The organism is Shewanella oneidensis MR-1 (assembly GCF_000146165.2).
In the GTDB taxonomy this organism is placed as follows: domain Bacteria; phylum Pseudomonadota; class Gammaproteobacteria; order Enterobacterales; family Shewanellaceae; genus Shewanella; species Shewanella oneidensis.
This window is the reverse complement of sequence record NC_004347.2, coordinates 1,384,116-1,845,488: the sequence shown is the minus strand read 5'-3', so window position 1 is coordinate 1,845,488 and position 461,373 is coordinate 1,384,116. Positions and strand designations below refer to the sequence as shown.

Below are 461,373 nucleotides of genomic sequence, written 5' to 3'. Positions count from 1 at the left end.
ACTATGCCAATCCACAATTGGAGCCTTTGTTTATCTCAGTTAGCGATTTATTTTGAAGGACGTTTAGATAGCGTGCTAGAAATTTAAAAATTAGCCTGACACAGAATTTTGAACGCCCTCTTTTCTTTTGCGGTTGATATCTTAGCTGCTGTTTTAATAGCCTCAGTACCTATAGATTCGACTTTCTTACGAGCTTCTTTTAAATCTTGCAAATCAGAAGGAAGCGATTCTGCTGTTTCTGTTGCATCATTAATGATTTGTATTTGTTTAGTTAACTTGTCTTGATCTACTTCAATTTCATCGATTTTTGCGGCCAACCCCTTCAGTTTCCTCGAAATAGCGGGAGGTAAAACATTTGGGTCATTATGTATAACCCATGCAAGCTCTGGCTCTATTAAACTAGAAATCCATTCTAATGTACTAATAAAAGCTGGAATTGCTTGGGCTCCATGACCGTTATAAAAATAAGGTAGTGTCCCACTTTTTAAACGATTTAGCTTCTCGGGAACCTTACCCAGTATTTCAAGAAGCTCTTTGTCATCAATATTTAAATCTGCTTTTCGAATACGCTGTGATAACGAAAGTGGAATATAGGCTAACTCAAAACGATTAATAGCCGGATGATTCCAACCGAATGCTTCATTCAAAGAGCTATTTTCACTCCAACCTTTTTCCACAGCCTCAGCCAGTGACTCCAATGCAACACACAAACTCTCAATTTCTTTATTCATATATGTCCTTGCTTTAATAATAGATGAAACTCTACCTTAATTGAATAAATCTAGTCATCCATTTTAAAATCAACAACATAATCTACTTTGAGGTTATCTTCAACCTGTACTATTAATTTAACGAGACACCCATTGTTAAATTTCTAAAAGTGGTTGTAAGCATTACTCGGTCAGGGCTACCGCATGAACGTTTATTACTCAAAAACTGTTTAATAAACACTCGCAACCTATACGAATGTTAAGCTGAAAACAGACATTGATGAGTACAATTGAGTGTACCTTTATTGTTAAGGTCAATTATTGAACACTCATGCGCTCGCCCTGATTACTCGGTTTGCTTTGCATGACTTCCAAACAACACAAACGCTGAAGGAGTTCACCTCCCCTCGGAGTTGCCGCAGGAGAAAGATAGGACAGGCATGAGTCTTTTGGGGTTAACTACAGATTTCGCGAGACACCCATTGTTAAATTTCTAAAAGTGGTTGTAAGCATTACTCGGTTTGCTTTGCATGACTTCCAAACAACACAAACGCTGAAGAAGTTCACCTCCCCTCGGAGTTGCCGCAGGGCGAATAGACAAATTGCGTGAATCTTGCCATGGATGGCAAGCTAGCTTTCGCAGGTGCAGGGACGCATCCTTCGGAAGCGATAGCAAATTTGTCAATGAGCACAAGGGGCTTTCAACTCCGTTAGGGGCGTCTTGGAGCATCCAAGGAGGATAGGACGAGCAGTCCTCCTTGGTCGGGTGTGGGGTGAAGCCCCACGACTTTGCTTTTAAATAGTTTAACGAAGTAAGATTCAGCAACAGTTTAACAAAACACCCATTATTAAATTCTTGGCATCTCCTAATTGTGAGTAACAGACTATCAGCCGTACCAAAGGCTTAATGGGATTGGGGTGTGGAGTGAAGCCCCATGACGTTGATTTAGTCTTTAAAAATTAACCATCAATCATCCCTAAATCACATAGGAACTAAGATGCTTTATATGCGAAAAATAATTCTACCACTGATAATCCTAAGCCTTGGTGCATTATCTGGTTTTACTCAAGCACAGGACAACAGTGCGTTATGGGGTAAAAAGTACGCAGAGGTAAAATCGAGTTTATTGGCTACCGGTTGGGTATTAGCCCCCGTTGCCGAAAATGAAACGCCGATGACAGAGGAATATCCTGAAATCACCTGTGGTAGCGGCGCGATGGCGATTTGCTCTGTTGGCTTTAGCCGAGAAAATAGCTTGCTTGCCTTAGTGGTTGAACGTATTGAACAAGAGCTGATTGTGACTGGTGAATACTAAAACGCAGTAAAACTCGGTCTAAGCACTGAATGTATACGAGGTTTCTATGTCATCTGTACCCCAATCAAAACAAGAGCTTGAATTGGCTATTCACTCAGTCTTTCCCAAATTGATGGCAGACTATCGTTCAATCCCAGCCCAAATGTCCCGCGTGTGCAGCATTGACGGAAACATCCAAGGTACACAAATTAGCGTCTGCGATACTGTTGCGTACCTTATTGGCTGGGGTAAATTAGTACTCAAATGGTACGAACTCACATCGCAAACCCTACCCGTTGATTTTCCTGATACGGGATATAAATGGAATCAACTGGAATTGCTAGCAGATCGGTTTCACCAAGAATATCACCAATGGCAATATTCTGATTTACTTAATGAATATGAACTGACCATGGCCAAACTGCTAACGCTGATTGCGAGCCTCAGTGTTCAGCAACTGTACGGCATCGCTTGGTACGATAAATGGACATTGGGCCGTATGATCCAGTTCAACACTTACTCCCCAATGAAAAACATGCGTACCAAAGTACGACGATTCAAAAAAGATAATGCATTAAAGTAAGCGATGATTTAATCACGGAGGTACTCATGCCAAGCAGCCACGATCACCTACAATTAGGCCCCAATCCCAACGATAAAGCACCGTTGAAAGGCTTTCCTCAGGTTGGCTTTGTTAAAAATTTTATTACCCGCAACAATATTATTGTCGGCGATTACACCTATTACGATGACCCAGCAGGGCCTGAGCGTTTCGAGTCGAATGTGCTATATCACTTTGACTTTGTTGGCGATAAGCTGATTATCGGTAAATTTTGTGCCATTGCAAAAAACGTGAAATTCATCATGAATGGCGCTAATCATTCAGTGTCAGGTTTTTCGACCTATCCTTTTTATATCTTCGGTAATGGCTGGGAGAAGGCAACACCTAAGCCCGAAGATTTGCCTTTTAAGGGCGACACCCGCATAGGCCATGATGTGTGGATAGGTTATAACGCCACCATTATGCCTGGGGTAAACATTGGCCATGGCGCGATTATCGCGAGCCAATCCGTCGTCACCAAAGATGTGCCGCCCTACGCTGTGGTGGGTGGAAATCCTGCCACTATTATTAAGCTAAGATTCGAGCAAACCGTGATAGATGAGCTCCTTGCTATCGCTTGGTGGGATTGGCCAATTGAGAAGATCACCGAACATCTACACGCCATTGTGAGCGCCGATCTTAGCCAATTAGCCCGCTTGGCTGATGGAATACACACGCAGCCCTAACCGCTGGAGTCAAAATACTGCGCCCAGCACTGTCCCAAAAACACGGTAAAGCGCAATTTTGTACAAAAGTGTCGAGGCGTTCTGGGTTACTATCTGGCAAAACAAGCATTAAACGCCTTGGTCTTGATAAACGAACTCGCCATTCATCCAGTCGATATAGGAGGCCTAATGAACACAGAACATGCGGCCTACCAGATTGCCAATGAATTAGGTGGCCTCGAGTTACTCAATGCCCACTACCATAAACAAAATTTTAGCCGCCATACCCACGAAGGCTACACAGTCGGCGTGATAGAAACGGGCGCCCAGCGTTTTTATCGCACTGGTGGTAACCATGTGGCGCCAAAACACAGCATTATTCTTGTCAATGCCGACGAAGTGCATAATGGTTGTAGCGCCACAGAGGATGGCTGGTCCTACCGAGCTATGTATCCAGTACCCGCGCAGTTTGCCAATATAAACAAAGAACTAGCATCAAATCGCGGGGCACCGTATTTCCCAAATCCCGTGGTGTACGATCCGCAGCTCGCCGAACTGCTGCGCCTCACCTTTACCACCTTAGATACATCGGATAATCGCTTACTGCGCGAAAGCTTAGTCTATTCAAGTCTTACGCAATTAATGGCGCGCCATGGCCGTAATTATCCCTGTGAGCACTTGGGGGCAAACGCTAAGCCTGCGTTAGCACTGGTAAAATCCTTTATCGACGATCACCCCGCGGCAGATATCTCCCTTGAAGATCTCGCCACACTGGCGGGATTAAGCCCCTATTATTTGCTGAAGCAATTTCAACATTATTACGGCTTACCACCCCATGCTTACCAAATTCAGGCCAGAGTGAGACTCGCCAAGGCAAAAATCAAACAAGGCACTCGGCTACTCGATGTCGCCCTCGATTGCGGTTTTCACGATCAAAGCCACTTAAATCGCCATTTTAAAAAGACCGTTGGCGTAACGCCGGGGCAATTTGCCAAAGAAATAGGCCGCAATTTTATCCAAGCTTAATCAAGTCCTTTACGTTAATCTGCCACTCACATTCTTGCAGACCGGCTCAATTAATTGAGCACACAAATCTGATTCACGCATTCAATTTGCACAGCGGCCCTCGCGTAGCCACTCTTTTTAGGCGCTAAAATGACAACCGAAAAACCTATTGAAGCTGATATTGCTCGCACACCGAACTCAAAAGCCAAGGCGTTTTTAAAAGGCACCTGGGCGATGATGCCACTCACCATCGCGGTTGTTCCTTGGGGGATCCTCGCGGGCTCCTTCGCCATTGAGGTGGGGTTGAGCCCACTAGAAAGCCAAGCCATGTCGGCGATTATCTTTGCAGGGGCGGCTCAGTTAGTGGCTCTTGGTATGGTGAAAGCCGGTATTGGTCTATGGAGTATCCTAATCACCACCCTACTCATCACCTCGCGCCATCTGTTATATGCAATGGCGATGCGCAGCCAAATTAGTCCATTGCCATTAGCATGGCGCCTGACATTGGGCTTTTTATTGACCGATGAACTCTTTGCCATCGCCAACCCAGGCAAGCTGCATAAATTCGATCCTTGGTACGCGCTCGGTGGCGGCCTGAGTTTTTATCTTGGTTGGAACCTCGCCACCCTAATTGGCATAGTGGCGGGCAATGCCATTGATAATTTAGGTGAATTAGGACTCGACTTTGCCATAGCCGCCACCTTTATAGCTCTAGTGGTGCCTACGGTGAAAAAACCTTCCATCCTGGTCTGTGTGATGGTGTCACTGACCTTGGCGGTAGTCTGTGCGGTATTAGATATTCAGGCTGGGCTATTAATTGCAGCCCTGTCGGGAATGACGGCAGGAGTGCTTTATGCCAAGGTCACACAGGAAAATAAACACGCAAAAAATACCGAAACGGTAACGACTCAACCAGAGGAAACACTATGATTTGGTTAATGATCTTCTCAATGGCGGCCGTTGTGTTTATCAGTCGGCATTTACTGCTCGAGCCTAAACTGCCGCTAAGGCTGAGTAAAAACACTCAGACCTTTTTGAGTTATTCGGCGCCCGCGGTACTCACGGCCATCTTTGCACCCATCGTGTTTGTACAAGAAGGCCAGCTCGATTTGAGTGTAGACAACAGCTATCTTATCTGCGCCGTGGTCGCGACCATACTTGCACTCGTCACCCGTAATACTTTGCTGACCACTGTGTTGAGTATGGGGCTGTTTTTCTGTATCCACTAGGGGGAGTAACTTGGACAATATGCTGTAAAATCAAAGCGACTCGTTTGAGTGGCTTTGATTTTATTGCCCTCGGTCATGCATATGATTTTCCATCAAACAAATATAATCCTCTAACTCTTGCCCCGGCGTTGGCTCAAAATGGCGGTTAAGCGTTAATAAACCCGTGATGCGATCAACACGAAAATTACGAAAATCGCTCCGCAGCTCACACCATGTAAGTAAGGTCCAAGTGCCACGCCAGAAATAGATCGCCAGCGGCCGTACTTCGCGCTCAGTCAGTGCTTTATTGGCATCTTGGTAAAAGAGCTTAACGTACTCACGACGCTGAGATGCATGACGCAGTGGATCAAGAAACTGAAACTCATTGGAATCTAAATAAAAATCCGGTGAAAACATTAACGATTGATAGGCTTGTAAGCGCTTAGGTAACACCGCCTCAACTTTTATCATCGCTTGGCGCGCCGCACTCCCAAGCTCCTTGCCGCCCCAGGTTTGTACCATGCGCATACCAACTTGAATCGCCTCCAATTCGGCTTCGTTAAACATCAGGGGCGGCACATTCACTTCATGGCGTAATAGATAGCCCACGCCCGCCTCACCTTCGATGGGAATGCCGCTTAAACACAAATCCTGCACATCACGGTACACGGTGCGCGTCGATACTTCTAACCGTTCGGCCAACTCTTGGGCAGTGGTTAAGCGTTTATGTTTAAGAATTTGCACTATTTGAAATAGGCGGTCAGCACGGCGCATGGACAGTAATTACACCTCAACATCGATTGGCGGTGAAAGAGTTAAGGGATCATAACCGCTAACGTTTATGATCCCAAACGATAGCGTATGTCCCTCTTGGTTAACTGCAGTTGTTATCAACTATTTGTTATCAAGTCAGACGATAAAACCCCAATATAAATCTCGACCTTATCAGCACTGCGATAGACTTCGAAGTCCGTTTGGTAGCAGCGCCGATGGGGACAATCTGACGCACTAAAATAACCCCAAACTTCACCCCAGAGATTAATCACACAGTGGGGCATTTCCCCTTGTGCGCTAAACTTTAGGTAATTTCCCTCGCATAATTGCAACGGAATAAAGGGCCCCGTCTCACTCGCTGAATCAACACATTTACCGACTAAAACGGAATAATCCCCTGTCATATCCGACTCATAGTCGTAATACACACCATACATAGGTGAATCGAGCATAGATGTCAGCTGCGAGGATTCAAAAAATGCCCGCCATAGCCCTGCAATCTTGCCGCCGTCGCTCGCCATTTCGGTGCGATTATTGGTACGCGTGCAAAGCCCTAACATAGGCTGAGCCGCCATAAAAACCAGTTCCATTGTCATATTAACCTTTAACACCCTAAGCCTGGCGTAAGCCGCAAAGCTTAGCAGCAATCATCTTGATAAGAGCCGCACCAAGGGCACGACTCCCTACTGACAAAATTATGCCTGTTGAGACCAAAGGCCGACTTTATTGCCTTCGCTATCCACAAACAGGGCGATATAACCGCAACCACCATCCTTGATAGGGGTGACGGGCAATAGCAAAGTGACCTTAGCCGCGACCAGTTTATCCACTAAAGGTTGCAATTGTGCGCTGAAATGCAGATATACCGTGCTGCCATCCATCGACGGTTTACTCATGCTGCACTTGACTAGGCCTATGCTTGGCGCACTTTCATCCTCTGTTTCAATCGTGGCGTATTGCATGTCTTCCATATCGTCACGCTTAAATTCAACCCCAAAATGTTGTTGATAAAAAGCAATGGCACGATCCATATCACTGACAGGAATTTCTCCCCAAACTAACGGTGCAATTGATAACATTTTCACTTTCTCCTTGTTGAAAAATGCCAGTGATTCATGATGTTATTAAGATGAATCATCAGCGGACAACAACAAGAATAAAACAAGGCTACTGACAGCATCATGTCAGTAGCCTTTGAGTGAAAGTGAATTTATTTACCGAAGGGGAATAGAGTTACTTAGGCAAACTCGCCTGATGGGCTGAGATAAACGCCTCCATCGCCTGAGTCGCTCTCGCTTGCGCCGTGGCTAAGGTATCTTGCGCTGTCATAGGCTCTACAACCTCGTAGTAACACTTGATTTTGGGCTCTGTGCCGGATGGCCGCACAATCACCCGCGCGCCATTGGATAAGCGATAAGTTAACACATCACTGGCAGGCAGATTGATGTTCTCTACTTTGCCATCGGCAAAGCGACGCGATAGCGCCTTGAGATCATCGGTCGACACCACGGCATGCTCACCAATTGTCAGTGGCGGATGTTCACGTAAATAGGCACCAATATTGGGCGTTTCAGGTTTTAAGGCGATGCTCGCCTGCGCATTGAGATGGAATCCCTGCTCGCGGTAAATCTGCTCAAGCCTATCCCAAATCGTTTGCCCTTTGGCCGCGAGTTCTGCCGTTAATTGGGCAAAAGCGACTAAAGCCGATAGACCGTCTTTATCCCACACCATGTTACCGACGGTGTAACCTAGGGCTTCTTCGTAGGCAAACAGGAATTGGTTATCTGGCTGACTTTGGGCAATCCCCACATTCATTAACCATTTAAAACCGGTGAGCGTGGTATAACTCTCCACACCAAAACCGTTAGCAATTTTAGATAACAAGCTGGAAGAAACAATGGTCGTACCTACGAGGCGTTGATCTGCACTTGCATGACTCAGGAGATAATGGCCAAAGAGTACGCCCACTTGGTCACCCGTTAGCATTTGATATTCGCCATCATCCTTGCGCACGGCAACAGCAAATCTATCGGCATCGGGGTCATTGGCACAAGCCAGCATAGCGCTATGCTTTTTCGCCTCGGCAATGACTAAATCCATCGCGCCCTTTTCTTCCGGATTGGGGAAATTCACCGTAGGGAAATCACCATCAGGCTCACGCTGCGCCGCCACCGAATACACTTGGGTAAAACCGGCATCCTTGAGCACGGTTTCGGCCATATCGGCGCCAACGCCGTGCATGGCAGTATAGGCAAGGCTGACTTTTTCAGGCGCGGTATGATTTTGCAGCACCTTGGCATGCATTACACCGCGGCGGTAGGTTTCATAATAATCATCATTAAGCCAAATTAGTTTGCCCTGCTTGATGGCGTCGTCCAGTTCCATAAACGGAATAGCTTGAGTCGCTGCCTGCTCAATCTTGGCAGCAATGCCTGAGTCATGGGGCGGAATAATCTGCGCGCCATTTTCCCAATACACTTTATAACCATTGTATTGAGGCGGATTATGGCTGGCGGTCACCACAATTCCTGCAGCAGCATTAAAATGTTTCACCCCAAATGCCACCAGCGGCGTTGGTGCGACTTTTGCGGTTAAGCGCACCTTAATCCCCATGGCGGTGAGTACGCTAGCGGTATCATGGGCAAAAGTGTATGAGTCATGGCGACCATCGTAACCAATCACAACACCGCGTTCGGCCACATCATGGATCTGTTCCAGTAGATAGGCGCCAAGTCCAGCCGAGGTTTGGCGGATCACCAGCCGATTCATGCCCATCGGGCCCGCGCCCACCACGCCGCGTAACCCAGCGGTGCCAAACTCTAAACGTCCCGCAAAACGCGCTGCGAGTTCGGCTTCATTACCGCTGTCGATAAGGGCTTGTAATTGGGCTTGAGTACTTGGATCGGGATCATTTTTAAGCCAATGCTGAATTTGTAATTGCAGATGAGTATTCATAGGTTGCCTCAGTGAAAATCATTTTCAATTACCTTAGGAAAATCCATGCATAAGAACAAGCGAATTTGCACTTCTCTCTGTGGGTTTGAGTGTAAAGAAGACGAATGTTGCAACTTAAAAGCGATGAAATAACTTAAATAATCGGTTTGTTAACTCTGTTAATTCTTGGGTAACAGCAAACCGTGGCTCGTCGAAATAGCTTGCCACCTCAAGCTAAAATGTGTCGAAACAGGCCACAGGTATGCAGTCTTAACGCAGAAGATTAATCGACACAACGTTAGAGAACAGATCCGTTTCGCAATCCTGCTCCAGTTGACGGCGCCATGGTTTATCACACACTCGCACCAGATAGTAAGTATCCCGCCCCGTGTCCGTCACAAATGCCATACCAAAACGCATCAACTCGTAGTGAATATCATGGACAAATACCAATGAAAAATTTTGGCGCCCAGTCAGCTGATTAATATCTTCTCGCGTTAAACTGACGCCCTTTTCCACACCTTCGAAGCGTTTCATTAACCAATGAGCAAATTCTTTCGCACTCACCATAGACATGATCGTTCTCCTCGTTATACAAACCTCGGCGTAAAGGCCTGGCTCGCTGTAATCTGTTAGATTGTTGGCAATCATGGAGTAACCTAATCTCCTGTATCTCAGAATGAGTCCAACTGTCGCCAACTTGGCAAGATAATGGCTTAAGCACTCATTTGATGATGCGAATAATTTATTGTTATTAGTACAAAGCTGAAAAAGCTCAGAACTATGGCTCGATTGAACGCAATATAGGTCTTTTAACGCCTCAAAAACACTGAGCCAAATTGTCTGTCTATACGAAAAATAGAACAGTTTACGCACTTTTACCAAACTCAACAGTGGGAAAAACTGACTGTGGCATCGGGAGATGTTCAATCATCACTACCCAATTTGAAGCAGCAGGTTTAATAAAAAACTGGCGCACTCTTAATAAAAAAACTGGCGCACTCTGGCGCCAGTTTTTAGGGTCGTGTTACAGCTTAAAGATATTGTCCCTCGCATCGCGGTCAATCAACTTCACAAAGGGATCGACACCCACATAACTGGGCTTTTCAGCTAAGGTAATGGTGAGTTTATTTTCACCGCTCACTAAGTGATGTTTCTCGAGCAACAAAATTTGCTTTTCGTCTTTGAGCTTATCGGGGTCGGCACTAAAGGCGCCTATGTCTATGGACATATCCAAAGGCTGCTCGGCTTCTTCACCTTTGCCTGTGGCTACCTTTCTGCTTGCATAAATCGTTAACTCAAGCTGCGTTTTACCATCTGGTAATGTTTTTGCGACTGCGTTGGTAAGGCGCAAATCATAGAGCGTGATGTCATTGAAAGACTCATCGATAAAGCGCGACTGAACCTCATCAGTTCCCTGCTTTAGATAACTCACTAAATCTAACGTAGTGGGGAAAGGATCATTACGATATTGATAGCGTGTCAAAAAGGCTTTGAGGTTTGCATTTAACTTGGCCTCCCCTAGCACATCCTTAATGGCCATCATCACTACAGAACCTTTTTGGTAATGAATGTACTGCTGATTTTCGCTACGCAGTAATGGCTGTTCTTTTATCGACTCAGCTGAGCGGCCACGTAAATAACGATCAAGTTCATATTTCAAGAACTTGCGGATCATTTTATCGCCATACTTATGCTCTAACACCATCAGCGCCGAATACTGTGACAGACTCTCAGAAATCACCGCACTGCCCTGCACATCCGCCGCTCCCACTTGATGTCCCCACCACTGGTGAGCCACTTCATGGGCCGTGACATAGTAAACAGGATCAATATTATCCTCGTTGCGCAAATCGGTTATAAAGCCGATACGCTCGGAGTAAGGCACAGTATTGGCGAAACTTTGCGCAAAACTTCGATATCCGGGAAACTCCATTATCCGCATCTGTTTATGTTGATATGGACCAAATGCGGCGGTGTAATAATCAATCGAGTCCTTAACTGATTCCACCATTCTGGTCACGTTCCAAGAATGATCGGCATGGTAATACACCTCAACGGCAACCCCATGATGTTCAATCTTTTCAACCTGATAACGGCCAGAGATAATGGCATAGAAATTCACCATTGGACTGTCCATCAAATAATGGAAGTATTGGCGATCATCTTGCTGCCACTGCTTTTGCAAATAGCCAGGCGCGAGGGCAATTTGATCCATGCTGGTTGAAATGGTGGCTTCAAATTGAATGAAATCGCCATCGACCCCAAAAAAGTTTTGCTGATAGAAACGGCTATCCTCAAGCTTATTGGCGCGATTTTTTTCTGCCAGTCCACGTTTTTGGCGCTCATGGCGATCCATCAGCTCATAACCGTCTTGATAACCAAACAGCGGCAGCAGCTCAAAATTATTGATAAAAGTGCCATTTTCTACCACGGATAAATCAAAACCTGACTCAGCAACCCCGGTAGACTCACGCACTAATTCAATATTACCCACCACCAACTGTCCCGGCTGCACTGGCGTTGAAAACGTCAGCCACGCATTGCGATAGCGGCGATCAAACTCGCCAAGGTGAGTATTCGGAATATTGATTTTTACCGTTTCAGCCTGAGTATGCTCGGGGAACTGCACTAGCATCTTTTCAATTGGCTTATCCGACTTGTTTTGCCATTCAAACATCACCTTAGCGGCTATTTTTCGCTGCTCAGGGAAAATATCGACATTAGCATTAACCCGAGTGGTCACTAAAATAGGCATGCCTTGATATTGTTTGAACGTCTTTTCGTAATCAGCTTGTAAATCAGTGGTTTCTTCTTGAGTAAGGTAATGATTGACCACCTTGGTCTGATAAAACAAATAACTCCCAGAGCCCACAAAGATCACCAGAGCTGCTGCTATAATCACCTTGCCATTGTGGCCAAGTTGATAACCTAATAATCCTAACCGGGTTTTAAGACTTTGCTGCGGCCCACGGTGGTACAATCCATAGCCTAAGACAAACAACATGACGCTAAAGGCGCCCCAATAAATCATATACAAACTATGGCTGAGTAAGCCCCAACCATAACCGTTCATATCTGAGTAACTGACGCTGGGTGATTGACCAAAGTTATACAAACTATGGCCAAAACCCCAATTTGCCATCACAAAGGTGGTCAGGTAATAGGCGACAAACAGTCCCATGCCTGCGTATTTATTTGGGCTAAGTACCTGAAGGAAAAACGCTAGTACTGAGGTCATCAGCAAAGGCAGCAGGTAATAAAATCCAAGGCGGATCAGATATTGGGATATTTCTAAATTGCTTTGCCCTTTAATCAGCTGAAACACTATGGTAGTGCCCATCGCGAGCATATAGAGTAAGGTCATCACAATCAGCACGGCGACTAATTTTGACGCCCAAAAACTCAAGTTAGACACAGGTACGCTATCAACGATATCGCCCATGCCTGAGCTACGCTCCCGCCATACAATTTCGGCGCTGTAATAAATCAGCACGATAACCATTAATAATCCAGTGGCACCGGCAATGTTATCCACCATATCCTGAGTTAAAGGCCAGTTGGAGGTACCGTACCACCCAAAGTCATCAAACATAGGGCCGACTAAATTGAAAACCGTTAACGCGCCTAGCACCACAAATGGCGCGGTCAATAGCACTTGGCGAACCTCAAACTTCACCCGAGTCCAAAATTGCAATCTACCATTAGGCAGGGTTGCCATCGCGAGTGCAGTGAGAGGAACTAAATCAGGGATTTTTTCGACTTTTGAAGACTTTTTATCACGCTTTTTCGTTAGGGTCGGTTGACTGAAAATCCCCGACATCGCAAGTAATACGCCAGCAATCACTAACCAAAGTGCGCGGTTTTGTAACACAAGCCCTGACAATTCGAGTAACTGATGATTCTTTTCGCTGATCGTCCAATAGCGGGTCACTTCGGCAAAGGTGCGCAGTGCAAAAGGATCAAGCAAGGCCGCAATGGTGCGATATTGCGGCTGGCTCGCCATTTCGCCAGTCAGCGTGTACAGCACCAACATGGCCACCGCGGTTAAATACAAGGCCATCAACGAGCGAAAACGGCTTGCCATTGCATAAAATAGGCATGAAATCAGCAGTAAACTTGGGACAGACAACTGTAAATACGGGATCACATAGTGACTCAAGGCAAAGGGCCCAAAGCGACTCGCATCGACCCAAGGCATAAATGAGCCCAACATCAAACCAATTGGCACAAAGGCAAATACGGCCAACACCACCATAAAACTGCCTAAAAAGCGGCCGAATTGATAGGCGAATGGAGACAAAGGTTTACTGTAGACAAGCTCCTCCATCAAATGCTGATGGTTACGAATCGCAGTGCTGCCGACAAAATTCACGACAGCAAACATAGAGATAAGCCCCATGATCAGCAAGGTTTGGCTAATGCTAAAAGGGCTGTTTTTCATCACTTCACCACCGCTACCAATTTGAATATTATTGGAGGCTACGGATAAAAAACTCATTAAAAACAATAAAAAAGAAACAACGTAAAAGGATGGCTGACGCAAATAATAACGCCACTCAAATCTCAACATAGATAACAGCATAGGGTTTGCTCCTTAAGCTGCCTGATGGCGATGGCTATGCAAGGTTGAGAAATACAAATCCTCAAGCCCTGCGGCGGCGGGAGTAAAACCTTCTGGGCACGTCTCGGCCATCACATTCAGAACGGTTCGCCCTGCGAGTAATCGTTTAGAAATGACAGGTAAGGTATTTTCAAGTTGTTGAGCTTCAGCTTGATCAACCGTTTTAGTCCAAATTTTTTCGGTTAACTCGCTCACTAATTGTTGTGGATTACCCTGTAATAAAATTTTCCCCGAGGCTAACACCGCCATATTTGCGCACAGCTCAGACACATCTTCCACAATATGAGTCGAGAGGATCACCACTTTTTCCTCACCTAGGCTCACCAACAGGTTATGGAAGCGATTGCGCTCTTCAGGATCGAGCCCTGCGGTTGGCTCATCAACAATCAATAATTTAGGATCGCCAAGTAACGCCTGGGCAATCCCAAAACGTTGCCTCATCCCCCCAGAAAAGCCACTTACCGCCTTACTCTTATGTTGATACAAGTTAGTATGCGCCAGTAAACCCTCCACGATTTCTTTACGTTGTTTGCTCTGATTAATGCCTTTTAGCACCGCAAGATGATCTAACAAGTCGTAGGCACTGATCCGCGGATAAACATTAAAGTCCTGCGGTAAATAACCTAAGGTTTTGCGTAACGACTGCGGATCAGCTAACACATCAATCCCGTCGAAAACGATGCTGCCACTATCAGCACTTTGCAGTGCAGCAATCGTACGCATGAGAGAGGATTTACCCGCCCCATTAGGGCCAAGCAGCCCAAACATACCCTTAGAAATGGTTAAGTTAACCCCATCAAGCGCCCTAACGCCGTTATCGTAGGTTTTGGTTAAATCAGTAATTGTTAGCATGCTTCCCTCTTGCTTTTGTGTTCAAAATAGCACCACGTTATCATAAATATTTAACCAGTACAGTAGTTACTAATATATTCATACACTTACCGAATAGACGCCCAAAAAATGCAAATAGAAATCCTAAATTGCACACAAGAAAAAGGGCTCAACATGAGCCCTTCTACATTGAAATCATTGACAATAATTAACGAATTTTTATCCCTATAACTAGGGCGTGTTGACGTTTCAGGGTTATTTTTGCAGCAATTTGGCTGGCTTTTATGCAAGGCAAAGTCCGTGCAGTGTAGTTATTCTACATAAACGGACGATAACGCGGCAGAAAAGTCAGCCAAATGCTGCCCGAAGGGTTCGTCTGGCAAGCCCTTGCTCTTACTTTCTGTCATAAGAGCAGCTCGTCATTTGAGTAGAATAACTACACATCATTCCTCGTTTCGCGAACACGTGCTTGCCAGAACGAACAAAATCTAATCTCGAAACGTCAACACGCCCTAAGGTTAAATACAATTCGTTACATAAATTGCCCGTTAACGGGATGGTAGTGTGCCATCGAAAACACGCACTTTAATATTCTTCTGCAGATTTTGCTGATCCTGTTGCCATTCTTGCCATTGGGTTAGGCTAATACTGAGTTGCAGCGAGAAATCAGTCGAGATCCACTGTTGTTGGCCTTGAGTATATTTAGGTAAGGGCACGATATTTTGGGGACCCGTGAAGGATTCAGAACACTGGAAGGACTTAAAATACACTTGGTCAATCGCAAGATCGAGTTTGCTGGGTGTTGTCAAACATTGGCCACTACCAGGCTCTTGATACGACGCAAACTGGTACATAATTGCTGGGGTGTTGTTGGTACTATCGGGCACTGAAGCCGTTTGATGGCAAGATAAGCAGCTACTCAAGGCATTATCAGCGGGACCATTTAAGCGTCCATTGCAGCCTAAATGCCCTGCATTGGTTTTCTCATTTAAACGTGTAACCACCTCTTGAAATACAGCGCTATCTTTAAGGCCTGATACAGAGTTTTGTGGAAATGCTGCCGCGCCCACAGTGACGGGCGGCGTATCATTGCCCCACATAAGCCCAAGCGGTGAAATGCGGTTCCAAGGATTTTTTTCCTTAGCTTTAAACTGTCCATCGGCCACAAAGGTGCCATAGGCCCAACCAACGGGTGAACGGCTGTCACGCACTGCTATATCAAACTGTAATAGGTAAACATCGGCGACAGAACGCGGGCATTGCTCGGTTTCTTGTTGAAAACTACAGGCGCTACTATCGGCATTTTTACACTCACAATACTCACTTGCACTGATATTCGCGCGCCATACCGGCACATTTTCTAAGAAGGGGTAATTATTAGGTGTTGCGGTGGTAAACAACAATTTGCCAATCACACTGCCTTCGTTAAAGGCAAAATTGGTTTGAGGCATCACAGGAGAGTCCGCACCAGTCCATACCTTAGCAAGGCTGTTGGCCGCTTGTGGATTATAAAATCCCACAGCCCACATGGTGGTTTTAATCTCCCCTTGCCCTTTAATTGTCATCGTTACCGGCGCTTCACGGGTCAATCCATGAATAAACTCTCGACCACTCAAAGGATCATAAGTCTGATATGGAATATGATACCAAGAACGTACTTTATTGTTGCATAGGTCCCAGTCGGTATTGACGTCCCCGCTGTCGATATTCCCTTCTTGGATATACGCCATCACCGCCCAGAGATAATTCCACGCTTGGGTATTCTTATCTTTTTCAGAGAGATTTTTATCAAATGGATTGAACTTAAGCCATGGCATTTGTTTGTCGGCTTTAGCACTCGAGTAAGCATCACTTAACCGAAAAATAGGTCCCTGCCATCCGGGATAGGCTTGATTAATGATAACTTGATTATCCCACATACCCGTTTTGCTAAAGGCTGGGTCTTGAAAATAGCTAGGATAGGTTCCGGTACAGGTAGTGCTAGCGGGAGATTTGTGTTGATTAACTTGAGGTTGTGCAGCTTGAGCAGTAAATCCCAAAAACGCACATAAAAATAAGCTCGCGATTGGCAATTTCATAGTTTCATCCTTGAAAGTATTCGTCATTTTCAGTTTCTGCATCTTTATGATGCAAATTAAGCATAGACTAATTTTTGACTTTACAAGTGACTGCCTTACTTACCAGCAAAAAGGCCATTGAATATAAGTTCAATGGCCTTAATGAGTAATACTATTGCGCCGTTATTTCTGTTCGCGTGTCTTCCACAATGAGAATAAAACACCCGCAAGCAGTAGACCAAAGGTGACGCCTAGGGATAACGCTGTTGGGATCTTAAAGTCCACAATGCCTTCGTGATTAAAGTACACCAGCCCCACTTTAACACCGATAAACACCAACACGACCGACAGCGCGTACTTGAGGTACTCGAAACGATGCACCATAGCAGCGAGAGCAAAGTACAATGCCCGCAAACCTAAAATAGCAAAGATATTAGAGGTATAGACGATAAAAGGATCTTGGGTAATCGCAAAAATCGCTGGAATACTGTCAACCGCAAACACCAGATCCGCAGTTTCTACTAAGATCAACGCCAAAAACAAGGGCGTTGCCCACCAGCCTTTACTGAGTTGATGATCCTCACCCCTTACCCAAAACTTCTCTTGATGCAGGCTTGGAGTAAAGCGCATTTTAGAACGTAACCATTTGTAAAACTTATTATCTTGAATATCACCATGCTCATCGTTCGAAAAGAGCATCTTAATACCAGTGAAAATCAAGAACAGACCAAACAACACCAACACGCCTTGGTATTGCGCCACCAGCGCCGCGCCTAAGCCAATCATAATGGCGCGTAGCACGATAACGCCCATAATGCCCCAAAACAGCACTCGGTGTTGATACAAACGTGGAATACCTAAGCTGCTGAAAATCAAGGCGATAACAAAAACGTTATCCATTGACAGCGACTTTTCGATAAGGTAACCCGTGAGGTATTCCATCCCCGCGGTTGATCCCTTGTACCACCATAACCAAGCGCCAAATAATAGCCCCATACAAATATAAAAGGCCGATAACTTGAGGCTCTCTGCGACAGTAATTTCATGCTGCTCTTTGTGTAGCACGCCTAAATCAAAGGCCAACAACGCCAACACAAATCCAAAAAACATTAACCAAACCCACATCGGGTAGCCCACAAAGAGTGTGGTAAAAAACTCCATATTGATCCTTAAAAACCTAAAATACCGAACTATTTCGGCCTATTTACTAACCAGCATTTTAATACTTAATCGACTCTAAAACAGGTAAATGAAATAAAAAATCTAAAATATCAGATTAAAATTCGTTTACGTTTATCTATCCGAACGACCAAAAATACGCGTTTCTGCGCATATCCTAACTCAAAAATAGCGAGCCAAAAGCTGCCCAAAACATCGAAGAATTTCAGGACAGTGTGTAACACTTGAGTATTAAGCGAAAATTAAATGATGATTGAATACTTAGAAATACTAAGCAGAAATAATGGGGACCCATTAAGGATGAAAAACTTAAATCATTAAAACGGCTAAGCTGCTATTAGAGAAGCGTTATTCACGCCCTCGGATACGACGCACAGCTAACACCACAAGATGCAGTAATAACAAGCCACTAAAAGCGGCGCAGAAAAATAATAGTGCGATGGCGTTCACTTCCCGCGGCGTTGCACCATAGAGAAACCACCATAAAGGCCAACCAATAAGTGACAGCAGCGTCAACTGCCACATACAGCGTTTACAGCGGCCTATCTTTTGCCTAAAAATCGACGTTTTGCAATCATCACACGCCATTAAGTTGCCAGCTCTCATCCAATATTTGCGACATAAGATACCATGCTTCAAAGGGGAATAGATGAGCCAAAATTCATTAAACAGGCAATGCCGTTATAGCGATGCCTTAAGGCGTTTCATCCCCTCTTCTATCGACACTAAGGCGCTATAGCCAAAATCTTGCTTTGCCGCACTGATATCAAAGTAGTGACTGCAGGAAAGTTGTTTTGCCACAAAGCGGGTCATTATCGGCTCTTCTTGCTTATTCAGCAGACGATATGCCGTTTCTAACACTGCGCCTACTGCATAGGCCAGCATCTGTGGAACCCTTTGTGTAACAGGTGGCAACCCATCACAGGCCAATATCATGTTCAACATCTTGGCCATAGTCACAGGCTCATCGTTACTGATGAAATAGGCTTTGCCTTGGCACTTGGGTGTTGCTTGGCAAAGCTCAAGGGCGGCAAGGACATGGGCATAGGCGGCATTATCGATATAAATGGTATCGACCAATTTATCCTCGCGCCCCACCAGCTTCAGCTTACCTAAACGGCCGCGTGCTAACACCCGTGGCACGAGGTGAGGATCATTAGGTCCCCAGATTAAATGCGGACGCAGGGCAACAGTCTTGAGGACATAAGCCGCATTTGTTGAAGATGATTGATTCGCATCGAGCATCATCTTCTCAGCAATGGCCTTGGAATGGGCGTAGTAATTTAAAAAGCGGCTGGCGTAGGGTGTTGACTCATTAATCCCCGATTCATCCTCGCCCGCAAAGGTGACACTCGGGGTACTGGTATAAACTAGCTTATTGATTTTTAGTGCTTTACAAGCAGCAATCACATTGGCAGCGCCCTTCACATTAGGACAAAAATAGCTGTCCCTATCACCCCACACCCCCGCTTTTGAGGCCACATGGAATACGATATCGCAGCCCTGCATGGCCTGTTTAACTTGCTCAGGATTGACTAAATCCCCCTGCACCATAGTCACGCCAAGGGCTTCAAGCTCAAGATAGCGACCTCGAGCAAATCCAGTCACCTTAATGCCTGCGGCAATTAAGCGCTGGCAAATAGCCTTACCTAAAAATCCTCCCGCTCCCGTCACAAAGGCATGGCTGACCTTAGCGGCCAAGGCATCCAGCGCGGTTTGCTCACGCGCATCAAGACTCAGTTTGATACATGCTTGGTCACCGCCCACTTGCTTTAAGCGTGTTGGCTGTAACGGCACATGTTCTAAGTCCGCAGGGGTGAGAGAAATGGAAGAATTATCGGTCATCTTGCTATTCCGAGACACTCAGTGTCGTTTACAGTATTAAGTTCAGCGCTTGAATGCAATGGGATAATGTTTCATCCCTATATCACTAAAAAGCCGCAGAAAATCTAGACGAGTAAGGTTAAAATCCCCTTAAATGAACATCAACCTTTGGTTTGCGATTGCGCCCAAACGGCTAATTTTTCTCTAAATATTTTGGCATTGTGCCGCACATCCACCGGGAAGTCGGGATGAATAAGAAAACGCCTGATCCCCTGAGTTTGGCTATACTGCTCAGCTATCACCATAAGTTCTTGATAAAGCTGCGCACTTTTATTGCATACCAAAGATTGATCAAGCTCGATGCAGATGAGTGGTTTAATCTCACCCACGCCATGTTGCCCTTTTACCGTCACGCCCACTAACGCCGAACGCTTCACATTGGGATGGGTATTAAAAATACGCTCACAGGGAATAGAGTAATAACGTTTAGCAAACTGCCCACCTTGAGTGGCATCGACTCGATGGGCTTTACGGCCACACATCCACAGGCGACCGCTGTCATCAAGATATCCAAGGTCGCCCATTCTGTGTCTAAAGGTTTGCCGTTCACTGTCCCAAATTTTCGACGCGGCAGTCGCCTTTTCGCGGTGATAATAGGATTGGCTCACCATTTGGCCTGTCACCACTATCTCGCCAATTTCACCAGCGTTAAGGCACAGTCGATTATCCCACTCAGGTATATCCGCTTCAGTGATGGCAATAATCTCAATCTTCACCCCATCTATCGCGCGACCAACACAAATACCACCGCCATTATCGGTAACCTGAGTAGTCGTAAATAACTCATCACTGGCGATCATGCTGATGGGTAAGGATTCGGTAGCGCCGTAGGAATTGAGTACAGGCACGCCGTCACTGAGCATCTTGCTAAAGCGTGCAATGGAGGCAATAGTGGCAGGCGCACCCGCGGAGATCACTCGCTTAACACTGCTGAGTTTATGCTGGTTTTTCGAATCAGTTTGCTCACCGGCGCGGCCTAGACGCTCCAGCAATGCTGGATTAACAAAGATATTGCTGCATTGGTATTTCTCAATGGCGGCAAATAAAAATTCAGGATTGGCCGTAATCGGTTTGCTGGCATCCATCTCTGGCACAATCGATGTCATACCGAGCGCTGGGCCAAAGAGAGAAAATAGTGGAAATGTCGCTAAATCACGCTCGCCATGTGCAATCCCATAATCCTGTTTTAGCGCCTGAATTTGCGCCTCAAACATGCCATGGCTATAGACAACGCCCTTTGGCGTCCCCGTGCTGCCACTGGTAAAGAGAATCGCCGCCATCTCGTCATGCTCTAGCAGCGCCATCGGGTACTCGACCTGTTCCGGCAACTTAGCTGAAGATGACTTCGTTGTAAACGAGAGCATCGACGCTAAACTTGGCGCGCCCGTGAGTAAACGCGATAGCGTGTCTGTAACGCCGCTTTGATTAGCATCCACATTGATAAGACGCTTCACACTAGCCTTGCCCCAGCCTAATAAGCGTCTGGCGATATGGGCTTTAGGGATACCGATAAATGCATCGGGCGCGGCTTCAATAAAACATTGCTTAAGGTTTTTAATCCCCATGCCAGGGTCAACCAACACAGGGATAATCCCCGCTTTAAACAGCGCAAAGGTTAACGCAAAAAAATCCAAACTCGGGGTGACCATCAGCACCGCCTTCATCCCCCGCGTGAGACCATAGGCATTGAGGGCGAAAGCGATAGCATCACTTTGTTTATTGAGGCTGATAAAGTCGAGTTCTTGGTAAGTCAGGTTGGCAAAGGATTTTCCCTTGCCCTGTTGCACCGCAACGGCGAGATGATGGGGAATATGATGGGCGGCAAGCTTCAAGTGCCGACAGATATTGGCATCTTTCGGCTTGGTTGGATTATCGCGACCATTATTCTGCTCGACTGCCACAGCACTTGCACCATGCTCGAACAGCGCATCATCCACCTTGGTCATTAACGCTCTGCCTGTGGCGCTTGAGAAGCTGACTCAAATTCTGTTATCGAGTCAGCGGGGTTGACTTGAGTTGCCAGCGTCTCTGTCTCAGTCATAAAGTGCTTGATATGGGTAATCACCTCATCGCTCGCATCTTCGAGGATATAGTGACCACAATCGGCAAATTCATGCACCTGTGCATGGGGCATATGTTCACGCCATTTCACTAAAAAGTGCTTATCGAACACAAAGTCCTGTAATCCCCAACAAATCAGTGTCGGCACCTTGGCAAACTTTGGCAGACTGGCGGCGATATCCGACACCAGTTGATAGTTTCTGTCACCCGGTTTTAGCGGAATATCTTGCACAAAACGCAGGGTAGAAATCCGATTTGCCCATGAGTTAAACGGCGCAACATAGGCTTCGCGGATGTACTTTGACATCGGCTGACGCTTTACCCCTACGTAGGATGCAATCGATGAAAACGCATTAAAACCACGCACTAATACGGTGCCAAGCAAAGTATTGCGGCAAATCCACAGCGCCAGCGGTAAAGGCTTAGTGTCGGGTAAATGGAAGGCGCCGGTATTTAAAATCACCAGACGTTTAATTCGCTCAGGATAACGCGCCGCATAACCCATACCTATCATTCCACCCCAGTCATGTACAACTAAGGTAATGTTTTCTTTTACATTTAGGCTGTCGAGCAGGGCTTCTAAATCGTCAATGCGATTCTTGAGAGTGTAATCGTAGCCGCTGTCATCTGGCTTATCCGACAGGCCACAACCAATATGATCGGGCACAATACATTGGTGAGTATCCTTAAGGGCGCTGACGAGATTACGGTAATAAAAGCTCCAACTTGGATTACCGTGCACCATGACCACAGGTTCACCTTGGCCTTCATTGATGTAATGCAGCTTGTTGCCATTACGGCTGAGAAAATGACGTTTAAACGGCAACAGAGTGTCTAACATGACGCTTCCTATCTTTTGTTCTAATTATTTTTGTATTGGTAGAAGGTTGTGGCTAATTTGCCTTTACCTATGCTCATCGCTAAACCAATAAGCATAAAAATGCCTTAGCGCACCTTCGTTAAAGCATCGGCTAAGGCAGATAACAACCCTTGAAAACTACCACTTAATACCCAGCATCATGCAGTTCAAACCACTGCCGATACCTAAAAAGCTCACCTGATCGCCTGGGCGTAAAAAGCCTTGATCGTGTGCCATGGCCGCAGTGACGGGTAAAGAGACTGTGCCCATATTGCCAAGCAGTTGATATGTTGGAAATTCTTTTTCAGGTGGAATATTTAACGCACTCAATACTTGCTTACGGTTTGAGGCCCCGACCTGATGGCAGATCACTTTATCAACCTGCTCAACCAGCCAATTACGCTGGGCGAGGAAATGCTCCCAAGTATGCTTAGCCAGCTCGACCCCTTCTTTCAGTAAGGTCACCGCGTCGGTACGCATAAACTCACGGTAAATATTGTGCCCTACTTCCTGCAGACCCCACTGACACAGTTGATGGTGCTGCGGCGCAGATAAATGAGAAGCCCCAAGTAGCTGGTGTTTACGCACATTGGTCAGCGGTAAGCTGCCATCGGTGAGGATCACCGCCACCGCACCCGAACCGCCAGTTAAGGTCGCCAGCGACTGGGCAAAATTCTGCATGGTCGGATCGGCGAGCATGTTATCAATGGTCACATCGACAATATCCCGCGCCGATTCGCAGGACACCACCATGCCCGCTTTAATTTGACCAAGCTCAATACGATTGGCTATGTCTAAAATCCCTGACAACACCCCAAGGCATGCATTGCTGATATCGTAAATTGCCGTATCTTTAGAGACACCCAGTGCTGCTGCAATACGACAGGCGGTAGCCGGTTCATGTTGGTCACGGCACACGCCGGTATAGACAACCGCGCCCAGCTCAGCCACATCAATTCCCGTTTCTGCAATGGCCTTATGCGCTGCGTTAATCGCTCCATCGGATAATTGATGCCCTTTCGGCCACCAACGGCGTTCAGTGATACCCGTCAACGCCGCAAGTTGCCCCATGGGAATGCGAAATTTTTGATATAGAGGCGCGAGGCGAGATTCTAGCTCACTACTGGAAACCACCACAGGTGCCAGTTCATAGGCAAGGCTATTAATAAATACGCGGGAATATTTCATGAAACTGTTTTATTCGCTCACTAGGATCACTGATCTTTTAGGTCAGTTTTGAGTTGTTATTCGTCATTAAGGCGACATTTGAACAAGAAAAGCCCGATGATTCAATAAAAAACCACCTTTCACCTGAGACTTGTCTTACAGCACCTCAATAAGCTCACAGAGATCATGCCACTTGGCCGTTAATTCAAAATGAACTAATAAAGAAATACTTTATAAAAAACAGTTAGGTACAAGGTTAACTAACCGTTCATTTCTTGCTCGCTCAATTTTTGCGCCAAAATCAGCGCATTTCTCGGCGTGACACTGTTTGCACAAAATTCCCTCAGAGTCACCCGATAGCCACTTTCCTGTAGAAAGCAGCAACGATCAAGAATTAACCATAGCTCCAGCACTCGACGGAATAAATGCGCGGCTAAATCGATGCGCCGCGTTAACCTTTGTCGCTGCTTACCGATTTCAAGCCACGCATCAAAATCGATGTTGGCGGCTAAATTTACCGTTTTTTGCGCCGCCGCCCACTGACAAAAGTCGGCAAAACTGCCGCTCAGTTGACTCTGTTTTAGCGCGGGTAGCGGCAAATAGGCATCGATACCGCGACAATGCCGCTGCAGCGCATCAAATCCGAGCCGCCAAGCGATTTCCTGATGACGCAGCGCCAGCTGCTTGGGATTGGCTATCACACTTTGCTGCAATGGCAATTGCAAGTCATGGCGAGTTAACTTCAAGCCACTGTTTTGAGCAAGCGTCGATAAACCTTGATATTGATGTGCCTGGATTAAGTGATAACAACAGGGTGAAATCGCTACTGCCTGCGTGCCCGCCTGTGCGGCCAGTTGCAATAAACGCACATGTAAATCACCACAGGCATGCAGCGCTACCGCCTGTTGCTGGGCGCGAAAAGGGTTGGCATGATTGACGGTATCTGCGCTGGCATTATTGGTGATAACAAAGGCATCGGCGCAGATAAAGCGCTGTGATAACTGCCATTTATCGGCAAAGGCTTGGCCTTCTTCACAGAGCGCCGTCTGCCACTCAAGGCTCAGCACATCCACACCACGGGCTTTGGCTATTAAGCGGCCTAAATGGCCTTTGCCCGCACACCACTCCAGCACCGGTAATCCCTCATCGGGTAAATGCTGCACAAAGGCGGTAATTTGTTCCCACTTACGGCCTTTAATATGAGCGCTAAAGTGAGCCAGCTCGGCAAACTCAATATGAGGTGAAGTGGCGGTATCAGTTGCACTGTCTGCGGCGGTTTCAATATGGCCAGAGTCAATATTGTAAGAGTCAATATGGTCAGAGCCAATATCGTCAGAGTCAATATCAGCGCGAATGTCAGAGCCCATCGAGAGCTCAGCAAAGGACGATGTGAGTAAAGCCAGATCCCACTCGAGTCCTAACGCGGTAAGATCCTGCTTGAGTGCGGGCACTAATGCATCAACTAAAGCCGATTGCTCGGCATCCAAGGCATCGAGCACGGCATCATCGAGCGCCCAAAGGGTTGTCGCTAAGGTCGGAAATTGCGCCTGCCAAGGCAGTGTTTTCGCCTCAAAGGCGCGCACTTGCCACAGGGCTAGGCCCTGCTCAAGTAATTTATCTAATTGGATAAATTGCGCTGCCAGTCTATCTAGATTGTGATCGTTAATTTGATTCACGCTGATTTTTACCACTCACCTTTGCTAACACGCCCTAGGAATCGATTCACTTTGAGAACCGCTCAAGCTGAACACACCATGGCCTTGAGCCTAAACGATTAAGGCTTTGCTAATATCAGTCTAATATCACTGCCAAAATGGTGCTTAAAGCTGCTACTATCGGTGCAATTTGTGCCTTGACCCGAGTGCCCATTAAGCTGATAACTCACCTTAACCATTGAGCGCCATATTAAAAACACGGTTTTAGAGGATGACTATGCGTTCCCCCTGTGTTGCCCGCTGCGGCTTAAATGATGAAGATTATTGCATGGGCTGTTTTCGCCATATTGATGAAATCGTCGCTTGGCGCGATACCAGTGATGCCGAGCAAGCCGCCATCATCGAGCAACTCGCGGCGCGCAAAGCCCATTTCGACGGCGATGACAATAAACAGATCCTCAGCCGCGCCAAATGGCTCGAAGCCGAGGCGCGTTTAGCGCAAAAAGCCTGACAATGTCAGGCCTTTAACGTTTATTGCTATTTTTTCATCATCGCTTTTAAATCCGCAAAGGGATTGTAGGTCGCTGCCGCTTGTTTGGTTTCAGTAGTGTTGCCATAGCGGATCAGCTCTTCAAATCGTGAATGCTCATTATCATGGCAGTAAAGGCACAATAACTCCCAATTGGAGCCATCGGACGGGTTGTTATCGTGGTTATGATCTCTATGGTGAACGGTCAGCTCACTTAAGTTTTTTGGGGTAAATTCGCGGGTACAACGGCCACAAATCCAAGGATACAATTTAAGCGCCTGCTCGCGGTAGCCACCCTCACGTTTAGCGCGGTATTCGCGCTCTTGGGCTAAGACTTGATCTAACTTACTCTGACCTTGATTTGCTGACATGCTCACACCTAACTGATTGCCCCTACAAAATTGCCCCAAGGATAATCCGACTTATCGCTTGGGGCAATATTCTTCCCGTCAAAAGCGTTTAGGCGACGTGCCCTTGGTCAGCATTAGACAGATACAAATAGTGTAGAAATTTCTCGTATTGGGTAACCACATCCGCCAATAACACTTCGATATAACCCATCAAAAAAACAAGCAAATTTAACGTTAAAAGCTAAAACAACCTTAATTAGCTTTTAGTTTTCACTACCGATGAACTGGGCGTTTGCGAAATCCCCGCCGTTAAATTAAACCGCATCGCCTCTTCAAATGACCAGTCCACTAAAATCAAATCATCCCGTTTAACGAGGCTCGTTACACCCGCCATTTGATAACTTAATTGGAATAATACCGGCACCCAATCTCCCTCAGGCAGCGCATCGAGCAACGGCTGTGGCGGCGTATCCGTCATAATAAAGCCCACCACATAACCACCATTGGCCTGTTTCACCAACACGGTTTGCTGAGTATTGGGTTTGCCCTCGCGATTCATTAAGGAAGCAATATCACGGATACTGCCATAAACAGATTTAAACAGCGGAAACCGCATTAACTGGCGTTCAATCCAGCCATAGAGCCAGACAATCGGGCTCACTGAAAACAACAAACCCACCGCAAAGACAATAGCAACGACTAAGAGAAAGCCCGCGCCAACAAAATGTTGGTTAATCCCTACCAACGCTAAAATAAAAATCCCTAAACCATCCAAAGATACAAACAATGACCAAAACAACCACAGGCTTAAGGCCATAGGGAGTAGATTCATTAAGCCACGGGCTAAGGTTTTCTTCATTACAATCTCATCAAATCCAATGGGATAAAAAAAGGCATAAAATATTTACGCAAAAAAAGCGCGTTAAATGCTACCACAGCGTCACTTTTGTACCAGCACTTGATGTAAGGTAAGGCGCAGATAACATTAGGGTGTGTTGACGTTTCGAGATTAGATTTTGTTCGTTCTGGCAAGTACGTGCTGGCGAAACGAGGAATGATGTGTAGTTATTCTACTCAAATGACGAGCGGCTCTTATGACAGAAAGTAAGAGCAAGGGCTTGCCAGACGAACCCTTCGGGCAGCATTTGGCTGGCTTTTCTGCTGCGTTATCGTCCGTTTATGTAGAATAACTACACTGCACGGACTTTGCCTTGCCTAAAAGCCAGCCAAATTGCTGCAAAAATAACCCTGAAACGTCAACACGCCCTAATAACAAATCGCTACGGCATCGAGGGAGAGAATATGCGCGTGACCCGTCTAGACCATTTAGTGTTAACCGTGAAAGATATCGAGACCAGTGTCGGTTTTTATCAATGCGTGCTAGGGATGAAAAAGTCGGTATTTGGTCAGGGGCGTATCGCCTTAAGTTTTGGCGATCAAAAAATCAATCTTCACCAAGCAGGCGCCGAATTTGAACCTAAGGCCAACCTTGCTACGCCCGGCAGTGCCGATCTTTGCTTTGTAGTTAGCCATAACATTGAAGAAGTGATCAGCCACTTAAACGCCCTTGAGGTTGAAATTATTGAAGGCCCAGTCTTACGCACAGGCGCCACCGGCCGGATTAACTCCGTCTATATCCGCGACCCCGATTTGAATCTATTAGAACTATCCGAATATCTGCCGGCCTGCACGCAGTAGCGCCTAATCCAACCATATTTAATCGGCACAAATAACCTTATCTCAGAATAGAAATACTATAGACTATTGTTTTACATCGACAATCACCAGCAACAGCTAGCCAATAAAGTCAACAATGAACGGAATGATAAGATGATAACAATACCCATCCTAGGTTTGCTCGAAATTGATCCCTATGATGGCTGGCTTAAAAGCCAACCCATTGAGATCAATGCGCTAAGCGGTAAATTTGAGTTTATCTTAGAAGAGTACGAAACTGACCCACAGGTGGAGGATTTTCATACTGCGGTGCAACATTTTCTCGCCCTAGACCATACCGCACTCGAGCAAGCTCAGGACGCGATTTACCAATATTATCAAGATTGCTGCGCATATATTACGCCTGCGAGCGAAGAATATATTGATATTCCTAGCCCAAACCAAGTATGGCGCCATATTGAGTTTGGCGACGAATTAATGGTGTCACGCCGCGCCCATGGGGATAACGCCGTGTATATCTCCATTACTTGCCACTGTGATTGGGAGCCCGAGCACGGTTTACAAATCGTGTTTAAACAAGGATTAACCATCAATAAAATTGGGGCTTTTGATGGACACCTTTCCCACGCCGATTCCTATGACGATCCAAGATTAGAAGAAATGGTCTATGTGCCGTGTTGCAGATAAATTCAGATCGTTTATCTGATTATCGATCTGATTTATAATATTTTTCATTTATAACGCTAGGCAAGTAACTATATAGGCTAATGTTTTGAAAGGAAAAGTTGTCTCATACCTTGCCGCTAAAAAGTATGGGTTTATCCAAGGTGATGATGGTGAAAGCTATTTTTTGCATTTTTCTGAGCTATTAGACAAGAAAGATGAAGGCAAGTTAGTCAAAGGCAGTATGGTCCATTTTGATCCCACGCCCACACCTAAAGGCCTAGCCGCCAAAGCGATCAGTTTGCCCGAAGTCTTTATCAGGGAGCGATTAGTTGACTTTTTTACCACTAGAGACAATCGCCCTAAAAACGGCACAGTGATAGCAAGTTTTCCTATTGCAACCCGTTTTTTTAAAGACCCCAGCGAAGGAAGACGTCATTTAGAACAGCTTGCAAAGCATTGTGGATGCAATGCAGTACTTAATGTCAGTTTTGAGAAAGACACTTTCTCAAAAGGTAATTATCGCTATACGGTACACGCCTTCAAAGGTGAACTCGCCCTCGTAACCGAGAAAGTTCCCGCTGACGCCCAAGAACTGGTTGTCGCCTCGGCAGAGTTACTCGAAAAACGAAAAGCAGATGTAGAGCAGGCAGTTAAACAAATGAGTGAAGCCGAAAATTTAGCACGACAAAAGCAGTTATCAGGTTGCTTAGGCACCCTAGCCATCATCACGCTGATACCACTCGCACTGGTGCTCACTGCTATAGCGGTTTTTCCTGCTTAGCGAGTCTAAAACAAGTCGATAGTCATATTTATTAAAGAATATATGGACGGATTTATAACCCATGACAATTGGCTTAAACTGACCACCGTGTTTGGCAAGCTATTTCATGACCCAGTGGGCACATTGCAAGAGTGAGCGATACTGCGAACATCTCGAAAAGCGACGACGGCATTCTGCAGCAAGCTGTCAGCATTTTCACAGCAACTGACAACATAAATTATCACTTCGAAAGCAATCCTTACCTAGCACGCCCCAAACACTATGGGACGATATCGCTCGACTGAAATACACTATTTTTGAAGGAATTAGCGCAATTTATTCTCTTAAATGTAGTCCCTGTGACTATTAATGGTCCTTATTTAAACCATTTTAACTCGGGAAAGTTGTAGACAAACCGAAAGTGCATTATGTTGTTGATTTAAAATCGGTGGCCAGATTTATTTGTTTATTGGCAACGAGCACGATAACCAACCCAATGGCATTGCGTTTTCATTAACGGATTACCTTCATTTGGTGGATGATACAGGCCGAATTATTCGTAATGATAAACGGGGTGCAATCAGTGAAAATAGCAGCAAGATACTGAACAGATTAAATATCCCCCATGACAATTGGCTCAAGCTGACTACCGAGTTTGGCAAGCTATTTCACGGTCCTGTAGGAACCTTGCAAGAACTGAGCGATTACTGCGAGCATCTCGAAAAGCGACGACGGCACTTTGCGTCAAGCTGCCAGCACTTTAACAGTAACTAACAACTGCTTATATCACTTCAAAAGCCCCATCCAGAACACATCCGAAGCACTAAGGGATGACTTACCTCGTCTGAAATGCTCCATTTTTTAAGGGATTAGCGTAATTTATTGCCTCAGACGCTGTCCCTGCGACTTTGATGGTTCTTTTTTAAACAAAGTTAACTTTTACAAGTTGTAGGTAAACGGAAAGTGCATTATGTTGTTGATCTAAAATGGGTGGCTGGATTAATTCGAGATGATCGGTAACTGGGAAGATTTACACCAAGATGAGTCAACGAGATATTTCGACTTCGCTGACGCATACCTAGCTGCAAGTCTTGAGGTCTGTGCACGGATGCAAAGCAATACTTCTGAAGATACTTGGCCAAATGCGAGTGTTGCGTTGATGTTGGCGGCTCACTCTGTGGAGCTGTTCCTCAAAGGTGCGCTAATTTCAAGGGGGAGCAAACATTCGCTAAGTCACAAGATTGACGACTTATTTGCTCAATACAGTACTGTTTTCCCAGAGAATGAATTCAAATTTGATTGTCTTTTTGTGACGGAATATTTGGGCTACTCCGATGACGAAATTAGTAAAGCTAAGGCATTAAAATCACCACAAGCCAGTGTGATATTTCGTTATCCAGTTAATAAACCAGGTTTAGAATGGAATGGGATTTATGGGTTTAACTCGAGCGATTTCACAAAAAATCTTGCAGTATTAGGCCAAAGCTATACAAGACTAAGGCAGAGTATTCATGGTTTATAACAAGCGCCTTAAACATCGTGGCCTGCGGCCGCTGGACTCGCAACAAGTTGCTGCCGTTTAGGCGTGGGTTATCGCTATATATATTTTTTTATCCGAAATTCACTAATCCGAGCTAAAAGTCTAACGCGAAAATGTCCCAAAGCGTGCTAAGTAAGATTAGTAAGTCTACAGGCTACGACAATGCTAAACAGGTGAGCCATGGTGATTAGCGAGACGACCGTCCGCCTCAAGGACGGGGCGGTCGAGCATCCACGGAAGGACTTGCTGCGTGTCGTTGAGCAAATACCATGGCTCGTCCATCCTCATAGCAAACAACCTCGCCAACCTTCTTACCGTCTATGGCCATCAACCAGTTAAACACAAAACAAAAACGCTCTGCGCTTAGGCAGAGCGTTTGTGGATAACGCCGTGTGATAAAAGGCGTTTAGTTCTTCATATCCTTTTCCATATCTTCGTAGGAAGTATGGCGAACGTCTTTCCCTTTCACATAGTAAATTATGTATTCACAGATATTTTTACAACGATCGCCTACACGTTCAACGGCGCGCGCGGCCCAAAGTACGTCTAATACGTCGGGGATTGAACGTGGATCTTCCATCATATAAGTCATTAACTGGCGGATAATGCCTTCGTACTCACGGTCGAGTTTGGCGTCTTCCTTATGCAGTTCCAGCGCGGACTCAGCATCCATACGCGCTAAAGCATCGAGCGTTGCGTGCAGCATACGAATCGCATGGCGGCCCATGTTTTCAATGCTGACTAATAGCGGCTGCTGATTATTCAAACGCTTATCTAATGCCGCTTTGGCAATACGTACACAGGCGTCACCGATGCGCTCAAGATCAGCAATGGATTTTGAAATTGCAATGATCATCCGCAAGTCGCTCGCGGCGGGCTGGCGCTTGGCGATAATGCGGGTGCATTCTTCGTCAATCGAGACTTCCATCCCGTTGACTTTATGGTCACCTAAGATCACCTTTTGTGCTAATTCAGCATCTAAAGTACTTAACGCATCAATAGCCTGCTCTAACTGGCGCTCAACCAAGCCACCCATGGCGAGTACGCGATTACGAATATCTTCTAACTCGGCGTTAAATTGCCCAGAGATATGTTTGTTTAAATTCATATTTTCCATTTGGCCAACCTTTTACTCAACTGTATCAACGCCTAGGTGAAGTTTGCAATGTTTAACTCTCATTTCTAGGCGGTGGCACTTATGTGGTTAATCGTCCATCAATCATTTCACCGCAGCCAATCGCAAGGTGATTAACCGTAACGTCCGGTAATGTAATCTTCGGTTTTACGTTTTTTCGGCGTAGTAAAAATGGTATTGGTATCAGCATATTCCACCAATTCACCCATATACATAAAGGCGGTTTGATCCGATACCCGCGCCGCCTGTTGCATGTTGTGAGTTACGATAACCACTGTGTACTTGGTTTTTAGCTCGGTTATCAACTCTTCGATGGTTAAGGTTGAAATCGGGTCAAGGGCAGAGGTCGGTTCGTCGAGCAGTAATACTTCTGGCTCGATAGCAATCGCACGGGCGATGACCAGACGTTGCTGCTGACCACCGGATAAGCCAAAGGCGTTATCGTGCAGACGGTCTTTAACCTCATCCCAAATCGCCGCGCCGCGCAGTGAGCGTTCAGCCGCTTCATCAAGCTCACGGCGGTTGTTAATACCCTGCAGGCGCAGGCCGTACACTACGTTTTCGTAAATTGACTTAGGGAACGGGTTTGGACGCTGGAACACCATGCCCACGTTGCGGCGCAGTGCAGCTACGTCAATTCTCTTGTCATAAATATTCTGACCGTGCAGCAAAATTTCGCCATCGATATGGCAGTTATCCACCAGATCATTCATACGGTTAATGCAACGCAGCAGAGTAGATTTACCGCAACCGCTAGGGCCGATAAAGGCGGTCACTTGCTTTTTTGGGATCTTCATCGACACATTAAACAACGCTTGCTTGTCGCCATAGCGTAGGTCTAAGTTGCGGATCTCCAGTGCGGTATCGTCCTGGCTCAAATTTGCTAAGTCAAAACTATTGGTTTTCATGGCTGTCGAATCTATAGAAATCATATTCAGTCCTAATACTTTCAGGATAATCGCTGATTAATGCTCAAGCGAACGATATTTTTCACGTAAGTGGTTACGCACACTAATCGCGGTTAAGTTCAGTGCCATAATCACTGTTACCAGCAAAAAGGAGGTGGCGTATACCAGAGGACGTGCCGCTTCAACGTTAGGACTCTGGAAGCCCACATCATAAATATGGAACCCTAAGTGCATGAATTTACGTTCTAAATGCACAAACGGGAAGTTAAAGTCTAATGGCAGTGTCGGTGCTAATTTCACCACACCCACCAACATTAACGGTGCCACTTCACCCGCGGCGCGGGCCACAGCTAAAATCAAGCCTGTCATAATCGCTGGGCTTGCCATTGGGATCACAATCCGCCACAGGGTTTCAGCCTTGGTTGCCCCTAAGGCTAAGCTGCCCTGGCGCACCGCGCTTGGGATCCGACTTAAGCCCTCTTCAGTAGAGACAATAACCACAGGCAGAGTCAAAATCGCTAAGGTTAACGCCGACCAAATCACCCCCGGCGAGCCAAAGGTGGGTGCGGGTAAGGCTTCGGCATAAAAGAGTTGGTCGATGGTGCCACCCATCATATACACGAAGAAGCCTAAGCCAAATACGCCGTACACAATGGAGGGCACGCCGGCAAGGTTGATCACCGCGATACGGATAATTTTAGTGATAGGGCCTTTTTTGGCGTATTCGTGCATGTAAATCGCCGCGATCACCCCAAATGGCGTCACGATAACCGCCATGACTAACACCATGAATACCGTACCAAAAATTGCTGGGAACACCCCGCCCTCGGTATTGGCTTCTCTGGGATCATCCCATAGGAAGCGCCCCATACTCACAAACCAGTGCTTCACTTTGCTTATCAAGCTTAAGTGGTTGACATAGGTGACATCGAGCACCGCATCCAGTTTAAGTTCGACCTCGACGCCGCGCATATCACGCACGATGACCGAGTCGCGCGCCGCTTGCTCGCGCAGGGCAAACAGCTCTTTTTCCAGCACTAGGTAGTCTTGGTGTAAGGCTGCTTTGGCGGCAGCAAACTCGGCCTTTAGGCTTTCGGTGAGCTCACCATCTAACTCGTAACCACGCTCTTTTAAGCGCAGGCGCTCTATCTCATAGTTAATAGCACCAATATCTTGCTTTTGCAGTTTAAGGGCCTTATCGGATAACGCCACCGCCCGGTCAATATGCTCCATTAACGAGGCTTCAATCACATCGTTGGCTAACTCAAGGCGCTTGCCGTTTTCAATCACCGCCACGGGGTAACCGTAAAAGTTGCCGTTTTTCGCGCGCTCAAGCTTTGCAACCTCACTCGGCTCTGAGCGGCTCACGATATCGGTAGCCAAAATCCAACGGAAATCTAGACCGACAAACTCGCGGTTACCGGTTTTAACCAGATAACGGGTGACAAACTCACCGGGATCCTTTTTAAACACTTGACCTGCGGCAATTAAGCGTTCGGTAGGCACTTCTTCCCTATCGTAGATTTCACCGATTAAGGTTGAACGTACACCCGAGCTGTCTTCAAGTTCCCATTGATAAATTGTCGTAGGCCAAAAGTAACTTAATCCGCGCCATGCAATCAGCAGTAATAAGCCTAATACGGCAATCAAACTGATGCTCACCGCGCCGCCTGTCATCCAAATCCATGGCGAGCCTGATTTTACCCACTTACCCATTGCACAAACCTCTCAAGGTCACTGGCGAAATAGTATTTAGTATCATTATGAAATCTCCCTTACAGCGAGCTATAGCGATCACGCAAACGCTGACGGACCACTTCGGCAATCGTGTTAAAGATGAAGGTAAACACGAACAGCACAAATGCGGCGAGGAATAACACGCGATAATGGGAGCTACCAATCGCCGATTCGGGCATTTCCACCGCAATGTTCGCAGCCAGCGTCCGCATGCCTTCAAACACACTCCACTCCATGATGGCGGTGTTACCGGTTGCCATAAGTACAATCATGGTTTCACCCACTGCGCGGCCAAGGCCAATCATAATCGCAGAAAAAATCCCAGGGCTTGCGGTCAACAGCACAACCCGGGTCAGGGTCTGCCAAGGCGTCGCGCCAAGGGCTAAACTACCATTAGAGAGATGGCGCGGCACCGAGAAAATCGCATCTTCGGCAATGGAGAAGATATTAGGGATAACCGCAAAGCCCATGGCGATCCCCACAACCAGCGCGTTACGTTGATCGAAGGTGATGCCTAATTCGTTAGTGATAAATTGGCGAGTGTTACCATCAAACAGCGCAACTTCAATCATTGGGCTGATGGCAAAAGAGAACCAACCCACAAAGCAAATCACAGGGATCAACATCAATTCCTGATACACTTCAGGCAAACGCTGTTTCCACTTGCCGGGTAATTTGCTCCAAGAATAGGCCGATACTAAAATGGCCGTTGGTAATAAAATCAATAAGATTAATAAGCCTGGCAAATGCTCCTCAACCAGTGGCGCTAGCCACAGACCCGCGAGGAAACCCAAGATAACCGTGGGTAAGGCTTCCATAATCTCAATGGTCGGCTTCACTATGCCGCGTACCTTTGGCGACATAAAGTAAGCAGTATAAATCGCCCCAGCAATCGACAATGGCACAGCAAACAGCATGGCATAAAACGCTGCCTTCATGGTGCCAAAGGCCAATGGCATCAAGCTTAATTTGGCCTCAAAGTCATCACTACCTGAGGTTGATTGCCATACAAACTGAGGTTCAGGATAACCTTCGTACCACACCTTGTTCCATAACGCACTCCAAGACACTTCGGGGTGGGAGTTTTCGACTTGGAAGATATTGAGTTTATTGTTTGCTTCAACCACTAAGCTATTAGAGCGAGGGCTAAAGCCTATGGCTCCGGGGTTTTTAAGGTCAAAGGTTTTATCAAACAATTCGCGTTCACTGGTGGTGTATAGCAGCGATAACTCGCCCTCGGGACTGACCACGGCGAAACTTTTGCGGTAAAACTCAGCAGCAATGGAGGCGACAGGCGCTAAATCGCTAAACTCACGGATCTCTTGGTATAAACGGCCTTTAGGACCATTCACTTGGAAGTATTGCGTGACCACGCCTGTGTCATAACTAACGAGAATCGAGCTCGCACCGGCAAGTAAGGCAATATTGTTCACCTTAGACTTGTCCTTTTCAGCGTCGATAACTTGAATTAAATCAACGTTCTCAGCATCACGAATATTGTAGATAAACACCTTGTTGCCCATCTGCAGCATCAGTTGACGTTGATCTGGCGTCATCAATTGGTGCGCGGCTTTTTTAGGCGCATCGGGGATCAGCGAACTTGTTGTTGTCCACTCAATCTCTTCGGTCATCATGTTTTCTTGACCTTCGAGACGGCTTAAACGCCATGTGTCATTGTTATCCTGGTAGGCAAAAGTGATTTTATCGTTGCTAAAGCTAAAGGCTAAATGGTGGATTGCGCTACCAGACTCATCAATTGTGATCGGTGTTTCACCTGCACTGTAACGTAATTTAGGGGTGATCAGACGTTTGTCGTTGGGATAGCTTAAGCCAAACTCAATCCCCACAATAAGGGCTTGGCCATTACTCAAACCAAGTGCAAAGCGTTGCTCACTCGGCGCAGCAACCGCGGCGCTGGTCACGCTCACACCTGCTGGCAATGGCGGGGTAAAACTAGAAAGTAAGCTGCCATCGGCAACGATATAAAAATCCACTTGGCCATCAGCGGCCACACGGTACATTACCTCATTTTGCTCATCGGCACCGACCATCAGGGTCGCGACTTCAGCATGTTGATAACTCACGCTTTTTACTGGAGTCACATCTGCGCTGTCGAAAATGGGTTTAATCACGTACAGCAAATAGAAGAAGATCAACAATAAGGCGACAAACACCATAGTGCCGCCAATCGTGACCCCAATTTGAGCCGCTTTATCCTTAAATGCTCTGCGACTTGAACGTCCGCCTTTCAGCATACTGTGCGCCGCAGAACCAGGTTGAATGACCTGACTTTCCATTAAGAACCTCTATTATTAAAGCCTGTGAGTTTTTTCGCTAGGAATTGCGAAATGCTATGCTTACACTGTTCGAGCGTAAACTGAGCAATAACAACACCCTTCATTCTAAGTGCGATGAATTATATGACGCAAAGATGACAGTTGTGTTACACCCAGTTGTAAAACAGGTGCCTTTTACAAAAAATAGGAGTCAGTCGCCATGCTACGATACTTAATCACACTGCAAGCACCTGATAGAAAAGGATTAGTGGAGCAGATTGCCCATGCTGTGAGTCGCCATGGCGGCAACTGGTTAGATTCAGAGCTACGCCATATTGATGGTATTTTTGCCGCTATATTGTTACTCGAAGTGCCATCTATGCGCATAGATGAGCTGATTGAAGCGTTAGAGTGTATCGACGGCCTCACACTCACCTATGCTAAAACTTCGGTTGCACTCAAACCCATTAGGCGACTCAGCTACAGCTTGGTCTCCTACGATAGACCAGGGCTGGTGCTGGATATCTCCAATCGGATCACCGCCCTTGGCATCAATATCGAGCAATTTAGCAGCCAATTTGAAACCGCAGGCCACACAGGTATTGCGCTCTTTCGAGCCACCATAGGGTTAGGCTTAACCGAACTTGCCCAAGAGGAGCAACTGGTGCAATCACTTTATGCCCTAGGCGATGATTTAGTATTAGATAAATTAACCCGCTAGTTGCAAGCTAAACAACGTCATGGGATTGGTAATAAGGAAAAGTTGCTACGCCTAACATGCTATATTGATGGTGATATGCTTTTAAACATGCTAGATAAACACTTTAAAACCACTTTTTAAGGCTTACGATCACGGTATAACAGGGGGATGAACTGAGACGTCTTAAGATAAAACTAAAGTAATCAACCACTCATTGAGCATTTTAGCAGCAAAATCAACAAAGTTTAATGAAGTCATCTCTTTCCTAATCAGGATCCTTTGATAAACTTCAACCTGCCAAAGGGCATAGCAAATTTAGTGTTCGGAGCACACCGTTTCAAACGACAATAGCGCTATATCCTCCATTTCAATCACCTATCCCAAGGAGTAGTGCGTATGGATCAGTTATATCAACTCGCGCAAGCCATGATCCATAATGATTTAGCGGTATTATCAAACCCAAATGTGACGTTAATGGTCAGCGGGGTGATTTTATGCTTCTTAGTGATGGAAAATGGCTTCATCCCGACCGCTTTTTTACCCGGAGATACCCTACTCATACTCACCGGAGTATTGATATATCAAGATGTTCTTCACATGGGGATAGTACCACTGTTAATGGTGGCGACATTTATTGGTACAGCAATAGGCTACTTGCAGGGCTATTTCCTTGGACATACACAAATGTACCACAGACTACTGTCGCATATAGATGACAAACATCAGAAAAAAGCACTTTATCTAATTGATAAATATGGAATACTAACTTTGCTCGTCGCGCGTTATATACCGTTTGTACGCACAATTTACCCCTATATTATTGGTGCAACTGGCGTCTCATGGAGCCGTTTTTTAGTGATAAACTTCATCAGCTCTGTGATGTGGATTACTCCTTTGGTCGGTTTTGGCTATGTGATTAGCCACAGTAAACTCGCTAACGAATATCAAACTCAGTTTATGAGCATTATTGTGTACTTACCGATTGTGTTACTGGTCTCTGGCATAGTTACTTTAATTTACAAATGGTTACGCAAAAAGAAAAAACTATAATCCCATGCCCACATTTTGAGGCCACAACCTAATCTTCCCGCTAGACAGTGACATAGTAAACACTAGGGCGTGTTGACGTTTCGAGATTAAATTTTGTTCGTTCTGGCAAGCTCGTGCTCGCGAAACGAGGAATGATGTGTAGTTATTCTACTCAAATGACGAGCTGCTCTTATGACCGAAAGTAAGAGCACGGGCTTGCCAGACGAACCCTTCGGGCAGCATTTGGCTGACGTTTCTGCTGCGTTATCGTCCGTTTATGTAGAATAACTACACAGCACGGACTTTGCCTTGCATAAACGCCAGCCAAACTGCTGCAAAAATAACCCTGAAACGTCAACACGTCCTAGGAACACCCATGTTAGGAACGCTAAAAAAACTGCGCGCACACTTAGATGAAGCGCAGCAAGTACAATATCAACTGGTGGTTGGTGAAGAATTACTGCCACTGAATCCCTTGATTGGCCAGCCGCTAACCCTTACTCATACGGGTAATATTTTCTGCTGTAACTGCGGCAAAAAGACCAAAAAAAGCTATTCCCAGGGCCATTGCTTTGTGTGTATGCAAAAGCTCGCCAGCTGCGATATGTGCATCATGAAGCCCGAAACCTGCCACTTTGATCAAGGCACCTGCCGCGAGCCAGAGTGGGCACAAAGCCATTGTTTTGTGCCGCATTATGTATATCTATCAAATACCTCAGGTATCAAAGTCGGCATCACCCGCCACACACAATTGCCCTCCCGCTGGATAGATCAGGGTGCAACTCAAGGTTTACCGATTTTTAAAGTAGCGACACGACAAATATCGGGTTTAGTAGAAGTGGAATTAGCCAAGCTCATCAACGATAAAACCCACTGGCAAGCCATGCTGAAAGGACATGCGGACGATATCGACCTACAGGCTAAGGCAGCAGAGCTTATCCCACACATCGAAGCCAAGCTGCATGAAATTGGTATGCAAAAAGGCAATTACAGCATTGAGCGACTGCAGGAAAATATTCAAACGATTCATTATCCAATTGAGGTATTCCCGAAAAAAATCACCTCGCATAACTTTGATAAAGAAGCCGTGGTCAGCGGGATTTTGCAGGGCATTAAGGGCCAATATTTACTCTTTGATACCGGCGTAATTAATATCCGTAAATTTACCGCCTATGAAGTGAGCGTGACGTTAACTGGCTAAAAACTTTATGTCAATTGAGTGTGTTGGTGTCTCTGACAGCTATCAACACACTTACATCGATACCAATCAAGAAGACCTCATTTTTCATGTCTACGATACCCATATCCCTAGTCCAGAGCATTAACTAGGGATATGGGCTTATAGCCCCTATTTCACCGCTTGGGTGACGGGTAGCGATAACAGCATTTCATCGATTAACACATCGAAGCGGGCTCTCACTTCATCCATATCCTTAATATTGGCAAATCCTTGGGCAAGAACTCGCCATACCATCTCATAAGGCTGACCGACTATTCCTGTCGGTTTAAAAAAGCTAATCAGCACGGAACCTTTATCGTATTTTTTAGGATCAACGCCTTGGTTCGATAGCCCCGGCACTAAACCAGCCACGGCTAATATCTGCTCATCCGATATTTGCGTGCCCATCACAACCCCAAAACCCACTTGAAAATCCGCTAATTGCGGATCTTCAACCCAGCGATAGCCCTTAGTCAGCAGTACTTTTTTAAGCGTCTCTTGCATATGTTGTAGGACTTGCTGTTGATTGAGCCTGTCATCAACAAAGATCTTCTGTACTGTTGGATGCCAAGTGTAGGTCATAGCACGGGGCGGTAATTGACTCAAATCCCCCGAGGTGACCATCGTTGTGCGTAGCACCTGCGACTCATCATTAACACTGACACAGGCTGTAAGGCCTAGCATACTCAACATAACGATTGTCAGTAAGCGCCTGATTATTTGTAATAAATACATGCTTATTCCCTTATTGCAATTTTTGACAGCTTAAGGATAGTTGCTATTTTCAAGACTGAAAGTCGATATTCATCATAATGTTAAATTAGGATGTTCGGCAAGAACTGCCTCTACATTGCACTCATGCCTTGGCATTCACTATATGGTTATGATTTGTTACGTTATAAAACCTGTCCGGCGTATAGGCGCAGCCCAATTTACCCGCTAGAATGCCTCGCCTAGTGTCCGTGCAAGCCACAAAAACGGCGCGAAATTTGAGGGGAATACCCCTAACACAATACCCAAAATGACAATAAAAGTGTGTGGGATCTATCTATGGAGTTAATACTCGCTATCGCGTTGTTTGCCTTTTCATCGGGGATCACCCCAGGGCCTAACAATATTATGTTGATGACTTCAGGAGTAAACTTTGGTGTCAAACGCAGTATTCCGCACCTGATGGGTATTAGCCTTGGCTTCCCAACCATGATCCTCGCAATCGGCTTAGGGCTAAGCGCGGTATTCCAAGCTTATCCCATTATTCACCAAGTCATTAAAGTAATTGGGATTATTTATCTTTTGTATCTTTCTTGGTTAATTGCCAATAGCAGTAGCAAAATGGAGGGCAAGAGTATCGCTAAGCCCTTTAGCTTTTTGCAAGCCGCCGCATTTCAATGGGTTAACCCTAAAGGTTGGATTATGGCGGTGGGCGCGATAGCCACTTTCACCTCAGTACAACAGGATCTCACGCCCCAAGTTGTCACCATTGCCACGGTGTTTTTATGTGTGGCCTTTCCCTGCGCCGTTGTTTGGCTTGGGTTTGGTGTGGCGCTTAAACGTATTTTGAAAAATGAACGCCAGCAGAAGATCTTCAATATCACTATGGCTGTCTTGCTTGTGGCGTCTATCATCCCTATGATCACCCCCTAATTTTGGTCAACACGAGTTAAGCATTAGCATGAATGAGATAGATCTGATCACTCAACAAACCGATAACTGGGTGAAAAAAGTGATCATGAAATACAATATTTGCCCCTTCGCCAGACGCGAAGTTGAGCGTGGCAGTATTCGCTATCTCGTAGTGGAACAAACCAAAGTTAAACAAGTGCTTAAGGCATTGATTGAAGAATGCCAATATCTTGATACACACCCAGAGCACGAAACCTCGCTGTTTATTCTACCGCGGGGGTTTGAAGGCTTTTATGCCTATCTCGACCTCGTCGATATGGCGAATGACGAATTATTCGATAACGACTATGAAGGCGTTTATCAACTTGCGCACTTTCATCCCGATTATTGTTTCGAGGGTGAACCCCAAGACTCGGCGGCAAATTTTACCAACCGCGCCCCCTACCCGACACTGCATGTTATCCGCGAGGCCAGTATGGAGCTAGCCTTAGCCAGCTATACCGATCCCGAATCCATCCCTGAGCGCAATATCGCTTTTTGCGAGCGCAAAGGCAGTGACTTTTTCGTCAAACTGTTAGCAGAATGCATGGGGAAATCCTAGCGCAAATAGCTGGTCTCACGCTTTCAGGCATTCCCCAATATTAACCTTACGCTTCGAACGATGGCTTCATTGCTATTGGATAAATGCTGCAATTGCTATCGATAAGCCAAGCTGATGAGGCGCAGTCAATCCCGTGACCCACCATAAAAATGCTGCTATGAGCGTGATAGCGGCATCCGTTGTATAGAGAAGTATCGATATCACGAGCACATCATTGCAAAATCACACCTGTTCAAAATCGACTTTTACTATTAAAAATCAATAAATTAAATAAAAATTAAGATTAAATTATTATTTAATTCACTTTTGTTTTTTGACCTCCTTTATACCGATACCTAAATTACGCCGCAGTTGTAACGATTGTCGTTACTTAATTGAAGTTAAGGCTAGCTTAGCCATTATTGTTAAGGGTGCTTTATGTTGCGTTGTGTATTACTCGTTGCTGCGTTAAGTTCAGTGTTGATGGGATGTGGTGGTTCAAGCACAGACAACAGTACAAAACCCAAGCCCGATGAGAATGGCGGCACTAAAGCCAAAAATAGATATGCTGAAGGGATCTATTTGCTCAGCTTGGCACAAGACGAAGGCGATTTTATTCGTGGTAACGACGGTTATAGTCAATATGTAGGTGTTGGCTTTGCACTCGACCTTTATCCTTCTCAGCAAGAGTTGCAAGCCAGTGTAAAACAAGTCGGAAAAACTACAGCAGACTGGTATAACATCAATGCAAAGGCAAACCAATTAAGCGCATTTGACAATAATATCAAAGTTAACTTTTGCAACCGCGATGGACTAGGTAAGTGTACTATCGAGCAATCGAGTATTGAGCGTGGCGATACTTGGTTAACTCCGCTATCGAATGCTCATAGAGCACAATTGCAAGCCAATCAATTTGCCGACAATATCGAACCGCTGTTCACCGATAAAGGATTTACGATGCGTGTTAACGATAACCCACAGTTATCGGCACTATTAATCCAAGTCAAAGCAAGACCTTTAACCGCGGCCTTGATGACAAGCTTACTGCCAAGTCAGTGGGAAACGCCCTCTGCTTATGGCAGTCCACTAGACTATGATATGTACAAGTTTACCCGTGATGGTTCAGCTCCCGTGCAATTGACTGCATCAATGACTGATGCGCAAGGTAATCCACAATGTATCGCAGTGGGAGCGGTAAGCGCAAAACAGGGACTTACTATGCATTTTGATTTAAAAATCAATGACTCAGAAAGTGTACCTTGTCAGGAATACCTGCAAAAACAAGGTGCGAGTACAGAGTTAGTACGTGCAATTATTTCTAATCAAACTATCAAGATAGGCTTTATTGAGGATGCCAAAGGCGAGGATATTATGGCCATCAATCACCTTGCTGGTGCACATCCAGTCGGTGGCTCAGGGTTACTGACAAAGCAGTATTAATTGGAGTTTAAAGGTCGCTTCATTGCGACCTTTTTGCTGAGGCTTTAGGAAGATATGGGGCGGCTGTTTCACAATAATTAGCAAACATTGCCCAAGAATGGATGTCAGTGGTAAGCGCTTTGTCTTGGAATAACTCGCCCCATGCACCTAAACATTGACTCGTGAGTTTCTCGCGGGACAACTGCTCAAAAATCGTTTTCGACGGTACGACTAAAGACAAAGAGACCAATGATTTAAGGTAGTAATAACGGAAAAGTTCAGGTTTATCATCTTTAAGGGCAATATTTGACAACACTAAATAAATAAATGCGTTGTCGATTTGATTATTGAAGTGCCCCTTCAACAAGCGTTCACGTGCGCGTTTATGATTTCCAATTCTAAAATCAAGCAGACCAAGCCAAATTTCAGTTTCTTCACTCGGGAAAGGAAACAACTTGTCGATACGATTGAGCCAAGTTTGTATTTGATCAGACTTGAGCTCTGGGGCAAGCAACAGTCGTCTGGCAAGATAATTGGCCTGAAACATACTGGGGTTATCAGCATCTAGCTGTTGCGCTAAAGTTTGATTGATAAAGGCATGAGTTTGCTCTGTATTGGCAGAGGCTATTACTGGCAACTTAAAATAATCAATCAAATCATCAGTGATCTTTTGTATATCTTGGTCGAGTGAGCCAGTAGAGAGAATATACTCACCACGATACGTTTGCTTTTCGCTGCTGTGATACACCAGTTCTACCCGTGCAGTAAGCTGATCGGATGTAGGAACTTTGTCGAGTCGTAAATTAAGTTTGTAATCCGAAAATAAGGTGTTGCCATCGCCAGGCCAATATTCATTGTCATTGAGCGGGCTTAAAAAATAGGTTGGATCATCCTGATTGAGCACATTGATATAGGGGTAAGCGACGAGTTGCGAAAGTAGCGCGGTTTTGATCGCTGTAACATAAGGACTAGCAGCACTATTGGTGACATGAATTCGGTTTAGCACCAATTCAACCACAGCAATCGTGATATGAGCATCCTGTCGTGTTGTTGCGGTAAGCGGATTAACAGGCGCAATTATGGGTGATTTTTGCGACTGTTGGTAGATAAAAAAGCCCGCAATCAGCAGCAGACTCATATAAACCAAATGGATTATTCTCTTTGATTGAACAGGTTTCGATGGTGCAATCAGATCAGCAGCGGTGTCGATTAAAGTAACTCGCGTCGCATTGAGGTAGTAACCCTTTTTGGGATAAGTCACTAATAATTTTGTCGCATCAAGTTCTGGCGAGCTCTCTTTAAAAATGGCACGTAGCGTACTAATTCGATTAGTCAGGACATTTTTAGAAATATAATTGCTCTGCCAAACCCGACTGATAATGTCTTCTGCCGCAATCGGGGTACCTGTTTGCTGTAAAAAGACTTCAAGCAGTTCTATGCTTCGAGGTTCTAATTCAATTTCTTGAGCATTTTTGCTCAATTGGCGAGTGGCTGGATCATATACAAGTTCATCGATTGCGATGGTACATTGACGGGCTTTTGCTTGGGCTAACATATCAGCCATAAATCAGGTACCTATCGTATTTTGGCGTTGATGGATGCGAGGTGATAAAAATTGTCGAAGCACATGCTCCTCAAGGTGCAACGCCTACATCAAGTATGTCTTCTCAGGATGCGATACATTGATGCCATTCTCCAATCGATTTGTTTACTAAGCGAGATTTAATATCAAACATAAAAACCTATTATATCAATAAAATACAAAACCATCTCGAAGTAACCACGAAGAAAACGCGGTATTTTCACCATGAAGAGTGTAGTAGTCAACTAAATTTAATAAAGCTGCGGGGCTATTTTGTATAGCTTAGGTAGATTGAAATGCCCTCGCAATATCCAACCAACCTATGTTGGGTATATTTAAGCGATGATTGTTAACCTTGTTGGGCATGAACAGAACCATCGGAGAATCTGAGTAATTGGACATCACAGCCGACAAGTATGGATATAAAACATTGATTTAATAGAACTTAAGTTTAATAACTATAAACATCTAGCAGCCAGCATATCAGCAACATCTTCATCATGGTCGATACTAAAGGCCATAAAACCATCAGTTTTAGGAATCGCTTGATAAACTTCAGTTTGGGTAAACTGCACTAGACATTCGGTAAACACTGCGCGTATTTGCCGTGCTATCTCCTCCCACTCACTAAAGTCATCCTCGGGTAAGCTCTGTTGAATCACCTGCAACTCATCCTCAGAAAGCAGGTAACATGTACTAAAGCATTGATACTCCCAATCGCCAGTATTAAATTTAAGCTCTTGAATAGCCTCAGGGCTTTGGTATGACGCAGCGAATTCCCCAGACTGGTAATAGGCTAATCTCTGCTGAAAATCTACCTCGGTATTGAAACAAAGATTTAATTCTGCGTATTCAGCATGGGTGTCAAAAGCAAAGGCATAAAAGGTTTTATCAGGATGAGCGAATAAAAATTGCTCAACCTCAACCGTTGTAAACCGCAATATCTCGGCTTTGATTCGAGCCATAAGTGCGTAATCTAAAGTCATAAAGTGTTCCATTTACACAATATTTTTGAGTATGAGTGCATCATTCCAATCAACCGACATTACCCAACTCAATAATTTTAATTATTTTTTACTGATTCCAAACATTCGGATAAAGCTGAATTAAAGGATTTGTATGCTCCATTTCTCATTACCATAGCGGCGGTTTTTATAGCTATCGATACGCCATTCATCGGCTTTTTTAAGGGCAATAAACAAATACTCATCTTCGAAGTAAGTGTTGGTTTTAATATAGATTTCGGCTCTGCTTTTATTTTTTAAAGTGACTAGCACCTCAAGAGGATAGTCGCCACCATTAAACTTTGAGGGAAAGCCGAAGGAATGACGTACTTTTCCGCCGTAAACACGGGGCTTATCGGTACAAAACTCATCAAATAAGGGAGAGATTTGCTCACTCAGCAAAGCAAACCAATCGGTTCGCTTTGCATAATGGAATTCAGCCGTAGGCAATTCCCGCCGTAGCTTATCTTATTCGGCAGTGCTTTCGGTATAGAGGGTATTTTCGATACTGTTCCACCGCGTACAAAAAGATAACACCCTCTCTGTTAAATATGCTTTTAATTCAATCTCATCCATTTAAATCATTGACTCCTTTCTCTATAAGTTTGTCGGCCAAAGTGGGCGAGAGTTTATACCACATCGGGACGGACGAATGACTTTTACCGCGATTAAACGACTTACGAAAACCCGACCTTTACGATCAACCCGTTTGCTCAATGGCAAACTCACAACTAAAACATAACACCATGATTTTATGAGCTATAAATTTAATCCCCATACTTCAAAGGCGTCGCGACTCAGTTGCTCTCTAAAATCCGGATGGGCGATATTAATCAAGGCCTGCGCCCTTTCACGTAGGGATCGCCCCTTCAGATTAGCTGCGCCATATTCAGTCACTATGTAATGCACATGGGCACGTGTAGTTACAACGCCAGCCCCAGGAGATAACACGCTAGCGATACGAGAAATACGCCCCCCCGCCGCAGTACTTGGCAGCGCAATCACAGAGCGGCCGCCTTCAGATAAGCCCGCGCCACGGATAAAGTCCATCTGGCCACCCACGCCCGAATAAATCTTAGTGCCAATGGAATCGGCACACACTTGCCCGGTGAGATCGACCTGCAACGCCGAGTTAATCGCCATTACATTGGGGTTTTTACGGATAATAGACGTGTCGTTGACTTGCTCGATATCCATAAAGATAACCGCTGGATTATCATCCACATAGTCGTATAACTTCTGGCTACCTAGGGCGAAACCGGTAACCAGTTTTCCGGGATAAAAGCGTTTTTTAGTGTTGTTAATCACGCCCTTTTCAACCAATTGCAAAATCCCGTCGGAAAATAACTCAGTGTGAACACCTAAGTCCTTGTGGCCAGTCAAACAGGACAACACCGCATCGGGAATGGCGCCAATGCCCATTTGCAAACAGTCTCCATCGCGGACTAATTCGGCCACATGCTGACCTATGGCCAAACTCACGGCATCGCCTGTGGCAAAGGAATGGATAGGCAAACTGGCGCTTTGCTCATACACTGCGGCAAAACGATCGATATGGATAAAGCCATCGCCATGGGTGCGCGGCATTTGCGGATTGATATGGGCAATAATCTTACCCGCCACTTGGCAAGCGGCTAAGGTCGCCTCAACCGAAATGCCTAAGGAACACATGCCGTGTTTATCAGGTGGCGATACTTGAATAATCGCGGTATCAATTTTTTGCTCGCCGCTACGAAACAGTTTGGGCACTTCCGAGAGGAAAATCGGCACATAATCGGCATCACCACTTTGCAATAACGGCCTTGTAGGCACACCACCGAAAAAACAACGGTGGCGTAAATGTCCCAATAAACTTGGATGACTTAAGGACTCAGCACCTTCAGTATGTAACTGTAATAACGTAATATTATCGAGAGTGAGCGCATGTTTTGCCAGCGCATCCAATAACACTTTTGGGGTTGCCCCCATGGAATGGGTCCAGAGTGTTTCACCACTTCGGATTAACGAAACCGCTTCGAGGGCACTTTGACACACAATCGCAGGCATACAGAATTCCTTCACTAAGCTAATCCCCATTCCTTTTACGTGGGATGCAGCGTTAATGCACGCCGCACTGCTCAGTCCTAATAGGCCTTCACATGCACTGAGCTGATAACCTCACGTATCGATTTACACCTATCGCTCTACACGTTTCGAGCTAAGGGATACGCTAAGTCGTCACATAAAAGGAACATTTTGTTAGCAGCAGTGTAAGCGAGTTCTAAAGTAACTAATATCCATTTCAACTACTTAGTCCAAATCTTTACCAATACTTTGCGTTAAGTCAAAACTCGCGCCCAAAGCGAGAGCCCGCACCTTAATCCAAACGTTTGGAGAATCGCAGGCTTGCCACCAGCAACCCCAAGCAGGTAAAGCCTATCATCCACAGCGCATCAAATTGCAAATCGCTCACCTCGGCATCCCTAAGCACAATCGCGCGGGACATGCGCATAAAGTGCGTAGCAGGCAAGGCTTCGGCAATCCACTGCGCTGCCACGGGCATGGCCTCATAGGGGAACATAAATCCCGATAACAGAATCGAGGGCAAGAGGATAAATACCGTCATTTGCATCGATTGCAGCTGGGTTTTGGCTATGGTCGAGATCACCAAACCTAAGGTTAAACTGGCACAAATAAACAACATCGCAGCAAAGGCGATGGAGTCGATCCCGCCTCGGATAGGCACATCAAATAATAGATGTCCCGCGGATAAAATGATCGTCACCTGTACAAAACCCACTAATACATAAGGCGTTATCTTACCCAGCATCAACTCCAGCGGCCGTACGGGTGTGGTGATTAAAAATTCCATATTACCCTGTTCACGCTCGCGCACTATCGCGGCCGAAGTAAACATCACCATGGTCATAGTCAAAATTACCCCCAATAAGCCAGGGACAATATTCACCACCGAGCGCTGCTCGGGGTTAAAATACTGCACCACCTCAAAACTGGGTGGATTCGATTTGAGCGTCCTGCCGGTAATTTCATCCAGCGGCATTTGCCTTAAACTGCGAATGGTCGATGCCACCACGGTATCCGAGCCATCCACCAACCATTGACCGACAGGCTCGGCAAAATAGGCCTGCCCCGCAAACGCTGGATGGCGCACTAAACGCTCATCCAGATCGGCCCCTAAATACAACACGGCTTTCACTTCGCCCCGCGTAATGGCCGCCTCCGCCTGTGCAGCACTCGAATAACTGCGTTTAAAATCGACCACTTGCGTCGCCTCAACCGCCTTGACTAAGGCACGACTGTAGGATGAATCACTTAAATTCACTAAGCCTGCCGGCAAATGACGCGCATCGGTATTAATCGCATAACCAAACAACATCAGCTGTACCAGAGGGATCATGACGATCATGCCGAAGGTCATACGATCCCGCGATAACTGCCTCAGTTCTTTGACCACAACCGCCCAAATTCTACGTAGCATGTTTGGCCTCCCCTTGCACAACATGGCCAAGGATTGCAGGTGATAACTGCGCACGCCCGCCCGTGCAGGTCACAAACACATCCTCAAGACTGGGACGAACTTCTGTCAACGCCCGCCCCGCCACCTGCGGGCTTAACCACGCCAGCGGATCGCAAATACTGCTTTGCACTAATACCCGTAAACGGCTACCTATTTGCGCCGCCGATAATACGTTGGGGTCGCTTAGCAGCGATTGTTTTAGTGTGCGTAAATCGTCGCCTGAGACTTCAACCACCCTAGCGCCCATGGCCGCCATCAATTGCTGCGGCGAGCCGTCGGCACGTTTTATCCCCTTCTCTAAAATCGCAAGACCATGGCAACGCTCGGCTTCATCCATATAGTGGGTCGAGACTAAAATCGTGGTGCCTTGAGCGCAGAGATCGAACAGTCGCTCCCAAAATTCGCGGCGATTTTCAGGGTCCACCGCCGAGGTCGGCTCATCGAGGAATAACAGTTCGGGGTGATGTAAAGTTGCGGCAGCTAAGGCCAAACGCTGTTTCTGCCCACCACTCATGGAGCCCGCCATTTGCTTCTCACGCCCAGTCAGATCGTATAAATGGAGCAACTCGGCTAAACGCGCTTTGGCTTCACGGCGATTAAGCCCATAAATTTGCGCGACAAATTCAAGGTTTTCCCGCACCGATAAATTGTCATACAGGGAGAATTTTTGCGTCATATAACCAATACGGCGGCGCAGTTTTTCCTCGGCGCCGGGCAAGGTTTCCCCCAATACCCGAATATCCCCCGAGGTGGGACTGAGTAGCCCTGTAAGCATTCGGATGGAGGTTGATTTCCCGCAGCCATTAGGGCCTAAAAATCCATAAATGGTGCCCTTAGGAATGGCTAAATCGAGATTTTCCACCGCATTTACGCCACCAAAGGCGCGGGTCATTCCATGGGTTTTGATGGCAAACGCGGCATTCATGGCAATCGCACCTCTAGAGGCATTCCCGTTGCTAAACTCTGTCCTTCTTCGGCGATATCAATATCGGTTAGATACATCAGCCTAGCCCTATCGCGCTCATTTAACGCATAAAAAGGAGTATAAGCGGGCTGGCTGCGGATATTACGCACTGTGCCTGCAATCGGTGCTGCGCGACCATCAACTAAAATGTCCACATGACTGCCCGCCTTGACCCTATCAAGCCAAGTTGCGGGTAGGTACAGCCGCACAAAGGGGCGCTCGATTGCCAATAAACCAATCAATTGGCTACCGGCTGCCACTCTATCCCCCACCCGCCAAGGCAAGGTATCCACCACTGCGTGTTTCGCCGCCACTAGGCTTAAATCCTTTAACGCCTTTTGCTCCAGCGCCACGGCTGCGATTGCCACATCCACGGCCGATCTAGCCTGCTCGATCTGCTCACTGCGGGTGCCGTTTTGCAGTAATCTTAAGCTTTGCTCGGCTTCGGCCTGCTTAGCAAGGCTGGTATCCTTTGCTGCGCGCGCGGCATCTAAATCCGCTTGACTGAGCACCTTAGTCTTAAATAACCGTTGCGTACGCTCAAAACTCTGCTTAGCCTCTTTCACGCTGGCATTGGCGCCATTGAGCACGGCGCGGGCTTTATCTATGTCTTCAAAACGCGCACCTGTCACAGCCTCATCGAATTTGGCCTGTGCTTGTTTTAGCTCGGCTTGGCGCTGTGCAAGCCGAGCATTAACGGCCGTACTATCGAGTTCAAGCAAGACCTCGCCCGCCTTTACCTGTTGCCCTTCGACCACATTGATCTTATGAATTAACTCCCCCACGGGCGCAGTGAGCGTTAACCTATCGCGCTCAACCGTGCCCAGCACTCGGGGCGACTCATCGCCACAGCCCGCCAGCTGAAGCAATGCAGCCGCAAACATCATCACCATCGCGATGTTTACGCCATGTTCCTTGTGCAAAAGCGCGCTTTTGCCAATCGCTAACCCCTTGGATAAACTCATGACTCACTCCTTGGCGATCGCAATACGCCCTCGGTAAAACCTGCATATTGTGCAGCGCTAAACGTTATAAATCAGACCCTTGGGTGGTTGAAAGGCCAAACTGGCGCATCAACACAGGCGCGAGGGTTTCCCGCACCATTTGCTCAAATAATCCCGCCTTAGATCCAAAATAATAGCGGATAGGCGCGGCATCCACTTCGGCCTCACGAGCGATTTCTCGTGTAGAAACAGTTGGATAACTTCGTTCACTGAAAAGAATTACTGCGGCAGTGATCAGCCGTTGCCGCGCATCAGAGTTCCCTTTGGGGCGACCCGCAGCCTGTAAGTGTTCAAGTTGAGCAGCAAAGGGGATTACGCCTCTAGGGCGAGTCGGAGTGAGCGGCATAACAAGCTCCAGCAGAATTCATCTACTGATGAATATACTGAAAAGCTGTTTGAAAAGGCAGCAGTTAAATTCCTCATTTTGATTCAAATTGAGGAATTTAACCTAAATACTTAAACCCGAGGTTTAAAGCTTAAGTTCATCGCTTTAGTTTATTGCTTAAGCGCGTCATGCCCCTTTAACGATAGCGCTTAAGCGTTCGATAAATTGCTGCGCCGCATCAATGGAATCAAAACTAAACGCCAATCCATAGTGGGTTTCGGTCAGGCTTTTATGTAAGCGTTTGGGAAATCGCGTCATTTCGGCACTGTGGTAATAGTCATACTTAGCATGCACGCCAGCTAAGGAGGTAAATTCACCCGAAAATATCTCAAACGCGGGGCGAATAATCAGTTGCGGCGTTTTGCCATCCATATGCAGATAAAAGGCTTCCTTCGTGCCTGGCAACATATATTCGGTAATGCTCTTAACTGAAAAATTGCTACGGCAATTTAGATCGGTTAAACAGCGGCTCATTTCCTGTTGTGTGATGGCCAAAGGCACCTCCAATAAATGTGAAAACTCTATATCCAAACAATCACGGCTTAAACGTCAAAGTAAAAAAATCTTGAGCCATTTCTGCTAATTCAAACAGCTAAATATGCCATACGTTTTATTAGCAGTTACTGATCAATCAATTAGCTGTCATTTAGACCATATTAAAACAAAGTCAAAAAATTGTCGCTATGTCATTAAATTGTATGATGATTTTTTTACTTGCCAGCCGAAAATGTTGCGGCTAGGTTAATAACCCAGAGTAAGAGTCTACCCTGCCAACCATAGCAAGGTCACTTAAGTTATAAACTTTTACTCCCAGTGGTTTTACTGCTCAGCCCCCCTTAAAACCAGCATAAGATTGCCTTGCTCCAGAGTGCAACTTAACGTCAATCGGCACAGACACCAGATTTATGTTAATGATTACCACACACCGCAAGGCCGCGCTCAATCACTAAGAGATGAGAAACGCCCATGAAGATAAAAACCACCTTAATGCTCTTGGGTCTGTTAGCTGTCAGCCCCGTTGTATTTGCGGCAACAGGTATTGCCTTTGTCCACGGAACAGGAAAACAAACCAATGCCTTAGCCGACTATTGGACATCGGAGTTTGTAAATTCGGTGCGCCAAGGGATACCCGTCCCCAATAATTACACCGTTATTAACTGCGACTTCGACCAATATATGTGGGAAGAAGCAGCCGCGGGCTGCCTCGCCACTCAGCTCAATAGCTTCATCCAAGCGAAAAATATTGATGACTTAATCCTGCTAACCCATTCCAATGGCGGTAATGTGGTACGGTGGATTTTATCCAATCCCACATGGGATAGCCGTTACCCTGCGGTGATCAATGCCACTTCAAAGGTTATTGCTCTTGCGCCCTCAAGTGGCGGCACGCCGCTGGCCGATGCGGTTAATCAAGGCAATGTATTCGAAACCACCCTAGGTTGGCTCTTAGGTTATGGCAGCAATGCGGTCAAACAGCAGCAAGTCGGCTGGATGGCACACTACAACAACACATGGCTCTTTGGCACCGCAGGTCGGCCACGTTTAGGTAAACCCTTTGAAGTGGTTGTTGGCTCGGACGTGGATTCCGCCATTTGGGACAGTGACAGTTACTGTGCGGGATATCAGTATCAGGTCGCCCTCGAAACCACCCAAAACTGGCTCGATAGCTGCTCCGACGGCTTCTTAAATTGCAGCTCCCAAAAAGCCGCAGGCACAGTTTGGTTTACCGATAAACAAAAAACTCGGGGCCAAGAGCCGCTTAGCCATCAGCAAAGTCGCCGTGCTTGCTTTAATTTAGACACGCTGATCCGCAATCATATTTAAGGAGTCTACCATGCAACCTTTTACACTCCGCACCCTAAGCAAACTGGTCAGCCTCATTATCTTAGGTGGCTTGCTCACGGCTTGTCAGGATGAAACGCAAACGCCTGAGCCGCAAAAAGAAACCAGCCCTCTGTATGCCAAGGGCGTAACCTTGGCCGTGCCCAGTGATAGCGATATTGTCGATACCAATATCGCCTCACCCACCCTCGCGCCAATTAATACCAATACCGATTACATCAGCTTTATCACGCCACTTTATGGTGAATATCAAGCCAGCAAACCCGCGCTCGAGCAGTCAAGCCAAAGTGATGAGTATTGGCTCAATGTCACCGGCGCTGAGCTTAATGCCGGCGTACAGCTCAACTTAAGCCAAGCCGGCAGTTTAGTGCGGATTGCGCCCCGTGGCGATGTTAGCAGCGGTGCCTTAATGCATGCCGAGGCGATCGCCCCCGAGCGAGTGCAAATTCAGCGGATAGGCCAAACGCCGCAGGGTAAAAACACCAGCAGCCCACAAGCGACTGAATCTTTAGTTAAATCACTGGTGAGTGCCGACGCCTTAGCCAGCGCAGGGCTAGCCGATGATTCCAGTGCGCTACAAATGTCAGACAAGGCAACGGCCGGAGCCTATCGCCTGCAAGTCAGCCAGCCCTTAATCCCCAAGGCCAACTATCTGGTCAATGTGAAGGAAAAAGGCTCGCCCTATCAACTGAGCATTAAGGCGCCAACGGCTATCGCTGCCGATGCCCAAACGGTTGGGGTTAAACTCACCTTAAGCCAAAGCAATAACTCGTTTGAACCTAAGGCAACACTCAAACAGGCCGATGGCACAGAGCAAGCACTGGCCATGGTGAAACAAGGGGATGAATGGCAGGCTTTAGTGCCCGCAGACTTACCCCTTGCCAGCAGCAATGCCGGGCTGAGTGAAATCGAAGTCACAGTGCAAACCCAAGTCGATGGCCGCCCTGTGCAGCGCACAGTGAAAACTGCATTTAAGTCCTATGTGAATTCTGCCAGCATCAAGCCCGACGTGCTGACCATCTGGGACAAAGGCGTGCCGAATCAAGTCAACTTTGAGCTAACTGTCGCCGAAGCGGGACGCTTTGGCCTTAGTGGCGTGCTAACGGGCACCAACGCTAAGGGCCAAAAAGTGGCGATTATGCGCACCCAAGCGGCGACTTGGTTAACGCCCGAATCCCCTAAACTTAAGCTGATGTTTGACCCCAAACTTATCCAAGCCTCAGGCCTGCAACCGCCCTTTGAGCTCAACGAGCTAGAGCTGCAAGACCAAGGGCAAATGGCGCGGTTAAGTTTTCAGGCCAATGCACTGGTGCTCACTCGCTAACTCAATTTACCCCATTTCTCCCTTCCCAACCGCTTTGAGTGCTCACCTTGGGCACTCTTTTTTACCCGTAATCTGGGTTTATGCTGCTAAGCCAACTGTATGCCCTAGTGAAAGTACAATTATCGCGCAATCCCCCAACCCTGTGACAAAACATGGGTGTCACTACAAAATTTATTCACAATCTATAGATAAAATTTACATTGATTATAAAAGCTTACTGCTTTTAAATAACAAATAGTCTAGGCATAATGCCAATGTTTTGAGGCGAAACGCCATCGCATAAGCTGCAAATGGAATATAAAAATAACAATGACTCTCGGCACCGCGCTTCCCCAGCCGTAGTCGATGCTCAAGCAATGGAAATCCTATGAGTGACAGCACATTTTTTTTGGGTGAATGGCAAGTCAATCCCAGCGCCAACAGCCTACTCCTTGGTAAACAAGTTAAACAACTTGAACCTAAGGCGATGGATGTATTGTTATTTCTCTGCCAAAACGCCGGTGAAGTGGTCAGCAGCGACGAAATTGTCAGCCATTGCTGGCCGGGGGTAGATACCGGTGATAACCCGCTGCACAAAATTATCAACCAGTTACGTCGCGCCTTAGGCGATAGCGCCACCGAATCCCGTTACATTGAAACCATTCGCAAGCGCGGTTATCGCACCTTAGCCGAGGTGCGCTTTCCCGTCGGCCACGAGGCCAGCGCCACGCCACAAACCTGGCAAGGTGGCTCGCCTTTTCCGGGCCTGCAAGCCTACAGTGCCAACTATGCCGAGGTGTTCTTCGGCCGCAGCGAGCAAATTAGCACCCTGCTGAATCGCATTAGCCAACAAATCCAATTTGGCCGCGCTTTCTGCTTAATTTTAGGCCCCAGTGGTAGCGGTAAATCCTCCTTAATTAATGCCGGCGTATTGCCTAACCTAATGGCTGCCAATGGCTTTAATGGTGTTGGGGTTGTGGCCTATAGCAGCCTCGATTTTGCCGATGTCAGCAAGGGACAGCTGCTCACCGATCTGGCCAGCGCCATGCTCGACTGGGAGATAAACGACACCCCGGTATTTGAGGGAATGAGCGCCGATACGCTTGCCACCAAGCTTGAGCAAGATCCGCAGAGCATTGTCGACATATGTAAACAAAGTCTTAAAAATCAGACCTATGCTACGCCACGCTTTGCCTTGTTTATCGACCGATTAGAGGTCTTATTATCATCGCCGCTGTTTAGCGATGCCGAGCGCAGCACCTTTATCGAGCTGTTAGAGCGCCTTGCCACTTCCCATGTGGTACTGATTTTAAGTGCCTGTCGTAACGATTTTTATCCGCTGCTGGTCAATTACCCCAGCCTGATGGCGGGCAAAGCGCGCGGCGCCCATTTCGACTTAGCGCCGCCCACTCGCACTGAGCTGTTGCAAATGATCCGCCTGCCGGCAATTGCCGCCAATTTAACTTGGGAAATCGATAGCGACACTGCCATGCCGCTCGATGAAATGCTCTGTAGCGATGCCGCCAGTAACCCAGATGCGTTGCCTATGTTGCAATACACCTTGCAGGCGCTGTATTTACAACGCAGCGACGATGACAAACTATTAGTCTCCGTGTATCGCACCTTGGGCGGTATCGAAGGCGCTATCGGTAAAAATGCCGAGCAGGCGATTTGCCATTTAACCGATGCCGAAAAAGCCAGTCTGCCGCGGATTTTGTCCCTGTTAGTCACCCTGCGTGAGGATGAAAAATCCATCACCAGCCGTACCGCCCGCTGGTCGCAGTTGCAAAACTCAGCCGAAACCGCCCTAGTACAAGCCATGGTCGACAGCCGCTTATTTGTGTCCCATCTGCAAAATGGTGAGCCCTGTTTTAGCATCGCCCACGAAGCTCTGCTGCGCCGCTGGCCAAGGGCGACGGCGTGGATCAGCGAACATAAGGACAGCCTCAGTATTAAGAGCCGCCTCCAGCATTTATCCCAGCGCTGGTTAAGCGAAGCCAAACATAGCGCTTATTTACTCGCTGAGGGTAAACCCTTAAAAGAAGCCCAAAGCCTCAGGCAAAACCCCTTATTTGACTTAGACGAGCGGGAAACCGACTTTATTGCCGCCTCCAGCAAACACGCCACAATCCTATGCTGGACGAGGCGCATCACAGTCGCCCTGCTGTGCGTACTCACCTTAACCTCGGTCATTATGAGCGTTCGCAGTATCGAAGCCGAGAAGCTGGCCCAGCAAAAACGCCTCGCCGCCGAAGATCTGCTCGGGTTTATGGTGGGTGACTTCGCCGATAAGATGCGCGGCATCGGCCGGATGGACTTACTCGACGGGATCAGTAATAAGGCCTTGGAATATTTCACGGATTTCTCCAGCCAAGACGATGAAAAGTACTTAAGCTTCGATGCCCGCTTCCAGCATGGACAAACCCTAGAGGCCATGGGCGAAGTCGCCTATTCACGCAATAAAATCGATGAAGCCCGCAGCGCCCTACTCGCCGCACAGGAAAAAATGCTGCCGCTGCTTAAGTTGCAGCCAGACAACTTAGCCCTGCTAAAAACCTTAGGCGCCAATGCCTTTTGGTTGGGTCAGCTTAAATATGATGTGAGTGATTGGGCGGCATCGCGGCCGTTCTTCGAGCAATACTTAGCCTATAGCCAAACCATGTATGCCCTAGCGCCCGAGGATAAAGATGCGCTGATGGAGCTGTCCTATGCCCATAACACCTTGGGCTCAGTGTCGATGAAACAACAGGACTTTGCTAAAGCGCAGCAAGATTTTGAGGAGTCATTAAGGCTTAAATTGCTCGCCTTGGCAAAAGCACCAGAGGATAGTCAATTAATTGCAGATGTGGCCGATACACGCTCTTGGTTAGCCAGTGCTGCGGTTTCACAAGGTGATGTAATTTCGGCAATACGAATCCACACTCAGCTCCAACAAGAATTAAGCAAAAATAATAAGCAGCCATATATTTTAGATAGACTATCAGCTAGTCATCAAATTCTTGCAGAGTTATATGACTATCAAGCCCAACCCGAACAGGCTCTAAAACAAGCCAGACTTGGTTTAGAAGCTATTTCAACAGCACTAGAGAAAGATCCTAATAATGATATTTGGGAAAACCAAAAGTATTACCAATATTTCAAAGTCTTAGTTTTTTCTCATTCTGTAGGTGATGAAATTGAAAGATTAAAATCATTAATTGACTCAGATATTGCATTAAACTCTTCATCAAAGAAAGATGATGTTTATGCCAGCTTCTTTCTGGCAGCAGCAAAAAAACTCCAACAACAAGGGAGATTTTCTGAGAGTATAGAATTTGTCATGCAAGCAAAAAATGAATTCTTCAAACTATCTAAAAAATACCACCAAAACACTAATTACATATCTAAATTATCAGAAAGCATTTTATTAGAGGCGAAAACTGCTAAAGACAAAAATATCAAACATAAACTATGCCTCGATTCAAAAAAACTACTTTCACCAATAATTGAAAAAGATAAATCACCAAACTTTACTGTTCCCTACATTAAGTCTATTGACTGCTTAGGTGAAGTCATTAATGATGAGTCTTTAAATAAGTTATTAATTGAATCTCAAATACAAAACACTAGATTTTAACCCCAAAAAAAGGAAGTTCATATGTTTGCACCACAAGGCTTAGCTCAATTTATAAAAGTCAATGTAACCCTAGAAAATGGTGAGCCCGTATTTATTTATACCGATGCCAATGGTCAAGTGTGCCAAGGTGATATCACCGTCACTCAAGCTGGCACAATAACTTACTTACTCAATGATCAAACCCTTAAAGGTTTAAAATTTGTCGGTGTAGGCTTTGTGACCCCATTTGATGGCATTATCGATGCGGTTACCATTAGTAGCGATGGCATGTTAGTACAACTAGTCGATTTAGATAAAACACCAGGAACCACAAAGTTCCAATTTGTATTAAGTAATACAGCTAATACATTACTCGTTTTAAGTCCAGATCCTCAAATTATCAATCGCCCACAAAACTAATCACAGTTAAAGGGGACTGCTATTCAGTCCCCTTTTCCCTCTCCACACTCCCTTCCCCCCTATCCAACACTCCATAAAGCAAGTTACTAGGCCTGTTTTACCTATTCCTCTTCACAAAATTTGAGCGTTATTTCGCCTAGGCGTCACACAAATCACACCGAACAGGCGTGAAGATTGCCCCAAATCGCTCGGAAGCTAACTTTTTATTCATTTATAAACAATAAGTTAAGCCAGAAGGTAAGCAGAAGGTATCTTTTCTTCCGCCAGAATAAAGTCATCCTCAGAAAAGCGCCTAGCGCAGATGATAAAAGTTCACGGAGAAAGATAACAATGACAAACTCACCGAAACTGGCTCGCCAACAACCCGCCTTATCCATTGTCGATGATACAATAAGTGGGGACAGCCATATCTTTCTGTACTTTGTCCCCTCTTATACTAGCCTTACATTATCTTGATTGCGTCAGTTTGGAGCGGATAATGACCTCGGCCAGAAGAATGCTTATCGATGCCAATACAACGCCCTTCTATCATGTGATAAATCGCTGTGTCAGAAAAAGTGGGGACAGCCATATCTTTTTGTGCTTTGTCCCCTCTTCTACTAGTCTTTAAATTATCTTCACCTTGTCTGTTTGGAGCGAGTTATGACCTCGGCCAGAAGAATGCTTATCGATGCTAATACAACCCCCTTCTATCATGTGATTAATCGCTGTGTCAGAAGGGCTTTTTTGTGTGGTGAAGATAAACTCACTGGGCGCAGTTATGAGCATCGACGTGGCTGGATTGTCGATAAAATCAAAGCCTTGTCTGCGATATTTTGTATTGATATTTGCGCTTATGCGGTGATGAGCAATCACTATCATTTAGTGCTTAAAATTGACGTCGAGAAGGCTAAATCGTTAACGCAAAAAGATATTATCAGTCGCTGGTGCCAAATCACTAAAGGCCATGCCATTGCCACTAAGTATATGAATGGTGATGCATTAATCGAAGGTGAACGCATGTTGCTCGATGCCTTAATTGCCGAATGGCATGAGCGTTTATCCAGCATATCTTGGTTTATGCGCTGCCTAAATGAAGAGATTGCCCGTAAAGCAAACCGAGAAGATGAGTGCAAAGGCGCCTTCTGGGAAGGTCGTTTTAAATCCCAAGCACTGTTAGATGAGCAAGCATTACTAGCGTGTATGATGTATGTCGATTTAAATCCTATTCGAGCAGGGATTGCCGATTCTTTGCAATCCTCTGATTTTACATCGATTCAAGAACGTATGAATTCACTTAACACTCACAGTATTGCGCCCAAGTTAGCCAAAATCACCGTAGATAACACACTGTCAATACCACACAAATCCCTTGCAAAATTTGAGGGTGCAACGCATATCCATCAGCAAACAGGCATCCCCTTTCATTTTGCCGATTATCTTGAGCTTATCGATTGGACTGGCCGCGCCATCCGCCATGATAAAAAAGGCTTTATCGATAACCTACGACCTAAGTTGCTTAATGAGTTAGGGATTGCATCCGATGCCTGGTTACTTTCAGCCAAGGAGTTTCGTCGCCAGTACAGTGGTGTAAGCGGTCGATGGGATGCAATGTGTGCATTTAAACACAAGCAAGGTGGCAAATGGTGCCGAGGAAAATCCCATAGCCAAGCACTACATCCCGAGCAAATTAATGGACTTACACTGCGTTAAATTGCCCCAACAACAAATATTCGACTCAGTCTTAATTAAGATTGGGGGCTATTTAGTCCCAATTTTGCGAGATGTAAGCAAGCGCCAAACTAACCATGCTAGCTAATCGCAGACAAAACGACTCAGAAGGAAAAATTTAAAGCATTTAAAATCATAACGTTAAATCAGAAGGTAAGCAGAAGGTATCTTTTCTTCCACCAGAATAAAGTCATCCTCAGAAAAACGCCTAGCGCAGATGATAAAAGTTCACGGAGAAAGATAACAATGACAAACTCACCGAAACTGGCACGCCAACAACCCGCCTTATCCATTGTCGATGATGCTGCATTGCCTACAACTAAACAGCTTAAGGATACTGAGCTACCGCTGAACTTTTTCGAGCATTCTTCCCTCGAGACCATTGAGCTATTTATTCAACATTTAACTGAAGCCATGATTTTAGTGAATGCCAACGGCTTTATCCGTTCGTGCAATCAGCGCAGTGCCGAGCTACTTGATTGCCCACAGGTCAGTTTAAAGGGCCAAGATTGGCGCAATTTTTTGACCGAACATCATCAAGCGCGCTATGACAATCTCCTGAGCCACGATGTGCAACTAGGCACCAACTGTGGTCAACCCGTGCAGCACCCTGCGCAGGAAACCACACTGATCTGCGCCTCTGGTAAGGCCAAAGATGTTGAATTATCCATCTCTTATATTCCTGGCCATGAGCCTATGTTCGTCATGGTCATGCACGATTTAACTCACCATAAAGCCGAAAACCAAAAACTGCGCAAGTTGGCCGCCACGGATTCACTCACACAACTGGCTAACCGTCGCTATTTTGATGAAATGCTGCAACAGCACTGGGAAGAATGCACCGCCAAACTACGCCCCATCAGCGTAGTCATTATCGATGTAGATTATTTTAAGGTGTTTAACGATCAGTTTGGCCATATCCAAGGTGATGAATGCCTTAGAAAAATAGCCAAAGTTATTGCAGGCATAGTGCCAACCGAAATCGGCCTTGCCGCCCGTTATGGCGGCGAAGAGTTTGCACTTATCCTGCCCAATCACAATGCCAAAATGGCGCTCACCATAGCGCAAAAAATCCAGCAAGGGATTAATAATATTCGCTTTACTGACCAAGGCCTCAGGGATTATGTCTCAGTGAGCGCCAGCCAAGGCATAGCCTGTGAAGTCAATGGGCAGTTCCGTACCTCTCTTGCCATGGTATGCGCAGCCGATACTGCTCTCTACCGCGCCAAAGCCGATGGGCGTGACCGGATAAATACCTCGCTATAGGCCTTTTATCGCACAGGACATAATTTAAAAAAATGGAATAAAACAAGGATGTTACCAATGAAACCGCCCCAAATGACTCAAGCACAATTAAGCACTCAACCTACTGAGTTGACTCAAAAGACTGCACATAAACATAATTTGGTAAAAACCTTAGTGCAGGATGCAGGAACACTAAATGTATTTACCTTTCAAGCTTGGGTAAAAACACATCAAGGCGGTGTAGTCTTTCAATATTACAGTCAAACAAATAACACAGGCTTTACAATTAATATCAATGCCCTCGGTCATATAGAAACCCTAGTAAATAGCCAACTGTTACAGATTGAAACCATTTCAACTCTAGGAAATTTAAATGATGGCTATTGGCATTTATTATCCATCACCTATCAATATCATGAATTAACCTGTTATATCGATGGTGAAGAAATTCATCTACAGCAACATTCAATACCACTAAGCGATGACAGAAAATTAAAGCTTACAAATGAGACATCAACATTATTCGACGGTGAAATAGTTAATATCAACCTTATTGAACAGTGCTTAACCAAACATCAAATTTTAGATTATTATTTACAGCCACAACACCAAATAACGCTGACTGATAACAACCTTTATATTTACCCCAAAAATCAAATTAAACCAAGTACCAATTTTCATCCTAATTTTGCAACAAGACAAGAGGTCATGCTGATTATTTTTAACGACACCGACTATAACTTTAGTAAGCAGAACTTAAATACTAACAACTTTAAAAAACAGTTACCCCACATTATTCCCGCTCATGAATGTTGCGCCTATATTATTGAGTCCAACTTTGGCCAATGGCCACACTTTATTTATCTGGTTAATTATCATTCAGAAGAAAGTACCAACATTACCCTTAGCTTTGATATTTTAAAATCCCTCACGCCCAATCGCTCACACATTAAGCTACAACTGAGTAATGAGCTTGAATTTGATTGTTTTATAAGCCAATCAACATCCAGCCGACTCACTGCTGAAATTCGTATCAGTGAAAATGTGGTTACCCGTCAAGTCACACATTTTATGCGTTTTATTAACGAGGTACGCAGCCACATTCCCAGCGAAAATATCATTACCGATGGCCAATACTACGCCGAGCAAGATTTTTGGGTGAGTACGGGCCAGCAGATGCTGGCTTACGAAAAAGCCTGCCAACTCTTTAATCGCCGTTTGCAAAAAAAGCCACTCGCGATAATTAAATGCCGCACCCGCCAAGACGTTAAAATCGTTTATAAAACAGCGGTTGACTATCACCTTGCCATTAGCGTGCGCTCCAGCGGCCATGATCACGAAGGCGAAAGTGGCGAAACCAATAGCATAGTGCTCGATCTCGAGTTGATGAACGACATTGAACTCGACCCCATCAGTGGTATTGTGGCTATAGAGCCCGGTTGCACAATAGGAAACATAACCAGCTATCTTGCCCAAAAAGGCTTAATGTTGCCCCATAGCACTAGCGCTTCCCATGCGTTGGCAGGCTTTATTATGGGAGGCGGTTGGGGGCCTTGGTGTCGCAAATACGGCATGTGCTGCGAAGGCTTAGTCCAAGCAGAAATTGTCTTAGGCGTTGGTGAAACCCAAGTTGTATCGGCGGCGAATAAACCCGAATTGCTCTGGGCATTAAAAGGTGGAGGCGGTTTAAGTTACGGTATTGTCACCCGTTTTTTTGTGCAAACCTTTGCCCTCCCCCCAAGCCTGCTCAAATTCGAACTAGAATGGAATCCCTATCTTCAGGACGGCCAACAACTGCAGCAAACCACCCCAACCTTAGGATTATTGGAACGTTGGGAGCAGCTTATTTTGGCCGATAATCACCCGAGTTTGCTGGGCACGAATCTTAAAATTCAGGCCAAATCCGCAATAGTCGAAGAGCAAAAACGCCCCTTAGCGAGCAGTGTTCCAGAAACTGAAGATCCGATGTTTGCCAAGCATAACTGCATTATGTATGGCTATTGGGAAGGAAATCCCGCCAGCCTTGCGCACTTTATCAAAACCCAATTTAGCGAGGTCGGTTTAAAGCCAAGCAGAGTACAAATTGATGCCATGGGCGGCTTAACGCAAGCCTATGGCGATGAATTAATGGAAAGCTGGAATCGCGAAACCATTCAGGATTTACAACCCATCTTGAACCATAGAATGACGGAACTGATTAACGATAAGGATATACAACTCTACAAAAACCAGCGCCAACACGCACAGGATCTGCTTCGCCCCGCGCCCCATAAGGTGACATCACGCTTAGCCCATTCACAGGGATTAAAACAAGGGCATATTGCATTGATTGAAAGCCTAACCTCATCACAACTGATTGAGGATAATAGGCAATTAGGTTTATTTACCTATGTTACCTTAAGCGCGATTACGGGCGACTTTTATCGCACACTGGGTGATGCCAAAAAAACTCAAAGTGCATTTGCCTTTAAAGACCACGCCTATATTGTTCAGTTTCAGGCATGGTGGAACAACGAACTACAGGAACAAGTGCTGATGCAGGCCAACCCTGTTTATACTCGGGTAAACAGAGCACTTGACTGGATTGACAGCTGCCGCGATGCCACTATTGCCAACAGTTCAGGCGCCTTTATTAATTTTAAAGATAATACCATCCCTACTGCCCGTTATTTTGGGAAAAACTATCCATTGTTACAGCAGGTTAAGGCCAGCTATTGCCAAGATCCGTTAAATCATTTTCGCTCGCGTAAGTCGATTATTTAGCAGGCGGTTGAACTTGCTAGCGCAGTCAAGTCATCAATCTCTGCTCGATAGGGGCAGCAACAATCATTGGCACACCGTGCCAACAAAATACTGATAATAGCACTCGATAAGGCTGAGTTTTTGAGGCAAACTCAGCTCCCTTCATCATTGAATTATCTGCATTAAAAGGTGATACATGACCCCGCCACCCACACAGGCCATAGTGCTTGCGATACTGGCAGCAAGCTTGATGGGTACCATTGGCGTATTCGCACGTTTTGCCACCATGCCCGCTGAACATATCACCTTTTATCGGCTATTACTGGGTGCGATGTTTTTAACCGCATATATGCTGTTAACAGGTAAAAGAGACCAGATCCGCCATAGGCCCAGTAAACGCACCTTGATTAATGGTGCTATGCTCGCGGGATTTATGGCTTTTTATATCGAGGCCATTGAATACACCCAAATGGCAACCGTGATCATGATTATCTACCTTGCGCCTGTGGTGACGTCACTCTTTGCCCATTTTGTCTTTAATGAAAGGCTCAACCGATTCAGTATCGCCAGTGTGGCCCTTGCCTTAATGGGCTTTATCTTAATGCTGCCCGTCACCTCGAGCCAGTCGCTATATCAATCTGAAATTATGGGATATTTTTATGCAATACTGGCGCTCATCACCTATAGTGGCTTTATCTTAATCAACCGAAAACCCAGCGCTGTATCACCCTACCAAAGCACACTGGTCCAATTAAGTGTTGGCGCATTATGTTTACTTCCCTTAATGTTAACGACGCCATTAGTACCAAGCCTTAATCAGTTGACTTGGTTGCTAGCGATTGGATTTTTGCCGGGATTTTTAGCGATTCTATGTGCAGTAAAAGCCCTAAACCAACTGCCCTCGGTAACCTATGGCACACTATCCTATGTGGAACCTGTTGTGGTGGTCGTGCTGGCGTGGTGGCTGTTTAATGAAGCCTTAACTGCACAGCAATTGATGGGGGTGGCGCTGATTATACTTGCAGGCATAGCTCAGGGGTGGCAGAGTCAACGTAAAGCGCTAAAAAGTACAAAAGAAACATTGGTTTGCCCTCATGACTAAAAGATAGACTAAATCAGTTGCATAGGAGCATCACTTGAAAAAACTACTCTTAATGATCAGTGTGTTAGTCCTTACTGGCTGCCTAGGCATGCCCAACTACGTCGAACCCGTTAAGGATTTTGAACTCGACCGCTATTTAGGCAAATGGTACGAGATTGCGAGGCTTGACCACTCCTTCGAGCGCGGATTAACCCAAGTCACCGCCGAATACAGCCTTAAGCCCGATGGTGGCGTTAAAGTGATTAATCGGGGCTATTCTGCCGCCAAACAGCAATGGAAAGAGGCCGAAGGTAAAGCCTATTTTGTAAATGGAGAGAACGAAGCTTACTTAAAAGTCTCCTTCTTTGGGCCATTTTATGGCGCCTATGTGGTGTTTGGACTCGACCAACAAAATTATCAATATGCCTTTATCTCTGGACCAGATACCGATTATTTATGGCTATTAGCCCGAACTCCAACCGTATCCCCCGAGGTGATCCAGCAATTTGTCGACATGGCCAAAGCCAAAGGGTTTGATACTGACAGCTTGATTTATGTTGAACAAAAACCCACAGAGGTAAAGCAATAGCCGATTGCCACGGACAAACACGGAAGATAACCTCCATAAACAAAAACGCCGCTCAATAAGCGGCGTTTTTCATCTGAGCACTTAAAGCTAATTAAAACAAGTAATTAGCCTTCGATACCCTTGCTCGCAAGGAACTCATCGTAGGTGCCCTTGAAGTCATTCACCCCGTTTGGCGTGATTTCAAGGATACGGTTTGCCAGTGACGATACGAATGCGCGGTCGTGACTCACAAACAACAGCGTGCCTTCGTATTTTTCCAGCGCGTTGTTTAAGGATTCAATCGATTCCATATCCATGTGGTTAGTCGGTTCGTCGAGCATCAGGATATTTGGCTTTTGCATAATGAGCTTGCCAAATAACATACGGCCCTTTTCACCACCCGACAGCACTTTGACTGACTTTTTAATATCGTCGGCGCTAAACAGCATACGGCCTAAAATACCACGCACCGCTTGGTCATCATCTTCAGGTTTACGCCATTGGCTCATCCACTCGAAGAGGGTCATATCGTTTTCAAAATCAGACTCATGATCCTGCGCGTAGTAACCGATATTACTGTTTTCAGACCATTGGATATGGCCTTCATCCTGTGGAATATCATGGATTAAAGTACGCAGTAGCGTGGTTTTACCTACACCGTTCTCACCGAGGATAGCGATACGCTCGCCCACTTCGACAATCAGGTTTAAGTCTTTAAACAGGGGGGTGTCGTAACCTTTAGCCAAATTCTCAACCACTAAAGCGTTACGGAACAGTTTCTTTTCCTGATCGAAACGAATGAATGGGTTAACACGGCTAGAGGCTTTAACCTCATCCAACTTGATCTTATCGATTTGACGCGCACGCGAAGTCGCTTGTTTAGCCTTAGAAGCGTTGGCAGAGAAGCGCGCCACGAAGGTTTGCAGCTCAGAGATTTGTGCTTTCTTCTTGGCGTTATCGGCCAGCAGACGCTCACGGGCCTGAGTCGCAGCTTGCATATATTCGTCGTAGTTACCTGGGTAAACACGCAGTTCACCGTAGTCTAAGTCCGCCATATGGGTACAGACTGAGTTTAAGAAGTAACGGTCGTGCGAAATGATGATCATGGTGCTGTCGCGTTGGTTCAAGACGTCCTGTAACCAACGGATAGTGTCGATGTCCAAGTTGTTGGTGGGTTCGTCGAGCAGCAGTACATCAGGGTCCGAGAACAGGGCTTGCGCCAATAACACCCGCAGTTTTAAACCTGGGGCAATTTCAGACATTAGACCGAAATGACTTTCGATACCGATACCTACGCCAAGTAGCAGTTCACCGGCACGAGATTCGGCGGTGTAACCGTCCATTTCTGCAAATTCCATTTCAAGGTTTGCCACGGCAATGCCGTCTTCTTCGCTCATCTCTGGCAAAGAGTAGATACGGTCACGCTCTTGCTTGACCTTCCACAGCTCACGGTGGCCCATGATCACTGTGTCAATCAGCGTGTATTCCTCGTAACCGAATTGGTTCTGGCTGAGTTTACCCAGACGCTCATTGACGTCTAAAGATACATTACCGCTGCTCGGCTCTAGATCACCGCAAAGGATCTTCATGAAGGTTGATTTACCGCAGCCGTTCGCACCGATAAGACCGTAACGGTTACCGCCGCCAAATTTAACTGAGATGTTTTCAAACAGTGGCTTAGCGCCAAACTGCATGGTGATATTCGCTGTAGTGATCAAAATGAACTTCCAAATCGAGTTAGGTTGGCCGGACGTCTGGCAGGGCAACTAAGTATAAACCTATTTGCTAAAACCGAGGTGTCCAACCTGAGGGGCAAAAATAAACGTGGCACTATAGCAGTTTGGGCTAAATTATCAACTAAAAAGGCCCAGTTAGCTGCGAATGCTTAAGCTGTTCTGACACATTTTACCCAAGGATAACTGTTTATTTAACCTGCACTTTTGCAAGTAAGACTCAAGATAATCCTATTGGATGACAACTGAATGAACATTACATTTTTAGCCAGACAATCCAAATACCGCCCACTTAACTGGGCCGTATTTTGGGGTACCCACTCACTCGCGTTCGAATAAACGATACCAATACACTAAAGTTTTTGCTGCCTTAAGCGGTTCGCATTGGTGACCACGGTTAAGGAAGACAATGCCATTGCCGCCCCTGCGATCACAGGACTTAGCAGCATCCCCGTCAGCGGATACAGCACCCCAGCCGCGACTGGAATACCGATACTGTTGTAAATAAAGGCACCAAATAGGTTCTGTTTAATATTGGTCATGGTGGCACGGGAGAGCGCAAATAAGTTAGCAATCACTATCAGCTGATGGGACAGCAGTGTCATATCCGCGCTTTCGATCGCCACCTCTGTGCCCGATCCCATTGCGATCCCGACATCGGCGCTCATCAAGGCGGGCGCATCGTTAATGCCATCACCGACCATGGCAACCACGTGCCCTTGCTGTTGTAAGGCTTTAATATGCTGCTGCTTTTGCTCAGGTAATACGCCAGCAATGACTTCCTCGATACCGACTTGCTCCGCAACAGCTTGGGCTGTTTGTGGATTATCCCCCGTCAGCAGCACCACACGGATACCCTGTGAGCGTATTGCGCTAATCGCTTCTTTGGCGTCGGCTTTTATCGGATCGGCAATGGCGATAGTGGCCACTAACTTGCCCGCTTCAGCAACATAAATCGGCGTTTTGCCCTGTTTGGCAAAGTGGGCTGTTGCGTCCAATTCAGAGGTTTCGTTGCTATTGGCCAATACAGTTAAAGGCGGCACCTTAAAAGCTGTCATTAAGGCCTGATTACCAACCAAATAGTCGGTGTAATTAACCCGCCCTTCAATGCCCTTTCCTTGATGATTGGTAAAAATCTCAGTTGCCGGTAATGGAATCGATGCTTGCTTAACATAGCTGACTATCGCATTCGCCAGTGGATGTTCCGAATGCTGCTCAAGGCTTGCAATAGCGCCAAGTAGTGCAGATTTGTCATCTGCGCTAAGTGCTTGCTCGTATTCCCCGTGCCAGTGGATATCGGTGACTTCGGGTTTCCCCTGAGTCACAGTGCCAGTTTTATCGAGCACCACACAATCGACCTTGCTGGCGCTTTGCAGTGCTTCACCATTTTTTACCAATACGCCCATTTGAGCGGCGCGGCCAACTGACACCATGATAGACATCGGTGTCGCCAAGCCTAAGGCACAAGGGCAGGCAATAATCAGCACACTGGTGAGCACCACAAGAGCATGGCTGAGCGCGGGTTCTGGCCCAACAAGATACCAAATTGCTGCCGCGAGTAAGGCGATGACGACGACTGTCGGCACAAACACCGCCGAAATGTTATCGGCCAGACGACCAATCGGCATCTTAGAGGTTTGTGCTTCCTGTACCAGCGCAATGATTTTGGCAAGGCGCGTATCCCGCTGCCCAGCACTGACCCGATAGACTAAACTGCCGTTACCATTGACAGTGCCAGCACTCAGGCTATCGCCCACCTGCTTAGGCACAGGAATAGGCTCGCCCGTCAACATGGCCTCATCGAGTAGAGACTGACCCGACTCCACCACGCCGTCTAAGGCAACCCTGTCGCCTGGGCGAAGTCTGAGTTTATCGCCTAATTTAAGCTGGCTTATCTCAACCTCTTCATCACCATTTTCGCCAATACGAATCGCCCTTGAGGATTGCAGCCCAAGTAAACGTTGCACCGCTTCGCTGGTCTTACCGCGCGCTTTTAATTCAAGGGCATGGCCTAAGTTAATTAAGCCTAAGATCATCACGCTCGCCTCAAAGTACACATGGCGAGTATCCATAGGAAAAGCACTCGGAATAAGTACCATCACCATTGAATATAACCATGCAGTGCTGGTACCTAACACGATTAAGGTATCCATATTGGTGGTTTTGGCCTTAAGCGCGCGCCACATACCCTGATAAAAGTGGCGACCCGTTCCGATTAAAAGAGCCAGCGTGATTAAACCCATTATGCCCCAACCTAGCTGCATGCTGGGGCTATTAATCATCATCTCGCCACCCAGTAATCCCCATAACATCATCGGGATACCGACTGCAAGCGCAGCCACAGCTTGGCGCATGCGCAATTTATATTCCGCCGCATCTTCGATACGCTTTTCCTCGGCCGCCGCCTTAGCATCCACAATCAACTGTGCGGGAAAGCCCGCCTTATCCATCACAGCGAGCGCTGCATCAGGGCTTATCTTGCCATCCACTGTGACTTGTTTATCGGCCAGATTAATACGGGCGCTCACATTCGACTCGGCCGCAAAGGCCTTTTCAATTTTGGCAACACAACCTGCGCAATTCATATTGGCGACGTAGAGTTTTATTTGAGACATAGAAGATCCCTCACTTGCACTTAAACACTTTGGGCTTAAGATAAAGTCTCCCATCACGGGAGAGTCAAGGGTGTTTTTGTGGCAAGTATCACACTTGTATACATGAGTGTTTAGGGCGTGTTGACGTTTCGAGATTAAATTTTGTTCGTTCTGGCAAGTTCGTGCTCGCGAAACGAGGAATGATGTGTCGTTATTCTACTCAAATGACGAGCGGCTCTTATGACAGAAAGTAAGAGCAAGGGCTTGCCAGACGAACCCTTCGGGCAGCATTTGGCTGGCTTTTCTGCCGCGTTATCGTCCGTTTATGTAGAATAACTACACTGCACGGACTTTGCCTTGCATAAAAGCCAGCCAAATTGCTGCAAAAATAACCCTGAAACGTCAACACGCCCTAGTAACAAAAAACAGATAATAACCGAGGTCAAGATGAAAATAGGCGAAGTGGCAAAGCACACAGGGTTAAGCGTTAAAAGCATACGCTACTACCACGATATCGGCCTCGTTTGCGCAGAACGTAACGACGCTGGATACAGGGTGTATCGCCATCGGGATATTGAATCGCTGAAATTTGTACACCAATGCCGCGACTTAGGCTTTAGCCTAGAGGATTGTAAACTCCTACTCGATTTGCGTAATAACGACAGCCGTAATGCCGAGGATGTTAAACAACTGACGCGCAACCATTTGGCTTATGTAGAGTTGCAAATCAGTAAGTTACAAAATCTACGCAGCCAGTTACAACAAATGGTGAGTGAGTGCCAAGGCGGTGAGCAGCCCCACTGCACCATTATTAACAGCCTTAATCATCAACATTAAACACCATTTGGCTTACGCCAAAGACAAAAGCCTACTGAAGAGTAGGCTTTTGCTTTTAATATTAGGGTGTTAATGCGCTTATATTATCGAGTATTAATGGGGGTAATTTACCCGCTGGAGTAAACTTAAACACTTGCCCATAAAAGGCTAACTCAGTTTCTAATCCCGCAGCCTTATGTTCAGGGGTGCGCCCTTCGTCAGAATCATCGCCATAATCGATATAGGCCGTCGGTACGCCTTTAGCTTTAAGGGCATCATAAATTTGCCGTGACTGCGACGTAGGGACAATTTTGTTTCTTAAACTTTGGAAAATCAGCAGCGGCTCATTTAACCCATCTAAATGATTTAGTGGCGATAACTCACGGTATCTGTCTGTATTTTCAGGATATGGCCCGATTAATTGATCCAGATAGCCCGACTCAAATTTATGCGTGCTCTTAGCAAGCTGTTCAACATCGCTGATGCCTTCATAGCTTACACCCGCTTGGAATACATTATAAAAAGCTAAGGATGACATCACGGTCAATCCTCCCGCACTGATCCCGCGAATGGCCAGCTTATTCGCATCGACCCATCCCTTAGCCACTAAGTATTTAGCCGCATTGACCGCATCTTCAACATCGCTTTCCCCCCATTTACCATACAGGCTTTGACGATAGGCGCGACCAAAGCCGCTACTGCCACGGAAATTTAAATCTAACACCGCAAAACCGCGGCTAGTCCAAAATTGGATCTCACTGCGATAGGCTAAACTCGCCCGTGATGTCGGCCCACCATGTAACATCACAATCAGCGGCGGACGGGTATCATGGGGCGGCACGTATTTGGGATTGACGGGACCATAAAAATAACCGTAGGCCTGCTGGTCTTTGCCCGTTGCGAAGGCAATATTTATCGCCCGTGACACATAGTTAGGATTTAAATTGGCGAGTGCTGGCGCATACACAAGTTCGGTACCGCGGCCAACCACCCGGTAAATGCCTTTCTCTGGCGTCGCCTTTGCACCAACAAAATAAACACCGTCTTCACCCTTCACCACTTGAGTGATCTCTGCAAAATCAATTGCAAGGGATTCAGTTAATTCCGAATCTAAGTGAATGCGCAGTAATGCCGCTCGATTGCCTTCAACATAACTAGCAATCAAAGTTGTTGCATTTTCAAAGGCATAATTATGGTTACCTAAACGCCAATCGGGCACCGCAAACTCGGCATTTTTACTCAACACGGGCTCTAAAGTGTAACTTGGAGTGACGCGATAAATGTTCCACCAATTACTGATATCGGAGACCACATATAATTTTCCGTCAGGGCCAAACAAAGGCTGAGCCACCGAAGACGCCTCCGGTGTACTTACCTTGCGAACATTTTTTAATTGGCCTTTGCGGTCAAGCTCCCCAAGCCACAGCACACTGTTATCCCATGGCATATAAGGATGTTCCCATGTGATCCACGCCAGTTGGGTGTTATCGGGTGAAATGGTCGGGGAAGAGATAAAGTCATGTCCCGAGACAAAGGTATCGCCTTCACCAGCAAAGTTAAGATTGATGGTCACTAGGCTCGCTTTCGGTTCCCCCCCCTGACGATGATCTTCACGCACGCAGATAATTCGTGAGCCCTTAGGATAAGCCACGCAATCAGCATGGCGCGTGCCATTGGGGGTTAACGGCAAAGGCGGCTGGTTAGGGGCAAAACGGTAAAACAGCTGATCCTGCATTTTGGTGGCAAAGAGGCTCTTGCCTATACCCAAAAACGCTGCACCGCCATATTCATGCACAGTGGATTTAACATTAAAATCCGGCAAAACCACTTGAGTGACTTTACCAAGGCCGTCGAGGCGCTTGATGCCCACCTTGCCTTGGTCGCGCCCACTCGATTCGGCAAAATAAATCGCATTACCTACGCTTTGTAATTCTGCAATATCATCGGTTTGTTTAAAGACATCAGCCGCAGACAAAGGTGATTGCCAGCTACCATAGGGGGCAACTTTAATTTCGCCGTTTTCCTTGGCGGGTTGAGCATGTGTATCCGTACGCTCACATCCGCAGAGTAGCAACAAAGCCGCACTCAGCAGATATGGAAGATAGCGTCCTAAACCCATTGTATTCCCCAAGTTTGCAAACTAAACAAACCAAAATCGAAACGAAAGAGATGCAAATGCCCTTAAGGGCTTATTTTTTAACTTTTTTAACTTTTTTAACAAACCATTTAAGTACATTAGCCTGTTGTTCTTGCGTCAGGCCACAATAAATACAAATCCAAGGCGAAAGTAAAAAAAACCACGGGATCACCGCGACCGAACGACCACTGAAGAGGAGAAAAAAGAAGCCGCCGTAGATCACTACGACACCTAAGGCACCGACAATTAACATCATGCGTTTGGTGATTTTTTCAAGCCATAGGGCCTTATCCTGCCATGACATTCAGATAAGCAACTCCAACACCATAACGTCAACCCTATATGTAAAGTTATGTAAAAAAAGTGGAGTGCGATTGTTGAAGGATTGCCCTTAAATGTCAACTCCCATCCATAATTCCATTGAACTAAAAGTGTCAAAACTAGCGCTATCTTTACCTAACAAAAAACCGAGCAATCGCTCGGTTTTCTTGATTATCAATAAGATAATCTTTTATAAGCGGATACCGCCATCCACCTCGAACACACGACCATTTACGTAATCGTTTTCAATAATAAAGCGTACGGTAGAAGCTATTTCCTCCGCATGACCCAAACGGCCAACGGGTACGAGCTTCTCTAAACGCTCAAGCGCTTCCGGTTTCATTGCAGCCGTCATTTCGGTCGCAATCACCCCTGGTGCCACCGCTGCGCTACGGATATTGTAACGGGCCAGCTCTTTTGCCCAACCGACAGACATCGCCGCCACACCCGCTTTGGAGGCCGCATAGTTGGATTGTCCCACGTTGCCTGCTTTGGCAAGACTAGAAATGTTAACAATCACCCCAGCTTGTCCCGATTCAATCATTGCGGCAGCCGCTTCACGGCCACAGAGGAATGTACCGGTAAGGTTAACATTGATCACCGATTGGAACTGGTCGAATGACATACGATCTGTCACCTTGCCGTCTTTGGCTTTGACTAACATGCCATCACGTAGAATGCCGGCATTATTGACTAACACGTTGATTTTGCCAAAATCTTCCAATATGTAGGCAAAACCTGCAACCACGTCTTCTTCATCAGTAATATCTAACGCATAACCTTGGACTTCTGTGGATGAGCCTAAATCGGCACAGGCGCGTTCTAGCTTGTCTTGATCCACATCGATAAGCGCCAACTTAGCACCCGCCTGCGCAAAATTATGCGCCATCGCTAAGCCTAAACCACCCGCGCCGCCAGTAATGACGACAACCTTATCTTTTAAATCCATCTGGTTATCCCTTGTTTTTAATGTCTATTTCTTAAGTGGAGCAAATTGTTCAAAAATACTGGAGAAATCTCGGTGGCCATTGCCTTGTCTTGCATGGCTGACATACAAACTGCGAGCAAGAGCTCCCATTGGCGTGCTCGAATTGCTCAATAATGCGGCCTCGAAGGAAAGGCCGAGATCTTTAACCATCAAATCTACCATAAAACCACCCTGATAGCCCTTAGAAGAAGGCACATTCTCCATCACGCCTGGACAAGGGTTATACTTTTCGAGCGTCCAGTTACCGCCGCTGCTGACCTTCATAATGTTCGACAACACTTTTGGATCGAGGCCATGGTCTATCCCCATTTGCAGCGCTTCAGATGTACCGACCATCAACACAGATAACAGCATGTTATTGCAGATTTTAGCAATTTGCCCAGCGCCTGGACCACCCGCATGGAAGATATTTTTGCCCATGGCATTCAGTACAGGTTGCGCGCGCTCAAAGGCTGTATCCGAACCACCGCAAATAAAGGTTAAGGTACCCGCTGCTGCGCCAGAAGTGCCACCTGAAACGGGGGCATCCATAAACTCGAGCCCATTCTTGGCCGCTTGCGTTGCCACCAGCTGAGCACTTTGGGCGTCAATGGTCGAACAATCAATCAGTAAGGTATCGCTGGCTACCACATCGAGCAGACCTTTTTCGCTACCGCTGCCTAAATATAAATTTTTGACATGCTTACCTGCGGGCAGCATAGTGATCACCACGTTTGCACCCGCCGCCGCGCCACATGCTGTGCTTGACACTAATGCACCTTGCTCCGCCAAGGTTTGCATGGCCGTATGCACTAAGTCGAACACACGTACTGTCATGCCCGCTTTTAATAAATTGGCCGCCATTGGGCCGCCCATATTACCTAAACCGATAAATGCTACTGTACTCATGCCATGACTCCTGTGTTCTATTGTTTTTTTTATTCAAGATAGAATGGCAGGCTAAGCGTTTGCTTTACCTGCCATCGATTGGCTTAGCTTAATTGGCTTAAGGGATGCTCTTCCCCCCAAGGTGAGGTCAAAATGTCCTCAATAACACTGTTGGGTACAGATTGCACATCCGCGAACTGCCACTTAGGCTGTTTGTCTTTATCAATCAACAGTGCACGCACCCCTTCGCAGAAATCTCCCTTAGCGCAAACATTGACGCTAACGGTTAATTCCCATTTAAAACATTGCGCTAGGCTGAGTTTAGTGCCTAGCTGGGTTTGGATATACGCCAAATGCCAACTGATTGGGCTACCCGCCAACATGGTCGCGCACGCCTTACTTAACCACGCTTCATCGGTGCTTAAGGTCGACATCCGCGTGACGATATCCGTTAAACTCCCTGCCATCAGCCTGTCGATCATCTCTTGACTCTCGGCCAATACACTGTCGCCCTTAGGAATATCCACTTGGTTAGACAGTTCGTTGATCATCGTATCGAGTCGTTGATGATTGAGTGCAGGCGAGTCACTCCAATCGAGGGTCGCCATGGCATCGAACATCAATTCTTTGTCATCACGGTTTAGATAATGATCGGCAAGGCCAACATAGCAGGCATCGGCGGCATTCATATGATAGGCCGTTAGCCCTAAAAACAGCCCCATTTTCCCCGGCATACGATTAAGGAAATAACTGCCACCAACATCGGGATAAAGCCCGATGGTGACTTCTGGCATAGCGATACGGGAGGTTTCTGTCACCACTTTGTGGCTGGCACCCGCCATCAGGCCGAGTCCACCGCCCATCACAATGCCATCACCCCATACCAGCACAGGTTTACCATAGGTATGCAGTAGATAATCGAGACGATATTCTTCTTCAAAGAATACTTTAGCGACCTCAGTCACTTGTCCCTTAGCGGCAACTGAGGCGTGATATAACGCCCGCACATCGCCACCCGCACAAAACGCCTTTTCTCCGCTGCCATCCAGTACCACACAGGCGATTAACGGATCTTTTTTCCACAAATTGAGCTGCACCGTCATGGCCCGAACCATATCAAGATCCAAGGCGTTGAGGGCTTTTTCAACATTGAGCGTCACCACCCCAACTAATTTGCCCGAGGCGGTGGCTAAAGTTTGAAAAACCACATTTTGAGTGGCGAACGAGTGTGCAGCCTTATCTACTAAGTTTGTCATTAGCGGTTCTTCCAATCAGCTTTACGTTTCTCCAAAAACGCGTTCACGCCTTCGGCCTGATCTTCAGTATCGAACAAACCGACAAACAGTTCATGCTCTATTGGTAAGGCTTGGCTACGGGGCATTTGACGCCCCGCTTGGATAAGTGTCTTACAGGCGGTGACGCTGCTTGGGCTCTGATTGGCCACTTTGGCTGCAAGAGCTATCGCCGCATTTAAGGCTTCACCCGTTTCGACAACTTCCTCGACTAGACGCAAATTCAGCGCTTGGGCGGCATTCACACGCTCACCACATAAAATCATCCGCTTAGCCCAACCCTCGCCCACCAGCGCAGTGAGATTCTGTGTCCCGCCCGCGCAGGGCAGCAGGCCAACCGTCGCCTCTGGCAGTGCCATCACGGCTTGGGTTTCAGCGATACGAATATCACAGGCCAGAGCGACTTCTAAGCCTCCGCCCATGGCATAACCGTTAATGGCGGCAATCGACACGCCGCGGAACTGGCTTAAGGTTTCAAACGCTTCGCCAAAGTGTTTTGCCATGCTCGCCGCATTACCCTTATCACCGTCGCTAAACAGTTTTAAATCGGCGCCCGCGGAGAAAAACTTGTTGCCCTCGCCAGTTAACACCAGCGCATAAATGTCCTTATTGGCATTGAGTTCCAGCACTTTGGCCTTAAGCGCCTGTAGACTTTGGGCGGTCCACGTATTGGCCGGCGGATTGTTCATGGTCAGAATGGCCGTATGGCCTTCAATTCGCTCAACTAAATAGTCCATCTGTTTCAACTCCTTGGTGTTATCCCCAACCCCTTGCATCCGATAAAACGTATTAGAGGATTTGTCCGGCATTCTCGTCGAGTAAACGACGGGCGATAATGAGGCGCATAATCTCGTTAGTGCCCTCTAAAATCTGATGTACACGAACATCTCGGAAATGACGCTCTAACGGATACTCCCTGATATAGCCATATCCGCCATGAATTTGCAGCGCCGCATCGCAAACTTGAAAGCCCACATCGGTGGCAAACCGCTTCGCCATCGCACAATAGGCAGTGCCTTCTGGGTCGCCACTGTCGAGTTTAAAAGCGGCTAAACGCACCATTTGGCGAGCGGCGACTAATTCAGTTGCCATATCAGCCAGCTTAAATTGCAGCGCTTGAAAAGCGGCCAATGGCTTACCAAATTGTTGACGTTCATTCATGTACTGGCTTGCACGCTCAAGAGCGGCCTGCGCCGTACCCACTGAGCAGGTAGCAATATTGATGCGGCCACCGTCTAAGCCTTTCATCGCAAAGGTAAAACCTTGGCCTTCTTCACCGAGTAAGTTTGCAACTGGCACTCGCACGTTATCAAAGGTAACTAAGCGAGTCGGCTGCGCGTTCCAGCCCATTTTATCTTCAGCCTTGCCATAGATAATGCCTTCACTGTCGGCAGGGATCGCAATCGCCGAAATGCCCTTTGGCCCGGCTTGCCCCGTGCGGCACATTACGACTAAAAGCTCAGTAGAACCCGCGCCCGAGATAAACATCTTAGAGCCAGAAACCACGTATTCATCACCATCAGGCACCGCTTTGGTTTGCAAAGATGCCGCATCCGAGCCAGCGCCTGGCTCCGTTAAGCAGTAAGACGCCAGCATTTGCCCAGTGGTCAAGGGCTCAGACCAAGCTTGACGCAAAGTCTCTGTGCCCCAAGTGGTCACCATCCAAGTGGCCATATTGTGGATTGTCAGCATGGCGGTCGTAGCAGTACAGCCCTTAGAGAGCTCTTCGAAAATAATCGAGGCATCTAAGCGCGACAGGCCCATGCCGCCTTCCGATTCTGGGGAATACAGGGAGCAGAAACCCAGCTCACCGGCTTTTTGGATCACATCCTTCGGGAAATGATGTTCTTCGTCCCATTTGGCGGCAAAAGGGGCGAGTTCGTCGGTGGCAAACTGGCGAGCTAGCTCAGCAAATTGGCGTTGGTCTTCGTTGAAATTAAAATCCATTTGGCTCTCCTATGACTCTATGGCCATTTCTTTTCGTAAATGACTTTTGCGTAATAAACCGTGAGTTTATCAGCAAGTTATTCATCATCAGGCGCCAACCATGCGCCACTTTGGATGAATAACTTGCTGTTTAACAATGCGTTGAAACTTTTTTTAAACGGCTTAGCGCAAGTTAATGCTCATATTAGGGCCAGCGGCCACCGCAATGTCCGACTCGAACCAGCGAGCGGTAATGGTTTTAGTTTCAGTGTAGAAACGCACCGCTTGCTTACCGTAGGCGTGTTGGTCGCCGTAAAAACTGCCCTTCCAACCGGTGAACGAGAAGAAAGGTAATGGCACAGGGATAGGCACGTTAATGCCCACTTGGCCGACTTCGATTTCGTGTTGATATTTACGCGCCGCAGCGCCGCTTGCGGTAAAAATAGACGTGCCATTGCCGTAGGGGCTGGCGTTAACGAGTTCGATCGCATCTTCTAATGAATCGGATTCCATACAGCAGAGCACGGGGCCAAAGATTTCTTCTTTGTAGATGCTCATATCGGTCGTGACCTTAGTGAACATGGTAGGTCCTACCCAGTTGCCGGACTCGAAACCCGCCACAGTAAAATCACTGCCATCGAGTAAACACTGCGCGCCCTCTTCCTTACCTTGGGCGATAAGTTTGAGCACGCGCACTTTGGCAGCAGGGCTTATCAGCGGACCGTAACCGGCGTCTTTATCGTCCCATAAACCTGGGCGAACCTTCGCCAGCGCTTCTTTGAGCTCTGGGATCCACTCTTTAGCTGCGCCGACAAATACCGCGACCGAAATAGCCATACAGCGTTGCCCCGCCGCGCCGACAGAAGCGCCGACTAAGTTGTTGATCACTTGCTGTTTGTTTGCATCAGGCATGATCACGCAGTGGTTTTTTGCCCCTGCAAAGGCTTGCACGCGTTTTAAGTTATCGGTACCGGTTTTGTAGATGTATTGGCCAACAGCGACGGAGCCCACGAAGGAAATCGCCTTAACCGCAGGGTCTGCCAGTAGAATATCCACCGCCGTCTTATCACCATGGATCAGTTGCAGTACGCCCTTTGGCGCGCCCGCTTCGACAAATAGCTCAACTAAACGCTGCGGCGTCATAGGGTCTTGCTCTGATGGCTTAAGGATGAAAGTGTTACCGCAGGCAATCGCCAGTGGGAACATCCACAAAGGGATCATCGCAGGGAAGTTAAACGGCGTGATACCCGCACACACACCAAGAGGCTGAGTGTAGCTGTAGGTATCGATAGAACGTGCAACGTTTTCAACGGTTTCACCCATCAGTAATGAGGCAATGTTGCAGGCATGTTCCGCCACTTCAATCCCGCGCCAGACATCGCCCTTGGCATCTTCAAAGGTTTTACCGGTTTCATGGGCAAGGATGGTCGCTAACTCATCGTGGTGCTCTTTTAGTAAGTGTTGGTAGCGCAACATGACACGGGCACGCTCAGAGACAGGCACTTCTTTCCATGTTTTAAAGGCCGCCTTGGCACTGGCAATGGCCGCATGGACTTCATCGGCCGTGGCGCTATTAATAACGGCAATCGTCGCGTTATTGGCAGGATTGGTCACCACGATTTGTGATGTACCCGTGCCTGCAGTGAATTCGCCATCAATGTAATGCTTAACTTGTGTGGTCATGTTGCAATCCTTTCCTTGTTTAGGGTAGAGCTGGCGGTGCGATATTATGTTTATCCTCAGCGGGATGTTTGCCCTTGCCAGCTCAGTCTTGGTCTTGTTGATTTAGCCGTTTTTGAGTTTGCGATAAAGCGTTTAATTAGACTTCAATAGCCATAGCCGTCGCTTCACCACCACCGATACAGAGCGACGCTACACCGCGCTTAAGTCCGCGGGCTTTAAGTGCATGGATTAAGGTCACCAGTAAACGCGCGCCCGAGCAACCGATAGGATGACCTAAGGCACAAGCGCCGCCATTCACGTTGACTTTTGTCATATCTAAACCTAATTCAGAAACGGCCAGCATAGTCACCATGGCGAAGGCTTCGTTGATCTCAAACAGATCAACTTCATCCTTTGACCAGCCCACATTACTCAATAGTTTTGCCATCGCGCCAACGGGTGCGGTGGTAAAAAGTGCAGGCTCCTGCGCATGGGTAGTGTGGCCCTTGATGGTGGCGAGCACAGTTAAGCCTAACTGCTCAGCATTGGCGCGCGTTGTTAACATCAGCGCCGCTGCACCATCGGAAATCGAGCTGGAGTTTGCCGCAGTAATAGTGCCATCTTTAGCAAAGGCTGGACGCAACGTGGGGATTTTTTCAGGGCGAGCGTTACCTGGCTGCTCATCGGTATCAATAGTCACGTCACCACGGCGATCGCTTACCGTTACGGGCACTATCTCCGTTTTGAAAGCACCAGAATTAATGGCAGCGTTGGCTTTTTCGAGTGAGCTTAAAGCAAACGCATCCATTTGCTCGCGAGTGATACCAAATTCATCGGCGGTTTTCTGGGCGAATGTGCCCATAGCGCCGCCAGTGTAAGCATCTTCTAAACCGTCGAGGAACATATGATCTAACACTTTGCCATGGCCCATACGTATACCAGCGCGCGCTTTGTCGAGCAAGTAAGGTGCTTGGCTCATGCTTTCCATACCACCAGCAATCACCACCTTAGCACTGCCCGCTTTAATCAAATCATGGGCAAGCATCACCGTTTTCATCCCTGAACCACAGACCTTGTTCACTGTGGTTGCACCCACAGACAGCGGTAAACCTGCCCCTAAGGTTGCTTGGCGCGCAGGCGCTTGACCAAGACCCGCTGGCAATACGCAGCCCATCAACACCTCATCGACCTTGTCAGGCGCAACTTGGGTATCGGCTAACAGGGCTTTGATTGCTGTGGCCGCTAAGCTCAGAGAAGTGATGCCAGACAAACTGCCTTGAAAACTACCCATTGGGGTGCGTTTAGCGGCAACAATAACGATCTCTTGGTTTAATAGTTCAGTACTCATGGAGACTCCAAGCTAAATGTGCCTTGGCGGTAATACACGCCATTGGCGGATAAAGTGTGACAATGAAACCACTCTGACGTTTACGCGAACGTAAAGCAAGTATTCCTTGGTCTAATTTATCGATTTTATCTAAGCCGCATTGTCAGTCAGGATTTACAGTCGAGAGGCCTTAACGGCATTTGAAATGGTGACAAGGAGGAAGTGACTCAATAAAAGCGCTTGGCTTGCAGCCGAAACAAAACCTTACCAGCGGATGATGAACAGCGCTAAAGACAAATGAGGTAAACAGGCGAGCAAACAGTGGCTAAACGAATGGTAAATTTATCAGTCAGCTCAAATGATTCAAGCAAACAGAAACAGCATAGCAAGGTGATTCTACAGGCATTGAGCTCAAGAAACTGTCAATGCCTGACAAACTAAAACAATATCCCTACTGCGATTCCCATGGTGTCATCGCCGTCATATCACTCAGGTCGTAAGGCGTTAATTGGTAAACGTAATAGTTAAGCCAATTACTGACCAACAAACTGCCATGGCTGTGCCAACGGGCAATGGCATCGGCCTTAGGATCATCGTTACGATAATAGTTTTGTGGCACATTTGGGTTTAAGCTCTGCGCCAAATCCCGATGATATTCATCGTTTAGGGTGGATTTTTGATACTCAGGGTGACCCATGACAAACAAGTTGCGATTATTGCGACTTAATACCAAATAAGCCCCCGCCTCATCAGACTCGGCCAATAACTGCAACTGTGGATGTTGCCTAATCTCCTCGACATCCATCTCGGCAAAGCGCGAATGGGGCGCAAAGAACTCATCATCAAATCCGCGCAGCAGCGGGAAATGCTGGCAGGTACGGCGGTGGACAAATACGCCAGAACGCTTTTGCTCAAGGATTTTACGATTTAATCCATAGAGATGGTAAAGCCCCGCATGGGCCGCCCAGCAAAGAAAGAGCACCGAGGTTACATGCTGCTGTGACCAATCGATAATCTCGCGGATATGATCCCAGTAAGTCACATCCTCAAAATCGATTTGTCCAAGGGGCGCCCCCGTGATGATCAGGCCGTCGTAGTTTTTATGGCGCACATCCTCAAAATCACGGTAGAAGGTGTTCATATGATCGATTGAGGTGTGTTTCGACTCTTTATCGTGGATACGCAGTAAATCCACATCCACCTGTAACGGAGTATTACCCAATAGGCGTAAAAGCTGGGTTTCGGTCTCGATTTTATTGGGCATCAAATTCAAAATCAGTACCTTCATTGGCCTGATATCTTGATTTGCAGCCCGAGTTTCGGACATTACGAAAATATTTTCAGATTCTAAAATCCCTGCTGCAGGCAGATGATCTGGAATTTTAACTGGCATACCGCGCCTCTTCTGTTCAACAATCAACGGTTCCGGCGCGCGTATGCCACTCAACAAAGAGCAAACAAATTAGCGGCCGACTTTCTCAAGCAGTATCGTCATAGGCTCAGTCGAATTAAGGTCGACGTGATAGGCTTGAGTATTAATAAACAATAACTTATCACCGAGCATTATCCTTGCCCCAATGGCATAGGTATGCCCTGCTTCAAACTGATCTCGCCCCATAGTAAAACTAAATGGCGTCGGGGTTTTAGCGCCTTGACTCTCACGCTCTGCCAGCACCACAGCAGGCACATCCATCTTAGAGACATCAAGCAACTGCACAATCAACTTGGCTTCGGCAGGCAATGCGATACGCTCGCGGTACATAGCCTCACCTTTAATCTCGACAACCGCATTTGGTGTTGCACAACCTGTCATCATCGTCGTCACCGCAAGTAATACCATTGCCACCCATTTTTGCCATGCAGATGTCAGTCCGCTAATCCTTAACCCATGTGTCATTTCATTTCTCCTAATCATACATAAAGACTTCTGGATGTCTACACGCCCAAGCTATAAATCTTGTCATGCTGGACATATCTTCCTATGATAAGCCACCATTTCGTTGCCGAAAAATTTATGACCCAAGCAACTGCGATAATTGTGGGCGCTAGCTCACATTTAAGCCGCGAACTTGCCAAACAATTGGCCGATCAGCAAGTTGAATTAGCGCTTTTTGCGCAGGATGTCGAATCGCTGCGCGAGTTCGCCTCAACCTTACCCACTAAGGTACAGGTATTTTCACTGCAAATAGAACAGCCAAGCGCTATCATCGAACAGCTCGAAAACGTCTGGCAAAGTCTCGGCGGTGCTCATTTAGTCTTGGTGAATACCGGACTCAATAGCTACGATCCTGAGCTGCCATGGCTACCAGAGCAAGACATTATCGACGTCAATGTGCGGGGCTTTGCCGCTATCTGCAATACCGCATTTAGATTATTTCGCGAACAGGGTTACGGCCAGCTTGCCGCCATTAACTCGATTGCTGGTCTGCGCGGCGGCCCGAGCGTGGCTTATCATGCATCCAAAGCCTTTGCCCAAAACTATTTGGAAGGCTTAAGCATGCATGCTCAGCGGCTTAAATTGCCCATAACCATTACCGATATTCAGCTCGGTTTGCTGGATAAAGCCGCCATGCAGCAAAGCACGCTATGGCTTGCCCCGCTCCCGCAAGTCGCCGCGCAAATCATTAAGGCTATGCAGCAAGGTAAACGCCGTGTCTATGTAACCAAGCGTTGGCGCTTAGTGGCTTGGCTGACTAAATTACTGCCGGAGTTTATCTATAACACTCGACACTGGAAGCCGAAAAAGGCCAAAAAGTAGTGTTGTTCCGCGTTTTATTTTATAAAACTGCGAAAAACAAAAAAGGAGCCGCTGGCTCCTTTTTTAATTTTCTAATCAGATAATTAGAAAGTGTAACCCACGCTAACCATATAAACCCATGGGTTAATATCTGTTTCAATAGTCACTGGTTTACCACCCAATTTAAATTCTACATCAGTGCTAATCTGGGCATACCATACTGAAGCGTTCACTAACCAGTTTTTATTGACTTGGTAATCCAGACCCACTTGAGCCGCTAAGCCCCATGAAGTGCTCATGCTTAAGTCAGTTAACGCGCCATTTAAATCGTTAGTGAATTCATTGTCGAAGAAGTTAGTGTAGTTCACACCAACGCCCACATATGGACGTAATGTAGATTGGGCATTACCGAAATAATACTGCGCCACTAGAGTTGGAGGTAAATGTTTCGTTTCTGCAATTTTGCCAATACCAGCTAAAGATACATCATGGCTAAAAGGTGTCGCAGCTAATAGCTCTACACCAAAATTATCGGTCAGCATATAACCAAAATTTAAGCCTAGTTGAGTGTTATTGCTAATTTGAAACTCACCATTACCTGCAACATCATCACTCGATTCATTTGGCGCAACAACCACTGCACCAGCACGAACAATAATATCGCCTGCTTGGTGGGCAGAAACAGAAGCAGAGAAACCAGCAGCTAACAGGGTGGCAGCGATCAGTGTAGAAACAGTAGTTTTATTCATCATCATACTCCATATGTACAACATTGGTTTTTGTTTTACATTACATCCTTAACAATTGACGCCTACACTGCCAGATAAATTTCTTTACATTATTGATCCAAATCAAAATTAAGTGGTGCTACTTATTTTTAGGTATGACCATTGAGATCCAAATCACGCTAAGCAAACATTTATTGATAATACCAGTTAGTTTTTTGTGAGCGAGCGCGTGCATTAGACATGACTAATTACCTCCACAAGGAGTAATAAGGGATAAACAGCCAATATCGCCCTTTACATTTCATTTACATCAACTGAGATTAAAAAGATGGAAGTTGACTACTATCAACAGTAAGAAACCACTAAAAGGTCATACAAAGTAGGTCAAGAGGTATAGTTAAGATATCGACGTCAGAAACGCTCATTCCTGCTCACATGCATTTATCTGCGAACAATAGAATAAGCCACTCGTCTAATGTTGATTAAATGGCTTAGTTGGCTAAAACAAGTTGTGGGTATTGTGAAAGCCAGCCCTTTGCGATAATGCGCTGCTCAAATACCGCCAAACTACGCCGAGGATTTCGAGTTAATGTTAAGGCAAGTAATGAGGCTAAGCCAAAGGGTGCAACGATTTGTAAGTTCTCAATGACAGAAGCTGAAGTCTTAAGCGTAGGGTTAAGTGACACACCGACAGCGGTTTCCATTTCGGGCCAATAGGCCATGGCATCTGAGGATGACTGATAGGGATTATCATGATTTTTAAGGTGCATTCGCGCCTGATTTTTTACTGACCAGGGTAACTCTGGTGCACAAGCTCGCAGACAGGCTTCTATCGCCCAGTCCCGCTCGGGTCTGGCATCCAAGGGACAATAGTAAATGAGATCGATATCGTTTAATGGCTGGCGGTCGAAACCATGCAACTTGTCCCACACCAAATTTCGAACAAATCCGGCCGCAATACACCACTGCGGCATGTCATGCACTTGAGCGCATTGCAATACTAACTCAAGCGCTCGCATCCGTTCGTTATCTTGGCTTAGCCATGTGCGCAATCGTTCGCTTAATTCGGTTTCAGTCATTGGCTAAAATCCGCTTTAATAAGTTAGAAACACAGAAGTGACATCGACTGACACCACTTCGTAATCGGTTTCATAGCACTGATTTAGCACGTAACGACGGATTAAACCGCATCGGCTTGGCGCTCGGGCGCCGCATCCGCAAAGGCTGGTAACTGATTGCATTCGGCCCACACTCGCATAATGTTCGGATAAGGCGTTAAATCCACGTTAAAACGCTGGGCATTATACACCTGCGGCACTAAACACAAATCTGCAATAGTCACCTTATCCCCAAAGCAATAACGGCCACTGTGACGTACTAATTGGGTTTCAAGCGCCGTAAATCCTGTCGCCACCCAGTGGTGATACCAAGCACTTTTAGCCTCTTCATTCACGGTCAACTTTTGCGTTAAATATTGCAATACACGCAGATTATTGAGGGGGTGAATTTCGCAGGCGATAGTTAACGCCATGGCGCGTACATGGGCACGCTCAAGGGCCGAGGCTGGCAATAGCGGCGTTTTAGGATATAGCTCATCCAGATATTCGATAATCGCCAAAGATTGGGTTAACGCATCACCGTCCTGCTCATCATCAACCACCAGTGTAGGCACCAGCTCCTGCGGATTTAACGCAATATAATCCGCTTTATGTTGTTCGCCACCATCACGCACTAAATGCACCGACAACTGCTCGGCGCTCACACCTTTAAGATTGAGGGCGATACGCACACGATAGGCCGCGCTAGAGCGCCAATAACCGTAAAGTATCATCTCACGCTGTCCTTATAAAATTCTGATAAAAACGGGGCTATATAGCCCCGTCGATATTATCTATCCATTTTCAAATAAAAAGCCTTACGCCTTGTACTCAACCACTTTTTGATCGATTGAGCCAAAAATAGACACGCCATTGTCATCGAGCATTTCAATACGCACTGTATCGCCAAAGCGCATAAACGGTGTGCTCGCTTTACCGTCGGCAATCACTTCGAGCATACGTTTTTCAGCTAAGCAGCTCGAACCTGCACTGCGGTCATAGTTAGAAATCGTACCAGACCCGATAATGGCGCCCGCACCCAATGGACGGGTTTTAGCGACATGAGATACTAACTGACTGAAGTTAAAGGTCATATCGACACCTGCATTTGGGCGACCGAATAACTCACCGTTTAAGTAGGTGATAAGCGGTAAATGCACCTTTGAATCTTCCCAGCGATGGCCTAATTCATCTGGCGTAATGGCTACCGGAGAGAAGCTGCTCGAAGGTTTAGATTGGAAGAAACCAAAGCCTTTGGCGAGCTCTGCCGGGATCAAATTACGCAATGACACATCGTTGACTAACATCAGCAGTTTGATGTGTTTTGCTGCATTTTCAGCACTCACGCCCATAGGTACATCATCAGTGATCACTGCGATTTCAGATTCGAAATCGATGCCCCAATCTTCGCTCGCCAGCGGAATATCCGCCTTTGGCGCGATAAAGCTGTCAGAGCCACCTTGGTAAAACAGCGGATCGGTCCAGAAGGTTTCAGGCATTTCAGCGCCGCGCGCCTTACGGACTAACTCCACGTGGTTCACGTAGGCACTGCCATCGGCCCATTGATACGCCCGTGGCAAGGGGGATAAACATTTAGTTTCATCAAAGGTTTGCGTGTTAGGTAATTTGCCTTCATTGAGCGCATCGTACAATTCTTGTAATTGCGGTTTGAGCAGTTCCCAACCATCGAGTAATTGCTGCATCGTATGGGCAATCGCTGGCACGGCCACCGTTTGAGTGAGATCGCGGCTCACTAACATCAACTGACCATCGCGGCGACCATTGTTATAACTAGCAAGTTTCATATCTGCTCCTGTGCTTCTACGGCTCGGCGTACTACGCTTTTTATCTCGTTATGGTTAACCGACAATATCAGCTAACGCGAATTTTTGCTGACGAGAACATAGGTGAATAAAAACCTATATTGACTCGGTATTAGGGTTTGCTGCGCGTAGAAATACCCGAAGCGACGGCGGATTCCTATAGCGTGAACAAAATCACATTTCAGCTTGTTTTTTTACATTCTGTAAACTAATCATTACGTTTTCTACAATGTTGCCGCTTGTCACTATTTCGCTGAACGATATGGTGAAAAAGTCAGCAATAAAGTGGAACGATACTGTTACATCTCAAACTTAAGCCAAGATTACTTTGGCTTGGCGATCTTATATTCCCGAAGTTTGTTAGCAATAGCCGTGTGGGACACGCCCAATTTCTTTGCCAATTGCCGAGTACTTGGGTAAGCCGGATATAAGCGGCGCAGTAAGCTGGCCTCAAATTGCTTCATCGCATCATCGAGATTACCTTCAAAGGCATTATCGAAATAACCAAAACCTTCGGCGTAGGATGGCAACTTAAGTTGCTCAACGGTTAATTCACCCGAACCATCCCACATGGATACGGCTCTGAAGACTGCGTTTTTAAGCTGACGGACGTTACCCGGCCAAGCGTAAGTTAACAGATGATCACGGCATTGGGCCGAAATCCGCCTGACAGGGCTGGATAATTGCTGGCTGTAATGCTCGAGGAACATCTCTGTCAGCGGAATAATATCGACTTTGCGCTCACGCAGTGACGGAATGTGATAGCTAAGCACATGGATGCGATAGTACAAATCTTCCCTAAATTCACCGGTTTGACATAGCTCGGCTAAGTTTTTCTGGGTCGAGCAGATAATTCGCACATCGGCGCGGACTTCTTCGTCGCCACCAATGCGTCTAAAAGTGCCATCCTGTAATAACCGTAGCAGTTTGACCTGCGCCGCCTTGGACATTTCAGCCACTTCATCGAGGAATACAGTCCCGCCCTTCGCCTCTTCAAAAAAGCCACGCTTGATCACTTTGCCTTGGCTGACGTAGCCAAACAGTTCTTCTTCGGCGGCGCTATCGGGCAATGCTGCACAGTTAATGGCGATAAACGGCTTTTCGCGGCGCATGCTGGCATCATGGCTGGCTCTGGCCATGAGTTCTTTACCCGTGCCAGTTTCGCCCGTGATCAGTAATGGCGCATCGAGCTGCGCCATGCGGCGGGCTTGTTTAAGCACTTCTTTCATCTTGTCGCTGCTGGCCAACACATTTTCAAAGCCTGTGGTTTGATTTTGCAGCGCATTAAATTGTTTACCCACCCGCGCAGGCGATTTCAGCGACACCACCGCACCGACAAGGATAGTTTTCTCATCCTCATCGGGTAAATAAATCGGTAACATTTCAGCCAGATATTCGTTTTGGCCAATATTCACCCGCGCCGCCTGCGGCAGCACTTGGCCCTCACTGAGCCAGCGGCTGAAGTTAAAACCTTGCACCCAATGATTTAAGGATTCATCGAGCACTTCATGTTCTCCCATGCCCATGTTGAGCAGCGCCGATTCGTTCACAATGCGAATACGCGCCTTCACGTCGATGGAAAACACTGAGTCTGGGAGGGTTTTAAGCAGGGTTTTTAAGGCGTAGTGTTCCTGCTCCGACGGCATGAATGACACCGTTCGCACATCATGGACACTCTCCACTTTGCGGATTTGCGGCATCAAAGCACTTAAGGTTTCAAAACTGACTTCGGCAAATTGCAGGTAGAGAAAGCCTTGATTACTGGCATCAATGGCAATGAGATTAATGCCATAACGTTCTAACACGACTAAGATGTCTTTCGCTAAACCCACGCGATCTTGACAGCTAACTTCCAAGCGCATAATGACTGATATTCCTTTTTTTGATTCGAATTTTGGAATAAACCGTGCGAGCTATTGTTCCTGAGTATGACCTCATAAGAGATTCGTTTGACGAAACGTATTTAGTTTACGCAAACGTAAAGGGCAGAATTAATAGCTGGGCGTGTATACGTTAGAAGGTTACGCTCAAAGTGGCAAGCCTAGTTTACAGCGCATTTGTAACAGGAAGAAAAAATCAGCATCAAAATTGCATTAAGATGCTGATTTTAAATATTAACTTTTTAATCTAATAACAGGTCGGTCTTGGCCGCCATAATGAAGTCATTCTTATGCAGCCCCTTAATCGAGTGTGACCACCAAGTCACGGTCACCTTGCCCCACTCGGTTAAAATACCAGGATGGTGGAATTCTTCCTCGGCCAGTTCCGCCAACTTATTGGTAAATGCCATTGCTAGTTTAAAGTTTTTAAACTTGTACACCCGTTCCAATTGCATGATACCGTCACGTACTTGCACGCCCCAATCGGGGATCATGCGGATAAGCTCGGCCAATTCTTCATCGGTCACTTTTGGTGCATCAGCTTGGCAAGCTTCACATTTCATTTGGGTTAACGCGGTCATACATACTCCTCTTGGCAACATCACGGATCACTCCGTTGCACTTATTACGCTTTATTCAATGAGTGTTTTATTAAAGCTAGGCAATTAGCTTGCCTTCTTTGCCTTTGGCGGATATTTCGGGGCAAACAAACCGAGCTGCCGCGCCTTAGCCACATAGGCCATAATGTCCATTTTGGCGATTTCATCTAATACATCAATATGTTCAATCACATAGTAAATCGGCTGCATAATATCGATACGATAAGGCGTACGCAGCACATCTAATAGATCAAACGGCTTACGTTCAGGCACTTGGCTTTCCATGGCATACAAGGTTTCGCCAGGTGAGCTCAATATGCCGCCGCCATAAATACACAGTTCACCCTCTTGAGGCTTAAGTAAACCAAACTCGACGGTAAACCAATAAAGACGGGCTAAAAACACTCGGTCTTCCTTGCTCGCATTTAATCCTAACTGGCCATACATATGGGAAAAATGGGCAAAGGACGGATTAGTCAACAAAGGACAATGGCCAAAAATCTCGTGGAAAATATCCGGCTCTTGTAAATAGTCAAACTCTTCCTTACGACGGATAAAGGTCGCAACCGGGAATTCCTTGTTGGCTAATAGCTCAAAAAAACGGCCAAAGGAGATCAAGGCTGGCACATCGGCGGTTTTCCAGCCCGTGGTAGCCATTAACACCTTATCAATCTCGGCCAATTGTGGAATACGATCCTTTGGCATGGCTAAGGCATCAAGCCCCTGCAGATATTCCTTACAGGCGCGCCCAGGCAAATTCACCGCTTGGCGAGCATACAATTGGCGCCAAATGTCATGTTCTTCCTGCGGGTAATGGATATACCCTGAATCATCGGCACTTCTGGCAACATAGGGGGCGGTATGGACGGTATCTATAGTCATAAAATTCACTTCATGGCTGACGCTAATACCTCCATAGTGATCTAAGCCCCGATTTTTGTTAACTCCCTCACAGTTTATTGTTCACCCAAGAATGTGACGTAAACGTAAAGCAAATATTACAAGGCATTTAAAATCCCTAATGGATACAAATTGAATCTGATTGAGACGGGTAGCAAACCTTGACACTGCCACACAAAAATGACGACGATAGACAGATAATATGCAGAAAAACCGACAAATTTCGGTGTTTGTAAATGGCTTTTCTGTGCAGGTCATTTACAATATTGCCCAATAATCGCCTCTCCTTAATCTGAAGGTTCGCAATGAAACAACATCAAATTCGTAAAGCCGTTATTCCTGTCGCCGGACTTGGCACTCGTATGCTTCCTGCGACTAAAGCTATCCCTAAGGAAATGCTACCCGTTGTTGATAAGCCATTGATCCAATATGTCGTTAGTGAAGCCATCGCTGCGGGTATCAAAGAAATTGTTCTCGTGACCCACGCCAGTAAAAACTCCATCGAAAACCATTTCGACACCAGTTTTGAATTAGAGGCGCAACTAGAGCGCCGCGTGAAACGTCAATTGCTCGAAGCCGTGCAATCCATTTGCCCTAAAGATGTCACAGTGATCAGCGTGCGCCAATCCCAAGCTAAAGGCTTAGGTCATGCGATTTTATGCGCTAAATCCGTGGTAGGTGATGCACCTTTTGCCGTATTACTGCCAGATGTGATTATCGATGAGGCCAGTTGCGACTTAAAAACCGATAACCTTGCCTCTATGGTAAGCCTGTTTGATGAAACTCAAGTCGGTCAAATCATGGTTGAAGGTGTGCCGCATCATTTAGTAAATCAATATGGTATTGCCGATGTGAACGGCCACGATTTGCAGCCTGGTGAATCAGAGCCATTAGTCGAGCTGGTTGAAAAACCACCGGTTGATGAAGCGCCATCTAACTTAGCCGTTGTTGGCCGTTACGTGTTACCGGCGGCAATTTGGCCACTGCTTGCCAAAACACCAGCAGGCGCAGGAGATGAAATCCAATTAACTGACGCGATTGCAATGTTAATGAAGGAAGAAACGGTAAACGCTTACTACATGCAAGGTAAGAGTCACGACTGCGGTAATAAGCAAGGCTATATGCGCGCTAACGTGGAATACGCGCTGCGCCACAGCGAAATCGGTGAAGATTTTGCCCACTACTTAAAAACAGTTGTAAAGGGAATTAAATAATGACGATTTTAGTGACCGGAGGCGCCGGTTATATTGGCACTCATACCGTAGTGGAATTACTCAATGCGGGAAGCGAAGTGATTGTATTAGACAACCTGTCTAATTCAAGTATCGAAGCCCTAGACCGTGTCGAGCGCATTACTGGTAAATCGGTCACATTTTACCAAGGCGATATCCTCAATAAGGCCCTGTTACAGAAAGTCTTTAGCGACCATAGTATCGATGCGGTTATCCACTTTGCTGGATTAAAAGCGGTAGGCGAATCTGTTGCTAAGCCACTCAAGTATTATGAGAATAACGTGACTGGCACCTTAATACTTTGCCAAGTGATGGCGGAGTTTAAGGTAAAAAATCTCGTATTTAGTTCTTCTGCAACGGTATATGGCGATCCTGCAAGTCTTCCTATCACTGAAGATTTTCCTACGGGCGCAACCAACCCTTACGGTCAATCTAAATTGATGGTGGAGCATATACTGGCAGATTTACACCATAGTGACCCAAGTTGGAATATCGCCCGTTTACGCTACTTCAACCCAGTTGGCGCCCATGCCAGTGGGTTGATTGGCGAAGATCCTAACGATATTCCCAATAACCTGATGCCGTTTATCGCGCAGGTTGCCGTTGGTAAACGCGAGGCCCTCAGTGTGTTTGGTAATGATTACCCAACCCACGATGGCACGGGTGTGCGCGACTATATCCATGTAGTAGATTTGGCCATTGGCCACCTTAAAGCGCTCGAAAAGCTTGCTACCAAACCAGGGCTTGTCACCTACAATCTAGGTACAGGCCAAGGTTACAGCGTGCTCGATATGGTTAAAGCCTTCGAAAAGGCCTGTGGTAAGTCGATTGCGTACCTGATTGCACCGCGCCGCCCTGGTGATATTGCCGCCTGTTACGCAGATCCAGATCATGCAAAAACCGATCTGGACTGGCAGGCGACTCATAGTCTTGAAGATATGGCAAATAGCAGTTGGCATTGGCAATCAACCAATCCCAATGGTTATAAAGGCTAATCATCTAAATGGCTTGCGGTAATTCCCAAGCCATTTTTCTTATCGATTAATAAAAATTGTTATCCATTAAACACCTATGACAGAAAGCATTAATCACAGTCGCCGTAGTCTCTTTAACCGTAGAAAATCCGTCGTGATTAGGCCGCCTTGGGTGCGCGAAGAAGTTGAGTTTACCGATGTGTGTACTCGCTGCTCAGCCTGCATCACCGCCTGTGAAACTAAGATAATTTTCAAAGGTGATGGCGGCTTTCCTGAAATCTCGTTTAAGGACAATGAGTGCACTTTTTGTGCTCAGTGTGCCACCATCTGCCCAGAAGAAAAGCTATTTGATTTGAGCCAAACGCCATGGCAACACCAAGCGGTAATTCAAGATAACTGTTTAACCTTTCAAGGCATTTGGTGCCAAAGTTGTAAGGATGCCTGTGAACCCCGCGCCATTGGTTTTACCCTAAGTGTGGGTCAAGCGCCTATGCCAAAAATTGACACCAGCCTATGCACCGGTTGCGGCGCCTGTGTCGCCCCCTGCCCAAGTCAAGCGATTAGTATTAAGCAACCAGAATAACCATCAAGCAATTCACACTGCAGAACTGGGCTTACCCTTGCTTTTACGTTACTATTTCAATCCCAATGCTATTTCAATCCCAATGTATTAGGTCTTACATCACCATGTTCGGCAAAAAGTTCTTGTTTACCCGCAAATCGTCCCCCACTCTGAGCTTTATTGCCGAAGGCACTAAGCTAACAGGTAATATCGAATTTACGAGCGATGTCTTGATTGGTGGAGCTATTCAAGGGCAAATCCTGTCGCAGGCAAACATTATTGTTGAGCAAACGGGAAATCTTCACTGCGAGGTAAAATGCCGAGAATTGATTATCGATGGCTATTTTAAAGGTCGTTTAATATGTGAGCGTTTAGTCATTCAAGCCCATGGTGTTGTTGATGGGGATGTGGCTTGTACCTCCATGCAAATCAATGAAGGTGGTCAGTTTATTGGCTTAAGAATTAAAGAAGATAATCAGACAATCCATGCCCATAGCTTACCATCGACAACACCAACCAATGTCTTGATATCGCAGAGTCAAGAAAACTAACACTGCCCCACACCATACCGATAAAGAAGCTTGGTAGATAAGCTATTTACCTGCCGAATTCACTCGAGATGAACTGTCTAAATAAACGCCCAATAGTCCATTAAACAGAATGAATCGTTAAATAATTGTTAATATAACGATTGAGATCACAGTTCAGCCGTACAGCAACTGCTAACCTCACTGACTAAAAATGCATACCGTGCATAATTGTTGCTGCTTAACAGATTTTACTAGCATGGCAAGGCTATACCACAGTGTCATTGCAGACTAAGACTCATCGCAAGGCGAAACCACAGTGTCATTGCAGACTAAGACTCATCGCAAGGCGAAACCAAATGAGCAATCCATTACTAAAACAAATCTGCGAACTCGATGTATTCACTTTACTTGTATTTAAAAGTATTTTTGATAACGGTCATGCAAATAGTGCAGCTAAAGCCTTAAATGTATCAGCCCCCAAAATTAGCCGCTGCCTTAATGCACTTCGCTTAACCTTTAACGATGAATTATTTTATAGGCGACAACAGGGACTCAAACCCACTCCCCTTGCCGAAAGCCTTTATGTCGCGATTTGTCAATTTACGGATGCAGTACATCACCTAGAGCAATCGGCATTACAGCTCCAACATTCGGCAAGTCACGTTGAACTGCCTTTGCATATTGCCGCGAGTAATGGGTTATTAAGTTTCTTAGCTCCGCAGCTCAGCTCACCCGAAGTGATCAGCGAGCTAGGGCAAATAAGACTTCATAAATGGCAAGATAATAGTGCCGAGTTAATACATGCAGGTGAGTTAGACCTTGGCATTACACAAGAACCCGTAGAAACAAAAGAGCTCACCATTACCCACTTAGGAAGCATTGCCAGTGTATATATCGTCGCTTCAAAACATCATCCTCTTTGGGAAAGCCAATTTGACATTACCCTTGAGCAAATCTGTCGTCATTCGTTTCTGTGTTTAGAGATGAAAGGTTTTAACGCTAGAATTGATCCTCTTGAACTTTTCTGTCAGCGTCAGGGGTTGCTGTTACCCTCGATTGAAAGGGTCATCGACCGAGAAGAATGGTATGCACACTTACTCACGATGCAAAGCGTAGCATTTTGTTCGAGCATCGATATGCACACCGTAAAACATATGCCAGGACTAAAACTCGTACCGCTATCAGTATCAGAGTTGCATCGTCTGCATGAAACGATTATGCCACCGCAATATTTTCTCATCGAAAAACCACGAAGTCATCGGCGCTACAATCAAACCCAATGTGAGCTTGTGGTTAGGTCATGGTTAACTGTGCTTAGCTCCAATTCGAGAGTCTCTCAATAATTATTAGGCATGGATGCCAAATGTTTTTAAAAGGTTAAAATTGTTAGACATTAACTTTAGAAGCGCAAATACCTCCCCTAAACTCACTGCTTAAAAGAGCCACTTCTGACTTACTTTTCGCCATTAAAAGTGCCAAATATAGGTTTCATTAGTCTCCTATCATTAAATTAATTGAAAATTAATCTAAACAACCCATTAAATATATAAGTAAAAATATGCTAGCCACCTCATGTTTTTGCGCATCAATTTCAATTAATAAAATATCTAATTTCACATTTTAGAATTTCCGTTTTTATGTGTTAAAGCACTGTTCACATATCGGATACAAACTTGCAAATACCACTTTATAAGTAGGTGGTTCGCCCTATAGTAGAATCACTGCACACGCAGTCTTATAGAAAGAAAAGGGACGCGATGATGAAAAACTACAATAAATCTCTACTGGCACTAGCTCTCACTAGTGCCTTGTGTTTAACCGCCTGCGGGGACGGAGAAGACGGGAAAGACGGTGCCCCCGGAACACCCGGCACCCCAGGAACGCCTGGAACACCAGGTCTTCCTGCTGGTTCTTTTGCTAAAACCGCAGAATCTATAACCGATCTGAAATTCACCCTTAGCCCCGCCGACATTAAAGTCACGAGTAGTGAAGGCTTTAGTGTTAAGTTTACCTTAACCGGAAAGAGCTCAGGCAAAGACGTCCCCTTTATGGGACTCGATAAAATTGCCGTTTACTCTTTAACGGCAAATGAAAACACTTCTGGAACTGGTGCGCCAATTGAATGGCAAAACAATGCCACAGCAAACAAAGCTGGCAGCTCATTAACGTGTACACTCAACGGCCTAAACGGTACTAAGAATGCGTGTACATTAAAAGAAGATGCGGCAAATCCAGGTACCTACACAGCCACGTGGACCTATGATGGCGCTGCGCCAATCATCAATCCAAACGATAACCCTAACGCGGTTCACAGAGTATTTGTACGTGCTTACAATATCGTCAATAGCCAAGGCGTCGCCTTAGCGGATAAAGTACTGTCAGTACCCGTTGATTTTATTCCTACAACTGATGAGCTAGCCGCATCAGGTAAAGACACAGTATCGAGTGCCGCATGTAAAAACTGTCACGGTGAAGTGGATGGCCATATCGCCAAGATTGAAGCCCACCATAACTATCAAGATGTTAAAAACTGTGTAACTTGCCACAATCCTGATCTCGTTCCTAGCGATGCTCAACTTGCTGAAGGTTGGGTATTTGATTTTGCTCCCATGATCCACCGCATCCACGCGGGTGAACATAATGCAGCTTATCTCTCAGGTGAAGCGAAAGAATACTTTGGTGAAATTGGTTTCCCATCAGACTTGAAAGAATGTAAATCCTGTCATGATGGTGCACCAAGTTATAACACCAATATCTACGCTCAAGCTTGTGTGGGTTGCCATATTAATGTCAACTTCGCTACTGGTGAAAACCACTCTGAGTTTGGTCTAGCCCAAGCTGATGATACTCAGTGTAAATCTTGCCACGGCAGCGGCAGCCTAACACCTGAGGCAGTTCACAGTGTTGGCAAACGTGCTGAATATGCTGATTTATTTAAAGTGGACTTTACAAGTGCAGCAGTAGTTCCATCAGCCACCTTAGGTATGAAGACGTTAACCCTCAAGGCCAACGTAAGCATCAATGGCGCCCCCATTGCCGATGGAACAAGCCTTGCAACTTATCATGCTACAAACAATCCAACAGGAAAGTTAGTTGCTAACGGCTTATTGCTGGGTAATGTTGCTACCGATGGTACTGTTTATGCGTGGCGTGATGTTAAACCTACAGCTATCAGCTTAAACTTAGCAAGCGGTACGCTTTCTGGCGGTGTATTAACTTTCGTTAAAGATATTCCTGATGCACAAGCAATAGGAACCATCTACGTCAGTTCAGAAGCTAACGCTTGTATTAAAGCTGGCGCGGTAACAAGCTGTAATGCAACTGGACTTGAGTTTGGACCCACAAACCCAATAGGTAACAGCTCCCCTGTTAAATTCTTCAGCTTAGATGGAAGCGCAGTCAGCACTGCTCGTATGGCAGACCCAAGTCGTATTACTGTTGAAGAAGCAAAATGTAATGCCTGTCACGGCACCTTAGACTATATCAAAGGAACAAGACATGGCACTTACACCTTCACTCAGTGTATGAACTGTCATAACGATACAACAGGTGCTTCAGGTCACAAAACGGTTGTTTACAAAGGTGATGATGGAAGCAAAGTGGTTAATCCAGACGTTACCTTCAACAACAAAGACCTGTTCACTGTTGCCCACCGTTTCCACAGTGGTAACTTTGACTCTATCACAGGTATCTTCCGTAATGCTGCTGGTGAGTTAGAAGGTTATCCATCGCCAGAAACCGCATGTTCTGCTTGCCATAAAGACAGCGCTAAACTGTTCGCAACTGACGGTGGTTTAACCTCAGAAAAACGTTCGATCAAAGTGGGTAGCAACTACATTAGCCCAGTGGCTGAATCATGCCGCAGCTGTCACGCTCACTCAGATGCAGCAGCAGTAGCCCACTTTAGAAGTAACGGTGCGATTGTAGAAGCGGATGCAGTCACCGATTCTAACCTACCAGTAGAATCATGCGCGACCTGCCATGCTGAAGGTAAAACCTATGGCATAGATAAGGTACACGCAGAGGTAGCACACTAGTACTAGTACCTTTGGGTTGCACCCTGCACAACCCAAACTTGTTCTCTGCAACTTATTGGGGCCCCTTCGGGGCCCCTTTTTTATCCATGTGAATTAAGCGCGTGTTTGTCTGCACCCAATACTGTTCAATCCGTTGCCTTAATAGCTTAATAAACTCTCGAGGGTCCCGATCTAAACTGTCATGGGGAATATAAAGATGATAGCCGAGGTGAGTATTGAGCATCACGCAGCGATGGCCAAACATCGCCAATACACCTCGGTAACGATCGCCATCAATCACCAAAGGACTAAATTCAGCACCAAGATAAGTCTCTAAGGTCGCTAAGTCTTCCTGCTGTGATGCGGCGGTAACCAGTAACGGCCGTTGCTCAGTCAATAATCCCGCCGCAAGCCGTAATGAAATTTTATCGAGTATCGGATTTAACTGTTTGAGCTTAATACCAATATAGGAAAGCTCAATAGTCTCAACACCCTGAGTCACCCTTGGAATGTCAACCCGCTGAATATTATCCCAGTTTATTGACACTTTGCCGCGCCGATGAAAATAAGTCAGCCCCTGCTCATCCATAGTCAAAGTTGTGTCAGGCTCGTAAACCTTTGCAAGGCCCAATATCAACGCAATTGCACCTAAGCTGAAAAACACTAAGCCCACGGCAAATAGCTCAGGAAATAGTACAAATAAACCAAAACCCAAAACAAAAGCACTGGCTCCTACAATGGTTAAGGCTAAGCCATTACGCTTAGAGAGTGGGCGAATCGAAACGACATCTGACTCTAAGGCCATATTTTTATTCCTGTTTTATCCAAAGCCATAAACGGCCAATGTATTCATGTAGCGCACGTTGCGAGGCTAATAGGTTATCTGCAGTAAAGCGCCAGTAAAAATCGTCTCTGGCCCTAAAATCCGTCGGCGCCGCGCTCGCAATTAATCCTTTACCACTAAAAATCGCCATCGCCCGTGGCATATGGGAAGCCGAAGTCACTAAACGAACAGATTGATTGCCAAAGTGATCCTTAAAGTATTGCGCTTCTTCAAGGGTGTCACGCGCGAGGGGAAATTGAATAATGCGTGACGCATCAACGCCAAGTTCTGCCGCAGCCTTGGCCATCACTTCAGCGTGGGGATGTTTGGTTAGCTCACCGCCCCACCCACTAACGACCAAAGTGCAATCTTGACCTAACTTAAGCTGCCGCAGTCCTTCTGTTAGTCTCGCTAAAGCTACCGCCGATAAGGATTGCACCGCCGTAGCGTCTTCTATATCCGAGTGAGCCGAGCCGAGCACCATCACCACGCACTGACCAGTGATGGAGCTTGCATTGATGGGATATTGGGTCTCAAGCGGCTTGACTAAATAATCGACACTAAATTGACTACTTAATACCAGTAGAAGGGTAAAAGCGCCAGCAATCGCCCATTTTGCTAGCCTCGGTCTGCGCCAAATAATCAAGGAAAACAGCAATAACAGCAGGATAAATGGAATAGGCATGATTGCCTGAGAGACAGCTTTTTTAACCCAAAACATGCGCTAGCGCCCAATTATTCAAAGGAGCGCAATCATAACATCAAAAGAAAACAAAACGCATCGCGTTGGCGATGCGTTTTAAGAGGAAAGATTGCCTTATTTTTCCCATAACCACGCAGCGCCACGCACGCCGGAAGAGCAGCCATAAAGATTCTGCACAACTGGTGTTCGGCATTCGCGCCCTACAACATAATGGCTTAATAATGCAGGTAATCTTGGGTAAATAGCCTCAACATTCGACATGCCGCCACCTAACACAATCGCATCAGGATCAAGTAGATTAATCACATGAGCCAGTGAGCGCGCGAGCCTATCCACATAGCGTTCAAAGGCAGCTAAGGCAATCTCATCGCCCCCATCGACTAAGCTCATGATCTCTGAACCAGATTTAGCGGGCACACGTTGGACGCTTGCTGCGCGACTGAGCGCCTCATTGTAATCTCGGACAAAACCAGTACCTGAAATAAAGGTTTCGATACAATCAGGATTACCGCAAAAACAACGGGTGGTATTAAACTCCTCCTTGGTCATCCACGGCAATGGATTATGCCCCCACTCACCGCCGATACCATTACCACCAGCGTGCACTTTACCGTTAATTGCAACCCCTGCACCGCAGCCTGTGCCAATGATGACGCCAAACACGACTGACTTACCCGCTGCAGCCCCATCAACCGCCTCTGATAAGGCAAAACAGTTGGCATCATTGGCAACACGCACTTCACGGCCTAAGAGCTCCCCTAAATGCACATCGAGGGGATGACCGTTGATCCAAGTTGAATTGGCATTTTTAACCAACCCAGAATAGGGGGATATAACACCTGGAATACCTACACCCACCGAGCCCTTTTCACCTAAAGTGGATTCAGCTTCGTTGACTAAATCTACAATCGCGTTAAGTGTGCCCTGATAATCCCGAGGGGTATTGATACGCTTGCGAACAACCTCATTTCCTTCGTTATTTAAGGCGACGAGTTCTATTTTAGTACCACCTAAATCGATGCCCATGCGTATCATGAATGACCTTCTCCGCTATTGTTCTACCAAGGAGTCCGCGCAGACTCACTTGTGATTGCTCGTTATTTTGCCCAGCCAGGCGCTGTGGCAATAAAATAAGGGTTTAATATGTCAGGTTTTTGATTGTAGGTTAAGGGTAAACCTGAGTCATAACACACAACTTTTCCGCCTGCGCTTTCAAGTACCGCCTGCGCCGCCGCCGTGTCCCATTCGCTGGTAGGCCCCAATCTTGGATAGAGATCGGCCTTACCTTCTGCCAACATACAAAACTTCAGCGAGCTTCCCACGCTTAACATTTCATGTTGGCCAATATTGTTCAAATAATCAGCCACATCTGGGCTTAAGTGCGAACGACTGCCCACCACTATCGGCACCTGTCTTGGTATCTTGCAGCCCTGCAGCAGCTGTTCTTGCTGTCCATCCTGTCGCCACGCACCTAAGTGTCTCGCCCCATAATAAGTCGTGTTCAACACAGGAGCATAAACCACACCCGCGATAGCTTCGCCTTGATGAATGAGCGCTATATTGACGGTAAACTCACCATTTCGCTTAATAAATTCCTTAGTGCCGTCTAAAGGATCGATAAGCCAGTAAGTTTGCCATTGCTCACGCTCATCCCAAGCAATATCGGCGGCTTCTTCTGACATCACAGCAATGCCCGCAAATTGCTCAGCTAATTGACTGACAATCACCCTATGGGCCGCAAGATCGGCAGCGGTTACAGGACTCTCATCACTCTTTTGTGTAACAGCAATATGCTCTTGCGCGTAAATCGCCATAATGGCATCACCTGCCGCATGGGCTATATTCACTAGCCGCAACAAGTCCGCTTTAGAAAAATGCAGTGCAATCGTGGTGATATCGGTCACTTAGTCGTCCTTTATTCAATCAGCTTTGCGGCATTATGCCACCAGCAGCCATTGAGAATTAAGAACAAATTCGTCATACATCAAGCAAAATTGACTAAGGGGGCTAAACACCAAAGCTTAAGTCCTAAGCAACAGGCGTTAATTTTAAATAAGTCGAGTCTAAGCCAAGCAAGATACGCTGAAAAGAGTCATTCCCTAGGCTGCATTCGTATTCACCGCCTTGAAAATAAACCACATAGGATTGGAAGGGCAGCAAAGGCAATCCACTTGCCAGTGAGTAGCACTGAGCGGCGTCTGTTTAAGGTTTTGCACTTTGTGTTATAAGGGCGTTAAGCATGCAGTTGAGTTGTACTCGCCAATCCTGCCAAACTTCAGGACATTGTATTGCGGCAAGATTATCCTTCCCTAGCGTATCTCGTAGTTTAGCGCTATTAAGCGCGCTGTAACTCGGCCTTTGTGCCAGCACATTGCCTTTCTCAAGCGCTTTGGCGGCATAACTGAGGCTATCAGTGGCAATGATAGGCACGGCTTTCTTTAATAACTTCAGAGCCAACGCTTGCTGCTGAATTTCAGCAGCAAATTCATACCAACTGCATTGCCCCTGCCCAGCGTAATGGAATAGCCCCGACTCGCCCCTTAGCATCAGTTGCCAGATAAGCGACGCGAGGGCATCGACCCACGTAGGTGAGCCAATTTGATCGTCAATCACAAAGAGCGGCTGAGCATCGGGCGTGGCGGCCATCAACCTCAGCATGGTTTTCACAAAATTATGCCCATCGACCCCGTACAGCCATGCGGTACGAATAACAATTGCGCGCTCACCCAAGATACGCTGCACCGCTTGCTCTCCGGCGAGCTTACTCTTGCCATAAACGGATAATGGTGAAGGTGTCACAGTTTCACTTAAGGCATTTGCCTCAACTCCCGTAAGCAGACCGCTAAAAACATAATCACTGGAAATATGCACTAACCGCGCGCCCGTGAGCGCACATTCGGTTGCCAATAATTCTGGGCCGAGGCTATTGACGCGATAAGCCTCATCCACCGCCGTCTCAGCCTTGTCGACCGCATTATAGGCCGCGCAGTTAATCACCCAGTCGGGTTTCACCTGCGCAAACACCTCAGCCACACTGTATTTATCGCTGATATCTAAGGCTGCATGCGTAAGCGGATGGAGATTAAATACTAATCCACCATTGAGATGCGTTCGGATTAATGCTTTCGCCAGTTGGCTGTGCGCGCCAGTTAAGAGGACTGTTGGTCGCGCGGGAGTGACATCCTGCATTGATTTATCAAAAGCCTCAAATTGCTTCATCGCGAAAGTGCGGTATAAAATCAGCAACAGTTTGATGCCCACGCAGAGTCAAAAAGTCTAACAGCGCCATGGGCGAGCGATTAAGCAGTTTATCCTTTGGATAATCAACCGCATCGATAATGCTTAAGGCGCGATCAAATCCACCAAGGCTAAATGCCACATGGGAATCAGACCCCATAACTAAGGTTGCACCTAACGCTTTCGCCGCCTTGGCTATCGCGGTGCAGTTTGCTTCACTGCCCTTACGAGACACTTCAAAGGAGGAATTATTAATTTCAAGTGCAACCCCATATTGGGCGGCAGCGGTAACGACAGCTTCAATATCAATGGGATATGCGGGGTTTCCTGGGTGAGTAATAATATCGACCTTGCCACTTCTAATGGTATTAATCATCGCCTCGGTATGGGTTACCTTATCCGAGGGCGCAAACACAGGTTCATGGAATCCTGCCAAGACAATATCAAGCTGCGACAGATAATCGCCAAAGTAATCGATTTCACCGTCGCGATTTTTAATATTGGCTTCAATGCCACGTAAAATCCCGACGCCATCGACCATACGCGGCAATACCCGTAAATTCACGAAATGCCAAAAATGCGGTGCATCCGCCATGGCAGGGCCATGATCTGTGGTAGCAAACAGGCGGACCCCCTTTTGTTTTGCCACCGCAAGATAATCATGGATAGTGCTATAGGCATGGGAGGATGCCACGGTATGGGTATGGGTATCGACTGGGTACTGCATGGGTCACCTCTGTCTTTTAACTCGCATTTTAAAAAGAATTTTTAACCATCAATCTGTACCGCTCGGCTTGTACAAGAGTCGCCAAGTAAACGACCATCGGCGGTGATATGCAACAATGCCTTAGTGGAATAAAGATAGCAGTTCATCGGCGCTGCCTTGCCACGCGCCATTGCCCTTACCTTCAAGAATACTATCGGCTAAACCTTGTTTATGCTGCTGCATCTCTTGGATTTTTTCTTCGACCGTTCCCTCGGCAATAAGCTTGTAGACAAACACAGGGTTTTCTTGGCCAATACGGTGTGCTCTGTCAGTGGCTTGCCTTTCGGCCGCAGGATTCCACCAAGGATCGTAATGGATAACCGTATCAGCAGCGGTCAAATTAAGCCCGGTTCCACCCGCCTTTAAGCTAATTAAAAACACTGGCGTATCGCCTTCTTGGAATTTATCAATCTGCACCTGACGTAGCCGAGTTTGCCCTGTCAATTTGCTGTAGTCGATCTCTAAGGATTGCAGTAATTCTTCAATCAAAATCAGCATGCTAGTAAATTGGCTGAAGATTAAAATCTTGCGACCTTCCTGCACCATTTCCGGCAGATTTTGGCTAAGCCAGTTAAGCTTGGCGTTATTTTTAACCTTTTGCGCCTGCTCCAGTTTAACCAATCTTGGGTCGCAGCAGGCTTGGCGCAATTTAAGCAACGCATCTAAAAACTCAATATGACTCCCAGCAACCCCTTGAGTAGCAAATAATTCCCGAATTTTTTTCTCCATACTTAAGCGAATACTCTCGTACAGATTGCGTTGATCTTTCTCAAGCTCAAGGCTTTGATAAATTTCGGTTTTAGGCGGAAGTTCAGTCACTACCTCCGCCTTAGTCCGTCTGAGCACAAAGGGCGCAATGCGTTGACTCAACACTTTTACCTGCTCGCTATCGCCGTAACGCTCAATCCGATTGCGAAACTCCTTATTAAAATAAGCCGTTGTCCCAAGGAGTCCCGGCAAACAAAAATCCATCAAGGATTTGAGTTCACCTAAATGGTTTTCAAGGGGCGTCCCCGTAAGGCAGAGTTTAAATGGCGATTGCAGTGCTTTAATCATCTGACTGACTTTAGCTTGAGCATTTTTAATCTGCTGTGCTTCATCGAGCACAATGTGCTCAAAAGCTTGTGCCTGGTAATAATCGTTATCCCTCACCATTAACGGATAGGTAGTAACAACCACATCAAACTCACTTAACCGTGCCAAAAGCGGCCCTCGCTGTGCACCATGGATCACCGCCAGTGTTAACGAAGGCGCAAATTTCGCCGCCTCCTTTGCCCAGTTCCCGACCAAACTGGTGGGGCAAATAATTAAACTGGGTAGATGAGGGCCAGCCGCTGACTTAAGCTGTTTTTGCTTCAACAGGAACGCCAAAGTTTGAATGGTTTTACCCAATCCCATATCGTCGGCTAAAATACCACCTAGCTGATATTCCTTTAAAAAACATAGCCAATTTAAGCCCTGTTGCTGGTAGGGACGCAGTTCTGCCTGTAATTGGGTTGGCGCAGTAACCGCAACAACACCAGTAAATTGTTCTAATTTGGCCGCAAGTTGGCGCACCCGCTCACCATTGAGCAAGCTGATATCACTCTGGGCTAACTCATTGAGTAAATGTGCCCGATATTTAGGTAAGGCGATACTGTTGCCGCGGTGCTGTTCAAACAGCTCTAAAATAATACTCATCAAGGGTTTGATAACACTGGCTTTAATTTTAAGCCACTCACCATTTGGGCTAGGTAGCAATAGCTCTGCATCATCGGCGGGCTCACCATGTTGTTTAAGCCAAGTGGCCACCAGCGGCAACATGGGTAGGCGCTGACCATTGATATCCGCATGCAAAGACAGCGAAAACCAGCCCTCTTTACTGTCATCCAGCTCAACCGTTAACGCCGTGTCAACTACCTTAAGGCTAAACTCGGGCGCCAATAACACCTCAACACCTTGGGCTTGTAATCTTGGCACGTCTTCCTCGATAAATTGCAACCACTCCCGAATCCCATCGGGCAATGCCCCTAAACGCCAGTGGGAAGATAAACTGCCAATATCGAATATAAAGCGACTAAATCCAAGTGTTTGTAAAGTTTCAACCGCAACTTGCTCTTCATCCAGCGCACGGTTAATTTGATAGGTCGTTCCGCCTTGGGTAACAAGGGTTAAGGCTTCTTTAGCAGCATTACCACTCAAAACGACATCACCGTAGATAAATGCCAAGGTCACATAGGGCTGGCTGATAGTAATAGCTTGAGCATGCAGCGTTGTTGTCTTGAGTTGGGTCGTATTGGGCAGGATCGTATTAGGCAGAGTAGCATTGGCCTGAGTCGATGCCGCCGAAAGCATATTCAGGCTCAACCGAACCCGTAGTTTATCCCTCAGTTCGACAAAATTGATGGCACTTGGCAGCGGCACTGTACGCGCCGAAAAATGTTTAATCAGTTTATGACTCACCACCTCAACCTGAGTTCGAGGCACGGGCGGCATTTGGCTGAGTAGACGCAATTTTTCAATACTGATATCGGTGTCGATAAGACCAATTTGAAAGTAATCGAGTTCGATATAATACGCAGGCTCGGTTGGCACAAGCTCCCAGTTATCTCGCTTGGGCAAAACAAGGCGCATTTGCTTGTGTTCACTATCAATATCTTGCCAACTAAACTGCGGCGTAATGGCATCGCCCGCGGTCAATGCGAGGCGACTTTCCTCCCAAAAACAGCGTTCGGTCGCGAGCATTTTCTCGAGCGCAACCGCGCCTAACTGCGCTTTAAGATAGAGCCGCGATGCGCCATGGCGCCTCGTTGACATAATCAGGTTGATGATCAGCACATCCTCTGCACCAATCCATGCGGGCATATAATATTGCACATCCGAAAGTGCAATCTTGGAGCCCTTGTTATAACCGCCTTTCTTCCCAAGCTTGCCGCGTCTTAGCTCGATAAAAACCCCGTTATTATCCTTTGACAGGATATACAGCACCCGATCATCGTAGAGGGATTCAACATCGTTCAAACGAGGATCATCGGCATCATCGAGCAAATGTAACCATTGTACTATGCGTTGATCCTCAACCGTTTTATCGGTGAGCAAGCTATACAGCACAGCAGCCATATGCTTGCAATGTCCCGTTGCGGGACAGGAGCAAAAACCGTTCATGATGAGCTTATGATTTACGCTGACCAGACGTATATCCTGACGATAGGGCGAAGTTTCACTGCCCACTACCGAGCCTTCAATATGGCGAAAATCGGCATTGGCTTTTGCACTTAACACCCTCCCCTGCATCACATAATCACGGGCACGCATCAACGTCGGCGGTGTGAATAAGGACTCAATAGCCGTTTGAGTCAATTGAATGGGCTCTTGGGGGGAAAAGCGATTCATCAGCAAAACCTTGAAACTCAAAAATACCTCAACAGACAATAAACCATAATTGTCAAAGGCATTTATCAACGTGTAAGGGTGAATTGTATTGAAACAAGATGGGGAAAGCCAGAAAGCTAAGGCGTGTTAACGTTTCGAGATTAGATTTTGTTCGTTCTGGCAAGTTAGGACTCGCAAAACGAGGTAACAACCCCGCAGGGAATTCCTGCGGGGATGTTCAAACTAAAATAGCGCTATCTTAGGCTTGGCTGCGCTTATCGGCGATATAACGGTCAACCAATTTTTCTAAAATATCTAAGGGAACAGCGCCATTTTTCAGCACCACATCGTGAAAATCCCGCAAGTCAAACTTATCCCCAAGGGCTTGTTTGGCTTTTTCCCGCAGTTCGAGGATCTTCATCATCCCCACCTTATAGGCCGTAGCTTGGCCGGGCATCACAATATAACGCTCAATTTCAGCCGTCACATCGCGGTCTGACATTCCGGTATTTTTCTTCATATAGTCAATAGCTTGCTCCCGCGTCCAACGGCTATGGTGAATACCCGTATCAACAACGAGGCGCACTGCTCTAAACAATTCCGCCTGCAAGCGACCAATATTATCAAAGGGATCTTGCTGGAAACCGAGTTCCCAAGCTACACGTTCGCTATAGAGCGCCCAACCTTCAATATAAGCAGTAAAAGGCGCCATCTTGCGAATAAGCGGTTGTCCTTCAAGCTCCATCGCGACAGCAACCTGAAAATGATGTCCAGGGATCCCCTCATGGTAGGCTAGCGTGCGCATACCATATTTAGGCGTTGCTTTAATATCAAAGAGATTGGCATAAAAACGTCCAGGGCGGCTGCCGTCAATCGCCGGTTGCTGATAATAAGCACCAGGAGCCGTTTTCTCTTTAAATTCAGGGATACGCACCACTTCCATTCCCGCCTTTGGACGGATACGGAATGCGTTGTCGAGTCCTGCATTTATCTCGTCGAGGATTTTTTGGTAATCCACTAAAATCTACGCTCTGCCAGCAGCGGAGTCTTCATAGTAAAATTTAGGATCAGCGGCCAGTGCCTCAATCGCCACCGAGAATCCTTGGCTTGTATCGTATCCCTGCGCGGCCAAGATCGTCATGATTTCGCCTTGGATACGGCTCACCTCGGCCAATCCTTTAGCATGGATCTCATCGGCGGTGTAATTTGTCGTGGTAAAGAACTTCAGCAGCTGCTCATAAGCCACATTCCCATTAGGCAGCGCCCAATAACCATCATCTGTGCCCGCTTTGGTCTGTAACTCAGTAAAATAATCAATAAAGAGTCGATACGCTGGCTGCACGTAAGCTTCAATATTGGTTTTAGCCGTAGCAAGCAAACGCGCCTGTTCATCGCTGCTAATTTGGGTTTCTGCTAATTTGGTTTTAAAGGAGCTATAGAGAATGTTGTCTTCAACCGGCGCACTGATAAAGTCATTCATTTCGGTGAGCACCCGCTCAATCACAAACTTAGGCGGAATAATGCCCTTAGCTTCTCGAAGCTTTAATCCTTCTAAAGTTTGTCCAAATTTAGTCTTCACAGCGATTAAACGCGAGAGGTAATTTTCAGCATCATCAACCGAATGAATTTGATGTTGCGCCTGCATAAAGCTTGGGTAACCATTTTGCACACCAAACAGCTGATTCACAGGATAGTTGTGGTAGCGGTAAGGTTCAGCTGCCAGAGCGAAATCCGCCAGATACAGTGCAATATCCTTCGAAATACGCTGATTATTATCTAATTCGGCGTTTTGATAACTCAGTAATGTGTCCCGTAAGGCACGGACTTGAGTAAAGGTTTTGTCCATGGCCTCTGGGCTATTATCATCGAGCAAGGCGTTATGCCCCGTGATCCCAACCGATTCTAAAAATCCTAAGGACGTTAAGGTCTCTGGACTTTCAAAGGCCATTTTTACAAGGCTTCTATCTAAAAATGCGCGGAAGAAAAAAGGCTTTTTCGCAAACCATTCATGGGCGGCTAACGCCATCAACAATAGCACTAGGGCTAAAGTGCCAAGCCCAATTCGTTTTAATACCGTTTTCAATCTTTATGCTCCACTGATCATTATTCTCAAATGGGAGAACATCCCGAATGGAAACAATATCATCAACACATTTGCGCAACAATTTAACAACGTAAAAAAAAGTAACAAATGATTAAGCCCCCAGCCTAATCAATACATCGCTATTTATTCTCCAATTGAGATCTGCCGGAAAAATTATTTTTACCTCGCCATTATGTGTGCAAAAAGCCCTATCCTTATGAATAATTAAGATAAAAAATATTCATTTTTCTATAATTTTTTTGGCACAGCCAATTGAAAATACCCTTATTCAAAATAAAGCTATACAAAAAGTGGAAGTATGCTATTCTGCGTCCTGGCCTGTGAGTCAGACCTATTTATAAGCAATATTATGTTTTTGAAAACCTTCGCTGCACCCGGTAATTTTTTACTGTCATGAAGCTTTCCACTCATAACTTATCATCAATGTAAATAATTCTATTTCTGGCTAAGTTTCCGCATTATTGCGAATTATTTTTTTGAAAAATTTGGAGACATTCATGTCTAAAACTACTGGCGTAGTAAAATGGTTTAACGAAGACAAAGGTTTTGGTTTTATTTCCCCTGATAACGGTGGCGCTGACGCATTCGTTCACTTCCGCGCAATCGTATCTGATGGCTTTAAAACCCTTGCTGAAGGTCAAAAGGTTTCTTACGAAGTCGAACAAGGCCAAAAAGGTCCTCAAGCTGCGAACGTAGTTGTTCTGTAATTAAACTCCCGCAAGGGATTTAATTGACGACAAGTTCACAGACAAAAATGCCGACTCAGTGTCGGCATTTTTATTTATGTGGTTTATTTAATTGCTTTATATTTTCGTAACACCAACTAGCCCTGCAGTAATTTCGCTTCCGCTTTTTCTAATCTTCTTGGCTTACCGACGATCAACAGAATATCCCCCGCTCGAAAAACCCAATCTGATGCAGGATGTTCAATTTCCTGACCGCTGCGTCGTATCGCCCTCAGTTCTACCCGCAGTAACTCCCAATCGATATCGGCGACTTGCTTACCAACAGCGTCTGCGCCCCGGTGTAACAGCACGGCATGCAAGGACTCTAAGGTGAAATCCGTCTCGGTGCCCGAAAAAAAACCATGTAAAAACTGATAATGATTGCGCCGCTCTGACTCCAAACGTTTAAGGATCCGCGCCAATGGTACACCACACTGATGCAGCACCTGCGAAACTAACATCAAACTTCCCTCTAAGGTTTCAGGAATGACTTGGTTAGCACCCGCCTTTTGCAATAGATCTAGCTCGCTGTCATCGCGGGTTCGGACCAAAATGTTAGCTTCGGGCGCTAATTGCCGACACAGAGGTAAGGCTTCTTCGACACTACGGGATTCACAAAAGGTGATGACAATCATTTTTGCATGCTTAATGCCAATTTGTTTTAGAATGGCACGCTTACACACATCGCCAAAGTAAATCGGCTCCCCCGCACGGCGCGCCTCATAAACCCTTGTGGGATCAAGATCGAGCACCAAATAAGGCACGGCTTCAGTCTTTAAAAAACGTGCAATGGTTTGCCCTACGCGTCCATATCCTAAAATCACAACCAAATCATGGTCGTCGGTTATCACGGGAACGACATCGTCCACATGTCCAGACTGGCGTATCCCCAATAGCCACTTTGCAATATCCATACAGTGGCGGACCAACCAAGGGGCGATACTCATTGATAAGACCGCCACCATCACCAGCATAGTACTGGTCTCATTACTCAATAGCCCATAACTTACGGCAAGGGCGAGCACTACAAAACTAAACTCCCCCACCTGCGCCAAGCTTAAGGCTGTGCTAATCGCAATCCGAAAGGGCTCGCCCACCAAGCGTAATAATCCGTGGATGATAAGTGCCTTGCCGAACACAACAGCGAGCAGGATTAATAAAATTTGCCACCAAAACTGAATCACAAGCGCAAAATTTAGCATCATACCGATAGAGATAAAAAACAACCCCATTAACAAATCACGAAAGGGACGGATATCCGCCTCTAGCTGGCGACGATATTGACTCTCACCGAGTAACATCCCCGCCATAAATGCGCCCAAGGCCATCGATAATCCTAACCACTGGGTAAATGCCCCCGTCACCAAGGCAACGACTAGCGTCGAAAGTACAAAGAGTTCATTCGAGCGCGACCTTGCGACTTCATCAAAAAGCCTTGGTAAAGCCCACTTGCCCAAAGCCATCAAGAAAAAGAAGGCAAGAATGCCCTTCAGCAAGGCCCACGCAATGGACGCCAAAACCAAGGGCTCATCACTCTGCCCAAGTAATGGCAGCAAAATCAGCAGCGGGACAACGGCTAAATCTTGGAATAACAGCACACTAACTGAAAGTTCGCCATGGCGACGTCTGAGCCAACCTAATTCATTGAGTAACTTAAGAACAATCGCGGTGGATGAGAGTGCTATTGCCGCACCGATCACAAGGGATTCACGCCAATTCAACCCACAGGCTAACGCCACCAGCATAGTCAACACAGTGGTAACGAAGACCTGTGCGCTACCTAAACCAAATACGGTTCTGCGCATCGCCCATAGGCGCGGCACCGAAAACTCTAGTCCTAAGGTGAACATCAACAGCACCACCCCAAGCTCGGCGACAGACTGCATTTGCTGCTGAGTGAACCAATGAAAGCCACTCGGCCCACTGAGTACACCGGTTAACAAATACGCCAAAATAGCAGGCAAACCGATACGCCGAAGTAGGGCAATCGCGATGATGGCAATGACTAACATCAACAGAATTTGGATCAAGAAACCATGTTCCATAGACGCACTAGCTCCTGTCAAATTACTGGCATGTTAAAAAATAAACTGCAGAGCTTTAAGCTTAACCGAGTGACATATAAAGACAAATTTAATTAGTAAATATTCCGGCACACATATTGCTTAACCAAGGTAACAGTTTTTATCGCCATTTTATTTGCTGGGGTAATCATCATGGACTTTGGCTTAGCGACCACGTTATATCCCGATGAATATAACTATCAAACCGACGCATACAGCCCGACATCCTCGCCAGTGGATCTCGTGCAAGTGATCCAGCAACTCCATGCCAGTTTAGATCCGCGGACAGTCTTTGCCTGCTACGGCAAAGTGCTGGGACAACATCTGCCTATTCAAGGTGTTCGTCTGCAATCAGAGCAACATAAATTAAGCTGGGGCAAACGTTATGGCATTAGCCTTAAACGGCAGATCATTTGTGGCGGTACGCCGCTCACATTGCAGTATCAACTGTTAACGCCGCTGACGCCATCACAGAGTATCTGCTTGCAAGAAATCGAGCCGCTATTGTTACAGCCATTACTGAATGCCATGCAGTACCAAGAAATGTCCATGCAAGCGATGTTTGATGCGTTAACAGGGCTAGGCAATCGCCACTATTACTCACAAAGTCTTAAAAATGCGGTGGCTAGGGCACAAAGAAAACAGGGCAGCGTGTCGCTTATCGTGTTGGATTTAGATAATTTTAAAAAGCTAAATGATAAATATGGTCACAAATGTGGGGATTATATTCTGAAGGAGTTTGGTGACATTATCCGCAGCAGCATCCGCAGTACCGATCAGGCTTTTCGGATTGGTGGGGATGAATTTGTGGTGATAGTCCAAGGGAATATTCATGCAGCAGGATTACTGTGCGAACGTATCGTATCCGCCACTAACACCCATGCCAGTTTTCATCAGTTTGGTGTGAGCTGCAGCTTAGGTGCTGCAGAAGCGAGTGAAACAATGGAAGCCGAGCAACTTTATGAACAGGCGGATAAAACCTTGTATCAAGCCAAAGCGTCTGGCCGCAATTGCTACAAGCTAAGCCCAACTCAACTGTCTTAATCGTGCATGGATGCTGCTCTTTATCGGCGATAATCTATCTAATGGCATTAAACAGCTATAGCGACTAATCCATTGCCAGCTAAGGATTAGCAATTAAATAACTTAATCCTATTTCATCCCCTTGGGCGCAAAATGCCTTTTCAACCCACAGCCCAAATGCCATAACGAGCTTATCGTTGTAGAACAAGAATCCCACTTCAGCACGTAACCAAGGCGGCACGGCACATTCCTGCCATAACTTTTTCAGCTCGCGTCCCTTATCACGAAAATGTGGCTGACACCTAAACTGCCCCGGCAATCCATAACCTAGACTCACCACTTCATCCGCTTTGGGTAAACGCAGCCGAGGACCTGTTGTAACCAACGCAAATGGCACAATCTTGTCTTCAACCATTGCTGATGCTTGAGTCAATAAGGTCAGAATCTCTTGATGTAGGTCGCGCGCTGTAATGTGGAGCGCGGTAGATAGGGTTTCTCCACTATCCAGATAAAGCATCCCTGCAAAGCGGCGCAGCACACAGTCATTAATGCGGATATGGACCTTAGCATCCTCTTTAGCGTGGATTAATTGCTGCAACATTTGCTGCAACTGCACGTAGGATGGCAGTGAAAATTCTTGGGACTCAATAAAGCCCCGCAGCAGTATCCCTTGCCATTCAATCGGTTGTGCAGCCAACTCACTCAGCTTGAGTACAGTTTGCTCGGTAACAGGCGCCTTGACTAACAGCTTAGGTAAACGCTCACTGACCTCAGTTTCTACTATGGCTTGCTGCTCGGCACAAAGCTGGGCACTGCGGCTGGCGGTGGTGGCGATACTTGGCCAGCGCGCTTTTAGGCGTGGAATAATTTCAAGGCGAAGAAAGTTACGATCGTACTTATCATCTTGATTACTCTCATCTTCGATATGAACTAGCTGTCGCGTTTGAGCGAAAGTTTCAATCATCTCGCGGCTAATATCGAGCAAAGGACGCACTTGTAGGCAAGATCCTTTGTCTGCTAATGAGAGCGGCTGAATTTGCCCCATGGCTGCTAGCCCTTTAGGACCTTGGCCGCGTTTTAGGGCAAGCAGAATGGTCTCAAGTTGATCATCCTCGTGGTGGGCGGTCAGTAAGATATCCTGCGGATTAAGATGCGGTAAAATCGCCTGATAACGCGCTTTTCGCGCCTCGGCCTCGACACTCACCCTAGGGCCAAGGATAAGCTGCACCCGTTCCACCGTCACAGGTAAACCATAAATGGCGGCGCGAGCTTGACAATGCTTGGCCCAATTATCGGCATTGGGGCTCAAGCCATGGTGTACATAAATCAATTGATAGCGTAAATCAGGACGCTGTTTAGCATATTCACTTAAGCCGTAGGCGAGCACTTCGGAATCGACTCCGCCACTGTAAGCGAGGACTAACTTGCTCCCCGCTTGAAGAGGCAAGCTGTCTAACCATCGCGCTATATGAACACTTAAATCCTGCGCAGTCATCCTCTTCCCCACCGAAAACCCTAAGCTTAACTCGGCTTAAGGCTGATACTCACTATGGAAATACAATCCGCACTTTATGGGGGCCAAGTAAACTTTCCAAGGCAAAGACCAACTCATCACTTGGGTTAACTCGCCAGGCTTCAGCCAATCTAAACTGCCCCTTGGCCTGAGCTTGACTGTAGTTAATCAGTACTGGCACAGCGCCATTACGCCATGGACTTATCGCCTGCTCGATGCTATCGAGCATACTCGGAGTCAACTGCGATGCCTCTAAATCAATCTCCAATGCACTGGCAAAATGGCTACGCGCCTCACTAATATCAATAATATTGCGCGCCGTCATCCGGTTGCCACCGGCAAAATCATCGAAACTCACCTCACCTTCGCAGATAAGGATCCGGTCCTTTTCAAGCAGGTGATTAAACTTCTCAAAGGCTTCGGTAAATAGCATCACCTCGAGCCGAGCGCTCTTGTCATCTAAGGTCAACAAGCCCATTTTCGAGCCGCGTTTGGTGAGCATCACGCGGGTCGCCACCACTAACCCCGCCGCCTTCACGGTTTTACCGCGATCAGTGGGATGCACATCCTTGAGCCGCCCAGAAGTATAATGCTTAAGCTCTTTAAGGTATTGATTTATGGGATGGCCCGTTAAATACAACCCTAAGGTTTCGCGCTCACCTTCGAGCCAAATTTTATCCGGCCACGGAGTACATTCAACAAACTGCTGCTTGCTGTCCTCGGGATCGCTATTAAGCAGACCAAACATATCATGCTGGCCAATCGCCTCGGCCTTAGCGTGCTGATCGGCAGCGCTTATCGCCTCAGGCAAGGTTGCCATCATCGAGGCGCGGTGTGGTCCAAGCGCATCTAAGGCGCCGGCGCAAATAAGCTTTTCAATCACCCGCTTGTTAAGCTTTTTAAGATCAATACGGGCACAAAAGTCGAATAAATCTGTAAAGGGACCGTCCTTACGCGCCTCTAAAATCGACTCAACTGGCCCCTCACCCACGCCCTTGATGGCGCCGATGCCGTAGACAATCCGCAGATCATCATCAACGGTAAACTTAAATAATCCCTTATTCACATCCGGCGGAATGATGGTGAGCCCCATCCGCTCACACTCATCCACTAAGGTCACAATTTTATCGGTGTTATCCATATCGGCAGACATCACCGCTGCCATAAATTGCGGTGGAAAATGGGTCTTCAGCCACAGGGTTTGATAGGAAACTAACGCATAAGCCGCGGAGTGAGATTTGTTAAAACCGTAACCGGCGAACTTTTCCACGAGGTCGAAGATTTTCATCGACAGCTCACCATCGACACCGTTTTTAATCGCGCCCTCTTTAAAAATACTCCGCTGCTTGGCCATCTCCTCAGGTTTTTTCTTACCCATAGCACGGCGCAGCATGTCGGCGCCGCCTAAGGTATAACCCGACAATACCTGTGCAATCTGCATCACCTGCTCTTGGTACAAAATAATGCCGTAGGTGGGCGAGAGTAGTTCCTTTAAGGATTCATGCTGGTATTGGGAATCGGGGTAAGACACCTCTTCACGGCCATGCTTACGCTCGATAAAGTTATCCACCATGCCCGATTGCAGAGGCCCTGGGCGGAAAAGTGCCACCAGAGCGATCATATCTTCGAAGCAGTCGGGCTGCAGGCGTTTAATCAAGTCCTTCATACCGCGGGATTCGAGCTGGAATACCGCGGTGGTTTCATAACGTTGCAGTAATCGGAACGAAGCAGGATCGTCTAGCGGAATGGCTTCAATGCGTATTGGTGAACGGCCATTTTTGACCTCCACCTTGTTGATCATTTCCAGCGCCCAATCGACGATGGTGAGCGTTCTAAGCCCAAGGAAGTCGAACTTCACTAACCCTGCGGTTTCAACATCGTTTTTATCAAACTGAGTGACGGGGTTTTTACCTTCGGCGTCGCAGTATAGCGGCGAAAAGTCGGTGATCTTGGTGGGCGCGATGACCACGCCCCCCGCGTGTTTACCCGCGTTTCGGGTGACGCCCTCAAGTTTACGACACATGTCGATAAGATCTTTGACATCCTCATCGGCATCGTAAGATTCCTGCAGTGCTGGCTCCACTTCAAAAGCTTTGGCCAGTGTCATCCCAGGCTCTGGTGGGATAAGCTTTGAAATACGATCCACAAAGCCGTAGGGATGACCGAGCACCCGGCCCACGTCACGGATAACCGCTTTTGCCGCCATAGTACCGAAGGTGATAATTTGCGATACCGCTTCACGGCCGTAGAGTTCGGCCACGTGATCAATCACCTCGTCGCGTCTATCCATACAGAAGTCGACGTCGAAGTCGGGCATCGACACCCGCTCTGGGTTCAAGAAACGTTCGAACAGCAGGTCGAATTCGAGTGGGTCTAAGTCGGTAATCTTAAGAGCGTAGGCCACAAGTGATCCGGCGCCCGAACCACGGCCCGGGCCGACAGGAATACCATTATCCTTGCCCCACTGGATAAACTCCATCACGATCAAGAAGTAACCAGGAAAGCCCATCTGGTTAATCACCTTGAGCTCCACATCGAGACGCTCATCGTACTCACCGCGGCGCTCGGCGCGCACTTGTGGATCGGGGAATAAAAATGCTAAACGTTCTTCAAGCCCTTTTTTCGAGCAATCAACCAGAAAATCTTCAATTGACATGTCGCCGGTAGGAAAATTGGGTAAAAAGTATTCGTTTAAACGGATGGTGACGTTACAGCGTTTAGCAATTTCAACCGTATTGGCAAGGGCTGCGGGAATATCGGCAAACAGTTCGCACATTTCATCTTCACTGCGAAGGTACTGCTGCTCACTGTACTTTTTAGGACGGCGCGGATCGGCAAGCGTAAAACCATCATGAATCGCGACCCGGATTTCATGTGCCTCAAAGTCCTCAGGCTTTAAAAACACCACCTGATTGGTGGCTACCACCGGAATGCCCTTTTCCTGCGCTACTCCCACCGCCATATGCAGGTAACGTTCCTCATCGGGGCGCCCTGTACGCAATAATTCGAGGAAATAACGCCCCTCAAAATGCTGCTGATAAAACTCGCATAACGACTCGACTTGGGTATTGTTGCCTTTTAGCAGCGCTTTACCTATGTCCCCTTCTTTGCCGCCAGACAGTAGCAAAATGCCAGGGTTGTAAGTGATCAACCACTCTTGGTCAATCACTACACGCCCTTGAACTTGACCACGTAAATAGGCTTGGCTGATGATTTGAGTGAGATTTTGATAGCCTTCATTATCCATTGCGATAATGGTGACAGCACAAAATTCATCCTCAAAGCCTGGCACTTGCATCCAAAAGTCCGCGCCAATAATCGGCTTGATCCCCGCACCGTGGCAACCGCCGTAAAACTTGACTAAACCACAGAGGTTGTTTTGATCCGTCAAAGCCACCGCCGCCATTCCTTTCGCTTCAACTTGAGCGAGGATCGGCTTGACCTTAGCCACACCATCAGACATGGAAAAGTCACTGTGGACACGCAGATGCACAAAACGAGGATCGGACATAGTTAGAATTATCTTTGAATAGCAGGTTAACAATCACTAAAAAGCAGACTAACAAAGTCACCGCCCTTGGGCTAGTGACTTTGCTCTCAAGCTGAAATGAAAACACGCAATTGGTGTTAACGCTCCAGTAATGCCTTGACGGGTTTGAAACTTTTACGGTACTGGTCGAACACGCCATGCTCGGCGATGGCCTCAAAATGCGCCTTTGTGGGATAGCCTTTATGCTTGGCAAAACCATATTGAGGATAGGCGGCATCAAGGGCATCCATCTCCCGATCGCGTGTCACTTTGGCAATAATCGATGCCGCACTAATGCTGGCAATCAAGCCATCACCTTTGATTATGCTATGGCTCGCCAAAGACAGCCCTTGGTGAGTAAACGCCGGACTGCGATTGCCATCGACCAAGACTAACGCTGGAGTGAGCTTAAGCCCTGACACTGCTCGCTGCATGGCAAGCATGGTAGCATGCAGAATATTGAGCTCATCAATTTCCGCAGGACTGGCCCGCCCCACATGAAAACTTAAGGCTTTTTCACAAATCTCATCAAACAAGGCCTCACGGCGCTTTTCGGTCAGTTTTTTGGAATCATTTAAGCCCAAAATAGGTCGATTAGGGTCGAGGATCACCGCTGCTGTAACCACATCGCCAACGAGGGGGCCGCGGCCGACTTCATCCACCCCGGCTACCAAACTGGTTGAGAACATGGCGATATCGGCGTCAGTCAGCGTCTTAAATACCGCCATTAATTCACTTCCTTAAAATCGACGAGTGCTAACACCGCCTCTGCAGCTTTTTGGCTGGCATCACAACGCAGCACTTGATGTAAACGCTCAAATTCGGCCTTAATCGGCGCAAAGTCTCGATTAAGTTCAACACCAACCGCGGCAGCAATCTTCTCGGGCGTGCAATCGTGTTGAATAAGTTCCGGCACCACATCGCATCCTGCTAATAGATTCGGCAAGGAAAAACGATTCACCTGCATCATACGCTTGGCAATACTATAGGTCAGTGGACTGACGCGATACGCCACCACCATCGGGCGTTTGATCAACATCGCTTCTAAGGTCGCCGTACCCGATGCAAGTAAAATACCATCGGCGGCGGCCATCACTTCGCGTGACTTACCTTCCACCATATGGATTTCCAGATCTGGTGCGTGATCTTTTAAGGCTTGTTCAAACTGCTCACGGCGCTTTTGATTCACTAAGGGCGTCACAAAGCGAATATCAGGAAATTGCTGTTTGATAAGCAATGCCGCCTTAACAAACGGCTCGGCTAGTTGCTTTAACTCGCCGCCGCGCGAACCAGGTAAAATGGCTAAATATTCCGCCTCTTGATCCAACTCAAGCACTTGACGCGCGCAGGCCTTATCGCTTTCGAGCGGAATGTCATCGGCCAAGGTATGGCCTACAAAGGTACAAGGCACTTGATGCTTGTCATAAAAGGCTTTCTCGAAGGGCAATAACGACAACACCATATTGGTAGCCTTAGCAATCTTAAAGATCCGCTTAGGCCGCCACGCCCATACCGAAGGGCTAACATAATGTACCGTTTTTATACCCTGGGCTTTTAGCTTGAGCTCTAATCCGATATTGAAATCCGGTGCATCAATCCCGATAAAACAATCGGGCTTGAGTTCGGTGATGGATTTAATCAAGGAGGCGCGCACATGAAGTAATCGCGGCAAGCGCGATAGCACTTCAACAATCCCCATCACGGCTAACTCTTCCATCGCAAACAGGGATTCGAAGCCTAAGGCTTCCATTCGAGGTCCACCAATACCGACAAAACGGGCATTGGGGTGTGTTTTTTGCAGCGCGGCCATTAACCCCGCACCTAAAATATCGCCGGAGAGTTCTCCGGCGACCATTGCAAACACTAATTGAGATTTTTTGCTCATAAACCAATCATATCTGACAAGTTAATGGCACCGCAGCGAATCTCTGCCATGGCATTTTCTAAAGCAGAATATCACGAGCAGCGCCTATGAATGGCATAGTGTAGAGTCGTAACTCTTAACCCATAATGCCTCTAACGAATAATGCCGCGACCCGAAGATTTGACAAACTCAACGAGCAACTTAACTTGTGCATCATTTTGTGCATCTTCGGCAAGTGCCTCAACCGCTTCTTCAACGGTCAGGCTGCTGCGATATAAGGTTTTATAGGCGCGGCGCACAGCTAATTGACTTTCCTTAGAAAAACCACGGCGCTTCATGCCTTCGCTATTTAAGCCACGAGGAATCGCGGGCTGACCCGCAGCCATCACAAAGGGTGGCACATCCTGTAGCAATAACGAGCAACCGGCAGTAAAAGCATGGGCACCAATATGCACAAATTGGTGCACGCCAGTCATGCCGCCAAGAATCGCCCAGTCACCGACATGCACATGGCCTGCAATAGACGCATTGTTAGCCATAATCACGTTATTACCCACCACACAGTCGTGGGCAATATGCACATAGTTCATAAACAGGTTGTTGGAACCTATACGGGTTTCGCTATTGTCTTGAACTGTTCCACGGTGAATGGTGACATGCTCACGGATAACGTTGTTATCGCCAATGATAAGGCGTGTAGGCTCACCTGCGTATTTTTTGTCTTGGCATTCTTCACCCACTGAGGCGAATTGGAAAATACGGTTGCCTTTACCTATCACTGTTGGCCCCTTCACCACCACGTGAGAGCTTAACCAACAATCGTCGCCAATTTCGACACCCGCGCCCACATAACTCCATGGACCTATGGTGACGTTTTTACCAATTTTTGCATCGGGATGCACAAACGCTAATGTATCTATCACTGATTAATCTCTCTGCGGGCACACATGATTTCAGCGGAACAAACCACTTCACCATCCACTTTGGCCTCACCATAGAAAACGCCAATCCCGCGGCGCTCTTTAATCATTTTAACTTCAAAATGGATTTGATCACCAGGCTCAACCACACGTCTAAAACGCGCGTTATCAATACCCGCAAAATAATACAACACACCAGGAGGTGGCACATCGTCGCTCATGGTCTTAAAAGCAAGTAGACCAGTGGCCTGTGCCATGGCTTCTAAAATCAGCACGCCAGGCATCACAGGCTGGATCGGGAAATGCCCCTGAAAGAAGGGCTCATTAATCGTCACGTTTTTAATCGCATGGAGACTCTCACCTGGGGTGAAATCTAAAACGCGATCGATTAATAGGAATGGATATCTATGGGGAAGATACTTAAGGATCTCCGTAATATCCATAGTGTTCATTTGATTAGACACGAACCTAGTTCCTCAAAATTGCCTAAGGCAATTACTCTGGTGTATTTAAATTCTTTTCGATCGCCTTCACGCGCTGGAACAGCTCGTCCAATTGACGGAACCGAACTGTGTTTTTACGCCACAAGTTATTATCCATCGCCACTGTCGCAGATGAATATAACCCCGGCTCACGCATATTGCCGGTAACATTGGTCGCGCCAGAAAGATGCACACCATCGGCAATCGTTAAATGGCCTGCAATCGCGCAGTTGCCGCCAATAATACAATGCTTACCAATCGTCACGCTGCCCGCTATCGTGGTACTGCCAGCGATGGCGGTATTTTCCCCAATGATATCGTTATGGGCGACCTGCACTTGGTTGTCAATGATCACGCCATTGTGGATCTCGGTATGACCCAATGCACCGCGATCAATGGTTGAATTGGCACCAATTTCGACTCTATCACCAATACGCACCCCGCCGGTTTGGGGGATCTTAATCCATTGTCCACGCTCATTGGCATAACCAAAACCATCGGAGCCAATAATGGCGCCAGAATGAATAATACAATCTTGGCCTAAGTGAACATTATGATACAGGGTGACATTGGCCCATAGACGGGTGTTAGAACCTATGATGGAGTCTTGTCCAATCACAGTGCCCGCGCCAATTTGCACATTTTCACCGAGAATAACATTAGCACCAATCACCGCATTAGCACCAATCGCAACCCCGTCTCCCAGTTGGGCAGAAGGGTCGATTTGCGCCGACGGATGGATACCCATAGCCGCCTTAGGTGTGGTATCTAAAAGCTGTGCCACACGGGCAAACCCCACATAGGGGTCTTTAACAACTAACGCAGTACCTTGATAATCCTGCGCATCTTTAGCCGACAATAACACCGCGCTCGCTTGAGTTGATTCAAGCTGAGCACGGTATTTGCTGTTGGCTAAAAAAGAGATTTGTCCCGATGTGGCATGTTCAAGCGTTGCAACGCTGTTGATCACTAAGGTTTCATCGCCCTGAACAACGCCATCTAATAACAGGCTTAACTCTTTTAAAGTCACACTTTTCATTAATTACTTGCCTTTGCTTAAGGCTTCAACCACTTTGCCACTGATGTCAGCGTTTGGCTTAACATAAATGACTGCACCACGCTGTAAAACTAAATCGTATTTTTCTTTTTCAGCGATAGTGTTAATGGCTTTTTGAACCTTCACTAACAGTTTGTTTTGCTCTTCACCTTGGCGACGACGTAAGTCTTCATCCAACGCTTTACCTTTCAACTGATATTCAGATTTTAACGCTTCCATTTTACGAACCAGCTCAGTTTTTTGCGTGTCATTCATTAACGCGCCATCACGTTGCTGCTTCTCCATCAGAGAGCGCATTTCTTCTTGCATTTTCTGAACTTCAGACATGCGATCACCAAACTCTGACTTCAGAGATTGCATGATTTGCTCACGTTGAGGTAACTGCTCAAACACAGCGCCCATATCAACTACAGCAATATTTTCTGCTTGCGCCGCTAAAGGTGCACCTAATAAAGCTAACGTCACCAGGGCACGGTTTACCATCTTGTTCAAAATAGACTCCTTGTTACCTTTGTTATATTCAGCAAAACCTGCCGAGTGTATGCCTTTTAAAAAGTTTTGCCAATATTGAACGAGAAGATCTCTGTTTGATCGCCTTCGTATTCTTTAACCGGCCATGCCAAACTGAATACCATAGGGCCCATAGGTGATAACCACTGTAAGCTTACGCCCCACGATGCCCTAATACGCGCAGGGTCACTATAGTCCTGCAACTTATCAAACTCTTCAGCGGGTAAGGTTTGATACTTAGCGTAATCAAATTCCGTATCCCACACGTTACCGGCATCAACAAAGAAACTGGTACGTACAGAGTTGGTATAAGCCTCATCCAAGAATGGCGTTGGAACGATTAACTCCAAACTCGCTGTCGCAATGGCGTTACCCCCGATTGAACGACCAGAACTGACCTGAATTTTGTTTGGATCGCCCGGCAAGCTACAGCCATCACCCGATGGATCAGGCGAGCACGGTTCACTACCACGGAAAAGATAAAATGAACGCGGGCCAACCGAGTTAGATTTAAAGCCACGCAGCGAACTACTTCCACCTGAATAGTAGTTCTCCCAAAACGGCAGAATTTGGTCATTATCATTATATTGACCATAACCGTTACCATAACCTAAACGACCGCGAGCTAAGAGCACAAAACTTTGACTACGGTTGATGGGGAAATAGTAGTTGGTATCGAAATCAGTCTTAAAGTACTGCAGATCTGATGCAGGGACTGTCATCTTACCGCTTAAACGCTGTGACGAACCGTCCGTAGGGAAGGTGCCACGGTTTAAGGTACTGCGATACCAGCCCAAACTCAGTTCAAAGTTATCAAAACTTAAGTCAGCATTTGGATCATCGTCACGGTAAATGTTATAGAAACGCAGCGCCTGCTCATAGGCGGAGATTTCCGAAATCGTGTTATGACGATAGCCAATACCACCGTTGATACGGTTGTATTCGTTAATCGGGAAGCCAGAGTTTAACGCCACACCATAGGAGCTGTTTTTATAGCGTTCAAGGTTAGCTTCGTTCGCATCAAACTCGTTCCAGTAAACGCTTCCGCCTAAGCTCACACCATCTTTGGTCCAGTACGGATCGGTGTAAGATAAGTTAACGTTTTTAGAGTACTTGTTGGTGCTTAAACTCACCCCCGCTTGGTTACCCGTTCCGAGGAAGTTATTTTGCTGCACACCAAACTGCAAGCTTAGACCTGATTCAGTACCGTAACCTACGCCGGCGTTGAATGAACCGGAAGGCTGTTCTTTCACCTTAACGGCCACATCGACTAAATCATCGGTACCTGGGACTTGAATCGTTTCAGTATCAACGGTTTCAAAGAAGCCCAAACGGTTAAGACGCGCTTTAGATTGCTCAACTTGCGCAGAGTTTAACCAAGCACCTTCCATCTGACGCAGTTCACGGCGCATCACTTCATCTTCAGTGACTGTATTGCCCGTAAAGTTGATGGAACGAACATAAACACGCTTACCCGGTTTGATATTGATGTTTAAGGTCACTTCCTTGGTTTTATCATCAATTTCAGGGTAGGTTTTTACCTCAGGATAGGCATAACCGAAGCGACCTAAATACTTGCTGTACATCTCTTCGGCGAAGGTAACATCACCGCCGTTGTACATATCGCCCGCTTTGATTGGTAGAATCGATTTCATTAACTCTTCACGGCCCATCAGATCGCCCGTGAGGTTAACGTCTTTGACCTTGTACTTTTCACCTTCGTTAACGTTGATGGTGATATATAAGCCTTTACGGTCAGGCGTCATCGCCACTTGAGTCGAGGTGACTTCAAAGCGGATATAACCCTTGTTGTGGTAATAGGTTTTAATCGTTTCAAGGTCGGCTTGAAGCTTTTGCTTCTGGTAGCGGCGCTCACCAAACAGATCCCACCATGCCACATAATCTTTAAGTTCTAACATGCCAATAAGCTCAGCATCAGTGAACTCATGATTACCAACCACGTTAATTTGGCGGATTTCGGCCGCTAAACCTTCGGTAAATTTGAACTTAAGTTCGACACGGTTACGAGGCAAGTTAATGACTTGCGCTTCAACTTTAGCGCCATACTTACCCACGCCGTAGTAAAAGTCTTGCAAACCCTTTTCAATGCCTGTGAGCATAGTACGGTCTAAGGATTCGCCGACTTTAACACCAGAGCCGTCCAGACTTTCCTGTAACTGCTCATCTTTAATGTCTTTGTTGCCTTCAAAGGTCACGGCACTGATGGTTGGCCGCTCCGTCACTTTGACAATAAGCACGCCATCTTCATGACTGACTGAAATATTTTCAAAGTTAGTCGATGCATACAGGCTTTTAATGGCTTGCTGAAGTTTTAACTGATCTACAGTGTCACCCACTTTCACAGGTAAGCTTAACAAGGCAGCACCCAGTGCGACTCGCTGCAAACCTTCAACTTGGATGTCGGTCACTTCAAAGGGTTGGAAAGTATCCGCCAACACAGTCCCTGAAAACGACGCACCGACGAATAACATCGAGGCAAAAAGTTTATTCAATCTCATAGAGCACTTCTAATTATTAGTCTGTCCTTGCTCAGAGTCGGGCAAAATCGTTGAAGAGCGCAATGCTCATCAACATCAGCAGTAATGCTGCCCCAAATCTGAATCCTATTTCCTGTACCTTTTCAGACACAGGCTTACCTGTAATGACTTCAACGAAGTAATACAGCAGATGTCCCCCATCGAGCACAGGCAATGGCAGCAGGTTAATGATGCCTAAATTGACACTGATAAGCGCGAGGAAACCGAGAAAGTAAACCAAGCCATAGTTTGCACTATTGCCCGCACCCTGTGCGATTGAGATAGGTCCACTTAAGTTTTTCACTGACACATCGCCAGTAAATAATTTGCCAATCATCTTAAAGCTCACAGCAACAAGTTGCCATGTTTTATCGGCTGCAATAGCAAAAGAATCGATTGGGCCATATTCGAGTTGCAGACGCATATTCTCAGGCCATTGTGCCTGAGTCGGGCTCACGCCAAGCACGCCTATCTCCTTGCCATCACTATTTTTAATACTCGCAGGAGTCACTGAGATGGCAAACTGTTCGCCATTACGGCGCACTGTTAACTCCACTGGCACATTGGCAGAATGCTGAATAATGTCAACAAAAGCTTGCCAGTCAGTATATTGCTGACCATTTATAGCAACTAAAGTATCACCGACTTTGAGATCACTGTTTGCAGCTGCACTGCCTTCGCTGATGAGCGCAATTTGCGGTTCAATCGCAGGGCGATAAACCCCCAAACCTAGGGTAGTTATCGGTGACTCTTTTTCAGGGTCAAACCGCCATTGACGGGTATCTAAGGTGTAGGTGCGAGTATCAGTGTCTAACCCCTGCAAACCACTTAGCGGCGCGAGAGACACGGTTAAACTGTCATCACCAATATGACCAACAAGGGCTAAATTGACTTCTTCCCAATTTCGTACTGCTTGGCCAGAAATCGCCGTCACTTGCATCGGCTCATTCACCTTTATTTGCGCAGCTGCGCTGCCGGGCGTGGTTGAGGTAATGACGGGCTTTAGCGATGGCACGCCAATTAAATACATAAAATACAGTGCGATAATCGCAAAGATAAAGTTGGCAATAGGGCCTGCCGCCACAATGGCAATGCGTTGCCACACACTTTTACGGTTAAAGGCTTGGTCCTTTAACTCTTCGGGGACATCTTCAACGCGCTCATCGAGCATTTTGACATAGCCACCCAGCGGGATCATGGCAACGACATATTCAGTGCCATCCTTACCCACTTTGCGCCAAATCGTCTTACCAAAACCTATCGAAAAACGTTCAACTTTCACACCACAGCGGCGTGCAACATAGAAATGGCCGTATTCGTGGGCAGTAATCAACAGCCCAAGCGCTACGATAAAAGAACCTAAGTTCCACAAAAAATCTAACATTCCACTCCTTACGTCATCAGTAAATCCACTCAAGCCTCGTCAACAAGAGGCCTAAGCGAATTTCGCTAGTAATTCACGGGCATATATCCGTGTCTGGGCATCAAGGGCGATGATATCTTCGATGCTGGCCATCGCCTGTTTTGGGACGGACAATAAACAGTCTTCGTTTATCTTGCCGATATGGGTAAACCCTATCTTACCTTGTAAAAACGCCTCCACGGCGATTTCATTGGCCGCATTAAGTACCGTTGTCGCCTCTTGGCCTTGGGAGCAAGCCTCTATCGCTAACGCTAAACAAGGGAAGCGATTAAAGTCTGGCTCACAAAAGCTTAACTGTCCGACTTTGAAAAAATCTAAAGGTTCAACACCGGAGCGAATTCTTTGCGGATAGGACATACAATGGGCGATAGGCGTGCGCATGTCTGGGTTGCCCATCTGCGCAATCACACTACCATCGCGGTATTGTACCATCGAGTGAATAACACTCTGCGGATGAATAACCACTTTCAACTGGTCTTTCTGGGTGTTGAACAACCAACGGGCTTCAATAAACTCTAAACCTTTATTCATCATCGTGGCGGAGTCGACTGAAATCTTCGGTCCCATGGACCAATTTGGATGTTTACAGGCCTGCGCAGGCGTCATTGCCGCAAGATTTGATAGCTCTGCAGTTAAAAATGGACCACCAGAGCCAGTTAGTAAAATATGGGAAATACCAGAGGCCGCTAAGTCGCAGCGCCCTAAATTGCTCTGCACTTCTTCAGGCAAGCATTGGAAAATCGCATTGTGTTCACTGTCGACCGGCAGCAAAGTGGCGCCCGAGGCTCTGGTGGCCTCAATAAACAGCTCGCCGGACATCACCAACGCCTCTTTATTGGCGAGCAATACCCGCTTACCCGCCTTCACCGCCGCCAGTGTGGGCACTAACCCCGCTGCACCAACAATTGCCGCCATCACAGTATCAACCGCTGGTGCGGTGACTAAGGCAATAAGCTCATCCTCACCACTGGTGACTTGGATATTCAGTGCTGCAGGTAATTGCGCCTTGAGTGCTAAAGCGGCTTTGTGGTCAACCATATGAGCAACCTGAGGGCGATGAGCCAAACACAGGGTGAGCATCTTATCAACGCTCGCATTCGCCACTAAAGCATACACTCGATAGGCTGTAGGATTAGCCGAAATCACACTTAAGGTGCTGGCACCAATCGAGCCTGTCGCACCCAAAATCACCATATTTTGCATAGCGTTACATCCAAAATGCAATGTAGATTAGGGTAAACACCGGCAAGGCTGCAGTAAGGCTGTCGATGCGATCGAGTACGCCGCCATGTCCAGGCAAAATCGTGCCCGAATCTTTAATGCACGCGGCGCGCTTAAACATACTTTCTGATAAATCCCCAAGGGCAGAAATTAACGCCACAAAAAGCGTTACCGCCACGACCAACCCCAACTCTTGCTCTGGAGAAATAACCATAACGCCAGCAACAACAATCAGCGTCGTGACTAAACCACCGAGCAAACCTTCAAGGGTTTTAGCTGGGCTCACCGCAGGCATTAACTTAGTCTTGCCGACGGCTTTCCCCACAAAATACGCACCAGAATCCGCGGCCCACACAATCAGCATCACCAGTAATACCAACGATGCACCGTAATAAGGCGATATTTGCGAACTAATGGATTTAAGGGCAATGAGCGCGACAAAACAAGGCACTAAAGTCAATTGTCCAAACATGGACTTTAGCATCGGATTTTTTTGCCACAGCTTAGCACTTTTGGGATAAGTCAACACAAGCAGCAGTGACACCATCCACCAAAGGGCACCTATAGTTACCACCGCAAAATAGATGGGGTGAATTTGCCCCCTAAGCCAAATGGTGTCGGCGGGAACAATTAAATTAAGGGCGATCAATAAAATGCCAACGGTGCAAGTAAAACTCCATTGCGTGACATTACATTGACTATCGATGATCCTGCCCCACTCCTTAGCGGCGATCAGAAACACAGCGATCAAGGCCCAAGCAAAGTACTCAACGGGGAGTAAATAGATTGCTCCCAAAACTAATGGAATCAACCAAATTGCTGTTATTATACGTTGTTTTAGCAAAAAAAATCCCTCATGACGTTTTACAATGCGCGCATCTCATCAATTTGACTTCCGGTCAAACCAAAACGGCGCTGGCGATTGGCAAACGTGGCAATCGCTTCATGAAAAGCCTGCTCATCAAAATCAGGCCAAAGGGTGTCCAAAAACACCAACTCAGCATAGGCTGCCTGCCAGAGTACAAAATTGCTGATCCGGTAATCCCCCCCCGTACGGATTATTAAATCAACTTCACTCTGATTTTGCATGCACAAATGTTCACTCAAGGCTTCTTCAGTGAACTGACTGCTGGTCATTTCACCAGTTTCAACCTTTTCAGCTAACTTTTGCGCAGCTTGCAGTATGTCCCAGCGACCACCGTAATTGGCCGCCACATTCAATATCAATCCGCTGTTGCCTGCAGTTTTTTCTTCTGCGGCACGAATTTGCTTTTGTAAACGCGCAGAAAAACGGCTGATATCACCAATGATATTCAGTTTGACTTGGTTCTTATCGAGTAACTTAATTTCCCGCTGTAGCACAGTAAAAAACAGTTCCATCAACAAGCTGACTTCTTTATCGGGTCTACGCCAATTTTCGCTAGAAAACGCAAATAGCGTTAGCGATTGTATCCCTAACTGACTGGCCGCGCTCACCGCACGTCTCACCGCTTTAACCCCGGCCTTATGCCCCATCACTCGTGGTTTGCCCTGGGTTTGGGCCCAACGTCCATTACCATCCATAATAATCGCAACATGCTTAGGTAATGACTGTTTAACGAGTTCGGGTAATACCTCCGGTAAGCTTGTCTGAGCATAAGCATCCGCCTCAGTCGGCCTAGATTGCGGATCAAATTCCACTGTGGATGACATCTAATACAACCCTTTAAAATAGACAAACGCCGTGTAGTATACCCCTACACGGCGTAGCAACTCTAGCTTATAGCGCCTGAGATTAGACTTCCATCAACTCAATTTCTTTGGCCGCTAAAATCTCATCGACCTTCTTGATGTGAGCATCGGTGAACTTTTGTACTTCATCTTCAAAGCGACGAACATCATCTTCAGTACATTCTTTGGCTTTTTCGAGCTTCTTCACATCAGAAATCGCATCGCGACGTACATTACGAATCGCCACACGGCCACCTTCGGCTTCAGCACGTACCACTTTGATAAAATCTTTACGACGCTCTTCAGTCAGCGCGGGTAATGGAATACGTAAGGTCGCACCCGCTGACATAGGGTTTAAACCTAAATCAGAGCTCATGATGGCTTTCTCAACCGCTTGGATTGCGCTGCGGTCAAATACGGTTACTGACAAAGTACGCGCATCTTCAACGCCCACGTTTGCCACTTGGTTAAGCGGTGTCATAGTACCGTAGTAAGATACTTGGATCGAGTCCAGTAAGCTTGGGTGTGCACGACCAGTACGTACTTTAGCCATTTGGTTTTTGGTCGCGTCAACGCATTTACCCATGCGCTCTTGAGCATCTTTTTTAATATCTGCAATCACGTTAAATGTCCTTCTTGGTCATTGAATAACTTATTTCGCTTTGATCATTGTGCCTTCTTCTTCACCCATGACCACACGGCGCAGGGCGCCTGGTTTGTTCATGTTGAATACTAGGATTGGCATGTCATGATCACGCGCCATCGTAAAGGCTGCTAAGTCCATTACTTTTAATTCTTTATCCAGCACTTCAGTGTACGTTAATTCATCGTACTTCACTGCTTCTGGATTTTTCATCGGGTCATCAGAATAAACGCCGTCAACTTTAGTGCCTTTTAGCACGACTTCTGCTTCGATTTCAATGCCGCGTAAACAAGCAGCAGAATCGGTAGTGCAGAATGGGTTACCAGTACCTGCAGCAAAAATCACCACACGACCTGATTTTAATAAGCTGATCGCCTCAGCCCAATTGTAGTCATCGCACACCCCTTTTAATGGGATAGCCGACATCAGACGAGCATTAACATAGGCACGGTGCAGGGCATCACGCATGGCCAAGCCGTTCATAACCGTTGCCAGCATACCCATGTGATCGCCCACCACACGATTCATGCCCGCTTTTGCTAAGCCTTCACCGCGAAATAGATTACCACCACCAATGACCACACCCACCTGAATGCCTAACTCTACCAGCTCTTTCACTTCCTGAGCCATGCGATCTAACACTTTAGGATCGATGCCGAAGCCTTCGTCGCCCATCAGTGCTTCGCCACTTAATTTTAGAAGAATGCGTCTAAATGCAGGTTTTGGATTGGTGCTCATAATTTTTATATCCTGGTCATAACAAGACCGCAGCCATTGCTGCGGTCTTGGGGGTATTTAGCGTTGGCGATTAAGCCTTTTTAGAAGCAGCGATTTGAGCAGCAACTTCAGCTGCGAAATCTTCTTCTTTCTTCTCAATACCTTCACCAACTTCTAAACGGATGAAGTTAGTGACTTTAGCGCCTTTCTCTTTCAAGAATTCGCCAACAGTTTTCTTTGGTTCCATGATGTAAGCTTGACCAGTCAGAGAGATCTCACCGGTGAACTTCTTCATACGACCAACAACCATTTTCTCTGCGATGTCAGCAGGTTTGCCTTCATTCATAGAGATTTCGATTTGTAGAGCTTGTTCACGAGCAACTACGTCAGCTGGAACGTCTTCTGGGTTAACGTATTCTGGCTTAGAAGCAGCAACGTGCATAGCTAGGTGCTTCAGAGTTTCCTCATCAGCGTCACCAGTTACTACTACACCGATACGCTCACCGTGACGGTAAGATGCTAATTTTGCGCCGTCGATGTACTCAACGCGACGAACGTTGATGTTTTCACCGATTTTAGCAACCAGAGCAACACGGGCTTCTTCGAATTGGGCTTTTAAGTCTTCTAAAGTCACTTTAGACGCTGCAGCAACGTCTAAAACAGCGTTAGCAAAACCTAAGAAGTTCGCATCTTTAGCAACGAAGTCAGTTTGGCAGTTTACTTCTAGCAGTACTGCGAAACCTTCACCGTTTTTGATCAGGATAGTACCGTCAGCAGCGATGTTACCTGCTTTCTTAGCAGCTTTAGCAGCACCAGACTTACGCATGTTGTCAATTGCTAACTCCATGTCGCCGTTGGTTTCTTCTAACGCTTTTTTACAATCCATCATGCCTGCGCCAGTACGCTCGCGCAGTTCTTTAACTTGGGCAGCAGAAATTGCCATTGTTAAATCCTCTCTAAAAAATCGACTAATTTGCAGATATAAAACAGGGGCCGAATGGCCCCTGTTAACCAATCAAAATCTTGGTTAATAAGGGTGATGAAACTCATCCCGCCTTATTATTATTCGGCTTCTACGAAACCGTCTTGCTCAGCTTGAACAGCTAAATCTTGACCACGGCCAGCGTTAGCTGCTGCAGCAACAGAAGTAGTGTACAGGCGAATAGCACGCATCGCGTCGTCGTTACCAGGAACGATGTAGTTAACACCATCTGGCGCAGAGTTAGTATCAACAACTGCAACAACAGGGATACCCAGGTTGTTAGCTTCTTTAATAGCGATATGCTCGTGGTCAGCGCCGATAACGAATAATACGTCTGGCAGGCCGCCCATGTTTTTAATACCGCCTAAAGATTTTTCCAGCTTTTCAAGCTCACGAGTACGCATCAGCGCTTCTTTCTTGGTCAGCTTGTCAAAAGTACCGTCTACTGATTGGCTTTCCAGTTCTTTCAGACGTTTGATTGACTGACGAACGGTTTTCCAGTTAGTCAGCATACCGCCTAACCAACGGTGATCAACATAGTACTGATCACAAGAAATAGCAGCTTCTTTGATCGCTTCGCCAGCAGCACGTTTAGTACCAACGAATAATACTTTACCTTTCTTTGAAGCAACGTTGCTAATGAAAGCCAGAGCTTCATTGAACATTGGCACAGTATGCTCAAGGTTGATGATGTGAACGCCGTTGCGAGCACCGAAAATGAATGGCTTCATTTTTGGGTTCCAGTAACGGGTTTGGTGACCGAAGTGGACACCGGCCTGGAGCATATCGCGCATTGAAACTGTAGTCATTTCTATTACCTTAAAATTTAGGGGGTTAGACCTCCACGTATCCCATGTCTTCGACCCCGCAGTTAACAGCTGAGGGCACCCCGAAGAATGTGTCGACACGTGTGTGATTTAGTATTTAGATAAATTGCCATGTATAATGGCCGCCATCTTTAGTTTTGCTATCGCCCAAAAGCAGATAAAGCTGAGCTTGGGTAATTCATCAAGACTTAAACATAACGGCGCGCTTTATACCATAAATAGCCCTAAAGCACAAATTTTTGCATCGGGTTGATGGCGCCAATAGACATCGAAGACACGAGAGAAAACACAATGAGTATCGTCATTAAGACAGCAGAAGAAATCGAGAAAATGCGCGCGGCGGGTAAGCTTGCGGCGCAGGTGTTAGAAATGATCGCGCCCTATGTTAAGGTGGGGGTCAGCACTAATGAATTGAACGATATCTGCGCAAAATATACCGAAGAGCAAGGCGCGATTTCTGCTCCGCTCAACTATCATGGTTTTCCAAAATCTATCTGTACTTCGTTAAACAACGTGATTTGCCACGGAATCCCGAGCGATCGCGTTTTAAAGGATGGCGATATTCTCAACATCGATATCACTGTTATTAAAGATGGTTACCACGGCGATACCTCTAAAATGTTCTTAATTGGTGAGGTGAGTCCTAAGGACAAGCGTCTGTGCCGCATCGCCCAAGAGAGTTTATATCTTGCCATTCGTAAGGTTCGTCCAGGGTTAAAACTGGGCGAAATCGGCAATACTATTGAAAAATTCATCAAAGCCAGCAAAACAGGCCTTGAGAAATATTCCATCGTGCAAGATTATTGTGGCCACGGTATTGGCGCGGGTTTCCATGAAGAACCTCAAGTGATGCACTACCGCAATGGTGACAACACCATTTTACGCCCAGGCATGTGCTTTACCATTGAGCCGATGATCAACGCAGGTCGCCACACCACTGTGCTAGACCGCAATGATAATTGGACGGTGACCACCTCCGATGGTAAAAACTCAGCCCAGTGGGAACACACGCTATTAGTAACACAAACTGGTGTCGAAGTACTGACGCTGCGCGATGAGGAAGATTTCCCACGCGTGATTAATTACTAATTACAATCGTTAAACTATCCACTAGGTCATATTGGGACTCGGTGGATAGCAAATGTTTTAACGCATCCAAACAAGGGACTCGATGAATACAGCGCTGCTAGCAAAACAATCATTAATCGAACAGAATCAAACGCTTTTAGCAAGATTCAAAGCCAAAACCCCGATTGAAGAGCTAGTCACTCAGCGCTGTCAGTTTGTTGATTCCCTCGTTAAACAGGCCTGGCAACAGCATGGCCTAGACCAATACCCCATCGCCCTGATCGCCGTTGGCGGTTACGGCCGAGGAGAGCTGCATCCTCACTCGGATGTCGACCTGTTATTTCTCTTCGAAGGTGAATTATCTAAAGCTGCTGAAACCACGCTCAGCGAATTTATCGCTTTTTTGTGGGACGCAAATCTCGAGATAGGTCATAGCGTTCGCACCCTCGATGATACTTTGCGCCTTGGTCGAGACGACATTACCATTGCCACCAACTTGCTTGAGGCGCGCTTGCTCACAGGGCCTGAAACCTTATTTGACCAGCTCTATGATGCTATTCGTCAAAGCGATTTTTGGACTTCAAGCAACTTTTTTATCGCCAAGCGCGATGAGCAAACGGCCCGCCATGCCAAGGCGAGTGCCTTTGATCTTGAGCCCAATATCAAAAGTTGTCCGGGCGGGCTTCGGGATATTCAAACCATCGCCTGGGTCGCCATGCGCCACTTTGGCGCCTCGCGCCTAGAAGAACTGGTTGAATATGAGTTTTTAGAACCCGCCGAATTAGAAGAGTTGCTCGAGTGTCAGCATTTTTTATGGAAGCTGCGTTTTGCCCTGCATATGGCTGTAGGCCGTGATGAAAACCGCCTGCTGTTTGATGTACAGCGTCAAGTAGCCGAGTTGATGGGGTACGAAGACGCCACCCAACTTGCCGTTGAGCAAATGATGAAACGATACTATCGCACGGTACGCCGAGTGATGGAACTCAACGAAATGCTCCTGCAACTGTTTAAGCGGGCAACCCTTGGCCATACTAAAGCACTAGAAATCCAAGCCATTGATGATAACTATCAGCGCCGTGGCGCCTTTATCGAAGCGTTAAGCGACGATCTATTCGATAGCGGCGAAGAAATTGTGCGTTTGTTTGTGCATATTGCCAAAAACTCCAATATTAAAGGCATTTATGCGCCAACACTTCGCTCACTAAGGCGTGCACGCCGGGCGCAGCTACAACCTTTACAAGAAAATCCACTGTGCCGCCAAGCCTTTATGGAGATATTAAAGCATCCACGCGGTATTGCAGCGTTATCACTTATGCATAAACACGGGGTGCTCTCAGCCTATTTACCTGCTTGGCGTAATATTGAAGGCCAAATGCAATTTGACCTGTTCCACGCCTATACGGTCGATGAACACACCCACAGATTGCTGCTCAATATCGAACGCTTCTCGCAGCCAGAACAAAAAGAAGAGTTTCCGTTAGGCTCAGTGCTCATTAATCAGCTGCCGAAAAAAGGCTTGTTGGTGCTCGGCGCCATTTTCCACGATATCGCTAAAGGTCGCGGCGGCGATCACAGCAAACTGGGATCAAGCGATGCCCTCGCCTTCTGTAAACTCCATGGCTTAAATGACCACGATGGCCGCTTAGTCGCTTGGCTGGTTGAGAATCACTTAGTGATGTCGGTGACCGCCCAGCGCCGTGATATTTCTGATCCCGATGTCGTCGCGGACTTTGCGAGTAAAGTCCGCGATGCGGTGCATTTAAGTTATTTGTACTGTTTAACCGTGGCCGATATCTGCGCCACCAACGAAAAAACCTGGAATAACTGGAAAGGCTCACTGCTGCGCGACTTATATTTTTCCACCCAAAGGGTACTTGCGCGCGGCAAAGAAAAGCCCGTCGATATTCGGGCCCGAGTGCGCGAATACCAAGCCAAGGCAAAAAAAGAATTACTGCGGCGCGGCATTAAAGAAAAAGATTTAGATACCCTTTGGCAACGCTTTAAGGCCGACTATTTTTTGCGCCACCAGCCCAATCAAGTCGCTTGGCATGCTGAAGCTATCCTCAAGCATAAGCAGGTAGATGAACCCTTAGTGCTCGTCTCAAAACACACGACCCGCGGCGGTACGGAACTCTTTGTCTACTGTCAGGACAGACCTAAGTTATTTGCTACCGTGATGGCGGTGCTTGATAATAAAAACATTAACGTCCACGATGCTAACATCATGACATCAAAGGACAATTATGCTCTCGATACCTTTGTTATTCTCGAGCAAGACGGCGAGCCCGTCAGCCAACTCTCGCGCATACAAAGTATCCGTAAAGCCCTTGAAAAAGCGCTCGCCAGTGATAACCCTAAACTGCCACGCTTTAGAAAACTGTCGCGCAAGATGAAACCTTTTAATGTTCCTACTCAGGTGAGTTTCCTTGAGAGTAACCGTCATGGTACAAGTATGATGGAACTCATTGCCTTAGATACGCCGGGATTATTAGCTAAAGTGGGCGATATTTTCTATCGCTGCAACACGACTTTGCTCTCCGCCAAGATCACGACCATCGGCGAGCGAGCGGAAGACTTTTTTATTTTGCAAACCAATGACGGCTTGCAACTCAATGAAACCCAAGAGCATACGCTCAAGGAAGCCTTGATTAGCGCACTGAGCGCTATCAACACAGAGTCAACCAATTAACCACAACGGGAGAAGTAAATGGAGGCTTTACGCCAACGTATTGAGGCCGCTTTTGAAGCGCGTACCGACATCACACCAAGCACTGTTGACGAGCGCGTGCGTAGCGATGTGCAACATGTCATCAATATGCTCGACAAAGGTGAACTGCGCGTCGCTGAAAAAATCGACGGCCTATGGCATGTTCATCAATGGTTGAAAAAGGCGGTATTACTGTCATTCCGTATTTTTGATAACGCTGTTATTGATGGCGCCGAAACCAAGTATTTTGACAAAGTGCCGTTAAAGTTCGCCGAATATGATGAGGCCCGCTTTAAAGCCGAAGCCATCCGCGTGGTGCCTTCAGCCACTGTTCGTAAAGGCTCGTTCATCGGTAAAAACACCGTATTAATGCCATCTTACGTCAACCTAGGCGCTTATGTTGACGAAGGAACCATGGTCGACACTTGGGCGACTGTGGGATCATGCGCGCAAATTGGCAAAAACGTGCATTTATCGGGTGGTGTAGGCATTGGTGGCGTACTGGAGCCACTGCAAGCAGGACCAACCATTATTGAAGATAACTGCTTTATCGGTGCGCGCTCTGAAATTGTCGAAGGCGTCGTGGTTGAAGAAGGCTCAGTGATTTCCATGGGTGTGTATATCGGCCAAAGTACCCGAATCTATGACCGTGAAACCGGTGAAGTCCATTATGGCCGCGTGCCAGCAGGTTCTGTAGTCGTATCAGGTAACCTGCCCTCAGCTTGCGGTAAATACAGCCTCTATGCTGCGATTATCGTGAAAAAAGTGGATGCGAAAACCCGTAGCAAAGTCGGTATCAACGAACTGTTACGTATCGTCGATTAACATCAAGCATTTGCTTTAATTATCCAATATTAAGATGCCAAGTCTTTCGCTTGGCATCTTTTTAGTAAAGCTCATACACTCAGGCTTTATCGCGCGAAAACGCTAGAACTGCAATCCGCGATAAAAATATGTTTTTACCGGGCTCAAATACAATACTGTTAATGTAAATAAGCTCGGATGATATCGTCGAGAGTTCACTGCTATATCAAATTAAAAAACGATGGTTTTATTACCGTAAACCACCACTTGCTCATTTAACACTAATTGCAGCGCCTTGCTGAGAACACTTTTTTCAACATCTCTACCTGCTTTTGCCATTTCTAATGCGCTGTAACTGTGGTCAACGGGGATCACATCCTGCTTGATAATCGGCCCTTCATCGAGGCAGTTATTCACAAAATGCGCCGTCGCACCGATGATTTTGACTCCTCGCTCCCACGCCTGACGATAGGGTGCAGCACCAATAAATGCAGGCAGGAAAGAATGATGTATATTGAGGATACGGTTAGGATATTCGGCCACAAAATCGGGCGTTAACACTCGCATATATTTGGCAAGCACTAAATAGTCTGGCGAGTATTGCGACACAGCAGCCAATAACGCCTGCTCATGTTGAATCCTATCGAGTCCTTCGTGACTCACCAAATGAAAAGGAATATCAAATTTTTCAACAAGTTCTCTAAGTACATCATGGTTGCCCACCACGGCGGCAATTTCAACATTCAAGCCACCATAATAGGCCTTCATCAACAGATCGCCGAGACAATGGGCCTCTTTAGTGACTAATATAACGATGCGTTTCTTGCCCGCGCTCACTAAAGTCATATGATTTTGAGCGGGTAATACTTGACGCAGATCCTGCAATAATTGCTCGCAGTGAAAATGGCCTTCGAGCTCAGTACGCATAAAAAATCGTCCCTGCGCATTATCCACAAACTCACTGTTTTTAATGATGTTAAGTTGATGGTTAAAGCACACACCGGTGATTTTAGCGATAAGCCCTTGGGCATCGGCACAATCTGTCATCAGAATTTTACGGGCTAAAGCTGGCTGAGCGTTTGTTCGATGTTCATGCTGTGACTGCAAAATCTGATCTCCTCTATAATCCCTCACTGGAGTGTGCCATAGTCAATCTGGCTGTACAGCATGAAAAACTTATTATTTCGCTTAAAAAGTGATATTAACGGCAATTGACTTCATAACGCCGCGTATCTAAATAGCGTTGCAACACTTTACGCAGGGTTTCCGCCTTAGTGCCATAAACTATTTGCACCCCTTTGCCCATCACAATCACCCCCTTAGCGCCTAACTGACTGAGCCGCACTTTATTGACTAACTCAGGGCTATGTACACTTAAGCGTAACCGCGTTAAACAGGCATTGAGCTCCACAATATTATCGCGCCCTCCTAATGCCGCAATGATTGCCCTTAAGCTCTCTTTTGAACCTTTGGTGCCATCAGATTGAAGTCGTCCTGGCGTTTTTAGATTAAAGGCCAGAATACTTCCTCTAAACAAGATGTAATAAATCACCGCTGTGAGTGGCCCTAACACAGCAAACCACCCCGTATTGCGAGAAAGAGAAAACAACAGAGTGAAATCCACCAGTCCATGGGAAAACACAATACTGTGGTGAATATCGAGCATAATACAGACAAAATAAGCCAGTCCCGACAGCATGACATGGATAAGAAACAACAGCGGCGCCACAAACATAAAGGCAAATTCAATGGGTTCAGTCACCCCAGTCAACCAACTGGCTGCTGCAGCCGAGAGCATAATACCTGCAACACGATTGCGCTCCGAGTTATCGGCGCAGCGCCAAATCGCCAGCGCCGCTGCCGGTAATCCCCACATTTTAATCAGATAACCACCCGCTAAATTTCCCGCTTGCGGATCGCCCGCTAAATAGCGCGCCACTTCACCACGCACCACTTCTGCATCCTGCAACTGATATTGGCCGACTTCTAAATAAAACGGCGCATTCCAAATATGGTGTAAACCTAAAGGGATAAGTAATCGCTCAAGCGCGCCATATACGCCAAAAGCAATCGCAGGCTTTTGGTAAACAGCCCAGTCAGAGACTCGCTCAATCAATAAGGATAAAGACGGCCATATATGGGCTAGCACATAACCTAAGCCCATTGCCAAAGGAATAATCAACAAAGACGCACTGCGTCGCCCTTCAAAAAAGGAAAAAATCGCCGGCAAGCGAATATACTGGCTCCAACGCACTGCAAAGCATGTGACGCCGCCAATCAGCATGCCACCCGCAATTCCCGTATCTAAGGTTTCCATGCCAAGCACTAATTGAGTGGGTAGTTGGTAGAGGTCGGCTAAAGCGGCCAAGGTTGCTGTCATCACGCCATAGCCAAACACCGCGGTAAATGCTGCAATCCCCTGATCTCGGCAAAAACCAATCGCCACCGCCACAGCAAACAAAATCGGCATAATCGCGAAAATCAGCTTACCCACAGCCAGCATTAATACATTAAGTACTTCTGGCATAAAAGGGATTGGGCTTACCGTCAACCCCAGCATCACCCCCGCGGCGGGTAAAATGGCAATAGGGATTAACAGCGCTTGACTTAAGCGCTGGGCAAATTTAAACCATTGCTGGGTGACAAAATGGCCTAAGCGACGCGCTCGGATTTGACGAGTTGATTCCAGCTTTCCAGCCATTTTATCGCTTCGACCTCGGGTTCCATGGTTTCACAGGCATCAATATCAAGACGAGCAACAATGGGCTGTGCGCCTAATTCTGTCAGTAATTCATCCACTGACTTGCCAGCGCCGCAAAAGGTGTCATAACTCGAATCACCTAACGCAATCACACTGTATTTCAGCTCAGGTAGATAAGGCGCGGTTTCTTTAAGGTAATAGTACCAAGGTTGGATATCATCGGGTAAATCCCCTTGACCAGTGGTCGAAGTCACCACAATTAACAGCTCATCTTGTGGAGGAATAAATTGACTGATTTCATTCGGCTGCCACAATTTGGCGTCATAACCGAGTTCTGTCAGTGCTTTTTCTAAGGTTTCAGCCGTAAATTGTGCGCTACCATACACAGTACCAAAGACCAGATTAACTATTTTCATGATATACTCCGTCCCACATGCGTAAACGCAACTTAGCTGAAGTTACTTTATTGTTATGCTTTAGGGCAAGTGACAAGGTAAAAATTTTATAAATCAAGTTATTGAGCATGAGGAAGTACACTGATGCGACAGAGCAATAGGCAAAAACACCTCAAGCACCAACATAAAAGCACCCAAATAAGACGTAAACATTACTTTCACGCTGCTCAGCAAAACCTGCAAACGCCACTTCAACCCACAGTGGGGTTTTCAAGCTTAGTCACCCTAATGCAAGAGTTAGCCAGTAGTTAAGCTGTCCACCTCCTTGTTAAACCGCCAAGTGTAACAAGCAAACACACTCCATTAGCAAAGTGCGAATGCCGGTGCGATGCCCTTTACACATCATCTTAACCTGCGATAAATATGCTCGGTGCACAAGATAGCGCCTCATCATCCCAACCAAGACCAGCAAATACGGTTTCCCATTCAGGCTCTAGCTCTGTTTCAATACTCAAGCGCTGATGGGTTATCGGGTGAGTAAAGGTTAATTTTTTCGCAATCAGCCATAATCGATTGATGTCAAAATGGGTTCTAAAAAATGCATTTTGCTTACCATCACCATGGGTTGTATCGCCAATAATCGGATGGCGTAAGTGCGCCATATGGCGTCTTAGTTGATGCTTGCGCCCAGTTTTAGGGCTTAGTTTAACTAAAGCAAATCGGCTACTTGCATAACGCCCTGATGGGTAAGGAATTTCGGCATTGAGTAGCGGCTCATATTGAGTCACCGCTTCTTGGGCTGCTTTATCTTGATTCGCGAACTTATCAGCAACCTCATCCAGCTCAACCTTGAGCGCGTAATCCAATACACCACTCTCGTGCATATTGCCACGCACCAACGCCAGGTACTGCTTTTCGATACTATGGTCAGCAAACTGGTCGCAAAGCGCGTTCGCAACCTCACTGCTCTTGGCAAATAACAACACGCCCGAGGTCGGTCTATCTAAACGGTGTACCGGAAACACATGACACCCCACTAGATCGCGTGTTAATTGCATCGCAAAAAAACGCTCTCGGCGCGCTAAATAGCTGCGATGCACCAGTAATCCCGCGGGTTTATGGATAGCAACGAGATGCTCGTCTTGATATAAAATGCGCAGTTGCGGCGCGACTTGGGTATCATCACTATCGGTATGCGGTTGTTTATCCTCTGGGGTATCTAACCAGATATCATCTTGGTTCATTTAACAATATATCCAATTCATTTAATGTAGATATCAATGGCGCTAATGCCGCCTGCTCAGACCACAGATGCTCAGCCATTGGGGCGATGGCAATTTGGCTAGGCAAGGCTTGTCCTGCATCGATTAGTGCCTGCATCCGCGGGATAAAGATAAACTGTAGCCATTGTTCAAACGGCATAAGATCGCAGGCAAACGGCGCCGTGCTGGCCATCGCTTCAACGGAAGGCGCCGTGGCAGACCAGAGTCCCGTTTGCTTCAGCTCGCTGGCAATTTGAGCTAATTTAGTTTGAGTGTAGCGGTATAGCATCAATTTAAAGTCCATTAGGTCACGGCATTAGAGGATAAGGCTCAGCGACAGGGGCGATAAAACTGTGGCAATCATACCATCGTGAACAACTTAGCCCTATAATGTCGCCAATTTATTGAGCCTTTTTGATTGATATAGCGACCAAATGACTGAAATCACGACTCTTAGCCAATTTTTAACGACAGCCAAAACCCAATTCCAAGTCTATGAACTGGGTCGAAGGGTACAGCACATCGACATGTTGGCCTTTCATCAAATCGAATCTCTAGTCACCCCTTATCCTTATCCCATTCAAGGCCATGCACAGTTTGCCGTAGTTTTTTGGAATGAAAGCCAACAGCATTTTATTTGGTTTCTCAAGCTACCTTTAGATGAGCAAGGTCTGCTCTCGCCTGCCCCCCGTTCACAATTCATTGAAATGGTGCTCACCGCACTGGGGCAAGATCCAACTCAGCCATTGACGGATGAACAGCAGGATCGCCTCGCCAACAATCCATTTAGCTTTAAACCCAGCCAAGAGAAATTATCAGTATTCAACGCCTTGGTACGTAAACAATTAGGTTTAAGTGCATCAATCCAATATGAATTTGCCATGCAGTATTTATCAGGCCAAATTGCCCCGAGTGAATGGCAACATATTGGCATGCAAGGTTTGAGTGATGTTTGTGTCCGCCTCGGTGAATTAGATCATGAGCAGCATATCCTTGCCAGCTTTGACCAGGCAGCCATTGAAGTACAAATCGCTCTATGCCAGTGCCTAGAACATCTGCAGTTGACTGAGGCTATTGCGATGAAGATCTTTAGCAAGTTCATCACAGCACCTAATGAGTATCAAGCCTATTACTTGCGTGCATTAGCATCACAGACTGAATTAAGCCAACAAGCCTTGCTCCACTTACAGCAAACAGACAGGCTTGATGCTAATGCCCTCATCAGTATTGCAGGTAGAAATTGGCCGATACTAAAGCAAGCGCTGAGTCGCAGTATTTATCTAGAAGCGCTGGCACTTCAGCCTCAAGCCTTTTTTAATCAGATCTTTGCTGATATTGTGGCTATTCCTAATTTACGCAATCACTTATTGGGTGAATTACGCAATCCCAATCGTAGTGTTCAACTATCACAAGCCATTGGCGGCTTGTTTAAGGCTGCAAGTAAATGATGTCAGATCTTCTGTTAATTATTGCGCTGATTATCGTTGCCGCTTTCTTTTGGCAACTTCGTCAAATGGCAGAATTAAGCCGTGTTTTTGCAGAAAAAGAGTGCTGTAGACAAAAAGTACAGCTATTAGCCATCGCAATGGAAACCGCTCGTCCAAGCGTTGGCGGCACCACGGGGATCTGTTGGAAGGCAAAATATCTATTTGAGTTCAGTACCGATGGTATCAATCAGTATCGTGGTCATATCTGGATGCTAGGTAAAAAAATTCAAAAGATTGAATGGCCTATCTTCCCTGAACCCGAATGGCAAGAAGCACCTACGGCAAAAGGTAAATTTGGTGGCTGTGGAAGTCAAAGTAGTTGTAGCTCAGGTAAATGCCATTAGTAGTGTCTTATTTTAGATAACATGCAGTTACGACTACCGAAGTTAAATTCCCCATACATTTAATCATCCATAGAAGAAAGGGCGTGGTCCGAAGACCACGCCCTTCTGTTCTTTGTTAAGCTATCCCGCTATCGTTGTGCTCCCTGCACCATCCATGCGTCAACTTGCATCCTGCTTCATCCCTGTTCAATCCATGATATCTCCATGTACTCAAAGTACTTCCCTATCTCTTGGCGTTCCTTATACCAAGCTTGCTCTTTCCTGAGCGGTTCCAACATCATCCGTGAAATAGGTTCAATTGCGTCCTTTCTGCTGCACTCCTTGTGCCATTGCAATCCTGTGCAATTAGGCTATCTATCCGTGATAGTCTATCCCTCCGTGGTTCGTATCGCTTTCATCCTGAAAGTCTCTCCTTACTACTCCTTAAGTGTTTATCCACTAAACACTGCTCAGTCATCCTGACCGCTAACATCCTGTTATCTGTAGTTCCGTCTACAGGTGAAGTCTACGACAGGCATGATAAGACTTGTGCTATTCAAAATAAAAAGTTCCATTGCAATATTAACGGCACAATTCAAAATCATAACTTAACATATTGATTAAGAGATATTTAATGAATATGTGACGGTTTTTGCCAGTCAAAAAACTTACAAATTACTTACATGCTTGTGAGACATATCTCACAAAGAAATTAGCAATTTTAATCCTCTTAAGGAATTTGGCTTGCTTGCAAAGAACACCTCAGATTAAACACGGTCAAAAGTCACCGCATAAAAGAGTAATAATCCGCAACACCATTTATTTCACAGTTATTAAAATGATAAAAGTAGACATTTTGACACAAAACATCAAAACCTTATAAACATACAAAATTGTAGATCCCGTGACCAATGTTAATAGCGTAATGACGTACTTTAGTACAAGGCCATTTCTGTTCTTTGATAAAAGGCCTTCACACACTAGGGATTGCAGCAATTTGACTGGCGTTTATGCAAGGCAAAGTCCGTGCGGTATAGTTATTCTACATAAACGGACGATAACGCAGCAGAAACGCCAAGCCAAACGCTACCAGAAGGTTCAAAATCTAATTTCGAAACGTCAACACGCCCTAGCCAAAGCTATTTACGCTTTGGTTTATATCAACCACTAAAGTCGAGCAATGCAAGAACGCTATTTTCCAATGTATAAGCGGGTCGATATTTCGATATTTCGATATTTATGTACATTACAATGGGAGATAGAGCGTATTCACACTCGAACATTCCGAAAATGTGGGGATAGAAACTACAGCTTCAAAAAAACAAAAAGAAAGGGCGCACTGAGGGCGTTCAAAATTCTGTGTCAGGCTAATTTTTAAATTTCTAGCACGCTATCTAAACGTCCTTCAAAATAAATCGCTAACTGAGATAAACAAAGGCTCCAATTGTGGATTGGCATGGTCCATTTATCTGAGGCGTTTAATATGCCTGCGTAAAGTAGCTTCAACAAGCTATTTTCATTAGGAAAAGCACCTTTGGTTTTGGTGAGCTTTCTAAATTGGCGATGTACAGCCTCAACTGCATTGGTCGTGTAAATCACTTTCCTGATATGTTCTGGGTACTTAAAATAATGAGACAAATTATGCCATTTGCGACGCCAAGAGTTGATTACCAACGGATAAGCATCACCCCATTTGGCCTCCAGTTCGTCCAATGCCATCTCTGCGGCTTCTTTACTCACGGCTCGATACACAGGCTTTAAATCAGCCATAAACGCTTTCTGATTTTTTGAGGCGACATACTTCATTGAGTTACGGATCTGGTGGATAACGCATAGCTGTGTTTCCGTATGAGGAAAGATACTGGCTATGGCCTCAGGGAAACCGGTCAAGCCGTCAACACAGGCGATAAGAATATCTTTTACACCACGATTATTAAGATCGGTCAGTACGGATAGCCAGTAATTAGCGCCTTCATTTTCGGATAAGTGAAGCCCTAAAATTTCCTTTTTTCCTTTCATATTAAGCGCTAACAATGTGTAAACGGCTTTACTGACGTAACGCCCATCCTCTTTGACTTTATAATGTATCGCATCAAGCCAAACGATAGGATAATGGCTATCTAATGGGCGCTGCTGCCACGCTTTAAGTTCGGGGATGAGTTTGTCAGTGATAGCACTGACTGTTGCGTTAGACACATTGAGCCCATACATATCTTCAACATGTTGATTAATATCGCGATAGCTCATACCTATACTGAACATCGATAACACTTTACGTTCGATTTCATCGGTTAGTGTAGTTTGATTTTTCTTAATCAACTGAGGCTCAAAGGTGCCATTGCGGTCTCTAGGCGCGTCTAACTCAAAGTTACCGGACGGATGCTTAATGGTCTTAGGGGTTTTGCCATTTTTACGATTAGGCTGAGGATCATGCGCTAAATGCTGCTCAAGCTCAGCCTGGAGAGCCGCTTCAGTGAGTTGCTTGATCAGTGGGCCAAGAATGCTGTCTTTACCTGTGAGGCTTTTACCTGATTGCAGATCTTTAAGGGCTTGTTCGAAGTTAAAAGGTTGGGTCATGTGTCATTCCTGTTTTTGAATATTTTACTGAAATGACACAGAATTATGAACACTACCGGCGCACTATGTGCGCCCCATTTATCCTCTGTAAGCCATCCTGCTTATTCGTGCTCCCTGCACCATCCATGCGTATGCGTGCGTCCTACCATCCCTGCATCCTTTATCTTCCCTGTGTGATGGTTTTACCATGACACTCAATCCCTTGATCCGAAAATCCTATTTCGGCTCCAGTCACATCCTATGACTCATTCCACAACGCATCCTGCTCAATACCTTCCATAGACGAGTACAAGCTGTTCACCCTTATACTTATCCCTTTACTCGACACATCCTGCACCGAGTCATGCTTAATCCTTAAGCTTGTCCTTTATCATCCTTAAACCTGTCGTCCTAACAAGCATTGTATCCTGTATCATCCATGAGAAAGCAGACCTGCTTTTCCTTAACCAATCCTAGGTTGATGACAGTTTCCCTACCGTCAGAGGCTCAAATCCAAGAACCTAAATTCGTTGCTTCTTGCGTCCATTTCACCTGTATTGCTATCCGTGCTATCCATTTATTTTGGTGATGAATGAATTCTACGTGAATCCCGCCTTTTTTGTTCCATCATAAGAACAACGATTGGCTCAAATTTCATCCAACCTAAGCGAGATACAATTCAAGATATTGAAATTTAATTATTTTTAAAAATATGGTTTATAAAACAATCAACAAGAAAACATTTTATCTTACAGGCTTTGTAAGCGATCTCTCACACCCGACTCAGCTTCTCACTGATAGGTAAAAATTCAGTACTTTATTTTACCCAAGAGTATTTGGGCGAACATCACCCAATCTCCCATCAAACTGTATAGCGGATATTGAAATGTCGCAGGTCGATTTCGTTCAAAGACAAAATGGCCAACCCAGGCAAGTCCGTATCCCACTAGCGGGATCAGTACCAGTAACCACCAGTGGGTCGTGATCAACGCAGCTCCCAATAATGCCAGCACAATCATACTCCCAATAAAATGCAGCCGCCGACAACGCCTGTCTTGATGCTGGGAGAGATAGAAAGGATAAAACTCAGCGAAAGAGCGATAACGTTCATTCATCTTGTTGACCTGTATAAAAAAGTAGTTGCCCAGTCACACTACCAATGACCAATTCTCCCAAGGAGACAAAGTCATGTTGCTTAAATAAATGCGTATGGGCTTCCTGCGTGGTGAACACTCCAATACCTTCAAGATTTGGCTGCTCATCGCACCAACTCACCACAGCTTGAACGAGTTGATGACCCAGTCCTTTACCTTGTTCGTTAGGTGCTAAAGCAATAAATTGCAAAATCCCACAACGCTGGCTGGGTAACAACTCCAAAATGGTTGATTCTTTTTTCATCATGGCCTGAGTAGATTGCCAACCAGTGCCAAGTAACATTTTGAGCCGCCAGTGCCAATAGCGACCTTCTCCGAGTGGCACTTTTTGGGTAACCACGCAAGCAACGCCCATTAAATGCGCACCGTCGAAAAGTCCAATTAAGGCTTGCTTTTGCTGCCATAGGGTATTGAGCTCTTCGCGAATCGCGGCACGCAATTTTTGTTCGTAGGCAAATTTGTCTGAGGAGGATAAGGTATCAACAAAAAAGGGATCATCATGATACGCATTGTAGAGAATTGAAGCGGCCAAGCGTAAATCTTCTGCGGTGAGATAAACTGCACGATACTCATCCAAGGTATTATTGTCCATTATTAGAATTCCTTGATTTAGCTCACACTCTTATGAGTCTTTATCAATGTATCAAGGAAACAAAAAAGTGCAAATTTTAATCATTGATTGCATCTTTCACACAGAGGCATAACCTAGATAACAGGCTAACCTTGGGAGGGAGAGATAGAATGGATACAACACCAGTCGATTTAAGTCATCTATTTGAACAGCTAGGATTAGAGGGCCAACCCAATGCCATTGCGCAATTTATGGCGACCCACAAGCTGACATCACAAATACACTTCATTGAAGCACCTTTTTGGACACAAGCGCAAAAGAGTTTTCTCACCGAAGCGTTAGAAGCTGACGCACAGTGGACCGAACTGATTGAACAGCTTGATACCCAGTTAAGAAAGCCCTAATTTTTAGGGCTTTCAGTGTCTTTGAGGAGCAGTCTTAGTCGTGGTTAAATCTTGTTATACGCTGTATCACCCCACCCCATTAAAACATGATTACTCAGCACAACTGGCGTGCATTCATCCTTAGTGGTTTTGCCATCGCTATGGGAACGTTGAGTACGATAAAACAGCACCAATACTTCTTTATCGGCTTGCCCAGCGCTTTGCTGCAAATAGGACTCGCTCAAGTCTGAGGCTCCCATTAGCGTCATCACTTGGTCTTTACTCATACCAAGGCTTAGCTTGGCCAGATTGGAGCGATTTTTATCCTGCACTTTTTCCCAAGACTCAGAGCGATCCCAACCCGATTCACCATCGCCAACATTGACCACACAACCACTAAGACCTAAGCTTGCTAACCCTAAAAAAGCGACCGCGATAAGGTTGCGATTAATTTTTGCGTTCATATTTTGACTTCCTGTGTATTTGTTATAAAAATGCTTAAAAAAGCAAAATCAATGCCAAACATCAATCCATTGATTTATAATAACTAAAATAACCACGCCACAGGTAAGTTAGTAAAAAACACAATATAAAATAAGGAATTTCACTTATTATGAGTCCGATTGACCAAGTGTTAGCGGCAGCATGTGCACTCGACGCAAGCGGTAAAGCGCCAAGTCTTGCCCTGATTAAAAGCCGTCTAGGTAATAAGTTCCCTATGCCTATATTAATCCAGGGGTTACAACAGTTTAAATCTATGCCTAAAGCAGAGCGGGAGCGCTTAGCAGCACTGTCAATACCCGAGGTTGAAGAGCAAAAACCGACAGAACCAGTCCCGCTTTCTGTCACAACACTTGCGGCACAGTTAACAGAGCTGCAAAAGGGATTTGAGCAAGCCATCGCCTTAAAAAATACGGAAATCATGCAGCTTACAAATGAACTTATCGAGCTAAAACAGCGCGTTAATCAACTCGAACTCCAAGGAAAATCCGTTTAATGTTTGTCACCGAACTGCGCTTTGAATGCTTTGCCGATACCACCATTAGCGCGGCAGAGAGGGCGATCAATCAATTACTGGAAGCATACCGCGCCAATGGCCAAGTGTTAGGTCGCGAATTTGCTGTCGCCTTTAATGATGGCGAATTTCGCGTACGCCTGCTTACGCCAGAAAAAAACAGTCTGACACATCGCTATCACAGCCCTTGGGTAAAAAAGGCTCTGGCAGAATTAACCGATGCTAAGCTTTTAGCGCCGCGTGAAAAGTTTATCGGTCAGGACATTAATTCTGAGGTCAGTAACACTGAGCCACCTAGTTGGCAGTTACTCTATACCAGCTATGTGCACATGTGCTCACCACTGCGAAGTGGTGATAACCTCTTACCCATTCCGCTGTATCAGATCCCAGCCACTTTTAATGGTGATCATAAGCGTATAATCCGCTGGCAGAGCGAATGGCAGGCCTGTGATGAATTGCAAATGGCCGCGGCCACTAAAGCAGAATTTGCCGCGCTAGAAGAATTATCCAGTCCAACTAGTGATTTGTTTAGAAGAGGCTGGGACCTACGCGGCCGAATTGAGTACCTCACCCACATCCCCACTTACTATTATTTGTATCGGGTAGGTGGCCAAGATCTGGCATCTGAACTAGCTCGCCCCTGCCCGCGTTGTGGCAGTCACGCCTGGAAACTCGACGAACCTTTATTAGATATGTTCCACTTTCGCTGCGAACCTTGCCGCATCGTATCGAACTTGTCTTGGGATCATCAATAACCATCCCGTTTTGAATAGCAAACTCGGCCGTACAAATGCGTGATGTCGAGTTTGCGGAACACTTTGTAAGAGACTCACCGCGCTTAGCGCTTACCCGTTAAGTTGTGCCACATTCGTTTAAAGCTGGCAAAAATCCCCGGATGATCCTGTGCAGGCATGGGGAGTTCCTCGTGTTTCACCGGTGGAGCAATACGTGGCGATAAGGCCGCAATAAATTCCGCTAAACTGGTTGCTAATTGCACTGAGGGAAGCTCGCCAGGAATTTCAATCCACACACTGCCATCGGCGTTATCAACCGTCAGCATCTTATCGCCTTCATCAAGCAAACCAATAAACCAGGTGGGCGGTTGCTTGAGCTTTTGCTTCATCATCAAATGCCCAATGATATTTTGCTGTAGGGCATCAAAATCCGCCTCATTCCATACCTGTAATAATTCTCCCGTGCCCCAAGTTGAGTCAAAGAGCACTGGCGCGGCAAAATACTGACCATAGAAGCTATGGATATCGGGCCACAACTTAAGCTCCAATGCATGCTCAACGTTAGTAAAGCTGCCGGGCTGTTCACGCTTAACTGGTAGCCAACCCACCGCCTCAGTTGACGCTTCAACAAACTCTCCTTGAATACACAAAGATGACTCACCTCGCGGGTAATATCGTGGTAATTCGCCTAAAGTTGATAGGTAAGACTGATGATAGTTTTGCAAAAATTTATCGAGCGCAGGCAGACAAGACACTTAAGCACAATCCAATTTCGGGTATAATGTGCGCCTATTTTGACATGGAAACAGTATTGATGACACAGAATCACGATCCCTATAGTGATGCAAAAGAGCTTGCGGGCTTAACGTTAGGTAAAGCTACTGATTATCAAGCCGAGTATGATGCGTCGCTGCTGCAAGGGGTTCCTCGCTCACTTAACCGTAACGCTATCAACCTAACTGCAGAAAGTTTACCTTTCCACGGGGCCGATATCTGGACGGCCTATGAGCTGTCTTGGCTAAATGCGAAGGGCAAACCTATGGTGGCCATCGCTGACATTCAGCTCAGTCATGCAAGCCAAAATCTGATCGAGTCAAAATCCTTCAAACTGTATTTAAACAGTTTTAATCAAACCAAATTCGACAATCTCGATGCGGTGCAAAAAACCTTAGTGAAAGATCTCAGTGAATGTGCCCAAGGTGATGTAACCGTTAAGATTATTGAGCCTAAAAGTTTTGGTATTCAACGTGTCGTCGAACTACCAGGCACCTGCATTGACGATCTCGATATTGAAGTCAGTGATTATGATTTTAATCCGGAGTATCTGGAAAACAGCACTGATGAAAAACAAATTGTTGCCGAAACGCTCAATTCTAATTTGTTGAAATCAAACTGCTTAATCACCTCACAACCCGATTGGGGCAGTGTGATGATCCGTTACCAAGGGCCTAAAATCGATCGCGAGAAATTACTTCGCTATCTGATTTCATTCCGCCAGCATAATGAGTTTCACGAGCAATGTGTCGAACGGATTTTTGTCGACTTAAAACATTATTGCCACTGCGCTAAGTTAACCGTATACGCCCGCTACACCCGTCGTGGCGGCTTAGACATTAACCCCTACCGCAGTGATTTTGAGCATCCAGGCGAGAGCCATAGGTTAGCCAGACAGTAATATATACATTGCTAAAACAATGAGATAAACATGCCAAAAGCGCTGGTTCACTCGCAGCGAGTCCGAACCAGCGCTTTTTCATTTAGTGTCATGGTACTGGCACTGAGCAATAAACTTCGTAACCATTGATGGCTCGGGTTTTGGGTATACTTACTACTCCACACCATATATAAATCAATCGGCCTTGTTTTCAGTGGCATAGGTAAAATTTGTAGGCCAAAAATGTCAGCGTATTGGCTGGCATAACGTAAAGGGGCGATGCCTATCGCCTCACTTTTACCTACGGTTGCAAACATACTCAATAGGGATGACTGCTCACTGTACATCCTGCGCCTTGGTAACACGCCTTCGGTAAACAAATCCCCCGCAGTCAAATTAAAACGCCTTAGATTCAAAAAGACATGTTTCTCCTCAAAATACTGTTCATGGTTAATGACACCTTGAATACGAGGATGCTGCCGGCTGACGATACACACTAAATTTTCGGTAAAGAGCAATTTGCTTGAGAGCAAACTTTGCTGAGCGGGTTTTATATCGATCGCCACGGCAACCCGCTCTAGCAAAATATCGCGGTATAACTCCGCCTCCTGCGGCGGCGACTCACGGAAAATCACTTCGATATCCGCATCCTGCAATAAAGCCTGCACACCAGCTTGTAGCGTTTCAATAACCGACTCATTGGCATATACATAAAAACGCCGCTGACTCGAGTGGGGATCAAAATGCTCAAATCCCAGTAATACGGTTTCGATATCGGCCATGGGTTGCTCAAACTTGCGATACATCTCCCGCGCCACCGCCGTTGGTTCTATTCCCCGCCCAACCCGAGTAAACAGCGACTCCCCAACCCAGGCTCTGAATCGACTTATTGCATTACTCACGGATGACTGAGTTAAATCTAACTCCTGCGCCGCTTGGGTGAATGACCGAGTACGGTAAACCACCATAAACACGCGTAATAAATTTAAATCTAACGGCTTTTGTGTCGGCATAAGGGAGCTAACTCATTCACAATATGAATATTACAACCCAAGCTAACTCGAGTTACCTAAATACACAAGCTGGCTATACTCAAAGCATCAACGACACAATCCCACTTATCGGTAGGTAAAATAATGCAAAAATCTTTAATGACAATCAGTATTATCGCCAGCTTCTCCTTAAGCGCAGTGGCCGCTGAACACGAGCATGAGCACATCAGCCTGCACTATCAAGGGAAGCCTGCCACCAAACAAACCATAGAGGTAAACAAAGCCACGGCAGCCACCCTTAACTTTGCCGATAAAAAAGCCTTTGAAGAGTTCTCTAAAAATCTTATTGCTGAGCTCGATGAACCAACAGCGGCGATATTACGGGCCGATTTCAGCTTTATTGGCGATAAAACCCCTGACACGGTCAACCCGTCACTGTATCGCCAAGCTCAGTTGAATATGGTGTCTAACGGCTTATACAAGGTCACCGATGGGATTTATCAAGTGCGTGGCACCGACTTAGCCAACTTAACCCTTATCCGCGGTAAAACGGGTTGGATCCTTTATGACGTGCTGCTGACCAAAGAAGCGGCAAAATTATCCCTCGAATTTGCGCTTAAACACTTGCCCGAGGGCAATAACTTACCCGTAGTCGCAATGATTTATTCCCACAGTCATGGAGATCATTTTGGTGGCTCCCGCGCCATCAAAGATATGTTCCCAAACGTCAAAGTCTATGGTTCCAATAACATCACCAAAGAAATTGTTGACGAAAACGTACTCGCAGGAAATGCCATGAGCCGCCGCGCCGCTTATCAATATGGCGCAACGTTAGAGCGCAACGAGCAAGGCATTGTCGATGCTGCACTTGCCAAAGGCTTATCCAAAGGCGAAGTCACCTACGTTAAACCCGATGTCACCTTAAATGCCAAAGACAAGTGGGAAACACTCACCATTGATGGTATCGACATGGTGTTTATGGATGCCTCAGGCACAGAAGCCGCCTCGGAAATGGCCACCTATATTCCCTCAATGAAAGCATTGTGGACCGCAGAGCTCACCTACCACGGCATGCACAACATTTATACCTTACGCGGGGCAAAAGTTCGAGATGCGATAAAATGGTCTAAGGATATCAATGAATTACTGAACCATTTTGGTAATGATGCACAGGTTATATTCACTGCCCACTCAGCACCCGTCTTTGGTAATGCAGATGTCAATGCCTACTTAAGAATGCAAAGGGATAACTATGGCCTAGTCCATAATCAAACCCTGCGTTTAGCCAATAATGGCGTAGGTATTCAAGATATTGGCGATGCGATTCAAACCACTATCCCTAAGACCGTGCGCGATACTTGGTACACCAATGGTTACCACGGCACCTACAGCCATAATGCCAAAGCCGTATACAACATGTACCTTGGCTATTTCGATATGAATCCCGCCAACTTAAACCCACTACCGACAAAGGATGAATCGGCCAAATTTGTTGAGTACATGGGCGGTGCTAAAGCCGTATTGAAACACGCCAAAGCCGACTATGCCCAAGGCGAATACCGTTTTGTGGCCACCGCACTCAATAAAGTCGTGATGGCAGAACCTAATAACACAGAGGCAAGACAATTACTTGCCGATACCTATGAGCAACTGGGTTATCAAGCGGAGGGCGCTGGCTGGCGCAATATTTATCTGACGGGTGCCCAAGAGTTACGAGCAGGAATCCAGCCCGGCGCACCTAAATCGGCCTCAGCAGATATTTTAGGTGAAATGGATATCTCGACCCTGTTTGACTTTCTCGCAGTAAGAGTTGATAGCATCAAAGCTGCAGAGCTTGGGCTATTAAGGCTTAATGTGATCACCCCAGACACCAAAGAAACACTCTATGTTGAGCTAAGCAATGGTAATTTAAGCAATATTCAAGTTGATAAACCGATGGAGGCAGATACCAATCTTTATATTGATAAACGTTATATTACCGGTATTTTACTCGGTAAAACGACCCTTAAAGATTTACTGGCTAACGGCAGTGCGAAACTGGAAGGCGATAAAACCGCTTTTGGTAAAATCATGTCGACCTTAGTCCAGTTCGATGCCAACTTTGAAATTGTCCCGCTACCACCAACAGCAAAATAAATAACCCAACGCCCTGAATATTCAGGGCGTTTTTTATAGGATGAGGGTGTGATGTTCACACAAGATTAGTTTGCTGGAGTTGTTGCAGGAGGAGAGGCTTTACACTCTAGCAATAACTGCTGAAAATGCGCGCCTAAATCCTGCTGCGCAAATTGCTCACTGGCGAGTGCCATTTGTTTAAGGCTTTGTATAGCTTGCTCTAATCCTTGCTGATCAATAAGGTTTTTTGCATAGGCCGCCGCATCCGCCCCCTTTTGCAGCAAGCTTGCGACTTGATCAAAACTCACCTCTTGCTCCATTAACTTCTGTAAGTCACCGAGTAATTCTGCCACCTTGGCCGACTCCACTAAGGCACCTTCGACATTCACTAACTTACCTAAGGGATCTTGCGTCAGTTTCTCTGTTACGCAGGCGGACACTGTACCCGCCGCTGCGCTTTGAGCCACAACATCTAGCCCGCGACTGCGAATTTGCTCAACCACTTGCTGCAATTGAGGATCTTGTGCAAGCCAAGCCTGCTCCAATTGCTGCTTTTCATCACCACCAAAATAACCACAGCCACTGAGTAGCACCACAGCGGTTACCGATATAAGACCCGCTGGTAAAAAGGGCGCACGTGAAAAGCAATTCCGTTTTGTCATAAAAAAACCTTGTGAGTTAATGCTATGACATGACTATAACGAGCGATGTTTAATCCAAGATGAATGACTCTGTCACATCAAAGCAGCAACCTGCAGACTGAGCAATAGGGGCAAATAAGCGTTAGTCAGCCAAACTAGCCGCTAACAACGATTTGATGCTGGCAAGCGTCATCGAAATCTGCACATTCGATAGCGCGTTAGGATGAATGAGACTCAAGCCAAAGCGATATTCCTCATCAAGCCGACCAAAGTAGCTTTGCACGTGCAAGTTTTCTGGCGGCGGATGCGCAGAATCGGGCAGAAACGCCGCCGTAGGCTTAATCTCGCAATACAATTTAAGCTGGCTTGGTAACGCAAAGGGTTCTCGCCTTTTAAGTTCAACCCATTCATGGCGAAGCGCTACTTGATTGGGATGGACCTCGACAAGTGCATCAGGCATCAACTCAAAGGCAAAGGATTTTAACGACTGCGCTAAGCCTAAACCTGTTGCCTTGATGTAGGACTCTTTAAGCGCCCACAGGTCAAAAAATCGTTGGCGGTGGGCGGTTTCGCCCGGCAATGCCAGTAGCGCCTCGGTTTCTCGCGCAGAAAAATAATGATTCAGAATGGGGTAAATATTTGTGCTTGCCCGGGCCCGCTCAATATCGACACCTAAACCTAAGCGAGTTTTTGCACTTTGATCGATGAATTTTGTATGAGCCCGCCCTTGCGCCAAGGCTATCAATAACCAGTCGCCACTGTGGCTTAAGTTAAACTCAATACCCGTCTTCAGAAACTGCTCATGGCAGAGACTGGGTTTGCCCTTTGCCCCATACTCAAAACACCAATCTTGGGGAGCAATGGGTAGTGAGCCTGTGTTAGATGAAAATGCGTTAAGTGAAGATTCATTTGGAGATTGCAGCCCTTGAGATAAGACACAGCGCAGCGCCGCTCGCACCAATAAGCCATTCATTTGCGCCTTGGGCGCAAGGTAACGCGCCACTTTTGCACGCTCGTCCTCACTCAACAGCGCCATACAACGGCTCACCATTTCAGCATCCATCTCGGCTAATGGTATAAAAAAAAGCTCAATCTTCATCTGATTATCCAAAAGCCTTGTATTTCTGAGTCCTCATAACCATGTCATCAAAATCATGACATCCATAATACCTTGATTGCCGCGCTATTTTACCCCGTTCTGATAGCGTGACGAGCAATATATCAAAACCATCACTAATAAACTGAATTTTATAGAATATTTTATCAAGCACTGTTAGGGCGTGTTGACGTTTCGAGATTAGATTTTGTTCGTTATGGCAAGTTCGTGCTCGCGAAACGAGGAATAATGTGTAGTTATTCTACTCAAATGACGAGCGGCTCTTATGACAGAAAGTAAGAGCAAGGGCTTGCCAGACGAACCCTTCGGGCAGCATTTGGCTAGCTTTTCTGCCGCGTTATCGTCCGTTTATGTAGAATAACTACACTGCACGGACTTTGCCTTGCATAAAAGCTAGCCAAATTGCTGCAAAAATAACCCTGAAACATCAACACGCCCTAGTTAAATAGGATTTAACGATAATCAACATGGCCGATTTGAACATTAAAAAACCATTTCAAGTCCCACATGATTGTATCGAGCAAAAACCTCAGGTAATCTGCATCACCATTGTGTACTGTAAAATATCTAAAAACACGGGTTTTAAGCCTCTTTTAAGCATGAATTTTGACTCGGTTTAAAAGGCCATATCATGCAGTCCCGATAGATTATGTTGGATGAAAATAATAATGATGGGATCGCACTGACAAGTATGAGCTCTCCAAAAGTTGGCACTCAAGTCGCAGATATTGTTCGCAAACAAAAATCGAGCACAGAGAAAAACTCTCGCCACAAGGTGGTAAGACACCGAAATGCCACCACCACGCCAGAAATGCGCCACTTTATTCAGCAATCTGAATTGAGTGTCAGTCAGCTTGCTAAAATTTTAAATATTACCGAAGCCACAGTGCGTAAATGGCGTAAGCGCGAATCGATTAACGATAGCCCGAATACACCGCATCATCTCAATACCACCCTCACCCCAATTGAAGAATATGTGGTGGTGGGACTGAGGTATCAGCTAAAGCTGCCGCTCGATAGGCTACTTAAAGCCACGCAAACCTTTATTAACCCCAATGTATCGCGCTCAGGCTTAGCCCGTTGCCTTAAGCGTTATGGGGTATCGCGCCTCGACGAGTTTGACCAAGAGCTTGTCCCTAAACAGTATTTTAATCAATTACCGATTGCCCAAGGCAGCGATGTACAAACCTATACGGTTAACTCCGAAACCTTAGCAAAAGCGCTCGCCCTGCCAAGCACCGATGGCGACACCGTAGTGCAAGTGGTGTCATTAACACTGCCACCGCAACTAACCGAAGCCAAGCCTAAATCAGTGCTCCTTGGTATAGATAGCAAGACAGATTGGATTTATATCGATATTTATCAAGACAGTAATACCCAAGCGGCCAATCGCTATATCGCTTATGTACTGCAAGACGGGCCGTTTCATCTGCGTAAATTGCTGGTGCGCAACTACCACACATTTTTAGCCCGCTTTCCTGGCGTGCAAACCCCAAAAGCCATCGCTAAATCCCTTAATAAGGCAACAGCCACCCGCTTTGCCAGTGGAGACTCATAATGAGCCATACCCCTTCACAGCCTCAACCTTCAACCGATAAAAAAGCCGATAAAAGGCTAAATAAACGCTTGAAAGATATGCCCATTGCCATCGTTGGTATGGCGAGTATCTTTGCAAACTCACGCTATTTAAATAAGTTTTGGGATTTAATTTGCGACAAGATTGATGCCATTACCGACGTGCCAGCCAGCCATTGGGCGATTGATGACTATTACGACGTGGATAAATCCAAGGCCGATAAAAGTTACTGCAAGCGCGGTGGCTTTATGCCAGAGGTCGACTTCAATCCTATGGAGTTTGGTCTGCCGCCCAATATTTTGGAACTCACCGACAGCTCACAATTGCTTTCCCTCGTCGTAGCCAAAGAAGTGCTGCAGGATGCCAATCTGCCAGACGATTACGACCGTGACCGCATCGGTATCACCCTTGGGATTGGCGGCGGGCAAAAGCTAAGCCATAGCCTCAACGCGCGCCTGCAATATCCTGTGCTTAAAAAAGTATTTAAAAGCAGTGGCCTGAGCGATGAAGATAGCGAGCTGCTGATCAAAAAATTCCAAGACCAATATGTCCACTGGGAAGAAAACTCCTTCCCCGGCTCCCTTGGCAACGTGATTGCCGGACGCATCGCCAACCGTTTCGATTTAGGTGGAATGAACTGCGTCGTCGATGCCGCCTGCGCAGGATCGCTTGCCGCCATGCGTATGGCGCTCACCGAACTGACCGAAGGTCGCAGCGACATGATGATCACCGGCGGTGTCTGTACCGACAACTCGCCTTACATGTATATGAGTTTCTCAAAGACACCCGCCTTTACCACCAACGAGCAAATCCAACCCTTCGATATCGACTCTAAGGGCATGATGATTGGCGAAGGCATCGGCATGGTCGCCTTAAAACGCCTCGACGATGCCGAGCGCGATGGCGACCGTATTTATGCGGTAATCAAAGGCGTAGGCGCCTCATCGGACGGTAAATTTAAGAGCATTTATGCGCCGCGCCCCGAAGGCCAAGCCAAGGCACTAGAGCGCGCCTATGATGACGCGGGCTTTGCGCCGCACACTGTTGGCTTGATTGAGGCCCACGGCACAGGCACAGCCGCAGGCGATGTAGCGGAATTTACTGGTTTAAGCTCAGTGTTTTCTCAGGATAACGCGCAGTTACAGCATATCGCCTTAGGCTCAGTCAAATCTCAGGTGGGCCACACTAAATCCACCGCGGGCACGGCGGGTGTGATTAAGGCCGCGCTGGCACTGCACCATAAAGTATTGCCACCCACGATTAACGTCAGCAAGCCCAATCCTAAGCTTGAGATTGATCGCTCGCCCTTTTATCTCAATACCGAGGCGCGCCCTTGGATCCAACGCAGTGATGATACGCCGCGCCGCGCTGGGATAAGCTCCTTCGGTTTTGGTGGCACAAACTTCCATTTAGTACTCGAAGAATACCGCCCAGATCACACGCGCGATGACGCCTATCGTCAACGCAGCGTGGCACAAATCCTACTGTTTGCGGCTAACGATAAAACCTTGCTACTGAACGAGTTAAAAGCTGTTTTACAACAAGCAAGCTCAGCTAAGGCGGAGCTTTCTGAGGCGCATTTTATTCAGTTTGCTAAACCCTACGCCCTGCGAGAAATTACGCCGCAATCGGCCCGTCTTGGCTTTATCGCCAAAGACTATGCCCAGTTACAGACTCTGTTAACCCAAGCGATAGCGCAGCTTGAAGCCAATAACGCTGAGAGCTGGCAATTACCTTCTGGGATCAGCTACCGCGCCAAGGCCTTAGTCAATGAGCAAACCAAGATCGCCGCGCTATTTGCTGGTCAAGGCGCGCAGTACCTGAATATGGGACTGGAGCTTGCCAATAACTTCCCCGAGCTTCGCCGCCATATCCACGCCAGCGATAAAGTGTTTAGTACCCATGGTAAGCCTGCGCTTTCAAGCGTGCTCTATCCTATTCCAGCCTTTGATGATGAGTCGATAAAAGCGCAGGAAACGGCATTAACCAACACTCTGTATGCCCAAAGCGCCATCGGCGCGCTCTCAATGGCGCAGTACGCCCTGTTTACTCAGGCAGGTTTCGCCCCAGATATGCTGGCTGGTCATAGCTTCGGTGAGCTTTCGGCCCTGTGCGCCGCAGGGGTTATCTCAATGGATGACTACATCAAACTTGCCTTTGAGCGTGGACAGGCGATGGCGCAGTCATCCCAAGATACCGATGCGGGTGTTATGTATGCAGTGATCCTTAAGCAAAAACAAGATATTGAGGTAATCAACGGTTGCCTTGCGCAGTTTGAAGGCGTCAAAGTTGCCAACTACAACTCACCCACTCAGCTGGTGATTGCAGGCGCTAGTGCCGCCACCCAACAGGCGGCTAAGGCCATTAGCGAGTTAGGCTTTAAGGCGATTGCCCTGCCCGTTTCTGGCGCCTTTCACACGCCATTGGTTGCCCATGCACAAAAGCCCTTTAGTGCAGCCATCGATAAGGCTCAGTTCAACACGCCAAAGATTGCCTTATATGCCAATGGCACAGGCCAGCTGCATCCTATCGATGCCAACGCCATCAAAGCTGCCTTGAAAGATCATATGTTGCAATCGGTGCACTTTAGCGAGCAGCTAGAAGCCATGTATGCCGCAGGCGCACGGGTGTTTGTCGAGTTCGGCCCAAAAAACATTCTGCAAAAGTTAACTGAAAATACCCTCGCGGCGCAGTTAAACGAGCTGTGTATTATCAGCATTAACCCTAATCCCAAGGGCGATAGTGACAGCCAACTGCGCAGCGCCGCAGTGCAACTGGCGGTGGCGGGGGTAAAACTCCGCGAGATTGATCCGTATCAAGCAGAGTTAATTGCCCCAGCAGCAACATCGGCCATGAATATAAAACTCAATGCCACCAACTACATCAGCCCAGCGACCCGCAGCAAAATGGTCGATTCGCTGCAATCGGGCAAAATTACCAGCCAAGTGCAGTATGTGGATCGCATCGTTGAAAAAGTGGTTGAGAAAGTTGTTGAAAAACCAGTGATTGTCGAAAAAATTCTAGAAAAGGTTGTCGAAGTGGAAAAGCCCGTGGCACAAAATAGCAATAATATTCAACAGCAAACGCCTGCACAGCCAGCCAGCTTTACCGCTGGACAGACGAATCAAGATGCCCTGAGCGCCTTTTTTGCCGCCCAAACCCAGGCAGCGCAATTACATCAACAATTTTTGGCCATTCCGCAGCAATACGGCGATACAGTCAGCGCACTGATGGCAGAGCAAGCCAAAATGGCAAGCCTTGGGATCGCTATTCCAGAGAGCCTACAACGCTCAATGGAACTGTTCCATCAGCACCAAGCGCAAACCCTAAAAAGTCATAGTGACTTTATGCAATTGCAAACCAGCAGTAGCCAAGCAGTACTGGCATTATTAGGTCAAATGCCAGCGTCTCAGGTTCAAGCCCCCATTCAAGCCGCTGCACCAGTGGCAGTAGCAGTGACAAAACCTGTCGTTCCAGCACAGGCCCCCGTGGTTCAAGGGTTGGCCGCAGAGCCTAAAGTGACTGCTGTGCCTGTGAGCGAGCCCACAGTTCAGCAACCTCAAGTAGCACTGGCACAAGTAGCACAGACAAAAGTAACTCAGCCACCATTAGCGCAACCACAAGTACAAACTGTGGCCGCACAAACCAGTGCGCTTCAAGTAAAGCCTGCCTTGCAGCAAATCGAGCACGCTATGCTCTCAGTGGTGGCAGACAAGACCGGCTATCCGGTTGAAATGTTAGAACTTAGCATGGATATGGAAGCGGACTTAGGGATCGACTCCATTAAGCGCGTAGAAATTCTAGGCACAGTGCAGGATGAATTACCGAACCTGCCAGAACTCAGCCCAGAAGATTTAGCCGAGTGCCGCACCCTAGGGGAAATTGTGGCGCTATTTAGCCAAGCAGCTCCTGTAACATCTGCGACCACTGTTAGCCATGCTACACAAAGTGCCGTAGCCGCAAGCGCGGCGGTTTCCAATGATGAGATTGAGCGCACTATGATGGCGGTCGTGGCCGACAAGACTGGCTATCCCGTTGAAATGCTGGAACTCAGCATGGATATGGAAGCCGACCTTGGCATTGACTCCATTAAGCGCGTGGAAATTCTAGGCACAGTGCAGGACGAATTACCCAACCTGCCAGAACTGAGCCCAGAAGATTTAGCCGAGTGCCGTACCCTAGGGGAAATTGTGGCGCTATTTAGCCAAGCCGTCCCAGTGGCAGCACAAACCTTTGCAGCCATGGCAGCAACGAATCCTCAGGTTGTCGCCTCTGCCGTCACGCCAATTGCGGCCGTATCCGATGGCGAGATTGAGCACACTATGATGGCGGTTGTGGCCGATAAAACCGGTTATCCCGTTGAAATGCTGGAACTCAGCATGGACATGGAAGCCGACCTTGGAATTGACTCCATTAAACGGGTGGAGATTTTAGGCACGGTGCAAGATAAGCTGCCAAATCTGCCGGAACTCAGCCCAGAAGATTTAGCCGAGTGCCGAACCTTAGGGGAAATTGCGGCGCTCTTTAGCCAAGCGGCTCCTGTAACAGCTGCGGCCACAGTTAGCCATGCGACACAAAGTGCAATAGCTGCAAGGGCGGCGGTTTCTAATGATGAAATTGAGCGCACTATGATGGCGGTTGTGGCCGATAAAACCGGTTATCCCGTTGAAATGCTTGAGCTAAGCATGGACATGGAAGCCGACCTTGGTATCGATTCCATTAAGCGCGTGGAAATTCTAGGCACAGTACAAGACCAACTGCCAAACTTGCCAGAACTCAGCCCAGAAGATTTAGCCGAGTGTCGTACCTTGGGTGAAATTGTCGCCCTCTATGCTGGTTCGCAATCATCAAGTGAGGCGCTACAACAAAACCATGCTGCGACAATTCAAGAGACTCAAGAGGCTATTGCAAAAACCGTCGAGGAAACCATCGACCTGCCGCCCCATAGTGAGGTGATGCTAAAAAAGTTGCCAGCGGCGGCTGAGTTAGCGCGCATCATCGCAACTAGCGATGTTCAACTGACGGCAAACAGTTACGTCGTTATCGGCGACGATGGCCACAACGCGGGGGTGATTGCCGAAAAGCTTCACGCCCAAGGTGTTAAGGTCGCGGTTGTACGCTCACCTAAAACGGTTGTGACCAGCGCATCGCCACTCGATAGCCATATTGCCAGCTTCACGCTGGAGGCTATTGATGATGAAAGCATTTGTGAGGTCATCAATCAGATTGAAGCGCTTGGCCAAATCGCCGGTTTTATTCATCTGCAGCCACAGCATAAATCCGTTGCCGATAAAGGTGCTGGCTTAGTGCTGGTAGATGAAGCCAAAGCTTCGGTCGAGCAAGCCTTCTTGTTCGCCAAATTCTTACAACCGCTTTTAACTGAACGTGACTATTGCCGCTTTGTCACCGTCAGCTGTATAGACGGTGGCTTTGGCTATATCGGCATGGACGAGTCGGTAGGTGCCCTCATCAGCCAGAGTGAACTCAACCAAGCGGCGCTCTTTGGACTCACTAAAACCTTAAATCACGAGTGGCCGGGAGTGGTCTGCCGCGCGCTGGATATCGCGCCAAACTTGGACGCTAAAACGGTCGCCAATGCGGTGGTGCAGGAATACTACCTTCAAGATGCGCCGGTCGAAGTCGGTATTGATAGCAACTTTGATCGCGTGACATTAGTTGCAGGCACCGCTGCACTTCGCCATCCACCCGCCGTCCTTAGCAATGCAGATAAAATACTGGTCACGGGCGGTGCTAAAGGTGTCACTTTTGAATGCGCCTTAAGCTTAGCAAAACGCTGTCAGGCACATTTTTTCCTCGCTGGCCGTAGCGCCCACCAAGTGATCCCTGCATGGGCAGAGGGAAAAAAGAGCAACGAACTCAAAGCCGCAGCCATTGCGCACCTGCAAAGCCTTGGTGATAAACCCACACCAAAACAAGTGGACGCCTTAGTATGGCCCGTGCAGAGCAGCCTTGAGATCAGCCATGCTTTAGCCGCCTTTGATGCCATTGGCGCCAGCGCTGAGTACTTAAGTGTGGATGTCAACGACCCTGCGGCCATTGCCAGCACCATTGCGCCCATTAACGCACTATCGCCTATCACTGGGATTATTCACGGTGCGGGAGTTCTAGCCGATAAACATATTCAAGACAAGACCTTAAATGAATTTGAACGTGTCTATGGTACTAAGGTCACCGGGCTTAATAATCTGCTGTCAACGCTGGATCTTAGCCAAGTAAAACTGATTGCACTGTTCTCTTCGGCGGCGGGTTTTTACGGCAATACCGGCCAGAGCGACTACGCCATGTCTAACGACATTCTCAATAAAGCCGCGCTGCAACTTGCGCAGCAATTACCACAAGCCAAGGTGATGAGCTTCGACTGGGGTCCTTGGGATGGCGGCATGGTCAATCCAGCGCTGAAAAAAATGTTTATTGACCGCGGGGTTTATGTCATTCCACTCAAAGCGGGTGCCGAGTTATTTGCCAGCCAATTATTGAGTGATACAGGCGCACAGCTGTTGGTCGGAACCGATATGCAGGGCAATACCGCCAATGCCGTTGAAGTTGCATCAGCAAAAAAGCCTGAAGCGGATCTAGCCACAGCGTTAGATCCGCAGCCTATGGCCCAAACGGTGCCGCAGAGCATTCGCGTCATGCGCAGCCTCGACCCTAAACGCATGAGCTTTATTGAGGATCATTGCATCAATGGTCATGCGGTGTTGCCAACGGTATGCGCCATCGATTGGATGCGTGAGGCCGCCAAGGCCCATTTAGGTACGGCGGTGAGTGTCAGCGATTATCGACTGCTCAAGGGAGTAATCTTCGATGAGGCGCTGCTTGCACGCAATGCGCCTATTGAGCTCGAATTGATGCTCACGCCGCTTGCTGACGCTGCACAACAATCGACTGAGGCGTTAGCCGCGCTGATAAGCTTTGAAGGTCGCCCGCAGTATCAGGCGGTGTTAGTGGCGCAGACGGATGATATGCCAGACGCGCAGCGTTTCGAGGTTGGCGAGTTGCATTCTCTGATACAGGAGATGGCACAGCAACCCGCTATCGCGAACCGCGAGTCGCTCTACAGCGATGGCACCTTGTTCCATGGCCCGAGACTGCAAGGCATAAGCGAAGTGCTCACCTTTGATGACCAACATCTTATGGCCAAAGTAGAACTGCCACAGGTGGCCTTAGACGACTGCGGCAAGTTTGCGCCAAAGCTTGAGGATAAGGGTACACAACCCTTTGCCGAAGATCTGTTATTGCAGGCCATGCTCGTGTGGGCTCGCCTTAAATATCAAGCGGCAAGCTTACCCAGCACGATTGGCGAGTTTGTTTCCTATGCGCCCTTGAGCTTTGGTGAAAAGGCAGTATTAGTGCTGGATGTGCTTAAGCACTCGTCCCGCTCGCTTGAGGCGAATATTGCCCTCTACCATCAGGATGGCCGTTTAAGCTGCGAGATGAAACGAGCAAAAGTCACGATCAGTAAGACGCTTAACCAAGCATTTTTGGCTAATAAACCTCAACAACTGGCGCAAGTGCAGGCATCAATCCAAAACATGGCCGAGGTAAGTGTTAAGTGACACTCAACCCAATCGCACATGCCGCATTAAGCAATGCGGCATTAAACAGTCCGCATCCCAATGCCAAACCACTGCGAATAGCCGTATGGCTTGGTGATGGGTGGATGCAAAGTGCACTTAGCCATGCACAAACCGATGCCAGTGCGCTGCAGCAGTTGATGGCTTGTCGAATTCAGCTCAATGTTGAAGATAAGCTACTGATTGATGAGCCATCTGATGAGCCATCTGATGAGTCAACCTTAGTCGCCTTACTCAGCGAGCAGCTCGCCCATATTGCGCAAAAACAACTCGTTGAAATCCGCTTTGAATATCAACAGCAAGTTCGTAGTCTGTTTCTGCTCGATGGACTACTTGCCGCGCAATTACACCTGCATGCCGAGGCTTATATTTCAGCCTTGGCACAGACTCAAGCCGAAGCGAATGAAGCACTCTGCGATATAGAAATCGAAAACTGTACAAATCGCGCTTTTGCCCTCGCCAAACGCGATTGTGCTCAGGCGGTTAATTGCTACTCGGATGCAGGCAATCTTGCCAGTCAGCTAAAGCTTTTATATCAAGCTATTGAGGCGTTAAGTCATCGAACGCTAGCAGGTATTACGCCAATGCTTGCCCACCTCAATACAGAAAAAACAGAGCGATGTTATTGGTTCTCCAAGCCCCATCAAGCAAGGGTGTTAAGCCTAAATCTCTTCGATAAAGCCCCTCAAGCTCAGACAGCCCAAAGCCTTATCTTGACTCAAGGTACAGGGCTTATCGCTCAACCGTTGCTCAATGCCAACAGGCTGTTTATTCCCATCAGCGGCAATGAGTTTGAGTCGTTAACGCTTAAGTTGTTGCAACTGATTGATTCATTGACCTTATCGTTAAACCAACCTGATACGGATTGGCTCAGCAGCCAAGGCAGTGATTGGTTTAAGCGCTATCAAGCAAAGGATGAATTAGCCTTAGTGCTGATGGCAGGCTCCCTTGAAGAGTTAATGCAAGAAGCCAAAGCGATGCAGACTTTTATTGAAAAGGCACGACTGACTATTGAGTCCAGCGCATCCAAGCACAGTGCATCCAAGCCTAGTGCATCGACAAGTTTGGTATTTAAAACCCCAGCGGGCAGTTATTTTGCGGCCTCGCCCCTTGGTGATAAGGGCTTAACCTTCGTCTATCCCGGCGTAGGCACTGTTTACCCGAATATGTTCAGCGACTTACATAGCTATTTCCCTGAGCTTTATCGCGAGCTTGAACGCGAAGGGGATTTAGCCGCCATGTTGCAGGCCGAGACGATTTACCAAGACGCGGCTTATGCGAAAACCGCAGTTAATGTAAGCGTAAAAGACACCGCAGAAATGAGCTTAAGCCAGCTCGCCATTAGCGGCGTTGGTGCGAGTTACCTTTTTAGCAAGTTATTGACTGGCGTCTTTACTATCCAACCACGGCTCGCACTGGGCTATTCCATGGGTGAAGCAGCCATGTGGGCAAGTTTAGCTATCTGGCAAACACCCCACAGCCTGATTGATGCCACCCAAGGCAGCGCAATTTTCAACCACGAAATCTCCGGTAAACTTCAAGCCGTTCGCCGCGACTGGCAATTGAATGAAGATGCTCCGCTGGCGTGGAATAGCTTTTTAGTGCGCGCAACCAGTACCGAAATTAATCCACTGCTGGCTGATTTTCCGCGGGTTTATCTGGCCATCGAACAGGGCGATACCTGTATTCTCGCGGGCTGCGAAGCAAGCTGCTTACAGCTCCTTGCAAGGCTGAATAAGCGTGGCATTGCCAGCAATAAAGTGACGGCCATGCATACTGCGCCTTCGCAGTCACAGCGCAATGCAATCCAAGGGTTTTATACCTTAGGCTTAAAGGCCACAGCCTGCGAGACTCAGGTTCGTTTTATTAGCGCGGCGCAGCATAGCCCCGTCAATATTGATAGCATGAGTATTGCCAAAAGCATTGCCGATACCTTTTGCGCGCCGCTGAATTTTACCGCGCTGATTAACACCGCGTATAACCAAGGTGCGCGCTTATTTGTTGAGGTGGGCGCCGATCGTCAAACCAGCACCCTTATCGATAAAATCAGCCGCCAACTTGAGTTGGGCGCCGATGGTGTTCAAGAACCGATATTAGCCATGGCATGCAATGCCAAGGGCAGCGATACGATCGTCAGTTTGCTCAAATGCTTAGCTCAACTTATCAGCCATAGAGTGCCACTCTCCCTGGCGGCACTTATGCCTCAATCGGCAGCTCAATCAGCAACGCACTCAGCAACTATCCATGCGGATAAGACTGCGGCTAAAACGATAGCGTCACACTCTGCCAACGCCTGCGCATTAGGCCATTATTCAAACGTATTCCAAGAAGGAGAACCCCTTTGAGTTCTCAAATGCATACTCACCCGACTCTGCAAGACAGCGCCGCTGTGCCAAACGACCAGCGCCAAACGTTAAAGGCGATGCCAAAGATTGCCATTGTCGGCCTTGCTGTCCAGTATCCCGATGCCGACACACCGGAGCAGTTTTGGCAAAATCTGCTGGATAAAAAAGATTCCCGCAGCCAAATCGACGCGGCCAAACTCAATGCCAATCCTGCTGATTACCAAGGGATTCAAGGCCAAGCCGACCGTTTTTACTGCGACAAGGGCGGCTATATCCGCAACTTTCGTTTTGATCCACAGGGTTATCAGTTACTGCCAGCCACTTTTGCAGGGCTGGATGAAAGCTTTTTATGGGCATTAGATTGCAGTAAAAAGGCCCTACTGAATGCGGGCGTGGATTTAACGGCGCCATTACTTGAGCGCACAGGGATTGTGATGGGCACGCTCTCCTTCCCGACGGCTCGCTCCAATGAATTATTTTTACCGATTTACCATCAAGCGGTTGAAAAGGCATTAAAAACCAAGCTTAATCAACCACAATTTGCCTTAGCGCCCTTCGCCAATGCTTCAATTGCGGGCTCGCAACTGGCAGCCAATGGTGTCATTGCTCATACGGCGTCTAAGTTGTTAAGCGATGCCCTCGGCCTTGGCGGCGCACAGCTCAGTCTCGACGCCGCCTGCGCCAGCTCAGTCTATGCCCTCAAATTGGCCTGCGATTATTTAACCACGGGCAAGGCCGATATGATGCTCGCGGGCGCTGTATCGGGCGCCGATCCCTTCTTTATCAATATGGGATTCTCGATTTTCCACGCCTATCCAGACCATGGGATTTCGGCGCCTTTCGATAGCAATAGCAAAGGCTTATTCGCGGGCGAAGGCGCTGGCGTATTAGTGCTTAAGCGTTTAGAGGATGCCGAGCGCGATGGCGATAATATCTATGCTGTGGTCAGTGGCATTGGTTTATCGAACGATGGCAAAGGCCAATTTGTCTTAAGCCCCAACAGTAAGGGCCAAGTGCAAGCCTTCGAGCGCGCCTATGCCGCCGCTAACACGCACCCGAGCAATATCGAAGTGATTGAATGCCATGCCACCGGCACGCCGCTGGGGGATAAAGTTGAGCTCACTTCGATGGAGCGTTTTTTCGAGGATAAACTCGACGGCACTAAAGCGCCGCTGATAGGTTCGGCCAAATCCAATCTTGGGCATTTGCTCACCGCAGCCGGCATGCCTGGGATAATGAAGATGATTTTTGCCATGCGCTCAGGCCATCTACCGCCAAGTATCAATTTAACGGCGCCGATTTCATCACCTAAAGGGTTGTTTAGCGTCAATAATCTTCCCACACAGCGTCAGGCTTGGCCCGATAAAGCGGGCAACGATCGTCGCCATGCAGGGGTGTCTGTATTTGGTTTTGGCGGCTGTAACGCCCATCTGTTGTTGGAATCCTATCAACCGACAGCGCACAGCGCCGAGAAGCAAGCCAACAAACCTGTTTATCAGCAGCAAGCATTAACCGTTATAGGCATGGCGTCGCATTTTGGGCCTTTGGCCTCCATCAATGCGCTGGATAAGGCGCTAATAGCCCAAACGGATGCCTTTATCCCGCTGCCCCCTAAACGATGGAAAGGCTTAGATAAACACCCCGATATCTTGCAGCAATTTGGCCTAAATCGCGCGCCCAAAGGCGCCTATATCGAGCAGTTTGACTTCGACTTTTTGCGCTTTAAAGTGCCGCCCAATGAGGATGACAGGCTTATCTCCCAGCAATTGTTGCTGATCAAAGTCGCCGACGAAGCGATTCGCGATGCCAAGTTAACCGCAGGCAGCAAGGTCGCGGTGTTAGTGGCGATGGAAACCGAGCTTGAGCTGCACCAATTCCGTGGCCGGGTGAATTTGCACACCCAACTGGCGGATAGCTTAAAGAAACAAGGTGTTCACCTCTCCAATGATGAATACCTCGCCCTCGAAGCCATCGCCATGGACAGCGTGCTCGATGCCGCCAAGCTCAATCAATACACCAGCTTTATTGGCAATATTATGGCGTCGCGCATCGCCTCGCTGTGGGACTTTAACGGCCCAGCGTTTACCATTTCAGCCGCCGAGCAATCGGTTGCCCGTTGTATCGATGTGGCGCAAAACTTACTGTCCAAAGAGGCCCTAGATGGCGTAGTGATTGCCGCCGTGGATTTAAGCGGCAGTGTTGAACAGGTCATATTGAAAAACGCTCAAGTCGCCGTTGATCTCGATGCCAACAGCGCAAATCCACAGTGGAAGGTGGGTGAAGGCGCCGGCGCTATCGTGCTTACAAACCAGCAAGCGAGCAACAGTCAACAAGCGGGTTACGGCCAAATTCGTGGTCAAGCATTTGGCACAAACCATCAGCTGCCTAAGCTGCTTGATTCGCTGATAACCGAAACGGCTATCGCCAATCCTTCAATGCCAACGGCCATCCATATGATTGAGCAATGTATTGCCCCAGAAGAACAACTGCCAGCAGAGCATTTATTAGCGCAGCTTAATCTTTTGGGGACGTCATGCAATCGAGTCGCCAATACCCTTGGACATAACTTTGCCGCTGCAGGTATGGCCAGTCTTCTGAGTGCCCTGTTAAGCCTAAAGAACAGGTCAGCAAATTCGGATAAAAACGCCGAAAAACAGGCATTAGTGTCTACCCAAAGCCAAGGGGTGAGCTCGCTGCTGCTGTTAAGCCAAACGGCAACGCAGGCGGCACAACTAGAACTGCGCCTTGCGCAGGACTTAACCTTAAGTGAGCAAAAACATTTAATCAAACCAGTGACGCTCGGTGGTCGCGATATCTATCAACATATTGTAGATACGCCGCTGCCTGCACTTGCCGCCATCCAAGGCAAAATGCGCCAGTTGCAGCCTTTAGCCTCACAGGCGACACAAACTAAGCCCGCAGTGGGCGCAGCACTTGATATCACGGCTGAAAACGCCACACCATTAGCAGCAGAGAGCGGTATGTCATCTAACGCACCACTTCAATTTGAGACAACAGCATCGGCGCAGGATAGCGCGGCATTGTTGCAAAACCAGCAACTCGCCCGCGAGGCGCACTTAGCCTTTTTACAGAGCCGTGAGCAAGGGCTCAAACTGGCAGATGCGTTGTTAAAGGCACAATTATCCCAGACGACACAAATGGGTGCTGTTGCAGCCCATGTTGCCACCAGCGCAAATGTCGCTGAAACGAAGGCGCAGCAAGCGGTGTCAATCCCAGAACTCATGCCTAATCATGCGCCTAATCATGCAAGAGTCCCGCCCTATACGCCCCCCATTCCTGCCGCTAAGCCCTGCATTTGGAACTATCAGGATCTGGTGGAATACGCCGAAGGCGACATTGCCAAGGTCTTTGGCGCCGATTATGCCATTATCGACAGCTACGCACGGCGCGTGCGCCTGCCGACCTCGGATTATCTGCTGGTCTCGCGGGTAACGAAGCTCAACGCGCAAATGAACCGCTATCAACCGAGCAGTATGACCACAGAATACGATATTCCCGTGGATGCGCCCTTCTTGGTCGATGGCCAAATTCCTTGGGCAGTGGCGGTCGAATCGGGCCAGTGCGATTTAATGCTGATCAGCTACTTAGGTATCGATTTTGAAAACAAGGGCGAGCGCGTCTATCGTTTGCTCGACTGCACCCTCACCTTCCTTGGGGATCTGCCCCGCGGCGGTGATACCCTGCGCTACGATATCTCCATCAACCACTTTGCCCGCAATGGCGATACCCTGCTATTTTTCTTCTCCTACGAATGCTTTGTGGGCGATAAGCTGATCCTCAAGATGGACGGCGGCTGCGCGGGATTCTTTACCGATAAAGAACTGGCCGATGGCAAAGGGGTGATTCGCACCGAGGTCGAAATTAAGGTGCGCGAGCAAGCACAAATTGCACTGGCCAATGAATATACCCGAAACGGCAATAAGCCACGCTTCACGCCGCTACTTAACTGCGCGCAAACTGCCTTTAGCTACGGCCAAATCCATCGTCTACTGAGCGCCGACATTGGTGGCTGTTTCGGCGGTGAACATGCGGCCCATCAAGCAAAGTTTGGTCTCCAGCCTTCACTCTGCTTCGCCTCGGAAAAATTCCTGATGATCGAGCAAGTCAGTAAGCTCGAAGTGCATGGCGGCGCCTGGGGCTTAGGCTTGATTGAAGGTCACAAGCAATTAGCCCCCGACCATTGGTATTTCCCCTGCCATTTCAAGGGCGACCAAGTGATGGCAGGCTCCCTCATGGCCGAAGGTTGTGGCCAGTTACTGCAATTTTTTATGCTGCATATTGGTATGCATGCTAATACACAAGCAGGTGGCGTTACTAACGGCCGTTTCCAACCCCTTGAAAACGCATCGCAAAAAGTGCGCTGCCGCGGTCAGGTATTGCCACAATCTGGCACCCTCACCTATCGCATGGAAGTCACCGAAATCGGCATGAGCCCTCGCCCCTATGCCAAGGCGAATATTGATATTCTGCTCAATGGCAAAGTGGTGGTGGATTTCCAAAATCTCGGGGTGATGATTAAAGAAGAAGCGGATTGCACCCGCTATTCGCAAAGCCATTCTTCACAGGGTAATCATACGCAAGCAGCAAATATCGAAAGTCTCGCGGAACAAGCGCCGCTAATGGCGCAAATCCCAGATGTTGCAGCTCCGGTCAATAAAGGCGTTGTGCCGCTTAAGCATGTGAGCGCGCCGATTGCGCCAGCAGGCTCTAAGTACGCCAACCGCGTGCCCGACACCCTGCCGTTTACTCCTTATCATTTATTTGAGTTTGCCACCGGCGATATTGAAAACTGCTTCGGCCCCGATTTTAGTATTTACCGTGGCTTAATCCCGCCGCGTACGCCCTGTGGCGATCTGCAACTCACTACCCGAGTGGTGGCTATTGAAGGCAAACGTGGCGAGCTGAAAAAGCCATCCACCTGTATTGCCGAGTATGAAGTGCCCAGCAACGCGTGGTATTACCGTAAAACCAGCCACCCGAGTGTAATGCCCTACTCTGTGCTGATGGAAATATCATTGCAGCCAAATGGCTTTATCTCGGGTTATATGGGCACGACCTTAGGCTTTCCAGGGCAGGAGTTATTCTTCCGCAATCTCGACGGCAGTGGCAAGTTACTGCGCGAAGTGGATTTACGCGGTAAGACCATAGTCAATGATTCGCGCCTGCTGTCTACCGTGATTGCTGGCAGCAATATCATTCAAAACTTTAGCTTTGAGCTGAGCTGCGATGGCGAGCCCTTCTACCGTGGTAATGCGGTTTTCGGTTACTTTAAGGCCGATGCGCTTAAAAACCAGTTGGGTATCGACAATGGTAAAATTACCCAAGCGTGGCACCTTGAGCGCGGTATCAAAGCCGACTGCCAAATCAATCTGTTAGATAAAAATGGCCGCAGTTTCGTGGCGCCGCTGGGCAAGCCACACTACCGCCTAGCGGGTGGGCAGCTGAACTTTATCGACAAGGCCGAAATTGTAAAAACTGGCGGTAAGAAGGGGCTCGGATACTTATACGCCGAGCGCACCATTGACCCGAGCGATTGGTTCTTCCAGTTCCATTTCCATCAGGACCCTGTAATGCCAGGCTCCCTCGGTGTCGAGGCGATTATCGAATTACTGCAAACCTATGCCATAGACCAAGACCTAGGCGCAGGTTTCAATAATCCGAAATTTGGCCAAATTCTGTCAGAAATTAAATGGAAGTATCGCGGTCAAATTAATCCATTAAACAAACAGATGTCGCTGGATGTGCATATCACCAGCATTGAAGATAAAGACGGTAAACGCATCATCAAGGGCGATGCCAACCTGAGTAAGGATGGCCTGCGCATTTATGAGGTGACCGATATTGCCATCTGCATCGAAGAGGCATAGCGCTTGCGCCTACATTGCAGCATTAACCACAGTTAGCTTAAGAATAATTGGCTTAAGAACCATTGGTTTAATAACAGTTAGCTTAAGTACAGCAGACAGCCGCAGTGCAAGGGAATAACCCCACTGCGGCAAACAAATTCAGGCCCCAAACACCCAAAAGTGAACAGCCCAAATGACGAATACCACACTCGATAATAACGCTCTCGATAATAACAAGCTCAGTCCTTGGCCGTGGCAGGTTGATGAAGCCGCCATCAGTTTCGATATCGAATCCCTTGGCAAAAAACTCAAAGATCTCAATCAAGCCTGTTACTTAATCAACCATGCTGAGAAAGGCTTAGGCATAGCCCAAAGCGCCGAAGTGGTCGGTCTTGCAGAACCCAATAATGGTTTGCATCCTGTAAGCGCCTTCGCCCCCGCCCTTGGCACCCAGAGCTTGGGTGACAGTAATTTTCGCCGCGTGCATGGGGTGAAATACGCTTACTACGCGGGCGCCATGGCCAACGGTATCGCCTCGGAAGAGTTAGTTATCGCCTTAGGTCAGGCGGGCATTTTGTGCTCCTTTGGCGCGGCAGGGTTAATTCCGTCGCGCGTGGAAGCCGCGATTAAACGCATTCAAGCGGCATTGCCCAATGGTCCCTACGCCTTTAACTTGATCCATAGCCCGAGCGAGCAAGCGCTGGAGCGTGGCAGTGTCGAACTCTTCCTTAAACATCAAGTGCGTACGGTTGAGGCCTCGGCTTTCTTGGGCTTAACGCCGCAAATCGTCTATTACCGCGCCGCAGGCCTGAGTCGCGACGCCAGCGGCGAGATTGTGATTGGCAATAAAGTGATTGCTAAAATCAGCCGTACTGAGGTGGCTACCAAGTTTATGGAGCCCGCCCCCGTTAAGATACTGCAACAATTAGTGAACGAAGGGCTTATCAGCGAAGATCAAATGCTGATGGCGCAATCTGTGCCCATGGCCGATGACATTACCGCCGAAGCAGACTCAGGCGGCCACACCGACAATCGCCCTCTGGTCACGCTATTGCCAACCATTTTGGCGCTCAAAGATACCATTCAAGCCAAGTACCAGTATAAAACGCCGATCCGAGTGGGCGCAGGTGGGGGGATCGGCACCCCCGATGCGGCGCTGGCGACCTTCAATATGGGCGCGGCCTATATTGTCACCGGCTCAATCAACCAAGCCTGCGTGGAAGCGGGTGCCAGCGAACATACCCGTAAGTTACTCGCCACCACTGAAATGGCCGATGTGACTATGGCGCCCGCCGCCGATATGTTTGAAATGGGCGTTAAGTTACAAGTGGTTAAGCGCGGCACCCTATTCCCGATGCGCGCCAATAAGCTCTACGAGATTTACACCCGCTACGACTCGATAGAGGCGATTCCAGCAGAGGAAAGGCAAAAGCTGGAAGAGCAAGTATTTCGCGCCTCATTAGATGAGATTTGGGCAGGTACTGTGGCGCACTTTAATGAGCGCGATCCTAAGCAAATTGAGCGCGCGCTGGATAACCCTAAACGCAAAATGGCACTGATTTTCCGCTGGTATTTAGGTTTATCGAGCCGCTGGTCAAACACTGGTGAAGTCGGCCGCGAAATGGATTACCAGATTTGGGCAGGCCCCGCCCTCGGCGCCTTTAATGCTTGGGCTAAAGGCAGTTATTTAGATGATTACCGCGAGCGCAATGCGGTCGACTTGGCGAAACATTTAATGCAAGGCGCCGCCTACCAAGCACGGATTAACCTGTTGTTATCCCAAGGGGTAAGTATTCCAGTCAGCCTGCAACGTTGGAAACCTCTGCAACGCTGCTAATTCGCTTTGATAAACCTTATTGAGCGGGTTAAGTGAACACTTAGCCCGCTTTCTTTTGGGTTAAATTTGGGGTTTCATTTTTGGTTCGATTACGGGTTCAGTTCCGCTTAGCCTTGTTGCTGCCAATCAATCGAATAAATAACACCAAAAGCCGATTGGAGTTCCGTTTCCGCTCGGCATTGTCACTTCAGTGGCACGCCGTAAACCCATCCTTGGGGGCTCAACGGAAAAATCCCTTTTTCCGATGGCCACTGCCGCGACAATGCTCGCCTGCAAGTTATGACATCAAATGGTACCTTATGTAGGAACGAGCTGAAATCATGTATATGCGCACTATCAACCCAGAATGATTTTTGCTATCGTTTAAATCAAATTTAAAATCAGTTGGTTGCGAGTTATTTTGCCAAATAATCAAAGGTAAAATCATGCGTAAGCGCACCATATAAATGTTAAGTGCCTTCGATTAGGAGTCAAAATGAACAAATTCTATCTTGCTTGTGACGAGTCAGGACGGTTGGGGTATGTTGATAAAAAGACCAACAAGTGTGGCGAGATCTCGGTTGTAGCTGGAATAATCATGGATGATACCTCGTTTCATAACTTCGCGAATGAAGTAGATTTGATTGTTGCAAAGTATCAAAGCGTAACAAAGAGCAGTAAATTCCATATCACAGATTTTGAACCTGAAGTCGCCGCTTCAGTTAGGAATGCCATCTTCAATCTTATAAAGGATTTTGAGTATCCTTTAGTATATGGTGCTCAGTATTATTCTGCTTTTGCTCGGATTTACCAAGAGCAAAAAGAAGCTGAGGATACAGTAATTCGAGTGCAGAAAGAGCGGGGGCGTACAGTCTCATACCCTATGGGACACATAAAAAAATTGTCTCAAGCTGAGTGTTTTTACTCTTCGTATACCAAAGCTGCCTGTTTTATCGCAGATCTTACTCAAGAACCATTTCGGTTTAGAGTTTTAACCGATGAAATAGACAATAAAACACTTGAAAACTATGAAAAACAAATAGCTAGACTGCACGCACCTAACGTCAAAAAGCCACTTTTAGGTAAGCGCTTTATTCATTCAACTAAGAACTTAGAAACATTCTCAGTTTCATCAAGTTTGAAAATTGACTCTCCAATTACTGATCTACTAAAAAATAGTTCAGGGACAATATCAAAAGACCAAGCTGTTCACTCGATAGTTGCCGACGTAATAGCGAATAGTGTCAATTATTATTTAGAACAATACGCAGCTAAAAGTAATTTTCATCACCTAAATATTCAAGAGGCTATTGCTGAGCACCCATTAGCGTTACAGTTTGTAAGTCTTGGTATAGAAAGTACATTTACAGATAAACTTTACTACCACACAGGCACTTAATCGGGTTGCCGGAGGTATCTAGCTTCCAGCTTCCACACCACCCAGCATGCGACTCCACGCAAGGCGGTTCATTTAGAAAAAATCCGGCCATCCATTTTAGTCCAACAACATAATGCACATTCAGTGCCGACAACCTGCTCTGGCTAAAATGTCTCGAGTGAGGGGAATCAAAAATCGCTGTGACGGCATCTGAAGCTGTAGATTGGTTAATTCCTTCAAAATTAGTGTATTTCAGACGAGGTAAGTCATCCCATTGTGTTTGGGAGATGCTCAGCAAGGATTGCTTTTAAAGTGATGAGGTAGTTTTTAGTTACCTGTAAAAATGCTGGCAGCTTGCCGCAAAGTGCCATCGTCGCTTTTCAAGATATTCGCAGTAATCGGTCAGTTTTTACCGCGAGTCCACTGAACCATAAAATAGTTTGCCAAATTCTGTGGTCAGCCTGAGCCAAATGTTATGGTAAATATTTAATCTTGCCAGTAACTTGACGCTATTTTCAATGATTGCGCCCCGTTGAACATTACGAAAAATTCGGCCTGTACCATCCGCTCATTCAAGGTAATCAGTTAGCGAAAACGCAATGCCATTGGACTGGCAACTTCCCATAACTCAGACACCAATTCCTTTAACTCAGACACAAAAATAAGCTGTGGTCTTAAAGATCCATCGATGACAGCATCACGATATTGATCAGGATAAATATCGTGAGCACAATTAACACCCGCATAAAATTAAATTCACTGCTTTGGGGAAGGGATTTTTGAGTGGCGTTGATAAAGTCCTGAAATTTACAGCCTATATTCTGCGCACATTGCTGCAACGCTTGTTGTAATTCCTTTCTATCAGTGCTGTTAGCCAATTTTAGTTGCGCGCCCTTAGGCTGCTGCAATTGTAGATAGGCGAGATAATGCTCAACGATATCTTCTGCTTGGCGATTACGCTCGAACTGGTGCCAATGGGTTGTTTGCAGCAGATAGAGTTGCACGGCGTGAATATCCGAAAAGGCATAGGACCGCCAGCGCCACAAGCCAAGCGATTTGCCATTAACAACGCCTTTGCCGAGCCACAATTGTTGTCGATCGACATCTAACCAACACTGTTGCCGAATAAGAGCTATCGGTAACGCGGGTAGAAACAAAAAAAATGCCGCCCAGCCTAGGGCGTATTGACGTTTCAGGGTTATTTTTGCAGCAATTTGGCTGACGTTTATGCAAGGCAAAGTCCGTGCAGTGTAGTTATTCTACATAAACGGACGATAACGCGGCAGAAACGCCAGCCAAATGCTGCCCGAAGGGTTCGTCTGGCAAGTTCGATCTCTTTGTCGCTCGTCATGCCTCGTTTCGCTAACACGAACTTGCCAGAACGAACAAAATTGAATCTCGAAACGTCAACACGCCCTAAGTCACAAAACCGGATCGGGTTGTAACCATGCCGCACGAGCACTGAGTAACGCGAGCACTAACAATACAACGGCAAAAAACCATAAAATAGGTCGGTATTGGGTACTTAGCACCTTGATATAACGTGCATTTTTTGAAGGTTGATTATGAGCCACTTAACCCATTCCTCAAATAGATGTTGACCTTGCACCCCAATCGCCAACCATGCCGCTAAAACCTCAATACGGCCTAACCTTCAACTTCCGATGCTGGCTCAAAACAAAAGCTAAACTCATAAAAATGTTGACCGTTTTCGATGCTTATCGCCATCGTACCGTAGAGCCCTGTGAGTTCACCCGCACCAGAATGAGGGACGACCTCAAGGTGTAAGCGGTTTTGTCCATCGGTCATAATGCCAAAATGTTGCAGCACAAAACTGCCCTGTCTGCCGCACAGTTTACCCACGACTTGTTCAATAGCCACATAACCCGCAGAGCCTTTTACGGCAGTCATGGCGCTAAGCATTTCCCCTTGGCTGCGGGCTTCTAACTCACCGTAAAAGGTTTTATCTAAGGCCATTCTGCCAAGATTCACACCGCCAACACCTGTGGCATAGGCATTCTCGGGGGTGAGCTTAACATCAAATTTGCCCGTGACTTTGGTCATCTCCATAAACTCACTCCTTGTTTTGATATTATACGTTGCTTCAATACCTTAGCGTTCCCAACGGCTAGATGAAATAAATACCTCAGCCGCAGCTGAGGTAAAAACAACTTAGCACAAGGCTAAATATTAACCTAATTTAGCGATTTGATTTCAGATGCACTGACACCAATTTCAAGGGTTTTAATGACACTTGGCGGTGTTGTCATGGGTTGATCAGCGGCTCTTTCGCGGTAGGTAACGGCTACTCTAAATGGGGCTTCAAAGGGATAAACGGGTTCAATATTATCGACCTCAATACGATCGCCAATAAATACACTGCCTAGGTGCTGCAAACGATTGTGTCCATAATCCAAGCTAAACAAGCCGAGATACCAAAACACACCCGAACCTTGGTTAGTCACAATAAAAGGCGCCACAAAGGGCATGGTTTGCTGCTGTGGATCATCCTGTAATGGTGCATCACTTTGGGTATCAGGCTCTAAAGCGGGGTCGAAATTAAGCGGCGTAATGCGTAAATAATCCAATAACACTCGGCCTTTAGCCTCTCCATCTTGATAATCCCCAATAGCAAACTCCGTTTGTTTAACGTTAATAAAGTGAGTTAACACCACCGCTTTGTGGCTGTCTGGTAAGCTCACTTCAAATGGATTCGCGGTATTTAAGCTAAACAGCTTAAGCATCACTTCGGAGGCATTAACAACAGGCTTAACTTCACTGGGTACCACAGATTCAATCGCATCTTCACGGCTCGCTAATTCGGCTTCTTTAGCTTGTGCCTTGGCATCGGCTTTAGCCATAGCTTCATCATATTGCAGCACTTGACCATCTTCCATGACCATATAAATATCATCGTTGGTCATATTAAAGCGATAAACACCTACGGCCAGAATCGCCAGCACTAAGACTGTCGCCGCGATGGTTAATTTAACAAACATACTCATTTTCTCCCCCATTTCCCTACGCGCTGCATCATTTGCGCGGATGGCAAGACCAGCCTTACTGATAGCATCAAAAAATAGCCCTTTCTACAAGGCTAAAACAGCTTATTTTTGCTTTTAGTCAGTCCAAGTTCAGCAAGCTACCATCCGCTTCTCGAATAAATTCAAGCCAGCTTGATAGCCGAATTTTAGGGTGCATTGCCGGCTGCAGATAATGGGAAACGATTTAGGCTTTTCATTCATGTTCCCAATCGGGCTATAATTCCTGAGCTTAAACACCTGCTGTTTTGAAGAATCACCGAGTATTAAGGATTTTATTGCCTATGACCAATGCATCTACCAGCCCCTTTGCGGTGTTAAACCAAACCACAGCGACCTCGTTTAATGAACAAAAAAACTTAATTAAACGGGTATTTAAAGGTAAGCCAGTGCAATGTCCAAGCTGCAATCAACCCCTTAAAGTGATATTGCCCGAGACCGCCAAAGCCGAGCAAGCCGCTGGGATTTTCTGCCCTAAGGGTTGTACTGATATCGAATTAGACATGGAAGCCGTGGCAGGTATTTAATCGGCGGTTTTCGCATTACGATGGAGTTAATTTTTCGCGCAAATAATGGCGATAATAGCCCACTAAATTGCTGCCGATAAACAACATTTCCATTAATACCGCGACGGGCGACCCCACTAAGATATTGTGGATTAACCAAAAACTGGTGCCGACAATCATCAGTAGCCGCAAGTCTTTATCACGCTGACAAAAAGCCGCCCGAGTTTGAAATAAGGTGCCAAGGCAACTGATTAAACTCGTTATGCCGCTAAATGTCAGCGCGCTCATCACTACCGCTGCGCCACTAAAACCCCACATTGCCTTTTTAGACGTTGTAAAAATGCTGGTGAGATAACGCACAGTGGCAATCCCCATCAATCCCGCTGCAGTCCATTGCGCTAACAAGCAAAAGTGGATTGAAATCAAGATCCCCGAAATAAACAAGCAGGCGACAATACGTTCGCGCGCTTTAAATTGAAACGATATCAAATCAAATACAATGGCAATGGCCACCAATATTTGCGACAGGGTAAAAGCACTCAAGAGATGCTCCTTAAAGGTTGGGTATAGGCTCAGAAATAAGCCCAATTTGCTTGGATTAGCAACCGCTAAGGAGCATGAAGGGAATAGCCTTTAGACGCATTAACTTAAGTTAACTGGCAGAAGATTTTACCGCGAATCTTGTAATCGTTTACGGATCCGCGACAAGCTAATGGCGGTAATACCAATATAATTAGCCAGTTGGGCGTGGGTTAAACGAGCTACCCATAGGGGAAAATGTTCGAGTAGATATAAGTAACGTTGCTCTGGCGTATTGAGTAGCAAAAAAGCTTCTTTTTGTTCTTTATAGAGTAATTGCTGTTTAAGCAGCGCCAGTTGAACGCCCTGCATCCCGGCATCGTCCAGTATTGAGAGGGGCATTTGCACCAGTTTACAGCGCGTTACGGCTTCGAGTTGGTAGGGGGCAACCTCTTGCTTTAGCCAACTGATATACAAAAAACACAGCTCGCCTTCGAAATAAAACTCTTTGCAACGCTCTGTCCCCTCTTGGGCATAGTGACAGGCCCGCACTATGCCATCCACCACATAATAGGCCGATGTTTGTTGCTCACCTTGGGACAAGAGCAATTCGTTAGGCTGAGGCTCCAGTATCCGCGCCTGTGTCAGCAATGGCGTTAAAGCCGCCGGCTTAGCACCGAGTGATAAGAGATATTGCCACAGGGGCTTAATCGCCAGCTCAGTTGCTGACTGAGGAGTGAATGCAGATAGCACCGTCAATTCATCCTCTGTCATTACAGGCTCAGCCACTGATGCTCAACCAAAGGCGTTTGCTTGGCCGTATCTTTTATGTGTAACGCCACCTTAAACATGCTATTAGGCGCTATGCTCCCCACCCCTTTAGGCGTGCCTGTCATCACAATGTCGCCGTCTTCTAAAGTAGTAAAGCGTTGTAACTCAGACAAAATCGTCTGCGGCTGATAGATCATTAAATCTACATGGCCTTCTTGGGTTAACACCCCATCAATGCATAAGCTAAATTGAAATTGCGCACTGGCGTCATCAATAGCAACAAAAGGGCTAAAAAGCGCAGCACCATCAAAGGCTTTGGCTTTTTCCCACGGTAATCCCTTTGCCTTAAGCTTGCTTTGCAGTTCACGCTTGGTCAAATCAAGCCCCACGCCAACATGGCTAAAACGCCCCTGCTGGTAGATAAAACACAGCTCGGTTTCATAGTGCAGCGTCTCACCGAGATGCAGGGAATGTAATTGAGCACTGATGGCCGAATTAGGCTTAAAAAACACCACCATATCATCGGGGATTTCATTGCCGAGTTCATGAATATGGTCCACATAATTGCGCCCAATACAGAGGATTTTGCTGGGGCAAATCTGCTCCTCACCGACGATAACTGTCTTCATTTGACTCCTCATTGCTCAACTGTCTGTATCACTTCATAAAAATACTTAGTACTAGGGCGTGTTGACGTTTCGAGATTAGATTTTGTTCGTTTTGGCAAGCACGTGCTCGCGAAACGAGGAATGATGTGTAGTTATTCAACTCAAATGACGAGCGGCTCTTATGACAGAAAGTAAGAGCACGGGCTTGCCAGACGAACCCTTCGGGCAGCATTTGGCTGACGTTTCTGCTGCGTTATCGTCCGTTTATGTAGAATAACTACATTGCACGGACTTTGCCTTGCATAAAAGCCAGCCAAATTGCTGCAAAAACAACCCTGAAACGTCAACACGCCCTAGGCATATTCCATTAAAAACTCGTCGAGTTGCTCGTTAGCGATTTCAATCTCGTCGCCTTCAAACTGTGCAATATGGAACATGCCCTCGCCTTCATTCGTCACCGGTATATTGCTGATCCCGATGATAATGCCATCGGTTGGCGCACGGATCGCCACACTGTCGCCCCCATGCGGACTGACAATATGGGCGATGATATAACCCTTATTGACCCGCTGACCAAGTTTGAGCTTCATATTGACTAAGCCATCGGACTCACTGCGGATCCAATAGCTGCGTATCGCACTCACACTGGCAATTTTATTACTGACACGGCCCTTAAGCATACCAAGACTACGCATCACATTGAGCACGCCCTTAAGACCCGACTTAATTGCAAGCTCACTAAAGCGCAGCGCCTCGCCCGCCTCATACAAAATACAAGGAATGCCCTGCTGGTTAGCATAGCCGCGCATCGACACGCTACGCGCCTTGGAATGCATGATAAGCGGCGCACCAAAGGCATTCGCCATGGCGAGCATAGTCTCATCATTAGTATCACAGCGAATTTGCGGCAAGTTATCTCGATGAATGGCGCCCGTGTGTAAATCAATCACATGGGTTGCATGGACCAGTAATTGGGTCGCAAAAAGGTTGGCTAAACGACTCGCTAATGCGCCTTTGCTCGAACCTGGAAAACAGCGGTTGAGATCGCGCCTATCGGGCAAATATCGGGATTGTTGAATAAAACCAAACACATTCACAATCGGCACAACAATCAAGGTACCGGCCAAATTTTTAGGATTAACCCGTCCAAGTAAACGCCTACAGATCTCAATGCCATTTAATTCATCACCATGAATGGCAGCACAAACCAGAAGCGTTGGGCCGGGTTTTACGCCATGAAACACTTCGACATGAATATCAAGCTGGGTATCGGTATAGAGCTTGGCAGCAGGCAACTTAATCCCCATTTGCGAGCCTGCAATCACTCGCTTGCCTTCAATCTCAAATGCTTCGCGTCTTTTAACCATAGTCACTCCCTGATGCACATTGCGCCTTGTGTGATAACTCAAACATCAAGGCATGACACGCTTAAGCGGTTATTCCCCTTCAAACTGGGTTAACCAGTGTTTTAAAATCTGCTGCAATACCGTGCGCTCGGCACTTGGCACCCCCGCCAATAACGCATGTTGACATTGGAGATGTTTGGGTAACGCGGCATCGATCAGTGCTTTACCTTCGGTTGTTAAGGACACATGCACAGCGCGGCGGTCTTCCTTACTGTGTGCACGGGCAATTAACCCTTTATTTTCAAGCCGGTCTAAGCGGCTGGTCATAGCGCCAGAACTTAACATCATGCTCTGATACAGCTGCGAGGGTGATAGCGTGTAAGGCTCACCCGAGCGCCTGAGTGTCGCGAGCACATCAAACTCTCCCTGCCCTAAACCAAATTCGCCGTGACACAGCGCGATGGCATTTTCCATATATTTAGTCAGGCGCGCGATGCGGCCTAAAACTGCCATAGGGACAAGATCATCCGCAACACCTTGAGTCTGCCACTGGCCAATGATTTTATCTAATCCATCTTCTGGCGAAGTGAATCTCTGCTTTGCGTCGAGTGATTGTGGTGTTTCTGCCATGGTGTTATCTCTATATGAAGATTCTTTACATGCTAACCATTTTATCGCCTAATTTAACGATTTGTATATGCGAATGCTTTTAGTGGGTAGATAAGATTCAATTCTGCATAAAAAAAACCGCCCAATCTGTAACAAATTGGGCGGCTTAGATGACGGGGTAACAGATTGTCTGTTTAAGACTTTTTAACAAAGCACGTCAGGATCACAATGCGAGTGCCATTAACACGGCCTTCAATGTGCTCTGGGTTGTTGGTCAACGCAATGTTACGTACCGCGGTGCCACGTTTGGCCACAAAGCTGGTGCCTTTTACGTTGAGATCTTTAATAATCACAACAGTATCACCCGCGTTAAGCACGGCACCGTTGCTGTCTAAGGTCGGTGGTGTATCATCGCTGGCGGCAGCGGCTTCTGCATCGCCCCAAGCGCGTAAATCATCTTCCAGATACAACATATCCAGCAGATCCTGCGCCCAGCTTTCACCGCTTAAGCGTTTTAGCATGCGGTATGACATCACTTGAACCGCAGGGACTTGGCTCCACATGCTGTCGTTCAAACAACGCCAGTGGTTCATGTCCATCGTATCCGGCGCGGCAATTTGGCTACTGCAATTTTCACAGATCATGATCTCGTTTTCATGACCATCGGAAGCTGGTAAGTCATAAATAGCGAGTTCAACATCGCTTCCACAGAGTTCACATTTGCCGCCGCAGCGAGTTAGCAATTCATTTTCAGTCATTTTTCTGTCTACATGCGTAATAAAACGCGGATTATGCCATAAATTGGCTTTTCACGGCAGGGGGGGAAGGCAAGATAACCCTATTTTTAATATGAGTTATCTATTGACCACCCTATCAGCACTACATTTTATCTTTAAAACTCATAGGCTAAGCTAAGTCTGACATCACGTCCGGGGGCGGGAATACCGTCCGATAAAAACGGCGTCACCTGCTGATTTGTGAGATTTTTTGCCATTAAACGTATACTCAGCCCTTTTAAACTATCGAGGGGTTCATAGGCTAGGTATATATTTTGTAGAAAGTAATTCTCACTTGGGGATTCTGCATTAAAAATATCACCTTCAGGCACATTATCCTGTGCATCATACCAAGTGCCCTGCCAAGCCACTGAAATGGAATCGGTAATATACATACCCACACGGAGTTGAATATCTAATGGGGCAATATTAGCTAAGTATTCGTCTTCACCTAAGCTGTCTTTCAGTGAGCCACGATGCTCTCCTTGTAACCAAGATACGGCTAAATCACTGAAAAAGTCTTGATAACGGTATTGAGACTCCAGATCGGCACCGTAAATTTCATAACCATCCAGATTGGTATAGCCGCTTTGTATGGCTTGATTTGGATCGGACTTCGCCCCACGGCGCTGGGCAATATCATCGCGTCCAAGGTTAGCGTATACGGTGATTTGGGTTGAAAGCGCATCTTGATCGGCAAAAAGATCGGTTTGCTGGTTAATCAAGCCCAATTTAAAGGCATGTAAACGCTCAACCTCGATATCGCGGCTCGTGGCCGTAATGCTGGCCTTGGCATATTGCACCGCATAAATTTCATCGACAACAGGCGCCTGTAAACTGTAAGCGTAATCAAAATTCACTCGGGTATTGGGTGTTAATTGGTAATCCACGCCCAATCTTGGTGAAAAGCCTGAGTGGTGAGTCGAACTATAATCATGCCCAGCAGCAATATCATTATAGTCGGGGGCAATATTAGGCTTACCAACACTGTAGACAAAATCATATCGTAATGAAGGGGTTATGGTCAGATCATCTGTTAGGCTTATCGCATCTCGCAGATAGGCCGCATAAGTATCTTGACGTCCCTCAGGCTGATAATAAGGAGTATACCAGCCGAAGTTTTTCTCAGGATTTTTCTCATAGCTTTTATTAAAGACTAATGAAGTCCTATCGAGACTCCGAAACTGCAATCCTGCGGTAATTTCATGGGCACCAACAACACTTAAGTTATTGATGTCGATATAATCACGTTTGTAATCCAACCAAGATTCATGGCCGAAATTGCCCACCGATACCGTCATTTTCTCCCAAGCAATCGGCGGGCGAATCCAATGCCGCGCATTGGCAGAATGGGACACTACAATTTGTGTATCAATCAACGGATTGCTGGGTGAGTAACGGTAATTGGCCGACCAAGTATTGTCTTCATAGGTGTTGTAGGCCGTTGTGGCATAAAGTGCCTGTTCATAAGAACCGTATTTACGAATATTAAAGTCAGAAATCGCGGGCATGGGTCCACGACGATTGGCCCAAGGCTTACGACCTTCATCCAAATAATGGGTCACGCTTAGCATAAGTTGATGATCGCCCTGCTCATAATCAACTTTACCTAGGTAATTATTTTGCTCATAACCTGAGTATTCGAATGCTTCGCCATTGGCGAGCGTCACATCTTGCGCATCGCGACGGGTGAAATGCAATAAGCCAGAAAGTTGTTGATTGGCTCGTCCATAAACCGTTCCCGTATAGCTTTGGGCGTCGTTATTACTGGCGTAACTGGCTTTAACCCTAGCACCAACACTTTGGTCATATTTTAAAAAATCATCCGCCGATTTAGTGACAACATACATAGCGCCACCAAAACCGCCGTTGCCAGAACGAACATCGTGGGCGCCCTTAATCACTTCTACCCGTTTAATTAAATCCGGATCTAAGAAAAACGACCCATAACGATATTGCTCAAACCCCACGGGGGCATTATCCACATAAACGTTAAAATCTTCGGTTTCACCAAATCCCCACACATTGATACGCTCGCCACCGCTGCGGGTGCCACCATCAATATGGGCTCCCGCCATATCATCAATGACCTCGGCAAATGTGGTCGCTTGCATCTCTTCAATTTCAGCCATCGAGATGATCGCTTCTCCCGGCTTAGTCATGGTCGTCGCCCGACGATATTGCTGACCATGGACCGTTAAGATCTCAATTGGCTCGACTTTAGGCGCACCTAATACTTCTTTGGCATTAAGTGGCAAGGCAGGTAACGCACATAAGCCTAAACACCCAATCATTGTTTTAGATATCCCTATCTTAGGTTGATACCCCATCGCCCCACTCCCCTGATACAAAATGTAAAAAATAGGGCGGCATTATAGGCATCAAAGCCAAAGATGAGAATAATTCTCACATAGTTTTACATGTAAATCACAAACAGATTGAAAAAGCAGAAAAAAACCATAAGAATCTAGCCTTAAGAACGTACACTTGCGGCTGCGAAGGCGATCAAACGGTCTTCTTTCAAGCACATTACAGGTTTTAGTAATATGACTAAGCTTACCGCTCACCCCCAGACTGAAGGGGCATTTACAGTCGCCAGCTTAGAATTTCTCAAACAACTGGCCCAACATAATTCCCGCGACTGGTTTAAAACCCATCAAGATGAATATGAGAATACAATCAGAACGCCCGCGCTGCGTTTTATCGAGCAAATTCAGCCTCATATTATTGCGATTTCACCAAGGCTAACCGCGGTAGCTAAAAAAGTCGGTGGCAGCTTAATGCGCCCGCAGCGCGATAGCCGCTTTAGCAAGGACAAAACACCCTACAAAACCAATATAGGGATCCAGTTTCGACATTTTCAGGGGAAAGATGTGCATGCTCCAGGGCTATATTTGCACATCGCCGAAGACGGTTGTTTTATTGCCGCGGGTATTTGGCACCCCGAATCGAAGGCGCTCAATGCTATTCGCACTTGTATTGATGAAAATCCCAACGGCTACAAAAAGGCACTGCAAAGCTTAACAAACCATGGATTTATGATGGATGGTGATAGCTTGACTCGCCCGCCAAAGGGATTCGATAAACACCACCCCATGCTAACCGAGCTCAAGCGCAAAGACTTTATTGCGGTAAAAAATATTCCCTTTGAGCGGCTCTGCCAACGGGATGCCGTCCACTACTGCGCCGAGCAATTAGCCCATTGTAGCCAGTTAATGGCTTACTTGTGTTTTGCCCTCGAATTGGACTTTTAAATTTTTGCAGTTGACGAGGCCAAGCATTTACTTGGCCTCCCCTTTATCGTTTTCTCCTCGGCCCCCTATTCCCCGTCAACGGGGTTAAGTGGCGTCAACGCAAGACGCTTAAGATATTCGCTTAATACCCCAAATGCATTATCCAACAAGGTATATTCCTTCGCCTTACCTAGCACTCTAATTCCTTGTAATTGCAGCACTAAAAAAGCCGCTAACGCCTCAGGTTGAACCGATAAGCTTAACTCGCCCTGCGATTGACTGTGCGTTAATACTTGAGTAAAAGTCGATTGCAATTGTGCAAACCGCCGCTGGCATTCCTGCTGCACACAATCATCATCGAGACACTTTTCCATTAGCGCATTCTGCATAAAACAACCGTACTTTTGCTCACGCTGTAAGGCCACAAATCGCGCGAGATAAGTCAGAATGTCTACGAGTCCAGCCTGCGGATGCAACAATTGTTCCTGTGTTCCAAAGGAAAAATGGTCGAGGTAAAACCGCAGGCATTCGCGATACAAACTCTGTTTATCGCCAAAGCTGTTATACAAACTAAAGCGATTAATGCCTAAATGCTCAACCAGATCGGCAATCGAGGTTTCGGCAAAACCCTTCCGCCAAAAGAGTTCCATTGCGAGGATGAGCTTTTCTTGTCTATCAAAGTTACAGCTACGAGCCATGGACGAAACCTAACGTTATTCAAGTGGTAAACGAAATATCATAGGACAAAAACATTCTTGACTGACCGTTTAGATATGGCGTAAATTCTATCCTAACCGATCGTTCCGTTAAAGTGCTATTTGGCAGCACATCCTCATCAGAACAAGGAAATGCCATGAAGTTATACGAATTAGCACCTACGCCTAGCGCAAGACGCGTCAGTATTTTCCTCGCAGAAAAAGGTATTGTTATTCCAAGAGTTAATGTGGATATTCGCAGCGGTGAAAATCTCAATCCCGAATTTAAAGCCAAAAGTATCAATGGCCGTATTCCCCTGCTCGAACTTGATGATGGCAACTATCTGTGTGAATCTGTCGCCATTTGCCGCTACCTAGAAGAAATCCATCCCAGTGAAACGTCACTATTCGGTAACAATCCGCTAGAGCGTGCCAAAGTAGAAATGTGGCAACGTATCATTGAGTTGCAAGGTCTGATGGTTGGCTTTCAAGCCTTTAGAAACCTAACCGGTATCTATAAAGATAGAGAAAATTGCATCGAAGCATGGGGCGCAGAATCACGCCAACGGGTCATTGACTTCCTGCCAACCTTGGACCAACAATTAGCCCAATCAAGCTATGTGGCGGGCGATAACTTTACGATCGCGGATATTACCGCATATGTTTTTATCAGCTTTATTAAAAACTTAGATATTCTGGTGGATGATTCCTTGCCCCATATTCAGGCTTGGTTTGCGACAATGGCACAGCGCCCTGCGATAGTGTCGCTTAACCCCAAAAACTAACAGCAACGCCTTGATTAGGCGTCTAGGTTCAGTATCAACGAGTCAAGACTTAAAGGATTACTATGATTGATTTATATACCGCCGCTACCCCAAACGGCTTTAAAATCTCCATCGCACTCGAAGAAATGGGGCTCGATTATCGAGTACATAAGTTAGATTTCAGCACCAACGAACAAAAGCAGCCCGAGTTTCTAGCCATTAACCCTAATGGCCGTATTCCAGCGATTATTGACAGAGATAACGATGACTTTGTGGTGTTCGAATCTGGTGCGATCCTGCTTTATCTGGCGGAAAAAACCGGTCAATTTCTACCTGCCGATCCGAAAAAACGCTCTCAAGTCATTCAATGGCTGATGTTCCAGATGAGCGGCGTTGGCCCTATGATGGGTCAAGCGAACGTATTCTACCGTTACTTCCCTGAAAAAATCCCTGCAGCGATAGAACGTTACCAAAAAGAAGGTCGACGTTTGTTTGAGGTAATGGACACTCAATTAGCCAAACATCAATATCTTGCGGGTGATGAATACACTATTGCCGATATTGCGACTTGGCCTTGGGTACGTATCCATGAATGGAGTGGTATCAATATGGTAGGTCTATCCCACTTACAACGTTGGTTAGACGAATTAGCCCTGAGACCCGCATGCCAAAAGGGCATTGTGACCCCGCCACCCGCCATAATGACGGATGAAGAGCGTGCAAAGCAAATTCAAAAGATGGTGACTAAGTAACGCTCCTTAAGCTTTTCAATCTCCTCACCAAGCCTCAATCAACGATTGGGGCTTTTTTACTGCCAGAAATACGCAAAACTGCTACACTCTGCGCCACTTATTTTTGCTTGGCCATGTTCCGCCACTAGGCTCTTCCTCTAGGCTGCGAGTCACTCAACAGGGCCAAGCCACTTTTCAGGCTAACTTTATGGGCAATCCAAACGGCTTATCATCTACCACTATTCACTCCGCTTTTAATATCGAACCGCAAACGCCCGCACAAAAACGCGCGATGAGCTATGCCAATACCACTAAGTTGTTGTTTGATGAGATTTTAAGCGCAAAGCAACCCGCTGACCGAGTGTTAGCGAACTACTTTAGGGAACATAAAAAGCACGGTTCGAAGGATCGCAAAGTCATCCGCGAATCGCTATTTAGCCTGTTCCGTTGGTGGGGCTGGTTTAAAGCCGCAGGCGATCATCAGCAGGCTGCTCACTTCTTTGCCATGCTGAGCGCCAGCGCCTTACTTGAAGCGCACCCTTGGCAAGACATTGCCCAAGCGTGGCATGAACTCTCTCAATCGACTCACGATTATCAACGCTTACAATCCATTCCCGTTAACAATCTCACGGATAAGTTGGCGTTAGTTCGGCAATTATTCCCTCAGGTAGTCTTGGAACTGACAGATTTGTTACCCGAGTGGTTTTGGCAGGTTTGTCCCATTGATGCAAAGCGCCGCCCCAATTTGATAGAAGCCATGTCAAGCCGTCCGCCTATTTGGGGGCGAGCACAGAGCATAAACAGCCAAACTGCGGTGAGCCAATTGCAAGCATTAGGCATTGAAGCGAGTCTCAGTCCATTTTTTGAAGATGCGATCAATCTTGGCAGTAAAAGTATGAATCTCAATGAAATTACCCTCTACAAAGAAGGTAACATTGAGATCCAAGATTTAGCCTCACAGGTAATAGGCCAAATTTGTGCACCTGAGCCTTGGCAACACTGGTGGGATGCCTGCAGTGGCGCTGGGGGGAAAACCCTGCAATTGCGTTCGTTAATGCAAACGGCCGCAACCAAGCAACATACGCCATTACAGGGCAGCATAGTGTCATCGGATATTCGCGCCAACGCCTTAGAAGAGCTCAGCAAACGCGCGCAGCGAGCACAGTTTGATGGGATCAGCATTGCGCGCTGGCGCAGTGATGCCCTTCCCGTGGCCGCCAACTATTTTGATGGGGTATTAGTCGATGCCCCCTGCAGCTGCACGGGCACATGGCGCCGTAACCCAGATATGCGCTGGCTCGATACACTTGACGCCGTGATGGATAAAGCAACGTTACAGCTCGATATTTTAAGCCGCAGCAGCCAAGCAGTAAAAGCGGGCGGAACCTTAATCTACGCCACTTGCTCACTATCACCCGTTGAAAACGAAGAAGTCGTTTCAGCCTTTTTGCAACAACACCCAGAGTTCAACTTAGTGCCGATACGCCACCCTTTTACCGGTGAACAAACAGAAATGTTGACCGTGTGGCCCTTCGAAGCCAACACAGATGGGATGTTTGTCGCACGAATGCAACGTAAACACTAGGGCGTGTTGACGTTTCGAGATTAAATTTTGTTCGTTCTGGCAAGCTCGTGCTCGCGAAACGAGGAATGATGTGTAGTTATTCGACTCACATGACGAGCTGCTCTTATGACAGAAAGTAGGAGCACGGGCTTGCCAGACGAGCCCTTCGGGCAGCATTTGGCTGGCTTTTCTGCCGCGTTATCGTCCGTTTATGTAGAATAACTACACTGCACGGACTTTGCCTTGCATAAAAGCCAGCCAAATTGCTGCAAAAATAACCCTGAAACGTCAACACGCCCTAGCACTAACTCCTTATTTTTTATCAGAACTTGGCACTCATTCCCTGAGTGCCATTTTTCACATGACTTATCAGATTAACGAGTCAGTTAATTTATTCATTTAATAATCATTAAGATAAACCATACGCACCACAATCAAATCCCTAAAAGCGTTCTTTAACTCGTCCGAGCCCCTTGTTGAACAAAACTTTTCACCATCAGTGATTAAATATTTCACTTTAGCTTAATCGCACCTTTGGGTAAAAAGATCGAGTGCTGAGAATGGCACAGATATTTTTGGAATTTTGACCATGTCACACTCCTATGAATTTGAAGACGATGATGCGCCATGGGGCGATAACGTCAAAGGTAAGCAAAAAAACAAACGCGTAAAACAACGTCGCAGGGATACTAAGCGCCGTTATTCAGATGATGCAGAGGTGGATTTCTATCAGCATAAATCGAAGTAACCGACCAACGACCCGTTTGCCTTAGCAAATTCGAGCTTTACCAAGCCAGTCAAATCCCAGCAAGTTGGAGCCACTCCAACTTGCTAGTTAATTCGAATATTTCCCTTCTGCTTTTTTTTTAATTCAATTGTAAAATCAATAGGCTAATTAGTTTATTTACCCTATGCTTTTTAGGGTTTGTTAATGCATTCATCTCCATTACTCACTTTAACTCGGGTTAAGAGATGGATAAATGCAATCAACAAAGCAAAAACTCAAGTAGTTACACGCAAACTTACGCTTTGCGCTGATAGCAAGGTGAATTTACGCGTCAATAGCGAACCTATTGCAAGTAAACTCAACGCAGTAAACGGTGCAAGTAGCTGTTAAATATACATTTATTATCCCGAACTGAGGTTAGCTACCTTACACATATTAACGGGTTTAAAGGATGATCCCATGGAAAAACAACGCCCTGATTTTATCTATCCTCAAGGCAGCATGTTAATGCACTCTCCCTTAGTGTTGAATAAAGCCGATATGTACGGTTTTTTTCTCAAGGGGAAACTCGCAAATCTTCAACGCTCAATAGATAACACACTGAATCAAGTGGCCGGTAGCGCCATGTACTTTAAAGTCTTGTCGCCCTATGTATTGACCACCTTTACTCAGATCGAAAAAGCTTATTCAGACTACCCCACAGATAGAGCAAAGGGCTGGATCCAAGAAACCGATATTATCACTTGGGTTATGGTCGGCCGTCAGGACAATAGCAGCAGTACAAAAATCAGCCATGTGTATTTTCAGCCGCTGCATATCTGGGTAAACGATGCGATGGCCTTAATCAATGGCCGAGAGCTATTTGGTTATCCTAAGTATTTGTGTGAATACACTATGCCCGCGGCCGGTCAGCCGTTAACTCGCCTCTCCCTTGCCGCAAAAAGCTTTTTACATTTTAGCCCTGACACAGAGCTTGCCATGCATCCGCTGCTTGAGGTGAATTGTAATGCGAAACCAGAGGCGCAGCTTTCAACCGTCGAAGCGATAACCCAAACCTGGAAACTCTTTAAGGAACAAACAGATTTTATTCCAGAGCTTGATAAACTCGGTGAAGAGCAACTCTTCCATCTACTGTTTAAGCCCGCTATCGATCAAGTATTTTTAAAGCAGTTCCCAGATGCTTCAGGCCAAAAAGCCGTTTATCAGGCGATTACCGCATCGCCCGCTAAGGTTAATAAAGTACACAGCGTTGCACTGCTGGAAAATGACTTTGTCGCCACCCTTTTTGACAATGCCAGCTTCCCGCTCAAAGACACTCTCGGGGTTGAACTTGGCGAGCAACACGTGTTACTGCCCTATCATGTGAACTTTGACTTTGAAGTGCCACCGGGCGAAGTGCTCGTGGATAACTCTGAAATCAAAAAACAGAAAATTGCCATTCTCGGTGGCGGTGTCGCCGCCATGACCGCAGCTTGCTACCTCACAGATAAACCTGGTTGGCAAAATCAATATGAGATTGATATCTATCAATTAGGTTGGCGAATCGGTGGAAAAGGAGCAAGCGGTCGCAATGCAGCGATGGGGCAACGTATTGAAGAACATGGTTTACATATCTGGTTCGGGTTTTATCAAAATGCCTTCGCCTTGATGCGTAAAGCCTATGAAGAATTAGATCGTCCCGCCCAAGCGCCACTAGCAACCTTTTTAGATGCCTTTAAGCCCCATCACTTTATTGTGCTTCAGGAGGAAATCAATGGTCGCTCCGTCAGTTGGCCTATCACTTTCCCATCGCTCCCAGGGACCCCTGGGGATGGCACTGAAACCTTAACCTTCTGGAAGGTCGTTAAAGCCGCCTTTGCATGGATAAAAGAGTGGCTTAAGGATATGGACACCTTACTCGAAGCCGATGAAAAGGCTATGGAGACACCTAAAAACTGGCTCGATACTCGCTGGTTTGAGCAACTTAAGGATAAATTAGAAGATTCAGTTGAAGATGCCATGGAATCCCTCGATGCCCTTGGCGATAAATTAGAATGCCATTTTAATCAGATGATTGGCCGTGAGTGTGATGAGAATGTGCATAGCGAGAGCGATGATGGACTGGTCGAATCCGCCGTCGATGCCCTGCACCAACGACTCGTTAAACGCTTTACCGACCATTTAGACACCAATGACGAATTGCGCCATCTGTATATCGCCGTTGACTTGGGGCTGACCATATTAAAAGGCATGTTTGTCGATAATGTGTTTGAAAAAGGCTTCGATGCCATCAATGACTATGATTACCGCGAATGGCTAACCAAACACGGCGCCAGCCAAAAATACACTGTCGATAGTGCGCCTGTGCGCGGTTTCTATGATCTTGTTTTTGCCTACGAGAAAGGCAATTTTGATAAACCCAATGTCGAAGCGGGGACAATTATTCGTTCAATGTTGCGCATCGCCCTTTGTTATCAAGGTGGGATCATGTGGAAAATGCAGGCCGGCATGGGCGATGTGGTCTTTACCCCCTACTATGAAGTGCTAAAACGTCGCGGGGTCAACTTCCACTTTTTCAATCGAGTCGACAATCTAGAATGTCGTAACAACAGTATTCAAGCGATTGAAATCACAGAGCAAATCGCACTTAATCCTTCGGTAGAGAACTACAATCCTTTGGTGGATGTAAAGGGCTTAGCCTGCTGGCCAAGCACACCTAATTATGAGCAACTTAATGCCGCCCAAGCGGCGCTGCTAAAAGCCCATGATATTAATCTCGAACACTTTTGGAGCGATTGGGACAATCTCTACGAGGCACAATTTGGCCAAGCACTGCCGAAAAAACGTCTGGTCAAAGGAGTAGACTTCGACAAAGTGATTTTTGGCCTGTCAATCGGCTCGGTTCCTCATGTGGCTAGTGAAGTCATGGCGCAGAGTCCGGCACTAAAAACCTGCGTAGATAAAGTGCAGGCAGTAGCGACCCAAGCCTATCAACTGTGGATGGACCAAGATCTTAACGGAATAGGTTGGCCAAATTATTCAGAAGATAGCGAGCAGCCAGTTTTATCAGGATTTACCGAACCCTTCGATACTTGGGCCTCTATGGATCAATTACTCGATAAGGAAGACTGGCGTGGCACTGAGCCTAAAAATGCCAGTTATTTCTGCTCGGCTTTGCCCGTTGATGTTTATCCACCGCACACAGATGTAGGCTTCCAGCAACGTAAAACAGCCGAAGCCAAGGCGGGAGCCATCCACCAACTCAATACAGAAATTCATAAGCTATGGCAGCATGTTGGCGACACCTTCCCGTGGGAATGGTTACATGATGAACAAAACCGCCAAGGCGAGGCACGATTTGATAGCCAATATTGGCGGGCGAACGTGGACCCTTCCGAACGTTATGTGTTATCGGTCAAAGGCAGTTCACAATACCGGATAACCACGGATGGAACGGGGATCGACAATTTGTACATGACGGGCGACTGGATTAAAACTGGCCTCAATGCCGGATGTGTTGAAGCCGCCACGATGGCGGGGATGCATACCGCTAAAGCAATTTGTGGCCATCCAGCAGTGATAAAAGGTGAAAAAGACTTCGGCTAGTCGGCAAAGGGGCTGCATCATGCAGCCCCTTTGTATCGTGGAATTTTTTAAACACCGTTAGAGCGAAACAATTTCCCCCGTACGGGTATCGGCATATTCCTGGCGCCGTTTTTCCATACGCGAGTGATATAAACTCGTATCTGCGCTACGAAGCCACTCATGGGGGTTGGCTACATCAGCATTAATCGCAATGCCAAAACTAAACTGGCAATCCCTAAAGCCCTCCGTAGCAAATTGCGCAGTTAATCCTCTTAGCGTGTTAACAAAGCTCGTCACGCCACTCGCAGGCAGGATAGCAACAAACTCATCACCACTGATTCGGTAGATTTTAAGTTGGGCAATATTGGTCGATTGCAAAAACTGCACAAGTCTTTGTAGTAAACGATCCCCCTCTTGATGTCCTAAGGTGTCATTCACCATCTTGAGGCTGTCAGCATTGAGCAGCACCAGCGCCATAGGGTTAACGACCTTATTGGCAAAGGCTAATTGAGAATTCATAAATTCATCAAAGGCATAACGGTTACCTACTCGCGTTAATGCATCAAGCCGTGCTTTTTCCCAAGCGATACCTAACTCTTCGATGTGTGCTTTACGTTCTTCAGACATAAGCTTAAGTTTATTAGCCAAAGCAAGGGATAACAGTAAGGCATCCACAGTACCGCCTAGTAAAGTGGCAAACTCAGCATGCTCGATAAAATCGGGGGTTATCCCCATATTACCGGGTAAAATAATGACCGCTGGTAGCAATAAACAGGTAAAAGCCATAATAAAATAGCGTGCGGGAGCAAAGCCTTTCATCAAGCACACATTACCGCAGGTAATAGCCAGCGCAATCCAAAGCATGATTAAGACTGAGGCAATAATCGCGGTATAGGGCAACAACCAAATGCTGGTTGGTAAGGCTATAACACAGGCAATCAACAAGTATTGGCTAAGCCGCCACAATCGAGGTGAATAACTAGGAAGCTGCAAAAAATGTTTGTAGAACATAATGTTAAATATCGGCAAACTGATAAAAAACAAATGATGTAATTCAAGCTGATGGAAGTTAAATAAGTGAGCTGGTAAATGGAACGTCAGCGCCCACCCCCCCAAATAAGCCAATACATATAGGCCGTAATACAAGAATGCCTTGTCAAAAATAGAGATGTAAATCAGTAAATTATAAAAAGCGATAAACAGTAACCCGCCCAAACAAAGCAGTATCGCCATGGCCATGCGGTCAGTCGTTAATTGATGCGCCTCTTGCGACTCTAATGCCACTTCAGGCGCGGAGGAGAAATATTGACTGCTAAGTCTAGTCACTAACCAATAATCAGTGCCCATATTCAGCCTAACCTTGCGCCCATAATCGAATAAAAACTCATAGGGCGCGTAGTAACCACTGTGGGCGAATTGTACAGAACCATCACTGCCCAGCAACCAATAATCCACTGATTCAATAATTGAATTACTGGCATCTACCACCCAACGTGTTTGGCGGCTATTGACCATCACAGGGGAAACCATCCAATAATCACCACCAGTAAGGCTTACTGAGCTAGCCTCCTTTAATTGCCCCATCCACTGGCTGACCTCTTTAAAATCAGCAGGCGGAAGCTGCTTAGCCTCTGCGTGGAATAAGTAGGGGGAATCCAACGCAATTTCAGCGCTAAGGGCAAACGGACTAAAAGTCCAAAACAGCAACAAAAAGCACCAGAAATTATGCAAGTTAGTTTTGCTCATCGGTATTTTGGTTTGTATACCCGCGTCGAATCCTACGCAGAAAATCAATTTAGAGTGTTAACTTTATGACTACATTTTATTTTTTACAATTGATTAGGCTAAATTAGTCGGCAATTAGGCGCCTTATGATGATATTTTAGTCGTTAACGTAAAGAACCACACTTTAGCCCCAATATCAGCTTTTAATTTGGATACCTATGGCACCTTTATTGATGATTTTAGCGGCCCAATTGTTGATAGCCAGCGGTAACCTATTGGTTAAGTTGCTTGAAACTAACACACCAGTGTTTCAACTTGTGCTTTATCGCCAATTATTTGCCACGCTTTTGGTACTGCCTTTTGTCTGGCACCTACAGGGAAATCTAAAGTTAAGTCCCTTTTACAAAGTGCATTTAAGCCGAGCCTTGTTAATCGGCTTAGGTAACGCCATTTTTATGTTAGCGGTATTACATTTACCCCTTGCAACTGTCACCGCAGTTATTTATAGCTCACCGCTGATACTGCTGTTATTGTCAGCATTCTTTTTAAATGAACGCATAGGCTACCGACGCTCAGTGGCTGGTCTCATTGGATTTACGGGAATATTGCTGATAAGCCAGCCGACCGAAGTTAATCTCTATATTGGCTTAGCTTTTTTTGGTGCAATGATCTCAGCAATAAATAGCCTCATTTTGAAGGCATATTCAACCCATGAGCATCCATTTTCAACACTCTTTTGGTCTAATGCCTTTGCGATGGTTTTTCTGATACCTGCAACCTGGTACGAGGGCGCAAATTTTAGTCTACCCGTCGCCCAAGTTGGGTTAACTTTAGGCGTGTTTTATGTCGGAATGACCTACCTGATTATCCACGCCTATCGACGCGCAGATGCCAGCCAAATGGCACCGGTGGAATATACAGGTCTAATTTTTGCAGCACTGCTTGGTTGGTGGTTTTTAGATGAAACCCTAAGCGTTGTGGTTTGCATAGGCATTGGCTTGGTGATTTTCTCATCCTTACTGCCAAGCTATGGAGAACTGAAAGCAAAATGGAAAAGCCGGCGAAGGTAACCTTGGCCGGCTTTAAATTCGAGGCAATTAATTTAGATCGCCAATTTGCAGGTTCGATTAGAAGCGGAATTTACCGCCAATGTACGCACCATCTTCAAAGGTAAAATCACGGGCATTATCGTATTCGAAGGCAATTTTACGGTAACCGACATAAAGTGCCATATTCGGGTTTATGTTGTATTGCACCTTTGAATCCAACTCGTATTGACCATCGACATCACCGAAAGACAATACCGATGGCGCATAGTAAGCTGCGGCTTGCAAAGAAATATTTGGCCCTAACGCTAATGCATAACGAGCACCGACTGATACTGTGCTTCCGTTTGGCGCCTCGTCAGCCCATAGTTGGCTTAATTTAGCCCCAACTTCAAAATGATGTACTCCCGCATCGTGAATCATATGCATTGCGCCTTGGGCAATATGACCGCTATCGTCTGAATAAATGTACCCTAATACGGCATTGGTATCTTTATTCATTTGCAGTTCTAACTCAGTAGAAACTACATCGTTGTTTAAACCAAGATTAAATTCTGACGCATTCACCTGCAGCGCAGCTGCACTCAACAATAAGACACTTGCAACTCGGAACTTAGCCATAAAACACCTCAATAATGACTGTGGGTAATGGCGCGGATCATACCGAATAAAAAAAGAAAATCTGCATATTTAGGCGTTTGGAGCCAAGATTTTTGAATTCAAAACCAAACAGAAACCGATAGAAAACACCATAAAAACCAAAAACAAACAACCTCGAAACATTTAACCCGCAGGTACACGATCCCCCACCAGGGTTTGCATCGTACCGTCAATATCGACTTCGTCACCCAAGGCTAAGTAATACCACCCCACAGTATTACCCGTCCCCCGAATGCTCAAGTAATTACGCCAAAAGTGAAACCCGGCTTTGAGTAAATTTACCCGACTGGCGTGATTCTCATCTCGGATCGTGGCAAACAACAAGGCAATCCCCTGCGCTTTAGCCACTTCAATCCGCTTAAGTGTTAATCCTTGGCCGATACCTTTGCGACGAAATAAAGGCGATACCACCAGATAACCCAGCTCCCCCACATTGCCTGTGCCCGCTTTAATCGCAGCGCAGCCGACAATCTCGCCTTCGAGGGTTTTCGCCAACACCACCGCGCGCGCGCGCGCAAATACCTGATGATCGAGCGGATGAGCATTATCATCCCGCTGGTCAATTAATGCTGCAGCGACAGCTAACTCTTCAGGGCTTTGGCATAAGGCATAGTGAATATCGTTGTGATTCATATCAATCAATTACACGCTTAATATCAAACTTAAAGGTACAGTATTGTCGCCATACCGAGGAAAGTGAAAAAACCCACCACGTCGGTCACAGTGGTTAAAATCACTGAACCAGACAGCGCCGCATCCTGATTAAAACGCTGTAGAATCATCGGCACAAACACCCCAGCTAAGGCCGCAACCGCCATATTGATCAAAATTGCACAGCCAATCACTATGCCAATGATACTGTCGGCAAACCACCAACCCGCCACCAGCCCTATCACTATCGCCCACAGGGTGCCATTAACTAACCCAATCCCTAACTCGTTCTTCATCAAAGAGAATAGGTTACCTGCAGAAATTTGCCCCATTGCCATACCGCGGATCATCAGCGTGAGCGACTGGCTTCCCGCAATCCCGCCCATGGACGCGACGATCGGCATCAACACGGCCAACGCTACCACTTGGGATAATACGTTTTCAAATAAGCCAATAGTTGCCGAGGCTAAAAAAGCGGTGAGTAAGTTAATCCCAAGCCACACCGCTCGGCGCTGGGCACCTTTCAGAATCGGGGCGAATAAGTCATCGGACTCATCCATACCTGCGGTTGCCATTAATTGCGCTTCATAGTGTTCGCGCACTAAGGCGGTAGCGGCCCTTAAGGTGACACGGCCGATTAGCTCCCCTGCGTCATCAATGACAGGTAATTCGATTTCACGACTATGCTCTATCGCCTCTGCAGCATCGAGTAACGTCGTGTTCGCGGTTAATGCACGACTATCTTCCGATAACAGTGAAATCAGCGGCTCATGGGGTTCGTGCTTGAAAATATCATAACGTCTAACAGTGCCGAGGTATTTATCCGCTTCATCGACAATAAATAAATTGTCGTTACAGTCGAGTTCTATTCGTCTAAAAAAACGCTGTGCCTGCGCTACCGTTGCTTTATCGCTGAGCACTAACATTTGATGATCGGTATAACGGCCAATTTCATTTTCAGAATATTGGTCGTACAACTCAAACCGCTGCCGCTGACGCTCGCCCATTTGGGCCAAGGCTCGGTCGGTAAAGCTTTCGGGGAGATAATCACTCCACTCAATTAAATCCTCAGGACTTAATTGGGCAAATAGCAGATCGACCTCGTTATCGGGCATCTGCTTGAGGATCCCCATACGGGGATCGGCACGCATTAAACTCAGCACAGTCACACGTTCACTAAACTCAACCTGTTGCCAACGCTCGTAACGCTCGTCTAAAGGTAAGGACTCCAGTGCTAATGCAATCGTGCCTGGCTCAGCTTCATTTAAGATTTCACTGAACACTTCAGCTTGTTCTTCACCTTCAACTTCAGTGAGTTGCTGAACAACCTGACCAACATCGGCCTGCGTGTTTGTTTCGTATTCGGCTTCATGTTCAGTCACCTAAACGCCCTTCTGCTGAGATAAAAATTAGCGTAACTATATTGATATTGAAGAAGATTAGCAAACCAACAAAATAAGTTGCACGCAAATTGATTGATCACAACCAAACTATTATTTATGCTAATCATCACACTTAAGGAGGTAATGATGACATCCACTATCTATCGCCATAACGCAATTGACATTCAGGGTAATCCAACCCCATTGACACAATATCAAGGTAAAGTGATATTGATTGTAAACACCGCCAGCGAGTGCGGTTTTACGCCGCAGTACAAGGGGTTAGAAGCACTTTATCAAGAATACAAAGCGCGTGGATTTGTGGTTTTGGGCTTTCCCTGTAACCAGTTTGGCGCCCAAGAAAAGGCTAATGAACAAGGGATCAAAAGCTTTTGCGAACTCAACTTTGGGGTAAGCTTTCCACTGTTTTCGAAAATCGAGGTCAATGGTGAACATACCCATCCTCTCTACCAATATTTAAAGAAAGCCGCTCCCGGCATGTTAGGCACAGAACGCATAAAATGGAATTTCACCAAATTTTTAATTAATCGTCAGGGGGAAGCCGTCGCTCGTTTTGCGCCGACAACGAAACCAGAAGACATTCGCGACAAAATAGAGTCACTTTTAAATAAGTAATCCACTATCTCATTGAAATTTATGTTTAATAAAAAATTTGAATAATTTTTTATGTGAGGTGGAACTTTCACCCCATGAATGCCTCAAATAGATTGAACAGCGAATGTCTTTTTCATGTTCATCATTCTCCCAGGGGCTTCTAGCGCGGCCCCCTTGACCTAGGAAGAGGTCACAAGGCAACCAATTGGTTGCCTTTTTTTATACCTATGATTTATTTGTAAAATAAATCTAGGGTCTGTTGATCTTTGCTGTACAAATGTTGTTCAGCAATGCATCGGCAGCCACATTAACATAAACGCCAGTGACACCATACTGGCGTAATTTCTTGCTAGCTTGTCATATCTTGTTGATATTGCTCGATAGTGTTTTATTCTTCCAAAAGCATTCTCCACTAAATGTCGATACCGATATAAGCACCAATCGACTCTTTCTTGAGGTGTATTCTTATAGCGGCGCCTTGGAATAACAGATTTCCCGCCTTTATTGGCGATAAGTTCACGAAAAGCATCGCTGTCATAACCTTTATCTGCAATGACGGTATCAACCTGCTTCAGGTGCTCAATTAAGCTGGGGGCGTGTGTAATATCGTGTTTTTGGCCTTCTGATAATTCGAAATAAATCGGTAATCCTCCGCTGTCGACGGCTAAGTGAATTTTGGTTGAATTACCGCCTCGACTTTTACCAATACTCTCATTACTTAGCGTCGCTGCACCTGCACTGTGCTGGTGAGCTCGCACTATCGAGCCATCAATAAAGACCCATTCTATATCAGCAAGGTTGGCTAAGGCCTTGAATAAATGTGCTAGAACGCCTTTCTTAGACCATAAATGAAACCGTCTAAAGACCGTGCTCCAATGACCGAACTCTTTAGGTAAATCTCGCCAAGGGATACCTGTTCTAAGGCGGTAAAGAATACCTTCGAATGTTTGTCTATGTTCAGGTTTGTCATAAACACGGCCTGTGCTTTTCATTAAATGAAATAGCTTTTCCCAGCGTGCATCGGTTAGCATAAGTCTTGGCATGGCTTGAGGTTATGGTTACTTTTGGCGAAGCAAATTATAACGTCTTGCCATGCTGTCTAAAAATCACTCTCGAAAGATCAACAGACCCTAGCCACTTATCGATTGCGGTATTTACTGCCAAAACCAAAACCGAAACCGAAACCAAAACCGAAACCGAAACCGAAACCGAAACCGAAAATAATTTTAAAAATTTTTATCACGCACTGAACTTTTTAAAAATGCCTTAGTCTGATTAAGTGTAAGGATTAACGAATACGCTTTAATGCACAATTAGCTACTAAATGATGTGTTTAGTAGTGAGTTAAGCAGGTTTAATCACCACTTAATTCAATGAACCGTTTCACGTTATCGCATAAAGTTGAATTGGTTGGTCGTTCATCATCATCTCCCTTTGGGGAAGCAATCGAATACACGCTAGCGCACTGAATTCCTTTGTCTCCTTCTTTGATTTTTTTATGGCAACCTTGGGTTGCCATTTTTTTATCTCTTTTTTACGACTTAAACATTCTATCCAACTGCACTTGAATGGATGGGTGATAGCCCGAGCGCGCGCTTGAATAAATGCTTTGTAACTCAGTATGATAACCAGCTATATTTAATTCAGCGTAAAGCGGACGGACAAATTTGCCCCGGCCGATACGCTGCAAATAGCGGCTGAGTGCTGGCAGAACGGGATCATAATGATTACGGATGGCAACTCTAAACCAGTCACAGGCAATTTCAGCATTGTTCGATTCGGTCAATTTAAAACTGTCATCCAAATCCATTAATTGTACTTGCGACAGCACTTCAGGTAATTGAGTCAAAAAATATTGCCAATGATGCACACGCCAGCTTTTTACATTAAGCAGAGCCGCAGCCTTACCCTGTAAAAAATCGTTCAAGGCATCATCGACTTTATCTAAACTTCGCGATGTCGGCCCCACATATCCCTGAGGCAACCCCTCACCGTAAATCCACTCCAGCAGTTCGGCTTCACTTATCTTATCCGGATAGGCTTCGACTAAAGCCGCTTTTGCGTATTTGACAAACATTTCTGTAGTAATCGCCTTAAAAGCGAAGTGCTGCACATAGGTAAACAGGAACTTATCAAACTCGGCTCGCCCCAGACGACGCTCTAAATCATGGACGAACATCGACGCCTTATCATAGGTAAAGCGATTAAAGGCCAAATTAGGATCGGCCTGCTGCACATTGGCGGGCAAGGTTTGCCGATGAAGTGGCAAGGCAGCGATTTCTTCTTGTAGTCGACCAAATTCAATCACCCATTCCAGTTCGGCCTGTTCCCTGCCATAGACTTGTTCCACAATCCTATTGGTGAAATAGGTCGTAAAACCTTCGTTTAACCAGAGATCTCGCCACGTGGCATTACTGACTAAATTTCCTGTCCATGAATGAGCCAGCTCATGGGCAACCGTTGAGACTAGGCTCTTATCCCCCGCAATCAGGGTTGGGGTTAAAAAAGCTAAACGCGGATTTTCCATCCCACCGAAGGGAAAACTCGGAGGCAAGATGATCATATCGTAGCGCCCCCAGGCATAGGGGCCTAATAATGATTGCGCCACATCAAGCATATGTTCGGTATCGGCAAACTCAGTTGCCGCAGCTTCCAACATACAAGGTTCGGTATAGACGCCACTACGTGGGCCAATGACTTGAAATGCTAAATCACCAACGGCTAACGCCAATAAATGTGTGGGGATGGGCTTTTCCATCTCAAATTGAAATGTCCCTTCTAGTGGCGTCTCAGGATGATTCATCGCACTCATTACAGCGCGCATTCCTTTAGGTACTTGAACTTTAGCATCGAAGGTAATCCGTACCTTAGGCGTATCCTGCAATGGTATCCAGCTGCGGGCGTTAATCGGTTGCGATTGGCTAAACAGATAAGGTAACTGTTTACCTGCCGTTTGCTCTGGCGCTAGCCACTGTAATCCCTGTGCCTGCATTGATGTGAGATAACGAATGCACACCCGTTCACATTGTAACTGCGGTAAACGAATGGATAATTTTTGGCCGAGTATTTCATTCGACTCCTCGAGTGAAAACTCAAGGGGAACTTGAGCCTCGGTCATTACCGATAAAATAGCTAAACCTCTGGTATCTAGCCATAATTCAGCAACCTGCGACTCTATATACCTGAGAGAGAGCACTGCCTCACCAAGCAAGGTACGAGCCTCAAAGTCAACCGTAAGCGTTAAGGAAAGGTGGGTTACCTGCACTTGGTCAGTATTAGCAAAAGAATGATAATCCCGAGTTAAATCCCATGCTGTGGGTGCTATTGGCATTTGCTGGTCTTCTGAATGTATCACTTAGCTAACCTGTGGAGGATAAATTATCTGATCATATTATCGGTCGCTGATTTACTCATGCGCAATCGAATAAAGCTTTTCCCACATCCTAATTTTGTAACAATGCTTAAGCCCATACCTAGTCATTGTCGACTTTAGTTAACTCGTAATAATAAAATTCACATATTTTTCAATATATAAGGGTTGTAAGAAAAAATATTTTCAAAAATTTTCTATTTTTGCTGAACTAATTTCTCGCCCTTGAGTCAGATATTATGAACCGAATCTTTGCAATGAGTTTCTTCGTTCATCATCATTCTCCTTTAGATGGTTTCTAGCGCGACCGTCCCCGGATTCCGAATTGGAATTTACAGCAACCTAATTAGGTTGCTTTTTTTATGCCCACTTTTCAGCCTCAGTGAACAATCCCCAAAAATGATAACCACCAACAAAAAGTTGGTGGTTTAGGGCTGAAAACAAAAAGGGTCTCCGAAGAGACCCTTAACAGTTCAGCGATTCAGAGTTAGAGGCGAATGCCCAACTGTTCTAAATCTTTGGCAACTACGCTCTTAGGCAGCGTCACGTAACCGTCTTTTTCTACAACTTGCTGACCTTGCTTAGACAGCACATAACGGATGAATTCTTTTTCCATTGGTGCTAAGTCTTTGTTTGGTTGCTTGTTCACGTATACATACAAGTAACGTGATAATGGGTAAGTACCATTAGCGGCGTTTTCTGCAGTCGCTTCGATAAACTCATTACCTTTTTTAGCGATTGCAACGGCTTTTACGCCTGCAGTTTTATAACCGATACCAGAGTAACCAACCGCATTCAAAGATTGAGATACGGATTGAACGACTGATGCTGAACCAGGTTGCTCGTTTACGTTCGCCTTAAAGTCGCCTTTACAAAGCGCTTTCTCTTTGAAGTAACCGTAAGTACCTGATACTGAGTTACGTCCATATAATTGAACGTCTTTTGCAGACCAATCACCACTAAGACCTAAATCACCCCAACGTTGAATATCCGCACCACCACATTTATGGGTAGAAGAGAAGATACCGTCAACTTGTTCAGCCGTTAAGCCTTTGATTGGGTTATCTTTGTGTACGAATACTGCTAAAGCGTCAATCGCAACACGAATTTCAGTTGGCTTGTAGCCATAATGCTTTTCAAACGCTTCTACTTCGTTAGGCTTCATCTTGCGGCTCATTGGGCCGAATTGTGAAGTACCTTCAGTCAACGCTGGTGGCGCAGTTGAAGAACCGGCCGCTTGAATTTGGATATTGACGTTTGGATACATCTGTTTAAATTCTTCAGCCCAAAGTGTCATCATATTGGCTAAAGTATCTGAACCTACAGATGATAAGTTGCCAGACACACCACTTGTTTTCTCGTAAGTTGGTAGAGATGGGTCAATAGCTGCCATGGCAGTTGCAGAGAATACACCAGCGGCTGTGAGAGTCATCGCGCCGACAAGTTTTTTCAGTTTCATTATGTGCTCCAGTAGTAAGCTAACTAATTTGTAACTTAGGTTTCTTCAGACGCAGCCAGTATCAATCGCCACAATGACAATTCTATGTCCAAGATATGACACTTAGATGACAAAGCACTTTTTTTGCATTTTTTTGAAAAATCACTTCTTTTTGAGACCTAAAAAATAAAACAGGCCATAATGGCCTGTTTTTAATATAAAAAATAACATTACATTAAATAGCAATTATTTTTTACGTTCAATCAAATGCTGCGGGATCACAAAGCTGAAAGTGCTACCCTTTCCTAATTCACTGCTGATATTAAGCTCACTGTGATGATGACTTAACGCATGTTTCACAATGGCCAAACCAAGGCCGCTGCCCCCCGTTTGCCTTGAGCGCGCGCTGTCGACTCGATAAAAACGCTCGGTCAAGCGACTAATATGCTGCGGTGCAATCCCTTCCCCTGTATCGGCCACACTAAAGAGACCTCCGGTGGCGACACTGCGCCACTGCACACTAATCTTGCCCCCAGGCTCAGTGTAACGAATAGCATTAGAAATTAAGTTAGAACAAGCACTTCTAAGCTGTAGCTCGTTTCCATGTGAATCTAAGCCCGGCTCACAATGGAAACTTAACTCGTACTTGTCCTTCGCTAAGGCTTTGGCTTCTTCCTTCAAGACGTCCATTAGCTGCGACATATTAACCGTATTCTCAAGATCAATATCCGCCGCATCTTCGATGCGAGATAGCACCAGTAACTGCTCCACCATAGACTGCATTCGCTGCGTCTGCTGCTGCATTAACGCTAATGGCTTTGCGTTCATCGAATCCGGCTCCGCCATGCTTTGCATCATTTCCAAGTATCCCTGCAAAACGGTAAGCGGTGTTTTAAGTTCATGTGACACATTAGCGACAAATTCTTTACGCATGCCTTCGAGCTGTCTTATTCGGGTAATATCACGGGCAATCAGCAGCAGTTGTCTGTCACCATATGCCATGATACGGATTTCGAGTAAACGCCTCTCTGATACAGGTGATGTCAATTCTAAGGGCTCTTTATACTTTCCAGCTTTAATATAAGCGGAAAAATCGGGGTGACGGATTAAGTTATCAATACGCTGCCCATTATCCTGTGGCCAAACAAAACCTAACATTAGCTGAGCTAATTTGTTACACCATAAGATATTATGCTCTGAGTCGAGCACCACAGCGGCATCGGGTAAGGCTTCAGCCCCTTGACGGAAACGCCCAAGTAACGCGGCTAATTGGCCGACTCGGCGACGGTTTTTACCTTGCAGGCGGTAAATACCGTTAAACACGCCTTCCCAACTACCACTGCCCTGAGGAGGGGTTAACTTTCTATCTCGCCATAACCAGAAATTAAGTCGCGCTAACTGACGGTAATGCCAGATCACGAGACCTAACAATCCAATGATCAGTATCCAGAGGGGGTTCCCTACCAATAAACCAATAAGCAAACAAAGCAGTAAGAATACGGCTAAACGCGTAAATAACCGATACCCTGAATAAGAGTCGAACATAAATAAACCCAAACAGCAGGCTAAATAAGGAGAGCACAAGATAGCCGAAAAGCTAACCTGTGCCTATCTCTAATTTGGCACTAACTACGTGTAGAAAAGCGATAACCCGCACCACGAACTGTCTGAATAAGACGATCATGGCCCGACTCTTCAACCGCTTTTCGTAGGCGGCGAATATGCACATCAACTGTTCGGTCTTCAACATACACGTTGGTGCCCCACACGTTATCAAGCAGTTGTTCACGGCTATAGACGCGTTCTGGGTGTGTCATAAAGAAGTGCAACAAACGGAATTCCGTCGGACCCATATCGAGTACAGTATCGCCAACACTCACCCTGTGACTGACAGGGTCGAGTAACAATCCTTGTACATCAATGGTTTCTTCAAGGCGAGTTGGCGCACTGCGGCGTAACACCGCTTTGATGCGGGCAACTAGCTCCTTGGGGGAGAAAGGTTTAGTGATGTAGTCATCGGCGCCGACTTCGAGCCCCTTAACCTTATCTTCCTCTTCACCGCGCGCGGTAAGCATAATAATAGGGATCTGGCGGGTAAACTCATCCTGCTTAAGGCGTTTGGCTAATTGAATGCCGCTTCCACCAGGAAACATCCAATCCAACAAAATCAGATCGGGATAAGGCTCCTTTAGCAGCGCAATGGCCGAATCAAAATCTTCCGCCGCAGAGGTGGTAAACCCATGCTGTTCCATTACAAAAGTCAGCATCTCGCGGATGGCTAACTCGTCTTCTACTATCAATATCCTTGCAGTCATAGGTGATTTTCTGTCAGTGAATGTCAACACGACTATTATTAGTCATTTTTATTACAGATTTATGAATAAGTATGCCACACAAGCTATATAGTCGCGATAATTGTCATATTAAGTTTATATAACTGTTTGTTTATCGCAATAAAAAAGGAAGCCGAAGCCTCCTTAATTCAATCTTAATAGTGAGATTAGAACTTGTGCTCTAAACCAATAGCGATGTATTTATCATCATCTGTATTCGCTTCTAAAGAGCGGTTGGTGTAGAAAGCAAACACTTTAGTCGGCTTGCCTAAGTTGTAATCCGCACCCACTGACCATGAATCACCTAAGTCTTCCATGTCTTGGAATTGAGCTTTTAAAGTCACAGCGTTAATATCATAAGCTGCACTTAATAAGTAACCGGTTGCACTTTCTGCAGTGACTTCAACAGGCAGAGAGGTTGTTTTATCAAGCTTATATGTCTGTTCCTGTTGCTGATACATACCACCTAACTTAATACCCGCCAACTTAGCCTGTAAGCTAGCGCGCAAAACTTCATATCCTGACACATCTGAATCGTAGGCAAGGGCTGCATAAACCGCTGTTTTCTTTAACTTAGCGTCACCATACATGGCGGCAACACTGAAACCATCTTGAGCAAATTGACTTTTTACATCATTACCTTCCGCAACATAAGTGACACCAAACACAAAGTCACCAAAGGAAGGGGTTAGGTAGGTTGCCGTTTGCGCAGCACGCACTTCACCTTTAAACAATTTACCTAAGTCGCCAGAAAGGTCGTTAAATTGATCAACGTCACCTTGAGAGATCTTTAATAACGTGTCGTTACGACCCACAGAGAACGAACCAAAGTCGCCTTTTAAACCAACAAATTGATTACGAGCAGTAAAGTTATCGCTCGATGCAGCACCCGTATCGACTTGATACTCAACAGTATAGAAAGCGCTAAGTGAGCTTGATAATTCGAAATCACCTTTCACACCAAAACGAGAAGCATTACTTTGAATAGTTGTTGTAGCGTCACCGTTCTCATCGTTTGATTGAGCGGTAACATTCAACTTACCATAAACAGTCAGTGGCTCAGCGGCATAAGCAGAAGCCAGAGTTGCAGAAGCTAGCGCAGAAGCAAGTAGAGTTTTACAAAAAACGTTCATCATTTAATCCTTTCGACGTTATGTTCGTCTTGGTTATTGGTTTGGAACGACCGAAAGTTTGCAATGAATCTATTTCAATTTTATTTCAAATGTGACAACTTTGGTCTGCAGACACAAACCACCCTCTCACCTCAGAGATGAAACCCAGGCATACCAAGGCCCACAACCAAGTTTGCCCCAATGTTACATTTTGATGAATTCTGCAACTTAGCCAAAATTTAACGATTTAAGGTAGGTTTACCCCGCTGCAACTATGCCGTAAACTGCGACTTTATTTTCCAATGAGCGCATCTTATGTGGTTTAAAAATCTTACTCTTTATCGTTTCAATAAACCTTTTTCCATCGAGACAGAAGCACTTGAAACCGCACTTGCCGATTTCACATTTTCTCCGTGCGGCAGCCAAGATGTCAGCAAATTTGGTTTTTCGAATGCCTTAGGTAAAAAAGGTAGCACCTTAGTACACAGCGCCAATAATCGTCATCTAATCTGTGTCACTAAAGAAGAAAAAATTCTGCCTGCTCAAGTGATTAAAGAGTCGTTAGAAGAAAAAGTGGCGCAAATTGAAGACGAAGAAAATCGCAAACTTGCCAAAAAAGAAAAAGATGCCTTAAAAGATGAGATCATCACCAGCTTATTGCCGCGCGCCTTTTCACGCCGTAGCCAAACGCGCGCACTGATTTTACCCGAGCTTGAAATGATCCTCGTCGATAGCTCCAGCGCCACTAAAGCCGAAGAGTTATTAGCCTTACTACGTAAGGCATTAGGCAGCTTGCCCGTGATCCCATTAAGCTTTAAAGCGCCGATTGAAAGCCAATTAACTGAATGGCTTAAAAATGGCAGTGCGCCCTTACCTTTTGAAATGCAAGATGAAGCCGAGCTGAAATCAGCTGCGGATGAAGGCGGTATAGTACGCTTTAAGCAACAAGATCTTAAAGAAGATGAAGTGCTAGCTCACCTAGAAACCGGCAAAGAAGTGCATAAATTAGCGCTACACTTTGGCCAATCCATTGCGCTCTTATTGCAATCCGATGCCAGCGTGAAACGCTTAAAATTCTCCGAAGAATTTAGAGCGGGCAACGATGAACTCGGCAATGAAGATCCTATGGCGCGTCTCGATGCCGACTTCGCCTTAATGGGCAGTGAATTAGTTGCCCTAATGCACGCCTTAGTGTCAGCATTAGGCGGCATTGAAGAGACTCAGGCTTAAGTCTTAAGCCTATGTATTGAACACCAATAGATTGAGCAAAAGCGTCAAGTGAGCTTAAGCTTACAAAAGTAAAAAGGTGCCGCAGTTGGACTCTCTCAGTTCACTGGGCACCTTTTTAATATCAATTGCTGGCACAAAGCGTATGGTACGATTCGAGTAAGCCATCACCTCTGCAGTCACGACCCACTCAAGCCAGCAGCGAATTAGCGTTTGGTCACTAGCTCACCTTTATCATCAAACGGCCAATCAATGCCTAACCAAGCTTTAAAGCAGGCCTTTTGCTGCTTAGTCGCTTTCACATCACCTTTGAGTACGAGCTTACCGCTTGGTTTCTCACCAAGGGTTAAGCTCATTTGCTTGATTTTATCGTTGTGAAATAAGGTGACATCTACGTTATCACCCACTTTAAAGTCTTTGATCCGCTTATCAAATCCTTGAGCGGTCACTTTTAGCCCATTAATTGCGATAATCTCGTCTCCCGCAACGATCCCCGACTGCCATGCAGGGCCATTACGCAGCACTTGGGAAAGTACTAACGAGCCATGTTCACTGCTTAAAGTCATGCCGATAAAAGGTTCCGCTTTGGCGTCCTTACCGTAGGACATCACTAAACCCGCCTTAGACAGCAAGCTTGGAAATGCTAAACTCAAGGGACTATTTATATGACTCTGCCACCAAGGGCCATAATCCTTACCCGACAAGTCCTTCAGGATTTGCTGCACATCGGCCACAGCGTAACCTTTAGAGATACGGTAACCTTGGTACCGTTTACGGTACACATCGTGGTATGAGTGAGCCAATTTAGAGTCGGTCAGTAGGGAGAAATCCAGCGCCAATGAGGCTAAATCCCCTTCAGAGTAGATATTAACGCTATGGTTAATCCCATAATCGCCACCCGTGCTACTCCACTCACCTAAACTTGCCTCGGCAACCGATTGAATTTCACGACCTGGGGTTAGCTCGCTTTTTTCGATACGTTTGGCTAAGTCTTCCAAAAACTCTTTTGCCGTCATCACGCCCGCACGCAGCAATAACTGCCCTTGGAAATAACTGGTAGACCCCTCTACAATCCACAAGAGTTCGGTCATATTTTCATGTTGATAATCATAGGGAACTAAGCCCGCGGGGCGGTAAGCTTTAACGTTCCAGGTATGAATAAACTCATGGGAAGCGGTACTGATAAAGCGTAGATAGTCCTTTCGCTCACGAAAACTAAACCGAGGTAACTGAATAACCGTCGAGTTTAAATGTTCAGTTGCGCCACTGGCGCCGCTGGTGGCATGCACCATTACACATAGCGCTCAAAGGGATATTCATCCCAAATCGCCTTGGCTTGCCCACTCAATGCAGTTAAGTCTTTAACCACTTTATCCGCATCGTAGTTACCTTCGCCCCAAAACAGCAGCTCATAGTCTTTGCCATTGGCCGTAAACTTTTTATGGGTGCTAGTACCTGTTTCAATGGGAGAATCAATCAACACATCATAATTTGGTGCGATAAAGAAATGTGCCACTGGGCCCGATGACATGCCCGAATAACTCTGCCAGTTTTCGGGTACGCTCAACTGCACGCTTACTGGGTCTTGGCGAAATTGGGGACTATACATCAATACACAGCTAGCATCTAAGTAAGCATGTGTGGCATCAATAGTCGCACCCGTTGGCCTAATTCGTTAGCATAGAGTTGATAACTAACAGTCACACGACTTGGTTTATCAAGGGCTATTGCCATTCACCACTGGCGGTGCGTTTCCATGCGAGTGATTTACCTTCGTGATCTTTTGCGGTAAATAAACGAACCCCATCAGATAAGGGTAATACTTGATACTTACCCGTACGCCACACGGGAAGATTAACACTCAATTATCCCGCTTTAGCCTAGGGAAAAGTCACACTCACCAGCGCAAGATGGTGTTGGGGTTGGGGTTGGCTTAGATCAATGCTGTAATTCACGTCGGCAAATACATTGGCCAAACCTAATACACTTAATGCCAAAATAGATAATCTACTGGGTTTCACTCTTACTTCTTTCCGTCTTCTGTTATTATGCTTCTTATATTTTTTTCAAGTATAACAAGTCGATGTAGCATCCTCATTAGGCGCTAACAAAAGCTAACAAAATAAGTCCCTTGACTTAGGGAATATAGGGCCTCCTACACATGCATAAATTCATTGTTATTTTCGTGACCTTGTTGATATCTATTTCTGTTCAAACATTGGCGGCCGATCTTGAGATCGAAGAAATAGAATTGCGTGAAACGCCACAAAAGATGTACGACAGGCTTAATCAGTCTATCTCTTTTCCTATTAGCTTTAAGAACCGTGAACAATTTGAACGCGCAGCCCAAGAGCAGGGCTATAGCCCTGATGAGTTTGAACACATACTGCAATTACTGGCGCGGTTAAATCTGGAGCCGAATGTAAAAACCAAAGTAGAATTTCAAGACGCCAATAGTTTAATTGAATTGTTGACGAGCATCGCACAAACGCCCTTAGAACAAGCCACCGTCGCCATGCTAAAGGGACGTTATATCGGCCGCACCGAACAAAAATACCAAGAAGCGATCGCCTTTTATAACCAAGCTCTGTCACACATCAACGACAGCGTTGATCTGGGGTCTATGTTGCTAAAACATACTATCCATGAACATTTAGGCCTATTGCACTTGGTTATTCGTCAAGATGTGCCTGCCCTAATGCATTTTCATACCTATCGCGATATTGCCTATAAACTCAGAAATGACTATCTCATCGCGGCGGCCGAATCGAAACTGGGGCATTACTACAATAAAAACCAACAACTAACCAAATCACTGCAGCACTATAGTGAAGCCGTTCGACTATCTAATCGCTCCAATTATCCGTCGATGAAAACGCATCTACAGTTGCAACTCGCTAAGGTATATCGTGATTTAAAACAATGGGATGAAGCCTTAAAAAATGCCCATGAGGCCGCGGCAGGTTTTAAAAAACTGGGGAATGATACCTATCTTTCAAGCTGTATGACTGTCATCGCGATGGTGTATGGCGAACAAGGTGATTGGAACCGCGCCATTGATTACTACCTCAACGCCCAGCAACTTGATGCCAAACGCGGTAATTACATCGCTCAGGGGCTTAACTTCCACAATTTAGGCCAAGCCTATTCACACCTCAACGACAATGTGAATGCGCTTAAATATTTGCTGATGGCCAATAAAATTTTTACTGACAAACAAAGCCATCATTACTTGGTCTATAACGAATTACTGATTGGTGAAATTGCTCAAAGTAAGCAAGATTGGACGCTGATGATGAGCCATGCTGAACATGCTTTAGCATTGGCGAGCAACTTAGCACTGCTGGATGAGCAAAAATCAGCACTGACGCAAATCGCCCTGTCGGCAGAAAAGATGCAAGATCAGGCCAAAGTCATCAGCACGCAAAAACGGATTATTGAGTTAAATAACACCTCAAAAAATACTGCCAAAGATCCCGCTGTTGCCGCTTCTGTTCTTGCCGAACAGCAACTTAAGCTTGAACTCAATATGGTTCAAGGCAAATTAAACGATGCCATCGAAAGCGCGAAGGAAACCAATAAATTACTTGCATTAAGCGGTGTCATCCTAACATTGCTGGTGATTGCAATCATTGCCCTGTTGAACCAACGCCAAAAAAGCAGACGTCAAAATGAGTCTCTACTTCAATTGACCTTAGAAGAGCCATTTACCCACCATAAGGGGTATGCCGCACTATTAAGGGATCTCGGCCCAAACACGCCCCATACAAGAACGACGGCACTGGCCTTAATTGAGTTTCGCGATCATCTCATGACTGACCTTAATCACGGCCAATATTTTGCCAACGCCATTACCTGTCAGCTTGCAAGCCATATCAGCAATAGTCTGTTTATGCCGGTTTATGTGATCCGCCAAGGCTTGTTCGCGGTAAGATTTACTGAGACGGTGGACCCACAGCAAGCATTAACGCAACTTCAGCAACAACTCGATAAAAATGCGTTTACGGCTATTTTTAATCTCGGCTTTATCAATTTACCCCTGCTTACCAAAACCGAGATTAATATTGCCCCCAAATTACTGTTCGAAACGGTACAAATGGCACTCGCTGGCGCGCGAAGCTTGCCGAGCAATACTTGCCATTATGTGAGTCTAAGAGCATTAGATTTTGTGCCACCAACACTGTTTGCCGATCCGCTGTTTTTGCACCTAGAAAAAGGGATTGAGCGCGGCCTCATTCGAGTCGAAACCAATGCGATGAAGGAAGACATTGTTTGGCCCTGCTGGGAAAATAACCAAAATCGACATTTATTAGGAAATATTTGATCAATATCGACAATTAATCACCAACGCATAAATAAAGCAATTTGCACTCTACAATCATTGTTATAACATTAGAAGCATATGAGTTAAACGCTAATCTGGACAGCGGACATCATGCTTATTAGCCCTGCAGAGTTAGGAAAATACTCCGGATGAAGGATTCCAACGCGACCGTTACACAACTGGCATTACTTCAACAAAAGCTTCATTCGGCAAAACTTGCACTTGATGAAGTCAATGAAGATAGGAACGCTAAGTTACAAACTTTACTCCAATTTATTGGTCATTTAAGTCTTGCCTGTAAAGGTCAAAACTTAGAATTGGATAATAAGCTTGCCAAACTTCGCCATAACTTAAATACCTTTGATCGAGTCGATGAAGCCTTGCCGGAGTTGGTCGATGTTGAACGCCTATTAAAAGGTCAGTACCACCATGTGATGGTACAACTTGAAGAAAGCCGTGCAGGGCTTGCGCAGGTTATCCGGCAAATTCAACGAGTTAATTCTGTACCAGAAAAACTCAAAAAAGAAATTAACTACTTTAAACAGGACCTCGCCAAGCCGTTTCATACGGTGTGGGAGTACATTCCTAAAGTTAAACAAATCATCGGCTTCTACGACACCATCCTGCAACAACAGTTTAATGGAACTGAAAAGTTAGATGTGTTACCAAAGCACAGACAACTCGCCCATGAGTTAGCACAGATGATTTCGGAAATTGAGTTCCGTAAAGATCAACGTGATCAAGTGCTTGTCATTAAAGAAATGCTAGCCTCTGATATCGAAATCGATAATTTACTCGAGGCTTATCAAACCATTTTATCCCTGCTGCTCGACAATATTGCACGGGAAAAATCGGCCTCACAGGAATTTCTCTACGCCTTAAACGATGCCTTAGCAGCAGTGCGGGAAGTCGTCAGCGAATCCTATAACCATAACCAGCGTAGTTTCCAGCTTAAAACCCAGCTCAATCGTGAAATCAATTCTCGTGTCGATAATGTGGGCGAAGCCATTATCGATACCGATGATATTGTCGACCTCAAAGCACGCTTAACTGAACAGCTCAATTCGATTCGCTCCGCCCTCGCCCGCAAAGAAACCTTAGAGCAGCGCGAGCAAGCCTTACTGCGTAAGTCTATGGAAACCATGCGAAAAGAGCTTAACGAGCTGAGTAATGAGGCCAATACCTACAAAGAGCGGCTTTTCGAGCAACAAAAACTCAATCTATTGGACAGCCTAACTCAATTACCTAACCGTGCCGCCCTAGAAGAACGCATGGAGCTTGAGTATCGCAATTACCAGCGTCATAAATCTCCACTGTGGATTGCGGTTGCAGATATCGACCACTTTAAGATCATTAACGACAGCTTTGGGCACAGTACAGGGGACAAAACCCTCCAAGTTATCGCCATGGCATTAAAGAATTCCCTGCGGGATACCGAGTTTGTCGCCCGCTACGGCGGCGAAGAGTTTGTGCTCATTTTGCCAGATATTGATGATAGCGATATCGCTCAACTTTTAAACAGAGTCCGTGAAAAAGTAAAAAATATTCCATTTAAATTTAAAAATCAGCGAATTACAGTTACAGTATCTATAGGGGCTGCGCGAGTGATGGGCAATGAGCTCATTCATGAAACCTTTGAACGCGCCGATGCAGCACTCTACAAAGCAAAACATGAAAGCAGAGACAGGGTCGTGATTGACGTATAACTAAGTCAGACTATACGTCACTTTTTATCACTCCTGTCGATACGAAGGAGTGGTAAATGATAGTAAAAGTCAGCCCAAAGGGCAGCATGGATCAGCTTTCACAACTTGAAGTTGATCGCCTCAAAAAAAGCGCGCAAAGCGCCCTATATCAACTGTATCGTAACTGCTCACTCGCAGTACTCGCCGCGGGTCTCAAGACCGACAATTCTAAAGCACTGTTCGAGCAATACAGCGACTTCGACATCCATGTCCTACAACGTGAACGTGGCGTTAAACTTGAGCTTATTAATCCACCAGAACAAGCCTTTGTCGATGGCCAAATTATTACTGGGATCCAAGAGCATTTATTTTCGGTGCTTAGGGATATCCTCTACATCAGCGACAAGTACGACACCTTAAAACATATCAATTTAACCAACGCGAGCCACATTACTAACGTCGTGTTTGATATTTTACGTAACGCCCGTGCCATTGCGCCGATGAAAGATCCAAACGTAGTCGTCTGCTGGGGCGGGCACAGCATTAATGCCATCGAATATCAATATACCCGCGAAGTGGGTTATCAACTCGGTCTGAGAGAATTAGATATTTGCACTGGCTGCGGTCCAGGCGCAATGGAAGGCCCGATGAAGGGCGCAGCCATTGGTCACTCAAAACAACGGATTAAAAACGCCCGCTATATTGGCCTCACTGAACCCAGTATTATCGCCGCCGAGCCGCCGAACCAAATCGTTAACGAGTTAGTGATCTTACCCGATATCGAAAAACGCCTCGAAGCCTTCGTACGCTTGGGCCACGGCATCATTATCTTCCCCGGCGGCGCGGGGACAGCCGAAGAATTGCTGTATATTCTAGGGATTTTGCTCAATAAAGAAAATCAGGAAACCCCCTTCCCGCTGGTGCTGACGGGGCCCAGCGAAAGCGCAGATTATTTTATTAAAATTGATGAGTTTATCGCCGCAACCTTAGGGCCTGAGGCGCAGCAAAAATATCAAATCATTATCGATAATCCTGCTGAAGTGGCTCGGGTGATGAAGCAAGGCATGGAGCAAGTGAAAAACCATCGCCGCACCACCGGAGATGCTTACCAATATCAATGGGGACTCAAGATTGAACCCGAGTTCCAACTGCCCTTTATTCCCACCCATGATGTCATGGCAAACTTAAATTTACATTTTCAAAGCAACAAAGCGGAGCTTGCCGCCAACCTGCGTAAAGCTTTTTCCGGTATCGTTGCGGGTAATGTAAAATCAGAGACCATCAAGCAGATTGAACAATTAGGCCCTTTCCACATTAAGGGTGATCCGCATTTAATGGAACTGATGGACAATTTGCTCGGAGCATTTGTCGCCCAACATAGAATGAAACTGCCTGGAAGCGCTTATGTTCCCTGCTATCAAATAGTGAAGTAATGCAATAACCGACAATGAATAAGTTTTTAATTATTGATGGTCTCAACTTGGTGCGCCGCATTTATGCGGCGATCCCAGATGAGAACGATATGGAAAGTTTAACGGAGCGTGTGAGTGTCGCTTGCACTAAACTGCTGCGCATTCACCACCCAACCCATGTCGCTGTCGTCTGGGATGGGGATGAGATCTCATGGCGCAAACAACTTTACCCCGATTATAAAAAGGGCCGTAAACCTATGCCAGAGCCCTTAGCTGCTGGGCTGATAGCATTACAGGAACACCTTCAGAACTTACAAATCCAATCTATTTATGCCGCCGCAGAAGCCGATGACGTTATTGCCACCCTAGCGACAAAAACCGCCAAGGCCCAGGGCGAAGCCCTTATCGTCTCCACTGACAAAGGCTTTAGCCAACTCAATCATCCCCGTATCAGCCAATGGGATCATTTCAATCAGCAATACCTGAATATCGCCGAACTCGAGCAAAAACTGGGTGTGGATCGCAGCCAATTTCTCGATTTAATGGCTCTTGCGGGAGATAGTGGCAATAAAATCCCCGGCATTCCAGGTATTGGCCCCAAATCGGCCGCCGAATTACTGAGAACCTTCAGAACCTTAGCAACCCTGTTTTCTTCTTTGCCCAATCTTGGGGCGAAACAAGCGAAAAAACTGGCCGAAGGCCGAGATATGGCGCGCCTAAGTTATAAATTAGTGCAGTTGCAGACCGATTTACCCTTAAATATCAACTTACGGGATTTTAGGGTAAATAGCCCAACCAAAGCATCATCGAACAATCTGTGACCGTTGTTAACACTAAGTTGCAATTAAGCCGTTTACCTTCTGGGATCAAAAGCGTATTTTATTGACTTGCCAAATACTACATTGGATATCCAAAGGAATTAGATTCAATGAAATCAAAAACTTCAGTCATTATCGGTAGTATATTTGCCGCTTATACCGCCTTTGTCGCGGTCGTTGTGCTGGTGTATGAACCCACACCTGACGAAATGGATTGGGAAGATAGACAAGTTTATAACAGTCAGAAACTAAATGATTTAAGCCTTGGGCAGGATATTTCTGAGGTCAAAACCCTATTTGGCAAAGCCGATTTTTCAGAGGCCAAATCCCTTAAAGATGGCCAACTACAAGTACTCTTTTATCGTACCCAACATGATAAATCTGATGGTGTCACCACTAAAGAGGAATGTACCCCACTGATGTTTAAGGATAATAAACTCGTCGCCTGGGGCAATGACACCTATAAACAGTATCTCGAAACCGGAACTGATATTGTTAGCCGCACCGCCAAAGAAGCTGAAAGCTCAAGCAAAAATTGATTTGGCTCTAACATCGCTATCATCCCTAAGCTAAATATCCAAAGCTTATTAAGCCATCTCCAAAAATGGCAATGCAATATTACTTCATTGCCATTGATGATCCATAACTGCTTGGAAGCGAGATGACTTTATCGTCAGGTGTGCAGGATGAATTGTCATTTTCCCCTGTGACACGCCACCCTTTTATTTCACAAGAAGCATCCACAAGGACTCTACTAAAACCTAGATGTTTTAGAAGGTCACAGGTACAACAATGCCAATCCTAACTATCCCTCTAGCTATATAGTTAGGCTAAAAAGCTATTGTCCTAAAGCAAGATAGCTTGATCATTAGGTGTACTGAGTGAATTGTCATTGTTTCCCCAGTGACACGCCATAAACTCGTCCCTGAGGACTCGACGGCGGCATCCATGCCGCCAACGGTCACAGTTGCAACAATGCCAATCTTTACGACCATTGAACTGTTCATCCCGTAAAAAACATGGATAAAAAACATGGACACCCAACATTAATAGCGAGGTAGCTAACCTCCGACTATGCTTTGGTTAAGCATTAAACATGGAGGTTTGTATGCCCCGTCCTCGCCGAACTCAAATAAGCCTTGAAGACACTCCCTATTACCATTGCTGTAGTCGCGTGGTGCGGCGGGCATTTTTATGTGGCGATGATACCTATTCGGGTAAAAACTATGACCATCGCCGCGCTTGGGTAGAGTCATTATTGTTTGAACTTGGAGCCATTTTTGCTATTGATGTAGCAGCGTTTGCGGTGATGTCGAATCATCTGCATCTGGTGCTTAGGGTCGATATTGACAGTGCCAATGGTTGGACTGACCGCGAAGTGCTTGAGCAGTGGCATAAGCTGTTTAAAGGCGATGAATTAACGCAAAAGTTCGCCAGAGGTGAATTGGTTGAAGCTCATGAGGTTAACAGATTAAGGCATTCAATTGCCCTTTATCGCAGTCGTTTGTGTGATATTTCATGGTTTATGCGTTGCCTCAATGAACCTATCGCAAGGCAAGCAAATCAAGAGGATAACTGCACTGGGCGTTTTTGGGAAGGTCGCTTTAAGTCACAAGCCCTACTCGATGACGCCGCTGTATTAGCTTGTATGACTTACGTCGATTTGAATCCGATTAGAGCGCAACTCACTGATACGCCAGAACAATCCGACCATACCAGTATTCAACTACGCATTCGGGCGGCGTTAAAAGGTGAGCAGCCGAGCAATCTCCTGCCTTTTATTGGCAACGAGTGCGACAACCAACCCAATGGCATTGCGTTTGCTTTAACCGATTACCTTCAATTGGTGGATGATACCGGCCGAATCATTCGCAATGATAAACGTGGAAGCATCAGTAAAAGTAGCGCCAAATTACTGACCAGATTAAATATCCCCCATGACAATTGGCTCAAGCTGACCACCGAGTTTGGCAAGCTATTTCACGGTCCAGTAGGCACATTACAAGAACTAACCGATTACTGCGAACATCTTGAAAAGCGACGACGGCACTTTGCCGCAAGCTGTCAGCACTTTAACAGTAACTGACAACTGCTTATATCACTTCGAAAGTAACCTTTGCAGAACACCTCCCAAGCACTATGGGATGACTTACCTCGTCTGAAATGCTACATTTTTTAAGGGATTAGCGCAATTTATTGCCTCAGATGCTGTCCTTACGACTTTTGATGATTCTTTTTTAAACAATGTTAACTTTTACAAGTGTAGGTAAACGGAAAGTGCATTATGTTGTTGATTAAAATGGGTGGCCGAATTTTTGCAGGCTAAAAAGCTATTGTCCTAAAGCAAGATAGCTTGATCATTAGGTGTACTGAGTGAATTGTCATTGTTTCCCCAGTGACACGCCATAAACTCGTCCCTGAGGGCTCGAAAAAAAAACATGGACACCCAATCTTAATAGCGAGGTAGCTAACCTCCAACTATGCTTTGGTTAAGCATCAAACATGGAGGTTTGTATGCCGCGCCCTCGTAGAACCCAGATAAGTCTTGAAGACACGCCCTATTACCATTGCTGTAGTCGCGTGGTGCGCCGTGCATTTTTATGTGGTGATGATACCTATTCGGGTAAAAACTATGACCATCGCCGCGCTTGGATAGAATCGCTACTGTTTGAACTTGAAGCAGTTTTTGCTATTGATGTGGCCGCGTTTGCGGTGATGTCGAATCATCTGCATGTGGTGCTACGGATCGATATCGATAGTGCCAATCGTTGGACTGACCGCGAAGTACTTGAGCAATGGCATAAGTTGTTTAAAGGCGATGAATTAACGCAAAAATTCGTTAAAGATGAGTTAGTTCAAGCCCATGAGGTCAACCGATTAAAGCATTCAATTGCCCTTTATCGCAGTCGATTATGCGACATTAGCTGGTTTATGCGCTGCCTCAATGAACCTATCGCAAGGCAAGCAAATCAAGAAGATAACTGCACAGGTCGTTTCTGGGAAGGTCGATTCAAATCCCAAGCCCTACTCGATGAAGCCGCTGTGTTAGCCTGTATGACTTATGTTGATTTGAATCCGATTAGAGCGCAACTCGCTGATTCACCAGAACAATCCGACCATACCAGTATTCAGCTACGTATTCGGGCCGCATTAAAAGGTGAGCAGCCCAGCAATCTCCTGCCTTTTATCGGTAACGAGTGCGACAACCAACCCAATGGCATTGCGTTTGCCTTTACGGATTACCTTCAATTGGTGGAAGATACCGGTCGAATCATTCGCAATGATAAACGTGGATACATCAGTGAAAATAGCGGTAAGTTACTGACAAGATTAAATATCCCCCATGACAATTGGCTCAAGCTGACCACCGAGTTTGGCAAACTATTTCATGGCCCCGTGGGAACCTTGCAAGAACTGACTGATTACTGCGAACATCTTGAAAAGCGACGACGGCACTTTGCGGCAAGCTGCCAGCACTTTCATAGCAACAGATAGCGACTATATCCCTTCGAAAATAACCCTTGCAGAGTATCTCCTAAGCACTATGGACAATATACCTTGTCTGAAATACACCATTTTTGAACGAATTAGCTCAATCTATTGCCTCAGATGTTGTCTCTGCGACTTTTGATGGCTATTTTTTAAACAATGTTAACTTTTACAAGTTGTAGGTAAACGGGAAGTGCATTATGTTGTTGATTTAAAATGGGTGGCCGGATTTATGCCAGACCACCGAGTTTGGCAAACTATTTCACGGTCCAGTAGGCACATTGCAAGAACTGAGCGACTACTGCGAACATCTTGAAAAGCGACGACGGCACTTTGCGTCAAGCTGCCAGCACTTGCGCTGCAACTGACAACGACTTATATAACTTCAAAAGCCCCCTTCCAGAACATCTGTAAGGGACAATATACCTCGTCTGAAATACACCCTTTTTTAAGGAATTAGCGTAATTTACTGGCACAGATGCTGTCCCTGCGGCTATTGATGGTTCTTATTTAAGCCATTTTCACTCGGACAAGTTGTAGACCAACAGAAAGTACATTATGTTGTTGATTTAAAATGGGTGGCCGGATTTATTAGCCGTGGCCGGATTTATTAGCCAGGCATTAAGCAATTGAGTATAAAATAATGCAATCAACAGACAATAATTATGTTAATCACCAAATATTCGAAGATCTGAGCTATTATGCACAGTTTTACGAATATCTTTCTGATGCAGTGATGAGTTTCACCACTATTGGAACAACTGCAATCATAAATATGGATACATATGTTTTTATGTCGATGAAAGGCACTATTGAGTCCATAAACTTAGTATTAAAAGAAGGAAAGTTGAATGATGCTTATGCTCTTTTAAGAAAGTACTACGACTCGGTTATGGTTAATGCATATACCAATTTATATATAAGCGACAATGCAGGAAGAGCCGGTTACTACATTACAGAAATAAATGACTGGTTACATGGTAAAAAACCATTACCGAGAATGCCGAAGATGTCTAAATACCTTGATAGCTCTGCGCATTTGTCTAAGCTAAATTCATTACTCAAGATTGATAAAAGATATGACGATATCAGAGATCGTTGCAATGATAATATGCATTATAATTTTTTTGCATTACTGATGCTCAATGACGGTACAATTTATATGAAGGATCGCCTCCGTCATTTAGAACAACTCAGGGTAGATGTCCGTGATGTGTTTATTTTAAATATGTCATACATACTCACAATAAATGAGAGCTACATGTTGTCATCAGATTATGTAGATCACTTAGACGTAGGTATGACTCCACCTGAAGGTTCACAATATTGGGTTGCTCCATTCATACAAGACATGGCGTCCGATGTTCTTTTAGTGGAACGTCCAGATATATTTGAGTTACTAAAAAGCCAGACATGCATGGAGCTAGATTGAAAAATCGCCATACAAACTGATCGGTAGTGTTCATAATTCTGTGTCATTTCAGTAAAATATTCAAAAACAGGAATGACACATGACCCAACCTTTTAACTTCGAACAAGCCCTTAAAGATCTGCAATCAGGTAAAAGCCTCACAGGTAAAGACAGCATTCTTGGCCCACTGATCAAGCAACTCACTGAAGCGGCTCTCCAGGCTGAGCTCTGAAGAATCCCCTGATGATTTTCAGATAAATCATTAAATTAGAGTGAACTTGCACCTTGAAGTGTGATCAGATGGAAGTGCGAACAAACATCAATCACAGGGCATCAAGGTGCAAGTGTTAACTATCTTACATCAATCTCTCTATCAACATTGTCCAGAAATCCATCAAAAGCGACTGAATACACTCATGGTCGCCTGCAAAGCCCTCATCAACGCGGATTGTCTCACCCTCACGCATTTAGGGCGGCACATTGATGGCACCAGCACTCATACTAAACACTCAATAAAACGCATGGATAGATTATTGGGCAACCCGCACCTTCACCATGAAAGACTGGCTGTTTATCAGTGGCATGCAAAGTGGCTGCTAACAGCACATACGATGCCGACCATACTGGTGGATTGGTCTGATATGCGTGAAGGTCGTGAACTGATTGCACTACGCGCCTCTATTGCGATTAAGGGCCGCTCTATCACGCTCTACGAGCGAACATTTCCGTTAGTACTACAAGGCACACAAACTGCCCATAATCAGTTTCTGAATGAACTCCATAAAGTGTTACCTGACAATATTACCCCGCTGATAGTCACTGACGCGGGCTTCCGTAATCCATGGTTTCGAAAAGTCGAGCAGCTCGGTTGGTATTGGCTGGGTCGTGTCAGAGGATTAAGTGTCTATCGGCTGCACCCCTTCGGTCGCCAATTTTCGCTAAAAGCGCTTTATCCCAAAGCCAGTCGTCGCGCAAAACATGTTGGGCGAGTGGCGTTATCGGTAAAGAAACCCTTGTTATGCGAGATGGTATTGTTCAGGGCTCCAAGTAAAGGCAGAAAAGGTCAGCGAAGTACGACAACAGACTGTCACCATACGGCGCAATGGACGTATGAACTAACCGCCAAAGAGCCTTGGGCACTGGTGACCAACTTGACCATAGAAGCCATGTCGCCTCAAAAACTGGTTAATATTTACCAAAAACGGATGCAAATAGAAGAAACCTTTAGAGATTTAAAAAGCCCCGCTTATGGCTTTGGTTTACGTCATAGCAGAACACGTTATGCGGCGAGGATGGACATACTGCTATTGATAGCATTATTGGTACAACTGGCATTTTGGTGGGTAGGATTATACGGAGAAACACAGCAATTACAGCGGCACTTCCAAGCCAACACGGTAAAGAAAAGGAATGTGCTATCAACAATCAGGATGGGCAAAGAACTGCTGCGGCGACGGCATGACTACCCCATATCAGCAGATGATTTGCTTTGTGCTGCGAAGAAACTAGCCCAACTCTCATTAACTCATGGTTGTTGGGGCTATGAATTATGAGGGGATCCTACAGGGCTGAGCTTGAGCAGCATTTAGCGCATGATCCTCAGCCTAATCGTAAAAATGGCAAAACCCCTAAGACCATTAAGCATCCGTCCGGTAACTTTGAGTTAGACGCTCCTAGAGACCGCAATGGCACCTTTGAGCCTCAGTTGATTAAGAAAAATCAAACTACACTAACCGATGAAATCGAACGTAAAGTGTTATCGATGTTCAGTATAGGTATGAGCTATCGCGATATTAATCAACATGTTGAAGATATGTATGGGCTCAATGTGTCTAACGCAACAGTCAGTGCTATCACTGACAAACTCATCCCCGAACTTAAAGCGTGGCAACAGCGCCCATTAGATAGCCATTATCCTATCGTGTGGCTTGATGCGATACATTATAAAGTCAAAGAGGATGGGCGTTACGTCAGTAAAGCCGTTTACACATTGTTAGCGCTTAATATGAAAGGAAAAAAGGAAATTTTAGGGCTTCACTTATCCGAAAATGAAGGCGCTAATTACTGGCTATCCGTACTGACCGATCTTAATAATTGTGGTGTAAAAGATATTCTTATCGCCTGTGTTGACGGCTTGACCGGTTTCCCTGAGGCCATAGCCAGTATCTTCCCTCATACGGAAACACAGCTATGCGTTATCCACCAGATCCGCAACTCAATGAAGTATGTCGCCTCAAAAAATCAGAAAGCGTTTATGGCTGATTTAAAGCCTGTGTATCGAGCCGTGAGTAAAGAAGCCGCAGAGATGGCATTGGACGAACTGGAGGCCAAATGGGGTGATGCTTATCCGTTGGTAATCAACTCTTGGCGTCGCAAATGGCATAATTTGTCCCATTATTTTAAGTACCCAGAACATATCAGGAAAGTGATTTACACGACCAATGCGGTTGAGGCTGTACATCGCCAATTTAGAAAGCTCACCAAAACCAAAGGTGCATTTCCTAATGAAAATAGCTTGTTGAAGCTACTTTACGCAGGCATATTAAACGCCTCAGATAAATGGACTATGCCAATCCACAATTGGAGCCTTTGTTTATCTCAGTTAGCGATTTATTTTGAAGGACGTTTAGATAGCGTGCTAGAAATTTAAAAATTAGCCTGGCACAGAATTTTGAACGCCCTCAACTGATCAAGAGTGATTTGCTCGTTGTGTGTTTCTATGCGTTACGTTTTGTGTTTATGGTGGTATGGCGTCATCGATGTTGCTTTGCTCAAACCTTTTAACAGAGCGTTAACCTATAGACATTTTGATCCCAGACTAACAAGTTAGAGCAAAGTAGCTATCACGCTTTTGTCCCAAAGCTTATTAATCGCAACTATTTAATTGGACGATATTGATTAGCTAACTCTAGCTCCCTTTTCAGAACAAAACGCCACCTTACGGTGGCGTTTTACTTATAGATAAACCTAAACCAGAGAGTTACTCATCATCGGCTTTATATTCGACATAGGCTTCGCCTTGGCTTAACCAGGCTGGCGCGGGTTTACCTTTTAGGTAATGGTCGAAGTATTCCATCATCCGAATGCTGTAATCGAGTTTATTAGGATATTTCTTTAGATGATGTGGCTCATCTTCATATTGCAAAAACACCACATCTTTACCCGCACGGCGCATGGCTAAGTACATTTCAACACCTTGCTCCCAGGGCACCGCATCGTCTTTATCGCCAAACATGATCATCAACGGCGTTTTAATGCGATCGGCATAAAACACGGGCGAGTTCTCAATGTATTTTTGTGGCGCCGCAAATAAACTTGCACCAATGCGGCTTTGGCCGGTTTCATATTGGAACTGGCGCGCAATGCCTGTGCCATGGCGAATTCCATTGTAGGCACTGGTCATGTTCGCCACTGGGGCGCCAGCAACGGCGGCTTTAAACATTTTAGTTTGGGTGATGGCAAAGGCCGTTTGATAGCCACTCCAAGAATGTCCTTGTAATCCAATGGCGTTAGCATCGGCAACGCCCATATCGATAAGCTTTTGCACACCCGAGGTCAATGTTTGTACTGAGCTGGCACCGGGATAGCCAATATCGAAACGAATATCCGGCAAGAATAACGCGTAACCATTATTGACATACCAAGCAAAGTTGGGTCTGTGGTTGACCTTCATTTGCGGGAAGGCGTGCAGTCTGTCGGTCATCAATTCATAGTAGTACACCAGCACAGGATAACGCTCGCCCGCTTGATAGTTGGTTGGTTTTATCAACACACCATCGAGCGGTTTACCATCGCCGTTGGTCCAATGCACTAATTCGGCTTGGCTCCAGTTAAAGGCTTGGCGCTGTTTATCTAAATCGGTTTGCTTCACCGCTTGTTGTGGCGCTTGATAGCTTGCGGTGTATAAATCGGGGAAGAGATCAAATCGCTCCTTGGAAAACACCAAGGTATCGGTATCTTTACTGCGCCCAAGCACTGTTAACTTATACTCACCTTCCATCAAGGTCTTAACGCCCGCTTCGCCTAAGGTCGCTTGGTAAAAACCATCGGCCTTAGTCTTGTCGCTGTAACCATGGAGCAGCACAGTAGCGTTGTAGGCTAGCGTCGTTGGCTCATCGGGATTATCGACTAAGCCTTCGAGGCGATATTGAATTTTTTGAGCACGTCCCTGCCCTGCGGTTAAAGCAAAACCTGTTTTAGATGCGGTGTTAAACTGCCACACATCAAATTTATCGTAGACGAGGATCCCTGCATCATCCTTAAGCCAAGGGCCAAAACCATAACCTGGCGCATTGGATGGATAATCATGGTCTTCATCGGCAAAACTCACCTTTAAAGACTGGGTCAAATTGGTGCGACGTCCTTGGGCAATATCGTATAAATACACATGACCTTGTTGATAATAAACCACAAATTTGCCATCACCCGATAAGCTCGGATCTGAATCGCTGGGTTGTTGGGTTAGCAGTGGTAACTTGCGGCCAGTGTTGATATCCACCAAGTAGTAATCTTGGTAAAAACCCGCCCAAGTGATCATCTTGCGATAGGGTAAGTCAGAGCTGGCCAGCATATAACGCTTGTGCTGCGACAGGGCCACATCTGGCACCGTTTTATCACCAAGCTGCACCACATTATTTGAGCCTAAATGCAACACGGCTAAATAAGTGCGCTTTTGCTCCGCTTCATATTGTTTGATTTCATGGGGTTTAATCCGTGGTTCGTCCCCATGCCAAACTTTAAGCCCGCGCTGGCCTGTAACAATCTCTTTATCGTAAAGATTTTTTTCTTCGGCGATTTTTTTCAGGCTAAGCTGCTGGCTCACCTCAGGCACTCGGCCAAAGAAGAGTCGCTCACTGTCTAATGAAAAGTTTAAACTGGCGTAACGATTTAACGTCCACTCTTTGGTATTTGGCACAGCGCGAATTTTGCCCGAAGCGATATCGACTAGGCTTAACTGATAGCTGCGGCCATAGGGTAATTCACTGGCATCACCTTGAGTAAAGGCCAGCCAGCGGCCATTTTTTGAAAGTGCTAGCGCACCAATTTGTTGATTTTGGGATTCAAATGCCGTTGATTTTTTGTAGCTTTTCAAATCAATCAGCTGCAATTGATGTTGCTTTGCCTCGATATCATTGACTGCAATTGCTAAGCGGCGGCTGTCTTTATCGAAGTGATAGGCGGTCACATGCTCCACATCTACACGCTGCGAGGGTGAAGACAAATTCACTAAACTAAAACGACGACCTTGATCGAACTTATCGACCTTCACCTTTTCGGCTTTGGGCTTATCTTCGGCGCCTTCGCTCTTCTCTTTTGCGTCTTTCTTGGCCTCTTCGTCGGCTTCAAACCAAATGGCTAAATGCGCGCCATCGTCGCTAAAGACAAATTCTTTCACCCGTTCAAATTTAGTTTGCGTGCCAGTTTGGGTATCAAGCAGCACCATATCGGCTTTGAGTTTTTTCTTTGCCTTAGCATCGCTAGTTTCAACTTTTAGCAAACTAGGTTTAACGGCCATCGCGACATAGCGGCCAGTTTTACTCACGATAGGGTCTGAGCCGCCTTCAATCTGAAAGTCTTTTCCTGTTTGCAGATGTTTAATCAAGCCGTGGCTATCGCCACGATCTGGTGCCACCTCGACAGCCAGCACTTGACCATTGTCAGCGATAACAGGCTTTTCGAGGGACTCAAAATGCATTATGTCAGTAAGGGTAAGGGGTTTAGTACTGGTTTCAGCTTGTACGGCTGGCAGTATTCCAAGGGATAACAGCACCAGAGATGTGATAGGTAATAACTTCAATGTCTTCCTCTTTTATGTAGTTGTTAGACTAAAGTAGACTTTTTAAACCATTGACTCTCCATCATCGTTATAACCCAGTATTTTTACAAGTTTTACCCAATAAAAATTCGTGATATTGCTCACTATTTCCTGTGAAGTTTGACCAAAGACGGTTAAAATAATAGTGAGAAAAAACACCAAATTCATAGTCATGTTACCCGGCTGATCCCGGGTCGGACAATTGCAGTAACGACGAACCGTGGAAGGACTTCTCCATGTCAAAAAGAACGATAACCGTAATTCCAGGTGATGGAATTGGCCCAAGTATTATTGATTCAGCCTTAAAAATTCTTGATAAAGCAGGTTGTGATTTTGAATATGAATTTGCCGATGCTGGTTTAGCAGCACTCGAAAAACAAGGCGAGTTACTTCCGCAGCGTACTTTAGAACTGATTGAAAAAAACCGCATCACTCTGAAAGGCCCGCTGACTACACCAGTGGGTGAAGGCTTTACCTCTATCAACGTGACATTACGTAAAAAATTCGGCCTGTACGCGAACGTGCGCCCAGTGTTGTCTTTCAAAGGCACCCAAGCCCGTTATGAAAACATTGATATCATCACAGTGCGTGAAAACACCGAAGGTATGTATTCAGGCCACGGTCAAAAAGTGTCAGAAGACGGTAGCACAGCTGAAGCCACCAGTATTGTCACTCGCCAAGGTGCCGAACAAATCGCGACCTTTGCCTACGAACTGGCCCGTAAAGAAAGCCGCAAGAAAGTCACTATCGTGCACAAGGCAAACATCATGAAGTCAACTTCAGGTCTGTTCCTGAAAGTAGCTCGTGAAGTAAGCCTACGCTATCCAGATATCAAAACCGAAGAAATGATCGTCGATGCGACTTGCATGAAGTTAGTAATGAACCCAGAAAACTTTGATGTGATCGTGACCACTAACCTGTTTGGTGACATTCTGTCGGATCTGTGTGCGGGTTTAGTCGGTGGTTTAGGTATGGCACCAGGCGCCAACATTGGCCGTGATGCAGCGATTTTCGAAGCGGTTCACGGCAGCGCGCCAGATATCGCAGGTAAAAACCTCGCGAACCCAACCTCAGTGATCTTGGCCTCTATCCAAATGCTGGAATACTTAGGTATGGCCGATAAAGCGGCTCCGATCCGTAAAGCGGTATCTGCTGTGATTGAAGAAGGCGACCGTACGACTCGCGATTTAGGCGGCACCCACGGCACAACTGACTTCACACAAGCGGTGCTTGACCGTCTGTGATCATCGCTTTGCTGTCAGCCAAACGCACCTTCGGGTGCGTTTTTATTGCCGCGAAAATAATTAACCCGAGTTGAGGCTGGTTAACACAATTGAGATTGGTATTAAGCACCAAATAGAAAAAGCCCCAACAATGAATTGGGGCTTTTAAAATGAAAACCGCTATTGACTTAATTCTGGGCTCGATAATTCAGAGCTAAACAATCACCGATCCCTAACCAAGTGATGATAAGCGTCATTAGTTCCAAGGCTGGCTTGGTTTAAGCCATAAGTGCACCGTCACTTCGTCACGGTCATGGTATAAATGCTTGCACTGGAGTTTAAATTCAGTGATGCCGTTTTCCTTGAGGATGTCTTGCATGGTGTTTAAAATCGCCATCACTTCTTTATAACGACTCTTCATCGGCAACTTGAGGTTAAAAATCGCTTCCTTAAACCAACCATTAATTGCCCATGCCTCAATCAGCTCAGCCACACGCGCTGGTTTTTCCACCATATCACACACTAACCAATAAATGTTTTTGCGCTGTGGCTCGAAGCGAAAACCATCTTCGCGGAAATGTTTTACTTGGCCGGTTTCCATCAGCTTTTCATTCATAGGGCCGTTATCCACCGCCGACACAAACATGCCACGACGCACCAGTTGGTAGGTCCAGCCGCCAGGACACGCGCCTAAATCCACCGCATTCATACCGCTGCGAACACGTTCTTCCTGTTCTTCTTTAGGCACAAACTGCGCGAACGCTTCATCGAGCTTCAGGCTAGAACGGCTCGGTGCATCGGCGGCCATTTTAAGACGCGGGATCCCCATAAAATTGGGTGAGCTATTGTTGCTGAGCGAATAACCAGCGTAGGCGCGTCCTGGGCCAATAAAACACACATGAATAATCGGCCGTTTAGGATTTTCCTGCGCGAGTAAACTGCCCGACTTTTTCAAATGCTGGCGCAAAGGCACAGTAAACTTGCGGCAAAATGCCGAGAGTTCTTTCGCTTCGTTGGTATCAGGAGTTTCAACCCTAAGCTCACCCGCTTTGCTCACTTCGCTGAGCGCGGCCACAATTGGGCTAACGCGGTCAGACTCCGGTAAATCAGCCAATAACTCGCTCGCAGCGAACATTTGACGGGCAAAAATCAGCGAATCTAACGGCAGTTGCTTAACTAACGTATCGGCACCATCGTCTTCAAAACATTGGTATACCACATAGGCGTCGTTATTATTGGTCTTAACAAAGCCACCCACATTGAGCTCGGCGGCTCGCTGTTGGATTTCTGCTGCGCATTCTTTCTCGTAGCCTGCACGGCAAAATAAAAATAGGTTTTTCATGGAGATCCTTAAGAAATCCAAGCCATAAACATGGCCGACTAACAATTTGGGCGCCAGTATAGCAATTTCAATACACAAAAGCCCGATTTGCTATCGGGCTTTTGTGTCATTAGCGCCATGGATTGGCACAATACTTTACGCTTAAGGCGGTTTATGACTCGTTGCCATCCACGACTTTATGACGCCATACCGCGGCGGCCAGCAATAACCAACCGAGTAAAAAACAGCCTCCGCCCATCGGCGTAATAGGGCCAAACCACTTACTGCCGACCAGTGCCAAGCCGTAGAGCGAGCCCGAAAATAGCACTATGCCCGCGATAAACAGATACGCGGCCCAATCTAGTAAACGTGAGGTTAACCACTGCCCCGCAAAGGCGACCGCAATCAGAGCAAAGGTATGGTAGAAGTGGTATTGCACCCCAAGATTAAATACTTCAATCAGTTCAGGTGGTGCCACAGCTTTTAGCCCATGGGCACCAAACGCGCCCAGCGCGACCGCCAAAAAACCGCTTACTGCGGCGAGTAACAACAATCCTTTACGCATTTTAACCTCCAAAAACAAGTAGGCTTAATAACGGGTGAATGCTCAAGTCGTTAATTCCACATCTCGAGCGTTTTATCCCCCATCAGGAATAACCATTAGCCAATAAATTTTGCTGATAAATCAACAGCCAGTGTAAAGTTAGCCGCTTCGGTGGTGCCTGACGACTTTCTTGGGACAAAACTATGATCCCCATCGGCTAAGTAATCAATTTGGACGTCACACTTAAGCGACCAGCTAGGTATTTGCATTTTGCCGCCAAACTTATCCCGCTCCCCTTGCAGCACTAACACGGGCACTTGGCTGTCGTTCAGGGGTGCTAACCTAGGCTCACCGCCCTTAAGCGGAATAAAGGGATAACCCAAGCAAATAACCCTATCGATACGACTGACTTGCGTGCTGTCGCAGGCCAGTAACGCCGCCATACGTCCACCCATGGATTTGCCCATCAGGACCACGCGTTTAACCTCTGGCTGTTTATGTGCTAATTCCAGCATGTCGCTAAAACAAGCGAGCAGTTTAGGCGCTCTGTCGGGAGGACGCTTTTTACCATCCAGTGCATTGGCCTGCATATAAGGAAAGTTAAAGCGCATTACTTGATAGCCTTTAGCCGCCAGACCTAAAGTCATCTGCTGCATAAACGCTGAGTCTCGATTCGCACCTGCGCCATGGGCAAATAAAATCAAAGTCTCTGAGGGCTTCCCTTCTAACACATAAGCACTTGACGCAACATCCTCGTTAACCAAGGATTTATCCGGGTAACAACTCACTGCGGGACTCCTCGGCAAACATATCTAACATCCACTCACGAAACGCAACCACTTTACCCAGCTCGGCATGATTTTGCTGACAGACGAGATAGTAAGCATCTTTACTCACTAACACCTCTTGGAACGGGCACACAAGTCGCCCCGCCTTGATATCAGGGCGAGCGAGCACACTATAGCCCAGCGCCACACCTTGACCATGGGCCGCCGCCTGCAATACCAGGGAGGAATGACTAAAAATAGGCCCTTGGTTCACATTGATATCGGTAATACCACATTGCCTAAACCAGGCTTGCCAATCATGGCGACTCATATCATGCAGCAGGGTGTGGTGTTTTAAATCTTCTGGCTTTGAAAGCGGCTTAGGACCATTGAGTAACATTGGCGAACACACGGGGATCAATACTTCATTACGGAGTTTATCGGCGCGCAGCCCTGGCCAATTGCCTAAACCATAATAAATCGCGACGTCCACGTCGTCGGTTAATGAGCTAGCCTCGGTGTCTACCGCTTTGATCCGTACGTCAATCTCGGGATTTTTTTCACTAAATTTAGACAGACGCGGCACCAGCCACTGAATTGCAAAGCTGGGCGACATGCTTACCGTCAACGAACCAATGGCACTGCGAGCCAAAAGTCTGTCGGTCGCATCCGCCAATTGAATGAAGATATCCTTAATATCGAGAAAATAGCTCTGGCCTTCCTCGGTCAGCAACAGTGAACGATTCTTTCGGCGAAATAATTTTAATCCGAGAAAATCTTCCAATGCTTTAATTTGATGACTCACCGCAGCCTGAGTCACAAACAATTCTTCAGCCGCGCGAGTAAAGCTCAAATGCCGTGCGGCAGCCTCAAATGCTTTAACCGCATTCAATGGTGGTAAACGTCTTGACATAGTGATCTCTATCTCAATTTTTAATTAGTTTTTCTAATCCGTATTGTTACATTTAATCGTTTGTAAAGGCCAGCATTTTTGATTAAATTTTGCGCCAACGAAACACATGAGTTGGACAATCTCGAACGGGTGATGGGAATGTCTGACAGCAATACTTTGTCAGCCCGGAGGCGACTATGTTCAATTTAAAATCTGCTTTTGCGTTAGTATTTATCAGTGCACTCAGTGCCAACGTCTGCGCAAACGTGATCAATGCTGAAATAATTATCGACACTAGTGATTTACAGACAAGCATCAATGCCGAACTGACGGCAACAATGGACAAAATGCACCAAGAAGCGCTGCAAGAACCCACTTTATTAATTGCAGATGAGGTGTTACCCACTCAGCAAGTGGTCAAGTCGGAATAAACCTAAGCCGATTTATCAACAACAAAGCCGCATCATCATGCGGCTTTTTTATATCCTCTCACTTGCATATTGGTGCAGATGTAAAGGCCACAACTTAAGTTTGGCCTTTACATTCAACCCAAAGGCAATCGATTAAGGTCGGTAGACCTTAACATTGTGATAACCTTGTTCAATCAGGTATAGCGCCTGCAACTTGCTCATTACACCTCGCTCACAGTACAGCAGGTAAGTCTTTTGCTTATCGAGATCGGCAAACTGAGTCGCTAACTTGAAGAAAGGAATACGCTTGATTTCCACGCCTTCAATCTCAAGCGGTTTATTTTCTTCTTCCTCTGGGGCACGAATATCAATCACCACTTCATTGGTGTCGATAGCAACAACGGTTTCAGTTTCAGTGATACGGGTATTCATTTGTTCTGCTATCTCCCGGATATCAATTGCAACGGCTTGCTCTACGATACGGTCAATCAAATCCTCAGAGAATTTCGTTTCTTCCGCTTCCACCTTAGCCAGTACCGCTTTAACAGTCGGCTTTTGTGAAATCACCCCACAATATTCAGGCATAGACTTGGCAAAATCCTCAGTACCAATGCGTCGACATTCGTTGATAATATCCTGCTTATCCATGGTGATCAGTGGACGCAAAATCAACATGTCAGTGCAACGGTCAATCACGTTTAAGTTGGTTAAGGTTTGGCTCGACACTTGGCCTAAGCTCTCACCGGTCACAATGGCCTGAATCCCCATACGTTCAGCAATACGTGCCGCTGTGCGCATCATCATTCGTTTTAGGACCACACCCATTTGGCCGTTGTCGATTTTCTCTAAAATCTCGGCAACCACAGGCTCGAATGGTACAGACACAAATTTCACCTTGTGGGATTCGCCGAAGGTTTTCCACAAGTGGTAAGCGACTTGTTTCACACCAATCTCGTGTTGCGCGCCACCTAAATTAAAGAAGCAGTAGTGAGTACGAGCACCCTTTTTGATAAATTGATAGCTCGATACGCCCGAGTCGAAACCACCGGAAATTAGCGACAACACATCTTCTTGAGTGGCCATTGGGAAGCCACCTAAACCTTCGATACGCTTAGTCACCATATACAGTTTATCACCCTCGATTTCGAGGTTGACCGTGACTTCAGGATTCTTTAAACGCACGCCAATCGCATCGGTAAACTGGTTTAACCCACCACCAACATAACGCTCCACTTCGATGGAGTTAAAGTCGTGGGAGCCAGTGCGTTTGACGCGCACACAAAAGGTTTTACCCGCTATTTGGTCACGATAAACTGGCAAGACTTGCTGATAAATATCGTCCACAGAGGTAAAGCTGTATTCATCCACTTGTACTACGTGGGCGATCCCAGGAATGCAAGCTAAACGCTCGCCAAAGGCCTGCGCTAGTTCAGGTTTATTCTTTGGCACCATCACCATAATCCGGTCCCATTGACGCTGCACTTTGGCGTCGTCGTCGACTTTTTTAAGCACGTTACGGATGTTGGTTTCAAGCATTTTGGTGAAGCGCATACGCACAGGCTTGCTCTTCATCATGATTTCTGGGTACAGCTTTACAATAAACTTCATGGGATTTCCGCGGGCAATTTTGTAAATAGCAAAATTGGATAAAATAATAATCGCCGGATTATAACAAACTCACGGTGATTGGCGCACCTGTTTCCACATTCAAGCTGCTTAGGGCGTGCGTTAGCGCACAGGAGAAAAAATCTACAATAACGCAGAAAACAGCCGCGACAATATCATCACGGCTGAATATGAGGACGTGTTAATTTGGTTTATCCACTTGAATCTCTTCCGACTCTTTCGCTTTACCTTGCTCAATCGCAATTTCAACGCGGCGATTTCTGGCTCGATTATCGGGTGAATCATTAGGGACGATTGGATTATTTGAGGCCATACCCACCACTTTCATCCGTTTAGGATCAAAGCCCTTGACCTGAAGCAATACATCCGCCACCGCCACAGCACGCTTACTGGAGAGATCCCAATTCGAACTATAGAGCTCATCGCTTATCTGCATATCGTCTGTATAACCAGACACAGTAATAATTCCCGGCACATCTTTGAGCAACTCACCAACAGAGCGCACAACGGGCTTAAATCTCGGTTGCAAGAACCCCGAACCAGATGCAAATGAACCTTTTTCACGAATGCGGATAATAATTTGCTGCCCAAGTGACTCAATTTCAATCGCACCATCGGCGATCTCTTGATTGAGTTCCTGCGCCATTTTCTTTACTTGCTGATTGATCTTATCCTGAGCCGCAGCAGCTTCAGCTTTAACCGCATCCTCAGTTTCTTGGGCGGTTGCCGAGGCTTCGCCGCCCCGCTGCGAACCATTTTGCTGCTGAGTCCCACCCGAACTGTCATCTTCCCCCGCTTGGAGGTCGAGCACAGGCTCAGTCATTTCATTCGTTTGTTGGTTGATGATCTCAATCGGCGTGGGATCGGGACGGCCAGGACGAAACTCAAGGGCAATCACCGAGGTTCCCTTAGGAATATCTTTGACTTCGACTTTGTTTTGCACCCCAAACGCATACTTCATCGAACCTGCGATCTGTTTATACTTCATTACATCCATTTCAGAGAATGACAGCAGCAACACGAAGAAACACATCAAAAGGGACATCAAATCGGCAAATGTAGCCAACCAGAGTGGCGCTCCGGGCGGTGGACAGTTGCACTTAGCCATGGGCTACTCCCCGTCCGTTGTATCGATTTTACGCTGTTTTTCAGCAAGATAGTTTTTCAAAAAGCCTTCTATCACCCTAGGATTTTGGCCATCTTGAATCGCCAATACCGCATCCATAATTAGATTACGGTTAAGCATTTCTTCACCCATTCGAAGGCTTAGTTTATCGGCGATAGGAATACAAACCATGTTGGCAAGCACCGCACCATAAAGAGTAGTTAAAAGTGCAACTGCCATGGATGGGCCAATTGATTTAGGATCCGACATATTTGCTAACATCGCCACTAAACCGACCAAAGTACCAATCATTCCCATGGCGGGACCCACATCAGCGAAAGCCCTAAAAATTGCGATACCTATTCGATGGCGATCCTCTGTAAGCGTAATATCCTTTTCCAATGCAGCACGTACTACTTCACCATCATGGCCGTCGACGAGCATATCAACTGCTTTTTGCATAAAACTGTTGGAGATTTGTGCTTCCTCAAGGGCAAGGAATCCCCCTTTACGAGCGGCATCGGCCATAGTCACAGATTGCTCGATAAGATCTTCAGGCCTATCAATTTTGAAAATAAAAGCTTTAGCAGCAATTTTGACCGCACCCAAAAATTGCTTTAGATTAAACTTCATCATCACGACGAAAAAAGACCCACCGAATACAATTACTACCGAGGCTAGGTCATAGAACATCATTACACCACCACTGATCACCATCGACCAAATGATGAAACCAAAGCTCCCGACTAGTCCTATTATTGTAGCTAAATCCACAACGGCTCCTCAATGTTCGGTTTAACCGACATAATACTGACTCTATTGGTAAAATAACACTAAATGTCATCCACCTAGGGTTAACACTTTGGTCTTAACCCGAGCCTTATTTTAAGTTGTCTTACGATGATTATAAGCATAATGCTATTATTGTCATTTATCGGACAAGCACTCAGCAAGTTTAGCGACTATTTCTATTTTCTGAAAAAAATTCAGCAACAAAGCGTGCTATCGAGCAAATATCCGTCGTCTGAATTTGACCCTTGAGCCGCCCTGATATACCTTGTGTCCGCTCTTTCAAAGGAATTATTAACGTGGCGAAGAAACCCGAAAACCTCAGTTTTGAAGAATCCCTTGGTGAACTCGAGCGCATCGTTGCTGAGTTAGAGCAGGGCGATGTCTCTCTCGATGATGCGTTAAAACAATTTGAACGTGGCATCAATTTAGTGCGTAACAGCCAAGCTAAACTCGAACAAGCTCAGCAAAAAGTGGCCATTTTGCTTAAACAAGATGAAAATGTGCCCCTCTCTCCCTATGCCGTTGAGGGCGAATCAGCGTGTTAGTCAATGCAATAAAAGAATATCAACTGCGGGTTGATGACCAATTAAAACAACGTTTTAGTACACTCGAAGATACAGCTCCTCAGTTAAAAGCCGCGATGACCCATGGCGCCCTTTTAGGGGGAAAACGCATTCGTCCCTTCTTGGTTTACAGTGTGGGGCAAATGTTTGGCGTACCACTTGAAAAACTCGATGCCTGCGCCGCCGCCATTGAATGTATCCATGCCTATTCGTTAATCCATGACGATTTACCCGCCATGGATGATGATGCGCTTCGCCGGGGTCAACCCACTGTACATATCGCTTTCGATGAAGCCACCGCCATACTTGCTGGCGATGCACTGCAAACCTTAGCCTTTGAAATTGTGACTGAAGCAGTCCCTGGGATTACGAGCGAGCAACATATCGCTATGGTCAGGGCATTGGCAAAAGCCTCGGGTTATCGGGGGATGTGTGGCGGTCAAGCTATCGACTTAGCTTCTACCGATAAGCACATTGATCTTAAAGCATTAACTCAACTACATAATATGAAAACAGGGGCGCTTATCAGCTGCGCCGTTGAGTTAGCGTTGATTGCCGCGAATGCGCCAAAAGATCAATATCAGACTATGATGGAATTTGCCCACGCGGTAGGACTTGCCTTCCAAGTGCAAGACGATATTCTGGACATTATTGCCACCACAGAAGAACTCGGCAAACCCCAAGGCTCCGATGCCGAGTCAAATAAGAGTACTTTTCCGCAACTACTTGGACTGCAAGGCGCCAAAGATACCGCCACGCAACTGATCCAAGAGGCACTATCAGCGCTGGCTAAATTGCCATACAATAGCCAGTTAATTGCAGACTTCGCCCGCTATATTATTGAGCGAAGAATATAAAAAGAGACGAAGTATCTCGCTATGAGTTTGGACATTTCTCAGTTTCCAGTGTTGGCACAGGCCAACACACCTAATGAACTCCGCCAGCTTCCACAGGCCCTATTACCCCAATTGGCCGACGAGTTGCGGGAGTTTCTTCTTAAGTCCGTTGGCATGTCCAGCGGACATTTTGCCTCTGGATTAGGCACAGTCGAACTGACTGTCGCCCTGCATTATGTTTACAACACCCCGTTTGACCGTTTGATTTGGGATGTTGGCCACCAGGCCTATCCCCATAAAATCCTCACTGGTCGCCGTGATAGAATGCACACCATTAGGCAAAAGAATGGATTACACCCCTTCCCTTGGCGGGAAGAGAGTGAATACGACACCTTTAGCGTGGGTCACTCTGGCACTTCCATTAGCGCAGCGTTAGCGATGGCCGTTGCTGCCGAAAAAGAACAGGCAGGGCGTAAAGTCGTTGCCGTAATTGGCGATGGCGCGATGACAGGCGGGATGGTGTTTGAGGCAATGAACCACGCGGGTGATTTGCACAACGACATGCTAATGGTGCTAAACGATAATGAAATGTCAATTTCAGAAAATGTTGGCGCGCTCAACAATCACTTAGCACAACTGATGTCAGGCCGCTTCTACACCACCATTCGAGAAAGCAGCAAAAAAGTGCTCAAAGGTATGCCAGTCATCAAAGAAATGGCCAAGCGCACCGAAGAGCATCTCAAAGGCATGGTGGTCCCTGGCACCCTGTTTGAAGAATTAGGCTTTAACTATATCGGCCCAATCGATGGCCACGATGTCGATGCCTTAGTGGAAACCCTGCGCAATATGCGTAATCTCAAGGGCCCACAAGTACTGCATATCATGACCAAAAAAGGTCGCGGTTATGAGCCAGCTGAAAAAGATCCTATCGGTTGGCACGCCGTCCCTAAATTTGACCCATCACTGTTTAAAAAGCCAGCAACTAAACCTGGCCTACCAACCTTCTCACAGGTATTTGGTAAATGGTTATGTGATATTGCCGAGCAGGATGAAAAAGTCTTAGGGATTACGCCTGCCATGCGTGAAGGTTCAGGCATGGTGGAGTTTTCACAGCGTTTTCCGAAACAGTATTTCGATGCCGCCATTGCCGAGCAACATGCGGTGACCTTAGGCGCAGGGTTTGCCTGTGAAGGCTATAAACCTGTGGTCGCAATCTATTCGACCTTCTTGCAACGCGGCTATGATCAGCTGATCCACGATGTGGCATTGCAGCGTTTACCCGTACTATTTGCGATTGATCGTGGCGGTATCGTCGGTGCCGACGGCCCTACCCACCAAGGGGCGTTCGATTTAAGCTTTATGCGCTGTATTCCAAATATGGTGATAATGGCGCCATCGGATGAAAATGAATGTCGTCAGATGCTGTATACTGGTTATTGCTATGATGCAGGCCCAAGCGCGGTGCGTTACCCAAGGGGCAGCGCCACTGGCGCGACTCAGGTAGAAGCCATGACGGCGCTGCCGATTGGTAAAGGGGTGATTAAGCGTTTAGGCAAACGCATCGCACTGCTTAACTTCGGTACCACCTTGGCCGCAGCCCTCACTGCAGCAGAGAGTTTAGATGCGACAGTGGTTGACATGCGCTTTGTGAAGCCGCTGGATGTGGATTTAGTCAAAGAGATGGCGCAAACCCATGATGTGCTAGTCACAGTGGAAGAAAACGCTATTATGGGCGGCGCAGGCTCTGGCGTATTAGAGCTGTTACAACAGCTTAAAATGCCTAAACCTGTACTGCAAATTGGCCTGCCCGATGAGTTTATTAAACATGGCTCGCCAGATGAAGTGATCCATGACTTACAACTCGATGCCGAAGGCATGTTAGCGCAGATTAATGCCTATCTCGCCAATTAAGGTGAAGAGCGTTTACTCTCGGATAATGACGAAATAAGCCTCTGATTAACCAATAAAAATCGCAAACTAAAAAGGACTGCATCGGCAGTCCTTTTTATTGGTTTAACGCTTTAACACTTAGGCTTCAATATCAATCGACGCAGATTCTTGGCTAGGGCCACCTTGAGACACCATCACCATGGCAGGGCGCAATAAACGGCTATTCAGTTCATAGCCTTTTTGCATCACTAACATCACAGTATTAGTGGGGAATTCAGCACTTGGCTGCATACCAATCGCTTGATGTTGATCAGGGTTAAAGGCTTGTCCCTGCGGATCAATTTGTTTTACACCAAATTTTGCCACAGCGGTCAACAAGCTCTTTTGTGTTAACTCAACACCTTCGTAGATCGCTTTAGTGGTTTCATCCTGTGGATTAGTCCCTTGCAGCGCTCGCTCCATATTGTCTAACACTGGCAGCAATTCATTGGCGAATTTTTCCAGCGCAAACTTATTGGCCTTCTCCACATCCATTGCCGCGCGACGACGAATGTTATCCACTTCGGCAGCAGCACGTATAACTGAATCTTTTTGCTCATCAACTTTCGCCAAAGCGTCAGCGAGTAACTGTTCCAGCTCTTCAATACGGAAATTGGCTTGGGTAAGCTCATCAATCAGACTCGCTTCTTCAGTAGAAACTTCAGACTCTACACCCTCATGGATCAGATCCTGTTCTGCTTTAATCGACTCGTTGCTCATTTTCACTCCAGCTAAAAATGCTTTGTTTCTAAATACTCTGGGCATATTATGGGGATCAATTTTGACGTTTCAAGGCCTAAGGCCAGATCTAACATAAATATGACCACAAAGTTCCACACCATTGGCCTAATTGGCAAGCCGCACCACCCAGGGACAAATCAAACCCTCAAACGTCTGCACCATTGGCTGACGATGCAAGGCTATGAAGTCCTTGTAGAAGAACGGGTAGCGACTGAGTTAGGGCCACATATTGTGGCGGTCGATTTATTAGAGATTGGCGAGCGCTGTGATTTAGCCATAGTCGTTGGCGGCGATGGCAATATGCTCGGCGCAGCTAGGGTGCTTGCACGCTTTGAGGTCGGTGTGATTGGCGTAAACCGCGGTAACCTCGGTTTTTTAACGGATTTACCACCTGATGCCTTTGAAGAAGCCTTAGCTAAAGTGCTCGACGGTGAATTCGATACCGAGCACCGTTTTTTACTCGAGGCAGAGGTTTATCGTCATGGTCAGCTAAAAGCCAGTAATACCGCGGTCAATGAGGCCGTTCTGCATCCGGGAAAAATCGCCCATATGATTGAATTTGAAGTCTATATTGACAACCAATTCATGTACAGCCAGCGCGCCGATGGCATGATAGTTTCAACACCTACAGGCTCTACTGCCTATGCCCTGTCAGCGGGAGGGGCGATTCTCACCCCCAATTTACAAGCATTAATTTTAGTCCCTATGTTTCCGCACACCTTATCATGCCGCCCAATCGTGGTGGATGCTTGTAGCACCATAAAAATGGTCGTTTCACCTGAAAATGGCGAAAACCTCGAGGTTAGCTGCGATGGCCATGTGCATTTAGCAGTATTACCCGGTGATGAGATCATCGTGCGTCGTAGCTCTGAACAACTCAGACTTATCCACCCCAAAGGCCATAACTACTTCCATGTGTTACGTAGCAAACTTGGCTGGGGCAGTAAGTTATTTTGAGCCGTATCGCAGCAAAAGCCCTTTGCACATATGAAACAAATGTTTAACCAGTTCAAGGTTTTGTTAAAAACAAAACATCAATGTGCGAATCAGCTGTAAATATTTTTATTAACCGTTATTAAATTTCAGATTAACTCAAATTTCATTAAGTGATATCGATCACACCAATTTCCCCAAACAACAAAGCGTGACCAGAATCACGCTCAAGCCTGCAGCTAAAAAACAAAAATACCCTTAATTATCAAAAATTTATACTTACCCCTTAAAATCACTCCGCTCAACAAATACAATGTGAGTGATATGAATCACAGCTTAAAATTGTCTTAAAAAATCATCAAACACTCATTAATGAAATAAATGGATCAGTTAATTGCAATACTGATAGCTAATTTAATGAAAATTTCCTTTTTTATAACTATCTGACATGTTTTTTAAAAAAATATTTGAATGGAGTTATATATACCCCACTCTTTAAGTGACACCGATCACAGTTAAGAAAATCCCATGAGAGAAGCCTCCCGCAGCACTGTAAATTAGCATTTCATACAGCAGCCAAAATGATCTAGATCATATAAGTTCGCCCCCGAATAGCGTCTAGTACACACTACAGAATGTCGTTACAGCGGTAAAGAGTAGTGAATACAGCTGGTTTATCCGCCATAAGTTCCGACATAGAAACACTAATTAGATTCCTATAAAAAAATAAGACAGACCACTTTATGTAGAGGCAAGCATGACAATACTCCAACTTTTCGCCAGCTTAACGCCAGTGCTCAGTGTAATGATCTTTCTTGTATTACTGAGAATGCCAGCGTCAAAAGCTATGCCTATTTCTATGGTAGTTACGGCTATCGCCGCCGTGTTTATTTGGCAAATGGATACCACTCTATTGGCCGCATCCGTTGTTGAAGGACTGCTGTCAGCGATCACCCCCTTAACCATCATCTTCGGCGCTGTATTCCTGCTAAATACCCTAAAATATTCAGGTGCGATGGATACTATCCGCGCAGGTTTTACGAATATCAGTGCCGATGCCCGCGTTCAGGTGATCATTATCTGCTGGTTATTCGGTGCCTTTATCGAAGGTAGTGCTGGCTTTGGTACTCCCGCAGCCATTGGTGCACCTCTGCTGGTCTTGCTCGGCGTCCCACCTGTTGCAGCTGCAGTTGTGGCGTTGATTGCCGACTCAGCCTGCGTATCCTTCGGTGCTATTGGTCTACCCGTACTTTTTGGAATGGAACAGGGGCTAATTCAAGGTGGCGTAAGCATGGCGGCGGAGCAGTTTGCAGCCCATGGCGGTACCTATGCTGGTTACGCGCGATATATCGTAATGCATATGATCACTATCGACTTAATCACAGGAACATTAATTCCACTTGTCATGGTGACCATGCTGACAGGGTTCTTTGGTCGCAATAAGTCCTTTAAGGAAGGGTTAGCCATTTGGAAATTTGCGATTTTCTCCGGTCTTGCCTTTACTGTCCCCGCTTGGATCATTAACTACCTTGCAGGCCCAGAATTTCCATCGGTTATCGGTGCATTAATCGGTATGGCAATGGTGATCCCTGTTGCGCGTAAGGGATATTTGCTGCCTAAAACACCTTGGAATGACTTTGCCGAAAATGATAATCAAGATGGTGTAAAACTCGAAACCACGGCTAAGTTTTCACAAATTGCCGCCTGGACTCCCTACATCATCATGGCGGCGCTGTTAGTGTTATCACGTACTGTTGCGCCACTCAAAGCTTGGCTATCTGGTTTTAACATTAACTGGACAGGTTTATTGGGCACTGAGCTTAAAGCAAGCTTCGCAACGCTATATGCACCAGGCGCCTTCTTTGTTGCCGTGTGTATTCTAGGTTTCTTCCTGTTCAAAATGAAAAGCCCTGCGATTAAGCAATCCATCGGCGTTTCATGCAAGTCTATGTTACCTACCATTATTTCATTAGGTGCATCAGTGCCTATGGTGAAAATCTTCTTAAACTCAGGCGCGAATGGTGCAGGTCTTGCGTCGATGCCAGTAGCCTTAGCAGATATGTTGGCAAGTTCTATGGGCGCTGTGTGGGCTTGGATGGCGCCTATTGTGGGGATTTTTGGTGCCTTCTTATCAGGTTCGGCCACGTTCTCAAACATGATGTTCTCCAGTCTACAATACAGTGTGGCCGACAATATTGGCATGAACCACACGCTGGTATTGGCACTACAAGGTATCGGTGCAAACGCTGGTAATATGATGTGCGTAATGAACGTGGTTGCCGCTGCAACGGTAGTGGGTATGGCAGGTAGAGAATCTGAAATTATTCGTAAAACCATGCCAGTTGCCATTGGCTATGCCCTATTAGCGGGCACAATCGCAACACTTTGGGGTGGATTCTAAACCATCTTGTTCGAAGTCACGCCGGGTGACTTCGACTTTCTTCTATATGATAAAGAGAGTGATGTTATGTCGATTAACTACAAAGAGGTCATCAATGATCTCAGAACGCAATTAGGTGATCGTCCAGTGACGGATGATCCCGTCCGCCGTTTTGCTTGGTCTACCGATGCCAGCTACTTCAGAATCGTGCCTGAAGTTGTTGTCCATGCCGAAACCTTAGAACAGGTAAAACTCACCTTAACCGTTGCCCGCAAGCATAATGCGCCCGTCACATTTAGGGCGGCAGGAACCAGTTTATCAGGCCAAGCAATTGGTGAGGGTATTTTGCTTATCCTTGGCCATGATGGTTTTAGAAAGATTGAAGTCAGTAGCGATGCGAAACAAATCACCTTAGGCGCGGCCGTTATTGGTTCAGACGCCAATGCGGTACTTGCGCCACTGAATCGCAAAATTGGCCCCGATCCTGCGACTATTGCTTCGGCAAAAATTGGCGGGATTGTTGCCAATAACGCTTCAGGCATGTGTTGTGGTACGGCGCAAAACAGTTACCAAACCATCGCATCGGCAAAACTTTTGTTTGCCGATGGCACTGAACTTGATACTGGCTGTGAAAAATCTAAAGCTGAGTTTGCCAAGACCCACGGAAAACTACTCCAAGACCTGAGTGAACTCTCCCATCTGACTCGCCATAACAGCGCATTGGCCGAGCGCATTCGTAAAAAGTATTCCATCAAAAATACCACTGGCTACGGTATTAACTCATTAATCGATTTTACCGACCCATTTGACATCATTAACCACTTAATGGTCGGGATGGAAGGTACGTTAGCTTTCATTAACGAAGTCACTTATCACACTGTAAATGAAGCTAAATTTAAAGCCTCGGCCATGGCCGTCTTCCATAATATGGAAGATGCGGCACGTGCCATTCCACTGATTAATGGTGAAAGTGTTTCTGCGGCAGAACTCCTCGACTGGCCATCCATTAAAGCCGTAACGGGCAAGCCTGGCATGCCCGATTGGTTGTCAGAACTACCTGCCCTATCAGCGATTCTACTGATTGAATCCCGTGCAGATGATGCTCAAACGCTCGAACATTATACCCAAGATGTTACTGCAAAACTGGCTGGTTTTGACTTCATCCGTCCAATGGAATTCAGTACCAATCCCGCGGTTTATGACAAATATTGGGCGATGCGTAAAGGGCTTTTCCCGATTGTCGGTGGTGAACGTCCAAAGGGAACCTCGGTCATTATCGAAGACGTAGCCTTTGAACTTGAACATCTGGCCGCGGCTGCGCACGATATCACTGAGCTTTTCCATAAACATGGCTACCCAGAAGGCTGTATTTATGGCCATGCGCTGGCGGGTAACTTCCACTTTATCATTACCCCCGCCTTCACCACTCAGGCCGATATCGATCGTTTCCATGCCTTTATGGACGATATTGCCGATATGGTGATTAACAAGTACAACGGCTCGATGAAAGCTGAGCACGGTACTGGTCGTGCGGTGGCGCCATTCGTTGAAAAAGAATGGGGACAAGATGCTTACACTTTGATGAAAAACATCAAACAAGTATTTGACCCTCAGGGCATTCTAAACCCAGGTGTTATTCTTAATGACGATAGCAATATCCACGTTAAAAATATCAAGCCCTGTCCTGTAGTTGATGATTTTGTCGATAAGTGTATTGAATGTGGCTTCTGTGAAAAAACCTGCCCAACATCGGCACTCAACTTCTCACCACGGCAGCGGATTGCGACTCTGCGTGAAATTGAGCGTTTAGAGCAGTCCGGTGACAAAGCCGCGGCAGCCAAAATGCGCGCCGATGCCAAGTACGATGTGATTGATACCTGCGCCGCCTGTCAGCTTTGTACTATCGCCTGCCCAGTCGATAACAGCATGGGTCAGTTGGTGCGTAAACTACGCACGCCTTATATCAGCACCACTGAGCAAAAAGTATTGGATTTCCAAGCCAAGCATTTTGGTGCCGTCAACCAAGTGATCAGTACGGGCTTTGATGTACTTGGCGTTATCCATAAAATCACTGGCGATGGCATTACTAACGCACTGATGAAAACGGGCCGTTTGATTTCTAAAGAAGTGCCCTATTGGAATCCAGACTTCCCCAAAGGCGGCAAGTTACCTAAGCCATCCCCAGCCAAAGCAGGCCAAGAAACTGTGGTTTACTTCCCTGCCTGTGGTGGCCGTACCTTTGGTCCAACCCCGAAAGATCCTGATAATCGTACTTTGCCAGAAGTCGTCGTGACGCTGCTTGAACGCGCAGGTTACAATGTGATCACCCCAGAAAAGACCCGCGATTTATGCTGCGGCCAAATGTGGGAATCGAAAGGCGACTTTAAAAATGCCGACGCAAAACGCCAAGAGCTTATCGATGTGCTCAGCAAGATGAGCAATGGCGGCAAGATCCCAGTATTAGTCGATGCCCTGTCTTGTACCTATCGCACCCTCACGGGTAACCCACAGGTACAAATTACTGACCTTGTTGAGTTTATGCACGACAAACTGCTGGATAAGTTGAGCATCAACAAAAAGGTCAATGTGGCTCTGCACTTAGGTTGTAGCGCTCGCAAGATGAAGTTAGAGCCCAAGATGCAAGCGATTGCCAATGCTTGCTCTGCACAAGTACTCAAACCTGCTGGCATAGAGTGCTGTGGCTACGCCGGCGAAAAAGGCTTATACAAGCCTGAAATCAATGCCAGTGCTCTGCGTAATATTAAAAAGTTAATCCCAGTTGAGGTTAAGGAAGGCTATTATGCTAACCGGATGTGCGAGGTCGGTTTGACTCAGCACAGTGGTATTTCCTACCGCCACTTAGCGTATTTGCTCGAAGAGTGCAGCCGCTAAAACACTGACCAAACGGGGCTAAAGATAGCCCCGTTTTTCTTTAGAAGACAACTATTCTCATTTATCGACAAGTTTGCAAAGTTAAAGAAATAAATCTCAAAATAAAATCAAAATTAACTATTTAAAATCATATTGTTAAATTCTTCTCATTTTTGCAAAAATCTACTAGCTCATTTACTAAATTAGGGCTACTTATTTACTTCGGATAAGCCTATATTGGATCAACTACCTTAGCATTAGTGTGGACTTTGGGCTCACACTGCAAGGCAATGTCGTTCACTCACAAGAAAGAGAAAGCACAATGAAAATCGCCCTTTTCATCCCGTGTCTCGTTAACCAAATGATGCCAGATGTGGCCATTGCCACGTTGGAATTACTGGAAAAACTCGGACACCAAGTGATTCTACCCGCAGGCCAAACTTGCTGTGGCCAACCGATGACCAACTCGGGTTGCTTCGATGCAGCACGCAGTACCACCCTGAAATTACTCAATGCCTTCAAAGGTGTGGAATGTGATGCCATAGTTTGCCCTGCCGCTTCTTGTTTAGTGGCCGCCAAAGAAAACTTCCATGAGTTTGATAACAGCCCAGAAGCCCAAGCCGTTATCAACAAACTCTATGAACTGACCGAATTCCTTCACGATATCGCCCCCATTCCAGCCTTTAACAAGCCTTTTGCCCATAAGATCAGTCTGCAACTCAGCTGCCACGGCATTCGTATGCTCAGCCTTGCTACGCCAAGCGAACAAATGGGTCCACGATTCAACAAAGTTGAAGCTGTGCTCGCCAATATCGCCGGAATCGACATTGTCTATCCAGACCGTCGCGATGAATGCTGTGGCTTTGGTGGTACTTTTGCCGTCGATGAAGGAGCCGTTTCCGCTAAGATGGGCAAAGATAAAGCCCAAGCCCATGCGGCAACAGGCGCACAATATGTGGTCGGCTTCGATCCTTCCTGCCTATTACACCTCGACGGCTTGATCCGCAGACAGCAACTGCCGATTGAAATTCGTCACATAGCGCAAGTGCTTAACGCCGCGCTCTAGGAGACCCACTATGGCATATCAGCATAATCACGAGGCAATGGGTTCACAGGTTCACGCCTATAAGGCCGATATTTTCTGCCGCGATGAAACCCGAGTTGACTGGCACTCGAAAGCCCTTTGGCTATTGAGGGAAAAACGCGATCGCGCCGCTGGCAGCTTACCCGAGTGGGAGCAACTGCGTCAGTTGGGCTCTGAAATCAAACTGCATACCTTAACCAATCTTGCACAATACCTTGAAACCTTTGAGCAAAATTGCCTTGCCAACGGCATCAAAGTGCATTGGGCAAAAGATGGCGCCGAGCACAACCGCATCGTGCACGAGATCTTAGCCAGCCATAAGGTCAAAAAATTAGTTAAATCTAAATCCATGCTCACCGAAGAATGTCACCTCAACCCTTACTTGGAGCAACGTGGGATTGAAGTGATTGATACCGACTTAGGTGAACGGATTATTCAGCTCGCGAAAATGCCGCCATCGCACATTGTGGTCCCCGCTATCCACATGAAAAAAGAGGAAGTGGGCGATCTGTTTCATGACAAATTAGGCACTAAGGCTGGCGAGTCCGATCCCTTGTATTTAACCCGTGCCGCCCGTGCCCATTTGCGTGAGCAATTCCTCAGCGCCGATGCCGCCATGACAGGGGTAAACATGGCGATTGCCGATAAGGGCGCCGTGGTCGTTTGTACCAACGAAGGTAACGCCGATATGGGCGCTAACCTGCCCAAATTACAGTTGCATTCGATGGGGATCGACAAAGTTGTCCCCGATATCGACAGCGCAGCGGTATTGCTGCGTACCCTCGCGCGCAATGCGACCGGCCAACCGGTGACGACCTACAGCGCCTTCTACCGTGGCCCACAGGTCGATGGTGAGATGCACGTGATTATCGTCGATAATGGCCGCACCGAGATGATGAAGGATAAAATCCTTGCCGAATCATTAAAATGTATTCGCTGTGGTGGCTGCCTTAACACTTGTCCGGTATATCGCCGCTCCGGTGGTTACAGCTATAACTACACCATTCCCGGTCCGATTGGGATTGCCGTGGGTGCCACCCATGATAATACCAACTCCATCGCTTGGGCTTGTACTCTGTGTGGCAGCTGCACCTATGTCTGCCCGACTAAGGTGCCGCTCGATAAGATTATTCACCACCATCGACGCCTTAAGGCCGAAGCAGGAAAACTCCCTTATGGCAAAAATGCTTATATGCCATTAGTGGGTAAATTTATGGCTAGCACGACTCTGCTCAATTGCTCTATGGGCGCGGCCCGCACCGCACTGCGCATTCTGCCCGGCAGTCTGCTCAAACCCTTTAGCGGAGCTTGGGGTAAATACCGTGAGCTGCCCGTCGCCCCCAACTCCAGCTTCGAAGCTTGGTTTAAGAAACACAGGAGCCTATAAGATGTCTAGTAAGCACGAAATTCTCAATGCGCTCAAACTGTCGGCTTTAACAAACCATCCTATGCCAAGCATCGATGTCGCCCCGAGGGTTGAAGATCTGGTTGGCCAGTTTGAAACCAATCTTAAAACCGTGGCGGGCACACTGCACCGCGAAGGCGGCCTTGCGGCACTGCAAGCCAAAGTGGATGAGCTGATTGCCCAAGGCTTACAAGTTATCTCCCTCGTTGAGGGCGTCACGGCAAACCGTGATGTGCCACCAACGGCTCACGAGCTCAGGGATATCGATTATGCGGTTATTCCTGGGGATGTAGGTGTTGCCGAAAATGGTGCCATTTGGGTAAACAATAAGAATCTCGGCCACAGAGTGACACCTTTTATCTGTGAAAACCTGATCTTAGCCTTACCCATCCATAAAATTGTGCCAAATATGCATCAGGCCGCGAAAGAAGTGACCTTAGATGCAGGCGAGTTTGGCGTGTTTATCGCAGGCCCTTCAAAAACCGCCGATATCGAGCAAGCCCTCGTCGTCGGCGCCCACGGTGCCTGCAGCTTAAATGTGTATCTGGTTTAATTGCTAAGAGGTTAAACCTACAAAAGCCGTCTTTAATGGGCGGCTTTTTGTTGGGATGAATGTGTAGATAAAACGCTTTGGTTCAAAAGCTAAATAGTCATTTTATCTGCTCAACAAGTTTATTGTCATTGTTTCTCCAGTGACTCGCCGTGAATATGTCCTTATAGGCTCGACGGCGACCTCCATGTCGCCGACGGTCACTGGAGCCCCAATGCCAATTTTAACTATCCATTTGCTATATGTACGTAAAAAGCTAATGGACAAATGCGTGTCAGGTCATCGGTTGTATCAGGTGAATTTCGGATAAAAATTTCTATGGATTAACGCTGAGCGCACGCGCGGCAACTGCATCGCAGTTGACGTCGCTGCGGCCGAAGGCCGCAAGTGCCGCGATTTGTTAGCCGAGAGCCCGGATAAGGGCAACGCGAAAACACCAACAACGCCGCATGTGCAAATTTAAAACTTACCCCGCAAACAGCTGACTTTTGCAGCTTGGCTGCCATAAAGCGCTGAGCAGAACCTGTAAATAATTGGTGAACACCAAACTACCAGAAGGGAAACGAAGAACGCAATTTCCGTTTGCACTTTACCCGAGCAACGAACTGCCCGAACAAAGCCACCTCCCTGGTGTGTTGGCTGCTAAACCTGCCAAAAACTATAAAACCCGATTAACGGCTAACGCCGTGCTCAACGGCAGTTTGTAAGTTGTGGTTTTGTGGAATACTTTTGCGCAGCAAAACCACAAAGCCGCAACTTACAAACTGTCCAGCGCACGCAGTGCGCGAGTTGCAGCACTTTGTTATGCATTTGTTTCATTGTTTTTAAGTATAAATGGTTCAATTAATTCAAGTAGCTCATTCAATTTCTCAGTATGAACTGAGATGTAAATTTTCCCACTGTTTCTACTAACAAGAACAATGGCATTAATTCCATTATTGCTAAAGTTATATGATGAAACTGATTCGGCTAATGGGAAGCTATTTTTAAAGCCCCAATAGTTTCTCCCCTGAATTGTGCCATTGCTAATAGTGATTTTGGCCATTCCAACCCACAAGGCTGTGTGTACTGGTCAACCCAAACTGGACACTTTTACTTGAGAATTCTCAAACTCTACAGGTGACAGATCGTTATTAGCAGAATGAAGTCGCTCCAAGTTGTAATATTTGATGTAAGCCGTCACATCTTGCTTCATAAACTCCCTTGTTGGTTGAGCAACTTTAAAAATCCAATCGTGTTTCAAGCTACCAAAGAATCGCTCAACAACGGCATTATCCCAACACGCACCCACATCACCCATGCTGGCTCGGATACCATAGCTCGATAGCAGCCTACCGAATTGTTTACTGGTATATTGCGAGCCTCGGTCACTGTGAAATACCAGCCCTCGCGCTGGTTGTCGCAGGTTGTAGGCTTTTATTAATGCCTTGGATATCAAATCTGTGGTCATGCGTTTGTCTATGCGCCATCCCACAATCCGGCGTGAATATAAATCCATCACCACAGCTAAGTACATCCAGCCTTCACCCGTCTTTAAATAGGTCACGTCACCCGCCCAGACCTGATTAGCCGATACTGGATTAAAGTTCATGTTTAACAGGTTATCAGCCACTGCATCTGAGTGTTTTCGCTGTGTCGTCACCTTGTAAGCACATCGCTGGGTTGCTTTGAGTCGAAGGCGGTGCATAATTTTACGAACGAGATAGCGACCAACCTGGTAGCCTTCCTTGCGCAATTTCTTCACCATTTCACGATTCCCTAAGCTGCCTCGACTTTGCTTAAATAGCTGTCGAACAAGGCGATAAAGCTTCAGTGTTTCAACGCTTATCACGTTTGCAGGGCGTTTATGCCAATCGTAATAGCCTGACTTACTGACACTCATTACTCGACATAACAGTGTTATGGGAAACAGGTGAGATTGCAGTTTGATGAAACGAAATCTTACTTCATTTCTCTCGCAAAGAAGGCGCTTGCCTTTTTTAGAATTTCTTTCTCCATGCGTAATTCTTTGTTTTCTCTACGCAATCGCTTCAACTCATCACGCTCAGACTCTTCTAAGGTGATGCCTTGTTGCAGGGCTTCGTGTTTTTCCTTCCAGTTGTAAAGCAGGCTCGTGCTAACTCCAAGAGACTTTGCCGCATCGGCAACGCTATAACCTTGCTCCAGCACCATCAAGACGGCTTCATCTTTAAATGCCTGCGGATAACTCTTATGTGATTTTTTCAGACTCATATAGACCTCTTAATTTATTGACCATACTGTCTCAAAATTAAGTGTCCGATGGGATTAGACCAGAACAATAAGCCATGCGAAGACAATACAAAATAAGACAATTCCAGAACCTATTTTTAAGGAGTTGATCAGGTTCAAATGAGGAAATGCTGCACCAAAGTCAAAGCCATACTTTACATAACGAATTGCAAAAACAATTAGAACTGGGATGGTGATTGCGATAGCCATGTATTTTGATAGGCTCAGCCACAATTCTTTCCATAGAACTTTATAGGTCATTAGTTTCCTCTTCTTTGCATAACGCCGCAAGCAACTGCGAGCGTTAGCGAGTCCAGCACCGAAGGTGCGATGCTGACTTGCCTTGTTAGTTTTTCTTGGTTTCACTCAATTCTTTAGCTGCAGTTTCTGGGTTAACTAACCCAAGCGAATAATTACCAGAAATACTGGCCACGCCTCCAAGATAAGCTGCGTTAGCAAGCTCGGCAGTTAGGCGAACAAAATAAATGTTATTGGCTTGAACATCGAAGGAGATTTGCAATGATCCGGCACGCCAGTTGGACATAATGCCGCCCTCTTTGACTGCGATTATAGTGTTACCTGGATTAAGGTCCAATACATGGAAGCCGCCATTACTGATTTCAAAACTATCTACCCCATTTATCTGTACCGTAGGAGCTGCGGCGCCATCTAGCATGGCCCAAGGACGATAAAAGTACACTTTAGCTTTATTTACCTCGGGCGCTTCCGTTTGAGTAAATTTGGGGCCTGTTGCACTACAACCAGTAAGAGACGCAATCATAACTAACGAAAAAATAAACTTCTTAAACATGTACAACGCTCCATCTCTACGACAACTAACGCTGGAGTTAATTGGCCGCGCTTAGCGCGGTCCACTTGAACGAATTGTTAGGTTTTTTCGGCTGCATCAATGTATTCGCTTGCCAATTGATAAAACGAGCTGCCCGCATAATTGAAACCACCTGAATCACCTGATTCTATTCTTGCATTAGCTATTTTTTTAGCTTCATCAAGCTGGGATTCGAGTAAGCAAGTTAAGAGTTTCTCGACCCATACAGTTCGGATTGCATTTGGGTGTTTACTTATTAACTGCGAAAAGAAATTCTCCAAGACTAGAAGGTTGCTTTTGTAAGTGGTACTGGTATTTGCCACTTCAACACTTATGGGAGAAAGCAGCTCAAAAATATTAGTTACTTCTTCTGATATGGTTTCTTCTTCCCATTTGTTCAGTGTTACATTGCCACTTTGAATTTCCATACTGGGTGCCACCCAAGCTCCACAAGCCCGGAAACTAAGCGGTTGTTTTTTGTTCTCCGGCAGCTTAACGACATCCCAAAATACTTCATCAAAATCATAGTGCTTAAAGCTCATAGACCAAGATAGCCTTTTTGTCTTCGGCTGGCCCGTAATTAAGATCGTGAAAAATAAAGCCTTATCTTTCTTGAAGACGAAGCCGCGGCTGAATTTCCAACCAAAACGATTTGATTTTTCTTTTAATATCTTATTCAAAAGTTTGTCAGACTCAGATTGCTTCATTAAAACACCTAACGTCTTAGTATTTATGCGCAGCGCTGTTTGCAGGGCATAAATCGCTTGTTGGACTTGGCCGCTGCCACATCCATGTCAATTGGTATAAATGATGCTATAGGAATTTGTTTTTTTGCGGTAGCGGTTTTTTATACAGTTTGGAGGGTAATCACTTGATATCGTTTTTGCTTTCTCATTCTTTTACACTCACTTCTGACTGATTGTTGACCTTGGTTGACAGCATTTTGGCCCCAGATTCAGGCTGACACTCATACCCTATCCCCTCATCGGCTTAACCCCATAAGGCTGGCTGCTTTTCGCTGTCGGTTACGCTACGTCTTGAGGGCGTGGTTATCCTGACATACGTACTGGCTGACCTTGGCTGTTTATCATCACTACCGACTGCGGTCTTATCAACCCAATAAACTGCAAATGACCTAACTGGCATTGCGGACATGACCACAAACAGTCCTTCTTAACCAAAGGACTCGCCAATACCACCTGCGGCTTACGTAGTTGCCGCAGGATGAGCGCCAGCTTTTTGCGGCGGCAAGCATTGGCAAGAAAACCAAAATGTCTCACTCGCATCAGCCCTTTGGGCAACACATGCAGTAAATAACGGCGGATAAACTCATCACAGCTTAGCCACATTTGCTTATGCTGCTGACCGTCACGATAGTCTTTGTAGTTAAAACGGACATGGTCTGCGGTCACTTCTGCAATTCTTGATTCATGCAACATGCCTTTACGGGTATAACGCCCAAGGTATTCCACCACGGTTTCGGCGCGGCTTAGACACGCTTTGCTGTAAACACACCACGGCTTTGCCATTAAGGTTTCAGCCGCTGGAATAGCCAGCTCATGTTGTCGCAGTGCCCGTAATAGCTTAGCCCGATACACGGTGGACAAGGCTTTAACCGGAAACAGATAATCCGTTTTCACGCCATGCCAATCTCCCGCTGACGTCACCACCCCACCAGGGATTAAGCAATGCAAGTGGATATGTTGACTCAAGGTCTGCCCCCACGTGTGCAGCACCATAGTGCAACCCAATTGACCCTGAAGGTGTTTCCGTTTCATGCCAAACTGCGCCAGCGTCTGCCACACCGATTCAAACAACGCGCTATAGAGCGGCTTGGCAGCATAGTGCGCCAAGATGTTCAACTCGTGGGGTAAGGTAAAAACCAAATGGAAATAGCGGCAAGGCAAGACTTGCGCCTGCTGCGTAGCAATCCACGCTTGCGTCTGCCTTCCCTGACAACGAGGGCAATGCCGGTCACCACAGGAGCAACACACCTGCTGCTCATACTGGCAAGTATCACAACGCCAGTGCTGCATCCCTAAGGTTTGCGTGCGACACTGTTGAATATGCTGGCAGACCAAAGCTTGCTGCTCGGTCAGTTTATGCTGCTGTTGATAGTGGGCTAAGTGCTGCTGAAGGATATCGCTTAAATGGTAGGAGGTTGCCATGGCATTCCCCCAAGACTTGCTAGCAAGTCACAGCCTTGATGACCTAATTCCGGAGAAAAATCCGGCCATCCATTTTAGATCAACAACATAATGCACTTTCGATTTGTCTACAACTTGTACGAGTTAAAATTGCTTAAATGAGAGTCATCAAAAGCCGTAGGGGCAGCTTCTGAGGCAAAAAATAGCACTAATTCATTAAAAAATGGTGTATTTCAGACGAGGTAAATCATCCCAGTTCTTAGGAGATACTCAGCAAGGGTTATTTTCGAAGTTATATAAGTCGTTGTCAGTTGCAGCGCAAGTGCTGGCAGCTTGACGCAAAGTGCCGTCGTCGCTTTTCTAGATGCTCGCAGTAATCAGTGAGTTCTTGCAGTGTACCCACCGGACCATGAAATAGCTTGCCAAACTCGGTGGTCAGCTTGAGCCAATTGTCATGGGGGATATTTAATCTTGTCAGTATTTTGGCGCTATTTTCACTGATGTATCCACGTTTATCGTTGCGAATAATTCGGCCAGTATCATCCACTAATTGAAGGTAATCCGTTAAGGCACACGCAATGCCATTGGGTTGGTTGTCGCACTCGTTACCAATAAAAGGCAGTAGATTGCTCGGCTGCTCGCCTTTTAATGCGGCCCGAATACGTAGCTGAATGCTGGTATGGTCGGATTGTTTTGGTGTATCAGCGAGTTGCGCTCTAATGGGATTCAAATCGACGTAAGTCATACAAGCTAATACAGCGGCGTCATCGAGTAGGGCTTGGGATTTGAACCGCCCCTCCCAGAAGCGACCTGTGCAGTTATCTTCTTGATTTGCTTGCCTTGCGATAGGTTCATTCAAACAGCGCATAAACCATGAAATATCACACAAACGACTGCGATAAAGAGCGATGGAATGCTTTAATCTGCTGACCTCATAGGCTTCAACTAACTCACCTTTGGCGAATTTTTGCGTTAATTCATCGCCTTTAAACAACTTATGCCACTGCTCAAGTACTTCGCGGTCAGTCCAACGATTGGCACTGTCGATATCGACTCGCAGCACCAGATGCAGATGATTCGACATCACCGCAAACGCTGCCACATCAATAGCAAAAACCGCTTCAAGTTCAAACAGTAGCGATTCTACCCAACCACGACGATGGTCATAGTTTTTACCAGAATAGGCATCATCGCCACATAAAAATGCACGGCGAACAACGCGGCTACAACAATGGTAATAAGGCGTGTCTTCAAGACTTATCTGGGTTCTGCGAGGGCGCGGCATACAAACCTCCTTGTTTAATGCTTAACCAAAGCATAGTCGGAGGTTAACCGCAGCGCTATTAAAGATGGGTGTCCAGTTTTGCCTTTTCGGTGAGCAGAGTATTGTCTTGACTCACCGGGAACGTCCATATATGTCCAGTTTTGCCTTATCCAGTTTTGCCTTAAAAATGGTGTATTTAAGACGTGCTAATCCACCCAATAGAACAAATGGGCAGTGATTGGTTTAGATAAGCAGGATTACAGTGAGTTGCAGGACATGACATCCCATTTTTAAGATAAGCCTGTCAAAAATTGATTTTTTACTTTTTATATGGGAACAACCAAGTGTTCTTGGGCGTTTTTATATTTGGATTAACTAATCGCAATGCATCGTATAGTTCACTTCGCTTATATGGATAGTTAGGACTCAATAAAACTGATGAACCATTATTAATTTTCACAGAAATGAGGCTAGCGTCTGCACCTATATCTGTGCTTTGCTTAATTTCAATAATGTCTTGTGGATTTACGCTGAACGTGCACTCTTTAAAAGTCGGATGAAATGAGCTGAACTCGGAGTTTGTAAGCTTGATATAAAATTTCGCAGGATGAGTAAGCAACCATGCTGCTAGCGACAACATTACAAGCTCAGAAGTCACAGCAATATATTTTACGTAAAACAAAAATTGGTTATAAAAAGGATTATTTTTTGGAATCAATATCAAAATAAGCCAGAGGATAACGGGCAAAAATAGCATATTAAATGCGATCATTTTAGCTTGTTGTTTTCTAATTTTTTCGTAATAGAAAAATGTGCGTTCGATATTCATATCATTAACGCCCAGATTGAACGCGAAAAGTTACGCGGCGGTTTGACGTCACAGCCAGCACTGTTTGCTGGAAATAACATATTTTTGTTATGTCTCTGATGATTCATTAAACAATATCTTGTTTGAAAATGGATCTGTCACAGTGAAACACCTTGCTCCCCAAGTTGCCTCTTCAATGCTTGGCTTATTATATTTGTATGGTATTGCAGTAATTTGTGTAAAAAGCTTATCTAGGTTGCTGACATTAACAAAAACCTTACTGCCAGGCGTGCAGTCACCGGAATGTTCACTTAGGTGTAAAACAAAATCGCCAAGCGAAACTTGCATATAAATGGGGTAACCCTCTTCAAAACGATGTTCCCAATCTAACTCCATGCCAAGAAAGCCAAGATAAAACTCTTTGGCTTTGTCTTCATCAAAAATCCGCATAATTGGGATTGCCTGAAACTCCATGTCAACGACTCCATCACTAATAAAACCAAACAACTCGCTATTCTAAATCAACAACATAATGTACTTTCGGTTTGCCTACAACACGCTCAGATTAAAATGGCTTATTAAACGATCGCTTTGGTAATATTGCGCATATTAAAAATGGCAGCGAAAAAACTTCGCTGCCATTGTGATGAACAAGCCCAGTAAACCTTTCTATAACAAGTCGCTACATAAAGGCTTTAGTAAAGGCTTCCTTCGATTGACGAATATAATTGCGTGCACTTTGAGCATGTTGCTCCCATACCGCCCTATCACTTGGGTCGGTAAAGGGATTTTGCTCGGCGGCAATCGAGCGTTCAAAGCGGTCGTAAAAGGTTAACATCGCTGAGGTGATTTGATTAAAACGCTCTTTAAACTCCTGAAACTCATCCATTTTTTCAGTCGTTTTAATCATGTATTGCACCAGCTCAGCATTACTATTAGAGGCAAGTAAGGCTTCTGCTTTGGCGCTGATATTGGTATTCACATCGGCCATTATTTCCGAGCGTGTCTGCTCATCTTTGCTCATCACCTTGCTGTAATTTTCGGGTGTGCGGGCAATGCTGGCATGTTGCAGGTAGCTGCGCAGATGCTTGTCCAAATCCTTACGGAAATTGTCTAAGTTCTTCTGCATACTGACTAAATCATTATCGAGAGCCGTTACTTGTTGCAGCTCTTTCTCGATTTCGGCCATAAAGCGTTCGGCCTGCTGGTAAATCTTAAGGCCGTTTTCCTCGGCAAACTTTTTATCACTGCGACTTAAATCGCTGTTGTCGTAGTTTGAGCGGTCAAAGGTGGCAGCAAGGAAGGATTTAAAGGGTTCAGCAAAGGCTGAATAGGCACCAGCACTCACCACATTTAGGGTCGCTGTGGCTAAATCACCAAAGGGTTTGACCATAGAGCCTAAACGCGCCTGCTGAATGGGCGACGCAATCCGCTTAGCATCAGTTAATACCGACCGAAAGGTGTTATAACCCAAAGGGTTAGACATCTTGTTGCGCTCAGAGGTCGCCAATACAAAGGTGATACTGGAATAAATCGCATTAGAATACTCAAGGTACTGTCTTTGGCTTTCGAGCTGGGCGGCGTAGTTTTTGCCTAGGGTTCTAAAAGATTCAGCCTGAACCTCGTAGTTTTTGTCTTCTTTAAGCTTATCTAAAATGCCGCCAATGATTTTTTGCTCGTTTTTTTGCAGGGCAATATCCAAGCGAATTTTATCTAGGGTTAAGTCATCCAAACTGATAGGGCCATTAATGGCTTCGATATCGAGGCGAATATATTGGCGGCTCGGATCGTCAATCGATACCCTGTGGGCCAAATATTCATTTGTGCCAGGAGTAACATCGATAAGCGCCACATTCTGCCACTGAGCATCCAGTTTTAATACGGGCGATGTGAGTACATTAATCCGGTATTGAGTTTGGATATTTTGAGTTTTCACCCAAAACTCCAACAGCCCCGCTTCGGACACGGGGTATTTACTGACAATACTGCTATTGCCTTCGGCACATAGCAACGCGCTCTCGCCACTGTGGGGCTCTGCCCCATCAAATTGGCAACCCATGATCCAAGACCAAGGTTGGGATAAGCGGTTACCCTCAAAATCGCTAGCAAACACTAACTCATTATCTTTGGCGCTGGCATTAACACTGGTTAACACGCCAAACAACAGCATTGAGATGACTGCAGCGGTGCGCATAAAAGCCTCATAAAACATAAATAACATACGAAGAGCTCAAAGAACGGCCCAGAATTTTACCCTATCCACCGGCTTTTACCGTCAGTCGCTAGCGGTATTTTATCGATAAAACACACGCTAAAAACTGAGCTAATTTTAAGCTGGGATTAAACCAGCGAAATGTATCAGAGCGCATGCCGACACGCTAGTACTAACTCGGTTTCGCTCATAAAGATATCGTTAGGCGTTAACCTTAAGCCGCTGCATGGCGATAAACATCCAAATCACCAGCATAGTGCTACAGGTCGCGAGCGACACCCAAACGCCAATCACGCCAAAAGCCCAAGCAAAACAATAGATAATTGCAGCAATCAGTATGAGTTTTGCGCCAGTTAAAATCGATGCCTGTTTTGAACAATTAATCGCTTGGAAGAAACTCGCGCCAACTAAGATCAAGCCTTCCATCGGCAAGCCCCAAAAATACCAACGCATCCCTTCAATCGCAACCGGCGTAAGACTTGGATTATCGCCAGCGAACAAATACACCAACCACTCAGGGCGCGAGTAAATTAACACTAAGCCAAGCGCGGCGGTGAGTAGGGTCATGCTAAAGGCAATATTACGTGCTTGCTTTACCCGATCAAACCGCCCTGCTCCTGCATTAAAGCTATAAATGGGTTGGGTGCCGAGGGCAATACCTTCAAAAATCAAATAGAAAAACGCTTCGGTATAACTAACCACCCCGTATGCCGCCACGTGCAATGGACCGCCAACCCACAAAAAAGCCGTGTTGTGCAAGGTTAACACAATCGACAGATACAAGTTCATCAAGAAGCTTGGTAATCCAACACGGGCGATATTGATGCAGTTATCAAGCTTAAGCTTCATCTGCTCGAGGTTGATTTTGAGCTGAGTACGCGCGCCAAAAAAATGCTGCAAACATAGCAGTCCGGTGACCGCCTGTGACAGCATGGTCGCAATCGCCGCGCCCGCTAATCCAAAGGGAAACACCACAATAAACAGCCAATCTAAAAAGGTGTTAAGCACACCGCCTAAGATCAGTACGAAGGTGACCATGGACGGGCGACCGTCATTACGCAACAAGGTGGTAAATGCCATTGAAATGATGGGGAAATGGCATAGCGCAAAATACCAGAATAAGTATTCGTTGGCGTTTTCGAGAATCTCTCCTTCAGCGCCAAGGGCAATTAAAATATCCCGAGAGAAGACCCCACCCACTAAAGCAAAAAATGCCCCCGCTAATAAACATAAACTAAAGGCATTACCGAGTAATTTACGTGCCTTGGCAACATTGCCTTGCCCAAGGTTGATTGAGACTAAGGCCGCGCTGCCCATGCCAATCATGGCGCCGATGGCATATAAAATCGCGCCGACGGGATAGGCTAACATCATGCCCGCAAGCCCCGTTTCACCCAGATAGTGACCCACGAAGATCCCATCGATTGTGACATACACCCCTGTCACCAGCATGGAGGCGATTGTCGGTATGGTATAGCGCCAGAAAAGCTTAGCGATCGGCTCTTGCAGCAGGCGTTGATCCGTTGCGCTATGGGAAATTGCAGTCATAACCAAGTCTCACAAAAAAGAAAGGCAGGGCGCACAGGCTTTGTTCTGATGATATTTACACAAATCAATAAGGGATGAACAAAAATGCGGCAGAGGATTGTACCTAAATTTTACCTTAATACCAAACCCGATTAGCACGATTGCGTTGTCACAAAAACGAATCTGCACAATATCTTACTGACAATACACTTTTACCAATCCGCCGCGACAATTTAGCAACCACTAAATAACAGCTGTGGCAAAACTAATCATTTTTAACTACTTTTTGGTATTTAACCCTTAATTAGGTAAAGTGTAGGCTTAAATGACCCCATAGCGGTTAGTTATCGTGGTATTATTTGCCTATACAATTGAGTTAACTATCTAATTAATAATCAATTAGTACAATTAAATTCAATAACAATAATAAAGGAAAGGACATGAGTCACAATAGTCCAAATGCAGAGAATGATCTGCGCGAAGTCAAGCAGTTAGGCATGTGGGCCTCCATCACTAGCCTAAGTTATATTTTTTGGTTAGTGGGCGGCATGGAGCTGGTCGAACGGATTGCTTATTACGGCGTTAAAGCCAGTGCGGGCCTATACGCAAAAGCGCCTGAATCGGCGGGTGGTTTGGGTATTAGTCTGAGTGACTATGGCATCATTATTTCTCTTTGGGCCATTATGCAGACCTTTGTGCCCGTTTTTACCGGTGGGATATCCGATAGGGTCGGCTATAAGGAAACCATTTTTGGCTCCACCATCATTAAAATCATGGGCTATTTGACCATGGCATTTTTCCCCACCTTTTGGGGCTTTTTATCGGGTTCATTACTACTCGCCATCGGTACTGGGATATTTAAACCCGGCATCCAAGGCACTTTAGTGCTCTCCACCAACCGCAATAACACCTCGATGGCCTGGGGGATTTTTTACCAAGTGGTGAATATCGGTGGCTTTTTGGGCCCATTGGTTGCCGTGCATATGCGCCAGCTTTCTTGGGATAATGTGTTTTATGCTTGCGCCGCGATTATCTCGCTAAACTTCCTGTTTTTATTAACCTATACCGAACCGGGTAAAGCCGAACGCCTCGCCCGTAATCAACAAATTAAATCCGGTGACATAAAGCAAGAAACCCTGTGGCGCGATGCTTGGCATGAGCTGAAAAAGCCGATTGTGATTTATTACATGCTGGTGTTTTCAGGCTTTTGGTTTTTGTTCAATTCCCTGTTTGATGTGTTGCCCATCCATATTTCTGAATGGGTCGACACCAGTGTGATTGTCACCAGCCTGTTTGGTAGCGAAGGCACTAGCAACGGTATTTTACAATTCTGGCTCGGGTTAAATAATGAAGGTACTAAGGTCATGCCCGAAGGCATGCTTAACCTCAACGCCGGCCTAATTATGACCAGCTGCTTTTTAGTTGCCGCTCTGACCGCCAAATATCGTATTACTACCGTCATGTTAATTGGCTGCTTACTTAGTATTTTAGCCTTTGTGTTTATCGGCGCCTTCCATGCTGCTTGGTTTATTGTGTTCGCCATTGCCATGTTCTCTATTGGCGAGATGATGATTAGCCCGAAGAAAAACGAGTTTATGGGCAACATTGCCCCCGAAGGTAAAAAAGCCATGTACCTTGGCTTTGTAATGCTTCCTCAAGGGATTGGTTGGGGCCTAGAAGGCTATTTTGGCCCTAAGCTCTATGAAATTTACGCATCAAAAGAGCTGTTTTCACGCGACTTATTACTTGAGCGCGGCATGAGCCCTACAGATGTAAGCGCCATTCCGCAGGGGGAAGCTTTTACCACTCTAGTGAGCTTTACTGGCGAAAATGCCCATGACCTCACTCAACTCCTGTACAACAGCCATAATATCGGTATGGCTTGGTATATTATTGCGGCGATTGGTACCATTTCAGCGGTGGGTATTTATTTCTATGGTAAGTGGTTACTGACGCTGCAAAGAGCGCAGCAAGCAGCACACTAATGGATTAACCGCGTTATGCACGCCTTTAACTGATCCCAATAAAAAAGTGAGTGTGTAGGCACTCACTTTTTTAAAGCTCAATAAGTTATTTAATCGTTCAATGATTATATCAATCACATTAAATATCTAATCAGTTCAGAGCACCACTATGCCTTCAAGCCTTCGCCTTGTCTAAAGCCCGTTTAACTCCCGCTGAATGAACAGATATTTAATACGATTGGTATTAGATAGGTTAAAACCCCGCTAACAGTTCGACCTCAAATTGCTCAGCCGATAGCGTTAATCCTAAAGCTTCACACTGTTCCTGTACCTGCGTTAGCTCCTTATCAACGGCTGATAAAGTCAGCGTATTATCATCCAGCAAATACACCTGTCGTAAACTGGTGAAGTAAAACAGTAGTGTAATCAATGCATTTATATCATTGCTCGTGGCTGCGGCTTTGATTTTATTCAGCTTACGGTAAATGCGATTTTGCAGTTGCTTTAACTGCCATACATAATAAATTTCCTTCAAAAAAGGCTGAGTTTTTAGCTGATACACGATGGCGCTACAAAGCAATGCCGCCAATATCACCCCAAGTAAATTCCAATGGAAATTCCCCGTAGGTTCTCCAGGCACAGCCTCAACGCCAAAAAGTGCAATCAACCCCGCCCCAAAGCCAAGGGAGCAGATAATTAAGGCCAAGACTAAGACCATCATAAACAGGTTCATATTGCTGCGGTAAAGGGCTTTATCAATGTGCTGTAACTTCATGGACTCACTATTTTCCAAAAATATGCGTTTGCGGCGCAGCATAACCCAGTTTGCTTGAACTTGCCTGAACAATAAAAGCCTCTCCACATTAAGAAAAGAGGGCAATGATACAAATTTAAACCAATAAACTTGCGTTTACAAATGGGCAAATTATCAATAAATTTATTTAGTTATATTTTTATTATCGGGATTAGTTGCTCTTAAGTGAAGGACTGGTACGCGCAGATAGGAATACGTAACAATGTACAATTTGCCAATATCCAGAGTGAGCGGCCATTCGATTAACACACTCCCCATACTTGCGCTATATTCCTATAGGGATTAACAACCATCAAAGGAATGCCATGGCATCAAATAACACCTTAATAAGGTTAATTTTGCTGACACTCGTTTGCTTAGGTTTTCCCGTAAAAGCACAGGAATTACTTGCCGTTGGCACTCATTTTAGCCAAATTTTTGAACAACAATCGAATGGTGAATACACTGGCTTAGGGGTGGATATTCTCAATCGGTTTGCCAAGCAACAACAAGTGACTATTCACTATCAAATAACCCCTTGGCGCCGAGCTCAATCTATGGTCGAGCGTGGCCAAGCAGATATTTTAATTGGTCCCTATGTTTCTGAAGAGCGGCAAAAGCGCTTAGCCTTTTCAGCTCAGCCCTTTTACCGCGATGAAATTGTTTTTTATGCCAGAGTCAATAGTCCCACATCTTGGGATGGCAGCTATGCCAGCATCAACAGATTAAGAATAGGTAAGATGCAAGGCTGGAGTTACGGCTATTTATTTACCGAACGAACTAAGGAGCTGACGATCAATGAATTTACCGATCTAAAAAGCGGTATTGAACGCTTATCCCGCGGCGATCTTGATTTGCTTGCAACCAATGTACGCAATACTCAAGCCGTGCTCGCGCAAATCAAGATCCCACAAGCAATAACACCGATTCTACCAACAATTGATATCCAAGATGGGTTTATGGCTTTCCCTAAATCAACACAATTTCAAGCACTTAAGCAAAATTTTGACCACTTTATGCAACATATGATTCAAAGTGGGGAACTGGCTACACTGGCAAAAGAGCGAGGTGTCACCATTCCTAATTCAACACTCACCGATTAATCAACGTCTTCCATTAACCAACTAAACACTCAACCAAAGCCTGCTCGATGCGATCCCAATCCAAATCTTGGGTTGCAATCATCTCCAGCCGAGAATCTAGGCTATCATCAAGTTCAGTGACAGCCATATCCCCATCGCTCCAATTGATCCCAGCTATGCCATCGCTCGTAATCATCACAGCCTTCACACGCAGCAAAGTAGGATTCACTTGAGTCTGTTCGGAGATAAATTGCATTAACTTATCAAAATCAAATTCTTGTAAAGGATTAAATACCCATCCACAGCTAAAACAGCCCTCACCTTGATTTTGCTTACGTACCCTCTCTTGCGGTTCAATGTAATCACCATCCTCGCTAACGCTCTTTGCAAATACGCCCTGTAATCCCAATGTTTCGGCGCTATTAAGCAGTAAACTCTGAGGTTGGCTCACCACGCTAGCGGCTTTGTAGCTCGGCGCCCTCGGTATATCACGCCGTGGCTGCTTAAGGTATTCAAGTAAACGAGTTGATAAGCCTTGCGATGCACTATGCTCCACAACTGGCGTATCAACGAGTTGTAACGCATTGAGATACTGAGCTAATTCCAAGTCCAATTGTTGGTCATGTAGCGCTTCAAACTCAGGGTATAAATCAGTTTTGGTTGTGATAATCACATCGGCCACTTGCAACTGCTGGATAAAATTATCATGCCCGCGGTAGCGTTCATCCATTAATTTACGGGCATCGATAAGGCACAAGGTACTTTGAAGGCGGATAACATGTTGATAATGGGGGGCGCTGAGTACCTTGATGATTTCATTAGGATGCCCCAATCCCGTAGGTTCAATCAGCAATCTATCAGGCTTAGCTCGGGCGATCAGTTGATTGATAGCCACTTGGGTCGGTACGCCCGCAGCACAGCACATACAGCCACCTGCGACTTCACGAATTTGCACCCCACTGTTGTTTGCAGCTAAAAGACACGCATCAATGCCTACTTCACCAAATTCATTCACCAATACGGCCCAAGTCTCCCCCTCGGGTTTGGTTTTAAGTAGCTGTTTAATTAAAGATGTTTTACCGACACCTAAAAAACCTGTGATGATATTGGTGGGAATGGCTTTGACTATCATGGGCAACACTCGCGGGGGAACTGGCAACGTTTAGGGGCATTCGAGTGTAGGGATATTCAACGTAAAGCTCAACAAAAAGCGCGCCTTGGGCGCGCTGATAAAGGAATATCCCCACAAAACCTGACAAGGATTGAAACACCTATATTCAGGTCGATTGGGAATTGGCAGTCACTACTTTAGTTTGTGGCCGCTATGGGGCTTGCCACCAGAACGCTGAGGCTGAGATGGACTAACTTTAGCTTTATCTTTTGAATATTTACCTTCACGGGAAGGGGATTTTCTCGCTCGGGCTTGGCTCTCACTCGACTTTCCACCAGCACTTGATTTGCCAATAGTGCGATCCTTTGGCGCTTTATAGCTCCATTTTGTCTTGGTGGTTACCACGGGCAGATCGCGGTAACGCGCCGGAAGTGGTGTGCCTTCTTCGTAACCTGGCTGGACGGTGACGGGGAGTTTTTCGCCAATTAAAGCTTCAATCTCAGCGAGCATTTCATCATCCGCGGGACTGACAAATGAAATGGCTCGACCTGACAGTCCTGCTCGGCCGGTACGGCCAATACGATGGACATAATCTTCCGCCAAAAAAGGCAACTCTAGGTTTATCACTAAGGGCAGCGCCTGAATATCAAGCCCGCGGGCAGCAACATCGGTCGCCACCAACACGCGCAGTTTTCCAGCTTTAAAATCATCGAGCACACGATTACGAGCCCCTTGAGTTTTATCCCCATGGAAGACGCCTGCGCTAATGCCGTCGAGCGTTAACTCCTGCAATAAATGCTCAGCGCATTCCTTAGTACTGGCGAACACCAACACTTGGCGCCAATTATTACGCCCCACCAGCTCAGATAATAACTCTGCTTTGCGACGTTTATCGACCCGATACACTAACTGTTCTACAGTCGATGCCGTGGTATTTTCTGCAACATTAACCCACTGGGGTTGATTAAGCATCTTATGGGAGAGCTGCTTCACCGCATCGCTATAGGTAGCAGAAAACAGCATGGTTTGATGTACTGGCGCGATAAGGCGCTTCACCTTTTCAATGTCGCGTACAAAGCCTAAATCGAGCATACGATCCGCTTCGTCAATCACTAAGGTGGTTACACTGGACAGATCTAAATTGAACTGGCCAATAATATCAAATAGTCTCCCTGGAGTGGCGACGAGGATATCCACGCCCTGCTCGACCCCTTTGCGCTGGGGATTCATATTCGCACCGCCATAAACCGCTAAGGTTTTGAGGGGCAAAAATTGGCTATATTTTTGAATATTCGCACAAACTTGAATCGCTAATTCTCGGGTTGGCGTCATCACTAAGGCACGCAGCAACGGTTTATCGGCAGGCTTGGCAGCTAATTGCTCTAGCACGGGTAAAGCAAAGGCAGCGGTTTTACCGGTTCCCGTTTGAGCACAGGCCATAATATCCTTACCCACTAACGCGAGGGGAATAACCTGTTGTTGCACTTGAGTGAGCTGCTGATAGCCACACTCAGTTATCGCATTCAAAAGAGGTGAAGATAAGCCGAGTGTGTCAAATTTCATAGGAACTCTTAGGTGTTAGTCGGTAGAATTGCTAAATGCGCAGTAAACAAGAGACGAATCGAAGAGATGACTTATTGTACTCTTCAACATTATTAATTTTCTGCATCATGCCCTTAAATGGGGCCGCGGAGTCTAGCAAAATTCGCGGCCGATTTATAGGCAAAAACGCTGCGCGCTTGATAAACCGTTCTCGCCTAGGTGTTTAGGTCAGCAAATACTTGCTGGCAAACTCACTGGCACTCACCGGTTTAGAGAATAAATAGCCTTGGCCATAATCACAGCCAGCCCTGAGCAATACCTGCCGCTGCGCCTCAGTCTCAACCCCTTCGGCGATGACTTTCATGCCCAATTTATGGGCCATCACAATAATGGCTTCACACAAGGTGTGATCGTTTTCATCCGTATCAATATTGCGAGTAAAAGATTGATCTATTTTTAAATAGTCGATATCGAATTTCTTCAAATACGCCAGTGATGAATAGCCGGTACCAAAATCATCTAAAGATACTTGTACGCCCGCATCCCTGTAGGCTAACAGTTTTTCGGTCACCCCCATGCTGGCATCAAGCAATAGCCCCTCGGTAATTTCCACACAAACGCCCGCCCCCGTGACATCAAGCTGTTGCAGTAACTCGAGCCAATTGTGTAACAATGCCCCCTCATCACGGAACTGAATGGGCGATTTGTTAACACTGATCTGAATTTCAACGCCGAGTGTCTTGCGCCACTGGGCACTTTGGCGCGCGGCCTGTTCAAATACCCAATTACCAATCTCAACAATTAGCCCAGTATCTTCAGCGACGGGAATAAACTCCGCCGGCGACACCGAGCCCCGCTCCGGATGGAACCAGCGTAACAAGGCTTCAGCTTTAAGCACTTCACCAGTCGCCATGGTCACTATCGGTTGATAGTGCAGCTCAAATTCTTTATTAAGCACCGCTTGACGGAGATCGTGGATTAATCGCATGCGATATTTTGCGTATTCCTGCATCGAAGGCGTAAAGTAGTTAAACCGGTTGCGCCCCTGATCTTTTGCCGCATACATGGCTTGATCCGCATGTTTTAGCAAGCCCTCAATGCTGGGCGAATCGTCCGGATAAAGCGTGATCCCAATACTCGCGCTGATATGGGTGGTTTCTTCACCTAAGTAATAGGGCTCGGCAATACGCCTTAAAATATGCTCAGCAACTCGCTCAATCCCCTTATGATCCGCCATTGAACTGAGCACCACGGTAAATTCATCACCGCCAAGTCGCGCTACCACATCAGCGTCCCGTACACAGGATTTTAAGCGGCTTGCGGTTTCAATCAGTAATAAATCCCCCATGGCATGACCTAGGGTATCGTTAACCTCTTTAAAGTAATCGAGGTCGAGAAACATCAACGCAAAGTGATTACGGTTGCGGTCGGCCGTCTTGATTTCGGCACTTAAATATTCGAGCAACATGCGCCTGTTAGGTAAGCCGGTTAAGGTATCGTAGTTTGCCTGCTTCCAGATTAAATGTTCACTTTGTTTTTTATCGGTAATATCGGAAAAGAGTGCAACACGGCGGTGCGGTAAACCATCTTTATCTTTGATGGTGTTGATGGTTAACCAAATCACATATTCTTCATTGTTTCTGCGCCGTTGGCGCATCTCACCCTGCCACTCGCCTTTATTGCGGATATCATCATTCATCTGCTGATAAAACTCATGGCCATTGAGGTCGCAATACATCATACGAATATGCTGCCCACGGATTTCAGACTCGCTATAACCGGTAATATCAGTAAAGGCGGCGTTTACGGTAATAATCACACCATTTTCATCGAGCACGCTCATGGCTTCTGAGCTATTGTCATACACCAATGCCGAGAGTTTTAAGGACTCTTCAATCAACTTAGCTTCGGTGATATCGGTATAAGTACCGCACATTCTTAGGGCATTATTGTTGGCATCGCGACTCACTACCTTGCCCGTATCTAATATCCAGCGAATATCACGGTTGAGGGTTTTTAAGCGGTATTCCATCTTATGCTGCGGCGTTTCTCCGCGGATGTGGGCTTCAATTGATTGCAGCACTTGAGGTCGATCTTCAGCAACGATCGAGTCCATCCACTGCCGACTATTGGCATTAAGCATGTCGATATCGCACCCTAAAATATCGGCGCTGCGGGTATTGCGCTCAATATGATCATTACGAATGTCCCAGTCCCATACCCCGAGATCGCTGCTGCTTAATACCAATTCGAGCTGTTCACGACTGGCAAGCACTTCTCTATCGGCAAGGGTTTGGGCTGTTACATCCAAATACCCCGAAATCACCAGTAATACCTGATGATTCGTACGCTTACAGGCCACCGTCATATGGGTGTAAACCAGTGAGCCATTCTTCGCGATAAAGCGTTTATCCAATTCATAATTATCAATATTACCGGCAAGCATCTGCTCAAATTTGGCAACATCAGCGTCGAGATCATCTGGGTGAGTGAGCTGCTTCCAGGTCATATGCAACAACTCATCTTCTGAGTACTTCAGCATCTGGCAAAGCCTTGGATTCACTTTAATCCACTTTTGATCAATACCCGTTATCGCAATCCCAATATTGCCGATGTTAAATTGGCTACGGAACAAGAAATCATCTTGCAAACGGATTTGTTCATCTCGCTCCAATTCAAAGCGGCGGGACAGTAAACGACTCAACAACCATGTTGCGAGGGGATAAATCAATAATATAGGTAAGGTGATTTTAGACAGAACAGGTACTACATGTTGGCCAGGCAATAGAAAAAACCATGACAACATGACTAAATGCACTAAGAAAGCAAAACTAATCACTTCTGTGCCCGAAATACTCGCGAGGTGGGCCTTACGATAATGCCGCCATATCACGCCAATAAGGCCAGAGGTAATAATCACTCCAACCCCAACCCACATGGCAACACCACCAATACTCAGCCGATAAAGCGCAGTGATAACCACGGCGATTGCCGTTGGCAAACCGCCAAAAAATAAACCTGAAACACATAAAAGCACTGAGCGGGTATCGAAAATAATCCCAGGTTCATACATCCATGGTGTACTCATAATCGCGACACCAATGCCACCTATGAGTACGCCAATTCCCAGCCGCCAGAGTAAAAAATACTGCCGCTGATGCTTTTTAGGAATCGCATCATACAAAAATACCAGCGCCAGCAATAAAGCCGCATTTTGCACTAAAGGTAAGAAAATGCTTTTATCCATGAATGTGGAAGCAACTCCAGAAATGAGAGAGAGAATTATCTTACGATAACTTTTTCCCACAAGTGTAGCAGAATTGCTTACAAATCATGATCTAATTACAAGGGCCAACTCACAAAATGTTATAAAGTTGTTTCTTGTAATCAAGGGCGATGCTACGCCAATCAAAACGCCGTGCTTTTGCCTTACGCTTTAGTTGCGTCCAATCACTACTGTCAAATTTCTCTAGTGCTTCGGCCAGCTTCGCCAGCAAAGCCTCGCCCTGACTTTTGATATCTTCGCCATAAAAGACAAAGCCATCGACACCATCCTCGACCGTATCCTGTAATCCGCCAACGCCATGCACTAGGCAGGGTTGACCGCTACGCATGGCGAGCATTTGGCTGATACCGCAGGGCTCAAAGGAACTCGGCATAAGCAATAAGTCCCCATATTGGTAAAGACATTGCGAGAGTGCTTCGTGGTAGCCCTGTAAAAATACAAAATGAGCATACTTAGCCGCAAGGGTTTGAAAAAATTGTCCTATCTCTGGGTCACCACTGCCAAGCAGCACAAACAGCGCGTTAGGCTGCGTTTGCTGTAACTGTAACAGCAGCGTCTCCAACACAGATAACCCTGAAGGTAGAATATGGCGTAAGATCAACACCTTTTGGTCAGTAAGACGCCCAACGGAGGTCAGCAAAAAGGCTGGAAACGCCTCCAATGATGCTTGACGCCAAAGCGCTTGCAGCCGAGTAAAAGCGATCATATCGACGCCACGAACCTGACTTTGAGTCGCCTGCCACTGTACTAAAGCCGACTCAATATCACTCAGTAAGGCCGTAAACTCAGCTAATCCCATTCGCTTGAAAGACTTTTTCGTCAACGCTTGGGGATAATCACAACCATTTAAAATCCCCAACACCCGACCTTGGTCAGCTTTATGTTGCAAATCGGCCTCAAGCCCTTCGCCACCGAAAAAACCTCGCTCGGGTTGCGAGGGTAATAGCACTTCCTTGGCATAAGTGGGTGAGACTAAATGCACCCTATCGGCGAGTCGAATACCCATCCGCATCGGGTTAATACAATGGGGATAACGGGGATCAATAATGTCCGCGAGTTGAGTCACATCCAAGTGGGCAAACAGGCTAGGAAACCAAGCCGCGAAAGAGGATGCATCATGGCCGAGCGGCCTAATCCCCTGTAACGCCAGATTGTGAATTGAAAACACACATTCAATGGCTTGCAATGCCTGATATTCAGGCGCTAATGCCCGCAGCATGGCTAAACATCCCGTATGCCAGTCATGCAGATGCAGCAGCTGCGGCATGGGCACAAGCCCAGTCACTAAAGCTTTGGCAACGCTTACACACAGGAAGGCAAACTTAGTCGCATCATCGGCAAAGGGGCGATCCTTAGTGCCTTGGCTGTAAATTTGCCCGGGGATCGATTGCCAAAGCCCATGCTCGAGCAAGTAAATATTGGCGCCTGGTACCAGAGGATGCGCCAGCCAATATAGCTTTATAAGCTCATGTCGCCCGGCAAAGCTCACATCAAACTCACCAATTTGCTTAGCACCTTGGGCGGTTAAAAAGCCGTAGCTTGGCATAATGACATCGGCTTGGATCCCAACGCCCGCGAGAGCTTGGGGTAAATCGCGGATCACATCCGCCATCCCCCCCACTTTTGCCCCTTTGAGTGCCCCATTTTCGGCTGCAACCATTAATATGCGTTTCACCTAACTTCATACTCCTAACGGGTTAATACTCAAGCTTATTACCGGATTGGCCTTACTCGTAGCCCACTGGCAGTCCTAACATATCGCGGGTAACTAAGGTGATGCCTTTTTCGGACACCCTAAAGCCTTTTGCTCTGTCGTGGTCGTGGTTATAACCAATCACAGTACCTTCGGGGATAATACAACCCCTATCGATAATGGCGTTTTTGATCTTACAGTGGCGCAGTACTACTACATCTGGCAGTACCACGGAATCCTCAACCACAGAGTAAGAACAGACACGTACCTCGTTAAACAATACGCTGCGACGCACGGTTGCGCCCGAGATAATACAGCCACCGGAAATAATAGAATCCACCGCCATGCCGCGCCGATCATCATCGTCGAATACAAACTTAGCGGGCGGTAATTGCTCTTGATAGGTCCAAATAGGCCATTTCGCATCGTAAAGGTTTAATGCGGGCGTAGGCGACAACAATTCCATATTGGCCAGCCAAAAAGAGTCCAAGGTGCCCACATCGCGCCAATAGGCTTGCTCGTTCGGGAAGGCACTCTTAAAGGGATAGGCAAACACTTTATGTTTTTCGATGATCGAGGGAATAATATCTTTGCCAAAATCACGGTCAGATTCGGCGTTTTGGGCGTCCTTTTTCAACTGTTCGAATAAAAATTCAGTGTTAAACACATAGTTGCCCATCGAAGCGAGGCACTTTTCCGGATTACCGGGGCAATGTTTTGGTAGCTGAGGTTTTTCTTCAAAACCTAAGATACGCATATCATCATCGACCTCCATTACCCCAAATGCCCCTGCAGCTTCAGCCACTGGCACTTCAAGGCAGGAGACCGTCATATCGGCGCCAGATTCGGCGTGGGCGGCGAGTAAACCGGCGTAATCCATGCGATACACATGATCTCCCGACAGCACCATGACATACTTGGGCAGTTCATGGCGAATGATGTCGATATTTTGAAACACCGCATCCGCGGTGCCTTGATACCAATTTTCAGAGTAGCGTTGTGAGGCAGGCAAAATCTCTACCGACTCGCCCAACTCTTTTTTGAAATGGCCCCAACCGCGCATCACATGGCGGATTAACGAGTGCGACTTATATTGGGTCACCACCCCAACGCGGCGGATCCCCGAGTTGATGCAATTTGATAGCGGAAAATCAATAATCCTAAACTTGCCCCCGAAATACAGCGCGGGTTTAGCACGCCAATCAGTGAGTTCATGTAAACGCGAGCCTCGGCCACCAGCCAGAATCAATGCATAGGTTTCACGAGTTAAATTACTGATATAACGTACATTAGACATAGGCTCTACTCCCCAAATAGCACATTAGTGCCGATGACTTTTACACCACTCATTTCAGGACCTAATAGGCCACATCGCGGCGTTTTCCTGCGTGTTCCTTTGCTCATATTCCTACTCCCTTATAACTTCCAAATTTCATCTCGATAGCCAGCAATCGTCACATCGCTGGAGAAGCGGCCGCTGGCCGCCGTGTTGCGAATGCTCATTTGCGTCCACTTTTGCTGATCTTTGTAGGTGTTAGCGACAGCCTCCTGGGCGAGGCGATAACTATCGAAATCCGCCGCCGTCATCCATTGATCATCCGAGCTTTCAATCGAAGTGATAATGGGATCGAAAATCCCCGGTTCGAGCAGATTAAAGTGGCCACTTTTTAGTAGCGCCATCACCTCGGATAAGGCATGGGACTGCGCGATAATGCGTTTCGGTTGATAATTTGAGCGCATAGCAGCGACTTGCTCAGCATTGAGTCCAAAGAGGAAAAAACTCTCTTCGCCCACTTCTTCAAGCATCTCAATATTGGCGCCATCTAGGGTGCCTATGGTGAGCGCGCCGTTCATCATAAACTTCATATTGCCCGTGCCAGAGGCCTCCTTACCCGCGGTGGAGATTTGTTCGGAGACATCGGTGCCCGGACAGATTTTTTCCATGGCACTGACATTGTAATTAGGCAAAAAGGCAAATCTGAGGTAAGGCGCCACCACAGGATCAGAATTGACCATATGGGCGACATTACTGGCGAGTTTGATAATCAACTTCGCCATAAAGTAACCGGGCGCGGCTTTGCCCCCGATCAGCACGCAGCGTGGCACCAGATGCTCTGTATGCCCCTGTTGAATTTGATGATAAAGATGGATCACATGCAGAATATTGAGTAGCTGACGTTTGTACTCGTGGATCCGTTTCACCTGCACATCAAACAGCATAGAAGGGTCAAACTCGACGCCACATTCCTTGGCGATCATATTTGCCAGCAATACCTTGTTGCCTTGCTTCACCTCTCGCCACTGTTGAATAAAACTGGCATCTTGGGTTAGGGCATTGAGCGCCATAAGCTGGCTTAAATCCGTTACCCAACTCTGACCCAAATGGCTACTTAACAGTTTGGCGAGCGCAGGATTGCAATGAGCTAACCAACGCCTTGGCGTGACTCCGTTGGTACGATTGTTAAACTTCTGCGGCCAGAGGCTATAAAAATCCTTAAACAGACCCGACTTTAATAACTGAGTATGCAGTCCTGCAACGCCGTTCACCGAAAAGCTTGCCACTATGGCTAAGTAAGCCATCCTAACGTGTGGATCGGGGCCTTCTTGAATAATCGACATGCTCGCAAGCTTGTCAGCATCCCCTGGCCAGTGGTGGGCGACTAAATCAAGATATCTTGCGTTGATCTCATAGATGATTTCTAAAATCCGCGGCAACATCAGCGCCATCATGCGCACAGGCCAACGCTCTAATGCTTCGGGTAACAGCGTATGATTGGTGTAAGCCATAGTTTGACGGGTTATCGCCCAAGCGGCATCCCACTCGAGGGCGTATTCATCCACCAGTAAACGCATTAACTCAGGTACGGCGATGCTCGGGTGAGTGTCATTCAACTGCATCACATTTTTTGCTGCAAACTGAGTGAAGTCATGGCCGTGGTGATGCACCCAACGTTTCAAAATCGCCTGCAAACTGGCGGAGGACAAAAAATACTGCTGACGAAGGCGCAGTTCCTTACCGTTCTCACTGGCATCATTGGGATACAGCACCATAGTGATCTGTTCGGCGAGGTTTTTACGCGCCACAGCCTCGGTATAATCCCCTTGGTTAAACTCTGCTAAATCAAAGTCATCGGTGGCTTCAGCCTTCCAAAGTCTTAGGGTATTGATACGACCATTGCGATAACCGGGCACAGGCATATCGTAGGCCACGGCGAGTACATCTTGGGTATCAACCCAAATCACGTGTCTGCGCCCTTGCTTATCTACATAGGATTCGGTGTGGCCAAAAAAATGCACTGTCACATTATGATGGGGAACGCGTACCTCCCAAGGATTACCCTCACGTAACCAGCGATCTGGGCGCTCGACCTGATAACCATCAACAATTTTCTGGGCAAACATGCCGTATTCGTAACGAATACCATAGCCAGTGACGGATAAATCTAGGCTTGCGCAACTGTCGAGAAAGCAAGCCGCGAGTCGTCCTAAGCCACCATTGCCTAACCCCGCATCATGTTCGGCCTCTTCAAGCTCCTCAAGAGAAACCGAGTAATGACTTAAAGCTTCACGGCTATCTTGCTCTAAATCTAAGCTTAACAAGGCATTACCTAGTGTCCTGCCCATTAAAAATTCGAGTGACAAATAAGCAACTTGCTTGTTGTCATAATGGCTATCTTTTATGCGTGTCTCACGCCAATCGTCCAGCATTTGCTCTTTAACGCTGAGGGCAAGTGCCTGAAATAACTCTCCTCTGGCGCCTTCTCCACGACTTAATCCGTAACGCACATGGCGAGTAAAAGAAGCTGGCAAAGCATCACAGGGTTCACAGGGGTCGTGGGCAACTGCTTTTAGACTCTCAACAGCTATCGTTGCACGTTTTTTAGGGGTAACGCCGCTGGTATTTGGGCTCAACTCACTGTCGTGACTCATAATTAATTCCTTATAAAATCAGCATGAAACAGCATAAGACTGCGATCTTGTAGTAAGTATCGTGTTGGTGAGGACTGAGCATCCAGCGGCTCAGTGGGAGTAAGGTATTGCGGTTCGGTTTGGGTATGTAGCAAGCATTGCCACGGACCTAAATGCTCAAAAACAGGCGGGGTAAATGCCAACGGATGCTCATCGGCATTCACCATTAACAGCAAGGCTTGAAAGCTGTTGTCACCAGCCACATCAATGCCTGCGGTTAAATCACCGGATAACACCACGCAGAGACTGCGGCACATAGACTCGCTCCACAGGCTTTTTGTCATTGGCTTACCTTGTCGACTAAACCAATCTAACCTCGCGCTTGGCTGAGTTAAGAACTTTGCAGCACCTAAAGGCGACTCTGAGGGCGATTCGAGAGAACGAGCCACCAGCTGTTCATGGATAAAACGTTTTGCACATAAGAGCGGAAAGCGCTTACGCAAGGCGATAAGTTGTTGGGTAAAACTCAGCAGATGTTTATCCATTCCCTCAGATGACCAATCAAACCAATTCATCGGGTTATCTTGGCAATAGGCGTTATTATTTCCGCCTTGAGTGCGGCCCGTTTCATCACCGCTGAGCAGCATTGGCACGCCTTGGGACAAAAATAAGGTGGTCAGTAAATTGCGTTGCTGGCGGGCGCGTAGCACTAACACTGAAACGTCGTTGGACGCCCCTTCCACTCCGTAGTGGTAGCTGAAGTTCGCATGGTGGCCATCGCGATTCTCTTCACCGTTGGCCCAATTGTGCCGCTCGCAGTAACTCACCAAATCTTTCAGGGTAAAACCATCGTGACTGGTCAAGAAATTGATACTGGCAGCGGGCGGGCGGCCACTATGCTCAAAAAAATCCCCTGAGCCATGAAAGCGCCGCGCAAATTCCGGTAACATGCCGTGATCGCCGCGCCAGAATCGGCGCATCGTATCGCGGTATCTGTCGTTCCACTCGCTAAAGGCCACCGGGAAATTGCCGAGCTGATAACCGCCAGGACCTATATCCCAAGGTTCGGCAATCAACTTCACACGGCAAAGCACGGGGTCTTGCAGCAGCGCATCAAAAAAGCCGGAGCCGGGATCAAACCCATAGGCTTCACGGCCAAGACTGGCTGCTAAATCGAAACGAAAACCATCAACGCCCATGACCTTCACCCAATAACGCAGTGAGTCCAACACCAACTGCAACATGCGGGGATGATTGAGGTTTAAGGTATTGCCACAACCAGTATCATTGATATAGAAGCGTTTATCGTTTGGATGTAGACGGTAATAGCTCAGATTGTCGATACCACGGAAGCTAAAAGTTGGCCCGAGACGGCTGCCTTCGGCGCTATGGTTGTAGACCACATCAAGAATCACTTCAATGCCCGCGCCATGTAGCGCATCCACCATAGTGCGAAACTCAATAATATCCTCACTCGAGAGATAACTCGGTTCTGGCGCGAAAAAGCCAATACTGTTGTAGCCCCAATAGTTAGACAGCTGTTTTTCAAGTAAAAAGGGTTCGGAGAAAAATGCCTGAATCGGTAACAGCTCAACGCAATTCACACCAAGCTTGACTAAGTAATCTATCGCAGCCTTCGATGCCAATCCTGCAAAGGTGCCACGTAGCGGCACGTCGATCTCAGGGTGCAGCGCGGTAAAGCCTTTTAAGTGCATCTCATAAATAATGCACTGCTCAATCGGTAGTGGATTTCGATGGGGTGAAAGTGGCCGAATAGCCTGCGATTCGGCCGCAGCAAGCAGTGGTCGAATATCGACGACCTTGCATTTTGGCATATAAGCGGCGTTATCTAAGGTACTAAAAGATAAGTCTTCGTTAGGGTTATCTAACTCATAGCCAAAGTTGGCAATATGGTGATGATAACGCCCCACGAGCTGGCGGGCGTAGGGGTCTAATAGCAATTTGTGCGGATTAAATCTGTGGCCTAATTGGGGCTCGTAGGGACCATAGACACGATAGCCATAAAGCTGGCCTGCACAGAGCCCATGTACATACAGATGCCAGATTTGCTGGGTTTGCTCCGTCAAAGCAATGCGCTGAATTTCGACCTTACCTTGTGCGTCGAAGAGACACAATTCCACCCCTGTGGCATGGGCCGAAAATAGCGCGAAATTAACCCCGCCATCATCGACCGTCGCCCCTAACGGAAAAGCCTTACCCGCGCTTACGGAATAAGGCAGTGAACCGCCGGAATTGATAAGCGCAGCACTCGTCATAGGGCTGATTCTCTTAGGATATTTTCAGTCGCAGGCCCGAGAATTAAGCAGCCAAGGGGCGGCACAGTGATCAACGCGCTCGATGCCATGCCCTGCCAGGGTAAAGCTTGGGCGATAATTTTGCCGCCATTCCCCTGATTACTGCCGCCGTAGAGATAGCTGTCGCTATTGAGGTATTCGCAGAAATCTCCGCCTTGGGGTAAGCCAATGCGAAAACCTTGATGCACGGTCGGCGTCATATTCACCACAAACACCAGCGGTACATCATTCCCTTCGCCATAGCGTACAAAGCTAAAAATACTGTCGCGGCCATTATCGCAATCGAGCCAGCGAAATCCCTGTGGCTCATAGTCGAGTACGGATAAGGCGGGGAATTGTCGATAAAGCTGGTTAAGATCCCTAAGCCAGCGCTGCACGCCTTGGTGAGGCTCGAAGGCGAGTAAATGCCAATCGAGACTGTGGTCGTGATCCCACTCATCGCGCTGAGCAAACTCACTGCCCATAAACAATAATTTTTTACCCGGATGCCCCCACATAAAGCCGTAATAGGCTCTGAGCGTAGCGAACTTTTGCCAATCATCGCCGGGGATTTTATGCAGCAAAGAACCCTTGCCGTGCACCACTTCATCATGGCTTATCGACAGCATAAATTGCTCGGAGTAGGCATACATCAAACTAAAGGTGAGCTGGTTATGGTGATACTGCCGATAAATAGGATCGCGCCCCAAATAGCTTAGGCTGTCGTTCATCCAGCCCATATTCCACTTAAAACCAAAGCCAAGCCCAGAGCTGTCCGTCGGTTTAGTCACCCCAGCAAAGGCGGTGGACTCTTCAGCAATCATGCAAATACCGGGGATGGCTTGGTACAAACGCTGATTCAGCATTTGCAAAAAATCTATCGCCTCTAAATTCTCCCGTCCGCCATAGGCATTGGGCAGCCATTGCCCAGGCTCGCGGCTGTAATCGAGATACAACATAGATGACACCGCATCAAGCCTTAGGCCATCGAGGTGAAACTCCCGCAACCAATAGCAGGCATTACTGAGCAGAAAACTACGCACCTCACCACGGCCATAGTTGTAGATAAGCGTGTCCCAGTCGGGATGCGTCCCCTTACGTGGATCTTCATGCTCGTAAAGACAAGTGCCATCAAAACGCACTAAACCGTGGGGATCCTTAGGGAAATGCGCCGCTACCCAATCGAGTAATACACCTATCTCAGCTTGATGGCAGGCATCGATAAATGCTTTAAAGCCATTAGCATCGCCAAAACGATAGGTCGGCGCATACAAGCCAACAGGTTGATATCCCCAAGAACCGTCAAAGGGATATTCGCTCACCGGCATCAACTCAATATGGGTAAAACCTTGTTCCTTAACATAGGGAATCAACTGCTCGATTAAGTCTTGATAATCAAAATATTGCTCACCAAACTCGCCTTTTCGCCGCCATGAGCCAAGCTGCACTTCGTAGATAGACATGGGCGCACGGTGCCAAGCCGTGGCCGCGCGTTTATCCATCCATTGCGTATCAGCCCACTGGTGCTGCTGTTTTTTCGGCACTATGGAGGCATTGTGCGGCGCGCATTCCATTTGAGTCGCCATCGGATCGGATTTGGCGTGACGCTCGCCATTTTGATAAACCAAATCAAACTTATAGTGCGAGCCTTCGACGACACCTGGCAGAAAAATCTCCCACAAACCGTTGGCAACATGTTGACGCATCACATGGCGAGTATCGTCCCAGTGGTTAAAATCACCCACCACAGAAACCCGTTTAGCATTGGGGGCCCAAACACAAAAATGCACGCCTTCAACGTTATCGACTTGACGCCAATTTGCGCCTAAAAACCGATAGGCCTGCTCGCTACTACCCTCGCCGAAGAGGTATAAATCCTCACGATTAAGGAGGGAGCCAAACTGATAGGGGTCGATAATATCAAGCTCGCAAAGGGGGTAAGTCACCCGTAGTGCATACAAAAATGGCTTTATTCGCCTGCCAAGCGTGCCCGCAAAGAGTCCAGCCTCATTGACGCGCTCAAGGCTCGCCACTTTACGGCCATCCTTAAGGCTTATCACATCAACCTTTTGGGCATTACGTAAAAAACAGCGCACCACCAAGGCCTTACCTTCGTTGATGCTGTGCATGCCAAGCAGGGAAAACACATCCGTATATTGACCATTAAGCAGTGCGACATCGCTACCGTCATAGAAGTAAGTCTGGGCTTGAGTCATCATTTGGCTTCCATTTTTAGTCAAAGGTGTTATCTGTTTGTGCAGCGATTTCCGGCAAATGTCTCGCAGCAGCAATGCGTTGCAAGCGCAGTGCGACAGTGCTTTGGGTCGCGGCATCCCTTAACGTGATCGGCAATCGTCGCTGCCAATTGGGGTACTCGAGCCAAGTGCCAGGGATATTGACCGCATGGCGATCAGCCAGCAGATCGCACCATTGCACGCTGTAAAGCGCACTATTGCCTGAGGCACCCAATGCCATCCACGCGGTTAATAAATCTTCAAGATCAATCTGTTGAATATCTGTCTCAGGCAATAAACCTTGGGAGATTAAACTGTGCACAAGCTGGTGTTTTTCCTGCTCACGTCCAGCCAATGCCTCACCTAATTGCTCGTCGGTTGTGAGTAAGTCGAGTTGACGCCTCAGGTGCAAGTCACTGCCCGTCCACCAAGCGACCAAGGTGGGCACATCGTGGTTTGCCAGCATCATCAAACTTTGGAACTTATATTGGCTCGGCGGCTTAAAGCCTTGATGATCCTTGCAGAAGTAGAACAGTTCGTTGGAGTAAACGCCGGCGTGATACAGGCGGTGAATAATGTCAGGCGGGACTAGGCCTAAGTCTTCGCCAATCACCACACAGCGGGCGCGCTGACTTTCAAGACAGAGTATCGCCAGCAAAGTTTCAACGGGGTAATAGACATAGGCGCCCTGCCCAAGACGTTTATCCAGAGGCCACCACCAGAGCCGTAACAGCCCCATCACATGGTCAATTCGCAGTGCGCCACAGTACGTCATATTGGCGCGGATTAACGCAATAAAATGGCGATAGCGATCTTGCTTTAACTTAATAGGATCGAGGGGGGTTAAGCCCCAATTTTGGCCTTGGGGCGCAAAGGGATCCGGCGGCGCGCCTATGCTAGCGTTTAGACAAAACAGTTGTGAATTGGCTTGCACCTCAACACCTTGTAAGGCTGCACCCACTGCAAGATCGCGAATTAGCCCGATGCCCATGCCCGCTTCTTTTGCCTTAAGCTGGCACAGTTGCAGTTGCTCTTCGGCCACAAACTGCAGATAAAGATAAAAACTTTCATCCTGCGCAATGGCGCTAGGGCTACGTAAGTATTCGGCCTGAGCAAACTCCCGTAGCGACTCACCCTCTTGTTTGACAAAAACATGAAAACGCTGCGCCCTTAGCGTACGTTGCTGTAAATGGCTTTCGCAAAACACTGTGTATAAACGGGCAAAGGCGCGGTACTTAAGCTCACTCACCTTGGGATAATCGAGCCAATTTTCAGTATTGAGTAGTGCAATGGCTTCTTGCCATTCATTGGCGGCAAATTCCTCAGCCAAGAGCTCAAACTCAGGCACGCTCGACAAGTGAATATACAGAGGATTAAGCCGGCGCCGATCACAGGGACTATAAGGACTAGGCTGTTCCGGCACGGCAATATCTAAGGCATGTAATGGATTGAGTTGAATAAAATCAGCGCCATATTCGGCAACTAAGGTGATGAGTTGCTCTAGATCGCCAAAGTCGCCGATCCCCCATTGGTTATCACTGCGTACACTGTAAAGCTGAACACTCACGCCCCAAGGTTTATGGCGTTTTCTTTGCGCCACGCTGTTCATCACGCCTTGATAAGCCGTCCGCGGTGCCAGCATAAAGTGGCCATAGAACTCATTCGCCTTCCTTGCTGTTAGCTCGGCATGATGAATCCCTGAAGTACAATCCCCTAAAGTAGAAGTCGTATCACCCAAGCTGACGCTGAGCTTGTGGTAACCCAGCCCAAGGCAGGACACATCGCTGAGCTTGTCTTGCTCAGAGACATCGCAGCAATCAAACTCATGCGCTAAAAGATCGAGACGATATTGAATAAACTGGCATTCGTCGGCAAATGGGCTATCGCCATGTCGCGCTAACTCGGATTCCTCAATACGATAATCCCCAATCGGCTTTAAGCCTGAAAACGGCACATTAAAGACAATTACCTCACCTTGCTCACATTTAAACGTCAGCAGCAGATCGCCACGGTAAGATTGAGGTAAATATAAGCACACCCATGGTTCATCGACATAACACCAATGAAATGCCGGTAATACTTGGGTCCAATGCTGTGCGTCTAATTGATAAACTTGGGCTGCGATAGCACTCTGTGTGAGCCGATTCACCGCTGACAACTCAGCCTCGTTATGCGGCTCATTAGTATCCTGTAACATACAGGTCAAAATCCCTTGCCTGTCAGCTTCGGGAATGCGAATGTACTGGCCGAAGCAGTCGGTAAAGTCTGCTCCTACGCCCCGCAAATACAGCAACTTCTCCAGCCCCATATTTTTGTCGCTCCCGCAACCGCTCATCCATAGCCTAAGATAGGCAGTAACCATGCCAGCCCAAAATAACAGCTTGAAGACAGATTTATGTCAGCCAGATGACAACAAATAAAATTTATAAATCAGCATGTTGAATAAAAAGCATCGAAGTAAAAGCCAATGCTTTCTCATCTATAGCTCAATCCAAATGCACAAGATTGAAGCAGGACATGGTTAAAAAAGGTGCAACGCGCTTAAATGGCGCAAACAAATATAGGAGCAGGCTTTATCTCGACCTCCCGAATTTTTGGCTTAGGCCTGTCTTAGCAGTGCGAGAAAGTCATCATCGTTTAGCTGCAACACTTTGTATCAATAGCATTTTTCATCTTGAACTTCTCTTCACACCTCGCCACTATTCGCGCACAAAACAAAAACAATACCAAATAGCAACATTCCATCACCTTACCCAACACATTCGAGCAAGGTGTGTCGCTGGGCTGATGGTGCGCAATCAATAAGGAAATTCAGATGAAAAGCATGACGGGACTGATATTAGCCAGCAGTTTGAGCTTAGCCCTCAGTGCCTGCGATGGCAGTGGCGATGAGCAAACCCCTTCTATCCCCACACCTGATCCAACGCCTCCCACGTTAGCCGCCGATGTGTGCTACTTAATGAGCACGACGAAGGGAGATATCACCCTTGCCATCGATCTCACTAATACCCCCATTACTGGTAAAAACTTCAAACAATATGTCGATAAGTCTTTTTATAACGGCACCTTATTCCACAGAACCATCAATAACTTTATGATCCAAGGCGGGGGCTTTACCACGGGATTACAAAGCAAACCTACGAACGCCCCTATTAAAAATGAAGCATCTGTCGGTATCAGTAATAAACGTGGCACTATCGCCATGGCGCGCACTCCAGTTTCGGATTCCGCCACATCGCAATTCTTTATCAATGTGTTAGATAATCCGCAGCTCGATGCTTCAGCGAGCAGCTATGGCTATGCCGTGTTTGGCAAAGTGGTTGAAGGCATGGATGTCGCTGACCAAATCAGTATTGTGCCGACTAAAACGAGCAACGGCTTTAGCGACACCCCCGTAAAAGAGATTTTGATTAATAGCGTGAAGGAGACCACCTGCCCCGCTGCTTAGTGCTTAATCAAACTGAACAAAAGCTAAAAAGCACTGGATATTCAGTGCTTTTTGGTGCTGTGATAGTATGAAGGGATGATTCACCTCCTTGGATGTTACCAACTAAAGGCATGGGCCCCGCATCCATTTCATCTGCGCCCATCATTAGCTGCAATATGTCCAGATTATCGCCAATCTATCTTCGCATCGCTAAACAAGCAAAAGCTGAAAAAAGCCTTCAAAAACATAGCGTATGCAAACCTTAATCTCTGTCATAAAAGTTCATTATTTAGTTATCTAGTTCCAACTTTAGTGGGAATTTCACCTCAGGAATCTACCTAAACCGATCTAGATCACAACTTGGCTACCCCTTAATTGGTAGTTTGGTCACTAGAAAGAAACAAATTTAATATACAAGCAAATAGGTGGACATATGGCTGCTAAATTTTTTATTCCTTCCGTCAACGTACTAGGCAAAGGCGCTGTAGATGATGCTATTGGTGATATCAAAACCTTAGGCTTTAAGCGCGCGCTTATCGTAACGGATAAACCTTTAGTCAATATTGGTCTGGTCGGTGAAGTGGCCGAAAAACTCGGCCAGAATGGCATTACATCAACCGTATTTGATGGCGTACAACCTAACCCAACGGTTGGTAACGTTGAAGCAGGTCTTGCGCTGTTAAAAGCCAATCAATGTGATTTCGTGATTTCATTAGGTGGTGGCTCGCCCCACGATTGCGCTAAAGGTATCGCCCTGGTGGCAACTAACGGCGGTAGCATTAAAGACTACGAAGGCTTAGACAAATCCACTAAGCCACAACTGCCGTTAGTGGCAATCAACACGACCGCTGGTACTGCCAGTGAGATGACACGTTTCTGTATCATCACCGACGAAGCTCGCCATATCAAAATGGCAATTGTCGATAAACACACCACGCCAATACTTTCAGTAAATGATCCAGAGTTGATGCTGAAAAAGCCTGCAAGTCTCACAGCAGCAACGGGCATGGATGCGCTCACCCATGCGGTTGAAGCCTATGTGTCTATTGCCGCGAATCCCATTACTGATGCCTGTGCAATTAAGGCGATTGAACTCATTCAAGGCAACTTAGTGAATGCGGTAAAACAAGGCCAAGATATTGAAGCCCGTGAGCAAATGGCTTATGCGCAATTCTTAGCGGGTATGGCCTTTAACAACGCCAGCTTAGGTTATGTGCACGCCATGGCGCACCAATTAGGCGGTTTCTACGATCTACCCCATGGTGTGTGTAACGCCCTATTATTACCCCATGTTCAAGAATACAACGCTAAAGTGGTGCCACATCGCCTAAAAGATATTGCCAAAGCGATGGGTGTAGATGTGGCGAAGATGACCGATGAGCAAGGTGCAGCTGCAGCTATCACCGCCATTAAAACCTTATCCGTTGCGGTGAATATCCCTGAAAATCTGACATTACTCGGCGTGAAAGCAGAAGATATTCCAACGTTGGCTGACAACGCATTGAAGGATGCCTGTGGTTTCACAAACCCTAAACAGGCAACCCATGCAGAGATCTGTCAGATCTTTACTAACGCGTTATAAGGTTATAAGCCCATACGCTTTATAGAGCATAAGCATTAGTGCCCGCTAATTTGCGCACCAATTGACAGGATGTTGTTCGGCTAGCGCCAGCTAATGACATAAGGATCGGCCCAAACAAGGGAACTTGTTTGGGCCTTTTCTTTTATCTGCCAAGACCGCCAAACAGTCATTACATCGTTCATAAAACCGCCACCAAGCCTTAATTTTCAGCAATTGGGATCGCACAGATCGAAAATTTTTTCAAACAGCGCAAAAACGTGATCTTGGTTGGTTACACGTTGTTACAAATCCGCTAGACTGGCTCTAGTTCGCTTTTTCCCTGCAAAAGATGAAGCCAGCTGAGAGGCCCATTCTAAGGAATGGGCCTCTTTCCATTCCAGTCCACACCAAGCATGTACTTCCCCCATATTTTGCTAATGTTAAATGGCTTACTCGTAGAGCATCTTTTATATTTTGCCCCATTCGTAATTGGTGCTTTATTGCGCAGTAGTTAAGCAAAAACGAATTTGAGTTCAAAACTGAGAGATAGCCCAAAGTTATTCGTTAAAAACTCATGCTAAATAAGACCTATGGGAAATCAATTAACTGGCTCATTTTTATATAAAAACACTTGTAAAAACTGTGATTTATCTCAGGCGATATCAGCGTAATTAATGATTGACCGAATTCAAAAACGATGCCTATGATGGCAGCAATATCCTCTACAGGTAGGTACGCTATGACAGCAATTACTCATGTATACAACTACACAGTTAGATGTCCGCATTATAAAGATCCTGAACATAACGCAAGTTGGTTAAACCATATCGAATTAAACCAATCGAGTGAAATTGCACTAAACCGTATCACCAAATGGCATGAGCTCTCAGGCACTAAATCCTTTGAAACCAGCAAGTTTGTCGTACGCAAAGCAGAAAATGAAGAAGCCTATTTTTCAATGCAAAGCGATAGACTTAAAAACGATGGTCATGCGCTAGTCACCTTTAAAATCTTCCTCGATACCTGCTGCGACGACGCTGCGCCAGAAGAAATTATGCAGCACCTAATTCAAGACTATCAGCAACGTTTAGCCAAGCTCGAACAGGCTTAATTGTTATTGGTAAATTGCGGTTAACGCGAGCAAATCGAATCCAAAAAATGCCAGTGCAAAAGTTCTGGCATTTTTTATTTGTTAAAGCAGTACAAGTTGTGCCAAAACAAAATCGACCCTCAACTCATTAACGCTAATATTTGCTAAACGCATTCTTGATTCACATCAGTAATAAACCTGAACTCGGAGTAACGAGTGTCGAAAAATCTAAATTTAACAAACTAAATCAATGCCATAAATGATTATTTTAAAAAGGGAAAATCTATTTCCTGACTGAATGTGCAGATTTTTGCGCATATCAAGGCGCTCTGTCGTACGCCATAGCGGGCTATGGTTAGACAGAGCAACGCAGAGAGGCCCGAAAAGATGCCTATTCAGCGGCTCTACTTATCCTGAGCTCAGGTTAATAGCATTCGCAAGATTCTTAAGGCGCAGTGCGCAACTATTTGGTATCTTGCGTGGCACAAGTTAGTTTTCAGGATGATTACAATGAAAAAAACCACACTCCTTATACTGCCACTGCTACTTGCGACAACAGCCTGCGCTGATTTAAAAGATGCCGGACGCGCCATCGGCACAACCACTAAGGATGTCACCAAAGAAATTGGCCACGCTACCCGTGACACCACCAAAGCCATTGGCCATGCCTCGCGGGATGCAGTTAAATCGGTAAAAGAAGATTTGACGAAGGACTCAGAGTGACGCCAGTGCGTCACTCTGTCTTAACAAGCTAAAGGTCTTATCAAGCTCAAGGCATTATGCCGCATTAGCGCAAATACCATGGGGGACTGGTAACCCTTGTGCATTCACGTTTACAAACACCATCTTATCGATACTCACCACCGGCGCTTGCGTCATTTTATTACGCACTTGGCAGCTGACCGTAATTGAACTGTGCCCTAGGCTGACAAGCTCCAAGCCAAATTCCAATACATCCCCTTGACGCGCTGGTGTCATAAAATTGATTTCCGAAATCAACTTAGTCACATGACTCGTAGTCTTCATCTGGCAGGCGGCAAAAATAGCGGCTTCTTCGTCAATCCAGCTCAGTAACTGGCCGCCAAAAAGGGTATTTGCAGGATTTAAATGCTCAGGTTTGACTAAACGACGACTGTAATATTTCATGACGGTAACCTCACTGTGAATGCCAAGTTTTACAACCAATTCACAGCATTATTTAGGCCAAGACAAATAACCATTAAATAATAATCAGATAGCATTATGTCTTTGTAAAACTTTTAAAAATTTGCACCAACTCGAGCCAGCGTTGCACCACAAACATCAAAGGTATAATACCAATCGTATTAAATATCTGCTCATTCAGCGGGAATTCTACGCGCTTTAGACAAGGCGAAGGCTTGAAGGCATAGCGGTGTTCTGTCGAAAGCCTTAAACGCAGTATAAAGCGCGTTGCCATACAGTGAACATCAGCCGCCCTTTGGGAGCCACACAGGCATCCCACTCCGGTGTTGCATTGACTTAAAAGGGAATAACCATTTCTGCGTCAATGCGCCTTGGATTGAAATGCCTGTGAGGCTCTGAACTGATTAGATATTTAATGTGATTGGTATAATGATAAAAAAATAGCGACTCAGAGAGTCGCCAAGCACAGGCAAGCAAAGTATTGACTGGGTAGGAAGTTAAGTCACAAGAGTTGACTTAAAAACCCGTGCAGCACATGTAGGAGAACTGCACGGGGACAACAGCTGCAATGCAGCTAAACACAGGGTTTACAGGTACAACATCTCACGGGTAAAACAACAACATGGTTGGCTTAAAACTGCTCTTCTTCGGTAGAGCCCGTCAGTGCAGTCACTGATGAATGGCCGCCTTGGATAACCGTAGTCACTTGGTCGAAATAACCTGTGCCCACTTCCTGTTGATGCGCCACGAAGGTGTAACCTTTCTTCGCTGCCGCAAACTCAACTTCTTGAACTTTCTCAACATAATGCTTCATACCTTCACCACGAGCATAATCGTAAGCCAGGTCAAACATGTTGTACCACATGTTATGGATGCCCGCTAAAGTGATGAACTGGTACTTGTAGCCCATGTCTGACAGCGCTTGTTGGAAGCGTGCAATCGTGGCGTCGTCCAGGTTTTTCTTCCAGTTGAACGAAGGTGAGCAGTTATAGGCCAGTAATTGATCTGGGTACTGAGCATGGATAGCTTCCGCAAAACGGCGCGCTTCTTCTAAATCTGGCTTAGCAGTTTCACACCAAATTAAATCTGCATAAGGGGCGTAAGCGAGACCGCGAGAAATTGCTTGGTCGAGACCTGCGTTAACGCGATAGAAACCTTCGTTGGTACGCTCGCCAGTGACAAAATCACGGTCATATGGGTCGCAATCAGAGGTCAGCAGATCCGCCGCGTTCGCATCGGTACGGGCAATCACTAAGGTTTCAACACCGCTCACGTCAGCAGCAAGGCGCGCTGCAACCAATTTTTGTACCGCTTCTTGGGTTGGTACTAATACTTTACCGCCCATATGACCGCACTTTTTCACTGAGGCTAATTGGTCCTCAAAGTGCACACCAGCGGCGCCTGCGTCGATCATCGACTTCATTAACTCGAACGCATTCAGTACGCCACCAAAACCTGCTTCCGCATCGGCAATAATCGGCAGGAAATAATCGACAAAGTTTTCATCTTCAGGATTGACACCGTTGCTCCACTGGATTTGGTCAGCGCGGCGGAAGGAGTTATTAATACGTGATACGACAGCAGGTACTGAGTTTGCTGGGTATAAGGATTGATCTGGGTACATGGTGCCAGCTAAGTTAGCGTCGGCCGCCACTTGCCAACCAGACAGATAAATGGCTTCAATACCCGCTTTAGCTTGCTGTACCGCTTGGCCGCCAGTCAGCGCGCCTAACGAGTTCACATAACCTTTCTTCGAGCCACCGTTAACGAGATCCCACAATTTAGCTGCACCACGCTTGGCAATGGTGTTTTCGGGTACGATTGAACCACGAAGTGCCACAACTTCTTCTGCAGTGTATGGACGACGGACGTTTTTCCAACGTGGATTCTCTGCCCAATCTTTTTTGATCGCGTCAATCTGCGCCTGACGTGAAGTCTGTGTTGCCTTAGTCATAGTGTCACTCCTTTCTGTGTGGTGTTGTAGCAAGTGACGCTGCCCCACAGCGCCACTCTGCCCATTGGTTTAATTGACGGTTCCACCGCCATAACGCATTCCATAGGACGCATTAAGTGTTAACGCATTTACAATTAAGCAGTTAGCATCTCGTAACCGGGTAAGGTTAAGAAGTCGACCAACTCATCAGAAGTGGTAATATCCTCAAGCAATACCGCTGCTTGGGTAAATTTGCCGTGGGTAAATCTGTCGCTGCCCACTTCTTTTTTCACATTAGCCAACTCTTCTACCAGCATGTCTTTAAACAATTGTTTAGTAACAAGTTTGCCATTGGAGAGTGACTTACCATGTTGGATCCATTGCCAAATCGAGGCGCGGGAGATTTCAGCGGTTGCCGCATCTTCCATTAATCCGTAAATCGGCACACAACCGTTGCCACTGATCCATGCCTCCAGATATTGCAGCGCGATGCGAATATTTAGGCGCATGCCTTGCTCGGTGCGCTCGCCATCGCAGGTTTTTAATAACTCAGCGGCTAAAATCGGAGCGTCTACATCGCGGGTAATGTGTAATTGGTTTTGATGGTCTTGGCCGATATACTCGTTAAAAATCCCCATGGCCGTATCCGCCAGACCGGGATGCGCAACCCAAGTACCATCGTGGCCATTACGGGCTTCGAGCTCTTTATCCTTTCGAACCCGCTGCAACACAGCTTCGTTCTGCGCAGGATCTTTTGCTGGAATAAAGGCAGCCATGCCGCCCATCGCTAACGCGCCACGTTTATGGCAGGTTTTGATCAACAGTCTGGAGTAAGCACTTAAAAAAGGCGTATCCATAGTCACCGCTTGGCGGTCCGGTAACACACGATCGCCATGACGTTTTAACGTTTTGATATAGCTGAAGATATAATCCCAACGGCCACAGTTGAGTGCGACAATGTTGGAGCGCAACTCATAAAGAATTTCATCCATTTCAAACACCGCAGGCAGCGTCTCAATCAAGCAAGTACATTTGATAGTACCCGCTTGAAGACAGAATCTTTCCTCAACAAAAGCAAACACTTTTGCCCACCAGCGCGCCTCGATATGACTCTCAAGTTTTGGAATATAGAAGTAAGGACCACTGCCCTTCGCCAGCAATTGACGATAGTTATGGTAAAAGTACATCGCAAAATCGAACAAACCTCCAGGGATAGACTGCTGGTTAAATTCAACGTGCTTCTCTTTTAAATGCAGGCCACGTACACGGCAGATCAATACCGCAGGATTAGGGCCTAACTTATAGTGCTTACCGGTTTCTGGGGCCGTGTATTCAATCTCTCCGCGTACTGCATCACGCAGGTTAATTTGGCCTTCAACCACTTTTTGCCAGCTTGGTGCCAAAGAGTCTTCAAAATCAGCCATAAACACTTTGGCATTGGCATTGAGCGCATTGATTACCATCTTACGTTCAACGGGGCCGGTAATTTCAACGCGGCGATCAAGCAGGTCATTCGGGATACCGCGGATCTTCCAAGCGCCATCACGAATCGCACGAGTTTCAGGTAAAAAGTCAGGTAAAGCACCTTTATCGATACGCGCTTGTCTATCTTTACGCTTGGCGAGTAAGGTTGGCACTTCAGCCCCAAATTCACGACAAAGTGATTCAAGCAACGCCATTGCACCTTCGGTAAAAATCACCTCTTGCCCAGGAATGGTATTTCCCACCAGAGCCAGAGTGCCATTCGCAGTGGCTTTATTCAGCGTCAAATTTACTTGTTGCTCACTTAAAGTGTGTTCCGTCATCTTCTCGCCCTCCCAAGAGGCTAAACGTTTGCTTGCTTACGACTCAATTACCAGCAAAGACATGAATAACAGTACAAACATTCACCGCAAAACATTCAAATGTTCGTTTAGAACCAAAACTTACAGACAAACATTTGTATTTGCAACTATCCAAAAGTGGCATAACAACAATTAAATTTGACCAAAAAAAGCGAAAAAATTGGTCTGACCAACACCAAAAATAAAACATTAACATATGATTTGTATATATTTTTAAAATTAACGCTTTTCAATCATTAACATCTAGTGAAATTTGTCAGACAACTTTACCACTTATACATCAATGTAATTTTATACGTAATTAAATTACCAATCGAAAAACAATGATTACACCACTTTTAACCTATTCGACCTAAGTCGAAAACGATAAACGTTTTGAACTCACGTGAAAGGAAAGCATTAAAATAATTATTAATCATATAGATATAAAAAACTCACCCAAGCCAAAATTCAAACATACGTTTCATTTTTACGTTTACGTAAACGTATATAACAATAACAAAGCCGTGACAGTGGTCACGGGTTATGTTTCTCGATCAAAAAGCTTAGTCCAAATGGTTAACCCTAAAAAAAATCACTTTTTTATAAAAAAAATGAAACAAATTAGAAATCTGACCGAGGGTACTTCAAATTGAGCACCATAGTGACGGCAAAGCTCGCCACAGGATAAATCGGTTAACCGTTTTCCATACGTAAAGATGACAAGCCTTTGGGACCTAATGTTCATCAATCAAAGGTTGCAAAGAGGATGGAAATCATTATCATTCGCAACAATTCTGTTTGGGGGAACTTTACATGCCAGTATCACAGCCTATATTTCGCTTATCATTAATCACACTCGCCTGTTTCAGCGCTTTAGCGCAAAACGTCTACGCCGAAAATACATCCACTGCACCCGACACCAACGTCGAGCGTATAACGGTTTATGGCAAACAAAACTCAGTGGTGAAGAACTCAGGACTCGCGACTAAGTCAGATATGTCTTTGATGGAAACACCCGCCGCCGTGGTGGTAGTAGACCAAGAACTGATCAGTGCTCAAGGGGTCGATAATCTCCAAGATTTAATTCGCAATATCAGCGGAGTGACTCAAGCGGGTAATAATTACGGCATAGGTGATAACTTAGTTATCCGTGGACTTGGTGCAAACTACACCTTTGATGGTATGTATGGCGGTGCAGGCCTAGGCAACACCTTTAACCCAACACGTTCTTTAACCAATGTAGAATCCGTTGAAGTGTTAAAAGGCCCCGCAACAGGCCTATACGGTATGGGCAGCGCAGGCGGCGTTATCAACCTAATTGAAAAGAAACCACAATTTGAGTCCAAGCACAAAATCACCACTGAAGTTGGTCAATGGGACACCTACTCACTCGCCATCGACAGTACGGGTGGAATAACCGATGATGTAGCTTATCGTTTAGTGGCCAAAACCGCCCGCAGTGAGGGCTATCGTGATTTAGGTGCTGACCGTGATGAGGTTTTCGGCTCACTAAAATGGGTATTAAGTGATAGCCAAGATGTGATGCTGTCGGGCGCGTATATCAAAGACGCCATTGCCGTTGACTCTATTGGCCATCCTATCCGTATATATAACGCCGATTCTGTCGGCGGTAAAACCGCAGGCGAAGTGACTTGGCAAGATTTGATTAACGATCCAAATGGTCAAGGTATACAACTGACCGACGAGCAACGTCAGCAATTAGCAGCATCACTGGCCAGTGGTGATGGCTTAACCCCCTATGCTTTTGGTGATGCAGGATTAATTTCCCCCATGGCCAAAGATAATGAAGGCGAAGAATTACGCTTCAAGCTGACCCACAATATCTACTTTACCGATAATCTGTTCCTCAACCAGCAATTGCAATATCGTGACTACACCACAGGTTTTGCCCGTCAAACTGGCGCTTACAACTATGTGTACTGGAATAATAAAGGCAAGATAAACGCAGATCCCCGCGCCCCACTCGTTGAAAATGGCGTGCTCTATCCCTTTGCTGCAAGACGTCAGGAATACCGTAAACTCGATGCAGAAGAAACCTCATGGCAGTATTTTGCCGACCTGCGCTATGACTTCCAAATCGGCAATATCGATAATGAGCTTTTGGTAAATGCTAACTACGAAGATCGCACGATTCGACTAGAACAATTCTCGATTTACGATGCGGATCAAGTCATTAAAGACAAGAAAAACAACGTCATCTACCGTGGTTCGCTGCCCTATATTTATGATATTCGCAATCCTAATTGGGGAACGGGTAAATTTGAGGACTACGATCCACTCAAAACCGCCAACTACAATAAAAAAGTCAGCGCTTGGGGCTTAGGCGTGCAGCATGTGGGTTATTTAGGTTATGGCTTTACCACTCGTGTTGGCGTGGCCTTTAACGAAATCAAACAAAGCTATGAGCATTTAGGTCTCGATGCGCGTTATAGCGCAGGTCAAGCGAGCCCAACTCCTGAAGCCGATAGCAAAGATAACGGTATTACCTATAACTTGGGCTTAACCTATATGCCCATCGACGATTTATCGTTTTTTGTTAACCACTCTAAAGGACGTACCGCCTATAGCATTTTAGGCTCAATCACAGGGAAAAATACCGACCGCGAAGACTCAGAATCTGTCAGTAATGATCTCGGCATGCGCTTTAAAGCCTTTGATGATCAGATGCTGGCTTCGCTCGTCTTCTTTAAAAGCTCACGGACTAATGTCCCTTACAACAACCCAGACTATAACGCCGGCGTGTCAACTGCCGATGTACCAGTGTATTTTTACGATGGCAGTGAAGATACCCAAGGGGTTGAGCTGGATCTCAATGCCCACCTAAATGAGCAATGGCGCGTTAACCTTAATGGCATGTATCAAGACGCAAGGGATAAACAAAACCCGAATGATAAAGCCAACTATGACAGCCGTCAAAAAGGGGTACCTTATGTCACCGCCAGTGCTTGGGTAACCTATGGCGCAGACTGGTTTGCCTTATCAAGCCCAATTGAGCTGAGTTTAGGCGCCAAATATGTGGATGAAAGAAGCACTCACTCAAAAGATTTTGGCATCCCTGATGGCTATGTCCCTAGTTATACTCTGGTAGATTCAGCAGTCAGTTACGCTACCGACTCCTGGAAGTTACAATTGAATATCAACAACCTATTCAATAAAGACTATTACAGCAAAGCCATGTTCCTCGGCGGTATGCCAGGCGAAGAGCGCAATGTGAAACTGCAATATAGCTACAGTTTCTAAACGTTTTCCTTAAACCCATAAACAATAAGAGAGCCCATTGGCTCTCTTATTTATTTTAGAATATTTAACTCACATTCTCCCTGTCGCCACGCATCAAAGACTCCAACTCAGCTTTACCTTTATTTGATAAATCAATAAGTTTTGCCAAATCATTTTGATGAGCGGCACTGGCTATCACCAGCTTTTTATCGTGCTCAGCAAAAATCTTCACCCGTTCATTGGCCTGCACTTGGGATAAACCTAAGCCCTGTAATATCTTCTCACTGGCTGATAAGGCCGAACCAAAGGTTTCGCGGAACACATCAGTCACCCCAAGACTCATTAATCGGTAAGCATGGTTACGATCCCGCGCCCGCGCAATGATATTAATATGGGGAAAATGGGTTTTTACCTGCTGGGCAATTTCAATCGAATCTTCAACACTATCAACAGCCAGTAATAATAACCGCGAGCGCGCAATCCCCGCCGACATCAACATATCTAAACGTCTAGCATCGCCAAAATAGACCTCACCACCATATTGACGGATCACATCCACATGGCTGGCATCCTTATCTAACGCCACAAATGGAATACCAGAGGAGGCTAAAATCCGTCCCGTGATCTGCCCTACCCGACCAAATCCGGCAATCACTACCTCAGACTCAGTGACATTGATGGTGTCGGGCAAGCGCGTATCCACCACCTTAGGCTTAGTGGCTCTAAATAGTGTGAAAATCATCGGCGTCACCGCCATGGATAAACCAATGGCGAGCACTAAGATTTGGGCAATCTTATCATCCACTATGCTGGATAATTGCGCCTGCGATAACAGCACAAAGGCAAACTCACCGCCCTCGGCCAAGATAAGCCCAAGTGCAATACTCGGGCGCCATGTATGGTGGCGCACTCGGCCAAGCAGCATCAGCACTAGGGTCTTAATCAGTAACATACCCAGCAAAATCGCAAGGATGAGTAAGGGATCGGTCAAAAACAGTTTGAGATCCATACTCATGCCCACGGCCATAAAAAACAGCCCAAGCAGTAAGCCCTTAAAAGGCTCTATATCGGTTTCGAGCTGATGCCGGTAGCTGGAGTTCGCCAGCATAATCCCTGCTAAAAATGCGCCCATCCCCGCAGACAACCCCAGCCACTCCATCAATTGGGCACTGCCCATCACCAACAATAGCGCAAAGGCAGTTAACACCTCACGAACGCCACTGCTGGCGACAAGTTTAAGTACCCGCGGTAACAGATATTTGCCCACCAACACAAAACCGATTAAAGCCACACAGGTCCAATACCAAGGCACTGCATGGTGTTCAATCTGGGCCGAATTGGGCGCAAGGTAAGCGGTTAACAGCAACATGGGGATCACCGCGAGATCTTGCATCAACAATACCCCAAAGGCATCGCGGCCAAGAGGCGTTGTTAGCAGTCGATGTTCACTCATCAACTGCACTGCAAAAGCGGTTGATGACAGCGATAATGCCGCCCCCACAACAAGTGCCGCCTCAATAGATAAGCCAAAACCCCAAGCTAAGCCACCAATTGCCGCCCAAGAAAGGAGTAACTGACCACTACCGAGACCAAAGATAGCGCTGCGCAGTTCCCACAGTTTGCTCGGATTAAGCTCAAGCCCAAGTACAAACAACATGAGTACCACGCCAAGCTCGGCAAAATGCAGCACGGCCGCAGGATCGGATACCAATGCCATACCTCCTGGGCCTAAAATCACCCCAGCAGCGAGATAAGACAGAATCGGTCCTGCGCCAAAACGTTTGCCCAAGGGCACAAAAATTACCGCGGCCAATAAAAACAACAGTACAGAAGTGAGCAGGCTCGACTCTTCCATTAGGTCTCCACTACGTTAGCGAAAGGCGAAAATATTGAGCAAAATACAATAGATGATTGCTTGCAATCATACTCCATTTGTTAAGCAAAAAGTTTGAAAAGTTGACCTAAAAATCGTCAGAAAAAAGCAGAAAAATCTAGAGAGTGTAAAAGTATCGAGTAGTTTTACATTAGTCCAAACAATCAGTTACAGATAGAGTACAAATCCACTTAAGGCTGCCTTGCTAACTCGCTGGTGAGATTGGTGACTCGCTTATCGCACATTAAGGCATCCTGGTAACAAGATACGCAGTTACGACCATTCGATTTTGCGGCATAGAGCGCCATATCAGCACGGTGCAAAAGTGGATCTAAGCTTAAATCATCTTTTGTCATACCGCTGACCCCAAAACTCGCGGTAATGGTAAATTTATGCCCCGACAGATGAGTATCAATCGCTTCTATTCGGCTGCGGCATTGTTCGGCAACGTCCAGCCCCTTAGCCTCATTGGCATAGGGTAAAAATAAGGCAAACTCTTCGCCGCCAATCCGAGCAAATACATCGCCATTACGAATATGAGGTTTTAACACCTCAACGACTTTTTTAAGCGCCCAGTCACCCGTGCCATGGCCGTAGGAATCATTAATCCGTTTAAAATGATCTAAGTCGAATAAAATCACGCAATAATCCCCCCCTCGGGCAGCGGCTTGCACAAACATATTTTCGCCAAGATCTTGCCCTGCACCACGGTTAAGCACGCCCGTCAGCGCATCCATTTTGGCCATGCGCATAAAACGCCGTTTTTGCAAATTGCCCACCACTAACAAAATCGCAAGAAAAAACAGCCCACCCACTAATATGGTGATAAACATGAGCATATTAGTGTACTCACGCTCTTTTACCATTTGCTGGGCGATGTAAAGTTCACGCTCTTTATTCAGCAAGTTGATTTCACGCGCCTGCTCATCGGCATTAAACTTAGCCGCCTGATAAGCAAGGGTTTTCATCCTCGACTCATCAAAAATCAGTTGATTATAATGCTGCTCTTTTCTGGAGTATTCATAGGCCTGTTCAAATTGCTGTTTTTGAGCATAAATCTTAGCGAGTACACCTGATGCACCGTGCTTAAGCTCTGTATTGCTAGAATCATCCACAAGATTCATAACATATTGAGCATGTAACTCAGCTTTCGTAGAATCTTGCAACAACAAATAAGCTTCACTGAGCAACTCATGTACGCTATTAATCTCCAGCTCAAAATTAAATGATTCATACCCCTTTAGAGAATCTAATAAGTAAGAGATAGCAAGCTGTGGCTCATTCAATCTAAGACTCGATTCTCCCATACCTTTTAATGCAATATTCGCAATTAGTGGGTAACCACTGGATTCACAATAACTACGAGTAGACTTAAATTCATCAAATGCTTGTGCATACGACGCTATCTCTAATTGATGTACTGATAGATAAAGCCTAGCCCCACAAATATCTTTAACATCACTTTCGGAGGCAAGAGCAAGCGCTTTAGTTGCATATGTAGCAACTTCCTCTGAGATCCCCATAGCCGAATACAAGCTAGCTAAACGTAAGTAAGACGCACGTTTAAGATTTGTGTCCTCTATTCGTTCGATTAAACCAAGACTCTTTCCCATTGCAATAAATGCATCATTGAAATGACGTAAAGCAATATAGGCTGTTGCCTCATAACTATATGCAGAAAATAACATTTCCGAGTCTTTGAGTAAGGCTTCTGCTTGGCCCAATAACTCAATAGCAGTTTGATATTGTCCTGAATAAATAGAAGCTGCACCTTTAAAGAGCAAAACTCGTCCCTGCTGTAAGCGAGACATAGCACCAAATTCAGATTCAATTGTTTTAATTAGGTTTATAGCAGCAGGTAAATCAGAATGTTGTAATGTTTCAATCTTAGTTAGCGTTTCATCATAATTTGTAGTTGAAGCAATCAAGGGCATACAAAGTATGCTCAAGATTGCCAAAATGAAAACACTAAAAAACTTCAATTAATCACCATTACCATGTGAAATAACAAGGTAAGATTGATAGCTACTATCACCACTTAACGTTTTGAGCTTTTCCATATCCCCAGTCATTACAGCGTTAATTTGTTCATCAGTTAATCCGTGGGCACGCATCACCGCCTCAGGATTCTGTTTATAGTCTTCCATTAACTGCGCATCTTGGCCTAACTGGGTAAAAAAATCCGATAATCCAGACATGTTTTCTCCTTATTGTTAATAATGATTCAATAACACACTTCAATTTATCCCAAATCTTCGGGACCGATCCCTAACTTAGCCAAAATAGCATAGTTGTACTCCAGCTTTTTTGCTGGCGGAATTAACAACGTACTAATCGGCATTAAGTGTGCTTGGGGTAAATTCGCTAAAGGTAAACGCTCGATACGCGGGGCTTGGATTGGCAAATTGGCCGCTTCGTATATGACCACCTCATGGTCGAGGGGATACCATTGATTCAACTGCTCCACGAGGATCTGCAACCTATCACTCGAGGTATGAAATTGGGTTAAGGTATGTTCGCCTGCAATGGCGATTTGCCAGAGTAATAAGTGGGTAGTGGGATCGGGCACATGGTTGAAAAACATAAACTGGCTAGCTTCAAAACTTTGATGCCCCGAGTTGCCGGGGTCAATCCCTAAGTCGGCCCACAGGCAAGCTTCGGCCGAAATCCCCGGCTCCATCTTTGCCGAAAACCCTTCGGCCTTCGCCCGAGTTATCGCCATATGGGATACACAGGCAAATACCCCCGGATGACCGTAGAGTGCACACACGGTTTTTTTACCCGCTCTCACCGCATCTAGAATGGCATTGACCATTTGCTCGTAGGTGTCTCGGCGATTTTTAACTTCACCATTTTGCGCATAAAACTGCTGCAAATTGATGACATTGGGGTTGAGCTTCGTCAACCAACGCTGCGAGAAACCGTCAGGTAAGAGTGAAAATACAATATCGGCATGTTCAATATAGCTGCGGCTTAATACGCTAATTTGCCCCGCGAGCTGTAACCCAGTGCCCACACAGACGAGTGATCCCAAATGCCTCTCCTTAAGTGGTACTAACGCAAACTTCTTATCAAATAATCAAGCACCAGCATACTTATCACGGGCTAAAAATGAATCCTTAAAGCTACGCCATACACGCCGACATCATCGCCAACGTCACCAATACAAATTTTTCACAACTTTACCCCTATTGTAGCAACAACGCCACACCATAATACTGTATTTGGTTAAGTTTCCAGACCTTTTTGGCGCCCTACACGATAAACACAATCCAAAAAACGATGCTGGTAACAATCCCCATAAATCAGTGTCCATGATAAAAATCTTCACTCAAAGAGAACTAAAACCCGCGGCTTAGGTCGAAAACTCACACAATTGCAACGATAAGCGCAGCAACGCCCAATTACCCTTGTCATAGGGGGGAGTGCTTGGGTATGATGGCCGCCAGATTTTCAGAAGTAGCGCATACAATGATCAATAAAAAGCAAAGTCTTACCCTGCTGAGCGCCATTGCACTCTCAGTTTCGCTCAGTGCCTGTAGCGTATTTGATTGGCTGATCTATAAGCCCGATATTCCGCAAGGCAACTACATGGAACCGCAACAGGTTGAAAAGTTGCGTATCGACATGACTAAAGAGCAGGCCGAATATATTCTTGGCCGCCCAGTACTGCGTGACAGCTTTGCCGATGACACTTGGTATTATGTTTACCACTATAAAAGTGGCCGCGATGCGAGCATTACCCATAAAGAACTGATCCTGCACTTTACGGGTAACAAATTAAGCTTAGTAAAGGGTGATTATGAATTAAGCCCAGAGTTTAATACGCCGCTTGAGCAAAGTAAGTTGCCGATGGTAAACACCACAGAATCTGCGCCGCAGGTGCCGGCACAGCGCCCTGACGAAAAGCCATTAGTGAAAGAAAATCAAACTGAAGCGCAAGTTCAAAAGCCAATCAAGTAAGTACTATTTTTTAACATTTGCCTTAAACACACTTGCCTTAAAAACAAAAAAGCGCCAATGGCGCTTTTTGTTTGCTCACGAGAAAGACTTCTCAGGACACCCGCCCACCTGTGACTTTATTAGCACGGCCTTCATCCTTGGCTTTATCAGCACGGCGACGACGTACATCCTTAGGATCTGCAATCAGCGGGCGATAAATCTCAACTCGTTGCCCAGGTAAAATCACTTGGTCATGCTTAACCACATTGCTAAACACCCCAAGTTTTACCGTCTCTAACTCAATCTCAGGGAAAAAACTCACCATATTGCTTTGGCGCACAATATCAATGGCACTCGTGCCGGGTAATACGCTAACCGAAATCACCTTCTGCTGAGTCGGCAACGCATAAATAACATCGACGACGAACTTATCTGCTTCATTTGTCACTGTAAATTACCTTAGCGCGGCTGGTAAATGCCGTCACCATAGACACCATAAGATCATTAAACACTTTACCAAAAGCCATATCGACCAATGAGCTGGAAAACTCGAAATTTAAATCGAACTCCACCTTACAGGCATCTTCAGTCAACTCGGTAAAACGCCACTGGCCAAATAAGTGTTTAAAAGGCCCATTTTCAAGTCTTAACTCGATACTCTTTCCCGGCACCACCTGGTTGCGTGTAGTAAAGGTCTTACGGATCCCCGCCTTACTCACCTCCACCGAAGCCACCATGGTTTTACCATCAAACTCAAGCACTTTACCGCCCACACAACCGGGTAAAAACTCTTTGTATGACTCAACATCATTAACTAAGTCATACATCTGCATGGCACTAAAACGAACTAACACACTTCGAGAAATTTGCGGCATAAAGCTTGGCACTCTCAATCTAAGGAAACACGCGATCTCAAGCGAACTCCGCGCGCCCTAATCTCTAGGGAAGCTAACAAAATTGGTTGGGATTCTACCACGATACTTAAAAAACGCATCCCTCACATCGCGCCAGTTTTCCCTATGATGACACAATGAAAGCCGTACAAAAAACCAGCAAAAAAGTTACCAAGGGTTGAAATAGCTCAAATAAACCCTTATATCCATTTCAAATTGATTCACCGTGCGTATAATGGCGCCACTATGGTAAAGAAAAACTCAAAAAAAGCCGCGCCTGCGACAATCGCACGAAATAAGCGCGCAACCTTCGAATACCGTTTCGAAGAAAAAATGGAAGCTGGCCTGTCCCTCATGGGGTGGGAAGTGAAGTCTATCCGCATGGGTAAAGTCAACCTGTCGGATTGCTACGTATTCTTAAAAAATGGTGAAGCCTTTATGCATGGCTGTACCATTATTCCACTCAATACCGCTTCAACCCATGTGGTCTGCGATCCTATACGACTCAAGAAATTACTGTTAAGTCGTAAAGAGTTAGACAAATTAGCTGGTTTAGTGGAACGCCAAGGCTATTCAATTATTCCCATCTCCATGTACTGGCGCAAAGGTGCATGGGTCAAAGTGGAAATCGGCCTAGGTAAAGGTAAAAAAGATCACGACAAGCGTGAAGATACCAAAGCACGCGAATGGGAAGTCGAAAAAGCCCGCGTAATGAAAAAGGAAAAAACGCGCGGATAATGAACAAACGATTGAACTTGAAGCAAATGATACTAGGTTATCTTTACGCTACGGGTTACAATCAACTTTCTTGGGGGCGATTCTGGATTCGACAGGATTCACGAAACCCTGGGAGCATGCCGAGGGGCGGTTGGCCTCGTAAAAAGCCGCAAAGTTATAGTTGCAAACGACGATAACTACGCTCTAGCCGCTTAATGCCGCTAGCCATCTACCACACGCTTTGCACATGGGCAGTGGATTTGATGGTCATCTCACATCGTGCTAGCGAGGGAACCCTGTCTGGGGGTGAACCGCGAAACAGTACCGGACTCACCGTGTGGGATCCTGTCTTTCGGAGTTCAAACGGTTAAACAATAGAAAGACTAAGCATGTAGCGCCTTGGATGTAGGTTTTCTGGACGCGGGTTCAAGTCCCGCCGCCTCCACCAAATGATAGAACGAAGACGTCCTAGGACGTCTTTTTTATTGCCTTGAATAGCTTAAAATCAATGACTTAGCGAAAAACCTTATCCGTAGACGTCCAATAATGGTTGGTAACATCCATGCTTTTTAGTAACATCAGAAGTAACACCAGCACTTGGCCTTAAAATGCGGTGTTACTAAAAATGGTGTTACCTATTACAAATCAATAATTTATATAAATTTTGATTTTAGTAACACTGAGTATCAACAAAATATTGGTGCTAAGGTGTTGTTATGGCAAGACTTACTAAGCCGTTATCTGATACAGAAATAAAAACAGCCAAACCAAAGGATAAGGAATACAACCTTGCCGATGGTGGCGGACTACAGATCAGAATTAAGCCTAATGGCTCGAAGCTCTGGCTACTAAACTATTCACACCCAATAACGAAAAAGCGTCAAAACCTGAGTCTTGGCACCTATCCAGATATTTCATTATTATCTGCTCGTAAACTCGCACAAGAAGCTCGAACTCTCTTAGCGCATGGCACAGACCCTAAAGCCCATAGAGAAGCACAGATTGCCGCTAAAGCAGCCATCATAGAACATACTTTTGGTAAAATTGCTGCCGAGTGGTTTGAGCGGAAAAAAGATGAGGTTACAGAAGATCATGCAGCAGCTACTTGGCGCTCTTTTAAGCTGCACTTACTACCCTCACTTAAAGACATCCCAATAAGTCAAATTACTGCGCCTATGGTTATTGAATTCTTAAGACCAATAGAAGCCAAAGGTAATTTAGAAACAGTAAAACGACTCACCCAAAGGTTAAACGAGGTGATGATCTATGCCGTAAATACAGGGCTAATACATGCCAATCCCCTATCAGGTATTAAGGCTATTTTCAAAAAACCTCGTAAAGAACACTTAGCAGCCTTGAAGCCAGATGAGTTACCGGAGTTAATGCAAGCTATTGCCAACGCAAGTATTAAAAAAGTGACTCGCTTTTTAATTGAATGGCAACTGCACACTATGACTAGACCAAACGAAGCCGCCGCTGCTCGTTGGGATGAAATCAATTTTGATGAGCGTATTTGGCTTATTCCTGCAGCAAGAATGAAAATGCGCCGAGATCACCAGATCCCACTAACAGAACAAACTTTAGCCCTCCTAGCAGCAATTAAGCCTATATCGGGACACAGAGAATATATTTTCCCTGCTGATAGAGATCCAAAAACTCACAGCAATGTACAAACGGCTAATGCTGCATTAAAACGCATGGGCTTAAAAGACAGAACTACAGCGCATGGTTTTAGGTCTCTAGCAAGTACCACACTCAATGAGCAGGGCTTTGATCCTGATGTAATCGAAGCAGCGCTCGCTCACACGGATAAAAATCAAGTACGCAGTGCCTATAACCGCAGTATTTACCTTGACCGCCGACGAGAAATGATGACCTGGTGGAGTAACTACATAGTGGAAGCAGCTAAAGGGAACGTCAGTCTTGCGCATAATGCCAGAAATTTAAGGCTTGTAGCTCAATAAAATAGTTCTTTATATAAAACCACAGCAAAAGTAAGGGACTGCCAAATTGCAGTCCCTTACTTTTGCTTCGTTTCTCTATCAAGGCTAGGATGACCTTTTAAGGGATTTTTTGAAGTGCTTACGGGGACGACAATGAACCTGACACAGAATTATGAACAGCCTCTGCTCGCCAGTTATATAAGGATCGTCTCAGCCCCTCATGCAGGCCATCAGTAGAATCACTGCGTTGATCAGAGAACACTTCTAGTGGCATTCCGAGCAAGTCAAGCAACCAGTCTACCACTTGCGCAACTGGCATATATAAAGTGGCATTTCCGTTTTGTTCAATAATCTCAGGAAGATACCAGAATCGACCGCCCGGCATACCCGCATCTAACGGCTTAGGCAGGTTCCAAAATGCAACTCGACGTGCAAGGCCTGGCACGAGAAAATAGCCCAACATATCCCAGACAATTTGCCGCTGGTCTGCAGCAAAGGTCCATGTATTAAGCTCAATATGCTTATAAGCATTAGCAAACTCCATTAGGTCATCCATTGCATCGAGTTGCATTTGCGGATCCATGTCAAAGGCGGCAAAGACAGCCTCTAACGTTTCTACGCCCATCACCCTGTGCATATCTAGACTTAACTGGCCCTTGGCAAACTTATCCTTTTTGTTGGTTGGGTAACCTTGAATCCCCGCACTTTGGCGGATTTCAAGCAAAATAGACTCAATTAGTGGCAAACTGCTCATCGTTAGTTCCTTTAGCTGACCGACTGCTGATCATTCTGGCAATTCCATTCCTTGTTTTCACTGAAACCTGATGTACCCCCCTATAAAGCAAATGAGCAACTTCTTTATGTTACTGTTTTATAATAGCTTTAAACTAATTTGGTTGAAGTATTTGCTTGAACCACAATCTCAAATCCTTCCTTTTGCTAGACCTATCCAAATCGATATAAACCACGTGTTCGATTACCTCTGGTTCTAAGAGTGGATTTTTAAAAATACTTAAACTAAAGGTATCCGCTGATATTTGAGAAATACGGTACAGATAGTATTTATCAACATACTTTTTCACAGCGTCTTTTTCGTTACCTTTCAACCAGATTCAGGTCCCAATTTTGATTAGACGTAAATTGATCCCGCGCTTCTTCACTAGCAAAGCTCAAGATATCGTAGCCTAATGCCAGGTCTCCGGTATACTGCCCAACCAAAAGCGGAAAACGTGATGGTTTTAAGCTTTCTTCAATTTCCAATACTTTTCTTACGCAAAAATAGCCACTTAAGGGGGCATAGCTTGCAACACATGCACCACCAATTCGACTGACTTTTTTAATGCTGAGGCGTCGATATATGGTCAACTAAATTTGGCCACGAAGCTGGTAAGCCCCCCCAAACTTAATCGGTGATATGCCCACATCACTGTGCACAATCTACGTCGCACCTGCCCTGCTTTTAAAACAAAGTACGACAGGACACGTTGCTAAGCGTTGCCTTAAGCACAATCTAAAGGGTGTTGAAGGGATTTATAACCAGCATGATTATTTCGATGAGCGAAGGAAAGGGTTTCAAAAATTGTCGCAATATTTGAAATTGATTATAAACACCTCATACCGAAATAATAACTATCTAGATCTAGCTCAGTTAAAGGCTTTTTAACTGAGCTTATCATCTCTAAAGTCAACAGTAAGATTTTACCTAAACTGGGTAAATCCTAACACATTGACCATAAATCCTTCACACGCCATAAAACCAATTAGTCCGCCAATAAATTGAGGTCCAACACTCCAAAATATACGTTTATAAAATGCATCCATAGCACCTGATGTAAAGTATGCATCCGGCCTAACAAAGCTTAAAAATACTCCTCCTATAAAGGAGCCAATCGTCATAAACAGAGTTCCAGATAAAATAAAAGCTATCCATCCCCAAAAACCAAGTTCAACGTTGCTCTTGAATATTGTCAACAAAGCCATTGATAGTACTAATAAAAAACAAATTATCAGATATTTAATAAACCGGTCCATTTTTGAAACTCTCCTAACTGCTTTAAAATTAAGAGATTAGTAATGGCTGTAACAAGTCATCTCGAAGCTGAGCGGATAGAGAAAATATATTAGATTTACCCCATCAACTGGTTCAGTCAGATTTGATGCAATAACCAACCTCCAAACTCATATTAGAAACCCTAATACATAACCAAAATATCCCAAAATGGGATAATTTACAACTTCGTCTACTATCGGCCCATGAAACAAAAGCTATGGTCCGATAGAGAAGAAGCCTTACGTAATGAATTGAAAGCTATGCGTAAAAATGCAGGCCTCAGTCAAAGTGAGCTCGCTCTTAAATTAGAAAAGCCCCAAAGTTTCGTATCCAAGTACGAGAGCGGGGAGCGCCAACTCAAAATCTTAGAGCTTGAGCAGGTTTGCTTTGCCTGTGGCACATCAGCACATGCATTTTTGAAAGATTTTAGTGAGCAGTATCTAGAAAAAAACGCATAATAAAGCCTTACTAAAGAGGCTTAACGCTATTAGGTCGGTTCAACGAACAACAAATTAGACTTGTGCTTTTAACTCTAGCCAGCCTTGTTCACTAAGGCGTTGCCAGGCTGCAAGAATATGAGCGGGTTTCATTGCGGCCTTTCTCGCATTCCAGCTATGGACCCGCTGAACCAACTCTTCAGCAGACAGTGCAGGATTTGACTCTTGTGTCACCACCCAATGAACCGTTGACAGTAGTTCCATGCCGTTCTGAGACTCATACCCTTCAATTAGCTTAGCCACTTTATCAAAACGCTGTTTAGTGTCAGGGTGTTGCGCTAAGAAATCTAAAGCCTCCTTGGCGGCATCATCTTTGAGATCAATAGGTGTCTCTGGTTTATTCAAACCATCAGCAAAACCATAAATAAAGTGACCTTCCATCTTATCAAGTACGTGACGGAGTACATCAGCGTAAGGCCCATAATGATGCTTTTTAAAAACAACCTTATTTAATGGCTCGCCCACCACAGTCAAAAAGTAAACTAACTTTTGCACTTCAAGTAATGACAATCTGTAGCCAAAACCGGTAGATACATAGCGATCGATCAAACCTAGAACTGCAGCTCTACCAATGGTCATTCGTGGGCGTCGAGTTTGATTGGGCATAAGCTCAGCACTTGGCGCTGTTTGTGGTGGATAAATGCGCCAATCAACATCAGGCAACTCAGCGAGTGAAGACCGTATGACTTGCTCCACCTCATACCAGGGCAAACCACCCAATCCACTGCCTAGAGCAGGAATAGCGACTGACTTTAAGTCAAGACGGCAAACTTCAGCTTTAAGGCTCTCCAAACCTGACTCTATGTATTCGAGCTTAGATTGGCCCTTCCAGTGCACTTTAGTGGGAAAATTGATGATATAAAAAGGTGAATTGATTGAATCAAGAGAAACGGGAAGCACAGTACCTGTGACCAACGACTTATCGTCACAGGCTTTTTTGTATACTTTGAAGTTGTCAGGAAAGGCTTTTTTAAATTGCAACGCCAAGCCCTTACCCATCACCCCTACTGTGTTAACTGTATTGATGATTGCATCAGCTTGATCATGCAATATATTGCCTTTGTGATAAGTAATCATTTTAACCTCTAGTAATACCACTGTGGCCGCACAATAACCTCAGGCTTATGCTGTACAGCTTGTAGTAATACGCTCACTTCTTCTGCTACCGCTTGGGTTTTTACCCCGATTTGTCGGATAGTGTGCCATGCCACAGATTCGAATGCCAAAAATTCGGCCTGCTTCTCCTCTTTAAAGTCTGACCAATAGCGTTCATTAATGATCCACTCTAAGTCCAATTCATTAATACGAGTGAAATCATCTATTTGTTCGGCATAGTCTAAATCTGCATGTATATCGGTAAAAAAGCAATTATCGTTAGTCAATCGAATGGTGTCGATATCACTGATCAAATGCAATACGCGCTCTTGCCCACCTTGATAGTCTTCATGGCCTTTATGGATCACAAATAGCATCACGGAGCGAGGACAAAAATTAAACGGCACATATTGGCCAATAGTCCCACCAGCAGCCACATTCACAATGCGAACTAAACGACGCTGCTTAATGTGGCTATAGCCAATATTCTGGTTAACTAAACCAAGTTCAATGCGCTTATGATCGGACCATAAGCATCCTTAGGTAAGAATGCTGAACAGATTATCAATGTGAGTGATATGAGATACTTTGACAGTCATTTTTACCTGTAAATCAATTTATTGGCGGAAGTTGAACACTAAATAGCTGTTCCGAATACTAGATCACTTCACTCGTAAGGTTTCTACAAGGGATACGGAGCATGCATCGTGCGCTGAGTCTTGTTACTTCAGGCTTTGGTGCCAGGATTACACACATACCTTCCGCCACATGGATTCCGGCAAAATGTAGCACTATTAGGAACAGTTATTTAGCCTTTTTACTTATAAGCCAGCTTATTTGGATTGACTCAGTTGTACTAGAAAGAGACAAATTTGATTGTCTCTTTTACCAGTCTAAAAGATTGCTAAATAGCAGTCAAAGTATCGCCACCATGCTTTGTCACCCTTGGGCGACATTGAATCTTCATTGCATCACTTACAAATGCATTGTCGCTAGCTTTACTAGACCAAATAAATGCTTCTCCTGGTTTTAATGCTCCGAGCTTCTCAGGCGTTAGAGATTTCAAACCGATACAGGCTTTTTGAATATGCTTTAACCAATCAGGTGCATTGAACTTATGCAATATTATCTGTGAAGAAAGCTGAATAAGTTCTATCGGTACAGACGGCGGATCTTGGCTGGCAATCATGACACTGGTGCCCTTGTGGCGCATTTCGCGTACCGTTTCCACAAGCCCTTTTACTAGGTCTGGACTATCGATGTATTTATGACATTCATCAAACACAATTAGTTTGTTAAAAGATTGCCCTTGGTACTTGGCTTCCGAGAATATTTGCAGAAGCACCACAAATAAACCTAATGCCTCATCTTTTTCGATGAATTCGTCTCGAACATCAACAACGATCATTCTACCTGGTCGAATCAGCGAACCAACGTTTAATTGGTCATCAATATACTGCTCAGCAAAATCCAAGCGCATATCTGCTAGATCTTTAAGAGAATCAGAAAGACTAGAGTTTTGTATTCCGTCTCTTATCGCTTGAATCGAGAGGTTATTTCGATTTTTACGCATAATATTGCCAAGTTGGCGAATATACGCAGCTTGGTTACCTATAGCCCCCATCAAAAACTTCCAATGCCCAGCTTGCAATTCAGAAGAACAAAACTTCAATGGATGTACCTCAATTCCAGGGTACTCTGCACGACGTTCGTTTAACTTGTCTTCAGGAGCTAACAACACAACATCATCTAAGGAAGTTGGCTCCGCACCATATACTTCTTTGAGCTTTGCTAACTGCGTAAGATCGTCATTTGGGGCTATCTGTACTGGTCAACCCAAACTGGACACTTTTACTTGAGAATTCTCAAACTCTACAGGTGACAGATCGTTATTAGCAGAATGAAGTCGCTCCAAGTTGTAATATTTGATGTAAGCCGTCACATCTTGCTTCATAAACTCCCTTGTTGGTTGAGCAACTTTAAAAATCCAATCGTGTTTCAAGCTACCAAAGAATCGCTCAACAACGGCATTATCCCAACACGCACCCACATCACCCATGCTGGCTCGGATACCATAGCTCGATAGCAGCCTACCGAATTGTTTACTGGTATATTGCGAGCCTCGGTCACTGTGAAATACCAGCCCTCGCGCTGGTTGTCGCAGGTTGTAGGCTTTTATTAATGCCTTGGATATCAAATCTGTGGTCATGCGTTTGTCTATGCGCCATCCCACAATCCGGCGTGAATATAAATCCATCACCACAGCTAAGTACATCCAGCCTTCACCCGTCTTTAAATAGGTCACGTCACCCGCCCAGACCTGATTAGCCGATACTGGATTAAAGTTCATGTTTAACAGGTTATCAGCCACTGCATCTGAGTGTTTTCGCTGTGTCGTCACCTTGTAAGCACATCGCTGGGTTGCTTTGAGTCGAAGGCGGTGCATAATTTTACGAACGAGATAGCGACCAACCTGGTAGCCTTCCTTGCGCAATTTCTTCACCATTTCACGATTCCCTAAGCTGCCTCGACTTTGCTTAAATAGCTGTCGAACAAGGCGATAAAGCTTCAGTGTTTCAACGCTTATCACGTTTGCAGGGCGTTTATGCCAATCGTAATAGCCTGACTTACTGACACTCATTACTCGACATAACAGTGTTATGGGAAACAGGTGAGATTGCAGTTTGATGAAACGAAATCTTACTTCATTTCTCTCGCAAAGAAGGCGCTTGCCTTTTTTAGAATTTCTTTCTCCATGCGTAATTCTTTGTTTTCTCTACGCAATCGCTTCAACTCATCACGCTCAGACTCTTCTAAGGTGATGCCTTGTTGCAGGGCTTCGTGTTTTTCCTTCCAGTTGTAAAGCAGGCTCGTGCTAACTCCAAGAGACTTTGCCGCATCGGCAACGCTATAACCTTGCTCCAGCACCATCAAGACGGCTTCATCTTTAAATGCCTGCGGATAACTCTTATGTGATTTTTTCAGACTCATATAGACCTCTTAATTTATTGACCATACTGTCTCAAAATTAAGTGTCCGATGGGATTAGACCAGAACAATCATCGACGTAAACTCAGGTTTATAGTCCTGAGTAGCACTGTAATGGAATATCACACTCGCCAACTCTTTATGTAGCGTATTGATCGATGGAATTGATTTAGTTGCCATCTCAACAACTGAGCCCAATGTATAGCTTTTGCCCCCACCTTGAACACCAAATAAACTTAGCGTGTGTGTATGGTTTAAATCTAAAGCTATTTTCCGTCCATGGACCTCTCCCAATAGGCCAAACTGAGCAGAGTCACCGTTGACACCAAGAACAATATCGTGGGGAACGACCTCAACTTTATTACCCGTTGTGATGTTCGGAATGTGCAAATTTTCGCCAGGCACTGGCTCTTCAGGATTAGCTACTACAGGAGCTGGATTACCAACAGGTTTTACTTCTTCAACACTCTGACTAATCGACGGTAAAACAGTAGCCGGCTCATCATTAAAAGGCAGTACTTTAATCGTTTCATCTTCCGAAGCATCTGGCCGCTCAGGTAAAGTGATCGCAGCTTGAGATACTAATTCAGCCCAAGATACGGTTCTATCTCGCTCTTTATGTAAAAACTCGGCCGAAGTTAACTTAGGCAGCGTTAGTTCAAGTGAATCCAACGTCCCTTCACTGTGTTCATTATCCTCAGGCACTTTAGCGGAGAGCAGTTCGTCAATATGGTTTCGCCCAACACGATGAAACTCGATACCGACTTCTTTTTCAACCCCAGAGCTATTCTGACCAAAATCGAAAATAACAGCACTTCGAGTAATTGAAAGCTTGTACCCTTCCTCCAAAGTTCGAAGCAAAAATTTTGCTTCCTCGACAATCTCAGAACTCAATAAACCAAAACGCTCAGATCGTTTCAGGTAATGTTCAAGAAGAACACAAATCTTTTGAGTTTTAACTAAGCGATCAGGTCTATCCGGTGTTGTTCGCATTAAATCAAAATGACGCTGAATAACACGCTCCGATTCCGAAATTTGCTCAGCAATACTCTTCTTCAGACTTTCGTATTTAGCCAAATCTCCGACTTCTGAATAGCACTTCACTTCCACTAAATTACATCGAATAGTGCGTGACGAAGCATCCAAATCAAATAATGCTAAGTCAGTTCTTTTAAAGCTAACGTCGGCACCTAGCTCTCCATCGGCCTTCTGAAGATCAGAATAAAGCTCAAGGTGGGCATCTAACGGAACGATTACCTGATCCTTAAACACACCCTGGTACTCCAAATAGAGTTTGGATAACGCCAATCCTAAGGCTTCAGACTTTGAAGCGCTATTTGAGGCCAATTTTAGCGCCAGCCTACCTGACAACGCTCTGAGCGAATCTAAAACCCGCGTCGCCTTATCTACATCTGGAACAATTTGATGCTGTTCTAAGGTCCCCCTCAATAAAGCTTCTATTTCTGTTGTTGAGCGCGATGTAATAACAAAATTATGTGTATTTGAGGAGGCCATTTCCGGACTATGATCAATCAGATAGTCTGGTCGGCCGTCTTTACCACCGTGATCAAAAAATTCAATTCCCAAATTTCTATCGACAGTGAACACCCAGTCACTGACTTCGTGCAATTGATTTAACAAAGCTCTTTCAGCGCTATCAAGAGCCAACCTGACTACTGGAACCTGTTCTAAAGAAAAGTCGCCCGTCGCCAATGATGCAGTTATTGCCGACATCATTTTAGGCAATTTCGCGATAGTCTCCGATACTTGGCCGCCAAAAAGCATTTTTGCAGCACCATGTCTCGTGTGGCGATCCCAGGCAACAACCCCATTCTCATCGAAGTAATCAATGCAATAGTCCTGATACAATCCATATATAGGAGCAACTTGTTCATCAGCCTGCGGTTTTACTACCGATAACTCTTGTGCAGGGAACACATCGAATAACATGCTAAGATGAGACTGAAACTCATCAGGCGACTGCTCAAACTCAGAGCTCGCTCTGAGTGAAATACTTAATTTAGGTTGCAAGTGATTTTCTGCTGAATGAAATAGCTGGTTTTCATTCTCACTGTCTTCGCCACTATTTATGAGCTTAAATAAATCAGCGCCTACTTCTGTTGCATATGGGTCAGCTACGAATAGACGAATATCAAAACTAATATGCTTTAGCTCCGGCTTCTTTCTCAAAGCCAACACCATACCCGCTACGGCTCCCGCAGACCCCGCGTTAAACACATTGATTGATAAACAGTTCACATAGGGATGTTGTATCAGATATCTTTCGACTTTTGTGGCGAGAAAAGTACTACTTTGCTTACCAACTTGCTGGTAATCATTTTTAATACCAAATGCAGTTTTAATTTTATCAATGAGTGCTTGTGGCTCTTTTTCTTGTGCAGACGACAAAATACTCCAAAATGGATGAATACTATCAAGTGCGACCATCAACTGGCCTTGAGAGTCTGGCAGTACGTAAGGAAAATTGGTTAACGCGAGTTCTTCTAATAAACTGTTTTTAGTTCCTACCGCAATTTCCTTACCAACCTTCTCACTCTGTCTTGCCCAAGCTTCCGCAAGAGAAGCCCATCCACCTAGCCATAAAGCCCTCAGTGGATGTGTAGGCCCCAGTAACATGGCCTTTTTATAGCTGCCGTCATAATTCCATATCACGATTGAAAGTGAATCCAAGCGAAGTAACGCAGCTAATTCAGTCGAATAGTCATGTCCATTTTCAGTTTCCTGAAATACCGCTGCTAGGTATTCTAGATAGCTGCTGGAATACAGGTAGGCCTCATGTGATGAAGACACATGATCATGAGCGACAGAAACTAGCTCTTTCTCATCTTGATGTATAACTTGGAAGTACGCTTCACGCGCCACTTTAAACTTTTCAAACTGGCTTTCTACACCCTTTATTGGCCAATCTACAGCATCGGCACCAGACTCACTTGCTTCTTGATTGCGAATTTCTACACGCCAAGTCAAAGCTGCCATTGGGTTAGCTAGAATTTTTTGCTCAAAGTTTTTTAAGTAAGTGGTAACGGGAATTTGAATACCACTACCTTTCTTGAATTTCACATTGACGATCGACTCAGCCTTACTCTTACTATCCTGCCAAGTCGTTTCCACTACTTCAACATGGGCAAATTTCTCAGTTTCGATGACGTTGGCAAATTCAGCTTTAATCTTCGCATGCGCTAATGACGCCTCTCTGACTTTTCGCCCCTCAATTGGCTCAACTTCAGCATCTGCCGCTGGCAATACATAAAACAGATCACTTTCATTAATTCGTGAGCCAGCTTCCTCCGCACTGGACGTACCCCACGGTATTGGACACTGTTTGTCATCAACCAAAGGTAACAATTCATCGTTTTCATCAAACGCTTGAATTCGAATGTAATGCCAACCTTCTTCCCATTCGATTCCAGTCAACTTGTTAAACGTGATTGTAACTGTGGATTTTGGTGTAGCTTTACCTACCTTAATTAACCCAACAAAATCACCTTGTTGAGTAAACACCTGAGCTTTATATTTCGCTAAACCATTAACTTCACTAGGCTTTGGTGAAACAGAAAAAGTCACAGAAAACTTTTTCAAACCACCTTGGCCAGTCGTTAATACTTGTTGGCCAATCAATTGTTGCAAGTTTGGGTCTGTTTCATCATCAGGAATAAGCGGCAAACCAACCTCAGTCACCGTTAAACAAACCGCATCAGTGGCATCTTCCTCATATTGAAAGCGCCACTTATCAAAAGTGAGTGCCCAATTGCTGCTATCCACCACTAACTGCTTGCGCCAACTGCTGTCGAGTAGATTTTCCTGATCATTTAAAAAGAGCGCTAATCTCTTGTTAAAATCTTCACCGTCTAGCTGCAGGTCATAAACGGTTGCAATCGCTGATTTCTCAGAGCGGTTTATAATTTGCACACACTCGCGATTTTTAACTAATTTGCGTACCAACATAGAATGATCTTGATGCAACTCAAGATCAGGAATTAGCCCCAGCTCGTAAAGAGCAGCGCCAGCAACACTTGGATCAAAGCCATTAACCTTAATTGTTAGCGCGTATCGCAACCATTGATAAGCACTGAGTTTTAGCGCCGCCTTTTCTTGAAGAATGAAGTAAACTTCGTCTAACAACCGCTTAATCGGCTCGGGAGATTCAGCCTTTACTTGATTAAACGCCAGCCAATAAGCATCTGAAATATCAATTTGCTCAAAGGTCGCTGCACCAAAAGAGTCTTCAGAGGACGTTTTTAATTCATTGGGTACAAAAATCAGTAATGGCTGGCGAAGCTGGCCGTGTTCATCAGGGTTTCGCAGTTCAACAAGCTTGGTACTGGTAACCGAAAAATTACGCGTCGCTTTCATTGCCAATACGGCAACCTGGGCATACTCAACAGCCCCAGATACGACTTCACTAAGCTGATACATCAGCTCTGTTTCTAAATCAGATACCTTCATGCAGTGGCCCGCACCGCGAGTTTCTAGCAACATCTTAAACTTAGGTACAAGGACACTGATTAAGCTGCCGTCAATATCTGACTTAATAACGGTTTGAATTCCCTTAATCATGCGCTATATCCTTTCATACTCTCATTTTGCTTACTATTTATCTGATATCTTGGAGTAACCGTTTGTGTTACATACGCATCAGAAAGATCGCGATAAAAACCAATTTCTCGTAACCGGCGCTTAAAACCAGACAAGTTATCTCTGAGCGCTTTATTCACATCAATTGATGACTCATAGAAAGCATCTGTGTCGGGTAACGAATCAATAAAAATGCCATATCGTTCTTTTAAGAAAGTTAACAGCTCATCAACTCTTAACTCGTTAGTGTGAAAACCCAAGTCACCACCTTTGGTGAGTACCGCCAGCTGTAACAACACTTCTAGCAGTCGTCCATCAACGCTAAATCGCCGGCCACCATTGCTACCACTTTGTTGCTCCAACAAAGCACCAGGCTTATTTTTGAGCATAAAACTATCTAAGTTTTTGACTAAGCCAGAACGGATCGCATTACCTTGTACAAACAACAAAATTTCTATGTAGGTTTCATACTCTGTTAAGCCAAGTTGGGTAATAGCATGAATCTCTGGCGGAATGTCTTCTGATTCATGAGCAGATGACACTGACGCATCTAAAATTCCAGCATTACGCTGACCAAAAAACTGATCGCGCTCTTGCTCTAACGGCGACTCCAGCAGAGTAAACAAATCAGGCACTGACATTTGTTTTATCGATTTTGCCCCCGATAATTTTCCTTTTTTCGAAAGATACTCTGCAAACTCATCGAGTTTTTTAACCCCGAAATAAGCTTTAATAAAAGCTGGAATACGCTTGTAGTGTAACGTCGCACTTTGCTCAGCCATCGATTCACTCAAGCCATTAGCACCATTTGTCATGTCCACATAGAGCGCCGTCTTTTGTTTACTACTCTCGTGGAGATTACGGCCCTTACTCTTAGCCAAAGCAGGTAGCAACTTGAACAATTTCAATTGGTATAGCGCCAAGTGAAAAGCTAATAATATCTTTATGTACTCAACCATCACTGATCGGGGAATATACTGGCGATACGTCAGTAACTTAATGATATCTTCAGTTAGAATATCCGCAGCCTGTTGATTAAGCGGCGCAAAACGTTCTTGTAAGTCAGCATGATCAGGCGCGTCAGACTTTACTTGATCAGACAGTCTTAATATTGCCTGCGTTTCAACATCTACTTGGGAAGAGCTATCATACTGACCTGTCGTAGAATCGACACCAGCAAAGAAAAACTGTTTGAGTCGGTTAATCGCGGTCTGACCATTATTGGCATGGTAAAGCAACTCATATACTTGCTTAGAGGCACCATAATCTCGGCAATTTTTAGGATTTCGAAACAAATAAGTATTACCGTGAAGTGGTCTCGGCGCAGCAACCGCTTCGTTAGCCTTGCCACGATTTATTAAATCCACCAAGTGGGTTTCAATCCACTTTTCAATAGTAATAGGGGCTTGAGAAAAGTTTTTAAAATGCTTTCCGTTACGAGAGTCTAAAAACTCGTCCTTAAACAACTCAACCGTCATACCTTTAGCACTTAGTTTACTGGATGCTCCATTGTGCTTTAGCCGAGCGAATAAATGAGTTAAGACCCTGTCCATTTCGACAATTTTGTAATCAAGATAGCTCACTTTATTGGTGCGAAAAGCCTTATCTTTTTTCCCTACCTTCATGGCTGAACCTCCGCTACCAATCGTTCTAACTGCAACACACCACCTTCGTCGCGGGTTATTTTTTCATACTGTTGACCGTTGGTAGTTAACAAAACCTCTTGATAAGGCGCTGAAGCCAGTACGTTCTTAAATACGGTTAAACTTAAATAAAAACTCTGCTCCGCTTGCGCCGAAGGCACATAGCCTTGATTAAGGCGATGCAGTATTTCAAACAAGTCCAAATCTAATTCCAACTCTGCGGTAAGGCCGGTTGCATCTTGGTACTTAAGCAATAGTGACTGCGGGCTATGTTCCACAAATGATGAGTTCATCGCTGAGTCTTTCACTTCAATTGAAAAAACATCCGATGGGAATAAGCGATAACTTCTAATAGTGCCTAAGTGTACCTTACGTACTTGCATCGCCAGTTGGCCGTTAAAATACATCGGGTTATGCAAACCTTCACCGCGGTTTATTGCATTAATGGCAAGCGATTTCGCTTCATTCAGTAATGCACTGTCTTCGAGGTAACGTACTAATAACTTTGCTGAACGATAAGGCAGTAATGCTTGCCAGTTTTCTCCACGGCGCTCAAAATAGGCCCTTCTGCGTAACATCCCAACCACATTACGATGAGTTAGATAGCGTTCCTTACTCTCACTCAGTGCTGTGCCATTTGGTAAGCTCTGATGAGCATTGGCCAACAGTTGGGTTTCGTGTTCACTACGCTGCTCGAACTGAAACCAATCAACAGCATCTAAACCTAAAAAGTCCAATCCGCGATCTAAGCGCACGTCAGACCCTTGAGCAATATCGGTTTCTCTTAGCAGCTTTAACAATCTATCTTGCGTATTGTCGTTACCGCACCAAGCGTTAAAGTAATAGCCATGAAGAATTTTGTCAGCTTCCCCATTGGCATAGATTTCTTTAATTTCGTTACAGGAGTATTCACCGACTAGCGTATAACTCAGTGCCGAGCGCAAATCACGCATCGTGATATGTAGCTGATTGCGTAAACTGGTCAATTTGTAAATATACTTCAAACGCTCGATGACTTTAGGGCCAGTTTGCTCATCCTGAAAAGTAGCAATATTGTGCTTAACGTAGCATTTGTCTTTTAGCGCACAATAATCACAGCCTTGCCAAACTTTGGCCAACGTCATTTTTCCGATGATACGTTCAAAAATAGACTCAGGTTGGCTTTGCGTCGAAGCCAGCACATCACGCATATTTAGGTTTACTACCGCTACATCATTTTGCACCGAACCATCTTTTAAACTTTGTTCAACCACGGCTTTTAGAGCGGAAAAGCCTTCCGAGTGTTGGCTTAAAAAGTCGACCAAACGGCCTTCGTTAATAGCAATTAAACGAGTCTCGTGGTGTGGCCATGTATTTGAATCGTTACCTTGATAAACGCTAAAGAACTCTTCGAGTACCGCATCATTATCTTTGCTACCTTCGTCTTGACTACCATCGTAGTTAGTTAGGTACTTATGGCCATTTATTTCAAACCAGCTGCCATTCCCTTGTGGGTTTAAATGAACGCTCGTTCCTTGCGCCTCAACCTGAGACTCCAATTGTTGTAAAAATGCAGTTTTACCATCACCGGCATTACCGGTAATTAGCACTAAGCGCAGTTGCCCAGCCAGAATTGCTGGTGCAAGCTCGGTATCCAAGGCGGTTTCAACGTAAATTAACCTTGCGTAATCATCTAAGCCACGGGTGCCCGCGTTTGAATGACGACTTTGGCTATACAGCGTCAGCATAAAATCATGAAACGCAGATTTACTTGGGTTAGAGCCGTCGGCAAGTGGCGGCAAATGAAACTGCGAAGTACTTTCTTCCGATAAGGTTTGCGCCTTTTTCAACTGCTGGACTTTATTCAGTGCTTTGAGCAATTGCTCGGCGGACTCAAAGCGGTCAACTCGTTTAGGGGCGATCAGTTTTAGCAGTACCGCCGAAACATCATCGGTTAAATTAAAGCTCTGGGTAAACTCACTAGGATGACGCGCTAACTCGTCCATAGGCGGGCACTGCACGTTGGCCCATGGGTATTCACCGGTCATAGCTCGATACAGGGTTATACCCAAGGCATATAGATCCCTGTCAACTAAATCAGAGGATTGCGGTGTTTCAGTAATGCTTAAATCTGGTGGTAAATACTTTCTTGAACCGCCCCCTAATGTTAGATCTTCAGCATCTACCGATACGTTAAAATCGATGATACGAACTTTGCCATCTTTCCACATAAGATTTTGCGGCTTGATGTCACAGTGGAAAATATTGTGCTCGTGTAAATGCTGTAAACCTTCCGCTACTTGCTTGGCCATGGTCCACACTTCGTGTGCCGTTAATGAGCGCTGTTGGATCAGTTCACTGACATCTAGCCCTTCAAGGTACTCAAAAACAATATAAGGGGGGCCTTGGTTAGGTAATACGTCTGCATCGTATACCTTTACCACATAGGGGTGCTCTGGCAGTTTTACCAAGGTGCGGTATTCCTGCTTTAAACGCTCTAGTACCGATTCTCTATCATTCAAAATTAGCTTCACCGCACGCGAAACATCACCAAAGGTATCCGTTACCTTATACACAATACCAAAACCGCCAGGTTTACCCAGCGGTTGCTGCACAACGTATTTATTAGTTAGGTGGTAGCCACTCGGTAAGCGCTTGTAATTGACTGAAGGCTCATGGTTATTCGGCGCTTTAACACTCAGTTGTTCGGGTTTATTAGGCTCAGTAGTTTCTACTGCTTTGGGGTGCCAGAGTGCATTAAATTGTGCCAGAGCATCTTCTGGGCTTGGCCGTTGCAGTGCCTCTTTGTGACATAAGGTTTGCAGCCAACCATCAAATTCTGTGGGCAGCTGCTTATTGCTCTCACTTAACTTTGTACTGAGCACACAGGATTTCTCGATAGCTTGAGTGACTGAATCAAAAGCCGCATCACCACTAAACAGCTCAAAAATAACCAAACCTAAACTGTAAATATCCGTGGCGCAGCTCGCTGCATGGCTATCAGCCCAGAGTTCGGGTGCTTTATAACGGTTTGAGATCCGCTGCTGTACTTCGTCGGCAATCGTGGTGGTGTTTTCAGCCCCTATCCGAGCGTAGTCAAAATCAATCAGCCTTGGCTGACCGTCGGCCCCCATTAAGATATGCTCAGGGGTAATATTGCGATGCACCACGCCATTGCGGCATAAATGGGCTAACGCCAGCAACAAGTCATTAACGATGCGCTTTTTCTGATCCAATGTGAGCAGTGAGCTTGCGGCTTTAAGCTTTTTGCTAAGGATTTCGCCAGGAATGTCATCGGTTAATAACAAGTATTTATCTTGCGCTTCGGTAACAAAGAAGTCTTTCACACCAATAATGGCGGAATGCGAGGGCATTTTTGCAATGGCACGATACGCGTTTTCAATCAGGCGTTTTTGCTTGCTACGTTCTTCATCTGGCAGGTAAGGGTCGGCTTTATAGGCTTTAGCCAGCACAGTACCGCCTTTGCGGCCAGCGGTAATGTTAAATACTCGGTATTCCGTAAAGTACTGATTATCAACCAAGGTTTCAGCCACTTCCCAGTTACCAAAACGTACACCATGGCTACGCTTTTTGGCCGACTTCCCCAGAGCCTCTTCGATAATCTGAATGTACTTAGTCACATTGCGCTCAAAGCGCTCTGGAATACGGGTACTGTCGGTGAAGAAACGGGTGCTGTTTTTTAGTGCCACTACATGGCCGCGCTCGCGATCTTCCGGGTCCTTGAACTCGCAATCATCTATGGTGAGCACCACCGCAGCGTCTACATAGATGTTTTTCAAATCCCTATTTGCGCGATTTTGCTTACAAATGAGGCCGGATAACGACTTCGCATTGCCGCGTAATTTTGGCAATGGCGAGCGATAGCTGTTGTAGGCGGTGTGCCACATGGTGCCATCTACCTCAACTTTTCCGTGGATGCCCTTGGCATCCACCAAGTAAATAGCATGGGGCGCAACAACACAGATATCCACTTCAAACAGCTGGTCATACTGCTCAACTTCAAAGCTATGAATAATAAAGTAATCGTCGGGTAACTTTTCTTTTAGCCAAGCGATCGCTTTGCGCTCTTCATCGTTAACCACATCACCAATTGCAGATACCTGTGCCATAACCTCTCCTTAATGCTTTGGTGCTGCTGCTTCTATTGCGTCTTCGACCATTTTAACTGCTTCATCTTCGAGCTTCTGTGCTTCTGCAGCCAGCTCACCTGCTTTTTGAACTAGCTCATGTACTGCTTTTTCTTCCGCAGTCCCCATACGAGGAAGTTTTAGTTTCAAAACATCGTCGGAAGATAAGTGTGGGATTGAGCTTCCAGCAGCTGACCGAATAAGTTGTCTGTAACCGACATCCGTACACATAAGATAGGCATACAGATAACCAGGTAAAACCTCTGATTCTTGAGCTTTAATTCTTATCACGTCGACTGACACTGCTGCGTTTTCAAAGCGGGAATCAGCCCAAACACCTGTGCCAATAATGCCGCCTACTTGCCCACTTCGAGCCAATAGAATATCTTCTTGTCGTACACCCCAATCTGCAACATCACCTAACTTTGATTTTGCTAAAAACCGTTGTGGTTCGTAACGGGCCCGAAAAATTTCACCACTCGTTGTAAAGGGAACCCCATGATCACTTTCGGTGAAAACCAGTTTCATTCGACCTGATTCGCCGGTGTTCACTCCTAACTCAGCCAACGTTTTCTCTGCGCCAGCCTGTTCAACCAAGTCATCACTCATCTGGGCAACCCGATCGTGATAAGTTGCATCCATACGTTTTTGAACTAACGACGATGAAGCTGCTGAATGAGTAAAAATGCGATGAGATAAGGCGAGTTTATTTGGAAAACTAAAATGTTCGTTGATAAGCTGCCCAGCTTTTTTCAATAATGCATTAGATTCAGTTCGGTTATCACCACACTTGTTTATTAGCTCATGCGCTTTTTCCTCAAGTTGCTTATCAACAATTGGGACAGGCAAATTAATTACGTGATGAGGCTCAATATGCTGAATAATTGCTCCGTACGTAGAACTAACTACAAGAGGAACACCGAACTTACTTCTCAGATAGCAGTACAGATATCCAGGGGATACTTTCTCTGGATTAGGAACGACTCTCATAACATGCTCTGAACAAGCGTGACCATCCATTTCCTGTCTAGCTAAAGTCATTCTCCCGATAGTTCCAGACCTAGTGATCAGAACCCAATCTTTGAAAACCTTAAATAATGGTTTGCGACTTACTTGTTCTTTGGATATCAAAGGTAATCTATCTAAATTAGCCTGGATAATATCCACACTTCCCATGAAAGGAACGCCATAACGTTCTTCCTTTACCCAAACTCGGCCTTCTCTCCCTGCATGAAAAGCACCTTTAGCTCTATTTACTAAAAAGTCTTTTAATTCCTTCTTAGGCAATAAGCAGTCGTCAATTATTTTTTTCGCCTCTTTAGCTCCTGTCATATAAGGGCCACAATCAAGACGTCGCCCTTCATCACTAAGCCAAATACTTGGTATGGTTTTTATTCTCATGCGTAAATCCTCGGATACCAAGTTTGAATCTGTTGCAATAAGCCATTAAACGACTCATCTGCACAACCACGAAAAGACACCTCTTTGGCAATGCGCTTAAAGAGCTGCGAGTGGGTCTTTTTCCGCCCCCAGTTTTGGCCTCTTACCGCATCAATTGTTGCTTTAGGATCGGCAGGTTTAGGTGCACCGGCATCCCAAAGATTTTTAGCTTGCAGCCAAGCTCTTAGGGTGCCTGCGCCTCTATCTCTTGGGTAATCAAAAATATGTTCGATGCGGCTGGTATCTGCTTGCCACATTAATACTTCCAACTCTGGGTTAATTGCCATGACAAAAAAACGCTCGTTAGGCCAACCTGCGACACGCATATTGGCTTTAATCTTTTCACAGAACTGCTGGTAATCAATTGTTTGTAGGTTGTCATTAAACGCAAAATCAACCATGACAACGGCGTAGTTATGGGTAGCTATGTAGCTTTTCAGTAGGTTATGACCATCCTGATATACACCCGGATCTTTTCTTGGGTGTTTGATTAAATCTTGCTTGGTGTCGAATTCAAATCTGGCGCATTGCAGTCGTTTATCAAACGCCGGATTTTCGAAAAAGCCTTCTACGGTGGCTTGCATTTCACCGTCGGCTACTAAAAAAACAATATCTCTCATGATTATTCCAACACTCCGGCCGCAAATAGAGTTCCTAAATCCACTTCGCCCTTCCATGTTTTTAGGCGGGGGTGTTCATGGCCTTTTAATACTTCGGTTGCGCCGTCTTGGTTAAAGCGCATGGTAATGATTTGCTCTACTTCGGTATTAGCGAGCACAACGGGGGAGTGAGTTGACAGCCACAGTTGCGTATCAGAGGTGAGCTTTAACGCTTCTAACACCGCATCGATTGCCTTAGGGTGAATACCGTTTTCAGGCTCTTCTAAGGTGATGATCTTAGGTGCATTTTGTAAATACGGAATAATGGTCAACGCTAAGATATGCAGAGTACCGTGCGACAAGCCGCTCGAAGGCACTACCATGCCGTTGCTATAGGTTACTTCTAGGTAACAAAAGCTATCATCGATACGCTGCTTGGCTACAATTTTGGCAATAGAGGGCAGTGCCATTTGCACCAACTCTAGCCATTCGTTTAAGCCTTCGGGATCGCTCTGCTGCAAGGCATGTACTTGCCAAGGTAAACTACTCCCGTCCGCTTTAAAGGCGTGCTTATCTCTTGGCGATGCAGCTAATCGCATTGCAGGCCATTGTGGCTCGTAGCAATGTGAGCCTTGAATAAGAAACTCTTGAAGCCATAGCGCTGCGGGGTATAAATCATGGTCAGCAGGTAGCGCGGCCAAAGCCAATTGGTTATCTCGTAGGCCAAATTCAAGGATGGACGATTTTCCAGCTTGATACTCTGCCTGGTATTTAACCTTGGTACCTAAACTGCGCGATAACACCTTAAACCAAGGCGCACTACGCCTGAAATCATCTACGCCAATAAGCCCCATGCCATGTTCTGGGCGCAACTCATTATTAGGAAAAAGCGTTAAGTGCTCTTCTGTAACTTGAAATTTATCTTGGTTGATTCTGAACGATATTTCGTATCGCGCGGTATCAGGCCTTAGTTCACTTTTCTGAAACTTACTCTGCCAAGCATCGCTAGCGCCTCTTAACAGTTCTTCAATAATCGAAGGAGGCAAGCTCACTTCCAGTGCCAAGATAAAGTACTCGCCTCGAAGCTGATGAACAACTTCTTTGGCTGATTCTGCGCGAGCACGTTCTCTGCCATTGGTGGGTTTAAAGAACGCATCGTTTATATCCGACATATTCAGTAAATCACCAAACAAAGCTGGGATATCAAGTAACGTTGTTTTACCTGAACCATTAGAGCCTGCAAAGACATGCTGCTGCTCTAAGGCGAGATCCAGCGTATTAAAGCAGCGGTATTTGTAGGCCTCTATTCGCGTAATCATACCGATGGCTCCGGGTTGTTAGCCCGAAACTCTTTCCAGGCTTTAGCAATTTTTGGTAGATCGTCATCTAAAATTTTGCTGCGACGCTTCAGTTTACGCACCACATTTTGACCGTTGATGCGAATACGCTCTTCAACGTCTTCTTCAATAACTTTTTCTTCACCGTCTGGGTGGCGCTCATAGAGTGTATTGCCACGGCGATCGAAGCCTACCTTTTCTGCTACCGCCATAAATACCGGGTATTCTGGTTCTCCACCAAAGGCAATAGCATCTTTTTCAGTATCAGTTTTCTTTTTCAAGAACAGCAGGCTAGTTAAGATATTTACGTTAGCTTCAACGATAAATGACTCTACAGGTAAGTCGACACAACCAAGCACCCAGCACTCTTGCATTAACCACCAGCGAATATATTCATCACCGGGATTACCTAGAATGCCGTCAGGCAACACGATACCCATACGACCTCCTTGCTTAAGCCACTGCACGCAGCGCTCTATAAACAGAATTTCGGGGGATACTGCATCTTTACGGCGCTCTGTTTTTCTAAAGCCGCCGTTTTCAGTGCGCTCCCACACATAGGCAAGGTCGTATTGCTCTAGAATCTGTTTGTCGGTAACTGGGATATCTGATCCAAACGGCGGGTTAGTTAATATGACATCAATGCTACCGTCTTTACCGCTTGAATCACCAACAGGGATCTTGCTCTTGGCAGGTTCAACACCTTTCAAATGTCCGTGCGGATATTCCAATGAGTTCATATGGTAGATGTTAGCCATGGCATTACTGGCCATCACCACGTTCATTTGCGATGCACGGCACAGGAAAGGGTCAAAGTCACAACCAAACAGATTGTTTTCGGCAAACTTTTTAATTTGCTGCTGAATAGAGATAAACTCTTCTGTGGTTTCAGCCCCTAATTTGACTTCTTCCTCCTCACAAAGCTTTCTGTTAATGAAGCTTAAAGTTTGCTCAAGAAAACCACCTGTACCACATGACGGGTCCAACACTTTTTCGTGTGGTTGTGGTGCCATCATTTCTACAATGAGTTTAATCGCACCACGCGGAGTAAAATACTGACCACGGTCACCACGAAGGTTATCACCTACCACTTCTTGATAGGCCGCGCCTTTAGCGTCCATTTCAGTTCGGGTAAAATCGTACTTGGCCAGCTCAGACACCATGAATGCTAACGCCCGGTCAGACAATATAATCTCTTCATTACCTGAGAAGATTTCTGGGTAAGCTTTCTTTACCTTTTCAAATAAAGGGTTTATACGCGCTCTGATTTTCTTACGGCCTTCATCGTCAAATTGCTCTGTTGGCGATGCCCAGAATTCTCGGTCACGATTGCCTATACGCTCATCGTACATTTTTGAGAAAATAAGATATAAGAACTGCCAGAATGCCGCATCTTTCGGCATCCCTTCGTTGCCATGAATAAAATTGTGACAACGACGGAACGCAGTGAGTAGCATCTCACGGTCAGCGGTTCGTAGCTGTGCGTTTGACGCAACATCTCGGCTACCAAGCGTTTCATCTGCTAATGGCCAATCGCCAACTGCGTTAAATTTGGTATCGAAACGCGATTCTTCTTTTTCAACAAAGAAAAATTCGATTCCATTAGTCCATAAACCCCAGTGACACTTTTCTAGTACATATTTATCACCAACCTGTTCACGCATCATGTCTTCCATCAATTGAAGATCTTTCTGCGCTTGGTCGTGATCACGCATTTTTACTGCTGATTTTTTGCCCTTTATCGGCTCTTTATCACAGATAACAATACGGCGTATGTTTTCAGAGAGATGTTCAGCGCCATGTTCAAAAATAGCGATATCAATTTTCTTGCGCTTGCCACCTACAGTGGTATTGAAATCCAATGCCATATCTTCAGCACTGAGGCCGTATTCATGGAACAAAGCCCGCAAGGTTTTTTGACGTACCAGCTCTTTTGGTGTTTCTTTGATGGGGTTATTGGTTAGATAATCCAGCATCATGCCATCTTCAATGGCGAGTACTTCTTGTTGTTTTTTATCGTTGTCCGTTGTCATTTTTCGGTAACCCTGTTTACAGTCAAAACTTAAGAGACTGTTTAATAAAACTAAAAAATAATAAACCTGAAAATGGATTCACCTAATGAGTGCTTTCAGTTGCATGCTGCAACACACTTTTATCAAACTTACCCTATTCAAAACTTTCAAAATTAATCACTTGAACACCAATAATCAGATCAAATACCATTATAGGTTTGACGTATATTAATTTAAGTGTCGCCTCTACGCTGTCAATGTTGATTAGAAGAGCTAGTTCACTTAGTAGGCCTAACAATGTTGCGCGCGTCATATGCGGCTATTTTATCGCCACGACACCGCAATCGGCCCATTTCCAGGTAACAAATTAAAATCAATTTCTCTCTTCTCTTTAACCACGGTATAGAGAAAGAGAGCAACGTCTAACAAACTGATTAACTTTTAAGATATCACTAACGATTTTTTAAGGCTCACTAGATAGTTACTGCGCAGATTCTACTGAAAATGATTGTGCCAGATACAGTGAACTGTATCCAGTGCGATAGTAGCGTTTTTCAAGCTAGTGATCACTTTCGCCACATGAAACAGGCCTATTGCCTAGCGAGACAGTCTTAGAGAAAAGACCGTCATCAGTATATTTGTAAATAGTTCCTCGGTATTTTTTACCGATATCCCATAGCACTCCAATCTCGAAATCGTTTCAGATATATATCACCCCTGTGCATATACAAGGGCTATCCATTTAGCGCCACCAGTGTCAATATGTAGTAATGAAAACTTCATCGTATTTATTAAAAGCTGGCGTCGATTACCCTACAAATTGGGACGAATTTGTTGATTGGTTTCATGATGAACAATCTTGCACTAGCTACCTTTACGCACTTCGTTGGCCAAACGGATTCATTTGCCCAAGCTGTTCGAGCCATCAATCACCTTATCAGTTAAGTAATGGCAAGTTAAAATGTCATGCTTGCCGTTTTCAGTGTTCAGTAACATCAAGTACACTTTTTGACAAAACAAGAACCCCCATGAAAAGTTGGTTTGCAGCTGTCTGGTTTATTACAAATCAAAAGAATGGGGTCAGCGCTCTTGGAGTCCAAAGGCTATTAGGTCTTGGGAGTTATCAAACTGCTTGGTCTTTAATGCACAAGTTAAGATATGCCATGGTTGACCCTGAAAGAGATAAACTGTCCGGCATCGTAGAGGTTGACGAAACATTAATAGGTGGGGTCATTCCAAAATCATCTATTAAAAATCAACAGGGTAAGCGTAAAGCTATAGTTTTGGTGGCTGTTGAGCTGCTATCACCCTCTGGATTTGGGCGGATACGTTTAAGGCAAGTAGAAAGTGCAACTAAAGAACATATCCATCAATTCATTCAAGATGTAATAGAGCCTGGTAGCACAATTTGTAGTGATGGTTCTCAAGCATACAAGCAAATAGACAAAAAAGGATATAAGCATAATCGGATGGTGCATTTAGGTTCATCTGTACCTGCACATGAAACAATGGCTGGGGTGCATCGAGTCTCATCATTATGTAAAAGATGGCTTTTAGGTACGTATCAAGGTGCGGTAAAGGCTAAGCAACTTGATTATTATTTAGATGAATTTACATTTCGCTTCAACAGAAGAAAGTCAGATTCTCGGGGATTATTATTCTACAGGTTGCTTGAGCAAGCAGTGCGTTCTAAGCCGATAACGTACCAATCAATTAAAAATCGATAACCACAATATATAGTGGTTGGTCGTGCTAAGTGGATAGCCCTTGCATATACCCATTTAGCAACCTTTGGAGGCGCTATGCACAAAGTGATCACCCTACCCAGCAATAGCTGGTCACAAACCTCATCGCAAATCTTAGAAACCGCAGCAGGTATCGTCGCCGAGCGCTTTGTGCGAGGCGATGCCTTTTGTAACCCGCAAGCAACTATGGATTTTCTGCGCTTTAAGCTCCACCAGCATCAACGTGAAGTGTTTGCGGTGATGATGCTCGACAGTCAGCACCGACTGATTGAATTCAACGAGATGTTCTTTGGCACAATTGACAGTGCAAGTGTTTATCCGCGAGAAGTAGTTAAAGCTGTTTTGCTATGTAATGCTGCTGCGGTGATTTTCGCCCACAACCATCCTTCCGGCTGCGCCGAACCCTCAAGCGCAGATAGACGGATCACCGAGCGCCTTATTGCGGCGCTGGCCACCATCGATGTACCCGTTTTGGACCATATCGTTGTCGCCGATACCTGCGTGTCCTTCGCCGAGCGCGGCTTACTCTAGCCAGCGTTTAAACCGGCCACACCTTCTTAAGGAGTCCATCATGATTGAATTTACCGACAGCTTTTCACAGGCCTGTGTTGCCGAAGCCTGCGCCGCGTTTCCTGAACTGCGTAACCGCTTAGCAGTTGAGCTAATTTTGCCGATGTTTGTACGGCCACTTAATGCCATGGGCCAAGTGATTGGTAAGCCGATTGTGGCACCTAATCCACTGCTGCATAAAACCGTATTGAGTGTGTTTCACCGTGATGTGGTTGAACACTTACCCAAGGAAATAGCCTTTTGCCGCTATGTTTGCCCCTGTGACAGTTATGGTGTGCCAACAGGTGAATGGCAGCGGGTGATCAACGGTGTGTACTTTAACCATGGCAGTAATGAACAGCCTAATTGGAGTGTGCATACTTAAAGACCTTTACCTACCCGATATCCAGCTCACTAGCTAGCTGTATTCACCGTTTGTACTCGCCTAGGTATTTATCACCGCTCTCGCTAGTCCGCTAACAAGCAAGCCATTCCCTTAGTTTGATCCTTCAACCATTGAGGTCACTATGACAACCCTAAAACTTTTCGATATTGAGCACGCCTGGGGCTTGCCCCGTAAAGTGTCTCCCCGCTTTGGTGCAAGGCTGATTTTACGCGGCCTGCATTTGGATTATCTCCATGACCGCGCAAGCTTTGTTGGTGAGTTTCCACCAGCCATTAAACAACAATTTGTCGAGGCCTTTCCCGCTATGGTTAAACAGCTTGAGCGGCTGGTGGCCACCGGCGAGATTGATACCACAGAGCAGCACTGCGTTAGCATTGAACACGCTGGCTTTACCTGTGAGGCCGACACACTTGGCAGTCACGGTTATTTGTATATTGCGATTTATCAAACCAAAGCTAAACCACTGACCACCAGCAACCTCACCATCACTCGATAACTTGTTCTAGCTCGTAAGCCTGTACCAATCCCCTAACCGTAAGCATCTTGCCGTGAGTAAGACTCCAAGCAAGCAGCGCTTTGCCTACACCCGATTCATAAACCAAACCGCATAGACAACAAGAGCCAAGGCGTGACTGCGCCTTGGCTCTTGCATATGCACGTAAATCAAACAAGGAATATCCCATGACATTAACCATCAAGCGTAACCAACAGCCAGCGATGCCTGATCGTTTTTACCAAGTGATTGAAAAGGAACTGGCCAACGTCGATCCAAAAGATGCCAACGCCATCACCCTTAATTTTCGCGACCCAGACTACAGCGCCGAAGCGGGTGGCTTTCATCCCGTCGAAGTACGACTAGAGAAACAGCAAGAACATTGGCGTTTAGTGTACGTCACCGACTTTGCTTTTCGCGGTCATCCCTTCCCTGAACTGGTTAAAGACATCGATATCTGCTTTAACAGCAAGCAGGTCTATAGCCTGTTTAGCGGTTGGATTGGGGAGCGGGAATCACAGGGGCTGATTAAGTTGTTCAGCGATAACTTTGTCAGTTACTACCAGATGGAAGTCTATCAAGTGGAAGTGAGTTTGGATTGACCCGCCTCGCCGTCATTTCACGCGAGCATCCTAACGATTCTAGCGCTTTCAGTCCTAACGCATTCAACGGGCCAAGCGCATCACTCCCGAGCTAATCAGTCTAATTCATTGCGACAAGCCCTGTCGTTAACAACCAACCTCGCCCGCAACGCCTGTCGTTCGCGGGCTTTTTGTTTGGAGTCCACCATGAAAATACACCGCGAAACTATCCTGCCACTGCCAGAGCCTTTCTATGAATTATTAGAACGGCAACTGGGAGCACTCAATCACCCTGACCTCAACAGCGTCACTTTTAACTACCGCGATCCCGACTACAGCTATGAGAGCGGCGGTTATCACCCAGTGGAGATCAATCTCTACCGCCAAGATGATTGCTGGTATCTCAATTACTTCACTGACTTTGCTTACTGCGGCGGGCCCTTTCCAGAGCTTGAGAAAGAAATGGAAGTGCTGTTTCAGGAGAAGCAGGTCTACAACAGCTTCTTTGGCCGCTGTTACCTCGAGCATGCCGACAGCCAGGTACGGCTGCTGCTGGAGAACTTCTGCAACTACGTCGAGATGGAGGTGTACCAGGTTCAGGTTAGCGCCGACTGAACTTGGTGCCCACAAAGGTATTTTGGGAACCAAGCAATGCAGGCCCCATGCGGGTTTGCGATGTGCTGGTGCCCACATTCATCACATAGCTAATTGAGGGAACCCAGCATGAACGAAGTCGAGGCGGTCAAGAACCGCGACACCATCAAGCTTATCAGTTACCTGCTCGAACGTCACTTTGGTCAGCAGATGGCGGATGTCTGGAATATCGGTCTTAACCTGGCCCTTAGGATCTCAGACTTACTGGCGATCAAGTTCAGCGATATCGACGGCGATCGCTTAAGCATCATCGAGCAAAAGACCGGTAAACGCGCCAGCATCAAGCTCAACCCGAAGACACTGGCGTTGATTGAGGCGATCCACCAGCGTCACCCTGAACATATCTACCTGTTCCAATCCCACCGCTCGAGCCAAGCCAAAGACCGGCAGGCCCCCGCGAAACCGCTGACACGGCGTGCAGTCGCCAAAGCGTTTGCCTTTGTCGGTGACGATATCAAGTTAGCCTTGGGCACCCACTCGATGCGTAAGACCCGCGGCTATCACCTATATCAAGCCTGCAAAGACATTGGTCGGGTGATGCGCATGCTGCGGCATCAATCGGAAGCGGTCACCTTGCGTTATATCGGCATTACTCAGCAGCAAATCGATAAGGACTTTGTCGAGCTGGAAATCTGAGTCAATCAGCACGCCCTATTCAACCCATTAGCAGATGCGACCTAGGGGTATCTGCGTTGTTTTTCTTGGAGTCCATACCATGTATACATTTCAACCCGGTGATCATCTGGTCACCAATATCGATCCGCTTGGCTTAACCGAACACCATGGCCTGTATGTGGGTCATGGCCATGTGATCCACTTATCTAAACAGGGCATCATCGAAGAAATCAACCTGCAGCAATTTGCCGGTGGCCATAGCGTTAGAGTAAAGAAGTCCACGCTGTTTCCTCATCAAGCCATTGAGCTTGCACGCAGTCAGCTGGGTCACAGCCCATACGGCGTAGCTACCAACAATTGTGAGCACTTCGTTAATGAATGCTTAGAAGGGAGCAGCACCTCTAATCAAGTCAGTAATCTTACCCACATTGCGCTGCAAGGCTCTGCCAGAGCTGGCTTACTGGGGAGCAGTGCTTCAAAGCTAGCCACGGGGACTGTCGCAAACGTCGTGTTAACCTCTACCGCCATCAAAATGACCGGCGAATACCTAGGGCTACCCGATAACGTCAACACGCTGCTAGGGACGCCTGGAGATCTTGTCGCTAAACCTGCCGAATGCCTACTAAAAGGCACCAGCCAAACTCTAGGTGAAACTTATACTTGCTTACGCCAAGGAGAGATGACCGGTGCGGGGATCAAACTCGTCACCGGCAGTATAGAAACTGGCTTAAACACCGTGTTGACGACAGCAGAAGTGGGCATCAATGGTGTAAAAGCCGGTGCTGAGCTGATAGCCGATGCATGGCATTGGTTAAGGTCATAATGCTTCTGCGACGGTATTGAGTGCTAAGTCAGCCATTAGCCAAACCCTATAAACGATAGCGGCATGTCGCCGCTATCGTTTTTATCCTTATTGCGATTAGATTGAAGATTAGCGTGATGACGGCGTAACATTAGTGCCCAGTTAAGCGATACAAACTATCTTCTATCATCCTTGAGCTGATGGCGTTGCTCGAGCAGAAAAGTAAACCGAGTAATCATTATTTTTTTGTACCACGTTATGCTAAGGTATTACCTAGTAGTACTAAGCATTACTTTTGGAGTCACAGATGAGCACAATCAAACCCGTGTCGGTTAAATTAGATGCCGATATTAAAGCCAGAGTCGAGCATTTAGCGGAAACCCGTAAACGTTCATCACACTGGATGATGCGTGAAGCGATCCGTGAATATGTTGAGAGAGAAGAGAAACGCGAAGCTTTGCAGCAAGAAGCGTTACGCGCATGGGAAGAACACCAGACATCAGGCTTGCATGTCACCGGTGACGAAGTGGTGAGTTGGCTGGAGTCCTGGGGAAGTGAAAATGAACAGGCAGCCCTACATGCCACAAATAGTCTTCACTGCCACTGCATTACGTGATTTAGAACGCTTACGTGAGTTTCTTCGCAGTAAAAATCCCCCTGCCGCACAACGGGCTGCCAGCGCCATAATCAATACCATTAGAAAACTGGAAAGCTATCCAGACATTGGTCGGCCTATCGATGACAATGACTTTAGCTTTAGGGAACTGCTCATCGACTTTGGTGACACGGGCTATCTGGCAATGTACCAGTATGATGGCGGCGAACGATTGACCGTGTTGTGTATCCGCCACCAAAAAGAAGCCGGATATTGATAGAGATGCATCAGCAAAGAGGTTTTCTCATGGATGTGCAATTATTAATATACTGCTGCTCTCTATAAAGACAAAAGCAAGGGATTTGAGCCCCTTGCCCTTTACGTCCCTATTTGTACTAGCAGCAATCATGCTAAGTAAGTTAATCACCAACTTTGTAACCGACCCGAGACACGACTACAACCAAAGTTGTGATTGCCATTTCCATAAATTTTCGTGTCAGTTTTAGCAAAATAACTTAATCTTTTAAACAAGTCTTGGTAAATGTAAGTGAAATCAGCTTGGTTACGGCACAGTAAATATTGAGCATTTTCTGGGAAATGGATCAACCCTTGAACATGGGAAATATCTAACCTTAGTGCACTCGCCCAAGCTTTGTGAATACGGTTATACATATTAGCCCGATCCAATTCAAACTTTCCTAAACTTTTATACGCATGGCCATTGAAGAACAAACAGACATGGTAATGACACTTATCCCTTCCGCTGATCTCTTTAACCCAGATGTAAAATAACTCACTAGCATGAACCAGACCGTCAGTTGTGTTTCGTAGTTTCGCCTGATAATCCGCTTTTAACTGGGCTTTCAATGATTCGAAGAAACGGGTGATCACTGCTGTATCACCTGATTCAAACATATCAGGAAATCGTAGATCAACTCTTACCGCAAATACCTTTGAATAATTCTGCACAACGCAATCCATAACTGAGCGAATGTTAAATAAATACTCTTCAATTGTACCATTCTTAAGTGAAAGTGTGTGTAATCCATCATATTGAGGTGTTGTTAGCACCGTTAAATTCCTATTAAAATCAGTACCCATATCTAACTCTCCTTTCCCAATCACTATTTTAAGGGTGTTTTTATTCATCGAAATTAATAAACTAATTCCGATGAATAAAAACACCCATGTAGCACACAAGACAACTAAATTAAAAAATTAAGCAAACAACATATAAAACACAGATATAATACTATTAACACCCTAAATGAAAACTATCTAAAATAAACCAGATTAAAACAACATTTTAAACTTATGCAATAAAACTAACTGTAACCAACAGTTATAGTCACTCTGAATTAATATGCATAGTATAATAAAAATTAAAGCGATTTATTATGATGTAAACAGTACCGCTCATGAAAAGCGCGCCAGATTTTCAGCTAGTTGAGCATTGTCAGGTTCTAGACCGAAAAATAAATCTATTACCCTAGTCTTACCTATCATAATTTCCTCCATTTTGTTACTTTGCTTTAGATAATCTAATGCGGCTTGTAATTCGGTTTTTTTACGAATACAGTATGGACCGCATTGTAAAATATAATTTTTCCTCATGTATCTTATTCCAGAAGCAATAAATGGGTTCAGCCATTCGCACAGCGCAAATGCATTTAGCACATATTTAGGTGGAGGACAAAAGACTCGCATAAAATCTCTTGAGAAATAACTTAACAACTCAATGGCTAACCACAAGGATTGTGCTGATATTTCAAAATTGTCTGGATGTTCGAAACAATGGATCAAGGCTGCAACCCTAGCAATGTTCTCTGGCAACTTGGATGCATGGTCTTTTGCACATTCATACATGCCACCAGGGGCCATTTTAATCTCGATGTCATTAGCAATATCTAACCACACATTTTTAGCTTCATTTGAGAATGTGACAGTGATCCTGTTCCTATAATCTTCCATAGCAATGACATTTAATAGTAACTGCTTTATTCTATCGTTAAATTTCTCAATCGCCTTCTTAGAATATTCATATTCACTAACTTGCCGGTAGCCACATAAAGAAACAGGAAAAGCCACTATAGCTCTAGCAAAAAAACCGTTCCCTCTCATGTCATCTTTCGACCGCGCAATAAAATTTTGCAATGCACTCGATTGAGTCATGATATGCATCGTCAGTCTTGCACCAGACACCACAAAAGACTCTAATGTCTTCCTACTTATATCGACATCTCCACCACCCCATAATGAATTAAGAATTGGTGAATTTCGCATAATATGACTTTTAAATAAAACCCCACCTTCATCTGAAGCTAGAAAAGCATTTGGTAAGTTTTCATTTAAGCCAACAAGCAATGCTTCTTTAGTCACATCCTCATAAAGAAATTTTGGTGCTCTTGGCTTTATAGGTTCAGCATCACGATGTGCTTGCAATTCATTAAGTGCTAATTCATATTTTTCATCATATTTTTCCTTTGATAGGCGTCTTTTTAACCTTACTGTTTCTTCATCGTGAATTTCCTTTTCTATTTTATATTTATTAAGTATGCTTCGGTATTCTATCAATAATTCTTTTTGTGCTGCCTTAAGCCCTTCCATATATTGGTTTTCAACAGTTGATTTTCGCTCACCAGATTCGGCAATCGTAATTGCCAAGATTGACGGTGGACATATTTTATTAATTGGGAGCGATACATTAACTGCCCCCTGTAAAGCAGCTGAAATAGTGCTTAGCTGAACTAACGCGATCATGCTATATGGAGCCTGAACAGATTCAAAAGTTTCAAAAAAAGCATCGCGCATTAACGGAGCAGCACTTAGATTTGGAAAACTGCCATCCGAGATAGGAAAATAATTGGGATATCGAGAAAAATTCATAATTAACCTCTATTCTATAAGTTAGTGACTTTTTAAGATCAGCAAAATCTTCTACCTTGCAGCCACTGTTCGACTTCTTGCATGTACCAGCCTACGGCACGAGCGCCAAGACAAACTTTTCGCGGAAAAAGTGGATCAAACCTGGGGGATTTGGGATTGAGTTTATCGTAGATAGTTGAACGCGAAAGCCCTGTAAGCTGAACCAAGGTCTTCAGTCTAATAATGGAATTGCTTGTGAGAGTTGTGTTCATAATCGTCCTCAGAGTTGTGAATAAACGTCTACAACCCTGAGATTAGATGGTTATGAAGCATGAATAAACGGGGTAAAAACGGTCCCCTTTGCTCACCTAAATTGCATTATCCATTGTATTATATGCGTTTTTTTGGTCCCCTAAGAAATTTACTCGGTCTCAAAAATAATTCAGCATATTTGGCATTATCAACGCTAAAACCTTCTGTCACTAGAAAATCTTTTATTTTAGATGTTATATTTTTATCAAATTTTTCCTGATCATCCCAAAAACGTTCAAGGCAGTAAGTTAAGTATGGAAACTGGCAACCATCTGCAATGGTTTTATCTTTACCGCATAGGCCATCGGGATTAGGGTTAAGAAAAAAAGCCGCCGCTTCTGCCTTTTTTGGAGCATAACCGAGTTGATTCATAATCAACTCTACCAATCCTTTAACTTTGGGCGGATTAGCCGTTTTCCCCCAATAGTAACGGAAGCCTAAGATAGATAATTGGTCCAGATCGGATTTATTACTTAGGAAATCTTTAACATAGTAAGGACTTGTTTCGGGAATGTCAGGAATATCTATCTCTCGTTCGAAATCTTGATTAACAAATGAAAGAATATCACGTTCAAAAACATAAACTGAATCTATTTTAGTTGGTAAGTCTTCTAGCTCATTTACAATAAAATGTGTATTGGATAAAAATCTAAAGCTTTTTCTTGTAAAGAAAAATTTAATATTGTACTTATAGTCATAGAAATCAGACTGAGAATTTATCCGTAAATCTTTTGCATTAATAGGTGTTTCGTATTTTTCTATATACTGTTCACCACTCATCAATTCAAGTTCAAGGCTTTCAGCATTCAGATAAAGTTCACTTACAAATCTCAAACTAACAATCCCATTTCTTATTAATTTGATTAAATCATCGTTGCTTAACCTAAGATACTCTACATTTTCAACTAATGATGCAAATTTGAATAATTCACTACGTTTAAATTTATCTCGTGAAACCTTTCGTTGTATAACATGATCTCTTGTCTGATATTTAATAAGATGAGTTATATGAATATCCCTTTCATAGACAGCCCAAATATTCTTACTAACAGGAGCACTAATTAAAACGGGTTTATTTTCTTGCAAAAGATGCAGTATAACTTCATCTACGCTAGTATTTAATTTCACATCCGATAACACTACAATTTTTTGCATTGACACATCCATTTTATCTGCTATTTCTGCTATTAGTAGCAGAAATAGCAGATAAAATGAATTTTTTTTTAAAATTTTCCCTCACTAGATAGCTTAACTTGTGAATATTTTCAACCTTTTATTGTGACCATGTGTAAAAAAATGCTTAAAGTGGGTTTTAGTAATGTGTCAAGAGTTAGCACTCTACACCTTGAAAGTTTAAGCAAACAAGTTCACTTTAGTAATTTTCATTTCTATATAAGAGTCTGATGGGCCGCCATTTTAGTCACTATTCAGTGATAAGCACTCTAAACCCTGCTCTGCAAAGATAAATAATCTATCGCTGTAACCTTGTGTGATCACACTGCGGATGATCTCAGGGTCAATATTCAGATAATCATGTACCAGTGCATTACGCAGGCCTATCACTTTACGCCAGCCATTTAATTCATCAGCTGGTTGTGCTCCTCGTTGACACAGGATCTCAAATGCTTGGTAGGCATCCTGAGGGCTATGTCCAGCCAGTGCTTTAGCCCAATGCTTGGCAATGCCAATACAAGCTTCAATAGAGACCTGTAACGTCCTCTCTGCGGCGCGTTCTTCTAGATTCGATAGTGGACGCTGACAGAGTAATTGACGCAATTCCCCAAGCTCGGCTTGATACCGGCTAAGGCTTAAGCGCAATGACGTGATATAGGCATTATCCAAAATAATAAAGTGGTTTTGGGCTGAATAATCGAGTTCCATTTGCGACATAATGCGTGACTCTTCTTGCATTCTTCGACCTTCATCTCGACTAAAGATTAGTTTGTTGGCATTAATGATGCCGAAGGCTAAAGGGATAGGTGCTAGATTAATATCGACAACAGACAGCTTTCCTTCGGCTAGCCCCAATGCCCTTTGCCAATCCATAGCAAGCAGTTCAGCTCTAATACGAGTATCAAGCACACTGTCCGCCTTTACCGGGTCGAATGCGACGGCTAAATCCCAATCGCTATGCTCGCTAGCATTTCCTTTCGCCTGCGAACCATACAGCCACAAGACCGCCACCTCAGGAGGGCTTGCAGCTAAAGCGTTTAGTTGGTGCAAATGCTGGCTCTGCTCGATAGTCATTGGTTTGGCTTTAAGTTGGTCATGATGTAAGTGTACCAACCCTGAGTCGGACTTAACAGGTTAGATTCGTTTGTCACGTCCCCTAACCCTTTGACTCATTGAGATAATATCTATTCGGCCTTATAGGTCATTTGTCCCAACAATGATCTATCCACAATTTCTTATCTTAGATCTGGCAATTATCAATATCAGCAAAATGTAGCTTGTACCGTACACATGTAACATCCTCCACCATGTGAAAAACTGGCAAACAAAATCTCAAAACTACACAACCTAGTGAACAAACCGAACGAGCAAAACACATAACAGCCAATCTCACTTTAACTGACCTGATAGTTGTTAATTTCAGTAATGACGTCTAGGATTTACTTTAGTAACACTAAAAGTAACATCATCAAAATTCAAATCAAATAAAATTATTATTATTCATACATATAAAAAATCAATTCAGGTGACGCCGCCCCACCAAATATAAGAACGAAGACGTCTCAGGACGTCTTTTTTCTTACCTTGAACAACGTAAAATCAATAACTTACGCCATATTACTATCCATAGACGTCCATTAACTGCCATATACTCTGGCATTCAAAATGGTATTCCAAGCGAAATGTCGCTATTATTTGGAATACCTAAATGGTTTGAAGATAGTCTATGTGTGCCAGAGCGACTCGTCTTAGTGATAAGGAAATCAAATCAATCAAACCCGATGACAAGGATAAGGTCTTATCGGATGGGGATGGACTGCAACTCAGAGTCAGATGTAATGGTTCTAAACTCTGGAACTTTAACTATCGTCATCCCACAACCAAAGCGCGTATCAATATTGGATTGGGTACTTACCCCGAAATATCTTTAGCTCAAGCAAGACAATTGACTCTCGAAAATCGAGCATTGGTTGCTCAAGGAATTGATCCCAAAGAGCATCGAAGCCAAAAGCGATTAGAAGAACAAAGTATTACCGAACATACCTTGTTTAATGTCGCATCTCAGTGGATTGAGACCAAAAAACACAGTGTGACCGCTGATTACGCAACAGATATATGGCGCTCATTTGAGCGTCACGTATTCCCCAAACTCAAAGATATGCCCATATAAGGGCTATCCACTTAGCACGACCAACCACTATATATTGTGGTTATCGATTGGTAGTGTTCATAATTCTGTGTCATTTCAGTAAAATATTCAAAAACAGGAATGACACATGACCCAACCTTTTAACTTCGAACAAGCCCTTAAAGATCTGCAATCAGGTAAAAGCCTCACAGGTAAAGACAGCATTCTTGGCCCACTGATCAAGCAACTCACTGAAGCGGCTCTCCAGGCTGAGCTTGAGCAGCATTTAGCGCATGATCCTCAGCCTAATCGTAAAAATGGCAAAACCCCTAAGACCATTAAGCATCCGTCCGGTAACTTTGAGTTAGACGCTCCTAGAGACCGCAATGGCACCTTTGAGCCTCAGTTGATTAAGAAAAATCAAACTACACTAACCGATGAAATCGAACGTAAAGTGTTGTCGATGTTCAGTATAGGTATGAGCTATCGCGATATTAATCAACATGTTGAAGATATGTATGGGCTCAATGTGTCTAACGCAACAGTCAGTGCTATCACTGACAAACTCATCCCCGAACTTAAAGCGTGGCAACAGCGCCCATTAGATAGCCATTATCCTATCGTTTGGCTTGATGCGATACATTATAAAGTCAAAGAGGATGGGCGTTACGTCAGTAAAGCCGTTTACACATTGTTAGCGCTTAATATGAAAGGAAAAAAGGAAATTTTAGGGCTTCACTTATCCGAAAATGAAGGCGCTAATTACTGGCTATCCGTACTGACCGATCTTAATAATCGTGGTGTAAAAGATATTCTTATCGCCTGTGTTGACGGCTTGACCGGTTTCCCTGAGGCCATAGCCAGTATCTTTCCTCATACGGAAACACAGCTATGCGTTATCCACCAGATCCGTAACTCAATGAAGTATGTCGCCTCAAAAAATCAGAAAGCGTTTATGGCTGATTTAAAGCCTGTGTATCGAGCCGTGAGTAAAGAAGCCGCAGAGATGGCATTGGACGAACTGGAGGCCAAATGGGGTGATGCTTATCCGTTGGTAATCAACTCTTGGCGTCGCAAATGGCATAATTTGTCTCATTATTTTAAGTACCCAGAACATATCAGGAAAGTGATTTACACGACCAATGCAGTTGAGGCTGTACATCGCCAATTTAGAAAGCTCACCAAAACCAAAGGTGCTTTTCCTAATGAAAATAGCTTGTTGAAGCTACTTTACGCAGGCATATTAAACGCCTCAGATAAATGGACCATGCCAATCCACAATTGGAGCCTTTGTTTATCTCAGTTAGCGATTTATTTTGAAGGACGTTTAGATAGCGTGCTAGAAATTTAAAAATTAGCCTGACACAGAATTTTGAACGCCCTCAAATAGCTTGTTGAAGCTACTTTACGCAGGCATATTAAACGCCTCAGATAAATGGACCATGCCAATCCACAATTGGAGCCTTTGTTTATCACAGTTAGCGATTTATTTTGAAGGACGTTTAGATAGCGTGCTGGAAATTTAAAAATTAGCCTGACACAGAATTTTGAACGCCCTCTATCGATTTTTAATTGATTGGTACGTTATCGGCTTAGAACGCACTGCTTGCTCAAGCAACCTGTAGAATAATAATCCCCGAGAATCTGACTTTCTTCTGTTGAAGCGAAATGTAAATTCATCTAAATAATAATCAAGTTGCTTAGCCTTTACCGCACCTTGATACGTACCTAAAAGCCATCTTTTACATAATGATGAGACTCGATGCACCCCAGCCATTGTTTCATGTGCAGGTACAGATGAACCTAAATGCACCATCCGATTATGCTTATATCCTTTTTTGTCTATTTGCTTGTATGCTTGAGAACCATCACTACAAATTGTGCTACCAGGCTCTATTACATCTTGAATGAATTGATGGATATGTTCTTTAGTTGCACTTTCTACTTGCCTTAAACGTATCCGCCCAAATCCAGAGGGTGATAGCAGCTCAACAGCCACCAAAACTATAGCTTTACGCTTACCCTGTTGATTTTTAATAGATGATTTTGGAATGACCCCACCTATTAATGTTTCGTCAACCTCTACGATGCCGGACAGTTTATCTCTTTCAGGATCAACCATGGCATATCTTAACTTGTGCATTAAAGACCAAGCAGTTTGATAACTCCCAAGACCTAATAGCCTTTGGACTCCAAGAGCGCTGACCCCATTCTTTTGATTTGTAATAAACCAGACAGCTGCAAACCAACTTTTCATGGGGGTTCTTGTTTTGTCAAAAAGTGTACTTGATGTTACTGAACACTGAAAACGGCAAGCATGACATTTTAACTTGCCATTACTTAACTGATAAGGTGATTGATGGCTCGAACAGCTTGGGCAAATGAATCCGTTTGGCCAACGAAGTGCGTAAAGGTAGCTAGTGCAAGATTGTTCATCATGAAACCAATCAACAAATTCGTCCCAATTTGTAGGGTAATCGACGCCAGCTTTTAATAAATACGATGAAGTTTTCATTACTACATATTGACACTGGTGGCGCTAAATGGATGGCCCTTGCCCATATCAAAAATCACATCACCGATGATTATTGAGCTTTTCCGCCCTATTGAGGCTTCAGGCAGTTTGGAAACAGTGAAAAGGCTCACTCAACGCCTAAATGAAGTCATGGTATTTGCTGTTAACTGCGGACTTATTTTTGCCAATCCACTTGTTGGAGTAAAAGCCGGTTTCAAAAAACCGGTAAAAGAAAATATGGCCACGCTAAAACCTGAAGAATTACCAGAGCTCATGTTAGCCCTAGCAAATGCTTCTATCAAACGTACTACTCGTTGCCTAATTGAATGGCAATTACACACTATGACTAGACCTTCTGAAGCCGCCTCGACACGTTGGGATGAGTTTAATTTCGAAGAAAAAACTTGGACTATTCCAGCTGAGAAAATGAAAAAAAGACGAGTTCACACAATCCCACTGACAGAGCAAATGTTGGCACTTCTTGAGACAATGAAGCCCATTAGTGGACACAGGCCTTATGTCTTCCCTTCAGATCGCAATCCTCTAGAGCACTGCAATAGCCAAACTGCAAATATGGCCTTAAAGCGTATGGGTTTTGCGAACCGGCTTGTCAGTCATGGCTTACGCCCTCTAGCCAGTACAACATTAAATGAACAGGGTTTTGAGCCAGATTTGATTGAATCGGCATTAGCACACGTAGACTCAAATCAAGTTAGAACGGTATATAACAGAACTGACTTTTTAGAAAGAAGACGCCCGATGATGAGCTGGTGGAGTAACTACATAGTGGAAGCCGCTAAAGGGAACGTAAGTCTTGCGCACAATGCAAGAAATTTAAAACTTGTAGCTCAATAAAATAGTTCGTTTTTAAATCACAGCATAAGTAAGGGGCAACCATCGGTTGCCCCTTACTTTTACTTCATTTCTCTATCAAGGCCAGGATGACCTTTTAAGGGATTTTTTGAAGTGCTTACTGGGTCGACAATGAACCACACTCAGGGCATCGAGCATACTGGTTATCTGAGAAGAAGTTTGCACCATAATCTTTGCTGTTTTTTTATCTGTAAATTAAAGCAATGGCCTTAATCAACTCAGTTACAATACAGATTCAAATGACGCGCCCACAGTTTTTTAAAGCAATGATTTAATTATTTTTTGGTCATTTTTCTTTTTGAGTCTGACACAACTGTGCTACAGGAGTGTGCTACATGGCTTCCCTTTTGTTTACCTATCTTTATCAACGAAATGCGATCTGGTGGTAACTAGCACTGGCTTGTTCAACACTTGGGATAAGGTCGCGGCTACGGGCGGCCAACCCTTATTTGTTAGGCACAGGGATTAAAAATATTAATTGTGTTGGCATAGCAAAAGTTTGGAGTCTGACTTATATATCTATTGAAGGTAACAAGCCTACATTAGGTAGGCGCCACCAAAGTGAATTTAAGCATAATCACCATTTCGGGGTTTAAATGCGTAATCTAAAGATAATTCATCTTTTACTTGGAGCTTTTGCGATTCCCATAATTGCGATTCTTGGGTTAGCTATGTTGGCGATAAGTAAAATGCAAGTCATCAATGAGCAGTCAACAGTTATATCAAGCAACTGGTTGCCTTCAGTCCGTGTAATCGAGCGACTAAATGGTCAAACTGCAGATTTAAGGGTGTTAGAATCCCGACATATTCTTTCACTAGATAATGATCAAATGCGGGAAACTGAGCGTGAGCTGGAAAAAATAAAATTGAAAATTGACGATTCAGCCCGCTCTTACCAACAACTGGTTAGCAGCAATGAGGAACAATTAATATTTAATAATTTCAATAAACTATACAAAGAATACCTAAGCACTCAGCAGAAGATCCTCATCTTATCAAGGGAAAATAAAAATGAGGATGCCAAACAACTACTACTGACCGAATCACTAAAAACTTACAACGAATACTCAGATTTATTGCTGCAATTATCAGATATAAATACTAAAGGAGCCCAAGCAGCGAGCAACTATGGTGATGAGATTTACGATGAATCCATCAAGATGACGATAGCCATCTTAGTTATTGTTTCACTGTTAGTTTTGACTACATCTATTGTTATCTCAAAATTCATTATTACTTCAATCAAAACGGTGCAACATTTTATTGCCAAGCTCGCTAATGGTGACCTCACCGATCGAATTACCGATATCGGCAATAATGAATTAGGCTTCTTAGCTCAGGATTGCAATCATACTGCAGATAAAATATCTGAAATGACGGAACAGTTGATTACCGTTGCCAACAATACCGCCACCTCGGCGGAAGTACTCGCCTCCACCATGAATCAGGTTGAGAATAATTCCAAACAAATGCTGGTTCAGGTAGAACAAATAGCGACCGCACTCAATGAAATGTCCAGCACAGCTCTAGAAGTGAGCAGAAATGCAACAGAGGCGGAAACCAGTGCCAGCGAAGCGATGGAGAATGTCACTGAGGGTAACAAATCACTCGGTGAATCCAATAACATTTCGGTAAAAATCGGTACGGCCATTCGAGATTCAGGCACCATAGTAAATCAATTGAAAGACTTTTCGATTGAAATTGGCTCTGTCATTGACGTTATTACAAGTATTTCCGAACAAACCAACCTATTAGCATTAAATGCAGCCATTGAAGCTGCAAGGGCTGGAGAAGCGGGTCGCGGTTTTGCCGTAGTTGCTGATGAGGTTCGCTCCCTTGCCGCTAAAACCCAGCAATCAACTGTTGATATTCAGGGGATCATTTCAAAGTTACAGTCTCAGGCGGAAAAAGCTGACCATTATATGAAAGCTAATGCCAGTTTGTTGGATGAATCTCAAATTATCTCGGAAAAAGTGCGTAACGCTTTCGATGGCATTTCAGCCTCCGTCAACGCGATTTCCAACGTCAATACAGTGGTTGCCACTGCTTCTAGTGAGCAATCAAGCGTGACCGAAGATATTTCCAAAAATATCTCATCGACTGTAGAAATGGTTGATCAAAATGTGATGGGGGTGGGCAACGCCAGTAAGGCCTGCCACGATGTTTTAACTGAAGCTGGTAAACAAAAACAACTACTTGCATTTTTCAAAACCAAACGTCGTTATTAATTAGGTGGTAGAACCGACACTGAACCAATTAGTCAAACTATCCATTTTAAATCAAAAACATAATGCACTTTCGGTTTACCAACAACTTTTACTTACTTAAATAGCCTGAACGAGTGTATATAAAAATACACTCGAATTTATTTATCCACCCATGTTTCGGGTATTTGTACGCAATTGTAGACGATGCATAATCAGCTGTTTAGACAAACGCTCAATCATTGAACAAATTGATTCAGAAACACTATCAACCTCTTGAGTATTCATATATTTTTTCCGCCATACTTCAGCTAAGGCAAAAATAAGTTGTTCAGATTGACTTAGAGATTGATGTGATAACTCTCTGATAAATAAAACTCTACAGCACTCAAAAAAGCAATGCAGCACAATATTATCAGGCAGTTTCTGCTCGTTCATTGCTTTATCGAGTACTAACCATTCTGGCTGACCTTCAATAAAAATAACCGCAGACATAATATTGGTGACTGACGCTAATGACGTACCGCCACAACATAAATCTTGAATATTTTCACAAGCAGCCAAACTCAATTGAAGTCGATAGGCAAGCTGTGCTTTTAACCATTGATGACTCACTGCTGTCACAAACGTCATGAGCTAACCTTTAGCGATAGAGTTTTACAGGTTGAGGTATCACATCAAACTTTGTACCTAAATGTGCAAAATACACTTGAGCAAGCATAGATATACCACGATAAAAATCCGTTTTTGCATGAAGTTCAGCTAACGCTAAACAGCGGCCCACCCAAGGTAAAATATGTTGTTGCAACAATAGCGTGCAGACTCTCACCTTGTGTGTATCATTGGGATTTAACGCTAATTCATCAAATAAGTATTGCAACACTAATAAAATCAGACCTAAATGGTCTACGGGTTCATTTCGTGTCAGAGACAACTCGATACCATGGGTGTTATAAAAGCTAATCAGGTTTTGAGTCGACGCTTCATTAAGTAACTGCCCCTCACTGGTATATACAGACCCCCAAAGTGCAGCTTTAGGATCGCCGGGGCCAAAAAACAGTTGCCCATAGTCTAATTGGAGCTCGATTAATTGCGATTCATCGTCCTGCCATTGAGTCAAATAGCTACTTAGCAAAGCTTTTCCTGACTGTTCACCTGTCGAGAGTTCAAGCTCTGGCCACTGGCTTGCTAACTCATCTCGCTTAAATTGCGTCAGTAAAGGCATATTAGGGTACGAGTAAAGGATGTTATGCAGCACTTTGGCGATTGCACCCCAGGTTTGGTAATCACTCGTATTGATTGTTAACATAGTGTTCCTTTTACAAACGAAGAAAAATGGGGGGGCTAAGCCCCCCACATTTCACTATTACACTTCTGCAGGGTTTAATAATTGCCCACTACCACCAACTGGTTGACCATTTCGATTGGCCTTGATAATCAAGTTTGGCGAAGTAATCGATGGCGATGGTAAGGGAGCAATATGACCATCCCCCTCTCCATATTTCGCTCGTAAATTATCCATAGTGTCAAAGTCAAGTGCCCGTAAAGGACAAGAATCAACGCAAATAGGCTTTTTACCTTCAGCAAGTCTATCGCTGCAACCATCACACTTGGTCATCACCTTACGCTCGATATCCAGCTGTGGTGCATCATATGGGCAAGCCCTCGCACAACTTTCACAACCAATACATAGTTCAGTGGCAACTTGGACTAAGCCATCTTCGCGGCGCTTATGCATTGCACCTGTTGGGCAGGCTTTAACACACACAGGCTGGCTGCAATGGTTACAACCAATAGACATGTAGTAGGCAAAGACATTTTGCTCAAAACTACCATCGACATTTTGCGACCAATTGCCGCCGCCATATTCATAAACACGGCGCCAAATAATACCGGGCAAATTAGCGACACCATTATTCATCACATCGTCTTTTGCACGAACCAAGCCAGTCATGCGGTCCTTACAGGCAATATGACAAGTTTTACAGCCAGTACATTTGCTGCTATCGAAATAGAAACCATATTGTGTTTGTTGAGTCATTTTCATCTACCCCTTATGCCTTGACGATCTGCACACGATTGGTGTGTTGTGGGTTTCCCTTCGCAAAAGGGCTTGGCTGGTAACGAGTTAACGTATTAATACAGCCACCAACATCAATTGGGTGCCCGCTCCTTCCAATCCGGGCGATATCAGGTTGATACCAAGCGCCCTGACCTAAAGCCACAACACCAGGGGCAACCCTTGGGGTAATGCGTACAGGTAATTCAACAGTGCCACGATCGTTCCACATCTGTACTTTATCGCCACCTCTTAAACCACGACCTAAAGCATCGGCTGGGTTCATCCATACTGCATCTTCTGCGGCTTCGCGCAGCCATGGCACGTTATGATAACTTGAGTGTGTACGCCCCTTGGTGTGATAACCCATTAATTGCAGAGGATAATCATCCTTAGTATCTTCATCGTCGTAGCCTTCCCATGTGGGTTGATACATAGGTATTGCAGTGATGTAGTCGCCTTTAACATTAGGATTAAAGATCCAGTCTTTACCCTTTTGCGCCATCGACAGCGAGTAGATCTCTACCTTACCGGATGGTGTGCTCACCGCTTTACCGCCATTGATATAGCTATCGAGTGCAAGTACCGGCGTCTTACTAAACGCACGGAACACACCAATCTTTTGCGCTTCAGCGTAACTGTTAGGGAAGGCAGGTTGTGCATCCGTATTCGCGCTATTTGTACGGGTCTTTTGATATAGCTCTTCTAACCAAGCCGCTTCATCTTTACCTTCTGTGTACTCAGCTTCTTTACCCATTTTGGCGGCAATTAAGCGTCCCATTTCAAACATTGAAATGCTTTCCCACATAGGCTTAACGGCAGCTTTCATGGCAACTAAGTAACCCATGATCCCTGATGCATAGCTATCATTGACTAAGTCATTCGACTCTAACCAAGTTGTATCTGGCAGTAAGATGTCCGCATAACGTGCGCTAGCTGTCATCCAGCAATCACACACGACAATAAGCTCACATTTGGTGTCATCTTCGAGGATTTTAGCGGTACCGTTACAGTCTGAATGTTGGTTAATTAATGCGTTACTGTTAATCGCAAATACCGCTTTAATATCTGCGCCAAGCGGAGTATCTAAATCAGCTGTACCACGGATCCCATCTTTACGCGCGGTCATTTCATGGCCACGCTCAATCGCTTCAGCCCAAGTAAAGAAAGAAATTGATTCTTTAACAGGATTACTACCACCGCTCATACCTGCACGGTTTAAACTGCCTTGATAAGGCAATGCGCCGTTACTTACGCCTGGCTGCCCTACTTTGCCGGTTAGGAACGAAAGCATATAGCAAGCACGCATGGCTTGTTCACCATTAGCATGACGGTTTACACCCGCACCGGTAACAATAAACGGTGCTTTAGCATTCATAATCTTGCTAGCGACAGATTTAATATTTGCTTCCGATATGCCGCAGATTTTAGCTGCCCAGGCGGGGGTTCTTGGGCCATTATCGGCAAACTTACCTTCACCAAGAATGTAGTTGCGATAGTTGTCTTCAACATCAATATAAGGCAAATATTGAGTCTTTTTAGGATCGCCACTTGCGGTAAATTCAGCAACAAGCTTTTCAAGAGAGGCCTTGTCAAATCCAACGCAGTACTTGTCTAAAAATGCCTTGGAATGAGTATCGACCCATCCAGAACTAATCATTTCATAGGCAATCGCTTCTGCAAATGCCGCATCGGTTCCAGGTCTAATCGGTAACCACTGGCTTTCTTTACCCGCCATTGAGTCTGTATAGCGCGGGTCCACCATAATCACTTCAAGGTTAGCATTCGCCTCCAGCGCCTTTAAGAAATCATATCCTTCACCCGACCCACTTTGACGCATTTCACTTGGGTTGTAACCAATACCGAGGAACAGGTCACTATCGTATAAGGCCGTTAAAGAAGAACCCGATGTACTAGCAAACCCAGTTGCTGCGGCCGCTTCATTTTGTTGTGCCCAAGAATAATTGCCATAAATCTTCAGGAATCCACCATTCAGATTGAGCACACGATCAAAACACGCCGAGCTAGCAAATCCATAATAAGCCCCTGTTCCATAGTGTTTCAAAATCGACTTGTTACCGTAACTACTTGCAATACGTTGAATTTCACTTGCAATCGTTGAAGCAGCCTCATCCCATGATATTGGCACAAACTTCGCTTCCCCACGCTTACCGACACGCTTCATAGGTGTGCGTAAACGATCGGGAGCATAAGTACGGCTACGCAGCGAACGCCCACGGGCACACGCTCGGATCTGGTGGTTGCCATACTCATCATTGGTTTCATGATCCGTTTCAATACGGGTAATGATGCCATCACGACTAAATACTTTGATGGGGCAATTCGAACCACAGTTAACCAAGCAAGATGACCAAGTTTGTACTTCATCGCCTACAGGCGGCTTAGGTGGCACCACATTCACATCACTAGAACCTGAGTTACAGCCAGTGACCGTTGCTGCGCAGCCCATGGCTGCACTCATTTTTAGAAAACTTCTGCGTTCCATTGTCTTTACCTCTTATCAATCAAGGCAGCAGGTAGCTGAAGGTAAACATCAGCAAGTGCGCGTTGTAGTTATGGTTTAAGTCGCCTAGGGTGATTAACCCAGGAATGCTATTGACTGCGGATTGGCTATAGTCGGTGTCGTAATAACGCTCGTACTGATAACTTAACTTGAGCCCCATACGCTCACTCAAGGCGTAGCGCCCATAGAGCTCGACACTGTGGTTATAGGAGTAGTAATCACCGTATGGCTGGACCTCGTTATAGGAGATTAAGCTATCACTTGCGGAGTTGGAGAATAAATAGTTCCCTCCCAGAGTCAGCCTGTCATCCAATAAACCGCTATAGGTAAACCCTGCACCTAAATTGATGAACTCATCAGCAATATCGCTATACCAGTCTGGTGAGGAAAATGATTGGCTACCCGCGATAGCGGAGTCTATCCATTGTTGACTTGCTGAGGCATAGAGGTGCAATTGCTCAGAGAGTTGCATCCCCAGTTGCAGGTCATAACCATAATCGGTTGATTCGGTGAGGCCTATAATGGTTTTAGCGTAATCATCCTTGGCATAATATCCATTCAAATCAAGAGTCAACCACGAAAGCGGTACATAATTCGCCTTTAGCTCAACCGCCTGACGTTCACGGTCTGCGAGATAAAACTTACGTAATAGCGGATTTTCTTCAATCGAGGTATTTTCAACAGCGTTGTAGACAGAGCCGCTGCGGTTCTCGTAGCGCCCACCAAAATCAATCACAGTATTTGGCAAGGCTCTGATATTCAGCTTGGCCCAAAATGCGTCATCATGGGTTTGTTCTCGCTCAAGGTAACTGCGTTCTACCTCTTTACGGTCATAACCGCCCATAAGGCGATATTGACTGTTGAAACGGTAACTACTGTGGAGTTTGTATGTCAGTCTTTCGATGTCCATGGGGACATTTTGCTTAAACGCACCGCTGACATTATCAAACTCTAATTGCGCAAACTCCCATACCGAACTTTTATTATCGCGTTCGCTATAGTCAACCTGACCGTTAACACGCCATCGCGGGCTTAGCATATTGCTAAAGCCAAGCCGCGCATCTAAGGTATCAACCTGAGCATCCCAGCTCTGTAACGGATTACCACTGACTTGGATTAAATCGCCATCTTGTAGCATCCGTCCAGCGGCAACACGGCCATTGACGGTGCCACGCCCAAGCATGTATTGGCCAGATAACGAGACTTGATGGGCATCATTATCAGGCGTAGCAGCATAAACATCGGGCAAGTAAGGTAAGCTTAAGTTATCAATATTATTTCGGTAAAAACTGCCATGGTAAGCCAGCTCGCTTAACCAATTTTCGCCCGAAATATTCAGGCCAGCATTGAGATTTTCAGTGTTAGCATCAACAGGCAGTGCAAAGTTAACTGGACGAGGTGTTACTAAACTACTGCGGCGATTACCCGTTTTTTGTTCGTGGTCGTAGTTAATAAACGCCTGCATGACGCCATATTGCGCAGCTAATCCCAAGCCCACCTTTTCGCGTTCCAGCTGTAAATCGACATCTCGAGTCGCAGTGTCTGGCAAAAGCACGCCATTGTTGTGCCACAACTGCGTTTGCGCTCGGCTGTCGTATCGAGTCAATAATTGATAATCAAGGTTTAGCGCATACTGTCCAGACCGACCCGCATCAAGGTGGGCATAGCTATTCTCTAGTCCCAATTGATATGCTTGAACATTAGCTTCATAACCCGCATTGCGATAACGAACGTCCGCATCCATAGCCGCGCGCATCCCATCGCTGGCATCACCAAACGCATTCCCCGCATGAATATCATCATTCTCGGCCCAGCCTGCACTTAACTGCAGCTCACCTTGGTAGCGCTTCTCTCCTATGCAGCTTTTACACTGATAAGCATCCAACTTTAGCCCTTGCAGATTAGCTTTGTGCACAGAAAAGTCTGCAGCACTCACGCCACTGGTTGCAGCAAGTAATCCCAAGGTAATGATATTTAGTTTAAAAGACATGGCAGACTCCTTAATCAACGGGCAAAATTGCTGCCGCTAGGGTGGTTGGAGCCATGGATTTGGCTATGACAATTAAGACACCCCATACCAGCACCAAACGCGTCAGCACCCGGCGGAGTGACTACCCGACTGGCATGTCCATCATCGGCATGACATTGTTGACAAAGCTGAGGGACTCGCTGCTTGACGAGGGCGTCATTCACGCTACCGTGGGGATTGTGGCAAGTGGAGCAGTTTTCGGTCACAGGGGCATGTTCCCACAGGAAAGGACCGCGTTTTTCCGCATGACAGCTATAGCAAGTGTCATTGACCGAGGTCTTTTTTAAGGCGCTCTCGTTAAATGAACCGTGGGGGTTATGACAATCGATGCAGGTCATGTCATTCCACTTTAATGGATGAGATGAACGCTTATTCATATCGGATTTCTGCCGAGTATGACAAGAAGTACACACTTGGCTCACCTGCTGCTTTTGTAGAACCGGATCTTTAGCTGCATGGACTTTATGGCAATCAGCACAGGCAATTTCTTCCATGTTATGTAAGCTGCTATGCCAGCCACTTTGCTCAGTTTTTTGATGGCAACCTAAACAAACGGTATTTTGGCTCGGTGCTGACAATGGACTGTCAGAACCAAAGCTAATCATTGGCTCCTTACCTCCTTTATTATGCTGTCCAAGCGGCCCATGACATGCCTCACATTGCAATCCAGCCATTGGAGATTTGCTATTATTGATATCGCCATGTACTCCATCAAAAATAGCCATAACGGTGTTATTTTTACGATGGCACATTAAACAACTATCAGCACCTTTAGTAGAGTATTTTCCTTCAGCAAACTTATCTGTGAGTATTTTTTCTATTTGTTCTCCCGTTTCGTGAGTTGATGGAATTTCTTGAGCTTTAACAGATGGAGATAATATAAGGAACAGGCTCGCCCCCATTATCAGAGTTTTAATTTTACGCCATCTCATATTTAATGCCTTATGGTTAACATGACTTAGCAATGAAAAATCCACAACCATAATAACCATAAAACAATAAAGGTTAACGAATGTTAATAATTAATAACCAACAAATCTATTTACACCCCAAAAACATCAGAAACATGCTTTAAATCACGAAATCAAATAAAAGAAAATCATTCTCAAAAACACCATAAGGAATTGAATTATCGATAATAATAAAACAAGAAAAAAAGATTGGTTAATAAAATGTTTTTGAATTGTATCACAGAAAAAAGATATTAGTTGCCGCTAATTTTAAGCGGCTCACAATTCAATCATGCCAATTTATTAATTAAATGAAATGTAATTAAGAAAAACGAAGTAAACTTGAGGGGGGATTACCTCAGAAAATTCTGATTTAATACACTTTAATTTAATGTAGCTTGACAAAAATTTCCGCGCTTCAGAAGCTCAGGCTCTGAGTAAACATAAAAGCGTCAAACGATTATAAATAGTTTCAACATAGGTCTCCTCATGTAACTGTGATTTTATCCTATTATTCACTGCATTTGATGATAATACTCTCCCCGCCGCCCTCATATAAATTCCTGGTGCTATCGATGATTTCCATATTTTTTTTACAATATTGAGGAATATTCGCATGTAAGCGAATCAATTTTTTGAGTCTTACTAAACTAGGTTGCCGGTCGCCTGTTTCAGTGAAATCTACAGCGGAAAACATATAATACCGCCCCTCACCATAGTCACTTTTTAATGTAATCAACCACTTTTTGAACGGGTGGCTACTGTTTAATTCAGAAAAACCATTTTCAATGCTAGTGCAACTGAGTAGCATTAGAGCAAATCCCCATCCCCAGCTCCTATTCATAATAATTCCTTTTCGAAAAGTGATAGATATAAGGAGTGCTGGCACTCATTGCGCTACCAGTGACTACTGCACTTGGGCCGACCAAATTCCACACTCGGGATATCTGGTAACATTAGGCGCAGTAAGGTATCCATGATATCCGCCTACACTCCGCTACAGCCAAATGAATAAATGGTATTACCGTTGTGCTTAGTCTAAAACTTAGAAATAACTTAAACAATAGAATGTGTTAGCGAAGAATGGTTAGGGCGTGTTGACGTTTCGAGATTAAATTTTGTTCGTTCTGGCAAGTTCGTGCTCGCGAAACGAGGAATGATGTGTCGTTATTCTACTCAAATGACGAGCGGCTCTTATGACAGAAAGTAAGAGCAAGGGCTTGCCAGACGAACCCTTCGGGCAGCATTTGGCTGGCTTTTCTGCCGCGTTATCGTCCGTTTATGTAGAATAACTACACTGCACGGACTTTGCCTTGCATAAAAGCCAGCCAAATTGCTGCAAAAATAACCCTGAAACGTCAACACGCCCTAGTAAATCAAGCAAATTAAGCTGTGGCGATGTAAAACATTCAACTGAATTGCTCTGGTGTATTAGCTCAGACTTGAGCTAATACACCCTGTTCAATCAAAAACCACCCAAGGTAGGTTTCATAGGTTATTGACCGACATCGACACCATGTTGATAACGGTATTCGGATGAGGCTTCACCATTGAAGTAGTAAATCAATTTACCGTGCAATTGGTTATCAACATACTCCTCGCTTCGCAACAGACTGCCATCTTCATTAAAGCTGTAGCTTTTACCTTGCAATTGGCCTTTATTGTCATATTGCATCTGGCCTAATAAATGGCCGTTCGCGGAAAAAGCTTGCCATTGACCGACTTCGTGCCCAGCCCGATACTGTCCATGCCATAGCTTCACCTGATTGTAGCTACTTTCATCAACCAACCATTTGCCTTCACGTTGACCATTAATATACTGGCCTTGGGCCTGCAGTTGCTTATCAAAGTCACGCTGTAAATACGCACCATGTAACTTATCGTTTTTATAAAACGCTTGCAGCATCACCGTACCATCGGCAGCGATTTCAATCTGTTCGCCATTAAGCTGGCCTTGTTGGTTAAACTGCTCATTACGGGTCATATCAGCGTTTTTGGTCACCCACTTGCCAACTTTTGCACCGAAGTGATATTGCCCAGTGACAAACCCGCCGTCTACGGCATTATCTTCGCGATATGCTCCGTGCATTTTACCTTTGCTGTAGTTTATCCGTCTGATATAGCCATTCCAGCCATCACCGATATACAAACCTTGGTATTGCCCCTTGAGTTGTTCTTCGCGTCCAATTAATTCACCGCTTGCAGTAAAACGCTGAAGTAAGCTCCAATCCTTCACCGTATCACGCTGATATTGATAGATTAAATTCCCTGATGTATCGAAGCGCTGTTCATTGGTAATCCGACCTTTGGCAAGATATTGCGTGTCGGTTTGGGTCACAACAATCCGACTTTGGGCGAGGTATTGCGTGTCAGTTTGGGTCGCAACGTTACTGGCATTATCATAGGTAAAATGTTGTATTTCACGACCATCCTTATCGTACTGTTGTTGCTCTGCTAACAGTCCTTGTTTATCAAAACGCTGCTGGTTTCCCACCTGCTTATCATGCTGATAGTGTTTAATTTCTCGTAGCACATCTGCGGCCTGATAAACCAACACTTCACCGTGTAATTTCCCCTTAATGTAAAACTCTTTAGTGAATAACCAACCTTCCTTTGTCCAATACAGTCGCTCACCTTCTCTTTTTCCCGCCACCATATTCACGGTTTGCTCCGGCTGACCATTGTTATGGAAGCTTTCATATAGCCCTTCCATACCGTTAGCGCCATAGGTTACGCGTGTTTGCAACTGGCCATTGTCAAAATAACTTTGCGCTAATCCTGACTCTGTACCATTCACGTGATGCTGATGATCGCGCAATTGGCCATTGGTATAGTAACTTTTCTGCTCACCATGCAACTGGCCATTAAGATAGTGGTACTCACCCGAGAGTGTTCCATCTTCCCAGTAATGCAAATGTGTCCCCTGATAGCTCCCGTTAGCATCACTCTGCCCTTTACGAGACAGTTGGCCGTCAGGGTAGAAAAACTCGAAATCACCAACGATATAACTCTCCGCTAAATTGGGTCCATTGACGCTGCCCTTAAAGACCGGTTTATCCGTCTCCACATAAAATAACTGTACTGGCCAAACGCCATTTTGCTCTGTTGCCGCTTGTTTCTGGTAGTAGATAGCCTCGCCCGGCACATCGCTAAGCCGCCATTGTTCGTCGAGTAAGATCCGCTCAGCTGACAGATTAAACGATAGAAGTAGCGCAGATAATAGTAATAAGACTCTCATATTCTACCCCTTAAGGTAACGCAGGGAAGGTGCTAACCCACTGCTTATTAACAGGTTCGCCACTTATCGTCAGATACTCAATTGCTGCAGCGCGTCCCGCCAGCATGAACCAACGCTGCTCACGTAATACTTGCTGCAACGGACGCTGATAAAAGTCGCTGCTATCAACTTGCATAGCAGGAGCTAACGGTAAATTCTGCGCATTTAAAAAACGATACTGCCGCATAAAGTCAGCCACGGTTTGATTGGTATCGAGATTTGGCAACTGCGTAATATCAATCAACCAACCTTGTTCTGGTTGATAGGCAAGTGCTTGCCATTGGGGCGTGCCCGAGCAAGCCAAGGTACTGCTCACTTGGATATCGTAAAAGTTGCGGCGGATGCCATCAGCACTCGTCAGTTGATACAGCATTAATTTATCCAGCCCACCACCCAAACTGCTGTTAGAACTTATATGAGTCCATTGCAGTGTGTGCCCGTTTACCTTAGGTGCATCCACAACACTTAGCCTACAAACCGCAGCCTGCTCGGCTGTTAACAACAGACTAACGCCGTATTTGGCCACCATTTGTGGTTCCAGTAATGCGGGGTCAACGGGTATCTCAGGTTGTGCTTGGTCATCATGGCTCGCATACATATCATCACTGTAAAGTGTTTGCTGATATACAGGGGGATATGCAGCGTTTTGCGCGTAATCGTTTATCGGAATAAAGCGAACATTTTTAGTGAGTTCACTGCTATCCGCGGCAGTATTAACATAAATGGTGAGCATCGGCGGCTCAGCAGGAAAGTTAAACAGCGTGGTGGATTCATAGTTCACTGATGAGACTAGCGCCAACATATTCTGCTCTGCTGATGTTAACCAATCAGGTCCGTTAGCCAACGCGAATTGGTACTTCACCATTGCGCCTTCAGCGCCATCAAATCGCCCTGCCAACCAAAATTTATTGGTCGCATCCCGCGATTTTAGCAAATAACTCAATGGTTTATCAGGGATTGGACTAAGTTCAAGCTGCAAATCTTTATACTGTAAAGTCACCGTTTTGGTTGGATCGGGTTTTAACTCCAATTTAACCAGTTTCGCCCCTTGATAATGGGCCTTGGCACGAAACTCAACAACCTGGGCTAAAAGTTCAGCTGGCGCATTCCAACCAATAAGCAGGTTTTGCTCAACGGAGCGATAAAAACCATCCTTTTCAGCGTAACTGTAACTCCCTACCTTGTTCAGTTTTATCGGTAAAACACTACCATCGGCACTGTGGGCTGTGATATCGGTTAGCCGAAACTCACCTTCTGGCTTATAACCCGAAAAATCATGTTGATAGCTAATATTTAATAGATCATCTTGTTGCTCAAAGTAACCCGTATCAAAGTGAAAAACATCATCTTGAGTTAAGGGTTTATTAACATCATCCAGCACTACTTCTGGCGTTTTTTGATACTCAAGCGCGGGGAAATCATAATCCAAACCCACACGTTGCGTCAGATCACCTAACCGCCGCTGTTGCGGCACCATAAGCACATTACTGCGCATTGTCCCTTTATAGCCATAGCGCTCAAACGGCGCCTCTGCCACTAAGACCATCTGCTCTAACCAGCCACGTTCACGTTCTAACAGCAGTTGGCCGTAAATTTTGGTTTGCTCACCAACACTTTCAATTTGGGTTAACACATGGGAATCAGTTACCTGCAACACGGTAAGCTTGGCATTGGTATGGCCTTGATAGGCAGGAAGCGTAACGACTGCCCCGACTTTAGCGGGTATGGTGTTAATAAAGGCTGATGAGCTAAATAGCTTTTTAAGTTCCTGCTCAACCTCAATGCCGCGTTTTGCTAATTGCGCTTGCCATAGTGGCTTGTTTAGCGCGCTAAATTCTTTAACGCTGCCATCGTCAACATTTAACGTAAATTCAAATCCCTGTGAGAAAATAGCGTGCATTTCGGGATTCTGCTCAGCCCGTTCGCCACTGCTTACATTACTCCCTTGGCTATCACGCATTTTCAAATAATCGACGTACACTTCAAACTGGCTGTTTTTGCCCGTTTCGATAACCTTATAACGCAGCAATTGATGGGATGCTGCATTCACCGTTTCGGTACGTCCACCATTATCAACGGTGATCTTGGTGTTGCTATATACCTGATACGCGCGTTCCTCACCTTTTTGGGGATTAAACTCAACATCAGCATCCCCAAAAGAGCAGGCCGATAGTAAAAAACAGGTCACTACGCTAACCAAATACTTCATGGTTATTCCTTGTATCTAAATAATTAAACGCTGATTATGCCCGTTCATGAGCCATAAACAAAATTATTAGGTTATTTTTACCTTAATAAGGGGATGAAGTTGAATGTGCTAATAGGCGCGAATACAACACAATTGAGAGAGCTAACTCAACTTTATTTTTATGCAATTACTGAACGCAGCGATGTCGCTAAATTTAAATTTCCCATGCTTTTTATGCTGTTTAGCAAAATACGGCTGAACAGTTATTCTTGTAATAAAAATGTTAAACAGCATGCTCAAGCCATGCATTTTGCTTAGCTTGAGCATTTACAATGTGTTGATGCGGAGTTGATTTCGCGAATTCCAATATCGTTTGGTAAAGTTTAAAGGTTGCTTCGTCCTGCATATGCTCATAGGTACTGACCAGATGATATGCAGGAGATTTATGTTTTGGCATATAAATGTCAAAAGGTTGAATTAACCTGCCATTACTCAACTCCTTTGACACAAGAATTCGATTCACATAGGCAATGCCAGCGCCTTGAATAGCCGCTTCAATTGCTTGAATCGAGTTTTGAAAAATGAGCTTACTCTGGGTCGATTTTCGCTCTAGACCGAAATATTGCATAACAATATCCCACTGAACCAAGCGATTATTCGTAAATATAAGCGTGTGGTTGTCGATAATCTCTTGAGTAAAATCCGTAAACTCTGAAATAAAATAATTAGGATGGCATACTGGAATCATTTCCTCATGAAATAGAAAAACAGAGTAAAGATTATCCCACGAGTCATAACCATAACGTATTGCTAGATCTAAATCACACTTAGAAAATTCAAGATAATCTAATGTATCAATAAATTCCACACTACGATTGAGATCTTTTAGTTTGTCATCAACCAATCTGGGCAGTAACCAATTTTTTAATAATGAGGGTGGAATTGCTATTTTAATTTTTGGTTTGCTGCCTTCGATACCGAGATCAACAGTAGCCTCCTCCATGTTTTGCAAAATAATGGATATCCTTGAGTAATACCTTAAACCACAATAAGTTAGCGTTACACGTCGACTACCTCTTTCAAAAACCTTTTTCCCAATAAAATCTTCTAATGTGCTTATCTGGTGGCTAATTGCGCCTGGCGTAACATTCAGTTCCATTGCGGCAAGTTTAAAACTTTGCAATCTAGCTGCGGCCTCAAAATAAATAATAGATTTTATCGGCGGTATAACTCTCATGCTTTCCATCCTGTTAAGTGAATTTTTCTCTTCTGACGAATCAATTTTTTTGCTTTGTCAATTTTTAAGCGTGCAGCAATGATGAATATGAATTAAAACACTAGAGAGGTAAGAGTAATGTTGAATACCAAATTATTACCGTTAGCCATGTCGGCTTTTTTTATATCAACATTTAGTTATGGACAATCTTTATCAGAATTCCATATTGATAAGGGTAACAACTGCCAAACGTGTCACACAAAACCTATAAAAGTTGATGATGCAGAAAACCATGAAAATAAGTCCTGTGAAAGTTGCCATGGAACTATGGGCGAATTAGCTGCCAAATCAAAATCTAAACTATCACCACATCATAGTCATCTTATTGATGTGTCTTGTACCAGTTGTCATTCCGGTCATAAACAGCCGGTATTTGTTTGCCAAACTTGCCATGATTCTTTTAAAAATGAGTTTAAAATCCCCTTTTCTAACGATAAACCCGTACTGGATAACTATCAGTTTCCAGAAGTCACCCAAGAAATGATTGAAACAGCCCTTGCGAAGGCTCCACTTGAACAACATCAAGTGATTGTCATTGGTGCGGGAGCAGCAGGACATGCGGCAGCCATTTCAGCGAGGCAACATGGCGTTGCAGATGTCGTCATTCTTGAAAAACAACCTTACATTGGTGGCAATAGCATGTTAGCTGCTGGCGGTATGTCAGCCGCAGAAACCGTCACACAAGCCCTTAAGCATTACCCTGACAGTAAGGCGCTGTGGTATGAAGATACAATGAAAGGTGGGCATAACATAAACAACCCTGATCTCGTTAAAATCTTGACAGAAAACGGCAGTGCTGGTGTTGATTGGCTGCAAGCAATGGGAGCAGATTTAACGTCGGCATCAAGTGCTGGGGGACATAATGCTGAGCGTTTACATAGACCAACGGGTGGTGCGAAATCAGGTCCAGAAATTGTTAACACCCTAAAAGAAACCGCCCAAAAACTCGGTGTTGAAACCCGCACCAACAGTAAAGTCATCCAGCTAGTGCAAAATAAACAAGGAGTTATTACTGGTGTCCTTGTTCAAGGCAAGCACTCAAAATTACATATACTCGGTGCTAAAGCGGTCATTATCGCTTCTGGCGGCTTTGCACGAAATAACGAATTAGTGGCTAAATATCGCCCAGACTTAAAAGGTGTAGATGCCACTAATAATCCAGGCAACGTCGGCGATGCGCTCACTTTCGCTCCCAAAGTCGGTGCAGATATTGTTGACGTCAAAGAAATTCAAGCCTTCCCAACGGCGGCGGCAGGTAAAATGGTTATCTCAGGCACTGCACGGGGAGCTGGCGCTATTATGCTGAATAATGATGGAGAACGCTTCTGCGATGAGATGGGACCAAGGGATAAAGTCTCTGAATGTATCTGGGCGCAAAAAGGTAAAGATGCGTGGTTAGTGTTTGATGAAACCGTCTTAGATAGGCTTGGTCAACTGCGAGGAATGTTAGATTTAGGTATTATCTTCAAAGGCAATTCAGCTGATGAAATGGCTAAAGCGACGAAGATGAATGCTCAAAAATTTGACCAAGCGATAAAACGTTATAACGATTTTAAAGTGAAAGGCAAAGATGCAGATTTTGCTCGTAAGAATATGGCCGATGATCTTCAATATCCTATTTATGCGGTCAAAATTAAACCCGCGGTTCACCATACTATGGGCGGCTTAAAAATTAACACTAAAACAGAAGTCATTGACCAGAATGGGTTACCAATAAAAGGTCTTTTTGCAGCCGGAGAAGTCACTGGAGGGGTGCATGGTGCAAATAGATTGGCGGGCAATGCAATAGCTGACACTATCGTATTTGGGCGAATTGCTGGAGAACAAGTAGCTAATTCTATTAAATAACTAATTCTATCAAGTCACGCCACCTTATCGATCTCGAAGGTTAGATTAGTTTGCATTAATCTTAAGCATTGTCACCTTGCTAAGTACAGTAAATGACTTAACAAGGTGACAACTAGAAAGCTGTTTTAGAAGTCGTAACGCATACCAAGGCTGACAATAGTATCGTCAAAATCATCATACTGCTTCACATCAAACTGACCGATTTCAGTATGTAGGCGTGTTGATTTACTCAATTTATATTCAGCACCAATCGCCCATTGGGAGATTTCTGGAACCTCATCAATCAAGGTATTTTTACTGGCATAAATACGGTTAGCGATTAATCCGGTACCGGAATTATCAAATCCATATTGGGCATTTAACGATAATTGACCTAATTGATATTTGGCACTAACGATAACACCATCACCTTCGCGTTGTTGCCAATCGGTTTTATCCGTATTCACCAATTGTGAATGTTGCAACATAGTCGCAAACTGCCACTTATCCCACTTATATTGGATGACACCACGGTAAGCTTCAATGTCTTCAACACCATCACTGTAGGCAACCGCGGCATATACATCACTGGTTTTAAAGAACTTATCACCATAGGTAACCGCTAATTGGTAATTGCCATTATCACGGCGGTTATCATTATTACTATAATGATTGTCCTCCAATAAATAGCTCACACCTAATTGCAATTTATTCCAATGGGCGGATTTGTATTCAAAGGAATCACCCCAGCGCTTGTCTCCGGCAAATAAACGGTCATGTTTTAAGGAGTAATTGTCCATTGCATCAGACATCCCCTTAGCCATTTTAAATACCGGATCAATCCGTCCAACGGCTAAGGCGCCATAAGTGCTGTGCTTAACACCAATAAATGTTGGGCGTGCTGAGAATGGTTTATCGCCACTATCTTGACTCTCACCATTTACGCCAACTTCAATCTGGTAAAATAATGAGGTGCTATCAGTTAATTGGCTCGAGCCTTTAATACCAAACCGCGAAAAGTTATTCTCTAATATGGTACCGCTTTTATTTTTATGCGTCGCACTGCCACTATCGGAATGAGTTACCGAATAATCGATACGACCATAAAATTTATGTTCATCCGCCACGGCCTGTGTAGCACACAGCGCCAAGGTGAGCAGCGAAATAGCAAATGATTTATTCATAATGTTAGATATCCATATTACTGAGCAGGTAAGGCATGTTCATTAATCACACCATCGGCGCGCATTTGTTTGTACAAAATACCAGCGAGTCGCAGATAGTTATCCCAAGCATCTGAACGCTTAGTAAACCCAGTTTGTGCGTAACTACCGGTATCTCCAGCTGCGGGTAAATCGTTAATATTAAACAGCGAACCACCTTCTTTAAGATGCAAAGATAAGGCATCGATCATCACGTTAAATCCAATACGCGCGGGCTCAACATAATTAATCGAGTCATATTTGGATTGGCGATAAAATGCTTTCAAGGATGCATCTTGGATATCTTTCTTCTCGTCAGCAAAAATCTCATCGTAATGGGCATGGGTAATTTTGTGGCTATTTTTATCAACCACTAACCGCAGCATGGCAGTAACCCCTGTCCAACGGCCTTTTTCATCAAGTAATTTTTCAGCTTGCTGATAAAAAAGCGCATCACTCGCCCCTGCTTGAATCCGATTATGGATCTTAGCAGTCAAAGGGATCATGGATTGTTGGATACTATTTGAGGCGCCAGCAACAATATCAATACCCTGATATTTAAGACGATTAGGCTCAGTTAGCTGGTTACCTAATTTTGGATCATAGTTAGGATTTAACTCAAAGGTGAGTTGGTCTTTTTCCATCATTAACTTTTCCATGGTTAATGCGGATTGTACCCACGCAGTGCCTTTCTTTTTGCCCATGGAGAAATTGTATTCAGACATACGCTTAGGCACATTTTGGTAGAGGCGAGTGTAATAATTCGGACGCCCACTTTCATTAAACTCGGCCAGGATCACATCCTGAAGGTTGTTTGAATCCACTACCACTAACATGCTACCCATATGCCCTTGGCGAAAACGGGCCTCTTCAAAGTAGTAATCACCTTTCACTAAGCCTAAACGCGGTTGGATAGACCATTTCAGTTTAAAATCATCATCCCCTGTTTGACTACGAGCCCCAACACTTTGATACTCAGGCTTGGTGCCATCTATACGGGGTAAATCATTGATGGCTTTTAAAATACCATTAGATGAATAAGTCGCGCCTGAGATAGCATCAATACCCTCATGGCCATTGTGGCTCACAATTTCGGGCAATAAACGCTCAGCATTAAGGTATAGTGACTCGGTTTCTTTATGTGACAGGGTTTTTACCTGGGTGATATTGCCCTGCTCAACCTTAACCTCAAGGGTGATATCGCTCTTCTTGCCCTTACCACTGACATGATGGACACCATCAACATATTTACCCTGTGGCGCAGTATTGGCACAACCCGCTAAGGCAAACGTTGCCAATGCAACTGCACTAACCAACAAACTTTTTTTGAAATGTAATTCAGTTTTCATCATATAACGCTCTTCAACTAATGAACTTGCCGCCAGCATAGACCTCGTAAATAATTCGACAATTGCGGAAAACCGCAATAAGCCAACCTCAATTCAAAATCTATGAGTTAGCTAACACTTTGCCGATTGATTACTGTCATCTACGGGAATTCATGTTACTAATTTAATCGTCATCAAGATGGAGGTTGTATGAAGTACTTATTGTCTTTTGCTGTATTAATTTATGTTTTTATTATGTCCACAACGGCAAATGCGACTTTCTCGCCATTTGACTGCAATACCAATGCAACGTTTAATTATGAGCAAGGCAAAGGCAGTATAAATACGCTAAAATATTTTGGCACATCCATTACCATTGATATTTATGAGGCGGATAAAGACAAAGCCTATTTAGCATTATGCCATGCCCTTAATGTGGTACAGGAATATCACTATTTAGCATCAAACTTTAGCACTTACCCTGGTTACACTAATATTCAGACCATCAATAACAATCCTGAAAAGTTACATCATATCGATGCGAAATTGACCGAAATATTAACAACCAGCATTGAATGGCATGGCATTACCCAAGGCCGATTTAACATTGCCCTAGCCCCCGTTTTAGAGGTTTGGCGAAGCTATCGTAAACGCTGCCAACAGGGTGGTGCATGCGAACTGCCCAGCGATACCGAATTAGCCAATGCGGCAAAACACATTGATATAAAACAGATAACACTCGATGCGAACAATAATACCATTCAAATGAAGGCCGGAATGAAGTTGGATTTAGGCGGTATTGCCAAAGGTTGGATGGTTGAAAAAGTGTATGACCAATTAAAAGCCGATAATATTAATGCATTCATGATTAATGCCGGTGGAAATATCCGCCACTTTGGTACACACCCTGATGGTCGCCAATTTATTACGGCTATCGAAAATCCATTAATCCGTAAATATCAATTAGAACATAAAGATTTTAACGAGATTAACAACGGTGATATTTACCATGAAATCATTCAAGGTGAAGATATTACCATTGTATCAAGTGGTAATTATCTCAATTATTACGCAGTGAATGGTCAAGAGTATCATCATATTATTGACCCAACGACACTTTACCCGAAAAAACAAGGTATCTCAGTATCCGTCATTATGAAGAATAAACCCATTCTCGCTGATGTGATTTCAACCAGTTTATTTTTATTGCCGATGCCCGAAGCGCAAGATTTAATAAAGCGTATCGGCGATATTGAAGCGGTATGGTTTCTGGATGAACAAGGACATAAAATCGCCACGCCACAATTTGAACAATATCGCGCTAAGCTCAATCCTTAGGCTAATGTGTGAAGCGGCTCAATATATCAGCAATCACTAATGGGCATACTATGGCTAATATTCTTGGCCATAATCTCTGCATTACGCAGCATGTTGTTAACCTAATCAATTGCAACACTTGCTTCTGGCAGCGTTAGTCACTTGATGAAATCGTCCCTGTCAGGATAGAACCATGTCTCAATTCTTCACTCGATTAATGTTTATCCTGGCCCTTTTTATCGACTTCAACTTGCCAGTCATTGCCGCCGATAGCCATGCAAATGATCCGGTGCGGATTGGTATCATGGCATTTAATGAGCCTGATGAAGTCATGGCCAATTGGCAGCCTACCGCTGATTGGCTGAGTCAACAACTACATCGTCCAGTACAACTCATGCCATTAACGCCATCTCAATTAGATGAAGCATTAGTTAAGCAAAGTATCGACTTTTTAATTGGCAATGCCCTTACCACGGTCGCCTTTAAAAGAAACTATGGCACCAGTCACTTACTCACCCTTGTCCATAACCGAGTTCGTTCACCAGAACAGAGCATAGGTTCAGCCATCGTCGCACGAATTGACAGCAACCTAAGCCAATGGGACCAACTTAAAGATGAAAAGTTAGTATCAAGCGACCCACAAGCCTTTGGTGGATTTCAAATTTTTGCAGCGACGATGGCAACCAAAGGCATCAATGCCTACCGCGATATCCCCAAGCTGCGCTTTATTGGTTTTCCACAGCAAAAACTGTTGCAAATGGTGCTATCGGGTGAAGCTGATATTGCGGTATTACCTAGCTGCGTTTTAGAAAACGCATTAGATAAAGGGCTGGTTCCAGCCAATAAATTAAAAGTCGTGCTTAAACAACCGCATCCAGATTTTGCCTGCGAAGTATCGACTCAATTATACCCCGGCTACGCCTTAACAAAATTAGGCCATACGGATCATAAACTCGCGACGCAAGTGGTCGCAAGCCTGTTGCAAATTACCCCAGACACTCCAGCGGCTCAGCAAGGAAGATATCAATATTGGTCAGCTCCTGTGGACGATAGCCCGGTATTTGAGTTGTTAAAACAATTAGAGCAATGGCCATTTGTCACCAACTGGCAGCGATTACTGCACAATGCCTTACCTTGGGGCACAAGCCTGATCTTTGTCTTACTGCTAGGCTATATTCATCACTTAAGGGTTAAGCGCTTAGTAGTCAAACGCACCCAAGCTTTATCCGATGAAATAACCCATCATCAGCACACCCAAAAAATCCTACTTGAGCAACAACAACAGTTTTATCGCGCCCAGCGGGTGCTACTGACGGGCGAAATGGCCTCCGGCATTGCCCACGAGCTTAAACAACCCTTGGCCGGTATTCGCTATCTCACCCAAGGCTGTTTATATCGGCTAGATAATACCCAAGCCGAGCTTGCTACCGCGCTTAATAAGGTCATCAGCCAAGTCGATAGAGCCCAAACCACCATCCATCGGCTGCGCACCTTTTGCCAACAAACCAGTGACTACCAATCCTGCGATTTACGCACAGTGATAGAAGAAACCTTGACCTTGATGCAACCTGAATTTCAGCGGCTCAAACTCAGCCCTAAGGTCAACTTACAAGCCTTACCGGTATTTGCCGACGCCAGTTTGATGCAGCAAGTGCTGGTGAATTTATTACGCAATGCACTCGATGCCATGGAAAGCATCCCCCAAAAATCACTGTTTATCGACACGGGGATTACAGGTGAAAACGTCTATATTCACATCACCGATGCGGGCTGCGGCCTTAGCGATAGCGCGTTAAAGCGATTATTCTTTCCCTTTGAAACCTCTAAACCTCAGGGACTTGGCTTAGGCATGGTGATCTGCAAACGTATTATTGAAGAACACAAAGGCAAAATTGAAGCCCACCACGCCAATCCAGGATTAACGATTAAAGTCACCCTGCCAGTCAATTCGCAGCCAGGCTTAGGAGAGCAAAATGACACCGCTTTACCTCGTGGATGATGATCAAGATGTACTGGATTCCCTCAGCTGGATGCTTGAAGGGATGGGGCTTAACTGCAAAGGCTTTAACGCTGCGGATGCATTTTTAAAGAGTGTTGATATCAAGCAACCCGCCGTACTACTGCTGGACATCAAAATGCCAGGCATGGATGGCGTTGCACTGTTAAACCATTTAAATCAAGCACAAAGTGCAATTAGCGTCATCATGCTCACTGGCCACGGCACCATTGCAATGGCCGTAGACTGTATCCAACAGGGCGCACTTAATTTTCTTGAAAAACCCGTTGATGGCGAGAAGCTATTTCAGCTTTTGACCCAAGCCCAACAACATACTGAGCAAAAATGGCACCAACAAAATTTGCAATTAGACATAGCCAATCGGCTTGCCACCCTCAGCCAGCGTGAAACACAAGTCATGGAAGGCATACTGGCGGGTAAAATGAACAAAGTCATTGCGGCGGAGCTAGATATCGCGCAGCGAACCATTGAGTTACACAGGCAAAAAGTCATGCAAAAAATGCACGTGAGTAACGCCGCCGAACTCGCTTGGTTGCTCGCCAATCATAAACAGTAAAATTAAGCTTATGATTTAATGAGCCTAATGTTTAGGGTGTGTTGACGTTTCAGGGTTATTTTTGCAGCAATTTGGCTGGCTTTTATGCAAGGCAAAGTCCGTGCAGTGTCGTTATTCTACATAAACGGACGATAACGCGGCAGAAAAGCCAGCCAAATGCCGCCCGAAGGGTTCGTCTGGCAAGCCCTTGCTCTTACTTTCTGTCATAAGAGCAGCTCGTCATTTGAGTAGAATAACTACACATCATTCCTCGTTTCGCGAGCGCGTGCTTGCCAGAACGAACAAAATCTAATCTCGAAACGTCAACACGCCCTAGTTACAGTGAGACCAAGCTCACTGCGGGTGAAATGAAACCTGAATGGCAGGACGCCCTAACCACACTGACGAGTACAGGGAGATGATGTCTTAGTGTCGGTATTTGACAGCGCACTACAAGCCGCGCAGGTCATATGGTCACGATAATGTTGGTCAAAAAACTTAATAGTTCTCGCCTCTAACGAATCAAACAGCGCAAGAGTTAAAGGCTTTTTCCACTCGTATCGCTCCATCAGGTTTGCTAAATGTCGATAACAGGTTTCACGGCGATCAGACAAAAACTCTGGGGCAATCAATTGACTTTCAAATTGTGTCAAAGACCCTGTTAAATAAAACGTTATCCCTTGGACCAATTCTTTAATTTGTAATGGTGTTGCCACTAATTCGCCGTTTTCAACAGCTAAATGCAGTGAGTCTGTAAACCAACTCCAAAAAGCATTAATGCGTTTTTTAAACCGCTCCACTTTTTCGTCACTGGCCAGTTTCCACACCATGGTATTGACCGACACCGAACGCAGCGTAAAAAAGCTACTACTGCGCTTAATGGTTTCAAAGGTAAATAAAATGGGTAACAGCACCTTCTCTTGCGCAGTTAACTCTGGATTTTTATGGATAAATATCGGTAAGTGATTTGAGGTTGCGCTTCTTAAAAATAAACAAACCAACACATCTTCTTTACGTTCAAAAAATTTATATAAAGTACCCGTAGAGCATCCCACCTCATGCGCAAGCTGAGAAAACTTAAAAGATACAACACCTTGTGACTCAATGAGCTTTTCAGCCGCATCCAATATTTGATTACAACGTAAAATGGACAGGGAGTCCGAAGGACATTTCATTTATTCATTCCAGCATACCGAAAAGTACATTATGGGTTGCTCACAAATACGAGGCATAGCCAATAAACAGTTAATCGGGATAAAGGTCACACCTAAAAGTCTTAAATTTCAACCTTTGTGAGTTACTTCAAATACACATTTTATCAACAGGAGGTTGTCATAAATTAAATTGTGTTCATTTAGTCATGTATCGCCCCCAATTATCAAAGAAAAAATATTCAAGAGACGTCTCACGAATAAATTTCTCACTGAAAAAAAGTCGTGACTCACTTCTCCTTAGACGCGGTTCATAACCTCTATCTTGCTTGTAACTGACATAGAGGGTTAACAAAAATGCATGATAGAAGAAGTTTTTTAAAGCTAGGTGCAGGCGCTGCGGTAGGCGGTATCGCAGCGGCACTGCCAAGTGCAGCATCGGCCACTGAATGCGCCTCAAACATTAAATGGGATGAAACTCGCGATATTATCGTCGTGGGTTCGGGTTTTGCGGGGCTGTCATCAGCACTTAATGCTAAGCGTCAAGGTCTAGGCTCGATACTAGTATTAGAAAAAATGCAGGTGATCGGCGGCAACTCTGCGATCAATGGTGGCTGGTTAGCTATTCCTAAAAACCCAATCCAATTGGCTCAAGGTATTCAAGACGACTCGCCCGAAGAGCTAGTGAAAGATCAAATTATCTCTGGCCGCGGTATGCAAAATACCGACATGTTACGCCAAATGGCTAATCGCGCCCTCGATGCCTACCAATTGTGTATCGACGCCGGAGTCAAATTCCGCGAAGGCTTTAACCAACAAGTGGGTGGCCACAATAAAGCCCGGGCTATCCGAACTCAACACGGTGTCGGTGGCGATATCACCACTAAGCTGTATGAAGTGGGTAAAAAAGAAGGCGTTGAATACCGTCTACAGCATTATGTTGAAGATTTCATCATGGATGGCCAACAGATTGTTGGCTTGAAAGTACGTCAAAATTATCGCTTCCCAGATCTCAAAACCGGTAAAACGATCTACATCAAAGCCAATAAGGCCGTTATCCTTGCCCACGGTGGTTTCTCACGTAACTTAGTACTACGTGAACTGGTTGATCCTGCATTAGATAAAACCTTAGATTGTACCAATGCCCTAGGTGCAACCGGTGAAGTGACGTTAACGGCCATGGCCCACGGCGCGTTCCCAGTTCATATGAGCTTTATTCAAACTGGTCACTGGGGCTCGCCCGATGAAGGCGGCTTTGGCTGGTCAAATGCCCTGCTCTCGATTGGTTTCCATAAAGGTATTTCAGTCAATGTGTTAGACGGTAAGCGTTTTATGAATGAACGCGCCGATAGAAAAACCTGCTCCGATGCCATTATGAAAAACCGCAACCCTGACGGCTCACCCGCCTATCCTGTGGTGTTCTTTAACCATGATGATCATGTGGGTGCAGAAGAAGTCACCCGCGCGGTACGTGACCAAATCGCTTGGAAAGTCGATAGCCTTGAGCAATTAGCTAAGCAATTCAATATTCCACTTGCACAACTCAAACAAACCGTAGCCGAGTATAACAAGCAAGTGCCACAGCGCATTGACCCCTTGTTTGGCCGCATGATGGATACAGCTGTCGAACTTAAAGCACCGTTTATTGTGTCGCGGATTTGGCCAAAAGTGCACTACTGCATGGGCGGCTTAAAAACCGATTTAGGCGCAAGAGTGCTGCATAGCCAGACCCTAGCTCCGATGAAAAATCTCTATGCCGTTGGCGAAGCGACAGGCGGCACACATGGTGGAACCCGTTTAAGTTCAACAGCTTGCCTAGAGTGCTTAACGATGGGAATTATCGTTGCTGAAACCATCAAATCTGACATGCAGGCCTAAATCATGATGAAAACATTACTACTCACACTCGTTGTTGCAACTCTGTTCACTGGCGCAGCCAATGCCGGAGATCTTGTCAAGATGAAAGGCAGCACCCAAGGCAGAACCAACCACGAATTTATCTACCAAGATGGCTGTAACGGATGTCACCAAGGTTCGGGTAAACAAAATGCCACCGATGCTGCCTGCGTTGAGTGTCACGGTGAAATAAACAGTATTCCGGTTGATGAGTCCAAGCTTGCGATCCCTGAGGCCCATCCACACAAATCGCTGCACTACAACCAAGGCGCCAGCTGCTTAGCCTGCCACGGCGAGCATGAGAAAAAGGCTCCAGTGTGTGCAGAGTGCCACCGTACTTGGTTCAAAGAAATGTAAATAAATTTTTTATAATACAAAAACTTAAAAAAGGTAATGATGATGAAAAAATCAACTCGGTTTATGTTGTCCATGGTGGCAACGGCTATCGCACTCTCCCAAGCTAGCGCTTTTGCTGCTGAGCAAGAAGATGGCATCAATGTTGGCGGTGCAGTGCGCGTTAACTATGGCTATCGCGATTATGATGAAAAATCGAAAGATAAAGGCGGTGACTTTAACTTCGATATGGCCGCAATTAAATTCGATGGTAAAAAAGGCGATTTCGGTCTCGCGGCAGAATACCGTTTTACCTCAGGCACAAACTATATCAAGTATGGTTATGGCTATTACGACATCAATCCAGATTGGCAACTGCAATTTGGTATTAACAAAGTGCCCTTTGGTAACCGCGAGTTTATCTCTAACAGTTGGTGGTTTGGCCTACCTTACTATTTAGGCTTTGAAGATGACCATGACATCGGCTTAAAAGCGACCTATGAGAAAAACGGCTGGCATACCGATTTAGCGTTTTATAAAAACGCCGAATACGGCCCAACCGAAAACAAGCGTTATTCAACTGACTTGTATACCGGCACCATCAATGGCACTGAATACAACAACGAAGAAACCAACCAACTCAACGTACGCCAAACCTACACCGCGGAATACGAAGGTGGCTCAACGACAGTTGGCGGCTCAGTACAGGTTGGTCAAATCTACAACAGCAAAACCGGCAATAATGGCGACCGCTATGCTGTAGCCCTGCATTTAGACAGCAGCTACAACGGCTGGAACCTACAAATGCAAGCCATGCAGTATGAATACAATGCTGCAGATGCTATCGACGACAACAAAATTGGCGTATCGGTGGTGAGCTGGCAATATGAAATCGCCTCTAAGGGCCAAGCCTATAACATCAACATTGCCAAAACCGTTAACACAGATTGGGGCAACATTAAGTTTTATAACGACTTTGGTTTAATGACGCCTGATGTTGATGACGATAGCTATGACAACAGCATGCAAAACGTCACCGGTATGGCGATTTCTGCTGGCCCAACTTACACCATGATTGACTTTGTGATGGGTAAAAACATGACCTTCTCAACAGCCAATAACGACCACGTTGGCCTACCTGAAGTCGGTAACGATTGGGATAAACGTATCAACATCAACTTTGGTTACTACTTCTAATATTTGCGCAGTTTAGGACGTCCCTCCTCCCTGCCGTTTTAAACTGCTCAACTTTTTTGGCCCTATTCGTTAGGGCTTTTTTTTTACGTTTTCCCCATAGAGTGAACGATGAAACTACAATCTTTACCTACACTTGCCGTTTATTTTATCTGTTCATCCTCACTGTATGCCGCCGATGTGCAGTTAGGTGGATTTATTAAGGCCAACACCCGCTTTGTTGAAGGCAATGTGGCCTTTCAAGACAGTTGGACAGGCGGAGGCAACGTTGTCGAACACACCAAACGCACCCAATTTGGCGCCCAAGAAAGCCGCTTTAACCTGTCGTTCAACACCGATGAAGCCAAAGCCTTTGCCGAAATCGATTTTGTCGGCTCAAGCCAAGGAAACCCGATTATCTCCAACTCCTACAGTCCACGACTTAGGCATGCTTATATCAGTTATCAAGGCATCACCGCTGGGCAAACTTGGTCAACCTTAGTCAATACCAGTACCTTTGCCGAAACAGCCGATTTAGGTGGGCCATTAGTTGGACAAGCCATGGTAAGACAAGCACTTATCCGATACAGCACCGAACAATGGCAATTCGCCCTCGAAAATCCCTACACCTACGGCACTCAAGCTCAAACGGATGGAATAACCAACGCCACACCAGCAAAACCTAACTGGATTGATACCAGTCATGACTATATCCCAGACATGATTGCCCGCTACAACCAATCCGGCGAGTGGGGCAATGTGTCTATCTCGGGCTTAGTGCGTTATTTAGATCCTGCAGGCACGTCACAATGGGCTGGCGGGCTCTCCCTTGCTGCCAAACTCTTTACCTTTGGCCAAGATGATCTGCGCCTGCAATTGCATTACGGCCACCTAGGTCGTTATGTCGGCACCGATGCCGCGCGCGATATCATCCAAGGAGAATTAGAAACCACGACATCCGCCATGTTTGCCTACCGGCACTTTTGGACTGACTACACCCGTTCGACACTCTTTTTTGGACACACAAGCACTGAGAGAGAACAAACGGATCGCAGCCACTTTGGTGTGAATCTGTTTACCAATTTAACCCAAGCACTCACCCTAGGTGTTGAAGTTGGCCGCTATCAAATTGAGGATAACAACAGCTCAGTCCATCCCAATGCGCAGCAGGGAAAGTCCAACTACGCGCAGTTAAGCATACAATTGCAGCTCTAAAACGGCTCGGACGGTAAGATTATTCGCGAGTAAAGTCACGAATAAGTTTGCCACTCAAAACATGGCGTGATCCAATTCACCTTTACCATTAACCAATCACTTTATTGTTAGTCACGTAACAAAATAACCAACACAATATCGCCATTAAGCGATTTAAAATAGGATTGGAATGATGAAATTAAAAATGCTTTTCGGATTAGCGGCACTAACTTCAACAGCTGTTATGGCTCAAGGCCCACAATGTAACCACGCGCAACTGCCCTATCAACAAATGACGCCAGTACCGTACGACAGCACGCCCTATGTGCCGCAAAACACGATGCCAGAGCAGTGCAGCAACCCTGAAATCGAGGCCTACATTGCCGATTGGGAAGCTGGCAAAATCGACTTTAACACTATCAAACCCAATGACAGCATTGCCGCAGACCAACGTTTTTGTAAAACCTTGGATGACCACGGTAACGTGCTCGAAGCCAAAAACTGCGACCCTAAAAACTCACCTGTGGGTTATATCTGGAAAGAGCTATCAGATAGCCCTGTCGTAATTGGTATCACCAATGGTTTAAAATCAGACCATGAGCCACATTTCCACGGTCAACCAGAGTGTTATTACGTGGTCAACGGCACCAGTAAAACATTGGCGAACAATAAATTTGAAACACTGGCCAAAGGTCAATACTTCTATATTCCTGGTGCCCATATCCACAACACCCCAATCCTCAATAAAGAAGGTTTAGGTGTGTTTTACTGGTATCCAAACAACGCGCACTTTGATGGATTTAAATACTACTGGCGTAAGGATGTTAAAAACCTACGCGTAGCCGAAGAAGCCTTTGACCGCGTAGATGCCATCCGCAAACGCGATTTAAACTTAGGCCCATACGGCACCAACGAAGCTTTCTTCAAAAAATGATTTAAAAAACCGAAGTAAAACGCTTCAAAAAAGGGGTTAACACTCACCTGTTAACCCCTTGCCATTCCCCGCCAGCGCGAGACTTAACAACTCACCCTTTCAAACTCAGGCTGAACATCATACTTTCTAACGCATTGAACAATAAAGACTAAAAAGCTACTATCGACAGGCTGATAAGGAGTCTTTATGTCCATCGATTTTTATAATCAAAACGCCAGCTCGTTTTATGCCTCGACGGTAGAAGTTGACTCTTCCTCCCTACTTGAACAATTTACCCCTTACTTACCGAAAGGTGGCAGCGTACTTGATGCAGGTTGCGGCTCAGGTAGAGACAGTAAACGATTGATCGAACTTGGTTTTCACGTTGATGCCTTTGATGCCAGTGCAGCTCTTGCCACGCTCGCGCAGCAGTTGCTCGGCAAGCCTGTTAGGGTTGCCACCTTTATGCAGTTCACATCGACTCTGCAATATGACGGTATTTGGGCCTGTGCCTCACTGCTGCATGTATCAAAAGCCTCACTACCAGATGCCTTCGCGCATCTTGCCAGTATGTTGAAATCAGGCGGTGCGTTTTACTGCTCATTCAAATATGGACAGGGTGAAGTCGAACGTGATGGCCGCAGCTTTACCCACTGTGATGAAGCACTCTTAGCCGAGCTATTAACTGGTTCGCCACTTGTGATTGATAAAGTCTGGCTAACAACCGATTTACGCGTTGGACGTGAAAACGAACAGTGGCTCAATGCAGTACTCCTTAAGCGGTAAACCATGATAGAACAACAAACCTCACTCTACTCAGGCAAAAAACTGTCCTACGGCGGTGCAAACGATCCCTTGCTACCAAGGCTGATCCAAGCCATTAATCACGCCAGTGAAATCGAAATTTCCGTCTCGTTTATCCAACCGTCAGGTCTCGATTTACTGTTTGATCCGCTGCTTGATGCCTTACAAAGTGGTGCGAGCTTAAAACTGCTAACGTCGGATTATCTCTGCATCAGCCATCCTGTTGCCCTGCGCCGTTTGATGCTACTGGCCGAACGTGGTGCCCAGTGCAAAATATTTGTGTGCGGCCAGCAAAGCTTTCATATGAAGTCGTACATTTTTATCCGTAGTGAGCAGGATGAAATAATCGAAGGTTGCGCATGGATAGGCTCTAATAACATCAGTAAAACCGCGTTATTACACAGCCATGAATGGGCCTTACGCCATGATTTTGAGCTGCCACTCACCTCACCCGCAGCGCTTGAGTTTGCCCATATCCGTAAGCAGTTTGAGGCGATTTTTAACCACACTGAGAGTCAGGTGCTGACCCATGTGTGGATCGACAGCTACCTTAGTCGCTACCAACACACGAAGCAACAACGGGGGATTGCCGCCGTTAGTCTTTACGAAGAACAAGAACATATCGAGCCGCCAACGCCCAATGCCGTACAAATGGAGGCATTAGCAGCACTGAAGGCGAGCCGTGAACAGGGTTTCACCAGAGGATTAGTAGTACTGGCAACGGGCATGGGCAAAACCTGGTTGGCCGCATTTGATACCCTGCAAACTGCAGCCAAAAAGGTACTATTTGTTGCCCACCGAGAAGAGATCCTTATTCAAGCGGAAAAGACCTTTAACCAATTGGTGCCTGAAGCAAAAACAGGTTCGTATAATGGCTTGAATCAAGATGAAAAGACGGACTATCTGTTTGCATCGGTAGCCACCCTTGGCAAGCTACAGCATCTACAGCGCTTTGCTGCCGATCATTTCGATTATATTGTGGTGGACGAATTCCATCACGCGGCAGCCAAAAGCTATCGCCAACTGCTGGCCTATTTTCGTCCCCAATTTCTCCTTGGTTTAACCGCCACACCAGAGCGTTCGGATCAAGCGGATATCCTTAGTTTATGCGATAACAATCTGGTGTTTGAACGCAATCTAGTGCATGGCATTGATGGGAAGTTACTGGTGCCGTTTGATTATCACGGCATTTACGATCAAGCGGTCAATTATCAAGACATCCCTTGGCGAAACGGCAAGTTTGATCCCGATGCTTTGGATAATGCCCTTGCCACCCAACGCCGCGCAACCCATGTTCTGCATCATTGGCAGCAGAGTAAGCAAAGTCGCACCTTAGCCTTTTGTGTCTCCAAAAAACATGCTGACTTTATGGCCAAGTATTTCACCAGCAAAGGCATTAACGCCATCGCCGTTTACAGCGACTCAAAAGTGCGCCGTAATCAAGCACTGCAATGGTTAGCGCAAGGAAGTATCGAGGTTATTTTCTCTGTCGATTTATTTAATGAAGGCACGGATCTGCCAGCGATTGATACGATTTTGATGATCCGTCCAACCGAGTCAAAAATCCTGTTTTTGCAGCAGTTAGGTCGAGGGTTGCGTCTTAGCCATCAAACCCAAAAGCAAAAACTGGTTGTGCTTGATTTTATTGGTAATCACGAGTCATTTTTAAATCGGCCGACAACACTGTATAACCTTGGCAGTCTGCGGGAAGTATTAAGAAATCTCAATCAAGTCAACGCGCTACCCAAAGGTTGTCATGTCAATTTTGATCTGGAACTGATTGAGTTTTGGCAAAACTTAGTTAAACGGTTGCGCTTTTCTGTGCAAGAAGAATATCAACAACTTGCGAACCAGTTAGCCCATCGTCCCACCGCCAGCGAGTTTTACCATCACGGGGTTGAGATGAATAAAGTGCGTCAACAAGCACAAAGCTGGTTCCACCTCGTGGCCAGCCAAGAGGCTGAGCCGTGCTTCACGGATATGGTGACGCGTTATGGTGATTTTTTGCTGCATGGAGTTGAAACCACCACCATGACAAAATCCTTCAAAGCCATTTTGCTCGAAGCCCTGCTCGAACTCGATGGTTTACGCAATCCGCCCACGCTTGCGGCACTTGCTGAACGTAGTCATGCTGTATTTTGTCGCAGACCCGATTTAATGGCGCAGGAATTAACGCAGGCCGCCAAGCAATTTAAGGCTCAGGATAAAGGCTGGTTAACTTATTGGAAAAACAACCCAATTAACGCTTTTACAAAGGCCAATAGTAAAACACCGCCGTGGTTTCAAATAGACGCTAAGCAGCGTTTTGTGGCTACATTTACGATAGATGAAGCGGATATCGAACTGCTGCATGACTGGGTACAAGAGCTAGTCGATTTGCGTTTAGCACAATATGTGCAACGCCCGCAGCAAAAAGCCACGGTGAACACGAGCAATGCCAGCACTAACAACACCAGAAATACCAACACGACAGCAAAACCACTGGCGCAGGTGTTGCCTTTTGAGTCAACGCCATCAACAGAAGGAACATTGTTGCCCTTCTATCCTGAACTGAAAATCGCCTGTGGCCACTTTAAGCACGGTTCAGCACAAAATGCTGAGCACTATTGCGTCCCTTCTGGCTACGGTTTGCTTGATCCGAAACGGCACTTTGTTGCCCCCGCGTCTGGCAATTCGATGAATGGGGGTAAAAATCCAATTCAAGATGGCGATTTATTGCTGCTGGAATGGGTCACGCCAGAGAGCGCAGGGTCTATCTCTAACTTGACCATGGCAATCGAAACCCAAGACGATACGGGTGATAACCAGTATTTGCTCCGCGTTGTTAGAAAAACAGCGCCGAATCAATATGAGTTGCACGCCCAAAATCCAGCCTATCAAACGATGTTAGCCACGGACTCAATGAAAACCTTTGCGCGCTTAAAAGCCGTTCTAGAAAGCCAAGATTAGCCTGCTCTAACGACTCGCTCGAACGGATAAAAGTTTCTCAGCTCTGCTTTTCGACCTTGTTGATGCTGCCTTTGTATCCGGTGGCATCAACAGCTTTTAGCAGATTGTCGAGGTTATAATCCTCAGCGACTGTCACTACCGCTTGCTCGGTTTTCAGATTGGCTTTGGCTTTAATCACGCCATCGGTTTTGCGCAGGGCTTGATTGACGACGGTGACGCACAATGGGCAAGTCATACCTTTAACATCGAGTGTGACCAACAGATTGTCTGCCCAAGTGAAGGGCGTAAATCCCAATGATGTGATGACTAATAGAGTCAATCGTGTGATACGTGATAGTAGCTTCATTCAAACACCTCAAGCAACCAAGGTAAAACAAAAGGATAAAGCTGAAAGGCCAGCACAATCGGCACGCTAAGCCAGTAGATGAGCAACATTTGTCCTCGGCTAAACTTGCCTGTGCAAAGCGGTTTTTTGGCAAAGTACAAACGCCAAAACCCAAGCAAGATTAGCCCGGTTGACAGGATCAACATGGGCACTTGTAACCAACCTAAACTCGATAACCCCGACAGCCCCGCCGCAGAGACGCCAAACACTAAATAGATTAAGGGCGCAATACAGCAAAGGCTGGAGGCGACCGCCGCAATCACTGCGGCGGCCATGGTGGCAAACAGCTGCTTAACGCTGCTCGCTTGACTGGTAGTCATAGGCAAATACTTTTGGCTCATAGTAATTTACAGGGTCGCCATCCACTTCAGCGTAAGGGTAACCAAAATTGTTGAGTGGAGTCTGCTCTGCGGCGGGGAATAAGTCAAAGTCACGGCCATAGTTAAAGCCTATCCAATTCATTTCCCAGTTACCAAATAGGTAGTCATTCACAGCTTGCACTGCAGGATCGCTATGTTCCTTGTTCTCGGTGAGGCGCATTTTAGTCACATCCGCAGGATCGGCGGGTAACCAGCCATAACCAGCAAGGTAGAACATGGCACGGCAATGTTGGCCACCAGTGACATCGGCAACACCTTTTTCGTCGGCACTACCAAAGGCTTTTTTGGAGTATTTACCCATTTTGATGGCTTGGCCTAAACGAATGCCAAACATTTCACGGGCGGGCACACCCACTGCGCGCATCAGTGCCACAAACACTGAGTTGATATCAGTACATTTTCCACCGAGTTTGCCACTTTCAAGAATCGCGGCCACATCACCATTACCGCAACCTATCACACTGTTATCACGGTACATATTGGCACTCACCCAGTTATAAATGAGTTGTGCTTGTTTAAGCGGTTCGGTCTCCTTACCCACAATCTTATCGGCGGTCTGCTTCACAATACCGTCCACTGGCATATGCTTGGTTGGCTTAAGGTAGATGGCCACTTCAGCAGGATACTCAGGCTTTGCTGGCGCGCGATAATGGCTTAACTCGCCACTTTTAAGGGGCTCCCAATCTTGGGTTTCTATCACTAATTCTAATGTTAAGGTCATTTTACCTTTAGCATCGGGCCAAGTGGCAAACAGGGTTTTGGCGCCATAATGGTTATTGGCACTGATATAAGCATCTTGATAAGTGCCGCTAAAGTTAAGTTTTTCAACCTGTTGAAAGGCCGTGTTTTCGGGCAATGGCACCCATAACTTCACCACGCCTGATGAGCCTTCTGGCGCGGCTAATTGATAGGTATTAGTTAAGGTAAAACGGCGACGGCCAACACCTTTATCTGTCACTGCACTCGTCTGTGTTGAGGCCGCCAATACTGGCATAACGATTCCTGCTGCCGAGAGAATTGCTGCACCTTTTAAAAAATCACGTCTTTGCATTCGGTATTCCTTCCTTATTAGGGCGTGTTGACGTTTCGAGATTAAATTTTGTTCGTTCTAGCAAGCTCGTGCTCGCGAAACGAGGAATGATGTGTCGTTATACTACTCAAATGAGGAGCTGCTCTTATGACAGAAAGTAAGAGCAAGGGCTTGCCAGACGAACCCTGAAACGTCAACACGCCCTAGTATTAGCAAAAAAGAGACAACTAAAGTACTTGGCAAGGATTATAAAAACTCCCATCCGGACCTCAAGAGCACAGAGAATGAGAATGAAATCGAGATGTGAGAAATCCATTCACAAGCACATAAAAGCGTGAAATAACGCACGACATTGCGACATTTTGTCACAATCATGTTTAAGGAAAGTCTGAGAGCATACCGTTTAACTCGTTATAACGTTATTCTGATGAGCGCATAGCAACGTTGTCGATGGGATTTTACTTATTTATCTATCACTTACCACGTACTCACCAGTCAGCGGCGGCCAACTGTTCATCTGCCAAAGTCAACATGCGCTAACATCGGATGCAAATTCATTTGAGTCCAAAAACAAGTGGAGAATCGTCAATCATTACCATAAACAAGCACAACCAATTGATAAATTAAAGATAAAACCAAAGCCACTAACCGCTTGCTAAAAAATATTTGCAATAACGATTGCTCTATCGACTAAAAATGCAAATAATGTTGCAAATTTAGACTTTGGTAATTCATGATGAAAAGCATTATTCACGCAGAGCGCGCTCCTACCGCTATCGGTCCGTATTCCCACGGCACGCGTTATGGCAACCTGATTTTTACCTCCGGACAGTTGCCAGTATGCAAAGACAAAGGTGGTGTTGTTGATGGCGGCATTAGCGAGCAATCGGTGCAATGCCTTGAGAATCTTAAATACGTGCTGGAAGCTGGCGGCGGCAGCCTTGATACTGTGCTTAAAACCACTTGTTATTTAAGTGAAATCAGTGACTTTGCCGCTTTTAATGAAGTCTATAAAACCTATTTTAAAACCGACTGCCCTGCGCGCAGCTGTTTTGCGGTGAAAGATCTTCCACTGGGCGTCAAAGTGGAAATCGAAGCCATCGCTCACGTTAACGATTAAGCATCTGTAAGGTTGTAGCCCGATGAAACCCCAATGGCAGCAGTATATTCAAATCATCAATCAAGTCGTTAAACCCGCTTTAGGCTGCACTGAGCCCATTGCTGCGGCTTACGCAGCCGCGGTAGCACGTACATTATTAAATGATGATCCTGATTCAATTGCGGTACAGGTCTCTGATAATCTTTATAAAAACTCAATGGGCGTGTATGTACCTGGCACGGGTAAAATCGGTCTAGCGATTGCCGCGGCAGCGGGCGCTCTTGCAGGCAACGCCGATGCTGGCCTAGAAGTGCTTGCCAGCGTTACCCCCGAGCAAGTTGCTCAGGCTCAAGCCTTAATTGATGCTGCAAAGGTAAAAGTTGAGCGTACCGAGACCGATGAATTTATTTATTGCTGCGTGACCTTAACCTCCGGTGAGCAAGAGGCCATGGTGAAAATCTGTGGCGGACATACCTTAATTGCGGAAAAACGCTTAAATGGTGAGTTAGTGTTCACTGCGGATAACGCTCAAGCGAAGGCGACGGGGTCTATCTGTGATGGTGTAGATATCAACATTGAATCGATTTACCGTTTCGCCGAAGAAGTGCCCTTCGAAGAAATCCAATTTATCCTTAAAGCCTCTGAATTAAACAGTAAATTATCCGATGAAGGCATGTCCAAACCCTATGGGCTAGAAGTCGGCCGCACCATGAAAAACGGTATTGCCGCGGGGATTATTGGCGAAGACTTACTCAATAAAATTGTGATGCTGACTGCGGCGGCTTCGGATGCGCGTATGGGCGGTGCTAATCTGCCCGCCATGAGCAATTTAGGCAGTGGTAATCAAGGGATTGCGGCCACGATTCCGGTGGTGATCACCGCCCAGTGTTATAAAGTCAGTGAAGAAAAACTGGCGCGCGCGCTGATTATGAGCCATTTAGGGGCGATTTATATTAAGTCCCACTACCCGCCATTATCGGCATTTTGTGGCAATACCGTCACCAGCGCGGCGGCCTCTATGGCGATGGTGTATTTAGCGGGCGGCAGCTTCGAGCAATCCTGTTTTGCGATTCAAAACGTCATCAGCGATAGCTCAGGCATGGTCTGCGATGGCGCCAAAGCCTCCTGCGCCATGAAGGTAAGCACCTCTTCGAGTGCAGCGGTACGTTCGTTCTTGATGGCGCTCAGTAGCCAAAACGTGTCAGGACAAGGCATCATCGCCAATCATGTTGAAAAAACCATTAAGAACATTGGCAAAATGGTCCTTAACGGCATGTCCTCTACGGATGTCACCATTATCAACATCATGTCGGAATAAAGTACTTATCCGTGATAAGAGCTTGATGAAAAGGCCAAAAGAGTGAAATTGCAAGAACTAACCCAAAGCGATCTGGATATACTCAAGTCCATCGAAAATATCGTCGATGGGATTGCCGCCATGTATGGCGAGCACACTGAGGTGGTGCTGCACAGTTTAGATGCTAAACATCCTTCGGTAATAAAAATTGCCAATGGCCATGTCACAGGCCGTGAAGTAGGTGCGCCCATTACCAACCTTGCCTTGCTCAAACTCAAAACCGGTCAGGATATTTCCAACTCTTATCTCACAAAATGCGCCAATGGTAAGACGTTAAGATCGATCACCACGGTGATCCGTAACCCCAAAAACCTGCCGATTGGGCTACTGTGCATTAATACCGATATGGACGCGCCACTGCAGTCAGTACTGCGCACCATGATGCCAGAGCAACTCCTTGGCAGTGAACTCACCAGTTCGCCCGAGGTGTTTGCCCGCAATATCGATGAGGCACTCCATAGCACCATCGACAGTGTGAATCATGAGATACGTGCTAATCCCGCGATTTCAGCTTCACAAAAGAGCCGCGAAATCGTCAATCAACTCCATGAGTTAGGGATTTTCGAACTCAAGGACAGCGCCCAAGTGGCTGCCACTCGATTGGGGATTTCAGTGCATTCGATTTATCGGTACTTGCGGGAAATCAAAGCTAATCAAGCTGAAAGCGAAAAAAGCCTCGCTTGATTAGAAGGGCTAAGGTGTAAATAACCTTAGCCCTTTGGTTTTATTGTATTTGCGTTGGTTATTGCGCAGCTTGTCCGCTAAAGCCCATCATATTCCATGTCTGCACTGTGCCATCGGCCATTAACGCAATGGCATCAAGCAAATTGCTACGAATGTCGCGCATTTGGCTCAAATCAACGGCTTGTTTATCTAAGGTCACCGCAGCATTATCTCCCATCCATACCGCAACCGAGCCATCTTGGCGTTTAGCCGTAAACCCTAAGCCTGTCGGGAAAATATCCGTTGCTTGGGTGATTTTAGTTTTGGGTCCAGAGTGGCCATCGACTACAGTGCCATCCTGCTTTAAAAAGGCAAACTCCCGCTCATAGGTCACCACTTTGTTTACCTGAGTGACTTCTTGATAACGTGGTTGCTTGCCTACCAATTCCCAGCCTTCCCAAGCAATGGCCGTATTATCCCTGCGTAGCGCGACAAAGCCCTCCTCAAAGGGATAAACCTTTTGCACGTCTTGCAACTTATTTTGTAGGACAGACGTATCAGCACCATTGAATTTACTGCCCCATACGTACAGTTGACGACTGATGGTTAGGGCGGCAAACGCGCCACGATTTGCATAAATATCAATCACTTTATTGGTGCGATTTGTGGTAGACAAACGCGCTGGAAACGCAACGTGATACTCAGTCAATTCCCCCTCACCCCACGCATATACGCTGCCATCCGCCAGCAGCGCCGCAAACCCATGTTCCGTGTTGACAACTTTCACGGCAGGCGCTAACTGGTTGAGTTTTGCAAGTTGTTCGCGGCCTTTTTGATCATCGCTGAGCCCACCCCAAGACACTAATTTCCCTGTCGCCGTCCTCGCGGTAAAGGCATTATTGTTGGCATAGAGCAAATCGACATGGTTAAGCTCAGAGGCCACGTGGCGACTATCGCCACCATAAGCAGCATCGCCCCAGGTCACTACTGCTCCCCCCTGCTTTAAGGCAGCAAAGGCACCTTTATTAATCAACACTGTGTCAATATTGGTCATTGCAGGCGCTGCATATTGACCCGAGCTCAGTTCGGCAGGAGTTGAATCGAGGTTAGACCAACTCACTACACTACCATCTTGTTTGATGGCCGCATAAAGTCCCTCTGCCAACACAAAAGAACGAACACCTGTAAGCACTTGCTTCATCCCCATACCCCAGGGGATAAGTTTGTCATCACGGGTTAAGGCCGCAAAACCACAGGTATTCTCCGCCGCGTATAGCTGTTTTACATTGACTAGAGGCTCTGCGGCATTATTGATATCGCCACCACAGTCAGGATCGCCCCATGCCACCACAGTACCATCTTGCTTGAGTGCCGCAAATGCACTGAGATTACTGTAGATTTGACTCACTTGGGCTAAGTGGGCCGGCATAGGGATTTTGTGGGACTCGTCAGTTACCTGAAGATTATTCGGAGTAGAGGTTAATACATTATTCGCGGCGGATGGTGGTCTGTGAGCCAATATCGTGTCGGAAATTTGCTGTTTTAATTCGGGAGATATTTCAGCATCCTGTTTATCGATGAGTAAGTTAACCACATGCCCTAAGGCAAAAATTGCCAGCGCCACGCCAACCCACGAGACCTGTTTTTTTTCCACAACTATATCCTTATCGTAACGACAAACTCTCACTGAGTTTTAACTAGAACATAACGCGACTGAGTACGCTAAACGGGGATTGTAACCAAAGCGGGGCAAAAATGACATTGCCCTAAAGTCGAGACATTCCATCGGCCTTAAAACATAAAAGCAGCGATACTCGCTGCTTTTATTGAATTTGATGGTGAAATGATAAAAGGCTAATCCCGTCTGCCGACCTTTTCCAAACCCCAGACTAAGGCGATAGCCGCTAACATACAGACAATGGCGAACAACAGTTGTGAAGGCTGGCCAGTCACTTGCTCAAAATTAAGCGGCGAAATATTTTGCTCCAGCAACGGCACTTGTTCGCCATGGGAGTTAGTCTGCCAGGTTAAGGTTTGTTTCCAAGGCCAAATTTTGCCTAAGGTGCCAAGCATCAATCCGGTTAAAAATATCACGGTCGCATCGTGGTATTTACGCAGCAATGCCGAGAGTAAATGGCTGAAAGTTAACAGGCCAAGTACCGCTCCTGCTGCGAAACAAGCCAAAATATCGAGTTGGATATTTTTCGCCGCCGCTAACACGACAGGATATAACCCCAACAATAATAAGATAAAACTGCCAGAAATCCCCGGTAGCACCATGGCACAAATTGCAATCGCACCGCCAAAGAAGAGATTAAGGTAACTGGCTTCAACTGCGACCGGATTGAGCACAGTAATCGCCCACGCCACTAACACACCAAGCGCAAATAAACCTAAACGCGCCAGCGTAAAGCCACTGACCTGCTTGAGCATATGCACAACGGAGATAATGATTAAGCCAAAGAAGAATGACCAAATCGGGATAGGATGCGCCACCAGCAACCAAGAAATTAGCTTAGCGAAGGTAAAAATACTGGTCAGGATCCCCGCCAATAAACTCACTAAAAATCCACCATTAATATGCACAAAGGCGCCTTTTAGCCCCTGCGACTTAATCACGCCCCAAAGGGATGGATTGATGCGCTTAACGCTTTCAAGCAAGGTATCGAGAATACCCGTAATGAAGGCGATGGTGCCGCCCGAAACGCCTGGCACCACGTCGGCCGCGCCCATGGCCATTCCCTTAAAATAGGTCAGCAAATAGTTCACTGTGAGTCCTTGTTGTTAAATCAATATGATTTGTCTGTGATAACAAATTTGTCGCGATTATACGGTGTTAGCGTAAAAACCGCGAAATGAAGTTTGCTTAATCCAGTCGACTGGCAATGATTGTTATCTCAATGTTACACTCATCCGACCAGAAAAGATAAGCCAGCCATAAGACCTCACATCATCGCTGGCCTAAGATTATCGCCCTAAGTTTGCACTCCGATGAAGGATAAACATGAGTACCCATACAGAAACTCGCATCAAGCCAAATAAAGTCCTTGCGCTTTACCACAAGACCCAAGGATTACCCTTTGGCCAGAAAATCTTCTCAATGATGGTGTCACGCATGGCGCCTTATTTTGGCAGCATCAAACCATTGATTACTGAATTACAGCTTAACCGCTGCGCCTGCCTGATAAAAAAACGTCATGCCGTTCATAATCATATAAAAACCGTGCATGTGATCGCGATTTGTAATGGTCTCGAAATGGCGATGGGCGTGATGGCCGAAGCCTCGATACCAGCCCATTTACGTTGGATCCCTAAGGGCATGAGTGTGGATTAAACCGCCAAAGCGGGCAGCGACATTTTATGTGTTGCCGAAGTCACGCCCGAGCAATGGACCCTCGGCGATATGCTAGTTCCCGTGACCGCCTATGACACCCAAGGCGTCGTGGTCGTGAAGGGACATATCAAATTGTGGATTTCAGAAAAGCCGCAAAAATAAGTTAACGCCAGCGATCCAAGATTAATCGTCAAGCAGCCAAGGTTAATCGTTAAGCAAGATAGCAACTTAAGTTGTCTTGCCCAAACCTTACGCACTGCTATGCTAAGCCAAACAACCTACATTGGGGTGCAAGATGGATGAATTTTTACAGGCCGCCATTGATGAAGCCAAACAAGGATTAGCCGAAGGGGGTATTCCCATTGGCTCGGTATTGGTGATTGACGGTAAAATTATCGCTCGTGGCCACAATAAGCGCGTTCAACAAGGCAGCGCTGTGCTCCATGCAGAAATGGATTGCCTTGAAAACGCTGGCAGATTAACCGCCGCCGATTATCAAAAGGCCACGCTCTATTCAACCCTCTCCCCCTGCGATATGTGTAGCGGTGCCATTTTGCTCTACGGCATCCCCAAAGTGGTGGTGGGTGAAAATGTCACCTTCCAAGGCCCTGAAGCCTATGTCCAGTCCCGCGGCGTTGATGTGACTGTGGTCGATAATCCCGAGTGTAAACAACTGATGCGCGATTTTATCGCCGCCAAGCCCCAACTGTGGAATGAAGATATTGGCGAATAACCAACCCGTTTGTAACGCCCCCCATCAGCCCATCCCAAGTACCCGCAATGCTAACCTCGATGCGATTCGAGGCTTAGCCGTCTTGGGGATATTTTTTATGAATATCTACTTTATGGGCATTAGTTTTTATGGCTATGCGCCTCACCAAATTCCCTTGCTCTGGGATCAGATCCTCCAAACCTTTAGCAATTTTTTTATTGAAGGCCGCTTTATTAGCTTGTTTTCAATGCTGTTTGGTGTGGGACTTTACATCCAGTATCAGAAATTTACTGCCAAGGGCTTGGCCGCTTATCCCCTGCTGCGCTCACGTTTGAAATGGTTAATTATCTTTGGCTTAATCCACGGTATTCTCATTTGGTCGGGTGATATTTTACTGACCTATGGGATCAGTGGTTTTTTAGCACTCTGTTACCGCGATATCACCATTGCTGAACAAAAACGTAAGGCGAATATTTTTATTTTCATGTCCTTAGTGATTACCTGCTTGCTCGCCCTCAGCGGTAGTGACGAACTCTTTACCCGCGAATCCGCGTTTTTTGCCGAGCAATACAGTGCTTGGACATCAAGCTACCCTAATCAACTGCTACTGCATTTAATTCAAGTGGGCTATACGGCGTTGGCGCTCCCTTTTACCTTAATGTGGTTTACGGCAGGCTTAATGTTGCTGGGCATGGCACTTTATCGACAGGGCATCTTTGAACAGGGATTTAACCGTAATACCTTACTCAAACTCGCTTTAGCCAGCTTAGTGTTATCCACCATGGATACCCTGTTAGGTTTAACCCAGAATCCCATGCTGGTGATGTTTTCAGACATTATTGTCATGCTGAGTGCCATTCCAATGGCGCTGATTTATATCCATATCCTCGTTAGCATCTGCCAAAATCGCTCGACCGTGCTAAAACCACTGCAAAATGTGGGCAAACTCGCCTTTAGCCTTTATATTCTGCAATCCATCGTTGGCGTGTTAGTGTTTAGACACTTAGCTCCCGAATTGCTATTGAGCTTAGATAGATGGGGATACATGGCCATAGCGCTGGTTTATTCAGTAGTGCAATTACTGTTGGCCAGCCTGTATTTACGCTATTTCAAGCAAGGGCCATTGGAAAAACTTTGGCGCCACCTCGCGTTTAAAAAATACGCGGCATCACTAGAACGCCAGCAAGCTTCAAAATACTGACACGAGATTGATACCAAATAATGACGTACAAAAAAACTGCCAAAACGGGCAACAGTGCTTCACCTCAAACAAATCGTTCTCAAAAGAATCGACCACAAAACCATCGCGCTCAGAACAGTCGCACTCAGAACCATCGCACCCAAAGTAGACGCACTCAAAAATCCAATTCAGCCGCTCCAGACTCAAGCATCATGCCGCTGTTATTGGTGGTGATTTTTATTGCTGGCTTAATCGGCGCGGCCCAGCAACATATGTTGCCCTACGGTATTGCAGGCATGTACCTCACACTGAGCCTGCTGACCTTTATCGCCTACGCTATCGATAAATCCGCCGCAAAACGCGGTAAATGGCGCACTAAAGAAAGCACTTTGCATCTGCTCGCCCTCATGGGCGGTTGGCCCGGCGCCCTGTTTGCCCAAAACCTGTTAAGGCACAAGTCCGTTAAAGCCTCATTTAGAAACGTCTTCTGGCTCACCGTTGTCGCTAACTTAGCCGTACTGGGTTATGGCATAAAAACTGGCGCTGTAGATATGTTTATCTAAAAGGGCTATCCATTTAGCGCCACCAGTGTCAATATGTAGTAATGAAAACTTCATCGTATTTATTAAAAGCTGGCGTCGATTACCCTACAAATTGGGACGAATTTGTTGATTGGTTTCATGATGAACAATCTTGCACTAGCTACCTTTACGCACTTCGTTGGCCAAACGGATTCATTTGCCCAAGCTGTTCGAGCCATCAATCACCTTATCAGTTAAGTAATGGCAAGTTAAAATGTCATGCTTGCCGTTTTCAGTGTTCAGTAACATCAAGTACACTTTTTGACAAAACAAGAACCCCCATGAAAAGTTGGTTTGCAGCTGTCTGGTTTATTACAAATCAAAAGAATGGGGTCAGCGCTCTTGGAGTCCAAAGGCTATTAGGTCTTGGGAGTTATCAAACTGCTTGGTCTTTAATGCACAAGTTAAGATATGCCATGGTTGACCCTGAAAGAGATAAACTGTCCGGCATCGTAGAGGTTGACGAAACATTAATAGGTGGGGTCATTCCAAAATCATCTATTAAAAATCAACAGGGTAAGCGTAAAGCTATAGTTTTGGTGGCTGTTGAGCTGCTATCACCCTCTGGATTTGGGCGGATACGTTTAAGGCAAGTAGAAAGTGCAACTAAAGAACATATCCATCAATTCATTCAAGATGTAATAGAGCCTGGTAGCACAATTTGTAGTGATGGTTCTCAAGCATACAAGCAAATAGACAAAAAAGGATATAAGCATAATCGGATGGTGCATTTAGGTTCATCTGTACCTGCACATGAAACAATGGCTGGGGTGCATCGAGTCTCATCATTATGTAAAAGATGGCTTTTAGGTACGTATCAAGGTGCGGTAAAGGCTAAGCAACTTGATTATTATTTAGATGAATTTACATTTCGCTTCAACAGAAGAAAGTCAGATTCTCGGGGATTATTATTCTACAGGTTGCTTGAGCAAGCAGTGCGTTCTAAGCCGATAACGTACCAATCAATTAAAAATCGATAACCACAATATATAGTGGTTGGTCGTGCTAAGTGGATAGCCCTTTTATCTAAACAGCACAAGTCGCAGCATCGAGTAACTGCTCAACCACTGCCAGTGCCAACAGTGCTGACTGAGTTTCACCCTTCAATTGTGCCGAAACTATCGCGCCCTCTTTAAGTAAACCTATCGCAGCTACGAGATATTGGGTCTTAGCTTCTGGCAAGCCCAATGCCGACACTTGCCGCTCAATTAAACTCGCCACTCGCTGTTTATGCAGAGCACAGAGTTGGTGCACCGGATGACTCGGCTCAGTAAATTCGGCGCTGACATTGATAAAAAAACAGCCGCGAAATTCGCACAGCTGTGGCACCCTTTGATTAAACCAATCATCGAGCGCCCTAAATAACCCACGAATGCCCTCTCGTCCCGCTGGCGATGCGTTCACTCGTTCGCTAAGCCATTGATAAAAAGTCTCGTCGCGATAACGAACCACAGCTTTGACTAACTCATCTTTACTGACAAAATGGTGGTACAGGGTCTTCTTGGCAATCGCCGATTCTTGCAGGATCTGATTAATCCCGACTCCATGAACACTTTGAAAATAAAATAGTTTAAAGGCGGTCGTGACCAATTGCTGCCGTTTATCCGATGGCGTACCTGCCTGACTCTCAGTGCCCTGCATCAACTCATTCCTCTTCTTTGGTAAACATTCGTTAGCAAATCTTAGCTAACAAATATGAGTCCTATCTTCTCACAAGTAGACAAATCAGTCTACTCGTGAGAAGATTCACAGATACAGACAAATCTGTCTACTTCGGTAACTAAATTAAGTTAATAGTGAAATCACGAGTGAACACGGAACACCACAGCATGTTAGCGGCGATGGTTTGCTGAGCATTCACGTCCACAATTCATTATCAAAATAAGGGCTTAACACCAGCCATAAATGGGAGGAAACGATGCAAAGAATCAATCCACAGAATCTAAAGATGGCCTTGCTCGCAGGGTGTGGAGCCATGTTGTGTATCAGTAGTTTAGCCGCGCTTGAACAGCTAACACCGCAAACCATTTGGTTAATGGCTCCCTTTGGCGCCACTATGGTGTTGCTGTTTGCCTTACCAGAAAGTCCACTCGCTCAACCGAGAAACATTCTCTGCGGCCACTTACTCACGAGTCTGGTAGGACTGATAATTTTAAATACTTTGGGAGTATCCCCGCTAACCTTAGGGCTTGCGGTCGGATTAGGCATAGCGGTGATGATGCTAACCCATACAGTACATCCACCCGCGGGAGCAAATCCTCTGGTTGTTATGCTCACGGCGCAGCACTGGGATTTTCTGTATATGCCCGTCGCCAGTGGTGTTGCGCTCATTCTCGCTTTTGGTTGGCTGTATCACAACTTACTTTGCAGCCGCCAATACCCACAAAAGTGGTTTTAATCATTCATCGCCAATAAAAAAGGGCAATTTTAAATTGCCCTTTTATTCTCAAAAATACAAAATCTGCTATCGGTTTATCTTTAAAACCAGCTCAACGCGATACTGATAATCACACCTGTGATAATCAACTGCATTAAACAAAATCCCATAATATCCCGCGCCTTTAATCCGGCAATGGCCAGCACAGGCAGTGCCCAGAAAGGCTGAATAAGATTCGTCCACGCATCACCCCATGCTACAGCCATGGCAACACGTGCCACATCGGCGCCCAAGGCTTCGGCAGCAGGCAACATAATCGGGGCCTGCACCGCCCATTGTCCGCCGCCCGAAGGCACAAAAATATTCACGATGCCTGCGCTGATAAAACTCCAAAATGGCAGGCTTTCAGCGCTGGCAATGGCCACGAATCCTTCGGAGATGCTTTGGGCTAATCCCGATTGCATCATCACCGCCATAATGCCAGCGTAGAAAGGAAACTGAATCACAATACCCGCGCCGCCTTTAATCGCTTCGTTAAGGCTAAGCAGTAAACTGCGTGGCGTTTGATGCAGCACAATCGCGAGGAACAAAAACAAAAAGTTAACTAAATTAAGGTTTAAGCTGCCGCCTTGCACCGCAAAATAATAACCTAAGTACACCAGCCCTGCGCCGCCTACACTCCAGCCCAGTAAACGGCTGTTTTCTAATTTATCCGCGGGACGCATCATCGCGTTTGGCGCATGCCCTGTGTTGCTCTCTTCACTGCTCACATCTTCAAGCGCCTTAGGGTCGATATAGATGCTGTCTTTGTCTTCTGGCAACATAAAGCGGTTTACCAGCGGCATCACCACAAATAAAATCAACACTAACAGCAAGTTAAAACTGGCAAAAATGGTATCACTGGTAGGAATAATGCCAATCTGTGCTTCTGCAAAGTGCCCAGCAGTGGCAATGGTTAACGGAATCGAACCCGCCAAGCCACCGTGCCAAACCACAAAACCCGAGTACGCACTGGCAACCAACAAACGGTAGTCCACTCGTAACTTGCGGGCTAACGCTTTGGCAAATAACGCGCCGACCACCAAACCAAAGCCCCAGTTAATCCAACTGGCAGCCAGAGAAACCAACGTCACTAAGATAATCGCCTGCGGCGCAGACTTAGCGAATCCAGCAATCGCATCAAGCAATTTTTTAATCGGTGGCGAGCTGGCGAGCATAAATCCCGCCACCAGCACTAATAGCATCTGCATTGAAAAACTCAGCAGTGCCCAAAAACCATCGCCCCAGTAGCTGATGACGTCCAGGGGTGTTTTTTGCTCGGCCACCACGGCCGAGATCATCACGACTAACGTGAGGAGTAAGACAAAGATATAGGGATCGGGTAAATAACGGTCGACCAGCTTGACCAGAGGTTTTGCTGCTTTGGTTAACATAGGACTGTCCTTATTTATTCTTTTTATCTGTTTTTATTGAGTTTTTGTAGAGTCTAATGTCACAGCTTAAGCGATCTCTAAAGCGGGATAAAGCCTTTGGGTGCTTTTAAAGCGTGAGAAAATGTAACGCGAATCATCCACTGCTACGTACGTGATCATAGCTAGCCTCGCACGCTAAAAAACTGATAACATGGCCAAAATTGACTGAGGTGCTCCTTAAAATGAAAATGTTACTTGCCGTTGTTGTGATTGCTGGGGTGATTTTTTACTTCTTTACCACGATGAACAACCAAAAAGCAGCGCAGGAAAATATCCGTTTAGGTAATGAATTTTTAGCGCAAAACAAAACCAAAGAAGGTGTGGTTACCACAGCTTCAGGTTTGCAATATCAAGTGTTAAATCAAGGCTCTGGCACTATTCATCCTAAGGCGAGCGATACCGTAACTGTGCATTACCATGGCACCTTGATCGACGGCACCATATTCGATAGTTCCGTTGAACGCGGTGACCCCATTGCCTTCCCGCTCAATCGGGTGATTAAAGGTTGGACCGAAGGGGTGCAATTGATGGTTGAAGGCGACAAGTATCGCTTCTTTATTCCCAGCGATCTTGCCTACGGCAATCGCAGCACGGGTAAAATTGGCGGCGGCTCAGTGCTGATTTTTGATGTGGAACTGTTGAAGATTAATTAATTTTGCATTAAAAACAAAGCCCTGCATTGCAGGGCTTTCGTTTATTTCCATCTCTACTTTTTACAAATCAGCCTTATCCGAAAAATCCCTTGCCAAGATCACTGATAAACCACGGCAAACCAAGGTTTCCATATCATCGACGCGATTAATCTTCATTTCGGCTAATGGCGCACTCAAGGCCATGCGTCTTAAACTATCCAGACACCCTTTATAGTAGGGCGCACTGTTCATCATGCCGCCTGCTAACCAGATCCGATTGGGATTAAAGAGATTTACTGCCCACGCCAATCCCATACCGAGATAGGTGCCAGAACGGTATAAATCATCGGCAGTGGAAATCTTACGACTACGGATAGAATCACCACTGGCGAGCTGCTCTAAACTAAACTCACCCGACTCAGTCATCACCCGGCAATGCCCTAATTCACCTGCGACCCCAGTTGCACCAGTAAATGCTTTGCCGTTAAACGCAATCGACATACCGATACCGGTGCCACACATGACTAACAACTCACAGGCATATTTTTCGTCACAGGTTGCCTGCATTCCCGCGTCAATATCATTGCAGATAAACTTAAGTTGACCTTGGGTTTTCAAGGTATCAAAACTCAGTCCATTCAGACCAGGCAAGGATTTACAGGATACCAAACGATTCTGTTGTACAAGTCCTGGTACAGCGATCGCTAAATGGTAATGCTGTAAATCATAATCCCGTTCTAGTGCCGCGATTTGATTATTTAAGTCTTCTATTTTAAAGCCTTCACCCGTGGGGATTTTATATTGTTCTGTATGCCCCTTGAGTTGAAGTTCGAACAGGGCTTTGCTACCGCCCACGTCTATTGTTAATGTTTGCATCGCCAACTCCACTGATACATGTGCTCCCCTCTGACCCCGAGCGGAGATGGCGAATGTTAGCATAATGGGCCAATATTGGCGATTGAATAAAAGTTAAGTATCTAATTTGTAAGAATTAGTAACAACTTTTGAGTGATAAAGCTAACAGTTCAATTTAATTGTTTGCGAAAGATCACAGCCATTTTGCTCACAAAATGTCGGCTAAAACACAAAATTGTATACAAAATCCTTTATTCCATATCTTGCATCTTAGTTGCTGAGCTTGCGATAATCGCCGTCAATTTGCATCCTTTTTGCCAGCATTACCCATGATAATTTGGCAGCCTACCTGTGTAGCCCATGCCATCATTTGGAGCCCCTATGTCGTTACCATCGTCGTCACACAATAAGATTGCCAACCGTCTTGCCGCTATTCGTAGTGAGCTAGCAAACGCCAACCTAGATGCCTTTATCATCCCCCGCGCTGATGAATATTTAGGGGAATATGTGCCAGAACACAACGAGCGTCTTTACTGGGCGACGGATTTTACGGGTTCGGCGGGCATGGCGATTGTCCTAAAAGACAAAGCCGCCATTTTTACCGATGGTCGTTATACGGTACAAGTGCGTTTACAGGTCGATGCCAACCTCTTTAGCTATGAAAGCCTGACCGACACACCGCAAATCGAATGGCTATGCGACACGTTACCCGCAGGTGCACGCGTTGGATTTGATGCCCGTTTACACACTTTAGCCTGGTTTGAAAACGCCAAAGCCACACTTGCCAAAGCACAAATAGAGTTAGTGGCCGTAGAGCAAAATCCTATTGATAAGCACTGGCAAAATCGACCTGCACCGTCGAGCGCAGCTATCACCTTATTTAGTGACGACAGTGCGGGCAAAACCAGCTTGCAAAAGCGTACCGAGATTGGTGCCTTAGTCAAAAAAGCGGGCGCCGATGTCGCGCTGATCACCGCATTAGATTCTTTCTGCTGGCTGCTCAATATCCGTGGCAATGATGTACCTCGCCTCCCTGTCGTGCTCGGCTGCGCCCTGCTCCATGCCAATGGTGATATGCAACTGTTTACCGATTTAAGCAAACTCCCTGAAGGCATTGAAGAGCATGTAGGAACAGGAGTGAGCTTTAACAGCGAAGCTGCCCTTGCCGATACCTTGGCAAGTTTGCAGGGCGTGAAACTGCTGGCCGATCCCAACTCTGCTAACGCTTGGGCGCAAAATCTCGCCCGCGATGCTGGCGCCAAATTGATTGCCGGTATCGACCCAGTCTCTCTGCCTAAAGCCCAAAAAAATGCCGCCGAATTAGCAGGTATGCGTGCCAGCCACATCCGTGATGGTGTTGCGGTCAGTCGTTTTCTTGCATGGCTCGATGCCGAAGTCGCGGCTAATCGTCTGCACGATGAAGCCACTCTTGCGGACAAGTTAGAAAGTTTCCGCCTCGAAGATCCCAAGTATCGCGAGCCAAGCTTCGACACCATCTCCGCCGCTGGCGCCAATGCGGCCATGTGTCACTATAACCATAACAATGGCACGCCCGCGATGATGACGATGAACAGCATCTACTTAGTGGATTCTGGTGCTCAGTATATTGATGGCACCACGGACGTCACCCGCACCATCGCCATTGGCGAAGTGAGTGATGAACAGAAAAAGATGGTGACACTGGTACTTAAAGGCCATATCGCCTTGGACCAAGCCCGCTATCCTAAAGGCACGACAGGGCAACAGCTCGATGCCTTTGCACGCCAATATCTGTGGCAACATGGATTTGATTACGACCACGGTACAGGCCATGGCGTCGGCCATTTCCTAAGTGTGCATGAAGGTCCACAGCGCATTGGTAAAAATCTTAATGCCATCGCCTTAATACCTGGCATGGTGTTATCCAACGAACCCGGTTATTACCGCGCCGACTGCTTTGGCATTCGCTTAGAAAACCTAGTGGTGGTGCAGCATTGTGAAGCATTAAAGGACGCCGAACGTGAAATGTATGAATTTGATGCCTTAACACTGATCCCAATGGATGCACGCCTTATCGATAAGAGCTTGTTAACCCAAGGCGAAATCGACTGGTTTAATGCTTACCATCAGAAAGTGTTTAATACCCTGTCGCCTTTAATGTCTGGCACTGAACTTGAGTGGCTCACACAGGCGACAAAAGCTATTTAATCACTCATCGTTAAAAACCCAAACCACATAAGCCCAAGACAATCAGTCTTGGGTTTATTGTTTTAGCGTATTGAGGTTACAACGTTTTAGGTTGTGCCACCGTTAACTGAGGATCATCATGTAACGACGCTTTTGACAACACCTCAAACTCAGTATGAATTTGCATAAAACAATCGACTAAGGCTGGGTCAAAATGTTTCGCACGCCCCTCAAGGATCAAGGCGAGTGCTTCTTCATGGCTAAAGGGTCGCTTGTAACAGCGTGGTGACGTTAACGCATCATACACATCAACAAGTGCGACTATCCTTGCCGACAATGGGATATTTTCTTCTTTTAATCCGAGTGGATAACCACTTCCATCCCATTTCTCATGGTGGCCAGAAGCAATGTCCCTCCCCATCGTAATAAACGTACATCGGGGAGCATATTCTAATAAACTGGCTAGCACCTGCCCACCGATCACGGGGTGTGCTTTTATTTGTTCGAACTCTTCGGGTGTTAATCGACCTGGCTTTAGCAAAATCGCATCGGCAATGCCCACTTTGCCGATATCATGCAAAATTGCCGAGAGACTAATGTCTTGAATAAAATCTTCGTCTAACTCTGGTGGTGGATTTTCGGCCAACATACGCTGGGCCGCTAACATTTTAGAGTATTGCCGCATCCTTAATAAATGCGCCCCAGTTTCATTATCACGATACTCGGCAAGCTTTGCTAAGCCGAGCACGGTCGCTTGCCGAGAGGCCAACGTTGAATAAAGAGAAGAGCTTAACTTACCGAGCAGATAAGCCACGGTTAAGGTAACCATCGCATTGGTCACTAAAAAATTGATTGCGACCACAGCCCAAATACCAAGGTGATAACCTTCAGTGACAGGCCACATCAGCCACTCCAGATGATAAGCCACACCAATCAAAATTAAGCTTATCCCATTAATTACTTGGGCATAGATACTCGCCTTAGCACCTAAAAAAATGCTACTGAGTGGAGGAAAAATAAATAACCAGAAAAACCCAGCCCCAGACGGTCCTATCGCAATAAGAAACCCAACGCCAATGGCGTAGGTAAGCACGCATCCACAGCCAAAACGCATCCGATCTGAAAAATGCGTGTACAACAGCAATAACATTAAAAACAGATACGCGATGGTATCAAAAATCACCATGCCCCATAAATTGGCAACAATACAAAGGTAAACACTGGTGATGTACACAGGCACACAGAGAATGGCAAGAAACCAAAATAACCGCTTAAAAATCAATCTGCGCCAATGGGAAAGACCGGATGTATAACGGGTAAATTCTCTCGGCTCTGCTCTAGCCATAAAAATCCTTTTGCAATCCAATACTACCTTGTAAATGGTCTAAAGCCCTTAATCGTCTTACCTTTAGAACTCTCGAGCTTATCTATCTGAAAACATTTTTGTCTTGCGCAAGCCCAATAAAAACCATGTAAACCCATATGACTTAGCAATACTCCCAATGTGTTAAAAAGCTTAGTAAAAAATTTTAGGGCGCGTTGTGAATCTAGCGTTATTTTTCCTGAAAAAAATCGCTAACACTAAAGTAGATATCACACTAAATTTGGCAATAGACAGGATAAACACTCGTTTAAACCATAATAAAAAAACTAATATTTTTAAAAAGTTAGAAAAATAAAAATGCATTACTTTTCTTATGGGTAACGCTAAAAACCGCTCTCCAACACCCACACAAAAATGATACCATTGTCACATAACTAGCCGGCACCAATGAGAGTCGGCGCAAGCTTTACCATTACATTTACCCTAATTCATAGCATCGGCCCTGAATGGACACACTAAATGAGCCTGAGTAACCCTAGCCGCAGTAAAATTACCCACAGCAATGCACAGGAAATCCGCCTAACGCCTCAAGATGAATTAATTTCCACAACCAATACTCGCGGGATTATTACCTATGTTAACCAACGCTTTGCAGAAGTCTCAGGCTACAGTGCTGACGAATTAATTGGGCATCCCCACAACAAAGTACGCCACCCCGATATGCCCAGCGCCGCCTTTAAAGAGATGTGGGAAAAGCTAAAATCGGGCCAATCTTGGCGTGGTATAGTTAAAAATCGCTGTAAAAATGGCGATTTTTATTGGGTCGATGCCTTTGTGTCTCCTATCTTTGAGAATGGTACTATCGTTGGTTACCAGTCGGTGCGTCTGCAGCCACAGGCGGCCTATGTATCTAAAGCCACGGCGATTTACCGCCGGTTATTACACAACAAACCTATCCCCAAACCACTAAGTTTGATGCAAAAACGTGCTGTATCAGCCGTTGTCGCCTCGACAGGATTACTGATTGCGGGTTACTTTTGGGGTTGGGGTGTGATTATTGCAGGCGCGATTTTAATGGGCCTTAACTTAGCCATCTTCTACGATGAGGCCTTTCGTATTCCGGCAAAATTAATTGATATGCAAACAAAATACGACTCGATTAGTCGCTATATCTATGCTGGAGCCGATACCTCATCGATTCTCGATTTTCAATTAATCTTATTACAAGCCAAGATGAATGGCGTACTTGGCCGCACTCAAGATCAAGCCAATCAATTGCATGCGATAGCCGATCAACTTGTGGTCACCACAGAACAAACCTATGCCAGCCTAGATCAAGAGAAAAACCAGCTCGAGCAACTGGCAAGTGCAATGGAAGAAATGAGTTCGACGATTACCGAAGTCGCTCAAAACACCCAACGAACCTCCACCAGCATTAATACCGCCTATGAACTCTGCCTAAAGAGCAGCGCGAATATGAAGGCTAATACCCAAAAGGTCGAACAGCTGGCTAAATCCGTCGCCGATGCCGCTAATAATGCCAATCTGCTTAATCAAGAAGCTGAACGAGTTGCCAGTGCCATGGGTGAGATCGATTCTATTGCCGAGCAAACTAACCTGCTTGCCCTCAATGCCGCCATTGAAGCCGCTAGGGCGGGTGAACAAGGACGAGGCTTTGCGGTGGTGGCCGATGAAGTGCGCGCCCTATCGAGCCGCACTCAATTATCAACCAACAGTATTTCGCAGAGTGTCGATAAGATGTTCAGCATGTTAAATGCGTGGGCAAAGGAAATGGAGCAAAGCCGCCAACATGCAGAGCGGTGCGCTAACGACATTCAAACCTCCGCCGAAAACGTTAACACTATTTACCAAGAAGTCAGCGAGATCCACACCTTTGCTCAGCAAAATGCGGTGGCCGCCGATCAGCAGCGCCAAGTGGTGCATGAAATCACCAACAATATCCATTTCATCACCCAAAGTAGCAGTGAAAACCTCGCGGCAACGCATCAGATTGGCGATGCCGCTAATCATTTAAAACACAACGCAGAAAAGGCACTTGGCCTACGCCGAGCCTTTGGCTAACGGTAATGCCGCGCTATTGTCGACAAACAATGGCGCGGTATCCTTTATCCAAGCCAATCCACGCCTTAATTAATCCTCTGATTATCAGCAAAACAGCAGCAATATCGGCATAAACCGCCAAAGGGTTAAAAAGTACAGGTTTTAACCGAAAATTTTGCTATACTCCGCGCCCGCCATTTTTCTGACCGTTAAGCGTTAGAAAGGCACAAACAAGTGCGTTAACGTTCCCCCATGACAGGAGACTTTACGGTAAAAGTATCTGTAATAGGGTGAGGCGCTTGAATGATTGAATTAGTGAATGACAGGAATCCAAAATGAGATTTGAATCTTTTAGTTTTTGCCCCGAGATTTTACGCGCTATCTCAGATTGCGGTTATCAAAAAATGACACCGATTCAGCAGCAAGCGATCCCCGCCATCCGCCGCGGCCAAGATGTGCTCGCCAGCGCGCAAACTGGCACGGGTAAAACCGCCGCCTTCGCACTGCCGATACTGCAAAAAATGGTTGAAAACCCAAGCGAGACCTTAAAATCTAATACCCGGGTACTCATCCTCACCCCAACACGCGAACTGGCCGCCCAAGTAGCGGAAAACGTTGAAGCCTACAGCAAGTATTTAAATTTCAGCGTATTAACGATTTACGGCGGCGTAAAGGTTGAGACTCAAGCCCAAAAGTTAAAACGCGGCGCCGATATTATTGTCGCGACCCCAGGCCGTTTACTCGAACACCTCACCGCCTGTAACTTAAGTCTGTCTAGCGTTGACTTTTTAGTCCTCGATGAAGCCGATCGCATGCTGGATATGGGCTTTAGTGCCGACATCCAAAAAATCCTCCAAGCGGTCAATAAGAAGCGTCAAAACCTACTGTTTTCGGCCACCTTCTCCAGCGCAGTGAAAAAACTGGCCAATGAGATGATGATCAAACCCCAAGTGATCAGCGCCGATAAACAAAACACCACCGCCGATACTGTAAGCCAAGTGGTTTATCCGGTAGAGCAGCGTCGTAAACGCGAGCTGTTATCTGAGTTGATTGGTAAAAAGAACTGGCAACAAGTGTTGGTCTTTACCGCGACCCGCGATGCGGCGGATACTCTGGTTAAAGAATTAAACTTAGACGGTATTCCCTCTGAAGTGGTACACGGTGAAAAGGCCCAAGGTAGCCGTCGCCGTGCGCTGCGTGAGTTTGTGTCCGGTAAAGTGCGCGTATTAGTCGCGACCGAAGTGGCCGCCCGCGGTTTAGACATTCCCAGTCTTGAGTATGTGGTGAACTTCGACTTACCCTTCCTTGCCGAAGATTATGTTCACCGTATCGGCCGTACAGGTCGAGCAGGTAAAAGTGGCGTGGCAATCTCATTTGTAAGCCGTGAAGAAGAACGCACCCTTGCGGATATTGAAAAACTCATCGGCCAAAAAATTCGCCGCATTACCGTACCTGGATATGAGGTCGGTAGCCGTGACTTGCTGTTAAAGCAGCTACAAACCCGCCGCAGTTTCGCTAAGAAACAACAGCGACAGGACAATGTTAGCGAGCAAATGATTGCCGAGAAAAGCATGCAGGGCCGCCGCGTTAAAATGAAAGTTGGCCAAGCACCAAGCAAAGCGAAAAAGCTAAAATAAACACATGACATAGGCGATACCGCTTCGCCTATCAGTCTCGCTATAAAAGCAAAAAGCGTCCCAAGGGACGCTTTTTTATTGAGCCGAATTCATGAGCTACAAGCCATAGGCTATATGAGCGACTCTCTCAAAGATGGCTTATCTCAGTCCAACCTCTAAACGGACTAAATCAGCAGGCCTCATTTACTCAATACTTAGCCCACGGAACTGAGGATGATCACTTATTCGTAAAACACCAAATAATTGCTTAAGCCTTTGTTCATCAATGGGATTTTCTCCGCACCAGCCCGCAAGTGGTAAGATAATGTCAGAGCGGATACTGCCGGGATATTTGATATTGCAGATCGCTTCAAATGGCGTAAATGCTTCATAAAGCGGCGCAACATAGGAATTTGGCATGATGCCAAGCTCTGCTAACACCATCAGTTGGCCACGGAAACTATACTTATTAAATTTGGGGATAATCTTGGCTTTCTTCACTCTTTGCTCGAGTTTTCCGGGTGTTTCATCTAAAGGAGCCTGACGGATAGCTTCAATTAAAGCACTGAAGATGACCACATCCTCAGCGCTTGGTTTACAAGGCGATAGTGTACAAAACTCTTGTAATTCTATGAGGTTGTGCGCCCACCGCTCGTTCCACACACTGCCAGTGTAACAGGAAAAGATTTCTTGCCCTTGCTCAATCCAGTTAACGCGCTTGATGGAACACACAGGACAAATGTCACTATCGGTTGCCATCGAATGTTCTGGTAGCGCCTTCGCAAACAGATAGCTGAGTATTGGCTGTCGACCGCGGGGGAAGCTTGAAAAACCACATAAATAGGCCGCCAGTAAATTTTCGAGAGAAAGATTCGGCTGCTTTAGAATCGCTTTATAGCCGAGCACCACATCATCATGACTCAGGTTAACCCTGTCGTTGACCGGATAGCCACTCTGTTCAATCAATGCGATTTCGGCGGCAGAGAGGCCTTGATAGGAGTAGAAATAAGTTCCCGTATCGACATCAAACACATCGCCATTATCGATTCTTTGTTGATAACCATGCTCGTCTTTTCGGTACACCTTTTTAGCATAGACTTTCTTTAATGCGTTAAATAATCCCTTATCCATTAACAGCTTTCCTATTGAAAAAATTACCAAACATCACTTCAGCCTTTCAAGGCAGTGGCAATACTATCACTTTCGCATTCAGCGCCCCACCATCGCGCAGTTAATTAGCTCACTCAATTAGCCCACGTTATCGGCTCACACCATTGACTCATATGAGACTCAAAACGAGCTCGTGGGTGATGAGTAACATTGCTTTAAAAACACAACGAAATCTAGATACACACTGCAATAAATTGCAGCATTCGCCGTTCTTATAGCTGTCATTCCCATTCACGACCCAACAAGCGTGCAAACCAAAGCCAATCGCTTGAATTAATAGAATAACCCATAACAAAGAGAGATTACTTATGCTGTCCCTACTACAGCGCTTTTTACTGACCATCAGCCTACTACTCGGCAGTTTTAGCACGCTCGCTCAAACTATCGCTAAAGATGAATATTCGGTTAGCCCACTACTCAATGGCGAGCAAATCCCAGCAATCACGTTGCAAGACATGAATGGCCAAAATGTTGATTTAGTTAAATTAACGGCACAAAAACCAACGATTTTCTTCTTTTACCGTGGCGGCTGGTGCCCGTTTTGCAATAACCAAATGGGACAATTAAAGGCGATCGAGCCAAAACTCATTGAAATGGGCTTTCAGTTAGTAGGAATTTCTCCAGATACGCCCGCGCAGCTTAAGGCGTCTTCGGCCAAAAATGAGCTGAAATACTTATTACTTTCAGATGAAAAAATGCTTGCATCACAAGCCTTTGGACTCGCGTTTTACACCAGCAAACAAGTCACCGAATCCTATACCAATCGTTTACAACTGGAGAATCCTCTTTGGACAACGCCCGAAGGCGATAAAGGATTAGTGCTGCCAGTGCCCGCTATTTATATTGCTGATAAAAAAGGATTAATTCACTTTCAGTACATAAACCCTAACTACAAGGTTAGACCCGCGCCTAAGTTGATTCTCACCGCAGCAAGTTTAGTCGGCTCGCCAGAATAAACCGCAAGATGGCATTGCAGTTGGTAAGAATCGTTATCGATTTAGCGGCTGCTTTGCTAAACTACTTCCGCCGCAATGAACATCGCCCAAGTTTAATCAGATCAATCCCTTTAGCCTGCGGCGGAGCCACAATGAATTCTCAAACCTATAATCAAGCCATACTCGAACTCGCGCTAGCAGGGCTTGCCGATTTAACCACTTCAGCTCAAGCCAAAAAAGCCCAACGCACCCCCGCTCAGGAAAGCCATTTTTTATGCAACTGGATGGTTGAAGCCCTAAAAGAAAAACGCTTTTCAAAATTGGTTGCCGAGGATCTGACCGCGTGGATCCGTATGGCCCGTAGCCAAGGGGCTGGCGCCGAACTTAAGCGGTTATTGGAGAGAATCGTTTATCAATATCAAACTGTTGAGAATTCGCCACTCGAATTAGGCTCAGCCTTAAATGCCATGATTGCCGAGTTAACTGAGCGCGAGTGGTTAGTGTTTACCGATACCGAAATTAACACAAAACTGAAGTTAGATGGCGATGGTCAATCTAGTTTAGTCATTGATGTAAAAGAATTTACCCAGCATATTCAAGATAAGCAGCTCATCAAACCCATCAACTTATATGTCCGTGCCGATGAGCAGTTATTGGCGAAAATCGCCCTTTCCCATGGATTGCTTGTTAGCCAAGGCAATAAGAAAACGAGCCTTATCAAACACCATAAAACCTATCGAATTTATCCTCACAATCAGCAACCGGCCTTGTGCCTACTCTTGGTTTAATTGCTTATAAAGCTGGTTGAAGAGTAAGGCGGCGCTACCAACTATTTTGAGAATAACCGGGCAAGATGTAGCGCTTTAACCACGTAGCTCGCTCACCTAAGCGATTGTAGAGCTTAAAGCTTGGCGAGCTAAGCGTATTTGCAAATCATGGAGTTAGCTTTACGATGATTTAGCATTTACAACCATCTTAGGTTTAAGCACCAAGCGCTGGCCTTGATTAAGATGGGTTGTGCAGGCAACCCGCAGTAAAGAGGCAAAATTGGCCACCTCTCCTTGGCGCGCTAACACCTCGCGGTAAATTCGAGTTAAAAACACCGCCACACTGAGTTCTGCGTCCTCGGCAATCTCTTCAATAATCTGCCAAAAAATCGCCTCGAGGCGCACGCTCGTCACCACACCATCGATACGAATAGAGCGGGTTTTAAGCTCAAACAGTTCAGGTTCAGCACCGGAATAAATTTCACACACAATATGACTCCCCTAGCAAGCTATTGCGCTCAACTTAAGTGTTAAACCACTTAAGCCCGACCCGAACTGTTATGCCATAAATTACACGGGATGAGTATTTTTAATTCAATAACTTGTTAAACTGCGCCAACCATGCGGGATGCGCAGGCCATGCGGGCGCGGTAACTAATTTGCCATCGGTAATCGCCGCCGTGACTTCAATATCACAATATTCGGCGCCAGCTTGTTTCACTTCAGGTGCACAAGCAGGATAAGCTGATACTTTTTTACCGCGAACCACATCGGCCGCCGTCAGTAACTGTGCTCCATGGCAAATAGCCGCAATCGGTTTATCCTGCGCCGAAAAATCTGCAACAAGGGCAATCACGGCAGGATTTAGGCGTAAATACTCAGGCGCCCTACCACCGGGAAGCAGCAGTGCATCAAAATCACTCGCGTTAGCGCCTGCAAAATTGCCATTAAGCGCAAACAAGTGGCCCGGTTTTTCGGTATAGGTTTGATCGCCTTCAAAGTCATGGATCGCAGTTTTAATGGTTTGTCCCGCCACTTTATCTGGGCAAACGACAGTGACACTGTGTCCCACCATTTGTAAGGCTTGAAACGGCACCATTAACTCATAATCTTCAACAAAATCACCGGCGATGATCAAAATATTGGCCATGAAAAACTCCTTTTACTCAGTAAGGGGAAACGCTACAGCGGATTTCACTCTACTCCGGCCATTAAATTTAGGGTAACAGTGGAATACTACACAGCAGCATGACGGTTTATGGCACAAAAAAAAGCGCCCGAAGGCGCTTTAGTGATGAACCACTCTTAATTACTTATCTTTGGCTCAATCACGGCCTGTTGCTGACGATAACCATTCAGCCCTGTGTTGGCCGATTTCACCACATTTAAGGCTTCGGTCGTCAACGCATTATTGCCATTGAGCAGATCGTTCAAAGTGCCAGAATCCGCCTGAACTAAGCCTAATTCACGTAGCATGGCATCGACAACTGGCGCATTGGCGCGATAGTTTAAGGCTGCGCTAGTCACTTGTTCAGCGATACCACCTTGGTTGATGGCTGTGCCATCACCACCTGCGGCAAATTGATGACCAGCACCATAACCTTGAAGAATTTTAATACCTTCAATGTTTTCTAACGGCTTAACAGCTTGGGCGACAATTTCTGGCAAGGCTTTTAAGATCGCAAGGGATTTTTGCAGGGCGATTTGCTCATCACGCAGCACGTTTTCGGCTTCATAAAGAGCTTGTTTACCTGCCGCTTCAACGGCATAAACTTTTTCATCCGCCTCGGCTTGCAGTTTTTTCGCATCGGCACTGGCGCGCGCTTCAATCAAAATCGCACTCGATCTGTCTTCCGCCGCACGTTTCTCAGCTTCAGCTTGCACTGTCACGCCGACGGCATCGCGCTCAGCTTCCTTACGGGCATCGATCACTTCAATTTCTTTACGACGATTAGCTTCCGCCACTTGGCGAGCTGTAATTACCGCCTCTTCTTTTTCAACCTTCAGTTTTTCCGCTTCGGCAGCGCGGGCGCGGGCGGCAGATTCTTCTTCCGATTTGGCAGCTACCGCGATGCGTTTTTCCTGCTCGGCAACTTCAATATCACGTTGCTGCTGAATGCGTGATTGCTCAATTGACTTATGCTTTTCAATCTCGCGGGTTTCAATATCTTTGGTCTTTTCGATTTCTGCGGTTTCAATGGCGCGCTCTTTGGCAATTTCGGCTTCGCGCTCTTCACGGGCCTTGTTTTCTTTCTGCTTAATGATTTCCGCTTTTTGATCGGCGCGTTTAAATTCGAGTGACTGCTGCTGGATAAGGCGCGCTTCTTCCTCTGCCTTTTCAATCTCCAGCGACTCTTTTTCAGCCTCTAAGTTGCGCTGCTCAATCTTAATGCGGTTTTCCTGCTGAATATCGTTGGTTTCTTTACGTTTTTCTTCGATGATTTTGGCTAGACGAGCACGACCCTCGGCATCGAATGCGTTGTTTTCATTAAAAAACTGTAAATCAGTTTGATCGAAACCCGTTAATGAAACCGATTCGAGTTCGAGCCCGTTTTTCTCAAGATCGTTGGCGACGTTATTCTGTACCCGCTGCACAAAATCGGCACGCTGCTCATGCATTTCTGTCATGGTCATTTCAGCCGCAACCGCACGCAACACGTCAACAAACTTAGATTCCATCAGCTTTTTCAGCTCTTCCACTCGTGTAGTGCGGGTACCTAAGGTTTGTGCTGCCATTGAGATACCATCGGCATTGGGTGCGACACGCAGATAGAAGTCAGCTTTAACATCGACACGCATTCTATCTTTAGTGATCAGCGCATCTTTTTGGGTTTTCTCCACTTCAATTCGCAGGGTATTCATGTTCACTGCGATGGTTTCATGCAGCACAGGCAGGACTATCGCGCCGCCGTCTTTAATAATTTTTTCGCCGCCAAAACCAGTACGCACAAAGGCCATTTCCTTGGTCGCACGTTTGTATAATTTGGCAAAAATCAGACCGATCACTATCAGGCCAATCAACACCATTCCAGCAATCAACAACACAAAATAGCTTGAACTGGAGACTTCGTTTAACACATCCATTTGCTTTCCTTTTTCGTTATGGCTTTCGATATTTAATTATCAAAGCGAGTCGCAGACCAGACTCTTCCCTCTCTTTTAAGCAGCACCACTTGAGTACCACTGGCAAACTCGATACCTGAGGTTTCAGGCTCGACTAATACATAATGTTTTTGTTGATGTTTATCGCGAACAACCGCCTCTGAAGGCATGCCTTTAATGGCGCAACCTAAAGTGATAGTGCCGACATAACCGCTTAAGTCATCAAGGGAGATAGCGGTAGATTCATTTTTTGGGAGAAGATCTGCCAGCATTCGCCCCAGATATCGACAAGACAATGCACTGCCTACTACGGCGATAGGTAAGGTAAATAGTTGCGGCAGCAAGGTAGCCGATACCATTAAGCTAATGTAATTAACGAGATAGCCGGCAATGGCAAAACTGGTTAGTGCTAGCACAAACCAGATAAGTAGTGGCAAACGATTGAGACAAAGCCAGCCAGCAATCCCTGTGAGTCCAGAGCCACCGATGTCAGCATCGTACTCCACATCAGCGGGCACCCACTGATCTAAGGCACTCATCATGCTCAAGCCGATGAGGAGGGCTAAGGCTTCAAAGACACCAAGAACAAGCACGCAGGCAAAGGCAATAGTATAAGGTAGGTTAGGCTGTTCAACTAAAAACGCCCACATAATCATCTCCTTGAACAATACAGCATTCCATTTATTTCACTGTAATTATCAACTTACGTGGGACAGCATAGCAAGGCAAGCCTGGTTTCCAAACAAAAATTTATCCTAAAACGGACTTTGACAAAATCCTTGCTGCGCCATAATGGCGCGAGCCATTACTGGCTAATGACGTACACGTCCTCCCTTTAAGGGTTTTAGTGTGCTGTGCTTTTGGCTGCATGATATTATCATGCTGTTATTGTTATTTTTTGTGCTAATACATAACTACTGCACGTTGAGATTGAGTCTATGGATACCGCTATGAATACCAAAGAACCTACACCAAGTTACGACAAACTCACAGCTCATTTCCAGAAAATTTCACATTTTGAGCATTTTAGCGCGCTGGGCAATTGGGATCAGGCAGCAATGATGCCCTTGGGCGGCGGCAGTGAGCGTGGCGATGCCATGGCCGAACTGGCATTGCATATCCATACCCTTAAAACGGCCCCTCACCTTGGTGACAATCTCGCCCTTGCCGCGCAAGAAGTGCTTACCTCAGAACAACACGCCAACCTAAGGGAAATGCAATATCAATATCGGCAGGCAACCTTAGTGCCCGGCGAGCTGGTTCAAGCCAAAACCAAGATGGCCTATCAGTGTGAAAACGCTTGGCGCGAGCAACGCAAAAACAATGATTGGCAAGGCTTTAAACCCAATCTTAAGGCGATAATCGCCCTTGCGAGGGAAGAAGCCTTGATCCGCGCCCAAGCGCAAAACATTTTCCCCTACGATGCCCTGCTCGATAAGTTTGAGCCCGGCATGACTACAGCAAAACTTGAGCAAACCTTCGGTAATTTAAAAACTTGGCTACCCACGCTCATCCAAAATGTACTCGAAAAACAAGCCTGTGAGCCAACACTTAAGCTTAATGGCCCATTCGATATCAAGGCGCAGCAAGCCCTCGGTCGCGATGTGATGGCGTATTTAGGATTTGATTTTAACCATGGCAGGCTCGATATTAGTAGCCATCCATTCTGCGGTGGTGTGCCCAGTGATGTTCGCATCACCACCCGTTATAACGAAGCCGATTTTAACAGTGCGATCATGGGCATAGTGCATGAAACAGGACACGCCCGTTATGAACAGGGATTGCCAAAACAATGGTGTGGACAACCCGCTGGACTGGCTCGCTCGATGGGCGTCCATGAGAGCCAAAGCTTGTTTTGTGAAATGCAACTTGGTGCCAATCCCGCCTTTTTACGTCAATTGCAACCACTGATTAAACAACACTTAGGTTGCGAGTTCAGCGCCCAAGACTTAGCAAGACACTACACCCGCGTCAATCCAGGTCTTATCCGTGTCGATGCCGATGAGGTCACTTATCCTTGCCATATTTTATTGCGCTTCGAGGCCGAAAAAGCCTTTATCGACGGCAGCTTGAGCGTGGATGACCTACCCGACTTTTGGTCAAGCCAGATGCAACAACTACTAGGGATCAATACCGAGGGTAACTATCGCGATGGTTGTATGCAGGATATCCATTGGGCAGTCGGTGAGCTTGGCTATTTCCCTAGCTATACCCTAGGCGCCATGTATGCTGCTCAATGCCGTTTTGCAATGGAGCGAAGCTTAGGCCCCATTGAAAACCTTATCGATAACGGCCAGTTATCCCAAGTATTTGACTGGCTTGGCAAGCATATTTGGTCCAAAGGCTCATTATTCACAACCGATGAACTCATCATTCAAGCCTCGGGCGAGCCATTAAACAGCCAATATCTGGCTAAGCATTTAACTCAACGCTATTTGGGCTAAACACAATCGGATTTAGGCTATAAAGTGTTAGCACTTTGCCTTAGCGCAATCGCATCGCTATCGGAGTTTCAAAGCTTTTACTGTGATTTGGATGTATAATCGCAGACTTATTTTATTCAAACTGTTTTGGACGGAAAAAGGTCGACCATGTTATTGCGTGCAATCACCCCACAGGATTGGGATGCTATTTTACAGATCCAGGAAGAATGTTATTCTCAACTGGATCCTGAACCCCTGCATGTATTGCAAAGCAAGTGGCACGTCTCACCTCAATCCTGTTTTGTGTTTGAGGTGAATGAATCAGTGGTGGGCTATTGCCTCGCCCACCCTTGGACCACCAATATGCCTCCCGCACTTTATGAGCCCATCACCCATTTACCTAAGGCCGATACTCTGTATCTGCACGATATTGCCATATCGGCAAAAGCCCAAGGTTTAGGCGCAGGTTCCAAGGCCTTAATGCGCCTAAAGCAGCTTGCCGATCGCTTTAACTTAGGTTCCTTATCCTTAGTTGCGGTGCAAGGTGCTGATAGCTACTGGCGCAAAATGGGCTTTACACCTAAGGCAATAGATAAATGCCTTGGCAGCTACACAGATGATGCCATGTACATGATTTATAAACTTAATCATCGAGATGAATGATGAACCCCACCCTGACGACTATCGGTTTACTCTGTCTTAGCAATATTTTTATGACCTTTGCTTGGTACGGTCATTTAAAGTCTTTAGGTTCAAAGCCTTGGATTATCGCCGCCTTAGTCAGCTGGGGCATCGCCCTGTTTGAATACCTACTGCAAGTGCCCGCTAACCGTATCGGCTACACGGTGATGAATCTCGGACAATTAAAAATCTTGCAGGAGGTCATCACCTTAAGCTTATTTGTTCCCTTCGCTTACTTTTACATGAAGGAACCACTCAAACTCGATTATCTCTGGGCGGGCCTGTGCATTCTTGGTGCGGTATATTTTATTTTTAGAAGCGAATTTAATTAATTTCAGAATTATTTCAGGAGATCTCCATGGCGCGTCAAGTGACTTACACCTTCAAAGGTGAGACAAAAACCATTGCCTTTAGTTACGCTAAACACCACGATTTATACGAAGCCGTAGCGGAGGCCGAAGGCATTGACTTAACCAAGTTTCTGGCGATGGAACAACAAATTGCTATGACCTCGCGCAAAGGCGCCAAAGCCGAAAAAGACTATCGCAAAGTCGAATTTGCGCGCTTTGGGTTTAGCAATATCCACTTTGTACGTGATGAAGAACCCGAGGCCTAAACCTTATCGTCATTTATCCATTTAAAATTAGGATTGCCGATGTTAAATGCTGAACATGCCAACTTTCCCCGCGCCGGATTTTTCCGCCGTTTAGGGGCAATAATCTACGACCTATTGCTTGCGGTCGCTGTGTATATGTTTTCGGGGGCCATTGGCTTTGGTATTTTCTTTGGACTCACCACGACAGGCCTCGTTAGCATGAATGGCTTTGAACATGTGTCCGACGCCCTCAATGGCACACCGATTTACCACGGGATTTATCAACTTTGGTTAGCACTCTGCGTAGGGACTTTCTATGCGCTATTTTGGAGTAAAGGCGGCCAAACCTTAGGGATGCGCGCATGGCGCCTTAAGATCCAGCACCCTAACGGCCAAAACCTAAGCCTTATCACCGCTTACGCTCGCATTGTTTGGTCATTACTTGGCATTGGCAATCTGTGGGTGCTTATCAACGACGATAAGCTTGCTTTGCAAGATATGATGACCCGCTCTGAAGTGGTGGTATTGTCCAAAGAAGCCAACCAAATGCGCAATTGGCATGGCGCTTAAGTTTCGACCGTAAGCTTTTATTTCACCGATAAAAAACGACGCTATTGCGTCGTTTTTTATTATCAGCATTTTATCACCGTCGAATAAAGTAAAAAGCAACGCCAGTAAATAGCAGACTTGGCGCCATCGCCCCCACATAAGCGGGTAGCTCATAAACAATACTCATGGGGCCAAATATCTCATTACTGATATAGAAACTAAATCCAGCAACCACACCGAGTAACACCCGTGCGCCCATAGTCACAGTTCGCAACGGACCAAACACAAAGGATAAAGCCACCAGCATCATCACCCCAACGGTAACAGGCTGCATCACCTTGCGCCAAAGTGCTAATTCGTAACGGCTTGGGTCTTGGCTATTGCTATTAAGATACTCTAAGTATCCCATCAAACCACGGATCGATAAGGCCTCGGGTTTCACCGACACCACGCTGAGTTTGTCGGGCGTCAGGCTTGAGCGCCAAACATCTTCGTCTAAATGTTCAAGTTTTACTTCGTCATAGCTTAAGTCAGTTCGCTTAACGTCCGTTAACAGCCAGCTGTCTTTACTAAATAATGCACTCTCTGCATGTACCACATTAGTGAGTTTTAACTCACTGTTAAACTTATATAAAGTGATATTGTTGAGCTTATCGATATCCGCAACTTCACCAATATTAACGAACAAATCGCCATCTTTTGCCCAAATACCTCGGTGGGACTTAATCAAACTGCCACCGGAGAGTTTAATGGCTTGTAGCTCGTTGGCCTTTTGCTCCGCAATTGGGGCGCCCCACTCCCCTAATGCCATCACCATCAACATCAGCGGTACTGCGGTTTTCATCGCCGATAGGGTGATCTGCAAACGCGACATACCCGATGCCTGCATCACCACCAACTCAGAGTTTGAGGCTAACATTCCCATACCGATCAAGGCACCTAACAGCACCGCCATCGGGAAAAACATTTCAATATCGCGGGGCACGAGGAATAACACATAAATCCCCGCGTCCATCATAGTGTAGGTACCGCGACCCACTAAGCGCAGTTGGTCCACCCACTTAATAATGCCTGACAAGCCCGTTAGCACCAGTAAACACAATGCCGAAGTGCTTAATAAAACTCGGGCAATATAAAGGTCTAAAATCTTCATGCAGCCACCTTTTTACGCGCCATTGCCGCTGATAAACGAGTAAATAAAGGCCTGTCTTTGCCGAGCAGTAAAATTCCCATAATCAGTGCCGACAAATGGATCCACCACATGCCTAAATACAGAGGGATAACGCCATCTTGCAGTGCTTTACGCCCTGCAACCATCAAGCCGAAGTAACCAAGATAGAGGAGAACGGCCGGCAGCATTTTAGCAAATTTCCCTTGGCGCACATTGACCCGAGCCAAAGGTACTGCAATTAAGGTCATAATGGGAATCGCTAGCGGAATTGCAAGACGCCAATGGAATTCGGCCACGGCCTCTGGACCGTCAATTTTCAATAATTCGCCTAAGGGTAAAGCCGAAAGCTTACGACGACGTTCATCAACCTGTTGTTCTTTGATTTGCATCTTATAACCACCAAACTCAATCATTTGGTAGTCTTTCTGTTGTGGGCTGCCCTGATAGCGCACCCCATCATTGAGTTGTAGCTGTTGCGAACCGTTTTGATCTTCAATCACGCGGCCCCCCTTAGCCACAACCACATTGGTTAAGCCTATTTCATCATTTGGATCGGGGAGTTGGGCCACGAACACTTTCTCAAGCTCGTTATCCTTACCAATGCGCTCGACAAACAGTACTGCACGGCCGTTGGGACTGGCCTGAAAACGCCCTTGCACAAGCGCGGCAAGCCCGGCTTCAGATTGGGCTTTCTCGAGCACTTGGTTTTGCTGTTCTTCCGCCCAAGGCGCGACATAGAGGGACAAATACCCCGTAAACAGCATGTTAATAACGGCAAGAATTAAGGTCACTCGGGTAACATACCATTCACTCACGCCGACACCGTGCAGAATGACCATTTCATTCTCGGCATACATGCGACCATGGGCCATCAAAATCCCAAGGAATAAGCTTAAAGGTAAAACCAGAACAACGAGATAAGGTAAGTTGAGACCTATCAAGGTCGCAATCAGAGAAGCGGGAAATTCACCGTCTGAGGCATCGGCTAATATGCGCACGAAATGCTGGCTAATAAAAATAGTTAACAGTACAAAAAGTACTGCAATTTGCGCTTTTAAAACTTCTCGAATAAGGTATCTAAATACAATCACAGGTAGGATCCGGTCTCTAAACTTATCTTTTTGCTGGTAACAGACTAACTTTCATGTAAACTGTTTACTTTTGGTAGTTTTCTGACCAACTTCAGGGGTTCCTGGCTTACATTAAATGTCACGGCTTTTTCACAAAAACGTGACTCAAGTGCCGAGAATAAATCACCTTTGGAGTAATAACTTAGGCCCTTTTCGGGACAAGCAGACATTATCCAATAAATATAAAAATTTGTCTTTAAGAATCTAGGAGTGCTCATGGAGTTTAGCGTAAAGAGCGGTAGCCCCGAAAAACAACGCTCAGCCTGCATCGTTGTCGGTGTTTATGAACCCCGCCGTCTATCCGGTATCGCCGAGCAATTAGACAAGATTAGCGAAGGTTATATCAGTAATCTACTGCGTCGCGGCGATTTAGAAGGAAAGCCTGGGCAGATGTTATTACTGCACCACGTTCCTAATGTATTGAGTGAACGAGTGCTGTTAGTCGGTTGTGGCAAAGAACGAGAACTAGACGAACGCCAGTACAAGCAGATCATCACTAAAACCATCAACACCTTAAATGAAACAGGTTCAATGGAAGCCGTATGCTTCTTAACCGAGTTACACGTGAAAGGTCGCGATACCTATTGGAAAGTTCGCCAAGCAGTAGAAACCACCAATAGCAGTTTATACTGCTTCGACGCCCTCAAAACCCGTAAAGGTGAAACCCGTCGTCCACTGCGTAAGTTGGTATTTAATGTACCCACACGCCGTGAGTTGACCTTAGGTGAGCGCGCGATTGAGCATGGTATGGCGGTTTCTTCAGGTATGCATTTATGTCGCGATGTGGCTAATATGCCGCCAAATATTTGTAACCCCGCCTATTTAGCCTCTCAAGCTCGCCAATTAGCTGAAATTCATGAAAACCTGCATGTATCAACTGTAGGTGAAGAACAAATGGCGAAACTCGGCATGAACTCCTACCTTGCAGTAGGACGCGCCAGCGCCAATGAATCCATTATGACAGTAATGGAATACAAGGGTGCTGTTGACAGCACTGAAAAACCTATCGTATTGATTGGTAAAGGATTGACCTTCGACTCTGGCGGTATTTCGTTAAAGCCAGGCGAAGCCATGGACGAAATGAAATACGACATGGGTGGCGCTGCAGGTGTTATCGGCACCATGAAAGCCATTTGTGAAATGAAGCTACCTATCAACGTCGTCGGTATTCTCGCAGGCTGTGAAAACATGCCATCGGGTAATGCTTACCGCCCAGGTGACATTTTAACCACCCTGTCGGGGCAAACCGTTGAAGTACTCAACACCGACGCCGAAGGCCGTTTGGTACTGTGTGACGTGTTAACCTATGTTGAACGTTTCGACCCTGAACTGGTGATCGACACCGCAACACTCACTGGTGCCTGTGTGATTGCCTTAGGAAAACATGCTTCTGGTTTGTTCTCATCGCACAATCCACTCGCCCATGAGCTACTCAATGCAGGTGAGCAAAGTGGTGACCGCGCATGGCGCATGCCACTGTGGGATGAGTACCAAGATATGCTCGATAGCCCATTTGCGGATATGACCAACTTAGGTGGTCGTCCAGCCGGTGCGATTACTGCAGCTTGTTTCCTGTCGCGTTTCGCGAAAAAGTACAACTGGGCTCACTTAGATGTAGCAGGTACGGCGTGGAATAGCGGTGCGAATAAAGGCTCAACCGGCCGCCCTGTGCCAATTTTGACTCAGTTCCTGATCAACCGTGCTGGCGTCGAATTAGGCGAATAATCCCTAACAAGACTGAAAAGGCGAAGAATCATTTCTTCGCCTTTTTTATGCCGCAAAGAAAGCGAAATGCCACTGAGACTAATGTTATTAACTATCTGTTGATTCTATATGATTTCGTGAGGTGAGTTAACAACAACCTAGATGTGAAAGAATACCGCTATTGAATAATTTTTGATTGACAGCCACGCCCTCGCCCTTTAGTTTTAGACCCTATGAAAACAAATACCCTAGCGTTTTTTACTTTCTTTTTTACACCCCCACTCTAGGAGGCGGATTTACTGTGTAAAAACGAAAGTAAAAATCCAAAGCCTCCCACTGGGAGGCTTTTTCGTCTTAAACGCTTGAGAATCCGGCGATAAATGAGGTCAGAATGCAAAAACCACAGCCTTTAAATCACACTCGAGAACAAATTACCCAGCTCGACAATGATCTTCTCTCATTACTCGCCGAACGTCGCCGTCTAAGCCTTGAAGTGGCGCGCAGTAAAGAGGTTGATGTTAGACCCATTCGCGACACCCAAAGGGAAAAAGAACTACTAGCAAGATTAGTGACTGCAGGGCGGGAAAAAGGCTTAGACGCCCATTATGTTATCTCGCTGTATCAAAGCATTATCGAAGACTCGGTACTGAATCAACAGGCTTATCTTCACGGCCGTGCTAACCCTGAAACGCAAAAACAACAGTATTGTATCGCCTACCTCGGTGCCCGAGGTTCGTATTCTTACCTTGCCGCTTCTCGCTACTGTCAACGTCGTCAGGTTGAGATGCTCGATTTAGGCTGCCAAAGTTTCGATGAAATTGTCCAAGCCGTTGAATCAGGACACGCCGACTATGGCTTTTTGCCAATTGAAAATACCTCATCGGGTTCAATCAACGAAGTGTATGACGTACTCCAACATACCAGTCTATCCATCGTGGGCGAGACGACTATCGAAGTGAGTCATTGTCTATTAGGTAAACCCGGCAGCAAACTCAGTGAGATTAAAACCGTCTACGCCCATCCGCAGCCCATCAGTCAGTGCAGCCGCTATCTCAGTCAACACAAAGCCTTAAGGCTAGAATATTGCTCAAGTAGCGCTGAAGCGATGGAAAAGGTAAACCAATCTCCCGATAATAGCGCCGCCGCGATTGGCAGCGCAGAGGGTGGCGCGCTGTACCAACTCGAGTCGATTGAGTCAGGCCTTGCCAACCAAAAAATTAACCAAAGTCGCTTTATTGTTGTGGCTCGTAAAGCCGTTGCCGTTCCTGAACAACTGCCCGCCAAAACCACCCTAATTATGGCCACTGGCCAAAAGGCGGGGGCGTTGGTTGAAGCCCTATTGGTACTTAAAGCGCATCAGCTGAATATGAGTAAACTCGAATCCCGCCCAATCCCTGGCACACCGTGGGAAGAAATGTTTTATCTGGATATCGATGCCAATATCTCCAGCGAAGCGATGCAGCAAGGGCTCAAACAGCTAGAAAGGATCACGCGTTTTATCAAAGTGTTAGGTTGTTACCCCTGCGAAACGGTAACACCAACACAGCTCAGCAACAGCCAATTACTAATTGAACCTAATACCTCTAAAGCCGAAGTATTAAGTGAAGTAAGCACTAAGCAGTCTCCCTATCGTTACAGTAAGGCTTATAAAGCACAGGCGAGTGAAATTCACTGCGGCCCTTTTACCATTGGCGCAGGGCATATTGGTGCCATTGCCAAGGTCACTCTGAGTAAAAGCCTGTTGCATTTAGAGTCATCGCACGCTGCGGCACATATTGCCTTATCCGCGTTTGAGCACAAAATCAAACAACTGAAAGAAGTAGGCTTCCAAGCGGTGATTTTAGAAGGATGCCAGCAACTTGCATCGAAAGAAGCAATCATCCCTAAGCTGCGACAGACGCTGCACCAATATGATTTGCTTTGTGTGATTGCCATCGAGCAAGCGGCGGATATGCCGCTGGCAACTGAGCATGCCGATATGTTGTTCTTAACCGGTAAGCAGATGTTTAATCAGGCCTTGCTGACTCAGGCTGGGACGCTACCCATACCATTATTCCTTGAGCGCAACGATATGGCCAGTTACGAGGAGTTTTTGGCGGCAACGGAAACCATTTTAAGCCAAGGTAACCAACAACTTATACTATGTGACTCGGGCATTCGTACCTACAACAATGCCAATTTACCCACCTTGGACTTAGCAAGTCTTATTCTAATCAAGGCAAATAGCCACTTACCGATTGTGATTAATCCTTGTTATGCCATTAACGAAGATGCATTGGTGCTGCAAACCCAAGGTATTAAGCAGTTAAAAGCTGATGGCATAGTGCTTAATTACGCCCTCGAAGAGGACAAAGCCCATCATTCACTTGCGCTTATGGGCGAAGTTGTCAGGGAGCTGTATCGCTAACCCCGTAAAGCCAATAACGCAACTGCCTTAGTAATCACAGAGCCACGAAAAACGTGGCTCTGTGATATCACGTGGTGCCAATCAAAGCGCGGTGCTAACGGCTCTCCTGTGTGGTATGGCTGTCGGGGCGAGTAACAACCGCATTACTACGGCGGATAAGCCCCGTCATGCTTGAGCCTTGAATTAGGATTGAAAACACGACTACAGCATAGGTCATTACCAATACCAGCTCGTGCAGCTCAACACCGGGTTGTGAATCGATAATAATCCCTTTTGGCAAGCTCATCGCCATCGCTAATGCCAACCCGCCCCTCAAGCCCCCCCAAATCAGTATTGACTCCGCATAGGGATTGTAGGATTTAACCAATCTGAATCCCATGTAAGGCAAAAATACGCTCACCGCCCTCGCCGTTAATACCAGCGGGATAGCCAGCAGCATAAACCACCATAACGGCGCCTTGAAGGTGACGAGCAAAAGCAGTAATCCGAGTAGAAGGAACAACAGCGCATTAAAAAATGATTCGATAAGCGACCAGAAGGTATAGAGTTTCACCCGCTCTTGGCGTGCAAAAAACTTAGGTACGCTATAGTTACCAATAATGATCCCCGCACTTACCATGGCAAGCGGCCCCGACACACCGAGTTCTGCAGCCATCACATAACCCGCAGTAGGAATAAGTAAGGTCACCAGCATTAATTGGGTTTCTTCCTCACAATAACGAAAGAAATGATGCAATAACAGGCCCAGCACGGCGCCATACAACACTCCCCCGAGCGCCTCTTGGACAAACAAAAGTGATATTTGCGTAAAGGTCAGCGGCTCAGTTGAAAACGCTAAATGGGAGATCGCCACAAAAATAACCAACCCGATGCCATCATTAAATAACGACTCACCTTCCACCTGAATCGCAATATCTTCAGGTGCGCCCATCTTCTTAAGAATGGCTAACACGGCAATGGGGTCTGTGGGTGAAATCAAGGCGCCAAATAGCAAACAATGGCTTAAGGCCAAGGGTAATCCGAACATAGGGGCTAAGTAGTACAGCAAACCACCGACAATAAAGGTCGATAACAAAGTACCGACAAAGGCGAGGATCAAGATTTCCCATTTTTGATGCCTCAGAATTTTTAAGCGGATCTGCAATGCACCGGCAAACAACAGGAAACCCAACATGCCATTGAGCAGTAGGGCTTGAAAGTCGAGCTTCTCTAGTCCTGCCACAAAATAACCATAGACATTACCACCAAGTGCTTTCCCGCCCAGCAACAGCAATAGACTGGTACCCAGCGCCAATGCGGTGATAGCGACAGTTTCTTGGAGTTTATGTAAACGTGAAGATGCCACGGATGTGACTAAGGCTAACGCACTGAGAATACACAGAATTTGATAACTAGTCATAAGAGCCTCAAATCTCGTTAAGATGAAGAGACTCTAACACAAGTTTTAGACTTCTAAACCATCCAACAGACTTAACCAACCTTTGATTATCCGATGGCAAAACCAAATAATACCAAAGAGATAAATCGAAAGACTGAGCCAAGTGATCGGCAAGCAATAACCTAAAACGAGTAGCGTTAAAAACATAATAGTAGAGTAACGTTGCCAGCGCAGGTGCGAAGCTAGCAACGCATTACCCTGAGTGTGTCGCTGAGATAAATTAATAAATAAGCTCAGTAGCACAGGAAGCAGTAATAGCGGAAAACCTGACATTAAGGCGTACAGTAAATGGCCTAAGCTGCGATCTTCAATTTTTGCGGCATAAGTGGTTGTCGTTGTCATTGAGATACTCCAGCCAGACGATAGGACTGGGCGCGAACTCCGCCCTTGCCTTTAACCTTACGTTCTCAGAGATATAATCGCAACTACGCTACTAAAATATTTCCACCCAAGATAACTCAATATTAGATCAACGAAAGCGTCACATCCGACTTGAGCCTAGTCGAGCAAGCTAACACATATCCGGCTTCGATATCAGTTGGTGTCAATGTCATATAGCTCGTTGACTCAGTCTCCCCTTGCAAAACTTTACATTTGCACGCGCCGCATACGCCTGAGCGACAAGCTGCAATAATGGGTAGCCCTTCGGCCTCTATGCCATCAAGCAACGTTTGTTCGGCAGTTAATAAGTGCTTTTTATCGCCTATCGACAGCATAAAGCCAGTACTACTCGTCGTTGGAGTTTCAGACTGTATTTCGGCCTGCTTGACGTGGCTTTGTGCTTCTTTTACTGCTGTGGCAAAACTCTCGTGATAGAGCTTATTCATATCAAAGTTAAGCTCGGTCAGAATCGTTTTGACCGCCTGCATATAGAGCTCTGGCCCACATAAAAACACGATTCGCTCAGCAAAATCGGGGACTAAACTTAGCAAATTTTGAGCACTTAAACGGCCAACATAGTGAAATGCTTCCTCTGTGTGCCAAACCGTATCTGTGGTCACGCCCTCCACCAAATAACACAACTTAAAACTGGCATGGCGCGCCGCCATTGTTTCTAAGGTGTTTTTAAAAATAATATCGGCCTGAGTGCGAGCGCTGTGCACAACAGCAATGTCGGCATTTATTTGGGTATCTGTTAAATAGCGCGACATCGAATACATGGGCGTGATCCCACAGCCAGCGCTCAAGAACAGGTATTTGTTCGCAGGAATATCAAACAGATTAAACTGCCCCGTTGGCGGTAGAACTCTTACCGTTTGCCCAGGTTGTAAATGATCAATCAAGTAATTAGACACCAGTCCGCCATCGACCCGCTTAATGGTCACCATTAAGGAGTAAGGCCGTGACGGTGTAGAAGATAAGGTATAACTACGGCAAGCCTGTTCACCGTTGATCTCTAGCACAAAGGTGATAAATTGACCGGGCTTATAATCAAACTTCATCGGCTCACCTGCTTGAAAGCGAAAACTCACCACATCGGCGGTTTCGTGCCAGCGCTCCACACAGACTAACTGGTTAAAACCCACAGGATTTGCGGGCGTAGAAGATAAAGCAGTATTGGGCATGATATTTTGCATAGTACTGATATTCATAGTTTTTGTATCTATAACACTACGGCTTTACAATGAAAGCCGCAGTGGCTCCATGCGTCAATCGACCTAAGCCACGTTCAGCATGGTTTTCAGATCGGCTTCAACGGTGGTGGTGTTACGCAAGCCAAACTTGTCTTCCAAAATCTTGGCGAGATTAGCCGTTAAAAACGCCGGTGGCGTTGGGCCCGTACGGATGTTTTTCACCCCGAGCGACAACAACGTCAGCAGTACGACAATGGCTTTTTGCTCAAACCATGAAAGCACTAAGTTCAGTGGTAATTCATTAATATCGCATTCAAAGATTTGTGATAACGCGATCGCTAACTGGATAGCAGAATAGGCATCATTACACTGACCGATATCGAGTAAACGTGGAATACCATTGATATCGCCAAACTCCAACTTGTTGAATTTGTACTTACCACAACCTAAGGTCAGGATGATGGAATCCTTCGGTGCAGACTTAGCTAAATCGGTGAAATAGCTCCGCTCTGACTTATCACCGTCACAACCACCGACTAAGAAGAAGTGTTTGATAGAACCGTTTTTCACATTTTCAACTACCGTTGGGGCGGCAGCCATGAGCGCATTGCGAGCAAAACCAATAGTGATATTGTGTGGAATTTCATCGTAGTGGAATCCATCGTTCGACAGCGCTTTCTCAATCACCACCGAAAAATCATCACCAGTCACATGGACAACACCAGGCCAACCCACAATGCTTCGAGTAAAGATCCGGTCGCTGTATTGGCCCACATTCGGGTCAATAATACAGTTAGATGTCATCACCACAGCGCCAGGGAAATTGGCAAATTCTTTTTGCTGGTTCTGCCATGCACTGCCGTAGTTACCCACTAAATGGGGGTATTTTTTAAAGGCGGGATACGCAAGCGCAGGCAGCATTTCGCCATGGGTATAAACATTAATACCTTTGCCCGCCGTTTGCTCAAGGATAAGCTCTAAGTCCTTCATATCATGGCCAGAAACTAAAATGGCTTTGCCTTTAACGGGTTTAGTATTAACCACTGTTGGCTCTGGATGACCAAAGGCTTCGGTTTCACCCGCATCGAGCAAAGCCATAATGCGATAGTTTAATTGGCCAATCTCCATCGCAGTGGAGAATAATTTATCCGCATCGACACTCGGTTCACCGAGAAACGCCATGATTCGATGGAAATCCGCAGCAATGTCCACATCGGTTTTACCTAGTACACGTGCATGCTCCATATAAGCGGCTGCGCCTTTAAGGCCGTATAAACAGAGTAATCGAAGTCCTAAAATATCTTCATGAATGTTATTTTTATCTTTATTGAGCAAGGAGATAGGCGCTTGAGATAGCATTTCAAGCTTGCTGGTACCTAACACTAACTGCGCGACTGGCGGCATCTGCTCTGCCGTTTTCCCACTCTGTTCACAAGTCGCTTCATAAGCATTTTTTAGACTTTCACGGTACTGAGCTGCCTGCTTGGCATAGGCGATAATGCGTTCATCATCGAAGTTAACGTTGGTTAAGGTCGAGAAAAAGGCTTTAGGAACAAAGGTATCTACCTCTGTATCCACAACACCTAGCTCGCGCGCTTTTACCGCATACACTGAAACCCCCTGCAGCATGTAGATTAATAAGTCTTGCAGATCGGAGGTCGCGGCCAATTTGCCACACATACCTTGGGCATAGCTACAACCGTTGCCGGCTGGAGTACGAATAGTTTGCTCACACTGAATACAGAACATGGATAGACTCCTAATTTAAATTCATGCTTTATTTTTACATGTTTAAAATTAGTCTACCGAAACCTTAAATAAGCGACAGTTTTTTCTATTATGGGATACGAAATCTTAGAGAAAGATCACTTTAAGCAATCACTAATCAACACTGTCAAACCTGCCTGAAAACCATAAAAAATGCCCATCAAAGATGGGCATTTTTTATGGTTAAATCATTCATTATCAGTTCGTTTTCATATCACTTACCGATTGCAGCATCATGCGACTTTCGCGCTGAAACTGCGGTGCAAAATCACCAAACCACTTGGCAACCATTTGGAACTGATTGATAAACTCCTCTCTATCGCCCCGTTTCAGCAATTCTAAGGCTTCGCGATAGTTATCCAGATAATCGCCAATCGCATGCTGGCTCTCCTGCTGAGCAAAAATAATATCAGCGTAAAGCTCCGGGCTTTGGGCAAATAAACGGCCCACCATCGCTAACTCTAAGCGGTAGATTGGCGAGCTAAATTTCAATAAAGTCTCTATATCCGCCTCTTCTTTGCAAAGATTTAAGCCATAGACAAAGGTTGAGAAATGGCGCATCGCCTGCACCAGTTGCATCGCATTATCGTGACATTCAGGCTCAGCTTCGACAATCCGTGCGCCCCAAATGGCAATTTGTTCGAGTAACCATTGGTATTTATCAGCTTCGCGCCCATGACACACCACCACAACCTGCTTAGCTAAGCTACCGACATCTGGACCAAACATCGGATGAAAGCCGACAACAGGCCCCTTATGAGCGGCCAACATCGCCTGCATGGGTTCCGTCTTGATGGAGGTTAAATCGGCTAGAATACAGTCCCGTGGTAACTGAGTTAGCTTTTCACGGATAATGTCGCAGGTGATGGCAATAGGCACTGTCACTAATACCAATCCAGCATCGGCAAATAAGCATTCCGCTTGTTGCCAATCATCTTTATCGAGCACTTTCACTTGATAACCTGACAGTCTCAGCATTTGTTGAAACAGCCCGCCAAGCTGGCCTTTACCGCCCACTATAACTACCGAACCTAAATCATTCTTGACTTGCTTAAAGCCAACATCCTTTTCATTAAGATAGGATTCACGCATTAGGCGACGTAAAATATCTTCAATCAATTGTGGCGCAATGCCCATGGTTTGGGCTTCTTCACGGCGTTTTGCCAGCATTGCCGCTTCACGCTGTGGTGCATAAATGGGTAATCCTGCAGCGTGCTTTACCGTGCCGACTTGGGCGACTAAATCTAAGCGTTTACGCAGTAAATGCAGCAATTGCTGATCGACACCGTCGATCAGTCCTCGAAGATGTTCTAATTCGGATGTGGTTTTTTCATTCATTTTTTCGGTCCACTACCCACCTAAAGGAAGGTGTTTAAACGTTAGGCACTTAACATTGACTCTTAAGCATTGGCCACTTTACGCAAATCGAAACGAGTTGGTAACACTGAAGATAACTTCGATGCGCCCGCACGTAAAACGCTTTCGGTTTTTTCCCAATTAATACAGGAGTCTGTTACCGAAACCCCATAGGCCAGTTCGCCTGATGGTTTATCACAACTTTGATTACCTTCGTTTAAATGGCTCTCTAACATCACGCCAATAATGGACTTGTTACCATTGTAGATCTGCGCAAATACATCTTCACACACAGGGACTTGCCTTGCGTAATCCTTAGAGGAGTTGCCATGGCTACAATCGATAATAAGACGGGCATTGAGTTTGGCCTTATGAAGCTGCGCCTCACATTCAGCCACACTGGCCGCATCGTAGTTAGGTGTTACGCCACCACGTAAAATCACATGACCATCTGGGTTGCCCGCGGTTTGCAACAGCGCCACTTGACCCTGTTGGTTGATCCCCATAAATCTGTGGCTACTGGCTGCCGATTTGAGGGCATTGATTGCCACATCGAGCTTACCATCTGTACCATTTTTAAAGCCAACGGGCATAGATAAGCCCGACGCCATTTCCCTATGGGTTTGCGATTCGGTGGTGCGGGCACCTATGGCCGACCAAGTCACTAGCTCAGAAATGTACTGAGGGCTGATAGGGTCGAGTGCTTCGGTTGCAACAGGCAGCTCAAGTTCCGCCAGCCAAATCATCAACTCACGGGCCAGCTTTAAGCCCTTTTCCACATCAAAAGAGCCATCCATATCGGGGTCGTTAATCATCCCCTTCCAACCCACTGTGGTACGTGGCTTCTCAAAGTACACCCGCATCAGGATGTAAAATTCATCACTAAGTTCATCGTGTAATTTTTTGAGTTTTAAAGCGTATTCTTTGGCGGCATCGATATCATGAATCGAACAAGGTCCAGTGATGATGAGCACGCGGTTATCGCGCTTATGGACGATATCCGCCACAGTTTTGCGTGCATTGAGGATATAACGATATGCATGCTCAGAGAGTGGTAGAGCCGCTTTGAGCTCCTGCGGGGTAATAAGAACATTCTCTGAACTGATATGGACGTTATTAATTGTATCCTGCTGCATGCTTACCACCTAAAACTGAAGTCATATCCCCACATATCAGGAGTCAGAAACTCAAACGGCTGTGGGGAAAATAAATAGCCGAAGGCCACCATGTAACACCGTAATGATACACCATTACAATGAGCGACCAATATGCCTATTAATAGCCAGAAGATCAAGGAGGAATTTAACAAAATCGGCAATTAGCGTGAGACAAGATCTAAATGACTCAAAAGATAAACTTTAGGCAACAAAAAACCGCCACGAGGGCGGTTTTCTGTGCGAACACTACGTCTTGTTTTCTGTAGCGGGTACTATTACTTAGTAGCCAGCTTTTCACGGATACGTGCAGATTTACCTGAACGATCACGTAAGTAGTACAGTTTGGCGCGACGAACGCGGCCACGACGCTTAACTTCAATGCTAGCGATCAGAGGGCTGTGCGTTTGGAATGCACGCTCAACACCTTCGCCATTAGAGATTTTACGTACAGTGAATGCAGAGTGCAGGCCACGGTTACGTTTAGCAATTACAACGCCTTCAAAAGCCTGTAAACGCTCTTTATCACCTTCTTTAACACGAACCTGAACGACTACTGTATCACCAGCACCAAACGCAGGTACGTCTTGTTTCATTTGCTCATCGTTGAGCATTTTAATGATGTTGTTCATAACTTACTCCGTTCTAGAATTAACTGAGCTACGACTAAGCATTCTTGTCCATTGCTTCAACGAACTGCGCTAAAAGAGTCGATTGTTCGTCAGTCAGAGCTAGATTTTGCAATAATTCTGGTCGTCTCAGTAAAGTCCTACCAAGGCTTTGCTGCAAACGCCAGAGTCTAATTTGTTCGTGGTTGCCACTTAGCAGCACTGCGGGTACATCGAGTCCATCTAGGCTTTCGGGGCGCGTGTAATGAGGACAGTCCAGTAAACCGTCGGAGAAAGAATCTTGCTCCGCCGAAGCTTGTTTTCCTAGCACGCCAGGAACCAACCTTGATACTGCATCTATCATGGTCATCGCGGGTAATTCGCCGCCCGAGAGCACGTAATCCCCAACCGACCATTCTTCATCCACTTCCGTTTGAATGATGCGCTCATCAATACCTTCGTACCGACCACACACCAAAATCAACCGTGATGATTTAGCCAACTCAGTAACGCCTTGCTGATCCAGCTTGCGTCCTTGAGGTGACAAGTAAATCACCTTCGCATCTTCACCCGCTGCAGCTCTCGCTGCATGAATGGCATCGCGTAAGGGTTGCACCATCATCAACATACCTGGACCACCGCCGTAAGGCCTGTCATCCACCGTACTGTGTCTATCATGGGTGAAATCGCGAGGATTCCACGTGTGCAACTCAAGCAGGCCGTTTTTCACGGCACGACCCGTAACCCCAAAGTCTGTTACGGCACGAAACATTTCTGGGAACAGGGTAATAACCCCTAACCACATATGTTGTACCTCGACTTAAAAGTCAGGATCCCAATCCACTAAAATCTGTTTACCTTGGACATCCACCTTTAGGATGAACTGTCCTGGGACAAAGGGAACCATACGTTCCACTTTGCCGAAACTATCTTTAGCGTTGGCTTTAACAAGCAGTACATCGTTCGAACCGGTTTCCACGATTTGATCGACAATGCCCATGTTATAGCCAGTAGTATTAATCACTTCACAACCGATAAGATCACGCCAATAGAACTCGTCTTCTGGCAATGCATTCATCTGCTGTGGCAGGATACCAATTTCGCAATTGGTGAGCATTTGCGCCCGCTCCCGCGTGGTGACACCTTCAAGCTCAGCAACAACGGCCTTGCCTTGGTAACGCCACTGAATGACTTTTACTTCACGCCATTCGCCATTTTCTTTAATAAGCCAAGGCGAATAGTCAAAGATACCTTCAACAGAATCGGTATAGGCGGTGATTTTCAGCCAACCTTTAATGCCATGACAGGAGCCTAATTTCCCCAGTACGACTGGCTGTTGGTTACTGCTCATCAATCTATACCTTAACGCTATTAAGCAGCTGCTTTAGCGTCTTTGATCAATTTTGCTACGCGATCAGTTGTCGCAGCGCCGTTTGCAACCCAGTGCTCAACGCGAGCTAGGTCTAAACGTAAAGTTTCTTCTTGGCCACGGGCCAAGGGGTTGAAGAAACCAACACGCTCAATGAAACGACCGTCACGAGCGTTACGGCTGTCAGCAACAACGATGTTGTAAAATGGACGCTTTTTAGCGCCACCACGAGCTAAACGAATGGTAACCATGCGTTTTCAATCCTCTAATGATTTGCTTGAAGCAAAAATAAAAACTGGAACCCCGTGTTCGCGAAGAGTCCCAGATAGAAAGCCGGAAGATTTTACCTGACTTTTCAACTAATGCAACCCAATCTGGTGATTATTAAACCTGACCAAGGATTGCACCCAAAGTTCCAAATAGAATCAACCAACTGATAAGACATCAACTTTGATAAAAATCGTTGCTATTAGCGCCCGGGAAATTTCATTCCACCAGGCATCATGCCGCGCATTCCACGCATCATCTTTTGCATGCCGCCCTTAGCCGACATCTTCTTCATCATTTTTTGCATTTGGGTAAATTGTTTCAATAAACGATTTACATCTTGAATCTCAGTCCCCGAACCAGCAGCAATACGGCGCTTACGTGACCCCTTGATTAAATCTGGGTTTTTACGCTCTTTGGCTGTCATCGAGTTGATGATCGCCTCCATTTGCCGAGTCATTTTGCCATCTTGTATTTGCGCTAGGGCATCCGGAGGCAACTGGCCAACACCGGGCAGCTTTTCAATCATGCTCATCATGCCGCCCATGTTTTTCATTTGTTGCAGCTGTTCACGGAAGTCTTCGAGATCGAAACTGCCGCCCTGCTTCACTTTGGAAGCGAGCTTCATCGCCTTTTCTTTATCGACACCGCGCTCCACTTCTTCAATAAGTGAGAGCACGTCACCCATACCCAATATGCGTGAGGCGATACGGTCAGGATGGAAAGGTTCTAAGGCATCGGTCTTTTCACCCACACCGAGGAATTTAATTGGCTTGCCTGTAATGTGGCGAATCGATAGTGCAGCACCGCCGCGGGCATCACCATCAACCTTAGTTAAAATCACCCCCGTCAATGGTAAGGCTTCATTAAATGCCTTAGCCGTGTTCGCCGCATCTTGACCTGTCATAGCATCAACCACGAACAAGGTTTCGATAGGCTTGAGCGCCGCGTGCAAGGCCTTGATTTCATCCATCATGGCTTCATCGACGTGCAAACGACCCGCGGTATCGAGGATCACCACATCGATAAATTTGAGTTTAGCGTGAGCAATTGCAGCCTTAGCGATATCAATGGGCTTTTGGCTGACATCGGATGGGAAGAATTCCACATCAACTTCGGTCGCTAAGGTTTCAAGCTGTTTGATAGCCGCAGGACGATATACGTCGGCACTGACCACTAACACCGATTTTTTGTGGCGCGTACGCAGTAGTTTACCCAATTTGGCAACACTGGTGGTTTTACCCGCACCTTGTAAGCCAGCCATCATCACCACTGCAGGTGGCTGAGTAGCTAAATCCAAGGCTTGGTTCGCCTCGCCCATGGATTTTTCAAGTTCACTTTGAACAATCTTAATAAAGGCTTGGCCAGGGCTTAAGCTTTTCGCCACTTCTTGGCCAACGGCACGTTCTTTTACATTGTTAACGAATTCACGCACCACAGGCAGGGCAACATCGGCCTCCAGCAGCGCCATACGCACTTCGCGCAGGGTTTCCTTAACGTTTTCTTCGGTTAAGCGACCACGGCCGCTGATGTTTTTCAGCGTGCGTGACAGTCTGTCGGTTAGATTCTCAAACATCGTCCTGCTCTATACCTTTAAGGATCTCGATTAATGGGCAGTATTATAACCATGCGGGCGCATTATGCTACTGCTACGCCCCAGTTGCGTTAACTTAAGCATTTAATCTGCTTTTACGCATATTTTGCGATTTGACTGTGACTATTTACGCCTAACAATAAGAATCTGCTAAATTTTGCAACTTATGTCACTGCCCATTTGCCGATGGCTCATGCTATTCTAGGCAAAATATTGATCTGTATGCCAAGTTAAAACCCAAACAACATGAAGATACGCGCTTTAGGTCGCTTGGGGATAAAGGCACCTTTAACAACACGAATAGGTTAATTACCCATGGTCATTTTTTCTGCCTCAGCCATGTTTTTTTATTGCATTGCATTGGTATTAGTGACAAGCCGGCTCTTCCATCCTCAAGGTCCTAATCGTAAAGCCGTTGCAGGTATCGCAGCGATTGCGGTGGTTCTGCACGCTGCCGCCCTCTCACAGGCGATATTTACGACTGATGGACAAAATTTTAGCCTGACCAACGTGATATCCTTAGTGAACTGGATCATCGCCTTTACCTTTACTGTGATGATGTTTAGGTTGAAGGTGATAGTGGTTGTGCCCGTGGTTTATGCCTGCTCGGTGTTATCGGTGGCATTGCTATGGTTACTCCCGCCTAAATTTATCATCCATTTTGAGCTGTATCCTGAAGTCTTAGCCCACGTTGTGCTATCACTTATGGCTTACAGTGCATTAATGATCGCCGCACTATACGCTATCCAATTAGCGATGATCCAAAACAAGCTCAAAAAGAAACAATTGATGTTAAGCCCTAGCATTCCGCCGCTGATGACAGTGGAAAAGCAGCTGTATCATTTGGTGATTATTGGGGTCATTTTACTGAGTTTATCCCTCGCCACTGGCTTTATCTTCCTCGATGATATGTTTGCCGATGGCAAAGGCCATAAGGCAATTTTGTCGATCATCGCTTGGTTTGTGTATATCGCTATGCTATGGCAGCAATATTGGGTTGGCTGTAAAATCCGTACCGCAGTCATTTACACCTTAACGGGCGCAACCTTGTTATCCTTAGCTTATTTTGGTGCTCGCATTGTCAAAGAGTTAATTCTTAGTTAATAATTTCAAGTCAGCTTAGGGGGTTAATCTCTAAGCTGGCTTGACACTCCGTTTATTTCTCGGTATCAACTTAAACACTTTGGCCTAGTTGGAGCCTATTTTTGGACGCTATATCGACAAGCGCACTCCTCATCTTCTTACTGGTGCTTATCCTTTTTTCTGCCTACTTTTCAGGTTCTGAAACCGCCATGATGACCCTTAATCGCTATCGATTAAGGCATCTCGCCTCAAACGGCCATAAAGGTGCCATTCGAGCCCTTAAATTGTTAGAACGCCCAGACCGCTTAATTGGCTTGATTTTGATTGGCAATAACCTGGTCAATATCCTCGCCGCGTCCATCGCCACGATTATCGGTATGCGCCTTTGGGGCGATTTAGGCGTCGCCATTGCATCAGGTGTGCTTACATTAGTCGTGCTCGTCTTTGGCGAGGTCACGCCTAAAACCATTGCTGCATTAAATCCAGAACGTATCGCTTTTCCATCAAGCTATTTGCTTATTGCGCTATCAAAAATTTTTGCCTATGTCGTCACCAGCGTCAATTTCATCACCACGGGAATACTGCGTTTAGTTGGCATAAAATCTATCAGTAGCAGTGATGCGTTAAGCAAGGAAGAACTTCGCACAGTCGTTCATGAAGCTGGTGCCTTGATCCCCCAGCGCCACCAAGAAATGTTGCTATCGATCTTAGACTTAGAAAAAGTCACCGTGGAAGATATCATGGTGCCACGTTCAGATATCTACGCGATTAACGTCAACGATGACTTTAAATTTATCAATCGCCAAGTAATCCAAAGTCCGCACACTCGCGTACTGGTTTACCGCGATACCATTGACGATGCCGTTGGCTTTATTCATTTGCGGGATGCCTTGCGCCTGCAATCAAAAGAGCAGTTCAGTAAATCTTCATTGCTGCGCGCCGTCAAAGAACTCTACTTTATTCCAGAAGGTACGCCGCTGAATGTGCAATTAGCCAATTTCCAGCACAACAAAGAGCGCATTGGCCTCGTGGTTGACGAATACGGTGATATTCAAGGGCTCGTCACGCTCGAGGACATTCTTGAAGAGATTGTTGGCGACTTCACCACCTCGATGTTGGCAACGCCAAGTGAAGATATCAATGTCCAGCAAGATGGCAGCTATTTAGTGAATGCCAGTATAACCATCCGTGATTTGAATAAAGAGATGAAATGGGATTTTCCAACGGATGGCCCTAAAACCCTTAACGGCCTCATTCTGGAATATTTAGAGGATATCCCGTCCGAAAATACCAGCCTACGCCTTGCTGGTTACCCACTCGAGGTAATTGAAGTAGCAGATAATATGGTCAAAACCGTGCGCATTATCCCGCAGCATTATCAATCACCACACTAACTTTCCTACATATAAAAAATCGGCTGAACCCCAATGGCATTCAACCGATATCCTCTCCCCCAAGAGGTTATTTAGTTTTTAAATGCGCTTCGAGCGCGCGGCGCTTTTCAATCGCGATGGGCGTAATTTCAGCATTGAGCTGCTTCTCTAATCCCAACATAAAATACACTTCAGCCATTAAGAAAAAGGGACCAATTAACAGTTGATTTAAATCATCCACAAAGGCGGGCTTCGCCTTCTCGTATCGATGGCCAATCAGCTGAAAAATCCACCCCACAATAAATACGGTTATCGCCAACCCAAAAGCATTTTCGGAATGAGCAACTAGCTCAGTGGTATAGATGACGGGCGCTAAAAAGAGTGCAAGCCCCAACGCCAACTTAGCATGCAATCGCAGATAATAAAGCATTATGCCAATGGCTAATATCATGCCAAGGTTAACATTATCAGCATCGCCAAGGGGAATTCGGATCGTCGCAAACAATAAAAATGCCGACCAAATAATCAATGGAATACCAATGAAATGAGTTTGAATATTGCGCGGATTTAAATGCACACTTTTATAGGTTGATAACTGCTCTACGGCGGATTTCATCTTGGGCTCCTTTTACTCAGTCCCTGCAAATTTGCGCCAAACATGACGCTTAGCGCATAAACTAGCCCAAAAAAAGTCGACTGAACAGCAAAAGTAATGAAAATATTGCAATCGAACGCAAGACAGCAAAAAGGGAGCGTTACGCTCCCTTCATCATCAAAGATAAACTATTAGCGCGACTCGAGGATCACCGTCGCGATAGCATAGGATTTTTCATCCGCAATTGAAATGTGCCCAACGACACCATTGAGCAAAGTCAAGCGCTGCTGCGCGCCTTCAGTAAAATCGATAGTCGGCGCGCCATCTGGCGTGTTTCCAATATGAATATGCTGAAATGACACCCCACGGCCAATGCCCGTACCTAACGCTTTTGCTGCGGCCTCTTTTGCAGCAAAGCGTTTGGCCAAATAGCGACTGGGTTGGCTATGTTGTTGATAGATTTCAAACTCAGCCTCTGTCAACACGCGTTTGGCTAACTTATCGCCAGAACGGGCCACATGAGCCGATATACGCTCGATTTCAACAATGTCTGTGCCCAGTCCCACGATCGCCATTATTCGCCCCGACGACCTTCTAACATCAGCGTCTTCATATCTTTCACCGCTGTTGCAAGGCCATCAATCGCGGCGCGGGCCACAATGGCATGGCCAATATTGAGTTCATACAGCTCAGGGATAGCCGCAATCGGCTTCACATTGTGATAATGCAGTCCATGACCAGCGTTAACAATCAGTCCCTTGCCGTGGGCATATTTTGCCATTTCACGAATACGCTCAAGCTCTTTAGCTTCTTCATCTGCCGTTTTGGCATCGGCATAGCAACCCGTATGGATTTCGATAAGAGGGGCACCAGAAGCAACCGCTGCATCGATTTGGGTTTTATCTGCATCGATAAACAGTGAGACTTGAATACCATTGGCAGCTAAACGGCTAACAGCGGCAGTGATTTTATCTAATTGACCAGCCACATCTAAGCCGCCTTCTGTGGTCACTTCTTGGCGCTTTTCAGGCACTAAGCAAACGTAAGTGGGTTTCACTTCGCAGGCGATATTGAGCATTTCTTCAGTCACTGCACACTCGAAGTTCATCCGCGTTTTTAAGGTTTTTGCCAACAAATACACATCGCGGTCAATGATATGACGTCTATCTTCCCGCAAATGAATGGTGATACCGTCAGCGCCTGCATGTTCGGCAACGGCCGCAGCGTGGACAGGATCAGGATAACTGGTTCCGCGAGCCTGACGTAGGGTCGCAATATGATCGATATTTACACCCAATAAGATACGGCTCATCGGGAACTCCTTTATTTTTGGTAAGGCTAAAATGATATCGCGCCCTATTGTACTGGGGCAGACACTAAAAAACAGGAGCTAAGACTAATTATTCCCATCTACCTTTGAAGCTGCTGCCTGAATAAACAATTGTCGACTCACCAGTGGCTTATTACCGAGCAGAGGTTGCAACATCGAACGCATCAATCGTTTGGCCTCTAAAAACTGCTCTTGCAACAATTGATTATCGTTAAGTGCGGTTAACATCGCCCCTTGATAGGTGTGCTTTGCTCGGCTGTTTAGCACAAATTGAAAGCCAAGTTCTGGCACGAGTTGATAGCAATGCTCAGGGATCAGCGGTTCGCCTTGAGTATCACGGATAAGGGATGGCATAGCACCTAATTCACGCAGCAATGCTAATTCAAGATAACGCAGTTTCGACTCGCAAAACTGTGCCGCTAACCCCACTAAAGCTTGATGATAGATAAAGAATAACGCCTCAGCATTATGCTGAACTGACAAGGTGCGCATCAGCAACTCATTAATATACATGCCCGCATACAGGCTATAACCCGATAAAGGCACGGCTGGAGCCGCCGCTTCAATTTGGCTGATGTTCTTGAGTTCAGATTTACCGCTAAATTCAAAAATCAGCGGCTGAAAGGGTTGGAGGATACTTTTGATGGAGCGTTTACCGCTCCCTACTCGCGCGACGGCATCGACACGCCCAATACCGTCGACCAAGAGATTGACCAGCGCGCTAGACTCCCGATAGGGGCGATGGTGTAAAACATAACCCCGTTTCATCGTTCTACGCGCTCGTTCATGATGAGGCTTGGCCTATCGCTCTATGAGTGACGATTAATCGTCACCATAACCTAGGCTTCGCAGGGCACGTTCATCATCGGCCCAACCGGATTTGACCTTAACCCACACTTCGAGGAACACCTTGTTATCAAACAAGGTTTCCATATCGAGGCGGGCTTGAGTCGCAATGGTACGAATACGCTCACCTTTGCTACCAATCACCATCCGCTTTTGACCTTCGCGCTCAACGAGGATCAGGGCGTTAATTTGGTAAACGCCATTTTCCATCATCTTAAATTGCTCGATTTCAACCGTGGCATCGTAAGGCAATTCATCGCCTAAAAAGCGCATCAGTTTCTCACGCACGATTTCAGAGGCCATAAAACGCTGTGAACGGTCGGTGACATAGTCTTCAGGAAAGAAGAAAGGATTTTCAGGTAAAGACTGCGCCGCCAACTCTAAAATCCGCTTAACATTGGTGCCCTTACTGGCTGAAATCGGCAGGATTTCATCGAAAGGATACTTCTTAGCGACGTCTTCCAAATAAGGGAAAAGCGCTTCTTTATCTTTGATATTATCAACTTTATTGATGGCTAAAACGGTTTTACGCTCTTCACCGCCGCGGCGTAATTTGCTTAACACCATCTCATCATCGGCGGTCCAAGTCATACCATCGACCACAAAAATTACCATAGACACATCGGCTAAAGAGCTTGCCGCGGCACGGTTCATTAAACGGTTAATCGCACGCTGCTCTTCGATATGTAGGCCCGGTGTATCGATAAACACGATCTGACGTGGGCCATCGGTATGAATGCCCATGATGCGATGACGAGTCGTTTGCGGCTTTTTCGAGGTAATACTGATCTTTTGCCCGAGCAAACGGTTAAGCAATGTCGATTTACCTACGTTTGGGCGCCCAATAATGGCCACCATGCCACAGTAGGTTACATCATAGTGCACTGACGGCGCCGCAGCGCTCGCAGCATTCATCCTTGCCAGTAATTCATCTAAGCTCGGCTCATTGCTCGCATTGGCGGCATCGACTGCTGGCAAGTCTGTTTTTTTGGTCATTTCTTCAGTAACTCCAATACTTGAGCGGCGGCAATTTGCTCGGCTTTGCGGCGCGAACTCGCTACACCTATCACGCTTTGGCTCAAGTCATCTATACGACATTCAACAGTGAATGTTTGATCGTGGGCATCGCCTTCTATATTGATTACTTGGTAATCGGGTAGCGGCTTCTTTAACCCTTGTAAATATTCTTGCAGTAAGGTTTTAGCGTCTTTTTGATTAATACCGGGTTGGATCTCAGCCAAACGCTCGGCGTACCAATTAAGCAACAACTGACGGCACACTTCGAGGTCGGAATCTAAGTAAATTGCCCCGATAATCGCCTCGACCGCATCGGCCAGAATCGACTCGCGCCTAAAACCACCACTCTTTAACTCGCCAGGGCCTAAAAATAAATAATCCCCGAGCTTAAATGCTTGAGCAATCAAGGTGAGCGTATCACCGCGTACTAAGGTGGCGCGCATCCGGCTCAAATCACCCTCAGTCGCCTTAGGAAACTGATGATATAAGGCGTCTGAAATCACAATCGATAAAATTGAATCGCCTAAAAACTCTAAACGTTCATTGTGCTTATTTGCCGCACTTCTATGGGTCAACGCTTGGGTTAGAAGGTCAAGATTCTTGAACTCATACCCCAACGTACGACACAGACGAGGCAAATTTTTAATCGGTTCCATACTAGTGAATTCCACCAACACGTTCAAAACGGATACCGCTCGGTAGCCAAGTAGGGAGAAAGTCGGCTTTAGTACGGTCAAACTCAAAACTGATCCAGATAGCAACCGCTTTACCGACAAGATTTTCTTCAGGCACAACCCCCCAGAAACGGCTGTCAGTACTGTTATCACGGTTGTCGCCCATTGCAAAGTAATGGCCTTCAGGAACAAGGAATTCACCCGCGGGTAAATCGCCATCACGCTTGAAGTAACCCAGCATATCCGGACGACTTGGGTTGATTAAAATATCGTGAGCCACTTCACCGAGCTGTTCTTTATAGCGGAGTAAAGGCACACCATCTTGGCTGAAATCACCACGACTCACTTCAGTGCGCGCCACGAGTTCTGGCTCTGGGCACTGGGTTTGCTCTACGCCACAGGCTTTCTGGATCATTAACTGCTTGTTGCGGTAGATAATCCTATCACCCGGTAAGCCCACCACACGCTTGATATAGTCAATCTGAGGATTCTCAGGGTATTTAAAGACAATCACATCACCCCGTTTTGGCTCGCCCGTTTCAATCAGTTTTGTGCGCCAAACGGGATCTTTTAGACCATAACTAAACTTTTCCACCAAAATAAAATCGCCCACTAACAGGGTTGGCATCATAGAACCTGATGGGATTTGGAATGGTTCATAAATAAACGAACGCAGGATGAGCACAAAGGCAATCACAGGAAAGATGGAGTGCGCAGTTTCGACAATGGTCGACTCACGCATGATGCTATACTCTGCTTCCTCGGTTAAACTCGCGTTTGACTCCTTAGCCAAAAGCAGACGGGCAGCGCGTTTAGGCGCAAATACCAGCACATCGACTAACCAGATCAGCCCTGAAATCAGGGTGACTAGCACTAAAATAATGGAAAAATAGGCTGCCATTGCTTATTGAACTCCTGCCTTGAAATGTAAAGATCCAAACTTAGCGAATATTGTGTTTCGACACGCGAACTTTAGTTAACTTACCGTATTTCTTAAAAAACACCACAAAACATACGATAAGCTAAATAAAGCGCCGCAAACTGCGGCGCAATAGTAGCTAAATGGTATTTATCGAGTGTTACTCGTTTAGCTTAAGTACCGCTAAGAATGCCTCCTGTGGCACCTCAACGTTACCGACTTGTTTCATCCGTTTCTTACCCTCTTTTTGTTTATTTAAGAGTTTCTTCTTACGAGAAACGTCACCACCATAACACTTAGCCGTTACGTCTTTACGTAACGCTTTTACGGTAGAACGGGCAATAATTTGGCTACCGACAGCAGCTTGAATCGCGATATCAAACATCTGCCGCGGAATAAGCTCTTTCATCTTCTCAACCAGCGCTAAACCACGGTGACGAATATTCGAACGGTGAATAATCATCGCCAGCGCATCCACACGGTCGCCGTTGATCAGAATATCTAAACGCACCATGTCCGCAGGATCGAAGCGGATAAAGTTGTATTCTAATGACGCATAACCACGGCTAGTTGATTTTAAGCGGTCAAAGAAGTCCATTACCACTTCCGCCATTGGCAGATGGTATGTCACGGCCACTTGGTTACCGTGGTAAACCATGTTCACTTGAGTTCCGCGTTTTTCGATACACAGGGTAATCACGTTACCTAAGTATTCTTTGGGTACTAAAATGTTGGCTTCAACAATCGGCTCACGCATTTCTTCGATGTTGTTAATTGCAGGTAAATCTGCTGGGTTATCAACATAGATGGTTTCACCACTAGTCATTAGCACTTCATAGACTACTGTGGGTGCGGTGGTGATCAGGTCAAGATCATATTCGCGCTCTAACCGTTCTTGAATGATTTCCATGTGGAGCAGGCCTAAATAGCCAATACGGAAACCAAAGCCTAACGCAGATGAACTTTCAGGTTCAAAGAACAATGAGGCATCGTTCAGGCTGAGTTTGTTCAGTGCATCACGGAAGTTTTCATATTCATCGGTAGAAATCGGGAACACACCGGCATAAACCTGTGGCTTCACTTTTTTAAAGCCAGGTAATGGCTTATCGGCACCATTTTTAGCCAGTGTTAAAGTATCACCGACGGGCGCACCGTGAATTTCTTTAATCCCTGCGATAACAAAACCAACTTCACCGGTTTTCAGCTCGGTTTTATCGGTTTGTTTTGGCGTGAAAATACCGACACGATCCGCAGTGTGGTTTTGTCCAGTAGACATCACCTTGAACTTATCGCCTTTCTTCAGCACGCCGTGTTTAATACGCACTAAAGAAACAACGCCTAAGTAACTGTCAAACCAAGAGTCAATAATAAGGGCTTGTAGCGGCGCATCCGGGTTGCCTTCTGGCGGCGGAATTTGCTCGACGATGACTTCTAATACATCATCAATACCCACACCGGTTTTTGCAGAACAACGCACAGCGTTCATCGCATCGATACCAACGATGTCTTCGATCTCGGCGGCAACGCGCTCAGGATCAGCCTGAGGTAAGTCGATTTTGTTCAGAATGGGCACGACGTCTAGATTCATATCCAGCGCGGTGTAACAGTTTGCCAGCGTCTGAGCTTCAACGCCTTGGCCAGCATCAACCACGAGCAGCGCGCCCTCACAGGCCGCTAATGAACGAGATACTTCATAGGAAAAGTCAACGTGACCTGGGGTATCAATAAAGTTGAGTTGGTATATTTCGCCATTTTTGGCTTTATATTCCAACGTAACGCTCTGCGCCTTAATGGTAATACCGCGTTCACGCTCTAGATCCATAGAATCAAGAACTTGGGCATCCATTTCACGGTCGCTTAAACCGCCACAAACCTGAATAAGACGATCTGACAGCGTCGATTTACCATGGTCGATATGGGCAATAATTGAGAAGTTTCTAATGTGTTTCATTATGCTGCTATGACTAATACTGAAAAATGGATACGGTTCAAAGGTGGGAAATTGTACCTGATTGCGGATTCAATACCAATCAGATTCACTCATAGTTCTCTTTATGTCGAAAAATGCAGCCGGCCAAGAGAGTTTACTGTTTAGATGAAGTAGATAACAAGATGAAATTAAACGGGTAATTTCTCTAAACTGATCCCTGCACCTAAATAAGCCAAAATGACAGGTTGCGAATCTACTTCAAGCTGTTTTGCCTTACGTTTTCCAATCAACCACGCAGTGATAGCACCTAAAGCTGCGAACCCTATCGCACTGAGATCAGCATTGATTTGAAATAGACCTGCAAAAAACTGCCCTGATAAGGCGCCCAAAAATAAGCCAAGCAGGGGCATCAAATAAACCAACGCCGCCGCTTTGAGGATCACACTCTCAGGTAGCCCCAGTTTCAGCAGTTCACCAACCTCGCAGGTACGTTCACTTTGAATGGAGAATTGTTGAGTTTTTGAAGAAAAAGCTTGAGCAACTGCAGAAGTGCCGCAAGATTCACTGCTATTGCAACTCTTGCAGGTGCTTTTAAGTTCAACCTCAACGGTGAGCCAACCTTGATTATCGCAAGCGACTACCCTCGCCACTTCTTCCATCATGATGAAATGCCCTATTTTAACATCAAACTTTTTGCGATACGGGCTAAGGTCTCTGTTGGCACTTTACCCACAGCCACCACTTCGGCATTACCGACTTTTTCAGCCACCAAGGACAGACCATTGCGCGTAATTAACTCTTCAGGCAATGGCGTTGACCCAGCCCGAGCAACATAGATAGAAATATTGGCTAAACCGTCGGTTAAGGCAATATATTCAACCGCCTCATGGCTGCCAATCAAACGATGGTGATCACGCACCACCACACTAAAGCCTGCGGGTAGCCAAGAAAACTGCCAATTTTGTCCATCTTGACGTTCAGCCTGATCGATAACCGCGGGCCATTCTTGCTTGTAAGCCTCCTGTAAAATCGATGGCGGCTCGCTAAATTCAATTAATTCAATCACCATTAGTTGTTCAAGCAATTGCTTATCTTGAGTCAACATGTCATATCTGAGCGGCAGGTAAGTGTCCATATCCAGCCAAATTTGGAATCCATATCGGTATTCGTCATTAGGCAATAAACGAATCATTTGCCCAGGGCGCCCCGCAATACGAGTGCGGCCTCCCATCACAAATTGATAGCCGACTTCCAAATCACTCATTTGGGATGAAAAAGCTGCTGGCCATACACCCTGAATATGATTAGAGAGGATACTGTAGGCGGGTTGGTCATGCTCAATAAAGGTCACTCGATTGCCTACACGCACCGCGTTTTTAGGTGGGCCATTGAGGTATTCAAGAAACGCGACTTCTTGATTATTTACTTTACCGTGAAGATAAACCAAAGGCCGAATATGATCGGCCTGAAGTTGTATAATCGATGCTTTGAACTCTTTCTCTTTTAAAGCCTGGCTCATTTTCTCAAGCCAGACTTTAGCAGGCATATCTTCCTGCGCCACCGCAGGAAATACCAAGGCCAATAAAGCCAACAGGATTAGACGCAAGCTAACTCCTTACTACTGATTGACAGGAACGGGAATAACCTCGCTATTGTCTTCTACAACGGCCCCCGTATTCAATCGTTGTTGTAACATATGATCCTGAATATACGTGTTAATTCTACGACGTTGCTCATTCATTTGATCATTGGTGTAGCTCTGATTTTGTTGCACAGGCCCCGTCTGTAAGCTTACAGGGGAAGCACTACCGACTAAAGGACGAGTGATGAGCACAGGCGATGGCGACGTTGCATCATCGGCCGTTTGATTGAAGTTTTGCACACCGACAATGGCAAACATTGCCACGGTTGCTGCAATCGCATACTGACCAAACTGCTTAAATAGCGGCACAACACGGCTTTGGCCTTCATTTACAGCCACTTGCTGCGGAACCGTTGTGACTTCAGGTGCTGTGACTTGAGGCGAGACAATGGCAGGCTCAAGATCAATTGCTGCAGCAATACTTGCACTAAGGTCGAATGCCATAGTCTGGGGTAATTCCCCCCGCATAGCATCACCTATCAAATGATAGTTACGCCACTTATTATGTGAATGCGTATCGGCAGCAAGTTCTGCCATCGTCTGCACATCTGTCTCTCCATCGACAGCGGCTGATACCCATTCTTGACCTAATTTATCCATTGTTCACCTGTCTAAATTTAAGGGTTTTCTTAAAATAAGAATTTACTCTTCCAGCAAAGGCTGGAGCTTTTTATCGATTGCTTCACGGGCGCGAAAGATACGAGATCTTACCGTTCCTACAGGGCAATCCATGATGATGGCAATATCTTCGTAACTCATCCCATCAAGTTCACGCAATGAAATTGCCATACGTAATTCTTCAGGCAATGTTTCTAAAGTTTCGAAAACCACTTTTTTGATTTCGTCCGATAACATTAGTCGCTCTGGGGAGGCAAACTCCTTTAGCGCATCACTGCCTTCGTAATATTCGGCATCCTCAGCATCCACATCATTTGCAGGAGCTCTACGCCCCTGAGACACGAGGTAATTCTTTGCCGTATTAACGGCTATTCGGTACAACCAGGTATAAAACGCACTTTCTCCGCGAAAGTTTGGCAAAGCTCGATAAGCTTTGATAAACGCTTCCTGTGCTACATCAGTAACATCTGCTTGGTTACGCACATAGCGTGAAATCAAGCTAATCACTTTACTCTGATATTTAAGCACTAACAGGTTAAAAGCGTTTTTATCACCCCGTTGTACGCGCTCAACTAATTGTTGATCACTTATTTGTCCACTCATCCGAGCCGACTTCTCCCAAATCTAAAATGCTGATTTCTCAGTCGCTCGAATCATATTCACTTATGTAGACTCGCGTACTTTGAAAAAGTTCTAAAAATTATACAAAAAAAGTAAGGTTAAAAGGAAAGTACCCATAATTCGTCAGTTGGTTTACCATAGATGATACTCTCAGTCATAGCATGATACCCGATGAAACAAGTAGTTGAACACCAATCTGACATATTAGTCATAGGTAGCGGTGCCGCAGGTCTGACACTAGCTTTGCATCTTGCTGAAAAAGCAAACGTAATTCTGCTCTCAAAAGGCCCACTCAGTGAAGGGTCAACATACTACGCCCAGGGCGGTATCGCCTCTGTCTTCGATGAAAGTGACACGATTGAATCCCACGTGGCCGATACATTAGTCGCTGGTGCAGGTTTGTGTGATAAAGACGTGGTGACTTTTACCGCCGAAAATGCCAAGAGTGCAATGCAATGGCTTATCGAATGTGGGGTCGCCTTCGATAAAGAAGAAGCTGCAGGCAATAATCCCAAGGATGCACCTTATCACCTTACGCGTGAAGGCGGTCATAGCCATAGACGCATTCTGCATGCTGCGGATGCGACAGGCAAAGAGGTACAAACTACGCTACAAGAACGTGCCCTCGACCACCCAAATATCCAAGTTTTAGAGCGCTATAACGCCATCGACCTTATCACCACTCGCAAGTTAAACCGCCCTGGTAATCGCGTATTAGGTGCCTATGTGTGGAACCGTAATGCTGAGCAGGTGGAAACGATCAAGGCTAAATTTGTCGCCTTAGCCACTGGTGGTAGCTCCAAGGTTTACCAGTATACTTCCAATCCCGATGTCGCTAGCGGTGATGGTATTGCGATGGCTTGGCGTGCAGGTTGCCGCGTTGCCAATATGGAATTCAATCAATTTCATCCAACCTGTCTTTACCATGCCGATGCGCGCAATTTCCTGCTGACCGAAGCATTGCGCGGTGAAGGTGCTTATTTACGTCGCCCTGATGGCAGCCGCTTTATGCCAGACTTTGATGAACGCGCTGAGTTAGCACCTCGAGACATCGTTGCCCGCGCCATCGACTATGAGATGAAACGTCTCGGTGCAGATTGTGTGTATCTGGATATCAGCCATAAAGATGCTGACTTTGTGATGAAGCATTTCCCGACCATTTACAGTCGCTGCTTAGAACTCGGTATCGATATTACTAAGGACGCCATTCCAGTGGTTCCCGCTGCCCACTATACCTGCGGTGGCGTCATGACTGACCTACATGGTCAAACCGATCTCAATGGTCTTTATGCCATTGGTGAAGTTGCTTATACTGGCTTACATGGCGCCAATCGCCTTGCCAGTAACTCACTGCTTGAGTGTCTCGTGTTTGCCCGTGCAGCCTCTGAAGATATTGAGAGCCAACTACACAAGATCCCATTACCCGGGCTCATTCCTGCATGGGATGAGAGTAAAGTCTCCAACTCGGATGAAGAAGTGGTTATTGCCCACAATTGGCACGAACTGCGCCTGTTTATGTGGGACTATGTGGGTATCGTTCGCTCAGATAAGCGTTTGGAGCGCGCGCTACGCCGCTGCTTGATGTTACAGCAAGAAATCCAAGAGTATTACAGCAACTTCAGAGTCAGTAATAATTTGCTTGAACTGCGTAACTTAGTGCAAGTGGCGGAACTGATTATCCGCTGCGCGATGGATCGCAAAGAAAGCCGTGGCCTGCACTACAATATTGATCATCCTGAAAAGTTAGATTCACCGCTACCGACCATTTTGCAACCTGAAAAATAAGCTTGTCGCTTAACTTAAGCAGGTAACGCGGGCTAAATCTTACCCAGATTTAGCCCGCGTTACTTTGATGACGGCAAGTTTTCAAATCCGAGCACACCGATTAGGGATTAGCGTTTGGACTCGATAGTTATTTTTCGCTTTGAATAATAGACGACATAAATGGCGATAGTCATCATCACTAAACATGTCTGCCCAAAGGGGTAAAAGATGCACCTTATCGCCAGATTCATAGTAAACAAGGCAGATAAAAGGCGTTATCCAAGTTCGCGATAATACGCGAAAATCCTCGCCAGTAGATAACCATCCCCCCCCTTTGCCATTGAGTTCAAAACGGCAAGACCATGTCCTCAGCCGCCATAGCTGATAACTCAAAAAGCTCACCACCAATAGGGCAAATACCAACTTAAGCCCAAACCATAATGGGTGTTCAGACTGTGGCCAAATAAGTAAAGAACTAACGCAAACACAAACAAAAACGACCAACGACAGTCGTTGGTCGAAGGAGGCTTTTACACTAAAACTATGGCGCCGCTCGTCCACGGACTTGCACTACCATACGGGCAAGCTCAGGATCTGGGCATACTTCATGGCCCATAAACCATGCAAATAATTCAGGATCTTCACACTCAAGCAAACGAATAAACAAGACTTTATCTTCATCTGACAAGTCCTGATAAACGTTGTCAACGAAAGGCTGGAACAACACGTCCAATTCGAGCATTCCGCGGCGGCATGCCCAGCGGACCCGAGCAATATTCATTAACTCCAAGTTAATTTCTCCCAAAACAAAATTCGCCTTAGTCTACCAGTTCAGTCAGTTGAGTGTCGATGCGAGTAGCGTGGAAACTCAGTTTAACACTGCTGCACTTGGGTATCTAATCCAGCAAATAAATCACTAAAATCAGTTTCTAACAGGCGCTTAACCGCAGGATGCTGGATCATTCGCTCGGCAAACATCACATGGTATTCTTCTTTCACATCGAGTGTTTCACCGAGTAAATGCATACCATGGGAAACCACTTCTTGCGGATAAACCGAAGGCGTTACAAAGATCCCACGTTTAAGGTAGCCAAAAGCCTTCATCATGGCCGCATCGTCAAACTCACCTAAAATACTCACGTTGAGATTTTGCTCATCAAACCAACGATATAATTGCTGACCGAGCGAAGTTCTGCGGCCAGGGATCAATAGTTGGCCTTGCTCTAAACAGGCGGGAAAATCCGCGCTATAAGTTTCAGCGGAAAAGAAACTCACGCCACACTCACCCAGTTTTTTCGATAGAATTTCGGGATATTTAAGCGACTCACCCGCACAATCGGAGAGGATCATATCCAGTTTATGCTCGCGTAAACGGGACATTAAGCTTTCGTGAGTCGCTTCATAACAGGCAAGGTGCATGGAACCATCATTAGGCACAACCGAGAGCAACACTCGGCTTGATAAAGCTTTTGATAACGCATCGGCAATTCCGACCTCAAATAGAATGGCATTATCTTTTTGATAATTAAGCAAATCAAGCATCTCATAACTTAAGGAAAACATCCTATCGGCATAGCGAAAGACGAGTTCTCCAAGCTCAGTGGCCTCTAGGTTACGTCCGACACGTTTAAATAAACTGCCGTTTAGCCTGTCTTCTAAGGCACGAATTTGACCGGTAATGGTTTGGGGAGTCAAATAAAGGGCTTCTGCCGCCTTAGCCACAGAGCCCTTCTTCTTGATCATCCAAAAGTAGTAGAGATGGTTGTAATTGAGATGCAGCATCGCCAATGAGCTTCCTATTAGGGATGCCACAGCCATTGATGCTGTGGCAAATCGGGTAGCAATGACTCAGCTTAACAATAATGAGTCAATACTTCTATTTTAAACGCTGGCAATCCAATAAGTTAACCACTATCCCTTGAAGTTGCTCTAAATCTGCGGCTGTGCCAGTGCTAACCGCTTCCGTTACCCCTGAAACGAGACTGTCACGGTCAGGGATACGACTAGCACAATAAGTGCGGTTTGCCTCTTGGAAACGTTTTCCGCCTCGGTACTTTAATGCCCGAGACTCATAGCCATTGGTTTCAAGCCTTGCGCCTAATGCTTCAGGTTTAAACATCAATGCCCCATCGACGATTCCCTCAAGGTAGCTTTGGCAGGTTTGTGATGTGACATCCTTGTTACAGGCATCAATTTGCGTCGACATGGCGCTTGAAGAGAATGTAAACAATGCTGCAATTCCTACCAATTTCATATTTATCATAGTTATACTCCTTTTTTAGGTAACACTTTTGATAACCAGAAATACCCGATTAAGGCCGCAAAAATTGAGCCCATTAAGGTGCCTAGGCGTGCTAAATCACCAAACATAGGGTCTGCCTGCTCAAATGCCAACGAAGCAATAAACATTGACATGGTAAAACCGATACCACACATCGCTGCCACTGGCGCAATTTGTTTCCAACCAATACCATCAGGCAATTGTGCTAACTTAAGTTTGACGGCGACAAAACTAAACAACATCACACCAATCGGCTTACCTAGCATGAGTCCCAATGCAATCCCCACTGGTACAGGGGACATTAGCGTATCTAAACTCATGTTTCCTAAAGCGACCCCAGCATTGGCGAAGGCGAACACTGGCAGGATCAGGAAAGTGCTCCAAGGATGCAAACTATGCTCTAAATGCTCAGAAGGCGAACTGCCATCTTTTGCTCGCAGAGGAATACAGAAAGCAATAATGACACCCGCTAATGTGGCATGCACACCAGACTTAAGTACAGCCACCCACAGAATTAGTCCGAGTACTCCATAAGGGGCTAATGAGGTCACGCCCTTGCGGTTTAAGGCAACCAAACCAACAATCGCAATGCTGGCAATAATTAAGCTAACGGTTGATAGATCACTGCTGTAGAAAAGCGCGATAATCACAATAACGCCTAAATCGTCAATGATGGCTAACGCCAGCAGGAAAACCTTTAACGCCACAGGCACGCGGCTACCCAGTAAAGCCATGATCCCCAAAGCAAAAGCAATATCTGTCGCAGCTGGGATTGCCCAACCTGCTTGTGTGATAGGATCGCCATAGTTAAATAACAGGTAAATACCCGCTGGCACTAACATGCCACCAATGGCTGCGAAGGTTGGCAATGAGGCCTGAGCCACACTCGATAGTGCCCCTTCCAATAGCTCACGTTTAACTTCTAAACCAATCAGCAAGAAAAACAATGCCATCAAACCATCGTTAATCCACAACAACAATGGCTTATGCAGATCGAGCGCGCCAACTCGTACTTGAACTTCAGTACCGAGAAAACCTTGATAGAATCCAGCCAGAGGAGAATTCGCCATTAACATGGCAAAGGCCACGGCAATTAATAAGAGGATGCCACCTGCCGACTCTTGGCTCAAAAAATTTCTAATTGCTTTTTCCATCTTGCACTCCCAAAAAATCACGATGGATTGAGTGTAGACGAAGAAAATAAGCAAGTATAATCGTTAGTTTCGAGACAACACCTCGGCTATTCCGAGGTGTTTGTCGATAAAATCGCCGTTAAACGGCGACAGGCGCTTTGATATGTGGGTGAGGATCGTAGTTGCTCAATGCAAAATCGTCGAATTGATAATCAAAAATCGAGGCAGGTTTACGCAGAATGGTCATCGTCGGTAAGGGTCTAGGCTCGCGGCTCAACTGCAACGCTGTTTGCTCCATGTGGTTGGAATACAAGTGGGTATCCCCCCCCGTCCAAACAAAGTCACCTAAAGCTAAGTCGCATTGTTGCGCCACCATCATGGTCAATAGTGCATAGCTGGCGATATTAAAGGGCAACCCTAAAAACACATCACAACTACGCTGGTACAGCTGACAGGATAATTTGCCATCAGCAACATAGAATTGGAAAAACGCATGGCAAGGAGCCAGAGCCATTTTATCCAACTCACCAACGTTCCAAGCCGATACGATCAAACGACGCGAGTCAGGTTGCGATTTAATTTGCGCAATAACCTGCGAAATTTGATCGATAGCCTCACCACTTTGGGTCGGCCAGCTGCGCCATTGCGCACCATACACAGGGCCCAAATCGCCGTTTTCATCGGCCCATTCATCCCAAATACTGACTTTATTGTCACGCAGATAAGCAATATTGGTATCGCCCTTTAGGAACCACAACAGCTCATGAATGATGGAGCGCATATGGCACTTTTTCGTGGTGACTAAAGGAAAACCCTTACTCAAATCGAAACGCATTTGATAACCAAAAACCGAGCGAGTACCCGTACCTGTTCGGTCTGATTTATCCACACCTTCGGCTAAGATGTGTTTCATTAAGTCTAAATACTGTTGCATTACTGCTTACCCTCTGGACGAAGAATTAAATATAAACCGAAGAGGATCATCGGCACCGAGAGGATCTGTCCCATTGTCATCAAGCCCCAATAGAGGCCTAACTGCGCGTCAGGTTGTCTTACGGTTTCGACAATTACGCGGAAAATGCCGTATCCGAGTAGGAACATGCCCGACACAGCGCCGACTTTCTTCGTACGCTTACTGAACCAATAGAGAAGTAGGAATAAAGCAACACCTTCAAGGGCAAATTGATAGAGTTGTGATGGATGGCGTGGCTCAGGACCACCGCTTGGGAACACCATAGCCCAAGGAACATCGGTAACGCGCCCCCATAACTCACCATTAATAAAGTTACCGATACGACCCGCTCCTAACCCAATAGGCACAACAGGAGCCACCATATCCGCTACGGCAAAAAAGGTGCGCTTTTGCTTCCATGTGATATAAATCATGGCGGTAATCACCCCTATCAAACCGCCATGGAAGGACATACCACCCTCTGAAATTTTGAACAAATACATTGGGCTAGCAAGAAAGTAATCAAAATGATAAAAGAGTACATAGCCAATGCGGCCACCCAATATCACCCCTAAAAAGCCATAAAACAGTAAATCAGAAACCTGTTCTCTGGACCATAAACCATTAGACCGATCAGCTTGGCGATTGAGTAACCACATCGCCGCTACAAAACCCACTAAGTATGTAAATCCGTACCATCGCAGGGCGGGTTCAAAGGTTTGTCCAAAAATATCAAAGGGACCAAACTTTACGATCACAGGATCGATATTGGGAAAATTCAATGCCATAACTTATCCATCAACAGCCTCAAATTGAGGGCTAAATACTAAAAATCAGCTCAGAATTAATTTGAGGCCGACACAAAGGAGCAAAAGTGCAAATATCTTTTTAAGTACAGGTGTTGGCCAAGTGCTCGCCGCTTTTACGCCCACGGGCGCCATCAAGACAGAAGTGATAACTAAACCAAACAATGCAGGTAAATAGATATAGCCTAAGGTACCATAAGGCAACTCAGGGGCATTCATTCCTGCAATAATATAGCCGAAACTGCCAGAAAGAGAGATTAAGAAGCCCATCGCAGCAGAAAAACCCACGGCTTGACGCATCTGTAAACCATAAAAAGTCAAAAATGGCACTATCAGTATACCGCCACCTATCCCTGTCAAACCGGCCAAAACCGCAACCAAAGCCGATACAACAAAAAGCACTACTGAATTAGGTAATTGACGATTTGATTCGGCCTTAACGGGATAAGCCATTTGAATTGTCATTAAAATCACAAAGATGGCAAAACCTTTCTGTAAAGTATCAGCGGGAATACGCTCAGCAATAAAACCTGAAGCCAGCGCGCCTATAATCAGGCCCGGTAACATTGATTTGAATAAATCCCAAGGCACATTACCGCGCTTATGGTGGGCACGTGCCGACGAAATAGAAGTGAGAATAATGGCGGCTAGCGAAGTGGCAATCGCAATATGGGGGAGCTGAGTAGAGCTAATACCGACCGATGGCAAAATATAAAGCAGTGCTGGCACCACAATCAAGCCGCCACCGATACCTAATAATCCTGCCATAAAGCCAACAAATGCACCTAAAGCCAAACAAATAAAGAACACCAACAACAAACTATCCACACGAGTACCTAGAGCGTGATAAATTGAGGGCCTTAGCTTAAAGCAAAACATGGCATTAGTTAATTAAGAATTGTTACAAGACCCTGCAGGGTCAAATATTCTTTAACCAGCTCACGCACTTGGAAACCGTTTGACAAACTCAAGGCCTGCGCCAATAGCTGTGCTAAATCCTCGCCAGAAACGCGGCGCAATAGATAATTAATCCGTGCTAAACTGCCCTGATTCATACTTAATTGGTGGTATCCCATAGCGACCAGCAAAATAGCTCCCATGGGTTCGCCAGCTAATTCACCACAAATACTGATATCAAGATGGTGATACTCACAATCTAATCTTGCCTGATGTAAAGCCCGCAAAATTCCAGGATGATAGCTATCAAATAATGAACTGACCCGCGGATTATTGCGATCAACCGCGAGTAAATATTGGGTCAAATCGTTACTGCCAACTGACACAAAATCCACCCTCTTTGCCACTTCGTCTAACTGATATAGCATTGCGGGCACTTCGAGCATGATGCCAATGCGCGGCATTTTGATGTTGCTATTCACATCATTTTTGAGTTCAACATGGGCCTGCTCTAAATAGGCTAACGCTTGATCAATTTCATCTAGGTTACTAACCATCGGCAATAAAATACTTAACTGCTTGCCCTCGGCGCCAGCCTGCAACATAGCTCTTAACTGCACAAGAAACAATTCAGGATGATCAAGCGACAATCGAATGCCACGCCAACCGAGGAAAGGGTTATCTTCTTTAATCGGAAAGTAAGGTAGAGGCTTATCACCACCAACATCGAGGGTTCGCATCACGACAGGGCGACCTGAAGCCGCGGAGAGTACCTGCTGATAAACCTTGACCTGCTCAGATTCACTCGGAAAACGCTGCTGCAACATAAAGGGGATTTCGGTGCGATAGAGCCCGATACCATCGGCGCCTTCAGCGATTTCCGAGGCAACGCCACTGAGCAGACCCGCATTGAGATATAAACGTATTCGCTTACCATCAAGCATCACTGAGGGTAACGTTAACTCCTGTGCATATTGGCGCTGCAACGCCTTCTGCGCCGAGATAAGACTGCGATATTCGCTGACAATGGCGGGCGATGGCGACACCATAAGTTGCCCACGACTGGCATTGACGACTAACAGCTTTTGATCAATATCGGCGGAAAGTAGTTGTTCAACCCCTGTAATCGCAGGTACGCCAAGTGCCCGAGCTAAAATCGCCGCATGGGAGTTTACCCCGCCGAGCTCAGTCACAATCCCCGCTAATTTTTGCCGTGGAAACTCAGCCAACATCGTAGCATCGGCCTCTTTGGTCACTAAAATAACCGGCTTATCGGGTTCGAGCTCTAATCGCTCAGGCTCAATTAATTGCCTTAATACCTTTTGCCCAAGATCTCGGATATCACTCGCCCGCTCTTTAAGATAAGGGTCTTCCATTGCTAAAAACTGTTGAATATAACGCAGCGAAACCCGGCTCACCGCAGATTCGGCTTCCCAGCCGAGTAACACCTCACGGGCATATTCTCCCCCTAGGCTGGCATCGTCGAGCAGCAGTTGTAATGCATTGAATATAGAGGCGACTTCTTCATCCTGCTCACGGTCAAAACGCTGAGATAATGCACCTATAGCCTCTTTACAACGCCCCATCGCAGCGACTAATCGGTTAGATTCTAAGACGATATCTTCACAACGAATATCGGGTTGCTCAAGGGATATTTCGCCCCCTAAGACGAAAGCATGCGCAATTGCGATACCACTGGATGCAGAGGTACCTTGAAATAAAATCTGTTGATGGAGTGAACTGACCTGTGCTTTTTGCTTTAATCCCCGAATTGCCATCGCTAACTGTGCAGCGAGGGTCATTAAAAAGGCTTCTTCCCCTTCGCTAAATTGCCGTGCACTGGCCTGCTGCACCACAATCACACCCACAACGGCTTTTTGATAAATGATCGGAACGGCTAAAAAGGCACGATATTCTTCTTCGGCGACCTCAGGAAAAAGCTTAAAGCGTGGGTGCAAACGCGCATCCGCTAAATTCACCGCCTCTTCGCGCTCGGCGGCTAAGCCGACCAATCCCTGCGTTAACGGCATACGTACTCGACCCACAGCGCTCTTTTCCAGGCCATCGGTTGCCGATAAAACGAGTTCTTGCTGCTCTAGGATATAAACTGAACAACATTGGGTTTCCATCGCAGCTTTGGTCGATGAAACAAGGACTTCTAATGCGGTTTCTAAGCTGTGGGCAGAAGCCACAGCTTGAGTAATATCCCTAAGCGTATTTAACACTGTTTTCAATCCTCTTTTGAAAATCAGCCCGTAGTCTTTTGCCTTACCCGCTTCTTCGGAATTTCTTGGGTTTGGAATGACAATGCCGTTACCGCAAATTCTTTCATGACCTTACGATAAACATCACGCTTAAATGAGACAACCTGCCTCACTGGATACCAATAACTTACCCAGCGCCAATCGTCAAACTCAGGATGGCCTGAAGAACTTAAATTAATCGCACTATCTTGGCTTTTGAGTTGTAACAGAAACCACTTTTGCTTTTGGCCAATACACACGGGCTTACTGTCCTGTCTCACTAATCGTTTAGGTAAACGATACCTCAGCCAAGAACGCGTCGAGGTTAATACAGTGACATGCTCGGGTCTTAAACCAACTTCCTCATACAATTCACGGTACATCGCCTCTTCTGCCGATTCACCATCATCGACTCCCCCCTGAGGAAACTGCCATGAATGTTGTCCGAAACGCCTGGCCCACATGACTTGGCCGTATCTGTTACAAATTATTATGCCCACATTTGCGCGAAAGCCGTCGCTATCAATCACATGGACTCCAAATAAGGATAAATTTTAATAAACCGATTGTTTCACAAAGCCCGTCTCGCGGCAAACCTCTATTTTCAGCTAATCTTTGGATAAATACTTTCAACTTACTACTTTATCAACAATTGTTCGCCATTAAGCTGGGGGATATCCACATTTTCTGTGGATATCTCTGTTTGAAACTAGGACAAACTCGGTATATCGCTCAAAAAACATCAAACAGGTTAAGCGACAAAATCTCAAGAGAAACTATAAAAATACTTAATAATCATATCAATAGATAAATATTGTTTATCATATTTTCCACCCAACAAATAAAAGCTCACTTTTTAACCTAATACAAACTCTGTAATTTCCCCCCTGCGAAACTGAAATGTTATACACAAAACACACCCAAAATTACCCACATTAGCGTGAAAAAATGCGACTTTTCACCATTGACTCAAGCTTTTTATTAAGTTAAAGACACCGCTGTTGTGAGTTATCCATAATATCTGTGGATAAATATGTGAGAAACGCAAGGGAAAGCCGAGAGTAACTTTGAACACTTTTAATAACACTCGTTCAGAACCCAGATAAACCATTAAAGATCAAAAACTTAATAACATTAGTAGGGAGGTTAACTTATTCATTTTCAAGTGTTCATTTTTTAACCTTGGTTGCTAAGCGCCCATTTTCCAGTAAAATTCTCCTATGAAATCTATTATTCCCCCTCAAAATCTGAGCGAATTGCTCAAACGCGCTAATATGATGGCAGGCATTTCTTTGGCGCAAATTGCCACTCATCGCGGTATTAATGTCCCCAACAACCTAAAACGCGATAAAGGTTGGGTTGGGCAACTCATTGAAATGGAATTAGGTGCCACGGCAGGTTCCAAACCTGAGCAGGATTTTCTTCATCTTGGCGTTGAGCTAAAAACGATTCCCATTGATAACCATGGCAAGCCACTAGAAACCACTTATGTATGTGTCGCGCCACTGACCAACATCGAAGGGTTAACCTGGCAAAACAGCTTAGTGTGTCACAAGTTGCAGCGAGTATTGTGGGTACCTGTAGAGGGTGAGCGGCATATTCCAGTGGGAGAGCGCCGCATTGGCACGCCCACACTGTGGGAACCAGACCCGCAGGAGCAAGCATTACTGCAACAGGATTGGGAAGAAATCATGGAATTGATTGCCCTCGGTAAAGTAGAAAAACTCACAGCAAGGCATGGGGAAGTTCTCCAATTACGACCCAAAGCCGCGAATAGTAAGGCGATGACTCACAGCATTTCAGAGGATGGTAGCTTAAAAATGACTAATCCTCGGGGCTTTTATCTAAAAACCGCTTTTACAGCAATGATATTAAATAAGGTATTTGGTTAAATTTTCGTAGCTATATACCGTTGTATTGATCCAGATCACAAATATCACTGGCACTCTACTGATGATTTTCTATAAACTACGGCATCCTGAAATATATAGCCGTATTCGGATACAAAACCCGTTGTGAGAGCACGTAGACAAGCGAAAAAACTCCTTTTTGCGATATTAGCTTGGGCGATAGCCATGGCGGCATTCGTGTTTTTTCGATATGCCCAATCGCCAGAACTGCCGCAATGGGCGGTAGGCTCTGCTGATCTCGCGACACTGGCCATCTATATGGGCATTATTTTTGGCAGCTTACATTGGATGTCCAATCTGATTGCTGACTTTAGCGCCATCAATCGTCTTCCTTATATATTCTCAGTGATTTTTAAAGGTTTGTTCCTGTTGTTAGGGGCAACGACCTTAGCCTATATGACTCAATTCCTAAATATGTGGGCTATTGAAAATCACATGTCGACCCTAAGGCAAATGCTTACGGCGCATATCCTCTATAGTCCCTCATTCCAAGCGTTGATTGTTTATTTAGTGGTCGTGCGAGTGAGCTTAGCCTTTGTCGAACAGATGGGGCTGTTGGTTGGGCCACGTATTTTGCTCAATATTGGTTTAGGCAAATACCATAAGCCAAGATACGAACAGCGTTTATTCCTATATTTAGATATGGTTGCCTCGACTACCCACGCCGAATCCCTCGGCGATTATCGTTTTAGCCGCTTGATCCAAGACAGTTTTAGCTTACTGTCAGATACGGTGAGCAATAACGAAGCCGAGATTTATCGTTACATGGGCGATGCAGTGTTAATCCACTGGCCCTTAGAGGAAGGTGTCGTGCACGACCGCTGCATGAATATCTATTTTGAATTTAGCCAGCAATTAAATTGGCAAAGACGTTATTTCGAAGAACACTATGGTTTTGTGCCTAAATTTAAAGCGGCAGCCCACTGTGGACAAGTGGTTGCTGCGGTTGTTGGTGTACAAAAACAAGAAATTAGCTTCTTTAGTGATGTACTCAATACCTTAGCTAGACTCCAAGATCAATGTAACCCGATGGGGCAACGTATGCTGATCTCAGGCGCCTTAGCGGGACGACTCGATAACCCAGACAGTGCATATCGACTCACGAATTTGGGCCCGATTAAATTAAAAGGGAAACAACACTCGATTGAAGTGTTCGGTGTTTCCCCTTTATAAGACTCACAACAGGCAAAATACTCAGTTATTGTGCCGTTTCATTCGTTAACAATTTTTGGATCAATAAACCTAGCGTACGGAAAGTCAAAATCCGGCTGGTCGTTTGTCGCCAAACTAAACCGATATCGCGATATGGCGCTTCACCAGGGGGAGTCATCACCACCAGATCAGTATCATTTAAGATCCCAGCATCAATCGCCATTTGTGGTAAAAACGTCGTCCCCAGTTTACTGTTGACCATTTGCACTAAGGTATGCAGACTCGTCGCCGCAAACGGATTCACCTTCGCACTGTCACCGAGCTGACACGCGGTAATCGCATGGCCAGTAATACAATGCTCACTCTGCAACAGAAAGATACTTTCATCGGGTAATGTCTGATAATCGATAGGCTGATGGATGCCACCCACTAAATCTTTATGGATCACCATCTTAAAGGGATCGATTCCGACCTTCATGCTGTGGTAACCACTAGTATCAACGGGTAAAGCTAGAATAAGTAAATCTAACTCCCCTTTACCTAAGGCATCGAGTAAACGTTCCGTCGTATCCTCTTTGAGTAACAAACTCATCTCAGGGTACGCCTGCTGACATTGTTTAACGACTCGGCTGAGTAGAAACGGCGCAATGGTAGGAATACAACCCAAGCGGATATCACCTGTCATCGGTTCGCCTTGGTTTTTGACCAGTTCAACTAAATCGTCGACATCCGTAAGGATTTTACGGGAACGCTGTACGACTTCTTCACCGATAGCAGTGAACATAAAAGACTTATGGTCACGTTCAATCAACTGATGACCAAGCTGCTCTTCAAGATTCTGGATCCCGCTCGACAATGTGGATTGACTGACAAAGCACACCTTAGCGGCGCGGTTAAAATTCTGCTCTTGGTGAAGGTTCACCAAATAGTAAAGATTCTTGAGGCTAGGTAAATTTTTCATTTTATCGATTGCCACTAAGGTTATGGATTAAAAAATTTAATCAACTCTACCATAAGTTATCAACTAAAACGCGGCTTAATTGCTCAATTGTGTGAGCAAAATCGATTTTCAACCAAAGGAAAATACTGAAAGCAGATGGGAAAAAACAAAAAGATGGAGTAATGCGTGTAACAATGATTATCGAGGTGCAACCTAAGCTGCACCTCAGCGAAACAAATTAGGCTTTAGCCTGTAAGAATTGCTTTAACTGCTGCAGATCCGCACTTGCAAATTCAACAATTTGCGCCACCCACGTCGCGTGTTTTGACTCCCAGTCAGCCTCTTCACCATGCTGCAATAATTGGGCAATTTGCTGGATACGTTTTAAACCCACAGAACCCGCCGCACCTTTAAATTTATGGGCTTCCGAGCATAAAGTGTCCTTATCGGCAGCTTCGTTAGCCTTTACTAGATTCCCAACATATTCAGGCATTAATTGCTCAAATAATACCACGCTCTTTAGTAGAGTACCGGCACCAATTGCGCTGCAGTACTGTTCTAATGTATTGAGATCTAGGATTGTCTCTAATTCAACTGTGGCCATCGAGGCCTCCCTTAAGTAGTCCAATGCTTAAAACAAGATTCTGACATGATACCCAGTAAAATTGTCAGTGCAACTTATAGCAGCATTTGTGGTCATAAGAAGTTTGTTTTACGAAAAATCAACTATTTCAATTACTCTCAGCGATAAAACGTTACCAAATCAACCGATTTAGCAAGTAAGGCTATTATGGTCGCGCTAATGCCGTCCCTTGTCCACCATTACGCGCAAGATCCTCCACAATCGCCACTAAGCCATTCCAACGATAACCGCACCAGTCAGGCGCAAGCAGAATAGGCTTTTTGGCATAAGCGGTGACTCGGTGGAAAATGATTTCCTTAGGGGTATGGCGAATAAGCTCGCCAGCACTGGCGGCATAAGCTTCC

Annotated in this window: 385 protein-coding genes, 1 other RNA gene, 11 pseudogenes and 1 other annotated feature (2 of these 398 running past the window's edge); of the genes and pseudogenes, 156 read left to right on the top strand and 241 right to left on the bottom strand. The window is 45.8% G+C overall.

Going from position 1 to position 461,373, the window contains the following annotated elements:
• Window positions 1-87 carry the 3' end of an IS256-like element ISSod4 family transposase gene (locus SO_RS08100; RefSeq protein ID WP_011070721.1) on the top strand. The gene continues 1,116 nt to the left of window position 1, outside the view, so only the last 87 of its 1,203 coding nucleotides appear in the window; the start codon falls outside the window, past its left edge; it ends in the stop codon at window positions 85-87.
• On the opposite strand, the gene SO_RS08095 is transcribed toward SO_RS08100, so the two are convergent.
• Window positions 84-731: a hypothetical protein gene (locus tag SO_RS08095; protein ID WP_164925671.1), complete on the bottom strand. Its 648-nt coding sequence runs from the start codon at window positions 729-731 to the stop codon at window positions 84-86. The genes SO_RS08100 and SO_RS08095 overlap by 4 nt on opposite strands.
• Window positions 732-1,708: 977 nt before the next feature.
• Between SO_RS08095 and SO_RS08090 the strand changes: the two genes are divergently transcribed.
• The 6 genes from SO_RS08090 to SO_RS08065 all read left to right on the top strand — a co-directional run bounded on the left by SO_RS08090 (window position 1,709) and on the right by SO_RS08065 (window position 5,505).
• Window positions 1,709-2,026, top strand: coding sequence for a hypothetical protein (locus tag SO_RS08090; protein WP_011071893.1), 318 nt, complete (start codon window positions 1,709-1,711; stop codon window positions 2,024-2,026).
• 46 nt (window positions 2,027-2,072) lie between these two features.
• Window positions 2,073-2,588, top strand: a complete 516-nt coding sequence (locus tag SO_RS08085; RefSeq protein ID WP_011071892.1) for a ClbS/DfsB family four-helix bundle protein — start codon at window positions 2,073-2,075, stop codon at window positions 2,586-2,588.
• 26 nt (window positions 2,589-2,614) lie between these two features.
• Complete coding sequence (locus tag SO_RS08080) at window positions 2,615-3,292, top strand: Vat family streptogramin A O-acetyltransferase (RefSeq protein WP_011071891.1); 678 nt, start codon at window positions 2,615-2,617, stop codon at window positions 3,290-3,292.
• A gap of 168 nt (window positions 3,293-3,460) precedes the next feature.
• A complete protein-coding gene (locus tag SO_RS08075; protein ID WP_011071890.1) occupies window positions 3,461-4,297 on the top strand; it encodes an AraC family transcriptional regulator in 837 nt (278 codons plus the stop codon).
• A 129-nt stretch (window positions 4,298-4,426) separates the two neighbouring features.
• On the top strand, window positions 4,427-5,206 hold the full coding sequence (locus tag SO_RS08070; protein ID WP_011071889.1) for an AzlC family ABC transporter permease: 780 nt from the start codon (window positions 4,427-4,429) through the stop codon (window positions 5,204-5,206).
• On the top strand, window positions 5,203-5,505 hold the full coding sequence (locus SO_RS08065; RefSeq protein WP_011071888.1) for an AzlD domain-containing protein: 303 nt from the start codon (window positions 5,203-5,205) through the stop codon (window positions 5,503-5,505). Before SO_RS08070 ends, SO_RS08065 begins: the two co-directional genes overlap by 4 nt.
• A 60-nt stretch (window positions 5,506-5,565) precedes the next feature.
• Here SO_RS08065 and SO_RS08060 read toward each other — a convergent pair whose 3' ends face one another.
• The 15 genes from SO_RS08060 to SO_RS07990 form a co-directional block, all read right to left on the bottom strand.
• On the bottom strand, window positions 5,566-6,258 hold the full coding sequence (locus SO_RS08060) for a helix-turn-helix transcriptional regulator (RefSeq protein ID WP_011071887.1): 693 nt from the start codon (window positions 6,256-6,258) through the stop codon (window positions 5,566-5,568).
• 116 nt (window positions 6,259-6,374) lie between these two features.
• Window positions 6,375-6,848 (bottom strand): GyrI-like domain-containing protein, encoded by a 474-nt coding sequence (locus SO_RS08055; protein WP_164925670.1) that lies wholly within the window; start codon window positions 6,846-6,848, stop codon window positions 6,375-6,377.
• Between the two features lie 105 nt (window positions 6,849-6,953).
• Window positions 6,954-7,337 carry a VOC family protein gene (locus tag SO_RS08050; protein ID WP_011071885.1) on the bottom strand — a complete coding sequence of 128 codons (384 nt, stop codon included), beginning with the start codon at window positions 7,335-7,337 and terminating at the stop codon, window positions 6,954-6,956.
• Window positions 7,338-7,491: 154 nt separating this feature from the next.
• Window positions 7,492-9,213, bottom strand: coding sequence for a phospho-sugar mutase (locus SO_RS08045; protein WP_011071884.1), 1,722 nt, complete (start codon window positions 9,211-9,213; stop codon window positions 7,492-7,494).
• A gap of 249 nt (window positions 9,214-9,462) precedes the next feature.
• Window positions 9,463-9,768, bottom strand: coding sequence for a hypothetical protein (locus SO_RS08040; RefSeq protein WP_011071883.1), 306 nt, complete (start codon window positions 9,766-9,768; stop codon window positions 9,463-9,465).
• 451 nt (window positions 9,769-10,219) lie between these two features.
• Window positions 10,220-13,777, bottom strand: a complete 3,558-nt coding sequence (locus tag SO_RS08035; RefSeq protein WP_011071882.1) for an ABC transporter permease/M1 family aminopeptidase — start codon at window positions 13,775-13,777, stop codon at window positions 10,220-10,222.
• 12 nt (window positions 13,778-13,789) lie between these two features.
• On the bottom strand, window positions 13,790-14,668 hold the full coding sequence (locus tag SO_RS08030; RefSeq protein ID WP_011071881.1) for an ABC transporter ATP-binding protein: 879 nt from the start codon (window positions 14,666-14,668) through the stop codon (window positions 13,790-13,792).
• A 527-nt stretch (window positions 14,669-15,195) separates the two neighbouring features.
• On the bottom strand, window positions 15,196-16,725 hold the full coding sequence (locus SO_RS08025; RefSeq protein ID WP_011071880.1) for a hypothetical protein: 1,530 nt from the start codon (window positions 16,723-16,725) through the stop codon (window positions 15,196-15,198).
• 162 nt (window positions 16,726-16,887) lie between these two features.
• Window positions 16,888-17,865 (bottom strand): TerC family protein, encoded by a 978-nt coding sequence (locus tag SO_RS08020; RefSeq protein ID WP_011071879.1) that lies wholly within the window; start codon window positions 17,863-17,865, stop codon window positions 16,888-16,890.
• Window positions 17,866-18,231: 366 nt separating this feature from the next.
• Window positions 18,232-18,471, bottom strand: coding sequence for a DUF3624 domain-containing protein (locus SO_RS08015; RefSeq protein ID WP_011071878.1), 240 nt, complete (start codon window positions 18,469-18,471; stop codon window positions 18,232-18,234).
• 93 nt (window positions 18,472-18,564) lie between these two features.
• Window positions 18,565-19,728 (bottom strand): 2-alkyl-3-oxoalkanoate reductase, encoded by a 1,164-nt coding sequence (gene oleD, locus SO_RS08010; protein ID WP_011071877.1) that lies wholly within the window; start codon window positions 19,726-19,728, stop codon window positions 18,565-18,567.
• Window positions 19,729-19,868: 140 nt separating this feature from the next.
• Entirely contained in the window at window positions 19,869-21,713 is a 1,845-nt protein-coding gene (gene oleC / locus SO_RS08005; protein ID WP_011071876.1) for an olefin beta-lactone synthetase, read from the bottom strand.
• Window positions 21,713-22,669 (bottom strand): alpha/beta fold hydrolase, encoded by a 957-nt coding sequence (locus SO_RS08000; RefSeq protein WP_011071875.1) that lies wholly within the window; start codon window positions 22,667-22,669, stop codon window positions 21,713-21,715. Before SO_RS08000 ends, oleC begins: the two co-directional genes overlap by 1 nt.
• A gap of 156 nt (window positions 22,670-22,825) precedes the next feature.
• Entirely contained in the window at window positions 22,826-23,875 is a 1,050-nt protein-coding gene (locus tag SO_RS07995; protein ID WP_011071874.1) for a 3-oxoacyl-ACP synthase III, read from the bottom strand.
• Window positions 23,876-24,114: 239 nt separating this feature from the next.
• Window positions 24,115-25,530, bottom strand: coding sequence for a methyltransferase (locus tag SO_RS07990; protein ID WP_011071873.1), 1,416 nt, complete (start codon window positions 25,528-25,530; stop codon window positions 24,115-24,117).
• 256 nt (window positions 25,531-25,786) lie between these two features.
• On the opposite strand from SO_RS07990, the gene SO_RS07985 reads away from it, so the two are divergent.
• Window positions 25,787-26,020 carry a DUF1289 domain-containing protein gene (locus SO_RS07985; protein ID WP_011071872.1) on the top strand — a complete coding sequence of 78 codons (234 nt, stop codon included), beginning with the start codon at window positions 25,787-25,789 and terminating at the stop codon, window positions 26,018-26,020.
• 26 nt (window positions 26,021-26,046) lie between these two features.
• Here the strand turns inward: SO_RS07985 and SO_RS07980 are convergent, their stop codons facing one another.
• Both SO_RS07980 and SO_RS07975 read right to left on the bottom strand, forming a co-directional pair.
• Complete coding sequence (locus SO_RS07980) at window positions 26,047-26,409, bottom strand: YajD family HNH nuclease (RefSeq protein WP_011071871.1); 363 nt, start codon at window positions 26,407-26,409, stop codon at window positions 26,047-26,049.
• Between the two features lie 235 nt (window positions 26,410-26,644).
• Window positions 26,645-27,247, bottom strand: a complete 603-nt coding sequence (locus SO_RS07975) for a DUF502 domain-containing protein (RefSeq protein WP_011071870.1) — start codon at window positions 27,245-27,247, stop codon at window positions 26,645-26,647.
• A gap of 443 nt (window positions 27,248-27,690) precedes the next feature.
• On the opposite strand from SO_RS07975, the gene SO_RS07970 reads away from it, so the two are divergent.
• The 6 genes and pseudogenes from SO_RS07970 to SO_RS07945 all read left to right on the top strand — a co-directional run bounded on the left by SO_RS07970 (window position 27,691) and on the right by SO_RS07945 (window position 31,013).
• A complete protein-coding gene (locus tag SO_RS07970; protein WP_011071869.1) occupies window positions 27,691-28,086 on the top strand; it encodes a VOC family protein in 396 nt (131 codons plus the stop codon).
• Window positions 28,087-28,218: 132 nt separating this feature from the next.
• The gene (locus tag SO_RS07965) at window positions 28,219-28,752 is read left to right on the top strand and encodes a DUF6985 domain-containing protein (RefSeq protein ID WP_011071868.1); all 534 of its coding nucleotides are present in this window, start codon (window positions 28,219-28,221) and stop codon (window positions 28,750-28,752) included.
• A gap of 85 nt (window positions 28,753-28,837) precedes the next feature.
• Window positions 28,838-29,512, top strand: a complete 675-nt coding sequence (locus SO_RS07960) for a cold-shock protein (RefSeq protein ID WP_011071867.1) — start codon at window positions 28,838-28,840, stop codon at window positions 29,510-29,512.
• 54 nt (window positions 29,513-29,566) lie between these two features.
• Window positions 29,567-29,720, top strand: a pseudogene (locus SO_RS07955) (transposase); the annotation flags it as partial.
• Between the two features lie 236 nt (window positions 29,721-29,956).
• Window positions 29,957-30,265 (top strand): annotated as a pseudogene (locus tag SO_RS07950) (transposase); the annotation flags it as partial.
• A gap of 235 nt (window positions 30,266-30,500) precedes the next feature.
• The gene (locus SO_RS07945) at window positions 30,501-31,013 is read left to right on the top strand and encodes a hypothetical protein (RefSeq protein ID WP_164925669.1); all 513 of its coding nucleotides are present in this window, start codon (window positions 30,501-30,503) and stop codon (window positions 31,011-31,013) included.
• Between the two features lie 424 nt (window positions 31,014-31,437).
• Here SO_RS07945 and phoU read toward each other — a convergent pair whose 3' ends face one another.
• The 4 genes from phoU to SO_RS07925 form a co-directional block, all read right to left on the bottom strand.
• Window positions 31,438-32,148, bottom strand: coding sequence for a phosphate signaling complex protein PhoU (gene phoU, locus SO_RS07940; protein ID WP_011071865.1), 711 nt, complete (start codon window positions 32,146-32,148; stop codon window positions 31,438-31,440).
• Window positions 32,149-32,279: 131 nt separating this feature from the next.
• Complete coding sequence (pstB, locus tag SO_RS07935; protein ID WP_011071864.1) at window positions 32,280-33,098, bottom strand: phosphate ABC transporter ATP-binding protein PstB; 819 nt, start codon at window positions 33,096-33,098, stop codon at window positions 32,280-32,282.
• Window positions 33,099-33,131: 33 nt separating this feature from the next.
• A complete protein-coding gene (gene pstA, locus SO_RS07930; protein ID WP_011071863.1) occupies window positions 33,132-34,790 on the bottom strand; it encodes a phosphate ABC transporter permease PstA in 1,659 nt (552 codons plus the stop codon).
• Between the two features lie 59 nt (window positions 34,791-34,849).
• Entirely contained in the window at window positions 34,850-37,108 is a 2,259-nt protein-coding gene (locus tag SO_RS07925; protein ID WP_011071862.1) for an ABC transporter permease subunit, read from the bottom strand.
• Between the two features lie 199 nt (window positions 37,109-37,307).
• Between SO_RS07925 and SO_RS07920 the strand changes: the two genes are divergently transcribed.
• From SO_RS07920 to SO_RS07910, 3 genes are all read left to right on the top strand, one after another.
• A complete protein-coding gene (locus tag SO_RS07920) occupies window positions 37,308-37,808 on the top strand; it encodes a glycine cleavage system transcriptional repressor (protein ID WP_011071861.1) in 501 nt (166 codons plus the stop codon).
• A gap of 375 nt (window positions 37,809-38,183) precedes the next feature.
• Window positions 38,184-38,837: a DedA family protein gene (locus tag SO_RS07915; RefSeq protein ID WP_011071860.1), complete on the top strand. Its 654-nt coding sequence runs from the start codon at window positions 38,184-38,186 to the stop codon at window positions 38,835-38,837.
• 355 nt (window positions 38,838-39,192) lie between these two features.
• Entirely contained in the window at window positions 39,193-40,017 is an 825-nt protein-coding gene (locus SO_RS07910; protein ID WP_011071859.1) for a DUF2797 domain-containing protein, read from the top strand.
• 147 nt (window positions 40,018-40,164) lie between these two features.
• On the opposite strand, the gene SO_RS07905 is transcribed toward SO_RS07910, so the two are convergent.
• Window positions 40,165-40,770, bottom strand: a complete 606-nt coding sequence (locus SO_RS07905; protein ID WP_011071858.1) for a DUF4136 domain-containing protein — start codon at window positions 40,768-40,770, stop codon at window positions 40,165-40,167.
• A 315-nt stretch (window positions 40,771-41,085) separates the two neighbouring features.
• Here SO_RS07905 and SO_RS07900 point away from each other — a divergent pair, with 315 nt between their 5' ends.
• From SO_RS07900 to SO_RS07890, 3 genes are all read left to right on the top strand, one after another.
• A complete protein-coding gene (locus SO_RS07900; RefSeq protein ID WP_011071857.1) occupies window positions 41,086-41,679 on the top strand; it encodes a LysE family translocator in 594 nt (197 codons plus the stop codon).
• A 28-nt stretch (window positions 41,680-41,707) separates the two neighbouring features.
• On the top strand, window positions 41,708-42,259 hold the full coding sequence (locus SO_RS07895) for a DUF1415 domain-containing protein (RefSeq protein WP_011071856.1): 552 nt from the start codon (window positions 41,708-41,710) through the stop codon (window positions 42,257-42,259).
• 417 nt (window positions 42,260-42,676) lie between these two features.
• On the top strand, window positions 42,677-43,678 hold the full coding sequence (locus SO_RS07890; RefSeq protein WP_011071855.1) for a lipoprotein: 1,002 nt from the start codon (window positions 42,677-42,679) through the stop codon (window positions 43,676-43,678).
• Window positions 43,679-43,697: 19 nt separating this feature from the next.
• Here the strand turns inward: SO_RS07890 and SO_RS07885 are convergent, their stop codons facing one another.
• The 9 genes and pseudogenes from SO_RS07885 to SO_RS07845 form a co-directional block, all read right to left on the bottom strand.
• Entirely contained in the window at window positions 43,698-45,221 is a 1,524-nt protein-coding gene (locus SO_RS07885) for a winged helix-turn-helix domain-containing protein (protein WP_011071854.1), read from the bottom strand.
• Window positions 45,222-45,697: 476 nt separating this feature from the next.
• Window positions 45,698-46,225, bottom strand: a complete 528-nt coding sequence (locus SO_RS07880; protein WP_011071853.1) for a DUF4303 domain-containing protein — start codon at window positions 46,223-46,225, stop codon at window positions 45,698-45,700.
• 120 nt (window positions 46,226-46,345) lie between these two features.
• The gene (locus SO_RS07875; protein WP_238560564.1) at window positions 46,346-46,693 is read right to left on the bottom strand and encodes an NTF2 fold immunity protein; all 348 of its coding nucleotides are present in this window, start codon (window positions 46,691-46,693) and stop codon (window positions 46,346-46,348) included.
• A 309-nt stretch (window positions 46,694-47,002) separates the two neighbouring features.
• Window positions 47,003-48,289 carry an acetyl-CoA hydrolase/transferase family protein gene (locus tag SO_RS07870; RefSeq protein ID WP_011071852.1) on the bottom strand — a complete coding sequence of 429 codons (1,287 nt, stop codon included), beginning with the start codon at window positions 48,287-48,289 and terminating at the stop codon, window positions 47,003-47,005.
• A 310-nt stretch (window positions 48,290-48,599) separates the two neighbouring features.
• Window positions 48,600-49,721 carry an ABC transporter permease gene (locus SO_RS07865; protein ID WP_011071851.1) on the bottom strand — a complete coding sequence of 374 codons (1,122 nt, stop codon included), beginning with the start codon at window positions 49,719-49,721 and terminating at the stop codon, window positions 48,600-48,602.
• A complete protein-coding gene (locus tag SO_RS07860; RefSeq protein WP_011071850.1) occupies window positions 49,711-50,685 on the bottom strand; it encodes an ABC transporter ATP-binding protein in 975 nt (324 codons plus the stop codon). Before SO_RS07860 ends, SO_RS07865 begins: the two co-directional genes overlap by 11 nt.
• Entirely contained in the window at window positions 50,682-51,617 is a 936-nt protein-coding gene (locus tag SO_RS07855) for an HlyD family secretion protein (protein ID WP_238560588.1), read from the bottom strand. Before SO_RS07855 ends, SO_RS07860 begins: the two co-directional genes overlap by 4 nt.
• Before the next feature lie 151 nt (window positions 51,618-51,768).
• Window positions 51,769-52,074, bottom strand: a pseudogene (locus SO_RS07850) (helix-turn-helix domain-containing protein); the annotation flags it as partial.
• A 165-nt stretch (window positions 52,075-52,239) separates the two neighbouring features.
• Entirely contained in the window at window positions 52,240-52,587 is a 348-nt protein-coding gene (locus SO_RS07845; RefSeq protein ID WP_011071848.1) for a hypothetical protein, read from the bottom strand.
• A 492-nt stretch (window positions 52,588-53,079) separates the two neighbouring features.
• Between SO_RS07845 and SO_RS07840 the strand changes: the two genes are divergently transcribed.
• The 9 genes from SO_RS07840 (at window position 53,080) to SO_RS07800 (ending at window position 66,640) form a co-directional block, all read left to right on the top strand.
• Window positions 53,080-53,937 carry a lipase family protein gene (locus SO_RS07840; RefSeq protein ID WP_011071847.1) on the top strand — a complete coding sequence of 286 codons (858 nt, stop codon included), beginning with the start codon at window positions 53,080-53,082 and terminating at the stop codon, window positions 53,935-53,937.
• Between the two features lie 10 nt (window positions 53,938-53,947).
• Window positions 53,948-55,279 (top strand): DUF4785 domain-containing protein, encoded by a 1,332-nt coding sequence (locus SO_RS07835; protein ID WP_011071846.1) that lies wholly within the window; start codon window positions 53,948-53,950, stop codon window positions 55,277-55,279.
• Between the two features lie 367 nt (window positions 55,280-55,646).
• Window positions 55,647-58,874, top strand: coding sequence for an nSTAND1 domain-containing NTPase (locus SO_RS07830; protein WP_011071845.1), 3,228 nt, complete (start codon window positions 55,647-55,649; stop codon window positions 58,872-58,874).
• A gap of 21 nt (window positions 58,875-58,895) precedes the next feature.
• The gene (locus SO_RS07825; protein ID WP_011071844.1) at window positions 58,896-59,273 is read left to right on the top strand and encodes a DP-EP family protein; all 378 of its coding nucleotides are present in this window, start codon (window positions 58,896-58,898) and stop codon (window positions 59,271-59,273) included.
• A 642-nt stretch (window positions 59,274-59,915) separates the two neighbouring features.
• Entirely contained in the window at window positions 59,916-60,965 is a 1,050-nt protein-coding gene (locus SO_RS07820; RefSeq protein WP_011071843.1) for a transposase, read from the top strand.
• A 264-nt stretch (window positions 60,966-61,229) separates the two neighbouring features.
• On the top strand, window positions 61,230-62,249 hold the full coding sequence (locus SO_RS07815; protein WP_011071842.1) for a sensor domain-containing diguanylate cyclase: 1,020 nt from the start codon (window positions 61,230-61,232) through the stop codon (window positions 62,247-62,249).
• 57 nt (window positions 62,250-62,306) lie between these two features.
• Complete coding sequence (locus SO_RS07810; protein WP_011071841.1) at window positions 62,307-64,991, top strand: FAD-binding protein; 2,685 nt, start codon at window positions 62,307-62,309, stop codon at window positions 64,989-64,991.
• A 175-nt stretch (window positions 64,992-65,166) separates the two neighbouring features.
• The gene (locus tag SO_RS07805) at window positions 65,167-66,072 is read left to right on the top strand and encodes a DMT family transporter (protein ID WP_011071840.1); all 906 of its coding nucleotides are present in this window, start codon (window positions 65,167-65,169) and stop codon (window positions 66,070-66,072) included.
• Between the two features lie 34 nt (window positions 66,073-66,106).
• Window positions 66,107-66,640: a lipocalin family protein gene (locus SO_RS07800; protein ID WP_011071839.1), complete on the top strand. Its 534-nt coding sequence runs from the start codon at window positions 66,107-66,109 to the stop codon at window positions 66,638-66,640.
• A 104-nt stretch (window positions 66,641-66,744) separates the two neighbouring features.
• Here the strand turns inward: SO_RS07800 and SO_RS07795 are convergent, their stop codons facing one another.
• The gene (locus SO_RS07795; RefSeq protein WP_011071838.1) at window positions 66,745-68,337 is read right to left on the bottom strand and encodes an ABC-F family ATPase; all 1,593 of its coding nucleotides are present in this window, start codon (window positions 68,335-68,337) and stop codon (window positions 66,745-66,747) included.
• 368 nt (window positions 68,338-68,705) lie between these two features.
• Window positions 68,706-70,967 carry a heavy metal translocating P-type ATPase gene (locus SO_RS07790; RefSeq protein ID WP_011071837.1) on the bottom strand — a complete coding sequence of 754 codons (2,262 nt, stop codon included), beginning with the start codon at window positions 70,965-70,967 and terminating at the stop codon, window positions 68,706-68,708.
• A 426-nt stretch (window positions 70,968-71,393) separates the two neighbouring features.
• On the opposite strand from SO_RS07790, the gene SO_RS07785 reads away from it, so the two are divergent.
• Window positions 71,394-71,783: a Cu(I)-responsive transcriptional regulator gene (locus tag SO_RS07785; RefSeq protein WP_011071836.1), complete on the top strand. Its 390-nt coding sequence runs from the start codon at window positions 71,394-71,396 to the stop codon at window positions 71,781-71,783.
• Between the two features lie 61 nt (window positions 71,784-71,844).
• Here the strand turns inward: SO_RS07785 and SO_RS07780 are convergent, their stop codons facing one another.
• The 11 genes from SO_RS07780 to SO_RS07730 all read right to left on the bottom strand — a co-directional run bounded on the left by SO_RS07780 (window position 71,845) and on the right by SO_RS07730 (window position 84,179).
• The gene (locus tag SO_RS07780) at window positions 71,845-73,881 is read right to left on the bottom strand and encodes a S9 family peptidase (protein ID WP_011071835.1); all 2,037 of its coding nucleotides are present in this window, start codon (window positions 73,879-73,881) and stop codon (window positions 71,845-71,847) included.
• A gap of 70 nt (window positions 73,882-73,951) precedes the next feature.
• Window positions 73,952-74,203, bottom strand: coding sequence for a hypothetical protein (locus SO_RS07775; protein WP_011071834.1), 252 nt, complete (start codon window positions 74,201-74,203; stop codon window positions 73,952-73,954).
• A gap of 207 nt (window positions 74,204-74,410) precedes the next feature.
• Window positions 74,411-75,169, bottom strand: a complete 759-nt coding sequence (locus tag SO_RS07770) for an SDR family oxidoreductase (protein ID WP_011071833.1) — start codon at window positions 75,167-75,169, stop codon at window positions 74,411-74,413.
• 24 nt (window positions 75,170-75,193) lie between these two features.
• The gene (gene mmsB, locus SO_RS07765) at window positions 75,194-76,096 is read right to left on the bottom strand and encodes a 3-hydroxyisobutyrate dehydrogenase (protein ID WP_011071832.1); all 903 of its coding nucleotides are present in this window, start codon (window positions 76,094-76,096) and stop codon (window positions 75,194-75,196) included.
• Between the two features lie 83 nt (window positions 76,097-76,179).
• Window positions 76,180-77,331: an enoyl-CoA hydratase/isomerase family protein gene (locus SO_RS07760; RefSeq protein WP_011071831.1), complete on the bottom strand. Its 1,152-nt coding sequence runs from the start codon at window positions 77,329-77,331 to the stop codon at window positions 76,180-76,182.
• Window positions 77,331-78,104: an enoyl-CoA hydratase gene (locus SO_RS07755; RefSeq protein WP_011071830.1), complete on the bottom strand. Its 774-nt coding sequence runs from the start codon at window positions 78,102-78,104 to the stop codon at window positions 77,331-77,333. The genes SO_RS07760 and SO_RS07755 overlap by 1 nt, the downstream gene beginning before the upstream one ends.
• 52 nt (window positions 78,105-78,156) lie before the next feature.
• Complete coding sequence (locus tag SO_RS07750; RefSeq protein ID WP_011071829.1) at window positions 78,157-79,314, bottom strand: acyl-CoA dehydrogenase family protein; 1,158 nt, start codon at window positions 79,312-79,314, stop codon at window positions 78,157-78,159.
• A gap of 162 nt (window positions 79,315-79,476) precedes the next feature.
• Window positions 79,477-80,976: a CoA-acylating methylmalonate-semialdehyde dehydrogenase gene (locus SO_RS07745; protein WP_011071828.1), complete on the bottom strand. Its 1,500-nt coding sequence runs from the start codon at window positions 80,974-80,976 to the stop codon at window positions 79,477-79,479.
• 136 nt (window positions 80,977-81,112) lie between these two features.
• Entirely contained in the window at window positions 81,113-82,303 is a 1,191-nt protein-coding gene (locus SO_RS07740) for a thiolase family protein (RefSeq protein ID WP_011071827.1), read from the bottom strand.
• A gap of 430 nt (window positions 82,304-82,733) precedes the next feature.
• Window positions 82,734-83,675 (bottom strand): homoserine O-acetyltransferase MetA, encoded by a 942-nt coding sequence (gene metA / locus SO_RS07735; RefSeq protein ID WP_011071826.1) that lies wholly within the window; start codon window positions 83,673-83,675, stop codon window positions 82,734-82,736.
• Window positions 83,676-83,744: 69 nt separating this feature from the next.
• A complete protein-coding gene (locus tag SO_RS07730) occupies window positions 83,745-84,179 on the bottom strand; it encodes a YbaY family lipoprotein (protein ID WP_011071825.1) in 435 nt (144 codons plus the stop codon).
• 117 nt (window positions 84,180-84,296) lie between these two features.
• Between SO_RS07730 and SO_RS07725 the strand changes: the two genes are divergently transcribed.
• Window positions 84,297-85,040, top strand: coding sequence for an SDR family NAD(P)-dependent oxidoreductase (locus SO_RS07725; RefSeq protein ID WP_011071824.1), 744 nt, complete (start codon window positions 84,297-84,299; stop codon window positions 85,038-85,040).
• A gap of 83 nt (window positions 85,041-85,123) precedes the next feature.
• Here the strand turns inward: SO_RS07725 and ompW are convergent, their stop codons facing one another.
• The 7 genes from ompW to phhA all read right to left on the bottom strand — a co-directional run bounded on the left by ompW (window position 85,124) and on the right by phhA (window position 92,028).
• Window positions 85,124-85,771, bottom strand: coding sequence for an outer membrane protein OmpW (gene ompW / locus SO_RS07720; RefSeq protein ID WP_164925667.1), 648 nt, complete (start codon window positions 85,769-85,771; stop codon window positions 85,124-85,126).
• 467 nt (window positions 85,772-86,238) lie between these two features.
• Window positions 86,239-86,826, bottom strand: a complete 588-nt coding sequence (locus SO_RS07715; RefSeq protein ID WP_011071822.1) for a nucleotidyltransferase family protein — start codon at window positions 86,824-86,826, stop codon at window positions 86,239-86,241.
• Window positions 86,827-86,927: 101 nt separating this feature from the next.
• On the bottom strand, window positions 86,928-87,578 hold the full coding sequence (gene maiA, locus SO_RS07710) for a maleylacetoacetate isomerase (protein ID WP_011071821.1): 651 nt from the start codon (window positions 87,576-87,578) through the stop codon (window positions 86,928-86,930).
• Window positions 87,579-87,662: 84 nt separating this feature from the next.
• Window positions 87,663-88,649: a fumarylacetoacetate hydrolase family protein gene (locus tag SO_RS07705; RefSeq protein ID WP_011071820.1), complete on the bottom strand. Its 987-nt coding sequence runs from the start codon at window positions 88,647-88,649 to the stop codon at window positions 87,663-87,665.
• A 341-nt stretch (window positions 88,650-88,990) separates the two neighbouring features.
• Complete coding sequence (gene tyrR, locus SO_RS07700; RefSeq protein WP_011071819.1) at window positions 88,991-90,529, bottom strand: transcriptional regulator TyrR; 1,539 nt, start codon at window positions 90,527-90,529, stop codon at window positions 88,991-88,993.
• A 260-nt stretch (window positions 90,530-90,789) separates the two neighbouring features.
• Window positions 90,790-91,128: a 4a-hydroxytetrahydrobiopterin dehydratase gene (locus tag SO_RS07695; protein WP_011071818.1), complete on the bottom strand. Its 339-nt coding sequence runs from the start codon at window positions 91,126-91,128 to the stop codon at window positions 90,790-90,792.
• 84 nt (window positions 91,129-91,212) lie between these two features.
• A complete protein-coding gene (phhA, locus tag SO_RS07690; protein ID WP_011071817.1) occupies window positions 91,213-92,028 on the bottom strand; it encodes a phenylalanine 4-monooxygenase in 816 nt (271 codons plus the stop codon).
• A gap of 323 nt (window positions 92,029-92,351) precedes the next feature.
• Between phhA and galU the strand changes: the two genes are divergently transcribed.
• From galU to SO_RS07660, 6 genes are all read left to right on the top strand, one after another.
• Window positions 92,352-93,260, top strand: a complete 909-nt coding sequence (gene galU / locus SO_RS07685) for a UTP--glucose-1-phosphate uridylyltransferase GalU (RefSeq protein ID WP_011071816.1) — start codon at window positions 92,352-92,354, stop codon at window positions 93,258-93,260.
• Window positions 93,260-94,273, top strand: a complete 1,014-nt coding sequence (gene galE, locus SO_RS07680; protein ID WP_011071815.1) for a UDP-glucose 4-epimerase GalE — start codon at window positions 93,260-93,262, stop codon at window positions 94,271-94,273. Before galU ends, galE begins: the two co-directional genes overlap by 1 nt.
• A gap of 76 nt (window positions 94,274-94,349) precedes the next feature.
• Entirely contained in the window at window positions 94,350-94,835 is a 486-nt protein-coding gene (gene napF / locus SO_RS07675) for a ferredoxin-type protein NapF (protein ID WP_011071814.1), read from the top strand.
• Between the two features lie 104 nt (window positions 94,836-94,939).
• Window positions 94,940-95,365 carry a bactofilin family protein gene (locus SO_RS07670; RefSeq protein WP_011071813.1) on the top strand — a complete coding sequence of 142 codons (426 nt, stop codon included), beginning with the start codon at window positions 94,940-94,942 and terminating at the stop codon, window positions 95,363-95,365.
• 335 nt (window positions 95,366-95,700) lie between these two features.
• Complete coding sequence (locus tag SO_RS07665) at window positions 95,701-96,687, top strand: LysR family transcriptional regulator (RefSeq protein ID WP_011071812.1); 987 nt, start codon at window positions 95,701-95,703, stop codon at window positions 96,685-96,687.
• Between the two features lie 414 nt (window positions 96,688-97,101).
• Window positions 97,102-99,381 (top strand): OmcA/MtrC family decaheme c-type cytochrome, encoded by a 2,280-nt coding sequence (locus SO_RS07660; protein ID WP_011071811.1) that lies wholly within the window; start codon window positions 97,102-97,104, stop codon window positions 99,379-99,381.
• Between the two features lie 52 nt (window positions 99,382-99,433).
• On the opposite strand, the gene SO_RS07655 is transcribed toward SO_RS07660, so the two are convergent.
• From SO_RS07655 to SO_RS07620, 8 genes and pseudogenes are all read right to left on the bottom strand, one after another.
• Window positions 99,434-100,165: a DUF2982 domain-containing protein gene (locus SO_RS07655; RefSeq protein ID WP_011071810.1), complete on the bottom strand. Its 732-nt coding sequence runs from the start codon at window positions 100,163-100,165 to the stop codon at window positions 99,434-99,436.
• A gap of 4 nt (window positions 100,166-100,169) precedes the next feature.
• Window positions 100,170-100,904 (bottom strand): YdcF family protein, encoded by a 735-nt coding sequence (locus tag SO_RS07650; RefSeq protein ID WP_011071809.1) that lies wholly within the window; start codon window positions 100,902-100,904, stop codon window positions 100,170-100,172.
• A 96-nt stretch (window positions 100,905-101,000) separates the two neighbouring features.
• Complete coding sequence (gene mak, locus SO_RS07645) at window positions 101,001-101,921, bottom strand: fructokinase (RefSeq protein ID WP_011071808.1); 921 nt, start codon at window positions 101,919-101,921, stop codon at window positions 101,001-101,003.
• Window positions 101,922-101,983: 62 nt separating this feature from the next.
• Complete coding sequence (cysQ, locus tag SO_RS07640; protein WP_011071807.1) at window positions 101,984-102,790, bottom strand: 3'(2'),5'-bisphosphate nucleotidase CysQ; 807 nt, start codon at window positions 102,788-102,790, stop codon at window positions 101,984-101,986.
• A 298-nt stretch (window positions 102,791-103,088) separates the two neighbouring features.
• A complete protein-coding gene (rfbD, locus tag SO_RS07635; protein WP_011071806.1) occupies window positions 103,089-104,075 on the bottom strand; it encodes a dTDP-4-dehydrorhamnose reductase in 987 nt (328 codons plus the stop codon).
• Between the two features lie 16 nt (window positions 104,076-104,091).
• Window positions 104,092-104,850: a phosphatase gene (locus SO_RS07630; protein ID WP_011071805.1), complete on the bottom strand. Its 759-nt coding sequence runs from the start codon at window positions 104,848-104,850 to the stop codon at window positions 104,092-104,094.
• Window positions 104,851-104,970: 120 nt separating this feature from the next.
• Window positions 104,971-108,261: a DEAD/DEAH box helicase gene (locus SO_RS07625; protein WP_011071804.1), complete on the bottom strand. Its 3,291-nt coding sequence runs from the start codon at window positions 108,259-108,261 to the stop codon at window positions 104,971-104,973.
• Window positions 108,262-108,499: 238 nt separating this feature from the next.
• Window positions 108,500-110,323 (bottom strand): annotated as a pseudogene (locus tag SO_RS07620) (DUF885 domain-containing protein).
• 518 nt (window positions 110,324-110,841) lie between these two features.
• On the opposite strand from SO_RS07620, the gene cspE reads away from it, so the two are divergent.
• Window positions 110,842-111,051, top strand: a complete 210-nt coding sequence (gene cspE, locus SO_RS07615) for a transcription antiterminator/RNA stability regulator CspE (protein WP_011071803.1) — start codon at window positions 110,842-110,844, stop codon at window positions 111,049-111,051.
• 116 nt (window positions 111,052-111,167) lie between these two features.
• Here cspE and SO_RS07610 read toward each other — a convergent pair whose 3' ends face one another.
• A complete protein-coding gene (locus SO_RS07610) occupies window positions 111,168-113,114 on the bottom strand; it encodes a monovalent cation:proton antiporter family protein (RefSeq protein WP_011071802.1) in 1,947 nt (648 codons plus the stop codon).
• Window positions 113,115-113,285: 171 nt separating this feature from the next.
• Between SO_RS07610 and dgcS the strand changes: the two genes are divergently transcribed.
• Window positions 113,286-114,176: a diguanylate cyclase DgcS gene (gene dgcS / locus SO_RS07605; RefSeq protein WP_011071801.1), complete on the top strand. Its 891-nt coding sequence runs from the start codon at window positions 113,286-113,288 to the stop codon at window positions 114,174-114,176.
• Between the two features lie 79 nt (window positions 114,177-114,255).
• Here dgcS and tilS read toward each other — a convergent pair whose 3' ends face one another.
• The 17 genes from tilS to rpsB form a co-directional block, all read right to left on the bottom strand.
• On the bottom strand, window positions 114,256-115,650 hold the full coding sequence (tilS, locus tag SO_RS07600) for a tRNA lysidine(34) synthetase TilS (protein ID WP_011071800.1): 1,395 nt from the start codon (window positions 115,648-115,650) through the stop codon (window positions 114,256-114,258).
• A 52-nt stretch (window positions 115,651-115,702) separates the two neighbouring features.
• Window positions 115,703-119,179 (bottom strand): DNA polymerase III subunit alpha, encoded by a 3,477-nt coding sequence (gene dnaE / locus SO_RS07595; RefSeq protein ID WP_011071799.1) that lies wholly within the window; start codon window positions 119,177-119,179, stop codon window positions 115,703-115,705.
• Window positions 119,180-119,295: 116 nt separating this feature from the next.
• Complete coding sequence (gene rnhB / locus SO_RS07590) at window positions 119,296-119,925, bottom strand: ribonuclease HII (RefSeq protein WP_011071798.1); 630 nt, start codon at window positions 119,923-119,925, stop codon at window positions 119,296-119,298.
• A complete protein-coding gene (lpxB, locus tag SO_RS07585; RefSeq protein ID WP_011071797.1) occupies window positions 119,925-121,082 on the bottom strand; it encodes a lipid-A-disaccharide synthase in 1,158 nt (385 codons plus the stop codon). The genes rnhB and lpxB overlap by 1 nt, the downstream gene beginning before the upstream one ends.
• A gap of 131 nt (window positions 121,083-121,213) precedes the next feature.
• Window positions 121,214-121,984, bottom strand: coding sequence for an acyl-ACP--UDP-N-acetylglucosamine O-acyltransferase (lpxA, locus tag SO_RS07580; protein ID WP_011071796.1), 771 nt, complete (start codon window positions 121,982-121,984; stop codon window positions 121,214-121,216).
• Window positions 121,981-122,445, bottom strand: a complete 465-nt coding sequence (gene fabZ, locus SO_RS07575) for a 3-hydroxyacyl-ACP dehydratase FabZ (RefSeq protein ID WP_011071795.1) — start codon at window positions 122,443-122,445, stop codon at window positions 121,981-121,983. Before fabZ ends, lpxA begins: the two co-directional genes overlap by 4 nt.
• Before the next feature lie 31 nt (window positions 122,446-122,476).
• Window positions 122,477-123,502, bottom strand: coding sequence for a UDP-3-O-(3-hydroxymyristoyl)glucosamine N-acyltransferase (gene lpxD, locus SO_RS07570; RefSeq protein WP_011071794.1), 1,026 nt, complete (start codon window positions 123,500-123,502; stop codon window positions 122,477-122,479).
• Between the two features lie 3 nt (window positions 123,503-123,505).
• Window positions 123,506-124,003 carry an OmpH family outer membrane protein gene (locus SO_RS07565; RefSeq protein ID WP_037416754.1) on the bottom strand — a complete coding sequence of 166 codons (498 nt, stop codon included), beginning with the start codon at window positions 124,001-124,003 and terminating at the stop codon, window positions 123,506-123,508.
• A 65-nt stretch (window positions 124,004-124,068) separates the two neighbouring features.
• Entirely contained in the window at window positions 124,069-126,549 is a 2,481-nt protein-coding gene (gene bamA, locus SO_RS07560) for an outer membrane protein assembly factor BamA (protein WP_011071792.1), read from the bottom strand.
• 31 nt (window positions 126,550-126,580) lie between these two features.
• The gene (gene rseP / locus SO_RS07555; RefSeq protein WP_011071791.1) at window positions 126,581-127,951 is read right to left on the bottom strand and encodes a sigma E protease regulator RseP; all 1,371 of its coding nucleotides are present in this window, start codon (window positions 127,949-127,951) and stop codon (window positions 126,581-126,583) included.
• 51 nt (window positions 127,952-128,002) lie between these two features.
• On the bottom strand, window positions 128,003-129,193 hold the full coding sequence (gene ispC / locus SO_RS07550; RefSeq protein WP_011071790.1) for a 1-deoxy-D-xylulose-5-phosphate reductoisomerase: 1,191 nt from the start codon (window positions 129,191-129,193) through the stop codon (window positions 128,003-128,005).
• A gap of 4 nt (window positions 129,194-129,197) precedes the next feature.
• Window positions 129,198-130,055, bottom strand: a complete 858-nt coding sequence (locus SO_RS07545) for a phosphatidate cytidylyltransferase (RefSeq protein ID WP_011071789.1) — start codon at window positions 130,053-130,055, stop codon at window positions 129,198-129,200.
• A 20-nt stretch (window positions 130,056-130,075) separates the two neighbouring features.
• A complete protein-coding gene (gene uppS / locus SO_RS07540; protein WP_011071788.1) occupies window positions 130,076-130,903 on the bottom strand; it encodes a polyprenyl diphosphate synthase in 828 nt (275 codons plus the stop codon).
• A gap of 82 nt (window positions 130,904-130,985) precedes the next feature.
• The gene (gene frr, locus SO_RS07535; RefSeq protein ID WP_011071787.1) at window positions 130,986-131,543 is read right to left on the bottom strand and encodes a ribosome recycling factor; all 558 of its coding nucleotides are present in this window, start codon (window positions 131,541-131,543) and stop codon (window positions 130,986-130,988) included.
• 30 nt (window positions 131,544-131,573) lie between these two features.
• Window positions 131,574-132,302, bottom strand: coding sequence for a UMP kinase (gene pyrH, locus SO_RS07530; RefSeq protein WP_011071786.1), 729 nt, complete (start codon window positions 132,300-132,302; stop codon window positions 131,574-131,576).
• Window positions 132,303-132,372: 70 nt separating this feature from the next.
• Complete coding sequence (gene tsf, locus SO_RS07525; RefSeq protein ID WP_011071785.1) at window positions 132,373-133,224, bottom strand: translation elongation factor Ts; 852 nt, start codon at window positions 133,222-133,224, stop codon at window positions 132,373-132,375.
• A gap of 119 nt (window positions 133,225-133,343) precedes the next feature.
• Complete coding sequence (rpsB, locus tag SO_RS07520; protein ID WP_011071784.1) at window positions 133,344-134,072, bottom strand: 30S ribosomal protein S2; 729 nt, start codon at window positions 134,070-134,072, stop codon at window positions 133,344-133,346.
• A gap of 309 nt (window positions 134,073-134,381) precedes the next feature.
• On the opposite strand from rpsB, the gene map reads away from it, so the two are divergent.
• The 3 genes from map (at window position 134,382) to dapD (ending at window position 138,690) form a co-directional block, all read left to right on the top strand.
• A complete protein-coding gene (gene map, locus SO_RS07515; RefSeq protein WP_011071783.1) occupies window positions 134,382-135,179 on the top strand; it encodes a type I methionyl aminopeptidase in 798 nt (265 codons plus the stop codon).
• An 82-nt stretch (window positions 135,180-135,261) separates the two neighbouring features.
• A complete protein-coding gene (gene glnD / locus SO_RS07510; protein WP_011071782.1) occupies window positions 135,262-137,847 on the top strand; it encodes a bifunctional uridylyltransferase/uridylyl-removing protein GlnD in 2,586 nt (861 codons plus the stop codon).
• An 18-nt stretch (window positions 137,848-137,865) separates the two neighbouring features.
• A complete protein-coding gene (gene dapD, locus SO_RS07505) occupies window positions 137,866-138,690 on the top strand; it encodes a 2,3,4,5-tetrahydropyridine-2,6-dicarboxylate N-succinyltransferase (RefSeq protein WP_011071781.1) in 825 nt (274 codons plus the stop codon).
• A gap of 210 nt (window positions 138,691-138,900) precedes the next feature.
• On the opposite strand, the gene purU is transcribed toward dapD, so the two are convergent.
• The 3 genes from purU to SO_RS07490 form a co-directional block, all read right to left on the bottom strand.
• Window positions 138,901-139,716, bottom strand: a complete 816-nt coding sequence (gene purU, locus SO_RS07500) for a formyltetrahydrofolate deformylase (protein ID WP_164925851.1) — start codon at window positions 139,714-139,716, stop codon at window positions 138,901-138,903.
• A 154-nt stretch (window positions 139,717-139,870) separates the two neighbouring features.
• Window positions 139,871-141,370, bottom strand: coding sequence for a PTS transporter subunit EIIC (locus SO_RS07495; RefSeq protein ID WP_011071779.1), 1,500 nt, complete (start codon window positions 141,368-141,370; stop codon window positions 139,871-139,873).
• A complete protein-coding gene (locus SO_RS07490) occupies window positions 141,322-141,786 on the bottom strand; it encodes a flavodoxin (RefSeq protein WP_011071778.1) in 465 nt (154 codons plus the stop codon). The genes SO_RS07495 and SO_RS07490 overlap by 49 nt, the downstream gene beginning before the upstream one ends.
• 123 nt (window positions 141,787-141,909) lie before the next feature.
• On the opposite strand from SO_RS07490, the gene SO_RS22980 reads away from it, so the two are divergent.
• Window positions 141,910-142,077: a hypothetical protein gene (locus SO_RS22980; RefSeq protein ID WP_011071777.1), complete on the top strand. Its 168-nt coding sequence runs from the start codon at window positions 141,910-141,912 to the stop codon at window positions 142,075-142,077.
• A gap of 95 nt (window positions 142,078-142,172) precedes the next feature.
• On the opposite strand, the gene truC is transcribed toward SO_RS22980, so the two are convergent.
• Window positions 142,173-143,009, bottom strand: a complete 837-nt coding sequence (gene truC / locus SO_RS07485; protein WP_011071776.1) for a tRNA pseudouridine(65) synthase TruC — start codon at window positions 143,007-143,009, stop codon at window positions 142,173-142,175.
• Window positions 142,996-143,316, bottom strand: a complete 321-nt coding sequence (locus SO_RS07480; protein WP_011071775.1) for a YqcC family protein — start codon at window positions 143,314-143,316, stop codon at window positions 142,996-142,998. Before SO_RS07480 ends, truC begins: the two co-directional genes overlap by 14 nt.
• A gap of 145 nt (window positions 143,317-143,461) precedes the next feature.
• Between SO_RS07480 and SO_RS07475 the strand changes: the two genes are divergently transcribed.
• Both SO_RS07475 and SO_RS07470 read left to right on the top strand, forming a co-directional pair.
• Window positions 143,462-144,475 (top strand): DUF3549 family protein, encoded by a 1,014-nt coding sequence (locus tag SO_RS07475; RefSeq protein WP_011071774.1) that lies wholly within the window; start codon window positions 143,462-143,464, stop codon window positions 144,473-144,475.
• A complete protein-coding gene (locus SO_RS07470; RefSeq protein ID WP_011071773.1) occupies window positions 144,472-144,858 on the top strand; it encodes a DUF3301 domain-containing protein in 387 nt (128 codons plus the stop codon). The genes SO_RS07475 and SO_RS07470 overlap by 4 nt, the downstream gene beginning before the upstream one ends.
• A 1,353-nt stretch (window positions 144,859-146,211) precedes the next feature.
• Here SO_RS07470 and SO_RS07465 read toward each other — a convergent pair.
• The 3 genes from SO_RS07465 to SO_RS07455 form a co-directional block, all read right to left on the bottom strand.
• Complete coding sequence (locus SO_RS07465) at window positions 146,212-147,414, bottom strand: IS256-like element ISSod4 family transposase (protein ID WP_005054087.1); 1,203 nt, start codon at window positions 147,412-147,414, stop codon at window positions 146,212-146,214.
• A gap of 788 nt (window positions 147,415-148,202) precedes the next feature.
• Window positions 148,203-148,508, bottom strand: coding sequence for an Mpo1-like protein (locus tag SO_RS07460; RefSeq protein ID WP_011071772.1), 306 nt, complete (start codon window positions 148,506-148,508; stop codon window positions 148,203-148,205).
• Window positions 148,501-149,139, bottom strand: a complete 639-nt coding sequence (locus tag SO_RS07455; RefSeq protein ID WP_011071771.1) for a GNAT family N-acetyltransferase — start codon at window positions 149,137-149,139, stop codon at window positions 148,501-148,503. The genes SO_RS07460 and SO_RS07455 overlap by 8 nt, the downstream gene beginning before the upstream one ends.
• Before the next feature lie 149 nt (window positions 149,140-149,288).
• On the opposite strand from SO_RS07455, the gene SO_RS07450 reads away from it, so the two are divergent.
• Window positions 149,289-149,522: a DUF2789 domain-containing protein gene (locus SO_RS07450; protein WP_011071770.1), complete on the top strand. Its 234-nt coding sequence runs from the start codon at window positions 149,289-149,291 to the stop codon at window positions 149,520-149,522.
• 44 nt (window positions 149,523-149,566) lie between these two features.
• On the opposite strand, the gene SO_RS07445 is transcribed toward SO_RS07450, so the two are convergent.
• Window positions 149,567-149,965: a DUF3192 domain-containing protein gene (locus SO_RS07445; RefSeq protein WP_011071769.1), complete on the bottom strand. Its 399-nt coding sequence runs from the start codon at window positions 149,963-149,965 to the stop codon at window positions 149,567-149,569.
• Between the two features lie 149 nt (window positions 149,966-150,114).
• Between SO_RS07445 and SO_RS07440 the strand changes: the two genes are divergently transcribed.
• Both SO_RS07440 and SO_RS07435 read left to right on the top strand, forming a co-directional pair.
• Complete coding sequence (locus SO_RS07440; RefSeq protein WP_011071768.1) at window positions 150,115-150,498, top strand: hypothetical protein; 384 nt, start codon at window positions 150,115-150,117, stop codon at window positions 150,496-150,498.
• Window positions 150,498-151,271 (top strand): Zn-ribbon-containing protein, encoded by a 774-nt coding sequence (locus SO_RS07435; RefSeq protein WP_011071767.1) that lies wholly within the window; start codon window positions 150,498-150,500, stop codon window positions 151,269-151,271. Before SO_RS07440 ends, SO_RS07435 begins: the two co-directional genes overlap by 1 nt.
• A gap of 83 nt (window positions 151,272-151,354) precedes the next feature.
• Here SO_RS07435 and syd read toward each other — a convergent pair whose 3' ends face one another.
• Window positions 151,355-152,005 carry a SecY-interacting protein gene (gene syd, locus SO_RS07430; protein WP_164925666.1) on the bottom strand — a complete coding sequence of 217 codons (651 nt, stop codon included), beginning with the start codon at window positions 152,003-152,005 and terminating at the stop codon, window positions 151,355-151,357.
• A 59-nt stretch (window positions 152,006-152,064) separates the two neighbouring features.
• On the opposite strand from syd, the gene queF reads away from it, so the two are divergent.
• Window positions 152,065-152,925 (top strand): NADPH-dependent 7-cyano-7-deazaguanine reductase QueF, encoded by an 861-nt coding sequence (gene queF / locus SO_RS07425; RefSeq protein ID WP_011071765.1) that lies wholly within the window; start codon window positions 152,065-152,067, stop codon window positions 152,923-152,925.
• Between the two features lie 47 nt (window positions 152,926-152,972).
• Here queF and SO_RS07420 read toward each other — a convergent pair whose 3' ends face one another.
• Window positions 152,973-153,917 (bottom strand): LysR family transcriptional regulator, encoded by a 945-nt coding sequence (locus SO_RS07420; RefSeq protein WP_011071764.1) that lies wholly within the window; start codon window positions 153,915-153,917, stop codon window positions 152,973-152,975.
• Window positions 153,918-154,040: 123 nt separating this feature from the next.
• On the opposite strand from SO_RS07420, the gene SO_RS07415 reads away from it, so the two are divergent.
• Window positions 154,041-156,032 (top strand): alkyl/aryl-sulfatase, encoded by a 1,992-nt coding sequence (locus SO_RS07415; protein ID WP_011071763.1) that lies wholly within the window; start codon window positions 154,041-154,043, stop codon window positions 156,030-156,032.
• Between the two features lie 65 nt (window positions 156,033-156,097).
• On the opposite strand, the gene SO_RS07410 is transcribed toward SO_RS07415, so the two are convergent.
• Complete coding sequence (locus tag SO_RS07410; protein ID WP_011071762.1) at window positions 156,098-156,673, bottom strand: lipoprotein; 576 nt, start codon at window positions 156,671-156,673, stop codon at window positions 156,098-156,100.
• Window positions 156,674-156,794: 121 nt separating this feature from the next.
• A complete protein-coding gene (locus SO_RS07405; protein WP_011071761.1) occupies window positions 156,795-157,751 on the bottom strand; it encodes a 4'-phosphopantetheinyl transferase family protein in 957 nt (318 codons plus the stop codon).
• 709 nt (window positions 157,752-158,460) lie between these two features.
• Here SO_RS07405 and SO_RS07400 point away from each other — a divergent pair.
• From SO_RS07400 to SO_RS07375, 6 genes are all read left to right on the top strand, one after another.
• Window positions 158,461-159,327, top strand: a complete 867-nt coding sequence (locus tag SO_RS07400; RefSeq protein ID WP_011071760.1) for a transcriptional regulator of eicosapentaenoic acid synthesis PfaR — start codon at window positions 158,461-158,463, stop codon at window positions 159,325-159,327.
• Complete coding sequence (locus SO_RS07395; RefSeq protein ID WP_011071759.1) at window positions 159,327-166,922, top strand: type I polyketide synthase; 7,596 nt, start codon at window positions 159,327-159,329, stop codon at window positions 166,920-166,922. The genes SO_RS07400 and SO_RS07395 overlap by 1 nt, the downstream gene beginning before the upstream one ends.
• Before the next feature lie 104 nt (window positions 166,923-167,026).
• On the top strand, window positions 167,027-169,285 hold the full coding sequence (locus SO_RS07390; RefSeq protein WP_164925849.1) for a PfaB family protein: 2,259 nt from the start codon (window positions 167,027-167,029) through the stop codon (window positions 169,283-169,285).
• Window positions 169,286-169,293: 8 nt separating this feature from the next.
• Window positions 169,294-175,173: a hotdog fold thioesterase gene (locus SO_RS07385; protein WP_172966575.1), complete on the top strand. Its 5,880-nt coding sequence runs from the start codon at window positions 169,294-169,296 to the stop codon at window positions 175,171-175,173.
• A gap of 172 nt (window positions 175,174-175,345) precedes the next feature.
• Entirely contained in the window at window positions 175,346-176,989 is a 1,644-nt protein-coding gene (gene pfaD, locus SO_RS07380; RefSeq protein WP_011071756.1) for an eicosapentaenoate synthase subunit PfaD, read from the top strand.
• Between the two features lie 475 nt (window positions 176,990-177,464).
• Window positions 177,465-178,367: a hypothetical protein gene (locus tag SO_RS07375; protein WP_011071755.1), complete on the top strand. Its 903-nt coding sequence runs from the start codon at window positions 177,465-177,467 to the stop codon at window positions 178,365-178,367.
• Between the two features lie 310 nt (window positions 178,368-178,677).
• On the opposite strand, the pseudogene SO_RS23185 reads toward SO_RS07375, so the two are convergent.
• From SO_RS23185 to SO_RS07355, 5 genes and pseudogenes are all read right to left on the bottom strand, one after another.
• Window positions 178,678-178,959, bottom strand: a pseudogene (locus SO_RS23185) (transposase); the annotation flags it as partial.
• Between the two features lie 61 nt (window positions 178,960-179,020).
• Window positions 179,021-179,584, bottom strand: a complete 564-nt coding sequence (locus SO_RS07370; protein ID WP_238560561.1) for a hypothetical protein — start codon at window positions 179,582-179,584, stop codon at window positions 179,021-179,023.
• A 183-nt stretch (window positions 179,585-179,767) separates the two neighbouring features.
• On the bottom strand, window positions 179,768-179,920 hold the full coding sequence (locus SO_RS07365; protein WP_164925580.1) for a hypothetical protein: 153 nt from the start codon (window positions 179,918-179,920) through the stop codon (window positions 179,768-179,770).
• Window positions 179,921-179,993: 73 nt separating this feature from the next.
• On the bottom strand, window positions 179,994-180,416 hold the full coding sequence (locus SO_RS07360) for a DUF3224 domain-containing protein (protein ID WP_011071754.1): 423 nt from the start codon (window positions 180,414-180,416) through the stop codon (window positions 179,994-179,996).
• Window positions 180,417-180,541: 125 nt separating this feature from the next.
• Complete coding sequence (locus tag SO_RS07355) at window positions 180,542-181,351, bottom strand: hypothetical protein (protein WP_164925665.1); 810 nt, start codon at window positions 181,349-181,351, stop codon at window positions 180,542-180,544.
• 320 nt (window positions 181,352-181,671) lie between these two features.
• Between SO_RS07355 and SO_RS07350 the strand changes: the two genes are divergently transcribed.
• Window positions 181,672-181,914, top strand: a complete 243-nt coding sequence (locus SO_RS07350) for a hypothetical protein (protein ID WP_011071752.1) — start codon at window positions 181,672-181,674, stop codon at window positions 181,912-181,914.
• Window positions 181,915-181,929: 15 nt separating this feature from the next.
• Here the strand turns inward: SO_RS07350 and SO_RS07345 are convergent, their stop codons facing one another.
• From SO_RS07345 to SO_RS07315, 7 genes are all read right to left on the bottom strand, one after another.
• A complete protein-coding gene (locus tag SO_RS07345) occupies window positions 181,930-182,436 on the bottom strand; it encodes a YgjV family protein (protein WP_011071751.1) in 507 nt (168 codons plus the stop codon).
• 126 nt (window positions 182,437-182,562) lie between these two features.
• Window positions 182,563-183,186: a Crp/Fnr family transcriptional regulator gene (locus SO_RS07340; protein ID WP_164925848.1), complete on the bottom strand. Its 624-nt coding sequence runs from the start codon at window positions 183,184-183,186 to the stop codon at window positions 182,563-182,565.
• Window positions 183,186-183,812, bottom strand: a complete 627-nt coding sequence (locus SO_RS07335) for a fumarylacetoacetate hydrolase family protein (RefSeq protein WP_011071749.1) — start codon at window positions 183,810-183,812, stop codon at window positions 183,186-183,188. The genes SO_RS07340 and SO_RS07335 overlap by 1 nt, the downstream gene beginning before the upstream one ends.
• A 332-nt stretch (window positions 183,813-184,144) precedes the next feature.
• On the bottom strand, window positions 184,145-185,158 hold the full coding sequence (locus SO_RS07330; protein WP_011071748.1) for a succinylglutamate desuccinylase/aspartoacylase family protein: 1,014 nt from the start codon (window positions 185,156-185,158) through the stop codon (window positions 184,145-184,147).
• 69 nt (window positions 185,159-185,227) lie between these two features.
• Window positions 185,228-185,767 carry a MarR family winged helix-turn-helix transcriptional regulator gene (locus SO_RS07325; RefSeq protein ID WP_011071747.1) on the bottom strand — a complete coding sequence of 180 codons (540 nt, stop codon included), beginning with the start codon at window positions 185,765-185,767 and terminating at the stop codon, window positions 185,228-185,230.
• Between the two features lie 173 nt (window positions 185,768-185,940).
• Window positions 185,941-186,504 (bottom strand): PhnA domain-containing protein, encoded by a 564-nt coding sequence (locus SO_RS07320; protein WP_011071746.1) that lies wholly within the window; start codon window positions 186,502-186,504, stop codon window positions 185,941-185,943.
• Window positions 186,505-186,638: 134 nt separating this feature from the next.
• The gene (locus SO_RS07315) at window positions 186,639-188,852 is read right to left on the bottom strand and encodes a TonB-dependent receptor domain-containing protein (RefSeq protein ID WP_011071745.1); all 2,214 of its coding nucleotides are present in this window, start codon (window positions 188,850-188,852) and stop codon (window positions 186,639-186,641) included.
• A 216-nt stretch (window positions 188,853-189,068) separates the two neighbouring features.
• Between SO_RS07315 and SO_RS07310 the strand changes: the two genes are divergently transcribed.
• Window positions 189,069-189,776, top strand: a complete 708-nt coding sequence (locus tag SO_RS07310) for a DUF2461 domain-containing protein (RefSeq protein ID WP_011071744.1) — start codon at window positions 189,069-189,071, stop codon at window positions 189,774-189,776.
• A gap of 65 nt (window positions 189,777-189,841) precedes the next feature.
• On the opposite strand, the gene SO_RS07305 is transcribed toward SO_RS07310, so the two are convergent.
• Window positions 189,842-190,453, bottom strand: a complete 612-nt coding sequence (locus tag SO_RS07305; protein ID WP_011071743.1) for a TetR/AcrR family transcriptional regulator — start codon at window positions 190,451-190,453, stop codon at window positions 189,842-189,844.
• 155 nt (window positions 190,454-190,608) lie between these two features.
• Here SO_RS07305 and SO_RS07300 point away from each other — a divergent pair, with 155 nt between their 5' ends.
• The 5 genes from SO_RS07300 (at window position 190,609) to SO_RS07280 (ending at window position 197,821) form a co-directional block, all read left to right on the top strand.
• The gene (locus SO_RS07300; RefSeq protein ID WP_011071742.1) at window positions 190,609-191,235 is read left to right on the top strand and encodes a glutathione S-transferase; all 627 of its coding nucleotides are present in this window, start codon (window positions 190,609-190,611) and stop codon (window positions 191,233-191,235) included.
• Window positions 191,236-191,297: 62 nt separating this feature from the next.
• Entirely contained in the window at window positions 191,298-191,966 is a 669-nt protein-coding gene (locus SO_RS07295; protein WP_011071741.1) for a glutathione S-transferase family protein, read from the top strand.
• A 187-nt stretch (window positions 191,967-192,153) separates the two neighbouring features.
• Window positions 192,154-193,530 carry an RsmB/NOP family class I SAM-dependent RNA methyltransferase gene (locus SO_RS07290; RefSeq protein ID WP_011071740.1) on the top strand — a complete coding sequence of 459 codons (1,377 nt, stop codon included), beginning with the start codon at window positions 192,154-192,156 and terminating at the stop codon, window positions 193,528-193,530.
• Window positions 193,531-194,098: 568 nt separating this feature from the next.
• On the top strand, window positions 194,099-194,257 hold the full coding sequence (locus tag SO_RS07285; protein ID WP_011071739.1) for a small highly charged protein: 159 nt from the start codon (window positions 194,099-194,101) through the stop codon (window positions 194,255-194,257).
• Between the two features lie 438 nt (window positions 194,258-194,695).
• Complete coding sequence (locus tag SO_RS07280; RefSeq protein ID WP_011071738.1) at window positions 194,696-197,821, top strand: NAD(P)-binding protein; 3,126 nt, start codon at window positions 194,696-194,698, stop codon at window positions 197,819-197,821.
• Window positions 197,822-197,878: 57 nt separating this feature from the next.
• Here the strand turns inward: SO_RS07280 and SO_RS07275 are convergent, their stop codons facing one another.
• On the bottom strand, window positions 197,879-199,546 hold the full coding sequence (locus SO_RS07275; protein WP_011071737.1) for a GGDEF domain-containing protein: 1,668 nt from the start codon (window positions 199,544-199,546) through the stop codon (window positions 197,879-197,881).
• Window positions 199,547-199,743: 197 nt separating this feature from the next.
• On the opposite strand from SO_RS07275, the gene SO_RS07270 reads away from it, so the two are divergent.
• Window positions 199,744-200,595: a DMT family transporter gene (locus tag SO_RS07270; RefSeq protein WP_011071736.1), complete on the top strand. Its 852-nt coding sequence runs from the start codon at window positions 199,744-199,746 to the stop codon at window positions 200,593-200,595.
• Window positions 200,596-200,652: 57 nt separating this feature from the next.
• Here SO_RS07270 and SO_RS07265 read toward each other — a convergent pair whose 3' ends face one another.
• The 3 genes from SO_RS07265 to SO_RS07255 form a co-directional block, all read right to left on the bottom strand.
• Window positions 200,653-201,192: a YfaZ family protein gene (locus tag SO_RS07265; RefSeq protein WP_011071735.1), complete on the bottom strand. Its 540-nt coding sequence runs from the start codon at window positions 201,190-201,192 to the stop codon at window positions 200,653-200,655.
• Window positions 201,193-201,354: 162 nt separating this feature from the next.
• On the bottom strand, window positions 201,355-201,864 hold the full coding sequence (locus tag SO_RS07260; protein ID WP_011071734.1) for a GNAT family N-acetyltransferase: 510 nt from the start codon (window positions 201,862-201,864) through the stop codon (window positions 201,355-201,357).
• 29 nt (window positions 201,865-201,893) lie between these two features.
• Window positions 201,894-203,264: a magnesium transporter gene (locus SO_RS07255; RefSeq protein WP_011071733.1), complete on the bottom strand. Its 1,371-nt coding sequence runs from the start codon at window positions 203,262-203,264 to the stop codon at window positions 201,894-201,896.
• 147 nt (window positions 203,265-203,411) lie between these two features.
• Between SO_RS07255 and SO_RS07250 the strand changes: the two genes are divergently transcribed.
• Window positions 203,412-203,900, top strand: a complete 489-nt coding sequence (locus tag SO_RS07250; protein ID WP_011071732.1) for a glutathione peroxidase — start codon at window positions 203,412-203,414, stop codon at window positions 203,898-203,900.
• A gap of 263 nt (window positions 203,901-204,163) precedes the next feature.
• Here the strand turns inward: SO_RS07250 and SO_RS07245 are convergent, their stop codons facing one another.
• On the bottom strand, window positions 204,164-204,922 hold the full coding sequence (locus SO_RS07245) for an IS5-like element ISSod6 family transposase (RefSeq protein WP_011071731.1): 759 nt from the start codon (window positions 204,920-204,922) through the stop codon (window positions 204,164-204,166).
• Here SO_RS07245 and SO_RS07240 point away from each other — a divergent pair.
• Window positions 204,916-205,149, top strand: coding sequence for a hypothetical protein (locus SO_RS07240; RefSeq protein WP_164925664.1), 234 nt, complete (start codon window positions 204,916-204,918; stop codon window positions 205,147-205,149). The genes SO_RS07245 and SO_RS07240 overlap by 7 nt on opposite strands.
• Before the next feature lie 264 nt (window positions 205,150-205,413).
• On the opposite strand, the gene SO_RS07235 is transcribed toward SO_RS07240, so the two are convergent.
• The 5 genes from SO_RS07235 to SO_RS07215 form a co-directional block, all read right to left on the bottom strand.
• Window positions 205,414-207,210 (bottom strand): M1 family metallopeptidase, encoded by a 1,797-nt coding sequence (locus tag SO_RS07235; RefSeq protein WP_011071730.1) that lies wholly within the window; start codon window positions 207,208-207,210, stop codon window positions 205,414-205,416.
• A 526-nt stretch (window positions 207,211-207,736) separates the two neighbouring features.
• Window positions 207,737-208,708 (bottom strand): PstS family phosphate ABC transporter substrate-binding protein, encoded by a 972-nt coding sequence (locus tag SO_RS07230; RefSeq protein ID WP_011071729.1) that lies wholly within the window; start codon window positions 208,706-208,708, stop codon window positions 207,737-207,739.
• A gap of 225 nt (window positions 208,709-208,933) precedes the next feature.
• Entirely contained in the window at window positions 208,934-210,232 is a 1,299-nt protein-coding gene (phoR, locus tag SO_RS07225) for a phosphate regulon sensor histidine kinase PhoR (protein WP_011071728.1), read from the bottom strand.
• Window positions 210,233-210,312: 80 nt separating this feature from the next.
• On the bottom strand, window positions 210,313-211,002 hold the full coding sequence (gene phoB / locus SO_RS07220) for a phosphate regulon transcriptional regulator PhoB (protein WP_011071727.1): 690 nt from the start codon (window positions 211,000-211,002) through the stop codon (window positions 210,313-210,315).
• A gap of 185 nt (window positions 211,003-211,187) precedes the next feature.
• A complete protein-coding gene (locus tag SO_RS07215; protein ID WP_164925663.1) occupies window positions 211,188-212,156 on the bottom strand; it encodes a porin in 969 nt (322 codons plus the stop codon).
• Window positions 212,157-212,447: 291 nt separating this feature from the next.
• Between SO_RS07215 and rdgC the strand changes: the two genes are divergently transcribed.
• Entirely contained in the window at window positions 212,448-213,362 is a 915-nt protein-coding gene (gene rdgC / locus SO_RS07210) for a recombination-associated protein RdgC (protein WP_011071725.1), read from the top strand.
• Window positions 213,363-213,565: 203 nt separating this feature from the next.
• Here the strand turns inward: rdgC and SO_RS23385 are convergent.
• Window positions 213,566-215,380, bottom strand: a pseudogene (locus SO_RS23385) (M61 family metallopeptidase).
• A gap of 140 nt (window positions 215,381-215,520) precedes the next feature.
• On the opposite strand from SO_RS23385, the gene SO_RS07200 reads away from it, so the two are divergent.
• The 12 genes and pseudogenes from SO_RS07200 to SO_RS07150 form a co-directional block, all read left to right on the top strand.
• On the top strand, window positions 215,521-217,683 hold the full coding sequence (locus SO_RS07200) for a tetratricopeptide repeat protein (RefSeq protein WP_011071724.1): 2,163 nt from the start codon (window positions 215,521-215,523) through the stop codon (window positions 217,681-217,683).
• A gap of 149 nt (window positions 217,684-217,832) precedes the next feature.
• On the top strand, window positions 217,833-219,389 hold the full coding sequence (locus SO_RS07195) for a GGDEF domain-containing protein (RefSeq protein WP_011071723.1): 1,557 nt from the start codon (window positions 217,833-217,835) through the stop codon (window positions 219,387-219,389).
• Between the two features lie 56 nt (window positions 219,390-219,445).
• Window positions 219,446-220,801 carry a nucleotide 5'-monophosphate nucleosidase PpnN gene (gene ppnN / locus SO_RS07190; protein WP_011071722.1) on the top strand — a complete coding sequence of 452 codons (1,356 nt, stop codon included), beginning with the start codon at window positions 219,446-219,448 and terminating at the stop codon, window positions 220,799-220,801.
• 14 nt (window positions 220,802-220,815) lie between these two features.
• On the top strand, window positions 220,816-221,601 hold the full coding sequence (gene xni / locus SO_RS07185; protein WP_011071721.1) for a flap endonuclease Xni: 786 nt from the start codon (window positions 220,816-220,818) through the stop codon (window positions 221,599-221,601).
• Window positions 221,602-221,708: 107 nt separating this feature from the next.
• Entirely contained in the window at window positions 221,709-222,137 is a 429-nt protein-coding gene (locus SO_RS07180; protein WP_011071720.1) for a DUF3192 domain-containing protein, read from the top strand.
• A 569-nt stretch (window positions 222,138-222,706) separates the two neighbouring features.
• The gene (locus tag SO_RS07175; protein WP_011071719.1) at window positions 222,707-223,684 is read left to right on the top strand and encodes a transposase; all 978 of its coding nucleotides are present in this window, start codon (window positions 222,707-222,709) and stop codon (window positions 223,682-223,684) included.
• A 428-nt stretch (window positions 223,685-224,112) separates the two neighbouring features.
• Window positions 224,113-225,093, top strand: coding sequence for a transposase (locus SO_RS07170; protein ID WP_011071718.1), 981 nt, complete (start codon window positions 224,113-224,115; stop codon window positions 225,091-225,093).
• A gap of 233 nt (window positions 225,094-225,326) precedes the next feature.
• Window positions 225,327-225,455: pseudogene (locus SO_RS23165) on the top strand (transposase); the annotation flags it as partial.
• A gap of 275 nt (window positions 225,456-225,730) precedes the next feature.
• The gene (locus tag SO_RS07160; RefSeq protein ID WP_011071717.1) at window positions 225,731-226,519 is read left to right on the top strand and encodes a hypothetical protein; all 789 of its coding nucleotides are present in this window, start codon (window positions 225,731-225,733) and stop codon (window positions 226,517-226,519) included.
• 79 nt (window positions 226,520-226,598) lie between these two features.
• Window positions 226,599-226,730, top strand: a complete 132-nt coding sequence (locus SO_RS23380; RefSeq protein ID WP_274544492.1) for a hypothetical protein — start codon at window positions 226,599-226,601, stop codon at window positions 226,728-226,730.
• 106 nt (window positions 226,731-226,836) lie between these two features.
• A complete protein-coding gene (locus tag SO_RS07155) occupies window positions 226,837-228,051 on the top strand; it encodes an IS4-like element ISSod3 family transposase (protein WP_011070548.1) in 1,215 nt (404 codons plus the stop codon).
• A gap of 11 nt (window positions 228,052-228,062) precedes the next feature.
• A pseudogene (locus SO_RS07150) lies at window positions 228,063-229,148 on the top strand (IS256-like element ISSod4 family transposase); the annotation flags it as partial.
• A gap of 330 nt (window positions 229,149-229,478) precedes the next feature.
• Here the strand turns inward: SO_RS07150 and SO_RS07145 are convergent.
• Window positions 229,479-232,295, bottom strand: a complete 2,817-nt coding sequence (locus tag SO_RS07145) for a S9 family peptidase (RefSeq protein ID WP_011071716.1) — start codon at window positions 232,293-232,295, stop codon at window positions 229,479-229,481.
• A 254-nt stretch (window positions 232,296-232,549) separates the two neighbouring features.
• On the opposite strand from SO_RS07145, the gene SO_RS07140 reads away from it, so the two are divergent.
• Window positions 232,550-233,557 (top strand): isocitrate dehydrogenase, encoded by a 1,008-nt coding sequence (locus SO_RS07140; protein ID WP_011071715.1) that lies wholly within the window; start codon window positions 232,550-232,552, stop codon window positions 233,555-233,557.
• A 235-nt stretch (window positions 233,558-233,792) separates the two neighbouring features.
• Here SO_RS07140 and rlmM read toward each other — a convergent pair whose 3' ends face one another.
• From rlmM to SO_RS07120, 4 genes are all read right to left on the bottom strand, one after another.
• A complete protein-coding gene (gene rlmM / locus SO_RS07135) occupies window positions 233,793-234,878 on the bottom strand; it encodes a 23S rRNA (cytidine(2498)-2'-O)-methyltransferase RlmM (RefSeq protein ID WP_011071714.1) in 1,086 nt (361 codons plus the stop codon).
• 151 nt (window positions 234,879-235,029) lie between these two features.
• Window positions 235,030-235,422, bottom strand: coding sequence for a DUF423 domain-containing protein (locus SO_RS07130; RefSeq protein ID WP_011071713.1), 393 nt, complete (start codon window positions 235,420-235,422; stop codon window positions 235,030-235,032).
• A gap of 95 nt (window positions 235,423-235,517) precedes the next feature.
• Window positions 235,518-236,189 (bottom strand): alpha/beta fold hydrolase, encoded by a 672-nt coding sequence (locus SO_RS07125; RefSeq protein ID WP_164925662.1) that lies wholly within the window; start codon window positions 236,187-236,189, stop codon window positions 235,518-235,520.
• Entirely contained in the window at window positions 236,170-237,081 is a 912-nt protein-coding gene (locus tag SO_RS07120) for a transcriptional regulator GcvA (RefSeq protein WP_011071711.1), read from the bottom strand. Before SO_RS07120 ends, SO_RS07125 begins: the two co-directional genes overlap by 20 nt.
• 176 nt (window positions 237,082-237,257) lie before the next feature.
• Between SO_RS07120 and SO_RS07115 the strand changes: the two genes are divergently transcribed.
• A complete protein-coding gene (locus SO_RS07115) occupies window positions 237,258-237,491 on the top strand; it encodes a hypothetical protein (RefSeq protein WP_011071710.1) in 234 nt (77 codons plus the stop codon).
• Window positions 237,492-237,623: 132 nt separating this feature from the next.
• On the opposite strand, the gene thiI is transcribed toward SO_RS07115, so the two are convergent.
• From thiI to pomA, 3 genes are all read right to left on the bottom strand, one after another.
• Window positions 237,624-239,078 (bottom strand): tRNA uracil 4-sulfurtransferase ThiI, encoded by a 1,455-nt coding sequence (gene thiI / locus SO_RS07110; RefSeq protein ID WP_011071709.1) that lies wholly within the window; start codon window positions 239,076-239,078, stop codon window positions 237,624-237,626.
• Window positions 239,079-239,277: 199 nt separating this feature from the next.
• Window positions 239,278-240,204, bottom strand: a complete 927-nt coding sequence (locus SO_RS07105; RefSeq protein ID WP_011071708.1) for a flagellar motor protein MotB — start codon at window positions 240,202-240,204, stop codon at window positions 239,278-239,280.
• 3 nt (window positions 240,205-240,207) lie between these two features.
• A complete protein-coding gene (gene pomA / locus SO_RS07100; RefSeq protein ID WP_011071707.1) occupies window positions 240,208-240,975 on the bottom strand; it encodes a flagellar motor protein PomA in 768 nt (255 codons plus the stop codon).
• Between the two features lie 314 nt (window positions 240,976-241,289).
• On the opposite strand from pomA, the gene xseB reads away from it, so the two are divergent.
• The 3 genes from xseB to dxs are packed head-to-tail and all read left to right on the top strand — an operon-like array spanning window position 241,290 to window position 244,303.
• Window positions 241,290-241,538, top strand: coding sequence for an exodeoxyribonuclease VII small subunit (gene xseB / locus SO_RS07095; RefSeq protein ID WP_011071706.1), 249 nt, complete (start codon window positions 241,290-241,292; stop codon window positions 241,536-241,538).
• Window positions 241,532-242,413 carry a (2E,6E)-farnesyl diphosphate synthase gene (gene ispA, locus SO_RS07090; protein WP_011071705.1) on the top strand — a complete coding sequence of 294 codons (882 nt, stop codon included), beginning with the start codon at window positions 241,532-241,534 and terminating at the stop codon, window positions 242,411-242,413. The genes xseB and ispA overlap by 7 nt, the downstream gene beginning before the upstream one ends.
• A gap of 21 nt (window positions 242,414-242,434) precedes the next feature.
• Window positions 242,435-244,303: a 1-deoxy-D-xylulose-5-phosphate synthase gene (dxs, locus tag SO_RS07085; protein ID WP_011071704.1), complete on the top strand. Its 1,869-nt coding sequence runs from the start codon at window positions 242,435-242,437 to the stop codon at window positions 244,301-244,303.
• 117 nt (window positions 244,304-244,420) lie between these two features.
• Here dxs and grpE read toward each other — a convergent pair whose 3' ends face one another.
• Entirely contained in the window at window positions 244,421-245,041 is a 621-nt protein-coding gene (gene grpE / locus SO_RS07080; protein ID WP_011071703.1) for a nucleotide exchange factor GrpE, read from the bottom strand.
• Window positions 245,042-245,140: 99 nt separating this feature from the next.
• Between grpE and nadK the strand changes: the two genes are divergently transcribed.
• The 7 genes from nadK (at window position 245,141) to SO_RS07045 (ending at window position 254,992) form a co-directional block, all read left to right on the top strand.
• The gene (nadK, locus tag SO_RS07075; protein WP_011071702.1) at window positions 245,141-246,019 is read left to right on the top strand and encodes an NAD(+) kinase; all 879 of its coding nucleotides are present in this window, start codon (window positions 245,141-245,143) and stop codon (window positions 246,017-246,019) included.
• 733 nt (window positions 246,020-246,752) lie between these two features.
• Window positions 246,753-248,396, top strand: a complete 1,644-nt coding sequence (locus SO_RS07070) for an L-lactate permease (RefSeq protein WP_011071701.1) — start codon at window positions 246,753-246,755, stop codon at window positions 248,394-248,396.
• Window positions 248,397-248,462: 66 nt separating this feature from the next.
• Window positions 248,463-251,267, top strand: coding sequence for an FAD-binding and (Fe-S)-binding domain-containing protein (locus tag SO_RS07065; protein ID WP_011071700.1), 2,805 nt, complete (start codon window positions 248,463-248,465; stop codon window positions 251,265-251,267).
• A gap of 301 nt (window positions 251,268-251,568) precedes the next feature.
• Window positions 251,569-252,312, top strand: a complete 744-nt coding sequence (locus SO_RS07060) for a (Fe-S)-binding protein (protein ID WP_011071699.1) — start codon at window positions 251,569-251,571, stop codon at window positions 252,310-252,312.
• Between the two features lie 10 nt (window positions 252,313-252,322).
• Entirely contained in the window at window positions 252,323-253,717 is a 1,395-nt protein-coding gene (locus tag SO_RS07055; RefSeq protein ID WP_011071698.1) for a lactate utilization protein B, read from the top strand.
• A gap of 1 nt (window position 253,718) precedes the next feature.
• A complete protein-coding gene (locus SO_RS07050) occupies window positions 253,719-254,288 on the top strand; it encodes a LutC/YkgG family protein (protein ID WP_011071697.1) in 570 nt (189 codons plus the stop codon).
• A gap of 533 nt (window positions 254,289-254,821) precedes the next feature.
• Entirely contained in the window at window positions 254,822-254,992 is a 171-nt protein-coding gene (locus SO_RS07045) for a hypothetical protein (protein ID WP_164925661.1), read from the top strand.
• A 95-nt stretch (window positions 254,993-255,087) separates the two neighbouring features.
• Here SO_RS07045 and SO_RS07040 read toward each other — a convergent pair whose 3' ends face one another.
• From SO_RS07040 to SO_RS06990, 11 genes are all read right to left on the bottom strand, one after another.
• On the bottom strand, window positions 255,088-255,330 hold the full coding sequence (locus SO_RS07040; protein ID WP_164925660.1) for a hypothetical protein: 243 nt from the start codon (window positions 255,328-255,330) through the stop codon (window positions 255,088-255,090).
• A 27-nt stretch (window positions 255,331-255,357) separates the two neighbouring features.
• A protein-coding gene (locus SO_RS07035; protein WP_141135407.1) for an IS3-like element ISSod1 family transposase occupies window positions 255,358-256,517 on the bottom strand; the annotation gives its coding sequence in 2 pieces (ribosomal slippage) (window positions 255,358-256,268 and window positions 256,268-256,517; 1,161 coding nt in all).
• 54 nt (window positions 256,518-256,571) lie between these two features.
• Window positions 256,572-256,901 (bottom strand): hypothetical protein, encoded by a 330-nt coding sequence (locus SO_RS07030; RefSeq protein WP_164925659.1) that lies wholly within the window; start codon window positions 256,899-256,901, stop codon window positions 256,572-256,574.
• The gene (locus SO_RS07025; protein ID WP_011071696.1) at window positions 256,882-257,346 is read right to left on the bottom strand and encodes a DUF2846 domain-containing protein; all 465 of its coding nucleotides are present in this window, start codon (window positions 257,344-257,346) and stop codon (window positions 256,882-256,884) included. The genes SO_RS07030 and SO_RS07025 overlap by 20 nt, the downstream gene beginning before the upstream one ends.
• A 77-nt stretch (window positions 257,347-257,423) precedes the next feature.
• Window positions 257,424-258,071 carry a hypothetical protein gene (locus tag SO_RS07020; RefSeq protein ID WP_011071695.1) on the bottom strand — a complete coding sequence of 216 codons (648 nt, stop codon included), beginning with the start codon at window positions 258,069-258,071 and terminating at the stop codon, window positions 257,424-257,426.
• 342 nt (window positions 258,072-258,413) lie between these two features.
• A complete protein-coding gene (locus tag SO_RS07015; protein WP_011071694.1) occupies window positions 258,414-259,532 on the bottom strand; it encodes an IS91-like element ISSod25 family transposase in 1,119 nt (372 codons plus the stop codon).
• Window positions 259,533-259,818: 286 nt separating this feature from the next.
• The gene (locus SO_RS07010; protein ID WP_011071693.1) at window positions 259,819-260,796 is read right to left on the bottom strand and encodes a transposase; all 978 of its coding nucleotides are present in this window, start codon (window positions 260,794-260,796) and stop codon (window positions 259,819-259,821) included.
• 298 nt (window positions 260,797-261,094) lie between these two features.
• The gene (locus SO_RS07005) at window positions 261,095-261,604 is read right to left on the bottom strand and encodes a hypothetical protein (protein WP_011071692.1); all 510 of its coding nucleotides are present in this window, start codon (window positions 261,602-261,604) and stop codon (window positions 261,095-261,097) included.
• An 87-nt stretch (window positions 261,605-261,691) separates the two neighbouring features.
• A complete protein-coding gene (locus SO_RS07000) occupies window positions 261,692-262,057 on the bottom strand; it encodes a glyoxalase superfamily protein (RefSeq protein ID WP_011071691.1) in 366 nt (121 codons plus the stop codon).
• 208 nt (window positions 262,058-262,265) lie between these two features.
• On the bottom strand, window positions 262,266-263,777 hold the full coding sequence (gene bdpA, locus SO_RS06995; RefSeq protein WP_011071690.1) for a BAR domain-like protein A BdpA: 1,512 nt from the start codon (window positions 263,775-263,777) through the stop codon (window positions 262,266-262,268).
• A gap of 219 nt (window positions 263,778-263,996) precedes the next feature.
• The gene (locus SO_RS06990; RefSeq protein ID WP_011071689.1) at window positions 263,997-265,343 is read right to left on the bottom strand and encodes an MATE family efflux transporter; all 1,347 of its coding nucleotides are present in this window, start codon (window positions 265,341-265,343) and stop codon (window positions 263,997-263,999) included.
• 419 nt (window positions 265,344-265,762) lie between these two features.
• On the opposite strand from SO_RS06990, the gene SO_RS06985 reads away from it, so the two are divergent.
• Entirely contained in the window at window positions 265,763-267,307 is a 1,545-nt protein-coding gene (locus tag SO_RS06985) for a peptide MFS transporter (RefSeq protein WP_011071688.1), read from the top strand.
• Window positions 267,308-267,539: 232 nt separating this feature from the next.
• Here the strand turns inward: SO_RS06985 and SO_RS06980 are convergent, their stop codons facing one another.
• Window positions 267,540-268,061, bottom strand: a complete 522-nt coding sequence (locus SO_RS06980; protein WP_011071687.1) for a DUF3087 domain-containing protein — start codon at window positions 268,059-268,061, stop codon at window positions 267,540-267,542.
• Window positions 268,062-268,405: 344 nt separating this feature from the next.
• Between SO_RS06980 and SO_RS06975 the strand changes: the two genes are divergently transcribed.
• A complete protein-coding gene (locus SO_RS06975; protein WP_011071686.1) occupies window positions 268,406-269,182 on the top strand; it encodes a substrate-binding periplasmic protein in 777 nt (258 codons plus the stop codon).
• 13 nt (window positions 269,183-269,195) lie between these two features.
• On the opposite strand, the gene SO_RS06970 is transcribed toward SO_RS06975, so the two are convergent.
• The 9 genes from SO_RS06970 to malQ all read right to left on the bottom strand — a co-directional run bounded on the left by SO_RS06970 (window position 269,196) and on the right by malQ (window position 287,538).
• Window positions 269,196-270,293 carry a CobW family GTP-binding protein gene (locus tag SO_RS06970; RefSeq protein WP_011071685.1) on the bottom strand — a complete coding sequence of 366 codons (1,098 nt, stop codon included), beginning with the start codon at window positions 270,291-270,293 and terminating at the stop codon, window positions 269,196-269,198.
• Window positions 270,294-270,464: 171 nt separating this feature from the next.
• Window positions 270,465-271,835 carry a DEAD/DEAH box helicase gene (locus SO_RS06965; RefSeq protein ID WP_011071684.1) on the bottom strand — a complete coding sequence of 457 codons (1,371 nt, stop codon included), beginning with the start codon at window positions 271,833-271,835 and terminating at the stop codon, window positions 270,465-270,467.
• A gap of 202 nt (window positions 271,836-272,037) precedes the next feature.
• On the bottom strand, window positions 272,038-275,061 hold the full coding sequence (locus SO_RS06960; RefSeq protein ID WP_011071683.1) for an EAL domain-containing protein: 3,024 nt from the start codon (window positions 275,059-275,061) through the stop codon (window positions 272,038-272,040).
• Window positions 275,062-275,170: 109 nt separating this feature from the next.
• Complete coding sequence (locus SO_RS06955; protein ID WP_164925847.1) at window positions 275,171-276,760, bottom strand: glycogen/starch synthase; 1,590 nt, start codon at window positions 276,758-276,760, stop codon at window positions 275,171-275,173.
• Between the two features lie 67 nt (window positions 276,761-276,827).
• The gene (glgC, locus tag SO_RS06950; RefSeq protein WP_011071681.1) at window positions 276,828-278,090 is read right to left on the bottom strand and encodes a glucose-1-phosphate adenylyltransferase; all 1,263 of its coding nucleotides are present in this window, start codon (window positions 278,088-278,090) and stop codon (window positions 276,828-276,830) included.
• A gap of 119 nt (window positions 278,091-278,209) precedes the next feature.
• The gene (locus SO_RS06945; protein ID WP_011071680.1) at window positions 278,210-280,723 is read right to left on the bottom strand and encodes a glycogen/starch/alpha-glucan phosphorylase; all 2,514 of its coding nucleotides are present in this window, start codon (window positions 280,721-280,723) and stop codon (window positions 278,210-278,212) included.
• 2 nt (window positions 280,724-280,725) lie between these two features.
• Window positions 280,726-282,978 carry a glycogen debranching protein GlgX gene (gene glgX / locus SO_RS06940; RefSeq protein ID WP_011071679.1) on the bottom strand — a complete coding sequence of 751 codons (2,253 nt, stop codon included), beginning with the start codon at window positions 282,976-282,978 and terminating at the stop codon, window positions 280,726-280,728.
• A complete protein-coding gene (gene glgB / locus SO_RS06935; RefSeq protein WP_164925658.1) occupies window positions 282,975-285,215 on the bottom strand; it encodes a 1,4-alpha-glucan branching protein GlgB in 2,241 nt (746 codons plus the stop codon). The genes glgX and glgB overlap by 4 nt, the downstream gene beginning before the upstream one ends.
• A 13-nt stretch (window positions 285,216-285,228) precedes the next feature.
• Entirely contained in the window at window positions 285,229-287,538 is a 2,310-nt protein-coding gene (gene malQ / locus SO_RS06930) for a 4-alpha-glucanotransferase (RefSeq protein ID WP_011071677.1), read from the bottom strand.
• Window positions 287,539-288,045: 507 nt separating this feature from the next.
• Here malQ and SO_RS06925 point away from each other — a divergent pair.
• The 4 genes from SO_RS06925 to SO_RS06910 all read left to right on the top strand — a co-directional run bounded on the left by SO_RS06925 (window position 288,046) and on the right by SO_RS06910 (window position 292,031).
• Window positions 288,046-288,678, top strand: a complete 633-nt coding sequence (locus tag SO_RS06925) for a peptidylprolyl isomerase (protein WP_011071676.1) — start codon at window positions 288,046-288,048, stop codon at window positions 288,676-288,678.
• Between the two features lie 412 nt (window positions 288,679-289,090).
• Window positions 289,091-290,239 (top strand): L-threonine dehydrogenase, encoded by a 1,149-nt coding sequence (gene yiaY, locus SO_RS06920; RefSeq protein ID WP_011071675.1) that lies wholly within the window; start codon window positions 289,091-289,093, stop codon window positions 290,237-290,239.
• A gap of 718 nt (window positions 290,240-290,957) precedes the next feature.
• The gene (locus SO_RS06915) at window positions 290,958-291,329 is read left to right on the top strand and encodes a hypothetical protein (protein WP_011071674.1); all 372 of its coding nucleotides are present in this window, start codon (window positions 290,958-290,960) and stop codon (window positions 291,327-291,329) included.
• Between the two features lie 489 nt (window positions 291,330-291,818).
• Window positions 291,819-292,031, top strand: a complete 213-nt coding sequence (locus SO_RS06910; protein ID WP_011071673.1) for a hypothetical protein — start codon at window positions 291,819-291,821, stop codon at window positions 292,029-292,031.
• Between the two features lie 54 nt (window positions 292,032-292,085).
• Here the strand turns inward: SO_RS06910 and SO_RS06905 are convergent, their stop codons facing one another.
• The 4 genes from SO_RS06905 to aceB form a co-directional block, all read right to left on the bottom strand.
• Entirely contained in the window at window positions 292,086-292,454 is a 369-nt protein-coding gene (locus tag SO_RS06905; protein WP_011071672.1) for an acyl-CoA thioesterase, read from the bottom strand.
• 94 nt (window positions 292,455-292,548) lie between these two features.
• Window positions 292,549-292,746: a hypothetical protein gene (locus SO_RS23160; protein ID WP_238560556.1), complete on the bottom strand. Its 198-nt coding sequence runs from the start codon at window positions 292,744-292,746 to the stop codon at window positions 292,549-292,551.
• A gap of 357 nt (window positions 292,747-293,103) precedes the next feature.
• A complete protein-coding gene (aceA, locus tag SO_RS06900; protein WP_011071671.1) occupies window positions 293,104-294,426 on the bottom strand; it encodes an isocitrate lyase in 1,323 nt (440 codons plus the stop codon).
• 134 nt (window positions 294,427-294,560) lie between these two features.
• Complete coding sequence (gene aceB, locus SO_RS06895; RefSeq protein WP_011071670.1) at window positions 294,561-296,210, bottom strand: malate synthase A; 1,650 nt, start codon at window positions 296,208-296,210, stop codon at window positions 294,561-294,563.
• Between the two features lie 834 nt (window positions 296,211-297,044).
• Here aceB and SO_RS06890 point away from each other — a divergent pair.
• A complete protein-coding gene (locus tag SO_RS06890; RefSeq protein WP_011071669.1) occupies window positions 297,045-299,492 on the top strand; it encodes a TonB-dependent receptor in 2,448 nt (815 codons plus the stop codon).
• A 64-nt stretch (window positions 299,493-299,556) separates the two neighbouring features.
• Here the strand turns inward: SO_RS06890 and SO_RS06885 are convergent, their stop codons facing one another.
• From SO_RS06885 to SO_RS06870, 4 genes are all read right to left on the bottom strand, one after another.
• Entirely contained in the window at window positions 299,557-301,326 is a 1,770-nt protein-coding gene (locus SO_RS06885) for a monovalent cation:proton antiporter-2 (CPA2) family protein (RefSeq protein ID WP_011071668.1), read from the bottom strand.
• A 209-nt stretch (window positions 301,327-301,535) separates the two neighbouring features.
• On the bottom strand, window positions 301,536-303,278 hold the full coding sequence (locus SO_RS06880) for a tetratricopeptide repeat-containing diguanylate cyclase (RefSeq protein WP_164925657.1): 1,743 nt from the start codon (window positions 303,276-303,278) through the stop codon (window positions 301,536-301,538).
• A gap of 48 nt (window positions 303,279-303,326) precedes the next feature.
• A complete protein-coding gene (locus SO_RS06875; protein WP_011071666.1) occupies window positions 303,327-303,542 on the bottom strand; it encodes a hypothetical protein in 216 nt (71 codons plus the stop codon).
• Between the two features lie 44 nt (window positions 303,543-303,586).
• Window positions 303,587-304,378: an SAM-dependent methyltransferase gene (locus SO_RS06870; protein WP_011071665.1), complete on the bottom strand. Its 792-nt coding sequence runs from the start codon at window positions 304,376-304,378 to the stop codon at window positions 303,587-303,589.
• Between the two features lie 437 nt (window positions 304,379-304,815).
• Between SO_RS06870 and SO_RS06865 the strand changes: the two genes are divergently transcribed.
• On the top strand, window positions 304,816-305,307 hold the full coding sequence (locus SO_RS06865; RefSeq protein ID WP_011071664.1) for an outer membrane protein assembly factor BamE: 492 nt from the start codon (window positions 304,816-304,818) through the stop codon (window positions 305,305-305,307).
• A 91-nt stretch (window positions 305,308-305,398) separates the two neighbouring features.
• On the opposite strand, the gene SO_RS06860 is transcribed toward SO_RS06865, so the two are convergent.
• A complete protein-coding gene (locus SO_RS06860) occupies window positions 305,399-305,734 on the bottom strand; it encodes an RnfH family protein (protein ID WP_011071663.1) in 336 nt (111 codons plus the stop codon).
• Window positions 305,724-306,161, bottom strand: coding sequence for a type II toxin-antitoxin system RatA family toxin (locus SO_RS06855; RefSeq protein WP_011071662.1), 438 nt, complete (start codon window positions 306,159-306,161; stop codon window positions 305,724-305,726). The genes SO_RS06860 and SO_RS06855 overlap by 11 nt, the downstream gene beginning before the upstream one ends.
• A gap of 264 nt (window positions 306,162-306,425) precedes the next feature.
• On the opposite strand from SO_RS06855, the gene smpB reads away from it, so the two are divergent.
• The 3 genes from smpB to SO_RS06840 all read left to right on the top strand — a co-directional run bounded on the left by smpB (window position 306,426) and on the right by SO_RS06840 (window position 308,860).
• Window positions 306,426-306,917 (top strand): SsrA-binding protein SmpB, encoded by a 492-nt coding sequence (smpB, locus tag SO_RS06850; RefSeq protein WP_011071661.1) that lies wholly within the window; start codon window positions 306,426-306,428, stop codon window positions 306,915-306,917.
• 72 nt (window positions 306,918-306,989) lie between these two features.
• Window positions 306,990-307,344: a transfer-messenger RNA gene (gene ssrA, locus SO_RS06845) on the top strand.
• Window positions 307,345-307,612: 268 nt separating this feature from the next.
• Complete coding sequence (locus tag SO_RS06840) at window positions 307,613-308,860, top strand: integrase domain-containing protein (RefSeq protein WP_011071660.1); 1,248 nt, start codon at window positions 307,613-307,615, stop codon at window positions 308,858-308,860.
• Between the two features lie 118 nt (window positions 308,861-308,978).
• On the opposite strand, the gene SO_RS06835 is transcribed toward SO_RS06840, so the two are convergent.
• The 3 genes from SO_RS06835 to SO_RS06825 all read right to left on the bottom strand — a co-directional run bounded on the left by SO_RS06835 (window position 308,979) and on the right by SO_RS06825 (window position 310,870).
• Window positions 308,979-309,593: a hypothetical protein gene (locus SO_RS06835; protein ID WP_011071659.1), complete on the bottom strand. Its 615-nt coding sequence runs from the start codon at window positions 309,591-309,593 to the stop codon at window positions 308,979-308,981.
• A gap of 341 nt (window positions 309,594-309,934) precedes the next feature.
• Window positions 309,935-310,099 carry a hypothetical protein gene (locus SO_RS06830; protein WP_164925656.1) on the bottom strand — a complete coding sequence of 55 codons (165 nt, stop codon included), beginning with the start codon at window positions 310,097-310,099 and terminating at the stop codon, window positions 309,935-309,937.
• Between the two features lie 438 nt (window positions 310,100-310,537).
• Window positions 310,538-310,870 (bottom strand): membrane protein, encoded by a 333-nt coding sequence (locus SO_RS06825; RefSeq protein WP_011071658.1) that lies wholly within the window; start codon window positions 310,868-310,870, stop codon window positions 310,538-310,540.
• Window positions 310,871-311,092: 222 nt separating this feature from the next.
• Here SO_RS06825 and SO_RS06820 point away from each other — a divergent pair, with 222 nt between their 5' ends.
• Window positions 311,093-311,347, top strand: a complete 255-nt coding sequence (locus tag SO_RS06820) for a helix-turn-helix domain-containing protein (protein ID WP_011071657.1) — start codon at window positions 311,093-311,095, stop codon at window positions 311,345-311,347.
• 54 nt (window positions 311,348-311,401) lie between these two features.
• On the opposite strand, the gene darG is transcribed toward SO_RS06820, so the two are convergent.
• The 11 genes and pseudogenes from darG to mads2 all read right to left on the bottom strand — a co-directional run bounded on the left by darG (window position 311,402) and on the right by mads2 (window position 331,244).
• Window positions 311,402-312,463: a type II toxin-antitoxin system antitoxin DNA ADP-ribosyl glycohydrolase DarG gene (gene darG / locus SO_RS06815; RefSeq protein ID WP_011071656.1), complete on the bottom strand. Its 1,062-nt coding sequence runs from the start codon at window positions 312,461-312,463 to the stop codon at window positions 311,402-311,404.
• A gap of 8 nt (window positions 312,464-312,471) precedes the next feature.
• A pseudogene (darT, locus tag SO_RS06810) lies at window positions 312,472-313,008 on the bottom strand (type II toxin-antitoxin system toxin DNA ADP-ribosyl transferase DarT); the annotation flags it as partial.
• Between the two features lie 377 nt (window positions 313,009-313,385).
• On the bottom strand, window positions 313,386-314,222 hold the full coding sequence (locus SO_RS06805; protein WP_164925655.1) for an ATP-binding protein: 837 nt from the start codon (window positions 314,220-314,222) through the stop codon (window positions 313,386-313,388).
• A gap of 90 nt (window positions 314,223-314,312) precedes the next feature.
• Window positions 314,313-315,472 (bottom strand): IS3-like element ISSod1 family transposase gene (locus SO_RS06800; protein ID WP_141135407.1). Its coding sequence is split into 2 segments (ribosomal slippage): window positions 314,313-315,223 and window positions 315,223-315,472, totalling 1,161 coding nucleotides; the frame shifts between segments, so codons are not numbered across the junction.
• Between the two features lie 54 nt (window positions 315,473-315,526).
• Complete coding sequence (mads8, locus tag SO_RS06795) at window positions 315,527-320,047, bottom strand: methylation-associated defense system ATP-binding protein MAD8 (RefSeq protein ID WP_202950647.1); 4,521 nt, start codon at window positions 320,045-320,047, stop codon at window positions 315,527-315,529.
• Window positions 320,044-321,690 carry a methylation-associated defense system protein MAD7 gene (mads7, locus tag SO_RS06790; protein ID WP_011071655.1) on the bottom strand — a complete coding sequence of 549 codons (1,647 nt, stop codon included), beginning with the start codon at window positions 321,688-321,690 and terminating at the stop codon, window positions 320,044-320,046. The genes mads8 and mads7 overlap by 4 nt, the downstream gene beginning before the upstream one ends.
• A complete protein-coding gene (gene mads6 / locus SO_RS06785; RefSeq protein WP_011071654.1) occupies window positions 321,687-325,817 on the bottom strand; it encodes a methylation-associated defense system protein kinase MAD6 in 4,131 nt (1,376 codons plus the stop codon). Before mads6 ends, mads7 begins: the two co-directional genes overlap by 4 nt.
• Before the next feature lie 9 nt (window positions 325,818-325,826).
• Window positions 325,827-327,236 carry a methylation-associated defense system restriction endonuclease subunit S MAD5 gene (gene mads5 / locus SO_RS06780; RefSeq protein WP_011071653.1) on the bottom strand — a complete coding sequence of 470 codons (1,410 nt, stop codon included), beginning with the start codon at window positions 327,234-327,236 and terminating at the stop codon, window positions 325,827-325,829.
• Window positions 327,233-327,895, bottom strand: coding sequence for a methylation-associated defense system protein MAD4 (gene mads4 / locus SO_RS06775; protein ID WP_011071652.1), 663 nt, complete (start codon window positions 327,893-327,895; stop codon window positions 327,233-327,235). The genes mads5 and mads4 overlap by 4 nt, the downstream gene beginning before the upstream one ends.
• Window positions 327,896-327,897: 2 nt before the next feature.
• The gene (gene mads3 / locus SO_RS06770; RefSeq protein ID WP_011071651.1) at window positions 327,898-329,193 is read right to left on the bottom strand and encodes a methylation-associated defense system AAA family ATPase MAD3; all 1,296 of its coding nucleotides are present in this window, start codon (window positions 329,191-329,193) and stop codon (window positions 327,898-327,900) included.
• Window positions 329,190-331,244 (bottom strand): methylation-associated defense system DNA methyltransferase MAD2, encoded by a 2,055-nt coding sequence (gene mads2 / locus SO_RS06765; protein ID WP_011071650.1) that lies wholly within the window; start codon window positions 331,242-331,244, stop codon window positions 329,190-329,192. The genes mads3 and mads2 overlap by 4 nt, the downstream gene beginning before the upstream one ends.
• Before the next feature lie 749 nt (window positions 331,245-331,993).
• Between mads2 and SO_RS06760 the strand changes: the two genes are divergently transcribed.
• The 4 genes from SO_RS06760 (at window position 331,994) to SO_RS06745 (ending at window position 334,419) form a co-directional block, all read left to right on the top strand.
• Window positions 331,994-332,950, top strand: coding sequence for an IS1595-like element ISSod11 family transposase (locus SO_RS06760; RefSeq protein WP_011071113.1), 957 nt, complete (start codon window positions 331,994-331,996; stop codon window positions 332,948-332,950).
• Between the two features lie 75 nt (window positions 332,951-333,025).
• Window positions 333,026-333,499 carry a RadC family protein gene (gene radC / locus SO_RS06755; protein WP_011071649.1) on the top strand — a complete coding sequence of 158 codons (474 nt, stop codon included), beginning with the start codon at window positions 333,026-333,028 and terminating at the stop codon, window positions 333,497-333,499.
• 40 nt (window positions 333,500-333,539) lie between these two features.
• Window positions 333,540-333,902: a hypothetical protein gene (locus SO_RS06750; RefSeq protein WP_011071648.1), complete on the top strand. Its 363-nt coding sequence runs from the start codon at window positions 333,540-333,542 to the stop codon at window positions 333,900-333,902.
• Between the two features lie 142 nt (window positions 333,903-334,044).
• Window positions 334,045-334,419: a type IV toxin-antitoxin system YeeU family antitoxin gene (locus SO_RS06745; protein WP_011071647.1), complete on the top strand. Its 375-nt coding sequence runs from the start codon at window positions 334,045-334,047 to the stop codon at window positions 334,417-334,419.
• Here SO_RS06745 and SO_RS06740 read toward each other — a convergent pair.
• Window positions 334,409-334,606: a hypothetical protein gene (locus SO_RS06740; protein ID WP_164925654.1), complete on the bottom strand. Its 198-nt coding sequence runs from the start codon at window positions 334,604-334,606 to the stop codon at window positions 334,409-334,411. The genes SO_RS06745 and SO_RS06740 overlap by 11 nt on opposite strands.
• Between SO_RS06740 and SO_RS06735 the strand changes: the two genes are divergently transcribed.
• From SO_RS06735 to SO_RS06710, 6 genes are all read left to right on the top strand, one after another.
• Window positions 334,605-335,018 carry a DUF2787 domain-containing protein gene (locus tag SO_RS06735; protein WP_011071646.1) on the top strand — a complete coding sequence of 138 codons (414 nt, stop codon included), beginning with the start codon at window positions 334,605-334,607 and terminating at the stop codon, window positions 335,016-335,018. The genes SO_RS06740 and SO_RS06735 overlap by 2 nt on opposite strands.
• A gap of 186 nt (window positions 335,019-335,204) precedes the next feature.
• On the top strand, window positions 335,205-335,612 hold the full coding sequence (locus tag SO_RS06730; protein WP_011071645.1) for a DUF2787 domain-containing protein: 408 nt from the start codon (window positions 335,205-335,207) through the stop codon (window positions 335,610-335,612).
• A gap of 108 nt (window positions 335,613-335,720) precedes the next feature.
• A complete protein-coding gene (locus SO_RS06725; RefSeq protein ID WP_011071644.1) occupies window positions 335,721-336,287 on the top strand; it encodes a site-specific integrase in 567 nt (188 codons plus the stop codon).
• A gap of 79 nt (window positions 336,288-336,366) precedes the next feature.
• Window positions 336,367-337,089 carry a lecithin retinol acyltransferase family protein gene (locus SO_RS06720; RefSeq protein ID WP_011071643.1) on the top strand — a complete coding sequence of 241 codons (723 nt, stop codon included), beginning with the start codon at window positions 336,367-336,369 and terminating at the stop codon, window positions 337,087-337,089.
• A 286-nt stretch (window positions 337,090-337,375) separates the two neighbouring features.
• Entirely contained in the window at window positions 337,376-337,684 is a 309-nt protein-coding gene (locus SO_RS06715) for a CopG family ribbon-helix-helix protein (RefSeq protein WP_011071642.1), read from the top strand.
• The gene (locus tag SO_RS06710; protein WP_011071641.1) at window positions 337,647-337,940 is read left to right on the top strand and encodes a type II toxin-antitoxin system RelE/ParE family toxin; all 294 of its coding nucleotides are present in this window, start codon (window positions 337,647-337,649) and stop codon (window positions 337,938-337,940) included. Before SO_RS06715 ends, SO_RS06710 begins: the two co-directional genes overlap by 38 nt.
• A 146-nt stretch (window positions 337,941-338,086) precedes the next feature.
• Here the strand turns inward: SO_RS06710 and SO_RS06705 are convergent, their stop codons facing one another.
• The 5 genes from SO_RS06705 to hepT all read right to left on the bottom strand — a co-directional run bounded on the left by SO_RS06705 (window position 338,087) and on the right by hepT (window position 343,087).
• Window positions 338,087-338,764 carry an inovirus Gp2 family protein gene (locus SO_RS06705; RefSeq protein WP_011071640.1) on the bottom strand — a complete coding sequence of 226 codons (678 nt, stop codon included), beginning with the start codon at window positions 338,762-338,764 and terminating at the stop codon, window positions 338,087-338,089.
• 315 nt (window positions 338,765-339,079) lie between these two features.
• Window positions 339,080-340,549 carry a YfjI family protein gene (locus tag SO_RS06700; protein ID WP_011071639.1) on the bottom strand — a complete coding sequence of 490 codons (1,470 nt, stop codon included), beginning with the start codon at window positions 340,547-340,549 and terminating at the stop codon, window positions 339,080-339,082.
• A gap of 38 nt (window positions 340,550-340,587) precedes the next feature.
• Complete coding sequence (locus SO_RS06695) at window positions 340,588-340,800, bottom strand: helix-turn-helix transcriptional regulator (protein ID WP_011071638.1); 213 nt, start codon at window positions 340,798-340,800, stop codon at window positions 340,588-340,590.
• A 118-nt stretch (window positions 340,801-340,918) separates the two neighbouring features.
• The gene (locus SO_RS06690; RefSeq protein ID WP_011071637.1) at window positions 340,919-341,995 is read right to left on the bottom strand and encodes a hypothetical protein; all 1,077 of its coding nucleotides are present in this window, start codon (window positions 341,993-341,995) and stop codon (window positions 340,919-340,921) included.
• Between the two features lie 261 nt (window positions 341,996-342,256).
• Window positions 342,257-343,087 carry a type VII toxin-antitoxin system HepT family RNase toxin gene (gene hepT, locus SO_RS06685; RefSeq protein ID WP_164925653.1) on the bottom strand — a complete coding sequence of 277 codons (831 nt, stop codon included), beginning with the start codon at window positions 343,085-343,087 and terminating at the stop codon, window positions 342,257-342,259.
• 652 nt (window positions 343,088-343,739) lie between these two features.
• Here hepT and SO_RS06680 point away from each other — a divergent pair.
• The 3 genes from SO_RS06680 (at window position 343,740) to SO_RS23375 (ending at window position 345,667) form a co-directional block, all read left to right on the top strand.
• Window positions 343,740-344,183: an integrase arm-type DNA-binding domain-containing protein gene (locus tag SO_RS06680; RefSeq protein WP_164925652.1), complete on the top strand. Its 444-nt coding sequence runs from the start codon at window positions 343,740-343,742 to the stop codon at window positions 344,181-344,183.
• Between the two features lie 106 nt (window positions 344,184-344,289).
• Window positions 344,290-345,492, top strand: a complete 1,203-nt coding sequence (locus SO_RS06675) for an IS256-like element ISSod4 family transposase (RefSeq protein WP_005054087.1) — start codon at window positions 344,290-344,292, stop codon at window positions 345,490-345,492.
• Window positions 345,493-345,532: 40 nt separating this feature from the next.
• The gene (locus tag SO_RS23375; RefSeq protein ID WP_274544415.1) at window positions 345,533-345,667 is read left to right on the top strand and encodes a hypothetical protein; all 135 of its coding nucleotides are present in this window, start codon (window positions 345,533-345,535) and stop codon (window positions 345,665-345,667) included.
• 32 nt (window positions 345,668-345,699) lie between these two features.
• Here SO_RS23375 and SO_RS06670 read toward each other — a convergent pair whose 3' ends face one another.
• A complete protein-coding gene (locus SO_RS06670) occupies window positions 345,700-346,656 on the bottom strand; it encodes an IS1595-like element ISSod11 family transposase (protein ID WP_011071113.1) in 957 nt (318 codons plus the stop codon).
• Between the two features lie 42 nt (window positions 346,657-346,698).
• On the opposite strand from SO_RS06670, the pseudogene SO_RS06665 reads away from it, so the two are divergent.
• Together SO_RS06665 and SO_RS06660 are read left to right on the top strand one after the other, a co-directional pair.
• A pseudogene (locus SO_RS06665) lies at window positions 346,699-347,511 on the top strand (tyrosine-type recombinase/integrase); the annotation flags it as partial.
• 614 nt (window positions 347,512-348,125) lie between these two features.
• Complete coding sequence (locus tag SO_RS06660) at window positions 348,126-349,757, top strand: methyl-accepting chemotaxis protein (RefSeq protein ID WP_011071635.1); 1,632 nt, start codon at window positions 348,126-348,128, stop codon at window positions 349,755-349,757.
• Between the two features lie 141 nt (window positions 349,758-349,898).
• Here the strand turns inward: SO_RS06660 and SO_RS06655 are convergent, their stop codons facing one another.
• The 10 genes from SO_RS06655 to SO_RS06610 all read right to left on the bottom strand — a co-directional run bounded on the left by SO_RS06655 (window position 349,899) and on the right by SO_RS06610 (window position 363,997).
• Window positions 349,899-350,366 (bottom strand): hypothetical protein, encoded by a 468-nt coding sequence (locus SO_RS06655; RefSeq protein ID WP_011071634.1) that lies wholly within the window; start codon window positions 350,364-350,366, stop codon window positions 349,899-349,901.
• Between the two features lie 10 nt (window positions 350,367-350,376).
• Window positions 350,377-351,042: a TorD/DmsD family molecular chaperone gene (locus SO_RS06650; protein WP_011071633.1), complete on the bottom strand. Its 666-nt coding sequence runs from the start codon at window positions 351,040-351,042 to the stop codon at window positions 350,377-350,379.
• Window positions 351,043-351,099: 57 nt separating this feature from the next.
• Entirely contained in the window at window positions 351,100-351,774 is a 675-nt protein-coding gene (locus tag SO_RS06645) for a DMSO/selenate family reductase complex B subunit (protein WP_011071632.1), read from the bottom strand.
• Window positions 351,775-351,787: 13 nt separating this feature from the next.
• A complete protein-coding gene (locus SO_RS06640) occupies window positions 351,788-354,298 on the bottom strand; it encodes a DMSO/selenate family reductase complex A subunit (protein WP_011071631.1) in 2,511 nt (836 codons plus the stop codon).
• A gap of 19 nt (window positions 354,299-354,317) precedes the next feature.
• A complete protein-coding gene (locus tag SO_RS06635) occupies window positions 354,318-356,306 on the bottom strand; it encodes an MtrB/PioB family decaheme-associated outer membrane protein (RefSeq protein ID WP_011071630.1) in 1,989 nt (662 codons plus the stop codon).
• A 14-nt stretch (window positions 356,307-356,320) separates the two neighbouring features.
• A complete protein-coding gene (locus SO_RS06630; RefSeq protein ID WP_011071629.1) occupies window positions 356,321-357,277 on the bottom strand; it encodes a DmsE family decaheme c-type cytochrome in 957 nt (318 codons plus the stop codon).
• Window positions 357,278-357,806: 529 nt separating this feature from the next.
• Window positions 357,807-358,139, bottom strand: coding sequence for a hypothetical protein (locus SO_RS06625; RefSeq protein WP_164925651.1), 333 nt, complete (start codon window positions 358,137-358,139; stop codon window positions 357,807-357,809).
• Between the two features lie 651 nt (window positions 358,140-358,790).
• Window positions 358,791-360,533 (bottom strand): toxin-antitoxin system YwqK family antitoxin, encoded by a 1,743-nt coding sequence (locus tag SO_RS06620; RefSeq protein WP_011071628.1) that lies wholly within the window; start codon window positions 360,531-360,533, stop codon window positions 358,791-358,793.
• 10 nt (window positions 360,534-360,543) lie between these two features.
• On the bottom strand, window positions 360,544-362,781 hold the full coding sequence (locus SO_RS06615) for a hypothetical protein (protein ID WP_011071627.1): 2,238 nt from the start codon (window positions 362,779-362,781) through the stop codon (window positions 360,544-360,546).
• A gap of 262 nt (window positions 362,782-363,043) precedes the next feature.
• The gene (locus SO_RS06610; RefSeq protein WP_011071626.1) at window positions 363,044-363,997 is read right to left on the bottom strand and encodes a LysR substrate-binding domain-containing protein; all 954 of its coding nucleotides are present in this window, start codon (window positions 363,995-363,997) and stop codon (window positions 363,044-363,046) included.
• Window positions 363,998-364,117: 120 nt separating this feature from the next.
• Between SO_RS06610 and SO_RS06605 the strand changes: the two genes are divergently transcribed.
• Window positions 364,118-365,884 carry a flavocytochrome c gene (locus SO_RS06605; RefSeq protein WP_164925650.1) on the top strand — a complete coding sequence of 589 codons (1,767 nt, stop codon included), beginning with the start codon at window positions 364,118-364,120 and terminating at the stop codon, window positions 365,882-365,884.
• Window positions 365,885-366,009: 125 nt separating this feature from the next.
• Here the strand turns inward: SO_RS06605 and SO_RS06600 are convergent, their stop codons facing one another.
• Window positions 366,010-367,047, bottom strand: coding sequence for a porin (locus tag SO_RS06600; RefSeq protein ID WP_011071624.1), 1,038 nt, complete (start codon window positions 367,045-367,047; stop codon window positions 366,010-366,012).
• A gap of 17 nt (window positions 367,048-367,064) precedes the next feature.
• Entirely contained in the window at window positions 367,065-368,417 is a 1,353-nt protein-coding gene (locus tag SO_RS06595; RefSeq protein ID WP_011071623.1) for an FMN-binding protein, read from the bottom strand.
• Window positions 368,418-368,603: 186 nt separating this feature from the next.
• Between SO_RS06595 and SO_RS06590 the strand changes: the two genes are divergently transcribed.
• The 3 genes from SO_RS06590 to SO_RS06580 all read left to right on the top strand — a co-directional run bounded on the left by SO_RS06590 (window position 368,604) and on the right by SO_RS06580 (window position 372,283).
• The gene (locus SO_RS06590; RefSeq protein ID WP_011071622.1) at window positions 368,604-369,731 is read left to right on the top strand and encodes an FAD:protein FMN transferase; all 1,128 of its coding nucleotides are present in this window, start codon (window positions 368,604-368,606) and stop codon (window positions 369,729-369,731) included.
• A gap of 172 nt (window positions 369,732-369,903) precedes the next feature.
• Window positions 369,904-371,709: a sensor histidine kinase gene (locus SO_RS06585; protein ID WP_011071621.1), complete on the top strand. Its 1,806-nt coding sequence runs from the start codon at window positions 369,904-369,906 to the stop codon at window positions 371,707-371,709.
• A complete protein-coding gene (locus SO_RS06580; RefSeq protein WP_011071620.1) occupies window positions 371,684-372,283 on the top strand; it encodes a response regulator transcription factor in 600 nt (199 codons plus the stop codon). Before SO_RS06585 ends, SO_RS06580 begins: the two co-directional genes overlap by 26 nt.
• A gap of 371 nt (window positions 372,284-372,654) precedes the next feature.
• Here the strand turns inward: SO_RS06580 and SO_RS06575 are convergent, their stop codons facing one another.
• On the bottom strand, window positions 372,655-373,437 hold the full coding sequence (locus tag SO_RS06575; RefSeq protein WP_011071619.1) for a TetR/AcrR family transcriptional regulator: 783 nt from the start codon (window positions 373,435-373,437) through the stop codon (window positions 372,655-372,657).
• Window positions 373,438-373,770: 333 nt separating this feature from the next.
• Between SO_RS06575 and SO_RS06570 the strand changes: the two genes are divergently transcribed.
• From SO_RS06570 to SO_RS06540, 7 genes are all read left to right on the top strand, one after another.
• A complete protein-coding gene (locus SO_RS06570; protein WP_011071618.1) occupies window positions 373,771-375,291 on the top strand; it encodes a flavocytochrome c in 1,521 nt (506 codons plus the stop codon).
• 3 nt (window positions 375,292-375,294) lie between these two features.
• A complete protein-coding gene (locus SO_RS06565) occupies window positions 375,295-375,666 on the top strand; it encodes a cytochrome c3 family protein (RefSeq protein ID WP_011071617.1) in 372 nt (123 codons plus the stop codon).
• A gap of 39 nt (window positions 375,667-375,705) precedes the next feature.
• A complete protein-coding gene (locus SO_RS06560; protein WP_011071616.1) occupies window positions 375,706-376,839 on the top strand; it encodes a porin family protein in 1,134 nt (377 codons plus the stop codon).
• Window positions 376,840-376,947: 108 nt separating this feature from the next.
• Window positions 376,948-378,030, top strand: a complete 1,083-nt coding sequence (locus SO_RS06555; RefSeq protein WP_011071615.1) for a hypothetical protein — start codon at window positions 376,948-376,950, stop codon at window positions 378,028-378,030.
• 169 nt (window positions 378,031-378,199) lie between these two features.
• Window positions 378,200-378,943, top strand: a complete 744-nt coding sequence (locus SO_RS06550) for a cupin domain-containing protein (RefSeq protein ID WP_011071614.1) — start codon at window positions 378,200-378,202, stop codon at window positions 378,941-378,943.
• A gap of 186 nt (window positions 378,944-379,129) precedes the next feature.
• The gene (locus tag SO_RS06545) at window positions 379,130-379,708 is read left to right on the top strand and encodes a class I SAM-dependent methyltransferase (protein ID WP_011071613.1); all 579 of its coding nucleotides are present in this window, start codon (window positions 379,130-379,132) and stop codon (window positions 379,706-379,708) included.
• 3 nt (window positions 379,709-379,711) lie between these two features.
• Window positions 379,712-382,675: a DEAD/DEAH box helicase family protein gene (locus SO_RS06540; protein WP_011071612.1), complete on the top strand. Its 2,964-nt coding sequence runs from the start codon at window positions 379,712-379,714 to the stop codon at window positions 382,673-382,675.
• Window positions 382,676-382,712: 37 nt separating this feature from the next.
• On the opposite strand, the gene SO_RS06535 is transcribed toward SO_RS06540, so the two are convergent.
• Genes SO_RS06535 through SO_RS06525 form a run of 3 tightly spaced genes read right to left on the bottom strand, consistent with a single transcriptional unit; the run spans window position 382,713 to window position 384,491 of the window.
• Complete coding sequence (locus SO_RS06535) at window positions 382,713-383,021, bottom strand: heavy-metal-associated domain-containing protein (protein ID WP_011071611.1); 309 nt, start codon at window positions 383,019-383,021, stop codon at window positions 382,713-382,715.
• Window positions 383,018-383,335: an Hg(II) uptake system permease component MerT family gene (locus tag SO_RS06530; RefSeq protein ID WP_011071610.1), complete on the bottom strand. Its 318-nt coding sequence runs from the start codon at window positions 383,333-383,335 to the stop codon at window positions 383,018-383,020. Before SO_RS06530 ends, SO_RS06535 begins: the two co-directional genes overlap by 4 nt.
• A gap of 16 nt (window positions 383,336-383,351) precedes the next feature.
• Window positions 383,352-384,491, bottom strand: coding sequence for a transglutaminase-like domain-containing protein (locus SO_RS06525; protein WP_011071609.1), 1,140 nt, complete (start codon window positions 384,489-384,491; stop codon window positions 383,352-383,354).
• Window positions 384,492-385,206: 715 nt separating this feature from the next.
• On the opposite strand from SO_RS06525, the gene SO_RS06520 reads away from it, so the two are divergent.
• From SO_RS06520 to SO_RS06510, 3 genes are read left to right on the top strand one after another with little or no spacing between them, the layout of a single operon-like run.
• The gene (locus tag SO_RS06520; protein ID WP_011071608.1) at window positions 385,207-385,590 is read left to right on the top strand and encodes a RidA family protein; all 384 of its coding nucleotides are present in this window, start codon (window positions 385,207-385,209) and stop codon (window positions 385,588-385,590) included.
• A 22-nt stretch (window positions 385,591-385,612) separates the two neighbouring features.
• Window positions 385,613-386,887, top strand: coding sequence for an L-cysteine desulfidase family protein (locus SO_RS06515; protein WP_011071607.1), 1,275 nt, complete (start codon window positions 385,613-385,615; stop codon window positions 386,885-386,887).
• A gap of 42 nt (window positions 386,888-386,929) precedes the next feature.
• Complete coding sequence (locus SO_RS06510) at window positions 386,930-387,610, top strand: helix-turn-helix transcriptional regulator (protein WP_011071606.1); 681 nt, start codon at window positions 386,930-386,932, stop codon at window positions 387,608-387,610.
• Window positions 387,611-387,668: 58 nt separating this feature from the next.
• On the opposite strand, the gene SO_RS06505 is transcribed toward SO_RS06510, so the two are convergent.
• Together SO_RS06505 and SO_RS06500 are read right to left on the bottom strand one after the other, a co-directional pair.
• Window positions 387,669-389,243 (bottom strand): RCC1 domain-containing protein, encoded by a 1,575-nt coding sequence (locus SO_RS06505; protein ID WP_011071605.1) that lies wholly within the window; start codon window positions 389,241-389,243, stop codon window positions 387,669-387,671.
• A 200-nt stretch (window positions 389,244-389,443) separates the two neighbouring features.
• A complete protein-coding gene (locus tag SO_RS06500; protein ID WP_011071604.1) occupies window positions 389,444-390,358 on the bottom strand; it encodes a polyprenyl-phosphate transporter in 915 nt (304 codons plus the stop codon).
• Window positions 390,359-390,593: 235 nt separating this feature from the next.
• Here SO_RS06500 and SO_RS06495 point away from each other — a divergent pair.
• From SO_RS06495 to SO_RS06475, 5 genes and pseudogenes are all read left to right on the top strand, one after another.
• Window positions 390,594-391,085, top strand: a pseudogene (locus SO_RS06495) (hotdog fold domain-containing protein).
• Window positions 391,086-391,218: 133 nt separating this feature from the next.
• A complete protein-coding gene (locus SO_RS06490) occupies window positions 391,219-391,656 on the top strand; it encodes a nucleoside deaminase (protein ID WP_011071603.1) in 438 nt (145 codons plus the stop codon).
• Complete coding sequence (locus SO_RS06485; protein WP_238560553.1) at window positions 391,646-392,836, top strand: DUF418 domain-containing protein; 1,191 nt, start codon at window positions 391,646-391,648, stop codon at window positions 392,834-392,836. Before SO_RS06490 ends, SO_RS06485 begins: the two co-directional genes overlap by 11 nt.
• A 20-nt stretch (window positions 392,837-392,856) precedes the next feature.
• The gene (locus SO_RS06480; RefSeq protein ID WP_011071601.1) at window positions 392,857-393,378 is read left to right on the top strand and encodes a DUF1294 domain-containing protein; all 522 of its coding nucleotides are present in this window, start codon (window positions 392,857-392,859) and stop codon (window positions 393,376-393,378) included.
• A 41-nt stretch (window positions 393,379-393,419) separates the two neighbouring features.
• On the top strand, window positions 393,420-394,376 hold the full coding sequence (locus SO_RS06475) for an IS1595-like element ISSod11 family transposase (RefSeq protein ID WP_011071113.1): 957 nt from the start codon (window positions 393,420-393,422) through the stop codon (window positions 394,374-394,376).
• Window positions 394,377-394,422: 46 nt separating this feature from the next.
• Here the strand turns inward: SO_RS06475 and SO_RS06470 are convergent, their stop codons facing one another.
• Window positions 394,423-395,037, bottom strand: coding sequence for a TetR/AcrR family transcriptional regulator (locus SO_RS06470; protein ID WP_011071600.1), 615 nt, complete (start codon window positions 395,035-395,037; stop codon window positions 394,423-394,425).
• 277 nt (window positions 395,038-395,314) lie between these two features.
• Here SO_RS06470 and SO_RS06465 point away from each other — a divergent pair, with 277 nt between their 5' ends.
• On the top strand, window positions 395,315-395,794 hold the full coding sequence (locus SO_RS06465) for an HPP family protein (protein WP_011071599.1): 480 nt from the start codon (window positions 395,315-395,317) through the stop codon (window positions 395,792-395,794).
• An 80-nt stretch (window positions 395,795-395,874) separates the two neighbouring features.
• Here the strand turns inward: SO_RS06465 and SO_RS06460 are convergent, their stop codons facing one another.
• Window positions 395,875-397,206: a short-chain fatty acid transporter gene (locus tag SO_RS06460; protein ID WP_011071598.1), complete on the bottom strand. Its 1,332-nt coding sequence runs from the start codon at window positions 397,204-397,206 to the stop codon at window positions 395,875-395,877.
• A gap of 221 nt (window positions 397,207-397,427) precedes the next feature.
• On the opposite strand from SO_RS06460, the gene SO_RS06455 reads away from it, so the two are divergent.
• Window positions 397,428-397,898 (top strand): BamJ family beta-barrel-assembly machinery protein, encoded by a 471-nt coding sequence (locus tag SO_RS06455; protein ID WP_011071597.1) that lies wholly within the window; start codon window positions 397,428-397,430, stop codon window positions 397,896-397,898.
• A 60-nt stretch (window positions 397,899-397,958) separates the two neighbouring features.
• On the opposite strand, the gene SO_RS06450 is transcribed toward SO_RS06455, so the two are convergent.
• Window positions 397,959-398,753 carry an ROK family protein gene (locus tag SO_RS06450; RefSeq protein WP_011071596.1) on the bottom strand — a complete coding sequence of 265 codons (795 nt, stop codon included), beginning with the start codon at window positions 398,751-398,753 and terminating at the stop codon, window positions 397,959-397,961.
• Window positions 398,754-399,113: 360 nt separating this feature from the next.
• On the opposite strand from SO_RS06450, the gene SO_RS06445 reads away from it, so the two are divergent.
• Window positions 399,114-400,919, top strand: coding sequence for an aminopeptidase P family protein (locus tag SO_RS06445; protein ID WP_011071595.1), 1,806 nt, complete (start codon window positions 399,114-399,116; stop codon window positions 400,917-400,919).
• 76 nt (window positions 400,920-400,995) lie between these two features.
• Here SO_RS06445 and SO_RS06440 read toward each other — a convergent pair whose 3' ends face one another.
• Window positions 400,996-402,243 carry an HD-GYP domain-containing protein gene (locus SO_RS06440; RefSeq protein WP_011071594.1) on the bottom strand — a complete coding sequence of 416 codons (1,248 nt, stop codon included), beginning with the start codon at window positions 402,241-402,243 and terminating at the stop codon, window positions 400,996-400,998.
• 498 nt (window positions 402,244-402,741) lie between these two features.
• On the opposite strand from SO_RS06440, the gene SO_RS06435 reads away from it, so the two are divergent.
• Window positions 402,742-404,304 carry a methyl-accepting chemotaxis protein gene (locus tag SO_RS06435; protein ID WP_011071593.1) on the top strand — a complete coding sequence of 521 codons (1,563 nt, stop codon included), beginning with the start codon at window positions 402,742-402,744 and terminating at the stop codon, window positions 404,302-404,304.
• Between the two features lie 314 nt (window positions 404,305-404,618).
• Window positions 404,619-405,920 (top strand): DEAD/DEAH box helicase, encoded by a 1,302-nt coding sequence (locus tag SO_RS06430; protein WP_011071592.1) that lies wholly within the window; start codon window positions 404,619-404,621, stop codon window positions 405,918-405,920.
• 183 nt (window positions 405,921-406,103) lie between these two features.
• On the opposite strand, the gene SO_RS06425 is transcribed toward SO_RS06430, so the two are convergent.
• Window positions 406,104-407,030 carry a hypothetical protein gene (locus tag SO_RS06425; protein WP_011071591.1) on the bottom strand — a complete coding sequence of 309 codons (927 nt, stop codon included), beginning with the start codon at window positions 407,028-407,030 and terminating at the stop codon, window positions 406,104-406,106.
• Between the two features lie 347 nt (window positions 407,031-407,377).
• Between SO_RS06425 and SO_RS06420 the strand changes: the two genes are divergently transcribed.
• On the top strand, window positions 407,378-408,025 hold the full coding sequence (locus tag SO_RS06420) for a peroxiredoxin-like family protein (RefSeq protein ID WP_011071590.1): 648 nt from the start codon (window positions 407,378-407,380) through the stop codon (window positions 408,023-408,025).
• Between the two features lie 131 nt (window positions 408,026-408,156).
• Window positions 408,157-408,792, top strand: a complete 636-nt coding sequence (locus SO_RS06415) for a DUF2913 family protein (protein WP_011071589.1) — start codon at window positions 408,157-408,159, stop codon at window positions 408,790-408,792.
• Window positions 408,793-408,951: 159 nt separating this feature from the next.
• Here the strand turns inward: SO_RS06415 and SO_RS06410 are convergent, their stop codons facing one another.
• From SO_RS06410 to SO_RS06395, 4 genes are all read right to left on the bottom strand, one after another.
• Window positions 408,952-409,260, bottom strand: coding sequence for a ribbon-helix-helix domain-containing protein (locus SO_RS06410; RefSeq protein ID WP_011071588.1), 309 nt, complete (start codon window positions 409,258-409,260; stop codon window positions 408,952-408,954).
• Window positions 409,261-409,360: 100 nt separating this feature from the next.
• A complete protein-coding gene (locus tag SO_RS06405; protein WP_011071587.1) occupies window positions 409,361-409,921 on the bottom strand; it encodes a DJ-1/PfpI family protein in 561 nt (186 codons plus the stop codon).
• 155 nt (window positions 409,922-410,076) lie between these two features.
• Window positions 410,077-411,855: a flotillin family protein gene (locus SO_RS06400; RefSeq protein WP_011071586.1), complete on the bottom strand. Its 1,779-nt coding sequence runs from the start codon at window positions 411,853-411,855 to the stop codon at window positions 410,077-410,079.
• A 32-nt stretch (window positions 411,856-411,887) separates the two neighbouring features.
• The gene (locus SO_RS06395; RefSeq protein ID WP_011071585.1) at window positions 411,888-412,523 is read right to left on the bottom strand and encodes a YqiJ family protein; all 636 of its coding nucleotides are present in this window, start codon (window positions 412,521-412,523) and stop codon (window positions 411,888-411,890) included.
• Window positions 412,524-412,811: 288 nt separating this feature from the next.
• On the opposite strand from SO_RS06395, the gene SO_RS06390 reads away from it, so the two are divergent.
• The 5 genes from SO_RS06390 to SO_RS06370 all read left to right on the top strand — a co-directional run bounded on the left by SO_RS06390 (window position 412,812) and on the right by SO_RS06370 (window position 416,142).
• A complete protein-coding gene (locus SO_RS06390) occupies window positions 412,812-414,317 on the top strand; it encodes a carboxypeptidase M32 (RefSeq protein ID WP_164925648.1) in 1,506 nt (501 codons plus the stop codon).
• 147 nt (window positions 414,318-414,464) lie between these two features.
• Window positions 414,465-414,959: a GNAT family N-acetyltransferase gene (locus tag SO_RS06385; RefSeq protein ID WP_011071583.1), complete on the top strand. Its 495-nt coding sequence runs from the start codon at window positions 414,465-414,467 to the stop codon at window positions 414,957-414,959.
• Window positions 414,959-415,309 carry a DMT family protein gene (locus tag SO_RS06380; RefSeq protein WP_011071582.1) on the top strand — a complete coding sequence of 117 codons (351 nt, stop codon included), beginning with the start codon at window positions 414,959-414,961 and terminating at the stop codon, window positions 415,307-415,309. The genes SO_RS06385 and SO_RS06380 overlap by 1 nt, the downstream gene beginning before the upstream one ends.
• Window positions 415,310-415,335: 26 nt before the next feature.
• On the top strand, window positions 415,336-415,593 hold the full coding sequence (locus tag SO_RS06375) for a DUF2960 domain-containing protein (RefSeq protein WP_011071581.1): 258 nt from the start codon (window positions 415,336-415,338) through the stop codon (window positions 415,591-415,593).
• Window positions 415,594-415,632: 39 nt separating this feature from the next.
• The gene (locus SO_RS06370) at window positions 415,633-416,142 is read left to right on the top strand and encodes an RDD family protein (protein WP_011071580.1); all 510 of its coding nucleotides are present in this window, start codon (window positions 415,633-415,635) and stop codon (window positions 416,140-416,142) included.
• 73 nt (window positions 416,143-416,215) lie between these two features.
• On the opposite strand, the gene lptG is transcribed toward SO_RS06370, so the two are convergent.
• Window positions 416,216-417,274, bottom strand: coding sequence for an LPS export ABC transporter permease LptG (lptG, locus tag SO_RS06365; protein WP_011071579.1), 1,059 nt, complete (start codon window positions 417,272-417,274; stop codon window positions 416,216-416,218).
• The gene (gene lptF / locus SO_RS06360) at window positions 417,271-418,383 is read right to left on the bottom strand and encodes an LPS export ABC transporter permease LptF (protein ID WP_011071578.1); all 1,113 of its coding nucleotides are present in this window, start codon (window positions 418,381-418,383) and stop codon (window positions 417,271-417,273) included. The genes lptG and lptF overlap by 4 nt, the downstream gene beginning before the upstream one ends.
• 255 nt (window positions 418,384-418,638) lie before the next feature.
• Between lptF and pepA the strand changes: the two genes are divergently transcribed.
• Together pepA and SO_RS06350 are read left to right on the top strand one after the other, a co-directional pair.
• Window positions 418,639-420,147: a leucyl aminopeptidase gene (gene pepA, locus SO_RS06355; protein WP_011071577.1), complete on the top strand. Its 1,509-nt coding sequence runs from the start codon at window positions 418,639-418,641 to the stop codon at window positions 420,145-420,147.
• A gap of 214 nt (window positions 420,148-420,361) precedes the next feature.
• Window positions 420,362-420,480 (top strand) — a sequence feature (Phe leader region).
• 37 nt (window positions 420,481-420,517) lie between these two features.
• Complete coding sequence (locus SO_RS06350) at window positions 420,518-422,533, top strand: chorismate mutase (RefSeq protein WP_011071575.1); 2,016 nt, start codon at window positions 420,518-420,520, stop codon at window positions 422,531-422,533.
• A gap of 94 nt (window positions 422,534-422,627) precedes the next feature.
• On the opposite strand, the gene SO_RS06345 is transcribed toward SO_RS06350, so the two are convergent.
• From SO_RS06345 to ffh, 11 genes are all read right to left on the bottom strand, one after another.
• Window positions 422,628-423,932, bottom strand: coding sequence for a cation:proton antiporter (locus tag SO_RS06345; RefSeq protein ID WP_011071574.1), 1,305 nt, complete (start codon window positions 423,930-423,932; stop codon window positions 422,628-422,630).
• A 45-nt stretch (window positions 423,933-423,977) separates the two neighbouring features.
• Complete coding sequence (locus SO_RS06340) at window positions 423,978-424,313, bottom strand: hypothetical protein (protein WP_011071573.1); 336 nt, start codon at window positions 424,311-424,313, stop codon at window positions 423,978-423,980.
• A 122-nt stretch (window positions 424,314-424,435) separates the two neighbouring features.
• Entirely contained in the window at window positions 424,436-425,548 is a 1,113-nt protein-coding gene (locus SO_RS06335) for an FAD-binding oxidoreductase (RefSeq protein ID WP_011071572.1), read from the bottom strand.
• A gap of 81 nt (window positions 425,549-425,629) precedes the next feature.
• Window positions 425,630-427,294 (bottom strand): hydroxylamine reductase, encoded by a 1,665-nt coding sequence (gene hcp, locus SO_RS06330; protein ID WP_011071571.1) that lies wholly within the window; start codon window positions 427,292-427,294, stop codon window positions 425,630-425,632.
• Window positions 427,295-427,510: 216 nt separating this feature from the next.
• On the bottom strand, window positions 427,511-428,650 hold the full coding sequence (gene tyrA, locus SO_RS06325) for a bifunctional chorismate mutase/prephenate dehydrogenase (RefSeq protein ID WP_011071570.1): 1,140 nt from the start codon (window positions 428,648-428,650) through the stop codon (window positions 427,511-427,513).
• Window positions 428,651-428,712: 62 nt separating this feature from the next.
• Window positions 428,713-429,804, bottom strand: coding sequence for a 3-deoxy-7-phosphoheptulonate synthase (locus tag SO_RS06320; RefSeq protein WP_011071569.1), 1,092 nt, complete (start codon window positions 429,802-429,804; stop codon window positions 428,713-428,715).
• 296 nt (window positions 429,805-430,100) lie between these two features.
• Entirely contained in the window at window positions 430,101-430,454 is a 354-nt protein-coding gene (rplS, locus tag SO_RS06315; RefSeq protein ID WP_006080791.1) for a 50S ribosomal protein L19, read from the bottom strand.
• 34 nt (window positions 430,455-430,488) lie between these two features.
• Complete coding sequence (gene trmD, locus SO_RS06310; protein WP_011071568.1) at window positions 430,489-431,235, bottom strand: tRNA (guanosine(37)-N1)-methyltransferase TrmD; 747 nt, start codon at window positions 431,233-431,235, stop codon at window positions 430,489-430,491.
• A gap of 15 nt (window positions 431,236-431,250) precedes the next feature.
• Window positions 431,251-431,781 (bottom strand): ribosome maturation factor RimM, encoded by a 531-nt coding sequence (gene rimM / locus SO_RS06305; RefSeq protein ID WP_011071567.1) that lies wholly within the window; start codon window positions 431,779-431,781, stop codon window positions 431,251-431,253.
• Window positions 431,782-431,801: 20 nt separating this feature from the next.
• On the bottom strand, window positions 431,802-432,050 hold the full coding sequence (rpsP, locus tag SO_RS06300; RefSeq protein WP_011071566.1) for a 30S ribosomal protein S16: 249 nt from the start codon (window positions 432,048-432,050) through the stop codon (window positions 431,802-431,804).
• Window positions 432,051-432,268: 218 nt separating this feature from the next.
• The gene (gene ffh / locus SO_RS06295; RefSeq protein ID WP_011071565.1) at window positions 432,269-433,642 is read right to left on the bottom strand and encodes a signal recognition particle protein; all 1,374 of its coding nucleotides are present in this window, start codon (window positions 433,640-433,642) and stop codon (window positions 432,269-432,271) included.
• Window positions 433,643-433,975: 333 nt separating this feature from the next.
• Here ffh and SO_RS06290 point away from each other — a divergent pair, with 333 nt between their 5' ends.
• The gene (locus SO_RS06290; protein WP_011071564.1) at window positions 433,976-434,764 is read left to right on the top strand and encodes a cytochrome C assembly family protein; all 789 of its coding nucleotides are present in this window, start codon (window positions 433,976-433,978) and stop codon (window positions 434,762-434,764) included.
• Window positions 434,765-434,865: 101 nt separating this feature from the next.
• A complete protein-coding gene (locus SO_RS06285; protein WP_011071563.1) occupies window positions 434,866-436,137 on the top strand; it encodes an HlyC/CorC family transporter in 1,272 nt (423 codons plus the stop codon).
• 67 nt (window positions 436,138-436,204) lie between these two features.
• Here SO_RS06285 and SO_RS06280 read toward each other — a convergent pair whose 3' ends face one another.
• From SO_RS06280 to rpoE, 12 genes are all read right to left on the bottom strand, one after another.
• Window positions 436,205-436,732, bottom strand: a complete 528-nt coding sequence (locus SO_RS06280; protein ID WP_011071562.1) for an Mpo1 family 2-hydroxy fatty acid dioxygenase — start codon at window positions 436,730-436,732, stop codon at window positions 436,205-436,207.
• A gap of 170 nt (window positions 436,733-436,902) precedes the next feature.
• Complete coding sequence (acpS, locus tag SO_RS06275; protein ID WP_011071561.1) at window positions 436,903-437,286, bottom strand: holo-ACP synthase; 384 nt, start codon at window positions 437,284-437,286, stop codon at window positions 436,903-436,905.
• Window positions 437,286-438,023 (bottom strand): pyridoxine 5'-phosphate synthase, encoded by a 738-nt coding sequence (gene pdxJ / locus SO_RS06270; RefSeq protein WP_011071560.1) that lies wholly within the window; start codon window positions 438,021-438,023, stop codon window positions 437,286-437,288. Before pdxJ ends, acpS begins: the two co-directional genes overlap by 1 nt.
• Window positions 438,024-438,107: 84 nt before the next feature.
• Complete coding sequence (recO, locus tag SO_RS06265) at window positions 438,108-438,809, bottom strand: DNA repair protein RecO (RefSeq protein WP_011071559.1); 702 nt, start codon at window positions 438,807-438,809, stop codon at window positions 438,108-438,110.
• Between the two features lie 54 nt (window positions 438,810-438,863).
• Entirely contained in the window at window positions 438,864-439,883 is a 1,020-nt protein-coding gene (gene era / locus SO_RS06260; RefSeq protein WP_011071558.1) for a GTPase Era, read from the bottom strand.
• On the bottom strand, window positions 439,880-440,560 hold the full coding sequence (gene rnc, locus SO_RS06255) for a ribonuclease III (protein ID WP_011071557.1): 681 nt from the start codon (window positions 440,558-440,560) through the stop codon (window positions 439,880-439,882). Before rnc ends, era begins: the two co-directional genes overlap by 4 nt.
• Window position 440,561: 1 nt before the next feature.
• Window positions 440,562-441,479: a signal peptidase I gene (lepB, locus tag SO_RS06250; RefSeq protein ID WP_011071556.1), complete on the bottom strand. Its 918-nt coding sequence runs from the start codon at window positions 441,477-441,479 to the stop codon at window positions 440,562-440,564.
• Window positions 441,480-441,657: 178 nt separating this feature from the next.
• Window positions 441,658-443,448 (bottom strand): translation elongation factor 4, encoded by a 1,791-nt coding sequence (gene lepA / locus SO_RS06245; protein WP_011071555.1) that lies wholly within the window; start codon window positions 443,446-443,448, stop codon window positions 441,658-441,660.
• Between the two features lie 167 nt (window positions 443,449-443,615).
• Window positions 443,616-444,089, bottom strand: a complete 474-nt coding sequence (locus tag SO_RS06240; protein WP_011071554.1) for a SoxR reducing system RseC family protein — start codon at window positions 444,087-444,089, stop codon at window positions 443,616-443,618.
• A gap of 11 nt (window positions 444,090-444,100) precedes the next feature.
• Window positions 444,101-445,033 (bottom strand): MucB/RseB C-terminal domain-containing protein, encoded by a 933-nt coding sequence (locus tag SO_RS06235; RefSeq protein ID WP_011071553.1) that lies wholly within the window; start codon window positions 445,031-445,033, stop codon window positions 444,101-444,103.
• 12 nt (window positions 445,034-445,045) lie between these two features.
• Entirely contained in the window at window positions 445,046-445,669 is a 624-nt protein-coding gene (locus SO_RS06230) for a sigma-E factor negative regulatory protein RseA (protein ID WP_011071552.1), read from the bottom strand.
• A 42-nt stretch (window positions 445,670-445,711) separates the two neighbouring features.
• Window positions 445,712-446,290 (bottom strand): RNA polymerase sigma factor RpoE, encoded by a 579-nt coding sequence (gene rpoE / locus SO_RS06225; RefSeq protein WP_011071551.1) that lies wholly within the window; start codon window positions 446,288-446,290, stop codon window positions 445,712-445,714.
• Window positions 446,291-446,479: 189 nt separating this feature from the next.
• On the opposite strand from rpoE, the gene nadB reads away from it, so the two are divergent.
• Window positions 446,480-448,093 (top strand): L-aspartate oxidase, encoded by a 1,614-nt coding sequence (nadB, locus tag SO_RS06220; protein WP_011071550.1) that lies wholly within the window; start codon window positions 446,480-446,482, stop codon window positions 448,091-448,093.
• Between the two features lie 81 nt (window positions 448,094-448,174).
• On the opposite strand, the gene SO_RS06215 is transcribed toward nadB, so the two are convergent.
• From SO_RS06215 to rppH, 10 genes are all read right to left on the bottom strand, one after another.
• Window positions 448,175-448,633, bottom strand: a complete 459-nt coding sequence (locus tag SO_RS06215) for a protein YgfX (protein WP_164925647.1) — start codon at window positions 448,631-448,633, stop codon at window positions 448,175-448,177.
• A complete protein-coding gene (locus SO_RS06210) occupies window positions 448,614-448,862 on the bottom strand; it encodes an FAD assembly factor SdhE (RefSeq protein WP_011071548.1) in 249 nt (82 codons plus the stop codon). The genes SO_RS06215 and SO_RS06210 overlap by 20 nt, the downstream gene beginning before the upstream one ends.
• Window positions 448,863-448,945: 83 nt before the next feature.
• The gene (gene nhaR, locus SO_RS06205; protein WP_011071547.1) at window positions 448,946-449,854 is read right to left on the bottom strand and encodes a transcriptional activator NhaR; all 909 of its coding nucleotides are present in this window, start codon (window positions 449,852-449,854) and stop codon (window positions 448,946-448,948) included.
• A 94-nt stretch (window positions 449,855-449,948) separates the two neighbouring features.
• Window positions 449,949-450,335: a hypothetical protein gene (locus tag SO_RS06200; protein WP_011071546.1), complete on the bottom strand. Its 387-nt coding sequence runs from the start codon at window positions 450,333-450,335 to the stop codon at window positions 449,949-449,951.
• A 2-nt stretch (window positions 450,336-450,337) separates the two neighbouring features.
• Window positions 450,338-451,507 carry a Na+/H+ antiporter NhaA gene (gene nhaA, locus SO_RS06195; protein ID WP_011071545.1) on the bottom strand — a complete coding sequence of 390 codons (1,170 nt, stop codon included), beginning with the start codon at window positions 451,505-451,507 and terminating at the stop codon, window positions 450,338-450,340.
• Window positions 451,508-451,625: 118 nt separating this feature from the next.
• The gene (thyA, locus tag SO_RS06190) at window positions 451,626-452,420 is read right to left on the bottom strand and encodes a thymidylate synthase (protein ID WP_011071544.1); all 795 of its coding nucleotides are present in this window, start codon (window positions 452,418-452,420) and stop codon (window positions 451,626-451,628) included.
• The gene (lgt, locus tag SO_RS06185; protein WP_011071543.1) at window positions 452,420-453,226 is read right to left on the bottom strand and encodes a prolipoprotein diacylglyceryl transferase; all 807 of its coding nucleotides are present in this window, start codon (window positions 453,224-453,226) and stop codon (window positions 452,420-452,422) included. The genes thyA and lgt overlap by 1 nt, the downstream gene beginning before the upstream one ends.
• A gap of 45 nt (window positions 453,227-453,271) precedes the next feature.
• Window positions 453,272-454,072: a sulfite exporter TauE/SafE family protein gene (locus SO_RS06180; RefSeq protein WP_011071542.1), complete on the bottom strand. Its 801-nt coding sequence runs from the start codon at window positions 454,070-454,072 to the stop codon at window positions 453,272-453,274.
• Between the two features lie 59 nt (window positions 454,073-454,131).
• Complete coding sequence (gene ptsP / locus SO_RS06175; RefSeq protein WP_011071541.1) at window positions 454,132-456,366, bottom strand: phosphoenolpyruvate--protein phosphotransferase; 2,235 nt, start codon at window positions 456,364-456,366, stop codon at window positions 454,132-454,134.
• A 23-nt stretch (window positions 456,367-456,389) separates the two neighbouring features.
• A complete protein-coding gene (rppH, locus tag SO_RS06170) occupies window positions 456,390-456,914 on the bottom strand; it encodes an RNA pyrophosphohydrolase (RefSeq protein WP_011071540.1) in 525 nt (174 codons plus the stop codon).
• A 690-nt stretch (window positions 456,915-457,604) separates the two neighbouring features.
• On the opposite strand from rppH, the gene mutH reads away from it, so the two are divergent.
• On the top strand, window positions 457,605-458,276 hold the full coding sequence (gene mutH, locus SO_RS06165) for a DNA mismatch repair endonuclease MutH (RefSeq protein ID WP_011071539.1): 672 nt from the start codon (window positions 457,605-457,607) through the stop codon (window positions 458,274-458,276).
• 123 nt (window positions 458,277-458,399) lie between these two features.
• Window positions 458,400-459,467: an adenylate/guanylate cyclase domain-containing protein gene (locus SO_RS06160; RefSeq protein WP_011071538.1), complete on the top strand. Its 1,068-nt coding sequence runs from the start codon at window positions 458,400-458,402 to the stop codon at window positions 459,465-459,467.
• A 25-nt stretch (window positions 459,468-459,492) separates the two neighbouring features.
• Here SO_RS06160 and oxyR read toward each other — a convergent pair whose 3' ends face one another.
• The 3 genes from oxyR to mnmL form a co-directional block, all read right to left on the bottom strand.
• A complete protein-coding gene (oxyR, locus tag SO_RS06155; protein ID WP_011071537.1) occupies window positions 459,493-460,407 on the bottom strand; it encodes a hydrogen peroxide-inducible genes transcriptional activator OxyR in 915 nt (304 codons plus the stop codon).
• A 217-nt stretch (window positions 460,408-460,624) separates the two neighbouring features.
• Window positions 460,625-460,990, bottom strand: a complete 366-nt coding sequence (locus SO_RS06150; protein WP_011071536.1) for an Hpt domain-containing protein — start codon at window positions 460,988-460,990, stop codon at window positions 460,625-460,627.
• A 184-nt stretch (window positions 460,991-461,174) separates the two neighbouring features.
• On the bottom strand, window positions 461,175-461,373 hold the 3' portion of the coding sequence (gene mnmL, locus SO_RS06145; RefSeq protein ID WP_011071535.1) for a tRNA modification radical SAM protein MnmL/YtqA. The gene runs 731 nt beyond the window's last position; the window shows 199 of its 930 coding nt (coding positions 732-930); the start codon falls outside the window, past its right edge; the stop codon is at window positions 461,175-461,177.

Excerpts from the sequence above, each read along its gene's own strand:
- SO_RS07780 (WP_011071835.1), bottom strand. The coding sequence starts at position 73,881 with ATGGGTTTAGGACGCTATCTTCCATATCTGCTGAGTGCGGCTTTGTTG.
- SO_RS06985 (WP_011071688.1), top strand. The coding sequence starts at position 265,763 with ATGAGTCACAATAGTCCAAATGCAGAGAATGATCTGCGCGAAGTCAAG.
- SO_RS06835 (WP_011071659.1), bottom strand. The coding sequence starts at position 309,593 with ATGAGCAGTTTGCCACTAATTGAGTCTATTTTGCTTGAAATCCGCCAA.
- lepA (WP_011071555.1), bottom strand. The coding sequence starts at position 443,448 with ATGAAACACATTAGAAACTTCTCAATTATTGCCCATATCGACCATGGT.
- SO_RS07385 (WP_172966575.1), top strand. The coding sequence starts at position 169,294 with ATGCATACTCACCCGACTCTGCAAGACAGCGCCGCTGTGCCAAACGAC.
- SO_RS07975 (WP_011071870.1), bottom strand. The coding sequence starts at position 27,247 with ATGAAGAAAACCTTAGCCCGTGGCTTAATGAATCTACTCCCTATGGCC.
- SO_RS07705 (WP_011071820.1), bottom strand. The coding sequence starts at position 88,649 with ATGAAACTTGCTAGTTATAACAATGGTCGCCGCGATGGTCAGTTGATG.
- tsf (WP_011071785.1), bottom strand. The coding sequence starts at position 133,224 with ATGGCAATTTCTGCTGCCCAAGTTAAAGAACTGCGCGAGCGTACTGGC.
- SO_RS07060 (WP_011071699.1), top strand. The coding sequence starts at position 251,569 with ATGAAAATCGCCCTTTTCATCCCGTGTCTCGTTAACCAAATGATGCCA.
- ppnN (WP_011071722.1), top strand. The coding sequence starts at position 219,446 with ATGATAGTAAAAGTCAGCCCAAAGGGCAGCATGGATCAGCTTTCACAA.
- SO_RS07900 (WP_011071857.1), top strand. The coding sequence starts at position 41,086 with ATGGAGTTAATACTCGCTATCGCGTTGTTTGCCTTTTCATCGGGGATC.
- lptG (WP_011071579.1), bottom strand. The coding sequence starts at position 417,274 with ATGAAGATTTTAGACCTTTATATTGCCCGAGTTTTATTAAGCACTTCG.
- SO_RS07805 (WP_011071840.1), top strand. The coding sequence starts at position 65,167 with ATGACCCCGCCACCCACACAGGCCATAGTGCTTGCGATACTGGCAGCA.
- uppS (WP_011071788.1), bottom strand. The coding sequence starts at position 130,903 with ATGTCATCCACAGTGGAATTTGATCCGCAATCTAGGCCGACTGAGGCG.
- SO_RS07995 (WP_011071874.1), bottom strand. The coding sequence starts at position 23,875 with ATGAAATATTCCCGCGTATTTATTAATAGCCTTGCCTATGAACTGGCA.
- SO_RS06630 (WP_011071629.1), bottom strand. The coding sequence starts at position 357,277 with ATGAGATGGCGTAAAATTAAAACTCTGATAATGGGGGCGAGCCTGTTC.
- SO_RS06335 (WP_011071572.1), bottom strand. The coding sequence starts at position 425,548 with ATGCAAAATATCATGCCCAATACTGCTTTATCTTCTACGCCCGCAAAT.
- SO_RS07070 (WP_011071701.1), top strand. The coding sequence starts at position 246,753 with ATGACAATACTCCAACTTTTCGCCAGCTTAACGCCAGTGCTCAGTGTA.
- SO_RS06465 (WP_011071599.1), top strand. The coding sequence starts at position 395,315 with ATGCAAAGAATCAATCCACAGAATCTAAAGATGGCCTTGCTCGCAGGG.
- SO_RS07025 (WP_011071696.1), bottom strand. The coding sequence starts at position 257,346 with ATGTTTAAGAAGTTTATTTTTTCGTTAGTTATGATTGCGTCTCTTACT.
- SO_RS06725 (WP_011071644.1), top strand. The coding sequence starts at position 335,721 with ATGAACGAAGTCGAGGCGGTCAAGAACCGCGACACCATCAAGCTTATC.
- SO_RS07445 (WP_011071769.1), bottom strand. The coding sequence starts at position 149,965 with ATGAACGCAAAAATTAATCGCAACCTTATCGCGGTCGCTTTTTTAGGG.
- SO_RS06535 (WP_011071611.1), bottom strand. The coding sequence starts at position 383,021 with ATGAAGCTACTATCACGTATCACACGATTGACTCTATTAGTCATCACA.
- SO_RS06905 (WP_011071672.1), bottom strand. The coding sequence starts at position 292,454 with ATGAAATATTACAGTCGTCGTTTAGTCAAACCTGAGCATTTAAATCCT.
- radC (WP_011071649.1), top strand. The coding sequence starts at position 333,026 with ATGCACAAAGTGATCACCCTACCCAGCAATAGCTGGTCACAAACCTCA.
- SO_RS07865 (WP_011071851.1), bottom strand. The coding sequence starts at position 49,721 with ATGCTACGTAGAATTTGGGCGGTTGTGGTCAAAGAACTGAGGCAGTTA.
- SO_RS08030 (WP_011071881.1), bottom strand. The coding sequence starts at position 14,668 with ATGCTAACAATTACTGATTTAACCAAAACCTACGATAACGGCGTTAGG.
- SO_RS06280 (WP_011071562.1), bottom strand. The coding sequence starts at position 436,732 with ATGAAATCCGCCGTAGAGCAGTTATCAACCTATAAAAGTGTGCATTTA.
- SO_RS06615 (WP_011071627.1), bottom strand. The coding sequence starts at position 362,781 with ATGAAGTATTTGGTTAGCGTAGTGACCTGTTTTTTACTATCGGCCTGC.
- SO_RS06450 (WP_011071596.1), bottom strand. The coding sequence starts at position 398,753 with ATGCAAACATTAACAATAGACGTGGGCGGTAGCAAAGCCCTGTTCGAA.
- SO_RS06550 (WP_011071614.1), top strand. The coding sequence starts at position 378,200 with ATGATGAAATTAAAAATGCTTTTCGGATTAGCGGCACTAACTTCAACA.
- SO_RS08090 (WP_011071893.1), top strand. The coding sequence starts at position 1,709 with ATGCTTTATATGCGAAAAATAATTCTACCACTGATAATCCTAAGCCTT.
- SO_RS06380 (WP_011071582.1), top strand. The coding sequence starts at position 414,959 with ATGAACCCCACCCTGACGACTATCGGTTTACTCTGTCTTAGCAATATT.
- SO_RS06435 (WP_011071593.1), top strand. The coding sequence starts at position 402,742 with ATGAGCCTGAGTAACCCTAGCCGCAGTAAAATTACCCACAGCAATGCA.
- SO_RS07020 (WP_011071695.1), bottom strand. The coding sequence starts at position 258,071 with ATGAAGCAATCTGAGTCTGACAAACTTTTGAATAAGATATTAAAAGAA.
- SO_RS07855 (WP_238560588.1), bottom strand. The coding sequence starts at position 51,617 with ATGGTGATGATGTTTGCGGCTGCATTGCTTCAGCTGGCGGGCTGTGGC.
- SO_RS07300 (WP_011071742.1), top strand. The coding sequence starts at position 190,609 with ATGAAGTTATACGAATTAGCACCTACGCCTAGCGCAAGACGCGTCAGT.
- SO_RS07455 (WP_011071771.1), bottom strand. The coding sequence starts at position 149,139 with ATGGACAATAATACCTTGGATGAGTATCGTGCAGTTTATCTCACCGCA.
- SO_RS06545 (WP_011071613.1), top strand. The coding sequence starts at position 379,130 with ATGTCCATCGATTTTTATAATCAAAACGCCAGCTCGTTTTATGCCTCG.
- hepT (WP_164925653.1), bottom strand. The coding sequence starts at position 343,087 with ATGACTATCGAGCAGAGCCAGCATTTGCACCAACTAAACGCTTTAGCT.
- SO_RS07130 (WP_011071713.1), bottom strand. The coding sequence starts at position 235,422 with ATGCGTAAAGGATTGTTGTTACTCGCCGCAGTAAGCGGTTTTTTGGCG.
- SO_RS06560 (WP_011071616.1), top strand. The coding sequence starts at position 375,706 with ATGATGAAAAAATCAACTCGGTTTATGTTGTCCATGGTGGCAACGGCT.
- SO_RS06480 (WP_011071601.1), top strand. The coding sequence starts at position 392,857 with ATGACGTACAAAAAAACTGCCAAAACGGGCAACAGTGCTTCACCTCAA.
- SO_RS06825 (WP_011071658.1), bottom strand. The coding sequence starts at position 310,870 with ATGGACCGGTTTATTAAATATCTGATAATTTGTTTTTTATTAGTACTA.
- SO_RS06875 (WP_011071666.1), bottom strand. The coding sequence starts at position 303,542 with ATGTCTGGATTATCGGATTTTTTTACCCAGTTAGGCCAAGATGCGCAG.
- xni (WP_011071721.1), top strand. The coding sequence starts at position 220,816 with ATGAATAAGTTTTTAATTATTGATGGTCTCAACTTGGTGCGCCGCATT.
- SO_RS06200 (WP_011071546.1), bottom strand. The coding sequence starts at position 450,335 with ATGATAAATATGAAATTGGTAGGAATTGCAGCATTGTTTACATTCTCT.
- SO_RS06555 (WP_011071615.1), top strand. The coding sequence starts at position 376,948 with ATGAAACTACAATCTTTACCTACACTTGCCGTTTATTTTATCTGTTCA.
- SO_RS07315 (WP_011071745.1), bottom strand. The coding sequence starts at position 188,852 with ATGGGGTATCAACCTAAGATAGGGATATCTAAAACAATGATTGGGTGT.
- SO_RS08055 (WP_164925670.1), bottom strand. The coding sequence starts at position 6,848 with ATGGAACTGGTTTTTATGGCGGCTCAGCCTATGTTAGGGCTTTGCACG.
- SO_RS06745 (WP_011071647.1), top strand. The coding sequence starts at position 334,045 with ATGACAACCCTAAAACTTTTCGATATTGAGCACGCCTGGGGCTTGCCC.
- tyrA (WP_011071570.1), bottom strand. The coding sequence starts at position 428,650 with ATGAATGAAAAAACCACATCCGAATTAGAACATCTTCGAGGACTGATC.
- SO_RS07925 (WP_011071862.1), bottom strand. The coding sequence starts at position 37,108 with ATGGAAAGTCAGGTCATTCAACCTGGTTCTGCGGCGCACAGTATGCTG.
- rnhB (WP_011071798.1), bottom strand. The coding sequence starts at position 119,925 with ATGGCGGTATTTAAGACGCTGACTGACGCCGATATCGCCATGTTCTCA.
- SO_RS06645 (WP_011071632.1), bottom strand. The coding sequence starts at position 351,774 with ATGACTCAACAAACACAATATGGTTTCTATTTCGATAGCAGCAAATGT.
- SO_RS07040 (WP_164925660.1), bottom strand. The coding sequence starts at position 255,330 with ATGGCCAAAATCACTATTAGCAATGGCACAATTCAGGGGAGAAACTAT.
- SO_RS07840 (WP_011071847.1), top strand. The coding sequence starts at position 53,080 with ATGAAGATAAAAACCACCTTAATGCTCTTGGGTCTGTTAGCTGTCAGC.
- SO_RS06515 (WP_011071607.1), top strand. The coding sequence starts at position 385,613 with ATGAAACCCCAATGGCAGCAGTATATTCAAATCATCAATCAAGTCGTT.
- SO_RS22980 (WP_011071777.1), top strand. The coding sequence starts at position 141,910 with ATGCGACAGAGCAATAGGCAAAAACACCTCAAGCACCAACATAAAAGC.
- SO_RS06885 (WP_011071668.1), bottom strand. The coding sequence starts at position 301,326 with ATGGAAGAGTCGAGCCTGCTCACTTCTGTACTGTTGTTTTTATTGGCC.
- mads7 (WP_011071655.1), bottom strand. The coding sequence starts at position 321,690 with ATGAAGGTAGGGAAAAAAGATAAGGCTTTTCGCACCAATAAAGTGAGC.
- SO_RS07965 (WP_011071868.1), top strand. The coding sequence starts at position 28,219 with ATGATAACAATACCCATCCTAGGTTTGCTCGAAATTGATCCCTATGAT.
- SO_RS07695 (WP_011071818.1), bottom strand. The coding sequence starts at position 91,128 with ATGACCGCGTTAACCCAAATGAAATGTGAAGCTTGCCAAGCTGATGCA.
- SO_RS06405 (WP_011071587.1), bottom strand. The coding sequence starts at position 409,921 with ATGGCCAATATTTTGATCATCGCCGGTGATTTTGTTGAAGATTATGAG.
- grpE (WP_011071703.1), bottom strand. The coding sequence starts at position 245,041 with ATGAGCAACGAGTCGATTAAAGCAGAACAGGATCTGATCCATGAGGGT.
- queF (WP_011071765.1), top strand. The coding sequence starts at position 152,065 with ATGACACAGAATCACGATCCCTATAGTGATGCAAAAGAGCTTGCGGGC.
- SO_RS08080 (WP_011071891.1), top strand. The coding sequence starts at position 2,615 with ATGCCAAGCAGCCACGATCACCTACAATTAGGCCCCAATCCCAACGAT.
- SO_RS07810 (WP_011071841.1), top strand. The coding sequence starts at position 62,307 with ATGAAACCGCCCCAAATGACTCAAGCACAATTAAGCACTCAACCTACT.
- mmsB (WP_011071832.1), bottom strand. The coding sequence starts at position 76,096 with ATGAGTACAGTAGCATTTATCGGTTTAGGTAATATGGGCGGCCCAATG.
- SO_RS07460 (WP_011071772.1), bottom strand. The coding sequence starts at position 148,508 with ATGAATGAACGTTATCGCTCTTTCGCTGAGTTTTATCCTTTCTATCTC.
- SO_RS07660 (WP_011071811.1), top strand. The coding sequence starts at position 97,102 with ATGATGAAAAACTACAATAAATCTCTACTGGCACTAGCTCTCACTAGT.
- SO_RS07450 (WP_011071770.1), top strand. The coding sequence starts at position 149,289 with ATGGATACAACACCAGTCGATTTAAGTCATCTATTTGAACAGCTAGGA.
- SO_RS06840 (WP_011071660.1), top strand. The coding sequence starts at position 307,613 with ATGGCAAGACTTACTAAGCCGTTATCTGATACAGAAATAAAAACAGCC.
- darG (WP_011071656.1), bottom strand. The coding sequence starts at position 312,463 with ATGATTACTTATCACAAAGGCAATATATTGCATGATCAAGCTGATGCA.
- lpxD (WP_011071794.1), bottom strand. The coding sequence starts at position 123,502 with ATGAAAAGTGTGACTTTAAAAGAGTTAAGCCTGTTATTAGATGGCGTT.
- SO_RS07715 (WP_011071822.1), bottom strand. The coding sequence starts at position 86,826 with ATGACTGAAACCGAATTAAGCGAACGATTGCGCACATGGCTAAGCCAA.
- SO_RS07745 (WP_011071828.1), bottom strand. The coding sequence starts at position 80,976 with ATGACCACACAAGTTAAGCATTACATTGATGGCGAATTCACTGCAGGC.
- smpB (WP_011071661.1), top strand. The coding sequence starts at position 306,426 with ATGGTAAAGAAAAACTCAAAAAAAGCCGCGCCTGCGACAATCGCACGA.
- nadK (WP_011071702.1), top strand. The coding sequence starts at position 245,141 with ATGACCACAAAGTTCCACACCATTGGCCTAATTGGCAAGCCGCACCAC.
- lpxB (WP_011071797.1), bottom strand. The coding sequence starts at position 121,082 with ATGAGCAAAAAATCTCAATTAGTGTTTGCAATGGTCGCCGGAGAACTC.
- SO_RS07415 (WP_011071763.1), top strand. The coding sequence starts at position 154,041 with ATGCAAAAATCTTTAATGACAATCAGTATTATCGCCAGCTTCTCCTTA.
- SO_RS08095 (WP_164925671.1), bottom strand. The coding sequence starts at position 731 with ATGAATAAAGAAATTGAGAGTTTGTGTGTTGCATTGGAGTCACTGGCT.
- glnD (WP_011071782.1), top strand. The coding sequence starts at position 135,262 with ATGAATACAGCGCTGCTAGCAAAACAATCATTAATCGAACAGAATCAA.
- SO_RS06575 (WP_011071619.1), bottom strand. The coding sequence starts at position 373,437 with ATGAAATGTCCTTCGGACTCCCTGTCCATTTTACGTTGTAATCAAATA.
- SO_RS06675 (WP_005054087.1), top strand. The coding sequence starts at position 344,290 with ATGACCCAACCTTTTAACTTCGAACAAGCCCTTAAAGATCTGCAATCA.
- rplS (WP_006080791.1), bottom strand. The coding sequence starts at position 430,454 with ATGAACAACATCATTAAAATGCTCAACGATGAGCAAATGAAACAAGAC.
- SO_RS07880 (WP_011071853.1), bottom strand. The coding sequence starts at position 46,225 with ATGACTTTAGATTACGCACTTATGGCTCGAATCAAAGCCGAGATATTG.
- SO_RS07905 (WP_011071858.1), bottom strand. The coding sequence starts at position 40,770 with ATGTATTTATTACAAATAATCAGGCGCTTACTGACAATCGTTATGTTG.
- SO_RS07375 (WP_011071755.1), top strand. The coding sequence starts at position 177,465 with ATGAACAAATTCTATCTTGCTTGTGACGAGTCAGGACGGTTGGGGTAT.
- SO_RS06970 (WP_011071685.1), bottom strand. The coding sequence starts at position 270,293 with ATGATAGTCAAAGCCATTCCCACCAATATCATCACAGGTTTTTTAGGT.
- tilS (WP_011071800.1), bottom strand. The coding sequence starts at position 115,650 with ATGACTGCGCAGGATTTAAGTGTTCATATAGCGCGATGGTTAGACAGC.
- SO_RS08070 (WP_011071889.1), top strand. The coding sequence starts at position 4,427 with ATGACAACCGAAAAACCTATTGAAGCTGATATTGCTCGCACACCGAAC.
- SO_RS07400 (WP_011071760.1), top strand. The coding sequence starts at position 158,461 with ATGAGCTCTCCAAAAGTTGGCACTCAAGTCGCAGATATTGTTCGCAAA.
- thyA (WP_011071544.1), bottom strand. The coding sequence starts at position 452,420 with ATGCAACAGTATTTAGACTTAATGAAACACATCTTAGCCGAAGGTGTG.
- SO_RS08045 (WP_011071884.1), bottom strand. The coding sequence starts at position 9,213 with ATGAATACTCATCTGCAATTACAAATTCAGCATTGGCTTAAAAATGAT.
- oxyR (WP_011071537.1), bottom strand. The coding sequence starts at position 460,407 with ATGAAAAATTTACCTAGCCTCAAGAATCTTTACTATTTGGTGAACCTT.
- acpS (WP_011071561.1), bottom strand. The coding sequence starts at position 437,286 with ATGGCGATCGTGGGACTGGGCACAGACATTGTTGAAATCGAGCGTATA.
- SO_RS06650 (WP_011071633.1), bottom strand. The coding sequence starts at position 351,042 with ATGTTAACAATCAATACGAGTGATTACCAAACCTGGGGTGCAATCGCC.
- SO_RS06460 (WP_011071598.1), bottom strand. The coding sequence starts at position 397,206 with ATGTTAACCAAAGCAGCAAAACCTCTGGTCAAGCTGGTCGACCGTTAT.
- SO_RS07310 (WP_011071744.1), top strand. The coding sequence starts at position 189,069 with ATGACTAAGCTTACCGCTCACCCCCAGACTGAAGGGGCATTTACAGTC.
- dxs (WP_011071704.1), top strand. The coding sequence starts at position 242,435 with ATGAGTTTGGACATTTCTCAGTTTCCAGTGTTGGCACAGGCCAACACA.
- SO_RS23160 (WP_238560556.1), bottom strand. The coding sequence starts at position 292,746 with ATGGCAACGCGCTTTATACTGCGTTTAAGGCTTTCGACAGAACACCGC.
- SO_RS07725 (WP_011071824.1), top strand. The coding sequence starts at position 84,297 with ATGACCCAAGCAACTGCGATAATTGTGGGCGCTAGCTCACATTTAAGC.
- SO_RS06590 (WP_011071622.1), top strand. The coding sequence starts at position 368,604 with ATGAAGTACTTATTGTCTTTTGCTGTATTAATTTATGTTTTTATTATG.
- SO_RS06420 (WP_011071590.1), top strand. The coding sequence starts at position 407,378 with ATGCTGTCCCTACTACAGCGCTTTTTACTGACCATCAGCCTACTACTC.
- SO_RS06345 (WP_011071574.1), bottom strand. The coding sequence starts at position 423,932 with ATGACTAGTTATCAAATTCTGTGTATTCTCAGTGCGTTAGCCTTAGTC.
- SO_RS07775 (WP_011071834.1), bottom strand. The coding sequence starts at position 74,203 with ATGTCATGGCAGGATAAGGCCCTATGGCTTGAAAAAATCACCAAACGC.
- SO_RS06910 (WP_011071673.1), top strand. The coding sequence starts at position 291,819 with ATGAAAAAAACCACACTCCTTATACTGCCACTGCTACTTGCGACAACA.
- SO_RS07860 (WP_011071850.1), bottom strand. The coding sequence starts at position 50,685 with ATGAATGCCGCGTTTGCCATCAAAACCCATGGAATGACCCGCGCCTTT.
- SO_RS06385 (WP_011071583.1), top strand. The coding sequence starts at position 414,465 with ATGTTATTGCGTGCAATCACCCCACAGGATTGGGATGCTATTTTACAG.
- SO_RS06340 (WP_011071573.1), bottom strand. The coding sequence starts at position 424,313 with ATGACAACGACAACCACTTATGCCGCAAAAATTGAAGATCGCAGCTTA.
- cspE (WP_011071803.1), top strand. The coding sequence starts at position 110,842 with ATGTCTAAAACTACTGGCGTAGTAAAATGGTTTAACGAAGACAAAGGT.
- SO_RS06710 (WP_011071641.1), top strand. The coding sequence starts at position 337,647 with ATGCCACAAATAGTCTTCACTGCCACTGCATTACGTGATTTAGAACGC.
- SO_RS07815 (WP_011071842.1), top strand. The coding sequence starts at position 61,230 with ATGACAAACTCACCGAAACTGGCACGCCAACAACCCGCCTTATCCATT.
- SO_RS07200 (WP_011071724.1), top strand. The coding sequence starts at position 215,521 with ATGCATAAATTCATTGTTATTTTCGTGACCTTGTTGATATCTATTTCT.
- SO_RS07830 (WP_011071845.1), top strand. The coding sequence starts at position 55,647 with ATGAGTGACAGCACATTTTTTTTGGGTGAATGGCAAGTCAATCCCAGC.
- SO_RS06955 (WP_164925847.1), bottom strand. The coding sequence starts at position 276,760 with ATGGTTGCAGCCGAAAATGGGGCACTCAAAGGGGCAAAAGTGGGGGGG.
- SO_RS07630 (WP_011071805.1), bottom strand. The coding sequence starts at position 104,850 with ATGCAGTACCCAGTCGATACCCATACCCATACCGTGGCATCCTCCCAT.
- SO_RS07970 (WP_011071869.1), top strand. The coding sequence starts at position 27,691 with ATGCGCGTGACCCGTCTAGACCATTTAGTGTTAACCGTGAAAGATATC.
- mads2 (WP_011071650.1), bottom strand. The coding sequence starts at position 331,244 with ATGACAACGGACAACGATAAAAAACAACAAGAAGTACTCGCCATTGAA.
- SO_RS06865 (WP_011071664.1), top strand. The coding sequence starts at position 304,816 with ATGATCAATAAAAAGCAAAGTCTTACCCTGCTGAGCGCCATTGCACTC.
- phhA (WP_011071817.1), bottom strand. The coding sequence starts at position 92,028 with ATGACTATAGATACCGTCCATACCGCCCCCTATGTTGCCAGAAGTGCC.
- SO_RS07000 (WP_011071691.1), bottom strand. The coding sequence starts at position 262,057 with ATGGAGTTTCAGGCAATCCCAATTATGCGGATTTTTGATGAAGACAAA.
- phoU (WP_011071865.1), bottom strand. The coding sequence starts at position 32,148 with ATGGAAAATATGAATTTAAACAAACATATCTCTGGGCAATTTAACGCC.
- SO_RS06720 (WP_011071643.1), top strand. The coding sequence starts at position 336,367 with ATGTATACATTTCAACCCGGTGATCATCTGGTCACCAATATCGATCCG.
- SO_RS07015 (WP_011071694.1), bottom strand. The coding sequence starts at position 259,532 with ATGGCAACCTCCTACCATTTAAGCGATATCCTTCAGCAGCACTTAGCC.
- SO_RS07050 (WP_011071697.1), top strand. The coding sequence starts at position 253,719 with ATGTCTAGTAAGCACGAAATTCTCAATGCGCTCAAACTGTCGGCTTTA.
- SO_RS07730 (WP_011071825.1), bottom strand. The coding sequence starts at position 84,179 with ATGACACATGGGTTAAGGATTAGCGGACTGACATCTGCATGGCAAAAA.
- SO_RS07465 (WP_005054087.1), bottom strand. The coding sequence starts at position 147,414 with ATGACCCAACCTTTTAACTTCGAACAAGCCCTTAAAGATCTGCAATCA.
- SO_RS06440 (WP_011071594.1), bottom strand. The coding sequence starts at position 402,243 with ATGGCTAGAGCAGAGCCGAGAGAATTTACCCGTTATACATCCGGTCTT.
- pyrH (WP_011071786.1), bottom strand. The coding sequence starts at position 132,302 with ATGAGCACCAATCCAAAACCTGCATTTAGACGCATTCTTCTAAAATTA.
- SO_RS06150 (WP_011071536.1), bottom strand. The coding sequence starts at position 460,990 with ATGGCCACAGTTGAATTAGAGACAATCCTAGATCTCAATACATTAGAA.
- SO_RS07440 (WP_011071768.1), top strand. The coding sequence starts at position 150,115 with ATGAGTCCGATTGACCAAGTGTTAGCGGCAGCATGTGCACTCGACGCA.
- SO_RS07770 (WP_011071833.1), bottom strand. The coding sequence starts at position 75,169 with ATGGATTTAAAAGATAAGGTTGTCGTCATTACTGGCGGCGCGGGTGGT.
- SO_RS07120 (WP_011071711.1), bottom strand. The coding sequence starts at position 237,081 with ATGTCAAGACGTTTACCACCATTGAATGCGGTTAAAGCATTTGAGGCT.
- mads6 (WP_011071654.1), bottom strand. The coding sequence starts at position 325,817 with ATGGCACAGGTATCTGCAATTGGTGATGTGGTTAACGATGAAGAGCGC.
- SO_RS06690 (WP_011071637.1), bottom strand. The coding sequence starts at position 341,995 with ATGCAAAAAATTGTAGTGTTATCGGATGTGAAATTAAATACTAGCGTA.
- SO_RS06960 (WP_011071683.1), bottom strand. The coding sequence starts at position 275,061 with ATGGATAAAAGCATTTTCTTACCTTTAGTGCAAAATGCGGCTTTATTG.
- pstB (WP_011071864.1), bottom strand. The coding sequence starts at position 33,098 with ATGATTTCTATAGATTCGACAGCCATGAAAACCAATAGTTTTGACTTA.
- SO_RS06375 (WP_011071581.1), top strand. The coding sequence starts at position 415,336 with ATGGCGCGTCAAGTGACTTACACCTTCAAAGGTGAGACAAAAACCATT.
- SO_RS06445 (WP_011071595.1), top strand. The coding sequence starts at position 399,114 with ATGTCGTTACCATCGTCGTCACACAATAAGATTGCCAACCGTCTTGCC.
- rpsB (WP_011071784.1), bottom strand. The coding sequence starts at position 134,072 with ATGACTACAGTTTCAATGCGCGATATGCTCCAGGCCGGTGTCCACTTC.
- SO_RS07740 (WP_011071827.1), bottom strand. The coding sequence starts at position 82,303 with ATGAGTACTGAACTATTAAACCAAGAGATCGTTATTGTTGCCGCTAAA.
- SO_RS07285 (WP_011071739.1), top strand. The coding sequence starts at position 194,099 with ATGTCACACTCCTATGAATTTGAAGACGATGATGCGCCATGGGGCGAT.
- SO_RS06990 (WP_011071689.1), bottom strand. The coding sequence starts at position 265,343 with ATGACTGCAATTTCCCATAGCGCAACGGATCAACGCCTGCTGCAAGAG.
- SO_RS07910 (WP_011071859.1), top strand. The coding sequence starts at position 39,193 with ATGTTAGGAACGCTAAAAAAACTGCGCGCACACTTAGATGAAGCGCAG.
- SO_RS06610 (WP_011071626.1), bottom strand. The coding sequence starts at position 363,997 with ATGAGAGTTATACCGCCGATAAAATCTATTATTTATTTTGAGGCCGCA.
- SO_RS06580 (WP_011071620.1), top strand. The coding sequence starts at position 371,684 with ATGACACCGCTTTACCTCGTGGATGATGATCAAGATGTACTGGATTCC.
- SO_RS06715 (WP_011071642.1), top strand. The coding sequence starts at position 337,376 with ATGAGCACAATCAAACCCGTGTCGGTTAAATTAGATGCCGATATTAAA.
- oleD (WP_011071877.1), bottom strand. The coding sequence starts at position 19,728 with ATGACCGATAATTCTTCCATTTCTCTCACCCCTGCGGACTTAGAACAT.
- SO_RS07885 (WP_011071854.1), bottom strand. The coding sequence starts at position 45,221 with ATGGCTGATATGTTAGCCCAAGCAAAAGCCCGTCAATGTACCATCGCA.
- SO_RS07655 (WP_011071810.1), bottom strand. The coding sequence starts at position 100,165 with ATGGCCTTAGAGTCAGATGTCGTTTCGATTCGCCCACTCTCTAAGCGT.
- pstA (WP_011071863.1), bottom strand. The coding sequence starts at position 34,790 with ATGGGTAAGTGGGTAAAATCAGGCTCGCCATGGATTTGGATGACAGGC.
- lepB (WP_011071556.1), bottom strand. The coding sequence starts at position 441,479 with ATGGCAGCCTATTTTTCCATTATTTTAGTGCTAGTCACCCTGATTTCA.
- tyrR (WP_011071819.1), bottom strand. The coding sequence starts at position 90,529 with ATGCGCTTGGAAGTTAGCTGTCAAGATCGCGTGGGTTTAGCGAAAGAC.
- SO_RS07245 (WP_011071731.1), bottom strand. The coding sequence starts at position 204,922 with ATGCCAAGACTTATGCTAACCGATGCACGCTGGGAAAAGCTATTTCAT.
- SO_RS07215 (WP_164925663.1), bottom strand. The coding sequence starts at position 212,156 with ATGATGAACGTTTTTTGTAAAACTCTACTTGCTTCTGCGCTAGCTTCT.
- SO_RS07280 (WP_011071738.1), top strand. The coding sequence starts at position 194,696 with ATGGAAAAACAACGCCCTGATTTTATCTATCCTCAAGGCAGCATGTTA.
- SO_RS06660 (WP_011071635.1), top strand. The coding sequence starts at position 348,126 with ATGCGTAATCTAAAGATAATTCATCTTTTACTTGGAGCTTTTGCGATT.
- SO_RS07330 (WP_011071748.1), bottom strand. The coding sequence starts at position 185,158 with ATGGTTAAAAGACGCGAAGCATTTGAGATTGAAGGCAAGCGAGTGATT.
- SO_RS06980 (WP_011071687.1), bottom strand. The coding sequence starts at position 268,061 with ATGAAGTTACAGCACATTGATAAAGCCCTTTACCGCAGCAATATGAAC.
- SO_RS07785 (WP_011071836.1), top strand. The coding sequence starts at position 71,394 with ATGAAAATAGGCGAAGTGGCAAAGCACACAGGGTTAAGCGTTAAAAGC.
- SO_RS07290 (WP_011071740.1), top strand. The coding sequence starts at position 192,154 with ATGGGCAATCCAAACGGCTTATCATCTACCACTATTCACTCCGCTTTT.
- oleC (WP_011071876.1), bottom strand. The coding sequence starts at position 21,713 with ATGACCAAGGTGGATGATGCGCTGTTCGAGCATGGTGCAAGTGCTGTG.
- SO_RS08050 (WP_011071885.1), bottom strand. The coding sequence starts at position 7,337 with ATGTTATCAATTGCACCGTTAGTTTGGGGAGAAATTCCTGTCAGTGAT.
- SO_RS06425 (WP_011071591.1), bottom strand. The coding sequence starts at position 407,030 with ATGGATAAGGGATTATTTAACGCATTAAAGAAAGTCTATGCTAAAAAG.
- SO_RS07835 (WP_011071846.1), top strand. The coding sequence starts at position 53,948 with ATGCAACCTTTTACACTCCGCACCCTAAGCAAACTGGTCAGCCTCATT.
- aceA (WP_011071671.1), bottom strand. The coding sequence starts at position 294,426 with ATGACTAAGGCAACACAGACTTCACGTCAGGCGCAGATTGACGCGATC.
- SO_RS06700 (WP_011071639.1), bottom strand. The coding sequence starts at position 340,549 with ATGAATTTTTCTCGATATCCCAATTATTTTCCTATCTCGGATGGCAGT.
- lgt (WP_011071543.1), bottom strand. The coding sequence starts at position 453,226 with ATGGCATTGAATTTTCCCAATATCGATCCTGTGATCGTAAAGTTTGGT.
- ompW (WP_164925667.1), bottom strand. The coding sequence starts at position 85,771 with ATGATGAATAAAACTACTGTTTCTACACTGATCGCTGCCACCCTGTTA.
- mutH (WP_011071539.1), top strand. The coding sequence starts at position 457,605 with ATGAAATCTATTATTCCCCCTCAAAATCTGAGCGAATTGCTCAAACGC.
- SO_RS07360 (WP_011071754.1), bottom strand. The coding sequence starts at position 180,416 with ATGGAGATGACCAAAGTCACGGGCAAATTTGATGTTAAGCTCACCCCC.
- rpoE (WP_011071551.1), bottom strand. The coding sequence starts at position 446,290 with ATGAGTGGACAAATAAGTGATCAACAATTAGTTGAGCGCGTACAACGG.
- maiA (WP_011071821.1), bottom strand. The coding sequence starts at position 87,578 with ATGATACTTTACGGTTATTGGCGCTCTAGCGCGGCCTATCGTGTGCGT.
- SO_RS07140 (WP_011071715.1), top strand. The coding sequence starts at position 232,550 with ATGTCAAAAAGAACGATAACCGTAATTCCAGGTGATGGAATTGGCCCA.
- SO_RS07945 (WP_164925669.1), top strand. The coding sequence starts at position 30,501 with ATGATCGGTAACTGGGAAGATTTACACCAAGATGAGTCAACGAGATAT.
- SO_RS06395 (WP_011071585.1), bottom strand. The coding sequence starts at position 412,523 with ATGTGGGCGTTTTTAGTTGAACAGCCTAACCTACCTTATACTATTGCC.
- SO_RS06750 (WP_011071648.1), top strand. The coding sequence starts at position 333,540 with ATGATTGAATTTACCGACAGCTTTTCACAGGCCTGTGTTGCCGAAGCC.
- SO_RS07915 (WP_011071860.1), top strand. The coding sequence starts at position 38,184 with ATGGATCAGTTATATCAACTCGCGCAAGCCATGATCCATAATGATTTA.
- SO_RS07470 (WP_011071773.1), top strand. The coding sequence starts at position 144,472 with ATGATGTCAGATCTTCTGTTAATTATTGCGCTGATTATCGTTGCCGCT.
- SO_RS07055 (WP_011071698.1), top strand. The coding sequence starts at position 252,323 with ATGGCATATCAGCATAATCACGAGGCAATGGGTTCACAGGTTCACGCC.
- malQ (WP_011071677.1), bottom strand. The coding sequence starts at position 287,538 with ATGGGGCTGGAGAAGTTGCTGTATTTGCGGGGCGTAGGAGCAGACTTT.
- SO_RS06570 (WP_011071618.1), top strand. The coding sequence starts at position 373,771 with ATGCATGATAGAAGAAGTTTTTTAAAGCTAGGTGCAGGCGCTGCGGTA.
- bamA (WP_011071792.1), bottom strand. The coding sequence starts at position 126,549 with ATGAGATTGAATAAACTTTTTGCCTCGATGTTATTCGTCGGTGCGTCG.
- SO_RS06975 (WP_011071686.1), top strand. The coding sequence starts at position 268,406 with ATGGCATCAAATAACACCTTAATAAGGTTAATTTTGCTGACACTCGTT.
- SO_RS07845 (WP_011071848.1), bottom strand. The coding sequence starts at position 52,587 with ATGAGCCGCTGTTTAACCGATCTAAATTGCCGTAGCAATTTTTCAGTT.
- pepA (WP_011071577.1), top strand. The coding sequence starts at position 418,639 with ATGGAGTTTAGCGTAAAGAGCGGTAGCCCCGAAAAACAACGCTCAGCC.
- SO_RS07065 (WP_011071700.1), top strand. The coding sequence starts at position 248,463 with ATGTCGATTAACTACAAAGAGGTCATCAATGATCTCAGAACGCAATTA.
- SO_RS07340 (WP_164925848.1), bottom strand. The coding sequence starts at position 183,186 with ATGACAGAGGATGAATTGACGGTGCTATCTGCATTCACTCCTCAGTCA.
- rlmM (WP_011071714.1), bottom strand. The coding sequence starts at position 234,878 with ATGAAAAACCTATTTTTATTTTGCCGTGCAGGCTACGAGAAAGAATGC.
- SO_RS06730 (WP_011071645.1), top strand. The coding sequence starts at position 335,205 with ATGAAAATACACCGCGAAACTATCCTGCCACTGCCAGAGCCTTTCTAT.
- SO_RS06240 (WP_011071554.1), bottom strand. The coding sequence starts at position 444,089 with ATGATGGAAGAAGTGGCGAGGGTAGTCGCTTGCGATAATCAAGGTTGG.
- SO_RS08065 (WP_011071888.1), top strand. The coding sequence starts at position 5,203 with ATGATTTGGTTAATGATCTTCTCAATGGCGGCCGTTGTGTTTATCAGT.
- mads4 (WP_011071652.1), bottom strand. The coding sequence starts at position 327,895 with ATGAGAGATATTGTTTTTTTAGTAGCCGACGGTGAAATGCAAGCCACC.
- recO (WP_011071559.1), bottom strand. The coding sequence starts at position 438,809 with ATGAAACGGGGTTATGTTTTACACCATCGCCCCTATCGGGAGTCTAGC.
- SO_RS06820 (WP_011071657.1), top strand. The coding sequence starts at position 311,093 with ATGAAACAAAAGCTATGGTCCGATAGAGAAGAAGCCTTACGTAATGAA.
- napF (WP_011071814.1), top strand. The coding sequence starts at position 94,350 with ATGACAGAAAGCATTAATCACAGTCGCCGTAGTCTCTTTAACCGTAGA.
- SO_RS06470 (WP_011071600.1), bottom strand. The coding sequence starts at position 395,037 with ATGCAGGGCACTGAGAGTCAGGCAGGTACGCCATCGGATAAACGGCAG.
- SO_RS06230 (WP_011071552.1), bottom strand. The coding sequence starts at position 445,669 with ATGGATAAATTAGGTCAAGAATGGGTATCAGCCGCTGTCGATGGAGAG.
- SO_RS06880 (WP_164925657.1), bottom strand. The coding sequence starts at position 303,278 with ATGCCCTTGATTGCTTCAACTACAAATTATGATGAAACGCTAACTAAG.
- bdpA (WP_011071690.1), bottom strand. The coding sequence starts at position 263,777 with ATGCGCACCGCTGCAGTCATCTCAATGCTGTTGTTTGGCGTGTTAACC.
- glgC (WP_011071681.1), bottom strand. The coding sequence starts at position 278,090 with ATGTCTAATGTACGTTATATCAGTAATTTAACTCGTGAAACCTATGCA.
- SO_RS06945 (WP_011071680.1), bottom strand. The coding sequence starts at position 280,723 with ATGAGTCACGACAGTGAGTTGAGCCCAAATACCAGCGGCGTTACCCCT.
- SO_RS07320 (WP_011071746.1), bottom strand. The coding sequence starts at position 186,504 with ATGACTGAAAATGAATTGCTAACTCGCTGCGGCGGCAAATGTGAACTC.
- SO_RS07825 (WP_011071844.1), top strand. The coding sequence starts at position 58,896 with ATGTTTGCACCACAAGGCTTAGCTCAATTTATAAAAGTCAATGTAACC.
- purU (WP_164925851.1), bottom strand. The coding sequence starts at position 139,716 with ATGACAGATTGTGCCGATGCCCAAGGGCTTATCGCTAAAATCACCGGT.
- SO_RS06350 (WP_011071575.1), top strand. The coding sequence starts at position 420,518 with ATGCAAAAACCACAGCCTTTAAATCACACTCGAGAACAAATTACCCAG.
- SO_RS07170 (WP_011071718.1), top strand. The coding sequence starts at position 224,113 with ATGCCGCGCCCTCGTAGAACCCAGATAAGTCTTGAAGACACGCCCTAT.
- SO_RS07670 (WP_011071813.1), top strand. The coding sequence starts at position 94,940 with ATGTTCGGCAAAAAGTTCTTGTTTACCCGCAAATCGTCCCCCACTCTG.
- SO_RS07665 (WP_011071812.1), top strand. The coding sequence starts at position 95,701 with ATGAGCAATCCATTACTAAAACAAATCTGCGAACTCGATGTATTCACT.
- SO_RS07395 (WP_011071759.1), top strand. The coding sequence starts at position 159,327 with ATGAGCCATACCCCTTCACAGCCTCAACCTTCAACCGATAAAAAAGCC.
- SO_RS07270 (WP_011071736.1), top strand. The coding sequence starts at position 199,744 with ATGGCACCTTTATTGATGATTTTAGCGGCCCAATTGTTGATAGCCAGC.
- SO_RS06585 (WP_011071621.1), top strand. The coding sequence starts at position 369,904 with ATGTCTCAATTCTTCACTCGATTAATGTTTATCCTGGCCCTTTTTATC.
- glgX (WP_011071679.1), bottom strand. The coding sequence starts at position 282,978 with ATGACGAGTGCTGCGCTTATCAATTCCGGCGGTTCACTGCCTTATTCC.
- SO_RS07175 (WP_011071719.1), top strand. The coding sequence starts at position 222,707 with ATGCCCCGTCCTCGCCGAACTCAAATAAGCCTTGAAGACACTCCCTAT.
- SO_RS06855 (WP_011071662.1), bottom strand. The coding sequence starts at position 306,161 with ATGCCGCAAATTTCTCGAAGTGTGTTAGTTCGTTTTAGTGCCATGCAG.
- SO_RS06670 (WP_011071113.1), bottom strand. The coding sequence starts at position 346,656 with ATGAAAACTTCATCGTATTTATTAAAAGCTGGCGTCGATTACCCTACA.
- SO_RS07985 (WP_011071872.1), top strand. The coding sequence starts at position 25,787 with ATGCGTTCCCCCTGTGTTGCCCGCTGCGGCTTAAATGATGAAGATTAT.
- SO_RS07495 (WP_011071779.1), bottom strand. The coding sequence starts at position 141,370 with ATGGCTGGAAAGCTGGAATCAACTCGTCAAATCCGAGCGCGTCGCTTA.
- SO_RS07195 (WP_011071723.1), top strand. The coding sequence starts at position 217,833 with ATGAAGGATTCCAACGCGACCGTTACACAACTGGCATTACTTCAACAA.
- SO_RS06620 (WP_011071628.1), bottom strand. The coding sequence starts at position 360,533 with ATGAGAGTCTTATTACTATTATCTGCGCTACTTCTATCGTTTAATCTG.
- mads3 (WP_011071651.1), bottom strand. The coding sequence starts at position 329,193 with ATGATTACGCGAATAGAGGCCTACAAATACCGCTGCTTTAATACGCTG.
- SO_RS07480 (WP_011071775.1), bottom strand. The coding sequence starts at position 143,316 with ATGCTATACCGCTACACTCAAACTAAATTAGCTCAAATTGCCAGCGAG.
- SO_RS06455 (WP_011071597.1), top strand. The coding sequence starts at position 397,428 with ATGAAAATGTTACTTGCCGTTGTTGTGATTGCTGGGGTGATTTTTTAC.
- SO_RS08000 (WP_011071875.1), bottom strand. The coding sequence starts at position 22,669 with ATGTTAGACACTCTGTTGCCGTTTAAACGTCATTTTCTCAGCCGTAAT.
- rseP (WP_011071791.1), bottom strand. The coding sequence starts at position 127,951 with ATGTTAGATTTTTTGTGGAACTTAGGTTCTTTTATCGTAGCGCTTGGG.
- SO_RS06390 (WP_164925648.1), top strand. The coding sequence starts at position 412,812 with ATGGATACCGCTATGAATACCAAAGAACCTACACCAAGTTACGACAAA.
- glgB (WP_164925658.1), bottom strand. The coding sequence starts at position 285,215 with ATGATGACTCAAGCCCAGACTTACTTCTATGACGGTAGCGATGTCGCA.
- truC (WP_011071776.1), bottom strand. The coding sequence starts at position 143,009 with ATGAACCAAGATGATATCTGGTTAGATACCCCAGAGGATAAACAACCG.
- thiI (WP_011071709.1), bottom strand. The coding sequence starts at position 239,078 with ATGAAGTTTATTGTAAAGCTGTACCCAGAAATCATGATGAAGAGCAAG.
- SO_RS07260 (WP_011071734.1), bottom strand. The coding sequence starts at position 201,864 with ATGAATCACAACGATATTCACTATGCCTTATGCCAAAGCCCTGAAGAG.
- SO_RS07790 (WP_011071837.1), bottom strand. The coding sequence starts at position 70,967 with ATGTCTCAAATAAAACTCTACGTCGCCAATATGAATTGCGCAGGTTGT.
- SO_RS07295 (WP_011071741.1), top strand. The coding sequence starts at position 191,298 with ATGATTGATTTATATACCGCCGCTACCCCAAACGGCTTTAAAATCTCC.
- SO_RS08060 (WP_011071887.1), bottom strand. The coding sequence starts at position 6,258 with ATGCGCCGTGCTGACCGCCTATTTCAAATAGTGCAAATTCTTAAACAT.
- rnc (WP_011071557.1), bottom strand. The coding sequence starts at position 440,560 with ATGGAACCGATTAAAAATTTGCCTCGTCTGTGTCGTACGTTGGGGTAT.
- metA (WP_011071826.1), bottom strand. The coding sequence starts at position 83,675 with ATGCCAGTTAAAATTCCAGATCATCTGCCTGCAGCAGGGATTTTAGAA.
- SO_RS06520 (WP_011071608.1), top strand. The coding sequence starts at position 385,207 with ATGAAAAGCATTATTCACGCAGAGCGCGCTCCTACCGCTATCGGTCCG.
- SO_RS08020 (WP_011071879.1), bottom strand. The coding sequence starts at position 17,865 with ATGGAGTTTTTTACCACACTCTTTGTGGGCTACCCGATGTGGGTTTGG.
- SO_RS06370 (WP_011071580.1), top strand. The coding sequence starts at position 415,633 with ATGTTAAATGCTGAACATGCCAACTTTCCCCGCGCCGGATTTTTCCGC.
- nhaA (WP_011071545.1), bottom strand. The coding sequence starts at position 451,507 with ATGGAAAAAGCAATTAGAAATTTTTTGAGCCAAGAGTCGGCAGGTGGC.
- SO_RS07870 (WP_011071852.1), bottom strand. The coding sequence starts at position 48,289 with ATGCCTGCGATTGTGTGTCAAAGTGCCCTCGAAGCGGTTTCGTTAATC.
- pdxJ (WP_011071560.1), bottom strand. The coding sequence starts at position 438,023 with ATGAGCCGTATCTTATTGGGTGTAAATATCGATCATATTGCGACCCTA.
- SO_RS07265 (WP_011071735.1), bottom strand. The coding sequence starts at position 201,192 with ATGGCTAAGTTCCGAGTTGCAAGTGTCTTATTGTTGAGTGCAGCTGCG.
- SO_RS06735 (WP_011071646.1), top strand. The coding sequence starts at position 334,605 with ATGACATTAACCATCAAGCGTAACCAACAGCCAGCGATGCCTGATCGT.
- SO_RS07405 (WP_011071761.1), bottom strand. The coding sequence starts at position 157,751 with ATGAAGATTGAGCTTTTTTTTATACCATTAGCCGAGATGGATGCTGAA.
- SO_RS06635 (WP_011071630.1), bottom strand. The coding sequence starts at position 356,306 with ATGTCTTTTAAACTAAATATCATTACCTTGGGATTACTTGCTGCAACC.
- SO_RS06655 (WP_011071634.1), bottom strand. The coding sequence starts at position 350,366 with ATGACGTTTGTGACAGCAGTGAGTCATCAATGGTTAAAAGCACAGCTT.
- SO_RS07355 (WP_164925665.1), bottom strand. The coding sequence starts at position 181,351 with ATGAGTATGTTTGTTAAATTAACCATCGCGGCGACAGTCTTAGTGCTG.
- trmD (WP_011071568.1), bottom strand. The coding sequence starts at position 431,235 with ATGTGGTTAGGGGTTATTACCCTGTTCCCAGAAATGTTTCGTGCCGTA.
- SO_RS06525 (WP_011071609.1), bottom strand. The coding sequence starts at position 384,491 with ATGCAAAGACGTGATTTTTTAAAAGGTGCAGCAATTCTCTCGGCAGCA.
- SO_RS06695 (WP_011071638.1), bottom strand. The coding sequence starts at position 340,800 with ATGAACACAACTCTCACAAGCAATTCCATTATTAGACTGAAGACCTTG.
- SO_RS06890 (WP_011071669.1), top strand. The coding sequence starts at position 297,045 with ATGCCAGTATCACAGCCTATATTTCGCTTATCATTAATCACACTCGCC.
- SO_RS07305 (WP_011071743.1), bottom strand. The coding sequence starts at position 190,453 with ATGGCTCGTAGCTGTAACTTTGATAGACAAGAAAAGCTCATCCTCGCA.
- SO_RS07980 (WP_011071871.1), bottom strand. The coding sequence starts at position 26,409 with ATGTCAGCAAATCAAGGTCAGAGTAAGTTAGATCAAGTCTTAGCCCAA.
- galE (WP_011071815.1), top strand. The coding sequence starts at position 93,260 with ATGACGATTTTAGTGACCGGAGGCGCCGGTTATATTGGCACTCATACC.
- SO_RS07890 (WP_011071855.1), top strand. The coding sequence starts at position 42,677 with ATGTTGCGTTGTGTATTACTCGTTGCTGCGTTAAGTTCAGTGTTGATG.
- ispC (WP_011071790.1), bottom strand. The coding sequence starts at position 129,193 with ATGCAAAATATGGTGATTTTGGGTGCGACAGGCTCGATTGGTGCCAGC.
- ffh (WP_011071565.1), bottom strand. The coding sequence starts at position 433,642 with ATGTTTGAGAATCTAACCGACAGACTGTCACGCACGCTGAAAAACATC.
- SO_RS06430 (WP_011071592.1), top strand. The coding sequence starts at position 404,619 with ATGAGATTTGAATCTTTTAGTTTTTGCCCCGAGATTTTACGCGCTATC.
- SO_RS07235 (WP_011071730.1), bottom strand. The coding sequence starts at position 207,210 with ATGCCAATAGCACCCACAGCATGGGATTTAACTCGGGATTATCATTCT.
- SO_RS06475 (WP_011071113.1), top strand. The coding sequence starts at position 393,420 with ATGAAAACTTCATCGTATTTATTAAAAGCTGGCGTCGATTACCCTACA.
- SO_RS07920 (WP_011071861.1), top strand. The coding sequence starts at position 37,308 with ATGCTACGATACTTAATCACACTGCAAGCACCTGATAGAAAAGGATTA.
- SO_RS08015 (WP_011071878.1), bottom strand. The coding sequence starts at position 18,471 with ATGGCGTGTGATGATTGCAAAACGTCGATTTTTAGGCAAAAGATAGGC.
- SO_RS07010 (WP_011071693.1), bottom strand. The coding sequence starts at position 260,796 with ATGCCGCGCCCTCGCAGAACCCAGATAAGTCTTGAAGACACGCCTTAT.
- era (WP_011071558.1), bottom strand. The coding sequence starts at position 439,883 with ATGACCAAAAAAACAGACTTGCCAGCAGTCGATGCCGCCAATGCGAGC.
- SO_RS06740 (WP_164925654.1), bottom strand. The coding sequence starts at position 334,606 with ATGGGATATTCCTTGTTTGATTTACGTGCATATGCAAGAGCCAAGGCG.
- SO_RS07650 (WP_011071809.1), bottom strand. The coding sequence starts at position 100,904 with ATGTTTTGGGTTAAAAAAGCTGTCTCTCAGGCAATCATGCCTATTCCA.
- SO_RS08075 (WP_011071890.1), top strand. The coding sequence starts at position 3,461 with ATGAACACAGAACATGCGGCCTACCAGATTGCCAATGAATTAGGTGGC.
- SO_RS07250 (WP_011071732.1), top strand. The coding sequence starts at position 203,412 with ATGACATCCACTATCTATCGCCATAACGCAATTGACATTCAGGGTAAT.
- mads5 (WP_011071653.1), bottom strand. The coding sequence starts at position 327,236 with ATGAGAATAAAAACCATACCAAGTATTTGGCTTAGTGATGAAGGGCGA.
- SO_RS07625 (WP_011071804.1), bottom strand. The coding sequence starts at position 108,261 with ATGAATCGCTTTTCCCCCCAAGAGCCCATTCAATTGACTCAAACGGCT.
- aceB (WP_011071670.1), bottom strand. The coding sequence starts at position 296,210 with ATGACGGAACACACTTTAAGTGAGCAACAAGTAAATTTGACGCTGAAT.
- SO_RS06705 (WP_011071640.1), bottom strand. The coding sequence starts at position 338,764 with ATGGGTACTGATTTTAATAGGAATTTAACGGTGCTAACAACACCTCAA.
- rpsP (WP_011071566.1), bottom strand. The coding sequence starts at position 432,050 with ATGGTTACCATTCGTTTAGCTCGTGGTGGCGCTAAAAAGCGTCCATTT.
- SO_RS08035 (WP_011071882.1), bottom strand. The coding sequence starts at position 13,777 with ATGCTGTTATCTATGTTGAGATTTGAGTGGCGTTATTATTTGCGTCAG.
- phoR (WP_011071728.1), bottom strand. The coding sequence starts at position 210,232 with ATGTTCGACTCTTATTCAGGGTATCGGTTATTTACGCGTTTAGCCGTA.
- nhaR (WP_011071547.1), bottom strand. The coding sequence starts at position 449,854 with ATGCTGCATCTCAATTACAACCATCTCTACTACTTTTGGATGATCAAG.
- SO_RS06490 (WP_011071603.1), top strand. The coding sequence starts at position 391,219 with ATGGATGAATTTTTACAGGCCGCCATTGATGAAGCCAAACAAGGATTA.
- SO_RS07105 (WP_011071708.1), bottom strand. The coding sequence starts at position 240,204 with ATGGCTAAGTGCAACTGTCCACCGCCCGGAGCGCCACTCTGGTTGGCT.
- SO_RS07275 (WP_011071737.1), bottom strand. The coding sequence starts at position 199,546 with ATGAGCAAAACTAACTTGCATAATTTCTGGTGCTTTTTGTTGCTGTTT.
- SO_RS07180 (WP_011071720.1), top strand. The coding sequence starts at position 221,709 with ATGAAATCAAAAACTTCAGTCATTATCGGTAGTATATTTGCCGCTTAT.
- SO_RS06400 (WP_011071586.1), bottom strand. The coding sequence starts at position 411,855 with ATGGATGTGTTAAACGAAGTCTCCAGTTCAAGCTATTTTGTGTTGTTG.
- SO_RS07410 (WP_011071762.1), bottom strand. The coding sequence starts at position 156,673 with ATGACAAAACGGAATTGCTTTTCACGTGCGCCCTTTTTACCAGCGGGT.
- SO_RS06415 (WP_011071589.1), top strand. The coding sequence starts at position 408,157 with ATGAATTCTCAAACCTATAATCAAGCCATACTCGAACTCGCGCTAGCA.
- pfaD (WP_011071756.1), top strand. The coding sequence starts at position 175,346 with ATGACGAATACCACACTCGATAATAACGCTCTCGATAATAACAAGCTC.
- SO_RS07755 (WP_011071830.1), bottom strand. The coding sequence starts at position 78,104 with ATGGACTATTTAGTTGAGCGAATTGAAGGCCATACGGCCATTCTGACC.
- SO_RS06680 (WP_164925652.1), top strand. The coding sequence starts at position 343,740 with ATGTGTGCCAGAGCGACTCGTCTTAGTGATAAGGAAATCAAATCAATC.
- SO_RS07005 (WP_011071692.1), bottom strand. The coding sequence starts at position 261,604 with ATGAATATCGAACGCACATTTTTCTATTACGAAAAAATTAGAAAACAA.
- SO_RS07390 (WP_164925849.1), top strand. The coding sequence starts at position 167,027 with ATGCAAAGTGCACTTAGCCATGCACAAACCGATGCCAGTGCGCTGCAG.
- SO_RS07335 (WP_011071749.1), bottom strand. The coding sequence starts at position 183,812 with ATGAAGACAGTTATCGTCGGTGAGGAGCAGATTTGCCCCAGCAAAATC.
- SO_RS07435 (WP_011071767.1), top strand. The coding sequence starts at position 150,498 with ATGTTTGTCACCGAACTGCGCTTTGAATGCTTTGCCGATACCACCATT.
- phoB (WP_011071727.1), bottom strand. The coding sequence starts at position 211,002 with ATGACTGCAAGGATATTGATAGTAGAAGACGAGTTAGCCATCCGCGAG.
- SO_RS06925 (WP_011071676.1), top strand. The coding sequence starts at position 288,046 with ATGAAAAGCATGACGGGACTGATATTAGCCAGCAGTTTGAGCTTAGCC.
- SO_RS06625 (WP_164925651.1), bottom strand. The coding sequence starts at position 358,139 with ATGAATAGGAGCTGGGGATGGGGATTTGCTCTAATGCTACTCAGTTGC.
- SO_RS07475 (WP_011071774.1), top strand. The coding sequence starts at position 143,462 with ATGACTGAAATCACGACTCTTAGCCAATTTTTAACGACAGCCAAAACC.
- dapD (WP_011071781.1), top strand. The coding sequence starts at position 137,866 with ATGGAGGCTTTACGCCAACGTATTGAGGCCGCTTTTGAAGCGCGTACC.
- SO_RS06640 (WP_011071631.1), bottom strand. The coding sequence starts at position 354,298 with ATGGAACGCAGAAGTTTTCTAAAAATGAGTGCAGCCATGGGCTGCGCA.
- SO_RS06965 (WP_011071684.1), bottom strand. The coding sequence starts at position 271,835 with ATGAAATTTGACACACTCGGCTTATCTTCACCTCTTTTGAATGCGATA.
- SO_RS08085 (WP_011071892.1), top strand. The coding sequence starts at position 2,073 with ATGTCATCTGTACCCCAATCAAAACAAGAGCTTGAATTGGCTATTCAC.
- dnaE (WP_011071799.1), bottom strand. The coding sequence starts at position 119,179 with ATGTCCGATCCTCGTTTTGTGCATCTGCGTGTCCACAGTGACTTTTCC.
- SO_RS06600 (WP_011071624.1), bottom strand. The coding sequence starts at position 367,047 with ATGAATAAATCATTTGCTATTTCGCTGCTCACCTTGGCGCTGTGTGCT.
- SO_RS06530 (WP_011071610.1), bottom strand. The coding sequence starts at position 383,335 with ATGGCCGCCGCAGTGATTGCGGCGGTCGCCTCCAGCCTTTGCTGTATT.
- SO_RS06565 (WP_011071617.1), top strand. The coding sequence starts at position 375,295 with ATGATGAAAACATTACTACTCACACTCGTTGTTGCAACTCTGTTCACT.
- SO_RS07115 (WP_011071710.1), top strand. The coding sequence starts at position 237,258 with ATGTTCAATTTAAAATCTGCTTTTGCGTTAGTATTTATCAGTGCACTC.
- galU (WP_011071816.1), top strand. The coding sequence starts at position 92,352 with ATGAAACAACATCAAATTCGTAAAGCCGTTATTCCTGTCGCCGGACTT.
- mak (WP_011071808.1), bottom strand. The coding sequence starts at position 101,921 with ATGATACGCATGGGCATCGATTTAGGTGGTACTAAAATAGAACTCGTC.
- SO_RS07420 (WP_011071764.1), bottom strand. The coding sequence starts at position 153,917 with ATGCCGACACAAAAGCCGTTAGATTTAAATTTATTACGCGTGTTTATG.
- hcp (WP_011071571.1), bottom strand. The coding sequence starts at position 427,294 with ATGTTCTGTATTCAGTGTGAGCAAACTATTCGTACTCCAGCCGGCAAC.
- rfbD (WP_011071806.1), bottom strand. The coding sequence starts at position 104,075 with ATGCAGGATGTCACTCCCGCGCGACCAACAGTCCTCTTAACTGGCGCG.
- SO_RS06320 (WP_011071569.1), bottom strand. The coding sequence starts at position 429,804 with ATGCAGCAGGATACAATTAATAACGTCCATATCAGTTCAGAGAATGTT.
- SO_RS06290 (WP_011071564.1), top strand. The coding sequence starts at position 433,976 with ATGGTCATTTTTTCTGCCTCAGCCATGTTTTTTTATTGCATTGCATTG.
- SO_RS07895 (WP_011071856.1), top strand. The coding sequence starts at position 41,708 with ATGAATGAGATAGATCTGATCACTCAACAAACCGATAACTGGGTGAAA.
- SO_RS07230 (WP_011071729.1), bottom strand. The coding sequence starts at position 208,708 with ATGAAACTGAAAAAACTTGTCGGCGCGATGACTCTCACAGCCGCTGGT.
- SO_RS07160 (WP_011071717.1), top strand. The coding sequence starts at position 225,731 with ATGCAATCAACAGACAATAATTATGTTAATCACCAAATATTCGAAGAT.
- SO_RS07350 (WP_011071752.1), top strand. The coding sequence starts at position 181,672 with ATGACCAATGCATCTACCAGCCCCTTTGCGGTGTTAAACCAAACCACA.
- SO_RS06595 (WP_011071623.1), bottom strand. The coding sequence starts at position 368,417 with ATGATGAAAACTGAATTACATTTCAAAAAAAGTTTGTTGGTTAGTGCA.
- SO_RS07610 (WP_011071802.1), bottom strand. The coding sequence starts at position 113,114 with ATGGAACATGGTTTCTTGATCCAAATTCTGTTGATGTTAGTCATTGCC.
- rdgC (WP_011071725.1), top strand. The coding sequence starts at position 212,448 with ATGTGGTTTAAAAATCTTACTCTTTATCGTTTCAATAAACCTTTTTCC.
- SO_RS07565 (WP_037416754.1), bottom strand. The coding sequence starts at position 124,003 with ATGGTAAACCGTGCCCTGGTGACGTTAGCTTTATTAGGTGCACCTTTA.
- rimM (WP_011071567.1), bottom strand. The coding sequence starts at position 431,781 with ATGAGCAGTAACCAACAGCCAGTCGTACTGGGGAAATTAGGCTCCTGT.
- SO_RS06915 (WP_011071674.1), top strand. The coding sequence starts at position 290,958 with ATGACAGCAATTACTCATGTATACAACTACACAGTTAGATGTCCGCAT.
- mads8 (WP_202950647.1), bottom strand. The coding sequence starts at position 320,047 with ATGATTAAGGGAATTCAAACCGTTATTAAGTCAGATATTGACGGCAGC.
- yiaY (WP_011071675.1), top strand. The coding sequence starts at position 289,091 with ATGGCTGCTAAATTTTTTATTCCTTCCGTCAACGTACTAGGCAAAGGC.
- map (WP_011071783.1), top strand. The coding sequence starts at position 134,382 with ATGAGTATCGTCATTAAGACAGCAGAAGAAATCGAGAAAATGCGCGCG.
- SO_RS06760 (WP_011071113.1), top strand. The coding sequence starts at position 331,994 with ATGAAAACTTCATCGTATTTATTAAAAGCTGGCGTCGATTACCCTACA.
- dgcS (WP_011071801.1), top strand. The coding sequence starts at position 113,286 with ATGGACTTTGGCTTAGCGACCACGTTATATCCCGATGAATATAACTAT.
- SO_RS07750 (WP_011071829.1), bottom strand. The coding sequence starts at position 79,314 with ATGGATTTTAATTTCAACGAAGACCAACGCCAATTTGCTGAGCTAGCT.
- SO_RS07760 (WP_011071831.1), bottom strand. The coding sequence starts at position 77,331 with ATGACAAACTTAGTAGATAAGGCTGCACACTCGTTCGCCACTCAAAAT.
- SO_RS07490 (WP_011071778.1), bottom strand. The coding sequence starts at position 141,786 with ATGAAAATAGTTAATCTGGTCTTTGGTACTGTGTATGGTAGCGCACAA.
- SO_RS08040 (WP_011071883.1), bottom strand. The coding sequence starts at position 9,768 with ATGTCTATGGTGAGTGCGAAAGAATTTGCTCATTGGTTAATGAAACGC.
- SO_RS07325 (WP_011071747.1), bottom strand. The coding sequence starts at position 185,767 with ATGGCAGAAACACCACAATCACTCGACGCAAAGCAGAGATTCACTTCG.
- nadB (WP_011071550.1), top strand. The coding sequence starts at position 446,480 with ATGAAACAAGTAGTTGAACACCAATCTGACATATTAGTCATAGGTAGC.
- SO_RS07820 (WP_011071843.1), top strand. The coding sequence starts at position 59,916 with ATGACCTCGGCCAGAAGAATGCTTATCGATGCTAATACAACCCCCTTC.
- SO_RS08025 (WP_011071880.1), bottom strand. The coding sequence starts at position 16,725 with ATGAAATTGCCAATCGCGAGCTTATTTTTATGTGCGTTTTTGGGATTT.
- SO_RS23380 (WP_274544492.1), top strand. The coding sequence starts at position 226,599 with ATGACCCAACCTTTTAACTTCGAACAAGCCCTTAAAGATCTGCAATCA.
- SO_RS06540 (WP_011071612.1), top strand. The coding sequence starts at position 379,712 with ATGATAGAACAACAAACCTCACTCTACTCAGGCAAAAAACTGTCCTAC.